At 72.3% G+C, this 461,373-nt stretch carries 340 protein-coding genes and 3 pseudogenes (2 of these 343 only partly in view); 185 read left to right on the top strand and 158 right to left on the bottom strand.

Annotated elements, in window-relative coordinates; genetic code table 11:
• On the top strand, window positions 1-272 hold the end of the coding sequence (locus AC0HI0_RS17365; protein ID WP_480933413.1) for a serine hydrolase domain-containing protein. It extends 1,039 nt beyond the left edge of the window; the window shows 272 of its 1,311 coding nt (coding positions 1,040-1,311); its start codon lies off the left edge, out of view; the stop codon is at window positions 270-272.
• Here AC0HI0_RS17365 and AC0HI0_RS17360 read toward each other — a convergent pair.
• On the bottom strand, window positions 262-1,191 hold the full coding sequence (locus AC0HI0_RS17360) for a sporulation-delaying protein SdpB family protein (RefSeq protein ID WP_480933412.1): 930 nt from the start codon (window positions 1,189-1,191) through the stop codon (window positions 262-264). The two genes, AC0HI0_RS17365 and AC0HI0_RS17360, sit on opposite strands and share 11 nt — an antisense overlap.
• The gene (locus AC0HI0_RS17355) at window positions 1,176-1,664 is read right to left on the bottom strand and encodes a hypothetical protein (protein WP_480933411.1); all 489 of its coding nucleotides are present in this window, start codon (window positions 1,662-1,664) and stop codon (window positions 1,176-1,178) included. Before AC0HI0_RS17355 ends, AC0HI0_RS17360 begins: the two co-directional genes overlap by 16 nt.
• Window positions 1,665-2,050: 386 nt before the next feature.
• Here AC0HI0_RS17355 and AC0HI0_RS17350 point away from each other — a divergent pair, with 386 nt between their 5' ends.
• On the top strand, window positions 2,051-5,149 hold the full coding sequence (locus tag AC0HI0_RS17350) for an AfsR/SARP family transcriptional regulator (protein ID WP_480933410.1): 3,099 nt from the start codon (window positions 2,051-2,053) through the stop codon (window positions 5,147-5,149).
• Window positions 5,150-6,142: 993 nt separating this feature from the next.
• Complete coding sequence (locus AC0HI0_RS17345; protein ID WP_480933409.1) at window positions 6,143-6,706, top strand: hypothetical protein; 564 nt, start codon at window positions 6,143-6,145, stop codon at window positions 6,704-6,706.
• Window positions 6,707-6,780: 74 nt separating this feature from the next.
• On the opposite strand, the gene AC0HI0_RS17340 is transcribed toward AC0HI0_RS17345, so the two are convergent.
• Window positions 6,781-7,911, bottom strand: coding sequence for an oxygenase MpaB family protein (locus tag AC0HI0_RS17340; RefSeq protein WP_480933408.1), 1,131 nt, complete (start codon window positions 7,909-7,911; stop codon window positions 6,781-6,783).
• Window positions 7,912-8,304: 393 nt separating this feature from the next.
• Window positions 8,305-8,724 carry a VOC family protein gene (locus AC0HI0_RS17335; RefSeq protein ID WP_480933407.1) on the bottom strand — a complete coding sequence of 140 codons (420 nt, stop codon included), beginning with the start codon at window positions 8,722-8,724 and terminating at the stop codon, window positions 8,305-8,307.
• Between the two features lie 314 nt (window positions 8,725-9,038).
• Here AC0HI0_RS17335 and AC0HI0_RS17330 point away from each other — a divergent pair, with 314 nt between their 5' ends.
• The 9 genes from AC0HI0_RS17330 to AC0HI0_RS17290 all read left to right on the top strand — a co-directional run bounded on the left by AC0HI0_RS17330 (window position 9,039) and on the right by AC0HI0_RS17290 (window position 18,314).
• On the top strand, window positions 9,039-9,704 hold the full coding sequence (locus AC0HI0_RS17330; RefSeq protein ID WP_480933406.1) for a hypothetical protein: 666 nt from the start codon (window positions 9,039-9,041) through the stop codon (window positions 9,702-9,704).
• 300 nt (window positions 9,705-10,004) lie between these two features.
• Window positions 10,005-10,844 (top strand): aspartate dehydrogenase domain-containing protein, encoded by an 840-nt coding sequence (locus AC0HI0_RS17325; protein WP_480933405.1) that lies wholly within the window; start codon window positions 10,005-10,007, stop codon window positions 10,842-10,844.
• Between the two features lie 44 nt (window positions 10,845-10,888).
• On the top strand, window positions 10,889-12,451 hold the full coding sequence (locus AC0HI0_RS17320) for an aldehyde dehydrogenase (RefSeq protein WP_480933404.1): 1,563 nt from the start codon (window positions 10,889-10,891) through the stop codon (window positions 12,449-12,451).
• A 21-nt stretch (window positions 12,452-12,472) separates the two neighbouring features.
• Complete coding sequence (locus AC0HI0_RS17315; protein ID WP_480933403.1) at window positions 12,473-12,997, top strand: cupin domain-containing protein; 525 nt, start codon at window positions 12,473-12,475, stop codon at window positions 12,995-12,997.
• 213 nt (window positions 12,998-13,210) lie between these two features.
• Window positions 13,211-14,209 carry a VOC family protein gene (locus AC0HI0_RS17310; protein ID WP_480933402.1) on the top strand — a complete coding sequence of 333 codons (999 nt, stop codon included), beginning with the start codon at window positions 13,211-13,213 and terminating at the stop codon, window positions 14,207-14,209.
• Between the two features lies 1 nt (window position 14,210).
• Window positions 14,211-15,047, top strand: a complete 837-nt coding sequence (locus AC0HI0_RS17305; RefSeq protein WP_480933401.1) for an alpha/beta fold hydrolase — start codon at window positions 14,211-14,213, stop codon at window positions 15,045-15,047.
• Window positions 15,048-15,128: 81 nt separating this feature from the next.
• Window positions 15,129-15,911 (top strand): SDR family oxidoreductase, encoded by a 783-nt coding sequence (locus AC0HI0_RS17300; protein ID WP_480933400.1) that lies wholly within the window; start codon window positions 15,129-15,131, stop codon window positions 15,909-15,911.
• A gap of 75 nt (window positions 15,912-15,986) precedes the next feature.
• Window positions 15,987-17,648 carry a thiamine pyrophosphate-binding protein gene (locus AC0HI0_RS17295; protein ID WP_480934316.1) on the top strand — a complete coding sequence of 554 codons (1,662 nt, stop codon included), beginning with the start codon at window positions 15,987-15,989 and terminating at the stop codon, window positions 17,646-17,648.
• A gap of 114 nt (window positions 17,649-17,762) precedes the next feature.
• Entirely contained in the window at window positions 17,763-18,314 is a 552-nt protein-coding gene (locus tag AC0HI0_RS17290) for a MarR family winged helix-turn-helix transcriptional regulator (protein WP_480933399.1), read from the top strand.
• Window positions 18,315-18,539: 225 nt separating this feature from the next.
• On the opposite strand, the gene AC0HI0_RS17285 is transcribed toward AC0HI0_RS17290, so the two are convergent.
• Entirely contained in the window at window positions 18,540-18,914 is a 375-nt protein-coding gene (locus tag AC0HI0_RS17285) for a hypothetical protein (protein WP_480933398.1), read from the bottom strand.
• 227 nt (window positions 18,915-19,141) lie between these two features.
• Between AC0HI0_RS17285 and AC0HI0_RS17280 the strand changes: the two genes are divergently transcribed.
• The 5 genes from AC0HI0_RS17280 (at window position 19,142) to AC0HI0_RS17260 (ending at window position 25,717) form a co-directional block, all read left to right on the top strand.
• Window positions 19,142-20,422 carry a M24 family metallopeptidase gene (locus tag AC0HI0_RS17280; RefSeq protein WP_480933397.1) on the top strand — a complete coding sequence of 427 codons (1,281 nt, stop codon included), beginning with the start codon at window positions 19,142-19,144 and terminating at the stop codon, window positions 20,420-20,422.
• A 110-nt stretch (window positions 20,423-20,532) separates the two neighbouring features.
• Complete coding sequence (locus AC0HI0_RS17275; RefSeq protein WP_480933396.1) at window positions 20,533-21,576, top strand: ABC transporter substrate-binding protein; 1,044 nt, start codon at window positions 20,533-20,535, stop codon at window positions 21,574-21,576.
• Window positions 21,573-23,345, top strand: coding sequence for an ABC transporter permease (locus tag AC0HI0_RS17270; protein ID WP_480933395.1), 1,773 nt, complete (start codon window positions 21,573-21,575; stop codon window positions 23,343-23,345). Before AC0HI0_RS17275 ends, AC0HI0_RS17270 begins: the two co-directional genes overlap by 4 nt.
• A gap of 8 nt (window positions 23,346-23,353) precedes the next feature.
• Window positions 23,354-24,514 (top strand): ABC transporter ATP-binding protein, encoded by a 1,161-nt coding sequence (locus tag AC0HI0_RS17265; protein WP_480933394.1) that lies wholly within the window; start codon window positions 23,354-23,356, stop codon window positions 24,512-24,514.
• Between the two features lie 66 nt (window positions 24,515-24,580).
• Window positions 24,581-25,717, top strand: coding sequence for an FAD-dependent monooxygenase (locus AC0HI0_RS17260; RefSeq protein ID WP_480933393.1), 1,137 nt, complete (start codon window positions 24,581-24,583; stop codon window positions 25,715-25,717).
• 318 nt (window positions 25,718-26,035) lie between these two features.
• On the opposite strand, the gene AC0HI0_RS17255 is transcribed toward AC0HI0_RS17260, so the two are convergent.
• The gene (locus tag AC0HI0_RS17255; RefSeq protein WP_480933392.1) at window positions 26,036-27,673 is read right to left on the bottom strand and encodes a hypothetical protein; all 1,638 of its coding nucleotides are present in this window, start codon (window positions 27,671-27,673) and stop codon (window positions 26,036-26,038) included.
• Between the two features lie 343 nt (window positions 27,674-28,016).
• Between AC0HI0_RS17255 and AC0HI0_RS17250 the strand changes: the two genes are divergently transcribed.
• Window positions 28,017-28,682 (top strand): LmbU family transcriptional regulator, encoded by a 666-nt coding sequence (locus AC0HI0_RS17250; protein ID WP_480933391.1) that lies wholly within the window; start codon window positions 28,017-28,019, stop codon window positions 28,680-28,682.
• 166 nt (window positions 28,683-28,848) lie between these two features.
• Here the strand turns inward: AC0HI0_RS17250 and AC0HI0_RS17245 are convergent, their stop codons facing one another.
• Window positions 28,849-30,096, bottom strand: coding sequence for an MFS transporter (locus tag AC0HI0_RS17245; RefSeq protein ID WP_480933390.1), 1,248 nt, complete (start codon window positions 30,094-30,096; stop codon window positions 28,849-28,851).
• A complete protein-coding gene (locus tag AC0HI0_RS17240; RefSeq protein ID WP_480933389.1) occupies window positions 30,093-31,412 on the bottom strand; it encodes an ATP-binding protein in 1,320 nt (439 codons plus the stop codon). Before AC0HI0_RS17240 ends, AC0HI0_RS17245 begins: the two co-directional genes overlap by 4 nt.
• Window positions 31,413-31,473: 61 nt before the next feature.
• Here AC0HI0_RS17240 and AC0HI0_RS17235 point away from each other — a divergent pair, with 61 nt between their 5' ends.
• Complete coding sequence (locus AC0HI0_RS17235; RefSeq protein ID WP_480933388.1) at window positions 31,474-32,415, top strand: hypothetical protein; 942 nt, start codon at window positions 31,474-31,476, stop codon at window positions 32,413-32,415.
• A 23-nt stretch (window positions 32,416-32,438) separates the two neighbouring features.
• Window positions 32,439-33,269 (top strand): phytanoyl-CoA dioxygenase family protein, encoded by an 831-nt coding sequence (locus tag AC0HI0_RS17230; RefSeq protein WP_480933387.1) that lies wholly within the window; start codon window positions 32,439-32,441, stop codon window positions 33,267-33,269.
• An 80-nt stretch (window positions 33,270-33,349) separates the two neighbouring features.
• Here the strand turns inward: AC0HI0_RS17230 and AC0HI0_RS17225 are convergent, their stop codons facing one another.
• From AC0HI0_RS17225 to AC0HI0_RS17215, 3 genes are all read right to left on the bottom strand, one after another.
• Entirely contained in the window at window positions 33,350-34,006 is a 657-nt protein-coding gene (locus AC0HI0_RS17225) for a TfuA-like protein (RefSeq protein ID WP_480934315.1), read from the bottom strand.
• Between the two features lie 24 nt (window positions 34,007-34,030).
• Window positions 34,031-35,296, bottom strand: a complete 1,266-nt coding sequence (locus tag AC0HI0_RS17220) for a YcaO-like family protein (protein WP_480933386.1) — start codon at window positions 35,294-35,296, stop codon at window positions 34,031-34,033.
• 182 nt (window positions 35,297-35,478) lie between these two features.
• Complete coding sequence (locus AC0HI0_RS17215) at window positions 35,479-35,622, bottom strand: hypothetical protein (RefSeq protein ID WP_480933385.1); 144 nt, start codon at window positions 35,620-35,622, stop codon at window positions 35,479-35,481.
• A gap of 416 nt (window positions 35,623-36,038) precedes the next feature.
• Here AC0HI0_RS17215 and AC0HI0_RS17210 point away from each other — a divergent pair, with 416 nt between their 5' ends.
• The 7 genes from AC0HI0_RS17210 to AC0HI0_RS17180 all read left to right on the top strand — a co-directional run bounded on the left by AC0HI0_RS17210 (window position 36,039) and on the right by AC0HI0_RS17180 (window position 43,849).
• On the top strand, window positions 36,039-37,466 hold the full coding sequence (locus tag AC0HI0_RS17210; protein WP_480933384.1) for an aldehyde dehydrogenase family protein: 1,428 nt from the start codon (window positions 36,039-36,041) through the stop codon (window positions 37,464-37,466).
• 51 nt (window positions 37,467-37,517) lie between these two features.
• On the top strand, window positions 37,518-38,171 hold the full coding sequence (locus AC0HI0_RS17205) for an RraA family protein (RefSeq protein ID WP_480933383.1): 654 nt from the start codon (window positions 37,518-37,520) through the stop codon (window positions 38,169-38,171).
• On the top strand, window positions 38,168-38,980 hold the full coding sequence (locus AC0HI0_RS17200) for an SDR family NAD(P)-dependent oxidoreductase (protein ID WP_480933382.1): 813 nt from the start codon (window positions 38,168-38,170) through the stop codon (window positions 38,978-38,980). Before AC0HI0_RS17205 ends, AC0HI0_RS17200 begins: the two co-directional genes overlap by 4 nt.
• Window positions 38,977-39,960: an aldo/keto reductase gene (locus AC0HI0_RS17195; RefSeq protein ID WP_480933381.1), complete on the top strand. Its 984-nt coding sequence runs from the start codon at window positions 38,977-38,979 to the stop codon at window positions 39,958-39,960. Before AC0HI0_RS17200 ends, AC0HI0_RS17195 begins: the two co-directional genes overlap by 4 nt.
• Entirely contained in the window at window positions 39,957-41,090 is a 1,134-nt protein-coding gene (locus AC0HI0_RS17190; protein ID WP_480933380.1) for a Gfo/Idh/MocA family protein, read from the top strand. The genes AC0HI0_RS17195 and AC0HI0_RS17190 overlap by 4 nt, the downstream gene beginning before the upstream one ends.
• Window positions 41,091-41,124: 34 nt before the next feature.
• Window positions 41,125-42,429: a DUF4147 domain-containing protein gene (locus tag AC0HI0_RS17185; protein WP_480933379.1), complete on the top strand. Its 1,305-nt coding sequence runs from the start codon at window positions 41,125-41,127 to the stop codon at window positions 42,427-42,429.
• 100 nt (window positions 42,430-42,529) lie between these two features.
• Complete coding sequence (locus tag AC0HI0_RS17180; protein ID WP_480934314.1) at window positions 42,530-43,849, top strand: citrate synthase; 1,320 nt, start codon at window positions 42,530-42,532, stop codon at window positions 43,847-43,849.
• Window positions 43,850-43,906: 57 nt separating this feature from the next.
• Here AC0HI0_RS17180 and AC0HI0_RS17175 read toward each other — a convergent pair whose 3' ends face one another.
• The 5 genes from AC0HI0_RS17175 to AC0HI0_RS17155 all read right to left on the bottom strand — a co-directional run bounded on the left by AC0HI0_RS17175 (window position 43,907) and on the right by AC0HI0_RS17155 (window position 48,074).
• Complete coding sequence (locus AC0HI0_RS17175; protein WP_480933378.1) at window positions 43,907-45,136, bottom strand: asparagine synthase-related protein; 1,230 nt, start codon at window positions 45,134-45,136, stop codon at window positions 43,907-43,909.
• A 322-nt stretch (window positions 45,137-45,458) separates the two neighbouring features.
• Complete coding sequence (locus AC0HI0_RS17170; RefSeq protein ID WP_480934313.1) at window positions 45,459-46,454, bottom strand: GNAT family N-acetyltransferase; 996 nt, start codon at window positions 46,452-46,454, stop codon at window positions 45,459-45,461.
• Window positions 46,343-47,254, bottom strand: coding sequence for a hypothetical protein (locus AC0HI0_RS17165; protein WP_480933377.1), 912 nt, complete (start codon window positions 47,252-47,254; stop codon window positions 46,343-46,345). The genes AC0HI0_RS17170 and AC0HI0_RS17165 overlap by 112 nt, the downstream gene beginning before the upstream one ends.
• Window positions 47,255-47,334: 80 nt before the next feature.
• Window positions 47,335-47,922 carry a hypothetical protein gene (locus AC0HI0_RS17160; RefSeq protein ID WP_480933376.1) on the bottom strand — a complete coding sequence of 196 codons (588 nt, stop codon included), beginning with the start codon at window positions 47,920-47,922 and terminating at the stop codon, window positions 47,335-47,337.
• On the bottom strand, window positions 47,919-48,074 hold the full coding sequence (locus AC0HI0_RS17155) for a hypothetical protein (protein WP_480933375.1): 156 nt from the start codon (window positions 48,072-48,074) through the stop codon (window positions 47,919-47,921). Before AC0HI0_RS17155 ends, AC0HI0_RS17160 begins: the two co-directional genes overlap by 4 nt.
• A gap of 212 nt (window positions 48,075-48,286) precedes the next feature.
• On the opposite strand from AC0HI0_RS17155, the gene AC0HI0_RS17150 reads away from it, so the two are divergent.
• Entirely contained in the window at window positions 48,287-51,343 is a 3,057-nt protein-coding gene (locus AC0HI0_RS17150; RefSeq protein ID WP_480933374.1) for an AfsR/SARP family transcriptional regulator, read from the top strand.
• Window positions 51,344-51,485: 142 nt separating this feature from the next.
• On the opposite strand, the gene AC0HI0_RS17145 is transcribed toward AC0HI0_RS17150, so the two are convergent.
• Complete coding sequence (locus tag AC0HI0_RS17145; RefSeq protein ID WP_480933373.1) at window positions 51,486-52,052, bottom strand: TetR/AcrR family transcriptional regulator; 567 nt, start codon at window positions 52,050-52,052, stop codon at window positions 51,486-51,488.
• 103 nt (window positions 52,053-52,155) lie between these two features.
• Here AC0HI0_RS17145 and AC0HI0_RS17140 point away from each other — a divergent pair, with 103 nt between their 5' ends.
• Complete coding sequence (locus AC0HI0_RS17140; RefSeq protein ID WP_480933372.1) at window positions 52,156-53,106, top strand: NmrA/HSCARG family protein; 951 nt, start codon at window positions 52,156-52,158, stop codon at window positions 53,104-53,106.
• Window positions 53,107-53,342: 236 nt separating this feature from the next.
• Here the strand turns inward: AC0HI0_RS17140 and AC0HI0_RS17135 are convergent, their stop codons facing one another.
• Window positions 53,343-53,960: a LysE family translocator gene (locus tag AC0HI0_RS17135; RefSeq protein ID WP_480933371.1), complete on the bottom strand. Its 618-nt coding sequence runs from the start codon at window positions 53,958-53,960 to the stop codon at window positions 53,343-53,345.
• A gap of 431 nt (window positions 53,961-54,391) precedes the next feature.
• Between AC0HI0_RS17135 and AC0HI0_RS17130 the strand changes: the two genes are divergently transcribed.
• Together AC0HI0_RS17130 and AC0HI0_RS17125 are read left to right on the top strand one after the other, a co-directional pair.
• Complete coding sequence (locus AC0HI0_RS17130) at window positions 54,392-55,465, top strand: pyridoxal phosphate-dependent aminotransferase (RefSeq protein ID WP_480933370.1); 1,074 nt, start codon at window positions 54,392-54,394, stop codon at window positions 55,463-55,465.
• Window positions 55,462-56,481 (top strand): class I SAM-dependent methyltransferase, encoded by a 1,020-nt coding sequence (locus tag AC0HI0_RS17125; RefSeq protein ID WP_480933369.1) that lies wholly within the window; start codon window positions 55,462-55,464, stop codon window positions 56,479-56,481. The genes AC0HI0_RS17130 and AC0HI0_RS17125 overlap by 4 nt, the downstream gene beginning before the upstream one ends.
• Before the next feature lie 19 nt (window positions 56,482-56,500).
• Here the strand turns inward: AC0HI0_RS17125 and AC0HI0_RS17120 are convergent, their stop codons facing one another.
• The 3 genes from AC0HI0_RS17120 to AC0HI0_RS17110 are packed head-to-tail and all read right to left on the bottom strand — an operon-like array spanning window position 56,501 to window position 57,639.
• On the bottom strand, window positions 56,501-56,857 hold the full coding sequence (locus tag AC0HI0_RS17120) for a tautomerase family protein (RefSeq protein WP_480933368.1): 357 nt from the start codon (window positions 56,855-56,857) through the stop codon (window positions 56,501-56,503).
• A 3-nt stretch (window positions 56,858-56,860) separates the two neighbouring features.
• A complete protein-coding gene (locus tag AC0HI0_RS17115; RefSeq protein WP_480933367.1) occupies window positions 56,861-57,394 on the bottom strand; it encodes a class I SAM-dependent methyltransferase in 534 nt (177 codons plus the stop codon).
• Window positions 57,370-57,639 carry a hypothetical protein gene (locus AC0HI0_RS17110; RefSeq protein WP_480933366.1) on the bottom strand — a complete coding sequence of 90 codons (270 nt, stop codon included), beginning with the start codon at window positions 57,637-57,639 and terminating at the stop codon, window positions 57,370-57,372. Before AC0HI0_RS17110 ends, AC0HI0_RS17115 begins: the two co-directional genes overlap by 25 nt.
• A 629-nt stretch (window positions 57,640-58,268) precedes the next feature.
• On the opposite strand from AC0HI0_RS17110, the gene AC0HI0_RS17105 reads away from it, so the two are divergent.
• Entirely contained in the window at window positions 58,269-58,805 is a 537-nt protein-coding gene (locus AC0HI0_RS17105) for an RICIN domain-containing protein (RefSeq protein WP_480933365.1), read from the top strand.
• Window positions 58,806-59,064: 259 nt separating this feature from the next.
• Window positions 59,065-59,412, top strand: a complete 348-nt coding sequence (locus AC0HI0_RS17100; protein ID WP_480933364.1) for a hypothetical protein — start codon at window positions 59,065-59,067, stop codon at window positions 59,410-59,412.
• A gap of 175 nt (window positions 59,413-59,587) precedes the next feature.
• Here the strand turns inward: AC0HI0_RS17100 and AC0HI0_RS17095 are convergent, their stop codons facing one another.
• Window positions 59,588-60,847 (bottom strand): hypothetical protein, encoded by a 1,260-nt coding sequence (locus tag AC0HI0_RS17095; RefSeq protein WP_480933363.1) that lies wholly within the window; start codon window positions 60,845-60,847, stop codon window positions 59,588-59,590.
• A 480-nt stretch (window positions 60,848-61,327) separates the two neighbouring features.
• Between AC0HI0_RS17095 and AC0HI0_RS17090 the strand changes: the two genes are divergently transcribed.
• From AC0HI0_RS17090 to AC0HI0_RS17070, 5 genes are all read left to right on the top strand, one after another.
• Window positions 61,328-61,906, top strand: a complete 579-nt coding sequence (locus tag AC0HI0_RS17090) for a VOC family protein (RefSeq protein ID WP_480933362.1) — start codon at window positions 61,328-61,330, stop codon at window positions 61,904-61,906.
• 304 nt (window positions 61,907-62,210) lie between these two features.
• Entirely contained in the window at window positions 62,211-62,717 is a 507-nt protein-coding gene (locus AC0HI0_RS17085; protein WP_480933361.1) for a hypothetical protein, read from the top strand.
• Between the two features lie 237 nt (window positions 62,718-62,954).
• Window positions 62,955-64,499 (top strand): PKD domain-containing protein, encoded by a 1,545-nt coding sequence (locus AC0HI0_RS17080; protein WP_480933360.1) that lies wholly within the window; start codon window positions 62,955-62,957, stop codon window positions 64,497-64,499.
• A 12-nt stretch (window positions 64,500-64,511) separates the two neighbouring features.
• Window positions 64,512-65,957, top strand: coding sequence for a PKD domain-containing protein (locus tag AC0HI0_RS17075; RefSeq protein ID WP_480933359.1), 1,446 nt, complete (start codon window positions 64,512-64,514; stop codon window positions 65,955-65,957).
• A 392-nt stretch (window positions 65,958-66,349) separates the two neighbouring features.
• Window positions 66,350-67,228, top strand: coding sequence for an ATP-grasp domain-containing protein (locus AC0HI0_RS17070; protein WP_480933358.1), 879 nt, complete (start codon window positions 66,350-66,352; stop codon window positions 67,226-67,228).
• A gap of 93 nt (window positions 67,229-67,321) precedes the next feature.
• Here AC0HI0_RS17070 and AC0HI0_RS17065 read toward each other — a convergent pair whose 3' ends face one another.
• Complete coding sequence (locus AC0HI0_RS17065; protein WP_480933357.1) at window positions 67,322-67,891, bottom strand: hypothetical protein; 570 nt, start codon at window positions 67,889-67,891, stop codon at window positions 67,322-67,324.
• Window positions 67,888-68,544 carry an 8-oxoguanine DNA glycosylase OGG fold protein gene (locus AC0HI0_RS17060; RefSeq protein ID WP_480933356.1) on the bottom strand — a complete coding sequence of 219 codons (657 nt, stop codon included), beginning with the start codon at window positions 68,542-68,544 and terminating at the stop codon, window positions 67,888-67,890. Before AC0HI0_RS17060 ends, AC0HI0_RS17065 begins: the two co-directional genes overlap by 4 nt.
• A gap of 220 nt (window positions 68,545-68,764) precedes the next feature.
• Between AC0HI0_RS17060 and AC0HI0_RS17055 the strand changes: the two genes are divergently transcribed.
• Entirely contained in the window at window positions 68,765-69,466 is a 702-nt protein-coding gene (locus AC0HI0_RS17055; RefSeq protein ID WP_480933355.1) for a hypothetical protein, read from the top strand.
• A gap of 246 nt (window positions 69,467-69,712) precedes the next feature.
• On the opposite strand, the gene AC0HI0_RS17050 is transcribed toward AC0HI0_RS17055, so the two are convergent.
• Window positions 69,713-70,261, bottom strand: a complete 549-nt coding sequence (locus tag AC0HI0_RS17050) for an RICIN domain-containing protein (protein ID WP_480933354.1) — start codon at window positions 70,259-70,261, stop codon at window positions 69,713-69,715.
• 545 nt (window positions 70,262-70,806) lie between these two features.
• Here AC0HI0_RS17050 and AC0HI0_RS17045 point away from each other — a divergent pair.
• A complete protein-coding gene (locus tag AC0HI0_RS17045) occupies window positions 70,807-71,913 on the top strand; it encodes a HesA/MoeB/ThiF family protein (RefSeq protein ID WP_480933353.1) in 1,107 nt (368 codons plus the stop codon).
• Here the strand turns inward: AC0HI0_RS17045 and AC0HI0_RS17040 are convergent.
• The 8 genes from AC0HI0_RS17040 to AC0HI0_RS17005 form a co-directional block, all read right to left on the bottom strand.
• Window positions 71,856-74,057 carry an ATP-binding protein gene (locus AC0HI0_RS17040; protein WP_480933352.1) on the bottom strand — a complete coding sequence of 734 codons (2,202 nt, stop codon included), beginning with the start codon at window positions 74,055-74,057 and terminating at the stop codon, window positions 71,856-71,858. The two genes, AC0HI0_RS17045 and AC0HI0_RS17040, sit on opposite strands and share 58 nt — an antisense overlap.
• Before the next feature lie 320 nt (window positions 74,058-74,377).
• Window positions 74,378-75,868, bottom strand: coding sequence for a TRAFAC clade GTPase domain-containing protein (locus AC0HI0_RS17035; protein WP_480933351.1), 1,491 nt, complete (start codon window positions 75,866-75,868; stop codon window positions 74,378-74,380).
• Complete coding sequence (locus AC0HI0_RS17030; protein ID WP_480933350.1) at window positions 75,865-76,875, bottom strand: hypothetical protein; 1,011 nt, start codon at window positions 76,873-76,875, stop codon at window positions 75,865-75,867. The genes AC0HI0_RS17035 and AC0HI0_RS17030 overlap by 4 nt, the downstream gene beginning before the upstream one ends.
• Before the next feature lie 17 nt (window positions 76,876-76,892).
• The gene (locus tag AC0HI0_RS17025) at window positions 76,893-79,439 is read right to left on the bottom strand and encodes a hypothetical protein (protein WP_480933349.1); all 2,547 of its coding nucleotides are present in this window, start codon (window positions 79,437-79,439) and stop codon (window positions 76,893-76,895) included.
• Between the two features lies 1 nt (window position 79,440).
• Entirely contained in the window at window positions 79,441-80,967 is a 1,527-nt protein-coding gene (locus AC0HI0_RS17020) for an Hsp70 family protein (protein ID WP_480933348.1), read from the bottom strand.
• On the bottom strand, window positions 80,951-82,768 hold the full coding sequence (locus AC0HI0_RS17015) for an SPFH domain-containing protein (RefSeq protein ID WP_480933347.1): 1,818 nt from the start codon (window positions 82,766-82,768) through the stop codon (window positions 80,951-80,953). The genes AC0HI0_RS17020 and AC0HI0_RS17015 overlap by 17 nt, the downstream gene beginning before the upstream one ends.
• Window positions 82,761-84,395 carry a protein kinase domain-containing protein gene (locus tag AC0HI0_RS17010; RefSeq protein WP_480933346.1) on the bottom strand — a complete coding sequence of 545 codons (1,635 nt, stop codon included), beginning with the start codon at window positions 84,393-84,395 and terminating at the stop codon, window positions 82,761-82,763. Before AC0HI0_RS17010 ends, AC0HI0_RS17015 begins: the two co-directional genes overlap by 8 nt.
• 478 nt (window positions 84,396-84,873) lie before the next feature.
• Complete coding sequence (locus AC0HI0_RS17005) at window positions 84,874-88,386, bottom strand: AfsR/SARP family transcriptional regulator (RefSeq protein ID WP_480933345.1); 3,513 nt, start codon at window positions 88,384-88,386, stop codon at window positions 84,874-84,876.
• A gap of 467 nt (window positions 88,387-88,853) precedes the next feature.
• Between AC0HI0_RS17005 and AC0HI0_RS17000 the strand changes: the two genes are divergently transcribed.
• The 3 genes from AC0HI0_RS17000 to AC0HI0_RS16990 are packed head-to-tail and all read left to right on the top strand — an operon-like array spanning window position 88,854 to window position 91,809.
• Entirely contained in the window at window positions 88,854-90,407 is a 1,554-nt protein-coding gene (locus AC0HI0_RS17000) for a PP2C family protein-serine/threonine phosphatase (protein ID WP_480933344.1), read from the top strand.
• Entirely contained in the window at window positions 90,404-91,453 is a 1,050-nt protein-coding gene (locus AC0HI0_RS16995; RefSeq protein ID WP_480933343.1) for a cobalamin B12-binding domain-containing protein, read from the top strand. Before AC0HI0_RS17000 ends, AC0HI0_RS16995 begins: the two co-directional genes overlap by 4 nt.
• Complete coding sequence (locus tag AC0HI0_RS16990; RefSeq protein WP_480933342.1) at window positions 91,450-91,809, top strand: STAS domain-containing protein; 360 nt, start codon at window positions 91,450-91,452, stop codon at window positions 91,807-91,809. Before AC0HI0_RS16995 ends, AC0HI0_RS16990 begins: the two co-directional genes overlap by 4 nt.
• Before the next feature lie 78 nt (window positions 91,810-91,887).
• On the opposite strand, the gene AC0HI0_RS16985 is transcribed toward AC0HI0_RS16990, so the two are convergent.
• A complete protein-coding gene (locus AC0HI0_RS16985) occupies window positions 91,888-92,760 on the bottom strand; it encodes a LysR family transcriptional regulator (RefSeq protein ID WP_480933341.1) in 873 nt (290 codons plus the stop codon).
• A gap of 105 nt (window positions 92,761-92,865) precedes the next feature.
• Here AC0HI0_RS16985 and AC0HI0_RS16980 point away from each other — a divergent pair, with 105 nt between their 5' ends.
• Window positions 92,866-93,591: an SDR family NAD(P)-dependent oxidoreductase gene (locus AC0HI0_RS16980; RefSeq protein WP_480933340.1), complete on the top strand. Its 726-nt coding sequence runs from the start codon at window positions 92,866-92,868 to the stop codon at window positions 93,589-93,591.
• A gap of 523 nt (window positions 93,592-94,114) precedes the next feature.
• On the opposite strand, the gene AC0HI0_RS16975 is transcribed toward AC0HI0_RS16980, so the two are convergent.
• Window positions 94,115-94,837, bottom strand: coding sequence for an amidase family protein (locus AC0HI0_RS16975; protein WP_480933339.1), 723 nt, complete (start codon window positions 94,835-94,837; stop codon window positions 94,115-94,117).
• Window positions 94,838-95,402: 565 nt separating this feature from the next.
• Between AC0HI0_RS16975 and AC0HI0_RS16970 the strand changes: the two genes are divergently transcribed.
• Complete coding sequence (locus tag AC0HI0_RS16970) at window positions 95,403-95,918, top strand: hypothetical protein (protein ID WP_480933338.1); 516 nt, start codon at window positions 95,403-95,405, stop codon at window positions 95,916-95,918.
• Between the two features lie 143 nt (window positions 95,919-96,061).
• Window positions 96,062-98,845, top strand: coding sequence for an IPT/TIG domain-containing protein (locus AC0HI0_RS16965; protein ID WP_480933337.1), 2,784 nt, complete (start codon window positions 96,062-96,064; stop codon window positions 98,843-98,845).
• Between the two features lie 279 nt (window positions 98,846-99,124).
• Here the strand turns inward: AC0HI0_RS16965 and AC0HI0_RS16960 are convergent, their stop codons facing one another.
• On the bottom strand, window positions 99,125-99,772 hold the full coding sequence (locus AC0HI0_RS16960; protein ID WP_480933336.1) for a transcriptional regulator: 648 nt from the start codon (window positions 99,770-99,772) through the stop codon (window positions 99,125-99,127).
• Complete coding sequence (locus AC0HI0_RS16955) at window positions 99,769-100,164, bottom strand: DNA-binding protein (protein ID WP_480933335.1); 396 nt, start codon at window positions 100,162-100,164, stop codon at window positions 99,769-99,771. Before AC0HI0_RS16955 ends, AC0HI0_RS16960 begins: the two co-directional genes overlap by 4 nt.
• 164 nt (window positions 100,165-100,328) lie before the next feature.
• Here AC0HI0_RS16955 and AC0HI0_RS16950 point away from each other — a divergent pair, with 164 nt between their 5' ends.
• A complete protein-coding gene (locus AC0HI0_RS16950) occupies window positions 100,329-101,384 on the top strand; it encodes a PEP/pyruvate-binding domain-containing protein (RefSeq protein ID WP_480933334.1) in 1,056 nt (351 codons plus the stop codon).
• Between the two features lie 61 nt (window positions 101,385-101,445).
• Window positions 101,446-102,048, top strand: a complete 603-nt coding sequence (locus tag AC0HI0_RS16945; RefSeq protein WP_480933333.1) for a histidine phosphatase family protein — start codon at window positions 101,446-101,448, stop codon at window positions 102,046-102,048.
• A 112-nt stretch (window positions 102,049-102,160) separates the two neighbouring features.
• On the opposite strand, the gene arsM is transcribed toward AC0HI0_RS16945, so the two are convergent.
• Window positions 102,161-102,976, bottom strand: coding sequence for an arsenite methyltransferase (gene arsM, locus AC0HI0_RS16940; protein ID WP_480933332.1), 816 nt, complete (start codon window positions 102,974-102,976; stop codon window positions 102,161-102,163).
• Window positions 102,977-103,058: 82 nt separating this feature from the next.
• Here arsM and AC0HI0_RS16935 point away from each other — a divergent pair, with 82 nt between their 5' ends.
• The 3 genes from AC0HI0_RS16935 to AC0HI0_RS16925 all read left to right on the top strand — a co-directional run bounded on the left by AC0HI0_RS16935 (window position 103,059) and on the right by AC0HI0_RS16925 (window position 105,022).
• Window positions 103,059-103,427 carry an ArsR/SmtB family transcription factor gene (locus AC0HI0_RS16935; RefSeq protein WP_480933331.1) on the top strand — a complete coding sequence of 123 codons (369 nt, stop codon included), beginning with the start codon at window positions 103,059-103,061 and terminating at the stop codon, window positions 103,425-103,427.
• A 62-nt stretch (window positions 103,428-103,489) separates the two neighbouring features.
• A complete protein-coding gene (arsB, locus tag AC0HI0_RS16930; RefSeq protein ID WP_480934312.1) occupies window positions 103,490-104,518 on the top strand; it encodes an ACR3 family arsenite efflux transporter in 1,029 nt (342 codons plus the stop codon).
• A gap of 90 nt (window positions 104,519-104,608) precedes the next feature.
• Entirely contained in the window at window positions 104,609-105,022 is a 414-nt protein-coding gene (locus AC0HI0_RS16925) for an arsenate reductase ArsC (protein WP_480934311.1), read from the top strand.
• Between the two features lie 61 nt (window positions 105,023-105,083).
• Here AC0HI0_RS16925 and AC0HI0_RS16920 read toward each other — a convergent pair whose 3' ends face one another.
• A complete protein-coding gene (locus tag AC0HI0_RS16920; RefSeq protein ID WP_480933330.1) occupies window positions 105,084-106,400 on the bottom strand; it encodes a GAF domain-containing protein in 1,317 nt (438 codons plus the stop codon).
• 195 nt (window positions 106,401-106,595) lie between these two features.
• Between AC0HI0_RS16920 and AC0HI0_RS16915 the strand changes: the two genes are divergently transcribed.
• On the top strand, window positions 106,596-107,066 hold the full coding sequence (locus tag AC0HI0_RS16915; RefSeq protein ID WP_480933329.1) for a DUF6292 family protein: 471 nt from the start codon (window positions 106,596-106,598) through the stop codon (window positions 107,064-107,066).
• 406 nt (window positions 107,067-107,472) lie between these two features.
• Here the strand turns inward: AC0HI0_RS16915 and AC0HI0_RS16910 are convergent, their stop codons facing one another.
• Window positions 107,473-107,691: a hypothetical protein gene (locus AC0HI0_RS16910; protein WP_480933328.1), complete on the bottom strand. Its 219-nt coding sequence runs from the start codon at window positions 107,689-107,691 to the stop codon at window positions 107,473-107,475.
• Between the two features lie 397 nt (window positions 107,692-108,088).
• Between AC0HI0_RS16910 and AC0HI0_RS16905 the strand changes: the two genes are divergently transcribed.
• A complete protein-coding gene (locus tag AC0HI0_RS16905; protein WP_480933327.1) occupies window positions 108,089-110,314 on the top strand; it encodes a catalase in 2,226 nt (741 codons plus the stop codon).
• Between the two features lie 9 nt (window positions 110,315-110,323).
• Here the strand turns inward: AC0HI0_RS16905 and AC0HI0_RS16900 are convergent, their stop codons facing one another.
• Complete coding sequence (locus AC0HI0_RS16900) at window positions 110,324-111,397, bottom strand: fatty acid desaturase family protein (RefSeq protein WP_480933326.1); 1,074 nt, start codon at window positions 111,395-111,397, stop codon at window positions 110,324-110,326.
• 503 nt (window positions 111,398-111,900) lie between these two features.
• Between AC0HI0_RS16900 and AC0HI0_RS16895 the strand changes: the two genes are divergently transcribed.
• The 8 genes from AC0HI0_RS16895 (at window position 111,901) to AC0HI0_RS16860 (ending at window position 119,900) form a co-directional block, all read left to right on the top strand.
• On the top strand, window positions 111,901-112,902 hold the full coding sequence (locus AC0HI0_RS16895; protein ID WP_480933325.1) for an iron-containing redox enzyme family protein: 1,002 nt from the start codon (window positions 111,901-111,903) through the stop codon (window positions 112,900-112,902).
• A complete protein-coding gene (locus AC0HI0_RS16890; RefSeq protein WP_480933324.1) occupies window positions 112,899-113,111 on the top strand; it encodes a CDGSH iron-sulfur domain-containing protein in 213 nt (70 codons plus the stop codon). Before AC0HI0_RS16895 ends, AC0HI0_RS16890 begins: the two co-directional genes overlap by 4 nt.
• 306 nt (window positions 113,112-113,417) lie before the next feature.
• The gene (locus AC0HI0_RS16885; protein ID WP_480933323.1) at window positions 113,418-113,552 is read left to right on the top strand and encodes a hypothetical protein; all 135 of its coding nucleotides are present in this window, start codon (window positions 113,418-113,420) and stop codon (window positions 113,550-113,552) included.
• A gap of 307 nt (window positions 113,553-113,859) precedes the next feature.
• Complete coding sequence (locus tag AC0HI0_RS16880) at window positions 113,860-113,991, top strand: hypothetical protein (RefSeq protein WP_480933322.1); 132 nt, start codon at window positions 113,860-113,862, stop codon at window positions 113,989-113,991.
• 95 nt (window positions 113,992-114,086) lie between these two features.
• Window positions 114,087-114,839 carry a hypothetical protein gene (locus AC0HI0_RS16875; protein ID WP_480933321.1) on the top strand — a complete coding sequence of 251 codons (753 nt, stop codon included), beginning with the start codon at window positions 114,087-114,089 and terminating at the stop codon, window positions 114,837-114,839.
• A complete protein-coding gene (locus AC0HI0_RS16870) occupies window positions 114,836-117,022 on the top strand; it encodes a cysteine peptidase family C39 domain-containing protein (RefSeq protein WP_480933320.1) in 2,187 nt (728 codons plus the stop codon). The genes AC0HI0_RS16875 and AC0HI0_RS16870 overlap by 4 nt, the downstream gene beginning before the upstream one ends.
• Window positions 117,019-117,861, top strand: coding sequence for a hypothetical protein (locus tag AC0HI0_RS16865; RefSeq protein WP_480933319.1), 843 nt, complete (start codon window positions 117,019-117,021; stop codon window positions 117,859-117,861). Before AC0HI0_RS16870 ends, AC0HI0_RS16865 begins: the two co-directional genes overlap by 4 nt.
• A complete protein-coding gene (locus AC0HI0_RS16860; protein ID WP_480933318.1) occupies window positions 117,858-119,900 on the top strand; it encodes an ATP-binding cassette domain-containing protein in 2,043 nt (680 codons plus the stop codon). The genes AC0HI0_RS16865 and AC0HI0_RS16860 overlap by 4 nt, the downstream gene beginning before the upstream one ends.
• Before the next feature lie 92 nt (window positions 119,901-119,992).
• Here the strand turns inward: AC0HI0_RS16860 and AC0HI0_RS16855 are convergent, their stop codons facing one another.
• Complete coding sequence (locus tag AC0HI0_RS16855) at window positions 119,993-121,432, bottom strand: FAD-dependent monooxygenase (protein ID WP_480933317.1); 1,440 nt, start codon at window positions 121,430-121,432, stop codon at window positions 119,993-119,995.
• 114 nt (window positions 121,433-121,546) lie between these two features.
• Here AC0HI0_RS16855 and AC0HI0_RS16850 point away from each other — a divergent pair, with 114 nt between their 5' ends.
• A complete protein-coding gene (locus AC0HI0_RS16850; protein ID WP_480933316.1) occupies window positions 121,547-122,512 on the top strand; it encodes an Lrp/AsnC family transcriptional regulator in 966 nt (321 codons plus the stop codon).
• Between the two features lie 31 nt (window positions 122,513-122,543).
• Here the strand turns inward: AC0HI0_RS16850 and AC0HI0_RS16845 are convergent, their stop codons facing one another.
• Window positions 122,544-123,407 carry a phosphotransferase family protein gene (locus AC0HI0_RS16845; RefSeq protein WP_480933315.1) on the bottom strand — a complete coding sequence of 288 codons (864 nt, stop codon included), beginning with the start codon at window positions 123,405-123,407 and terminating at the stop codon, window positions 122,544-122,546.
• Between the two features lie 239 nt (window positions 123,408-123,646).
• On the opposite strand from AC0HI0_RS16845, the gene AC0HI0_RS16840 reads away from it, so the two are divergent.
• Entirely contained in the window at window positions 123,647-123,937 is a 291-nt protein-coding gene (locus AC0HI0_RS16840) for a DUF4342 domain-containing protein (protein WP_480933314.1), read from the top strand.
• Between the two features lie 264 nt (window positions 123,938-124,201).
• On the opposite strand, the gene AC0HI0_RS16835 is transcribed toward AC0HI0_RS16840, so the two are convergent.
• Both AC0HI0_RS16835 and AC0HI0_RS16830 read right to left on the bottom strand, forming a co-directional pair.
• Complete coding sequence (locus AC0HI0_RS16835) at window positions 124,202-124,411, bottom strand: hypothetical protein (protein WP_480933313.1); 210 nt, start codon at window positions 124,409-124,411, stop codon at window positions 124,202-124,204.
• Window positions 124,412-124,504: 93 nt separating this feature from the next.
• Window positions 124,505-125,119 (bottom strand): TetR/AcrR family transcriptional regulator, encoded by a 615-nt coding sequence (locus AC0HI0_RS16830; RefSeq protein WP_480933312.1) that lies wholly within the window; start codon window positions 125,117-125,119, stop codon window positions 124,505-124,507.
• A gap of 110 nt (window positions 125,120-125,229) precedes the next feature.
• Here AC0HI0_RS16830 and AC0HI0_RS16825 point away from each other — a divergent pair, with 110 nt between their 5' ends.
• Entirely contained in the window at window positions 125,230-125,910 is a 681-nt protein-coding gene (locus AC0HI0_RS16825; protein ID WP_480933311.1) for a nitroreductase, read from the top strand.
• Window positions 125,911-126,592: 682 nt separating this feature from the next.
• Here the strand turns inward: AC0HI0_RS16825 and cas3 are convergent.
• From cas3 to AC0HI0_RS16810, 3 genes are all read right to left on the bottom strand, one after another.
• The gene (cas3, locus tag AC0HI0_RS16820) at window positions 126,593-131,746 is read right to left on the bottom strand and encodes a CRISPR-associated helicase Cas3' (protein ID WP_480933310.1); all 5,154 of its coding nucleotides are present in this window, start codon (window positions 131,744-131,746) and stop codon (window positions 126,593-126,595) included.
• 65 nt (window positions 131,747-131,811) lie between these two features.
• Window positions 131,812-132,765 carry an ATP-grasp ribosomal peptide maturase gene (gene tgmB, locus AC0HI0_RS16815; protein WP_480933309.1) on the bottom strand — a complete coding sequence of 318 codons (954 nt, stop codon included), beginning with the start codon at window positions 132,763-132,765 and terminating at the stop codon, window positions 131,812-131,814.
• Window positions 132,766-133,741: 976 nt separating this feature from the next.
• A complete protein-coding gene (locus tag AC0HI0_RS16810; protein WP_480934310.1) occupies window positions 133,742-135,532 on the bottom strand; it encodes a CATRA conflict system CASPASE/TPR repeat-associated protein in 1,791 nt (596 codons plus the stop codon).
• Between the two features lie 46 nt (window positions 135,533-135,578).
• Between AC0HI0_RS16810 and AC0HI0_RS16805 the strand changes: the two genes are divergently transcribed.
• Window positions 135,579-136,016 (top strand): CATRA system-associated protein, encoded by a 438-nt coding sequence (locus tag AC0HI0_RS16805; RefSeq protein WP_480933308.1) that lies wholly within the window; start codon window positions 135,579-135,581, stop codon window positions 136,014-136,016.
• An 8-nt stretch (window positions 136,017-136,024) separates the two neighbouring features.
• Here AC0HI0_RS16805 and AC0HI0_RS16800 read toward each other — a convergent pair whose 3' ends face one another.
• The 3 genes from AC0HI0_RS16800 to AC0HI0_RS16790 all read right to left on the bottom strand — a co-directional run bounded on the left by AC0HI0_RS16800 (window position 136,025) and on the right by AC0HI0_RS16790 (window position 141,146).
• Window positions 136,025-137,401 (bottom strand): macro domain-containing protein, encoded by a 1,377-nt coding sequence (locus AC0HI0_RS16800; protein WP_480933307.1) that lies wholly within the window; start codon window positions 137,399-137,401, stop codon window positions 136,025-136,027.
• Between the two features lie 107 nt (window positions 137,402-137,508).
• Complete coding sequence (locus tag AC0HI0_RS16795) at window positions 137,509-140,421, bottom strand: CHAT domain-containing protein (RefSeq protein ID WP_480933306.1); 2,913 nt, start codon at window positions 140,419-140,421, stop codon at window positions 137,509-137,511.
• Window positions 140,418-141,146 carry an NUDIX hydrolase gene (locus AC0HI0_RS16790; RefSeq protein ID WP_480933305.1) on the bottom strand — a complete coding sequence of 243 codons (729 nt, stop codon included), beginning with the start codon at window positions 141,144-141,146 and terminating at the stop codon, window positions 140,418-140,420. The genes AC0HI0_RS16795 and AC0HI0_RS16790 overlap by 4 nt, the downstream gene beginning before the upstream one ends.
• A 90-nt stretch (window positions 141,147-141,236) precedes the next feature.
• On the opposite strand from AC0HI0_RS16790, the gene AC0HI0_RS16785 reads away from it, so the two are divergent.
• Together AC0HI0_RS16785 and AC0HI0_RS16780 are read left to right on the top strand one after the other, a co-directional pair.
• Window positions 141,237-142,277 carry a 5'-methylthioadenosine/S-adenosylhomocysteine nucleosidase family protein gene (locus AC0HI0_RS16785; RefSeq protein ID WP_480933304.1) on the top strand — a complete coding sequence of 347 codons (1,041 nt, stop codon included), beginning with the start codon at window positions 141,237-141,239 and terminating at the stop codon, window positions 142,275-142,277.
• Window positions 142,274-144,406, top strand: coding sequence for a hypothetical protein (locus AC0HI0_RS16780; protein WP_480933303.1), 2,133 nt, complete (start codon window positions 142,274-142,276; stop codon window positions 144,404-144,406). Before AC0HI0_RS16785 ends, AC0HI0_RS16780 begins: the two co-directional genes overlap by 4 nt.
• A 210-nt stretch (window positions 144,407-144,616) precedes the next feature.
• Here the strand turns inward: AC0HI0_RS16780 and AC0HI0_RS16775 are convergent, their stop codons facing one another.
• A complete protein-coding gene (locus AC0HI0_RS16775; protein WP_480933302.1) occupies window positions 144,617-145,576 on the bottom strand; it encodes a helix-turn-helix domain-containing protein in 960 nt (319 codons plus the stop codon).
• Between the two features lie 103 nt (window positions 145,577-145,679).
• Between AC0HI0_RS16775 and AC0HI0_RS16770 the strand changes: the two genes are divergently transcribed.
• The 5 genes from AC0HI0_RS16770 (at window position 145,680) to AC0HI0_RS16750 (ending at window position 151,831) form a co-directional block, all read left to right on the top strand.
• Window positions 145,680-148,418, top strand: a complete 2,739-nt coding sequence (locus AC0HI0_RS16770; RefSeq protein WP_480933301.1) for a helix-turn-helix transcriptional regulator — start codon at window positions 145,680-145,682, stop codon at window positions 148,416-148,418.
• Window positions 148,419-148,514: 96 nt separating this feature from the next.
• Entirely contained in the window at window positions 148,515-149,342 is an 828-nt protein-coding gene (locus AC0HI0_RS16765; protein ID WP_480933300.1) for an alpha/beta fold hydrolase, read from the top strand.
• Window positions 149,342-150,139, top strand: a complete 798-nt coding sequence (locus AC0HI0_RS16760) for an alpha/beta hydrolase (protein ID WP_480933299.1) — start codon at window positions 149,342-149,344, stop codon at window positions 150,137-150,139. Before AC0HI0_RS16765 ends, AC0HI0_RS16760 begins: the two co-directional genes overlap by 1 nt.
• On the top strand, window positions 150,136-150,912 hold the full coding sequence (locus AC0HI0_RS16755; RefSeq protein WP_480933298.1) for an MBL fold metallo-hydrolase: 777 nt from the start codon (window positions 150,136-150,138) through the stop codon (window positions 150,910-150,912). Before AC0HI0_RS16760 ends, AC0HI0_RS16755 begins: the two co-directional genes overlap by 4 nt.
• Window positions 150,913-151,174: 262 nt before the next feature.
• Window positions 151,175-151,831, top strand: a complete 657-nt coding sequence (locus tag AC0HI0_RS16750; protein WP_480933297.1) for a hypothetical protein — start codon at window positions 151,175-151,177, stop codon at window positions 151,829-151,831.
• Window positions 151,832-151,858: 27 nt separating this feature from the next.
• Here the strand turns inward: AC0HI0_RS16750 and AC0HI0_RS16745 are convergent, their stop codons facing one another.
• From AC0HI0_RS16745 to AC0HI0_RS16720, 6 genes are all read right to left on the bottom strand, one after another.
• Window positions 151,859-153,769, bottom strand: coding sequence for an NACHT domain-containing protein (locus tag AC0HI0_RS16745; RefSeq protein ID WP_480933296.1), 1,911 nt, complete (start codon window positions 153,767-153,769; stop codon window positions 151,859-151,861).
• A gap of 237 nt (window positions 153,770-154,006) precedes the next feature.
• The gene (locus tag AC0HI0_RS16740) at window positions 154,007-154,387 is read right to left on the bottom strand and encodes a hypothetical protein (protein WP_480933295.1); all 381 of its coding nucleotides are present in this window, start codon (window positions 154,385-154,387) and stop codon (window positions 154,007-154,009) included.
• A gap of 125 nt (window positions 154,388-154,512) precedes the next feature.
• Window positions 154,513-154,746, bottom strand: a complete 234-nt coding sequence (locus AC0HI0_RS16735) for a hypothetical protein (RefSeq protein ID WP_480933294.1) — start codon at window positions 154,744-154,746, stop codon at window positions 154,513-154,515.
• Between the two features lie 11 nt (window positions 154,747-154,757).
• Window positions 154,758-155,090 (bottom strand): AAA family ATPase, encoded by a 333-nt coding sequence (locus AC0HI0_RS16730; protein WP_480933293.1) that lies wholly within the window; start codon window positions 155,088-155,090, stop codon window positions 154,758-154,760.
• An 85-nt stretch (window positions 155,091-155,175) separates the two neighbouring features.
• Complete coding sequence (locus tag AC0HI0_RS16725; protein WP_480933292.1) at window positions 155,176-157,473, bottom strand: molybdopterin-dependent oxidoreductase; 2,298 nt, start codon at window positions 157,471-157,473, stop codon at window positions 155,176-155,178.
• Window positions 157,474-157,602: 129 nt separating this feature from the next.
• A complete protein-coding gene (locus AC0HI0_RS16720; protein WP_480933291.1) occupies window positions 157,603-158,154 on the bottom strand; it encodes an EF-hand domain-containing protein in 552 nt (183 codons plus the stop codon).
• Window positions 158,155-158,896: 742 nt separating this feature from the next.
• Here AC0HI0_RS16720 and AC0HI0_RS16715 point away from each other — a divergent pair.
• Window positions 158,897-159,019, top strand: coding sequence for a hypothetical protein (locus tag AC0HI0_RS16715; RefSeq protein ID WP_480933290.1), 123 nt, complete (start codon window positions 158,897-158,899; stop codon window positions 159,017-159,019).
• 298 nt (window positions 159,020-159,317) lie between these two features.
• A complete protein-coding gene (locus AC0HI0_RS16710) occupies window positions 159,318-159,626 on the top strand; it encodes a hypothetical protein (protein WP_480933289.1) in 309 nt (102 codons plus the stop codon).
• 399 nt (window positions 159,627-160,025) lie between these two features.
• Here the strand turns inward: AC0HI0_RS16710 and AC0HI0_RS16705 are convergent, their stop codons facing one another.
• A complete protein-coding gene (locus AC0HI0_RS16705; RefSeq protein ID WP_480933288.1) occupies window positions 160,026-160,592 on the bottom strand; it encodes a hypothetical protein in 567 nt (188 codons plus the stop codon).
• A 429-nt stretch (window positions 160,593-161,021) separates the two neighbouring features.
• Between AC0HI0_RS16705 and AC0HI0_RS16700 the strand changes: the two genes are divergently transcribed.
• Window positions 161,022-162,053: a hypothetical protein gene (locus tag AC0HI0_RS16700; protein ID WP_480933287.1), complete on the top strand. Its 1,032-nt coding sequence runs from the start codon at window positions 161,022-161,024 to the stop codon at window positions 162,051-162,053.
• Between the two features lie 117 nt (window positions 162,054-162,170).
• On the opposite strand, the gene AC0HI0_RS16695 is transcribed toward AC0HI0_RS16700, so the two are convergent.
• Window positions 162,171-162,398, bottom strand: coding sequence for a DUF2891 family protein (locus AC0HI0_RS16695; protein WP_480933286.1), 228 nt, complete (start codon window positions 162,396-162,398; stop codon window positions 162,171-162,173).
• Between the two features lie 11 nt (window positions 162,399-162,409).
• The gene (locus AC0HI0_RS16690; RefSeq protein WP_480933285.1) at window positions 162,410-162,634 is read right to left on the bottom strand and encodes a DUF2891 family protein; all 225 of its coding nucleotides are present in this window, start codon (window positions 162,632-162,634) and stop codon (window positions 162,410-162,412) included.
• Window positions 162,635-162,809: 175 nt separating this feature from the next.
• On the opposite strand from AC0HI0_RS16690, the gene AC0HI0_RS16685 reads away from it, so the two are divergent.
• Genes AC0HI0_RS16685 through AC0HI0_RS16675 form a run of 3 tightly spaced genes read left to right on the top strand, consistent with a single transcriptional unit; the run spans window position 162,810 to window position 164,388 of the window.
• On the top strand, window positions 162,810-163,274 hold the full coding sequence (locus tag AC0HI0_RS16685) for a DUF6301 family protein (RefSeq protein ID WP_480933284.1): 465 nt from the start codon (window positions 162,810-162,812) through the stop codon (window positions 163,272-163,274).
• A gap of 2 nt (window positions 163,275-163,276) precedes the next feature.
• Window positions 163,277-163,756 carry a TY-Chap domain-containing protein gene (locus tag AC0HI0_RS16680; protein WP_480933283.1) on the top strand — a complete coding sequence of 160 codons (480 nt, stop codon included), beginning with the start codon at window positions 163,277-163,279 and terminating at the stop codon, window positions 163,754-163,756.
• Window positions 163,757-163,806: 50 nt separating this feature from the next.
• Window positions 163,807-164,388, top strand: coding sequence for a dihydrofolate reductase family protein (locus AC0HI0_RS16675; protein ID WP_480933282.1), 582 nt, complete (start codon window positions 163,807-163,809; stop codon window positions 164,386-164,388).
• A 132-nt stretch (window positions 164,389-164,520) separates the two neighbouring features.
• Here the strand turns inward: AC0HI0_RS16675 and AC0HI0_RS16670 are convergent, their stop codons facing one another.
• On the bottom strand, window positions 164,521-167,799 hold the full coding sequence (locus tag AC0HI0_RS16670; protein WP_480933281.1) for a DUF4082 domain-containing protein: 3,279 nt from the start codon (window positions 167,797-167,799) through the stop codon (window positions 164,521-164,523).
• Window positions 167,800-168,664: 865 nt separating this feature from the next.
• Here AC0HI0_RS16670 and AC0HI0_RS16665 point away from each other — a divergent pair.
• On the top strand, window positions 168,665-170,896 hold the full coding sequence (locus tag AC0HI0_RS16665; RefSeq protein WP_480933280.1) for an NACHT domain-containing protein: 2,232 nt from the start codon (window positions 168,665-168,667) through the stop codon (window positions 170,894-170,896).
• A gap of 612 nt (window positions 170,897-171,508) precedes the next feature.
• Here the strand turns inward: AC0HI0_RS16665 and AC0HI0_RS16660 are convergent.
• Window positions 171,509-172,207, bottom strand: a complete 699-nt coding sequence (locus AC0HI0_RS16660; RefSeq protein ID WP_480933279.1) for an NUDIX hydrolase — start codon at window positions 172,205-172,207, stop codon at window positions 171,509-171,511.
• Window positions 172,208-172,385: 178 nt separating this feature from the next.
• Here AC0HI0_RS16660 and AC0HI0_RS16655 point away from each other — a divergent pair, with 178 nt between their 5' ends.
• The 8 genes from AC0HI0_RS16655 to AC0HI0_RS16620 all read left to right on the top strand — a co-directional run bounded on the left by AC0HI0_RS16655 (window position 172,386) and on the right by AC0HI0_RS16620 (window position 182,250).
• Window positions 172,386-174,386 (top strand): Hsp70 family protein, encoded by a 2,001-nt coding sequence (locus AC0HI0_RS16655; protein WP_480933278.1) that lies wholly within the window; start codon window positions 172,386-172,388, stop codon window positions 174,384-174,386.
• Window positions 174,383-175,672, top strand: coding sequence for a GTPase (locus AC0HI0_RS16650; protein WP_480933277.1), 1,290 nt, complete (start codon window positions 174,383-174,385; stop codon window positions 175,670-175,672). The genes AC0HI0_RS16655 and AC0HI0_RS16650 overlap by 4 nt, the downstream gene beginning before the upstream one ends.
• Entirely contained in the window at window positions 175,672-176,151 is a 480-nt protein-coding gene (gene grpE / locus AC0HI0_RS16645; protein WP_480933276.1) for a nucleotide exchange factor GrpE, read from the top strand. Before AC0HI0_RS16650 ends, grpE begins: the two co-directional genes overlap by 1 nt.
• A 1-nt stretch (window position 176,152) precedes the next feature.
• Window positions 176,153-178,078: a dynamin family protein gene (locus tag AC0HI0_RS16640; protein ID WP_480933275.1), complete on the top strand. Its 1,926-nt coding sequence runs from the start codon at window positions 176,153-176,155 to the stop codon at window positions 178,076-178,078.
• Between the two features lie 53 nt (window positions 178,079-178,131).
• Window positions 178,132-178,641, top strand: a complete 510-nt coding sequence (locus AC0HI0_RS16635; protein ID WP_480933274.1) for a hypothetical protein — start codon at window positions 178,132-178,134, stop codon at window positions 178,639-178,641.
• Window positions 178,641-179,726: a 5'-methylthioadenosine/S-adenosylhomocysteine nucleosidase family protein gene (locus tag AC0HI0_RS16630; protein ID WP_480933273.1), complete on the top strand. Its 1,086-nt coding sequence runs from the start codon at window positions 178,641-178,643 to the stop codon at window positions 179,724-179,726. Before AC0HI0_RS16635 ends, AC0HI0_RS16630 begins: the two co-directional genes overlap by 1 nt.
• 712 nt (window positions 179,727-180,438) lie before the next feature.
• The gene (locus tag AC0HI0_RS16625) at window positions 180,439-180,588 is read left to right on the top strand and encodes a hypothetical protein (RefSeq protein WP_480933272.1); all 150 of its coding nucleotides are present in this window, start codon (window positions 180,439-180,441) and stop codon (window positions 180,586-180,588) included.
• Window positions 180,589-181,152: 564 nt separating this feature from the next.
• A complete protein-coding gene (locus tag AC0HI0_RS16620) occupies window positions 181,153-182,250 on the top strand; it encodes a sacsin N-terminal ATP-binding-like domain-containing protein (protein ID WP_480933271.1) in 1,098 nt (365 codons plus the stop codon).
• Window positions 182,251-182,581: 331 nt separating this feature from the next.
• Here AC0HI0_RS16620 and AC0HI0_RS16615 read toward each other — a convergent pair whose 3' ends face one another.
• Window positions 182,582-183,208, bottom strand: coding sequence for a hypothetical protein (locus AC0HI0_RS16615; protein ID WP_480933270.1), 627 nt, complete (start codon window positions 183,206-183,208; stop codon window positions 182,582-182,584).
• A gap of 12 nt (window positions 183,209-183,220) precedes the next feature.
• Complete coding sequence (locus tag AC0HI0_RS16610; protein ID WP_480933269.1) at window positions 183,221-184,978, bottom strand: tryptophan halogenase family protein; 1,758 nt, start codon at window positions 184,976-184,978, stop codon at window positions 183,221-183,223.
• Window positions 184,979-185,537: 559 nt separating this feature from the next.
• Between AC0HI0_RS16610 and AC0HI0_RS16605 the strand changes: the two genes are divergently transcribed.
• A complete protein-coding gene (locus tag AC0HI0_RS16605; protein ID WP_480933268.1) occupies window positions 185,538-186,068 on the top strand; it encodes an RICIN domain-containing protein in 531 nt (176 codons plus the stop codon).
• A 501-nt stretch (window positions 186,069-186,569) separates the two neighbouring features.
• Here AC0HI0_RS16605 and AC0HI0_RS16600 read toward each other — a convergent pair.
• A complete protein-coding gene (locus AC0HI0_RS16600) occupies window positions 186,570-187,079 on the bottom strand; it encodes a hypothetical protein (RefSeq protein ID WP_480933267.1) in 510 nt (169 codons plus the stop codon).
• 67 nt (window positions 187,080-187,146) lie between these two features.
• Between AC0HI0_RS16600 and AC0HI0_RS16595 the strand changes: the two genes are divergently transcribed.
• Window positions 187,147-187,581, top strand: a complete 435-nt coding sequence (locus AC0HI0_RS16595) for a MarR family transcriptional regulator (protein ID WP_480933266.1) — start codon at window positions 187,147-187,149, stop codon at window positions 187,579-187,581.
• A 37-nt stretch (window positions 187,582-187,618) separates the two neighbouring features.
• Here AC0HI0_RS16595 and AC0HI0_RS16590 read toward each other — a convergent pair whose 3' ends face one another.
• Complete coding sequence (locus tag AC0HI0_RS16590; RefSeq protein WP_480933265.1) at window positions 187,619-188,401, bottom strand: MBL fold metallo-hydrolase; 783 nt, start codon at window positions 188,399-188,401, stop codon at window positions 187,619-187,621.
• 92 nt (window positions 188,402-188,493) lie between these two features.
• On the opposite strand from AC0HI0_RS16590, the gene AC0HI0_RS16585 reads away from it, so the two are divergent.
• The gene (locus AC0HI0_RS16585) at window positions 188,494-189,096 is read left to right on the top strand and encodes a TetR/AcrR family transcriptional regulator (RefSeq protein WP_480933264.1); all 603 of its coding nucleotides are present in this window, start codon (window positions 188,494-188,496) and stop codon (window positions 189,094-189,096) included.
• 42 nt (window positions 189,097-189,138) lie between these two features.
• On the opposite strand, the gene AC0HI0_RS16580 is transcribed toward AC0HI0_RS16585, so the two are convergent.
• The 4 genes from AC0HI0_RS16580 to AC0HI0_RS16565 form a co-directional block, all read right to left on the bottom strand.
• Window positions 189,139-189,342, bottom strand: coding sequence for an MbtH family protein (locus AC0HI0_RS16580; RefSeq protein WP_480933263.1), 204 nt, complete (start codon window positions 189,340-189,342; stop codon window positions 189,139-189,141).
• Window positions 189,339-192,437 carry an amino acid adenylation domain-containing protein gene (locus tag AC0HI0_RS16575; RefSeq protein ID WP_480933262.1) on the bottom strand — a complete coding sequence of 1,033 codons (3,099 nt, stop codon included), beginning with the start codon at window positions 192,435-192,437 and terminating at the stop codon, window positions 189,339-189,341. The genes AC0HI0_RS16580 and AC0HI0_RS16575 overlap by 4 nt, the downstream gene beginning before the upstream one ends.
• Entirely contained in the window at window positions 192,434-196,480 is a 4,047-nt protein-coding gene (locus AC0HI0_RS16570; RefSeq protein ID WP_480933261.1) for a beta-ketoacyl synthase N-terminal-like domain-containing protein, read from the bottom strand. Before AC0HI0_RS16570 ends, AC0HI0_RS16575 begins: the two co-directional genes overlap by 4 nt.
• A gap of 225 nt (window positions 196,481-196,705) precedes the next feature.
• Window positions 196,706-199,777: an amino acid adenylation domain-containing protein gene (locus AC0HI0_RS16565; RefSeq protein ID WP_480933260.1), complete on the bottom strand. Its 3,072-nt coding sequence runs from the start codon at window positions 199,775-199,777 to the stop codon at window positions 196,706-196,708.
• A 263-nt stretch (window positions 199,778-200,040) separates the two neighbouring features.
• On the opposite strand from AC0HI0_RS16565, the gene AC0HI0_RS16560 reads away from it, so the two are divergent.
• The gene (locus AC0HI0_RS16560) at window positions 200,041-200,745 is read left to right on the top strand and encodes a hypothetical protein (RefSeq protein WP_480933259.1); all 705 of its coding nucleotides are present in this window, start codon (window positions 200,041-200,043) and stop codon (window positions 200,743-200,745) included.
• 150 nt (window positions 200,746-200,895) lie between these two features.
• Here the strand turns inward: AC0HI0_RS16560 and AC0HI0_RS16555 are convergent, their stop codons facing one another.
• Window positions 200,896-201,231, bottom strand: a complete 336-nt coding sequence (locus AC0HI0_RS16555; RefSeq protein ID WP_480933258.1) for a hypothetical protein — start codon at window positions 201,229-201,231, stop codon at window positions 200,896-200,898.
• Window positions 201,232-201,646: 415 nt separating this feature from the next.
• On the opposite strand from AC0HI0_RS16555, the gene AC0HI0_RS16550 reads away from it, so the two are divergent.
• On the top strand, window positions 201,647-203,218 hold the full coding sequence (locus tag AC0HI0_RS16550; RefSeq protein ID WP_480933257.1) for a S8 family peptidase: 1,572 nt from the start codon (window positions 201,647-201,649) through the stop codon (window positions 203,216-203,218).
• A complete protein-coding gene (locus AC0HI0_RS16545; protein ID WP_480933256.1) occupies window positions 203,215-205,029 on the top strand; it encodes a trypsin-like serine protease in 1,815 nt (604 codons plus the stop codon). The genes AC0HI0_RS16550 and AC0HI0_RS16545 overlap by 4 nt, the downstream gene beginning before the upstream one ends.
• A gap of 70 nt (window positions 205,030-205,099) precedes the next feature.
• Here AC0HI0_RS16545 and AC0HI0_RS16540 read toward each other — a convergent pair whose 3' ends face one another.
• Window positions 205,100-207,982 (bottom strand): ATP-binding protein, encoded by a 2,883-nt coding sequence (locus tag AC0HI0_RS16540; protein WP_480933255.1) that lies wholly within the window; start codon window positions 207,980-207,982, stop codon window positions 205,100-205,102.
• Window positions 207,983-208,169: 187 nt separating this feature from the next.
• Here AC0HI0_RS16540 and AC0HI0_RS16535 point away from each other — a divergent pair, with 187 nt between their 5' ends.
• The 12 genes from AC0HI0_RS16535 (at window position 208,170) to AC0HI0_RS16480 (ending at window position 221,135) form a co-directional block, all read left to right on the top strand.
• On the top strand, window positions 208,170-209,738 hold the full coding sequence (locus AC0HI0_RS16535) for a S8 family peptidase (RefSeq protein ID WP_480934309.1): 1,569 nt from the start codon (window positions 208,170-208,172) through the stop codon (window positions 209,736-209,738).
• 704 nt (window positions 209,739-210,442) lie between these two features.
• Window positions 210,443-211,714, top strand: a complete 1,272-nt coding sequence (locus tag AC0HI0_RS16530; protein WP_480933254.1) for a DegT/DnrJ/EryC1/StrS family aminotransferase — start codon at window positions 210,443-210,445, stop codon at window positions 211,712-211,714.
• A 59-nt stretch (window positions 211,715-211,773) separates the two neighbouring features.
• The gene (locus AC0HI0_RS16525) at window positions 211,774-212,616 is read left to right on the top strand and encodes a DNA-methyltransferase (protein WP_480933253.1); all 843 of its coding nucleotides are present in this window, start codon (window positions 211,774-211,776) and stop codon (window positions 212,614-212,616) included.
• On the top strand, window positions 212,613-213,809 hold the full coding sequence (locus AC0HI0_RS16520) for a 2-deoxy-scyllo-inosose synthase (RefSeq protein ID WP_480933252.1): 1,197 nt from the start codon (window positions 212,613-212,615) through the stop codon (window positions 213,807-213,809). The genes AC0HI0_RS16525 and AC0HI0_RS16520 overlap by 4 nt, the downstream gene beginning before the upstream one ends.
• Window positions 213,806-214,810, top strand: a complete 1,005-nt coding sequence (locus AC0HI0_RS16515; protein WP_480933251.1) for a GHMP family kinase ATP-binding protein — start codon at window positions 213,806-213,808, stop codon at window positions 214,808-214,810. Before AC0HI0_RS16520 ends, AC0HI0_RS16515 begins: the two co-directional genes overlap by 4 nt.
• The gene (locus AC0HI0_RS16510) at window positions 214,807-215,637 is read left to right on the top strand and encodes a glycosyltransferase family 2 protein (RefSeq protein ID WP_480933250.1); all 831 of its coding nucleotides are present in this window, start codon (window positions 214,807-214,809) and stop codon (window positions 215,635-215,637) included. The genes AC0HI0_RS16515 and AC0HI0_RS16510 overlap by 4 nt, the downstream gene beginning before the upstream one ends.
• Window positions 215,627-216,568, top strand: coding sequence for a radical SAM protein (locus AC0HI0_RS16505; protein ID WP_480933249.1), 942 nt, complete (start codon window positions 215,627-215,629; stop codon window positions 216,566-216,568). The genes AC0HI0_RS16510 and AC0HI0_RS16505 overlap by 11 nt, the downstream gene beginning before the upstream one ends.
• Window positions 216,569-217,492, top strand: a complete 924-nt coding sequence (locus AC0HI0_RS16500) for an NAD-dependent epimerase/dehydratase family protein (protein ID WP_480933248.1) — start codon at window positions 216,569-216,571, stop codon at window positions 217,490-217,492. It abuts the gene before it with no gap.
• On the top strand, window positions 217,489-218,634 hold the full coding sequence (locus tag AC0HI0_RS16495; RefSeq protein WP_480933247.1) for a DegT/DnrJ/EryC1/StrS family aminotransferase: 1,146 nt from the start codon (window positions 217,489-217,491) through the stop codon (window positions 218,632-218,634). The genes AC0HI0_RS16500 and AC0HI0_RS16495 overlap by 4 nt, the downstream gene beginning before the upstream one ends.
• Window positions 218,631-219,470, top strand: a complete 840-nt coding sequence (locus AC0HI0_RS16490; protein WP_480933246.1) for a phytanoyl-CoA dioxygenase family protein — start codon at window positions 218,631-218,633, stop codon at window positions 219,468-219,470. Before AC0HI0_RS16495 ends, AC0HI0_RS16490 begins: the two co-directional genes overlap by 4 nt.
• 30 nt (window positions 219,471-219,500) lie before the next feature.
• Window positions 219,501-220,097, top strand: coding sequence for an SIS domain-containing protein (locus AC0HI0_RS16485; RefSeq protein ID WP_480933245.1), 597 nt, complete (start codon window positions 219,501-219,503; stop codon window positions 220,095-220,097).
• A gap of 21 nt (window positions 220,098-220,118) precedes the next feature.
• Window positions 220,119-221,135 carry a zinc-dependent alcohol dehydrogenase gene (locus tag AC0HI0_RS16480; protein WP_480933244.1) on the top strand — a complete coding sequence of 339 codons (1,017 nt, stop codon included), beginning with the start codon at window positions 220,119-220,121 and terminating at the stop codon, window positions 221,133-221,135.
• Window positions 221,136-221,188: 53 nt separating this feature from the next.
• Here the strand turns inward: AC0HI0_RS16480 and AC0HI0_RS16475 are convergent, their stop codons facing one another.
• Window positions 221,189-222,319: a glycosyltransferase family 4 protein gene (locus tag AC0HI0_RS16475; protein ID WP_480933243.1), complete on the bottom strand. Its 1,131-nt coding sequence runs from the start codon at window positions 222,317-222,319 to the stop codon at window positions 221,189-221,191.
• A gap of 254 nt (window positions 222,320-222,573) precedes the next feature.
• On the opposite strand from AC0HI0_RS16475, the gene AC0HI0_RS16470 reads away from it, so the two are divergent.
• Window positions 222,574-223,122: a D-glycero-alpha-D-manno-heptose-1,7-bisphosphate 7-phosphatase gene (locus tag AC0HI0_RS16470; RefSeq protein ID WP_480933242.1), complete on the top strand. Its 549-nt coding sequence runs from the start codon at window positions 222,574-222,576 to the stop codon at window positions 223,120-223,122.
• A complete protein-coding gene (galE, locus tag AC0HI0_RS16465; protein ID WP_480933241.1) occupies window positions 223,107-224,069 on the top strand; it encodes a UDP-glucose 4-epimerase GalE in 963 nt (320 codons plus the stop codon). The genes AC0HI0_RS16470 and galE overlap by 16 nt, the downstream gene beginning before the upstream one ends.
• Before the next feature lie 16 nt (window positions 224,070-224,085).
• Here galE and AC0HI0_RS16460 read toward each other — a convergent pair whose 3' ends face one another.
• Entirely contained in the window at window positions 224,086-225,054 is a 969-nt protein-coding gene (locus AC0HI0_RS16460) for a phosphotransferase family protein (protein WP_480933240.1), read from the bottom strand.
• 139 nt (window positions 225,055-225,193) lie between these two features.
• Between AC0HI0_RS16460 and AC0HI0_RS16455 the strand changes: the two genes are divergently transcribed.
• From AC0HI0_RS16455 to AC0HI0_RS16445, 3 genes are all read left to right on the top strand, one after another.
• Window positions 225,194-226,969, top strand: a complete 1,776-nt coding sequence (locus AC0HI0_RS16455; RefSeq protein ID WP_480933239.1) for an ABC transporter ATP-binding protein — start codon at window positions 225,194-225,196, stop codon at window positions 226,967-226,969.
• A complete protein-coding gene (locus AC0HI0_RS16450) occupies window positions 226,966-228,780 on the top strand; it encodes an ABC transporter ATP-binding protein (RefSeq protein ID WP_480933238.1) in 1,815 nt (604 codons plus the stop codon). The genes AC0HI0_RS16455 and AC0HI0_RS16450 overlap by 4 nt, the downstream gene beginning before the upstream one ends.
• 184 nt (window positions 228,781-228,964) lie before the next feature.
• A complete protein-coding gene (locus AC0HI0_RS16445) occupies window positions 228,965-229,648 on the top strand; it encodes a type 1 glutamine amidotransferase domain-containing protein (RefSeq protein WP_480933237.1) in 684 nt (227 codons plus the stop codon).
• 532 nt (window positions 229,649-230,180) lie between these two features.
• Here the strand turns inward: AC0HI0_RS16445 and AC0HI0_RS16440 are convergent.
• The 4 genes from AC0HI0_RS16440 to AC0HI0_RS16425 all read right to left on the bottom strand — a co-directional run bounded on the left by AC0HI0_RS16440 (window position 230,181) and on the right by AC0HI0_RS16425 (window position 235,216).
• Window positions 230,181-230,684, bottom strand: coding sequence for an RICIN domain-containing protein (locus AC0HI0_RS16440; RefSeq protein WP_480933236.1), 504 nt, complete (start codon window positions 230,682-230,684; stop codon window positions 230,181-230,183).
• Between the two features lie 157 nt (window positions 230,685-230,841).
• Window positions 230,842-233,574 (bottom strand): AfsR/SARP family transcriptional regulator, encoded by a 2,733-nt coding sequence (locus AC0HI0_RS16435; RefSeq protein WP_480933235.1) that lies wholly within the window; start codon window positions 233,572-233,574, stop codon window positions 230,842-230,844.
• A gap of 178 nt (window positions 233,575-233,752) precedes the next feature.
• On the bottom strand, window positions 233,753-233,884 hold the full coding sequence (locus AC0HI0_RS16430) for a hypothetical protein (protein WP_480933234.1): 132 nt from the start codon (window positions 233,882-233,884) through the stop codon (window positions 233,753-233,755).
• A 408-nt stretch (window positions 233,885-234,292) separates the two neighbouring features.
• Entirely contained in the window at window positions 234,293-235,216 is a 924-nt protein-coding gene (locus AC0HI0_RS16425; RefSeq protein WP_480933233.1) for a hypothetical protein, read from the bottom strand.
• On the opposite strand from AC0HI0_RS16425, the gene AC0HI0_RS16420 reads away from it, so the two are divergent.
• Window positions 235,127-238,561 carry a hypothetical protein gene (locus tag AC0HI0_RS16420; protein ID WP_480933232.1) on the top strand — a complete coding sequence of 1,145 codons (3,435 nt, stop codon included), beginning with the start codon at window positions 235,127-235,129 and terminating at the stop codon, window positions 238,559-238,561. The two genes, AC0HI0_RS16425 and AC0HI0_RS16420, sit on opposite strands and share 90 nt — an antisense overlap.
• 883 nt (window positions 238,562-239,444) lie before the next feature.
• On the opposite strand, the gene AC0HI0_RS16415 is transcribed toward AC0HI0_RS16420, so the two are convergent.
• The gene (locus tag AC0HI0_RS16415) at window positions 239,445-239,816 is read right to left on the bottom strand and encodes a hypothetical protein (RefSeq protein WP_480933231.1); all 372 of its coding nucleotides are present in this window, start codon (window positions 239,814-239,816) and stop codon (window positions 239,445-239,447) included.
• Between the two features lie 151 nt (window positions 239,817-239,967).
• Window positions 239,968-240,153, bottom strand: a complete 186-nt coding sequence (locus tag AC0HI0_RS16410) for a hypothetical protein (RefSeq protein ID WP_480933230.1) — start codon at window positions 240,151-240,153, stop codon at window positions 239,968-239,970.
• Window positions 240,154-240,909: 756 nt separating this feature from the next.
• Between AC0HI0_RS16410 and AC0HI0_RS16405 the strand changes: the two genes are divergently transcribed.
• The gene (locus tag AC0HI0_RS16405; protein WP_480933229.1) at window positions 240,910-241,452 is read left to right on the top strand and encodes a GNAT family N-acetyltransferase; all 543 of its coding nucleotides are present in this window, start codon (window positions 240,910-240,912) and stop codon (window positions 241,450-241,452) included.
• Between the two features lie 63 nt (window positions 241,453-241,515).
• Here AC0HI0_RS16405 and AC0HI0_RS16400 read toward each other — a convergent pair whose 3' ends face one another.
• Window positions 241,516-242,181, bottom strand: a complete 666-nt coding sequence (locus AC0HI0_RS16400; RefSeq protein ID WP_480933228.1) for a TetR/AcrR family transcriptional regulator — start codon at window positions 242,179-242,181, stop codon at window positions 241,516-241,518.
• Between the two features lie 96 nt (window positions 242,182-242,277).
• Here AC0HI0_RS16400 and AC0HI0_RS16395 point away from each other — a divergent pair, with 96 nt between their 5' ends.
• A complete protein-coding gene (locus AC0HI0_RS16395) occupies window positions 242,278-243,003 on the top strand; it encodes a DUF4386 domain-containing protein (protein WP_480933227.1) in 726 nt (241 codons plus the stop codon).
• Window positions 243,004-243,165: 162 nt separating this feature from the next.
• Here AC0HI0_RS16395 and AC0HI0_RS16390 read toward each other — a convergent pair whose 3' ends face one another.
• Entirely contained in the window at window positions 243,166-243,381 is a 216-nt protein-coding gene (locus tag AC0HI0_RS16390; RefSeq protein WP_480933226.1) for a hypothetical protein, read from the bottom strand.
• Window positions 243,382-243,842: 461 nt separating this feature from the next.
• Here AC0HI0_RS16390 and AC0HI0_RS16385 point away from each other — a divergent pair, with 461 nt between their 5' ends.
• Window positions 243,843-244,211 carry a carbohydrate-binding protein gene (locus tag AC0HI0_RS16385; RefSeq protein WP_480933225.1) on the top strand — a complete coding sequence of 123 codons (369 nt, stop codon included), beginning with the start codon at window positions 243,843-243,845 and terminating at the stop codon, window positions 244,209-244,211.
• 30 nt (window positions 244,212-244,241) lie between these two features.
• Here the strand turns inward: AC0HI0_RS16385 and AC0HI0_RS16380 are convergent, their stop codons facing one another.
• Genes AC0HI0_RS16380 through AC0HI0_RS16360 form a run of 5 tightly spaced genes read right to left on the bottom strand, consistent with a single transcriptional unit; the run spans window position 244,242 to window position 249,959 of the window.
• On the bottom strand, window positions 244,242-246,632 hold the full coding sequence (locus AC0HI0_RS16380) for a non-ribosomal peptide synthetase (RefSeq protein ID WP_480933224.1): 2,391 nt from the start codon (window positions 246,630-246,632) through the stop codon (window positions 244,242-244,244).
• The gene (locus tag AC0HI0_RS16375) at window positions 246,629-247,453 is read right to left on the bottom strand and encodes an SDR family oxidoreductase (RefSeq protein ID WP_480933223.1); all 825 of its coding nucleotides are present in this window, start codon (window positions 247,451-247,453) and stop codon (window positions 246,629-246,631) included. Before AC0HI0_RS16375 ends, AC0HI0_RS16380 begins: the two co-directional genes overlap by 4 nt.
• Window positions 247,454-247,478: 25 nt before the next feature.
• On the bottom strand, window positions 247,479-248,174 hold the full coding sequence (locus AC0HI0_RS16370; protein ID WP_480933222.1) for a thioesterase II family protein: 696 nt from the start codon (window positions 248,172-248,174) through the stop codon (window positions 247,479-247,481).
• Between the two features lie 22 nt (window positions 248,175-248,196).
• Window positions 248,197-248,997: an ABC transporter permease gene (locus AC0HI0_RS16365; protein ID WP_480933221.1), complete on the bottom strand. Its 801-nt coding sequence runs from the start codon at window positions 248,995-248,997 to the stop codon at window positions 248,197-248,199.
• Window positions 248,994-249,959: an ABC transporter ATP-binding protein gene (locus tag AC0HI0_RS16360; RefSeq protein ID WP_480933220.1), complete on the bottom strand. Its 966-nt coding sequence runs from the start codon at window positions 249,957-249,959 to the stop codon at window positions 248,994-248,996. Before AC0HI0_RS16360 ends, AC0HI0_RS16365 begins: the two co-directional genes overlap by 4 nt.
• Window positions 249,960-250,259: 300 nt before the next feature.
• Between AC0HI0_RS16360 and AC0HI0_RS16355 the strand changes: the two genes are divergently transcribed.
• Genes AC0HI0_RS16355 through AC0HI0_RS16310 form a run of 10 tightly spaced genes read left to right on the top strand, consistent with a single transcriptional unit; the run spans window position 250,260 to window position 281,946 of the window.
• Window positions 250,260-251,984, top strand: a complete 1,725-nt coding sequence (locus AC0HI0_RS16355) for a fatty acyl-AMP ligase (RefSeq protein ID WP_480933219.1) — start codon at window positions 250,260-250,262, stop codon at window positions 251,982-251,984.
• On the top strand, window positions 251,981-253,600 hold the full coding sequence (locus AC0HI0_RS16350; RefSeq protein ID WP_480933218.1) for an acyl-CoA dehydrogenase family protein: 1,620 nt from the start codon (window positions 251,981-251,983) through the stop codon (window positions 253,598-253,600). Before AC0HI0_RS16355 ends, AC0HI0_RS16350 begins: the two co-directional genes overlap by 4 nt.
• Entirely contained in the window at window positions 253,597-255,204 is a 1,608-nt protein-coding gene (locus tag AC0HI0_RS16345; RefSeq protein WP_480933217.1) for an acyl-CoA dehydrogenase family protein, read from the top strand. Before AC0HI0_RS16350 ends, AC0HI0_RS16345 begins: the two co-directional genes overlap by 4 nt.
• Window positions 255,205-255,228: 24 nt before the next feature.
• Window positions 255,229-255,489, top strand: a complete 261-nt coding sequence (locus tag AC0HI0_RS16340) for an acyl carrier protein (protein WP_480933216.1) — start codon at window positions 255,229-255,231, stop codon at window positions 255,487-255,489.
• A complete protein-coding gene (locus AC0HI0_RS16335) occupies window positions 255,486-277,043 on the top strand; it encodes a non-ribosomal peptide synthetase (protein ID WP_480933215.1) in 21,558 nt (7,185 codons plus the stop codon). Before AC0HI0_RS16340 ends, AC0HI0_RS16335 begins: the two co-directional genes overlap by 4 nt.
• Window positions 277,040-277,249, top strand: a complete 210-nt coding sequence (locus AC0HI0_RS16330) for an MbtH family protein (protein ID WP_480933214.1) — start codon at window positions 277,040-277,042, stop codon at window positions 277,247-277,249. Before AC0HI0_RS16335 ends, AC0HI0_RS16330 begins: the two co-directional genes overlap by 4 nt.
• Window positions 277,246-278,193: a TauD/TfdA family dioxygenase gene (locus AC0HI0_RS16325; protein ID WP_480933213.1), complete on the top strand. Its 948-nt coding sequence runs from the start codon at window positions 277,246-277,248 to the stop codon at window positions 278,191-278,193. Before AC0HI0_RS16330 ends, AC0HI0_RS16325 begins: the two co-directional genes overlap by 4 nt.
• The gene (locus AC0HI0_RS16320; RefSeq protein WP_480933212.1) at window positions 278,190-279,392 is read left to right on the top strand and encodes a cytochrome P450; all 1,203 of its coding nucleotides are present in this window, start codon (window positions 278,190-278,192) and stop codon (window positions 279,390-279,392) included. Before AC0HI0_RS16325 ends, AC0HI0_RS16320 begins: the two co-directional genes overlap by 4 nt.
• Window positions 279,389-280,636 carry a diaminobutyrate--2-oxoglutarate transaminase gene (locus AC0HI0_RS16315; protein ID WP_480933211.1) on the top strand — a complete coding sequence of 416 codons (1,248 nt, stop codon included), beginning with the start codon at window positions 279,389-279,391 and terminating at the stop codon, window positions 280,634-280,636. The genes AC0HI0_RS16320 and AC0HI0_RS16315 overlap by 4 nt, the downstream gene beginning before the upstream one ends.
• Before the next feature lie 32 nt (window positions 280,637-280,668).
• Window positions 280,669-281,946 carry a SidA/IucD/PvdA family monooxygenase gene (locus AC0HI0_RS16310; protein ID WP_480933210.1) on the top strand — a complete coding sequence of 426 codons (1,278 nt, stop codon included), beginning with the start codon at window positions 280,669-280,671 and terminating at the stop codon, window positions 281,944-281,946.
• An 18-nt stretch (window positions 281,947-281,964) separates the two neighbouring features.
• Here AC0HI0_RS16310 and AC0HI0_RS16305 read toward each other — a convergent pair whose 3' ends face one another.
• The 7 genes from AC0HI0_RS16305 to AC0HI0_RS16275 all read right to left on the bottom strand — a co-directional run bounded on the left by AC0HI0_RS16305 (window position 281,965) and on the right by AC0HI0_RS16275 (window position 286,548).
• Window positions 281,965-282,435, bottom strand: coding sequence for a hypothetical protein (locus tag AC0HI0_RS16305; RefSeq protein ID WP_480933209.1), 471 nt, complete (start codon window positions 282,433-282,435; stop codon window positions 281,965-281,967).
• A 197-nt stretch (window positions 282,436-282,632) separates the two neighbouring features.
• Window positions 282,633-282,998, bottom strand: a complete 366-nt coding sequence (locus AC0HI0_RS16300; RefSeq protein ID WP_480933208.1) for a hypothetical protein — start codon at window positions 282,996-282,998, stop codon at window positions 282,633-282,635.
• Entirely contained in the window at window positions 282,995-283,948 is a 954-nt protein-coding gene (locus AC0HI0_RS16295; protein WP_480933207.1) for a metallophosphoesterase family protein, read from the bottom strand. Before AC0HI0_RS16295 ends, AC0HI0_RS16300 begins: the two co-directional genes overlap by 4 nt.
• Window positions 283,945-284,331 carry a plastocyanin/azurin family copper-binding protein gene (locus AC0HI0_RS16290; RefSeq protein WP_480933206.1) on the bottom strand — a complete coding sequence of 129 codons (387 nt, stop codon included), beginning with the start codon at window positions 284,329-284,331 and terminating at the stop codon, window positions 283,945-283,947. The genes AC0HI0_RS16295 and AC0HI0_RS16290 overlap by 4 nt, the downstream gene beginning before the upstream one ends.
• A gap of 39 nt (window positions 284,332-284,370) precedes the next feature.
• Window positions 284,371-285,051, bottom strand: a complete 681-nt coding sequence (locus tag AC0HI0_RS16285; RefSeq protein ID WP_480933205.1) for a Rieske (2Fe-2S) protein — start codon at window positions 285,049-285,051, stop codon at window positions 284,371-284,373.
• Window positions 285,048-285,572 carry an RNA polymerase sigma factor gene (locus AC0HI0_RS16280; protein ID WP_480933204.1) on the bottom strand — a complete coding sequence of 175 codons (525 nt, stop codon included), beginning with the start codon at window positions 285,570-285,572 and terminating at the stop codon, window positions 285,048-285,050. Before AC0HI0_RS16280 ends, AC0HI0_RS16285 begins: the two co-directional genes overlap by 4 nt.
• 154 nt (window positions 285,573-285,726) lie before the next feature.
• On the bottom strand, window positions 285,727-286,548 hold the full coding sequence (locus AC0HI0_RS16275) for an alpha/beta fold hydrolase (protein WP_480933203.1): 822 nt from the start codon (window positions 286,546-286,548) through the stop codon (window positions 285,727-285,729).
• 522 nt (window positions 286,549-287,070) lie between these two features.
• On the opposite strand from AC0HI0_RS16275, the gene AC0HI0_RS16270 reads away from it, so the two are divergent.
• Complete coding sequence (locus AC0HI0_RS16270) at window positions 287,071-287,262, top strand: hypothetical protein (protein WP_480933202.1); 192 nt, start codon at window positions 287,071-287,073, stop codon at window positions 287,260-287,262.
• A gap of 415 nt (window positions 287,263-287,677) precedes the next feature.
• On the opposite strand, the gene AC0HI0_RS16265 is transcribed toward AC0HI0_RS16270, so the two are convergent.
• Window positions 287,678-289,186 (bottom strand): hypothetical protein, encoded by a 1,509-nt coding sequence (locus AC0HI0_RS16265; protein WP_480933201.1) that lies wholly within the window; start codon window positions 289,184-289,186, stop codon window positions 287,678-287,680.
• Window positions 289,187-289,433: 247 nt separating this feature from the next.
• Here AC0HI0_RS16265 and AC0HI0_RS16260 point away from each other — a divergent pair, with 247 nt between their 5' ends.
• Window positions 289,434-289,751: a hypothetical protein gene (locus tag AC0HI0_RS16260; protein ID WP_480933200.1), complete on the top strand. Its 318-nt coding sequence runs from the start codon at window positions 289,434-289,436 to the stop codon at window positions 289,749-289,751.
• A 78-nt stretch (window positions 289,752-289,829) separates the two neighbouring features.
• Here AC0HI0_RS16260 and AC0HI0_RS16255 read toward each other — a convergent pair whose 3' ends face one another.
• Window positions 289,830-291,200, bottom strand: coding sequence for a hypothetical protein (locus AC0HI0_RS16255; protein WP_480933199.1), 1,371 nt, complete (start codon window positions 291,198-291,200; stop codon window positions 289,830-289,832).
• Window positions 291,201-291,447: 247 nt separating this feature from the next.
• On the opposite strand from AC0HI0_RS16255, the gene AC0HI0_RS16250 reads away from it, so the two are divergent.
• Window positions 291,448-293,424: a sensor histidine kinase gene (locus AC0HI0_RS16250; protein WP_480933198.1), complete on the top strand. Its 1,977-nt coding sequence runs from the start codon at window positions 291,448-291,450 to the stop codon at window positions 293,422-293,424.
• A complete protein-coding gene (locus AC0HI0_RS16245) occupies window positions 293,412-294,065 on the top strand; it encodes a response regulator transcription factor (RefSeq protein ID WP_480933197.1) in 654 nt (217 codons plus the stop codon). The genes AC0HI0_RS16250 and AC0HI0_RS16245 overlap by 13 nt, the downstream gene beginning before the upstream one ends.
• A gap of 475 nt (window positions 294,066-294,540) precedes the next feature.
• Here the strand turns inward: AC0HI0_RS16245 and AC0HI0_RS16240 are convergent, their stop codons facing one another.
• The 3 genes from AC0HI0_RS16240 to AC0HI0_RS16230 form a co-directional block, all read right to left on the bottom strand.
• A complete protein-coding gene (locus tag AC0HI0_RS16240; RefSeq protein ID WP_480933196.1) occupies window positions 294,541-295,548 on the bottom strand; it encodes a carbohydrate-binding protein in 1,008 nt (335 codons plus the stop codon).
• A 98-nt stretch (window positions 295,549-295,646) separates the two neighbouring features.
• Entirely contained in the window at window positions 295,647-296,609 is a 963-nt protein-coding gene (locus AC0HI0_RS16235; RefSeq protein WP_480933195.1) for an AraC-like ligand-binding domain-containing protein, read from the bottom strand.
• A 212-nt stretch (window positions 296,610-296,821) separates the two neighbouring features.
• Window positions 296,822-298,012: a hypothetical protein gene (locus AC0HI0_RS16230; RefSeq protein WP_480933194.1), complete on the bottom strand. Its 1,191-nt coding sequence runs from the start codon at window positions 298,010-298,012 to the stop codon at window positions 296,822-296,824.
• A gap of 208 nt (window positions 298,013-298,220) precedes the next feature.
• Here AC0HI0_RS16230 and AC0HI0_RS16225 point away from each other — a divergent pair, with 208 nt between their 5' ends.
• On the top strand, window positions 298,221-300,803 hold the full coding sequence (locus AC0HI0_RS16225; protein WP_480933193.1) for a tetratricopeptide repeat protein: 2,583 nt from the start codon (window positions 298,221-298,223) through the stop codon (window positions 300,801-300,803).
• A 68-nt stretch (window positions 300,804-300,871) separates the two neighbouring features.
• Here AC0HI0_RS16225 and AC0HI0_RS16220 read toward each other — a convergent pair whose 3' ends face one another.
• On the bottom strand, window positions 300,872-301,279 hold the full coding sequence (locus AC0HI0_RS16220) for a hypothetical protein (RefSeq protein WP_480933192.1): 408 nt from the start codon (window positions 301,277-301,279) through the stop codon (window positions 300,872-300,874).
• 288 nt (window positions 301,280-301,567) lie between these two features.
• On the opposite strand from AC0HI0_RS16220, the gene AC0HI0_RS16215 reads away from it, so the two are divergent.
• Window positions 301,568-304,906, top strand: a complete 3,339-nt coding sequence (locus AC0HI0_RS16215; protein WP_480933191.1) for a toll/interleukin-1 receptor domain-containing protein — start codon at window positions 301,568-301,570, stop codon at window positions 304,904-304,906.
• On the opposite strand, the gene AC0HI0_RS16210 is transcribed toward AC0HI0_RS16215, so the two are convergent.
• The 3 genes from AC0HI0_RS16210 to AC0HI0_RS16200 all read right to left on the bottom strand — a co-directional run bounded on the left by AC0HI0_RS16210 (window position 304,907) and on the right by AC0HI0_RS16200 (window position 308,931).
• Window positions 304,907-305,590: a hypothetical protein gene (locus AC0HI0_RS16210; protein ID WP_480933190.1), complete on the bottom strand. Its 684-nt coding sequence runs from the start codon at window positions 305,588-305,590 to the stop codon at window positions 304,907-304,909.
• A 143-nt stretch (window positions 305,591-305,733) separates the two neighbouring features.
• Window positions 305,734-307,629, bottom strand: a complete 1,896-nt coding sequence (locus tag AC0HI0_RS16205; RefSeq protein ID WP_480933189.1) for a hypothetical protein — start codon at window positions 307,627-307,629, stop codon at window positions 305,734-305,736.
• Between the two features lie 123 nt (window positions 307,630-307,752).
• The gene (locus tag AC0HI0_RS16200; RefSeq protein ID WP_480933188.1) at window positions 307,753-308,931 is read right to left on the bottom strand and encodes an RNA polymerase sigma factor; all 1,179 of its coding nucleotides are present in this window, start codon (window positions 308,929-308,931) and stop codon (window positions 307,753-307,755) included.
• 460 nt (window positions 308,932-309,391) lie between these two features.
• Between AC0HI0_RS16200 and AC0HI0_RS16195 the strand changes: the two genes are divergently transcribed.
• From AC0HI0_RS16195 to AC0HI0_RS16180, 4 genes are all read left to right on the top strand, one after another.
• Entirely contained in the window at window positions 309,392-310,303 is a 912-nt protein-coding gene (locus AC0HI0_RS16195) for a hypothetical protein (RefSeq protein ID WP_480933187.1), read from the top strand.
• A gap of 85 nt (window positions 310,304-310,388) precedes the next feature.
• The gene (locus AC0HI0_RS16190; protein ID WP_480933186.1) at window positions 310,389-311,333 is read left to right on the top strand and encodes a hypothetical protein; all 945 of its coding nucleotides are present in this window, start codon (window positions 310,389-310,391) and stop codon (window positions 311,331-311,333) included.
• Window positions 311,264-312,226, top strand: coding sequence for a helicase-associated domain-containing protein (locus tag AC0HI0_RS16185; RefSeq protein ID WP_480933185.1), 963 nt, complete (start codon window positions 311,264-311,266; stop codon window positions 312,224-312,226). The genes AC0HI0_RS16190 and AC0HI0_RS16185 overlap by 70 nt, the downstream gene beginning before the upstream one ends.
• 467 nt (window positions 312,227-312,693) lie before the next feature.
• Window positions 312,694-313,176, top strand: a complete 483-nt coding sequence (locus AC0HI0_RS16180; protein ID WP_480933184.1) for a hypothetical protein — start codon at window positions 312,694-312,696, stop codon at window positions 313,174-313,176.
• A 138-nt stretch (window positions 313,177-313,314) separates the two neighbouring features.
• Here the strand turns inward: AC0HI0_RS16180 and AC0HI0_RS16175 are convergent, their stop codons facing one another.
• Both AC0HI0_RS16175 and AC0HI0_RS16170 read right to left on the bottom strand, forming a co-directional pair.
• Entirely contained in the window at window positions 313,315-314,043 is a 729-nt protein-coding gene (locus AC0HI0_RS16175; protein ID WP_480933183.1) for a class I SAM-dependent methyltransferase, read from the bottom strand.
• Between the two features lie 56 nt (window positions 314,044-314,099).
• Window positions 314,100-315,149, bottom strand: a complete 1,050-nt coding sequence (locus tag AC0HI0_RS16170) for a glycosyltransferase family protein (protein ID WP_480933182.1) — start codon at window positions 315,147-315,149, stop codon at window positions 314,100-314,102.
• Between the two features lie 312 nt (window positions 315,150-315,461).
• Here AC0HI0_RS16170 and AC0HI0_RS16165 point away from each other — a divergent pair, with 312 nt between their 5' ends.
• On the top strand, window positions 315,462-315,893 hold the full coding sequence (locus tag AC0HI0_RS16165) for a PPOX class F420-dependent oxidoreductase (protein WP_480933181.1): 432 nt from the start codon (window positions 315,462-315,464) through the stop codon (window positions 315,891-315,893).
• Window positions 315,894-316,046: 153 nt separating this feature from the next.
• Here AC0HI0_RS16165 and AC0HI0_RS16160 read toward each other — a convergent pair whose 3' ends face one another.
• Window positions 316,047-317,597 (bottom strand): aspartate aminotransferase family protein, encoded by a 1,551-nt coding sequence (locus AC0HI0_RS16160; protein ID WP_480933180.1) that lies wholly within the window; start codon window positions 317,595-317,597, stop codon window positions 316,047-316,049.
• Between the two features lie 364 nt (window positions 317,598-317,961).
• Between AC0HI0_RS16160 and AC0HI0_RS16155 the strand changes: the two genes are divergently transcribed.
• The 3 genes and pseudogenes from AC0HI0_RS16155 (at window position 317,962) to AC0HI0_RS16145 (ending at window position 338,283) form a co-directional block, all read left to right on the top strand.
• Window positions 317,962-331,203 (top strand): SDR family NAD(P)-dependent oxidoreductase, encoded by a 13,242-nt coding sequence (locus AC0HI0_RS16155; protein ID WP_480933179.1) that lies wholly within the window; start codon window positions 317,962-317,964, stop codon window positions 331,201-331,203.
• Window positions 331,204-331,233: 30 nt separating this feature from the next.
• Window positions 331,234-337,650, top strand: a pseudogene (locus tag AC0HI0_RS16150) (thioester reductase domain-containing protein); the annotation flags it as partial.
• 198 nt (window positions 337,651-337,848) lie between these two features.
• Window positions 337,849-338,283, top strand: a complete 435-nt coding sequence (locus AC0HI0_RS16145) for a YybH family protein (protein WP_480933178.1) — start codon at window positions 337,849-337,851, stop codon at window positions 338,281-338,283.
• On the opposite strand, the gene AC0HI0_RS16140 is transcribed toward AC0HI0_RS16145, so the two are convergent.
• Window positions 338,223-339,326 carry a GlxA family transcriptional regulator gene (locus AC0HI0_RS16140; RefSeq protein WP_480933177.1) on the bottom strand — a complete coding sequence of 368 codons (1,104 nt, stop codon included), beginning with the start codon at window positions 339,324-339,326 and terminating at the stop codon, window positions 338,223-338,225. The genes AC0HI0_RS16145 and AC0HI0_RS16140 overlap by 61 nt on opposite strands.
• A 143-nt stretch (window positions 339,327-339,469) precedes the next feature.
• Here AC0HI0_RS16140 and AC0HI0_RS16135 point away from each other — a divergent pair, with 143 nt between their 5' ends.
• The 4 genes from AC0HI0_RS16135 (at window position 339,470) to AC0HI0_RS16120 (ending at window position 345,959) form a co-directional block, all read left to right on the top strand.
• Complete coding sequence (locus AC0HI0_RS16135) at window positions 339,470-340,366, top strand: NAD(P)-dependent oxidoreductase (RefSeq protein WP_480933176.1); 897 nt, start codon at window positions 339,470-339,472, stop codon at window positions 340,364-340,366.
• 569 nt (window positions 340,367-340,935) lie between these two features.
• The gene (locus AC0HI0_RS16130) at window positions 340,936-342,462 is read left to right on the top strand and encodes a flavin monoamine oxidase family protein (protein WP_480933175.1); all 1,527 of its coding nucleotides are present in this window, start codon (window positions 340,936-340,938) and stop codon (window positions 342,460-342,462) included.
• 606 nt (window positions 342,463-343,068) lie between these two features.
• Entirely contained in the window at window positions 343,069-344,595 is a 1,527-nt protein-coding gene (locus AC0HI0_RS16125) for a flavin monoamine oxidase family protein (RefSeq protein WP_480933174.1), read from the top strand.
• A gap of 176 nt (window positions 344,596-344,771) precedes the next feature.
• Window positions 344,772-345,959 (top strand): cytochrome P450, encoded by a 1,188-nt coding sequence (locus AC0HI0_RS16120; protein ID WP_480933173.1) that lies wholly within the window; start codon window positions 344,772-344,774, stop codon window positions 345,957-345,959.
• On the opposite strand, the gene AC0HI0_RS16115 is transcribed toward AC0HI0_RS16120, so the two are convergent.
• The 7 genes from AC0HI0_RS16115 to AC0HI0_RS16085 all read right to left on the bottom strand — a co-directional run bounded on the left by AC0HI0_RS16115 (window position 345,919) and on the right by AC0HI0_RS16085 (window position 356,844).
• A complete protein-coding gene (locus tag AC0HI0_RS16115; protein WP_480933172.1) occupies window positions 345,919-348,282 on the bottom strand; it encodes an ATP-binding protein in 2,364 nt (787 codons plus the stop codon). The two genes, AC0HI0_RS16120 and AC0HI0_RS16115, sit on opposite strands and share 41 nt — an antisense overlap.
• A 929-nt stretch (window positions 348,283-349,211) precedes the next feature.
• Window positions 349,212-349,721, bottom strand: a complete 510-nt coding sequence (locus AC0HI0_RS16110) for a hypothetical protein (protein ID WP_480933171.1) — start codon at window positions 349,719-349,721, stop codon at window positions 349,212-349,214.
• A gap of 379 nt (window positions 349,722-350,100) precedes the next feature.
• Complete coding sequence (locus AC0HI0_RS16105) at window positions 350,101-353,274, bottom strand: helix-turn-helix transcriptional regulator (RefSeq protein WP_480933170.1); 3,174 nt, start codon at window positions 353,272-353,274, stop codon at window positions 350,101-350,103.
• A 380-nt stretch (window positions 353,275-353,654) separates the two neighbouring features.
• Complete coding sequence (locus AC0HI0_RS16100; protein WP_480933169.1) at window positions 353,655-354,185, bottom strand: hypothetical protein; 531 nt, start codon at window positions 354,183-354,185, stop codon at window positions 353,655-353,657.
• Complete coding sequence (locus tag AC0HI0_RS16095) at window positions 354,182-355,786, bottom strand: CATRA conflict system CASPASE/TPR repeat-associated protein (protein WP_480933168.1); 1,605 nt, start codon at window positions 355,784-355,786, stop codon at window positions 354,182-354,184. Before AC0HI0_RS16095 ends, AC0HI0_RS16100 begins: the two co-directional genes overlap by 4 nt.
• A complete protein-coding gene (locus tag AC0HI0_RS16090; protein WP_480933167.1) occupies window positions 355,767-356,087 on the bottom strand; it encodes a CATRA system-associated protein in 321 nt (106 codons plus the stop codon). The genes AC0HI0_RS16095 and AC0HI0_RS16090 overlap by 20 nt, the downstream gene beginning before the upstream one ends.
• A 46-nt stretch (window positions 356,088-356,133) precedes the next feature.
• A complete protein-coding gene (locus tag AC0HI0_RS16085) occupies window positions 356,134-356,844 on the bottom strand; it encodes a DUF5710 domain-containing protein (RefSeq protein WP_480933166.1) in 711 nt (236 codons plus the stop codon).
• Window positions 356,845-357,041: 197 nt separating this feature from the next.
• Here AC0HI0_RS16085 and AC0HI0_RS16080 point away from each other — a divergent pair, with 197 nt between their 5' ends.
• A complete protein-coding gene (locus tag AC0HI0_RS16080) occupies window positions 357,042-358,868 on the top strand; it encodes a WD40 repeat domain-containing protein (RefSeq protein WP_480933165.1) in 1,827 nt (608 codons plus the stop codon).
• A gap of 10 nt (window positions 358,869-358,878) precedes the next feature.
• Complete coding sequence (locus AC0HI0_RS16075) at window positions 358,879-362,223, top strand: CHAT domain-containing protein (RefSeq protein WP_480933164.1); 3,345 nt, start codon at window positions 358,879-358,881, stop codon at window positions 362,221-362,223.
• A gap of 95 nt (window positions 362,224-362,318) precedes the next feature.
• Here the strand turns inward: AC0HI0_RS16075 and AC0HI0_RS16070 are convergent, their stop codons facing one another.
• The 10 genes from AC0HI0_RS16070 to AC0HI0_RS16025 all read right to left on the bottom strand — a co-directional run bounded on the left by AC0HI0_RS16070 (window position 362,319) and on the right by AC0HI0_RS16025 (window position 376,006).
• On the bottom strand, window positions 362,319-363,392 hold the full coding sequence (locus AC0HI0_RS16070) for a serine hydrolase domain-containing protein (RefSeq protein WP_480933163.1): 1,074 nt from the start codon (window positions 363,390-363,392) through the stop codon (window positions 362,319-362,321).
• Between the two features lie 102 nt (window positions 363,393-363,494).
• Window positions 363,495-364,169 carry an alpha/beta hydrolase gene (locus AC0HI0_RS16065; protein WP_480933162.1) on the bottom strand — a complete coding sequence of 225 codons (675 nt, stop codon included), beginning with the start codon at window positions 364,167-364,169 and terminating at the stop codon, window positions 363,495-363,497.
• A 136-nt stretch (window positions 364,170-364,305) separates the two neighbouring features.
• Window positions 364,306-364,896 (bottom strand): hypothetical protein, encoded by a 591-nt coding sequence (locus AC0HI0_RS16060; RefSeq protein ID WP_480933161.1) that lies wholly within the window; start codon window positions 364,894-364,896, stop codon window positions 364,306-364,308.
• Complete coding sequence (locus AC0HI0_RS16055; protein WP_480933160.1) at window positions 364,896-365,384, bottom strand: hypothetical protein; 489 nt, start codon at window positions 365,382-365,384, stop codon at window positions 364,896-364,898. Before AC0HI0_RS16055 ends, AC0HI0_RS16060 begins: the two co-directional genes overlap by 1 nt.
• A complete protein-coding gene (locus tag AC0HI0_RS16050; RefSeq protein WP_480933159.1) occupies window positions 365,381-366,538 on the bottom strand; it encodes a hypothetical protein in 1,158 nt (385 codons plus the stop codon). The genes AC0HI0_RS16055 and AC0HI0_RS16050 overlap by 4 nt, the downstream gene beginning before the upstream one ends.
• Complete coding sequence (locus tag AC0HI0_RS16045) at window positions 366,538-368,463, bottom strand: hypothetical protein (RefSeq protein WP_480933158.1); 1,926 nt, start codon at window positions 368,461-368,463, stop codon at window positions 366,538-366,540. Before AC0HI0_RS16045 ends, AC0HI0_RS16050 begins: the two co-directional genes overlap by 1 nt.
• On the bottom strand, window positions 368,460-370,199 hold the full coding sequence (locus AC0HI0_RS16040; RefSeq protein ID WP_480933157.1) for a hypothetical protein: 1,740 nt from the start codon (window positions 370,197-370,199) through the stop codon (window positions 368,460-368,462). Before AC0HI0_RS16040 ends, AC0HI0_RS16045 begins: the two co-directional genes overlap by 4 nt.
• 14 nt (window positions 370,200-370,213) lie before the next feature.
• A complete protein-coding gene (locus tag AC0HI0_RS16035; protein WP_480933156.1) occupies window positions 370,214-370,501 on the bottom strand; it encodes a hypothetical protein in 288 nt (95 codons plus the stop codon).
• Window positions 370,502-370,505: 4 nt separating this feature from the next.
• Window positions 370,506-372,599, bottom strand: coding sequence for a serine/threonine-protein kinase (locus tag AC0HI0_RS16030; RefSeq protein ID WP_480933155.1), 2,094 nt, complete (start codon window positions 372,597-372,599; stop codon window positions 370,506-370,508).
• The gene (locus AC0HI0_RS16025; RefSeq protein ID WP_480933154.1) at window positions 372,596-376,006 is read right to left on the bottom strand and encodes a penicillin-binding transpeptidase domain-containing protein; all 3,411 of its coding nucleotides are present in this window, start codon (window positions 376,004-376,006) and stop codon (window positions 372,596-372,598) included. Before AC0HI0_RS16025 ends, AC0HI0_RS16030 begins: the two co-directional genes overlap by 4 nt.
• Window positions 376,007-376,541: 535 nt before the next feature.
• Here AC0HI0_RS16025 and AC0HI0_RS16020 point away from each other — a divergent pair.
• The 3 genes from AC0HI0_RS16020 to AC0HI0_RS16010 are packed head-to-tail and all read left to right on the top strand — an operon-like array spanning window position 376,542 to window position 379,074.
• Window positions 376,542-377,663: a cytochrome P450 gene (locus AC0HI0_RS16020; protein WP_480933153.1), complete on the top strand. Its 1,122-nt coding sequence runs from the start codon at window positions 376,542-376,544 to the stop codon at window positions 377,661-377,663.
• Between the two features lie 2 nt (window positions 377,664-377,665).
• The gene (locus AC0HI0_RS16015; protein WP_480933152.1) at window positions 377,666-377,755 is read left to right on the top strand and encodes a hyalucidin A family RiPP precursor; all 90 of its coding nucleotides are present in this window, start codon (window positions 377,666-377,668) and stop codon (window positions 377,753-377,755) included.
• A 53-nt stretch (window positions 377,756-377,808) separates the two neighbouring features.
• Complete coding sequence (locus tag AC0HI0_RS16010; RefSeq protein ID WP_480933151.1) at window positions 377,809-379,074, top strand: cytochrome P450; 1,266 nt, start codon at window positions 377,809-377,811, stop codon at window positions 379,072-379,074.
• Between the two features lie 44 nt (window positions 379,075-379,118).
• Here the strand turns inward: AC0HI0_RS16010 and AC0HI0_RS16005 are convergent, their stop codons facing one another.
• Together AC0HI0_RS16005 and AC0HI0_RS16000 are read right to left on the bottom strand one after the other, a co-directional pair.
• The gene (locus tag AC0HI0_RS16005; protein WP_480933150.1) at window positions 379,119-379,628 is read right to left on the bottom strand and encodes a hypothetical protein; all 510 of its coding nucleotides are present in this window, start codon (window positions 379,626-379,628) and stop codon (window positions 379,119-379,121) included.
• A 123-nt stretch (window positions 379,629-379,751) separates the two neighbouring features.
• Window positions 379,752-379,925: a CsbD family protein gene (locus AC0HI0_RS16000; protein ID WP_480933149.1), complete on the bottom strand. Its 174-nt coding sequence runs from the start codon at window positions 379,923-379,925 to the stop codon at window positions 379,752-379,754.
• 231 nt (window positions 379,926-380,156) lie between these two features.
• Here AC0HI0_RS16000 and AC0HI0_RS15995 point away from each other — a divergent pair, with 231 nt between their 5' ends.
• Window positions 380,157-380,957, top strand: a complete 801-nt coding sequence (locus tag AC0HI0_RS15995; RefSeq protein ID WP_480933148.1) for a putative Ig domain-containing protein — start codon at window positions 380,157-380,159, stop codon at window positions 380,955-380,957.
• 242 nt (window positions 380,958-381,199) lie between these two features.
• Window positions 381,200-381,439 (top strand): annotated as a pseudogene (locus AC0HI0_RS15990) (transposase); the annotation flags it as partial.
• 20 nt (window positions 381,440-381,459) lie between these two features.
• On the opposite strand, the gene AC0HI0_RS15985 reads toward AC0HI0_RS15990, so the two are convergent.
• Window positions 381,460-384,252 (bottom strand): AfsR/SARP family transcriptional regulator, encoded by a 2,793-nt coding sequence (locus tag AC0HI0_RS15985; RefSeq protein WP_480933147.1) that lies wholly within the window; start codon window positions 384,250-384,252, stop codon window positions 381,460-381,462.
• Window positions 384,253-384,495: 243 nt separating this feature from the next.
• On the opposite strand from AC0HI0_RS15985, the gene AC0HI0_RS15980 reads away from it, so the two are divergent.
• Window positions 384,496-384,885 (top strand): SH3 domain-containing protein, encoded by a 390-nt coding sequence (locus tag AC0HI0_RS15980; RefSeq protein WP_480933146.1) that lies wholly within the window; start codon window positions 384,496-384,498, stop codon window positions 384,883-384,885.
• A gap of 104 nt (window positions 384,886-384,989) precedes the next feature.
• Here the strand turns inward: AC0HI0_RS15980 and AC0HI0_RS15975 are convergent, their stop codons facing one another.
• Window positions 384,990-385,586, bottom strand: a complete 597-nt coding sequence (locus tag AC0HI0_RS15975; protein WP_480933145.1) for a TetR/AcrR family transcriptional regulator — start codon at window positions 385,584-385,586, stop codon at window positions 384,990-384,992.
• Window positions 385,587-385,648: 62 nt separating this feature from the next.
• Here AC0HI0_RS15975 and AC0HI0_RS15970 point away from each other — a divergent pair, with 62 nt between their 5' ends.
• From AC0HI0_RS15970 to AC0HI0_RS15930, 9 genes are all read left to right on the top strand, one after another.
• Complete coding sequence (locus AC0HI0_RS15970; RefSeq protein WP_480933144.1) at window positions 385,649-386,611, top strand: DMT family transporter; 963 nt, start codon at window positions 385,649-385,651, stop codon at window positions 386,609-386,611.
• Between the two features lie 35 nt (window positions 386,612-386,646).
• Entirely contained in the window at window positions 386,647-387,489 is an 843-nt protein-coding gene (locus tag AC0HI0_RS15965; RefSeq protein WP_480933143.1) for an oxygen-binding di-iron domain-containing protein, read from the top strand.
• Window positions 387,486-388,175, top strand: coding sequence for a DsbA family oxidoreductase (locus tag AC0HI0_RS15960; RefSeq protein ID WP_480933142.1), 690 nt, complete (start codon window positions 387,486-387,488; stop codon window positions 388,173-388,175). The genes AC0HI0_RS15965 and AC0HI0_RS15960 overlap by 4 nt, the downstream gene beginning before the upstream one ends.
• Before the next feature lie 375 nt (window positions 388,176-388,550).
• Complete coding sequence (locus AC0HI0_RS15955) at window positions 388,551-389,747, top strand: aminotransferase class I/II-fold pyridoxal phosphate-dependent enzyme (RefSeq protein ID WP_480933141.1); 1,197 nt, start codon at window positions 388,551-388,553, stop codon at window positions 389,745-389,747.
• Window positions 389,737-390,222: a DUF6190 family protein gene (locus AC0HI0_RS15950; protein ID WP_480933140.1), complete on the top strand. Its 486-nt coding sequence runs from the start codon at window positions 389,737-389,739 to the stop codon at window positions 390,220-390,222. The genes AC0HI0_RS15955 and AC0HI0_RS15950 overlap by 11 nt, the downstream gene beginning before the upstream one ends.
• Complete coding sequence (locus AC0HI0_RS15945; RefSeq protein ID WP_480933139.1) at window positions 390,219-391,019, top strand: dihydrodipicolinate synthase family protein; 801 nt, start codon at window positions 390,219-390,221, stop codon at window positions 391,017-391,019. The genes AC0HI0_RS15950 and AC0HI0_RS15945 overlap by 4 nt, the downstream gene beginning before the upstream one ends.
• Window positions 391,016-391,831, top strand: a complete 816-nt coding sequence (locus AC0HI0_RS15940) for an iron-containing redox enzyme family protein (protein WP_480933138.1) — start codon at window positions 391,016-391,018, stop codon at window positions 391,829-391,831. The genes AC0HI0_RS15945 and AC0HI0_RS15940 overlap by 4 nt, the downstream gene beginning before the upstream one ends.
• Window positions 391,828-392,181: a Rieske (2Fe-2S) protein gene (locus AC0HI0_RS15935; RefSeq protein WP_480933137.1), complete on the top strand. Its 354-nt coding sequence runs from the start codon at window positions 391,828-391,830 to the stop codon at window positions 392,179-392,181. The genes AC0HI0_RS15940 and AC0HI0_RS15935 overlap by 4 nt, the downstream gene beginning before the upstream one ends.
• 377 nt (window positions 392,182-392,558) lie before the next feature.
• Entirely contained in the window at window positions 392,559-394,268 is a 1,710-nt protein-coding gene (locus tag AC0HI0_RS15930) for an HAL/PAL/TAL family ammonia-lyase (protein ID WP_480933136.1), read from the top strand.
• A gap of 2 nt (window positions 394,269-394,270) precedes the next feature.
• Here AC0HI0_RS15930 and AC0HI0_RS15925 read toward each other — a convergent pair whose 3' ends face one another.
• The 3 genes from AC0HI0_RS15925 to AC0HI0_RS15915 form a co-directional block, all read right to left on the bottom strand.
• The gene (locus tag AC0HI0_RS15925; RefSeq protein ID WP_480933135.1) at window positions 394,271-395,425 is read right to left on the bottom strand and encodes a nucleotidyl cyclase domain-containing protein; all 1,155 of its coding nucleotides are present in this window, start codon (window positions 395,423-395,425) and stop codon (window positions 394,271-394,273) included.
• A gap of 572 nt (window positions 395,426-395,997) precedes the next feature.
• Window positions 395,998-396,603, bottom strand: coding sequence for a CHAP domain-containing protein (locus AC0HI0_RS15920; protein WP_480933134.1), 606 nt, complete (start codon window positions 396,601-396,603; stop codon window positions 395,998-396,000).
• Between the two features lie 104 nt (window positions 396,604-396,707).
• Window positions 396,708-399,719, bottom strand: a complete 3,012-nt coding sequence (locus AC0HI0_RS15915) for an AfsR/SARP family transcriptional regulator (protein ID WP_480933133.1) — start codon at window positions 399,717-399,719, stop codon at window positions 396,708-396,710.
• A 199-nt stretch (window positions 399,720-399,918) separates the two neighbouring features.
• On the opposite strand from AC0HI0_RS15915, the gene AC0HI0_RS15910 reads away from it, so the two are divergent.
• The 4 genes and pseudogenes from AC0HI0_RS15910 to AC0HI0_RS15895 form a co-directional block, all read left to right on the top strand.
• Window positions 399,919-401,841 (top strand): phospholipase A2, encoded by a 1,923-nt coding sequence (locus tag AC0HI0_RS15910; RefSeq protein ID WP_480933132.1) that lies wholly within the window; start codon window positions 399,919-399,921, stop codon window positions 401,839-401,841.
• Window positions 401,842-401,909: 68 nt separating this feature from the next.
• Window positions 401,910-402,056, top strand: a complete 147-nt coding sequence (locus tag AC0HI0_RS15905; RefSeq protein WP_480933131.1) for a hypothetical protein — start codon at window positions 401,910-401,912, stop codon at window positions 402,054-402,056.
• Window positions 402,050-403,198 carry an MFS transporter gene (locus AC0HI0_RS15900; protein WP_480933130.1) on the top strand — a complete coding sequence of 383 codons (1,149 nt, stop codon included), beginning with the start codon at window positions 402,050-402,052 and terminating at the stop codon, window positions 403,196-403,198. The genes AC0HI0_RS15905 and AC0HI0_RS15900 overlap by 7 nt, the downstream gene beginning before the upstream one ends.
• Window positions 403,199-403,510: 312 nt before the next feature.
• Window positions 403,511-403,663: pseudogene (locus AC0HI0_RS15895) on the top strand (IS982 family transposase); the annotation flags it as partial.
• A gap of 29 nt (window positions 403,664-403,692) precedes the next feature.
• Here the strand turns inward: AC0HI0_RS15895 and AC0HI0_RS15890 are convergent.
• The 4 genes from AC0HI0_RS15890 to AC0HI0_RS15875 are packed head-to-tail and all read right to left on the bottom strand — an operon-like array spanning window position 403,693 to window position 408,013.
• Window positions 403,693-404,418, bottom strand: a complete 726-nt coding sequence (locus tag AC0HI0_RS15890) for a gamma-glutamyl-gamma-aminobutyrate hydrolase family protein (RefSeq protein WP_480933129.1) — start codon at window positions 404,416-404,418, stop codon at window positions 403,693-403,695.
• Window positions 404,415-405,752 (bottom strand): O-acetylhomoserine aminocarboxypropyltransferase/cysteine synthase family protein, encoded by a 1,338-nt coding sequence (locus AC0HI0_RS15885; RefSeq protein WP_480933128.1) that lies wholly within the window; start codon window positions 405,750-405,752, stop codon window positions 404,415-404,417. Before AC0HI0_RS15885 ends, AC0HI0_RS15890 begins: the two co-directional genes overlap by 4 nt.
• The gene (locus AC0HI0_RS15880) at window positions 405,739-406,809 is read right to left on the bottom strand and encodes a fatty acid desaturase (RefSeq protein WP_480933127.1); all 1,071 of its coding nucleotides are present in this window, start codon (window positions 406,807-406,809) and stop codon (window positions 405,739-405,741) included. Before AC0HI0_RS15880 ends, AC0HI0_RS15885 begins: the two co-directional genes overlap by 14 nt.
• Before the next feature lie 43 nt (window positions 406,810-406,852).
• Window positions 406,853-408,013: a type III PLP-dependent enzyme gene (locus tag AC0HI0_RS15875; RefSeq protein ID WP_480933126.1), complete on the bottom strand. Its 1,161-nt coding sequence runs from the start codon at window positions 408,011-408,013 to the stop codon at window positions 406,853-406,855.
• A gap of 728 nt (window positions 408,014-408,741) precedes the next feature.
• On the opposite strand from AC0HI0_RS15875, the gene AC0HI0_RS15870 reads away from it, so the two are divergent.
• A complete protein-coding gene (locus AC0HI0_RS15870; RefSeq protein ID WP_480933125.1) occupies window positions 408,742-409,332 on the top strand; it encodes an RICIN domain-containing protein in 591 nt (196 codons plus the stop codon).
• Window positions 409,333-409,465: 133 nt separating this feature from the next.
• On the opposite strand, the gene AC0HI0_RS15865 is transcribed toward AC0HI0_RS15870, so the two are convergent.
• A complete protein-coding gene (locus AC0HI0_RS15865) occupies window positions 409,466-409,948 on the bottom strand; it encodes a hypothetical protein (RefSeq protein ID WP_480933124.1) in 483 nt (160 codons plus the stop codon).
• A gap of 389 nt (window positions 409,949-410,337) precedes the next feature.
• Here AC0HI0_RS15865 and AC0HI0_RS15860 point away from each other — a divergent pair, with 389 nt between their 5' ends.
• On the top strand, window positions 410,338-411,597 hold the full coding sequence (locus AC0HI0_RS15860; RefSeq protein ID WP_480933123.1) for a hypothetical protein: 1,260 nt from the start codon (window positions 410,338-410,340) through the stop codon (window positions 411,595-411,597).
• Window positions 411,598-411,688: 91 nt separating this feature from the next.
• Here the strand turns inward: AC0HI0_RS15860 and AC0HI0_RS15855 are convergent, their stop codons facing one another.
• A complete protein-coding gene (locus AC0HI0_RS15855; RefSeq protein WP_480933122.1) occupies window positions 411,689-413,137 on the bottom strand; it encodes a pyridoxal phosphate-dependent aminotransferase in 1,449 nt (482 codons plus the stop codon).
• A 242-nt stretch (window positions 413,138-413,379) separates the two neighbouring features.
• On the opposite strand from AC0HI0_RS15855, the gene AC0HI0_RS15850 reads away from it, so the two are divergent.
• The 3 genes from AC0HI0_RS15850 to AC0HI0_RS15840 all read left to right on the top strand — a co-directional run bounded on the left by AC0HI0_RS15850 (window position 413,380) and on the right by AC0HI0_RS15840 (window position 417,467).
• Window positions 413,380-415,680, top strand: coding sequence for an excinuclease ABC subunit UvrA (locus AC0HI0_RS15850; RefSeq protein ID WP_480933121.1), 2,301 nt, complete (start codon window positions 413,380-413,382; stop codon window positions 415,678-415,680).
• 54 nt (window positions 415,681-415,734) lie between these two features.
• Entirely contained in the window at window positions 415,735-416,391 is a 657-nt protein-coding gene (locus AC0HI0_RS15845; protein ID WP_480933120.1) for a hypothetical protein, read from the top strand.
• Between the two features lie 239 nt (window positions 416,392-416,630).
• Window positions 416,631-417,467, top strand: a complete 837-nt coding sequence (locus AC0HI0_RS15840) for an ArsR/SmtB family transcription factor (RefSeq protein WP_480933119.1) — start codon at window positions 416,631-416,633, stop codon at window positions 417,465-417,467.
• 170 nt (window positions 417,468-417,637) lie between these two features.
• Here AC0HI0_RS15840 and AC0HI0_RS15835 read toward each other — a convergent pair whose 3' ends face one another.
• A complete protein-coding gene (locus AC0HI0_RS15835; protein ID WP_480933118.1) occupies window positions 417,638-418,126 on the bottom strand; it encodes an SRPBCC family protein in 489 nt (162 codons plus the stop codon).
• 203 nt (window positions 418,127-418,329) lie between these two features.
• Between AC0HI0_RS15835 and AC0HI0_RS15830 the strand changes: the two genes are divergently transcribed.
• Entirely contained in the window at window positions 418,330-418,833 is a 504-nt protein-coding gene (locus tag AC0HI0_RS15830) for a pyridoxamine 5'-phosphate oxidase family protein (RefSeq protein WP_480933117.1), read from the top strand.
• Between the two features lie 58 nt (window positions 418,834-418,891).
• On the opposite strand, the gene AC0HI0_RS15825 is transcribed toward AC0HI0_RS15830, so the two are convergent.
• The 11 genes from AC0HI0_RS15825 to AC0HI0_RS15775 all read right to left on the bottom strand — a co-directional run bounded on the left by AC0HI0_RS15825 (window position 418,892) and on the right by AC0HI0_RS15775 (window position 431,693).
• Window positions 418,892-419,434: an EF-hand domain-containing protein gene (locus tag AC0HI0_RS15825; protein ID WP_480933116.1), complete on the bottom strand. Its 543-nt coding sequence runs from the start codon at window positions 419,432-419,434 to the stop codon at window positions 418,892-418,894.
• Complete coding sequence (locus AC0HI0_RS15820; RefSeq protein WP_480933115.1) at window positions 419,431-421,059, bottom strand: MFS transporter; 1,629 nt, start codon at window positions 421,057-421,059, stop codon at window positions 419,431-419,433. The genes AC0HI0_RS15825 and AC0HI0_RS15820 overlap by 4 nt, the downstream gene beginning before the upstream one ends.
• 147 nt (window positions 421,060-421,206) lie before the next feature.
• Complete coding sequence (locus AC0HI0_RS15815; RefSeq protein WP_480933114.1) at window positions 421,207-422,037, bottom strand: SAM-dependent methyltransferase; 831 nt, start codon at window positions 422,035-422,037, stop codon at window positions 421,207-421,209.
• Between the two features lie 80 nt (window positions 422,038-422,117).
• On the bottom strand, window positions 422,118-423,224 hold the full coding sequence (locus AC0HI0_RS15810; protein WP_480933113.1) for a nucleotide disphospho-sugar-binding domain-containing protein: 1,107 nt from the start codon (window positions 423,222-423,224) through the stop codon (window positions 422,118-422,120).
• A gap of 83 nt (window positions 423,225-423,307) precedes the next feature.
• Complete coding sequence (locus AC0HI0_RS15805; protein ID WP_480933112.1) at window positions 423,308-424,411, bottom strand: DegT/DnrJ/EryC1/StrS family aminotransferase; 1,104 nt, start codon at window positions 424,409-424,411, stop codon at window positions 423,308-423,310.
• Window positions 424,408-425,832, bottom strand: coding sequence for an NDP-hexose 2,3-dehydratase family protein (locus tag AC0HI0_RS15800; protein ID WP_480933111.1), 1,425 nt, complete (start codon window positions 425,830-425,832; stop codon window positions 424,408-424,410). Before AC0HI0_RS15800 ends, AC0HI0_RS15805 begins: the two co-directional genes overlap by 4 nt.
• Before the next feature lie 19 nt (window positions 425,833-425,851).
• Window positions 425,852-426,715, bottom strand: coding sequence for an NAD-dependent epimerase/dehydratase family protein (locus tag AC0HI0_RS15795; RefSeq protein ID WP_480933110.1), 864 nt, complete (start codon window positions 426,713-426,715; stop codon window positions 425,852-425,854).
• A gap of 16 nt (window positions 426,716-426,731) precedes the next feature.
• Entirely contained in the window at window positions 426,732-427,442 is a 711-nt protein-coding gene (locus AC0HI0_RS15790; protein ID WP_480933109.1) for a class I SAM-dependent methyltransferase, read from the bottom strand.
• A gap of 3 nt (window positions 427,443-427,445) precedes the next feature.
• Window positions 427,446-428,663, bottom strand: a complete 1,218-nt coding sequence (locus tag AC0HI0_RS15785) for a methyltransferase domain-containing protein (protein ID WP_480933108.1) — start codon at window positions 428,661-428,663, stop codon at window positions 427,446-427,448.
• 157 nt (window positions 428,664-428,820) lie between these two features.
• On the bottom strand, window positions 428,821-430,206 hold the full coding sequence (locus tag AC0HI0_RS15780; RefSeq protein ID WP_480933107.1) for a metallopeptidase TldD-related protein: 1,386 nt from the start codon (window positions 430,204-430,206) through the stop codon (window positions 428,821-428,823).
• Complete coding sequence (locus tag AC0HI0_RS15775; protein WP_480933106.1) at window positions 430,203-431,693, bottom strand: TldD/PmbA family protein; 1,491 nt, start codon at window positions 431,691-431,693, stop codon at window positions 430,203-430,205. Before AC0HI0_RS15775 ends, AC0HI0_RS15780 begins: the two co-directional genes overlap by 4 nt.
• Window positions 431,694-432,379: 686 nt before the next feature.
• Between AC0HI0_RS15775 and add the strand changes: the two genes are divergently transcribed.
• The 7 genes from add to AC0HI0_RS15740 all read left to right on the top strand — a co-directional run bounded on the left by add (window position 432,380) and on the right by AC0HI0_RS15740 (window position 444,012).
• Window positions 432,380-433,435 (top strand): adenosine deaminase, encoded by a 1,056-nt coding sequence (gene add / locus AC0HI0_RS15770; RefSeq protein ID WP_480933105.1) that lies wholly within the window; start codon window positions 432,380-432,382, stop codon window positions 433,433-433,435.
• A 443-nt stretch (window positions 433,436-433,878) separates the two neighbouring features.
• A complete protein-coding gene (locus AC0HI0_RS15765; protein ID WP_480933104.1) occupies window positions 433,879-434,799 on the top strand; it encodes a DUF1702 family protein in 921 nt (306 codons plus the stop codon).
• 24 nt (window positions 434,800-434,823) lie between these two features.
• Window positions 434,824-436,728 carry a CRTAC1 family protein gene (locus tag AC0HI0_RS15760; RefSeq protein ID WP_480933103.1) on the top strand — a complete coding sequence of 635 codons (1,905 nt, stop codon included), beginning with the start codon at window positions 434,824-434,826 and terminating at the stop codon, window positions 436,726-436,728.
• On the top strand, window positions 436,725-437,723 hold the full coding sequence (locus AC0HI0_RS15755) for an enediyne biosynthesis protein UnbU (protein WP_480933102.1): 999 nt from the start codon (window positions 436,725-436,727) through the stop codon (window positions 437,721-437,723). The genes AC0HI0_RS15760 and AC0HI0_RS15755 overlap by 4 nt, the downstream gene beginning before the upstream one ends.
• Window positions 437,720-443,260: an SDR family NAD(P)-dependent oxidoreductase gene (locus AC0HI0_RS15750; protein WP_480933101.1), complete on the top strand. Its 5,541-nt coding sequence runs from the start codon at window positions 437,720-437,722 to the stop codon at window positions 443,258-443,260. Before AC0HI0_RS15755 ends, AC0HI0_RS15750 begins: the two co-directional genes overlap by 4 nt.
• Window position 443,261: 1 nt before the next feature.
• Window positions 443,262-443,687 (top strand): acyl-CoA thioesterase, encoded by a 426-nt coding sequence (locus AC0HI0_RS15745; protein ID WP_480933100.1) that lies wholly within the window; start codon window positions 443,262-443,264, stop codon window positions 443,685-443,687.
• Window positions 443,688-443,715: 28 nt separating this feature from the next.
• Window positions 443,716-444,012: a winged helix-turn-helix transcriptional regulator gene (locus tag AC0HI0_RS15740; RefSeq protein WP_480933099.1), complete on the top strand. Its 297-nt coding sequence runs from the start codon at window positions 443,716-443,718 to the stop codon at window positions 444,010-444,012.
• Window positions 444,013-444,016: 4 nt separating this feature from the next.
• On the opposite strand, the gene AC0HI0_RS15735 is transcribed toward AC0HI0_RS15740, so the two are convergent.
• From AC0HI0_RS15735 to AC0HI0_RS15715, 5 genes are read right to left on the bottom strand one after another with little or no spacing between them, the layout of a single operon-like run.
• The gene (locus AC0HI0_RS15735) at window positions 444,017-444,676 is read right to left on the bottom strand and encodes an NHL repeat-containing protein (RefSeq protein WP_480933098.1); all 660 of its coding nucleotides are present in this window, start codon (window positions 444,674-444,676) and stop codon (window positions 444,017-444,019) included.
• On the bottom strand, window positions 444,673-446,385 hold the full coding sequence (locus AC0HI0_RS15730) for an ABC transporter substrate-binding protein (protein WP_480933097.1): 1,713 nt from the start codon (window positions 446,383-446,385) through the stop codon (window positions 444,673-444,675). The genes AC0HI0_RS15735 and AC0HI0_RS15730 overlap by 4 nt, the downstream gene beginning before the upstream one ends.
• Before the next feature lie 29 nt (window positions 446,386-446,414).
• Window positions 446,415-447,692, bottom strand: a complete 1,278-nt coding sequence (locus AC0HI0_RS15725) for an aminotransferase class V-fold PLP-dependent enzyme (RefSeq protein ID WP_480933096.1) — start codon at window positions 447,690-447,692, stop codon at window positions 446,415-446,417.
• A gap of 50 nt (window positions 447,693-447,742) precedes the next feature.
• Window positions 447,743-448,465, bottom strand: a complete 723-nt coding sequence (locus AC0HI0_RS15720) for a DUF899 family protein (RefSeq protein WP_480933095.1) — start codon at window positions 448,463-448,465, stop codon at window positions 447,743-447,745.
• Window positions 448,462-449,808, bottom strand: coding sequence for a DUF885 domain-containing protein (locus AC0HI0_RS15715; protein ID WP_480933094.1), 1,347 nt, complete (start codon window positions 449,806-449,808; stop codon window positions 448,462-448,464). Before AC0HI0_RS15715 ends, AC0HI0_RS15720 begins: the two co-directional genes overlap by 4 nt.
• Before the next feature lie 321 nt (window positions 449,809-450,129).
• Here AC0HI0_RS15715 and AC0HI0_RS15710 point away from each other — a divergent pair, with 321 nt between their 5' ends.
• The 5 genes from AC0HI0_RS15710 (at window position 450,130) to AC0HI0_RS15690 (ending at window position 455,466) form a co-directional block, all read left to right on the top strand.
• On the top strand, window positions 450,130-451,275 hold the full coding sequence (locus AC0HI0_RS15710) for a trans-sulfuration enzyme family protein (protein ID WP_480933093.1): 1,146 nt from the start codon (window positions 450,130-450,132) through the stop codon (window positions 451,273-451,275).
• A complete protein-coding gene (locus AC0HI0_RS15705) occupies window positions 451,257-452,180 on the top strand; it encodes a homocysteine S-methyltransferase family protein (protein WP_480933092.1) in 924 nt (307 codons plus the stop codon). Before AC0HI0_RS15710 ends, AC0HI0_RS15705 begins: the two co-directional genes overlap by 19 nt.
• Before the next feature lie 41 nt (window positions 452,181-452,221).
• Entirely contained in the window at window positions 452,222-453,994 is a 1,773-nt protein-coding gene (locus AC0HI0_RS15700) for an ABC transporter substrate-binding protein (RefSeq protein ID WP_480933091.1), read from the top strand.
• A 257-nt stretch (window positions 453,995-454,251) separates the two neighbouring features.
• Window positions 454,252-454,785: an EF-hand domain-containing protein gene (locus AC0HI0_RS15695; RefSeq protein ID WP_480933090.1), complete on the top strand. Its 534-nt coding sequence runs from the start codon at window positions 454,252-454,254 to the stop codon at window positions 454,783-454,785.
• Between the two features lie 168 nt (window positions 454,786-454,953).
• Window positions 454,954-455,466, top strand: coding sequence for an SRPBCC family protein (locus tag AC0HI0_RS15690; RefSeq protein WP_480934308.1), 513 nt, complete (start codon window positions 454,954-454,956; stop codon window positions 455,464-455,466).
• Window positions 455,467-455,478: 12 nt separating this feature from the next.
• Here AC0HI0_RS15690 and AC0HI0_RS15685 read toward each other — a convergent pair whose 3' ends face one another.
• Window positions 455,479-456,453 (bottom strand): NAD(P)/FAD-dependent oxidoreductase, encoded by a 975-nt coding sequence (locus AC0HI0_RS15685; protein WP_480933089.1) that lies wholly within the window; start codon window positions 456,451-456,453, stop codon window positions 455,479-455,481.
• A gap of 269 nt (window positions 456,454-456,722) precedes the next feature.
• Here AC0HI0_RS15685 and AC0HI0_RS15680 point away from each other — a divergent pair, with 269 nt between their 5' ends.
• Entirely contained in the window at window positions 456,723-457,211 is a 489-nt protein-coding gene (locus AC0HI0_RS15680; RefSeq protein ID WP_480933088.1) for an SRPBCC domain-containing protein, read from the top strand.
• Window positions 457,212-457,546: 335 nt separating this feature from the next.
• Here the strand turns inward: AC0HI0_RS15680 and AC0HI0_RS15675 are convergent, their stop codons facing one another.
• The gene (locus tag AC0HI0_RS15675) at window positions 457,547-458,089 is read right to left on the bottom strand and encodes an EF-hand domain-containing protein (protein ID WP_480933087.1); all 543 of its coding nucleotides are present in this window, start codon (window positions 458,087-458,089) and stop codon (window positions 457,547-457,549) included.
• A 185-nt stretch (window positions 458,090-458,274) separates the two neighbouring features.
• Here AC0HI0_RS15675 and AC0HI0_RS15670 point away from each other — a divergent pair, with 185 nt between their 5' ends.
• Entirely contained in the window at window positions 458,275-459,618 is a 1,344-nt protein-coding gene (locus AC0HI0_RS15670; RefSeq protein ID WP_480933086.1) for a cytochrome P450, read from the top strand.
• Window positions 459,619-459,664: 46 nt separating this feature from the next.
• On the top strand, window positions 459,665-460,504 hold the full coding sequence (locus AC0HI0_RS15665; RefSeq protein WP_480933085.1) for an SAM-dependent methyltransferase: 840 nt from the start codon (window positions 459,665-459,667) through the stop codon (window positions 460,502-460,504).
• Here the strand turns inward: AC0HI0_RS15665 and AC0HI0_RS15660 are convergent.
• A complete protein-coding gene (locus AC0HI0_RS15660; RefSeq protein WP_480933084.1) occupies window positions 460,465-460,623 on the bottom strand; it encodes a hypothetical protein in 159 nt (52 codons plus the stop codon). The genes AC0HI0_RS15665 and AC0HI0_RS15660 overlap by 40 nt on opposite strands.
• Window positions 460,624-460,726: 103 nt before the next feature.
• Between AC0HI0_RS15660 and AC0HI0_RS15655 the strand changes: the two genes are divergently transcribed.
• A protein-coding gene (locus AC0HI0_RS15655) for an ATP-dependent Clp protease ATP-binding subunit (RefSeq protein ID WP_480933083.1) crosses the window boundary here: on the top strand, window positions 460,727-461,373 show its beginning. The gene runs 1,837 nt beyond the window's last position; 647 of the gene's 2,484 nt are visible here — the first part of the coding sequence; it begins with the start codon at window positions 460,727-460,729; its stop codon lies off the right edge, out of view.

Below are 461,373 nucleotides of genomic sequence, written 5' to 3'. Positions count from 1 at the left end.
GGGCTGTCGGAACGTACCGGTCCTCCGCCGGCGAATGGGTGGTGCACGTGGACGCCGACGGCCGCACGTGGGTCCGTGTGTCGTCGACGGACGAGGACGAGGCCGACGAGGAGTTCGAGTTGGTCGCGCTGAACGAGGACACGCTGATCACCCGGCTGCCGCAGGAGGGCAGGCACGTGGTGTACGGCCTCGGCGACCCTGATGCGGCAGGCCGTGCGCAGTTCCTGCGGTTGGTCGGGCGGGCGGTCGTCCGCGATCTCGTCAGCGGGTAGTCGTCGGCCCGACCCGACTGTCGGCGGCGACCGGGTCGACGTCGTCGTCGGGCGGGTTCAGCACGACCGTGCCGCAGATCAGCAGCCCGATCATGGCCATCCCGAAGACCGGCAGGTTCATCAGCAGCGCTATGCCCAGGTGGAGGCCGCCACCGAGCACCAGGACGACCCTGCGGAGTCGCGCTCCCGCGAGGATCGCGACCGCGAGGACCGCCTGCACCCCGATCACGGACCAGGTGGCCGCGGCCGCCGCCGGGAACGAACTCAGCGCCGGCTTGAGCAACGCCAGCACCGGGGCGGGAAATCCGTAGTCGGGGTCGTGCACCACGACGTACATGGCGCTGCCTTGTCGCCACAGCGGGTCGTTGAGCTTCGTGACGACCGCAGTGGTGTAGATGACGAAGATCTGCGCCTTCAACACGATCAGGCCCGCGAACGCGCTGCCGCGCCACTGCGGCGCGAGCGGGGCTGTCGGCGGTGGCCACTGCCAGCGCCTGTCGTCACCCAGGCAGATCGGGATGAGCAGCATGGCCGCGATCTGCGAGATCCGGTCGCCGCCGTCGGTGATGGATGCGCTCACGTTCAGGCTGAACGCGATGTACCAGTGCGGCACGCAGGTCCACCGCGGGCGGTAGCCGGAGACGACGACCACCAGGACGGCGATCGAGAGGATCCGGCTGAGCAGCAGACCGGTGTCGGTCGGTCCCATCAGGCACCACAACGACATCGCGCGCACGCCCGCGCAGCGCGGTGCCTCGGCGGTGGCCGAGAACAGCGTGGAATCCGGGTTGGCGAGCAGGGCGGCCAGCGGCACGGCGGCGATCAGCGTGCGGCCGAGCGCCAGCGACCGCGCACGCGGTTCCGCCTGCTCGACAACGTGCCGCAGCCAACGCACGTGACCCGCTAACGCCCCGCGCACTCCACCTCCGTGAACGCGACCTGAGCCACCCGGCTCGGGCGGTCCGGCAGCCGGCCGGGGTCGGGCGCCACCGCGATCTCGACGGCTATCGCGGTGGGCCCGCACACGGCCGGCCGGCGCGCCGGATTCCGCACCCGGTAGGACAAACCCCGGTCCAGCTCGTTCACGCACGCGGTCAGCAGCTCCTGCGAACACGTCTGCCAGTAGCGGTCGGGCACGAGCCGGGCGAGCGGTTTGGCCTCGGTCTGCCGCACGTCGTCGATCCGGTTCAACCCCCACAGCCGTTCGGCCCTGCTGTGCCGTTCGTCGCTGGGAGCCAGATCCGCCGCGGCGGGCTCGATCCGGTACGCGGTGGGTGTGGGCCGGTGGAAACCGGTGAAGAACCACCAGTTCTGCGGCCACAGCACCTGATATCCGGCCAACCGGCCACTCACCCCGCCCAGGTCGAGCTGCGCCACCACGGAGATGGTCAAGCTGGCCAACAGCAAGGTTCCGGTCAGGATGGCGCTGCGCACCGCCCGAGCCGCGTCCGAGGCCTCACCGTGAGGCCCTCGGGGCATCAGTGCGCTTTCATGCTGTCGTCGAAGACGGTGTGCACCACTGCGTTGACCGACGGCTCGGCCACCGGCTCCACTGCGAACATCGCGGTGCCCACCAGCAGTGCCAGTGCCACCAGTGCCAAAGTCAACCCGGCTAAGAACGAACGCCCCATCAGTTCCCCCTGGATTCGCGCGCTCCGCGCCCCCACGCGCGCAGCGGAGAGTGTATCCGATGCTACCATCCGTAGACCAACGAACTACCGCTCCGGTCCCGGCCGTGGGTGAGACCGGACCCGGCGGGTGGGGAGCCTGGGAGGGACATGGCGGCGGAGTTTCGGGTTCTGGGTCCGCTTGAGGTGTACGTCTCGGGCGAACGCATCCGGATTGGGGGATCGCGCCAACAGAAGCTCCTCGCCCTGCTCCTGCTCAAGCCCGGCCGGGTGGTGCCGGTGGACCGGCTGGTCGACGAGCTGTGGAGCGAGCCGCCGACGTCGGTGCAGCAGCAGGTGCACAACGCGGTCGGTGCCGTTCGCCGTTCGCTCGGCGGCAAGGACGGGGGTGTCCGGCTGGTCCGGACCGAGCTGGGCTACCGGCTCGACGTACCGGACGACGCCGTGGACACCCACCAGTTCGTCACCGCGATGCGCGAAGCGAAGCGGGCCGAGCAGTCGGGCCAACTGGCGAAAGCCGTGGAGCTGCTGCAATCCGCGCTCGCCGTGTGGCGTGGTGACGCCTTCGCCGGCCTCGGCGGGAGCGCGATCGAGAGCGCGGCGGCGAACCTGAACGAACAGCGGCTGCTCTGCCTGGAGGAACTGTTCGCCCTGCGCCTGCGGGCGGGGGAATCCGCCTCCCTGGTCGGGGAACTCACGCAGTTGGTCGCCGAGCACCCGATACGGGAGTCGTTGCGCGGCAGTCTGATGCTCACGCTGCACCGCAGCGGGCGGCAGCCGGACGCGCTGGCCGTCTACGACGAGGGCAAGCGGCTGCTCGCCGACGAGCTGGGCCTCGACCCGGGCCGGCGGTTGCGCGAGATCCACGCGGCGATCCTGAGCCGCACCGCCGACTCCGCCACGCCGCCCGCCGACGAACTGGAGGAGGCCGCCGCGCGGCAGCGTCCGACCAGGTCCTACCTGCCGCACGACACCACGAACTTCTCCGGGCGGGCCGCCGAACTCGTAGAGCTGGTCGAGGGGACCAAGAACGCGCTGCCGACCGCGCTGGTGATCTCCGCCATCGACGGCATGGGCGGGGTGGGCAAGACGACCTTGGCGGTCCACCTCGCCCACCGGGTCGCGGGCGAGTACCCCGACGGGCAGTACTTCATCGACCTGCGCGGGTTCAGCCCGGGGATGGACCCGGTCACGCCCGAGCAGGCACTCGACGCGTTGCTGCTCGACAGCGGGGTGTCGCCCGAACTCGTGCCGGGGGACCTGGACCGGCGCAGTGCGCTGTGGCGTTCGCGCATGGCCGGGCAGCGCGCGCTGCTCGTGCTCGACAACGCCGTCGATGCCGGTCAGGTGGAACCCCTGTTACCCGGCACCGCGGGCGTGCTGGTGGTGGTCACCAGCCGCCGCAAGCTCAGCGCGCTGGACGGCGCGATACCGCTCTCGTTGGACGTGATGACCACGGAAGACGGGGTTTCCCTGTTCACCACCGTGGCGGGCGTGCACCGCACCGAAGACGAGCCGGACGCCGTCGAAGCGGTGGTCGAGCTGTGCGGGCGATTGCCACTGGCGATCAGGATCGCCGCCGCGCGGCTGCGGGACAGGTCGAGCTGGACGGTCGCGGACCTGGTGAACCGGTTGAGGACGCAGAAGCAGCGTTCGCAGTTCCTGCAGGCGGGCGGCCAGAGCGTGATGGCGGTGCTGAGGGTGTCGTACCGCTACCTGACGCCATCGCAACAGCGCCTCTTCCGGCTGCTGAGCCTGCATCCGGGCGCGGACTTCGACGCGTACGCGGCCGCCGCGCTCGGTGGGATCGACGTCGAGGAGGCGGTGGTCGCGCTGGAGTCGTTGTTCGACGACAACCTGTTGAAGCAGAACGTCGCCGGGCGCTACCACCTGCACGACCTCATCGGTGACTGCGCGGGCCAGTTGCTCACGGAAGTCGCTGCGGAGCAGGAAGAACACGCCGCCGTGGACCGGCTGCTCGACTACCACCTCCACTTGGCGCACACGTGGTGCGGACGTCTGGATCCCGGCATCTTCCGCCACGCACCCCAGGTGGACCACGTACCGGGAGAGATCCGCGAGGTCGGTTCCTACGAAGAGGCCGTTGACGCGCTGAGCGCCGAGTTCACCAACCTCGCCGCGGCTGCGCTGTTCGCCATGCAACGCGGCCGGTATCGGCAAGCATGGCAGTTGGTGTGCACGCTGCACCCGTACCTGAAGCTGCGCAACTTCGGTGGAAAGGCCTACGAGCTTTACAAAGGCGCGGCCGAAGCCGCGCGTGCGGCGGGCGACGAGTTCGGTGAGTCGATCTCCCTCCAGGGACTTGCGGCCGCCTGCAAGGAGCAGCGGACCGTCACCGAGGCGATCGGGCACCTGGACCGCGCGCTCGAACTGATCAGACGAGTGGGCGACACCGATCGGGAAGCGCACCAGACCGTCGACCTCGGTAACCTGATGTTCCGGACGGACCGCCTGCCGCACGCGCGTGACCTGTACCTGGAGGCGGACCGGCTGCTCATCGGGTCCTCGGAAACCCGCCTGCGTTCCGCGGTCGTGAACAACCTCGGGGTGCTCTGCCGGGACCTCGGCGACGTCGACCTGGCGCTCGACCACCTCCGCCGGGCACTCGCGATGCCGGGGCACTCGTTGCGCGACAGGCTGATCACCGAAGGCGTCCTGGGCACCGTGCTGCACCTGCGCGGCGATCACGACGTGGCTCTGTGCACGTTCAAGCAGGTGCTGGCCGAGGCCACCGCGGACCGGTTCGCGTTCAGCGAGGCGATGGCGTTGCAGGGCATGTCCTCCGTGTACCGGCAGTCGGGCGACCTCACGGCCTCTGTGGAGCACGGCCGGCGCGCGTTGAGGATCGCGCGGGAGTACGGCTTCCGCGAGGTCGAGTTCGAAGCCCTCAGCTGCCTCGGCGAGGCGTTCTTCCTCTTGACCGACTTCGACCGGGCCCAGCGGGTGTTCGCGGAGGTGGGCCAGATGGCCGAGCGCTATCAGTCGATCCGGTACCGGGCCCGTGCGCTGGAAGGGGCGGCCCACCTGTTGCTCGCGCGCGACGACGTCGAGGGTGCCCGGCGGTGCTGGGAGCGCGCTGTCGAGACCTACCCGGCCGGACTGGCCGACATCGGCTACGCCCGCACCCACCTCGCCTCGCTGGGCGACGAGCGCACGACGTGCTTCCGCTGCGAGACCGCCTCGACCCCGTCCGCCGGGAAACCACTGGTCGTCCGGGCGCTCTGCTAGGCACCGGGTTGCCTCGTCGCGGTGTTCGCAAGCCCGTCGGTACCGGGTGGCGGTGAGGGCTGCCGCAGAGGCGAATCGGCTGCGCGGAACGGCCGATCGCGCCCGGGGCGGTAGCGCGCCGGTACCGGGCGGGTAGAGCCCGCCGGCAGTGTTGCCTCATCCACGAACTCCAGGGGGAAGTCGACCGTGATCACGCGGGTTCGTCATCAGCGCCGAGCCGCTCGGCTGGAGTACCGCAGCACGTTGGACGGCTCGATCTTCGGGCGGGCGAAGACCCTGACTGCTCCGGCCGGGCTCGCCCTTCCCGGGGTGCTGTCCGTTGCGGGCTCGGGGTGGACCGGGCACGGGCCGGCGCGGGGGCCTTGCCGTGGGCGACCACGACGGTCGACACCTCGATCGCGGTCACCGGGCGTTCGGACTTCGAACGGCGGTACCGGAAGGTCGGTTCGGGCCCGGGGCGGGTACGGGTGCGGTCGGCCGCCTTCAGGCCGCCTGTCGGCCTGGATCGCTCGTCCCGGCGTCCTGAGGTGCGTCCGCGCTCAACACGTCTTGTCGGCGGACGTGACGGCGTCGTCCGGGGGCGCTGGGCCAGGTGATGCCGCCGGGGGTGCGGCTTCCGGGAGGGCACGGGGGGTGCTCGGCGGTCGGGGTGTCGCCGGTGTGATCGAGCCGGCGCGCTCCGCGTGGAGCGGTTCGCCAGGAAGCACGGCGGTGTCGTCGGGCAGCGAATCGCGGTGGGGCGGGGCCAAGGGGGCGGGTTTCCGGTTGGGGGCATCGGAGCCTGGCCCCGCCACCTCGCCGGGAGAGGTGGGGGAGTGCCTGAGGCGCGTCCTGGCTGCGGCGATGCTGTCGCGAACGTAAGCGGTATCGCCGGTACTGGCGGCGTGTCAACAGTCGTGGTGGGCGGTAGGCGGGGAGGCGTGTGGGCGGACGGTCGAGGCCGGATCCCGCCGACCGTACGGTGGATTGCCCACCCGGTTCCGAACTGGTGACATGGTGATCGTGAGGTGGTTGCGCTACCGCAGGCTCGACGTCCTCCAGTTCGGGCTCGCGGTCTGGCTGTTCACCGATCTGAGCAACCCGGTCCCGCTACCGGCGATGGCCGTCGTCCTGGCGTTGGGCACGATCCTGACCGGGCATCGGCGCAGTCGTGGAGAAGGTTTCTGGTACCTGGTGCCGCGCCTCGCCCTGCTGATCGCGGTCGGGAGCCCGGCCCTGGACAGGATCGGGCTGCTGCCCCGATGGTCGGTCGAGGTGCTGCCCTACGTCGGTGTGCTGATGTTCTCCGCGATGATCCTGGTGTGGACGGGACCGCGTGCCCTGGCGCGGCGAAGGGCGTTCCTGGCGCTGCGCGGGATCCCGGTCCTGGGGCAGGTGGTGGACACCTGGGAGGGCGAGTACGGATGGGTCCAGCTGACGGTCCGCGTACCGATGCCCGACGGCACGCACGTCGACGCGGAGGGCGTCGACTTCGACGGCCCCCCGCCCGCGCTGCGCTCCGACATCGCGGTGCGCTACAACCCCGACGATCCGACCGAAGTCGCCGTGGACGGCTGATGCGGTTCCCCGGGTTCGGCGTCCGACGCCGGGGCACGGCTCCTCCCCGATCAGGGCACTCTCGCTCGGCGCTGTCAGGTGGTGGGCGCCAGACCGGTGGGGACCTGCCACTCGTAGCGGCGTCCCTTGTTCGTCAGTTTCAGGCCCTGCCGGAACACCGCGAGCCCCAGCTCGTTGGACAGCCGCGCCAAGGGCGGCACCGTGTCGCCGGTCTTTCCGTACACGCCGCTGAGCGGTGACTGGGAGGCGAGCGCGAAGCCGGTCAGCGGATTCGCCTTCGGCACCCGGAGGACGTCCGCGGCCTGGTCGCCGGCCAGGTGGCGGATCAGGGTCGGGCCGACGCCGGCCAGATCCGAACCGGGCAGCGTCTCGCGGACGAAGTCCAGCAGGGACTTGGTCAGCGAGACCCCGGAGTCGGACGTCCGTTGCTGCCGCGCCAGGATCGCGTCGACCAGCCGGGAACCGTCGTCGAACCCGGAGGGGTTGACCCGGTCGTCCACGCCGAGGATGTGGCCGATCACCCGCCAGATGTGGAAGTAGGCGTCCCGGTCCGCACGGGGCAGGTCGACGCCGAGCTTCTTGAGCCCGCGCACGATCACCACCGAGAAGCTCATCAGCGTGCCGGCCAGGTCCTCCTGGTTGACGGGCACGCCCCACGCGGCGGTGTCCCACTCCCCGCCGCGGCCCAGGTGGTAGCGCATCGTGGCGTGCAGCAGGCGGATCTTCTGGGCCGACCGCAACCCGTTGCCGGTCGGCCCGAGACCTCCGGTGTCCAGCACGTCGAGGATGAACTGGCTGGTCTCCATCAGCCTGCGGTAGACGCCGGAGGTCAACCGTTGCGACCGGCCCAGCACCTCGGCGCCGTTGCCGCAGCTGTAGCACAGCGGCAGGGACGCGCACAGCAGCGTGGTGGTGAGGTGCGCCTGGTACCGGCCGAGCAGCCCGTGCCCGCGTTCGATCAGCGCCGGCTCCGCCCATTCGGGCAGCACGGCGGTGCGCCGGAAGTAGTCGGTCAGCAACGGCGGCAGGTCGGCGGGCGCGGTGTCCCGGTTCCGCTCGAAACCCAGCAGCGCCTGCCGGACCTGCTGCTCCTGCCCCAGTTCGTACGTTTCGGCGATGGCCGGGTCGGCCACCGGATCGCCGATCCCGCGCATCTCGTCCAACAGTCCGTCGGTCCACCGACCAGTGTCGACCGTCTGGGTCATGGCGACCTTCTCCGTTCGGAAAGGAACCGTTCGGCCTGTCTCCCGGGTCGCCCCGGTTCCACGAAGGACGGCGACCCGGCAGGACACCAGCGTCCCGCCCGGGTGCGGCACGGCGACGTGGATTCACCGCACTGTCGTGCGGCACCACCCGAAACGGGCACCCGGTCGCCCACAGCGAACGCCGCGCAGGGTGAGGTCCGGCACGACGGTGTCCGCCGGTAAGCAGGTTGTGCCGGAGCCGACGGCGGCCAACTCGTCCGCCAGTTCCGTCAACCACTCCGGAGGGAAGTGGTCCAGCAGTTCCAGCAGCACCGCCTCGCGAGACCGAATCGTCCACTTCGGACTCCTCGTCGACGATCTTCCCCGGGTGGCGGGACGGGGCCCTCGACCAAATCAGATCGAGAACACGCCCGGGGCGAGGCTGCGGGCCAGGCAGAACTCGTTGCCCTCCGGGTCGGCCAGCACGACCCACGAGCGGCCCGCGCCCTGCCCCACGTCGGTCTTGGTCGCTCCCAGTCCGACCAGGCGCTCCAGTTCGGTGTCCTGGTCGGTGTCGATGGGGGTGATCTCGAAGTGCAGCCGGTTCTTGCCCGCCTTCTCCGCCGGCACGCGCACGAACGTCAGGCTGGGCACGGTCGGCCGGTCGCGCAGTTCGGCGAGGCGCTCCTCGTCGGCCTGCTCCGGGTCGGGGCCGATCTCCACCACGTTCCCGCGCTCGGCGTACACGACGTACCCGAGTACGCCGCACCAGAACTCGGCGAGCGGCCTCGGTTCGCGGGCGTCGACGGTGATCCACTCCAAACGACTGGTCATACGGGTCCTTCCGGTGATCACGAGTCCGTGCGGCGGGCGCACGGCTTTCCACTGCCGGCACAGCATTCCACTGCCCGCGCCGCACGTCGCCACGGTTTCGCGGCACGTCGTTCGGCCTGCGGGCGTGCAGGTGGTGCCGGCGACCGATCCGACCACGGGCGGGTTGGTACGGCCGAATGGTCAGGATGCGCACCGTCGGGGAATCATCTGCGAATGCGAGCTCCTGGTGAACCCCGGCAGGGATGTCGGGCGATGGCGGGCCGATCACGACGCGACGCGCGGGCCGGGGCGTGGCCCGCGGTCGAGGTGAATCCGTGACGAAACCTGGCGCGGTGACGGGAGGGCGTGTCACGTCGGATTGGGCCACGGCTTTCCCGGGGTTCGACCGCTGGCGCTCCCTGCGGCTCCTCCGTCGGATCGGGCCGGTGGTTCAGGGGATTTGCCTCGACCGGACCAGGTCGGGCGAGGAGTACTACCCCACGGCGCACGTGCACGCGCTCACCAGGGAGTTCCCCGTGGTCTCGCTCACGCTCGGGCAACGGCTGCTGAGCGTTTCCGGGCAACCGGAGAGCATTCCGTTCACGCGCCACGCGAGCGAATTCCCGGCGGCCGCAGCCAGGCTGGGCGTGCAGAGCGGGTTGTCGCTCGATGCGGCTCCGACGCTGGACGAAATCGTCGGAGAATATCACTCGGTCGCTGTTCGTCGGCAGGAGAAAGGGCTTCCTCCCGCTGTTCCGGAGGTGGAGGACGGCATCCTCGTCCCGGCGGCCGTCGGCAGGGCGGACCTGGTGGCCGACGGGCTGCGCTTGGCGGCCGATCTCGCCGGTTCCTGGGACAAGCACAGGCTTCCCCTCGACTGGCCCGGAACAGCGCGATGGCTTGATGGCCTGACCGCCAAGGCGGGGCACGCCGCAGCGTTGTCGGCGCTGGTCGAAAACCAGATCGCCCGGCACGGACTCGCGAAGATCCGGGTGGGGTAGCCGCAGGAGTCCGCTCGAACGGCGGGCGTTCCGCGCTTCGTGAACCGGTGGTGGACCACCTCGCTGCGCACGCCGCCGAGGTCGCGGCACTGGTCGTCGCGTGGACGGGAGCGGCTGTCTCGCCGGCGGGACGGCCTCGACCACCGGCCGTTGACAGTGGGCGGGACCTGTCGCAGACTAAAGCTTAGCGCTCAGATTCTGATACTGGAGGGATTGGATGAAGCCTCGTGAGGTGCTCGCGGCGGTGCCCGCAACCGTCCTCCCGGCTCTCGCCGCCTGCGGCTCCGGTGGGCTGGGGCGATGACGGGTCGCGGAGGTGCGAACACCGCGCCGCCGGCCGGCCGCGCCGGGACGGGCGGGCTGCGCGTGGCGCTGCTGGGCTACGGGGCGATCGGCAAGGTCGTGGCCCGGGAGCTGGTGGCCGGGGCGGTCGAGGGCGCGGCGCTCGTCGCGCTGGTGAACCGGTCACGGGTGGAGGAGCCGCCCGTGCGGCAGGGCTCTCTCGCGGAGGCGATCGAGATCTGCGACGTCGTGGTGGAGTGCGCCGGCGCGGCGGCGGTGCGCGATGCCGCCGGACCGGTCCTCGCCGCCGGCCGCGACCTGATCGTCACCTCGACCGGCGCGCTGCTGGACCCGGTTCTGCGAGAACGGCTGGACCTGCTGGGCCCCGGCCGGTTGCGGTGCACGCCCGGTGCCATCGGCGGCCTGGACCTGCTGGCGGCCGTGTCGTCCGAGGGGTTCGACGAGGTCCTGCTGACCACGACCAAGCGGCCGGAGGCCCTGGTGCAGTCCTGGATGGACGACGCCGACCGCGCCCGGCTGGAGTCGGCCACCACCGGGATACCGGTCTTCCGGGGCACTTCCGCCGAGGCCGCACGGCTTTTCCCGCAGGTGCTCAACGTCGCCGGCGCGCTCGCCCTCGCCGTGGGCGACCCGGACGGGGTCGTGGTGGAGCTGCGGGCGGATCCGGGCGCGACGTTGACGACCCACCGCATCGAAGCGCGCGGACGGCACGGGCGCTACCTGTTCCAGGTGGAGAACCGGCCCAGCGCCGACAACCCGCGCACCAGCGCGATCGTGCCCTACGCGCTGCTGCGGATGCTGCGCGCCATGACCGCCAACCCGCCGCTGATCGCCTGAACAGCGCCCCTGCCAGGTCGCCCGCACCGGATCGAAGGAGAGACATGACCACCCACCAGCCCCAGGTGCTCCCGCGTACCGTCGCGACCGCCGGCGACGGAGCGGCCCGCTGGGAGCTGCCGGGGCTCCTGGTCGACGAGATCTTCGTGGCGGGCCGCTGGGAACGCGGTGCCGGCGACCTGATCGAGTCGGTCGATCCGGCCACCGGCTCGGTGTTCGCCACGCTGCACGGTGCCACGGCCGACGACGTCGACCGGGCGGTCGAGGCCGGGCACGCGGCCGTGCGGGAGACCGGCTGGGCGGACCTGCTGCCCCACCTGCGGGCCCGCGTCCTGTACCGGATCGGGGACGCGCTCGAACAGCACGCCGACCTGGTCTCCGCGCTCCAGACCCTCGACACCGGCAAGACCCGGGCCGAGACCCGGGCCCTGTGCCTGAGCGCGGCCGGCACGTTCCGCTACACCGCGGCCTGCCTGGAGACGCTGACCGGCGACATCACCCCGTCCCGGGGCGCCTACCTCACCTTCGCCACCTGGGAGCCGATCGGGGTGGTCGGGGCGATCACCCCCTGGAACTCGCCGATCGCGAGCGACGCGCAGAAGATCGCGCCGGCGCTCGCCGCCGGCAACGCCGTCGTCGCCAAGCCGCCGGTGTGGGCGCCCTGGGTCACCCTGCTGCTGGCCAGGATCGCCCAGGAGGCCGGGTTGCCGGACGGGCTGCTGTCCGTCCTCCCGGGTCCCGGGCGCACGGTGGGGGAGCGTCTCGTCGCCCACCCCGGCATCGGGAAGGTGACCTTCACCGGAGGCACGACGACCGGCCGGCACCTGGGGGAGGTCGCCGCCCGGAAGATCATGCCGGTCACCCTCGAACTCGGCGGCAAGTCGCCGACGATCGTGTTCCCGGACGCCGACCTGGACCAGGCGGTCGCGGGCGTGCTGTTCGGCATCTTCTCCTCGACCGGGCAGAGCTGCATCGCGGGCTCGCGGATCTTCGTCCACCGCGACGTGCACGACCAGCTGGTCGAACGGCTCGTCACGGCCACCGAGCGGCTCACCGTCGGTCCGGGCGACGACCCGCGCACCCAGGTCGCGCCGATGATCAACCACGCGCACCGCGACTCGGTGGCGGCGATGGTCGACGAGGCGGTGGCGGCGGGGGCGCGGGTGCTCTGCGGTGGACGCGTCCCCGACGACGAGGCGCGGCGCGCCGGTGCCTACTACCTGCCGACCATCCTCACCGACGTCCGCAACGACGACCCGATCTGCCAGGAGGAGATCTTCGGGCCGGTCGCCGTGCTGCTCCCGTTCGACGACGAAGACGACCTGATCGCACAGGCCAACGCCACCGCGTACGGACTGGCCTGCGGGATCTGGACCCAGGACTACCGCCGGGCCTGGCGGGTGGCGCGCGCCGTGCGGGCCGGAACGGTGTGGGTCAACACCTACAAGCAGTTCAGCATCTCCACCCCGTTCGCCGGCGTGAAGGCGAGCGGGATCGGCGTGGAGAAGGGCCGCGCCGGAATCCGCTCCTACATGCACCAGAAGAGCATCTACCTGGACGTGACCGGCCGGCCGCTGCCGTGGGCCGGCCTCGACGAGATCCACTGAGCGACAGGAAAGGGAAACGACATGACCGAGCAGAACACCACCACGCGGGCGAGCGACCTGGAGGCGCTCATCGACTCCTGCATCGCCACCGGCTCCAGCCGGTACGAGGACTGGGACACCCTGGGCTTCCAGGCGGCCAAGGGCGGCGACCGGTTCAAGCGGGCGCAGATCCGCTACATCGGCTCCGGTGCCACCGGTGACCACTCGTCCGACGGCCGCACGCTGGCCGCCGAGCACTTCACCTTCTCCAACATGCGGTTGCCCGTGGGCGCGGTCGGCCCGGAACACACCCATCACGACGTCGAAGAGGTCTTCTACGTCCTGGAGGGCACCCTTGAGGTGGCGGTGCACGACGTCGAGGACGGCACCAAGAAGGCCACCCGCACGCTGGGGTACCGCGACCTGATCCGCGTGCCGGCGGGGGTCCCCCGGTCGCTGACGAACGTCGGCGACACCGACGCGCTGTTCTGCGTGGTCATCGGAGCGCCCAAGCCGCAGCTGCCCACCTACCCGCCGTCGTCGGAGATGCACGGGGTCACCCGCTGAGCGGAACTCGCGGCGCGAGGGCCACCGACCGCGGGTCGGCCACCGGGAGGAACCTCGCGGGCGGGGCCGCACGGGTCCCCGCCCGCGACCACCCGTCCGGCCCGGACCCGCGGCACGACCCCGCACAGTGGACGGTGGCACGCTGGGGCGTCGTGCTCCGCCCACCCGTGAGCGGCTCCTCGACTTCGACCGACCTCTGAGCAGGGAGGAACCATGCACTACGCCGACAACCCCGTCGTCCGACTCCGCGGTCTGCGCTCGGTGGCCCTGGGCGTGCCCGATCCGGTCGTCTCCAAGGACTTCTACGCCGAGGTGTGGGGCCTGGACCTCACCGACGACGACCACGACCGGTTCTGGCTGCGCGGCACGGGCGAGGAGCACCACATCCTCCAACTGCGACAGTCCGAACAGAACTCGCTGGGCGGGATCACCTTCGCGGTCGCCACGCCCCGGGAGATCGACGACGCCGCCCGCGCGCTGGAGCGCCTGGGCGTCCCGCTGCTGCGGGAGCCCGCGCACACCGACGGTCCCGAGGGCGGCTACAGCCTGGCGCTGGTCGACCCGGAGGGCCGGGTCGTCGAACTCGCCGCCGACCGGTACGCCGTGGTGCGCCGGGACGAGCACGGCCGTCCCGCCCTGCCGCGCAAGCTCGCCCACGTCGTGCTCAACACCGTCGACATCGACCTGGCCGCCGACTTCTACACGCAGGTCCTCGGCATGCGGATCTCGGACTGGTCGGAGCACCAGATGGCGTTCCTGCGGTGCAACCGGGAGCACCACGTGATCGCCTTCAACCAGGCGCCGTGGACGTCGGTCAACCACGTCGCCTACGAGATGTCCTCGATCGACCACTTCATGCGCGGGATCGGCAACCTGAAGGTGCACGGCATCGAGCCGAAGTGGGGCCCGGGCCGGCACGGCCCGGGGGACAACACGTTCTCCTACTACACCGACCCCGCCCAGCTGGTCTGCGAGTACACCTCCGACGTCGTCCAGGTCGACGAGGACGCCTGGCTGTGCCGGATCTGGAAGCGGACGCCGGAGCTGTCGGACCAGTGGCGCACCGCCGGAGCGCCGACGACGACGGTCCGGTCGGCGATGGCGGGCGTGCCGGACCCCGGCGCCCGGGCCCGGGTGACCGCCCCGGACGGCTACTTCCTCGGCGTGCAGGCGGCGGGCGACGTGCCGCCGGGGCTCGGGGTGGAAGCCTGACATGGCCCGGACCGAACCGGTCGCGCCCGAACGGATCAGGGTCCGCGCGGACACCCCGGGAGAAATCCGCCTCACCGCTGTGGGCGACGGGCCGCCGGTCCTGTTGCTGCACGGCATCGGCGGCAACGCCCGCTCCTGCGCGGCGCTCGCCGCCGTGCTCGCCGCGCACGGCCTGCGCGCCCTCGCCTGGGACGCCCCCGGCTACGGCGGGTCGGCGGACCCGCCCGGCCCGGTGGACCACCCGGCCCTGGTCGTGCGGGTGCTCGACGAGCTGGGCCTGGACCGGGTCGACCTCTTCGGCACCTCGTGGGGCGGCGTGATCGGCACCGTGGTCGCGGCCCGGTGGCCCGACCGGGTGCGCGGTCTCGTGCTCGCCGACTCCAGCCGGGGCTCGGCGACCACCGCGGAGCGGGCGGCGGCGATGCGTTCGCGGCCGCGGGAGTTCGCCGCGCAGGGTGCGGAGCGGTTCGCCGCCGCCCGGGCCGGAAAGCTGGTCGCGCCCGGCTGCGACCCGGCGGTCCGGGAGGCGGTGCGCGCGGAGATGGCCAGGGTCCGCCTTCCCGGCTACCGCGCGGCGGCGGAGTTCATGGCGGCCACCGATACCGACGCGTTGCTGCCGGGGCTCACCGTTCCCACCCTGGTGCTGGTCGGCGAGCACGACCAGGTCACCGGTGTGCCGGAGGCCCGCCTGCTCGCCGAGCGCATCCCGGGGGCCCGGTTCGTGCTGATCCCCGGTGCGGGCCACGCCGCGCTCACCGAACGACCGGTCGAGGTCGCCGCCGCCGTCCTCGACTTCCGGGCGGACCGCCCGGTGCGGGACCCGAGGGGGCGGGGATGAACCGGCTCACCGACGCCACCACCGGGCGAGTCCCGGCGGTCGGTGGTGGGCTCGTGGTTTCGCGATGACGAGGAGGATGCCGTGGACCTGCAACTGAGCGGACGTGCCGTGATCGTGACGGGCGCCAGTTCGGGCGTCGGCCTCGCCACCACGCGCCTGCTCGCCGCCGAGGGGGCGGACGTCGTGGCCTGTGCCCGGGACCGGGACCGGCTGGAGGAGGCGACCGCCGGACTGGCCGGCCCCGGCCGCGTCCACCCGGTGGCCTGCGACGTGACCGACCGCCGCGCGGTCGAGGCGATGGTCGCCGAGGGCGTCGCCGCGGTCGGTCGCCTGGACGGCGTGGTCGCCAACGCCGGCCGCTCGCTCATGGCCCCGATCACCGACACCACCGACGAGCAGATCCGCGAGGAGCTGGAACTCAAGGTGTTCGGCACCTGGAACACCGTCCGCGCGGCCCGCGAGCACCTGGCGAACTCCGACGCGGCGTCGGTCGTGGTCGTCAACGCGATCCTCGCCCGTCAGCCCGAACCCCGGCTGGCGATCACCTCGGCCGCCCGCGCGGCGTTGCTGAACCTCACCCACACGCTCTCCCAGGAACTCGGACCCGAGGGGATCCGGGTGAACTCGGTCGCCCTCGGGTTGATCGACACCGGCCAGTGGCGGCGGCGTCACCAGGCGGCGGGCACCGGGCAGGGCTACGACGAGTGGAGTGCCGGGATCGCGGCCGACCGGGGCATCGCCCTGGGCCGGTTCGGCCGCGCCGAGGAGGTCGCGTTCCCGATCGTCACCCTGCTCTCGCCCCGGTCGGGCTACTGCACCGGTGCGGTCGTCGACGTCGGCGGCGGCGTCGCCCGATACGTCTGAACGGCCGGATCGTCGGCGGCCGGCCGGTGAACCGGCACCTCGACCACCCCCCACCGCGCGAAAGAAGGTAGAGCCATCAGCGCCACCACACCCCGTGAACCGACCGGCGGCGACGTGCTGGTCGGTGTGCTGAAGCGGCACGGCGTCGACACCGCGTTCGGCGTGCTCAGCGTGCACAACCTGCCGCTGGTCGAGGCCGTCGCGCGCGACCTGCGCTTCGTGGAGATGCGGCACGAGGCGGCTGCGGTGAACGCCGCCGACGGCTACGCCCGCGCCACCGGCGGCATCGGCGTCGCCATCACCAGCACCGGTACCGGGGCGGGCAACGCCGCGGGCTCGATGATCGAGGCGCTCACCGCCTCCAGCCGGGTCCTGCACCTGACCGGGCAGGTCGACTCCGAGTACCTCGCCGCTCCCCGGGGCGTGATCCACGAGTTCCCCGGGCAGCGCAAGATGCTGGAGGCGATCTCGGCGTTCGCCGCGACGGTGAACGCCGCCGACGAGGCCGAGGCTGTGCTGGAGGACGCCCTCGCGGTGGTGCGGGGCAACCCCGGCGGCCCGGCCAGCGTGGAATGGCCCTCGGACCTGCAGTACCTCGCCCGGCCCGACCGGCAGCGCCCGGCCGCGCCGGTCGTCCGGCCACTGCCGCACCCCGACGGCGGGACCCTCGACGCCGCCGCCGCGCTGCTCGCCGGGGCGAAGCGGCCGGTGTTCTGGATCGGCGGGGGCGCGGCCGGCGCGGGCGGGGAACTCGCCCGCCTCGCGCACCGGCTGGGCGCGGCCGTGCTGACCAGCAACTCCGGGCGGGCCGTCATCCCCGAGGACGACCCGCTGGTGATCGGGAACTTCGCCGGCGTGCCGGAGGTCGCACCGCTGCTCGCCGACGCCGATCTCCTGTTCGGCGTCGGCACGCACTTCCGGTCGAACGAGACCAGGTCCTACCGGTTGGCGCTGCCCGAGCCGCACGTGCAACTCGACCTCGACCCGGCCGCGGTCGGGAGGGTCTACCCGGCCGACGTCGGCCTGGTCGGCGACGCCGCCCCGGTCCTGCGCGACCTGCTGGCACGGCTGCCGGCCGGCTCGCCGGACGCGGACTGGACCGCCCGCGTCACGGCGGTGCGCGAGCGGGTCCGGGCCGACCTGTTCGCCGCCATCGGCGGCTACGCCGAGATCTGCCGGGGCCTGCGCGCCGTCCTGCCCCGCCGGGCGGTGGTGGCGCGGGACGTGACGATCCCGTCGAGCCAGTGGGGCAACCGGCTGCTGGAGTTCTACGAGCGCGGTTCGAACATCTTCCCGCTCGGCGGCGGCATCGGGCAGGGGCTGGCGATGGGCATCGGCGCGGCGGTGGGCCGGCCCGACACCCCCACGGTCGTGCTCGCCGGCGACGGCGGGCTGTCGGTGCACCTGGGAGAGTTGGCGTCCCTGGCCGGAGTCGGGGCCTGGTGCGTGGTCCTGGTCTTCAACGACGGCGGGTACGGCGTGCTGCGCAACATGCAGCGGGCCAACGGTTTCGACGTCACCGCCGTCGACCTGCACACACCGGACTTCCGCCTGCTGGCGGGCGCGATGGGCATGCCCTACCGGCTGATCCGGCGGGTGGACGGGTTCGAGGCGGCGCTGCGCGAGGCGGTGGCCGTGCGCCGACCCGTGCTGATCGAGGTCGACGTGACGGCGATCGAGCCGCAGCCGCGCACCTTCACCCCGCCCGTCCACGTTCCGACGCGCGACGGGGCTTGACCGTGCGCCTCGGCCGGGGGTGGACCGCACCGAACCAGGAGACTTGCCACTCAGAAGCTTTGCGCGAATACTTCTTCTGCTGGGATGTCCGCCCGTCGAACCCGAAGGATCTGAATGACTTCCACCTCCATCTCGACGCCACGGGACGGTGTCGACGACATCATCGGCCAGTGGGCGGAGGTCCGTCCCGACTTGGACGTCTCCGCGATGGAGGTCTTCGGCCGACTGCACCGCAGCTTCTTGCACTACCGCGCCGCGATCAACTCGTGGTTCACCGATCTCGGCACCAACGAGCCGGGCTTCGACGTGCTGGCCGCCCTGCGCCGCAGCGGGCCGGCCCACCGGCTCAGCGCCGGTGAACTCGCCCGGCGGACGCTGGTGACCACCGGGGGGCTGACCCTGCGGGTCAGGCGGCTGGAGGAGGAAGGCTACGTCCGTCGCGAGCGCGACGCCGACGACAACCGGATGGTCTACGTGGAGCTGACCCCGGCCGGCCTGGCGCTGGTCGACCGCGCCGCCGACGTCCACTTCCGCAACCTCAGCCAGATGCTCGACGGGCTGGCCCCGGACGAACGCGAGACCCTCGCTCGGCTGCTGGGCAGGCTGCACGTCTCGCAACAGGCGGTGGAGACCTCGCCGCACGGCGAGGACGGCGCGGAGTCCTGAGGCGGGGAAGGCCGGGGAAGGCGCTGCCGCGCCATTCCGGTCGTCGGCGTGAACCCGTCTGGCGACCCCGGCCGAGGGCTCGCCCCGCGCGCGGAACGGCGACGCCCGGCGAGTGCGCAACAGGGTCACGAATTGTTCGCGCTCTGACGCCGTAAGGCCGGAAATCTTCCGGTGTCGAGGCCGATGTGCTTCTTGTGCACCTCCTGGATCTTCTTCAGGTCGACATCACGCTGTGAGCTTGTCGATCCGAAACGTCACCTGCCCGAACTCGGTGCCGATCGACGCGGTTTCGAGAGCGCGTCGATCGGCAACAATGATGCTGTTCCGGGCACGCTGGTTTCGCACGGCGCTGCGTTCGACCTGATGCAGTCGGGCGAGCACGCAGAAGACGCGCCGATGTTCGCAGCGTCCACGTCCGGCCACTATCTGTTCCCGGGCCGTCACCCGGCCGACCTCGCCCGGCGTCGCCGTGGCCCCCGAGGTCGAGCCGTTCATTGCCCTGCCGGTCCACCGCGATGACGGTCCCGGCTCATCGCGGGCCGCCGCGCCGGGCACCTCGCCCACCCCTCTGAGGTGCCGAAACGTGGCGTGGCCGGCCATCGGCCCAGAATGCTTCAGCTACAAGATTCTTAGCCCTAACCCTTGCAGGGCCAAGGTGTCTCTGGTTAGAGTTCGCCGGAGTAAGTGGGATCACAGAGCCGAGTTGCGGATGGCCTCCAGCCATTCTTCGCAACCTGTCGCCCCGGACGACCTCGCTGTTCGAAACCGAACAGCCACCTGACGCCATCAGCGCGTACGCCCGGTCACCGGGCGTGAAGGGAGAAATCTTGCACAGCACAGCCGGCACGGACGTGCCCCAGCCCTCGCGGGTATCACCGGTCGCCGAACAGGAAAGCGAGCGGGACTACCGCCGGCGGCGGGCCGACGAGTTCATGGATGCGCACGGATTGGACGGGTTGCTCGTCTTCGGCGCGGACCGCAGCGACCGCTACGACGCGGGCCAGTACCTGTTCCGCGACCGGCGCTACCAGCATTTCGTAATCCCCCGACAGGGTGATCCGGCGATGGTCGCCTTCGCCGCCCAGGTGGCCGCTCAGCACCAGCTGACCCGCGAGCGCAACCAGGAGACCTGGATCGACGACATCCGGGTCGGGTCGGGGCCGCAGCTGCTGCCCGAGATCGCCCGGGAGAAGAACCTGGGGCGCGGGAAGCTCGGCGTCATCGGCGCCGGTTGGGGCTCGCCCTTCTACCCCGGCGGCTGGGTGTCGAAGCCGGTGTGGGACGCGGTCAGCGCGGCCCTGCCCGACGCCACGCTGGTCGACGTCACCCGTGACTACGGCCTGGTCATGGCGCAGAAGAGCGCCGAAGACCTGGAGCACATCGCCACCGCCGCAGCCGCCGGCGAGGCGGCCATCGAGGCGATGATGGCGCTCGCCCGGCCCGGCGTCAGCGAGATCGAGCTGTACGCCGAAGGCGTCTCGACCATGCTCCGCAAGGGCATGCGGGTGACCTGGATGCTCTTCCAGACGGGCTTCGACAACTACGCGTGGGGCGAACCCACCTGGCTGACGCGACCCGAGACCGCCCGGACCCTGGGCGAGGCGGACATGGTGTGGGCGGAGATCTTCCCCAACTACGCCGAGCTGAACACCCACGTCAACATGAGCTTCACGCTCGGCGAGGTGCCCGCCGAGACCTTGCGCTGCGCGGAAGTCGCCCGCGCCGCCTACGAGGCCGGCGTGCGGGCGGTTCGTCCGGGCGCGGCCTTCGCCGAGGTCTGCGCCGCCATGGAGGCACCGGTCCGGGAGGCCGGCATGTGGCACCTGACGCCGCAGTTCGCCTCGCTCAACCCCCTGCTGTCCGGCGGCGGGTCCGGGTTGGGGATCCGTGACCACGTCGAGGACTTCGCCGAGTCCTTCCCCCACGCCGACGGCCACGGCGACGCGCTGCTGGACTTCGAGATCAAGCCGGGGATGACGTTCTCCCTCCAGCCCGACGCCAGGGTGGGCCGCCGCGGTGCCGTCGTCGGCGGGGTGGTCGCCGCCACCGACTCCGGTTGCCGCGAGTTCAACGAGCTGTCCACCCGGCTGAACCGGGTCGAGTTGTAGCAGGCGGAGTTCGTCCCCCCGTTCGCCCCCCACCATTCGAGGTTCACACCAGGGAGACCGGCATGACTGTCGGAAACAGACCATTCAGTCGTCGTACCGTGCTGCAGGGCATGGCAGCGCTCGGCGCCGGCAGTCTGCTGCCCGCCTGCTCCAGCGGGCCCGGCGGCGAGTCGGCGGGCGGTCACAGCCTGCCGGACTCGGTCCGCGCGCTCGCCGAGCGGGCGAGCGCGGAAGGGCGGGTCCGGCTGTTCGTCAGCACGGACGCGCGGACCCCCGCCGACGCCGGTCGCCTCGCCCGCGCGCTGCGCGAGGACACCGGCGCCAAGCTGGAGATCTCGTTCGTCAGCGGCGAACCGGATCCGGTGTACGTCAACAAGATCGTCCAGGAAGCGCGGTCTCAGGTCCCGCCCTCCATCGACGTGATCGCGACGACCCCGATGCCGGTCAAGCAGCTCAACGCGGAGGGCCTCGCGCTGAGCGTCGACTGGGGCAAGCTGGACGGGATCGAGGCCAAGGACGTCTGGGCGGACTACAACGCCTTGTACGTCGCCGAGGTCGCCCGCGCGGTCACCTACAACACGTCGTCGGTCGGCGACCGGTCCAAGGCTCCGCGGTCGATGGAGGACCTGCTCGACGACCGGTGGCGCGGCAAGCTCGTCACCGCGCCCCTCCCGGACGTGTTCAGCCCGCTCGCGGCGGGCATGGGCGCGGACGAGGCGGTCGCGTACGTCCGCCGCCTGCTGGAGCCCGGCCGGGTGTCGCTGGCCGCGGCACCGGCCGCCATCCGCACCCAGGTGGCCAGCGGGGAGTTCCCGATCGGCTTCGGCATCCGGATCGGCCAGTCCCAGCGCACCTCCGGCGCGCCGGTCGCGTACGCACCGGTGAAGATCCCCGTGGTTCCGCGAGGTGCCGTGGTCATCAAGGGGGCCGCGAACCCGGCAGCCGCGCAACTGCTGATCTACTGGATGAACGCCACCGAGCGGGGCCGCACCCTGGCGTACGAGATCCTCGACTGGTCCCGCTACACCACACCGGGCACCGACCTGCACCAGCTCGCCGAACTGGCCGGTGGCGTCATGACCGCGGACCTCGCCTGGTGGATGAACGAGTCCGACGCCGTCAACCAGCAGATCGCGCAGGTCCTGAGGCGATGAGCACCGGTACCGTCCCGACGGACGCGGGCTCCGCACCGCCGACCCCGCCCGAGCCCGCCGGTCCCCGGCGGGCCCGAGCGGGCGGCCGGGGCCGTGACGTCCCGCTGATCGTGGTGGGTCTGCTGGTCGGGCTCCTCTGCGTCGTGCTGGTCGTGCCGCTCGCCGGGTTGTCGTGGGCGGCCTTCGGCCCCGCGGGCGGTTTCGGCGGCGACCGGTCGCTCGACAACTTCCGCACCGTCCTGTCCTCCGGCGGACTGGGCGAGATCCTGGTCCGGACCGTGGTCCTCGGCGTCGGCAGCGTGGCCGTCATGCTCGTCATCGCGGTGCCGCTCGCCTGGCTCTACTCCCGGACCGACGTACGGGGCAAGTCGATCATCCTCTTCCTGGCCGCGGCGAAGATGGCGATCCCCGGGTTCCTGGTGGCGCTCGGCTACATCTTCATGCTCAACCCCAACAACGGGATCATCAACACCTGGTGGCGGGACACGTTCGGCGTCGGCGAGCTGACCAACGTCTACAGCCTGACCTGGATCATCCTGCTCCAGGGCCTCGACTTCGCCGGCCCGGCGTTCTTCATGCTCGTCCCCACGTTCCGGGTCGTCGACTTCACCATCGAGGAAGCCGCGGCGGTGCACGGGGTGCCCCGGTGGCGCGCGGCCGTGCGGCTGCTGCTCCCGATCACCGGGCCCGCGGTCGCCGGTGTCGCGGTGTTCTTCTTCGTCGTCGCGGTCGAGATCTTCGACTACGCCGGGATGCTCGGCCTCCCGGCCGGGATCACGGTGCTGTCGACGCTCATCTACCAGTACTCCCAGGGGACGACCGGCGTGCCCGAGTACGGCAACGCGGCGGCCATCGGCGTCGGCATGGCGGTGGCGATCGGTCTCATCATGATCGGCTACCACCGGGCGACCCGGCGCGCCGGGAGCATGGCGACCGTCACCGGGAAACGAGCCGCACGGGAACCCATCCGGCTCACCCGCGCGGCCCGGAGGCTCGCGTACGCGTTCATCGGCCTGTACGCGCTGGTGGGCGTGGCCCTGCCGGTGTTGATGTTGGTGTGGGCCTCGCTCGTGCCATACCTCCAGCCCCCGTCCTCCGAGGCGCTCGCGCAGCTGTCCTTCGCGGCCTACGCCGATGCCGCCTACGACCTGGCCGAAGTGCTGCCCCCGACGGCGCTGCTGGTGGCCGTCGTCCCCACGGTGGCCGTGGGGCTGGCCACCTGCGCCGCGTGGCTCGTCGTCCGCACCAGGTTGCGCGGCCGGCGGTGGCTCGACGCGCTGATCATGGTGAGCCTGGCGGTGCCGTCGATCGTGCTCGCCGTGTCGTTCCTCTACCTCGGGTTGGCCACCTACCGGTGGTTGCCGCTGTACGGCTCGGCCGCGTTCATCGCCATCGCGGTGGCGTCCCGCCTCGTGGCGACGGCCTACCGCACCGTCCACGGCACCATGCTCCAGGTCCACAGCGAGCTGGAGGAGGCGGCGTGGGTGTCGGGGGTGCGGCGCGGCCGGGCCTTCGTGTCGGTGGTCTTCCCCGTCATCCGGGGCAGCCTGATCTTCGCCTGGTTCTGGATCGCGCTGCTCACGGTTCGCGAGCTGACCATCACGGTGATCCTGTCCAGGGGCGGGACGGGCGTGATGTCCACCCGCATCTTCGGTTACAGCTCCTCGGGCGAGACCTCCCTGTCCGCCGCCCTCGGGGTGGTGCAGCTGGGGTTGATCGCGATCCTCCTGGTCGCCTTCGTCCGCGTCGCCCGCCGCCAGTCCTTCTAGGAGAACGAATGATGATCGAACTGGACGCGGTCTCCAAGTCCTTCGCGCAGGGCCGTGGCCGCGTGACGGCCCTGCGGGACATCTCCCTGTCGGTGCGGCCGGGCGAGTTCTTCGTGCTCCTCGGCGCGTCGGGCTGCGGCAAGACGACGACGTTGCGCATCGTGGCGGGGCTGGAGCGGCCGGACGGCGGCACGGTGCGCATCGACGGTTCCCCCGTCTTCGGCCGGTCCCCGGACGTCTGGGTCGGCCCGGAGGAGCGACCGCAGGCGATGGTGTTCCAGTCCTACGCGCTGTGGCCGCACATGACCATCCGGCAGAACATCGCCTTCCCGCTGCGCCGGGGTGTCCGTCGCCTGCCCAAGGCGGAGGTCGCCGCCCAGGTCGAGGACGTGTTGAGGCTGTTCCGCCTGGAGGAGCAGGCCGACCGCAAGGTCACGCAGCTCTCCGGCGGCCAGCAGCAGCGGGTGGCGCTGGCTCGGGCGCTGGCCCTGAGGCCGAAGATCCTGCTGCTCGACGAACCCCTGTCCAACCTGGACGCCGGCCTGCGGATGGACCTGCGGGTGGAGCTGAAGGAACTGTCGCGCCGAACGGGCATCACCTGCCTGCTGGTCACCCACGACCAGGAGGAGGCGATGATGCTCGCCGATCGCGTCGCCGTCATGAGCGGCGGCCGGGTCCTCCAGGAGGGTTCGCCCGCCGAGCTGTACAACCGGCCGGAGTCGGAGTTCATCGCCACGTTCCTCGACCGGATGAACCTCGTCCGGTCGGCGCGGGTGGTCGCGAGCGACTCGGACGGGGTGGAGGTGACGGTCGGCGGCCAAGTGCTCCGCCTGGCGACCGGGGACCACGCGGTGGCGACGGAGCTGACGCTGGGCGTCCGGCCGGATGCGATCATGCTGCAACCCGCCGACGCGACCGCCCCTCTTCGCGGCGCGAACGTCCTGACCGGCGTGGTCCTCGACACCCACTACCTGGGCGGGCACTTCCTGTACCAGGTGGAGACGGGCGTCGGGCGGCTCACCGTGCGCTCCCGGCTCGACCCCGCCGCACTCGGTGCCGGCCGCGAGGTGCGCCTGCGACTGCCGGAGGAGAGCGTGGTCGCCCTGGTGCCGTCCCCGGAGCAGATCCCGGCCACGCCGGTGCGAAGCGGTGTCGCGCAAGCACCTTGACGGCACCGGCCCGGTGCGGCGAGCCGGCCGACAGACCAACGGACGCAGGAGCAGAAGGAACACGACATGGACTCGCAGGTCATCGGAATCGTCGGAGCCGGCATCGGGGGACTCTCCGCGGCCATCGCGCTGCGCAAGCTCGGCCGCGAAGTGGTGGTCTTCGAGCAGGCGCCCAAGTTCGCCCGCGTGGGCGCGGACATCAACCTCACCCCCAACGCCGTCCGGGCGCTGGACGGCCTGGGCCTGCGGGAGGCGCTGCGCGAGACCGCCGCGCGGCCCACGCACCGGATCAGCCGGACCTGGGGCACGGGGGAGGAGACGTCCCGGCTGGAGATGGCCGACACCGCCGAAAGGCAGTACGGCTCGCCGCAGCTGACCATGCACCGGGCGGACCTGCTCCAGGCGCTGGAGGACGCCCTGCCGGGCGAGGTCGTCCACCTCGGCACGCCGGTCTCCGGGGTGCGCGACGACGGGGACCGCACCGTCGTCGAGTTCACCGGCGGGCGCTCGGCCACCGTCGACGTCCTGATCGGCGCGGACGGGATCCACTCCGTCGTCCGGCAGGCGATGTTCGGTGCCCTGCAACCGGAGTTCACCGGAGTGGTGGCCTACCGCGCGGTCGTCCCGGCCGAGCGCGTCGACGTGCCGAACAAGGGTGCCTTCACCAAGTGGTGGGGCCCGGACCCGGCGACGCAGATCGTCACCTTCCCGCTGAACCGGGGCAAGGACATCTTCGTCTTCGCCACCCGGCCCCAGGAGACGTGGCGGGAGGAGTCCTGGACCGCCCCGGGCGACGTCGTGGAGCTGCGTGCGGCGTACCGCGACTTCCACCCGGAGGCGCGAGCCCTGCTCGACGCGTGCGACGAGGTGCTGAAGTCGGCGCTCTACGTCCGGGACCCGTTGAGAAGGTGGTCGGTGAACACCCGGACCCTGCTCGGCGACGCCTGTCACCCGATGATGCCGTTCATGGCCCAAGGTGCCGGCATGGCGATCGAGGACGCCGTGGTGCTCGCCCGTGCACTGGCATCGCGCGAACCGGAGGAGGCGGAGGAGGCGCTGGCGATCTACGAGGCCGCGCGCCTGCCTCGGACTGCCCGCGTGCAGGTCGGCTCCCGCAGCAACGAGTGGCTCAAGAGTTCCGGCACCGGTGACTGGGTCTACTCCTACGACGCCTGGTCGGTCCCCCTGGACGTTGTCGCGTAACCGATCCTGTGGGGTCGGCGGGTCAGGTGCTCCGGTCGGCCGGCGGGGTGGGCCGGCCGGTGCCCGGTACGGGGCGGGCATCCGTCGCCGCTCGCGAACGAACCACCGCGCTCCGCGCCTCGGCCGCCTCGGCCGCCTCGGGAATCCGATACCGCGTCAGGTCGTGACGGTCGGCAGGTCGGGGCGGCCGGTGGCGTATCGGGTCGGCACCTGGTGTTCGCGAGGGGCGGCGGACAGGCGATAGGTGGTTGGCGTAGTCCTGGTGCCGGCAACCCGGTGCTGCCCCGACCTCGCGGCCCCGGGCCGCCACGCACCACGTCAGCAGCCCGGCACACCACCGCAGTTGTTCGGTTCGTTCCGGTCGAAGTACACGTTGGAGAGGCCGACCACCGACGCGCTCGACTCGACCTCGATGCCGCCGCCCATGCCCCGCTGCCCTGCGCCGCCGTCGGGCGTGTCGGGTGCGGGCGACCGGCCGCCCGGACCGCCGGCCCCGGTGGCGTTGTGCAGGAAGCTGTCGTTGAGCAGGCTCGCGGGGTTCGCCCGCGCGACGAAGAGGCCGCCGCCGTGACCGCCTCGCCCGCCGAACCCACCGAGGCCCTGGCCGGCCCCCGGCACGCCGTCGGCCCCGTCGCCGCCCCGGCCGCCGACGCCGGTCAGGTTGCCGTCGTACCGGCTGCTGATCGAGTCGAACGCCTTGAACAGGCCCTTCACCAGGACGACCCCGCCGCCGTCGCCGCCCTTCCCGCCGTCCGCGCCGTTGCCCGCCCTGCCCGTGGGCGATCCGCCGTCGCCGCCCCGTGCGCCGTCCCCGCCGTTGCCGGTCCGGTTGCCCGTCGTGGTCAGGTCGAGCACGTCGACGGAGCGCTGACCGGGCGTGCCGGGCCGGATCGCCACCGCGCCACCCGATCCGCCGTCGCCGCCCTTCGGCGCGTACTTGCCGTGCCGACCGCCGCCGGTGCCGCCCTTGCCCCCGTTGCCACTGCTGCCGCCGTCGCCGCCCCGACCCGCCGGGCCGCCGTCGCCGGTGACGTTCCCGGACGCCTGGCTGCCGTGGATCCGCACCTCGCTGTCGTTGACGTCGACCGCCCCGCCCGCCCCGCCGTTGCCGCCCGCGCCGAGGTCACCGCCGGCACCGCCCGGCCCGTTCGCGTTGTCGCCACCGCGACCACCCGCGCCACCCGGCCCACCGGCACCGGTCCGGTTGTTGTCGACGGAGGAGAGCAGCAGCTCGAACACCCCGGCGAAGTTCGCGATCGCGCCGCCACCGCCGCCCCAGCCGCCTTCACCGCCGGGCGCGCCCACCCGCGCGTCCGCCTCGACGGCGTCGTCCGTGCCGCGGTGCCCGTCGCCACCCCACCCGCCACGCCCGGTCACGTTGTCCTTCAACACCGATTTCGAGACTTGCAGCAGCGTGCCCGCGCTGAAGATCGCGCCGCCGAACCCGCCCTTGCCGCCGACGCCGTCCTGCGCGCCGGTCGCGCCGTCCCCGGTGCGGTTCCCGGCCAACGTGCTCCGACCGACCCGCAGCTCTCCGTCGTTGAGGATCGCGCCGCCGTCACCGCCGGACCTCCCCGGCGCGTCGCCGTCGCGCGTGTGCCCACCACTGATCGTGAGCCCTTCGAGCCCCAACCGCGCGCCCGCCGCCACCTGGAAGAACCGGAAGCGCGGCGCGGCCGGGTGGCGGGTGATCGTCGTCTCCGCGCCGACCAGCTCGACCTTCCCGGTCACGACCGGGAACCCGTTGTCCCCGATCGCCCCGTCGACCCGGTAGACGCACCTGCTCGCCAGCGACAACCGGACCTCGCCGGCGGCGGCGTTGGCGTTCCCGATCGCCTTGATCAGACTCGGCGTGTCACACGGGACGTGCACGTCCGGCACGGCCGCCGCCGACGGCACGACGGCCACGCCGATGGCCAACGTGAGCACCCCGACCAGGGAAACCTGCCGACGCATCAACACCCCTCTCGTCGGTCGTCGTCCCCAGTCTCGACCGGCCGATGATCCACCACGACCGCGAAACGGTCGAAACCTGTTGCGCCTCAACAGAAATTCGATTCCACCTGGAACCTGCGACCAGCCGGGCCCGAGAAGACGCCTCGCCACACCGGCGAGGACGACCGCGCACCCGGTGCGGTCGAACCGCTTCGTGCCGCGCCGGGAAGGTCGACGGTCCGGCGTGGTGCCGCGTTCGAATGTCTGTGCGAGTAGTGCACCGATCTTCTGCGGGTAGGGCCATGTGGATGAATGTCTCCTGCCGACCTCACACCAGGCCGGTGACGACGTTCAAGGGGGTGCGATGGACGCGGGGACGCAGGCTCGTGATCTGACCAGGACGCCGCAGCATCGGCGGAACGTCCGGCCACCCGGTGCGCGAGCCGGCACCGGGCAGGGGATCACGACGACGGCGGTGGGGCTGGAGTTCCCGGCCCAGGTCTCGTTCGAGGCGTGGCAGGTGGTGGGGCAGCGGATCACGCGCGTGGTCAGCGCGTCCGCGTGGCACCTGGGCGACTGGCTGGTCTACGGGCGGACGCGGTACGCGGACCGGTACCAGCGGGCGATCGAGGCCGTCGACCTCGACTACCAGACGCTGCGCAACTACGCGTGGGTGGCGCGGGCGTTCGAGCAGTCGCGCCGGCGGGTCCGGCTGAGCTTCCACCACCACCTGGAGGTGGCGTCCCTGCCGCCCGAGGAGCAGGACCGCTGGCTCGACCTCGCCGAGCACTCCGGGTGGTCGCGCAACCGGTTGCGCATGAGCCTGCGGGAGAGCCGCACGCCCTCTTCCCGGCCCTCCGACTCGCACCTGCTGCGGATGAGCGTGCCGCAGCAGGCCATCGAGCGGTGGAAAGAGGCGGCGGGCGGGGCGGAGGTCGACTTCGAGGCGTGGGTGATCCGCGCGCTGGACGCCGCGGCCGGGCTCACCCCGAGCCGCGACAGCGCCGAGACCGACTCGGCGGGGAACTGACCGCAGCGGCAGCGGGGACCGGTCGTCCACGACCGTCTTGCCGGCGAGACGCGAGGCCCGTGCGCACCGCTCACCGTCTCGCCGGCAAGACCACCGCACCCGCGCGGATCTCGGTGCGCATCCCGGACGCGCACGACCGGCCCGCTGCCGTCGGTGGCGGGCCGCGTCACCGGCCAGGGCCGGGCGGGTCCTCCGGGAGGTCTGCCAGGCGGTGCAGTCCCCGCAGCGGCCCCAGCAGCCAGCCGACCGCGGCCACCCCACCCACCGCCGAGACCCAGAGGGTGGCCCGGAGCCCGATCAGCTCGCCCAGCGCACCGCCTGCCGCGGCACCGATCGGCAGCACACCCCAGGTGACGAAGCGGATCGATGCGTTCACCCGGCCCATCAGCCGGTCTTCGAGCACCTGCTGCCGGATGCTGATCTGCCCGACGTTGTACACCTGACCGCCGTACCCGCACCCCAGCGCGCCCAAGGCCGGCAGCAAGAGGCCCGCGCCCGGTCCGGCGAGCGCGACGAGCGCCATCATCGGCTGGCAGACGAGGAGCACCACCCACATCGCGCGCAGCTCCCCGAACGTCCGGAACCACCACGTCGCGGTGAGCGACCCGACCACGCCGCCGATGCCGAACAGGGAGATCAGCCCGCCCGCCCACAGCGGCGTCAGCCCCAACTCGCGCGCCAGGAACAACGCCAGCACCGTCATCGCCACGTTGCGGAAGAACGTGAACGTGGCGCTGCACGCCAACGTCGGGCGCAGCAGGCGGTCGGTGAAGACGTACCGGACGCCCTCCCGGATCTCCGCACCCAACCGCGACGACCTGCCGGCGGCGGGGTGGGCCTCTTCGGTGCGGATCAGCGAAAGCACCCCGGACGAGCCGAAGAAGGCGATCACGCCGGCGAGGATCGCGTTCATGCTCCCGATCAGTTGTGCGAGCGCGCCGCTCACCGCGTGCCCCGACGAGTTCGCCAGGGCCTGCACGGAGTAGATCTTCGCGTTGTACCGGACCAGGTTCTGCCTGCCGACCAGGCTCGGGAGGTAGGCGGGGGCCGCGACGTCGTAGACGACGGTCAGCACGCCGACGGCGGTCGTGGCCACCAGCAGCAGGGTGAAGTCCAGCCAACCGAGGGTGGACGCGACCAGGAGGCCGAGCAGGAGCGCGGCGCGCACCAGCCCGGCGGTCTGCATGAGCCCGCGTCGGCGCGTCCGGTCCACCAAAGCGCCGATGGGCAGGCCCAGCACGAGGAAGGCCAGCGTGCCGGCCGCGTTCAACATCCCCATCTGCCAGGACGTGCTGTCCAGCACGAAGACCGCGATCAGCGGGATCGTGCCCAGTTGCAGCGCGGATCCTGTCTTGTCCAGCGCGTTCCCGGTCCACAGCAGGCGGAAGTCGCGGTCGGACGGGGTCGTGGTCATGCCAGTCGGTCCTCTCCAGCCGGGCCGCGTGCGGCGCGGCTCGTGCTCCGATCCGGGGTCAGGTGGTCCACGCTTCCGTATGGCACCAGCCGATACGGTTCGCGGGCCAGTCGGACGGCGGCGCGCAGGACGGCCGGGACGGCGAACCGGGCGTCGTCGAGCAGCGCCGTGGAGGCGATGTCCAGGACCGGCCGCCGCCGGTAGCTCTCGTAGTACGAACGCAGGTAGGCCGACACGCGGGGAACGGGGTTGTCCGGCCGGTGGTCCGTCCGCCTGAGCGCGCCGAGGAACTTGGCGAAGGCGATGAGGTCCTCGGGCAGCGACAGGCCGACCATCCCGGCGGGCACCGTCGGCGCGGTGGTCGGCGCGGCGGCGGGCGCGGTGGTGCCGTCGAAGCAGGCGAGGAACACCTCGCCGAAGTCGACGCCCGCCCGCGCGCAGATCCGGGTGAGGATGCGGGCGTTCTGCCCGAGGCGCGGGTTCACCTCGATGAGGACGTCCTCCCCGGTCCTCGCGGACGACTTCATCTGGACCCCCACAGGTCCGCGCAGCCCGACCGAGCGGAGGAACGACAGCAACCGGTCCGAGCCGGGTGGCGGCTCGGTGGTGACCACGCAGCAGGAGTGCGAGGGTCCCGCGTACCGCAGCTTCCGCAGCCAGATCTGCCGCAGAACCCGCCCGTCGCGGTCGAGGAACGCGGTCAGCGACGGTTCCGAGCCGCCGGGAACGTACTCGTGCAGCGCGACATCGGTGCCCTGCGCCCGGATCTCCGCCACCGCGGCGTCGAGTCCGTCCGGGTCGTCGGCCAGCCGGACACCCAGCGCACCCGAGGAGAACTCGCCCTTCACCACCACCGGGTAGCCGAACGGGTTGACCTCGGCCGCGCGGCGGTCGAGCCCGGCCGGCAGCCGCACGAACGAGGGCACCGGCACCCGGTGCGCGCGTGCCATCCCCAACACCCCGGTCTTGCTCGACACCCCGCGCACGGCCTCGAAATCGGAGCAGCACAGCTCGACCCCGCACTCCGCGAACCGCGCCCGGAAGGGCGACAGCGCCAGCATCTCCCGTTCCTTGACGGGGACCACGTGGCTGATCCCGCGTCGTCGGGCCAGGCCCAGCACCGAGTCGGCGTACCGCTCGGCGTGCCGTGAGGACACGACCGGTTCGCAGAAGTCGACGTGCCTGGAACGCCGCACGGGCCGCGGGTCGCCGGGTTCCACCGCCACACCCACCACCTCGGCGTGCCGCCGCAGGGCCCTGACCACGACGTAAGCCCCGATGTTGGCTCCGAGCACGAGTACCCGACGTTGACTCACGTGATCACTCCTTGTTGGTCACCGGGTCGGCCGAGAATGGCTGCCGGGTTAATTTGGAGGTATGCGCAGACCGTTGGTGCTCACTGATGAGGAAATCGCCCGCGTGCCCATGGCCTCGATCGTGGAAGCCACCCGGGAGGTATTGCTCGCACACGGGCGCGGCGAATTGACCGCGCCGGCGCGGATCAGCGCGGAATTGGCTCGCGGTGCCCTGGTCCTGACCGCCGGGCAACTCGACGGGAAATGGTTCGGTTACCGCGGCTACGAAACGTCGACCGACGCCGACCAGGTCGTCGTCGTGCACGACGACCGGGGTTCGGTCATCGGGATCACCGTCGGCGTCGAGACCGGGGTCCGCCGCACGGGGGCGATCGGCGCCATCGCCGCCGACCTGCTCGCGCCGCCCGGGTCGCCGGTCGTCGCCCTCATCGGCTCCGGTCCGCAGGCGTGGGCGCAGATCTCCGCGTTGAGCACGCTGCGGTCGATCTCCGAGGTGCGCGTGAGCAGCCCGAACCCGCTGCACCGGGAAGCGCTGGCCGAGCGGGTCCGCCGGGAACTCGGTCTCGTCGCCACCGCGCTCCCGGACAACCGGTCGGCCGCGACGGGGGCGGACATCGCCGTCCTGGCGACCGACAGCCGCGTCCCGGTGGTCGAACCGGAGTGGCTGGCGGCCTGTTCGCACATTACGACACTGGGTCCGAAAACAACAGCGGGAAGTGAACTGCCGATTGAGGTGCTCGACCGCGCTTCGACGGTCGTGTGCGATTCGCTCACCCAGTTGAAAGCCTACGAACCCCCGCACATCGGTGCATTGCTCCCGGTGCTGGAACTCGGTACCGTGCTGGCCGGAGCGGCTGTTCCGCGCGCCGCCCCCGGACCGTCGGTGTTCCTCTCGACCGGTCTGTCCGGGACCGAGGTGGCCATTGCCGCGCAATTGTTGACGCTGCTCTCCGGTGCTGATCCGCGATCGGTCGGACACGCGGGGTCGCCGGGGTGGAGCTGATCCACGAGAATCGGGGTTCCGGTATGGCTCTTGACACGAACGTCGAACAATTCCACCGGGACGGCTACACCGTCGTACCCGGGGTCCTCGACGCCGAGGAGGTCGCCACCCTGCGCGCGGTGTGCGGCGAGCTGCTCACGGCGGAGGGCAAGGAGGAGATGCTCCCGCAGGTGTTCCTGGAGACGCCTCGACTGGCCGCTCTGCCGTTCCGCGACGAGGTCGCCGCCGCGCTCAGGGCGCTGCTCGGCGAAGGCTGTCGCGTCTACCCCAACCTCACGGTGCGCAAGGACCTCTACACGGGTTGGCACCTCGACGGGGCGTTCATCGGCGCGGGCAAGGAGTACGTCTGGGCCGACGGGTTCGCGCACGTGCAGGGGGCGGTCTACCTCCAGGCGAACGAGGAGGAGACCGGTGGGGGCCTGGACGTCGTGCCGGGGTCGCACCGGTCCGCGCTGGACGGTTACGGGCGCGTCGACGTCTCGGTCCCGTCGGTGATCGAGAAGGTGTTCGCGCGCCACCGGCCGCACCGGATCAGGAGCGCGCCCGGCGACCTGGTGCTCTGGGACGCCCGCCTGCTGCACGCGAGCACCGTGCCGGCCAGGTCGGGCTCCGAGACGGGGCAGGAGGCCGTGCCGACCAAGTTCGGCGTCTTCTTCAGCGCCGGGCGCGACGACCCCTACGAGATCAACCGCTACCTGTCGTACCTGGTGTCCAGGCGCGTCCGGCGCAGCGGTGGCGGCGTGGTGCTCGAACCGCGCCACGCCGCCGTGCTCGACGTCCGCTTCCCGGACTCCTACCCGGCCTGGCTTCGGGAGAGGATGGCGGGGGTCGGCGTCGGGGCCGCCACCTTCTGACGGCGAAACCCCCACCTCCGGTCCCGGTCCTGTCCGTTGTGGACGGAGCGGGTCGAGGTGGGGGTTCGGCGGGCGTCGCCTCAGTCCGCGGCGGCGTACCGGGGGAACCGGGCGGCGATGGCGGCCAGCAACTCCTCCGCGTCCTCGCGCTTGGCGTCCGGCGCGTCCTCGGCGAAGAACCGGCGCAGCCGGCCGCACACCTCGGCGTCGAACTCCCGCACCAGCAGGCTCAGCACGTTCGACACCGTCCGGTCCGGGAAGTACAGCTTCTTCGCGATGTGCAGGAAACGGCCCGCGACAGGTTCCCCGATCACCCCCGTGCGCACGGCGGCCGCTATGGCGAAACGCAGGTTCACCATCGGTTCCGACAGCGGTCGATGATTCGTCGGGTCGTAGACGATGGCCACTTCGTCATCCGCGTCCAGCCGGCCCGAGTGGTATTCCTCGAAGACCCGGCCGATGCCGATCATGCCGTACCGGGCGCATTCCGCGGCGCGCAGCGCGCCCATGCTGGACGACCCGAGCACGGTGACGCCGCGGTCGATGGCCCGCAGCACCTCTTTGGGCGATATCGACAGGCTCTGCAAGAAAGCGCCGTCGATGATGCCTATCACCTCGGGCGGGTCGGGTGCGTCGAGCACCGCGTCCAGGTCGCCCCGGCGGATCGGCGGGTGGAACCGGGCGGCCAGCCGGGCGGGGCCGGCGCCGACAGGCAGGCTGGGCCCCACGAAAACCACAGCGGACAAGATCCACGCCTCCTTTCACCGGGCCGGAGCGGACAGCGACCCGGTCCGCTCCAGGTAGGATTCCAACGCGCGGTTCCAGGCGGCCGAGGCGCGCGGGCCGAGTTTGGACCGGTCCGATCCCCACGACTCCAGTCCGGGCACGAGAACGCGTGCGGCGGACACCGGCAGGTCTGCGGGGGAGATGTCCACCGCGATCACCCGGGACATCCCGCCGGATTTCACGCGGTCCACCAGGAAACGGATGTCGTCGGCGATGTCGTCGGCCGGCCGGGAATCCAGGTCGGCCAACGCGACCGTCTTCCCGGAGCGCCACGGCCAGGAATCCGGGTCGACCGTGGACACCCGCCGCCCGAACAGCCGGTGGTCCGGCACGTCGGCGTCCGCCTGGTCGAAGTCCTCGCGCATGGCCTGGATGTCGACCGCGCGGCTCTGCGCGCATTCGGTGATGGCCCGGATCAGCGCGACCTCGGCATCCGGACCGGTGCCCATCCCGGCGTGCACCTTCGAGATGCCCGGATCGCCGTCCTCGCGCGATGCCGCGAGGATCGTGGGCACGCCGAGGTCGGACGCGATCGAGCGCAGCCGCAGCTCGATCCCGGCAGCCTGGAACAGCGCGACCATGCGGCGTGCGTCGGGCGGGAGCGACCCGGGGTCGATCTCGGGGTGCATGTCCTGCAGGAACGCGACCCGGTCGGCGGGTTGGGCGGGGCAGGAGATGCCGTTGAGCAGCACGTACGGCAGGCGGCTGGCCTGGAGTTCGGCCAGCGTCAGGGCATCGCGCTCGACGAGTTCGGCCAGGGCGTGGCAGACGGCTTCCTCGACGTTGTTCCCGGACGCGAGGCCGTTCGCGGTGACCAGGCGGTAGCAGCGCGGCACCCCCGGTTCACGGCCGAACGACACCGCGCTGTGCGGGACCAGGACCACCTCGTCGGCGACGAGGTCGTGGCCCTCCACCCACTGGACCGCGACGTCGTCCCGGTACCCGGGCTCCAGTTCGAGGGCCAGGTCGGCCGGTCGCAGCACGGCGGTCCGCCCGCGGCTCAGGTTCGCGTACGAATCGGTGACCGCCACCGGCAGCGGCAGCCTGCCGATGTGGCGCTCGAACGCCTCCATCACCGCCGAGGTCTTGGAGTCGATCGCGGTCGGGCCTTTTCCGCTGTACACCGAGATGGAGTTCTCGGCACGCGGCACGATGGCGTTGTAGACCGGTATGCCGATGCGGTCCAGGCCGGTGATGTCCGCTACCCGAGTGATACCGACGCGCTCGAAGTACGGCCGCACGCGCTCGAACGTCGCAGCGGCCGGGTATTCCCGATGAGTGCCGTGTCCATTCACCTTGGGCACTCGATCCCGAAGTCTCACACTGGCCACCTCCGGCCGGAACTGGGTCGGACTGATGTGCCGCCGGGTGCCGTCGCGAACGACGGCACCCGACGTGAACCGATTACCGCCGACGGCGGGTCTTACCAGCCGACGATCCCGTCGTTCTGCTCCGGGTTGGCACCGAACGCGATGAACATCTCACCGCTGCCCAGGCCGACCTCGACCTCCAGCAGTTCGCCGAGCCGAGCGGCGGTCAGGTCCTGGATGTCCTCGAAACCGGTCATTTTTCCTCCATGGTCGTCCATCGGATATGCGCTCGATCGAGCGGCAGCGACCCAGCGGGGTGGGAGAGGAATTGCCGAAGAGAGCCGGAAAGCCGGAACACGTGCCGGGCTTTCCGATTGGACCCATTGTCCCGTGGGTCGCCTTCATCGTGGCACGGCCGCTTCCGGAGCGTCAAGCGCGAAGTGGCGGGCGATCTCGTGCGACGAAACCTTGCCGGTTTCGGCGACGAACGGTAATGGCCGCTCCGGTCGGACGGGAGGTTGCCGAAATCGCGTGGGTCCGAGACGATCGGATAAGCGCGTGGCCCGGTGGTCCGCGTATTCGCATCTCCCGATGCCCGGGGCGCACCGTAGTGCACAACGCGGCCCCACGCACGTCGTGCGGAAGCTTTCCCAGAGACAGAGGCGGTGGCCTGGTGCGGTACTTGGCGAACCTGATCGGTGGGCGGCGGTTGACCGGCACCCCCGGCGAGACCGTTGTCGACGCCCCCGACGGCGCTCCTCTCTACGTGCTCCCGCAACCGGAGGCGGCGGTGGTCGACGCGGCGGTGGAGGTCGCCGCCGCCGGGTTGCGCCACTGGCGGCGGGTCGAGGTCCGGCGACGCGTGGCGCTGCTGGACGAGGCGGCCCGGCTGCTGGTGGCGCGCGCCGGGCAGCTCGCCCCGATGATCACCTTGGAGACCGGCAAACCGTTGCGGGAGGCCGAGCGCGAGGTTCGAGCGGCGGCGCGCGTGCTGTCCACGTTCGCCGTGGAGGTCGCCGGCGTCCCGTCCCGGGTCGTGGCGGACCACTCGGCCGGGGTGTGGGGGTTCGAGGTCGCCGAGCCTCTCGGCGTCGCGGCCCTCGTCACGCCGTGGAACCTCCCCCTGCAACTGGCCGCGCTCAAGGTCGGGGCCGCCCTCGCCGCCGGGTGCTCGTTCGTGCTCAAGCCGTCCCCGCTGGCCGCGGCCGCCGGGCAGGCGCTGGTGGAGGTGCTGTGGGAGGCCGGGATGCCGCCGGAGGTCGGCTCGGTGCTGCACGGCGGCGCGGAGACGGCCCGGCAGCTCGCCGCGCACCCCGGGGTGTCGGTGGTGTCGTTCACCGGCAGCACCGAAGCCGGCCGCGACCTGATGGAGGCCGCCGCGCGGGGACCGACGCGGTGCGTCCTGGAACTGGGCGGCAAGAGCGCCAACATCGTGCTCGACGACGCCGACTGCGACCGGGCGGTGGCCGGCCTGGTGGCGGGGTTCGTGCGCAACCAGGGTGCGGTCTGCACCTCGGGTAGCCGGATCCTGGTGCAGCAGAAGGTCTACGAGCAGGTCGTGGAGAAGGTGGCGGCCGCTGTGGAACGCCTGGTGGTGGGCGACCCGTTCACCGACGTCGACCTGGGCGCGATCCGCTCCCGGCAGCACCACGACACGTTGCTGGAGGAGCTGCGCGCCGCCGGTGCGGACGGTGCCGTGCTCTGCGCGGGCGGCGAGGAGGTCGCCGTGCCCACCCGGTCCGGCGCGTTCCTGCGGCCCGCACTGGTCACCGACGTGAGCCGGCACAGCGCCATGTGGCGCAGGGAGCTGTTCGGGCCGATCGCCGTGGTGATGCCGTTCGCGGACGACGAGGAAGCGGCGCAGTTGGCGAACGACTCCGAGTACGGCTTGGCCGCCGGTCTGTGGTCGAACAACGTCGAGCGCCTGGAGCGGCTGTGGAGCGCGCTGGACGTCGGCACCGTGTACGTCAACTCGTACCACCGCATCGACAGCATCCCGTTGGCGGCGGGCGGGCGCGGCGGATCCGGCTTCGGCAGCGAGGGCGGCGCGAACGGGATCAGGGAGTTCATGTCGATCAAGAGCGTGCACTTCGCACGGTGAGCCTACCGAGGGGGATTCGACAACGTGGAACCGTATGCGTCCGGTGGTCTCGTGGTCACCGCTATCGACCGGCCCGACCCGGAAGTCGTCGCGGAGTTCGAGGACTTCTACACCGGCATCGTCCTGGACGCGCTGGGCAAGCACGGCGCGATGCACGTGGACATCGGGCCGCTCTCGCCCGGCATGAGGTTCTGCGGCCCGGCGGTCACCGCGCTCGGGCCGGACCTCACCGTCCGTCGCGTGGCCATCGACCTGGCCCGGCCCGGGGACGTGCTCGTGGTCGCCGCGGGCGGGGTGCGCGACTACGCGTGCTTCGGCGACGGCACGGCCCGGCGGATGACGACCAAACCGCTGGCGGGCGCGGTCATCGACGGGTGCACCCGGGACGCGGCGGGCATCCGGGCGCTCGGGTTCCCGACCTTCTGCCGGGGCGTCACGGCGCGCAACTACCACTACCCGGCCGGGGGCGACCACGGCGCGGTCAACGTGCCGGTCGTCTGCGGTGGGGTCCTCGTGACGCCCGGCGACCTGCTGATCGGCGACGACGACGGCGTCGTGGTCGTGCCGCGGGCGCGTGTCGCGCAAGTGCGGGACGCCGTGGCGGCCAAGCTGGCCGCCGAGCGGGCCGAGCGCGGCTCGTGGACCTCCTACCCGCCGTTCGACCTGGCGGGGGAGCTGGAACGACGCGGGTACCGGTTCGCATGAGCACCACCCGGTACCCGGACCTGGACGGCAAGGTGGCGCTGGTGACCGGTGCCGCCGGCGGCGGTTGCGGCACCGGCGTCGCGCTGGAGCTGGCCGCGCGGGGCGCGACCGTCGTGGTGAACGGCCTGCCGCGGCACCGCGCGGCCCTGGCCCGGCTCGTCGGGCGCGCCGACCGCCTGCAGGCGGCGGAAGCCGACGTCTCCGACGAGTCCGCAGTGGACCGACTGGTGCGCGACGTCGTGGACCGCCACGGCAGCCTGGACATCGTCGTGCACAACGCGGCGGCGTCGTTGCCCCGCACGCCCGTCGCCGACCTCGCCACCGCCGCGTGGCGCGCCGACCTGGGGGTCGTCCTCGACGCGGCGTTCTTCCTCAGCCGGGCGGCCTCGCCGCACCTGCGCCACGCGGGCTGGGGACGGCTGGTCTTCATCTCGTCGAGCAGCGCGTTCCGCGGGGCCAGGGGCCGCAGCGCCGCCTACAGCGCCGCGAAGGCCGGCCTGCACGGGCTGGTGGCGCACCTGGCGCTCGAACTCGGGCCGCACGGTGTCACCGCGAACGCGGTGGCGCCGAGCCAGGTCGACACCGACCGGGTCCGCCGGGGCGGGCGGCGGGACGAGGACTCGCTGCGGCGCTACGCCGCGACGGTCCCGGCGGGCCGGGCCGGCTCGCCGTCCGACGTGGCCGCGCTGGTCGCGTTCCTGGCGTCACCGGCCAGCGGCTACCTCACCGGCCAGGTCCTGCGGTTGGACGGCGGTTCGTCGCTGGCCGCACCCGACACCGAACCCCTTCCACGGGAGGACGCACGATGAACGACCACGCGGCGCACCGCCGCAGGTTCGGCAGGGTCGAGCGCCCCGTCGGCGCGCTCGGACTCGGCACCTACCACCTGACCTCCGACCGACGTGTCCCGCACCAGGAGGCCGTCGACGTGGTCCGGCACGCGGTGCGGTCCGGTGTCACCACCATCGACACCGCGCCCATGTACGGACTCGGCGAGGCCGAGCAGATCGTCGGTGAGGCGCTGGCCGGCGTCGACCACGACGGACTGGTCCTGATCGACAAGGTCGGCCGGTTCGAGAAGAGCATCGTGGCGCGGTTCGGCGAGGACGCCTACCGGGACCGCGCGGCGATCCGGGCGCAGTTCGAGCACTCGCTGCGGCTGCTCGGGATCAGCCGGCTGCCCCTGCTGCTGATCCACGAGACCGACTGGTCGGAGTGGTGGGACGACATCGACGCACCCAGCGGTCCGGTGATCGACGTGGTGGCGGAGCTGAAGGAGGAGGGGCTGGTCGAGTCGATCGGGCTGTCCGTGCGCAAACCGGGCGTCGCCGCCGGGCTCTGCCGGTCCGGCCTGTTCGACGCGATGCTCTACGTCCACTACTACAACGTGGTCTGGCAGGAGGCGGCGGACGAGGTGCTGCCGGCCGCGACGCAACACGACATGGGCGTCGCCATCGGCGCGCCCTACCGCCAGGGCTTGCTGACCTCGCTGGACCCGGAGCTGCCCGACCGCCTGCGGGCGCAACGGCGCGACTCGGTGCCGCCGGGCGTCGTGGAGCGCATCGCCCGCGCGCAGCGCATCGCTCGGGAGGCGGGGATGTCCATGCCGGAGATGGGACTGCGCTGGCTGCTCGGCGACGACCGGGTCCACACGGTCGTGGTCGGCCCCAGGTCGGTTCCCGAACTCGCGGAGAACCTGGAGTGGGCCGAGCGCGGTCCGCTGGAGGAGTCCCTGCGCGCGCAACTCGCCGAGCTGCGGGACATCGAGCACGGGAGGTGGCCGCGGTGACCGCGAAGCGCAGGCGGGTGGCGGTGATCGGCCGCACCGGCGCCGGTGGCTACGGTCACCAGCTCGACCTCGCCTTCACCGCCGACCCGCGAGCCGAGGTGGTGGCGGTGGCGGACCCCGACGACGACGGCCGGCGAGCGTGCCAGGAGCGGACCGGGGCGCCGCGCGGCTACGCGGACCACCACGAGATGCTGGCGCTCGAACGACCCGACGTCGTGGTGGTCGCGCCCCGGCACGCCGACTGCCACGAGGAGATGGTGCTCGCCGCGATCGCCGCCGGCGCGCACGTGTACTGCGAGAAACCGATCGCGCGGACCCTGGCCGAGGCGGACCGGATGGTCGCCGCGGCCCGTGACGCCGGGGTCCTGCTCGGCACCGCGCTGCCGGCGGCGCACGAACCCCGATTCCGCCTCGTCCTGCGGATGCTGGAGCAGGGTGCGATAGGCGAGTTGCAGCACCTGCGCGCGCTGTGCAAGTGGGACCACCGGGGCGGGGGACAGGACTTCCTCATCCTCGGCGTGCACTTCGCCGATCTGATGCGCCGCTTGGCGTCCGATCCGCTGTCGTGCTTCGCACGCGTGACCGAAGGGGGCCGGGGTGTCACCGCCGCCGACGCCCGCCCCGGCGAGGAGGGCGGCGGCCTGGTCGCCGGCGACCGGATCTGGGCGGCGTACTCCTTCCCCGGAGGGCTCGTCGGCACGATCGAGTCCTGGCGGTGCCACGTGGAGGAGCGCGACCGCCAGCCGTACCGGCTCGAACTGCACGGCAGCAAGGGAATCCTGGTGTTGCGGGCGCCTTACGCCGACCACTCGGTGTGGCTCTGCGAGGACCCCGCCTTCCTCCCCGGCCGCTCGCAGTGGCAGCGGGTCGGGACCGAGCCCGTCGCGTCCTACGGCGACTACCACCGGTTCGCGGCGGCGGACTTCCTCGACGCCGTCGAGGAGGGGCGCGAGCCGTTGTGCTCCGGGGCGGACGGGACGGCGGCGCTGGAGATGATCCACGCCGCCTACGCGTCGCAGCTCGCGGGACAGGCCGTGCCGCTCCCACTGCGCCGGCGCGACCACCCGCTCGCGGTGCGGGCCGACTCCGGTCCGGCGGATCTGTCCGTTGTGGACACCCAGCCCAGGTGACGGTCGAGTGCGGACTTCCGTGCGAGGGGGACGAGTGCGGACAACGGAGCAGGGGCACGTGGTGCGCGACCACGCCGAGGACATCGCGGTGGCGTGCCTCCCGGCGGTGCGGGCCGACGCCCTCGTCACGTCGGCGCTGACGGGCCCGGCAGGCGCGCCGATCCGCGCCGCCGAGGCGGTGCACGTGGTGGCGGTGGGCAAGGCGGCCGGGGAGATGGCGCGGTCGGTGCGCGACTTCGCGGGCCGGCGGTTCGCCGGCGGGGTCGTCGTGTCGGCCCGGAGCGGGTCGGAGGTGCCCGGCTGCCGAAACCTGGTCGGCGACCACCCGGTGCCGGGGCCGGCGAGCCTCGCCGCCGGTCGAGCGGTGCGGGAGTACCTGGTGGGGCGCGACCTCGGCGCACGTGAGCGGGTTGTCTTCGCGGTGTCCGGCGGTGCCTCGGCGCTGGTCGCGGCTCCTGCGGCACCGGTGTCCCCGGCGGACCTGGCGGACCTGCACGAGCGGCTCGTGCTCTCCGGGCTGGACGTCACCCGGGTCAACCAGGTGCGGGCGGCGGCATCGAGCCTGCACGGCGGTGCGGTCCTCTCCCTGCTCGGTGACGCGCGGTGGACCGGGCTGATCCTGTGCGACAACGTCCAGGTCGGTGCCGCCGCCGTCGGCTCCGGCCTGACCCGGCCCGACTTCTTCGACGCGGCGCAGGCGTCGGCGACCTTGGCCGAGGCCGGCCTGCCCGCGGAGTTGGAGGGCAGGGTGCGGGCGGCGATCCGGTCGCGGCGACGCCCGAGCCGGCCGGATGCCCGGTCCGCCAACGTCGTGGTCGGCGGACCGGAGACCGCGCTGGAAGCGTGCGTGGCGCGAGCGGTGGAAGCCGGGTACGAGTGCGTGTCCCTCGGTTCGCGGGTGCAGGGCACCGCCGCCGGGTTCGCGCAACGGCTGGGCGGGCTCCTGAGGGACCACCGCCGCCGGAGGCCGGGTGTCCCGCTGTGCGTGGTCGGCACCGGCGAGGTGACCGTGCGCGTGCGGGGAGGCGGCCGGGGAGGCCGGTGCCAGGAACTGGCCTTCGCGATGTCCGAGCAGTTGCGCGGGTTGGCCCCGTCCGGTTTCGTCGCGCTGGCCACCGACGGGCAGGACTACCTGCCCGGGACGATGGGTGCCTGGGTCACCGACGAGACCCACCGGGACCTGCGCGACCTCGGCTACCGGTGGGCGGACGTGCTGGCCGAGAACGACACGCACCGGCCGCTGTCCGACCTGGGCCAGTGCATCCCGGCCGTGCCGACCGGCTCGAACGTGTGCGACGTCTACGTCGCTTGTCTCGATGTACCCATTCGGGCGTCATGAGCATCACTGCGTTTCCCGCCGAAGTGGGTACCGGTGGTGTCGCCGGCGCGGGAGAATGCCTTTGTTCAACCTGGAATTCGCACGCGACGCGGCGGTGTCTATCAGGAGTGAGGCAACAGTGACGAACGACTGGGTGCTCGACCACGGGGACGGGAAGCTGCCCCTGGCATCGCGAGGGGCAACAGCCGGCCCATCCGGGATCGGACTCACGAAACTGTTGCAGGAAACAGGTTCGGTCGCCTTCGACCCCGGCTTCCGCAATACGGCGTCCTGCGCTTCCGGCATCACCTACATCGACGGTGACGCCGGTGTCCTGCGCTACCGGGGTTACCCGATCGAGCAGTTGGCGGAAACCGCTTCCTTCTTGGAGGTGTCCTACCTGCTCATCTACGGCGAACTGCCGACCGGGGCCGAGCTGGCGGGCTTCGCGGAGCGGGTGCGCGTGCACACGATGCTGCACGAGGACATGCGGCGGTTCTTCGCGGGCTTCCCCCGGGACGCGCACCCGATGGCCGTGCTGTCGGCCGGGGTGAGCGCGCTGTCCACGTTCTACCAGGACAGCCTCGACCCGTTCGACCCGGAGCACGTCGAGATGTCGACCATCCGGCTGATGGCCAAGGTGCCGACCATCGCCTCCTACGCGTTCAAGACGTCGATCGGCCAGCCGCTGCTCTACCCGGACAACGCGCTGGAGTACGTGCCCAACTTCCTGCGCATGACGTTCGGGGTGCCCGCCACGCCGTTCGAGGCGGACCCGATCGCGGCGCGAGTGCTGGAAATGCTGTTCGTGCTGCACGCCGATCACGAGCAGAACTGCTCCACCTCCACGGTGCGACTGGTGGGATCGAGCAACGCGAACCTGTTCGCCTCCGTTTCGGCGGGCATCAACGCGCTGTTCGGCCCGCTGCACGGCGGGGCCAATCAGGCGGTGCTGGAGATGCTCCAGGCGATCGAGGACGGCGGGGGCGATGTCGAGGCATTCGTGAAGAGGGTGAAGAAAAAGGAGAACGGTGTCCGCTTGATGGGTTTCGGCCACCCGGTCTACCGGAACTACGACCCACGGGCGGCGATCATCAAGAAAGCGGCCGGCGAAGTGCTGGATCGCCTGAGCAAGCCCGATCCGCTGTTGGACATCGCGATGCGCCTGGAGGAGATCGCGCTCACCGACGACTACTTCGTCCAGCGCAGGCTGTACCCCAACGTCGATTTCTACACGGGCATCATCTACAAGGCGATGGGCTTCCCCACCAAGATGTTCACGGTGTTGTTCGCCCTCGGCCGCCTGCCGGGGTGGATCGCCCAGTGGCGGGAGATGCTCACCGACCCGGACACCCGGATCGGCCGTCCCCGGCAGCTCTACTCCGGTCCGGCCGAGCGGACCTACACCCCCGTCGGGGAACGCCGGACCGTACCCGCCTGAGCCGTCCGGGTTCCCCGGCCGCCCGCCCCGGCGGCCCGGGGAACCCGGGGCGGACGCTCAGCCCGTCCTCGCCCGACCGTGCGCCCACGCCGCCTGGAGCAGGAGCGCGCTCCCCTCGTGGGGGTGCGGGCGCCGCCATTCCCGGACGAGCTGCTCCGGGTCCACGAGCGCCTCGTCCACCCCGCTCCCGTCCCACTCGTCGACGAACGCGAGCGACTGGTCCGACCAGCACAGGCGTGCGAACGTCGCGGCTTTCGTCGTCCTCGCCAGCAGCCGCTCGGGCAGCAGGTCGGTGAACAGCGCGCGCATGATCGCCTGCCGGTCCCCGTAGCCGGTGCTGCCGCCGTGCCTCGCCAGCGAGTGCAGGAAGGCCGGGTCCATGAACGGGTGGTACAGGCGGGCCCCCGCCGACACGGCTTCCAGCGACCACCGGAACATGGCCACGTAACGGCGCTTGGCCCACCAGCGCACCCACTGGTCCCAGGCGAGCGGCGCGCGGACCGAGTCCGCCGCTTGGAGCCTGATGAAGTACTCGCGCGCGTCGGGGCGCAACCACGGCACCGCCCACACGGTCGGGGTGGCGGTCCCGAGAAGTCGCGGGGCCGACTTGTCGGTGATCGTCCGCAGCGACGCCCGGACGAGTTCGCGCTCCCGCCGGGCGCGGGGTGTCGCCGACCGGATCAGGTGCGGCAGGTCTTCCCGCGTGGGACGCCTCCGGCGCGCGACGATGTCGCCGATCCGCACCGAGGGCCACCGGCCGAACAGCCCGTCGGCGTCGAACCCCGTGATCACCGATCCGCCTCGCGCCTCCTCGAAGAGGCGGGAGAAGATCAGGACGTTGGGCGGCCACAGCAGACCGTGCCGGTCGATGATCCCCTGGGCCCGTGGACCGATCAGGTCGAATTCACCGTCGCTGCGCCAGAGGTCGACCTTCACCCAGTCCTGGACGCCGACCGCGCGGACGACCAGTTCCTGCCACTCGGTCTCGTCGGAGGTGGGCACGTCCCGGAAGCGCAGCGTCAGTGCGATGGGCGGTGGTGAACCCGACCGCTTCGCCACCGCCGTCGCGAGCGCGAGGAGGGCGGACGAGTCCCTGCCCCCGGTGAAACCGACGTAGCACGGCGGGTTGCGCACGGCCTGTTCCACCACGAGTTCGAGCGCGCGGCGCGGTCTGTGCGCGAGGTCGCCGGGGTCGGGTTCGGGGAGCCGCTTGTGGTACTCGCCGACGGACTTGCCGGTGGCGATCTCCAGCCAGGTCGGTTGCAGAGGGTGCGAAGGAGCGGTCACGGTGCCTTCCATGCGTCGGTCTGCGGGCCGTCGTCCAACGTAATGCCACCCGGTACCCGGCGACTACCGAAGCGCTACTCGCCGGGGGAGCGGGCGTGCGCTACCAGGGACGTTGTCCGCCGTGGTCCGCCGATCGGGTGGTATGACGACCGCGATCGCCCCGCGCGCCGCGGTGCACCCCGGCCCGTGGTCCCGCAGTTCGACGTTCTTGTCCGGAGTCCGGCCGCGTGGTCGCGCACCCGCCCTCCGGTCCATTGTGGAGGGAGGACGTCCGGCGCGTCGTGGATCGCCGAGCGCGCTTCGTCGGCCCCGGTGCGTCTTGTCAGGGCAGTCGGTCGGTGTCGCGGTTCATGGTGAGCAGGGTTCGGTCCGTGGTGAAGCCGAGGGCGTGGTTCACCCGGATCATGTGCGTGTTCTCCAGGCCCGTGGTGGTCTGGAACCGCTCGACCTCGGGGTGGTCGGCCACGACCCACCGCGCCATCGCCGATTTGACCGCCACGCCGAGCCCGTGCCCCCGGTGCGCGGCGAGCACGGCGGTGTCGCCCTGGTACCCCCAGTTCCGGCGGTGCGGCGGGACCATCATCTCGGTGACGGCCACCACCTCGCCGGTACCCTCGTGGACCGCGACCACGACGCGGTGCCGGATCCCCTGCGAACGCAGCTCGTCCTCGTGCCGCCGCACCTTGGCCACCGTCCACGTCGGGCTGCGGAACCCGCTGTCCTCCAGCGGAGCGTCGTGGATGGCCTCCCGTGCGGCCGAGTAGGAGTCGACCAGGTGCTCCGGTGCGGCGTCCTCCCACCGCTCCACGCGGTAGCCGCTCGGCGGGTCGACCTCCCACCGCGCGCGGTCCGCCTGCGCGGTCGACAGCGTCTGGACGACGATCGAGCGGACCGTCCGGAACCCCAGCGCGGTCGCCCACGGCTCCGCGGGGCTGCCGGGCTCCACCTTCGCGATCTCGATCAGCCGACGCCCCCGTGCCCGGCACAGGGCCGCGATCGTGGAGAGCAGGGCCGTGCCGACGCCGCAGCGGCGGTGTGCCGGATCCACCTGCACGTCGACCACCGCGAGCGCCGCGTTCTCCTCGTCGGTCGGGAAGTGCGCCTTCGCCACCCCCACCACCCGGTCCTGGTCCCGGGCGAGCCAGTGGACGGCCGGGCCGAGGCCGGGGAAGGGGGTGTCGAGGCGGCCGATGACGTTGTCGTAGGTCAACCGGGGTTCGTCGGGCCGGTCGAAGACCTGGCAGTCCGCGACGACCCGGTAGTACGAACGGAGATCCGCCGGTCCCGCGCTCCCCGGCTCGAACCGCTCGACGACCACACCGCCCACCCGGACCTCCCACCCTCGCTGCGGCGCACGACTCCCGACGAGGCGCCGACGACCAGGACACCGATCATGATCATGCCGAAGTCGGGCAGGCCCAGCAACGCCGCTATCGACAGGTGCAGCGCCGTGCCCGCCACCAATCCTGCCCGCCGCAGCCGGGGACCGCCCAGCAGTGCGCCGACCAGTGACACCTGGAGGGCCATGACCCCCCACGTGAGCAGCGCCACCGGCCAGAACGACGCCGCGAACCAGGTGATGAGGTCGCGCAACACCCGGGGGAACCCGAAGTAGGGGTCCGCCATGATCACCCACATCGCGCTGCCCTGTCGCCACAACGGATCAGTGAGCTTGGTCAGGACGGCAGACAGGTAGATCGTGGCGAGCTGGACCCGCAGCGCCCAGTGGGCCGCGAACGAAGCGCCCTGCCACCACGGCGACTGCGGTGCCGTGACGGGACTCCACTGCCACGTCCGGGTGTCGCCGAGGCACAACGGGACGAACAGCATCGCCGCGACCATCGCGACGCGATCGCCGCCGTTGCTCAACGACATGCCCGTGGTCAGGCTGAAGGACACGTACCAGTGCGGGATGCACGTCCAGCGCGGGCGGAAGCCGGACAGCACCGCGACCAGCGTCGCCACCGCCACGCCGGTGGCGAGCCCACCGCCGGCGACGCACCAGAGCCCGGCACCGCGGACGCCGTCGCACCGCACTCCGTCCGGTACCGCGTCCCGGACGACGAACAGCGTGGCGTCCTGGTTCGCCAGCAGCAGACCCGCCTGGGCGGCCGCCACCAGCGTGCGTCCGATCGAGAGCGACCACCCCCTTGGCTCACACCGCGAAACGGCCTGGGACAACCACCGCTGAGCCCGGTTCACCGGGCGCACCGCACGTCGACCACCGCGAGCCGCACGACCTGTCGCGGCGTTTCCGGGAGTTCCCACCGCGCCGGTGCGGACGCCCGTTCCGCGGCGATGACGAGGCGGCCGGCCAGGTCGACCTGGCAGGGCAGGTCGTCGATGACGAGCGCGCGTGCGAGATCGGTCGTGCCCGCGCAATCGCCCCGTGGCGGGCACGGTTGCCAGTGGCGGTCCGGAATCCGCGTCGCGATCCGCCGGACAGTGCTCAACCGGGCGTCCCGCAGGCGGTCGAGCCCGAGCAGCGACGCGCCTTCGTCCCGCCGGTGGACCGGGAGGAGGCTCCGGTCGTCGCCTACCCGGTAGGCGACGAACTGCTCCTCGTCCAAACGCGTGAAGAAGTTCCACCGCTGGGGCCAGAGCACGAGGTAGGCGCCGGCCCTGCTCGCCACCGAGGTGGCGAGCAGGGCCGGGGCGTGGTGGACGACGTGCGTGACGCCGAAGCTGGTTGCCAGCACCAGCGCCATGACGACGAAGCCGCGAAGGCGGGCGGCCTCCGCCGTCGACGGCCCGCCCCGAGGTGACGTGGGTCGGACCTCGGTCACCAGTCGTGGTTGGAGGCGTTGGGTACCTCGGTGATCGTGGTCGTGGGAGTGGTCGAACCACTGCCCGGAGCCCCTCCGGCCAGGCCTCCGGCGACGATCAGGCCCGTCACGACAAACGCGGACACGACGAGACCAATGGTCAGTTCTCGCATGACTTTCCCCCATGTGCGACTACTCCGGTTGAGGTCCGCACCCCCCGATGCGGGCCGCCGTCGAAGGTAACCGTGGCCGCTACTCGGTCGCTACCAGGCGACTACTCGTGGTAAACCGGTGAGCGGATCCGATCACGTGCGTGATGTTCGGCGTGGTCGGCCGTCACCGGGTTCCGATCGACATCACGTTCGTACGTAAGGTGGTCTGGTAGGTGATCGTCCACATCCTGGGCCCTCTGGAGGTGCGCGCCGACGGTGAGGCGTTGAGGATCTCCGGTGTCCGGCAACGCAAACTGCTGGCCCTGCTCCTGCTCGGCGCGAACCGGTCGGTGGCGGTGTCCCAGCTGGAGCGCGAGCTGTGGGAGGAATCGCCCCGCACCGCCAGGCAGCAGATCCACAACGCGATCGGCAGCTTGCGCACGACGCTCTCGGCGGTGCGGGAGGACGTGAGGATCGTTCGGGTCGAGACCGGGTACCGCCTCGATCTCGGCGAGGGAGCCCTGGACCTGCACCACTTCCGGGAGGGCGTGCGGCGCGCCGAAAACCTCCGGACCGCCGGCCGCACCGCCGACGCGGTGCGGGTGCTCGACACGGCGCTGGCGCTCTGGCGCGGGACGGCGCTGGAGGGGCTGACCGGGCCGGTCATCGAGGCGGCCGCGGCCGGTCTGGAGGAGCAGCGGGCGGCCGCGCTGGAGACGTCCACGTCCTGGCGGCTCGACGTGGGGGACACCGCCGCGGTCATCGGCGACCTGCGCCGCATGGTCGCCGACCACCCGCTCCGGGAAACCTCGCGGGAACTGCTCATGCGGGCGCTGGAGATGAGCGGTCGCCAAGCCGAGGCGCTCGCGGTGTTCGACGAAGGCAGGCGGGTGCTCGCCGAGGAACTCGGCTCGGACCCGGGCCCACGCCTGCGCGGCCGGCACGAGGCGATCCTCCGCGGCGGAGACAGCGCTCCGGTGACCGCCTCCCCCGAGGAGACCCCGGCACCGCACGCGTTCCTCCCGCGCGACATCCCGGACTTCTCCGGCCGGGCGAAGGAACTGGCGCAGTTGGCCGGCGGGCCCGACGGCACCATGCCCGAGGCCCTGGTGATCTCCGCCATCAACGGCATGGGCGGGGTCGGCAAGACGACCCTCGCGGTGCACCTCGGGCACCAGCTCGCGAGGAACTACCCGGACGGCCAGTACTTCGTGGACCTGCACGGGTTCAGCCCCGGTCTGCCCCCGCTCCAGCCGGAGCAGGCGCTGGACGCGTTGCTCCGCGACAGCGGCGTGCCCTTGGAGTTGCTGCCCGCCGACCTTCGCGGGCGCAGCGCGCTGTGGCGTTCGCGCCTGGCCGGAAAGCGGGTCCTGCTGATCCTGGACAACGCCGTCGACGCCACGCACGTGCGCCCGCTCCTGCCGGGCACGTCGGACGCGCTCGTCGTGGTGACCAGCCGCCGCAAGCTGAGCGCGCTGGAAGGTGCCCGGAGCCTCTCGTTGGACGTGCTGTCGCTCGACGAAGGCAGGACGATGTTCACCCAGGTCGTCGGTGATTCGCGCACTCGCGGCGCCGAGGAGGAGGTGGCCGAGGCCGTCGAGCTGTGCGGACGGCTCCCCCTCGCGATCCGTATCGCGGCGGCGCGGCTGCGGGACCGGGCGAGCTGGACGGTCGCCGACCTGGTTGGCCGCCTGCGCGACCAGAACCAGCGCCGCCAGTTCCTCCAGACCGGCGACCGCAGCGTGATGGCGGTCCTGCGCGTCTCGTACCGCTACCTTCCGCCCGAGCGGCAACGCCTGTTCCGACTGCTCAGCCTGATCCCCGGCGGCGACTTCGAGGCGCACGTCGCCGCCGCGCTGGTCGGCGGCTCGGTGGACCAGGTCGAGGGGGACCTGGACGAGCTGTTCGACGACAACCTGCTCAAGCAGGACAAAGCCGGCCGGTACTACTTCCACGACCTGGTCCGCGACTGCGCGGCGCAGATCGCGTCGGAGGTCGACGACGGCGAGGAGCTGACCCAGGCCCGGCACCGCCTGTTCGACTACTACCTGTGCGCCGTGCGGGAGTGGTCCGCCGGAATGGAGAACCGGATCTTCCGCGGCGACCTCCGGACGAAGTGGACGCCGCAGGAGATCAGACCGGTGCGGAGCACGGTGGAGGCCGTGGACGTGCTCGACGCCGAGTACCACAACCTCCTCGCGGTCGCCGCGTACGCCGCCGACCACGGCTGGCACGATCACGCGTGGCAGTTCCCGTGCGTGCTCCAGCCGCTGCTCAAGCTGCGCAACTACGGGGCCGGGGCGTACACGCTGTTCGAGAAGGGCGTCCGCGCGGCGCGGGTGACCGGCGACCTCTCGGGGGAGTCGGCGTGCCTGCAAGGTCTCGCGGCGGTGTGCCGGGAACACCGGACGGTGGCCGAGGCCTCGACGTACCTCGTGGAGGCGCTGGCCCTCAGCCGGCGGCTCGGGGATCAGGCGGGCCAAGCGGCGCAGCTGGTGGACCTCGGCAGGCTCCACCTGGCCGAGGACCGCCTGGACGAGGCGCGCGAGACCTTCCTCGCGGCCGAGGAGCTGACCGGCAAGGACACCGGCGCGGTGCTCGCCGCGGCCATCTCGAACAACCTGGGCGTCATCAACCGCGACCTGGGGCGCTACGACGAGGCGCTCGACTACCTCCAGAAGTCGTTGGCGATCACGGCGCGCGGCGGCTTCCCCCACGCGGCCCCGCTGACGACGTGGAGCGTCGGTCTGGTGCTGCACTGGCGCGGGGACCACGAGGCGGCGATGGCGGTGTTCCAGAGGATCCGGGAGATGAGCACCGCCGAGAACTTCCTGCACGGCGAAGCCATCGGCCTGCTGGGGCTGAGCGCCGTGCGGAGGACGCTGGGCGACCTGGACGAGTCCCTCGACCTCGGCCGCCGGTCGCTGACGCTGGCGCGGCAGCTGGGGCTGCCGAAGCTGGAGTGCGAGGTGCTCAACGCCGTCGGCGAGTCGGCTCTCGCGGCCGGTGACCTGGAGCACGCGCACAAGGTGTTCGACCTGGCGGAGGAGCGTTCCCGGGCGAATTCCCTGAGCCGTCAGGAGGCGCGCAGCCTGGAAGGGCTGGCGCACGTCGCCTTGGCGAACGGCAAGTCGGCCGAGGCGGAGGCGTACTGGTTGCGGGCGGAGGCGCTCTACCCGCCGATGATCGTCGACGTCCAGTACATCCACCGCCACCTCGCCGCCCTCGGGAACAAGGTCGCGACCAGTTGCTTCCGCTGCGTGTCCGCCGAGGTCGTCCACCCGACGTGACGGAAGAGGGCGTTCAGGGCCTCGGACGACCTCGTCGCCCCGGCGCGACAAGCGCGAGCCGAAGGTGTCGAAGCGGCCCGCGCGGCTGCGACGCCGCCGGGGCCCGGTGGTGGCCCGAGTCGCGGGCGGCAGTCGGCCTCGGTCAGGTCTGCGGGCTCAGTCCTGCCACGGCCAATCGGAAAAGGCGGTTCGCACGGGCGGCGGGGCCGGGGTGGTGTTCGGTGGCCAGGACGATGCCGACCGCCAGCGTGATCAGGTCGTTGACGGTGACGTCCGGTGCCACCGCGCCGTCCTGTGCGGCGCGGCGCAGCAGCGGGTCCGCCGCCTCCTCCAGCTTCGCCGAGCAGCTGTTCTCGTGGACGGGGTCGGGTTCGGCACCGTCGTAGGCCAGTGCCGCCGCCAGTCCCCGGGCGGAGACGCAGTACGCCACGACGTCGCTCAACCACGCCAGCAGCGCTTCCCGGCTGTCGTGCTCGTCGGCCAGCTCGTGGGCGCGGACGCACAGGGCCTCGATCCGTTCCCGGGAGACCGCCTCCAGCAGCGCGCGACGGGTGGGGAAGTGCCGGCGCACGGTCGCCGAGCCGACTCCGGCGGTGCGGGCGATCTGTTCCAGGGAGGCGTCGGCACCACGCGCGGCGACTTCCGCCTCGGCCACGGCGAGGATGCGGGCGTGGTTGCGCCGGGCGTCGGCGCGCCGGCTGTCCGGCATGGCGTCATCTCCGAGCTTGCCAAGTGGCGGGGGCCGCCATATCGTAGCGGACTGAAAACGGCGGGCCCCGCCGTTTAAGTGTCGAGTGGTTCGGAGAGACGCCATGTCCGCAGCACCCGCAGGTTCCGGAGAGTCCCCTGGGGTCGCGCCCGTCCTGGTCACCGGAGTCACCGGACGGCAGGGCGGTGCCACGGCCCGCGCCCTGCTCGCCGCGGGGGTTCCCGTCCGCGCCCTGGTGCGTGACCCGGCCACCGACCGGGCCAGGGCCGTCGAGGCGCTCGGCGTCGAGCTGGTCACCGGAGACCTCCACGACCGCGAGTCGCTGGTCCGGGCCGCCGAGGGTGCCCGCGCCGTCTTCTCCGTGCAGATGCCCGCCGCGACGGCGACGGGCTTCGACTTCGCCGGGGAGGTGACCCAGGGCGTCAACCTCGTCGAGGCCGCGAAGTCCGCCGGAGTGCCGCAGTTCGTGCACACCTCCGTCAGCGGCGCGGGGCAGCACACCTCGGCTCCCGGCTGGGCCGAAGGGCGCTGGACCTCGATGGAACCCACCCTCGGTGCCAAGGCCGCGATCCAGGACCGGGTCCGCTCCGCCGGCTTCCCCCACTGGACGCTGGTCAAGCCGGCCTTCTTCATGGAGAACTTCCTCCCGTCGATGGGATTCCTGTTCCCGCGCGGCATCGACGGCGGCCTGGTGAGCGTCCTGCACCCGGACACCCGGCTGTCCCTCATCGCGGTGGAGGACATCGGCCGAGCCGCGGCGGCGGCCATCACCGCACCGGAGAACTTCGACGGGGTCGAGCTGGAGCTGGCGGGCGACCACCTCTCGATGACCGAGATCGCCGAAGTCCTCTCCCGCACCCTGGGCACGCGGCTGTCCGCGCCGGACATGACCGAGCGGGAAGCCCTCGCCGCCGGGATGCCGCCGATGGGCGCTTCGCACGAATGGCTCAACGTGGCCGGCCAACCGGCCCGTCCGCACCACGCCGAGGATCTCGGCATCCCGCTCACCCGCTTCGACACCTGGGCGCGGGAGCACCTGAATCCCGACGCCTGACACAGGGGCCACGCCAGGGGGCGCATGGACGCGCGATGAACAGTCGACACCGCGCTCCTCCGCCTGGCCGGCAGCCTGGGAACCGTTCTGCCGCAACGCAAACAGGTCGCCTTCTCGCCGGGTCCCGGTCCCGATGCCCGGCATCGGGACCAGGGCCTCTGGCCGCCTGCGCCGACACCCCCGGTCGCCCGCAGCCCCGTCCGACCCGGACGCGACCAGGGCGGCACGCCCTCCGCTCAGGCTCCCCGGCCGTTGAGCGCGACGCCCACCCCGACCCCGATCATGGTGAGCCCGCCGGCCCTGGCCACCGCCTGGATCCTCTTGGGCGACTTGGCGAACCACGTGCGGACACCGCCCGCCGCGAGGCCCCACGCGATGCCCGCCAGGAACGTGATGACCGAGAAGATGGTGCCCAGCACCAGCATCTGCGTCGGCACGCCACCGCGCGGCAGGTCGACGAACTGGGGGATCACCGCCGTCAGGAACAACACCGTCTTCGGGTTCGCGACACCGACCAGGAACCCGTCCAGCACCGCCCGGCGGGTGCCCCGGACCCCGGTCGCCCGGTCGTGCCCGATGTCGGAGGTCCGCCGCACCAGCGCCTTCACCCCGAGGTACACCAGGTAGGCCACGCCCGCGAACTTCACGACCGTGTAGACCAGGACCGACTGCTCCAGGACCGTGCCGAGACCGACCGCCACCCCGACCGCCAGGACGAGCGTGCCCGCCTGGTCGCCGACGGCGGTGGCCAGCGCGACCCGCCGGCCGTGCGCGAGCGCGCGGCCCACCAGGAACAGCACGCTGGGGCCCGGGACGACGGCGATGAGCGCCGACGTGAGAACGAAGGCGATCAACTGCGAAAATGACACCACAGGCCGATACTACTTCGGCCGGCACCTCTCCACCACCCGGAACAGTCGGTCGCCGAACTTTCCGAAAACGAGCCGCGGGCACCGCCAATTACCGCTTCGGTCGCCCCGTCACACATATAGGCTATTGATGGACCACGGGGCCGCTGGTTGACTTGGCAGCGCATTCGGGAGAGCCTGGCGAACAACGCCCTCCGCCGGTCGACCAGCACCACCGCCAGCCTCTTGACCAGGCAGAATCGCCCTCACGAGGCCATTCACACAACCCCGGCGTGACGCCCGGGAGCCTCCTTCCAGCCAATTTCCAGCCGAGCGGAAAAACCTGCCGCACCGGCACGCCCGCACGAGTGTCGCGGCCGGTCGGACCGGCTGCGGACCACGGAAATTCCTTCCGCCATCCAGTCCGGGGGACAGTTTTGCGCACCCACTCCACAACACGCACCGAGCACGCCGGTCGTTTACACCTCAACGAGAATCCGCTGGGCGCCAGCCCGGACGCCGTCGCGGCGGCGGAAGCCGAATTGCGCAACATCAACCGGTACCCGGATCCCGCGCACACCGACCTCGTCGGGGCCATCGCGCGGCACCACCAGGTCGGCGAGGACCGGGTGGCGGTGGGCAACGGGACCGACGAGATCATCCTGATGCTCGCGCTGGCCCGCCGCGCCGACCCGCGACCGGCGGCCGTCACCGGCCTGACCTTCCGCAGCTACCCGAAGAGCCTGCGCGCCGTCGGCGTGCCCTACCTCGAACTCCCACCGCGCGGCTACCACGTCGACACCGACCTGCTGGTCGACGGGATCGCGCGCGGGCTGGGGCTCGTGTTCGTCTGCAACCCGCACAACCCCACCGGGTCCGTCCTGTCCGCGCGCGAGGTGCAGGCCCTGTGCGCGGCGGCCCGACGCCACGACGCGGTCGTCGTGTTCGACGAGGCGTACGCGGAGTACGTCCCGGAGGAGGAGTTCGCGTCGGCGATGCGGCACGCCGCCACCGGGCGCGCCGTGTGCGTGATGCGGACGTTCTCCAAGGCGTACGGACTGGGCGCGCTGCGGGTCGGCTACCTGGTCGGAGACCCGGACGTGGTCGCCCGCGTCGACGCCTTGCAGGACGCTTTCCCCTTCCACGTCAACAGGTTCGCCCAGGCGGCGGCCGTGGGCGCGTTGGCGGACCGGGAGTTCCTCGACATCACCCGCCGCCGCAACCAGGCCGCGAGAGCGCTGTTGTGCCACGGCCTGGACGACCTCGACGTCGAGTACGTCCCGTCGAGGACCAACTTCGTGCTGGTGCGGCTGCCCGGTATCGCCTCGCGGGTCGCCGAGGCGCTGCGGCGGTCGACCGGAACGCTCGTGCGCGACACCGCCGACATGGGACTGGCCGACCACCTGCGGGTCTCGGTCGGCACACCCGAGCAGATGTCCGCTTTCCTGCACGACCTCGGCCGAGTACTCGACCGATCCCAAGACCACCAGGCAGGAGCCGGACGACCGTGAGCACCCAGGACACCACTTCGCACGCGGACACCCTCACCGAAACCAGGCCGCTGACCGCGCGGGAGGCGTTCAACGGCACCGTCGCCTCGTCCGCCATCGCCGCGGCCTTCGAACTCGGTCTGCTGCAAGAACTTGCCGGCTCGACCGCCGTCGAACCCGAGGCGTTCGCCGCAGCGCGGGGGCTGCTCGTGCAGCCGGTGCGGGCCATCGCCTCGGTCCTCGCCCACCTCGGCGTGGTGGCCCGGCGCGACGACCACCTGACCCGTGGGCCGGCCTTCGACGACGTGTGGCGCAACAAGGGCTATTTCCTGTGGTTGATCGGCGGTTACGGCCGGATGCTGGCCGACGCCGCCGGGCTGTCCCGGGCCGAACCCGAGGTGCCCGCCGGCAGCCTGCGCGACGGTGCCGCGATCGCCCGCGCGGGCCGCGACTACGGCACCCGGTTCGTCGACCCCGGGTTCGAGGCGGTGCTGGCCGGGCGCGCGTTCGGCGACGTCGCCGACCTCGGCTGCGGCAGCGCCGACCGGCTGATCAAGCTGGCCGCGACCCGGCCGGGCGGGCGGTTCCTGGGAGTGGAGCTGAACCCGGACGCGGTGCGGGTCGCCCGGACGGCGGTCGCCGAGGCGGGGGTCGCGGACCGGGTGGAGATCGTGGCGGGCGACATCGCCGACCTGGACCCCGGCCGGTTCCCCGGCTACGACCTGGTGTTCTCGTTCTTCCTCGGCCACGACCTGTGGCCGGCGCAGTCCTGCGTGCGGGCGCTGGACGGGATCCGGCGGGCATTCCCGGACGCGAGCACGTTCCTGCTCGGCGACACCTACCGCTCGGAGCGCCTCACCGTGCCGGACACGCCGATCTTCACCCTCGGCTTCGAGTACACGCACGCGTTGATGGGCCAGCACATCCCGTCGGTGGCGGAGTGGCGCGCGGTGATCGACCGGACCGCGTGGCGGCTGACCGGCATCCACCCGCTGGAAATCGCCCACAGCGCGATCTTCGAACTCTCCGCCCGCTGACCGTCGCGGGGGAGCGGGGTCAGGCCGGGCCGCCCCCGACACCGCCGTCGTGGCGGGGCGTCTCGTGCATCATGATCTCCAGGTCGGCGGGCGGGATGCCGCACGCGGCGGGGAGACGTTCGTACAGCAGCCGGAGGAATTCCCGGCGGCGTGCGACCGGCCGGCCCTCGAAGGCCATCAGCTCGATGTAGGTGAACCGCTCGCTGTAGGAGTCGGAATAGCGGAAGTCCGCGTCGGCCAGTCCGATGAACCGGACGAAAACCTGGTCCGGCGCGATTTCCCAGGCGGTCACCAGGCATTCCACCAGGCGTTCGTGGAGCACGTCCCGGACGGCACCCAGGTGCTTTTCCCGGCCGTAGACGGCGATGTGCGGCACGGCTCAGCCCGTGAACGCGAGCGTGGCCACCAGGAGCGGCGGGTCCTGCTCGTCCACGTCCACCAGTTCCCACCCGGTGCCGTGCACCAGCTCCGCCAGCTCCTCGGCCGAGCACATCAGGTACCGCATGTAGTCGCCCACCACGTCCCGGTGCCGCACCCGTTGCCGCAGCAGCCCCGGCAGCTCACCGCGCTCCCGGTTGCGCTCCTGGTAGGCCAGGTGCAGCGGGTCGTCGGTGTGGTGCGGGTCGGTGCCCTGCGCCACGATCCGCGCGCCCGGCCGGGCCAGCGCGGCCAGCTCGGCCAGGAACCCGGGCGCGTGGTCGCGCGGCCCGAGCAACCCGAGGTTGTTGCCGAACAGCACCAACGTGTCGTACCGCTCGCCGGATCCGGCGTACCGCGTGGTGGTGGCCTGGACCTGCGTCCGGACGCCCAGCTCGCGGGCCACCTCGACCGCGCCGGGGGAGGGGTCCAGCGCGGTCACGTCCACGCCCCGCTCTTGGAGCGCCAGGGTCACCCGGCCCGCGCCGGCACCCACGTCCAGGACCGGCCCTCCATCCGTTCCAACGCCTTCTGCTCGCACGGCCACCACTTGTCCGGTCCGGCCAGGTACCACGCCGCCGGCCCGCCGCGGACGAACCCGTCGTCCCGCTCGACGATCTCCAGCACCGGTATCGGCGACCGCGCGCCGATCGACGGCACCGGCGCGATGCCCCGGTGCTCGGCGAGCGCGGCGCGCAGCACCTCGCCGAACGCGTCGCCGGTCCGCGGGCTGGCGGTCATTCCCGGATCCTCCTGGCGGGTTTTTAGGCGGTGCGTGCGGAAGTCTCCCGGAATGCGTTTCCGGGGGCCGACCGCACTCCACCTTGCAGGTGCCCGGCAAGGCGGAGCACCGCCATCCGAGTGAGACCGGAAATCACCGCGCCGACTCCTCGGAATCCGAGCGGTGGACCGCCGGTCTGGAATCCGCGGACGTTTCTCCCAATCGCACCAGCGGGCTCGCGTACGACGGGACCAGCACGCCGCACGCCGGCCGGCGCAGCCCGTTCCGGCCCGACCGGGTGGCCGAGTCCGACCGGGCCGGTGAACAGCCGGTCCGGCCCGCGGTCCGCAAGCGCTTCGCGGACAGGAGAAGGCGGACGCGACGCGCCGGTCCGGCGTTCGACCCTTTCGCCGTGTCGGGTGCGCTGCCCCGCAGCGGTATTCGCCATTGGGTGGAAAGTCGACGCATGCTCTCGTCTGCGTATTCCTGAGTACAGCTCACCTGCGTCCGGCGGGCATCCGGGTGGCGACAGTAATCCGTTTGGCGCATGTACAAATGCTCCATTGAGCCTAGAGTCCTCTTTGGATCCGGTGGCGCGGACAGCCGCCGGAATTGTCCAGACGGACATTCGTCGAAGAGGAGAATCGGAATGATCCCATCACGACGGGCAATGTTGGCGTGCGCTGCGGTCGCGGTCGGAACCGTGATGGCCGCCGGCGCCCCGGCGCAGGCGGGCGGCGCGGAGATCGGGGAGGCGACGGTGCGACTGGCCGCCCACGCCGACCTGGTCGCCGACGTCACGCAGTCCTCGCAGGCCGACGGGGCACCCGTGGTCCTGTGGCAGTGGACCGGCAACAAGAACCAGCGGTGGACGATGCAGTCGTCCCTTGACGGGTACTACAGGTTCAGATCCGTCAACAGCGGAAAGTGCCTGAACGTCAAGGGCCCCAGTACCGCCAACGACGCGCCGGTCGTCCAGGCGACCTGCGGCACCGCGCCCAACGAGCTGTGGAAGTTGACCCGCAAGGCCATCGGCTACCAGTTCGTCAACAAGAACAGCGGCAAGTGCCTCAACGTCCAGTACGGCGCCGGGCTGGGCAACGCGCTCGTCCAGTACACCTGCTCGCCCGACGGCGCGGAGAACGACGTCTGGCTGGCCGTCTGGGAGGAGCCGCCCACGAGCTGAGGTCCGGCCGCACCCGCGACCCCCGCACTTGTCGCACGGGGCAGCGGACTCGGGTTCCTCCCGGTGGCACCTGCCCGGGAGGAACCCCGCCGGGTGCTCGGAAGTCGGACTCGTCAAATGCCTTCGATGTATTCGGGTGTCCATTCCGACGAGACACATCACCTGCGCGTGGGAACTTGGGGGTTTCCACGCGCGACCGGCCGCGCCCGGTGTGATGGTGGGCCGGCTTGAAGGTGTCCGATGAGAGAGGGATTCCAAGGTGAACAAGCTGTCCCGCGTTGTGCTTCCCGCCGTCGTCGCGGTCGCGGCGGTGGTGATCGGTTCCGTTCCGGCGGTGGCCGTCGCGCCCGCACCGTTCTTGCGGCTGTACGCCGAGCGCAACCAGCAGGGTTTCTACCAGCAGGTCAACGCCCAGCCGGGGTGTGTGACCCTCGACCAGCCCACTCCGACGTTGTCGGCGGCGAACCTGACCCGGCGGTACGACGCCCACCTGTTCACCGACCCCGAGTGCGAGGACAGCCCGGTCGCCTCGATCCGCTCGGAGAGCGGTACCGAGTTGCGCAGGCAGCAGTGGGTGGCCTCGGTCTACTTCGAGCAGATCGGCTGACCCACCTCGGCTGGCGTCCGGGCCGCCCCGAGAGGACGGTCCGGACCGGCCGGCGGTGTGCGCAGCTACTGCGCCAGGGGGATTCGTCGCGTATGCGGGCTGATCGAGTGCCCATTCCGAGCGCGGCCTCCGGTGCAGCGGGACGCCGCAAGCGGTGTCGGATCGGGGTGCGGGTTCAGTGGAACTCAAGGCCCCGGTAGCCCTGTCCTCCTGGGCAGAATTGGCCTGCGCCCTCTTGTCCTTTCCGGATCTTGTGCCGTTTCGGGCCGTCGTTGTCGTACTCGACCTTCTGCCGGCATGCCGGACAGGTCTCCTTGGCGGGTGAGGCTCCCCGGCGCTTGGTGGTCGACGTCGCGGTTCGGCGAGGCTTGCTGATCGTCGGCGTGGGGTGCGTCGGACGGTCCTTGACGGTGTGCGTGATCGTCGTGCCGTTCGGGGTCGTGGTGGTTGTCGTGGTCACGGTGATCCCGTTGCGCCGCTTGGTCACCTCCTTGGTCACCGTCTTTCCGGTCTGGTCCGTGGTCGTGGCTCGCCCGGTGCGCGTGGTCGTGGTGGTGGTTGCGGGGGCTACGTGCGTGCCGGGACGTGCCGCCGGAGTCGCGGGGGCGACAGGCCGTGGGCCGGGTCCGGTCGGGGCGGGTCCGATGGTTGCGGGACGTGGGTGGTCCGAGGGGGCGGTTGGTCGGACGTCGACCGGTGCGGGGGATCCGAGGAGGTGGGGTGCAGGGCCGATGGCAGCAGGTATGGGGGCTGACTTCGCGGCCGCCTGCCTGCTGTCGGTGATCCTCCGCCGCAGACCGTCCAGTGCTCGTCGCCAGTTGCCTCGGACTTCGTCCACCCAGCGCTGGACGGCGGGCCCGGTCGCGTACGAGGTCGCGATGTCACCGTGGATCGGGGTGTCGACGATGTACTTGTGGACCTCGGTCCACTCCTCCAGCAGCCCGTTGTCCTCGGCGTGCTGTTTGAGATCGGCGAGCACGGCGATCTTGTCGTTGCGGGAGTGCCACAGGGCGGACGAGTGGGCGGCCAACGAGCCTTTGGCTTGGTAGTGGGCGGTCCACGTCACCAGGACCTCGCCGTGCAGGTGGTTCTCCAGCCAACTCTGACAGGCCGTGCACGGGGCGAGTTCGGTGTAGACGGAGAGAATGCGTTTGCGGCTTGTGTCGTCGGGTGCCGTGAGAACCGGTGGCCCGACACCGCCGATGGTGAGCCCGTATCCGGCGGCGTTCGCCGCGCTGACGGCGATCCGCTCGGCGTGCCCGGCCGCTCCGGGTACGCCGAATTCACTCCAACTGGTGAACTGCCTGGTGGTGGTGACGGAGTTGCCATCGGCGACGTAGACGACTGCGAAGTTCGCCGTGGAACGCTGCATGCGGCTGCGCGCCTGGGCTGCGATGGGGTCGCTTTGGACCGTCCCACCGCGGTAGCGCTGCACAGCTGCGGTCACCGCGCGGTTGCCTGCCGCACGTTGGAGGGCGAGCAACGCCGGACGTCGCACACGTGGCGTCGCACCGACTGAAGCCGGACGTACCGGCACTGCGAGGCGCTGCGGGTCTGCACGCATGTTTGCAGCGTGACTCGGTCGACACTGGACGCAACCGCCGGGACGGGTGGACAGCGGGGAAGCGGTGTCTGCCCCTGTCGACACCCGAGTGTGCGTCGCGGAGGCGACACGCCCGTACGGGCGGCACGTCGCCGGCCGCTGGATTGTCCATTGTGGATCACAAGTCTGTCCTGGGTGGACCTGTCGATCTGATCCTGTGGGACGTTCCGGGAGGCTACTATTATTCTTACTATTATTTCAGTGAGAATTAAATGATCTCCTGCGCCCCGGTTCGGGTCGATCCGTCACGGTGTGTTCGCACGAGCAAATAGCTCGGTGTCGTTTCGACAGGTCCGGGCGTAGCTTCGGGCGGTGGCGAACGAACTGACCATTCCGCTCCTGCCCTGTCCTTCCATCGACGAGATCGCGTCGTTCTACGAGATGCTCGGCTTCGAGATCACCTACCGGCAGACGCGGCCGAACCCGCACATCGCGGTGCGGCGGGAAGACCTCAACCTGCACTTCTTCGGGATGGACGACTACGACCCGGCGCAGTCGTACAGCACGTGCCTGGTCATCGTGGCGGACCCCGGCGAGCTGTTCGAGGCCTTCGCGGCGGGGATGCGGGCGGTGCACGGAAAACTGCTCTTCTCCGGCATCCCTCGCATGACCCGGCCACGGCTGCGCAACGACCGGTACACCGGGTTCACCGTCGTCGATCCGGGAGGCAACTGGATCCGGATCAACAAGGCCACCAAGGAACCCGACGCGCAGACCAAGCTCGCCAAAGCCATGGAGAACGCCGCGAGGCAGGCGGATGCGCACGGCGACGAGCGCCAGGGGCTGAAGATCCTGGAAGGCGCGTTGAAGCGGGCGACCGGTGACGAACCGGAGTTGCCGGCGGTGCGGGAGTACCGCGACGAACTCGTCGAACGGATCAAGGGTCTCTGATCGTCCGACACCGACCCCCGACTGCAATCGGTAGGCAACCTGGGCCGGTAGCAGTGCCGTGCGGGTCGGCGCGACAGCCCGGAAGCCGTTGCCTCCCCTGGAGTTGACGGCTTCCGGCGGTCGCCCGGCAGGGGAACGCGATCCTGTCCATGATCACGAGCTGGGGGGACGCGCCGGGCGCTACCCCGCCGCAGCGACAGCATGCCGAACAGGCACGCTGGCGACGTTCGGCGGATTCGAATTTGCCCGCACGTCGGACACAATGTTGGGACGAGGGGGTGGGGTGGTCATGGAGCGCGGTGATATGACGGGGCCTCCGGCCAGCCGGCAGGGCGTCTTCCAGAGGGTGGTGGAGCGCGCGCTGCGCGGAATCACCCGGGGGTGGATCGCGGCGACCCTGATCTGCCTGCTGGTGTTCGGGACCTTGGCCTTGGTCTTCGCCGTGCGCGCGTGGCAGTGGGGTACGGGCAGCGTGCAGGTCCAGGCCACGATCGTTGCGCGCGAGCACGTGTGGGCCATGACGGACCGGGTGCTCCTGAGCTACCGCGGCCCGGACGGCGGCAGTCTGCCCGCGTGGGTCGAGATCGACACCGACGACGACAAGCGGCCCGGCGACACCATGGAGATCCACTACCTCCGCGACGACCCACGCGAGGTGTCCGAGCACAGCTTCGTCGGGTGGGCGTTGCTCGCGGTTCTGAGCCTGTACGCGAGCGCAACGCCAATCTGGTTGAACATCGGCGACAAGGGCTTGGTGTGGGGAGTTCGGCTGCCGCCCTCGGTGCCCAGCCCAGGCCACGACCACCTCTGACCGCCGCCGGCCGGCTCGGAGAGCAGAGGCTCGCCTGCTATCGCCTGGTAACGCGCGGACGTGCGTCGGGGCAGCGGAACGGGATGTCCCGGGCGGCGCGACAGTCGTCAACAGGGTGGTGGATGGGCCGTTGGGCGAGCCGACATGGTGAGCAGCTCACGCCCAACGGCGGTGGGCTGAACGGCGCAATTCGCGTCGAGGGGTGCAACACATCCTGGCCTCGAACGGATTCAGAAAGTGGACGCCTCCACGGAGGTGTGGGGGCGCTGGGGACCTAGGGGGAGCTTTCGCATGCCTCTGTTGAGATCGTTCGCGGTCGTCGTGGCCGTGTTGTTGGGGACGCTGGTGCCGGGCGTGGCACACGCGGCACCGCCGGACAACGATGACATCGACACATCGACGCCGATCACGGCACTGCCGTTCACCGCGCAGGTGGACAGGACCGAGGCCACGAGAGCGCTCGACGACCCGACCAACTGCGTGGGGTGGCCCGCGGAAGGATCCGTTTGGTTCCACCACACCGCTGCCGAGAACGGGATCGTCCGCATCTCCACTGACGGCAGCGACCGCGACGTGAAGCTGTCGGTGCTCGTCGGCAGTCGCGGTGATCTGAGGTCTCTCGGGTGCAGCAACCCCGGAGGCCCGCTGACGCTGCGGGTGACCGCCGGCCAGAAGTACTACTTCATGGCCGCCGACGGGTACGGCGGTCGCGGAGCGCGGTTGAACTTGAGCGTGCAGCGGATGGCACCGGTGGCCAACGACAACTTCGCCGACGCGCAGAGGGTGACGTCGTTGCCGTTCAGCGCTCCACAGCCCGATTTCACGCTGGCCGGCGCCGAACCGGATGAGCCCTGGGCGACGAAGTGCGCCGGTGTTCGAGAAGGCGCGCCTACCGTCTGGTTCAGTTACACGCCGACTCGTACGGAGTCCGTCCTCGCCCGCGTGAGGGCGGACAGCATCGGCCCCGTCCTGTCCGTCTACGAAGGCTCGTCCCTGCCGGAGCTGCGGTCGCTCGGGTGCACGGAGGGCCACTACTGGAACGGCAAGGCGTTCCGGTTGGTGGCGGGCACGACCTACCACTTGCAGTTGCAGTACAGCTTCTACACCTCCACCGATGCCTCCTTGGTGCTGGAGGAGGCACCACCGCTGACGACGACGGTCCGTCCCACCGCGTCCGGTGACTGGTCGACCTTCGAGGACATCGACTTCAGGCTGTACCACAACAATGACTTCGACCAGCCGGTCACGGCGGAGTGGGACTTCGGCGACGGCACGAGCGTGCCGCCGAGCACCGAGAAGCAGGCGGTTCACCGCTACGCCAAGGACGGCAACTACACCGTGACGGTCCGCTCGACCTCCCAGGACGGTCGTGTCGCCACCGCCACGACCTCCGTCGTGGTGCGGACGCACGACGTCGGAATCGCCAGGTTCTCCACGCCGTCCTCGGCGCGGGCGGGGCAGCAGAAGCAGATATCCGTACAGGTGTCGAACACCCGCTACCTGGAGAAGGACGTCACGGTCGTGCTCTACAGGTACAACGCTTGGGGTTGGCAGGAGGTCGGCCTGCTGAAGCTGGACGTGCCGGCGCACCCGACGCGCAAGGTCACCTTCCCTTTCGCCTACACGTTCACACCTGAGGACGCAGCCAGGGGCAAGGCGACTTTCCGCGCCGTCGTCTCATTGCCTTACCCGGCGCGGGACGCGCTGCCGCTGGACAACGAGGTGATCTCCACCGCCACGACCGTCCACCCGGCGGCCACCGCCACCGCTCTCGGGAACTGACCAGGGGGAACCATGTTCAGACGCGCAAGCTTGACGGCCATCGCGTTGGCCGTGGTCGTGGCGCTGGCACCCGCCGCCCACGCGTCACCGGCCGGCGACGACTTCGACTCCGCCGCCGAGATCACCTCGCTGCCGTTCACCACGACGATCGACACCAACGGATCCGGCAAAGCCGCCGACGACCCGAACCCCTGCTACTTCTGGGGTGAGGGTTCCTCGTGGCAGAAGTACACCGCGCAGCGCGACGGACTGTTGCGGGTGACGGCACGCACCGGCAAGTGGGGCACCCTGCTGGCCGTCTACACAGGACAGCGCGGCGCGCTCGCCCTGGAACCGAGTGCCTGCATCCAGAACGGGAACTACACGGTGCACGCCAAGGCGGGCACCACGTACTACTTCATGCTGGTCGAGTACGACGCGAGCGCCGGCGGCCCGGTTTCGTTCGCACTGAGCGAGACCACCCCGGAGCCCAACGACAACCGGGCAACGGCCACGGTGACGAACGTGCCCGGCGACCACCAGGCCGATCTCACCCGAGCCACGGCCGAGCAGGGCGAAGTACCGCCGAGCTGCGCTCCTGAAGCAACCCGGTCGGTCTGGTACCGCTACACGCCCACGCGTGCCAAGTTCGTCCAGGTCGGCTCGGAGCAGACGATCAGCGTCCACCGGGCCGACGATCTGTCCGAAATAGACTGCTCGGCCCGGTATTCGAGCGCGGTGTTCCACGCGGCCGCGAACGAGAGCTACTTGATCAGGATGGCCGCCTCCCCGCAGGCGACCAGTGGGTTCCAGGTCAGCCTGCGGACCGCCCCTGACATCCTTCCGAACACGAGCACGTGGCCGGAGGTCCCGAACGTGCTCCGCGACACGACCCTGGGCGCGTCGTCGGGCGATCCGATCAACCAGCCCGTCGCCCACGGCACCATCGACCTCGGTGACGGCACGGTCATCCCGGTGACCGACCGGCAAGTGACGCACCGGTTCACCAAGGACGGCGACTACCGCGTCACGACCACGGTCACGACCCCCGACGGCCGCACCGGCACAGGCGTGCGGACGTTGAAGGTCCGGACGCACGACGTGTCGGTGACCGGGCTGGCGGTGCCGCAGTCGGCACGGGCCGGCCAGACCAAGTCCGTCAAGGCTTTCGTGGCCAACACCCGCAGTGAGGACGACGTCACCGTCATCTTCTACCGCGTCGGCGCGAACGGGGAGGGCGAGAAGGAGATCGGCCGTCTCACGCAACGTGTGCCGGCCACGCCGACCGGCATCACCGAGTTCCCGTTCGCCTACACCTATCGGCCGGAGGACGCGGCGTCCGGCCAGGTGACGTTCCGAGTCCGCGCCGAGGTGTCCGGCTACAGCTGGCAGGGCGACGACAATGGCGCGGACAACGAGGCTCGCGCCACCACGGCCTCCGTCAGGCCCGGGGCGAACGCGGGGGCTCGGATCGAGTAGTCGAACCGGTCGCTTCACCCGGCCGATGAGAGTCCGCTGAAGCACCTGGCGGCGGGCCGGGCAGGGGCTCACGGCACAGCCCTGGAACGCTGTTCAGAAGCGATCATGCGGTAGCGCAACGACCCTGTTCCGGCCAAGATCGTTCCTTCTCGTGGAACGCCGTCTCCTGGAACAGGGTCGTTGCGCTCCAGCCCACGACCGGCCTCGATCGTGACGAGGCGCGCGGGGCGTCGGCGAGCCATGCCCCGTGGCGCGAGATGGAAGCCGCTCTGCGAACCCGGAACAACACAGGCCAAGGTAGGTGTGTGCAGATCGCACTCCGGTGGGGCCGGCATCCACAGAGCGTTCTACTGCCGGTGTCACACAGGCTTCCGTTGGCACATGATGTATCCATGTCCATCTACGGTGCCGGTGGGTGTGCGGTCGTCGTCTACGACCACAGTTCCTGGTCCGGCTACCTGATCGAGCGACTGCTGCCGGAGGCGACCCGCCTGGTGGCGCGGCATGGCGACACGGCGGCGGACGTGCTGGACGCTGTTCCGCCGGGCATCTCGGTTTTCGTCTTCCACGTCGACCTGACTTGGGCGGCTGGACTACCGGAGGAGCGCGGCGAACTCACCGCCGGTCTGCGAGCCCGCGACCTCACCGTGCTCAACCACGATGTCATCGACATTTCCAAACGATGGGTGCAGGCGTCCTGCGCCCGGATCGGCCTGCCGGTCACGGTGACCCGCCGGCACGGCGGTCCGGACGACCTGGTGATCGTCAAGACGAACCGGAACCACGGTGGTGTGCCGGACCTGTTGGCGCGGCGTCGGGAGCAAGGCGAGCGCATCGGGCCGGGCGACGGTGCGTCCAAGGCTGCCGACTACGTTGTGCTCCGGCGTCGGGAAGTCGGCGACGAGGTCTGGACGGACCCGGAACTGATCGTTGAAAACTACGTGTCGAACACCGCCGGCCAGAGGTTCCGGGCGATCCTGCTCGCCGGATCCGTGGTGTTCTTCGCGCACCAAGACCATCGCAAGGTGGCCAGAATCCCGCCGGACGGTTCGCTCGTGATGGCACCCGGCTCGGTGCCGCAATCGGTTCGGACCACGGTGGGGAGGTTCGCCGAGCACTGCCGGATCGACTACGGCGCTGTCGATCTCGTCGTCGACGACGCCGGTCTGGCCTATGTCGTCGACTACAACTCGACACCGTTCTGGGGACGGGGCGACGTCGCCCCACTCCGTCGACTTCTGGCTGATCCGACCGGGCGGTCGTCCGTGTGATGGTCGGAGTCGGTCCGCAGGCGTGGGGAGAACACGGGCGGGCCGATTCTGGTCGACCGTTCCGCGTGCGGTCGCTGTCTTCGCGACAAAGGGTTACCCGGGGATGACGAGACCGGCTCGGTCGTCGTCGGTCCAGTGGGGTGAGCGGCCGATTTCCGCGCAGTACTCGATCCAGGTCTTGCGCCGTCGATCCAGCGGCGTGGCCTTGGCCGCCCAGTAGGTGACCTGGCCGTTGTAGTGCCAGGCACCTGTCGCGGGTCCGTACTGGCTGACGAGGCTGCCCATGCGTTCCAGTCGGCCGAGGGCGACCCCGAAGCGCACGCTGGAGGCGGTGTAGGCGTGGGAACCCAACATGTAGTGTCCCCGCTCGGCCACGTGCGCGGCGAACAAGTCGGGGAAGAGCGTGCGCAGGCGGTGCTCGACGATGCCGTATTCGAGGAAGGGGTCGTCGGGATCGACGCAGCGGGCGAGCGGTTCGAGGAGGTCGTCGGTCACGCCTTCGCTCACTTGCCCCGGGGGTTGGACCTGATGGCTCGTGGTGAACCACTCGTGGTCGTCGTGTGCTTGCCGGTTCGTGCAGAGGTACTGCAGCAGGCCGTCGGGCAGCCTGAGGGGCGGCCGCACGTCGTCGGCGCTGAAGCACTTCGGACAGGTGATGATCACAGTCGGTCCTCCGGAACGCCGTCGAAGAGAGTGCGCTCGATCTCGTCGCGTGCGCAGTGGTGCTCCCGGGCCCACCGGGCCAGCACGTCGCAGTAGCGCTGGTAGGTGTGGGCCGGCCAGGAGCCGGCGGGATCCAGCGAGGTCCAGCCGCAGTGGTCGCGCAGTGCGGTTGCCACGACCCGGTCGAGGATGAGGCACGGGTGCTTCGGGTCGCCTCCTCCGGCGAAGTAGAGGAACTTCGTGAGGAACGACGGGCCCAGCGCCCGGATCGCGCTGCGGTTGCCGGGCCAGAGCACCGCGTACGCGCCGGCGGCATCGTGCCGCGACTTGCCCGCGGCCTCGATCAGGAGTTCCTCGGCGCGTGGGACGTCGGCGGCGATGCTGTCCAACCTGCGTGCGTTCTGCCGCAGGTGCCTGCCCGAACCCCAGGCCAGGGCGTGCCACAGCAACGTGAACACATCGTCGGCCCGTGCCCACACGTCGGCGCGGGTGAGCGCCGGCCCGACCGGTGGTGTGCCGGGCAGCCCACGTGCGCCGATCGCTCTGCGCCACCACTGCTCCCGGATCTTGATCTCGTGGTCGTCGACGCTTTCCCGGCGAGGGCGGTAGGGCACCGCCCAGAGTGGCAACACCACTGTCGTCAGGTCGGTCATCGGCATACCGCCTGCATCGCTGTCGGCTGCCTCCCGTTACCGGTGGACCGCTGCTCTGGCTGTTTTCGAGGCTTGCTCAAGTGGTCGCGCAGCCGGTGTTCCCTGCCAAGTGGGCATGTCGAAATCTGAGTCCGTCTGCAATGGGGCGAGGATCCGGAGGACCCGGGAGTGGCACCTGTACCCGCTGTCAAAGCGTCGGTAGCCGCAGTACTGTGGATGCATGGCCTTCGATGAACCGGACGAGATGGTCTGGGAGAAAATGTGGGTGGGGCGTCCAGGCGGAACGCATCTCTCGCAATCACGAACTTCCGGTGGGTTCAGCCCCCTTGTGCGCGGCGATGGTACAAATATTCTGGAAACGCATGCCACGCTGCTCCCTGACGGTGAAGAAGACGGGCAAGATTTGTTGGGAAAGGCGCTCTTGGTGGCAGTGGGAATTGCCGTGGGCGTAGTTGGGGCCATTGCTGTCGTGAAGGCTGCGCCGCGCATCAAGAGTCGGCTGAAAGGCTTCAATTTCAAGTGGGGCGACAGCGCCGAAAAGAGTACGACTGGCAGTCGGGTCGATGTGGTGCTCAACGGGGACGAAACGAGCATGAGCAGTGAGGAGGCGCGGGGGCGTCTTCTTGCGCTTCTGGCCGCTGCGGCGTTCGTCGCCGATCAGGTGAGAGTGCTGGGAAATGCTCGTATCGAGGACGACGGTGCTTCCCCGGAGTTGGAGGGAGCAATGGGGAATCTCGCGCTTCCGCAGATCATGGACAGCATCGATCGGATGATCGAGGCGAACGCTTCTTTGCTTGACGAAGAGGTGTCGGTTGAGCTGATGAAGATCTTCGGGAGTGGTGGGATCGTTGCTGAACAGCATGTGTCGCTTCGAAACGAAAAGATCAAAGATGTGTTGGGTCTGACCGGTGGCGAGGCGTAGTCGCAGTGGGGGAGCAAGCGCGACCACGCGCGCCTGAGCCCGCCACGACCGCAGGCGGCACTGTCCCGTGATACCTGACAACGTGGTCCCCACGGCCAAGCGTGCCCGCGCCGACAACCGCCCGCCCCCGTCGAACTGGCAGCGGGAGCGGAAACCCGCACAGCCTCACCAAGTCGGCACTCCGACCGGCTGTCTGCAACGCCGAAGAAGGAAGGCGACTGTCGGTCGGGAGAGCGCTGTGGCCGGTCAGGTCCAGCGCTGGCTGGGGTAGTCGAGCCACTCCCACTGGCCGACCTCGGCCCCGTTCGTGGTGGCCCAGTTCCGCACCTCCAGCACCTTGCCGCTGGTGGCGTTGACGAAGCGGACCGAATCGTTCGCGGCCTGGTATCCGGTCCAGCGCTGGCTGGTGCCGTGGTTGCAGGTCCATTGCACGACAGGCGCGCCGTTGTAGGTGGCGCCGCCCGCGGCTTCGAGGCACTTGTCGCTGTTGCCGTTGCGCAGGGACACGGTGCCGTCGAGGTGCCAGTCCAGGAACCACGCCTGGTTGGTCCCCTGGAGGCACTCCCACTGCTGTGCGGGTGCGCCGTCGTTGGTCGCCCACCCGCCGATCTCCAGGCATTTCCCGCTGTACGCGTTGCGGATGGTGTACGCCACGGGCTCGGCAGCGCGGGCAGCCGCGAGCGAACGGAGCTGCGGAGCCCGATCCGCCGCTGCCGAAGCGATGACCGGCGCGACGGCCATCTGGACGACCAAGGCCGACGCGGCTGCGAGCAGGACCGCTGTTCTGCGTCTCATGCGGGATTCTCCTTCTACTCGGGGGACGACCGCGCCATTGTCGGGTCCCCGACTGGAGGGCCGCTGAATTCCCGCCGACACCGGATAAAGTGCATGCACGCCGCCATAGTTCGGCCACGCGATTGGTAGGGCGGGGTGCGTGATCCGGCGCACGACCGACTCCGCGGCGCGGCGGAACGCCCGGTCGCCGGGCGGACCGCAGACAGGGGTCGGGGATACGAGACCACCCGTTCGGATCAGTCGTTGTCCCGGTCTTGTCCCGTCGGTTGTCCCCGGTTCTGTTCCCGGGTGCGCCGCATCCTCTTCTCGGCCGGCTTCCCGCCGGCCGTCACAGGAGAGGAGGGCCGGGGATGAGCCCGTCTCGATTCCACGTCCCGGTGCCGGACGAGTCGCAGCCGCAGCGTCCGTGCTTGCCCTTCCCCCTTGACCGGCAGGGAGGGGGGTGAATACATGATCATCACTTTCATCGCGGTCACGGTGGATCGGATCCCGTGTGACCCGAAGACGACGAATGAGGCATGACCTGATGTGACAGGAGAAGTGTGATGCACCGCCCACGTATCAAGTACGAGCACCTGCCCGTCCGCCACGGCGAAGACCTGGTGCAGATCGGCGGTTCCCTGCCGGGAGTCGCCGCGACGATCCCGGACCCGGACGGCACGGTGTGGACGCTGCTCACCCTTCTCGACGGGACGCGCGTGCTGGACCAGGTGGTCGCCGACCTGGTCCACCTCCACCCCGACGTACCGCCCCGCACGGTCTACGACGCGGTCGACACGCTGGCCGCCGCCGGCTACCTGGAGGACGCCGACGAACCGCTGCCGGAGGCGCTCTCCGAGGCCCAGCGGGAGCGGTTCGCGCGAAGCCGGGGGTTGTGGCGGTGGATGGACACCGCTCCGCGCACCACCGGGTGGCACGCGCAGTTGGCGCTGCGGCAGGCGCGGGTCACGGTCGTCGGTGTCGGCGGGGTCGGCAGCACCGCGGCCCTCGCGCTCGCCCAGTCCGGGGTGGGGTGGTTGCACCTGGTCGAACCGGACCTGGTGGAGCTGTCCAACCTCAACCGGCAGGTCCTGTACACCGAGAACGACCTCGGCCGCGCCAAGGTCGACGTCGCGGTCGAAGTGCTGCGCCGGCACAACGGCGAGGTCGAGGTCACCGGCGAGCGGACCTCCGTCGACGGAGTGGGGACGTTGCGACGGTTGGCCACGGGGTGCGACGTGCTGCTGATGGCCGCCGACACGCCTCACGAGATCCGTTCGTGGACCAACCGGGCGTGCCTGGACACCGGCACCGCCTGGGTCCACGGCGGCTATCACGGGCCCAGGGCGGGGGTGGGGTTGTTCGTGCCCGGCAGCGGACCCTGCTACGACTGCGCACGCACCGCCGCCGCACGCGAACAGCTCGCGGCACCGCCGTCGACCCCGTGGCCGGACACGAGCGGGACAACCGGGACGCACGCGGTGAACGCCGTGTCGGCGGGGATCTCGGGACACCTGGCCGGCCACGCCGTGATGAGCCTGATCACCGGGATTCCCCGGCTGCGGACGAACCGCCAGTTCGGGTACAACCTCATCACGTTGCAGCACAGCACGTTCTACGAATCGCCGGTACCGGAGCCGGACTGCCCCGCCTGCGGGCGGCCCGACGCCTGACCGGACCCGTCGGCGCGTGCCGGTGCCAGCTCGTCGGCACGCCGCCGGACCAGGTCGGCGCGCGGGTCGTCCAGACCCGCCAGGATCACGGCGGCCTGCCGCAGGTTGTGCGCAGCCCGGTCGTCCCGGCCGGTGGCGGACAGCGAGACGGCCATCGCTTCCAGCGCCGTGGCCAGGTGCGGTTCCGTGCCGCTGTGCCGCGCGTAGACGTCGACAACCTTCTCCCACAACCCGATCGCGGTGTCGTGCTCACCCAGTCCCTGCCGCGCGAGCGCCACGTCGTCCTCGGCGTAGGCGGTGATCAACGGATTCCCGGTGCGGCTGCGCAATTCCCACGCCCGTTGCGCGTAGTCCAGCGCCTCTTCGAAACGCCCCCGCACCACGTTCACCAGGCACAGGTTTCCCAACGCGATGGCCTCGGCCCCGGAGTCGCCCTCCTGCCTCGTCGCCTGCCACATCGCCAAGTAGAGTTCCGCAGCCTCGTCGTGACGTCCCTGTGCCTCGCGCAGGCTCGCCAACCCGGCCAACGCCCGCCGGTGCAGGACGCGATCGCCGGACCGGGCCGCCGCCCGCACCACGTTCTGGAAGTCGGCTTCCGCCGCCGCTTGATCGCCCGAACTCCGGTGACTGTGCCCACGCAGAACCCGCAGGAACGCTTCAGCCGCGCCGTCCTCCGACACCCGGGCGGCCTCGATCCCGCGTGATTTCGCCTCCAGTTCCTCCCGCCACCACGCCCGAGGTCCCAACCCCAGGTGACGTGACGCCAACGCCAATGCGATCACCACCGCGTGCATGCCGTGATCCACGGCCATGCGTTGTGCGGCCGACAACACCACGCGCTCCGACCGCAACCACTGCAACGCCTCCGCCCGGTCGCGCACCGGTGACTGCACGACGGGAAGATCCACCACCAGCCGGGCCGACACCGGGTACACGAGACGATCTGCCCGGTCCGCCACTGCGGCATACCACCCCAGCAAACGCGTCACCGCCTCCTCCCGCGCCTTGCGCGTCTCGTCCAAACCCGCGCGATGGGCGGCGTAGTCGTGCAACAGATCGTGCATCCGGTACCGATGACGGGCCACCTGCTCGACCAGGTGCTGTTCCGCCAACTCGTCCAGGACCCGAGTCGCGGAACGAAGATCCAGCGCGGCCAAGGCGGCGACGGCGTGCGTCCCGAACTCCGGCACGGGGTGCAACCCCGCCAGCCGGAACACCCGCGCGTGCACCGGGTCGAGCAGGGCGTAGGACCACTCGAACACCGACCGCACCCCACCCAACCCCCGCCACGACCGGTCCGCTCCGGCCAGGCCGCGCTGCTCCTCCCGGATCTCCTCCACCACGTCGGCCACCGACAGGAACGGGCGGGACGCCAGGCGCGTGGCCGCGACCCGCACCGCCAACGGCAATCGCGCGCACACGCCGACCAGTTCGCCCACCGCGTCGGGCTCTGCGGCGGCCCGCTCGCCGCCCACGATCCGCTCCACCAGGCGCACGGCGTCCACGGCGTCGAACACGTCCACCGCGACCCGCCGCACCGCCTCCAGCACCACCAGCTCCGACAGCGCGCCCCGACTGGTCACCAACGCCAGCGACCCCGCCGCGCCGGGCAACAGCGGACGCACCTGCTCGGCGGTCCCGGCGTTGTCCAGCACCACCAACACCTGCCGGACCGTCACCAGTGACCGGAACAACGCGCCCTGCGCCTCCACGCCTTCGGGAACCCGTCGCTCCGCGATACCCAGCGCGGTCAGGAAGTCCGTCAGCACGACCTGCGGGGGCAACGGGGCGCTCGGGCCGTAGCCGCGCAGGTTCACGAACAACGTGCCGCCCGGGAAACGGTCTTGGACGCGGTGCGCCCACCACACCGCCAACGTCGACTTCCCCGCCCCGGCCGAACCGTTCAACGCCACCACCGCCGCCCCGGCGCCGGCGTTGCGCTCCGATTCGGCCAGCAGGGCGTCGAGAGCGGCGACGTGGGCACCACGCCCGCAGAAATCGGGAACGGCGGCCGGTAGTTGTCGTGGCACCACCACGGCCGCTTCCGGGATCGGCGGCAGCACCACCTGATCGATTCGGCCCGCCTGCACCAACGCGCCGTGGACCGTGCCGTCCATGTCGTTGCTGACGCCGCCATCGGCCATAGGTTCCTAGTCTGGCCGCAATACCCGACAGGAAGGGCACTCTGGCCGATACGTCACTCCCCTGGGTTCCGTTTCTCCGCTCGAATGGTGGACGGCCCCGCCGGTGAGTGACGGCATCGCCCGGGGACTTCGACGCCGGCGAAAAGTATTCGTCACATGATCAGCGGCGGCGCGGTTCGTTTGACAGAGCCGGTTTCCGGGCTCCGCGCCTCGTCGTCAGAAGAAAGCGGTGACGGCGAGGGCCATCAGGCCGACCGCGGTGAGGGCCGACAGGAGCAGCAGGACGCGGGCCACCGCGCGGCCGCGGTCGGTCGAGGAGGTCATGGGGTCGTTCCGGTCAGCAGCCAGTGGATCGGGGCGGCCGGGTCGTCGTGGAGGGTGGCGGAGGAGGTGAGGTAGGTGACCACGAAGTAGCGGACGTAAGGGAAGTGGTGTTCCGCGGAGTGCACGATGTCGGCGTGGCCGTGGGCGATGAGCCACGCGCGGACCGCGGCGGGGCGGTCTGGTGGGCAGGCGGCGTAGGGATGGGCGGGGCCGGGGAGGGTGTCGCCCTTGGTGACGACGACGGCGATGCGGCGCGGCGTTGCGGTGTCGTGCTCGGCGAGGGTCTCGGTGAGCAGGTCGAGGACGGTCTTGGGGTCGGTGCAGGACGTGCGTGAAGCGCCGAGGACGTCGGGGTCGGCGCGGGAGCGGACGGCGGGAAGGGCGAGCGGGTCGACCACGAGGACCACGCCGTCGCTCAGGGCGAGGAAGACCGAGTCGGCGATGCGCTCGGCGTCCTGCACGATCTCCCCTGCCGCGTCGTACAGGTGCAGGAGCCGGTTGCGCACGTGCAGGGTGTGCGAGACCGGTTGGCTCACCGGCGTGCGCGGCGGGAACAGGCCGTCGGCCAGGAGGGCGCCGGTTTCGGCCAGCCTGCTGTCGGTGAACGGGTCCGCCGGGACGGCGTCGTGGTCGGACCTCATGCGGGCGACCGCAGTGTGCAGGAATACCGACTTGCCGGCTCCGGTGCCGCCGACCACGGGGACGTGACGCGTGGGCATCGTCAGGGTGGGGGAGGGGAGGGCAGCGCCGCAGCCGCCGCACTGCGGGGAGAGACCGCGTTTGCCGGTGAGCAGCAGCGTGGGCAGACGCCGGCCGCAGCGGCAGGTTCGGACGAACACGCCCTGCGCGCCCGGAACGAGCGCGTGGTGCTCGCGACCGCAGGGGCAGACGAACACCGGGCGGGCGAGTCGGGTGTGGCAGTGGGCGCACTCCGTCGTGATCCGCCTCAGCGCCAGGGAAAGCCTTTCGAACAGCCACAACGTGCCGGCCAGGAGCCGGAAACCCGTTGCTGCAACGGTGAGCAGCACCAGTTGCACCACCCAGGTGGTCGCCAGCAGGACGAGCACGAGCGTGTAGCCGATGGCGAACCCGGCGCGCGCGCTGAACGAGAGGAAGGGCACCGCGGGCGAGCGGGTGACGAGCTGGGACTCCCGGATCGGGCGCACCCGGCGCAGTCCGTCGGCTGCGAAGCTCTCGTCGACCTGGGCCAACCCGCGTTGGTGCAACGCCACGAAACAGGCCACGCCGAGACGCCGGTGGTCGCGCAGGGCCGGGCCGGACAGGTAACGCCGGTCGGCGGGATCGGGCGAGGAGTCCAGCGCCAGGTGCCGGGTGTCCGCCCGGGAGGCGAGGCAGTCGAGCGCTTCCCGGATGACGGCGACCAACGCCGACGTCAGGCTCAGCGCGAGCGCGGCGGCGATGACCGGCCCGGCGATCACGAGCCCGAACACGGCCGACAGCAGGTAGCGGAGGAGTTGGCCGATCACGTGGTCGTCCTCGCCACGCCCGCGAAGGTCGGTATCGCGCCGAACCCGGCGAGCAGCCACAGCAGCGGATCCTCCACCCGGTAGGCCACCGGTTCCCGCCTGCCGTCCGCGCGGTCGCCGAGTGCGGTCGCGGCGAAGTAGCGGTGGCGCCGGAAGGCGGTGTGGACCCCTCGGATGAGGTCCATCCTGTTCCAGTGGCCGAGCCAGGCGATGGTCTCGTGGTGGACGTCCACGCCGTCGGACACCGCGTAGCCGGCCGTCCGGGGCACGGGTCGCAGCAGCGGCGAACCGGGGTCGACCATGTCCCACACGGTGTCCAGCTTCGTCAGCACGACGGCCAGGGGAAGGCCGATCCGGTTGTGGGGGCGCAGACCGCGCGCGGCGCGCACGGCTTCGGCGAGCCGGGTGATCCCCGCGTCGTCGGGCACTGCGCCGGGTTCGACGGCCAGGACGAGGCCGTCGGCGTGCTCCAGGTTCGCCGCGGTTTCGTCGGCGCTGTCGTGGAACGCGATCACCACGGGCCGTGCCCGCGGCCGGACGCGCAGGCTGACCAGCAGCGGCTCGGGCCCCGGGTCGCGGTGCAGGACGGTTTCGGCGACCAGCACGCGGTCCCGCTCGTGCCGGAGCCTGCTCCTTTCGCCGAGCACGTCCAGGGACATGCCGGGGAAGCGGTCGTCCAGGTGCCCTTTCGCGATCCGCCGGACGACCGACGCCACCCAGGTGCTCTTGCCGGACCCGGCCGTCCCGACCACGGCGACCACCCTGGGGCGGCCCTCGACGTACTCGCGCGGCACGGCCTGCCCACACGCCGGGCAGACCCGGCGGGCCTTCGGAGCACGCCCGTGCGGGCACTGGCCCCGGCGCGCGGCGGAGACCGGGAAGTCGGTCGCGGCCTCGCCGCAACGTGAAGCGCACTGCCGCAGATACGCCTGCCCCGGCGTCCGGGTCCGGCAGTAGGGGCAGGCCGGGGCACGCCTGCCCGGGACGCTCCAGGTCGGCAGCGGCACGGCGGTCTCCTCTCGGGTCAGGGCACGACCAGGAGGTGCGGGGCGGGGTGGGCCAGCGCGACGGTCTCGTCCAGGGAGAACGCGCGGAGGAACACCGGCCGCCGCAGGTGGTGCGGCACGCGGAGGCGGACCGGCTCGGGCGGGCCGGGGGCGGGCAGCCGCAGGACCTCCAGGCCGTCCTCGGGGGCCAGCGGACGCGACCAGGACTTGGCGACGACCGCGATGTCGGGGGCGGGCTCCGGGCCGTGCACGGCCACCAGCAGCTCGCCCCGCCGCCACCAGGCCGCGCGCCGAACGTCGTAGCGCACCTCGCGCAGCCGGGTCGAGCACACCGTGACCATCGGCCCGAACCGGCCGGAGTCCACCACCGACACCCCGAACCAGTGCTCGCCGGGCAGGGTCGCGGTGATCCGCGCGCCCCGGCCCGCGTACGCGGACCTGCTGATCTCGACCGCGGTGGCCTGCGGGTCCTGCGGCCCGGTGGGCGGCCCGTCCAGCCGCCAGACCACCCGCACGTCGTTGGCCCACATCGGCCACTGCCACGACAGCACCACCTGCGGGCCGAACCGCCTGGCGTGCAGGCCGACGACCGGTTCCAGCGGCGGTGCCACCCGCGCCGCCGGGCCGATGGCGGCGAGCGGGCCGGACACCGTGACCGGCACGAGCACCCGCTGCCCGGCCAGGTCCGCCAGCGGGACCGATGCCCGGCCGGTGTCGCCGACCGCGACCACCCGGCCCGCGACCACCGCGTCGGCGGCACGGAGCACCTGGGGCGCGGGCGCGACCCCGTCGTGCGGGACGCGGACCACCAGCGGAGTGCCGCTCTGCCTGCTCCAGGTCAGCTCCACGGTGTCGCCCGAGAGCACCGCCCGCAGGTCGTCGACCTGGCGCGGGTTTCCCGGGCACTCGCCGCAGACCACCAAGCCCGCGCTGTCCTCGGGCTTCCCGGCCCGGCCGGGGTAGCGGGCGCGCACGAGGTAGCGGTACTGCACACCGGGCACCACGGCGGTGTCGTCGAACCCGGTCCCGTCGGGCGTGGCGACCTTCGCGATCTCGCCCGAAGGCGCGATCCTGGTCACCGACGCCCCGACCGCTCCGGGAGGCAGCCGCCAGCGGCCGTGCACCGCCAACACCGTCGACTCGGCCGTCAGGTCCAGCACCTCGGGCGCCGGCACGACCTCGCCGGTGTGCGCCCGCCCGCCGGGGACGCCGTTGCGCAGGGTCTGCACCGCGTACGACGTCGGCACGCCGGAGGGCGGCACGTCCGACAGCGTCAGGGCGTCGGTGTCGTGGGCGATCACCGTCGCGCCCCGGCTCACCCGGTAGGTCAGGCGGCCCGCGGTCGACGTCGTCTCCGACCACGTGATGACGACGGCGTCGTGGTGCGCCCGCGCGGAGACCTCGGCGGGCGCGACGGCCGGGCAGCGGCGCAGGCCCTCCTTGACCGCCGGGTCCGTCAGCTCGCGATCCGCTGCCAGGTAGCGGGCAGCCGCCTCCTCCGGCGCGGTGCCCTCCAACTCGCGGGCGGCCGCGAGATCGGCGGCCACCCGGTCCACGGTCGCGGCCAACTCGTCCCGGACGCGCTCCCAGTCCCCGGTCAGCGGTCTGCTCGACAGCACCACGAGCGCGGCTCGCAGCCTGCCGTCGGCGATGGCCTGCCGGTAGTCGGACTCCCAATCGGACCGGTGGACGCGGCGGCACCAGAGGGCGTAGGCGAGCGTGTCGGGGTCGCGCGGGAGGCCGCTCGCGACGCACCGCTGCGGGTCGGCCGCCGCGAGGAAACCGACCTCCTGGTAGCCCAGCAGCACGGCCACCGACAGCTCGGTGAGGAACTCGTGGCGCAGCAGCGGGCTCAGCCCGTCGGGCTCGTCCAGCGCCTGTTCGACGATCTTGAGCACGGTCAGCTCGGCCTCGACAGCGGCTCCTCGCCGGGTCCGCAGATGCGCGCGCCTGTGCCGGAGCGCGTCCGCGCGGACCTCCGGGCCGCCGTTCAACGCGCCGGTCAGGTACTCCCAGAGGCTGGGGACCCCGAGGTCGGCCAGCGCGGCGGCGATCCGGCGCGACCGGGGCGTGTCCGGCGTGATGCCCAGGCTCGCGGGCTCGCGCTCGACGGCGTGGTGCTGTTCGAGCGCGGCCAAGACGTCCGGACGGCTCCAGCGGCCCGCCGACTGCCGGACGAGGGCGGCGACGGCGGTGGGCGGCATCCCCGGCGCGGACCGCAGGAACTGGTCGACCACCTTGGCCAGGGCCGTGCGTTCCGCCGCCACGGCGGTCCGGTGCACCGAGCGCCCGCCGGGATCGCCCAGCACCCGCACGGCGGTCGGGTGCCCGCGCCGCAGCCGGTCCACGGCCTGGGTGTGCTCGCGCAGTTCGGGAACGCCCCACAGCGCCGGGACGGCGGTCAGCGCCGAGTCGATCTCGTCGGCGGTGCAGTCGGCGGGCAGGCGGTACACCCGGAACAGGTTCCGGTGGGGCGACCACCCCGTCTCGACCGGCGTGACGACGTCGTCGAGGTAGGCGCGGACGTCGGCGGCGCGGAGGCCGGGAAGGTCCGTCTCGGCCATGTCACCGCCGCAGGCCGGGCAGCGGCGCGACGACGTCGGTGTCGCGGCCGCGGACCTGGGTCTCGATCCCGAGCCGCGCGCCGTTGGCCGCGCGGGCGTCGATCCGCAGCACCCCGTCGGCACCGAGGGAGAAGTCCAGTTCGACCGGGTCGCCGCGCCGGCCGTCCTGCGGAAGCCCTTCCATGGTGCGCTCGTCGAGCCGGACGTGGTCGGCCTCGTCGTCGGAGAGGACGTCCGTCATGGACTCGTACACGGCGACCCGCATCGCGGTCTGCCCGTCGCGCACGGTGCACAACGTGTGCCGCCCGCTGGTGGGCAGCGGCGTGTTCGGGGTGATGATCCAGTGCACCGCGCTGCCGAGGGAGGGGCGGGCGGCGTCGCGCACGATCAGCACGCCGTAGCCCTTGGACGCCACGTCCACCACCCTGCGGGACTCGCCCGCGGCGACCTGGGCGGCACCCTTGGCCACCACCAGTTCCGCGTCGGCCGCGAGCCGTGGCGCGGGCAGGTGCGGGAACGTCTCGTCGAGCCTCCTGGCCACGGCGGGCGTCCGCGACATCCCGCCGACCAGCAGGACGTCGTCGATCCTCGACACTCCGGCGGCGCGGGCCTGCTCGATCAGGTCGCCGGTGAAGTCCAGGGTGCGGTCGAGCAGGTCGGAGGTGGCGGTTTCGTAGTCGCTGCGGGAGATGACCATGCGGTGCACGCGGCCCTGCGCGGTCCGCACGGTCAGCATCTGCTCGGTGGCGGTCGACAGCGCCACCTTCACCGCCTGGGCCTGCCCGAGCAGACCCGCCATCAGGCGCGGAGACGTCCGGGGGTCCTCCTCGTCGGGGAACTCGCCCAGCTGGTCGAGGACGAGGTCCACGAGCACCCTGTCCCAGTCCGCGCCGCCGAGCCGGGCGTCCCCGCCGGTCGCCACCACCCGGACCTCGTCGGGGAACATGAGCACGACGGTGACGTCGAAGGTGCCGCCGCCGAGGTCGTAGACGAGGACCGCCCGCCCGGCCGGGGTGCCGCGCAGGCCGCTGGCCAGCGCCGCCGCCGTCGGTTCGTTGACCAGGTCGAGCACCTCCAGCCCCGCGATGCGGCCCGCCTCGCGGGTGCGCGCCCGCTCCGCCGTCCCGAAGTAGGCGGGGACCGTGACGACGGCGCTGGCCAGCGGACCGGCGGCGGGCACCGCGGCACCGAGCGCCTCCAGCGCGTCCTCGACGGCCTGCCGCAGGATGAGGGCCGAGATCTGCTCGGGCCGCAGGTGCCCGCCGGGGACCGCGACGGTGTAGTCGCCGCCGATCTCGCGCTTGATCTCGGTGATCACCCGCCCCGGCTCGTGCGCGCGCTGGTCGAGCGCGAGGTCGCCCACCACCGCCGTGCCGTCCGCACCGAGGTACACCGCCGACGGGGTGGTCGCGCCGCCCTCCCGGTTGGCCAGCACCCTGGCCTGCCCGCTGCCGTCGACCACGCAGACGCACGTGGCGGTCGTGCCGAGGTCGATTCCCAGCCGGGGGCGGTCAGCGCTGGTCGTCATGCTCTCGCTCCTCCCGGTCGTAGGCCTCGGTGAGCTGGGCCGGCTGCGGCTGCACGTCCGCGGTGTCCAGCACCCACAGGGGAACCTGCCCCTCGCGCTGGGCGACGCCGCGCACCCGTCTGGGGAGGTCGAGCACCCCGGGGTCGCCCGACGCGACGAAGACCTGGGGAACCTGGCGGCTCGCGTCGATCCTGGCCATCCGCTCCGCGGCGACCTGGTCGCGGCCCAGGATGCGGACGTCCTCTTCCAGCTCGGCCGACCGCTTCAGCTTCTCCTGCTTGATGCTCTCCCGCTTCAGGTCCGTCTCCACCGCCGCGTTGGTCAACTGCTGGCTGAGCTGCCTGCTCTGCTGCCGCAGCTTCGCGATGTGCCGGAACTCCTCGTTCATCTCGTCGGACCGGAACTTGATCGCGCCGATGGTGGTCAGCCGGGGCGAGACGTTCTGCTCCCGCAGCGCTTGTTCGACCAGGGTCTTCAGCTCGGCGCGGACCTGGTTCTGGTCGCTGATGAACTCCTCGACGAGGTGGCTGTTGGACACCTCGTTGAAGTAGCCCTTGACGACCACCCCGAGCAGGCGGGTGACCAGCCGCTGCACCGCGGCCGACTTGCGCACGCCCGCGGTGCCGTGCTCCTCGTCGTCCTCGCCGAACCGCTTCACCAGGTGCGGCGCGGTCTCCGGCGGGATGACGAAGGTCTGGGTCAGCTCGACCGAGACGTGGAACCCGTCCAGGGTCACCTCGATCAAGTCCAGTTCGGAGTCGTAGCGGTCGGCGCTGACGTCCTTGCGGCCCCAGGAGAGGATCAGCTCCCGTGACGGAATCCGCACCACGCGGGCGAAGAACGGGTTGATCGCGTAGGTGGAGCCGCCCGGGAGCACCTCGGCCTGCGGACCGAACTGCCCGCCGTTGGCCAGGAAGATCCACGGGAACTGGAAGCTCTCGTGGCCCTCGATCCTCGGCGCGGGCTCGTCGGCGTCGACCGGGTGCAGCCCTTCGGTGACGATGACGACCCCGGTCTCCTCGCTCTCCACCGACACCAGCCGCAGGTCCTCCGGATCCAGGTAGTGGTGGGACAGCGGGACCGTCTCCAGGTCAATCTGGTTCTGGGTGAGGACGTTGAACATGTCGGTGTTGATGGCGTAGTAGCCCCCGCCGGGCAGCAGCGCCTGCTGCGGGCCCTGCTGCCCGCCGTCTTCGAGGAACTTCACCCCGTTCTGGAAGTAGTCGCAGTCGACGTGCCGGGCGAGGGTGTGGCCGTACGGCATGATCTCGCCCACCTTGGCCACCACCACGCCGATGGTCCGCAGCGGGACGTAGGTGCGTTTGACTATCCGCACCTCGAAGACGGTGGGGTGGATGGCGTACTGGCCGCCGCTGTTGAGGATCTCGATCTGCGGGCCCTGCTGCCCGCCCTCGTCGAGGAACGTCGCGAAGTCCTGGAAGTGGTCGCACGGGACGTGCCGGGCGATGGGCTGCCCGTGCTCCAGCGAGCCGCCCATCTTGGCGTGCACGATCCCGATCGAGTCCACCGGGATGCTGATCATGTCCTGGACGTCCCACCGGTAGAGCCGGCGCGGGCGGAAGTAGATGCGACCGCCGATCAGCAGCTCGCTCTGCCGGTTCACCGCCTGGGCGAGCGAATCGGCTAGCCGGAACGAGCTGTACTTGCGGGTCACCACGGCGAACCGGCCCAGCGGAACGTTCACGAGCGACTGCTTGACCTGCTGCACGACCAGCACGAGGAAACCCAGCCCGGCCAGGATCAAGAGCCCCGGCAGCACGTACCCGGTGATGTCATCCATCGTGCCGCTCCTCGCTGATCCGGTCGTGCACCGCGGTGACCGTCATGCTCCAGTTGTCGTACCAGCCGTAGGACCGCTCGGGCGGGCGCAGCGTCGGGAAGAACCCCGGGACGTCCACGCGGTCGGACACCCACGTCTCGTAGTCGTCGGAGATGGAGCCCTGACCACTCCACCCGAAGGCGCGGGCCAGGGTGAACATCCTGTTGCGCGAGCTGTCGGGCACCAGCGCCCGCTGGGCGCGGAAACCGTGCCTGCCACCGGTTTCCTCGTGCCACACCCGGGCGAACTCGTGCAGGAACGCCGTGCCGACGTGGCTGACGTGGGACCGGGTCATCCACCCCTCGTCCGACCGCCCGGCCGCCGCCAGCAGCATCTCGGTGGTCAGCCGGTCGGCCGTGACGAGATCGCCCGCCCGCAACGCGGTGCGCACCGCCGCGACGAGCGCGGCCGTGCGGTCCACCGGGCTCGTGGCGTCGTGCGTGCGCGGCTCTGTGCGCACCAGGGCGCGCAGTTGCGCGAGGTGGGCGGGACCGGGCAGTGCGTTGGCGCGCGCGTCGAGGAAGGCGTCCGGCTGCCGCGGACCGGCGACGACGATCCGCCGGACGGGGATGTTGAGCCACTCCGCGGCCAGTCGCATGTCGACCACCTCCGGCGGGGGCCGGTCGGTGACCAGGACCAGCAGCACGCCCGCGCCGTTGAGGGTGTCCGGAACGGTGGAGATCCGCACGGCGAAGCCGTTCTCCGCCAACAGTTTCCGCAGCCGGCCCGAGTAACCGCCGTGGGACGCGCCGCAGACCACCACCGACGCGGCCACCGATTCCAGCTCGGCGGCCACCTCGTCGGCGTCCGGCCGGTCCCGGTCCCGCTTCGACAGCGCCAGCCCCACCATCTCGCGCACCTCGCCCGGCACCGCGCGCAGGTCGGGATCCGCGCCCAGGATGGCCGGGATCACCTCGCCCGCCGCGCCGTCGCCGAACGGCCCTCGCCCGGTCGCGGCGTAGAAGACCACGCAACCCCAGGCGAAGACGTCGGACTTCACCGACGCGACGCCGCCTCCCCTGACCAGTTCCGGGGCCTGGTAGGGCAGGGTTCCCATCACCTTGCCGGTGCTCGTCAGGCGACCGATGTCGGCCACGGTGGTCGCGATGCCGAAATCGATCAGCACGGCGCGGGCCGCGCCGACCATCACGTTGGAGGGCTTGAGATCGCGGTGCACCAGCCCTTCCCGGTGGATGTCGCGCAGCGCCCGCGCGGTGTCGCGGGCGAGCGAGACCACGCGTTCGGCGGGCAGGCCCCTCCCGGGCACCGCCAGCCGGTCGAGCGGCTGCCCCCGGACCACCTCCGTGGCCACGTAGAGCGGGTCGCCCACCACCTGCGAGTCGACCACCGCGGCGGTGTACTCCGAGCGCACCGCCCGCGCCGCCGCGATCTCCTGGGTGAACCGCTTGCGGTACACGGGATCCGCCGCGTGCGACGAGTGGATGACCTTCACGGCCACCTGTTCCCCGGACGACTCCGCCAGGTATACCGTCCCCATCCCGCCTGATCCCAGTCTGCCCAGAACCCGGTAAGGCCCCAAACGCCTTGGATCACCGGGCCTCAGCCCCCCGACCTCTCCAATGACCATCCGTCACCTTTCCGGCACACGAACGCCCCCGACCCCTGCCACGCACCGGCCCACTCGCCCGCCGTGCGTCGCAAATGCGATTCTAGCCCGGCCGACAACAGCGCCGCGTGGATATCACGCTTTTGCCCTAGGCAATCGGCTCGTTGTGTTCCCCCGGCGAGGAACGCTCGCGAGTGCCCGTCCGGTAGGGGCTCTGACCTGGAATTATTGCCCTTGCCGTAAATCTGCGGAGTTAACGCCCGCAATGGGGCGATCTTGGCGAGGATGTTCAAGATCGGACTCCGACTGGCGCACTGTGCGGCACTCGGAACCGGTTGGCCCGGCACCCGGTCCGCGCCCCCTACAACCACTGCCCGAATTCGGAATTGCCCACCCGGGGACGCCCTGTTCGTGCCCGAACCGATATCCCACGCAGGATTTTCCTGCGGTACCGCGCTCAATGGCGGCCCCGCCACCGCCGTCCTCAAGAGGACTTCCCTCACGGCCACCAGCGCCGCGCGTCGGCGATCGCCGACGCGAGGCCGTCGGGAAACCCGGGCCCGGCGAGTTCGGCCAACCTCGGGGCCGCCTTGTCCAACAGCGCAAGACACGTCGTCCGACTGACCGACCGCATCGTGCGGCGAAGCAGCACGACCAGATCCGGGCCTTGCAGGACCGCTGCGGCGCGGGTCACCACCGCGACCAGCAACCCCCGGTCGCGGCTCGGTGCCGCGGCCGCGGCCCGTGCGAGCAGGGCGGCGGAGCCGAGGACGGGCACCAGGCCGGTGAGCGCCCGCGTCCGGGCCTCCTCGGGAAGGAGTTCGGCGGCGGAAAGCGCCACCTCCACCTCGGCGGCGGTCAGACCCGGCGCGGCAGAAGCCAGCGCGCGCGCCCTGCGGAACGGGTCGTCGATCGCCAGGATCTCGGTGAGCGTGCGGTCGGGGGGCGGGGGAGGGCTGTGTCCCACGGCGGTGGTGCGCTCGTAGGGCAGCGCGTACCCGGCCAGCACCCCGGCACGGGTCCGGCGACCGGCCGCCGCGGAGGCGTCGTCGTCGGGGGCGGGGGAGGTGGCGATGGTGCGGGCGGCGGTCAGCGCGGCGGCGAGCACCGGCGGCCGTTCGCCGACGGGCAGCCGGGCCGCGACCGCCGTCAGCAGGACGGCCCGCGCGTCGAGGTCGGAGATCCGGGCCGCGCCGGCGAGCACCTCGGCCAGTTCGTCGTCGGAACAGGTCGGGACGAGGGCGACGAGTTCGTCGACCCGCGCGGGTTCGCCGCCGTCCGCCGTGGCGCGCCTCAGCAGAGCACCGACGTGCGGCCGGGGCACCTCGCGCGGCGGGGTGGTCCGGCCTGCGGCGGACACCGCGTCATCGACGAGATCACCGGGCAGTTCCGGCAGGATGCGCCGGACGGCCTCCGCGCGGTCGTGCTCACCGGCGACGGAGGTCGCCGAGTCCAGCGCGTCCTGGAGCAGCCTCCGCCTGGCCTGCCCGTCCAGGCGTCGCGCGATCGCCGCCTGCGCGGCGGCACGCCACCCGCCGTGCCGCACCCGGGAGGCGATCGACACCGCGTCGGCCACGTCCGTCAGGTGCGGCGCGATCCGGGTTAGCACGTCGCCGGTGATGTGGGTGACGGGATCACGGGCAGCGGCCAGCGCCCACGCGACCGCCGACGGGCGGAGGCCGTCCGGCAGGAGCGGCACCAGTGCGGCGAGCAGCAGCGCCCTGGCCGGCGGCGCGTGCAGCCTGCGGGCGTGCGCGACCGCCCGGGCCGGCGTCCACATCCCGGCCCGCACCAGGGCGACCACCAGGTCGGCCGGGATGTTCGCGGTGAGGCTGGTGATCGAGGAGACCGCGAGTGCGCACCGCACCTCGCCCACCAGCGTCGGCACGGACCGGCCCGCCGCCAGCGCCTCGTCGGTGCCACGTGCGAGGTGCGCCCGCAGGGCGGCGATGTCGGCGAGGTAGTCGTCGACGGCGTCGACGTGCTCGTGGGCGGCGAACCACAGGTTGCCGGTCCGGTCCTCCGCGGTGAGCAGCCGGCGGAGTTCCTCGACCCGCCCGGCGTCGAGCAGGTGCCCCGCCAGGTGCCGCACCGGGTATCCCGACCCCGCCGTCAGCAGGTCGTGGTCGGCGGCCAGTCGCGGCAACCCGGCGTCGAGCCCGCCGAACCTGCCGAGGTGGTGGTCCACGATCCGGTGCCGTGCGGTCGCCGCCGCCGCACCGAGGGTCTCGCTCCACTGCCAGTCCTCCTCGGACCCGAGGTCGTCCAGCGGGCGGCCGTTCAGGAACTCCCGCAGGCTGGTGTGGTGGACGGCGAACCTGCGGGCCGTCGACCCCGAGCGCTCCACGGCGAGGAACGGCCGAAGGGTGCTGTGGCACCAGCGGCGGACCGCGTTCTCGTCGGCGTCGGCCGCCAGCGCGAGGTCGGCGGCGTCGAGCGGCTCCTCGATCACGGCGACCGCGCCCAAGAGCCGCAGCAGCCCGGCGTCCCAGGCCGGGCTCCGGCTCCAGCGGTCCACGGTGTCGGTGTAGTAGCGGGACAGGCCCGACGGCAGGGTCGCCAGGTCCCGCACGTCGCGAATCCCGTTCCGCAGTTCCTCGACGGCGTAGCGCAGGTACACCCAGACGCCCTGGCACCGGTTCGACAGCGCGGCGACGACCCCGTCGTCGGTCAGCTCCGGCGGCAGCACCGCGCGCAGGTGCGCCTCGACGTCCAGGCGGTTGCGCGGATCGTCGGCCGCCAGCCGCACTACGGCCGAGTTGCCGCCTGCGCGCGGCGGCGGGTGGCCGGTCCGGTAGGTGCCCACCACGAACACCCCGTCCGGCAGCACGAACGGCAGTCCCCACGGCTGCCCGTCGATCTCGGCCTCGTCCGCCCCGTCGACGACCAACACCAACGGGCCGCCCGCCGCCCGCGCCCGTTCGGCCGCCGCGCGAAGCACCACGTCGAACCCCTCCGGGGTGAACGCCCACTCCGGCACCATCGCGCCCGGCGCGATGTCCGCCAGGGTCCACCGCCGCACCAACTGGCCGACCAGGTTCTGCAACCCGACCCGCACCGTCGCGCCCCGGCTCACCCCGGCGAAGTGCCCCACCCACCCCCGCTCCCGCACCAGGAACGCCGCCAACGCCGTCTTCCCCACCCCGGCGTCCCCCGCGACCCAGACGTAGCCGCCGGGCATCCCGGCCAGCCGCTCGTCGATCTCCGCGAGCACCCACGCCCGCCCGGTGAACCCCTCGCTCAACACCCGGTCCGTCACCTGCCGGTGCTCCCGGACGGCGTTCTCCACCGACACCGCAGCGGGGCCCGCCGGCACGGGGGTGGGCGTCTGGCCCGGAAACGCGACCACGGCCTGGCGGCCGGGCGGGGAGGACTGGCGGGCGCGGGCAAGCGTGCCCGCAGAGGGTTCGGCGCCGTAGACCTGGCGCATCAGGGTGGTGAGGCGGTCGGTCCAGGCGGGGACGGCGATGTGGCGGCCGAGCGCGGACAGGGCGCGGACGCCGAGGAGCAGGAACTCGTCGGTCGGGTGGTGCTCGACCAGGACGTGCAACTCCTCCAGCACCCGGTCGGCGTGGCCGTTGTCCAGCAAGGCTTGCAGGTGGTGCTCTTTGAGCGCCCGGTGCCGGGTGGCCATGTCCTCGCGGCGGCGGTCGGCCCAGTCGCCGCCGAGGCCGGCCAGCGGGGTACCCCGCCACAGCGCGAACGCCTCCTCGAACCGGTCCGGGTCGCGGGTCTGCCGGGCCGCCTCGGCCAACGCCAGGAACCGGTGGTAGTCCACCAGCATCGGGTCGATGGCGAGCACGTAGAACCCGGGACGTGACCTGCCGTCCAGCCAGGCGCCGTCGCCGCCCGCGTGGGTCAGGGCAACGCGTATGTGCTTGGCGTAGGCGCGGATGGTGGACGCGGGTTGCTTGGCCTGCCTGCGTTCCGGGTTGTCGGGCGACCACAGGCAGTCGATCAGGCTGCCGACGCTCACCGGTTTGCCCGGGGACAGGGCCAACACGGCCAGCATGCACTCCTGCGTCCGTGTTTTCAGCCTGTGTTCGCCCTGGTCACCGCGAATCCCGACACCGTCCAACAGCCGGATCTCCACCCGCGCCCTCCCCGAAGGCTCGACCTGTCCGGAGTGTGACAGGCGGTCGGCCCGGGGAATCCGTAGCAAAGCGGGCTTGCACCCGTTGGACGCGAGTCGAGGGGCGAACCTCCCCGTCACCCCGGCCGACGATCTCGCCGATGCCGGTCCGGGACGGTGCCTGACCTGCCCTGACAACGTTGTCTCCGGGTCCGGCGGGGGTGCGGAGATCGACCGCGAGTGCGGTGTCCACGACCAGGCACTACCATTGTTGTCGTCACACAACCAAAGTTTTGTGAGGTGGAGGGCCCCGACACGGGCGTCCGTGCATTTTGGTGGAGACCGATCACGCAGTCCGGCAGGACGTCCCGGCGGACATGGGTTGGCACGGTGCCCCCTATCCCGGGGTGGTCGTTTCCGGCGACACGGTGAGCGCGGTCAACACCGCGGCCAGACGGTTGCTCCCGGGAGTCCTCCCCGGTACGTCGCTGCGCGAGGGGTCCGCCTGGCTGGCGGACGCGCACGACGGGCTCACCGTCGGGGATCGCGGACCGGCGACCGGCACGATCGGGCAGCGCAGCTTCGAGGCGCACCCGGCCGTCCACGCCGACGGCTCGGTGACCTGGTGGCTGGTCGACCACACCGACGTCGACCTGGCGCGGGAGCAGCTGCGCGTCGAACGCGAGCGCACCGCCCTGCTGAGCAAGGTCTCCTCCGCCCTGCTGACCTCGCTCAACCCGGACCGGTGCCGGCAGCTCACCGCGCAACTGGCCGCCGACCACCTCGCCGACGCCGCCCTGGTCATCGCGCCCGGCAGCGGCCGGGAGTTCCCGGTGACCCGGTGCACCCGGGGCGGGACCCCGGTGCACGACCGGCTCGCGATCGACCCCGACGAGGTGGCGGGCCTGGCCGAGGCGTTGCAGGGCTTCCCGCCGGTGCCGTCGCGGTGGATCGATCCCGGGTCCGCGCCCGACTGGCTGGTCACCGAGGAGTTCGGCGAGATCGGGTCGATCGTGGTGACCCCGCTGCCCGGCCACGGCGTGCCCGCCGGCGCGCTGGTGCTGCTGCGCCGCAGCCGGCACCAGGCCTACACCGAGGACGAAGAGGTGTTCGCCCGGCTGTTCGCCGCGCGCGCCGGCTCCGCGATGTCCGCCGCCCGGCTGTTCGCCGCGCAGGCGTCGATCACCGACATCCTGACGCGCGACCTGCTGCCGCCCGTGCTGCGCCAGGTCGACGGCGTCGAGTTCGCGGGCCGCTACCGCGCCGCGTCGGACACCGAGCGGGTCGGCGGCGACTTCTACGACGTCCACCCGGTGGGCGTCGAGGCCGACGACCTGCTGGCGGTGCTCGGCGACGTGTGCGGCAAGGGGTTGGAAGCGGCGGTGATGACGGGCAAGGTGCGCGGCGTCGTGCAGGCGCTGCTGCCCATGTCCGACGACCACTCCCGGGTGTTGTCGCTGCTCAACGACGCGCTGCTGAGCAGGCACTCCACCCGCTTCGTCACCCTCGTGCTGGCGTCGGTGGCCCGCTCCGCCGCCGGGGTGCGCCTGCGGCTGACCTCCGGCGGGCACCTGCCGCCGCTGGTCGTGCGGGCCAACGGCGTGGTGGAGGAGGTGCCCACGTCGGGCACGCTGATCGGGGTGCTGCCCGACATCTCGTCGACCACCGCCGAGGTCGTGCTCGCGCCCGGCGAGACCTGCCTGCTCTACACCGACGGCATCACCGAGGCCGTGGGCGGACCGCTGGGCGGTGAGATGTTCGGCGAGGAGCGGCTGCGCACCGTGCTGGCCTCGTGCGCGGGGATGCCCGCCGAGGCCGTCGCCGAGCACGTGCACATGGTCGCCGCCGAGTGGCTCGGGGACGGCGGCCACGACGACATCGCGCTGCTCGCGATCACCGCCCCGCGCGGACGGCACCTGACCGCCGTCGGGGGGCACGGCCGGGGGCGGTACACCACGTGACGGCTACCAGGGACCTGGCCCGGGAGGCCGGCGACGCGCTCTGGGACGCCGTCGTCAGGGGCGACGACCACGCCGCCGGGCACGTCGTGCGCAGCGCCTTGGACGACGGGCTGGACCCGGAGTCGGTGCTGCTCGACGTGATCGGCGGCGTGCAGCGCAAGGTCGGCGCGGAGTGGGCGGCCGACCGGCTCACCGTCGCCCAGGAGCACGCCGCCACGGCGATCAACGAACGGGTCATCGCGCAGCTGAGCGCGGCGGTCCGGTACCCCCGGCCGCACCGGGCGCGGATCGCGGTGGCCTGCGTGGACGGCGAGTGGCACGCGCTGCCCGCCCGGCTGCTGGCGGAAGTGCTGGCGCTGCGCGGTTTCCGCGTCGACTACCTCGGGGCGCAGATCCCCACCCCGCACCTGATCACCCACCTGCACACCACCGGTCCCGAGGCGGTGGCGCTGTCCGGCTCGCTCGCGCCGAGGCTGCCCACCGCGCACGCGACCATCACCGCCTGCCAGGCCGCCGGGACGCCGGTGCTGGTCGGCGGCAGCGCGTTCGGCCGCGACGGCCGCTACGCCCGCCTGCTGGGCGCGGACCTCTGGGCGCCCGACGCCCGAACGGCGGCGGACCTGCTGGCCGGGGGAACGCCGATCCGCAGGCGGGACGCCCACCAGCCGATCGACGACCTGCCCCACCTGGCCGACCAGGAGTACACCCTGGTCACGCGCTCCGCGACCCGGTTGGTGCGGTCCGTGCACGCGGGCCTGGACGGGGCGGATCCCGGGTCCGGCCACACCCCCGAGGACTTGGCGCACGTCGTCGACTACCTGGGCACCGCGCTCTACACCGACGACCCCTCGCTGCTGACGGGCTACCTGACGTGGACCGCCGACATCCTGGCCGTGCGCGGCGCGCCCACCGGTTTCCTCGGACCGGCGCTCGACCTGCTGGCCACCGAACTGCGCGACTTCCCGCGCGCCACCCGCCTGCTCCGCGAAGCCCGAACCGCGATCGCCCGAACAACTCCCGAGACCGAGCCAGGACCCGCCGCATGACCACAGCGAAGAACCTGACCTGCACCCTCGTCTCCGCCGACACCGACCGCGCGGACGTGGACGTGTCCGGAGACCTCGTCTACGACTCGGGCGCGGAACTCCTGGACGTGGTGGGGCAGGTGCTCACCTCGCACCACCCGGCGGTGATCGCGGTGGACTGCTCGAACCTGACCTACTGCGACTCGCACGGCCTGTCGCTGCTCCTGGCCACCCGCCGCGCCGCGACGGCCGCCGGCGCGACCCTCCGCCTGGACAACCGTCCCGCCTTCCTCGACCGCCTGCTCCAGCGCACCAACACCTACCACCACCTCACCGCCGCCACCACGTCCGGCCGGGAACAACAGCCCAGGTCCTGACCCCTGACGACCTGCGGCCGACCCCACCCGCGACCCGTCACACCGCGATCCCGGCCTGCGCGACCTCGCTGACCGCCCCTAAGCGGCCGGGTTCCCGGAGGAGACCGTCGGCTGGAGGTGTGTCGCCGTGCGGACGAGGCCGGCGACGCCCTGTGATCTGCTGTGCGGCGGCCAGGCGATGACGGTCGTGACGGCCGGCGCGTCCGGCACCGGCACGATGGCGTGATCGTCGCGCAACCGGGCTCGGAGCGACTCGGGCATGACCGCGCAGGCCCGCCCGAGCATGATCAGCTGGGTCAACTGGGTGTGGTCGCGGACCTGCGGGCCGGGGCCGTCCGGATAGCTCCCGTCCGGTCGGGGCCAGCGCGGCAGGGGCAGGTCGGTCAGGGCGGCGACCTCCGCCATCGACACGTGGGACCGGTCGGCGAAGGGGTGCCCCGCGGGCAGGACCACGACCTGCTGTTCGGTGTGCAGGTCTTCGGTGTCGAATCCGGCCACCGTGTCGTAGGGCCGTTGGAGCAGGGCGACGTCGGCACGTCCGTTGCGCAGCAGGCGTTCCGACTCGCCGGGCCCGCACAGCACCACCTCGACGGCGACAGCGCCGGGCGCGGCGGCGTAGGCGTCCAGCAGCTTCGACAGCAGCTCGCTCGACGCCCCGGCTTTGGTGGCCAGCACGACACCGGGCCGGTCGGCGGCGGCGCGGCGGGTGCGGTGCTCGGCGGCTTCGACCGCTTCGAGGGCGAGCCGGGCCTCCCGCAGGAGCACCGACCCGGCCTCGGTCAACGTGATCGCGCGCGCGGCGCGGTGCAGCAGCACGACCCCGAGCCGCCGTTCCAGCTGCTGGATCGCCCGCGAGAGCGGTGGTTGCGCCATCGCGAGCCGTTGCGCCGCCCGCCCGAAGTGCAACTCCTCGGCGACGGCGACGAAGTACCGCAACTCCCGCGTCTCCACCACGTCATGGTAGCCGGCGCCTACCACGACCAATACCCGTGCGGTATCGCCGCCCACCCGATCGGTCTTGGACGTGCCACCCGGGTCGGCAACATGATCGACGGCATGAGTGGACGGACGATCGCGCTGGTGACCGGTGCGAACAAAGGAATCGGATACGAGATCGCGGCGGGCCTGGGTGCGCTCGGCTGGCGGATCGGGGTGGGCGCGAGGGATCGCCGACGACGCGACACCGCAGTGGCGGAGTTGCGCGCGGCCGGGACCGACGCGTTCGGCGTGCCGCTCGACGTGGACGACGACGCCGGCGTCGCGGCTGCGGCGGAGCTGATCGCCGACCACGCCGGAGGGCTCGACGTCCTGGTCAACAATGCCGCGATCACCGGCGATCTGCCGCAGACGTCCACCACGGTCGACCCCGCGACGGTGCGGGCTGTCGTGGAGACCAACGTGATCGGCGTCATCCGGGTCACCAACGCGATGCTGCCCATGCTGCGCCGCTCGGCGTCACCGCGAATCGTCAACATGTCCAGCAGCGTGGGCTCGCTCGCCGTGCAGACCACGCCCGGCGTCGACCTGGGCCCGGTTCCCACCGCGTACGCGGCGTCGAAGACCTTCCTCAACGCCATCACCGTCCAGTACGTCAAGGAATTGGGCGACACCAACATCCTGGTCAACTCCGGCTGCCCCGGTTTCACCGCCACCGACCTCAACGGCTTCCGGGGCGTCCGCACCCCACAACAGGGTGCGGCGATCGCGATCCGCCTCGCGACCCTGCCCGACGACGGACCGACCGGTGGTTTCTTCGACGACGCCGGAGTCGTGCCGTGGTGACGGGCACCCCGGTACCTCCGACGCCGTCGAGCCGCTCGACGTCCGTGTCCGCCGCCGAGGCCGAATGTGCCCGTGTGGCGGGGGTTTTGCGTCGGGTCGGCGGGTAGTCGGCAGGTAGCGGGGGCTTTGCGGGCGTGGGTGGCCTGCTCGTAGGCGTAGGCGTAGCCGAGGAGGTGGGCGTCGGTGAAGCGGGTGCCGATGAAGGACAGGCCCAGGGGCAGGCCGTTGCGGGTGTGCCCGGCCGGGACGGTGATGTGGGGGTAGCCGCCGGCGGAGGTGTTGCGGGTCGAGGTGGCGAAGGGGATCGCGCCGGGGCCTGGTGTTCGAGGGTGGGGGTGGGCGCGGTAGGTGGGGGCGGTGATGTCGCCGTCGGTCCGGTCGGCGAGTTCGAACAGGTCCCGGCCGGACTTGGCCGGTTCGACGTCGGCGTGCTGCTCGCCGTAGTCGATCAGGCCGGTCAGGTCCTGGGGGTGGGTGCCGGGGGTGGCGGCGAGGTAGGCGTTGAGGTCGTGCTTGAACTCGGTCAGGGCCGCCGGCAGCAGGTGGTTCGCGGCCATGTCGTCGGTGCTCGGGACGTCGGCACCTTCCACCACGGTGGCACCGAGGTCGCGGAGCTGGGCCACGGCGGCGTCGAAGACCCGGTCGATGTCGGGGTCCGGGCCGGTGTGCCCTTGCACCAGACGCCGATTCGCTTGCCGCGCAACGTATCGCGGGTGAGCACGCCGCGCGGGTCGGCGGGCAGCGCGCCGGCGGCGGGGGAGGTGTCGGGGTCGGCGGCGTGCATCGCCCAGAGCGTGAGCGCGGCGTCGGTGACGTTGCGGGCGATGTGCCCGGGGGTGTCGTGGCGCGAGGTGATGGGTACGACGCCGCTGCGGCTCACCACGCCCAGCGAGGGGCGGATGCCCACGGTGGAGTTGGCGGCGGCCGGGCACAGCATCGAGCCGTCGGTGTCGGTGTCGGTGGTCACCACGGCCAGGCTCGCGGCGGCTGCGGCGGCCGAGCCGCTGGACGAGCCGCACGGGCTGCGGTCGAGCACGTTGGGGTTGCGGGTCTGGCCGCCGGTCGCGCTCCAGCCCGCGAGGGCGTCGGAGCCCCGGAAGTTCGACCAGATCGACAGGTTCGCCTTGCCCAGCACCACCGCGCCGGCCTCCCGCAGGCGTGACACGAGGAACGCGTCCCGCGCGGGTTTCGACCCGGCGAGCGCGGTGGAGCCCGCCGTGGTCGGCTGCCGGTCGTTCGGGTTCACGGTCTCGATGCGCCGCAGGAAACCCCGTCCATCCCGTTCCGCAGGTCGACCAGGCAGAGCGCCGCGACGCCCACCACCACAGCGGATACCGACTTCCTCGCCGTCGACCGCACCCGAACCCCTCCACTTCCCGGACCCGCGGTCCCCGTCCACGACGGCGCATCACACAGGTTCCTTCGTCTACAAGGGAATCTAGGATCGGTCCACCGCCACGGCGATCCGGTTGACGCCCGGTCCCCGGCAGCGCCGGCACCACCCCGACCCGGGGTGCACGGGCATCCGCGCGCCGGTGTGGTCGAGTAAGCAGTTCCCGTCCGCTGGGGATCGCGCGAATTCGCGCGACCGGCGCGGGTGTCCACCGCAGTTTGCGGGTTGATCGCGGGCCGGCCCTGGCCAGGTGAATTGGTTCGCCGGCGGATGGCTGGCCGCGGAATCGAAGCTGGTCCTCGTGCCTACTCTGAGTTGTTCCACGTGCGGTGCCGAAGACCTGGATGGCGGGTTTCCGGGTGGGTCTTTCGTGATAGGAATCTACCGTCACCTCCCATCGTGATCGAAGGAGCGTGTGATGCGAAGATTCGTTGTCCTTGCGGTGGTTTCGTCCGTGGTGGCGGGGTTTTTCGCGGCACCTGCCGCTGCCGCCGACCCGGGCGGTGTGATTTGCACCGGCACGCAAACCGTCACCTATTCGCCCGGGATCGTTCTCCAGCCGTCGGTTCAGACCATCCACTTCTCGCACGTCCTCGCCCCCTGCGCGTCCACCGCCGTACCGGGGTTGACCGCAGGGCTCAGCGCGGGGACGGCCACCAGGTCCGCGTCGTGCCTCGACCTGGTCGAGTCCGACAGCGCTGTGCTCACGTTCCAGTGGAACACCGGTGAGAGCAGCGTTTTCACCTACAACCGGACGGTCACCACGGTCGGCGGCTCGACGGTGGTCACCCTCACCGGCTCCGTCACCTCCGGGTTGTTCGCGGGTGCCACGGCGGTGATGGTCGTGACCGGGCCCGCCGTCAACCTGCTCGACTGCCTGCAGGCACCCGGATTGACCAGCCGGCCGGGCGTGATCACCCTCGCCATCACCTGACGCACGGCCGTCCCGCTTCTCCCGAAATCGCGCGGGATCCGGTAGTCCGTCGGAACCGGGGCCGTCATGATGACGGCGTCTCACCTTTTCCGGGTCACTCGTCCGCAGGCGGGATTGTGCCCGCACATTGCGGTTTCACTCGCGTGTTCGAATTTCGCGGTTGTGTCCATGCATCCTGTCGTGCCGCGCAGGGGTCGGGGCAGGCGTGGACTTTCCCAGAGGAAGGCCGTATGAACACAACACTTTTACCGGTGCCGCGCGGACAAAGCGGAAGACTTCGCGGTACCGCCCTGGCGGTGGGTGCCTCGCTGGTGGCGGCAGGTCTGCTCGCCGCGAGCGCCCAGCAGGCCAACGCAGCGGTCGAACGGCATCCGTTCGTCTACGTCGCCAACAGCGGCTCGAACACGCTGACCGCCTACGACGCGGCCACGTCCGCAGTGGTCGGGACGATCGTCGTCGGCGCGACTCCGCTGGAGGTCGCGGCGACCCCGGACGGCGATTTCCTCTACGTCACCAGGAACGGCGGCGGGGTCGCGGTGGTCGACACGGCCGCGGCGAGCGTCGTGACCACCATCCCGGTCGGGGCCAGTCCCCTCGGTATCGCGATCGCACCGGACGGGTCCCGCGCCGTGGTCGCCAACACCGGCTCCAACACGGTGTCGGTGATCGACACCGCCACCAACGCGGTGACCGCGACCGTCGGGGTCGGCTCCATCCCGGTCACCGTCGCGATCACGCCCGACAGCGCCAAGGCCTACGTGGCCAACCTGGGTGCGGGCACCGTCTCCGTGGTCGACCTCGCGACGGCGACGGTCACCGCCACCTCCACCGTCGGCGGGCCTTCCGACCAGATCACCGGAATTGCCATCGCCCCGAACGGCACCACCGCCTACGTCGCCCGCTACGGCTCCGCGTCCGTCGCCGTGATCGACACCGCGACCAACACGCTGACCACGACCGTCGCCGTCGGGGCGATCCCGTCGGGCGTGGTCGTCAGCCCCGACAGCAGCCGCGCCTACGTCGCGAACATCGGCCCGGACACGGTGTCGGTGGTCGACACGGCCACCAACACCGTCGCCGCCACCATCGCCGTGGGCAGCAACGTGAGCCGGGTGGCCGTCACCGCCGACGGCGGGACCCTATACGCGGCCAACAACGGCGCGGCGTCGGTGTCCCGGATCGACACGGCCACCAACACCGTCACCGCCACCTTCGGCGTCGGCTCCGGGCCCTTCGGCCTGACCACCGCGAACGTGGTCCAGCCCAGGGTCACCGCGCTCAGCCCGGCCACCGGCCCGCCCTCGGGCGGCACGGCCGTCACGATCACCGGCACCAGCCTGGCCCACGCGACCTCGGTGAAGTTCGGCACGACGAACGCCGTGTTCACGGTGGTCGACGACACCACGATCACCGCGACCGCCCCCGCGCACGCGACCGGCGCGGTCGACGTCGTCGTCACCGCCCCGACCGGCACGAGCACGACCTCGGCCGCCGACCGGTTCACCTACCTCGACCCCGCGCCGGTGATCACCGGCGTCACCCCGGCGGCCGGCCCCTCGACCGGCGGCACCCTCGTCACGATCACCGGCACCAACTTCACCGGCACCACGGCGGTGGCCTTCGGTGCCACCCCGGCCGCCTCGTTCACCGTCGTCGACGACTCGACGGTCACCGCGACCGCGCCCGCCGGCACGCCGGGCGCGGTCGACCTCACCGTCACCACCGCAGGCGGCACCAGCTCCGTCACCACCGCCGACCGCTACACCTACGTCGCCGCGCCGGTCGTCACCGCCGTGGCCCCGTCCGGCGGCCCGACCGCGGGCGGCACCGCCGTCACCATCACCGGAACCGGGTTCACCGCCGCCACGGCGGTGCGATTCGGCACAACCGCCGCGACGTCGTACACCGTCGTCGGTCCGACCTCGATCACCGCGGTCGCCCCGGCCCACGCCGTCGGGCCCGTCGACGTCACCGTGACCACGGTCGGCGGCACCAGCGCGACATCGACCGCCGACCGGTACACCTACGCCGACGCGGACGTGTCGGTCACAGTGGCGGACTCCGCCGACCCGGTCGCCCTGGGCGCGGCCCCCTACACCTACACCGTCACCGCGGCCAACGCCGGGCCCAGCGCCGCCACCGGCGTCACGGTGTCCACCACCCTCGGCGGCACCGCCGCGACGCTCGACTCCGCCTCGGCGTCGCAGGGTTCCTGCACCGTCAGCGGCCTCACCGCGACCTGCGCCCTCGGGACCGTGGCCGCCTCCGGCTCGGCGAGCGCCACCATCACCGTCACCCCGTCGACGACCGGCACCGTCACCGCGACCGCGACCGCGTCGGCCACCGAGCCGGACCCCGTGTCCGGCAACAACACCGACGCCGAGTCCACCACGGTGAACAACGCCCTCGGCTGCACCGTCGTCGGCACCCCCGGCAACGACACCCTCAACGGCACCAACGGTTCCGACGTGATCTGCGGCCTCGGCGGCAACGACACCATCAACGGCGGCAACGGCAACGACACCATCTACGGCGGTGCCGGCGACGACACGATCGACGGGGGCAACGGCGACGACACGGTGTACGCCGGTGCCGGGAACGACTCCATCGGCGGCGGCAACGGCGCGGACTACCTCTACGGCGAGGCCGGTGACGACACCAACTACGGCGAAACCCTGCTCGGTTCGCTGCTGTTCCTGTTCGACAACGGCAACGACCACATCTACGGCGGGCCGGGCAACGACGACCTCGACGGACAGAACGGCAACGACGTCCTGGTCGACCACGACGGCACCGACACGATGAGCGGCTCGCTCGGCAACGACAGCATCGACGTCCAGGACGGCATCGGCGGAGACACCGCCAACGGCGGCCTCGGCACCGACACCTGCACCGTCGACAGCACGGACACCACCACCGGCTGCTGACCCGGTCCACACGGCGGTGCGCGGACGACCTGTCCGCGCACCGCCGCACAGTCTCTGCGGGCACGTCCGGATGCGGCTCACTCGTGCCGAGGTTCGGTTGCCGGAGCGGCATGGCCGACGAGCGGGCTTCGGCGGGAACCACCGTCCTGAGCAGAGCGAACGGTCCGATGGCGGCGTCGAGGGGAGTCGGGGAGAGCGGTGGAGGCGCAGCGGTCCGGCGTTGGTGAAGCCGCTGACCGTGGGCGAAGGCCGTGGGTGCGGTGGTTCGCCCAGAGATCGTTACGGCGCAGCGGTGTTCTCGGTGCCCCGGTCGATGCCGAGGGTGGCGATGAGGTCTTCGTGGAGTTGGAACCACACGCGGTGGCAGGAGTCGATGTTCGTCTTGTCGATCCAGTCGTGGTGTCCGTCCTGTGCCCGTCGCAGGGCTGTCGCGAAACGGGTGTCGTAGCCGGCGAACCTGGCCAACACCCCTGCGAGACGGGCGACGAGTGCGGGCAGAGCGTTGTCGAGTGCGGTGAGTTCGGTCAGGACGCGCCCGTCCCAGGCGGTGTCGACGTGGTCGTTGGACGCGAACCTGTCCTGGCCGGTTGGTCTGATCTGCCAGTCGGTGACCGCGCGGAGCAGTCGGGCGTTGAGCGGGAGGAAGTCGCGGTAGACGGCCGCGATCCGGTTCTCCGGGTCGGCACCGTCGCGTTCGACCGCGAGCCGGCGCTCGTTCTCGATCTTGCCGGAATCGGTGAGCGACCAGCCGCCGAGGTCGGCGAACTCGACGTGCTGCACCCAATTCCGGCGTTCCGCCTCGCGCAGCACGCGCAGGGCCTCGTCCGGGCCGGTCCGGGCGCGTTCGGCGACCTCGGCGGTGTTCGCGAAGCCGAGGAGTCGGACCGCGTGCAGGATGAGCAGCTCCGAGGCTGACCGGTGGGTCACGACCGCTTGTCCTGCCGCGCGCTCAGGCGGTTGACGTACTGCTGGCACGCCTGGGGGGAGTGGAAGCCCATGGCCTCCGCGATCTGCGTCCACGTCAGACCCTCGCCCCGGGCCGTGAAGATCAGCCCGATCTCGACTCCCTCGACCTCCGCCCGTGCCGCCGGGAGCAGCGTCAGCGCGCTCAGGAGGTCGTCGCGGGTGAGTTCCGCCGACCGCCAGAGCGCGTACTGCGTGAGGTCGACCGCTGTCGGTGGCACGGGAGCAGGTCGCCACGGACGCGGCTCCAACCGGCCGGCCCCCAGCTCCACGAGTCGGTCCTGCGCCTCGCGCTCACGTTGGCCCTGCGCCTGATCGGCGCTCGGGGCCCGGTCGAAGTCGTGCTTGCGCTCCATACCGCCCACCCTGCTACCTTCAACACAATGTTGTCAACGTTTTGTTGATGGGCGGCGTGGTGCTGACAAGACTCTCCGACGCGAATCCGTCGAGCTGCGGAGGCAAGGCGGCAACGCTCGGGGCGCTTCTTCGCGATGGCCTGCCGGTGCCTGACGGTGTCGTCGTGACCTCAGACGGCGAACAGCACACCGACTCCGGGCAAGCGCTCCGCACGGCGGTGGCCCGTGAACTCGAACGGCTGGGCGACCCCGTGGTGGCGGTGCGCTCGTCGGCCGCGAACGAGGACACGGCACAGGCTTCCGCTGCGGGCCAGTACGAGAGCGTCATCGGCGTTCGGGGAGCCGACGACGTGTGCGAGGCCATAGCGGTGTGCCGGGCGTCCGCCCGCGCGGCACGAGTGGCCGACTACTGGAACCGGACCGGCGGCAGCACTCGACGCTCCACTCCCGACATGGCGGTGCTCGTGCAGCGCGTGATCGAGGCCGAGGTGTCGGGCGTCATGTTCACCCCCCAGCAGCCGGGAGGTCCGACCCGCATCGAGGCGTCCTGGGGTCTGGGCATCGCCGTCGTGAGCGGAACCGTCACTCCCGACGCCTACGAGGTCGCACCGGACGGCTCCATCGGGTGCACGATCGGCGGGAAGGCGATCCGCGTCGACCTGGACCACGAGCGTCGCGGTGTCGTCACGAGCGTCGTCGCGGAAGCAGCGCGAACCGCGCGGACCCTGGACGACGACACGGCAACCACCCTCGCGAGGCTGGGAAGCCGGATCGCCGCCACGCTCGACGGCCCGCAGGACATCGAATGGGCGGTCGCGGCCGGCGAGTGGTGGATCCTGCAATCCCGCCCCATCACGGCCTCGCTCCCGGCGATCCCCGTTCCCGACGCGGTCGCGCCGTCCCGGGCGTTGAAAGGGATCCCCGGTTCCCACGGGAACGTGACCGCGACGGCGCGCATCGTGCGCGGCCCGTCGGACTTCCGGACCGTCCGCCGTGGCGAGGTCGTGATCTGCCGGTACACCGACCCGTCCTGGACGCCGCTGTTCACCATCGCCTCCGGTGTCGTCACCGAGACGGGCGGAGCCCTCTCCCATGCCGCGATCGTCGCCCGGGAGTACGGGATCCCCGCCGTGCTCGGTGTCGCGGACGCCGCGACCTCCATCCGGAACGGCGACCGGATCACCCTCGACGGAACAGCCGGGACCGTCACCGTCCTCTGAACCCGACCGAACGACCACTCCGAGGAAGGAGATCGGGAGACACGCGCCTCCCGACCCGCACATGGCGACGAGATACCTCTACATCTCCCGGCACGGCGACGCCGACGCCTTCGGCAACCTCACCGACACCGGCCGCGAGCAGGCCAGGCTGCTGGGCAAGCGTTTGGCGCACCTGCCCATCACCGCCGTCTGGCACTCACCACTCCCACGGGCCGCAGACAGCGCGCAACAGCTCAACATCCTCCTCAGCGGGAACGCGCCCGTGGCCGAGGCTCCGGAACTCATCGACCACGTGCCCTACGTGCCGTCCCAGGGGGAGACCCCGCAACCGTGGATACCGTTCTTCGACGGCTACGACACCGCCGAAGCCGCCGCCGGGAACGAGGTCGCCCAAGCGCTCACCGCGAGGTTCGCCGTCGCGCCCGAAGGCGACACAGACGTGCACGAGGTGCTCATCACCCACGCGTACCCCATCGCCTGGCTCGTGCGCGACGCCCTCGGCGCTCCGCCCGTGCGCTGGCTCAGCCTCAACAGCGCCAACACCGCGCTCACCGTCATCGAGTACCGGCCCGGAATCCCGCCCGCCGTCACCATGTTCAACGACATGAGCCACCTCCGCGCCGACCTCCGCTGGACGGGCTTCCCCGAGACCGTGCGCCCCTGATCGAGTACGGGTGCGGAGTCCGACCACCGCACAAGGCGGTGACGCACGATCCGTGCCACCTCCGGGCGATCGCCCCGCACCGCGAGCGGGACGCCCGCCCCGGGCCGCTTGGTCAGCAGGTGGCGCAGCATCCGCCGGTGGTCGGGGCCGCGCTCGACGCCTGGTCCGCGACCTCGACGGGCGTGGTGGCGCGGATGATCGCGGAGTGCATGTCCTCGGCGACCTGGTGGGTGGGGGTGATCTCGATGTCGGTGAAGCCGGCGGCGGCCAGGTGGTCGCGGTATTCGGCGAACGAGAGGGCTCCGGCGATGCAGCCGACGTAGCTGCCGCGTTCGGCGCGCTGGTCGGCGGTGAGGTGGTCGGCGGCGACGACGTCGGAGATGCCGATGCGGCCGCCGGGGACCAGGACGCGGGCCATCTCGGCGAACACGGCGGGCTTGTCGACCGAGAGGTTGACCACGCAGTTGGAGATCACCACGTCGATCGTGTCGGCGGGCAGCGGGATGGCCTCGATCGTGCCTTTGAGGAATTCGACGTTGGTGGCACCGGCCTTGCGGGTGTTGGCCAGGGCGAGGGCGAGCATCTCCTCGGTCATGTCCACCCCGTACGCCTTGCCGGTGGGCCCGACGCGGCGGGCGGAGAGCAGCACGTCGATCCCGCCGCCGGAGCCGAGGTCCAGGACCCGCTCGCCCTCGCGCAGGTCGGCGACGGCGGTGGGGTTGCCGCAGCCCAGGGACGCGGCGACCGCGTCGGCGGGCAGGGCGTCGCGGTCGGCCCCGCTGTAGAGGCCGGACCCGAAGTTGGCGTCCACCTCGACCGGGGACGGCCCGCAGCAGCCGGATGTCGTGCCGCCGGTGGTGACGGCGACGGCCGTGGCGGCGTAGCGCTGCCGGACGGTCTCGCGCAGGTCGGTCGCCTGGTCGCCCATGGGATGGCCCTTCTCGTGCCTCTGATTCGACGTTTGTCTATCCAAGCTTGCGCACTGCATCGAAGCTTGTCAATATAGAAGCATGTCGAAACAAGAGCCGGTCACGCCGCCCGCCCGGTCCGACGGGTGCTGTCCGGGGCTGCTGACCGCGCCGTTGGGGGCGGAGCAGGCGGCGGAGCTGGCACCGGTGTTCAAGGCGTTGGGCGACCCGGTGCGGCTGCGGCTGCTGTCGATGATCGCCTCCCGCGCGGGCGGCGAGGTGTGCGTGTGCGAGCTGACCCCGGCGTTCGAGCTGTCCCAGCCGACCATCTCGCACCACCTGAAGCTGTTGCGCCAGGCCGGTTTGATCGACTGCGAGCGGCGCGGCACGTGGGTCTACTACTGGCTGCTGCCCGAGGTCACCGACCGGCTCGCCGCGCTGCTCACCCGCCCCGCCGGGGTGGCGCGGTGACCGCGTCACCCACGACCACCGCCGACGACGGCCCGGCGTCGACCGGTCCGGTGGCGGCCCGGATGTCGGTGCTGGACCGGTGGCTGCCGGTGTGGATCGGCGCCGCGATGGTGGTCGGCCTGCTCGTGGGCCGGTGGGCACCGGGCGTGGGCGGGGTGTTGAACGCGGTCGAGGTGGACGGGATCTCGTTGCCGATCGCGCTCGGGTTGTTGGTGATGATGTACCCGGTGCTGGCCAAGGTCCGCTACGACCGGCTGGGCACCGTCACCGGCGACCGCCGGCTGCTGTGGTCCTCCCTGGCGTTGAACTGGGTGGTGGGTCCGGCGCTGATGTTCGCGTTGGCGTGGCTGCTGCTGCCGGACCTGCCCGAGTACCGCACCGGCCTGATCATCGTCGGTCTGGCGCGCTGCATCGCGATGGTGGTCATCTGGAACGACCTGGCGTGCGGCGACCGGGAGGCCGCCGCCGTGCTGGTCGCGCTGAACTCCGTGTTCCAGGTCGTCGCCTTCGGGCTGCTCGGCTGGTTCTACCTGTCCGTGCTGCCCGCCTGGCTCGGCCTGCCGACCGCCGACCTGGCGGTGTCGGGGTGGCAGATCGCGCGGAGCGTGCTGATCTTCCTCGGCGTGCCGCTGGTGGCGGGCTACCTGACGCGCCGCCTGGGCGAGCGCTCGAAGGGCCGTGAGTGGTACGAGACCCGGTTCCTGCCCAAGGTCGGGCCGGTCGCGTTGTACGGCTTGCTGTTCACCATCGTGGTGCTGTTCGCCCTGCAAGGCGACCAGATCACCTCCCGCCCGCTCGACGTCGCCCGGATCGCGTTGCCGCTGCTGCTGTACTTCGCGTTGATGTGGGCCGGTTCCCACGCCCTGGGCCGGGCGATCGGCCTGGGCTACGAACGCACCACCACGCTGGCGTTCACCGCCGCGGGCAACAACTTCGAACTGGCCATCGCGGTCGCCATCGCGACCTTCGGCGCGAGCAGCGGCCAGGCGCTGGCCGGGGTGGTCGGCCCGCTGATCGAGGTGCCCGTGCTGGTGGGCCTGGTCTACGTCTCCTTGGCGCTGCGCCGCCGTTTCAGATCGTCGTCACGCTGACCCGAACCCCCGTGTGAAGGCCCCGCCATGCCCGCCGCCCCCCACGTCGCCGAACCGCCCGACCGCGAAGCCACCAACCAGGGAGCCCCCGTGTCCGACCTGCCCGAGGTGCTGTTCGTCTGCGTCCACAACGCCGGCCGCTCCCAGATGGCCGCAGCCTTCCTGCACCACCACGCCGGAGGCCGGGTCGTGGTCCGCTCCGCCGGGTCCGCGCCCGCCGACACGATCAACCCCGCCGTGGTCGAAGCCATGGCCGAACTCGGGCTCGACCTGTCGCGGGAGTTCCCCAAACCGCTCACGACCGAAGCCGTCCGTGCCGCCGACGTCGTCATCACCATGGGCTGCGGGGACACCTGCCCCGTCTTCCCCGGCAAGCGCTACCTCGATTGGCGACTCGACGACCCCGCCGGACAGGGCGTCGACGCCGTGCGCCCGATTCGCGACGAGATCGACCGCCGGGTCCGCGCCCTGCTCGCCGAACTGCTCGACGCTCCAACCCGTTGAGCCTTGGTGCGACGACGCTGCGGCGAACAGGTCGGGCAGGCTGCCTGCCAGAGGCGGCAGTTCATCCGGTGTGCGATGTCCGGGGCGTCGTGCTCGGGCGGGGGCGGCGGTCTACGAAGGCGGCGAGGCCGCCCATCTCCTCGCTGGCGATGAACGCCGAACGCACGCTGAGCAGGGCCTCCTCGGCGTGGTCGTGGCACCCCCAGGCCGAATCGCCCCAGGCGTCGGCGACCTTGAGGTCCGCCGCCGCGGTGCACCCCTCGAAACCGCCGAGTTGGCAGTGATCGGGGTGCGGTGCGGCGGCCTGAGCGGCGGTGGCGGCGCGCATCCGGTCGAACAGCTCCGCTGCGGCCTCGGCTCGTTGCTCGGCCTCGGCCCGCAGTTTCTGCTCCGCGCGCACCGCCTCCGCCAACTCGGCGCGGGCGGCTTCGGCGCGGGCTTCGGCGTCACGGCGCGCCTGTTCGCCGTGGTGGCGTTCGATGGCCAGGGCGGCGGTGCCGGCGAAGACGCGCGCCAGGGCGAGGTCGGAGCCCTGCGGAACCTGCGGTACCCGGTGGTACATGGCGAAGGTGCCCAGCAGGGTGCCGTCGCGGGCGAGGATCGGCGTCGACCAGCAGGCGGCCAGGCCCGCGCGGTCGGCGAGGTCCCGGAAGTCGTCCCAGAACGGGTCGGTGGCGATGTCGGTGACGACGACCGGTTCCCGCCGGTGCGCGGCGGTCCCGCAGGACCCGACGCCCTCGCCGGTCGCGATCCCGTCGATGGCCTCGTTGTAGAAGTCGGGCAGGCCGGGTGCGGCACCGTGGCGCAGGTGCAGGCCGTCCGGGTCGGCGAGCAGCACCGAGACGAGCACCTCCTGCGGGGCGAGGTTCTCGATGCAGCGGGCCATCCCGTCGAGGACGTCGCCCAGCGGAGCCTGCCGCGCGATCTGCTCCAGCAGTGCCCGGTGCTCGGCCAGCAGCCGCTGGGTGTGCTTGACCTGGGTGGTCTCCACCCCGATCACCTGGATCCCGACGAGCCCGCCCCCGGCGTCGTGGCGCGGCTCGCAGGTGAAGTCGAAGAACGCCTCCCGCGCCGGCGGCCCGGCATCGAGCACGACCCGCACGTCGCGGCCGGTGTGGGCCTCGCCGGTGCGCGACACCTGGTCGAGCAGGGCGATGAAGCCCTGACCGGCCAGTTCGGGCATCACCTCCGCCAGCGGGACGCCGACGCCCGCCCGGCCCCCGCCGACCGCGGCGAAGAACGTCGGGTTCGCCGTCTCCACCACGTGGTCCGGCCCCGCCAGCGAGGCGAACAGGGCAGCGGACTGCCCGAACAGGTCCCGCAGGTCCTCCTCGGCCGCCGGCTGTGCGGTGCGGGGCCGACCTGATGCCGCCTTCATGGTGCCGTCCATTCCTCGCTTGTGGAGGTCACCGTAATGCCGAGGACGCGATCGCGTGCACGGCGGCCCTGCCGAGCGGCACCCGACGAGGAACCGGACCGGCCGTGAACGAGCCCGTTTGGACAACCCGTCCAGCGGGTACGTGGTCAGGGCGTCAAACAGTCGGCGCATCGGTCTCCGGGACGGAAGCGGGCGATGCGCGTGGAGTGGGACTTCGACGATTTCCTGATGCGGGCGTTGCAGAGCTACGTCCGCGTGGTCGCCGTGGAGCTGGGGCTCTCCGGTGAGAGTTCCTACGTTCAGCCGGAGTGGCCGAGGAGCGCTTACCTGGCGTTGGACGGCAGGCTCCCCGGCTACCAGGATCGTGACGTGGCGCTCGTCTGGGACGAGCTGACCGGGTGGTCTGTGGCGGTGGAGACGCACAGCGGTGAGGAGCTGGCGATCCAGGCGCACTTCGGCGCGCACAACGTGCCCGAGCCCTCGGAGATCGCCCGGTGGGTGCGCCAGGTGTTCGACGGCCATCACACGACCGGGATGCAGGCCCCGCCGGATGGACGGATCCAGGAGGATCTGACCGCCCGTCTGGCACCTTATGTCGCCCGTGCGCTGGGGGCGAAGCCGTGGACCGACGTCCGGCTGCCCGATGTCGTGGAGAACCCCGCTTGATCCGCTCTGCCGCCGCCCTGGTCGAGGGCCGGAGGGTCGTGACGCGCGGTGCGGATCGGACTGCGCAGTACGCCATTCCGATCCGCACCGCGCTACCAGGCCGGAGCGCACGCGCTGGTTGTTCAACGCACCGCGTCGAACCTGGCCGGGCCACCCTCTCGGGCGACCCTGCCGTGCTCTGCGCAGATACCGGCAGACCGGTACTACCCCGATGCGTCGCCTCTCACACAGCGATCCACTCCGCCGTTCGGGTGTTGTCACACGCGGATCCGGCTGGAGTGACCGTCCAGGATTGTCGACGGCGTGTCGGGTCGAACGCGGGGAGCACCTCGGGCGCACCGGATGTGTCCGACGCTCCGGTTCGGGCACCCGGAGGGCTCGTCCCGGGCCGGCCGCCTCGATACCGTCAGCGGACCCGGCGTGGCTGAGCCTCGATGATGGTCGCGGTGTCCACTACCGACATCGAGTGGCCGGGTCGCGAGACCGGCACCCAGGCACGTGCCGTGTCCGGGTCGACCACGTGGTCGCCCACGACGAGGCCCTGCACGAAGACAGCGGTGTCGAACGAGTCGGGGTTGAGGTAGGTGACGAGCGTGCCGGGAGCAGGGCAGGAGGGACCTGTCATCGCGAACTCCTGGAGACGGCCCGCTTGTGCGGGCACCGCCTGTGCCACGCCGGAAGCGCGTCGCCGAACGTTTCGGCGTATGGGCTCGGATACCTCGTAGGGAACCGCCGAAACAGTTCCGACCTGCCCCGACCGGCCACCACCCGTTCGGTGACGATCGCACCGGAGTCGGCCTGTCCCACGCCGCTTGCGTCACGCGGGCTTGGCTTCGGTTCGGTGTGCACGGTGCACGGGTCACCGAAGCCGACAGCGGTGGCGCGGCCGGCAGCACGGCGTAACTCTCCGTGCTCTCGTTGTAGCCGATCGGATTCGGGGATCCGGTGTAGACCGCACGCTCTCGGGTAGCCGCCGGACGAAGAGAAGTTCGCTGGTGTCCGAGAACTCGGCGGAGGTTGTCGTGAGCGCGTCGAAGAAATCGGGGAAGAAGGCGGCGGAGACGGCCGGGCGGGCGATTCCGGGAGCCCCCGCGAGCGAGCCGCCCTCGCTCGTCCCGCCGACGGAGCCGCGCGAGCCGTTGCCGCCCAAGTCCGATCAGGACGCACCGGACACGGTCTCGCCGACCGGCGCACCGACCGATGCCCCGAAGGCAGCGAACAGTCGGCAAGGCGCGTTCCTGACCACGGCGCAGGGCGTGCGCTTGCATGACACCGACCACTCGCTCAAGGCAGGGGAGCGCGGTCCGACGTTGTTGCAGGACCACCACCTGCGCGAGAAGATCATGCACTTCGACCACGAACGCATCCCGGAGCGGGTGGTGCACGCCCGGGGCGCCGGCGCTCACGGTGTGTTCGTCGGCTACGGAACCGCCGAAGGCATCTGCAAAGCCGGGTTCCTGAAAGAAGACGTGGCGACGCCGGTGTTCGTCCGGTTCTCCACCGTCGTGGGGTCGCGCGGTTCGGCCGACACCGTGCGCGACACTCGTGGGTTCGCCACGAAGTTCTACACCCAGGAGGGCACGTTCGACCTGGTGGGCAACAACATCCCGGTGTTCTTCATCCAGGACGGCATCAAGTTCCCCGACGTCGTCCACGCGGTGAAGCCGCACCCGGACCGGGAGATCCCGCAGGCGCAGAGCGCGCACGACACGTTCTGGGACTTCGTCTCCCAGCACACCGAGGCCACCCACCACGTGCTGTGGCACGTCTCCGATCGCGGCGTGCCGCGCTCGTACCGGACCATGGAGGGCTTCGGCGTCCACACCTTCCGGCTGGTGAACGAGGCCGAGGAGACGGTGCTGGTGAAGTTCCACTGGAAGCCGAAGCTCGGCGTGCACTCCCTGCTGTGGGAGGAGGCGCAGCTCCTCGGCGGCGTGGACCCGGACTTCCACCGGCGCGACCTGTACGACGCGATCGAGTCCGGGGCCTTCCCGCAGTGGGAGTTGGGCGTCCAGGTCTTCCCGGACACGCCCGAACAGACCTTCGACGGCATCGACCTGTTGGACTCGACCAAGCTGGTGCCCGAGGAACTCGCGCCCGTGCAGCCGATCGGGACCCTCACGCTCGACCGCAACCCGACCAACTTCTTCGCCGAGTCCGAACAGGTCGCCTTCCACACCGGCCACCTGGTCCCGGGCATCGACGTGACCGACGACCCGCTGCTGCACGCGCGGCTGTTCTCCTACCTCGACACGCAGTTGACCCGCCTGGGCGGGCCGAACTTCAGCCAGATCCCGATCAACCGCCCGCACGCCCCGGTCAACGACATGCTGCGCGACGGGTTCCACCAGCAGGCCGTGCACGGAGGTGTCGCGCCCTACAAGCCGAACACGCTCGACGGCGGCTGCCCGTTCCACGCCGGCACCGCCGACAAGGCGTTCGTCGAGGTGCCGCAACGGGTCGCCGAGGCCACGAAGGTCCGGCGGGCGGCGGCGTCGTTCGACGACCACTTCACCCAGCCCCGGTTGTTCTTCCACAGCCTCGACCCGGTCGAGCAGGAGCACGTGATCCGCGCGCTCACCTTCGAGCTGGGCAAGTGCTACGAACAGGCGATCAAGGAACGCGAACTGCTGGTGCTGGCCAAAGTGGACGAACGGTTGTCCGCAGCGGTCGCGGCCGGGCTCGGCCTGCCCGCGCCGGAGGCGCACGAGCTGCCCGAGGTCGTACCGAGCCCGGCGCTGTCCCAGCTGGGGCAGGAGTGGCCGGTCGACGGCCGGACCGTCGGAATCGTCGTGGACGCCGACGACCCGGACAGCTTCGACGGCGTGCGCGTCGCCCGTGAAGCGCTCTTCGCCGCCGGTGTCGTGCCGCTGGTCGTCTCGGCCAGGGGCGGCGACCTCGGTGACGGGCTCGTCGCCCAGCGGACCTTCCTCACTGCCCGTTCCGTCGAGTTCGACGCCCTCCTGCTGGCCGCCACACCCCCGCCCGCGCCCGACGCGCCGCCCGCGCGTGACGAGGGGGCGGGCAACGGATCCCCGATCGACCCGCGTGTCGACCTCCTCGTCGACGAGACCTACCGCCACGCCAAGGCGATCGGCGCGTGGGGCAGCGCGGCCGTCGGCACCGGATCGGGTGTGATCACCGACGACAGCCCGACCGAGGTGGTCGAGCAGGTGTTGGCCTTGATGCGCCGACACCGCGTCTGGGACCGCCTCACACCTGCCGACGACCCGCCACGGCAGGGCTGAGACCGGTGGTCAACTCCGGGAGGTTGCCGCTTTCACCGCACCGTCACGCAAGGGGGCACGCAAGGGCGCGCCCGCGTCGTGCAGGTGGCGCAGGACCTGGGCGTAGGACGAGCGCAGGCCGGCCTTGCTGTAGGGGATGCCGTGGCGGGCGCAGAAATCCTCGACGATGGGCTGCGCGCGGCGGAGGTTCGGGCGGGGCATGTGGGGGAACAGGTGGTGTTCCACCTGGTGGTTCAGTCCGCCGAGCAGGGCGTCGACCCAGCGTCCGCCGGTGACGTTGCGCGAGGTGAGGACCTGCTTGCGCAGGTGGTCCAGCCGTTGCCCCTTGGCGATGATGGGCATTCCCTTGTGGTTGGGCGCGAAGGAGCAGCCGAGGTAGACGCCCATCAGCCCCTGGTGCACCGCCATGAACACGATCGCCTGCCACGGCGACAGCACGAGGAACAACGCCGTCAGGTACCCGGCGGCCGGCAGCACCTGCAACGCGGCTTCCCGCCAGGGGCGCTGGAGTTCCCGGTCGCGCAGGGCCTGGAGTCCGGAGATCCGCAGCACGACCGCTTCGGCCAGCAGGAGCGGGAAGAAGAGGAACGCCTGGTACTTCGTGATCCACCGGTACAGGCCGTGCTTGGCGTCGGCCTGGGCGCGGCTGAAGGCGATGGCGTGGATCTCGATGTCCGGGTCGTGGTCCTCGTGGTTGGGGTTGGCGTGGTGGCGGTTGTGCTTGGCGAACCACCACTGGTAGCTGATCCCGGTGAGGCTGCCGTGCAGGTGCCCGACGAGGTCGTTGTGGCGGTGGGAGCGGAAGATCTGCCGGTGCCCGGCGTCGTGGCCGATGAACGCGAACTGGGTGGACACGAAGGCGAAGAACACCGCGAGCAGCACCTGCCACCACGAGTCTCCCAGCAGCGCGAACACCAGTCCGCCCGCAGCGAGCAGCAGGACGTTGAGGCTCATCCGCAGCGCGTAGTAGCCACGTCGCTTGTCCAGCAGGCCGGCGTCCCTGACTTCCCGGGTCAGGCGGGCGAAATCGCTGCCTGGTCGGGTCTCGGGAGGTTGCGTCGGGGAGGCGGTTGACGGCGTCATGTGCGTGTGCCTTCTGTGAGCGGATATTCGTCCATTGTGGACATTGCGGCGAGTTCTCGAACGGTCGGAATCGCACCCTGACGACGAACGCTGTCAGGACACGCGATGAGGCTTCGCTTCAGGACTGACAACCGGGACTGCCCCGTTCATCGAACCCCTTGACGTGCCTGGCGTGCACACAGGCCGCCAGGGGCCGGGGCGGCACTTTCGCGAAAGTTCGGCGCACTGGACATGCGCCATCGCGGTCGCTCCTCCAACCATCGCACCGGCCACTGTCCACCGCAACCGGAGCAGCGACAGCTCCCCGACGCACTTCCTCCGGGCATCGGCCGGACAGGAGGGAGGAGCGTACGCCGCTTCAACGCGTGAAGTGGACGTGTTGCCTGGTCACCGCCCCTGTTCCAGCAGCTCCCACTGTGAGATGGATTGCCGGACGCGGACGCTTCGGATGCGCCAAACGGGGGTATTTCCTGATCCCGAGCCCCGTCCCCCAGGAGCGCCTCATGCGACTGCCCCAGCCCCGTGGACCGCTGAGTTCGGCGGTGGTCGAGGCGCTGCGCGGGCCGCGCCGCCATGTCGCGCCGTGGCCCGACCACGTGCAGACCGCCGACGTCGTCCACGACGAAGATCTCCAACTGGCCCTCTGGACCTGCTACGAGCTGCACTACCGGGGTTTCGCCGACGTCGACGACTCGTGGGAGTGGTCGCCGGAACTGATCGCGTTCCGCAGCGGACTGGAGGACCGGTTCCTCGACGGGCTGCGCGCGCTCGCACCGACGACCGCGGTCGAGCCCGAGGCGGTGCCGGACGCGCTGGCCGACCTCGTCGCCGCCGACGACGGGCCGTCCCTGGCCGGCTACCTGCAACGCGAAGCCACCCAGGAGGAGTTCCGCGAGTTCGTGGCACTGCGCTCGGTCTACCACCTCAAGGAGGCCGACCCCCACTCCTGGGCCATTCCCCGCCTCGAAGGCCGCGCCAAGGCCGCCCTGGTGGAGATCCAGGCCGATGAGTACGGCGGCGGACTCGTAGAGCGGATGCACTCCGAACTCTTCCACGACGTCATGCGCTTCCTCGATCTCGACGACACCTACGGCCACTACGTCGACCGCGCGCCGGCGGTGACCCTCGCCGTCACCAACACCATCTCCCTGTTCGGCCTGCACCGGGACCTCACCGGCGCACTGGTCGGGCACCTCGCCGCGTTCGAGATGACCTCGTCGCTGCCCAACCGCCGTTACGGCAACGGGTTGCGACGCCTCGGCGGCGACACCCGGGCCACCCGGTTCTACGACGAACACGTGGAGGCCGACGCCGTCCACGAACAGATCGCCGCGCACGACCTGTGCGGCACCTACGCGAAGACCCACCCCGACGCGGCGGACGACGTGCTCTTCGGCGCTGCGGCCTGCCTGGCCGTGGAAGCGGAGTTCGGCCGGGCCCTCCTGGACCGGTGGTCACGTGGACTGTCCGCATTGCACACCAAGGTCTTGGAGCACACGGAATGAGCGAACGCGCCACCATCACCTCCTACGAGAACGGCCCGCTGCTCGTGCGCGGCGATTTCGAACTGCGCACCCACGACGGCGAACTCATCAGCCCCGGACGCGGCACCGTCGCTCTGTGCCGGTGCGGCAAGTCCGCGCTCAAACCCTTCTGCGACGGCACCCACAAGGCCGCCGGCTTCCACGCCCCCGGCGGCGACCGCGAGCGGTGACCTGGAGCGGTCCCGTGGACGTGCGCACCCATGGAGCAGGGGGCCGTGGTCGCCGCCGGAAAGAGTAGTCGGGTGCGCCGTTTCCAGTATTCCGGGCGAAATGGCTACCAGGGTCGGGTCGTCCGGGACCGGCAGAAGGAATAATTGCTCGGTACTGCCGGAATTCCTGCTTCCTTTTCTGTGTGGTGGGGTGGTCGGCGGGTCAATTAGATTCTGGTCGTAGCCGAAAGGCGGCACCGCGAGGATGTCGCACTCCGGATTTGCCACGAGCTTCGACCGAAGCTCGTCCGACCGAGGGGAAGAACAATGGCGAACAACCAGATCGACCTGACCTCCGACGACGTCGAGATCGCCGCCATCGAGATCGACGACGCCGACCTGGACACCGTCGCGGGCGGCTCCGGCGAGTACGGCAACGGTCGTCGTCTGCCCGTGATGTAGGCGGTCGACCCCCGGGACGGACGGGCGCGCCGGGGACCTGGCCCCGGTTCGCCCGCCCGCACCTGTCGAACATCTTCTTTTAATCTCCTGTTCCGCGCCTCGATACGCATTCTTCGGAAAGTCGGGCTCCATTCATCGGGACCGGCAGAAAAAGTGGAAGTTCCGTTTTGCCGGTGCTTCTGCATGGTCGACCGGTCGACCCGGCCCATACGTTTCTCCCGTGGCCGAAAGGCGACACCGCGAGGACGACGACCTCCGGATCCGCAATGGGCTTCGACCGAAGCACGTCTGACCGAGGAGAAGAACAATGGCGAACACCCAGATCGACCTGACTTCCGACGACGTCGAGATCGCCGCCATCGAGATCGACGACGCCGACCTGGACACCGTTGCGGGCGGTATCGAGATGGGCGCCGGTCGCCGCATCCCCCGCGCGTAGGCAGACCGCAGGTCGGGCGCGTCGGGATCTTCTCCCGGCGCGCCCGTACGCGTTCTCGCACCGGGTCCGCGTCCCGGTCGACCGAGGAGGAATCGGTGAGGTTCCGGAAACGCGCGCTCGAATCGCTGGAGTCGCCCGAGCAGTTGGACGAGGTCGCGCACCTCGCCCCGGTGCCGGCCTGGCTGACCGCGCTCGCCCTGACCGCGGTGGTGGTCGCCGCGGGTGCCTGGTCGGTCTTCGGCACGGTGCCCAAGACCGTCTCCGCGCCCGGTGTGCTCACCCGCGCCGCCGGTGTGTCCACAGTGGACGCTACGCGCGCGGGCCTGGTGACCGCCGTCCTGGCTCGTTCCGGCGAACGGCTGGAGCAGGGCCAGGCGCTCTACGAGCTGACCGACGCCGACGGCGGCACGCTCACCGTCGGCTCGCCCTGGACCGCGTACGTGGTCGGCACGCTCGTCTCGCCCGGCCAGTGGGTGGCGACCGGGACCGGTGTCGCGAACCTCGAACGGCTCGACACGCCCGACGACCGGGTGCACGCCGTCGTCTACGTCGCCGCTGCGGCGGCACGGTCGGTGCGCGCCGGGATGCCGGTCGACCTGACCGGCGCGCCCGGCTCCGCCACCGGTGTGGTGCGCGAGGTCGGCGCGTTCCCGGAGACCGCCGATTCGCTGCGCGCCTTCCTCGGCCGGACCCGCGACGTCACGCCCTTCCTCGCCGCCGGCCCGGTCGTGGCGGTCACCGTCGACCCGACCGGTGACCTCGCCCGGGACCGGTGGGACTCGCAGGTCGTCGTCACGGCCCGCATCACGCTCGCCGACGAACACCCGGTCGACTGGCTGCTCTCGTGACCGCCGTCGCCGAGCGGACCGCGCGCCCCGCCCGCCGCCGGGTCCGCACGCCCACGCTCATCCAGATGGAGGCGACCGAGTGCGGCGCGGCGTCGTTGGGCATCGTGCTGTCCCACTACGGCAGGCACGTCCCGCTGGAGGAGCTGCGCCGGGACTGCGGGGTCGGCCGGGACGGCTCCACCGCGTCCGGTGTGGTGAAGGCCGCCCGGCGGCACGGGCTGACCGCCAAGGGCAAGCAGTGCGGGATCGCCGGCCTCGGCGGACTGCGGCTGCCCGCCGTCCTCTACTGGCGGTTCGAGCACTTCCTGGTGCTGGAGGGGATGGACCGCCGCCGGGTCCGGTTGAACGACCCGGCGCTGGGGCCCCGGGCCGTCCGGTGGGACGAGTTCGAGCGCTCGTTCACCGGTATCGCGATCGACCTGGGGCCCGGGCCCGCGTTCCGGCGCGAGGGTCGCCGGTTCGGTCTGCTCGCGGCGGTGGCCCGGCGGTGGCGCGGCCTCGGCTCGGTGGTTCCGCTGACCGTGCTGCTCGGGCTGCTCGTGGCGGTGGTGGGGATCGCGCTCCCGGTGCTGTCGCGGGTGTTCGTGGACCGGGTGCTGCTCGGCGGCGACACCGGCGTGGCGGCCGGACTGGTGTCGGCGCTGGCGATCGCGACGGTGATCACGTTCGTCGCGGCGCTCGTGCAGCGGCTCCTGCTGGTCCGGGCGGAGACCGCCGTCGCGCTCGGCGGGGCCGCCCGGTTCTTCCGGCACGTGCTGCGCCTGCCGCAGGCGTTCTTCGACCAGCGGTCGGCCGCCGACCTCGCGCACCGGGTCGAGACCAACGACGCGGTGGCGGAGGTGTTCACCAGGCGGCTCGCCGCGACCGCCGTCGACCTCGCGCTGGTGCTGGCCTACGGCGTCCTGCTCTGCTGGTACGACTTGGTGCTCGGGCTGTGCGCCACGGCGTGCTCCGGGCTCAACGTCGTGGTGCTGCGGTGGTTGTCGGGGATGCGCACGGCCGCCGTCGCCGGGGTCCAGGCGGAGCGGAGCCGCTGGTACGCCACCGTCGTCTCGACCATCGCGATGATCGAGACGACGAAGGCGAACGGGCAGGAGGATCTGGCCTTCCGGCAGTTCGCCGCCCGCCAGGCCGCGGTGAGCGGGGGCCGGCAGCGGGCCGGGGTCCCGGCCGCCGTGCTCGGCGTGGTCCCGACGCTGGTGATGGCGGTGACCACCGCCGTGCTGCTGGCCGTCGGCAGCGGGCTGGTCGTGGCGGGCACCCTGACCGTGGGCCTGCTCGTCGCGGTGCAGAGCCTGGTCACGGCGATGAACCGGCCGATCGACGACCTGGGCGAGGTCGGCGCCCGCGTGGCGGAGGTCGGCGTCGACGTCCGGCGGCTGCTCGACGTCGAGCACTACCCGGTTTCCCCGCCCCCGCCGGACCCCGTCACGGACGTGCCGATGGAGGGCCGGGTGGCGGTCGAGTCGGTCACCTTCGGCTACAACCTCTCGGCCGCGCCGCTGCTGGCCGACTTCTCCCTGGAACTGCCGCCCGGTGCCCGGGTCGCGCTCGTCGGCGGTTCCGGCAGCGGGAAGTCGACGGTGGGCAGGCTGGTCGCCGGGCTCCACCGGCCGTGGCGCGGGCGCGTCACGATCGACGGGTACGACCTCGCCGACCTGGACCCGGACCTGCGGGCGGCGACCACGGCGGTGGTCGACCCGGACGGGGCGCTGTTCCAGGGCACGGTGCGCGACAACGTGACCTTGTGGGACCCCACCATCGGCGACGACGACGTCCTCGCCGCGCTGGCCGACGCGCAGGTCCTGCACGAGGTGACCCGCCGGCCCGGCGGCCTGGACGCCCCGGTGCGCCAGGGCGGCCGGAACTTCTCCGGCGGGCAGCGGCAACGCCTGGTCATCGCCCGCGCCCTGGCCCGCCGGCCCCGGCTGCTGGTGCTCGACGAGGCGACCAGCGCCCTGGACACCGCGACCGAGCAGCTCATCGACGCCGACATCCGGCGACGCGGAGCGACCTGCCTGATCATCGCCCACCGGCTGGCCACCGTCCGCGACTGCGACCTGATCGTCGTGCTGGCGCACGGCCGGGAGGTCGAACGCGGCACGCACGACGAGCTGCTCGCCCGCGACGGCGCCTACGCCGACCTCGTCCGGCACCACGAGAACCCGGAGGTGACGCCGTGAACGACACCCCGGCGTGCTGGGACCTGCTCACCGCCTCGGCGTCGGCGGCGTCCGCGCGACCGCGCCGACTCGACGGCCGGCGGCTCGCCCACCTGGTCGAGGGCGGCCCGGTCGACGTCTTCGCGGTGTGGGAGCTGCCCGCCGGCGGGCAGTCCCGCCGGCGGTTCGTGGCGCGGTGCCCGGAGTTCAGCGCCCTGCCGCCGACGGTGGCCGGCGGCCGGCACCTCCAGGCGGTACCGCTGCCCGGCAGCCGGCTGCGGGAACTCGACGACCCGGCGTTCCCGGGGTGGGCCGCCGCGCTCGGCCCGGCGCTGGACCGGGCCCTGCAGGCGATGTCCGACCGGACCCGACCGGCGCACCCGCCGCGCGACAGCGAGCCGCTGCGGCCGGGCCCGCTCGCCGCCGGCCGGTCCGCGCTGTGCGCCCGACACCCGCTCTGGGTGCGGTCCGGCGGCTGGTTCCGGGTCAACGGCGGCGACGTCGTCACCGCCGGGCGGGACGCCGTCCTGCTCGCGGTGGGGGACTGGATCCACGCCGAGGACGACTGCGCCGTCGACCTCCGCGGCACGGCGGACGTTCTGCGCTCCGGCGGGCTCACCGACGTCGTCGGCGGCCACCTGACCCGCCTGGCCCGGACCGCCGTGGACGAGGCGCGGGCCGACGACGAACGCCTCCTCGCCGCGCTCGCCGAACGCCGGCGCGCCCACCGGTCCGCGCTCGCCACGACGGCCCACCGCGCCCTGGGCGAACTGGGCCTGGGCACCCGCACCGGCCCGGTGGACCGGACCGGCGACGAGCCCCGCGACGTGCTGCGCGCGGTGACCGGGTGGCGGCGGTGAGCACGTCGGCGGACCCGTGGGCGGCCCTGCGGGCGCACGCGCGGCAGTCCGGGATCCGCCTGCGCCGGACCCGGCTGGACCGGGGCTGGTGGCGGCGCGACGTCGGACCGCTGATCGGCCGGCGCACCGAGGGGACGGGCGACCCCGTCGCGGTGCCGCTGGAGTTCGCGCGCGGCCGCTACCACGTGGTCGACCCCCTGACCCGGGCGCGCACACCGGTGGACGCGGCCGGCGCGACCGCGTTCACCGACAGCGCCGCCGTACCGCACCTGCCGCTGCCCGCGCGGACCCGCCTGCGGGACCTGCTGCGCCGGGGGTTCACCGGCAACGGCCGCGACCTGCGCGGGATGCTGGTGGCCGGTGCGCTCGTCGCGGTCCTCCACCTGGCGACCCCGCTGATCATCGGCCAGGTCCTCGGCGGGCTCGTCCGGGGCGACCTGCGCGGCATGGCCTGGGACGTCGTCCTCTACCTGGCGACCGCGCTCGCGGCGGCGCTGCTGGAGGTCGTGCTGAACCTGCGGGCGCTGCGGTTCGAGGACCGGTTCGAGGCGAACCTCCACCTGGCGCTGTGGGACCGGCTGCTCCGGCTGCCCACCGGGTTCTTCCGGGGGACGACCAGCGGTGCGCTGGCGAACCGGGTCCTCGGCGTCGCCCACGCGCGGCAGGCCCTGGACGGGGTGCCCGCCAGGGCGCTGCTCGCGTTGTGCACCGCCTGCGCCGGGGTCGGGCTGCTGCTGGTCGTGGAGTCCGGGCTCACCCTGGTCGGGCTCGGGCTGGTCGCCGGCACGGCGCTGGCGAGCGCCGCGCTCGGCGCGGCGGTCGTGCGGCGGCAGCGGGCCGCGCTGCCCGCCGAGCACCGCGCCGCCTCGGTCACCGACGAGGTGCTGGCCGGCGTCACGACGATCAAGACCGCCGCCGCCGAACCCCGCGCGTTCAGCCGGTGGGCGGAGGCCGCGGTGGCGGCGCGGGCCGGCGTGCAGGGCGTGCGGCGGGTCCAGGCGGGGTTGGCGGCGCTGGTCACGGCGTTGCCGATCAGCGCGCAGCTGGTGCTGCTGGCGGTGCTGTCGGGTCCGCTGAGCGGGCAGGTGCCGGCCGACCGGTTCTTCACCGCCAACGCGGGGCTCGCGCTGCTGGTGCAGGCGGCGATCACGCTGTGCGCGGCCGGGGTCGACGTCGCCGCCGCGCTGCCCCGCCTCGAAGAGGTGTCCGACGTGCTCGCCGCGTCGCCGGAGAGCGAGCCGGGGGCGCGGCAGGTGGAACTCGCCGGCGAGGTCGAGGTCCGCGACGTGACGTTCCGCTACCCGGGCTCGGACGCGCCCGTGCTCGACGACGTCTCCCTCCACGTCCGACCCGGCGAGTTCGTCGCCCTCGTCGGTCCGAGCGGGTCGGGCAAGTCGACCCTGCTGCGGCTGCTGCTGGGGTTCGAACGTCCCGGCACGGGGGCGGTGCGCTACGACGGGCAGGACTTGGCGGGGCTGGACGTGGGGGCGGTGCGCCGCCAGTGCGGTGTCGTCCTCCAGGACGGGCGGCTGTTCGGCGGCACGCTGCGCGAGAACATCTGCGGTGCCGACCCGTTGCCGGTCGAGGCGGTGTGGGAGGCGGTCCGGCTGGCGGGGTTGGAGGAGGACGTCCGCCGGCTGCCGATGGGCCTGCACACCGTGGTGCCGTTCGGGGGCGGCACGTTGTCGGTCGGGCAGCGCCAACGCGTGCTGATCGCCCGCGCGCTCGCGACGAAGCCCAGGGTGCTGTTCTTCGACGAGGCCACCAGCGCGCTGGACAACCGGACCCAGGAGATCGTGACCGCCGGCACCCGCCGGTCGGCCGCCACCCGCGTGGTCGTCGCGCACCGGCTGTCGACCGTGCGGGACGCGGACCGGATCTTCGTCCTGGACCGGGGCCGGGTCGTGCAGGCCGGCACGTTCGCCGAGTTGTTCGCCGACACCGGCGGCCTGTTCCACCGGCTGGCGGCGCGGCAGGTGGTGGACACGCCGTCCGTGCACCCGGTCGGGTCGGAGCGCCCCGCGTCGCAGGTCGGTTGACGCCGGCACCGGATAGTCCAAAAAGGACATTCCATGCGTTTCCGTTGCGCCGTAAAGGTCACCGCGTGCAGCGGGAACGAAAGCGCTGTTGGTCAGCGCGGTTCGCCGAACCAGTGTCCGAGTGCCGGTCGAAGGCCGCCCGGGTCGCCTGCCCAGCACACGTAGCCGTCCGGCCGGACGAGCATCGGCTCGGCGACGGCGGCCCGACCCGCGCGGTCCACCCGGTCCCGCCACGGGGCGGCGACTTCGGCGAACCTGTCGGCCGGGTCGATCAGCACGCCGTGCCCGTGCCGCAGAAGCTCGTGCGACCGGACGGGGCCGAGGTCCAGATCCGGTGCGGGAAGGCCGACGAGCGGGTGTTCCCCGGCGCCCGGCATCCGGTAGCGGATGCCCATCCCGGACAGCATGTCGTCAAGGTGGTACTGCACGTCCCGCAGTTGCGTCAGGGCGGTGAACACTTCCCTGGCGGCGGTCAGGTCCGGGTCGCAGGTGCCTTCCTGGTCCATCAGCAGGCTCTGCGCCTGGACGTTGCGCAGGACGGCGGCGGCGACCGGGTGGCGTTCGGCGTGGTAGGTGTCGAGCAGGTGCGCGGAGGCTGTGCCGTGCACCGCGGCACCGAGTTTCCACCCGAGGTTGAGTGCGTCCTGTATGCCCGTGTTCATGCCCTGTGCGCCGATCGGGAGGTGGACGTGGGCGGCATCGCCCGCCAGGAACACCCGCCCGTGCCGGTACTGCGCCGCCTGCCGGGCCGCGTTGGTGATGCGGCGGGCGTAGCGCAGTTCGAGCAGCTCCACCCGGGAGCCGAAGACGGCTCGCAGCCCCTCGGCGATCTCGTCCTCGGTGACCGGGACCTCCCTGGGCAGCGACCGGCCCGGTCCGCCCAGCGAGAGCCGGCGCAACGGCCTGCCCTGGGCGTCGGCGCCGAGCGGGAACACCGACGCCCAGTGCCCGTCGCTGCTCCGGTTGTGCGGTGTCGGCTGGTCGTCGCCGCCCAACCGCACGTCGGCGGCGATGACGGTCCTCGTGCCCGGCCTGCCGGGGAACTCCGCCCCGAGCAGCGACCGGACCGTGCTGTGGCCGCCGTCGGCCGCGACCAGGTAGCGGGAGCGGATGACAACGCCACTCGCGAAGGTCGCGGTGACCCCGTCCGCGTCCTGGTCGATGCCGGTCAACTCGTGGTCGCGCCGCACGTGGATGCCTTGTGCGGCAAGGTGTTGCTCCAGAAAGCCCTCGATCACCACCTGCGGGATGGACCGCCACTGAAGCCGGTGCCTGCCTGTGGTGAGCGGGAGCGCGATACCGGCGAAGTGGGCCGTTCCGATCTGGTGATTTCCGGTGGCCAGCAACGGTTCCAGCAGCCCGCGCTGGTCGAATGCCTCCTGCGTGCGGGACTGCACGCCGCCCGCCTTCGACAACGTGCTGCGCTGCGACAGCTTGTCGACCAGCACGGCGCGGACTCCCGCAACCCGCAGCTCGTTGGCCAGCATCAAGCCGGTCGGGCCGGCCCCGACGACGAGCACTTCGGTGTCCATGGCTCCCCCTTGGTCGTGGCGATCGGGACGAGAGCAACGCTCGGCCGTCCGACGCGGTCACGCCAGAAACCGGCTTGATTGCGCAGGTATCCGACGCTCGCTACCTTCGGATCGGTGGAATCCGACTACGACGAGCTGGATCGTCGGCTCGTGCACGCCCTGCAGATCAACGGCCGGGCCCCGTTCAGCACGATCGGCGCGGTCCTCGGCGTGTCGGATCGCACCATCGCCCGCCGGTACGCCCGGTTGCGGTCGGCCGGGGTGGTGCGAGTGCTCGGCGGGGTCGACCCGACCGCGCTGGGCGCGGTGCTGTGGTTCCTGCGGGTGCGCTGCGCGCCGGCCGCGTCGGTCCCGGTCGCGCAGGCGTTGGCCCGGCGACCCGACACGTCCTGGGTGAGCATCACCTCCGGCGGCACGGAGATCACCTGCACGGTCCGCACCGAGAGCGCCGCCGACAGCGAGACGTTGCTGCTGGCCAAGCTCCCGCGCACCCCACGGGTGGAGGGGGTGACCGCGCACTCCGTGCTGCACGTGTTCTACGGCGGCTCGGACAGCCTGGTCGCCAAGCTCGGTTCGCTGGACGAGGAGGCGATCGAGCGGCTGCGCCCGCTCCCGGTGCCGCACCGCCCCGGGCCGGTGCGGCTCGATGAGGGGGACCGCAGGCTCCTCGCCGCGCTCGCCGCCGATGGCCGGGCCGAGTTCGAGCAGTTGGCCGCGGTGACCGGCTGGTCGCCGACGACGGTCCGGCGCAGGATGACCGAGCTGCGTGAACGCGGGGTGCTGTACCTGGACATCGACGTCGACGAACGCCTGTTCGGTGCCGGTCCTCGAACCCTGCTCTGGCTCTCGGTCGTCCCCACGCACCTGGAGGAGGCCGGCGCGGCGCTGGCCGGACACCCGGAGATCGCGTTCGCCGCCGCCACGACCGGGCCGACGAACCTGTACGCGAGCGTTGTGTGCGCGGACCAACGGGAGCTGTACCGGTACCTGACCGGCCGGGTGGCCATGCTGCCCGCCATCACACACGTGGAGACCGCGCCGGTGATCAAGACCGTCAAGCAGGCCGTGAACCAGACGTAGCGACCAAACCGCCTACGCGCGCAGTACGCCGCTAGCCGGCATCGGTGACGAGAGCACCGAGTGCGGGCCACGGTGGACCCTTGCGGAGCAGGGACAGGATGTTCCGGCCGTGCCGGTGCCCGTCCGGGAAGTCGTCGCGGACGTCCCAACGCCAGGCGGCGACCAGCGCGAGCACGAGCCGTCGGCATTCCGCGAGCAGGATCTGATCGACACCCGGATAACGTGCGCCGACCGCCTCCGGCGCGTGGGCCACGTCGAACTCGACGGGGCCGCGGCAGCACGTCTCGAAGTCGATGAACAGCAGGCCCTCGCGGGTGCTGAGGAGGTTGCCGGGATGCGGTTCGCCGTGCAGCAACTGCTCGGCGGCACTGCGCCCGCGGATCCGTTCACGAGCGCTGTGCAGCGTGCCGAGGAGGAGATCCCGGTCGGTCTCGGTGAGCGCGGGGGATGCATCCCGGTGCGCGACCAGCCGTTCGGCCTCCGCGACTCGGTCCAGGAAGTGCGGGGTTGCGATGTCGACGCTTCGCATCCCGGCGTGCAGGCGCTGGAGCGCGTCCGCGTAGGCGCCTGGGAAATCCAGGTCAGCAGGTACGGTGTCGTAGTAGGTCCACAGGGTCACGGCGAAGCCGTCGCGTTCGTAGACCCGTGGCTTGACCCGGGATTCCAGCGCTGCGACAGGGCTCGCGATCGCGGCGAGTCGACCGGCGACCTCGACTTCGAGCGCGGCCACCTCGTGTCCCACCACTGCGACGCGGGCGAAAACGTTGCACGGCAACAGGTGCAGGGCCAGCATGTTCGAATCGTTGATCACGACCGCGTCGTCGACCCGCAGGTGCAGCTCTCCGGCCAGTGCCGTCACTGCTGCCATCGCACGCGAAACGATCTGCGCCTCCACGCCGTGGATCTTCGCACGTGCGCGCGTCATCGACAGAAGCGGACGTTGTGCGGCCGGCCTGCACAACGGATTCCGCCGCGCGGCCGTCGAACGTGGTGAGCCATGTCCAGGGGCCAGTAGTGGTGAGCGGCGCCCTGAGGGGCGAATCAGGTAGGGGATCGGGGGGATCCCTGATGGCGGGATGTCCGACCACGGGCATGCTGGAGGCGTCAAGGGACATCCGCAGTTCGAGGAGAATCATGAGCGAATTCAAGCCCGAGTCCCCCCGTCCCGCCGTGGACGCCGTGGTCGACGCCGTTCGCGGCTTGGTCAACGAGGGCATCAACCGTCGTGTGGTGGTGCGTGACAGCAAGAACGACGTGGTGCTGGAGGTGCCGGTGGCTCTCGGGGTGGTCGCGGTGCTGGCCGCTCCGGTGGTCACCACGATCGGTGCTGGTGTCGCGCTGGTCGGCAAGTGCGGGATCAAGGTCGAGAACCGCCGCCGGCCCGGCAGCCAGCCCGCGACCACGGTCGATGCCGAACAGGGGTAGTCGGCAGGGCGTGCCGTTCGACGACCTGCCGGTCGAGCCGCGATCGCGGGCGCTTCGCGGCGCGTGCCCGGTGTGGCTCCGGCGGAATTCCTGAGCACGGCGATTCTCTTGGGGGACGAAGACCACCGCACTGCGGCCACCTGCCCGCAGTGCTGAGAGAACCACGGCCACCGAGTATCCGGGGCTGCACATCCGGGGCTGTGCCGGATCGGTGCGGACAGCGCAACGCTGCGCGTCAGGATTCCACGGTCGACGGGCGTGAGGTCAGAGCAGGTGGAAGGTCCGGTAGCGGACGTCGGTGCACCGGGCAGCGCCGCTTTCGTGGTCGCTCACGATGTGGCGCGTGTCCCGGTGCTGTCCGCGCGGACGCAAGTACGTGTCGAACGCCTGGTGTGCACCGGCTGACTCCTCGGGCAGTTGCCCTGCTCGGTTGTCGAAGGTGCCACCAGGTTCGACGAGGTTGAAGGCGGTCACCTTCCTGGTGGCGATGTCGAGCGCGGCGAACAGAATCGGGGCGCTGCGCCGGACATCGTGTGATGTCGGGCCGTGGCGTAAGGAACGCCGCCCTCAAGCGGGCTTTCTGCGGCGGGTGGCGGGTCGGGCGGTCGCGGCGTCGAGCAGTGCCTCTGCGGCTGTCCGGGCGTGGCGGCCGCGCTCGGGGTCGTTGAACACCATCGCCCTGCTGGCCGCTCCGTCGGCGAGGATGGCCAGTTGCTCGCCGAGGACATCGGGATCGGCCGCGCCGAGTTCGCGCGCCAGGTCGATGACGCGCTGGGTGAAAAGCAGCTTCTGCTCGCGCGTGTAGGCGTGCACGGGGCTGTCCGGGTCCGGGAACTCGGCGGCGGCGTCGACGAACGGGCAGCCTCGGACGGGCCCGTCGCCGGCGTCCGGCACGCTGAACAGCTCCAGGAGCCGTTGCCTGGCGGAGAGGTCCGGTCGGTCCAGCGCGTGGCCGATCGTGCGGCCGGTCTCGGCGAGGTGGGCCAGGTAGGCCACCACCAGCTCGTCTTTGGCGGGGAAGTGCCGGTAGAGGGTGCGCTTGGAGACCGGTGCCGTGGACGCCACCTGCTCCATGCCCGTGGTGGCGATCCCCTGCGTCTCGAACAGCGCCGCAGCCGCTGCCAGGATGCGTTCCCGGCCTCCGCGCCCGCGACGACGGGCGGTGTCCGGCTGCTCGACCATGCCGTGAAGTGTACGTCACCGTTTACCTGAGCCCGACCGCCCGCTACAGTTCCCACCAGGTAAACGGGACCGTTTACCTTCGGGGTGCGACGCCACGCGGACGTGAGGCCATGATCACCGACCACCTGCCCGAATACGCCGAACACCTGATTCGCGGACGACGCGCCACCCGCGCGTTCCGCCCCGACACCGTGCCCGAGGACACCCTGCGGGCCGTCTTCTCGCTGGCCGGGGCGGCTCCGTCCAACTCCAACACCCAGCCCTGGCACGTCGAGGTCGTCAGCGGCGAGGCCCGCCACCGCCTCGGCGAGGCGCTGGTAGCCGCACACGCGCGCAACGACCTCTCTCTGGACTTCCCCTACAGCGAAGACCTCTACCAGGGCACTTACGGGCAACGACGCCGGCACGCGGGCGAGCGGTTGTACGCGGCTGCGGGAATCGGTCGCGACGACGGCGCGGCACGCGAGGCGTACAACGCCCGGAGCCTGCGCTTCTACGGCGCTTCGCACGTCGCACTGCTGTTCACCGCGCCTAACGCGGAGGTGCGCATGGCAGCCGACGTGGGCATCTACGCGCAGACGCTGATGTTGGCGATGACGGCATACGGCATCGCCAGCTGCCCACAGGGACTGCTGAGCTTCTACGCCGACACCATCCGCGCCGAACTGGGCATCCAGAACCGGAAGATCCTGCTCGGCGTGTCCTTCGGCTACGCCGACGACTCCTCGCCGGCCAACAACGTCACCGTGCCCCGCGCCGAACTCGGCGAGACCACACGATTCCACTCCTGAAGGACGCCGCCGCGCTCAACTGCACGTGGCCGCAGGTCGACGGAGGCGAGGGCATGTCGGTCGACGCTCCGGAGTGGGCACTTCGGGGAGCTTGGGCGGGATCTGACGGCGTGGCGACGTGTGAGGAGCTCCCAGGGTCGGCGCAGCACCGTTTCGGGCAGTGCCAGTGGCGGAAACGGTCAAGCGCGTCCGCCGCGAGTCGTTGTGGCAGGACCGCGGGGAGCGACCTCAACGTTTCGCTGGCTTGATCGGGACTTTCCTGGCAGCCATACGGCGCGGCGCAACCCCGAGCGGGATGGCCTGCACCTCCGTGATCCAGGCGGGCAAACGCCTCATGCGCGTCAACGTCGGTGAGGTCGGGGGAGTGGCCACGCTGGAACGCCGTGAACTTCGCAGGACCGGCTCGGCCGTCGTCCTGGCCCGCGATCGCCAGGAACACCTCGGGTCATTGCGCCGACGATCTCCGGTGCGGCGGGCGACCTCTCGACCTGCCCGGTGAAGAGGGCATCCCACGTCCCGGCGTCCACGACGCCGCTGTCGCGCAGCCCTTCCTGCTGCTGGAAAGCGATGGCCGCTCCCGTGCGGTCGGGCCGAGTCCGCCGTCGCCGTCCAGGTCGGTGCCGAACACGATGTTGGGCCGTGCCCGCACGTCCCGCCTAGAACGAGTTGAACGCGCCGATGCTCACCGGTTCGCTTGAATCAGTCCTTCCCGCAGGCTGTAGTACAACTGGAAGTCGGCTCGGCCGTGTCGGATGTCGGCGCTCCGGTTCTCGTCGAGTATCAGGACCAAGCGGTCCGACAGCGCGGGAGACGCGTTGAACGCGGCGACGCTGTCGGCCTTCAGGGCAGCGATCACGTCGAGGACGACGTCGGGGTGGCTCAGCGTCGCCGGCAGCCGCAGCGTGCACTCTGCGATCATCCGATCCTGCGCGTGTTCGTCGAGTTGATCCGCGGTGAGCGGCTGGTCGCCACAGTGTTCGATCCAGTTCGGCGTCGACAAGCCACCCAGGGCATTCCGCTGAAGAACCAGCACCTCCAGCGGTTCTGCACCGTCCCCGGCATGTAGCGCATCAGGCATGATGTCCTGGGCGTCACCCTCTTGGAGACGTATCCAGTCGACGAGTGACCGCCCGCTCGGCCCGACTGGGTCGAGTAGCGAAGCCTGGGCCGCCTGCACCCGCTGTTCGGCTTGCCAGGCGGCCTTGGCAGCGGCCTCCTCCATCGCTTCCTGCCATGACGACGGTCCTACCGGGCGGGCACCGTAGGCGTGCTGCACCAAGGGCGCGATGTCCGACGGCAACGCCACGTCCTGCCGATCCGACACCAATGCCGCTGAACGCAGCAGCAAGTGCTCGTCGTAGACGTGACGCGAACTGCTGATGGCCCGAACCGGCTCCGAGCCCCAGTCCTCGACCCCGACCACAGCACACCGGGCCTGTGCCACCGAGGCAGGCCTGACCCGCTCATGCCGGTGCACGTTCCCCAACCTCTGCAACAGCGGGTACACCGGTGCCAGGTCGGTCACCACGAGATCGAAGTCGAGGGCTACGGACTGCTCCACCACTTGCGATGCCACGACGATGTGCAAGCCGGGGCGCTCGCCTTCCCTGCCGAAGCGCCGCTCCAGACTCCAATCGATCCGCCGCCGATCGCACGCTATGAACCGCGAGTGGCTGATCGTGACGTTCTCTATTCCGAACTCGCCGCTCAACCGCGCTGCGGTGTCCTGCACACGCGCGACGGTATTGCGGATCACGACTGCACAGCCGCCCTCCAGCAGGCGTTCCCGCAAGTAGGCGGTCAGAGTCTCCAGATCGTCGGGCAACCGGTCCAGTGCCACGGTCGTCCCTTGCGACGCCATCGGCAGCACTCGCTGAACACCACCCGATGCGACGATCACCGGATATCCCAGGTCGCGCCGCACGGCGACCGGTCGCCCCTCGTAGGCAGTCAGCAGCTCGGCACGCCGTTCAGCGGTCAGCGTCGTCGCCAGCAGTACCACCGGCACCCTGTAAGCGCCCAACCAGTGCAGCACCCGCCGCAGATACTGCGTCATGAATTCGTCGTAGGCGTGCGCATCGTCGATCACGACGACCTTGCCCGCCAGTCCCAGGTGTCGCAGCATCAAGTGCTTGCTCTTCAGTCCGGCGAACAGCACCTGGTCGATCGTGCCGACCACGAACGCGGCCAGCAGCCCCTTCCTGGGGCCGCTGAGCCACTGACGCTCTACCTCCGACACCTCGTCGTCGAACGACACCGCCTCGTGGACCAGTGTCACCCGGGTCGATCCGGAACGTCCTGGCAGCACGTCGACCCAGCGCCGTACCTGTTCGAACATCGCATCGCTCACCGCCTGGGTCGGCAACGCGACAAACACGCCGTCGGCTCCTGACCTCGCCGCCAACTCCTCGGCCGCCATCAACGCCGCGTTGACCTTGCCCGATCCCATCGGCGCCTCGACGATCATCAGCCCCGGTCGTGCCAGCGCCGAGGCCACCTCCACCGCCGCGACCTGAACCTCACGCGCCTCGGATCCTCCGATGAACCGCTCCCGCGACGCGGCGTCCACATCCGGCCCCATCGAACGGGCCTGCCACCGACGCGGCAGACCGAGGTTCGTCCAGCCCGACTCCACCCGTGGCACCAGGTCGAACTCGACGGGGTCCTCGACGCCGTCCAACAACGGGAACAGCCCGGCGTCCGAGGTGATCCAGTCCGCCAGGACGACGATCGACGTCAACAGCACCAGAACAGGCCTGCTCAACCGCAAGTCCCGGTACTGGTCCAGGTCGATCCCCGCCGAGGCCCGGTCGAGGAAGAACTGCCGAGCCTGTGACCACACCCCACGTCCAGCCAGGTCCGGATGGCCCTCGGCTTCCCGCAGCTGCGACCTCTCCGGTGGAGTTCCGTGGTGGCTGCCCACGACACTGGCCAGTTGCTCGGCGACGAGCTCGTACTCAGGACCCCATCGGTCCAGCAGGTAGTCGCGGACCGCCAGATGCCCGACCAGCGCGTGGTTCACCTGCCTCCGCCGAGGGTGGGCCAACAGTTCCGCAGAGGCGACCAACCCGGCCTCACGTACCTGATCTGCCGGTATCCGTGCCTGAACGGCGAATGCCGGACTGGCCTTGCCCACGTCGTGCACCCGCGCCAGCCAACTCGCCAACACCGGCACACCCGCGACCCCGTCGGGCAACTCCTCTGCGATCCGGGCCACGACCTGGGTGGACAACCACTCGTTGACCAGCCGGACGGCGACCGCTCCGGCATCGTCCAAGTGCTGTTGCAACGGCAGCCAGCGCGTGACACGACCGTGCACGGATGAGACCTTCGCCCACACCACACGCCAATCCCTCTCCGGTGGGCGCGCGGCCAAGCGACAGGAGTTCGTGTCGTCCTCCTCTCGCAGCGGTGTTCCACCGACGGAGCGAAGATTGGCTTGTGTGGCCGAAGTGAGGGGGTGGTCCTTTCCCATCGTGCGCAGGCGGATGCCCAGCAGCTCCTTCAGCTCGGACTCGGCGGTCGCGGTGTGCCCGCGCGCAGCGAGGGTCAGTGCCAGGTACTCGCGGGTGATGAGCGTGGCGTGGTGCTGCTCACCGAGGACCCGGGTCTTCTCCCGCAGCACGTGCTCGAACTCGCTCTGGGCGGTCTGTAGCCTTGCCTGCTCGAAATGCAGCTTGGCCAGGCGGTGGCGGGTGGCGAGGGTGTGCAGGTGGGTTGGCCCCAGCACGCGCCTCTGCTTCTCCAGGACGGCATCGTAGAGGGCTTCCAACCCGTCCAGTTTGCCCTGGTCGTGACGCAACATGACCAGGTGGCTGTAGGCGACGACGGTCTTGGGGTGGTCTTCGCCCAGTGCGATGCGTTCGGCGCGGAGCAGCCGGTCGTACTCGGCTTCCGCAGCGGGCAGGTCACCTCGGACGTGCAGCAAGGACGCCAGTTCGCTGCGCGAGTCCAGCGTGTTGAGGTGGTGCTCGCCCAGCAGTTCCTCCCGTGCCGCCAGCACCGCGCGGAACTCCGCTTCCGCCTCGGCCACGCGGCTCTGCAGGTGCAGCAGGTGGGCCAGGCGGTTGCGGGTGTCCAGGGTCTGGCGATGGTCGCGCCCCAACGTCCGGACCTGTTCGGTCAACACGGCGCGGAACTCCACTTCGGCTTCCGAGAGGCGGTCCCGCGCGCGCAGCGCCACGGCCAGTCTGCTGCGGGTGTCGAGGGTGTCGGGATGTGCCGATCCCAAAGTTCTGGCCTGGGTGGCTAGCACTGTGTGGAACTCGGCCTCGGCCGCGTCGAACTTGCCCTGGGTGGTGAGGACCGACGCCAGGTCGAGACGGGTTCTGAGGGTGTCGGGGTCGTCCTCGCCGAGCAGTTCGTGCTGCGGTGTCAAGGCAGTGCCCAGCTGCTGCTCGGCCTGCTCGTACAGCCCGCACTGGTACAGGAAACGCCCGCTTCGGTGCACGGCGGCGGCGGCGGTCCGCACCAAGCCGATGTGCTGTGCGGCCCCGAGCCACGCCTCCGGCCACAGGTGCAGGGGACTGGCGCAGTGCGGCACCAGGGCTTGCCAGCGCGGCCACGTCGTGGAGTCCTCGTGCTCCAGGTCGCGGGTGGCCGAATCCACCAGTGCCGCGGAGAGCGCGACGTAGCGGACCGGGTCGTCTTTGACGTCGTGGTGGTGACGGTTGCTCTCGCGCACCACCGGGTGCAGCACCAGTTCCGGCTGATGCGGATGTCCCGGTCGGTCGGACGTGGTGGTGTGCTCGGTCAAACCGAGCTCCGCCAAGCCGTCGAGCAGTGCGAGGAGCTTTTCCGGCGTGATTCCGGTGAACAGCGGCGAGCCAGCCATGATGCGGGCGTTGAGCAGTTCATACGGAATGGGGTCGTTCGCGAAGCACGAAAGCAACCGGAGAAGCGCACGCGCTTGTGCCTGTCCGCCCCTGCGGAGCACGTCCAGTGACAGTTCCCAGGTTTCGGTAATCAATTCACGGGGCTCTCTGCGTTTACGATGGTGTGGTGACGTGGCTTCGATCGTTGTCATGAAGCGCTCGTCGAGGGCGGTCAGGTAGTCGGTGAAGGTGTGCATCGCGGGAAGCCCGGGCAAGGCGGGCGCGGTGGCCATGATCGCCGAGTGCAGACCGGCCAATCGGAGCGCGAGGGGCAGGCCGCCCAAGCGTGCTGCCACGACACGAGCCGCGTCGAAGTGCCCGTCGTCCCGACCGGTGAGGTCGAGCAGGATGCGGGCACCGTCGTCGGGGTTCAGGGCGGGCACGTGCAGCAGGAGGGCCCGCGGTCCCCATGAGTTCCGCCCTCCATCACGACTGGTGACCAGGACCGAGCCGTGGCACCCCTCGGTGCTGCGCAGCCAACTCGGTCCCAGGGGACGGGTGGCACGCGGCGCGATGACCAGTTCGGGATCGTCGGCGTTGTCGATGACCAGCAACCACGGGTGCGGGAAGGCCGCCAGGCTGTTCCACAACAGGTCCGGCGCCGACCTCTGCCCCGTCTGCGCCGCCTGGATCCGGTCTGGTGGTACACCGATTCGGAAACAGACTTCCCTCATACCGGCGATCACGGAGTGCTCGTCGTGAGCGGACACCCACCAGACGGTGGTACCTCGTGCGTGCTGCGCGTGCGCGAAGTGCAGCGCCAGTGTCGTCTTGCCGTAGCCACCGGCACCGTGCAGCACGACGAACCGACCAGCCTCGTCCGCGACTCGGTCGGTCAGTTCGACCAACAGGTCGGCTCGTCCCCGGACCTCGTGGTCGACCCGGTCCCACGGTGGCTCCACCGACACCAGTCGGGGGCGCTCGGGCCGTGGGGCAGGTCCGGACTGGTGGATCGTCACCACGTCACGTCCTGCCTGGACGACCCCTCCGGGACCCGTGGCGAGGGCCGACTGCGAGTGGTCCCCGTTCACGACGTGCCGGCCAGGAGCCCGGCGACGGCGGCGCTGATGGGCAGGCCGACGGCATCCTCCAGCCAGCCGAACTGGCCCGCTGGGTTGGCCTCCAGGAAGTGCCAGCGCCCGTCGGAAGTGACGACGAAGTCGAACGCGGCGAAGCTGAGGCCGAACGCCTCCAGGAACCTCCGAACCGACGTCGCGACCGCCTCCGGTGGATCGACCTCGGTGTAGGAAAGCGCTCCGTAGTCACTGCGCCAGTCGATGCGGGCGGCAGCGTTGTGCGCATGGATGGCGACAGCGAACAGCGCGGATCCGACAGCGGTGACACGCACTTCGTACGACTTGTCCAACCACTCTTGGAACAGGTGGGCGGTGATCCTGACCCCGTCCAGGTCGACCAGGTCGGACGCCTCCAGCAAGCGCGTGTAGGCGATCCGGGACACGGAGCCGTCGTCGATCCGGTTGGCGCCGAGCACCTTGCTCACCATGCGCGGGACGTCGTCGGTGAAGCGCCGAACGGCCTCGGGGGCATTCGTCACCACCGTCGGGGGGACAGCGAAACCACACTGCGCCGCGACAACCAGCTGCCAGGGCTTGTACCCCGCGTCCGCCTGCTTGGCGGGGTGGTTGCACCAGAGCACCGGCAAGGAAGCCAACACGCCACCCAGACCCAACCGCGCCTCAAGCCGCACGTGGCGGAGTTCGGCTGGTGGCAACCCGGCTTCGAATGTGAAGCTGGTGGGCCCGCGGAAGAGAACCGACCGGATGTCCTCAAGGCGGACAACGCGGTGCGGCGTGCTCAACGAACCACGCCAACGGGAACCGTCCAGCACAGCATCGAGCACCAGACCTGTGGGGAACCAGCCGACATCGCACCGGAACACCGGCGTCGAGCGCTTGTCGAGTTCACGCACGATGCGGTTGGTCGTCGGATCGGCATCGCCGCTGATGATCAAGACTGTCACGGTGGATCGTCGTCGGGCTGGTGGAAGTCCATCTCCTCGTCCCCGGTCATCGGGTCCGTTCCGCCGCTTGAGGTCCCGGCCAGAACCGTGTCCTGACCTGTGCCTTCGAACACCGCTACCTGGAGTTCGTGCGAGTACCGGAACGCCCTCTGATCCGAGATCGCGGCGTCGCGAAGGAAGCGCAGACCGAAAGACTTGAACGGGGCACCGTCGCCGGGTGGGTACCGAGGCTGGTTCGCGGCTCGTCTCGTGGGAAACCGGTCGTCCACCGACGCCAGACCACTGTCGATTCGTGACGCTTCGCCTTGTTGAGATCTCACCGCGTCGCCCCCGACGAGTCGACTGTTCCGGTCTGCCAGTAAAGCAGGGCGTGACGGCTCCGACCAACCCCGATCAGCCCAACGGGTGCCGTCGTATTGGGCGGCGGTACCGGCAGTCTGACCAGCCACGCACTCCTTAGGGCGAACCTTCCGTACTTTTGCGGGTCTATAGACTGGGGAACAGGTGTACTCCATTCACAGTTGTTATTCGAGTGTCACCGGCTTGTGGATGTCAAACCCGACATGCAGCCTGGCCCGCGCATGGACCGATGCCGGGTTGTCTCGTTGGCCAGGCCGTCGAGGATCGGTCGACGGTGTGTCGAGGCAGTCCGGCTCCACGATCGCCCGTCCGACCACCCACGTGCGCTTCACGCCAGTGTTGACTGCTGGAGATCGATTGCCGACCGGACGACCGTCGCCGACCGCTGGGGCTTCGCCCAGTCGCCAACACGTGCCAAGTTCGCTTGTGCCGAAGCGAAGATCCTGGTGGGCAAGGATATCGCGCTGATCTTCGAGGAGAACTCGACCTGCACGCGGTGTGGTTTCGAGGCCGTTCCGCGTTGGTGTGCCAGGCGGCTGCCCAGCCGAGCATCCCCGGGTTTCCGTTCTCGTGGCGGGCGAGCAGGAGGCCTTCCACGCTGACCGGTTCCAGCGCGTCATCGGCCACCGGCACGCGTCACACGTCGGCTGTGGCCGCCTCGGGCGTTCAAGGGCGGGCACGTTCGGAGCAGGGCTCGCGTGTACGCCGCAGCGACCAGCGCCGCGTAGTTGCGCCACGTCCGCTCCGTGCGCCGGTCCCCATAGTCGCTGATCCCCCGGATCACCAGCCAGTCCAAGCCGTTGGAGAACCCTGCCTTGCCCACCCCCGTGGCCTCCATCTCCAACGCGATCACGTCGTGCGCGGCCGCGATGGCGTCCCGCGCGGCGATGCTGCGCAGCGACCGGTCACCACTGCCGACCTTCCCGTGGTGGACCTTCGGCCACCCCAGGCGGTGGCCGCTGAGCAGCGGGTCGGGGTGGCTGTGGACGTCGTCCGCTTCATCGGTCGCGTAGACCACGTCGAGGCAGCCGTCCGGGCGGGCGAAATCGGGCAACCGGGCGATCCCCTGCTCTATCCACCACTCCCACGGGCGTTGCCCGGCCAACTCGTCCGCCTGCATCATCTTGGCGTAGCGCACCAGCAACGACGACGGCACGGGGTGCGCTTGGCGCAGTACCCGGCCCTCCGGAGTGTTGGTGACATGGTCGTAGTCCACCACGCCCCACGCACCGACCACGATGTCGCCCAGCCGCACATGGCGAACCGGCTCCCGCGGCGCGGGCACCCCGGCCGCGATACCTGTCATGAGCACGCAACTCACCGACGGAAAGCTGCGCGCCAGGTTCGCGCACGCATCGGCGGCGGCATTGTTGCCGGTATCCCCGAGCAGCACCAAGGCCACCCGGTGCGGATGAGCGGGGTCGAGGCTGGGCGCGTTCCCGACGTAGTAGGTCGTCCGGTCGCCGCCCTCCACGTGCGGCGCGGGATCGTCGAGCAGCGCCCGCATCGCCGCGAATTCCTCGGGGAGCGCGGTGATGATCCCGAAAGCGGGGGCCTCAACCGCCCGGTCGGGTACTCGGTCCCGGGCCTCTCGGGCGAGCTCGGCCACGCGCCGTGCTCCTTCCTCGGCGACCTCCAGGTAGTGGACGTCGTCGTCGATCCGCTTGAGGAACCACCCCGTGAGCGCGCGGTCCGCCGCGAACGCCCCCGTCGCGCGGCCGAGCCAGCGGACAGCGTCGGCCTCGCCGTTCTCCACGTTGCGGCGCAGGAACTTCAGGTTGCGGACGCGGTCGACCACCTCGGTTCGCAGCCTGAGGAGCACGGCCCACGCATCGGGCACGTTGTCTGCTACCGCAGTCCCCGCGTCGTAGAGTTCCCGGCACAGCACGTCCACGCCCCGCCACCCCGTGTGGACGTGGAGTTGGTCGCGCACCTTTGCGGTGTGGAGCAGATAACGAGCCAGACGCGGCAATTCCGGTTCCGCCTGCGCCCACGTCCAGTCGCCGAGCAGCCCCTCACCGCCCGGACGGGCGAGGACGACGAGCCGTCGGACGCCGCGCCGGTGGCTGACCAGTTCACCGACATCCAGTTCGCCGTCCAACACCTCCCACGCCTTGACCTGCGCGTCCGGCGTGCCCTCCCGCAGGGTGCCGACGTATAGGCGGGCCGTGCCCAGGAAAGCGTCCTCGTCCTCCGCGAGGAGGCGGTCCACCAGAGCATCGTGCTCCGGCCACGAGCCACCGGGGGCGGCCACCAGGACCGACACGTTCACCATCTCGTCGACCCGCCGCCAGAACGCCTGGCAGCGGCCCTTCGGGTCCTGGAGCGCGAGCGTCCCCGTTCCGATCGGCTCCGTCAGCTGTAGCAACGCCACACACCTGTCCCACACTCGGCGCACACGATCCACCACCCGTTCGGAGTCCCGGCCACCCACATGGGCGAAGGCGTGCAGGATGACCTCTTGGTCGTCGATCACGATGGCGTCCACCTCCCATCACCCGCACGAGCACGCAGGACCGACCGTTATCGTCGCCGCACACGGACAAACCCGCACACCGGATCGGAGGCAGATGGGCTCTCAACTGCGTACGGACGTCCGCGACGTCCTCAAAGGCACGCTCGAATGGCGGTTCCGCGCCCCTTCGAGGTGGGATGCCGTCCACCAGGCGTTCGCCGCGCTCTCCACGGCGTGGGAGTCCGGAGACCCCGCGGCCATCGAGCGCGCGTGCGACGCGCTGGAGGCCTTGAGCCCCGATCGCGAGGTGCGCCGTGCGGGCGTGCCACGCGACGACAACGACACGGTCGCCGAGCCGATCGACATCGACCAGCGCGACTTGGTGGTGGTGCTGATCGAGCAGGTCGAGCAGGCGGACGGTCCAGGCCCGCGGTGACGCACCGATCAGCCGCAACTCTTACTCCCCAAGGGGATCCACAGCCAGGCCGACCCGTTGAACTCCTTCAAACTGATGTCCACCTGGGTGAACGCCGAGGGCGGCGGCGCTCCGTACCCCAGGCGCAGGACGTGGGAGTACAGGTAGTCGGACAGGAGGACCACCAGATCCGCATCGGGCTCGCCGACGACCGCCGCGCGGAGCGGGCCGGCGTCGGTCATGCGTGCGAGGTCGACGGCGAGCGGTCCCGAGTACCCGGTCGCGGCCGGCCCTACCAGGCCGGCGGTGATCGCCATGCGCAGGCGCACCCGGTCGTCCTGGGCCAGGTTGTCCTCCCGGAGCCGTTGCTCGACGGCGGCGACGAGCGAGACCAGGGCGCGGCTGAGGTCGACGTCGTGGGGCAAGTAGACGAAAGCGCCGTCGCCCAGCCACTCGTGCTCAGCGCGATCGAGATCGACGTCGGCTTCGGCGAAAGCGTCGCGCAGCAGGCGCACCAGCCGCCGCTGCACCTCGTCCCGTGCGGGTGCGGTGCGCCGCCCGTAGCCGACCACGTCCACGGACACCCCGACCTTCAAGACCTTCGGCATCCATTGTGAGGGCTGTGAGCCCGTGTCCGCAGCCGGGACGACGGCCACGGCTCTGTCGTGCAACTGCCGCAGCCCCAACCTGGTGAACGCGGCCCGGCACGCGGCCAGGTCGGTGTCGGTGTACGCCAGTAGGAAGACCGTCGTGACCGAGGTTTCGGCCGCCGTCAGGTAGTCGAGGGCGGCACTGGCCAGCGCGAGCGCCGTCGGTCCCGGGTCGCCACCGCCCTGCCCGGTGCCCAGCAGCGGGAACAGTACCGAGTTCACCGGTGCGGGTCCGGCGATCCGGTCGATCTCGGCGAGCGCGCCCGACACGCACCGGCCGACCTCCCTCACCTGCCGGTAGCCCGCGCCGGGTTCGCCCTGTACGGCCGCCGTGTGGGCGACGTACCGCACGCCGAAGCGGACCAGGTCACCCGCGCCGGTGACCACTGTCGTGCCGGCAGGTACCGGGCGGTGCGTCCCGACCTTGTGGTCCAGTTCGGTTGCGATCGTGTCCTGGACGACCCGTCCGGTGGCGTCGCGTCGCGCCCCTTCGTATCGGATGATCGACGACACCGAGTACTCGTCGATGCGGGCCATCCTCATCGCGGTGTTCTCGGAGTTGACCCATACCTCCGCGCAGCGCACGTTGCGCAGGTCTCCGGTGACGATGCCCAGCAGTGGGCCGCCCGCCGGCAGTTGGTACAGGTAGGCCCGCGTCGACCCGAGGGCCTTCGGCGGTCGTGTCCGCGCCCCGATGCGCAGGGACGCCCAGCCTGCGGCGGAGATCACCACCAGGGACGCGAACGCTGTAGCCACAAGGGAAACAGTCACGGCGGTCGCTCCGATCACGTGGTGCGGGAAGCCGCGTTCGCAGTGTTCGTACTTACCGACCGGTACGGGAACGAGTCAAGCCGAAGGGACGCTCAAGCTCCCGTGTGGAAATGGGATGCCCACAACATCGGCCTGTCCGGGTACTTCGCGCGGAGGAGCAGCACCGCGTCGTGCACTGCGCGAGCGGTCGCCGAGGGGCCTTCGTCGCGGATGCGTTCGTACACGGCTCTGACGAAACGCAACGCGACGTAGTCCCCAACCTGCCAGAGGGTGGCGATCACGTGCCGGTATCCGGAGAGCCGGAACGCGGACGCCAAGTGGATGGCCTCCTCGGTCAGCGCGATGCCTCCGCGCCCGGTGGCGCACGCCGACAGGAAGGCGATTTCTGCGCGGGACAGGTCCAGCTCACCGATGTCCCGCACGGTCAGCGGTGCCGTCAGGTTGTCGTGCAGCAGCAGCGAGCCGGCCGTCGGCATCCGCACGTCCTGCACCGCGTGGCACGCGAAATGCACGCACTCGTAGCGGGGCAGGGCGTCGAGCACGGCGTCGCGGGTCGCGTGCTCGTCGCTCAGCACGTCGGCCCCGGCCCGGTCTGTTAGGTGTTCCGCCTCCAGCACTGCCGCCGTGAGCCGCACTTCGTCCGGGACATCCGGCACGGCCACGACCAGGAGGCGGGTGTTCCCCGGCACTGCCGCCGGTCGGTTGCGCGCGAGAGCCAGGCTCCGCAGGGTGGGCGTGTAAGAGGAGATCACGTGGTCCATTACCGTCTGCGGTGCGGCACCGTTCGTCTCCTGGTGTCGACCCGCCGCGTGAAGAGGCAGGAAGACCAACGGGCCGGTCGGCGACCACCACAGCCGTGCTCCCCCGGTTGACCCCAAACGCTCCAACACGGGTTCTGCGACTACGTCCCACAACCACGCCAACGTGTCCGCCATGTCCTGTGGGGTCGAACCCTCCTCGCGTTCGGTCGCCGACGTGAACCGGTGGTAGTGCTCGCGAAGATCGGCCAGGCCCGCGTGCGGCAACTCCACGACCTCCAGACCGGCCGAGGTCACCAACAATGCGTCCGTGCGCCACGAAGCGACGTTGACGACGACGATCGGCCCGCCGTCCGCGAGGGCGATGAGGTCGTCGTGGGGCATCGTCGCGAACAGCCCTTCGAATCCCGGAAGTCGCCGCGCCTCCTCGACCAACGCCTCCCACTGGCCGGCGGCGGCGTGGATCTCGTCCCGCTCGGCGGCGGTGGGTTCCGTCCCGGCGTGCGACGCCGGGCTCAACCGGGTGCGACAGGCGTCCATCCGCGCGGCGAGTTCCGGGTGCAGGGCACGCAACTCCGCGAGGTCGTCGCGGTTCTCCAGGATCTGTGAGTTGAGGATCTCCCGCCCTTGCTCCAGCACTGCCAACGCGCCTGGCTCGTCGCCCGCTTCGAGCGCGTACGCGCAAGCCTCGCGCGCCAGACCCCCGAACCGCGCGAGCAGGCGCTCCTGGTCGAAGCGGAACAGCCGCCGGGAGGCCAGCCTGGGTAGGAGTGACACGGCGTGGGCCGACAGCCGTGCGCTGCGCTCCCACTGTTTCATCCCGGACGCCACCAGCGCGGCTTTCGCCGCCGCGTCGATCTGCCGGTCGGGTGCGTCGGGCCTGTATGCCGCAGATTCCATGCAGTCCAGCGCCTCGGCGGCGAGCGCGTGGTCCGCGGGGTCGAGCAGGGCGAGTTGGTGCGTCACCGTTCCGCGTGCCCGGAGTGCCGCTGCGTGGCCGCTGTGGTGGGCGGGCATCCGGTCGAGTACCTCGCGAGTGGCCCGGTCCGCCACCACCAGCAGGTCGGCGTCACGGCTCTCGTCGTAGCAGTGCAAGAGCGCACCCACATGGTTCAGCCGGTGAACGAGGTAGTCCGGACTCGTCGTGGGCGTTTCCGCCACGGCTTCGCGTAGGAGGGCCTCCGCCTCCCGCATCCGCGCGATGTCCCTGTCCTTCGGGAAGTACGTCCTCAGCACTGCCGCCAACGCTGCCAGCACCTGTCCGTGGACGTAGTGCCCGGCCGGCACCACGTCGCGGGCCTCACGCGCGAGTCCGACCGCATGGTCGAGGTCCGCACGCGTGCCCGTGACCCGGTACGACAACGCGAGCGCCGAGGCGAGCCCGCACAACCTCCTGGCCCGGTCCGGTCCGCGGTGCGGCGTTGCCCGCACCGCAGACTCGTACGCGCGAAGTGCGTCGGCAAGTGCCGTGCTGTCGTTGGTGTGGTCGAACCTCCGCACCAGGTGGAGCGCGACGTTCTCGCAGGCGGACGCCTTCCTCTCACCGTCTTCCAGGTCCTCGTGCAACTCCAGGACCCGGCGGGCGGCGGCGAGGCCGTCACGGCTGAACCGGTCGTTCCCGGTCATCTCGTTCGCCACCATCGCCGCTGCGGCGAAGTTCCCCAACGCCGCGATGGACTCGACGGGGTCGGCTTCGAGGTCCTCGTGCGCACGATGCAGGAGGTCGAGGGCCGTCAGCAGGTCGCCTGGCACCCCGGAGTGGAGGTGCCTGTGGTACAAGAGGGTCCCCAGTTCTTTCCTGATCCGTCCGAGGCTCGTGGCGTCGCCCTCCGCAATGAGGTCCAGGCAGGTCCGGAGGTCGGTGATGGCGCCTTCGAGCGCCTCGACGTTCGTCGATCGCGCCTCGAACATGTGACGCAGCACCGTGGCACGGGCCACTAGGGTGTGGTGGGTGGCCGGTCCGTTGACCGTCAGGACGGCCGCGTTGGCCAGGGCCAGGGCCTCGTCCAGCCTCTCCTGCGCCACAATTCCCATGTCGAGTTGAGGGATGCTCACCAGAGCGGTCGCCAGCTCGGCGAGCACGATCGGCTTCGTGGGATGCCCGTCCGGGGTCAAGGCGAGCTGGAGACGCACGGCTCGTGAGTACGGTCCGAAGGTCTCTTCGGTGGGTGCCCGCCGGTGTCGGGCCTCCCAGAGCCGCGCCGAGTTGAACGCCGCGTGCAGCGCGGCGACGGGATCGGTGTTCAAGCGGTCACCCCTTCGGTGTCGAGAGACCTCCTGGAACGCAGCAAAGCCGGGTGCAGCAGCGAAGCGGGGCCCCTGCGGTAGAGCAGCGCGGGCCGCCCGCCGTTGCGGGCCGTCTGCTCCTCGGTGCGCACCAGGAATCCTTCTGCCCCGGTCACCTTGCGGTGGAAGTTGCGGGATTCGAGTTCCTCGCCCCACACGATCTCGTAGACGCGACGCAGCTCGGTGACGGTGAACTCGGGCGGGCAGAACGCGGTGGCGAGCGTCGTGTACTCCAGCTTCGACCGGGCGCGCTCCACGGCGTCGGTGATGATCCGGGCGTGGTCGAACGCGAGTCGGCCTGCCAACGCGGTCTCCACCGGCACCCAGCGGGCGGTGTCCGCGTCGCCGCCCGCGACGGGTACCGGCAGGTTCGGCACCAAGGCGAGGTAACACACGGTGATCACACGCCGCCGCGGATCGCGGTCGGGGGTGCCGTAGGTGCGCAACTGTTCAAGGTGTAGCTTGCCCGCGTCCAGTCCGGTCTCCTCGGCGAGTTCCCGCACAGCCGCGTGCTCGATGTCCTCCGCGGCGGACTCCAGGAAGCCACCCGGCAGCGCCAGCGCTCCCCAGTACGGCTCTATACCCCGCTCCACCAGCAGGATCTGCAACTGGTCCGCGCGCACCGTCAGCACCGCAAGATCGACGGCCACCGCAACATCCGGGATCTGCCACTCCGACTCCGTCATCCGACCAGGTTAAGCCTGTATCCGTCATATTGACGTAAACTCGTCCGGTCCACTACGGTCCGGGACGGTATCCGGACGACGGAGCGACACATGATCGTGATGCTCACCGCGCTCGAAGTGGAGTACCGGGCAGTTCGCGCGCACCTCTCGCACATCGAGTCCCACCCGCACGAGGCCGGCACCCGGTTCGAAGTCGGCACCATCGGCGGTCACGAGACCGCCATCGCCCTCACCGGCGTGGGCAACGCCGTTGCCGCCACCCTGACCGAACGCGCCATCGGTACCTTCACCCCGGACGTGGTGCTGTTCGTCGGCGTCGCCGGCGGGCTGCGGAGCTGGCTCGAACTCGGTGAGGTCGTGGTCGCCAGCCGCGTCTACGGCTACCACGGGGGCCGCCAGTCGGCGACGGGCTTCGACGCCCATCCGCGTGCCTGGGAAACTCCGTACCACGTCGAGCAGTTGGCCCGCTCGATCGCCCGGGCCGAGGACTGGTGCCCCAACCCGCCGAGAGTCCACTTCGAGCCGGTCGCGGCCGGTGAAGTGGTGCTCAACTCGAGCGAGTCACCGCTCGCCAAGCAGATCAACCACCACTACAACGACGCCGTCGCGATCGAGATGGAGAGCGCCGGCGTCGCCAATGCCGCACACCTGAACATGGCCACCCCGGCGATGACCGTGCGCGGCATCAGCGACCACGTGGACGACAAGGACGCCACCGACGCGCAGGGCTGGCAGTCCGTTGCTGCCGCCAACGCCGCCGCGTTCGCCGCCGCGCTCGTCGCCGCTCTCCCACAATCCCGCCGCAGCAAGGGAAAGGCCGGCCCAGTGGGCGAACCTGCCAACAACTTCCACAACTACGGCAACGTCGGTACGCAGATCGGGACCAACAGCGGATTCGTGCACTCGGCCCGGGACCCATTGCCACGCGAACGGATCGAGGCGCTCACCGCCGCCGTCGTGCACGCGCACAACACCGGTCAGGTCGACTCCGAGCTGTTCAACGTCGCCATGGTCACGCTCGACGGCATCCGCAACGCCCGTCACCCGGACGACCTGGACCGGCTGCGGGCACTGCTCGGCAACGTGCCCGCCCTGCGCTTGGCACTCGGCAGTCTGGCGGGCGACCAATGACTACCGCCAACCACACCAGCTTCCACAACCGGGGCAACGTCCAGACGCAGGTCGGCGTCAACAGCGGCGTCATCCACCAGTCGATCTACAACAACAACCCAGGCGTACCACCCGGGGTGAAGTTCGAGAACGCGCTGACCTACTTGCGCGGCGGCCAGCCGCGCGTCGCCGAGCAGCTGCTCGAACAGGTGCGGCAGGCGGGGCCAGTGAACACCAGATTCCACTACTATTTCGTGCTCACCATCCTGAGCGACCGGACGCTGAACGAACTGCCGCCCATCGAGTTCAAGAAGATCGTCTCCGCGCTGAGGGACGCACGCGCCCTACCCGGAGTCGTTGACGAGTACAGCCGGGCGCTGCGGGTGATGGAACACCTGATCTCCTACGTCGAGCGGCAGGACCGGGCGGCCGGGCCGAGCAAGGTCGAGCTGTCCGACGTCGCCACGGCGTTCCAAGCGCTGCCCGACACCCGACAGCAGGAGATGGCCCGGCACCTGGACATGATCCTCGACGGCGCGGTCCAGGACGCGCTCGACGCGGCCATCGCCTCGCTCGCGGAACATCACCGCATGGACGAGCGGCGCGAACACCGCGTGTGGCTCTACTTCCAGCCGGAACCCGCGCCGCCGTTGCCCGCCGTACTGGCCAAGACGCCACCGGATTACCGCGCCTGGGCCATGGCCGTGCTCGGTGGCATCGTCGCGTTATGGGGCTTTGGCCTCCTCTTCGACGTCCTCACCGACGCCGGCCCGGCTGCGGCGTGGTTCGTCCCGCTGGCGATGCTCGGCGGTGTGTTCCTGTTCGCCTGGTTCCGCGTCCAGGCCAAGGTGGTCGACGGCAGGCGCGTCGAGCGGGAGACGTGGTTCCAGGGCTGGAACGCGGGTCCGCCGCGCGAAGTGCCCGATTGGAAGGTGCAGGAGATCGCCGCGCGCGTGTACGCCGCGTTCGACGCCCTGCGTCCGCCGACACACGTGGTCCGCCACCACGTCAACCCGGTCTACTACGAGCCGCAGAAGGACTGGGACGTCGACACCGCCGGGATCAGGGTGTCGCTGATCGACTGGTTCGTCCGGCTCTACGGTGCCACGACGACCGAGCCGTCCGGACTCACGTGGTTGATCCAGTGGCACACCAACCGGATCAAGGCGCAGTGGCAGGCGGGCGCGCTGCTCCGCTTCCGCACGGAACTCAAGACCAAGTGGTACGCCAAGGTGTTGCCGCCGGTCGGCCTCGTGCTCGCGGCGATGTTCGGCTTGCGACTGGTCCTCCTGCAACCGGGTGCGGGTGTGCTGTTCGCGATCGGACTCGGCGTCTGCGCCTTCGGTGCGGCCGACGTGCTCGCGGAGTTCCGGCTGCGCGCGGCCCTCCAAGCCGAGTACGACCAGCAGATCCGCGAGGAGGAGCACGCATACCACGACTGGCTCCGCGTGTTGGCCGACCGGCCGTCCGATGACGAGATCGCGTACTGGCTGCGGTTTGACGTGCTGCACCTCAAATGCCGCGCGATGCGCCGGACCCAGCTGTCCAGCAAGGACATCATCTGCCACGTCGAACTCACCGAGGGCGCGCCGGGGGCGCTGCGCGCACGGGATCGGATGGCGCCCGTCCGGTACTCGGAGTACTGGGTGAAGGTCTTCCTCCTGACCGATGGCGGCGTGCATCAGACCGAGTACCAACTGGACTTCTTCACCGGCAACGTGCACGACCCGCACGACATGTCGTTCCGCTACGACGCGCTGGCCTACGCCAAGCTGGACGAGGTTGGCGTGCAGTTCGCCGGCAAGCGCCGGCACATCGTGCGGGTGGTCGACGACGTTCGGGCCGGTGACCAGTTCACCTTCCGGCAGGCGATGGAGCTGTCGCTGGTCAACGGCAGCTTCATCCACGTGCTGGTGGACGACTTCCGCGGCATGACCGACGAGAGCGAGGACGAGGCCAGGCTCCGGGAGATCGCCCAGGATGCCTCCGGTGTGCAGACCGCACTGCACATTCTGCAGGCCGTGGCCCGCGAAGGTCGCGAGTGGATCGCCCGGCAACGGGACCGCCGCAGGCGCAAGTGGGAGGACTTCGCCGATCAGCAGAAGGTGCAGGAGTTGCGAAGCGGTTGGCAGCGGCGGGAGATCACGTGACGGGACCGCGCCCGCCTGGATCGTGGCGGGCGCGGACCAAGCGGCGTTGACGCGCGGGGTCCTCTGCTGGGAGGTTTCGGGTGGATGCAGCCTTCAGCTGAGAGTCGACCCGGTTGAGGTGCGTCCTCTTCGATGTCAGGCTTCCCACAGGCGCAAGCCGAGCGCTGGTCCGGATCGCTCCACAGGGCTGATCGACACTCCTGCGGCTCGTTACTCGTCGCCGCCGGAGATGCGTCGCCAGTCGCGCGGTGTCAGGCCGAACCGGGCACGGAACCGGCGGGCGAAGTGGGTCGGGTCGTGGAATCCCCAGCGGCGGGCGGTCATCGCGATCGTCCGGTGTCGGCCGGTCGGTTGGGCGAGTTCGTCGCGGGCGCCGTCGAGGCGTTCGTCGATGATCCACTGCTCCAGGCTGAACCCGGCCTGCGCGCAGAGCTTGTACAGGTAGCGCACCGAGATGTGGTGCTCGGCGGCGATCGTGGCGGGGCGCAGGTCGGGGTCGGTCAGCCGGGCGCGCACGTGGGCGCGGATCCGGGTGAGCAGCGTCTCGGCGAGGGCGGCGCGGCTGTGCCGGTCGGCTCGGCCGGCGGAGATCAGCAGTGCGCGGGCCAGTTCGACGTTCGCCGCGCTGAGGGCCGCCGCGCCGGGGTCGGTGCCGATCCGGTCGGCGTCGGCCGCCAGGTGGGCGACGTGGTCGGTGACCACCCGGTAGAGCGGGCTGCTCCGCACGTTGGCCACGGCGTGGCGGATGACGTCGACGGGGAGCCCGAGCCGGTCGATCGGGATCTGCACGCAGCCGGCACCGCCGACGCCCGACCACGAGAAGTCGTAGGGCGCGGACAGGTCCACGACCATCAGTTCGCCGGGCGCGACGACCTGCTGTCGGTCGAACTGCTCGTGGCGTCCGGGAGCGAGCCGCTGCACCGAGAGGGCGACGACCGGCATCGTGTCCTGCCTGGCCTGCTTCCCGGTGCGCAGCAGGCGGAGACCGGTGGCGTGGGCCGTGAAGATGTTGCTGCTGCCCAGGTCCCAGAAGCCCAGCCGGACGTGCACGTCCCGGTCGGGGTCCTCGTGGATGACGTGGCAGGGCGCGGAGGCGTGCGCCATCGCCGTGTGCACCGCTTCGAACCGGTCCCGGGTCGGCAGGTCCGCAGTGTCGAGGATGTAGGTCATCGCCTCCGCCTTCGCGCACGCTTCCGACCAGTGTGCACAGTGGGCCGCGCGCAGTGCACGCACAGCCTCGTCCCATGATCTACTCCGTCCCTACCGTTCTCGCGTGGTAACGGTGCTCAAGGGCCGGAACGGCGAGCGTTCGGCACTCGACGAGGTGGTCGGGGCGTTACCCGCCGGCCTCAGCGGCGTGCTGGTGCTGCGCGGCGATGCGGGGATCGGCAAGACCGCCCTGCTCGACTACGTGGCGGGTGCGGCCGGGCTCGCGCGGGTGGTCCGGGTGTCCGGGGTCGAGTCCGAGGCCGGGTTCCCGTTCGCGGGTCTGCACCGGCTGCTGGTCCCGCTGTCCGGTGCGGTGGGGGACCTGCCGCCGGACCGGCGCGGCGCGCTGCGGGTGGCGCTCGGGCTGGACGACGGGCCGCCTCCCGACCGGTTCCTGGTCGGGTTGGCGGCGCTGACGCTGCTGGCGAAGGTCGCCGAGGGCGGGCCGGTGCTGTGCTGCGTGGACGACGCCCAGTGGCTGGACGAGGAGTCGTTGGGGGTGCTGGCCTTCGTCGGACGCCGCCTGCACGCGGAGGGCGTGGGCCTGGTGTTCGCGGCGCGGGGCGTCGTGGACGGGCTCGCCGGGCTGCCCGTCGTGGAGGTGGCGGGCCTGCCCGAGGCCGACGGGGTGGAGCTGCTCCGGTCGGTGGTGACCGGACCGCTGGACGGCGTGGTGGCGGCGCGGATCGTGGCGGCGGCGGCGGGCAACCCGCTCGCGCTGACCGACCTGGGGCGTGAGCTGTCCGCGGACCAGCTCGGCGGCGGGACGTCGCTGCCGGACCCGCTGCCCGTCGGCAGCCGGTTGGAGGAGCACTACCGGCGACGGGTCGCCGGGCTGCCCGGACCGACCAGGGTCTGGCTGCTGCTCGCGGCGGCCGAGCCCGGCGGGGACCTCGCCTACATCGCCGCGGCGGCCACCGGGCTGGGCGTGGACCACGGCGCGAGCGAGCCCGCCGAGGCGGTCCGGCTGCTGTCGGTCGGGACCACCGTCCGGTTCCGCCACCCGCTGGTGCGGTCGGCGGTGTACGGCGGGGCGACCGGTGTGCGGCGGCGGCAGGTGCACGCCGCGCTGGCGGCCGTGACCGACCGCCCGCAGGACGCGGACCGGCGCGCGTGGCACCTGGCCGCCGCGTGCGTCGGCACCGACGACGAGGTGGCCGCCGAGCTGCTGCGCTCGGCGGACCGGGCCGGTGCGCGCGGCGGCTACGCGGCCCGCGTCCGGTTCCTGACCAGGGCGGCCGAGCTGGCTGGCGCGGGGCGGGCGGACCTGCTGCTGGCGGCGGCCGAGGCCGCGGTGACCGCCGGCGCGCCGTTGCAGGCCATGACGTTGCTGGACGGCGTGGCCACCGATCCGGCCGACGACGTCGTGCGGGGCCGGGCGTTGCTGGTGCGGGCGAGCGCGCTGGTGATGCTGGGCGGCGAAGGCGCCTTCGCGCTGGGGGCGACGCTGTGCCTGCGGGCCGCGCTCGCGTTCGACGAGCGGGCGCCGGAGCTGGCCCGAGAGGCGATGCTGGAGACGATCGAGCACACCATCCGCGCCGAGCACCTGCTGCGCGACACCACACCCGCCGAGATCGCCAAGGTCGCCGGGGGTGTCCTGGCGCGCACCGGTACCTCGACCGTCGCCGACTCGCTGGTGCGCGCGTTCGCCGTGCTGGTGGACGAGGGCCACGAACGCGCCGTGCCCCGCATCCGGCAGGCGGTCGAGCAGCTCGTGGACCCGGAGACCCCCGAGGACCAGGTGCTGCGCCGGTACCTGACCGGGGCGTCGCTGTGCCTGCTGCTGTGGGACGCGGACCTGCACCGGGCGGTGGTCCGCCGGGCGGCCGACATCGCCCGCCGGACCGGTGCCCTGCGCCAGCTGGACATCGCCCTGTACTGCGCGGCCATGGTCGAGACCCACCTGGGCGAGCTGGGCGCCGCCGCCGACCTGCTGGTCCAGTGCCACGAGGTCCGGCGCGCCATCGGCGGCACCGACGAGCTGTGGGCGATCTACCGGCACCCCGAGCTGCTGGGCTGGCGCGCCCAGGACGAGGGCCTGCCCGACGTGCTCCACGGGGCGCTGGCGGCCGGCACCTGGCTGGGCTCGGGTTCGGTGGAGTCCATCTCCCGGGCCGGCCTGATGTTCCTGGCGCTGGGGCGCGGCGACTACGCGGGCGCGCGGGCGATCGCCCACCGGATGATCGGGACGGACCCGACCGGGCTGCACTCGCGGGTGCTGCCCGACCTGGTGGAGGCCGCGGTGCGCAGCGGTGACCGGGTCCTCGCCGCGTCCGCGCTGAACACGCTGACCGGCCGGGCGACCGCCGCCGGCACGCCGTGGGCCAGAGGGGTGCTCGCCCGCGCCCAGGCGCTGCTCGCGCCGGTCGGCAGTGCCGAACCGCTCTACCTGCGCGCGATCGAGCTGCTGTCGGCGACCCCGGCCCGTGCCGACCTCGCCCGCGCCCACCTGCTGTACGGGGAGTGGCTGCGTCGGTGCAAACGCCGCCGTGACGCCCGTGAGCACCTGCGCACGGCGTCGGAGCTGTTCGACCGGATAGGTGCCGCGGGGTTCGCCGCGCGGGCCGCCCAGGAGCTGGCCGCGACCGGGGAGACCGCGCGCCGCCGGTCCGCCGGCACGCCGAACGGCCTGACCCCGCAGGAACTCGCGATCGCCACCCTCGCCGCCGGAGGTGCCACGAACACCGAGATCGCCGACCGGCTGTTCATCAGCGCGAGCACCGTCGACTACCACCTGCGGAAGGTCTTCCGGAAGCTCGACGTGACCTCGCGGCGGCGGCTCGCCCAGGCGTTGGGCGACTGAGCGATCCTCATGACTACGCGCTTCGCGGGGTTCGAACGACCACGCCCGCCGAACACGATGGACAAGTCCTGCCGGACAGCCGAGAGGAGCGTTCCCATGCCGCACGTGACGGCCGCCGATGGTGCCCGGATCTTCTACAAGGACTGGGGCGAGGGCCGGCCGGTGGTGCTCAGCCACGGGTGGCCGCTGAACTCCGACAGCTGGGAGGCCCAGCAGCTGTTCCTGGCGGGCAACGGCTTCCGGGCGATCGCCCACGACCGTCGCGGCCACGGCCGGTCCACCCAGACCTGGGCCGGCAACGACATGGACACCTACGCCGACGACCTCGCCACCCTGGTCGACACCCTCGACCTGCACGACGTGACGCTGGTCGGGTTCTCCACCGGCGGGGGAGAGGTGGCCCGCTACGTCGGCCGGCACGGCACCGCCCGGGTCGCGCAGGTGGTGCTGGTGTCCGCCGTGCCGCCGTTCATGCTGCTCACCGAGGACAACCCGGGCGGCGTGCCGGTCGACGTGTTCGACGGCATCCGCGCCGGCTCGCTCGCCGACCGCTCCCAGCTCTACCGGGACCTGGCCGACGGCCCGTTCTTCGGCGACAACCGGCCCGGCGCGGACGTGTCGCAGGGGGTGCGCGACGCGTTCTGGAGGCAGGGCCTGGAAGCCGGGCACCGCAACGCCTACGAGTCCATCGCCGCCTTCTCCGCCACGGACTTCCGCGCGGACCTCGACGCCTTCGACGTGCCGACCTTGGTGATCCACGGCGACGACGACCAGGTCGTGCCGTTCCACGTCGGCGGCGAAGCCTCCGCCGCCCGGATCGGGGACGCCACGCTCACCGTCTACCCCGGGGCGCCGCACGGCATCACCGACACCCACAAGCAGCAGCTCGGCGAAGACCTGCTCACCTTCCTCAGGAGCCTGTGATGACCGCGCCCGACACCATCGTCCTGATCCACGGCTTCTGGGTGACCCCGCGCAGCTGGGAGCACTGGATCACGCACTACGAGAAGAAGGGGTACAAGGTCCTCGCCCCCGCCTACCCCGGGCTGGAGGTCGAGGTCGAGGCCCTGAACGCCGACCCGACGCCCATCGCGGACCTGACCGTCCCGAGGATCATCGAGCACCTGTCGTCGGTGATCGGCGGACTCGACTCGCCGCCGATCCTCATCGGGCACTCGGCCGGCGGCGCGTTCACGCAGCTGCTGCTGGACCGAGGGCTGGGCGCGGTCGGCGTCGCGCTGAACTCGGCGCCGACCGAGGGTGTGCGCGTGGTGCCGCTGTCGCAGCTGAAGTCGACGTTCCCGGTGTTCAAGAACCCGGCCAACCGGCACCGGGCGGTGCCGATCTCCTTCGAGCAGTGGAACTACGCGTTCACCAACACGTTCACCGAGGAGGAGTCCCGCGCGCTCTACGAGCGCTACGCGATCCCGGTCAACGGTGGCATCGTGTGGGGTGGCGTGCTGGCCAACTTCCAGCCGGGCCACCAGGACGTCTGGGTCGACTACTACAACGACGGCCGCGCCCCGCTGCTGTTCGTCTCCGGCGGCGAGGACCACATCATGCCGCCCGCCGTGCAGCAGTCCAACGCCAAGCACTACAAGTCGGACACCGTCACCGAGATCGAGGAGTACCCCGGCTACGCGCACCTGCTGCCGGCCCAGCGGGGCTGGGAGGAGATCGCGGACCACGTGCTCGACTGGGCCCTGCGGCACGCCCGGTGACCGAGGTCCGGATCACCCACGTCGGCGGTCCGACCACGTTGATCGAGTTCGGCGGGTGGCGGCTGCTCACCGATCCGACCTTCGACCCGCCGGGCCGCCGGTACCGGTTCGGCTGGGGCACGTCCTCCCGCAAGCTGACCGGCCCGGCGATCCCGGCCGGCGGACTCGGCGCGGTCGACGCCGTCCTGCTCACCCACGACCACCACGGCGACAACCTCGACGACGCCGGCCGTGCCCTCCTGGCCGAGGCGGAGACCGTGGTGACCACCGTGTCCGGCGCGCGCCGCCTCGGACGCGGTGCCCGTGGGGTGCGCGCCTGGGACACCGTCAGGTTGACCCGACCCGGCCGGCCCGACATCGAGGTCACCGCGACGCCCTGCCGGCACGGGCCGCCGTTCAGCGTGCCGATCGTCGGCGACGTGGTGGGCTTCGCGCTGCGCTGGGAGGGGCAGCGGCACGGCGCGTTCTGGTGCACCGGCGACACCGTGCCGTTCCGGGGAGTCCGGGAGGTCGCCGACCGCTTCCGCGTCGGTACCGCCCTGCTGCACCTCGGCGGGGTCCGGTTCCCGATCACCGGCCCGATCCGCTACTCGATGACCGCGCGCCAGGCGGTCCGGCTGTGCGAGGCGTTCGCCCCGCACACCGCGATCCCGGTGCACTACGAGGGCTGGCAGCACTTCCGGGAACCGCGCGCCGCCATCGAACGGGCGTTCGCCGGTCGGCCGGAACTGCGTTGGGCACCGCTCGGCGAACCCCTGCCCGTCACTGTCTGATCCTGCGGCGCGGAACACTCCTGGCCGCCGTCGTCGTCGGGGCCACCGACGCGGCGGCGGCCGGGGCCGACGATCCCGCCGCCACCGGGCGGCCTCAAGGTCGAGGCCCTCGTCCGCGTCGCCGCGTTCGCCCCCGACCAGGATCACCCCGGTCGGCACGGGATCTCCGAGCGATATCGAATTCGTCGCGGTGTGGAATTCTGCCGGTTTGGCGGGGAAGTGCCCACGTAGGGTGCTCGCCAGACGGGCGATGAGGGGGATCGTGAGAGCTGTCGTAGTGGTGCTTGCCCTACTCGTGTTGTCGGCGTGCACCGGGGTGTCCGGCAGGCCGGTCGCGTCCACGGTCGATCCGGCCGCCGTAGCGGCGAAGCTGGTGTTGGGCGACGAGGTCACCGGACTCAGGGGGCTGGCCAGGGACGGCTCGCCGGTGGTGGGGGTGAAGAAACTGGTGGAGTGCCTGGATCTCCCGTCGGACCGCCAGGCGGTCGCCGGGATCACCGCGAGGTGGACCTGGTCCCACCGCGGCCAGCGGGCCACGATCACCCAGTACGCGGCGGTCTACCAAGGTGTCACGGGCCGGGAGGCAGTGGGGCAGGCGCGTGCCGTGTCCGGGTGTCACCGGGGTTACGACGACTACTGGGTGGCACCGGGTCCGGTGGGGGAGCACTACTTCCGCAGCGACAACCTGGGGTCGACCAAGCCGTTCGTGGACGACCGCTTCGCGTACTACGTGACCAACGTGGTGTCGACGGAGTCCCAGTTCAACAACGCCGACCGGCACACCGTCCACACCGCGATCCTGGCAAAGCAGGACAAGGTCGTCCGGCTCGCGATCGACATCACCGGTCCGGTGGAAGACCTGGACACGCTGGACTCCCGCACCTTCGCCCAAGCCCTCACCGACAAACTCGTCGCCTGAACTTGTTCGGCGAGGGCCGGGCGCGGGCTAGCGCCTGCCGGACGGAGCCGTCGCCGTCGCCTTCACCGGGCGTTCCGACCAGAGTTGAAGCTCGCGGTGCCGGAACTGGTAGGCGTTGCCTGCCACGCGCAACAGGCCCGCATCGCAGGCCCAGTCGAGGAATTGGCCGAAGCGCAGCGGGGTGCCGAACCGCGCCCGACCGATCGCCACCGCCAGCGCGTACCTGATCCACACCTGCCAGAGCATCGCCACGATGGCCGTGGACAGCACGGCTCCGTCCACGAGCGACGTCACGCGGTCGGGGCCGCCGTGGATCACGAACCCGTACAGGACGGCGTTCAGCGCTGCGGGCGGGACGCAGCTGCGCAGGTCGTTGCGGATCACGTCACGGGGGCTCGGCACGTCCCCGTACCCCCACGACGACCCGACCAGGATCCCCGCGGGAATGGTGAACGCGAACCAGCCCACCACCATGGGCAACTCGCCCTCGCCGGTGATGAGGTAGGCGGCCGTCGTGAGGACGGGCAGGGGCGAGAGGAGGAGCGTGAACCTGAGCACCCTGCGCCGCTGCCGCGGGCGCTGCTGGTACCCCAGCAGGAAGGTCCGGGGCGGCACCGCCTCTTCCCGCAGGTTCCGCACCGCCGACAGCAGGCAGAACAACGCCAACGGTCCGTAGAGGCCCAGCAGGCCGCCCGGGGCACGGCCGGGCGGGTCGGCGAGGGCCGTCGACACGGCGGAGCCGGCGGCGACCGCCGTGAGCGCCGCGTGGGCGTGCCGGACCCGACCCGAACCCACCGCCGACCACCACTCGTGGAGGAACAGGTCGACACCCGACCGCCCGTCACGGCCCTGCCGCGCGAGGTGCCCGGCGATCAACCGGAGCGTTCCCGAGACCTGGTCGATCGGGTACCGGCCGGCGCCGCGCAGGCGGGTGGCGGCCGGCACGAACCTGTCCAGCAACACCTCGGTGACCCGGTGCGGCGGCCTGGTCAGCTCGTGCGGGTCGAGTCCGTCCCGGAACGCGGTCACGGCCAGCGTCAGCCGCCACGGCGTCGGCAGCGCGGCGCTCAACGCGGCCATGCGCACCGGGTCGTCGAGCACGCCGACCCAGGCCGCCTCCTCGTCCACGTCGCGCAACTGCGCCCGGAGGTAGGACGAGACCTGCGCCGTGGACAGCGGCTGGATCTCGACCGCGACCGCGTCCAGCAGGGTCTTGGCCAGTCTGGCGTGCGGCTCGTACCGGCACGTCACCAGCAGCGGCGCGCGGCCGGTGCCGGCGAAGTAGTCGTTGAACCGCCGCACGGCCACAGCCGCGCGGACCGGCTCGTCGTCGTCCATCTCGTCGAGGCCGTCGAGCACCGGGAGCACCCGCCGCCTCCGCACCAGGTCGGCGGCGACGGCCGGCCGCAGTCGGAAGCGCTCGACGAGCTGCCGGGCCAGCCACTCGTCGAGCGGCACCCCCGGGTCGTACCCGGCGAGGCCGAACCGGATCGGCACGGGACCGTCGGTCCGTTCCGCCAGCAGCGCGACCAGCAGGTGCAGCGCCAGCACGGTCTTGCCCGCCCCCGGCTCGCCGACCACGACGAGCCGCCCGGCGGGCAGCGCGCGGTAGTAGTCGAGCACCGTGTCCAGCGAGCCCGCCCCGCCACCACCCCGGTACCGGACGAGGTCGCGCTCGAACGTGACGTCGATCCGCACGGTGTCCGGCTGGTCGGTGCCCAGCAGCCGGGCGAGCTGGGCGCGCTCCAGGTCGAGCACCCGGGCAGCCAGCGAGTCCTCCACCGGTGTCTCGTCCGAGCGCAGCGCCAACACCAGCACCACGCCCACCGCGCCGAGGACGCAGGCGACGATGTTCGCCCAGCCCACCACGCGGTTGAACGTCGTGTCGTCGGAGGCGAACACCGCCCGCACCGCCAACCCGACCGACAGGACGAGCAAGCCGGTGGCGACCAGCCACCAACCGAGAGGACCGCGCGGTAAGTGCAAGTTCCTCGCCCCTGTGCCTCAGCCTTGGCGGTGCGCAGCGCCGACCACGTCGAAGGTAGCCGACCCGATGTCACCCGCCCGCACGGTCGGCTCGAATCCGCCGGCCCGCCCCGGCCCGCCGAACCGATCGGCCGCACCGCTCGGCGCGACCGGGCTGCGGCCCCGCCGCGACCCGGGCATCCGTCATCCTCAGCCCGAGCTCGCCAGGGCTCGGGCGGCTCGCGCTGCTGCGGTCAGGGTGCTGCCCAGACCGTCAACCCAGCCGCGAGGTCCGGGGCACCACAGCGTGTCCTCGTAGCCGCCCGCGACGACCCGGGAGCCGTGGCCGGAGCAGTGCTCGCCGGTGCGCAGGTTGAGGTTGACCAGCTCTTGGGCTTCGACGGCCGCATCGGTGAGGGTCGTCCCGTGCCCGCTGATGAAGCCCATCCACCCGGAGCAGTAGAGGGTCGCCTCGTAGCCGCCGGGGATCTCGCGGCTTCCGCTCGCCGAGCAGTCGGACGCGAGGTTCGGTGCCGCCGGCGACACCACGGCGGCGGCGAGCGCGGCCGCCGTCACAAGGTTAAGGAGCATCGGTTCCCCGAATCATGTCGTCCGCCCGTACGCGGTCGAACATGCCGGCTCCTCCTCGACGGCCACAAGGTCTGTCTGTGTGGTGCGGCCGATCCCGAATCCCTCGGGCCCGATCGGCGCGTCGGTCACGAGAGTGCCCCGAAGACCTCGCCGGACAGCACGAGCCGCTCCAGTTCCCGCGCGGCCTCGGGCACCGCCAGGTCCGTGTTGTCGATCACGGGAACCCCGCGATCACGCCAGCCCAGCATCCGGTCGTGGATGACCCCGAGCGTCTGGTCCGAGAGCCGGCGGGTCCCGCTGCGGGCGGGGTTGCGCTCGACCAGCGCTGCCAAGCTCGGCAGGAAGACGGCGAAACCCACCCGCCGATCGCTCAGCTCGGCCCGCCACCGCTCCAGACCCACCTCGGGCCAGTCGGGGAAGACCGCGTCGTCGACGAAGCACAGGTACCCGTCCGCCGTGTACAGCCGAGCGAGGTTCGCGCAACCCGCGCGGGCGAGTTCGTACTGACGCCCGGCAAGCTCCGTCCAACCGTCCTCCGGTTGGCGTACCGGCACTTCACCAGGTCTCGCACGTCGTCCAGCGAGACGTGGACCGCAGGTCTGCCGATGGTCCTCGCCAAGTGGTCGACGATCGTCGTCTTGCCCGCCCCGGCAGGGCCGCTCACCAGGATCACCGGCGCCGGCTCGACGCTCTCGGATGTCATCCGTCCAGTCCTCTTCACGTCGGACCCGCTGAACACCGCAGGCGATCATGGTGCCAGGAGGGGGTTCTCCGGTCCGGAGGTCGGCTCAGGGTTCGAGTCGTGGTGGCGTGAAGGCGAGCAGGTCGGGCAGGGGTTCGTCGTAGCGTTCGACCTCGACCAGGGTGGTGTGGGCGCTGGGGCCTTGGGACAGTCGTGAGCAGGGCCGGTCGGCGGTGAGGACGTTCGGGTTGCCGTGGCGGTCCAGCGTCCCGTTCAGGCCCGGCTGCACCGGGTCCCACCACGCCCCGGTGGACAGTTGCACGACGCCCGGCATGACGTCGTCGGACAGGATCGCGCCGGCCAGGCAGCTGCCCCGGTCGTTGTGGACGCGGACGATCGTGCCGTTCTCGATGCCGCGCGGCGCGGCGTCCGACGGGTTGATCGTCAGGGGTTCGCGACCGTGGATCTTCGAGTCGAGGCTGTGGCCGCCGTTGTCGTACTGGCTGTGCAGGCGCGAGGCGGGCTGGTTCGAGATCAGGTGCAGCGGGAACCGCTCGGACAGGTCGCCGCCGAGCCACTCCGCGGGTTCGAACCAGGTCGGGTGTCCGGCGCAGTCGTCGTAGCCGAACGAGTCGATCTCCTCGGAGAAGATCTCGATCCGACCCGACGGCGTCGACAAGGGGAAGCGTTCCGGATCCGCCCGAAGGGCCTCGAAACCGCCGGGGAACGGTCCGGTCGCGGCGGGCAGCTCGGCGGTGGAGGTCCGCCAGAAGTCGTCGAAGCCCGGCAGGGCGGCCTCGTCGCCGAGCTTGGCCCTGGTCTGTTCGTAGAGGTGCCGGACCCACTCGGTCTCCGAGCGCGACTCCGTGAACTCCTGCTCGTAACCGAGGCGTGAGGCCAGGTCGGCGAAGATCCGGTGGTCGGTGCGGGACTCGCCCGCCGGCTCGCGGACCTTCGGCATCGCGACGATGTGGGGGTCGGAGAACCCGGCGGCGAAGTCGTCGCGTTCCAGGCCGGTGGCGACGGGCAGGACGATGTCGGCGAACTTGGCCGTCGTGTTCCACCAGGCTTCGTGGACCACCACCGTGTCGGGGCACTGCCAGGCGCGGCTCAACCGGTGCAGGTCCTGGTGGTGGTGGAACGGATTCCCGCCGCACCAGTAGATCAGGCGAAGTTCGGGCAACGTGAGGCGGCTGCCGTCGTAGTCGATGGTCCGGCCCGGGTGCAGCAGGGTGTCGGCGATCCTGGCGACGGGGATGAAGTCCGCAACGGGGTTGGGGACGGCGGGGATCGTCGCGACGAAGGGCCGGTCCCTGGCGACGCCCGTCGCGTCCATCGTCGCGTAGCCCGCGCCCCAGCCGCAGCCGGGCCGGCCCATCGAGCCCGCCATGGCCGCCAGCACGACGGACATCCAGATCGGTTGTTCGCCGTGGTCGGCTCGCTGCACCGCGTAGTTGACCATGATGAGGGAACGCCGGCTGGTGAGGCGGCGGGCGAGATCGGTGATCGTGTCCCGACCGATGCCGGTGATCTTCTCCGCCCAGGCGGCGTCCTTCGGGATGCCGTCGTGCCGGCCGACCAGGTAGGAGGCGAAGCGGTCGAACCCGGTGCAGCACCGGTGGAGGAAGTCCTCGTCGTGCCAGTCGTTGACCAGCATCGTGTGCGCGATGCCGAGCATCGCGGCGGTGTCGGTGTTGGGGACGACGGGCAGCCACTCGGCGTCGAGGAAGTCGGCGGTGTCGCTGCGGATGGGGCTGACGTTCACGAACCGCACCCCGGCTTCGCGGCACCGGCGTTGCAGGTCCCGCGTCTGGTGCCTGGCCAGGCCGCCGGGGTTGATCTGGCTGTTCTTCAGGGCCAGCCCCCCGAACGCGACCACGAGTTCGCAGTGCTCGGCTATCTCGTCCCACATCGGCATCCGGGACTGGTAGCTCCACGGGTGGCCGCCGATCACGTGGGGGAGGACGACCTCCAGCGCCGCGGAGCTGTAGGTGTTGCGCGCGTCGGTGTATCCGCCGCCCAGCGCGAGGAACCGGTGCAGTTGCCCCTGCGCGTGGTGGAACCTGCCCGCACTCGCCCAGCCGTAGGACCCGCCGAACACCGCGCTGTCTCCGTGCTGTGCGCGGACACGACGGAGTTCATCGCTCACCAACGTGATCGCGTGGTCCCAGCTCACCTCCACGAAGGTGTCCGCGCCCCGGGACGTGCCGCCGGCGCGGGGCTCGCCGTTCAGCCAGCCTCTGCGCACCGCCGGGCGCAACACGCGCGCGCCGTCTTCGGCGGCGACCACCATCCCGGGACCGATCGGCGACGGTGCGGGGTCGTCGTGCCTCGGCTCGATGCGCACCAACCGACCGGAATCGACCACGGCGACAAAGCTGCCCCAGTGCGTTGCGACCGACATGCGTCGTTCCATCGTTGCCTCATCTCCGCCTCTGACGGGTTTGCTGATCCTGGACAACGGTTGTCCGCGCTGTGCCGGGGCTGCTGTGCCGCACAGAGTGGGAGGCCCGCGGTGACGGGCCAGGGGCGGTCAGCCGGCGAGCCTGCCGAACAGGTGCGTGGCGGGGGCGTCCGGGTCGTCGCCGTAGAAGAACTCGGCCACGGCCCGGTGGAACTCGGCGCGATCCAGCCCACCCGAGTCGTCCAGGTCCAACGCCTCGAAGACCGCGGCGCAGTCGTCGGGGGACACGTTGCCCGCGAAGCCGAAGATCTGCTGGAACTCGGCCTGGTCGACCCTGTCGTCCCCGTCGAGGTCCACCAGGTCGAAGTAGCAATCGGCCACCGGCCCGACCTGCTGCGGGTACAGGGAGGGGTCGGCCAACGCCCGCCGGAACCCCTCGGTCATCTCCCGCAGGTCGACCTTCCCGTCGCCGTCCAGGTCCATCGGCGCGATCACGCCGGTCCAGAACGCGTCCAGCCCGTCGGTCAGCCGGCGGGCGGTCTCGGACTCCGGCCCGGCACCACGGGCCGCGATGTAGCGCTCGCCCATCAACCGGACGTCCTGACGGGTGATCACCCCGTCGCCGTCGACGTCCGCGCCCCTGAACCACTGACGGTACTTGAGATCCCGAACTCCAGTCACGATCACGCAATGTAGTCGGTTCGTCACGTGGTAGTCCAGCAACGGTTCGTTCGGCGAACTCGCGGCGCACACCGACCACTACCGCCACGTCACCAGGACGACCTGCGACGCCCGTGACACAGTACTATCCACAAAGGACATTCGAGGTGTTGACGGGGGCGAGACGTCTGGCCGTCCGCCGGCCCGACTACTTCCTCGTCGTCCTCGACGGCGGGGTCCCGACGTGCGTGGCGGCATTGGACGTCCAGGTGACGAGCGGTCGGAGCGGGCAGGGGACCGCGACCGGGGCGTTGGCCGCACTTCGGGGTTCGGTGCGCCGGCGGGGAGTGGACCGGCTCGTCGTTCCGGTCCGGCCGACCTCGAAGGACCAGTACCCGTCGGTGGCGATGAGAGACTTCCTCGCTTGGCGGCGTGACGACGGCTTGCCGAGCGACCCGTGGTTGCGGACCCGCGAACGTCTCGGTGGCCGGGTGGTCAAGGTGGCACCGTTTTCCACGACCGTCGTCGGCTTTCGGGAAAGAACCGCGTCACGCCCGGTGATCACGACCGTGTCGGCCCACGATGTGGATGTCGCGGTGCCGAGTCGCCGATGCCCTGTTGTAGGTGTCGGGTGTGCTGCAGCGGGGTATGACAAGCGTGATCGTGCCTGCCTGGCACGGTGTCGTGCCGGGGTGCCGGTGCGCCAACTCCTTCGGACACAACGGGAGCGGTCATGCCCTGGGTCAGTCGTCATCGTCGTCGGGTGCCGCACAGTTGGTTCCGCACCACCAGCGTGCAGGCTCACCACCGGCGGTCGCCCGCCACCATCCCGACACTGATCGCCGTGGTGCTGGCCGTGGTCCTGTTGCTCGTGCTGATCTTCTGATCGTTCCCCCGTGTCGACGCACGAGAAGTTTCCGAACGACTACCAGCGGTGTCCGAGTTCCGGGTCCGTTCACCCGGACGCGGGGAAGTCGGCGATCCAGGTTTGGCAGCGTCGAATTCGGGCCGTGCCGAGCGGGCACGCGGCTCCGGACGTGGCGGACGACGTCGGACCTGCCGGTCGTGTTCGACGCGGGGTGATCCCCGTACGTGGGTCGCGGAGTACCGGATAGTGATCGGTCCTGCTCCTAGCGTCGAAGGCAGGCGTCGACCGGACGCCACGACACTGTGAGGAGTTCGGCATGTCGATCATCCGACGGGCTTTGCTGATCGTTCCGGCGTCCCTGGCCGCCTTCGCCTTGTCCGGGACGGCCGCGCAGGCCGATCCCGGCGACGTCGTCTTCGGTGAGGGCAACTCGGTCTCGAACAGCACGACGAACAACAACCTCGTGTGGATCGACGACTCGTTCAACAACGTCTCCACAGTGGACGTCGACCTGGACGTGACCGGCCCGGCTTGGAGCGACTGGCACCACGGCGACTGGCACCACGGCAACCACCACGACGGCAACCACCACGACAACGTGACCGGCCTGGGCGACGGCCACTGACCTGACCGCCCAAGCGGCCACGACGGGGGCGGGCTCTCCGGGCGGGAGCCCGCCCCCGTCGCCTTTCAATCCGACAGCACGCCACCGGTCAGGACGCAGCGGGGGCACTTCTGCCGCCGTGACCCCACCAGTGACGTCGGGGTGCCGTCGGAGTTCGTACGTGCAGCCGGTCCCGGTGAATTCGGCCACCGATTTCACGGCTTACCCGGTGCCCATTACAACCGTGTAGCGAAAAGACGAGGTCGGCATGAGCGGCGGCGAGTACGGGGGCTGCGGAACAAGTGGCGCGTAAGTCACCGGCGAGTCTTCGTCATTTCACCCCGGCTGATCTCGTGAATTGCGGAATCGCGCCCCGGTACGGCCGGCGATCTGCTGCCGCTGCGCCTTCCCGAAGCCGGGTCAGCACTTTTTGAGCACGCACGGGCCGAGAAGCTCGCGGAGCTGGCCGGAACTCAGGCTGCCCTCCTGCTCGGAGTAGGTGGCCGCGCCGTCGTCACGGATGAAGCCCTGGCACGGGTCGTTCGTCTCCTTCATCACGTTCCCGACGAAGCCGTCGCCCTCGACCCGGTACTCGCCGAGCTTCTTGCCCGACCGCGCTTCGAACAACACGACGGTGTGGATGCCCCGAAACAGGCCGATGGTGCGCACGACCGGGCCGGCCGGGTTGCCCTGCTCGGTGTAGTTGCAGCGCTTGTACAGCCCACTGCGGCCGACCCGGGTCACGCAGGCGACCACCTGCACCTTCGCCGGGTCTCTCGGGCTCCAGATCAGCAGCTCGGGGTCGTCGGACGGCATCGACATCCCCTCGTTCACGATCTCGACGGGGTGCGCCTCCGGCCCCTCGTAGGCAGCGGCCTCGGGAAAGCCTCTCGGGGACTCGCACATCTCGCCGTAGTCGGCCAGCTCGAACGGCCCTGGCTTGAAAATCAGGTATCCGACACCTGCCACGGCCACCACGGCCACCACGATCGCTGCCACCAGTCCACGGCGCACGGCGTCCCCTCACTCAGGCGTTGTGGAAGTCGACGTTTCGACCGGCGACGCTAGCGCATCCGTCGTCGCCGGGTGTCCGGATCACCGGGAATGACCTCGGCGGCGAACCGGAAGTTTCCGCTCCCGCGGCAATATTCTTCGCCGCTGATCCCGGCCGATCGCGGCGGTGCGACCTGCGCGGGTGCGAACACCCGGACCGTCCACAGTGGACTATCGGGTTCCGGGCCTGGGGTGCGCCGGTCTCGAAAGGCGAACGGCGGTTGACATCGTCGTGGCCGGCGCGAAGGTGGTGGCGTGCTCGACGTTCGGTCCGGGCACTCGTCGACAGCCGGTCTCGGCGGGCATCGGGACTTCATCCGTCGTTGCCCTCCGATCGCCGAGGCACGGCGGAAAGGGCCCAGTATGCGCATCCACGCGGCCGTCGTGGGCACGTTGGTGGCGGCGACGGTCATCGGCACCGCGCCCCCGGCCGGTGCCGTCCCGGGAATCACGGTTCTTGCGGAGTTACCCGGTGCCCGCAACACCGTTGCATCGGCAATCAGCGACACCGGCTTCGTCGTGGGGCGGTCGTTCGACGGGACCACCACCCCCGTCCGCTGGGGCAGGAACGGCGTGATCAGCGCCCTTGACGTCCCGCGCGGCGCCACCAACAGCCGTGCGAACGGCGTCAACGACCGCGGCGAGGTCGCGGGCTCCCTGGGCTGGGTGGACGGGACGCCCGGCCAAGCGGTGCGCTGGGACCGCGACGGCCGGTACACCGAGCTGGACCCCTTGCCCGGCGACACCGGCGGCGTGGCGTACGGGATCGACAACGACGGCACCGCCGCCGGTTTGTCGTACCGGGAGAACGGGTTCACTCACGCCGTCCGCTGGGACCCCGATGGCACGGTCACCGAACTCCCCGACGCCCCCGGTGCCGATGGCAGGGACTACGGGGCCAAGGCGATCAACCATCGCGGCGTGGTCGCCGGGACGTCCGGCCGGCTTCCCTACCCCGACCTCGAAACCCGGGCCGTGCGGTGGGCCCCCGATGGCACGATGGTCGTCCTGGGACACGGCAGCTTCAGCCTGGAAGTGTCGGGGATCAACGACGACGGCGTGGTCGTCGGCATCTCCGAACTCAATGACGCGGTTCGGTGGGCCGCCGACGGCACGTACACCGTGCTGCAGGCCCTGCCCGACGGCAAGCAGAACGAAGCGCACGGGATCAACAACAAGGGCACGATCGTCGGCACGTCCGGTAGCAGCTTCGGCACGCCCGTCTGGTGGGACCAGGCCGGAAACGTGCACAGGCTGGCAGTCCTGCCGGGGAACGCCACCGGAGTCGCCAACGGGATCAACAACCGGGGTGCCATCGTGGGATACCAGTCCACCCTGTCCGGGACGCACGCCGTGCTCTGGACCGACCCGACCCGGCCACGAGCCGCAGCCTGACAGGCCAAGCGGTCGAGCCGGCCAGATCGGGGTTCGTGCGGTTCGAACACCAGTCGGCACCGGTTTGTCGTCGGTGCGACGACGTCCAGCCTGTCGCCCCGGCAGATGCGCGTGTTCTCAACTGGGCAGGAGGAGTGCGTAGTAGGCCAGGCAGTGTTCGACGGCGTACGGGCCGCCGGTGACCTGTGGCAGCGAGGCGTGGGCGTGGGCCTCCGCGGTACCCGGCATGGCGGGGATCCGGTCGTCGCCGGCGGAGAGGGCCTGCGCGAGCCGGTGCCAACACCAGGCGCGATGGAGGTTGAGCCCGTGCAGGTGGGCGATCAACCCGTCGGACGTGTCGGTCACGGTCGCCGTTGTCAGCGAGGTAGCCTGCGAACGGCCAATCGAGGTAGCGCCTGGGCGGTCAGGTGCTCGTCAGGCGTGTGGCGGATCTCCGAGGCCGGTACGAGAGCGCTGTGGTGGCGCAGCAGGCGCACCAGCACCCAGAACATCTCCACGCACGAATGCCAGTCGACACTGCCGTAGAAGCACGGATGCGGCTGTCGCGGGAGGGGATGGGCCTTGCCGTTCCATCCGCTCATCGGCACGCTCCCCGCATATTTCGCGCTCGGACATCCCAGACCAATGAGCTTGCCCTTCCCGTGGACGTGGTGGGGGACTGCCCCCGAACTCCGTCATTCGGCATTGCGGTCACCGCCGAGGCTCCCCTCAGCCTGAAGTGCGCACGCGTTAAAATCGGCCATGCAGTGGAAGGCGATGGCACCGGTCGAAGTGTGGGAGATAGTCGACTTCTGGGCCGGCCTGCCGTGGCCGGTCACGCGCGCCGAAGCCCACCTCTTGGCGATCGACCGCTTCGGCTGGGAGGTCGAGGTCGAGGACGGTCGGGAGTACCTGGTGAACTCGGTCTCCGGCCTCACCCCGCCGGACGTCTCGACGGTGGGCGCCGATTCCCTGATGTCGGTGAAGTTCTGGATCGCGGACATGATCAGGGAGGAATCGGCGGAGTCGCGGGCACTGCTCGGCGACCTCTTCACGCTGACGGTGCGCGAAGGGGTGTCCAGGCAAGGCCGCCCGTCCCTGAAGCGGGCCCGGTCGCGGACTGACGCGACCTGGAACCTGCCCGGGAGTTCCCAGGTCACCGTCACCCTGGCGGCGAAGTCGACGGTGGTCTCCTTCCGCACCCCGCGACAGGTCGAGGCCGATCTGGAGGAGGACTGCTGACGATGTCCGAGTGGGCGGAGTTCGGCCGGGGCCTCACCGAGGCGTTGCGGGACGTGGCCGACCGGGTGTTCCTGATCGTCTTCCTGCCGGGGGACCGGAAGCGGTACGTGCAGTTCGCCGGCGGTGAGCACGAGCTGGAGGCCCAGGCGGCGGGGCCCGAGGTCGTTCCTTGGGCGGAGTTCGGCGGTGTGGCCGAGGCGGGGTGGGTGGCACCGTCCGGCTTCGACCCACCGAACTGGACCTTCACGTTGCCGCTGCCAGCGTTGACGGCGGAGTACGCCGCTCTGGCGGAGCGCTGCGTGGTGGCGTTGCGGGACGCCTACCGGGTTTCGGACCCGGGAAGCCTGGTCTACCGGGCTTGGCGCGAGGGGGAGTGGCCGCCGGCGAACGAGTCGTGGTCGGACGAGCGGATCGCGAAGCGCGACCAGGGCGAGGACCCGTTGGAGATGCCCTGGCTGAAGATCCCCCCAGTTCACGGGTGAGCACGCGCACGACACGCTAATTTGGGGTACCCAAAGCAAAGGAGCGTCCCGTGGGCAAAGTGGTCATGTACAGCTCGGTGTCGGTGGACGGCTTCGTCGCGGACGAGAACGACCAGCCCGGACCGCTGTTCGACTGGCTGTCCGGCGGTGACGTCCCGTTGGACGGGAGCGGGCAGCTGAAGGTGTCGCAGACGTCCTTCGACTACACCCGGCCGTACTGGGACCAGATCGGGGTGACGATCGTCGGCCGCCACGTCTTCGACCTGACGGACGGCTGGGACGGGAAGCCTCCCGGCGGGGTCGAGCACGTGGTCGTCGTGACGCATCGGCCGGAGCCCGAGGGCTGGGACCACGAGGCACCGTTTCACTTCGTCGACGGCGTCGAGGCGGCCGTGGCCAAGGCGCAGGAGTTGGCGGGTGACCGCGTTGTGGAGGTCGCCGCCGGCGACGTCGGTGGCCAGGTGCTCGCCGCGGGCCTGGTCGACGAGGTGCGCATGGACGTCGTGCCCGTGGTGTTCGGGTCCGGCAAGCGCTACTTCGGGTCGGTCCAAGCGCAGCACCTGTTGGAGGACCCCGACGCGGTGATTCAGGGCAACCGGGTGCTTCACCTGCGCTATCGGGTGCGCCGTTGACGGTCTGAACGCCATGGGCAAAGCCAAAAAACCGGCCCATGGGGAGTTCACGCCTGCGATACCCGCGTGACCGATGTGCCGCCGTTGCGGGGAGGGGTGGCGCGGCGACCAGAACCACGCCACCCACCCGTACTACGAGGTCGTGAAGATCACGTCGACGAACATGTTGTCGCCCGTGGGATCACCCGGGAAGTCCGGATAGCCCAGGATTCGGCCCCACATGCCGTTGCCGACGGAACCAGGACCACCCGGCGCGGTCAGCTGGGGTGTCACCGTGCCCCCGTAACGGAAGTACTGCGGGATCTGGGAGTAGCGGCCCTCCGGCATGTCGTACCAGGCGATGTAGGTCGTACCGGCGGTGACCGGCACCGGGTTGGCGAACCGCGCCGTCTGCCAGCCCTCCGCCGTCTCGTTGGCGAAGCCGGCGGAAGCGAGCTGGATGTTCCTCGACAGCGACAGGTACGCGCCGTGCGGACCGCGGTTGGCCCGCGACCGGTAGTACTTGATGCCCGTGATGAAGCCGTCGACGCTCGGGATCACCCGCACACCGATGCCCACGCCGCCGTAGTAGCCGGTCTCCAGCACTGTCGGCACCGCCGCCTCGCTGTACAGCGAACACGGACACGGCGGGTTGGCCGTGGTGTAGGACCACGTGGTGGCATCGGTCTGCTTGTTCTCGTAGATGTCCGCTCCGCGCACGGTCACGGTGAACTTCGTGCTCCGGACCAGCGGTGCGATCGGTTTCCAGACCAGCGTGGTGTTGTTGTCGGCGAGGGTGAGGTTGCCCCGCATGACCATGTCACGGGCGTCCTTCACCTCGACCGACGAGTTGGTGGTGCTCACCTGCTCGTTGAAGCTGATCGACACCGAGCCGTCCAGCGCGATGTCCGTGCTGTCGTTGGTCGGCGTGTGTCCGATGTGGACCGGAGGCGTGACGTCCTCGTGCAGCGTGAAGTCGACGTCGATCCAGTAGTGGTTGCCCTCGATGGACTTGCTGGGGTAGCCGCCGCCGGGCGTGAACACCCCGGCCGCGCCGCCGCCGGTCGTGGACAGCGGCGGCGAGTTCGCACCGGGCCACCGTCGCTCGAAGTACTGGTGGTCCACCGAGTAGTGCCCGTTCGGCGCGGTGTAGGAGGCCGTGTACATCGTGTTGCTCGCGATGGACACCGGCTCGGCGAACGTCAGCGTCTGCCAACCGGTTTCGGTCTCGTTGGTGAACGTGCCGGACGCGATCCGCTGGCCCGCGCTGTTCCACAGCGAACCGGTGTGCGTGCCGGTGTTGCCGGGGCCCTTGTAGAACCGCACACCCCTGATCAAGCCGCCGCGCGTGGTGGTGAACCGCAGGCCCAGTTCGTACGCGCCGCTGTCGTTCGCGGCCGGGATGGTCGGCACGGTCGCGGCGCTGAACAGCGAGCACGGGCACGACACCGTGGCCTGGGTGGTGAAGTTCCAGGCGGCGACGGGAACCAGGCTGTTGCCGTTGACGTCGGCGGCCTGCACCTGGACCCCGTACACGTTGCCGGGCTGGAGCCTGGCGTCCGGCGTCCACGTCGCGGTCTTCTGGTCCGCCGAAAGGGTCGCGGTGCCCGTCAGGCCACCCCAGCCCGCGTCGGCCACCGTGACGACCAGCGAATCCGGGTCGATGGCCTCGCTGAACCCCAGGGTCAACGACCCGTCCAGCGCCACGTTCGTCGCGCCCGGGGCGGGAGTGCGGGTGTCGAGCGTCGGCTTGGTGGTGTCGCCGTTGAGGCCGTTGCGGTACACCACGTCGACCCAGTAGTTCGACGAGAGGTAGCCGGTGGTCGGGAACCCGCCGCCGTAGCGGAACAGGCCGTTGGGTTTGGTCGGGGTGTCGACGAGCCCGGTGATCGGGCCGTAGGTCGTCGCCTGGCTCTGGAAGTGCTTCTGGTTGACCGCGTAACGGCCGTTGGGCGCCAGGTAGGTCACCACGTAGTCGGTCCCGGCCAGGACGGTCACCGGCTCGGCGAACGTCAGCGTCTGCCAACCGGTCTCGGTCTCGTCGGTGAACGTGCCGGTGGCCAGCAGCAGGCCCGTGGTGGTCCAGAACGAACCGGTGTGCGTGCCGGTGTTGCCGGGCCCCTTGTAGAACCGGACGCCGAGCACCTCGCCCTTGCCGCCGAACCGGACCCGGTTGCCGAGTTCGACCTCGCGGGTGTCGTCGGAGGCGGGCACGGCGGGCGTCGCGAAGTCGTCCCACAGCGTGCAGGGGCACGCCGCCGGGCGCGGCGACCCGGTGCGGAACTGCCAGGTGTGCGTGCCGGTCTGGTTGCCCGCCGCGTCGCGCACCCGCACCGACGCGGTGAACGCGGTGCCGCCCGCGAGCGGCGAGGTCGGCGTGAAGTCGGCGGTCTTGCCGTTGCCGGACAACGTGATCCGACCGGCGACCGGGCCGGACGGACCGGTCAGCGTGAACTCGGTGGTCGCCGCGACGACCGGCTCGTCGTAGGCGGCGGAGATCGGGCCGTTGAGCGCGACGCTGCCGGCACCGGTCGACGGCGTGGTGCGGACCAGATCGGGTGCCCTGGTGTCGGCACCGGGCTCGGGAGCCCACACGACGTCGACCCAGTAGTTCGCGGCGGTGGAGGCGGTGATCGGGAAGCCCCCGCCGGACCGGTACACGCCGTTGACGCCGTCGACCCCGGTTTGCAGGCCGGTCAACGGTTCCAGGTAGCGCGACGACTGGGCGAAGTAACCCTGGTCGACCGAGAAGTGGCCGGTGGGCGAGAGGTAGGAGACGACGTAGGTGGTGTTGCCGTTGACCGCGACGGGTGCCGGGAAGACCAGCGTCTGCCAGCCGCTCGCGGTCTCGCCGCGGAACGTGCCTGTCGCCAGCAGGACACCGGCGCTCGACCACAGCGAGCCGGTGTGCGTGCCGGAGTTGTCGGGGCCCTTGTAGAACCGGACACCGCGCACGTAGCCGTTGGTCGTCGAGCGCCACTTCAGGCCGAGTTCGACGGCGTTCGTGTCGGCGGCGTCGGCCGTCCCGGGCACGTCGGCGTCCGTCCACACGCCACACGGGCAGACCCGGGGCGCGATGTTCGTCTCGGCGGACGCCTGGCCGACTGCGGCCTGCGCGGCGTCGAGCGCGCGGACGCGCAGCTGCGCGGTGCCCGAGGAAGTCGGGGTGAAGGTGTGGCTCCACGCCGTTTGCCCGGCCTGCCAACCGGCCGGCTTCCAGGTGACGCCGCCGTCGGTCGACACGTCGACCGACGCGACCGGGCTTTCGTCGGTGACGGTGCCGGAGAACGTGTAGGGCGCGCCGACCACCGCCGTCGTCGGGAGGTCGGTGAAAGCGGTCGGCGTAGCCGCGAACGCGACCGGCGTCGGCCCGGAGACCGGCGTGACGACCAGCGCGGCGGCGAGCAGGAACGCTGCCAGGAGTCGGATCACCGCCGTACCGGATCTGTGCCGTGCCGCATCGGATGGGAACATTGAAGTACCGCCTCTCCCCACAGGGCCTCTGATGACCCCGGTCCATGCCGGGGATCGGCCCGCACGATCACGCCGTTACCGGCTTCGGCCATCCCAGGGTGTCCGCAAGAACCCTTGCGGCGCAGTACATTCACCTGTGCGCTGAGTCCAGTGCCGCCACCGGGCGCAGCGCCGGCTGGGCCCGGTGCCGACCAGCCGAGGTCAGCTCCCTCTTGCGGGCGAAAGAGCCGGGAGCGGAAATGCGGCGACCCGAGGGTGATGTCCAGGGTGGAGGGATACCTCTGAACGGCCCAGCTTGAGTCTGGCCGGTTCGGCCCGGTCGTGCGTCGTTCGCCCCGGATTTCCCTGCGGCGTGCGGGTTCTGCTTGCTTGTGCTGGTGACGGTGCGGACGTCGAGCCGTGGCCCGGCCGGACCGGTGGCTGAGACAGGTCGAACGTGACCGACCGCTCCAGGAGCACCGGCTGCTGAACATGAGCCGATTGATGCCAGTTGGCGCGAAGGCGGCGAGGAGTTGGTGGTCGAGCCCTCCGCGCACGTCGTGGCAGCGCCGTCGGAACACTTCCAGCACGTGCGAACGCAGTTGGCCACGACCCCGGCCCGCCGTCGGTCGGCGGACAGCACGTCGACCCCACCACGAGAGTGAGTTGGCCTCGCACAAGTCGAGAACAGCCGGTCTGGGGGATGTGAAGGACCCCGGGTGGCAAGCTCGCTATCGTCCGATCACAGGCGGAGCCAAGTGCGCGCGATCTGACGGAGGCGGCTGTGGGGCGGAGGCCCGGTTGGTGGCACGCGCGCGTCATCGCCGTGGTCGCGATCGGTTCTGTGACCACCCTCGTGCTGCTCCCCATCGCGATCAACGTCGGCACCGGCGGGACCGCGCCCGGCTTCCTGGGGGACTTCCGGGAATGGTTGTGGCCTGCGGTAGCGGCGCTCACCGCGCTCACGGTGGTCCTGGGAGCGTGGGAACGGCTGCGTGAGCGCGGCGAGCCGCGATTACCCGGCAAGTGGAATCACCCGGCGAACCGCGCGGCCGCTCTCAACCGGGTCGGGGCGTGGACGGAGCGCCGTCGGGTCAACTCGTTGGTCGTCCGCGTCCAGGTCGAGTTGGCCCTGTCCGTGGAGCCGGACATGATCGTCAGGCCGCTGGACTGGGTCGACGACATCGACGAACCCGGCGTCGACAGCTACGGCAGCGGGCAAGTGGCGGCGTTGTTCGAGGACAAGCGCCACGAACTGCTGATCCTCGGCGCACCCGGTGCCGGCAAGAGCACCCTGCTCCTCGACCTGTGCCTGGCACTGCTCACCAGCGCGCGTGAGGATCCGGACAAGCCCGTGCCGGTGCTGGTCGACCTCGCCTCGTGGTCCGTTTCGGGGCTCAGCCGCCGCCGCGCGGAGGACCGCGAGCCGGTGAAGTTCAGGGAGTGGGTCGTCCACCAGATCGTCAAGCGGTACGGCATCCCGGCGGGCAACGTCTGGGCGTGGCTGAAGAACCAGCGGATCGCGCTCCTGCTCGACGGACTCGACGAGGTCTTGGCGGAGCACCGCAGCCGGTGCGTGGAGGAGATCAACGCACTGCGTGCGGAGTTCGGGGTCCAGATCGCCGTGTGCTGCCGGATTCGGGACTACGACCGGCTGAGGAGCAAGCTGGAACTCTACTCGGCGATCCGCATCGAGCCCCTGGACCGCCCACGGCTGGTCGACTACTTCGATTCGGTCAGACCCGCCCTCGACGGCGTGGAGGCCGCCCTCGACCACAACAGAGCACTTTGGGACCTCGTCCGCACCCCGTTGATGCTCAACATCATGGCGCTCACCTACAGCCGAACCCGCTCGACCGGTGTTCCCGCAGCTCAGGAACACCGACGTCTGTTCGACGACTACGTCGTGGAGATGTTGGTGCGGCGGCGGACACCCGATGCGCCGTTCACCGACCAGCAGGTGATTCGCGCGTTGAAGTTCCTCGCCCGACTCGCCACGGAGACGTGGAGCGACGTGGCGACCCGAAGTCGCCTCGGGCACCGGCTGGGGTGGTTGGCCTTCGTCCGAACGGACACGATCGTCGAAAGCTACACCCGGGTCGTGCCGACTCTGCTGATCGGGATGGGCGCGGCCGGTGCCGCTGTGGTCGGCCTCCGCTATGGCGTGTGGCCCGCGGTGGCGGCCGTCGGCTGCCTGGCGGTGCTGCTGTGGATGTCCGACCCGTCGGTCTGGTCCGACCTGCCAGTCGGCCCACGCCCGGCGTTCGGATGGCGAGACCTCGTGGTCGGTGCCGGCGCGGGCTTGGTGGTCGGCGCTCCGGCCTGGATCGCGGCCGGCTGGTTCGAGAACCTGTCGTCGACTCTGCCGCCCGGCCTGGCCTACGCGCTGGTCTTGATCGTCGTCATGGTGTTCGCTGGATTCTACGGGCTGGCGTTCGGCGCGGCTGTGGGCAACCTGGTGTCCGCGCTGACGTTGTGGGTGGTTCTGGTCGCCCTACCGGCAGTGGCGATGATACGGACCGGTCCGTCGTCGGAACTCTTCGGCGGAATGGCGACCGGACTGGTTCTCGGCGTGGCGTTCGTCGCTGTGGGCGTCGCCTGCGGGTCGTCGTGGCCGACGATCGAGTACCTGCACGACATTCCCGCGGGTACGTGGTGGGGCGCCCGGATGGTCGCGGTCACGTTGCTGGGCGGAGGCATCGGCCTGGCACTCGCGTGGATCAGCGGTGCCCAGGTCGACGGACCTCCGGTGCTGGGACCGATCACGGGCCTGCTCATCGGCATGGCCCCGGCCCCGGCGCTCGCCTCGAACACCCCGCCGTTCGACGCCATGGCCGATGGCCTGGCGGAGGCCTTCGCCAGACCGCTGGCCGCCGTCGAACTGCCCTGGCGTCGAACTGCCCTGCTCAGGTTCGCCGCCGAACGGATCCTCCTGGTCCAGGACGGCCGTCAGTACAGATTCGTGCACGGCCTGATCCGCGATCACCTGGCCGAGTGTGATCCGGTCGAACTGAGCCGTCGTGTCGACCAACGTCTAGCCCGGTCCCGCGAGGACCACCCAGTCGTCGAGGAGTGATCAGCCAGCACTGATTCGCTGGTCGCGGCCGATCTCGGGCTGTCATCATCAGCCCAGGGTCGCCACGAGCCTCCGGCGCGGAGCCGGTCCAGCTTGTCGTCGATCGTGTTGGGTAGGGCGTGGCGTTGACGAGGTGCACGCCCGATGGTGGTTGCCGACCATCGCCGCCGTCTGGGTGGTTCCGCCGGTATCCGCTCACCACGCGACCAGCGTGCGGATGCTGGATCGTGGCAGGCCCTGTGATCGTGGATCGGCCGCCAGGCGGATTCTCGCGTTGACCCGAGCCATGTAGTCGGAAGCGAGCAGGCGGGCTCGTGGTGTGATCCTGGTCCGGGGCGCGGGCTGCTCGGTGGAGACGTGCGCACCCGAGCTCGAACGTGACGTCGGCGTGGACCTGAAAGCACGGGACGGCGCGGAGGACAAGCAGCGATGTCCGGGCCGTGCTGACCATCGAAGCCGGGCCGGCTTTCGTCAACGCTGTTCCTCGACAGACGTCTCGCTCGTCCCCGGTCGATCGACGTGCGTCGTCCACGTTCGTGGTCGACGCACTGGCCCCCTCCGCCGAGGCCCTCGTCCGTGACCGGTCGGGCGAGGGCCTCGTTTGGCGTCCGTTCAGTGCGGCCGGAGGATCGGGGGGCTGAGTTCGGTCACCCGGCCCGCTCGGTAGAGCGCGGCGGGACGGCCGGACGTCGAGGCGCGCTTGTGGTCGGTGGAGACCAGGAAGCCCGGCACCTCCCGCACTTTGCGGTGAAAGTTCGGCGCATCGAGGACTACACCCCAGACGGCTTCGTAGACCTCCCGAAGGTCTCCGATGGTGAACTCGGGTTCGCAGAAGCTGGTGGCGATCGTCGTGTGCTGGAGCTTCATCCTGGCCTGTTCGACGGCGTCGCAAAGGATCTCGTTGTGGTCGAAGGCGAGTGAGTCCCGATCCGCGAGCAGCTCCCCGACCGGCCGCCACCGCGCGTCGCGCGCGTCGGACCCGGCGTCCGGGACGGGCAGGTCGGGAGCGATCGCCAGGTATGAGCAGGTGATCACGCGACGGTCACGCGGATCGCGGTCGGGATCGGAGTACACCCGGACCTGTTCCAGGTGGAGTCCGTCGAGGCCGGTTTCCTCTTGAAGTTCTCGTGCCGCCGCCTCGTCCAGCCGTTCGCGTCCACGCATGAAACCACCGGGCAGGGCGAGTCGGCCCTCGAACGGGCTCGTGCCGCGCTCGACGATGAGCACGTTCAAGGCGCGTTCGCGGATCGTGAGGATCACCAGGTCGACGGTGACGTGGACGAGCGGTCGTTCGCGCTGGGTACGGGACACCCTTGCAGCGTACCTAATTGTCGACTTGACAGTAACCTGGTCGCTGATAAAGTCAGATCGACAATAAGTCTTCCTGGCTGCAGGTTGAAACGTCCGGCGAAGTCCTGGCGATCACTGGATGGCACTGGCCGGCTCGCCGCCCCGCAGGCGGGCGGGAGCCTGCCCGGAGGGAGTTTTCATGATCGTTTCGATCGACATCGGGGCCTCGCTGACCAAGGCCGCGGTCTGGGACGGGAGCGTCGCCGAGGTCACGCCCCTGGCCGTCCGGAGCAAAGATCAGTGGTCTTCTTCCCTTGCCCTGCAACGTGATGGATCTCTGGTCACCGGCCAGGTCGCGTGGCTCGCCCGCAACAGCGCGCGGGATGCTCCGCGCTACTTCGCGGGACTCAAGCAGTTGATCAACCTCGCCACCGAAGTCGAGCCCGTGCACCGCGAGATCCGATTTCCCATTGGTGACACGCGTCCGGTCACCCGGGGCGTGCTCACCGCTGTCGATCACGTGCTGACCGCAGTGCGCACAGAGCACGGCGAGCCCGAGCACGTCGTGCTCACCCACCCGGTGATGTGGGGAGACTTGGAGAAGGTGGTTCTCACCGAGGCTGCGGCGGCGCTCGGTGTGCGCTCGGTCGGGTTGATGAGCGAGGCGGAGGCGGCCGGCAGGCACGCGGCCGCCCAGGTGGGGCCGGGTGGGACCATCGCGGTGTTCGACCTGGGTGCCTCCACCTTCGACTTCGCGGTGCTGCGCACAGACGTGGACGGTGCGCCGGAAGTGCTGGCGACCGCAGGCAGGCTGTGCGGCGGCGACGACTTCACCGCGCGACTCTTACGGCTGGTGCGGCGACAGGCCGGCCCGGAGGCGCTGGCCGAACTGGAATCCAACCTCGCCGTCCGTGCCGAGAAGGTCTCGGACGTGGCCAACGGTGCGAAGATCAAACTGTCCACTGAGGACTCGACGACCTTCACGCTGGGCGACTACAACGTCGAACTGCACCTGGAGGACTTCGAGGAGGCGATCGATCCGCTGGTCGGATCCTGCCTCGCCGTCGCCGCCGACGTGGTGAAGTCGCTCGGCGCTGTCGGCGTCGACCGCGTCGTGTTGACCGGTGGTGCCGCGAGGGTCCCGCAGTTCCTCAGGCGAGTCGAGAGCCTGGCGCGAGAAGACTGGGATGCCGAGTTCACCGACCTGTCCGAGCAGTCGGTGAGCAGTGCGGCGGCGCTCGGTGCACCGCGCCGGCCATTACCCTGGCCCCAGGAGACCCCGCGGGCACGTCGCCCGTTCACGAGGACTTCGCGGGCCGTTGTGCTCTCGCGCCCGGACGGCATCGCGGTCGGGGCACCAGGTGGCGTCGTGGCGCTGTCGGCGACGTCGATGCTGGAACGACACCGCCCCGACGGTGCCGTGACGACCGGAGTCGTGGGCGGCCCGCAGACACCGGTCACCCGGATCGCCGCAGACCCGGCCACCAGGCGGATCCTGATGGCGAGCCCGTCACCCGCGTTCACGCTGTCCGAGTTCGGTCTCGGCGGCGACATCCGTCCAGGGGTGGTGTTCGGCAGGCTTGGCGCCTCACCCGCTCGGCCGGACAGCGAAGTCACGGCCCTCACGTGTCGTGGTTCGGTGATCGCCTGGGCACAGGCCGGGGAGCGCGGTGGCGTTCTGATCGACACCCGTGACTGGGAATGGCATTCCCTGCCCCTCCGCGAACCGGTGCGGGAGTTGTTCTTCACCGACGAGCCGCTGCTGCTGGCACGCACGGACAAGGCGCTGGTCGCGTTTGAATCACCGACGCTCCGTGAACGCGCGTCCATACCGTTGCGAGGCGAGGCGCATCTCGCTGTCGAGCCAGTGCACGGACTGGTCTGCGTCGCCGACGACGGGGTGGCCACGACCTACGCGATGAGTTCCGCAGGCTTCTCACTTCTCTGGAAACGACAGCTCCCGTCGGTGGGAGCGGTCGTCTACCCGCACGGCTCGAAGAAGCCGGTGCTGATTGCTTGCGACGTGGCCGCCGGGGCGTATCGCGCCTTCGACGAGCTGTCCGGTGAACAAATCGCCTTGTGCGACAACGGTGCGGCCGCGTCGCCCGACACGCTGTTCCCGAGCCCGGACCCCGGCGTCGTCTACGCCCGACGTGGCCGGGTGCTGGACCGTCTCCACCTCGCCGAGGTGGATTCATGACGACTGTGCCCGATTTGATCGCACACGAGTGCGAACTGCTGCTGGCCCAGGGCCGATTCGCGGGGACTTCGTTGCTGCCCGATGTGGTCGCGCAGTGCCGTCAGCCACTGAGGGTGTTGCTCGTGGGCGACGTCTCGACCGGGAAGTCGACGCTGCTCAATGCGCTCGTCGGGCGGGCCCTCGCGGACACCGCGTACCAGGAGAAGACCAGTGGTGTCACCTGGTTCCACGGGTCGGGCCTGGTGGGTGCGGAGTTGGCGGACCCGGCGCACAGTTCGGTGGCGGTCGACTTCCCGCTCGCCGACCGGATCGTGCTCGGCGACACCCCCGGCCTCAACAGCAGCTCGGAGAACCCGGACAAGACGAAGGAGCTGCTGGGAGGTGCTGAACTGGCCGGTGCGGCGGCGGCGTACCTCGTGCTGGTCGACGGCGAGTCCAGCGCGGGGTGGGCCGAGATGGTCTCCGACCTCGGGGTGATGTCCTCGGGACCACTCGACCTCGTCGGCAACATCGTCCTGGTCACCACGAAGATCGACAAGATCGCGGACGTCCCGGCGTTCGAACGGCGGTCGAGAGGCCAAGCGCCGACCACGTTGCGCTATGTAGGTGTCAACCAGTTGATGGCGGCCTCGGTGCGCACCGGCAAGGTCGATGACCGCGTCGCATCGGCGTTCCTGCGGCTACGCGGCCGCCCGGACCTGCTCGCTGCTGCGGGGCTGGACTGGCGCCGTATCGGAGAGGCACTGCCGGATGAGGACGTCGCGGTGCTGGAATCCGTTGTGGGAGTGCCGAGGTCACTGCCGGGGCTGCTCGCCGAATCAGCGGGACTGACCACGACCGCCGAGGTGGCCGCGTTGTTCGAGCGGGCATCCCGCATCGGGGAACTGGAAGCTGTGCTGGCGGATCTGGCGGAGGACGCCGAACTGTTCACCTCTGTCGCCGTACTGCACAGGTTGAGCAGAGCACCAGACCGCGGTCTGGTGGCGGCGCTGCGGCCGGCGTTGACGGAGATCACCGGCTCGCCGGAGTTCGCGGTCCTGCACCGCCGTGCGGCCGCGCGCCTGGTTCGCCACACCGACGTCGGTGAGCAGTTCAACGACTCGCAGCGCGTCGACATCACCCTGCTGGCGCGCACGGGAACGTGCCGGGAGCCGGAGAGCCTGCGCCTGCGGTGTGAGGCGGTTCGGGTCGACCCCACAACCGACTCGCGCACCCGCCAGGTGGCTGTGCTGCTCCTCCAACTGCTGCACCAGATGCGCTTCGTCCCACTGGAAAGGGGTGTGTGATGCGACAACTGCTCGTCGATCTGCGCGTGGTGAGCAGCCGTGTGCTGATGAAGCTGGCCACCGCGCTCGATCCGGCACCGCGTGACGTACCCGTGGACCCCGGGCCACCGACCGCCGAGGCGACCCCCGCGCCGGAACCCGAGCCTCCCGTCGACACCGGACGGGAGGAGGCACCCACTCCCGCCGACGGTGTCTCCGCGACCAAGGCGGTGCTCGCCGTCGCCGACCTCGTCACCAACCCCGAGTTGGCGAGGCGGCTGTTCGAAGCGGCCTGCCGAATTCCCGGTGTGGTACCGATCCGGCCGGCTCCCGGCGACGTCTACGACCCGCTTGAGCACGAGTTGGCGGAGGTGAGGCCGACGACGGCCGCACCTGAGGTCGACCACGTCGCCGAGTTGCTCACCCCTGGATTCCGCAGCGACGGCGTAGGACTGATCCGTCCTGCGCGAGTCGCCGTCCACGACCTCATGGAGGCATGAGATGAACGACGAGTTCGCCGACAGGATCGACCGTGCCGCCGCCGAAATCCTGACACTGGCGGAGAAACGACAGGTCAGTGCGTCAAGTCAGGCACCGCTCGCAGCGCTGGCCGACCGGTGGCGCGACCCGGTCGCCAAGGTCGCCGTCGTGGGTGAGATCTCGGTCGGCAAATCGACCTTGATCAACGCGCTGGTGGGAGAATCGATACTGCCGACCGGAGAGGAACCGCTGTCGTCCGTGCCGGTCGTGCTGAGCCACGGCCTCAGCACCGTTGCCACCGTGCACCTCTTATACGGCGGAGAGTTTCACTTTCACCAACTCGTCGGTGCCGAAGACATCTCCGTCCACCTCACCACGCGCGGCGAGCACGTGCTGCGCGAGAAGTACGGCCGTGACGCCAGGGTGCTCGGTGCCGAGGCGTCGACGCAGTCCGAGCTGCTCGCGAGCGGGTTGCAGCTGATCGACACCCCTGGAGTCGGTGGACTCGACCCGGCGCACCGCAGGCGCACCATCGCCACGCTGGAGGACGTGGACGCGGTGCTGTTCGCCATCAAACCCGATCGCCCGATCAACAAGAACGAACTCGCGTTCCTCGCCGAGTCGGCCGACCGAGTCCGGACGTACGTGATCGTGCAGACCCGCCGCGACGAGACCACCCGCGCGGACGAGCACCTGGAAGAGGAGTTGGCTCGCCTTGCCGACCCCCTCACCTGGTTCACCGTCGTGGGTGCCGAGCGAGCGGCCGAACTCGCCGCGCGGTTCACCGACGTAATCGGTGTGTCGGTTGCCGCGAAGCTCGCGCTGGACGCCGGGTGCTCGACGGAGGCACTGGACCTGACTGGGATCTCCGAGCTCCGCAAGCGCCTCACGGAGGAAGTTGTCGACCGGGTGGCCGAGATCCATCGCGGCGACATGGTGCGACTGACCAGGACCGTCGTGGCCGCCAGCAGGTCCAGGCTGGAGGACCTGCTGGACCTGCTGGAGGCCGGGGACCTGGATGACGGACCGATCCGCGCACGGGAGGAGCGCATTCTGTGGTGGGTCAAGCGTGACGGCGACAACTGGCGGGAGAACCTGCGCACCGCGACGGTGAACGCGCAGCAGGCGATCACCGAACTCGCGAACGACCGGATCCGACTGCTGCGCAGGGACTACCGCGACCGGTTCGCCACGATGAGGACCAAGGCGATCAAGCCCGCGGTCGACGTCCTGGTCGCTGAGCCGGAGAGCCTGCTGATGACCATGCGGACAAAGTCGAGGGCACGTCTGGTGCGCGCCACGGTGGGGTTGACCGAGGGCAAGAAGGACGACCCGATCGCGCGCGGTGTCGACCAGTGGCTGACCGCGGCCGAGATGCAGAGCAGGCTTCCCGACCTGTCGGGCGCGTACCTCGCACCGCACGCACGAATCCAGGTCGAGGACCTCAAGCCGGCCGCGTCCCTCGGCGCGATGGCGGTGTACCGCGAACAGGTTCGGCCCGGCGGTCCCAAGGACCGGGTCGACAGCACCCACAAGGGGGTCGGCTCCGCGCTCGCCGTCGCCGGCGCCGCTTTGATGAGCCCGCCGGTGCTGATCACGCTGGGGCTCGCGGCCGGCCTGTTCAGCGCGATCGGGGCTTGGCGCCGGAGGCGGATCGACACCATCGCTGCTGCGAAGCAGGCGTACGAGGCGGTGGAGGAGGCGATTCGGGAGCAGGCCCTGCCCCACGCGATGAAACAGGCCGAGGTCGACCGCGACGCGATCATCGCGGGCGTGCAGTTGCTCACCCAGCAGGAACAGGCGCTGATCGCCCGCGACCGGGAAGACCTGGACGACGTGGCGAACCTGCCCCCGGAGGAGCGGGCGGACCGCAAGAAGGGCGTCGAGCACGATCTGAAGTGGGCCGCGCACATCGACGCCGAACTCGACGACATCGAGAAGGGGTGAGGGCGATGGCCGGTTCCGCGTCCACCGTGGACGACTCGGTCCGCGAGGTGCTGATGTCCGAGTACGAGATGCTCAAGGCCGAGCAGAAGGCGCGGATCGTGCTGCGCGACCGGTTGATGTACGCCACCTTCGCAGCTCTGACCGCGATCGGGGTGACGAGTCTCGGCGCAACGCAGGCGGCGCTTCTCCTCCTCCTGCCACCGGTGTGCGTCGTGCTCGGGTGGACCTATCTCGTCAACGACGAACTCGTATCCGCGATCGGGACCTACTTGCGTGACGAACTCGGGCCTGCGCTCGCCCTTACGGTCGGCGGGGTGGCGGTGCTCCGCTGGGAGACCGAACACCGCAGGGGTGCCGGTCGTCTGCTGCGCAAGTCGTTGCAGCTCGGGGTCGATCTGCTGATGTTCGTGGTGCCCGTTCTGGTGGCGATCGGCTGCTACTGGCTCACCGGACCCTTGACGCCGATCCTGGCCGTGGCGTCGGTGGTGGAACTCGGCACGGCGATTGTGCTCGGCGTGCGCATCGTCGGCTCCGCCTCTCTGTCCGACGGGAGGAAGAACTGATGGAGCAGCACGACCTGGGACTGATCGTGCCGCTGGAGGAGGAGTTCGAGTACGTGCTCCCCGAGCTGGAGCGGACCGGCGAGAAGAGGATCGAGGGCACCCTCTACCACCGGTTCCGGTTCGGCGATTCGGGCGTCACCGGCGTGCTGTCGGTGATCTATGAAATGGGGCAGTCGAACGCGACACTGGCTACGCACGAGTTGTTGGACAACTTCGACGTACCCATGGTCGCGGTGGTCGGCACTGCGGCGGCGTTGAGTGACGACGTGGCGCTGGGTGACGTAGTACTCGCACAAGAGATCCAGAACTACCTCCACGCGGGTAAGGTCGTGGACGCCTCGGCCACCGACGACGGGTGGCAGCTCAGGATGGCCGGCACCAGCTGGAAGCCGTCGTATCCACTCATCAGCTTCCTGCACGACTACAAGCACAGCACCGCCGGCCGGGAGCGGGTCCGAGAGTGGGCTGCCGACAGCCTCGCCGAGTGCCGGATCGCCGGGGGTGCTCGTCCGGTGCGCCCGCCGCGCTACCACGTCGCTCCTGTTGCGACCAGCGACCTGGTCGTCGCCTCTGCGGCGTTCCGCGATGAGCTGCTCGGGCACAACCGCAAGCTGGCGGCATTGGAGACGGAGGCGGGCGGCGCGGCGCTGTCAGGCTATCGTCGGACGAACGCCGTCGACGTGCTGGTGGCTCGCGGTGTTTCCGACCGTGCGGGGGCGGACAAATCGGCCACCGATGGTGTCGTGGACCAGGACGGCGAACCGAACGCCTGGCGGGCTTACGCCGTGCGCAACGCGGTGAACCTGGTGAAGGTACTGTGCGGCGCGCCGGATTTCCCCCGGCGTCGCGCACCCCGCGTGGCTCCACCGAAGACGAACTGGCACACGGTGGGGTTGACCGCCGCGCTTGTGACGCCGCCGGCGATGACAGTGGGTCTCGGCTTTGGCGAATCTGACAGTGCCGAGATGGTCAACGGTGGCCTGGACGGGCCTTCACCAGACGGCCAGGGGCCTGAGGGGGAGTTGGATGCGTCGGAGGTCGAATCCGTCGATCAGGAGGATGAGTTCGAGGTCGACTTCTCGTGACCGGCAGAGGTGATTCCGTTTTGAGGAGGTCTTGGCCGATGGTTTGTAGGTTCGTCTGCGGTCGCTGATCCCGGTGCGCGCTAGGCGCTACCGCCATCCGACGAAGGAGTGCCGGCGATCAGGCGGCGTTGGCGGGCATCCTGTGCGTGGTGCGTACCGGGATCGGGCGGAACCGGCCGCCCATCGCATTGTTCGGTGTCCAGGGCGCGACGTTGGTTGCGGGTTGGAGGACCGCAGGGGCCGACCGACGTGTCGGTCGACGGAGGGTTCAGCGATGTGTCGAATGCGGATCGTCCCCATTGTGGCTACCGCCGTGTAGCGGCATCGGGATTGGGGGATGTCGATGCTCCGGGATGTGATGGTGCGCATCGGTTGGGCACGGCGTGGTCGGGTCGAGTTGGACCGACGGCCTCCGCATTGGAGCGACCTTCCCGGCCGTACTCGCCGGCGGGACCGGCGTCGGCCCGCCTGGACGGCACGATGGTCGCCTGAAGTCGGTCGCCTCGAAGGGCTTCCGGTCGCCGCGGCGCGTCACCGGCGCGCGTTGTGCCAAGAGCGCGCCGGTGACGGCCGTTCAGAGTTGGCGGCGGCCCCGGCCTCGGAGCCGGGCGCGGAGCGCGGCGTACCGGGCCCCGGTGCCCAGGTGTCGCTCTCGGCGGGCTCGCACGCGGCCCTGTCGGGCGGCGTGCCGTCCGCGCCCGGACGAGGGGCCGTGGGGCTGTTCGTCGCCCTCGAACATCCGTCGCCGATCGCGTTCGGGCAGGGGGACGTGGATGCGTTCGCGGACGGGTGCCCTTGGTGTGTGGATGGCGGGCAGGTCGAGGTTGTCGACCACCCAGAGTGCCTGGTGGTTGTTGCCTGAGCCCGCACGTTCGGTGGGCAGGATGGTATGGCGGAGGGCGCTCATGGTTTCGGTGGTCTCCGGTGTTCATGCAGGAGGCGTGGTGGGGTGCATCGCCTCGGACCCAGTGGGTGTGCGGCGGCCCGCACCGGTTACGCGGTGCGGGCTTCGGGCGGCACGGCGGAGGGCGGCGGGGAGTTGCTCGAACCCGCCGTCTGCCTCTCCGGACGTCACTGGTCACTGCTGCATGTCGGCCATGATGTTCACCCTGCCGACCACCGGTCAACGCATTTTCGGGACGCTCCCCGCTCGACTCGGGTCGGGCGCAGCGGGTCTCCGTCGACGGGGTGAAGATCCGTTCCGGCACCATCTGCGATCGATGATCGACACGACGACGGGCCGCACGAGTAGGGAGCCGATCAACATGGCCGCAGGTGGACCTTCAGTCGTGGCCACCGTGCAGGGCGTTGATTCGCCGCGCCAACGTCGGGCTGTGGACGCTCCTGTGCGAGCGCGCCGTGAATTTCGGTGTGGTCACGCCTCGCGGGTCGGTGTCGGAAGAGCATGAGCCTTGGGGGCAAAACGGTGAACATCGAGCGGGTGTGGCGGCCGGACACCGACTTGAAGCACGAGATCGAAGTTCTTTTCGAGAGAGCCGTCGGGTCGTACCGCGCAAATCCCCAGCTCATCTCCGAGCACGCGAACCACGAGGAATCGTTCCGGGTCGGCTGGTACGCGAACCGGACCCTGCTCGAACTAGTGCAGAACGCCGCCGACGCGATGGCGGGCGGCCAGGATACCTCGGGACGGGTCGAGATTGTTCTCGATCCCGCATGCGAGGTCCTGTACGGCGCCAACTCCGGGCGGTCGTTCTCCAAGAGCGGCCCCACCGCGATCTCCCACGCGCACCTGAGCGGCAAGCGCGGCGACGAGATCGGGCGCTTCGGCCTCGGGTTCAAGTCCGTCCTCGCGGTCTCCGACGCGCCCCAGGTCTTCAGCCGTTCGCTGTCGTTCGAGTTCACACTCGTCGGCCGCCAGGGCCGCGATCCCCGGGATCGCGTCCACCGCCAAGCGGTACCCCGCCCTGCGCATCGCCACCGCGATCAGCGGCACGCTGTGCCCCAGTCGGATTGGGACCTGCGCTCGGTGGAAGTGGCGCGCGCGTCCGGGTGGGTTGTAGTGACTGGACCGTGCCGTGCAACATCTGCCCTACTTGCGGTTCCGGTTCGGCGGGTCAGGAGGGGCGAAACCGAGTTCCTCGTCAAGCCGGGTCGGCCAGTCTTTGTTCGCCAGCTCCGCTGTCACGAGCACGTCGCGCCAGTCGATGGTGGCCTCGGCGAGGAAGTGTCGAAATCGTGCGAAGTTCCCTCCGGCGAGCAGGACGACGGCGGCGTGCACGCGTTCGAGGGCTTCGGCGTTCAGGTGCGGGAGATCGGCCTCCGCGAGCAGTCGGATGATCTCCGTGGCAGAGCCGGGTTCAGGGAAGTCGCGGCGTATCCGCCGATGCAGCCGGGGTTCCTTCGTGGTCACCGGTCGATCGTGGCACGAGTCCGCCCGGCGTCGCACCGCATACCGTCGTTGTGGGAGTGGGGCTCGCCGTGCGGGCGCGGCACCGTCGACGCGGAGAGCCGGTGGGAGCACCGAGTCGCGACTTCGCGGTTGACGGGAAGGACATCCGGTTGAGCAGGGTGAGTGCAAGCCGGTGTCGGCCGTGTGACCGAAGTCGGCTGCACATCGAACGGATCGAGGTCAGGTGGGACGCGACGGAGTGCAGCCGGACTGTGGCCGTCGGGGCACGAGGCCAAGGCGTGATGTCCATCCCCGAGGTAGGCCGGTAACTCCGACAACGCGGACCCGCCGCCGAACACGTCGTCGTCGGAGGAGAACACCGACAGAATCAGTTCCGCCGACTCGGCTTTGGCGGCACGATCCGAAGCTGTGGTGGCGGAGGGTGTGCGCGGGTGGTGGGGTGGTCGTGTTTTGGTCGGAGGCTGACGATCTTGCGATACGGCCGTCACCACGGAGTGCCGCCGAGGCTCGCAGGACCGCTGTCGACCACGATCAGCTTCTGGAGAGGCCAGCCGCTAGCGTGGGAATCGAGGTCGGCGCTCAGCCACGACTCGCCCGGCCGCGCCCGATGGAACCTGAACGTCCCGTTGGTGGTGTTCGTGCCGATGATGCAACGCACTGCCACCGGCTCGTCCAGCTCGTTCACCAGTCGGACCAGTTCCAACGCGAAGCCGAGTCCGTGCCGGAGCATCAACGCCTGGTCTTCCTCGGAGATCACCGGCTGTCCATCCGCCGTCGATCCGACTTCGACCGGCACCGCGTCGTCGAGGTGGAAGCTGCTGACGAAGCACTCCCAGCCGGTCAGGTCGGCGAACCTGCCCGGGGGCTCGTCGGCCCAGCCGGAGTATCCCGCGAACAGCAGGACTTCGCCGCGACGGACGACGCCGTCGCGGAGAAGCTCGCGCAGCATGGGCGCGAGTTCGGCCGGTGGGCAGGCACCGGTTCCGAGCGCGTCGGCCGCGACGTCGCTCATGCGCACTGTCAACACGGACGAGAGCGTCTCACGTGCGAGCAAACCATTATCCGCCTGCACCTGCCGGCCGTCGGCGGCCGTGAAAGTCAGGTGGTGCACACGTTGTTCGGGCTACGCGATGCCGAGTTGGAGCGCGCCGGCGGGGCCGGCCCAGCTGTCGGGGTCGTGGAGCAGTTGCCGGTTGAGTTCGGGTGTCGTGTCGAACGCCTCCAGGGCGGTCCGGGTCGGCATTGCCTGCTTCGCCAACGAGTCGGCGGCGCGCTTGCGGGCTTGCCACCGCTCGATCGGCTCGCCGAGTTCCAGCAGCCTGGTCGGCACTCGCTGGCCCAGCAGGAGCAGGTCGATGGCGGCGAGGCCGTGCGCGGCCGGTGCGAATCGGTCGGCCATGGCCTTGACGAGGTGGTTGCGGCGGTAGAGCGGGGCACCGCCCGCGTAGACGTCCAGCACGGGCTGGACTCCGGAGACGTCGGTGGTCTCGTTGCACGCTTGCCAGAACGGCGTGGCCAGGCGGTTGTTGTAGCGGTACTGGACGGCTAGCAGCCAGCGGAAATCGTCCCAGTTCCGCCCCAGTTCGGCGTTGCACAGCTCCCGTGGTTGGGGATCGGCCCACGACGACGGCAGGGCGGACGTCAGGGTCGTCACCTCGATGACGATCGCCAGCAAACCCGTGGACTGCAAGGGCTCTACGAACCCGTAGGAGTTGCCGACGGCCACAACGTTGCCACGCCAGCACTTCTCGTAACGTCCGGTGCGGAAGCGCACCAGTTTCGGTTCGGTCGCCTCCGGGTGGCGGGTCTGGAACTCGTGGACCGCTTCGTCGTCGGAGATGAACCGCGACGAGTAGACGTAGCCGCGGTGGTCGTCTTCGCGGGTCGGGATTCGCCAGCACCAGCCCGCGTTCATGGTCGTCGACTGGGTGTAGGGGACGATCTCGCCGTGGTGCGGCGTGTTGCCGGTGACAGCCGAGTCGGTGAACAGGCTGCTGTCGAAGCTCGTGAACGGGGTCTTGAGCGCCTGGCCGAGCAGCCGGGAGCGGAATCCGGTGCAGTCGACGTAGAGGTCGAACGAGAGCGCGCGGCCGTCCGTGGTGACGACGTGGTCCACCCACTCCTCGCCGCCGAGCACCACGTCCGCCAGAGTCGCCTCGACGTGGTGGATTCCGCGCCGCTTGGCCACCTTGTGGAGGTAGGCGACGAGTCTGCCGTTGTCGAGGTGGTAGGCGAAGGGCATGTACTTCATCAGCGACAGCGGGCCGTTCCCGGTCTCGTACACCGGGACCCGGTCGGCCGTCATCATCGCCGAACCCAGCGACACGTCGTTGGGGGAGCCGTCACCCTCGCGGATCGAGCCGACCAGGCCGACGGAATCGGTGGTCCAGTCGAACGGGCCCATGAACGGCTCGGCGGCCGGGCCCCAGTCGAACTTGATGCCGAGCTTCCAGGTGGGCTTGACCTCCTGGTAGAACTCCGCCGGGTCGATCCCGAGGTAGTGGTGCAGGAAGACGGTGAGGTGGGGAGTCGTCGCCTCGCCCACTCCGATGATCGGGATCGACGTGGACTCCAGCAACGTGACGTCCAGCCACGGCCGCTTCTGCTTCAGCGCCAACGCGGCCAGCAGCCCGGCCGTGCCGCCGCCGATGATCCCGACCTTGCGGATGCCCTGCGGGTCGCCGTCCCGCGCGGGGTGCATGTCGCCGCCCACGGGGGACGGCGAGCCCAGCAGGACCGCCGGATCGGTGCCCGCGCCGCCCTGGCCGGACAGCCAATCGCGGACGCCTGACGCCTGATCCTCGGGAAGCAGCCGAACCAACCGGTCGAGCACGTTCTGGTCGTCCGATCCCGGTTCGTGTCCCGTAGACGCGCGGTCCATCCAGGTCTCCTGTCCGTCCGGCGATCAGGCATCCCGAAGATAGCGACAACAAGGCCGATCGGAGGCTCCCGGTACCCGAACGGACACCGTCAGCCACCCGTTGGGCCGAGTGCGACTGTCGGCAGCCTCGCCGTGGTCAAGCCGTTGCAGGTGCGGCCGGCCGAGGCGCGCCGTCGACCGGGTCCGGCAGCCGGAACCCGATCGACGGTCGCGCGTGCCGTGCCGGTTCTCCGGGTCGGGCTGCCCGAAGCCGAGCTGTGATTTCAAGAATTCTGCAAAGAACTTGCCCGAGCGGTCCGGTGCACTGGCCGACGCATCACGAATTCCCGGGCAGGGCCGGGAAAGCGGTGGCGGAGCACCCGTGGACCGAACGGTACCCCGCCTCGCGCGGATGCCTCCGGAGAGCCGCCGGTGTCGGTTTCGACCGCGATCGCGGCGCACCGGTCGGGCGGGCCTCCGGTCCGCGTCACGGTGACGGCGCGGACCGGCTCCGCTCGCTCTCCGGAGGTGTCCGGCGATCTCGATTCTGCGACGAGTGGAACAACGACAGGAGCAGACAATGGGACGACTGGGCCGAATTCTGGCGGCAGTGGGCGTGGCGGCCCTGGCCGCCGGCACGTTCCTCCTCCCCACCGCGGCCTCGGGGCGGACAGGTGCGGAACCCGTGGCCGCCGCAGCGCCCGCGCCGGCGTTGAACCTGCCGACGATGTTGAACATCAGGTCCAACTACAACAACCGGTGCCTCGAAGTCCGGGACGGCAATCCCGGGAACGGGGCGTTGGTCAACATCTGGGACTGCTCCGGGTGGCCGTCCGAGCTGTTCGACATGTCCAACGGCCAGATCGTCAACGCCATCAACGGAAAGTGCCTCGACGTCGTGGCGTCGAACGGCGAGAACGGGGCGGCGGTGAACATGTTCGACTGCCACCGCGAGTGGACCGCCCAGCAGTGGTGGTGGGACGGCTCGCAGATCCGCACCCGGTTGACCGGTCGGTGCCTGGAGATCTCCGGGGCCAACTGGTGGGTCGGCGCGTCCGTCCAACTGTGGGACTGCAACGGCGGCGCGCACCAGCAGTGGCGGCGCGGGTGAGCGACAGGTGATCCGCTGAACGAGCGATGGGCGGCCTCGGCGCGAACGGCAGGAACCCGGGGCCGCCCTGGCGATCACGGATGGTCTCTCGCGTGCCCTTGGGCTGAGCCGGTGCCGGTTTGGTGTCGACGGCACCGCTCGGGCGAGGAAAGGCATGTCCCGTCGGATGACGGCGGGAGGTGTCGTCCGGCGGGTCGTGACGTGCGTCCGAAGCGGGATCCGCGTCGGCAGCGCCCAGGCGTGGAGGCTGCACTTCACCGTCCACCGGCAGACCGACGGCTTCACCTATGTCTACGACGACGGCGGCGGCTACCTGCGAACCGAACTCCTCCTCATCCGGCGGTACGACACCGAAACCGAACCGGTCTACTTCTTCTGCCTCGCCGGTGGTGGCGGGGGAGTCGGGCCACTGGCCGGTTCCGGAGGCGCGGCAGCGCCCGCGACCTGCGCCGCGCACTCCGGCCGCACCGTCTTCGGGCTGTTCCGGGCACGGCTGCGCCTCTACGTCGTGACGAGCTGGTTCTGGGCCGTCCACGAGGTTTGGCGGACCAGACCGACCCACCACACCAGCGTCAACGCGATGATCGTCGGGTTCTTCACGAACAGCAGCACCGCCAGGTAACCCTGCCGGGCCTCCGCCGGCAGCAGCCCGCCGACGACGGTCTCCGCCACCACGTCGAACACCAGGAACGCGATGCTCAGCAGCGCGCCCTGCCACACCAGGCTCCGCCAGTGCGCCGTCGCGAACGCCGTGAAACGTTCCCACGTCGCCTTCCCGCCGCGCAGCGCGAGCCACCCGACGGCCAGCACGAGGAAGACCCGCACCGCCATGACGGCGATCTCCGACGCCGCCGCCCACCCGCCGGGGATGCCCCAATTCACCGCGACCAGCCGCTGCACGGACGGCACCAGCGACAACCCCGCGATCAACGGCAGGTGCCGCAGGTAGAACCGCCACGTCCAGCGCGGCACCTCCAGCGTCAGCTTCAGCTCCGCGCCCCAGATCCCCACTGCTGCCCCCCTGGTCGATCCTTTTAGTTCAGTGTACTAAAATATCAGGCGAGGTAAAGTGCTTGCCATGAGCGACCTCGGACGTGAGCTGAGCACCGCCGTGGTGGCGTTCCACGAAGCGGTGGGTGCGCACCTCGGCGTCACCGCCGTCGACCAGCGCGCGCTCGCCCTCATCGGCCGCCACGGGCCGATGACGGCGGGCGACCTCGCCAAGCGGATCAACCTCACGCCGGGCGCGGTGACGGGCGTCGTGGACCGCCTGGAACGGGCCGGCCTGGCCCGCCGCGACCCCGACCCGGACGACCGCCGGCGCGTCCTGGTCACGGCGGTGGGTGGCGCGCTCGGAGGTGCCTTCGCGGGCCTCGACGCGGCGATGGGCGAGGTGACCGCCCGTTACAGCCCCGAACAGCAGCTGCTCATCGCCGACTGGGCGACCCGGACGGCGGAGGTGCTCCGCGAGCAGACCCGGAAGCTGACCGGGAGTCGTTCGTCCGGAGGGTAGAGCGCTGCCAACGTCCTGTCGTCGGCCTGGCGGTGCGTCAGGCCGCCAGGTCGAGCCATTGGCCGACGGGCAGCACGCGCGCACGCCGTCCGGCGTGCACCCGGAACTCGCCCTCCGGGTCGGTGACCTCGACGTAGCCCGCGATCTTGTCCGGCTGTTCCGCCTCGTAGTGCATCGGCACGGCGTACCGGGCGTCGAGGATCTCCGCCGCCGCAGCGGCCTGTTCGGGGTCCATCGCGGCGGGCAGCGGGCTCGGCGGCTGGAGGTGCGGCGCGTCGACCACCGGGCCGTTGGCGGGCAGGAACACCGCGTCGAACGGGCTGAACCGGCGTGCGACGAGCCACCAGTAGCCGTGGAACATGGTGTCGCCGCCGTGGAACACCCGGTGCCCGTCGGCCTGCACGACCCAGTTCAACTGGGGGTCGCCCAGCCCGTCGACGGCGGGAACCGCGGTCACCCGGAACGGCCCGATCTCACGGGTGGACCAGGCGTCCACGACCTCGGCGGCCAGCCGGTGCCGGGTCAGCTCGCGCTCGGCCGGCAGGGTCGTCACGTTGTCCACGTCGTCGCCGTGGCCGGGTGCCGGTCGCAGGACCGGCGCTCCCGTGGGCAGCACGTCCGCGAGCGCGGTCGCGTCGGTGTGGTCCCGGTGCAGGTGGGTGACCAGGGCGGCGGTGACGGGCCCGCTCGGCACCGCCAGGCCCTCGCCCGGTTTCCAGCCCGTGAACAGCGGTGACAGGTCCTGCACGTAGTCGATCACCAGGTGCTCGCCGGCCGCTTCCAGCTCCAGTCCGGCCCAGCCCAGTCGTCGTGCCCGCATCCCGTGCTCCTCGGTCTCGGTGACGGCACCGGAATTTAGCGTACGTGCGTTCGCCAAATCAATAGCGAACGCACGTACGCTATCCTTGGGGCATGTCACCGCGACGCTCCGCCGCCGAGGCGCTGGCCACCAGGGGGCGGATCCTCGGCCGTGCCGCCGAGATCGCCTCCGAGGAGGGGCTGGACGGCATCACCATCGGTCGGCTCGCCGAGGAGCTGGAGATGAGCAAGTCCGGCGTGCACAAGCACTTCGGCACCAAGGAGACGCTCCAGATCTCCACCCTCGACAAGGCGTTCGTGGACTTCTGGCACCGGGTGGTCGAGCCCGCCCTGGCGGAGCCTGCCGGCCTGCGACGGCTGCGCGCGGTGTGCGCCAACTCCGTGGACTACCTGGAAACGCCGCTGCTGCCCGGCGGCTGCCTGATGACCGCTGCGCTCACCGAGTACGACGGGCGTCCCGGACCGGTCCGCGACGCGGTCGCGGAGGTGTGGTCGCGCTGGCGGGACCAGCTGCGCGCGGACCTGGCCGCCGCCGTGGACACCGGTGAGCTGCCCGGCGGGTTCGACGTCGACCAGGCCCTGTTCGAGATCATCGCCGCCGGTCTGGCGTTGAACGCCGCCATGCAGCTCCAGCACGACCGGGCGGCCGCGGGCCGGGCCCGCCGGGCGATCGAGCGGGCCTTGGCCCAGTCCTGACCGCCGCGGCGCGACAAGATCGGCCGGACCAGTCGGGCGGGTTCACGGTTCGGGGCGGAAGCTCGCGGGACGCAGGTCGGTCCAGTTCGTCCGCACGTGGTCGAGGCACTCGTCCCGGGAACGGCACTCCACGACGACGCGCCAACCGTTCGGCACGTCGACGGCGGACGGCCACAGCGAGTACTGGTCCTCGTCGTTGACGAGCACGTGGAACGTGCCCTCGGGATCGTCGAAGGGATTGGTCATGACCGGTCCTGTCGGGAGATCGTGCCGATCTCGTCGTCGGGACGGCGCACGGCGTCGGACAGGAACGCGCGCAGCCGGTCCAGGATGCGGCTCGCGGTGCTCGCGTCGAAGATCTCCTCGCTGTATTCGAGCACGCACCCGAGTGCGGCGCGATCTCCGTGCGTGACGGTGAATTCGAACTTCAGGTCGAACATCGTGGCCCCGGCGCTCCCGACGCGGACGTCCGCCCGCGCCCCGTCGAACCCGACGCTCGACCACTCGGCGTCCCGCAGGGCCGCCGCGACCTGGAACAGCGGGTGGCGGCCGTACCGGCGTGGCGGGTTGACCGCCTCGACCACCCTGCTGAACAGGACGTCCTGGTGGTCCAAGGCGTCCAGCACGGTGGCGCGCGTGCGCCGGACGAGTTCGCGGAACGTCGGCTTCCCCGAGGAGTCGACGCGCAGCACGAGCGTGTTGGCGAAGAACCCGACCAGGTCGGCCCAGGCCGCGTCGGGGCGGTGGGCGGTGACCGTGCCGATGGGGATGTCGGTTTCGCCGCACAGGTCCGTGAGGACGGCGGCGAGTCCCGCTTGCAGGATCGCGAACAGCCCGCTGTTCTCCTGGTGCCCCAACTCGGTCACGGCCCGGTGGACCGCCGGCGGCCAGGTCGTGGAGACCACGCCGCTGCGGTACGAGGGCCGTGCCGGTCGGGGCCGGTCGACCGGGAGGGGCAGCTCGGCCGGCAGCCCGTCGAGGGAACGTCGCCAGAAGTCGAGTTGGTCCGCGAACGTGCCGTCCGGATCCGCCATCGCAGCCTGCTCCCAGCGGGCGAAGTCGTTGAACCGCCACCGCGTGGGCCGCAGCCCTGCGGTTCCCGTGCGGCGGGCTTGGTAGGCGACGGCCAGATCGTCGAACAGCGGGACGATCGAGGTGCCGTCGCACGCGATGTGGTGGATCAGCAACAGCAGCACGCTCCGCCGGCCGTCCACGTCGAAGAGGGTGGCGCGCAGGGGTGGTTCGCCGGCGAGGTCGAATCCCGTCCGCACGGCCCGTCCGATGTTGTCCTCGACGGCATCGGCCGCCACCGCGCGGGTCTGGAAGGGGACTTCCGGTGCACGGACGACAAGGCGGAACGTGCCTTCGGAGTCCATCGGGTAGACGGTGCGCAGGGGCTCGTGCCGCTGCACGACGTCGACCAGGGCCGCCTGTAGCGCCTCGGGGTCCAGCCTGTGCGGGACGTCGAGGACGAACGGCACGGTGTAGAGGTTGTCACCCGAGCTGAAACGGCTGTACAGCAGCATTCCGTGCTGTCCGACCGTCAGCACGGGCTCGGCGTGCGGATCGGGCGGCAGGGGTCGCGTCGCGCGGGCCGGGTCCGGCGCGGCCTCCACCAGGGCGTGCAGACCGCCCAGCGTGCCGGCCTCCAGGATCGCCCGCACGGAAAGGCTCACGTCGTGGCGCTGCCGCAGCCGGTGCACCACCATCATGGCCCGGATGGAGTCGCCGCCCGCTTCGAAGAAGGAGTCGTTCATCCCCGCGTTGGTCCGACCGAGGACTTCTTCCCAGATCGCGGTGATCTCCCGCCCCGCCTCGGTGGGGGGAATGGCTTCCGGCACCGCGGTTTCCCCGTCGAGGTCACGGCTTTCCAGGGCGGCGCGGTCGATCTTGCCGTTCGGGTTGAGCGGAAGCGCGTCGACTTCGACGATCTGGCTGGGGAGCATGTAGTCGGGCAGCGTGTCCGCCAACCGGGCGCGCACCGCGGCACGGTCGATGTGGTCGCCGGTCGGCCGGGCGAAGGCGACCAGTTGTTCGGTGCCGACCGGGTTGGTGCGGACGACGGTGGCCACTTGCGCGATGTCCGCGCACCCCGTCAGCGCCGTGTCGATCTCGCCGAGTTCGATCCGGAAGCCGCGCAGCTTGACCATGCCGTCGACTCGGCCGAGGAACTCCAACCCGGCGGGCCCTCGGCGGACGAGGTCTCCCGTGCGGTACATGCGGGTGCCGGGCGGGCCTGAGGGGTCTGCGACGAACCGCTCCGCGGTCGCTGCGGCATTGCCCAGGTAGCCCCGGGACAGGCCGGCCCCGGAGAGGTAGAGTTCGCCGGTTTCGCCTTCCGGTGTGGGGGAGAGCTTGCCGTCCAGCACCAGCGCGCCCATCTCGGGCATCGCCTCGCCGATGGGGACCCGGTCGGGCACGGGTTCGTCGGTCGGTATCGGGTGGAACGTGGCGAACGTGGTGGTCTCGGTCGGGCCGTAGACGTTGACCAGCCTCAGGTTCGGGCAGTGCTCGACCACCCGCCGCACGGCCGGGGCCGAGGCGGCTTCGCCACCGAACCACACCTCCTGCGCGCCGGCCAGGCAGTCCGGCCGGATCTCCGCGAAGGCGGCGAAGAGGGCGGCGGTGAGGAACACGTCGGTCACCCCGTGCCCGGTGATCGCACGCTCGAACGCCGCCGGGTCCATGCCGTAGAACGGTTGGTCGGGGACGACGATCTCCCAGCCGTTGAGCAACGGGACCCACAGCTCGTAGGTCGAGGCGTCGAAGGCGTGGGGCGAGTGCAGCAGGACCCGGCGTCGCCCTCGGGTTCGCCACGCGCGGCTGCGCGCGAACTCCTTGACAGCACGGTGTGTGGCGCCCACGGCCTTCGGCGTGCCGGTCGATCCGGACGTGTGGATGACGTAGGCGAGCGACTCGACGGACGGCTCCGGCGACGCGGTCCGCGAGCCCACCTCCTCCGCCCTGTCGTCGACCAGCACCACTGCGATGCCCGATTCCTGCGCCTGCGCGAGGTTGGCGCGGTCGGTCAGCATCACCAGCGCGTCGAGCGCGCTCAACATGGCCGCCGTGCGCGCGGGAGGGTCGCTCGCCCGGACCGGCACGTAGTAACCGCCGGCCTTCACGACCGCGAGCACGGCGACGACGTAGTCGACCGAGGTCTCCACCAGCAGGGCCACCGCCGTCTCCGGCCCCACGCCCTTGGCGCGAAGCGTCCGTGCGAGCGCGTCGGACTCCTGGTCGAGTCGGGCGTAGGTGAGGCTGCGGTCATGGCTGCGCACCGCGATGTTCTCGGCGACGGATTGCGCCCTGAACTCCTCCACCAGCGTCGATTCCGTCATGACCCGGCCCTCCCGTGCGGTCCGTCGTCCTGGGGAACGCCGCCCCCGTCGGCGACACCTCCGACGCGGGAGACGAGTTCCGCCGTCTGTTCGACGGTCAGTCCTTCGACCAGCAACCCCGACGGCGTCCGCACGACGACTTCCGGCGTGGCCACGCCGGAAGGAACGGGCGACTGCCCGGCGTGGTCCAGGGCCTTGTCGATCACTTCGGCGACGGCCCGGACGTGCGGCGGCTCTACGACCGTCAGGTGGTTGCCGGGCATCGTGTGCGCGGTGAACCCACCGTGGCACAGTCCTTCCCAGTAGTCCTCCGGGGGCGGGCCGTCGTGGTCCTGGTCGAGAGCCCGCAAGTACAGCAGGGCGGACGGCACGCGCACCGGCCGGTGTCGGCGGATCGCCTCGACCGTCGCCACCATGACCTCGCGGCCGCGCGGTTCGTGCTCCAGCACGTCGCGCATCGCGTGCCAGGCGCGCGGCGCGGTCTCGCGGAACCTGTCGAGGGAGGCGAAGACGTCGTCGGGGTCGGCGAGGTCCTGGCGCTGCTCCGGGGACGGGCTGTCGATCATGATCACCAGCGGGACCTGGTGGCCCGCCTGGGCGAGCTGACCCGCCATCTCGTGGGCGACGAGGCCACCGGCCGAGTGACCGCCGAGCACGTACGGGCCGGTCGGCCGGTCGGCGAGGAGTTCGGCCACGTTGCGTGCCGCGATGTCGGGGATCGTGTTCAGGACGGGTTCCCCTGGTTCGAGCCCGCACGCGCGGAAGCCGTACACGCTCCGGTCCCGGGCGAGGTGCCCGACCAGTTCCCGGTAGGAGTAGGCGGTGCCGCCCAGTGGCTGGACCAGGTACAGCGGTGCCCGGGTGGAGTTGTTGGCGCGCAACGTGATCAGCAGTGGGTCCGCCTCCCCGGCGGGCTTCACCGCGGCAGCCAGGGCCCGGAAGGTCGAGTTCTCCAGCAGGGCGTGCACGGGCATCCGCGTGCCGGTCCGCTCCTGGATCTTGCGGCTGAAGGAGACGGCCAGGTGCGAGTCGCCGCCTGATCGGAAGAAGTCGTCCTCCGGCGCGACCGCGTCCACCCCGAGCAGCTCGCACCACAGGTCCTCCAGCACCTGGGCGGTCCCGTCCCCGTTACCGGTCGTCGTGACCGGCACGGCGTTGTTCCGACGTGGTTCCCGGGGCGTCCGGGTGAACGAGGAGGTCGGCAGCGGAACCCTCTGGCGCGCGTCGCGGTGGACGGCGTTCCAGTCGATTTCCACGCCGTGGCACCACAAGCGGGCCAGCAGGCGGGCCATCAGGTGGGCCTCCGGAGCGTCCGGCAGCAACGTGGTGGCCACCAGCCGTTCGCCGCCGCAGTCGGGGTGCAGCAGCGCCGCCCGGGTGAGCGTCTGCCCCGGACCGACCTGGACCAGCGCGATCGCGGGGTCGTCCAGCAGGGTGGTCAGGCTGTCGGCCAGGCGGACCGTGTTGCGCAGGTGCTTGGCCCAGTAGCCGGCGTCCGGGGCCCGGGTCGGGTCCATCCACGCGCCGGTCATCCCGGACACCAAAGGGATCGCGGGTTTGCGCTGCGCCAGTTTCGCGCCGTGCTCCTCGAACTCGCCGAGTACCGGCGTCAGGGCCTTGGAGTGCGCTCCGGAGGCGAAGGCCAGCCGACTCACGCGAACGCCGTCGCGGTCCAGGTCGCGCTCCAACCGGTCGATGTCCTCCGCCGGCCCGGAGACCACGCAGTTCTTGGCGCTGTTGACGCACGCCAGGGAGAGCTGTTCGCCCAGCAGGGGGTTGACCTCGTCCTCGCCGAGCCCGATCACGAGCGAGGCCGCCGGCGGCAGGTCGTCGAACAGCCGCCCGCGCAGCACGACGAGGTCGACCAGGTCGGGTAGCGTCAGCACGCCCGCGACGTGAGCGGCGACGCACTCGCCGAGGCTGTGCCCGAGCAGCATCGACGGGACCACGCCCCAGGAACGCAGCAGGGCCACCAGCGCGACCTCGGTGACGACGATGCCGGCCAGGTTCAGCGAGGGGCGCGACAAGCCCTGGCCCTCGGGCACGTCGGCGGCTTCGGCCGTGAAGATCAGCGAACGCAAGTCGCTGTCCAGGGCCGCGTCGAACAGGTTCACGCACTCGTCGAAAGCGCTGCGGTACGCCGGTTCGGCGTCGTACAGCTCGTGCCCCATGCCGTGGTGTTGTGATCCGCCGCCGGGGAAGAGGAACGCGACCTTCGGTTCACCGGCCAGCCCGGTGAACACGTCCTCGCTTTCCTTCGCGGTCAACAGTTCGACCGCAGCCCGTGGCGTCTCGCAGACCACGGCCTTCCGGTGGGCGAACGCGTCCCGGCCCAGCTGGAGCGTGTAGGCCACGTCGGACAGGGAGACCTGGTCGGCCACGTTCCACAGGTGCTCGGAATGACGTGCGCAGTCACGATCCAACGCCGAGGGCTCGCGGTTGGAGAGCGGGAGGACCTGCGGGCGCGACACCGGCTCGGGAAGGAAGCGCGGACGTGGCGCTTCCTCGACCACGACGTGCGCGTTCGTCCCGCCTATGCCGAACGCGCTGACGCCCGCCCGGCGCACCGCGCCCTCCGGCGGCGTCCAGTCGATCGTGGCCGCGTTGACGTGGAACGGCGACTGGTCGAGCTTGAGGTCCGGTTGGGGCCGGGTGAAGTGCAGGACCCCGGGAATCCGCTTGTGCCGCATGGCCAGGACGGTGGAGATCAACCCGACGACACCGGACGCCACGTCCATGTGCCCCAGGTTGCCCTTGACCGAGCCGAGCGCGCACTCGTTCGCACGGGGCGCGGCCGAGTCGTCGAAGACCCGGGCAAGCGCACGCACCTCCATGGCATCGCCCAACGGGGTCGCCGTTCCGTGCGCCTGGACGTAGTCGATCTCGCCGGGGCTGACGCCCGCGGCCTCATGGGCTGCGGTGAGGACGTCGATCTGCCCTTCGACGCTCGGCGAGGTGAACCCGGGCTTGCGGTCGCCGTCGTTGTTCACGGCCGAACCTCGGATCACCGCGTGCACGGTGTCGCCGTCGGCCACCGCGTCCTCAAGGCGCTTGAGCACCACGACCCCGGCACCACCGGCGGGCACGGTGCCACGACTGTCCACATCGAACGGTCGGCAATGACCGTCCGGGGACAGGATGCCGCCCTCTTCGTAGACGTAGGAGGTCGTGCCGGGCGGCAGCAGGCTGACTCCGCCGGCCACGGCGAGCGAGCACTCGTCGGTCAGCAGGCTCCGGCACGCCATGTGCACCGCTACCAACGACGTGGAACACGCTGTGCTGACGGTCAACGCCGGTCCGCGCAGGCCGAGCTTGTACGCGGTGTGCGCGCTGAGAAGCTGCATGGGGTTGGAGAACTCCGCGCGGTGCTTGGCCACGTCATCGTCGTCCGCGGTGTGGAAGACGTCCAGCCAGCGGTAGGCGACGCTGGCCCCGCCGAACACGCCGACCCGTCCCTCCAGGGAGGTCGGGGCATATCCGGCGTGTTCGAGTGCCTCCCAGACCGTTTCGAGGAAGAACCCCTGCTGCGGATCGAGTTCGCGCGCGAAGGCGGGAGGGTAGCCGAAGAGGGCCGCGTCGAACTCGTCCTCCGACTGCGGCCGACCGAGGACGCCCACCTCCCGTGCCCCGCCGTGTTCGCGTTCGTCCGCCGACGGGTCGCGCGTCAGCCCTTCCTGGCACCCGTCGAGCAGTTCCCACAGCTCATCGATGTCCGCCGCGCCGGGAAAGCGCCCGGCCATGCCGACGATGGCGATCGTGGTCGCGCCGGTGGGGATCGGGTCGGCGGGGATCGGGCCGTCGTCCTCGCCGCTCGGCGACGCCTGGGGCTCCTGCGCCCCGATGTGCTCGGCGAGCTGCCGGATGGTGGGGTGCTCGAACAGCGCGGCGATGTCGAGTTCGACGCCGTGCCGGTCGGTCAGCAGCTTGTGGACCTTGATCGCGAGCAGCGACGTCCCGCCGGCGTCGAAGAAGGGCACGTCGACGCCGACCGAGGAAACGCCCAGGACCTCGCACCACAGCGACCGCACGTCATCGACGGACACACGCCCGCGGCTGTCTACAATGGATTCTTCACGGTCCGGCTCGGGCTGTCGCGACGGCGACTCCTGCGTCGGGCCTCTGTCGTCCCTGTTCCTGCTCACCGGCTTGCCCTTCCTGACTGGGGTCGATCATGTGGATGGATGCTCGGACGGCCTCCGCCGCACCGGTGCCCGGAGAGGTGCCCAGCCTCGAACCGACCGCTCTCGGCGGGACGTCGGGCCACGGGCTCAGACGATGTACCCGCAGCGCTCCAGGTAGTCCAGGTAGCGGTCGACCAGGTCCGCGTCGACCGGCGGGCACTGCGGACCACCGTCGGCGATCGCGGTTGCGAAGTTGTGCCTGCCATGCGGCGGCACCTGCCCGGCGAGGTGCTCGCTTCCCGAGGTCAAGGTGGGCAGGAACGGCGTCAGCGGGAACTCCGGGTCTTCGGAGGACTCGCGGACGCACTCCTGAACCCACTCCTGGTAGGGGAGTTCGGCGATCGACCGGCCACGGGCGCGCATCCGGTCGATGAGCAGGTACGAGTCGGCGGGTTCGCCGTTGGTCACGTGGTACACCCGACCGTCGGGTTCCTGGTGGCGGATCAGGTGGACCAGCGCGTCGGCGACGAAGTCGACCGGGACGAGGTTCAGCGGGAACCGCGCGTCCGGCGCCACGCCCGTTTCCGCCACGGTCTTCAGCAGCGCGGTCATCTGGGTCCCGGTGTTCCAGAGCCCGGAGTCGGTGGTGCCGCTGATCTCGTACGGCCGGTGGATGCTGCCCGGCAGGCCCCGCTGGAAAGCCCGGCTCAGCAGGGTTTCCGCCACCCACTTGGTCTGCGGGTAGCCCATCGTGATGTTGTCCGGTTCCTGCAACGGGTCGTCCTCGGCGACGACACCACCTCGGCCGGCCCCGGACAAGGTGCTGATGCTGGACACGAAGTGCACCGCCTTGCGGCTGTGGGTCGTGGCCAGGCGGAGGATGGTGTGCATGCTGTCGACGTTGGCGGCCCGCAAAGCGGCGTAGGGGTAGACGAAGTTGACGTGCGCCCCGTTGTGCACGACCAGCTGCACCGTCCGGCACAGTGCGTCGAAGTCCTGCTCCGGCAACCCGAAATCGGCCTGGGACAGGTCGCCGGCGTGGGCGACCACGCGGGAACCCGGGTGGTCGGCGGACAGGCCGTAGCGGCGGAGGCTCGACGACAGGCGGGCTTGCGCCGCGGCCCGGTGCTCCGCGCGGACGAGGCAGTGGATCGTGGCATTCGTGTGCCGCAGCAAGCGGTCGAGCAGGAACGGGCCGAGGAATCCCGTGGGGCCGGTGAGCAGCACGTGCCGGGGGTCGAGGAGGTCTCCCGCCAGAGGACGCCCGAAGTCGAGCAGGTCGTCCAACCGCGTCTCGGCCCACAGGTCGAGCCGGGTGGTCTCCCGGTGCTCGTCGGGGGCGTCGGTGTTGACCTGGTCGACGGCCTGCGCGAACTCCCGCACCGTGGGGGTTTCGAGCATCGCGTTGATCAGCTCGGGGGCTTTCTCGACCGGGAGGTCCAGCCCGTCCTGCACGGAGGCCACCGCGCGCACCAGCTGGATCGACTGTCCACCCCGGACGAAGAAGCTGTCGTCCGGCCCCAGCGGCGGCACCGACAGCAGGTCCCCCCACACCTCGGCCACGGCCCGCTCGGTCGTGGTTTCCAGTTCGGTCCCGGCATCGGACGACGGCGTCGCCGGGCTCTCGACCCGGAGCCGGGACCGGTCCGGCTTGCCGTTGCGGTTGAGCGGCAGCTCGTCCAGCACGCACAGGTCGGCGGGCACCATGAACCTCGGCAGCCGGTCGCGAACGTAGTCGCCCACCCGCTCGGCGAACCGCTCGCGCTCCCCGCCCCCGGACTCGCGCGGGGCGGACCCGGTGACCGGCACGACCCACGCGGCCAGCCGGTCGTGCCCGGACGGCGAGGGCCGGACGTCGGCGACGGCCGCGCGGACCTCGGGGTGGGTCGACAGGACGGCCTCGACCTCGCCCAGCTCGACCCGGTAGCCGTTGAGCTTCACCTGGCGGTCGACGCGACCGAGGAACTCGACCGAGCCGTCCGCCAGCCACCGGACCTTGTCGCCGGTGCGGAACAGCCGCACGTCGGAGGTCGCCAAGTCGGGGAACGGGTTCGGGACGAACCGCTCGTCGGTCCGGTCCGGGTCACCGTGGTAGCCCACGGCCAGGCCGTCGCCGCCCGACCACAGCTCACCGGCCTCGCCCACGTCGGCCAGTTCGCCGTCCGGCCGGACGACGTAGTTGGTGGTGTTCGGGGCCGGCCGGCCGATCGGCACGGTGGTGCCCGGCTCCACGTCCTCGACCACGTGCCAGGTGCAGATGATCCCGGTCTCGGTCGGACCGCACATGTTGACCAGGTGCCGCGGCCTCCCCTTCGCCAGCACGGACCTGGCCACCGCCGGGTTCATCACGTCGGCGCAGGAGACCAGGTAGCGCAGCCGGGCGAACATGTCCGGCCGGTAGGAGCCGACCTCGTTGAACACCCCGGCGCTGAGCATCAGGACGGTGGCCCGCTCGGCTTCGATCCGCTCGGCGAGCAGGTTGGGCGACAGCGCGGTGTGCGGGTCGAGCAGCACCAGGCGCGCGCCGTTGAGCAGCGCGCCGAAGATCTCCATGCAGGACAGGTCGAACGCCAGGCCGGCGGCGGCCAACCAGGTGTCCTCGGGCCCGACGACGAGCCCGTCCCAGCCGACCACCACTCTCGCGGGGGCGCGGTGCGGCACGCTGACCGCCTTGGGCTTCCCCGTGGTGCCCGAGGTGAACATGATGTACGCGGGATCGCGGCCTTCGCGCTCGGTGACCTCCGGCGGCGACTCCTGTTCGTCGGACGGCTCCACGTGCCAGGAGACCCGGTCGCGCTCCAGCGACTCCGGCAGCACGTCGTCCAGGCCGTCCACGATCACCCCGACCCCGGTCTGATCGCACATCCCCGACAGGCGTGCCCGCGGGTGGGCGGGGTCGAGCGGCACGTACACCCCGCCCGCCTTGAGCACGCCGAGGATCGCGGTGACGGCCTCGATCGAGACCCGCGCGGCGACCCCGACGCGGTCACCGGCGGCCACGCCCGCCCGGTGCAGCCGGTGGGCGACCGCGTTGGCCCGCCGATCCAGTTCCCGGTAGGACAGCGTGACGTCCCCCCTGCTGACGGCGGGCGATTCCGGGCCGCGGCCGACCTGCTTTTCGAAGATTCTGTGCAACGCCGAGTGCCGGGGGTAGGAAGTCGCCGTCTCGTTCCACTTGGAGACGGCATTCCGGTGGTCCAGGTTGCGCTCGCCGGCCATGGTCACGTGCTCCTTCCGCCTGGTGTTGCCCGGAACGGTAGGGCGTCGGCTTTCGGTGGTCCATCCGGCTTCCACGTCACGGAAGTTCGGCTTGACCAGCGCATTTGCCCGGACATACTGGGCGAGACGAACACCGTCGGCACCGGGCGCAGTCGAGTTCGACGCGAATCTTCCGGCCCTTCCGGTGATCATTCGGGAAACGGTGATCGCGGCCCTCGCGGTGCGCGTCGGCCGGTGTCGTCCCACCACAGAGGAGAATACTGATGACCGTTTCGGACGTGCGCGAACAGGCGAGCCGGCAGAGCCCGGACAAGTTCTCCGTGCAGCAGGTCGCCGACGAGATCGTCGCCTCCATGAAATACATCTCCGAGGACAACCCGTTCGTCAAGAGGACGCAGCAGGGGAAGCTGACCGACGACAACATCCGCAGGTTGCTGGAGATCGAGGACAACGCGTTGGTCTACCTGGCGGGACCGATCACGGTCGGCGCCGCCAGGTTCGCCTCCAGCCACGTGACCGCCGACTACATCATGGAAATGATCCCGATGTTCCGCGACGACCAGCGGCTGGCCCACGCCGCCGCCGTGGCCTACGGCACCGGGCTGGAGGAGTTCCCCGGGCAGCTCGTAGACCCGGTCACCTTGGGCTACGTCGGGTTCATCACGTGGCTGTTCGAGAGCTGCGACCCGGCCGCCATCGGACTCCTGCTCTACCTCGACACCTCGCTGTGGCACCGGTTCTGCGTGCTGATGACGCCCGCTCTGAAGGAGCAGGCCGGGGTGCGGCAGGAACTGCTGGACTTCATCTCCAAGTACGAGAAGCGTCCCGACAAGGCTTTGGACGGGGCGATCAGGATGACCGAGGAGGCCCTCGCCAAGGGCTCGGACCTGGAGCAGGCCATCGTGACCGCCAAGTTGGCGGGCCACTTCATCGCCGGCATCTGGGACGTGGCAGCCGAAGACCGGTGATCACCGGGCAGCGGGCTTCGGCGTGCGGCGGTCGGGGCCGTGCGCCGAAGCCCGCTCGCGCGTGAATGGCGTGCGTGGTCAGCTGGAGGGAGCCGACGAGTTCGTCGACGTGCTACCGGAGGAGGTACTGGCGGCGGCGCTCGTCGCGATTCACCCACCGGCAGGTGGGGGAGTGCCGACCTCGAACTCCGCGCACCACAGCGCGAGGATGTCGTACTCGGGATCGGTCACCCGGTACCGAACGCCTTCCCAGCCGTCGGCCGTCATGTCCACGACCTGGAGACCGAGCGGGAAGTTGTCCCACTGCTGCCGCAACTCCAGCCCGGTGACACCGAGGAACCTGAGCTGGAGCCGTGTCGGGTCGCCCGCCGACACCGCCTCGACCACCAGGTCCACCCGGTTCTCCGCGCGCTCCAGCACCACCCGGGCCATCGACCAGGCGGCACGGCTCAGGTACCCGGTGTAGACGTCGACCTGCGAACTCATCCTGGATACTCCCACCGGCGAGTGCCGACCGATCTGCCGGATTTTCCCGGGACCGTACACGAGCACGCGGTGGTGGGTGTCGGGAACATCCCCTCTGCCGGCGCATTTCCGGCACGCGGGTTCCCGGGGTGGGTCGGTTCGGTCCCTTGAACGCCTTGTCCCCCAGGCAGGATGCCGCCATCGCCGCGCACGCCTGCCGGTGCGGGGCCCGGGACCGGCCCGACACCGGGCCTGCCCTCCGCGCCCGGACTCGATACCGCGTGGGGATTTAATGGGTATCGCCACTTAATTGCGCGCGCATTCCCCTCCGCGTGGGTGCTCGGGGAGGGTGATCGGCGCCGGCCGCTCCTTCTCCTCCCTGCCTCGCGGCCGGCAGTCCCCGGTGCTGCCGTGGGCGCGAACAAGGAGAGATTTCATGGGTTACAGGTATTCGAGGCGTGCGCTGGCGGTGGTGGCCGCCGCGGCGGGCACCGCGCTCGTCGCCGCGGTGGCACCCGCCGCAGCGGCACCCGCCGAGGGCACGATTCGCAGCGCGGGGGCTCAGGGTTCGGTGGCGGGCAGCTACATCGTGGTGCTCAAGGACTCCGGCGCGGGGGCGTCGTCGGTGGACGCGGTCTCCACCGATCTCGCGGGCCGCTACGGCGGGACCCGCAAGCTCACCTACACCGCCACGATCCGCGGTTTCTCCGTCGCCATGTCGGAGGACCGCGCCCGGCGGCTGGCGGCGGACCCGGCCGTCGCCTACGTCGAGCAGGACGGCACCGCGCGCGCCGTCGGCGAGCAGGCCAACCCCACCTGGGGACTGGACCGCATCGACCAGCGCTCCCTGCCGGTGGACAACAAGTACGCCTACCCCAACGACGGTGACGGCGCGACGGTCTACGTCGTCGACACCGGTGTCTACCGCCCGCACCCGGACTTCGGCGGCCGGGTCACCTCCGGACGCGACTTCATCGACAACGACAACGACGCCTCCGACTGCCACGGGCACGGCACGCACGTCGCCGGCACGGTCGGCAGCGCCACCTACGGGGTGGCCAAGAAGGCCAAGATCGTCGCCGTGCGGGTGCTCGACTGCCAGAGCAGCGGCCAGTGGTCCCAGATCATCGGCGGTTTCGACTGGGTCGCGGCCAACGCGGGCGCCAACTCGGTGATGACCGCGAGCCTGGGCGGCAGCAGCAACTCGTCGGTGGACGACGCGGTGGCCAAGGTCGTGGCCAAGGGCATCACCGCGACCATCGCCGCCGGCAACAACAACGGCGACGCCTGCCAGACCAGCCCCGCCCGCACGCCCAGCGCGATCACCGTCGGCGCGGTCGACAACGCCGACAAGCGGTCGCTGTGGACCAACGGCCAGGGCTCGAACTACGGCAGCTGCGTCGACCTGTTCGCCCCCGGCACCAACATCACCTCGACGTTGCAGAACGGCGGGTCCGGGCAGATGTCGGGCACCTCGATGGCCACCCCGCACGTCGCGGGCGCGGCGGCGCTGTACCTGACGGCCAAGCCCGGCAGCACGCCCTCGCAGGTCACCCAGGCCCTGCTGGCGGCGTCCACACCGGACAAGGTCGCCGACCCCAAGGGCTCGCCCAACAAGCTGCTCTACGTCAAGGAGTTCGGCGGCGGCCCGAACCCGGGCACCTGCGCGCCGCAGACCGGTTCCGGCGCGGTGGCGATCCCGGACGCCGGTTCGGCCGACTCGCCGGTGACCATGGCGAACTGCACCGGCAACGCGTCGGCGTCGACCTCGGTGAAGGTCGACATCGACCACACGTTCACCGCCGACCTCGCCGTCGACCTGGTCGGCCCGTCGGGCGCGGTGCTGAGCCTGCGCAAGGCCGGCGGACTCGGTGACGCGAACGGCATCCACACCACCTACACGGTGAACGCCTCGGGCGAGGCGAAGAACGGCACGTGGAAGCTGCGCGTCACGGACGTCTACCGCTACGACACCGGCTCCATCACCTCCTGGACGCTGACCCCGTGACCACCGTGGAGAGGTCGACCATGTTCAACCGCAAGCGTTCCACGCGGATCGCGGCGGCGCTGGCGGGCGTCGCGGTGAGCGCGCTGGCCGTCGTCGCCGTCGCGGCCCCGGCCCCGGCACCGGTCCGGACCGCCGCGACCTTCGAGGGCGACACCCCGTCGCCGCCGCCCGGTGACGCCTCGGCGTTCATCTACAAAGGACAGGACGCCACCCTGTCCGAGTACCCGCCGGTGATCGCCGCGCTGCGCCAGGGCGGCACCCGCCCCAAGGGCCAGTCGTGCACCGGGTCGGTGGTGGGCAAGCGGTCCATCGTCATCGCGGCGCACTGCGCGGGCTTGGAGGGCACCAAGACCTTCAACTACGGGCTCGACGACCTCAACGTCGGCACCGGCACGACGTTGACGGTCAAGTCCTACGACCTGCACCCGCGCTACGTCAACTTCGACCAGGGCTACGACGTCGCGGTGGTCACGACCAACGAGGACATCCCGCTCCCGCCGGACAAGTGGGCCAAGTTCGCGACCTCGGCGGACGCGGGCATCTGGAAGGTCGGCGACCAGGGGCTGAGCCTGGGCTACGGCAAGAAGACCCACGACGACAACCCGGCGGACGTCTCGCTGGACAAGCAGAGCTTCCCGATCGTCGACGGCGCGAGCGCCTGCCAGGGCGTCGGTGCGGGCTTCAAGGCCGCGACCATGATCTGCGCGGGCTACTCCGACGGCCGCACCACGATCCTGCCCGGCGACAGCGGTGGCCCGCTGGTGGTCAACGGCAAGCTCGTCGGCCTCGCGTCCTGGAGCCGCTCCGACTTCAAGTGGTACGGCATCTGGAGCAGGCTCGACAACGAGATGGGTGACTGGGTCAAGGAGAAGGTCGGCGCGACCCAGCCCGCCGAGTTCGGCATCGCGGTCGACCCGACGTCGGTGCGGGTGGCGGCCGGGTCGAGCACCTCGGTCGGCGTCACCACCACCGCCGGCGCGACGCCGGAGGACGTCACGCTGTCCGCGTCGGGCCAGCCCTCCGGTGTGGAGGCGGTGTTCCAGCCCGCGTCGATCAGGACCGGTGAGGCCGCGAAGCTCTCGTTCACCGCGGCGGCGGGCACGCCCGACGGCCGCTACCCGGTGACCGTCACGGGCAAGACCGCGTCGGCGACCAAGCAGGCGACGGTCACCCTGGTCGTGGGCGAGGGCGGTCCCGGCAACGAGTTCGGGCTCGGCGTGAGCCCGGCCGCGCTCAAGATCGATCCCGGCAAGTCGGCGTCCACCAACGTCACCAGCGAGGTCGTCGGGGGCACCCCGCCCGAGATCACCCTGTCGGCGAGCGGTCTGCCGCAGGGCGCCGAGGCGGTGTTCCAGCCGACGACGATCACCGCCGGCGGCACCGGCAAGCTCACGATCACCACCTCGGCGGGCACGCCCAAGGGGGAGTACCGGGTCACGGTGACCGGCACGTCGGGCCCGGTCGGCAAGCAGACCACGCTGACCGTGACCATCGGCGACGGCGGGCAGCAGCCCGGCGGGCTGACCGTGTCGCTCTCGCCCGCCTCGGGCTCGCTCCGACCGGGCGGCTCGCTGTTCCCGACGATCCGGGTCGCCGGGGCGAGCGGGTCGGTGTCGCTGTCCACCGAGGGCGTCCCGTCCGGGGTCACCGCGCAGCTGCTGCCCGCGACGATCAGCGGCGGCCAGTCCTCGATGCTGTTCCTGACCGCGTCGTTCGCGGCGACGCCGGGCACCTACAAGATCAAGGTCACGGCCACCGGCGGCGGCAAGTCGGGTTCGGCCGACTTCACGCTCACCGTGGCCACGCGCTAGCGGGTCGCGACCGGACCGGGTGGGGCACGCAGGGCCCCCACCCGGTCCACCCGCGTGTCCACAGTGGACTTCAGTCGGCGGTTCCGGTCGATTCGGCGACGAACGCCGCGCGCGAGCGCAAGCCCAGCTTGCGCATCGCCTTGGCCACGTGGTGCTCCACCGTGCGCGGCGAGAGGTACAGCTGCTCGGCGATCTGCCGGTTGGTCCGCCCCGCCGCCACGAGTTCGACCACCTCGCGCTCCCGGGGGGACAGGTCGTCGCCGTAGCTCTTGCGGCCGCGCGGGGTCCCGCGCCGGAACCGGCGGGCCAGCCGCCCGCACCGCGCCGCGTCGCGCTCGGCCCCCAGCCGGGCGAACGCGCTGCGGGCCAGGTCGAGCTGGACGGTCGCGGTGCCGGTGTCGTCCAGCTCCAGCGCGGCGCGTGCCGCCGCTTCGCGCGCGGACGCGCCGGCGTGCGGGTGGGGGAGGGCGTCGTAGCGCTCGGCCGCGCGGACGAGGCGCACCAGCGCGGCGTGGTGGTCACCGCAGGCGGCGGCCAGCACCGCGTGGCACATCTCGGCACCGGCGGCCGCGAGCGGCGCGTCCCGGCCCGCGATCCCCTCCTCGTACTCGGCCACCAACCGCCGTGCGTGCTCCTCGCGGCCCGCGCGGACGAAGGCCCGGGTGGCCTGGGGAGCGAGGTCGGACGCCCACACCCACACGCCCTTGCGCCGCGTCTGGGCCAGCGCGCGCTCCGCGCCCACGGCAGCGGCGGCGACATCGCCCCTGGCCAGGGAGATCGCGACCCGGCACGCGGCGACCGAGGCGGACACCGGCGCGTTCTCCGGGGCGGCGGCCAAGGCGTCGTCGAGGTGCCGCTCGGCCAGGTCCCGGTCGTCGCGGGCCATCGCCAGCCAGGCCAGCGCGATCCACGCGTCGCACGCCAGGAACGGCATGTCGCCCGCCTGCTCGATCAGCAGTGCGGCGGCCGCGGGCAGCGCCTCCCAGCGGCCGGTGGCGGCGTCCAGGCGCAGCCCGGTCCCGGTGCTGAGCATGGACAGGAACGGCACGTCGGCGTCGGCCAGCACCGCGCCGCCGGTGCGCAGGTACTCGCGCGCGATGCCGTAGTGCCCTGTCCAGGCCGCCGCGTCGGCGAGGTTGTTGTACGCCCGGCTCAGCTGACGCCGGACCCGGGCCGAGCGCCCGGGTTCGGGCAGGGCCGCGACCGCCGCCCACAGCGCCGGGTCGCCCACCTGCGCGAGCGTGGTCACCTGGTTGGCCCGCACCGACGCGACCAGCTCCGGGTCGTCCACGCCCTCGACCGTGCGCACCGCCTCGGCCAGCCAGCGCAGGTGGAACCCGACCGGGCGGGTGCCGAAGCTGGGCAGCGTCAGCACCGCCATGCCGCGCAGCGCGAGCGCGGGCCGGTCGCGCAGGTCGACGATGGCCGTCTCGATCTCGTTCTGGCCCAGTTCGATCCGGCCGGCCTGGTTGATCAGCAACCGGCCCAGGTTGAGCCGCACCTCCGCGCGCGCCGACCGGCCCAGCGCCTCGTCGCGCAGCACCGACCACAGCCGCTCGACCGTGCTGGTGTGCGCGATCCCGTTGAGCGCCACCCGGCTCAGCCGCACCGCGAGGGTGTTGCGGGCACGGGCGGGCAGCGCGTCGTCGACGAGCGCGTCCTCCAGCAGTTGCAGCGCGAGCGCCGTGTCGCCGACCTCGGTGGCGTGGTCGACGGCGGCCAGGGTCTTGCGGGCCCAGTTGGCCAGGTCGCCCGCGCGCCGGTGGTGGTGGGCCAGCCGCACGACCGGCGGGTCGGGCGTGGCACCGAGCAGTTCGGCCGCGCGCGCGTGCAGCCTGCGCCGCTGGGGACCGGGGATCGAGACGTAGACGGCCTGCCGGGCCAGCGGGTGGCGCAGGGCGTACCGGGGTGTGCCCGTTCCGCTCGTCTCGTGCAGCACGGCGGCGGCGAGCGCCCGGATCAGCGCGTTGCCGACCCGGCGCGCGGGCAGGCCGGTGACGGCCGCGAGGTCCTGTTCGGTGGCCGGCAGGTCCAGCACGGCGGCGGCGTGCACGACCGCGCCGACCGTCGGCCCGAGCCGGGCGAGCCGGTCGGACATGGTGTCGCGCAGCAGGACCGGGATGTCCACCAGGTCGAGCACCCGTGGCCGCAGCGGGTCGCCCGCGTCGCGGACCTCGCGCAGGACCTCCTCGATCACGAACGGAATCCCGGCGGTGCGGTGGTGCAGTTCGAGCGCGAAGTCCTCCGGCACGCCCGTCGTGCCGAGCAGGTCGGCGGCGAGCTTGCCGACGGGGCCCGGACCCAGCGGACGCAGGCGCAGCAACGAGTTGCGGCCGTCGGCGAGCAGCCGGTAACCCGAGCCGGGCAACAGCATCGCCCCGCCGACCCGGTGCTCCTCACGGCGGTAGCTCAGCACCGCCGACAGCTGCGCGGTCGGCTGCCCGGCCAGGAACCTCAGCAGGTCGTGGGTGCCCTCGTCCGCCCAGTGCAGGTCTTCCACCACCAGGACAACGGGCCCCAGGGCGGCGAGGAACTCGCGCACGGCGCGGAAGACCCGGTACCGCTCGACCGCCGCGTCGCCGCGCTCGGGCTCCGGCGGCAGCATCGCGGCCAGTTCCGGCAGCAGCGGGCGCAGCGCGCCCATGACCGAGGGCAGCGGACCGGTGAACCGGTCCAGCCGGGACCCGTTCTCGCGCAGGATGTCCACCACCGGCCCGTACGGCAGCGGGGTCCGCAACGGTTGGCACGCGCCGTACAGCACCGTGCGGTCGGCGACGTGCGGCAGCCGCAGCAGTTCCCGGATCAACCGGGTCTTGCCCACCCCGGCCTCGCCCTCCAGCAGCACCACGGCGGGCGGACGGGCCACCGTGCCCGCCAGCTCGGCGAGTTCGGTGGCGCGACCGACGAAGATCGACGTCGGCCTGCGCACCGGGGGGAGGTCTGGTTGCGCCACGACCGCACGTTACCCGCGCGCACGGCGGGCTGAGAAGATCTGTTCCGCGCATCATTCCGGAATTTTGAATGGGTATCCCTACAAATATGGCGCGGGATTCTCCAACCCGGCCGGCTGTCGCATGGTGGGTCTCCGAGCGGAGCTTTCCCTGCCTTCTCGCCCGCTCATACGAGGGAGTTCAGGAATGATGAGTCGGAGAACAGGTCTCGCCGCGTTCGCGGTGGGTGTCGCGTGCGCCGGTCTGGCGGCCGTGGGCGCGGTCGTGCCCGCAGCGGCGGCACCCGCGCTCGGCACCGTCGTGCAGGCCAAGGAGCACTACAAGGGCCAGTACATCGTGGTGCTCAAGGACTCGGGCGCCAGTGCCGCGGCGGTCGAGTCGGTGTCCGGGTCGCTGGTGGCGACCTACGGCGGCACGATCGCCTCGACCTACAAGGTCACCACTCGCGGCTACTCGGTGCACGGCATGACCGAGGAGCAGGCCCGCAGGCTCGCCGCCGATCCGGCCGTGCGCACGGTCTACCAGGACGGGAAGATGCGCGGCGCGGACGTGCAGGCCAACCCGACCTGGGGCCTGGACCGCGTCGACCAGCGCGACACGGCGGTGGACCGCAAGTACGAGTACAACGCCACCGGCGAGGGCGTCACCGTGTACAGCGTGGACAGCGGTGTCCGCATCTCGCACCAGGACTTCGAGGGCCGGGCCCGTCACGGCTACGACTTCCTCGACAAGGACAACGACGCCTCCGACTGCAACGGCCACGGCACGCACACCTCCGGCACGGCGGTCGGCAAGACCTACGGCGTGGCCAAGAAGGCGAAGCTCGTCGCGCTGCGCGTGCTGGGCTGCGACAACAACGGCCCGGACTCGCTGCTCAGCGACGCCGTCGAGTGGATCACCGCCAACGGCGTCAAGCCCGCCGTGGTCAACATCAGCATCGGCCAGTTCGAGACCGGCATCGGCGACGAGCAGATCCGGGCGTCGATCCGGGCGGGTTTCGTCTACGCCGTGGCGGCGGGCAACAACAACGGCGCGAGCGCGTGCGACTACAGCCCGGCGCGGGTGCCCGAGGCGATCACCGTCGCCTCGATCGACCAGGGCGACCGCCGGTCGAGCTTCTCCAACGTCGGCACCTGCGTGGACATCTACGCCCCCGGCGGGAACATCACGTCGCTGTCGCACAGCAGCGACAACGGCACCGCCGGCAACTCCGGCACCTCGATGGCCACGCCGCACGTGACCGGCGCCGCCGCCCTGTACCTGCAAGGCCACCCGACCGCGTCGCCCGCCGAGGTGGCCAAGGCGCTCACCGACCTCGCCACCCCCGGCAAGGTCGGCGACCCGGGCACCGGGTCGCCGAACAAGTTGCTCTACACCAAGGAGATCACCGCCGGCGGCCCCGGTCCGGGCTGCGCCCGGCAGACCAACGGCACCGACGTCGCCGTGCCCGACGCCGGCGCGGCGGTCACCAGCCCGATCACCGTCTCCGGCTGCGACGGCGCGGCCTCCGCGACGGCGTCGGTCGAGGTCGCGATCGCCCACACCTATCGCGGCGACCTCGCCGTCGACCTGGTCGCCCCGGACGGCAGCACCTACGTCCTCAAGGCGTCGTCGGCGGGTGACGCGGCCGACGACGTGCGGGCCACTTACACCGTGAACCTGTCATCGGAGGCGAAGAACGGGACCTGGAAACTCAGCGTCCGCGACGTCTACCGCTTCGACACCGGCACCGTCGACAGCTGGTCCATCACCGTCTGACCGCATTCCCGGACCCGCCCGCACCTGTTCCCGGTGCGGGCGGGTCCGTGTTTTCGGCGGTCCGGCGCGTCGGATCGGGTCGTCGTTCGACGGGTTGCGCGATCCGGGCCCGGTGGGGCCGCCATTCGCCGGCGCGTATCGACTGGAAGAACACCGTCCGCCGCCGCGCAGTGGCGCGGTGCGGCCTTGACGAGGTGGTCGCGGCCGGTGCGGCAATTCCCCCCGACGTTTCCCGGAGCGGTGGCCGGGAATTCAGCGGACGGCGTCCACATCGATTCGGAAACCGGCCGCGAACAAAGCGGACAAAATAGCCCGGAGCGCCGCCGAGTGCGTAGCCGCTTGTCGGAGATGTCGGGTTTCTCAAGCCAAGCGACCCGGAATCTCCGGCGGAACGGCTTCGACGGCCATTCGAGTGTGGTGGTTTGACATAGGGGCCGGGATGGCCTATGAGAGTGTCTCAAGACGGCCGTACTTTGACGCACCGTCGTCTCCTTGACACCGACAGTGACCCATCCTACGATCGGGATGGTTGTTGCAAGTGAGTGGCAACAAAGTCCGTCGGTTCTCCGAACTGCGGATCGGGAGTTCGACCTCCGCATTTGTCCACGTGCCCGCAGCGCATTTCCGATGCGAACCTGGTGGTCGGCCCTGCTGTTCCTTTCCGTTGTTCGTCAAAACCTGCTCCAAACAGGTCGGAGGCGTTCATGACGCAGGTCGGCGACGTTCGTGGCAGCAAACGCGCAGTGCGCTCGGCGCCGGGCGGGTGGCCGCCCTGGCCGCAGCACTCCGCCCGCACCGAGGAGTTCCTCCTGGCCGCGCTGAGGTCGGGCCGGTGGGCGGTCAGCGGTGCCTTCACCGGCGACGAGTCGTGGGAGCGCAGGTTCGCCGAGGAGTTCGCCCGGTTCATCGGCACCGGCTACGCCGTGCCCACCTGCAACGGGTCCGCCGCGCTGACGATCGCGCTGGAAGCGCTCGGGGTCGGCGCGGGCGACGAGGTGATCGTGCCGGGGCTGACCTGGGTGGCCTGCGCGTCGGCGGTGCTCCGGGTCGGCGCGGTGCCGGTCCTGGCCGACATCGACCCCGACACGCTGTGCCTCGCGGTGCCCGCGGTAGAAGCCGCGATCACCGGGCGGACCCGCGCGATCATGGCCGTGCACCTGCACGGGTCCGCCGTCGACCTGGACGCGCTGCTGCCCCTGGCCGCCCGGCACGACATCCCGGTGCTGGAGGACTGCTCCCACGTGCACGGTGCGCGGTGGCGCGGGCGGCGGCTCGGGTCGTTCGGCGCGGTCGGCGCGTTCAGCCTGCAACAGACCAAGTTGCTCACCTCGGGGGAGGGCGGTGTCGCCGTCACCTCCGACGAGGAACTGGCCGGCCGCCTGTTCCGCAAGCGCGTGGACGGCCGCCGGCGGCGGACGGGCACGCCGGTGGGCGAGTTGGAGTTGGAGGAACTGCCCGGCGTGCAGGGCTACAACTACTGCATGGGCGAGTTCGCCGCCGCCGTCGCGGTGGACGGCCTGGACCTGCTCGACGGGCAGAACGCCGTGCGCCGGGAGGCGACGCGGGAGTTGGAGCGCCTGCTGGCCGGCGTCGACGGGGTGCGGCCCGTCGTCCGCCCGGACGCCCTCACCGAGGACGCCGCCTACCAGTACTGCCTGCGCCTGGACCCGGCCGTGTTCGGCGCGAACGCCAAGCACCGGGTCGCCGCACGCCTGGCGCGCGAGCTGGACGTGGCCGTCGAGCCGATCGACGACTCGCTCGACCGCAACGTGCTCTACCAGCCGCTGACCTCCGGGTGGGCCCGCGCGGAGCGGCGCCCGGCGCTCGACCCGACCCGCTTCGACCTGCCGGTCGCGCGGACGGCCGCGGCCGACGCCGTCGTGCTGCCGCACCGCGTGTTCCTCGCGGGACCGGCCCGGATGGCGTCCGTGATCGACGCGCTGGTGCGCGCCCGTGACGACCGCGCCGGGGACTGAGCCGCCGTACCCGCGTGCCGCCGCACCCCGATCCGCAGTCAAGAGGAAAGGCCGCATCGGTGACCATCGACGACACCCAGACCCTCATCACCGCCGCCCGGACCGACCTGGGCCGACTGACCCGCGGTGACGCCACCGAGTTCCTGCGCGGGCTGCCGGCAGGCAGCGTCGACCTCGTCATCACCTCGCCCTGGTTCACCGGGCCCTACACCTTCGACGCCGCCGAACCCGCGTCCGGCCGCTTCGGCGACTGGATCACCGGCTACGCCCGCGAGTTCGAGCGGGTGCTCGCGCCCGGCGGCAGCGTCGTGCTCGAACTGGGCGCCACCTGGGCGACCGACCGCCCGGTGCGCACCGTCCAGCACTACGCGGCGATCGCCCGGCTGCTCCAGGAGGAGAACTGGTTCCTGTTGCAGGAGTTCTACTGGTACAACCCGGACCTGCTCACGCCCCGCCCCGACCTGGTGGAGCACGGCCACACCCGGCTGCACGACTGCGTCAGCACGTGGTTCTGGCTCGCCCGCACTCCCGAGGTGCCGGTGGACACCCGGCGGGTGACCGCTTTCCAGAACGCGCTGACCCACCCGTTCGGCAACTTCCTGGCACCCGGCGAGCACCCGCTCGACCTGGACTACCTGGAAGGGCGCACGGGCGACCGGGTCGAGCACTGCGCGACCACGGCCGCGCAACCCGACGCCGACCGCTACCCGGTGTCCCTGCCGCTGTACTTCATCACCCTGCTCACCGGACCCGACGGCACGGTCGTGGACCCGTTCGCGGGCATCGGTTCCACCGCGATCGCCGCCGAGGTGACCGGCCGGACGTGGCGCTGCAACGACTTCTCGCCCAGCGCGGTCGAGGTCGCCGCGCGCCGCATCAAGGCGCTGGAGGCGAACCGATGACCGTCTCCGAGCCCGCCACCGGGACCGCGCCGTCCCCGGAGCGCGAGTTCCTGCTGATGGACAAGAAGGTCCGCGCCCTGGTCGGGCGGGGGCTGTTCGACGACGCGCCGGACCTGCTCGCCCACCTCGACGCCGACCGGTACGTGGTGGTGACCGACGACAACGTGCGCGGTGTCGCCGCCGCCCGGCTCGCGGCGCGGTTGGAGACCGCCGCGCCGACGCTGCTGCTGTCCCAGCCGCCGGGGGAGGAGCACAAGACGTTGCAGACGCTGTCCCGGCACATCGGGGACGCGCTGGACTTCGGCATCACCCGGCGCTCGGTCGTGGTCGCGGCGGGCGGCGGCGTGCCCGGCAACACCGCGGGGCTGCTGGCGGGCCTGCTGTTCCGGGGCGTGCGCCTCGCGCACTTCCCGACCAGCACGATCGCCGCGTGCGACTCGGTGCTCTCGGCCAAGCAGGCGGTCAACACGCGGCACGCGAAGAACACCGTGGGGCTCTACCACAGCCCGGAGATCATCGTCGTGGACCTGGACGTGGTCGCCGCCGGTCCCCGCCGCGACCAGCGCTCCGGTGTCTGCGAGACGATCAAGAACGCGCTCGCGCTGGCCCCCGCCCAGATCCCCGAGCTGCGCGGCCTGCTGCGCCCGGCGGCCGACTACAGCCGTGACGACCTGGCGCGGGTGTTCGAGCTGAGCATCGAGGTCAAGGGCGCGCTGCTGGAGGACGACCCGTACGAGAAGCACGCGGGCGTGCTGCTGGAGTACGGCCACACCGTCGGGCACGCCCTGGAACTGGCCGCTGCGGGCAGGCCCCGGTCCGACGGTCCGCTGCGGCACGGCGAGGCGATCGCCCTCGGCATGCTCGCCGCGGCGCGGATCGCCGTGCGCACCGGGTTGGCCGACGGGTCGATCGTCGACCCGCACGAAGAACTCGTCGCCACCGCGGGCGTCTGCCGCTGCCTGGTCCGTGAGCTGGAGGTCGACGCCGTGATGCACCACGTCGAGTTCGACAACAAGCGCGGCTACCACCGCCACGACCGGTCGGAGGTGCCGATGGTGCTGCTGGCGGGCCTGGGCGTGCCGGCGGGCGCGGCGACCCGCTACCTCACGCCCGTGCCCAAAGCCGTGGTGCGCGAGGAGGTGGCGGGCCTGCTGGAGGGCGGCAGGCACTGCGGCGGCGGGTGCGGAGCATGAGCGGCACCGCCAAGTTCGCGCTCGCCCGCGCCCCGCTGCGGGTCTCGCTCGGCGGCGGCGGCACCGACCTGCCCAGCTACGCCACGCGCCGGGGCGGCATGGTGGTCGGCGTCGCGATCGACCGGTACGTCGGCGTGGCGGTCTACCCCCGGGAGTTCACCGGCGCGGTCCGCACGGCGTTCGAGGGGCGCGTGCGCCAAGGCGACCCGGTCGACCACCCCGACCCGCTGGCGCGGGCCTGCCTGCGCCGGTTCGGCCCGGAGGGCAACCTCCAGGTCGCGTCCTTCGGCGACGCGCCCAGCGGCAGCGGGCTGGGCGGGTCCGGCGCGTTCACCGTCGCGTTCGCCCACGCCGCGTCCGCCGGTGTGGGACTGTCCACTCGGGACATGGCCGAGACCGCGGCCGACATCGAGATCCGGGACCTGCGCCGCCCGGTCGGCAAGCAGGACCACTACCTCGCCGCGTTCGGCGGGTTGCGGGTGCTGCACTTCCCGCCCGAGGGCGAGGTCCGGGTGGAGGCCCCGGCGGTCGCACCGGAGACGGCGGCGGAGCTGCAATCGCGGCTGCTGCTGTTCCACAGCGGCATCAGCCGGGACGCCGCCGAGGTGCTGGCCGAGCAGAACGACCGGACCCTGCACGGCGACCGCGAGGTCGTCTCGGGGCTCGACCGGATCCGGGACATCGCCGACGAGATGACCGGGGCGCTGACGAGCGGGGAGGTGGACGCCGTGGGGCCGCTCATCGACGAGCACTGGAAGATCAAGTCGCGCTTCAGCAGCCGGATCTGCCCGCCGCGCGTGGCCGCGCTCTACGACCTGGCGATGCGCAGCGGGGCGACCGGCGGCAAGCTGCTCGGGTCCGGCGGCGGCGGCTTCCTGCTGGTGTTCTGCCGCGCGGACGGCCGTGAGCGGGTGCGCCGCGCGCTGACCGCCGAAGGGTGTCGGGAGCTGCCGTTCGGGTTCGACCACGAAGGCAGCCGCGTGTCCTGGTTGCCGGTGTGAGCCCCGTGGACGGCGTGGCCGTCACCGTCGTGACGATCACGCGCGGGCGTCCGCACTTGTTGTTGCGGGCGGCCGAATCGGTACTCGCCCAGGACATCGCGGAGCGCTACGAGCACCTGGTCGTCGTGGACGACTGCCCGGACACGCACGCGTTCATCCGGGCGCAGCCCGTGCTCCCGCCGAACCTGCGCTGGATGACCGTGTCCCGGCAACCGGGCGAGGTGTCGGGACCCGGCCGGTCCTCGCGGCTGCGCAACCTCGCCGTGCGGATCAGCCAAGCCGACTGGATCGCCTTCCTGGACGACGACAACGAGTGGACCCCCGACCACCTGTCCACGCTGCTGGACTGCGTGCGGCGGACCGGGAGCCGGGTCGCGCACTCGTGGCTGCGGATGCTCAACCCCGACGGTTCGGACTTCCTGGACCCGCGCGACCCCTGGGAGTCCGAGGCCGAGGCGGCGCGCGCCCAGTACGACCGGATGGCGGCGCTGGGCGTGGTCACGCCGGGGTCCAGCATCCGGCGCGACCGCCTCGACCCGGCCGGCCACCCCGACGGCGTGGTCTCGATCGACACCAGTGAATTCCTGTTCGCCCGCGCCCTGCTGGCGGAGACGCCGTTCAGCGACCGGTTCAGCGAGCAGGACGCGGCCGCCCGGATCGGCGAGGACGACAAGCTGGCCGCCGCGCTGCGCGCCAAGGGAGAACCCGTTGCCTGCACCGGGAGAGCCACCCTCCGCTACTACCTGGGCGGGTACTCGAACCGGTTCGACCAGCCGTTCGACGAGACCTTCTCGTGGAGCGGCGGAGGAGGAACCCATGCCGTATGACGTGGTCGACGGCCGGCTGCTGACCCCCGAGGGGCTGGAGCTGAACGTGGCCTACCACTGCAACCTGGGCTGCGCCTCGTGCAGCCACCTGTCGCCGGTGTTCCGCCGGTCGCTGGCCGACGTGCGGCAGGTGACCGAGGACCTGGCGAGGCTGGCCCGGTCGTTCCGGGCGAGCTTCGTGAAGGTCCTCGGCGGCGAACCGCTGCTGCACCCGGAGCTGCCGGCGATCCTGCGGGCCGTGCGCGACTCGGGCATCGCGCCGCGCACGGTGGTGTGCACCAACGGTCTGCTGCTGCCCAGGATGGGCGACGAGTTCTGGGCCGAGGTCGACGAGGTCGAGGTCTCGGTCTACCCGAACCAGGAGCTGCCGCCGGACAAGATGGCCGCGGTGCGGGAGCGGGCCGAGCGCAACGGCACCCGGCTGTCGCTGTCGTACTACTCGCACTTCCGGTACTCCTACTCCGAGGACGGCAGCCGCGACGACGACCTGGTCCGCGACATCTACCGGACGTGCCAGATCGCGCACGTGTGGCGCTGCCACACCCTCTACGAGGGCCACTTCTTCAAGTGCCCGCAGTCGATCTTCCTGCCGCGCGTGATCGGCTCGCCCGAGGACCCGTGGGCCGACGGGCTCAAGCTCGACGACGAGCCGGACCTGGTGGACCGGCTGGCCGCCTACCTGGAGAGCACCGAACCGCTGCTGGCCTGCCGAAACTGCCTGGGCAGCGCCGGGTTGCGGATGCCGCACCGGCAGCGCACCCGTCGCGACTTCCGCGACCTCCAGCGCCGGCCCACCGAAGACCTGGTCGACCAGGGCTTCCTGCGCCTGCTGCACGCCGAGCCCGACGCCGACGACGGCTGCGCGGTCGGCGACCGCAACCGGTGGACCGACCTGGTCGCCGCGACGGCCGCACCTCGGGAGGGGGCCTGAATGCGCGTCCTGGTCACCGGCGGCTCGGGTTTCATCGGCAGCCACGTCGCGCGGCGCTTCCGCGAGTCCGGCCACCACGTGCTGGTCGTGGACACCAAGTGGACGCCCGAGGACCCCGAACCGGGCGTCGCGCTCGACCTGGTCGACCGCGACCGCGTGCGGGAGGTCTTCGACGACTGGCGGCCCGACCACGTCGCCCACCTGGCGGGCGTGGCCGACGCCAGGGTCGCGCTCGCCCAACCGACCTTGGCCATGCACACCAACGTGGTCGGCACCTCGATCGTGCTGGAGGCCGCCGCCGACTTCGGCGCGTCGCGGGTCGTGCTCGCCGGCAGTTGCTGGGTGTACAACGCGATGCGCGAGGAGGCGATCGACGAGGACGAGCCCTTCCTCCCGACCGGCGCGGGCCACTTCTACACCACCAGCATGATCACCAAGGAGTTGCTGGCGCGCGATTTCGCCCAGTTGCGCGGACTGTCGTCCACCGTGCTGCGGTACAGCCCGATCTACGGCCCCGGCATGTGGCCGGGGCTGGTGGTCTCGGCGTTCCTGCGGGCCGCGCGCGCCGGCGGACCGCTGACCGTCTACGGCGACGGCACCGAGCGCCGGGCGTTCCTGCACGTGCACGACCTGGCCGACGCGTTCGTGCGGGCGGCCCAGCCGGTCGCCGCCGACCAGGTCTACAACCTGGAGGGCGGCGAGATCGTGACGACGGGCGAGCTGGCCCGCCGGGTGTCGGACCTGTTCGGCGGCATCCCGATCACCTACCGCGAGGAACCGACCCGGGCCGGTGAACTCCGCTACGCGCAACGGTTCGTGTCCACCGCCAAGGCGCGCCGCGAGCTGGGCTGGGTCCCCCGGATCTCGCTGGACGAGGGGCTGCGCCGGGAGATCGCGGCACTGGAGGAGGCGGTGGGCCGATGAGCATCGGACCGGTGGCGGTCGATTTCACCGAGGACGACATCGCGGCCGTGCTGGGCTCCATCGGCGATTCGTTGCGGACCGGGCAGCTCGCCCAGGGTCGCGTGGTGGCCGCGTTCGAGGAGGAGTTCGCCCGGTTCACCGGCAGCCGGCACGCGGTCGCGGTCTCCACCGGCACGGCCGCGCTGGTGTGCGGGGTGCGGGCGCTGTCCGGCGAGACCACCGGCGAAGTCCTGGTGCCCGCCAACACCTTCTACGCCACCGCCGTCGCGCCGATCCTGGCGGGCCTGCGGACCAGGCTGGTGGACGTCGACGCGGACACGCTCGCGCCCTCGGTGGACACGTTGAGCCGCGCGGCCACCCCGGACACCGTGGGCGTCCTGCTGGTGCACATGGGCGGGATCATCAGCCCGGCGACACCCGACATCGCGGAGTGGTGCGCGCGGCGGGGGCTGTGGCTGTTCGAGGACTGCGCGCACGCGCACGGCAGCAGGGTCGACGGTCGGCACGCCGGCACCTGGGGTCGCGCGGGGGCCTTCTCCTTCTTCGCCACCAAGGTGCTCACCTCGGCCGAGGGCGGGGCGGTGATCACCGACGACGACGACCTGGCCCGCGACCTGCGGGTGTACCGCAACCTGGGCAAGCCCTCGATGTGGCGCAGCTACCACACGTTGTTGGGCGACAACGCCCGGCTCAGCGAGCTGCACGCCGCCGTCGGCCGGGCGCACCTGGCGCGCGCCGAGTCCTTTGTGGACAAGCGGGGTGTGCTCGCCCACCGCTACACCGAGGCGTTGGACGGCCTGCCGCACGTGCGCCCGTTGCTGCCGACGCACGAGCGGGCGAGCTGGTACAAGTACGTGCTCCTGCTGGACGAGGAAGTCGACCGGGAACGCCTGCGCACGGCGATGCAGGAGCAGGACGTCCGACTCGGCGGCGAGATCTACGAGCTGCCCCTGCACCTCCAGCCGGTGTTCGCGGGCCGGGTGCCGCCCGGGGAGTTCCCGGTCGCCGAACAGGTCTGCGCACGGCACGTGTGCCTGCCGCTGCACACCCGAATGTCCGTCGAGGACGTCGACCGCGTCGTGGACGTCCTCAAACGCGCCCTGGACACCGCGACCACGTCGACCGGGAAGGTGACGCCATGACCGCGCAACCGCACACCACCTCGACGCACGCCCAGACGCACGCCCAGACGCATGCCCAGACGCACGCGCTGTCACCGGAACAGCTCTACCTGTTCGACACCACGGGTCTGCTCGTCGTGCGCGGCGCGTTCGACCCGGAGGAGGTGGCCGCGTACCGCGCCGAACTCGACCGGCTGACGCCGCGCCGCTCGGAGTTCGCCAACACCGAGCGCTTCGACGACATCCGCGGCGACAGCGAGCTGTTCGCCGCCCTCGCGCTGGACGACCGGCTCGTCGGGCCGGTCCGCGACGTGGTCAACCAGCCGTTGCGGCTGCTGGAGGGCTACGCGCTGCGGCGGGGTCAGGACAGCGTCCTGTACCTGCACGGCGGCAACTCCGAGCTGCTGGACCTGGAACGCGGACCGGTCGGGCGGGACCTGTCGATCACCCACACCTACCACGACGGCAAGCTGTTCGTCCCCTACGTCAAGACGCTGATCTACCTCAGCGACATCACCGGACCCGACGACGGCGCGTTCTGCTACATCCAGGGCTCGCACAAGGCGAACTTCCCGCTGCTGCGGCCGAGGGCCGAACGGGGCGAGCGCACGTCGCTGATCGACTCGGGGTTCCCCACCCTGACCGACGTGCACGTCGCGGCCGGCGACCTGCTGCTGCTCAACGAAGCACTGATGCACGGCACCCGGCGCAAGCGCACTCCCGGCGCGCGCACCCTGCTCGCGTACGGCTACGGGCCCACCTACCTCGCCGACTGGCGCGAACTCGACGGGGAGACCGGAGACCTGCGCGGTCAGGGCTACGTGGACCACGACGTCGAAGAGGACTTCGTGGGCTGACCGCGGTCCTCTCACACAGGAGCGACGAACATGGAACAGACCCGGACCGATCCTTCCGCCCTGCGGGGCTTCAGCTGGGCGGACTACGTGACCAGCGCGTCGCCGCTGCTGGAGTCGATGGCCGCCGCCGTGCACGGGCTCGTGCTGGAACTGCACCGCGTGCGCCGCCTGGGGTGCGCGGTGTTCCTGGCCGGGAACGGGGGCAGCGCCTCGGCCGCCTCCCACCTGGCCCAGGACCTGCTCAAGGGCACCACCGCGCCCGACAACCCCCCGCTGCGCGCGATCGCGCTCACCGACAACGTCTCGATGCTGACCGCGTACGCCAACGACGAAGGATACGACCGGGTGTTCGTGGAACCGCTGCGCAAGCTGGCCCGACCCGGGGACCGGCTGCTGGTGATCAGCTGTTCCGGCACCAGCCCGAACGTGGTCGCCGCGGCGAACCACGCCCGGCAGGCGGGCCTGCGCGTGATCGCGGTGACCGCCGCCGACGGCGGCGCGCTGCGGGCGCTGGCCGACGTCGAGGTCAACGCCCCGACCAAGGACGTCGGGCTCGCCGAGGCGTTGCACAGCGTCGTCTTCCACTACGTCACGCAGGCGTTGCGCGACCTGCCCGACCCGAGCTGACAGCGACGAGAGGGGATTGCCATGCGAGCAGCCGTCCTGAGCGGTCCGGGCCGGATCGCGGTGCACGACGTGCCCGAACCGGAGGTGCCCGAGGACTGGGCGCTGGTCCGGGTCGCCTACAACTCGATCTGCGGCAGTGACGTGTCGCTGTTCCACAACGCCTGGCACGGCACCGCGTTCCCGGCCGTGCCCGGCCACGAGTGGAGCGGGCACGTGGTCTCCGCCCGGGGCGGCGCGCTGGCCGAGGGGCAGCCGGTGGTGGGCAACCTCGCGTTGCCGTGCGGCCGGTGCCCGTGGTGCCGGGCCGCGCAGGGCGTGATGTGCCCGGACCTGCGCGAGTTCGGGTTCACCGACCCCGGCGCGTGCGCCGACTACATCGCCGTGCCGGTCGCGAACCTGCACCCGCTGCCCGAGCACGTCGACCTGCTCGCCGCCACCCAGGTCGAGCCGCTGGCGGTCGCGCTGCACGCGTTGGCGCGGGTCGACCTCAAGCCGGGCGAGACGGTCGCCGTGCTCGGGTGCGGCGGCATCGGCCTCACGCTGCTCCAGGCCGCGTCGGCGGGCGGCGGGCGGGTCGTGCTCGCCGTGGACCCGGTCGCCGAGCGGGCGGCCACGGCCCGGGACCTCGGGGCGCGCGAGGCGCTGTCGGACCCGGACGCGGTGGCCGGGTGGATCGAGCGGGCCGGTCCGGCGGGGCTGCCGGACGTGGTGCTGGAGGCCTCCGGCGAGCCGGAGGCGGTGCGCGCCGCCCTCGACCTGGTCCGGCCCGGCGGCCGGGTCGGGCTGGTCGGCTACCGGATGGACAAGGCGCTCACCGCGCCGTCGGCGCTGTGGCCGCTCAAGCTGCTCAGCGTCATCGGGGTGATGGGCCCGGGGCCGCACTTCGAGCACGCGGTGAGGCTGGTCGCGGACGGCGCCCTGCGCACCGAGCGCGTGGTGACCGACGTGTTCGACCTGTCCGACGCGGACAAGGCGTTCGGGGTCGCGACCGCCCCCGGCCCCGGCGTGATCCGGGTCGCCGTGCGGGCCGCCGGGTGATCTCCGAGGTCGACCGAGGTGCGGCCGGGCCGGTGCCCGGCCGCACCGGCACGTCACGGCACCAGCGAGCCCAGCCGGCGCACCAGCCGTTCGATCGGGTCCGGTGGGATCTCCCGGCGCACCGCCGCGGTGGCCAGCGCGCCCATCTCCGGCCACCGCCCACGCGCCTGCCACGCGCGTTCCATCGCCTCGTCCAGGCACACCGGGACCGGCGCGGCGGCGACGAAACCCGTCTCGCCGTCGGTGACCAGCTCGGCGTTGCCCGCCACGTCGCTGACGATCACCGGCCGGCCGCACAGCATGGCCTCGATGATGACCGTGGGCAGCCCTTCGGCCCGCGAGCACAGCACCAGGGCGTGGTGGGTGCGCCAGATCTCCTCGATGTCCTCGACGTAGCCGGCGAAGTGGACGTTGTCCAGGCCCAGGTCGGCGGCCAGCGCCCGCAGCAGCCGTTCGTGCTGGCCCGCGCCGAACAGCGACACCGACACCGGCCGCTCCCGCCACTTGGGCTGGGCCAGCACGTCGAACAGCACGTCCTGGCCCTTCCCGACGACGTCGAGCCGCGCCGGGCAGGCCAGGCGCACCGGCTCCGCGTCGGCGGGCCACGGCGGGGCGGCGTCGTAGGGCACCTTGAAGTGGCAGCGCACCACCTCGGCGTTGGCGATCCGGCCGCCGACCTGCCGTTCGGTCAGCTCCAGGTTGCGCCGGGAGACGAACATCGACGAGCGCGCGCCCGCGTAGCCCTTCGCGAGCCGGTCGGCCACGTCGTCGGAGCACCACTCGAAGTCGGCCGCGGAGTTCGAGTAGGCCACGTAGGCGATCCCGCGCGCGGCGCACTCCTCCATCCACCCCAGGCCCTCGTAGTTGTCGCCCTGCGAGACGAGCACCAGGTCCGGGCGCACCTGCTCCAGCGTGCTCAGCCGCCGTTCCGACCACGGCAGCTCCCACGGGTCGCGCAGGTCGAACGGCTCGGCGTCCCAGCGGCGGTGCACGACGCACCCGGCGGCCTCGACCTCGGCGAGCTGCGGCGGCGTGGGCCGCCACCCCTTCACGCTGACGTGGACCTCCGCGCCCTCGCGCCGCCAGTGGGCGGCGGCGAGCGCCCAGTTCGTCTCGCTCGGCCCCCAGGGCGCGGACTCGTTGGCCGAGACGATGAGGATCCTCGGCCGGTCGGCGGAACTCATTCCAACCTCGCTTTCGAGTGCTTTCGACGGACCGCGCACCGGGAGGTGGCCCCCACGGCGGGTCCGGAGAATTCCGCAATGGCGGAAACTGTCCCGGGGGCGCTCGCCCCCAGGCCGATGCTAACAGGTCGGCAAGTATCGCAAAAGCGCTCCCGTCGCCCGATCGGCCGCTTACCGCAGGGGTGTCGGATCGCTAGCTTTGAGATCGTTCCGGGAGTTGCCAACCCAATTGGCCCCGGCCTTCGGGGGTCGGCATGAATGGCTATTCGGCGGTCTTCGTCGACCGCGACGGGACCGTCAACAAGAAGCCTCCTACCGGCACGTACATCGCCGACCCGGCTCAGCTGGAACTGATACCCGAGGCGGTGGGCGGGGTGCGCAGGCTGAATCAGGCGGGTATTCCGGTGGTCGTCGTGACAAATCAGCGGGGCATCGCCCGCGGGTTGCTGAAAACAGCCGACCTGCACGCGGTGCACCGCCGGCTGGAAAACCTCCTCGGCGCGCACGGCGCACATCTGGACGCCATCTACTGGTGTGCGCACGAAATCGGCCGGTGCGCTTGCCGGAAGCCGCAGCCCGGAATGCTCCGGCAGGCCGCGCGGGACTACCCGGCGATCCGGCTGGAGACCGCGGTGATGGTCGGCGACGTGGAGACCGACGTGCTCGCCGGCCGTGCGGCGGGCACGCGGACGGTGCGGCTCGGGCCACCCGGCACGCCGAGCGTGGCCGACGTCGTGTCGGCGGACCTGGGCGAAGCCGTCGACTGGATCTTGGAGAGGGGACGTCCGTGCGCATCCTGGTGACCGGTGGGGCCGGCTACATCGGCAGCGTCGTCACGAACCGGCTGGTCGAGGACGGGCACGCGGTGGTGGTCGTCGACGACCTGTCCAGCGGCCACGCCGACGCGGTGCCCGAGGGCGCCCGCTTCGTGCGCGGCACCATGGCCGCCGCCGCCGACCTGCTGCACCACGACGGGCCGTTCGACGGCGTGGTGCACCTCGCCGCCCGGTCGCTGATCGACGACTCGGTGCGCGACCCGGCGCGCTACTGGCGGGGCAACACCGCGGAGAGCCTGCTGCTGCTCGACGCGGTCGTCGCGGCGGGCGTGCCGAAGATCGTGGTCTCCTCGACCGCCGCGGTCTACGGCCAGCCGGAGACGATCCCCATCGCCGAGGACGCCCCGACCGTGCCGACCAACCCCTACGGCGCGTCCAAGCTCGCCGTCGACCAGGCGCTGTCCGCCTACGCCCCGGCCTACCGGCTCGCCGCGGTGAGCCTGCGGTACTTCAACGCCGCCGGCGCGGTCGGCCGGTACGGCGAGCGGCACCACCCCGAGTCGCACATCCTGCCCATCGCGCTGGAGGCGGCGCTCGGCGTGCGGCCGTCGTTCACCGTCTACGGCAAGGACTACCCGACACCGGACGGGACGTGCGTGCGGGACTACGTCCACGTCGCCGACATCGCCGACGCGCACGTCGCGGCGCTGGCCGGGGCACAGCCCGGCCGGCACCGCGTCTACAACCTGGGCAACGGCGTGGGCTTCAGCGTGCTGGAGGTGCTGGACGCGGTGGCGTCGGTGGTCGGCGCGCCGGTGCCCGCCGTGTTCGCCGACCGCCGACCGGGCGACCCGGCCGTGCTGGTCGCGGCGTGCGGCCTGATCGGCGCGGAGCTGGGCTGGCGGCCGACCCGGCCGTCGCTGACCGCGATGATCGGCGACGCCCACCGGTTCCGCGCCGCGCGGGACCGGTGAGGGTCGCGTGCGTCGGCTACGGCAGGCCCCAGAGCAGCTCGGCCAGCTCGTCCGGGTCGGTGATCCCCTTGAGGTCCAGCGGGGTCTCCTCCAGCACCTCGAAGTCGTGCAGGAAGGTGTAGGCCAGCATGTCGCGGGTGAAACCGGGCTCCCGCCGCACCTCCATCCCGTCCAGCGCCGCCGCGAGCAGTTCGCGGTCCGCCCGGAAGGCGTTGAGGTGCAGCTGGACCAGCCCGTAGCGCAGGTCGCCCGCGTAGACGTCGGTGAAGTCGATCAGGCCGGTGACCTCGGGCCGCTCGGTGTCGACGAAGATGTTCGTGCCGTGCAGGTCGCCGTGCACGAACTCGGTCGGCGTGCCGTCGACCAGCCGCTCCGGCTCCGGCAGCAGCGCCTCCACGCGGTCGAGCAGCTCCGGCGAGAGGTAGCCCCACTCCCGGTGGTCGGCGACGGTCTCCGCCCGACGGGTGCGCAGCAGGTCCAGGAAGTTCGAGCGATCGGGCGAGAGGTTCACCCGACCGGTGAGCGGAACCGCGGCCAGCGCGCGCACCGCGACCCCGATCCGCCGGGCCAGGTCCAGTTGCGACTCCCGGACGAGACCCGCGTCGACCGAGGCCCGCCAGGTGCGGCCGGTGGCGGCGTGCAGCACCAGGAACGGCCACGGCCAGTCCGGGTCACCCGGTCGGAGTTCACCCGAACCCGCGATGCCGGGCACGGGGAGGCCCTGCCCGGCCAGCACCTGGTACGCGTCGTGCTCCGCCGCGTGGCTGTCCGGGCCGCTCCAGTGCCGTCCGTAGAGCTTGACCACGTAACCGTTGTCGCCCACCACCACCGGGTAGGTGCTCTCTCCGGGGATGCGCAACACTTTCGGTTGGGGCAGGCCCGCGAGGTCGAGGGCGTGCCGGCCCCACGGCTCCCACAACGCGGGGTCGTTGCGGTGGGCGGCGTAGGAGTCTTCGGAGTTGATGACGTCCAGATTCGGTAGCACGACGCCAAACTAGCCGGGTCGATCACCGCCGCGCAGCGGCCCGACCGGCCGCGGCGGACTACTCCGCCCGATCGGAGCAGACTTCGCCGTGACGCGCGGCGGAGACCTTCGCCGTGCGTCCACAAAGGAGGACATCGACATGCCCGACGCCCCGGACGGCGGTGCACCGCGACGGATGTCGTCCGTGCGGGCGCTGGCCCGGCTCGGCCCCTACCTGCGCCCGGTGCGGCTGCCCATGCTGGGCGCGCTCGCCGCCACCGCGTGCGCGATGCTGTGCGGGCTCGCGATCCCGTTGGTGATCCGGCAGATCGTCGACGGACCATTGTCCACTTCGGACGTACCGGCGGCGTTGCGGCTGGTCGTGGTGGTGGCCGTGCTGGGCGTGCTGGAGGCGCTGCTGTTCCACGCGCGCCGCCGGCTCGTCGCGCGGCCGACCGTCGAGGTGGAGGCGGCGATGCGGGCCGACCTGTTCGGCCACCTGCAACGCCTGCCGCTGGCCTTCCACGCCGGGCGCAGGTCCGGCCAGCTGCTGTCCCGGGCCGTCGGCGACCTGGTCGTGGTGCGCAAGTACCTGGCGTTCGCGGCGGTCTTCCTGGTGGTCAACTGCGTCACGCTGGCGGTCGGCCTGGCCGTGCTCTGGTACCTCGACCCGCTGCTGGCCGTGGTCACCGGGGCGTGCGCGGTGCCGATCGTGCTGCTGGCCTTCCTGTACGAGATGCGCTACAAGCTCGTGGCCCGCGCCGTGCTCGACCAGACCGGCGACCTGGCCGCCACCGCCGAGGAGAGCATCCTCGGGCTGCCGATGCTCAAGGGCCTGGGGCGCACCGGCGCGCGGCGCGAGCAGTTCCTGCGGCAGGCCCGCGCGCTGCGGCGCACCCGGCTGCGCGCCATCGGCCTGAACGGCAAGCTGGCGGCCGTCCTGCTGATGCTGCCCGAGATCGGCATCGCCGGGCTCGTCACGGTCGGCGTGCTCGGCATCGTCGACGGCGACCTCACCGTCGGCACCCTGGTGTCCGCGATCGTCGTCGCCGGCTACCTGCGCTGGCCGGTCGAGTGCATCGGGTGGGCCCTGGCCGAGACCAGCACCACCGGGGCCGCCTGCGACCGGTACTGGGAGCTGCGCGACGCGGCCGTCACGGTCGCCGACCCGCCGCACCCCGTCGCGCTGCCCCGGCCCGTGCGCGGCGAACTGCGCTTCGACGACGTCCGGTTCACGCCCCTGGGCAGCACCGAACCGGTGCTGCGCGGCGTCGACCTGACGGTGCGGCCGGGTGAGTTCGTGGTGCTCACCGGGGCGACGGGGTCCGGCAAGTCGGTGCTGGCCGCGCTCGTGCCCCGGCTCGCCGACGTCACCGGCGGCCGGGTCGCGCTCGACGGCGTCGACGTCCGGGACCTGCGGCTGACCGACCTGCGGGGTGTGGTCGCCACCGTCTTCGACGACCCGCTGCTGTCGTCGGGATCGGTGCGCGACAACCTCGTGCTGGGCGCGCCCGGCACTCCCGACGCCGAGCTGTGGCGGGTGCTGGGCGTGGCCGGCGCGCAGGAGTTCGTGCGCGCGCTGCCCGGCGGGCTCGACGCGCCGCTGGGCGAGCAGGGCCTGACCCTGTCCGGCGGGCAGCGCCAGCGCATCGCGCTGGCGCGGGCGCTGCTGGCGCGGCCGGCCGTGCTGGTGATGGACGACCCGCTGTCCGCGCTCGACGTCCACACCGAGAACGCCGTGGAGAACGCGCTGCGCGAAGAACTGCGCGGCGTGACCACGTTCGTCGTCGCCCACCGCCCCAACACCGCCCGGATGGCCGACCGGGTCGTGCTGCTCACGCACGGCCGCGTCGCGGCGGTCGGCACGCACCAGGAGCTGCTGGCCACCAACGCCCAGTACCGCACGCTGTCCACGCCCGGGAAGGTGAACTCGTGACCGCGCCGACCACCGTCGGCGATCCCGCCGACCTCGACCCCGCCACCCGCAAGGAGTTGCGCTCCGGTTCCGCCGCGCTGGTCCGCGAACTCGCCCGGCCCCGGCTGGGCGCGGTCGCGGGCGTGTTCGCCATCCTGGTGCTGGAGAACGTCCTGGCCCTCGCCGGGCCGCTGCTGGTGGGCCTGGCCATCGACCGGGGCATCGGCGAGGCGACCGGGGGCGCGCCGGCGCTGCTCGTCTGGTGCACGGCGGGCTACCTGCTCTGCGCGGTCGCCGCCTCGGGGGTCCGCTACTGGTTCTTCACCGTGGCCGGGCGGCTGGGCCAGGGACTGCTGGTCGACCTGCGGCGGCGGATCTTCGACCACGTCCTGGGCCTGTCGGTCGGCTTCCACGACACCTACCCCTCCGGCACGGTGATCTCCCGGCTGACCGCCGACGTGGACGCCGTGGACGACCTCGTGGAGTCCAGCCTGGACGGCCTGCTGACCACGCTGCTGTCCACGGTCGGCATCACCGCCGTGCTGCTGTGGCTGGACCCGGCCATGGGCCTGGTCGTGCCGCTGAGCTTCGTGCCGCTGGTGCTGCTCACCCGGTGGTACCGCAAGCGCTCCGCACCCTCCTACCGGGGCACCCGCGCCTCGATCGCCAGGATCACCGCGCACATCGTGGACACGATGAACGCGCTGCCGGTGGTGCAGGCGTTCCGCGCGCACGACCGCAACAACGACGCGATGGCACGGCTCAACGACGACTACCGCCGCACCAACACCGAAACACTCGACATCGTCGCCTTCTACACCGCCGGGGTCCGGCTCTTCGGCAACCTGACGCTGGCGGCGGTCCTCGCGATCGGCGTGCTGCGGGTCGCGGACGGCAGCCTGGAACTGGGCGTGCTGACCGCGTTCCTGCTGTACCTGCGCAAGCTGCACGACCCGTTGGACGAGTTGGCCACGTTCACCAACACCTACTCGTCGGCCGCGGCCGCGATGGAGAAGATCGCCGGCCTGCTGCGGCACCAGCCCACCGTCGCCGAACCCGACCACCCCGCCCGCCCGGCGGACCGCCGGGCCGCGGAGGGCCGCGTGGTCTTCGACGCCGTGTCGTTCCGCTACGGCCCCGATGCGCCGTTCGTGCTCTCCCGCGTGAACCTGGAGTTCGTACCGGGCCGGACGGTGGCGCTGGTCGGCGCGACCGGCGCGGGCAAGACGACGGTGGCCAAGCTGATCGCCCGCTTCCACGACCCGACCGGCGGCGCGGTGTCGCTCGACGGCATCGACCTGCGCGACCTCGCCGAGGCGGACCTCCGCGCGCGGGTCGTGCTGGTGACCCAGGAGAACCACCTGTTCTCCGGGACGATCGCGGAGAACATCGGGCTGGGCGTGACCGACCCGGCGGCGATCCGGCGCGCCGCGCGGGCGGTGGGGCTGCACGAGTACATCGCGGCCCTGCCGCAGGGCTACGAGACCGAGGTCGGCCGGCACGGCGCCCGGCTGTCCGCCGGCCGCCGCCAGCTGATCGGCTTCGCCCGCGTGTTCCTGGCGGACCCGGCCGTCCTGGTGCTCGACGAGGCGACGTCGAGGCTGGACCGGTCGAGCGAGCAGAAGGTCCAGCACGCCCTGGCCACCGTGCTCGGCGGCCGGACCACCCTGGTCATCGCCCACCGCCTGTCCACGGTCCTGATGGCGGACCGCGTGCTCGTGCTCGACGCGGGCCGCGTGGTCGAGGACGGCCCGCCCGGGGCGCTGATCGCGGAGGGGGGCAGGTTCTCCTCGCTGCACGAGAACTGGCGGGCGTCCACGTCGGCGGGGTGATCGACGTCCGGGCCGACGTCACCCGCCCGAACGGGGCTCGCCCGCCCGCCGTGGACCCATCGGGTGCCCGGGTCGCGCCTCGGGTCGCCCACGACGGCGGGCGGCCCGAGAATGCCAGGACGGGTCGGAACCGGCCCGGCTCGTGAAGGCGGTCGGACACACGTCACACCGGGAAGGGCACGGCATGGCCAAGCGCATCCTGAACGTCGTCACCAACGTCGGGCACTACGACGACCCGTCCCACCTCACCGGCCTGTGGCTGTCCGAACTCACCCACGCGTTCCACGTCTTCGAGGAGCGCGGTTTCGAACAGACGATCGTCAGCCCGAAGGGCGGCCCGTCACCCCTCGAACCCCGGTCGTTGAAGTTCCCGAACTACGACAAGTCCGCCAAGGCGTGGCGCGCCGATCCGGCACGTACGGCACTGCTGGAGAACACGGCCGCTCCCGACGAGGTCGACGCGGCCGACTACGACGCGATCTACTTCACCGGCGGCCACGCGGTGATGTACGACTTCCCCGGCAGCGAGGGGCTCCAGCGGATCACCCGCGAGATCTTCGAACGCGGCGGCATCGTCTCCTCCGTGTGCCACGGCTACTGCGGTCTGCTCGACACCAGGCTGTCCGACGGCTCCCACCTCGTCGCGGGACGCAGGCTCACCGGCTTCGCCTGGCGGGAGGAAGTGCTCGCGAAGGTGGACGAACTCGTGCCCTACAACGCCGAGGAGGAGATGAAGAAGCGCGGCGCGCTCTACGAGAAGGCGAAGCTGCCGTTCGTGTCGTACGCGGTGGTCGACGGCAACCTGGTCACCGGCCAGAACCCGGCGTCCGCGAAGGCGACGGCGAAGAAGGTCGCCGACCTCCTCTGACGATCCGGCACCCGTCTGGTCGATCTCCACCCGTTCGGTCGTCGGCGCGGGGCGGTGGCCGCGTGGGCCGCTGCCCCGCGCCGACGGGTGGTGTGGGTGCGCAGTGTCGTGGGGTGTCGGCTCCAGCCGAGTTGGATGGCACCTCGGGAGGTGGAGACGTATCCGTCGAGCCGGATCTGGTAGGTGACGCCCGCGGTGACGGTCAGGTTGATGACCGATTGCAGGCCGCAGTCGGAGTCGTCGTTGGTGGCGATCTGGGTGAGGGCGGCCAGTGAGGACCCGGTGAAGGCGGCGACGGTGGTGTCGTAGTCCGACCCGGCGGTGGAGACGCGGGCGGGGCCGGTCTCGGGTGCGGTCCAGCTGTGCCAGAGCGAGGCGTCTGCGGAGGCGTTGTACGGGGCGGGTTCGCCGGTGGCGGAATCTTCCTTCGCGGTGGGTCGGGTCGAAGGCCGAAACCGGGTCGACCACGCACATCCGCACGTGGTCGACCCGCTCGGCCTGTCAGTCGGGGTGGTCGTGGTCCGGGAAGGCTCTAGATCGCGATCACCGGCCAGATCTGGTGCAAGCCCGCGTGTTCGAACCACGTGAGGACCGGCTTGCCGAGATCGCCGCTCGCCTCCTGGACTTCCAGCCACCAACCGGTGCGGCGGTTCTGGAACTTGTAGCCCAGCCAGCCCCGGTCCACCTGGGCCCACTGCTGGTAGGTCTCCGCGATGTCGCAGGTGTAGGTGCGGACCACCTCGCCGAGGTTGCCGCCTTGGAGGCAAAGGCCGCTGTGCTCGACCACCAGCCTGACGTAGCCGTTGCCCAGCCCGTGGATGCGCCACACCTGGTGCGGGCCACGGTGGCAATCCCACTGGAGCCCGATCGCCCCATGGGTGCCCCCGTTGTCGATCTCAAGGCACTTGTTGGTGAGCCGGTTCACGATGGAGACCTTCGGCGGGTACAGCGAGGCTTGGGCCACAGCGGGCATCAAGCCGGACAGCAGCAGGAATGCGATCAACACCGCCTGGGTACGGCGGGCGAATCCGGCCATCGGGGAAACCACCTTTCACACGCGGACACGGCGGCGGTTCTTCGGCCGCAGGGAGCGGCCGGACCAGTGCACCCCAGGGCCCCGGCAAGAAGTTTGCAGAGTTCTGGAAACCGCGGACGTGCTCGTGCCGGGACCGTGCCGACCCGGCCGGGCCCTGCTACCGGCGGAGCCGACTACCGGCCGGCTCCAGCTTCCCGCGCACGTCGGCCGCGCCGGGGTGCCGGAGCTGCTCCAGGATGGCCAGGGACTCGTGCCAGCACTCCGACGCCGCCGCCACGTCGTGCGTCGCGTGGAGGGTGTCGCCCAGGTGGTCCAGCGTGACGGCCTGGTCGTACCGGCGGCCCAGTTCGCGGTAGCACTCCAGCGCGGACCGGTACGCCGCGATCCCCGCGTGGTGGTGGTGGAGGTGGTGGCGGGCGTAGCCGATGCTGTGCCACGTCGCGGCCTGGCCGTAGCGGTTGCCCAGCTCGCGGTGCAGGCGAAGCGCTTCGTCGCAGTGCACCAGGGCTTCCTCGGGCTCGCCGAGTTCGACCAGGGACCAGCCGACGTCGTTGAGAGCGCCCGCCTCACCGGCCCGGTGGCGCGCCGACCTGTAGAGCGCGAGCGCGTGCAGCGCGTGCTCCAAGGCCTTGCGGGGACGCGCACTGCGGTGGTACATCCAGTCGATCTCCAGGTGCGTCCTGGCCTGCCGGACGAGATCGCCGTCAGTGCGGTGCAGTACCAACGCCCGGTGGAAGTTGCGTTCGGCGTCGCTGTAGTCGCTCTGCCAGGCTTGGGCCAGCGCCAGGCCGCGGTGTGCCAGCGCCTGGCCGGTGGTGTGCCCCAGGGCATTGGCCGAGGCGAGGGCGATTTCGCCGAGATCCACGAGGTCGGCCCACCGCCCGCTCGATTGCAGGAACGTCTGGATGCACCAGAACAGTTGCCACGCGTGCGCGAAGTGCCCGCTGTTCGCGGCCAGTGCGATCGCGCCCCGCAACGCGGCGTGCTCGTTCACCATCCACTCGCGCGCCTGGGCGGCGTCGGTGACCAGGGCCGGGGCCACGGGTAGTTCCAACGGGTCGCGATGCGGGTCCAGCAGCCGATCGGCCGCGTACGCGGTCCTGAGGTGGTGGTCGAGCACGCGGCGCACCGCGCGATCGCGCTCCGGGCCGTGATCTTCGGCCAACGCCCGTGAGTAGACGCGGAGCAGGTCGTGGAACCGGAACCGGCCCGGCGTGTGCTCGGCGAGCAAGTGGGCGTCGGTGAGTTCGCCGAGGATCAGGTAGGCCGCCGCCGCCGGCACTTCCGCCAGCTCCGCGGCCACCGCCGGCGGCACGTCCGGTCCGGGGTGGACGCCGAGCAGGCGGAACATGCGGGCGGCGGGCTCGGACAACTGGCGGTACGACCAGCCGAAGACGTCGCGCACGTCGAGCGAGTCCAGCAGCGACCGCTGGTCGCGCAGTTCGGAGGCGAGGACGCCGAGCGGGAACGTCGGGCGCAGTTGTGCGCGTGCCGCCAGCACCGACGCGGCCAGCGGCAGCCGGGCGGTGTGCCGGACGAGGTCGGACAACGCGTCCGGCTCGGCGTCGACCCGGTCGCGCCCGAGCCTGCGGGTCAGCAGCCGGGCCGTCTCCCCGTCGCTGAGCACCTCCAGGTTCACCGGGACGGCGCCCTCGTAGGCGATCAGGTCGACCAGCAGGTTCCGGCTGGTGACCAGCGCCAGGCAGCCGCGTCCGCTCGGCAGCAGCGGCCGCACCTGGTCGCTGTCACGCGCGTTGTCCAGCACCATCACCACCGCGCGCTCGGCGAGCAGGCTGCGCAGCAGTGCCGCCCGGCCCTCGGCCGTCGACGGGATCCGCGCCGGTGGCGTGTCGAACGCGTCGAGCAGGAAGCGGGTGGCCTCGCCGACGCTCATCGGGTCGTTCGTGTCGTCGAACCCGCGCAGGTCAAGGTAGAGCTGACCGTCCGGGAACCGGTCGGCGACGGAGCGCGCCCAGTGCACGGCCAAGGTCGTCTTGCCGACGCCGGCCATGCCACCGACCGCGGCGATGACCACGCCGGTCTTGTCTTCGAGCAGTGCGTCGAGCAGGCCCAGCGCATCGGCCCGACCGACGAAGTGAGGAGTGCTCGGGGGAAGGTGCCTCGGCACCACCGCGTCGCCGGGGGAACGGTGTTTCTCCACAACGGTTTCCGGTTCGTGCGCGCCGATCGTGCCTTTCAGCGCGGGATCGCGGCGCAGCAGCCGTTGGTGCAGCTCTTGGAGTTCCGCACCCGGCTCGTCTCCCATTTCTTCGAGCAGGCGGGCGTACACCTCGCGGTAGCAGGCCAGCGCTTCCGCCTGCCTGCCGGCTCGGTGCAGCGCGAGCATCCGAAGCCCGACCAGTTCTTCGTCCAGCGGGCTCACGACCAGCAGCTCATCGAGTTCGGCGAGCACGTCGCGGTCCCCGGCGTCCATGCGCGCGGTGAGCAGCCGGCGTCGGGCGTCGGTCCGCCGTCCCTCCACCGCGTCGCGCATGTGCGCGGCCCAGTCGCCACGTACCCCCGACAACGGCACACCACGCCACAGTTCGAGCGCTTCCCGCACCGAGCCTTCCACCAGGTGGCGGTGGAACCGGTGCAGGTCGACCGCGTCGGGGTCGACGGCGAGCAGGTAGCCGCCCGAGCGGTGGGCGATGGTCGCGGAGTCGCCGGTGAGCACCCGGCGCAGCCGGCTCACGTAGGTCTGCACCATGCCGCGGGCGTTCGGCGGCGGATCGTGGTTCCACACCCGGTCGATGATCGTCTCCACCGGCACGACGCGGTTGGCCTCGAACGCGAGCACCGCCAGCACGCAGCACTGCTTCGGCGACCCGGCGGAGACCGGGCGACCTGCCGGCACCACCTCGACCGGGCCGAGCAACCGGATCTCCACACGCCAACAGTGGCCTGTCGTGAAGATCATTTCAAGCGTCCGTACAGGCTTGTGCCGGCTGCCGGCGGGCCCGCGGTGCAATGGTGTCGGCGGCCCGTTCGCGCGGCCGGCGGACGTGCGGGAGCGGCGTTGCCGGGGCTGATCGCAGCAGCCCCGGCAACGCGTGGTGCCCCCGTGCCTAGCCGGCCATGACGCAACTGACCGTCGGGCACGGCAACGCGGTCGCCGTCGCGGGGATCCCGCAAGTGGACAGGACCGCCATCACGAGGCCGACGAGCAGCGCGCTCGGCGTGAACTTGTTGATGCGCATGGATGCTCACCCTTTTCCGTTGTCGCGGCGCGGATCGCCGCGGACAGCGGACGAGTGGCGGGAACCGCCGGGACCTCCCCGGAACGAACCGGGAAAGAAGTGTGGCGAAGGACATGAGCCGAAAGCGGGGAGGTTTTCGGGTCCGCGCCCACTGAGCTTCTCCGGTCCGCAGCAGCCGCCGGCGGCGTTCGGGGGCGACGCCGGAAAAGATCTTGGTCGGAACCGGGGAGGTTTCGGCGACGCGTCCCACTCATCCCCGACACGGTCCCGACGACCCCACGGAGGAGTAGTGGACGACCACCGGTTCCCGGTAGCGGTTGCAGGCCAGGGGGGAGACCTGGCACTGATGGAGCGGGTTCCCGCCGGCGGCCGGGGTTCGCCCGGCGCACCTCGCGGCAAGTCCTCGGGTCAGGCGTGCCAGGGTGGCCGACGGCTCGGCCCGGCCGCCGCGCACAGCGCCTCTGGGCCGATCGTCGCCCACTCACCGCGCAAGTGCGGACAGCCGACTCGGGAGTGGTTGTTCGCTGTACCTGCACGGCCCGCGAGCCGTGCGCGCAAGCAGCAGAGGGGGGTGCGGTGATGATCCCGTACGAGGAGTCCGAGCTGGTCGAACAGCTGCGCGGGCGCGACCAGTCCGCGCAGCTCGCCCTGTACGACAGGTGCACGGACCGCCTGAAGCCGTACTTCCTCGCGAAGTTGCGCGACCCCGGCGAAGCCGACGCCTACGTCAACGAGGTCTTCGTCCGCGCCATGGAAGGTCTGTCGGACGGCAACACCGAGGTCGCCTCGCTCAACGGCTGGTTGCGCGGCATCGCCGCGAACCTGCTCAAACAGCACTACGAGGAACTCAGACGGACGCGGACCAACCACACCGGCGACGAGCCGCCCGCCGAGATCGCCACCCCGGAGGAGGAACCGGACTGGGAACTCGACGGCGGCGACGACCTTCCGAGCACCCCGACCGACTTGGAATTCCTGCTCGGCAAACGGGAGTTGTGGGCGACCATGCGGGCCGCCGTCGACTGCATCGGCCAAGGGCTGCGCCGCGTGTTCACCGCGCACATGCAGTTGAGCGTGCGCGAGAAGCGCAAGATCACCGCCGCCGAGCTGGCCGCCGAACTCGACATGACACCGGCCCGGGTCGACCGCCAGTTGAACCGGGCGCGCGGCGAAGTCCTCAAGGCGATCCCCGCGCTCGTGGTCGCGCGGACCGGCGCGGCCCGCTGCGGCGACCTCGCGGCGATGCTGGAGGACCTGCTCACCGCCGACCAGTTGGTGGCCGGGCGCGCACTCGTGCTCAACCCCAAGCAGGTCGGCAAAGTCCTGGGGCACACGACGGGCTGCGACGCGTGCGGCGAACGTGCCCACGACGCCCGCGTCCTCGCGCGCTGGGCGCTGCCCCCGGCGTTGATCACGCCGGAGGAAGACGACCGGCGGCGCACCGTGATCGGGTGGCTCGGTCAAGCACGCGACGGGCGCACGTTGGTGCAGTCGTCCACCTCCGCCCTGTCGTCGACGGCGCTGGCGGCCCGACCCGTGATCGCCGCGGCCGGGCAACCGACCCGGCAGCCCGGCCGCCTGAGCGCCTTGCTGGGATCGTGGACGAGCCGCCATGAAGGGCTGCGCCACGTGACCACGTTCGTGACGCAGAACCCTGCCGTCCTCCGCGTCGCCGTGGGTGCGGTGGTGTCGGTCGCCGTGGGCCTGTTGGCCGTCTCCTCCCAGTCCGGCACGACAGCCGAGGCGGTGGACGAACCGGTCGTCCAGACCTCGACCACGTCGCCCGGGGCCGGTGCCACGACCGCGTTCGCGCCTTCGACGACCCCGGCGCAACCACCCGGACCCGTCGACAGCCCGGTCACGGCCCCGAACCCGACCGCGCCCGCCGCGACGTCCATTCCTCCGGTCGTGCACCCGACCACGAAGTCGCCGGTCACCTCGCCGCAGGCGTCCCCCTCCGCCACCGCGCGGCCCACGACGGCGACCACCGCGCCGTCGACTACGACGACCACGCCGGCGGGCGGATTCGTGACCGTCGCCTTCGACGTGTCCGACACGTCCTACCCGTACTTCTTCATCGCCGGCTTCGCCGACCAACTGGACCGGGACCGCGTCCACCAGGTCGACCTCGCCCGTGGTGGCCACAAGTTGCGCACCTCGTCCGGCCAGGAGGTCGAATTCTCGCTCGACTCCGCCGGGAACGTCTCGTACGACTCCCGGTACGACCGCGTCCTCAAGGGGAAGGGCACGAGAAAGCTGTCATTGCAGGGTCTTCCGGTCACCGTGGACGCTTCCGACACCGACTACCCGACCATGGGCGTGGCCGGTATCCGCGGCGGCGTGCCGAAGAAGCATCAGTGGAAGTTGGTGCCGGGTGCCTACAAGGTATCGGCGAGCAGCGGCGCGATGCAGCCGTTCAAGGTCGACGACGATGGTCACGTCACCTACGGCGGAGGGCTTGATCGTGCGTTCGGAGGACGTGGCACCGATCGACTCCAGGTTCGCGGCCTCCCCGTCACGGTCGACGCGTCGGGTGCCGACTACCCCACGACAGGAATTTCGGGCGTGGCTTCGGTCACGGCGAAGTCGTACACCGCAAAGCTGATGCCAGGTGCGCACGCGGTGCTCTCGGGCGTGGTGAGGCAGTTCTTCACGGTCGGCCTGACCGGCGCCGTCGATTATGACGCCAAGTACCGGAGGGTTTTGGGCGGTAGTGGTTCCGGCACGTTGACCCTGCACGGGTTGCCGGTGACGTTCGATCTCCGCGATACGTCCTACACCATGTTCAACCTCCACTACGTCGAGAGTGGCAACCAGACGACGGCGCCTCGGACGTGGCGTCTGATGCCGGGGGAGCACGTTGTCGCGCCGACGACGAAGGTGTTGGTGAATTTCCAGGTCGGTCTGGACGGGGTGGTGGGGGATGTCGGCATTCCCGGCCCGTTTGCGGTGGTGCGTGGCGGGAACGTCCTGGAGTTCCACGGTCGGGATGTGGTGATCGACTTCTCCGGGACCTCCTACCCCGACTACACCCTCTTGTGGCTGGGTAGGGCGGACAAGCAGAAGGTGAAGACGTGGAGGCTGATCCCCGGCCTGCACGAGATGGCCATGAACTCGTCGGTGACGGTGCAGTTCACCGTCGGCCCGGCGGGGACTGTTGATTATGATGCCACGTATCAGAAGGTGCTGGGTGGGCGTGGCTCCGACACGTTGACGCTGCTCGGGGCACCGGTGACGATCGATCTCCGGGATACTTCGTACGTCGCCGTCAACTTGTTGCACGTCGAGAGCAACAACAAGACGACGGCGCCTCGGACGTGGCGTCTGATGCCGGGAGAGCACACGATCACCATGACGTCCAAGGTGTCCGTGCGTTTCCGGGTCGGTCCTGACGGGGTGGTGGGGGACGTCGGTGTTCCTGGTCCGCTTGTGGTGGTGCGCGGTGGGAATGTGCTGGAGTTCCATGGTCGGGAGGTGGTGGTCGACGTGACCGGGACGTCCTACTCCGACTACAACTTCTTGTGGCTTGGCATGGCGGGCAAGGACAAGGTGAAGACCTGGAAGCTCCTTCCCGGCCTGCACGAGCTGAGCATGACGCCTTCGGCGGCACTGCAATTCACGGTCGGCGAAGCCGGCACTGTCGACTACGACGTCAAGTACGGGAAGGTCTTGAGTGGTAGCGGTTCCGCCACGTTGACGTTGCGTGGGTTGCCGGTGACGGTCGATCTCCGCGATACGTCCTACACCTTGCTCAATCTTCTGCATGTCGAGAGCAACAACAAGACGACGGAGCCTCGGACGTGGCGTTTGATGCCGGGGGAGTACACGATCACCATGACGTCCGAGGTGTCGGTGCGTTTCCGGGTCGGACTCGACGGGGTGGTCGGGGACGTGAGTCTGCCCGGTCCGCTTGCCGTCGTGCGTGGCGGGAATGTGCTGGAGTTCCATGGTCGGGATGTGGTGGTCGACGTGACCGGGGCGTCGTACCCCGACTACGGTCTGTTCTGGGTCGGCCAGGCGGGTCAGCAGAAGGTGAAGACGTGGAGGTTGCTTCCCGGGCTGCACGAACTGGCCATGACCTCGTCGGTGAAGGTCCCGTTCAGCGTCGGCCTGGACGGCACGCCGACCCCTGATCCGAAGTACGCGGCCTACCTCACCGGCCACGGCAACACCCTGACCGTGCGCGGCAAGGGGGTGACCATCGACGCGACCGACGTGTCCTACCCGACCTACTCGTTGGGCTACGTGGGCACGGTCCCCCGCACGACGGTGAAGACCTGGTACCTCCTGCCCGGCGCGCATTCGATCGGCGGAGCCACGGCAACCGGCGTGGCCTTCACGCTCAACGTCGACGGCTCGCTCACCTATCCCGACGCCGTCCGGCACATCGTTGAGAAACGTGACGCCACGACGCTCGTCGTCCACGGCGTGCGCATCGGCTTCGACGCCACGGCGACGTCGTTCGCGACCTTCGGGGTGCACGGCGTCAAGCCGACGATGAGCGCCCGGGAACCGCAACACTTCCTGCTCCTCCCGGGCGATCACCTGGTGACCACTCCGACCGGAAAATTCCACCGGTTCACCGTGACCCCGGAGGGCAAGGTCGCGTTCGCCCCCGAGCTGGACCCGGTGTTCGACGGCCGGGGTACCGGAACCCTGGTCCTTCGCCGGAACTGACCGGACCTCCCGGCCACAGTGCGGTGCCCCGACCACCGACTGCGGCCGGGCTCGGCAAGTGCACGTCGAGCCGCGTCCCGGCGAGGGGTGCGGGCGTGGCCCGGCCCGGCAGGCAGTCCCTCGCCCGAACCGGCGATCGCCCCACCACTGACGATCGTCTTGCTGCGGGGATGGTCGCCCGCCGTGATCACCCGACCCGCGAGGGCGGCTGCGGAAAGCTGTCCTCGGTGCCGCCGAGGATCGCCGGGAGCCAGTCGGCCCGCCAAGCGCCGAGCGCGCCGTTGTCGTGGGTGCCGTTGAACTCGACGAGGTTGGTGCGGGTGAGCGCGGCCTTCCGATCGGGACGACGAGACCGCCACGCCCGCGAACCGGTTGGCCCAGCGGCTGTTCATGTCCTCGACCATCGCGGTGACCGAGTTCCGCAACGCCCGCCGTCCCAGCGCGGGTCGTAGTACTGCCGCTGGTTCTCGACCACTTGCGTCGGCGTGCCCGCCGGCCCGGGAGTCCAGGTGGGAATGGACATTTCCGCCTCGATCCCCGCAGTGCTGCCTGCGTCCGTCCCACCTCGATGGATGCGGGCCGACCCGGCACGCCGTCATCACCACGAACACCGCGCGTCGGGGAGCTTCGCACGGCCCTGTTCCGGTCCGGCTCGTTCATCTCCGTGCTGCGGTGAATCACGGCATTCTCCGCGCGGAAGCGGCCACATCACCCCGGAAGGCGGCTGAGCCGTGCCGAGGCGGAGTGCGGAGGAATACGCGTCGAACGCCGTCCGAGCGAGATCGCCGAACGCCTGGACGATGGTGTGCTCGCGGCGCGCCGCTGTGCACCGCGAGCACACCATCGTCGGGTCGGATTCCGTATCGCCCGACGACTCGTTCGTCTAGCGGCTGACCAGCAGGGTGTAGCCGGCGATGCCGAGCTGACACAGGTAGGACGACCAGGCACCGTTGGTCTTGCCGTTGTTGCCGACGGTATTGCAGTTGGTCAACGTGGAGGTCCACACCGGCACGTCGGTCAACGAGGTGATGGTCGGGTCGACCAGGGTGCTGTAACCCCCCACGCCGCTCTTGCACTCGTAGCTGACGAACACGCCGTTGGCGACGCCGGTGGTGCCGATCTGCGTGCAGACCGCATTGGTGGAGGTGATCAGGTGGACCCTGTTCGGCTCGGCCTGGGCCGGGCCCGCGCCCAAGGTCAGGGCCGCGGCACCGACAGTCGCGATGGTGGCGACAGCGCGCGAGAGGTTCGACATTTCCGGTCTCCTTGGTGTTGGAGGTCTTCCTCGGCCCGGTGTCGTGACGTGGCACCTTGACGGATGTGGTCGGCACGGGGCCGGGCGGTGGTGCTTGAGCCGGCGGCGGAAGGACGATCAGGCAGCCTCTGACCTGGTGCCAGGGCGTTGCCTAGCGGCTCACCAGCAAGGTGTAGCCGACGATGCCGATCTGGCACCGGTACGACGACCAGACGCCGTTGTTCTTGCCGTTGGTGCCGACTGCTTCGCACGTCGATTGCGTCGAGGTGAAGACGGGCACGTCGGTGATCGAAGCCGTGCTCGGTTCGACCAGGAGGGCTGTAGCCGGCAACGCCACTCCTGCACTCGTACCGGGAGAACACGTCGTTGGCGACACCGCCGTCACCGATCTGCTGGCAGATGGCCAGAGTGCTGGTGTACAGGTAGACCAGGCTCGGGGTGGCCTGGGCCGGGGCTGTGCCGATGGTGAGGGCCACGGCACCGGCGGCCGCAGTGGTGGCGAGAGCGCGCGAGAAATTCGGCAAAGTCATTCCCTTCAAATGTCGGACTTGCCGCCGACCGGCACCGCGACTCGGGTACGTGAATCCGTTCCGCGCGTTCTCGGAGGCAAGGCGGAGGTCACACCGCTGCTGCGGAGGTGGCGAGGACGTGCGGGGGAGTCGTCATGCGGGATCTCCTCGGGGTGCCCGTTTTGGCTGGTCCGATGCGGGCGGCACCATCGGGTCCGACGCTAACAGTCGATTACCGAGGTATCGTCGGAACTTTATTTCGTCCGTGAAGGAATACCTTCGGAATCGACTGTCGGTGTCGCTGAACGCGCAGGCAGCGTCTCTTCGGGTGTTGACGTGTGATGTGCGTCTCGCAGTCGGTTAACAGTTTAGCGGCGTGGTGGCGGAGTACTGCTTGGAAAGCATTCGCAGTACCGGTTGCGCTTTCCGTTGTGCCGGCCGTGCTGCGCCGAACGGTCCCGTCGTGACTCCGGCACGGCGGGGCGGGTGGCCGTGGCGATCGTGGGGGCGTGCCCGGCGTGACCCTGCTGTGCGGCCGCATCCGGCAATCGACTGGCGGGAGCCGTTCGGGGCATCATCGACCCATGGCCATCCTTTCCCGCCCCGAGCCCCTGTTCGGCGAGGCCCTCATCCGGCCTGCCCGACCGGGCGAGGAGGACGTCGTGCTCGACCTCCTGTCCGACGCCGCGGCCTGGCTTCGCGGTCGCGGCATCGAACAGTGGCCGCCACGCTTCCCGGCCGGTGCCGTCCAGGCGCAGATCGCCGTGGGCGAAGTGCTTTTGGTCGAACAGGTCCGACATCCCGTCGCCACGCTCGTCGTCACCGAAGACGAGGCCGGACTCTGGGGTTCGGACACAGCACCGGCCTACTACATCTCCAGGTTCGCGGTCGCACGTCGCGCGAGCGGGGCCGCGCTCGGTTACCGGCTCATCGACTGGGTTGCCGGCAAAGCTGCCGAACACGACCGGCAGTACGTGCGCCTGGCCACGGCCGGCAACCCGGCACTGCGCCGGTACTACGAGAAGGCGGGATTCGAGCACGTCGGCGATTCGTCACACACACGTTGGCCGATGAGCCTCTTCGAGCGGAAAGTCAGCAGCACGCAACAACCCCGGCAGGACGGATGAGCCGGATCTCGCCGCTGCGGACCACGCGGACGGGCCTACCGCCGGCACCGGGGCGTCGCGGGCTCAGTGCGCGGCGTCGAGGCGGGCCAGGCCGTCGATGACGAAGGTCAGGCCCACCTCGAACTCGTCACCGAAGTCGTAACCGGGGCGCAGCACGTGCTGCGCGGTGAACTCGGCGAGGTGTGGGTAGTCCTCGGTCGGGAAGTGGGCCAGGAAGGCGTCGGCCGTGGCCGCGACGGTCTCGGCGTCGAACGGGAGGCTCGACTCCTGCAGGGCGAAGCCCTGGATGTAGCTGTCCAACGCCGCGAACGCGTGGGCGACCATCGGGAGTGAGAAGCCCGCGTGGCGCAGCGTGCCGATCACGGCGTCGTGGTGGCGCAGCGTCGCCGGGCCCGGGGTCAGGCGGGACTGCATCAGGACGACGGCCCACGGGTGGCGGACCAGGGTGTGCCTGGCCGAGGCCGCCCACCGGCGGATCTCGGCCTGCCAGTCGTCGCCGGGGGCGGGGACGTCGATCTGCCCCGCGACGAGGTCGGAGATCGCGTCGAGGATCTCCTCCTTGCCCGCCACGTAGTGGTAGATCGACATCGGTTTGACCTGGAGCCGCTCGGCCAGCGCGCGGATCGTCAGCGCGGCGATGCCCGCCTCGTCGGCCAGGTCCACCGCGGCCCGCAGGACCCGCTCCCGACTCAGCTGCGGACGTGCGGAGTCGGGTCCGCGGCCTGGCATCGACATCTCCTCCGTGGTTGACGGACGCCTCCGGGACAACCTACCGTACTAAGTATGTCGTACTTAGTACGAACGTTGCCGCGAGGAGGGGTCGCCGTGGGGCTGTCGACTGGTGCCGTGGTGGGCGGCGCGGAGGGGCCGGTCCGGTTGGCGCGGGTGGCGGGGGTGCTCTACCTGTTCGTGGCGGTGTTCAGCGTGTTCGCCCTGTACGTGCGGTCATCCGTCGTGGTCGCCGGCGACGCCGCCGCCACGGCCGCCGCCGTTGTCGCGAACTCGACCCTGTTCCGGTTCGGGCTGCTGGCCGACCTGGTGCACCTCGCGTCCTTCATGCTGCTGGCGCTGGCGCTGTCCCGGCTGCTGGGGCACGTGGGGCGGCAGACCGCGTCGGCCATGGTCACCCTGGTCGCCGTCGCGGTCGGCGTCATGAGCGTCAACCTGGTCAACCACGTCGGCGCGCTGCTCGTCGCCAGGGACGCGGCGCAACCCGTCGGCCTGGTGCCGCTGTTCCTCGACCTCCACGCGGCCGGGTTCCAGATCGCGCAGGTGTTCTTCGGGCTGTGGCTGTTCCCGCTCGGTGTGCTCGTCCGGCGGTCCGGGCTGTTCCCCCGACCGTTGAGCGTGCTGCTGATCGCCGGTTGCTTCGGCTACCTCGTCCAGGCCGCCGCGCTCGCCCTGTCGGACGACGGGCTCGGACCGGTGCTCACGCCGATCGCCTTGGCGGCACCGACGCTCGCCGAGGTGTGGATGGTCGGCTACCTGCTCGTGAAAGGTGTTCGGACGGTCGCGCCTCGGTCGGGGCCGGAGGTCGCGGTGCCGGTCTGACCGCAGGGGAGCGGTGGCGGTGATCGCTCGGGCAAATCTGTCCACAGTGGCCTGATCATCGGCCTGTTGGGGCTTTGGCGTTCTGGTGGGCTGAAGAAATGCTTGCTGTGTAGGGATTTTGGGTGCGGGGCCGGTACCGGCCCCGCACCTTTTCGCGTGGTCCTACCAGCAGCGGGTGAAGCGCGCGCCCCGGAAGGAGCCGTAGTAGGTGCCGCCGGCGTTGCCGAAGTAGACGGCGATGCTGGTGCCCTCGACCATGTGGCTGAACGAGAACACCTCGCCGTCGCAGGCGGCGCTCGCCGTCGAGGCCGTGCCGAGCATGAGGCCGGTGGAGAGCACCGCGGCGAGAAGGCCGGAGACGATCTTGGTCTTGGACAAGGCTTTTCCCCTTTTCCTTTGTGGCACAAGGACACCGTGAGCGTAGTCAGGCGCGGCACCGTCTACAATGCCGCGCGATCAGGATTCCCTATCGAGTGGATTCCCTTGTGGCACTGCGCGAAACGCCGCCGGGATCGCCGTTCCGGATGCTTCTTCCGGCCCCATACCGAAGACTCCGGACGGGCGGTACGACCTCAATGGACTGTCGTGCCGGAACTTCGTCGGGGTGGCGGCCTTGGTGCGCGCTCGAAACCGGTTCTGTTTGGTGGCAGATACTTTGGGGGCACGGGAGTTCCGGAACTTCGGCGGGGTGGGCGCGGTGTCGTTCCTCCGACAGTGACTCGACGCGTCCGGCGGTTCTCGGTGGCGTCACCGGGAGCCGCCGGACCACGGGCCGGTCGGGTGACGTGTTTCCTCCAATGGTCTAGACCCATTGACGTGGGTTGTCCGGGTCCGCGAACGTGGGCGAGGTCGATCGCAAGCCCTTGCGCGAGGAGGAACTCACGGTGAAGGTCCAGCATCGAGCGGCGCGAGTCATGGCCGTGTTGGCGGTGGCGGGCGGGGCGACCCTCGTCTGGGGTTACGGCTCCGGCGTCGAGCCCGCGTCCGCCGCCACGTCGCTCCAGCGCCTCGTGCCGGCCCCGGCGGCCGAGGCGTTGAACCCCACCACCACGACGACGGTCACGGTCACGCCGTGGGCCGCCGGGACCACGTACACCGCAGGGCAGATCGTGGGCTACGGCGGGCGGCTCTACCGGTGCATCCAGTCGCACACCGCGATCGCCGGGTGGGAGCCGCCGAACGTGGTGGGCCTCTGGGCTCCGGCCTGACCGACGTCGTGCAAGGGGGGCGGTTCCTGTTCAGGTCGCCGCTTCGGGCAACGTCGTCAGCAGCCGACGGATGGTGAGGTGGCGGTAGATGTCGCGCAGCGGGATCTTGGGCAGGCCGGAGGCCTTCATCGCGGCCCCGATCCGCACGGCGAACAGCGAGTTGCCCCCCAGCTCGAAGAAGTTGTCGTCCAACCCCACGTCGGTGCCCAGCACCGCGCTCCAGATCGACGTCAGCTTCCCGGCCAGGTCGTCGCCGTGCGGGTCGGACCGCGGGGCCGGCGGGGCTGACGGGGCGGGCAGGCGCGACGCGTCCAGCTTTCCGTTCGGGGTCAACGGGAGTTCCGGCACGGCGGTGACGGTCGCGGGCACCATGTGTTCGGGCAGCAGGGACCGCGCCCGTCGTCGCACCGCCGCCGCGTCGCCGGAGCCCAGGACGACGTACGCGTCCAAGCGGGCGGTCGCCGGGTCGTCCGGATCTTCCTGGAGCAGCACCACGGCGGCGGCGCGCACCGCGGGGTCCTCCACCAGGACGGCCTGGATCTCGTCCGGTTCGATCCGGAAACCCCGCAGCTTCACCTGGTTGTCGAGCCGGCCGAGGTGCTCCAGTTCGCCATTGGGCAGCAGCCTGCCCCGGTCGCCGCTGCGGTAGACGACGCCGGAGCCGGTGCGCTGGAACCGTTCGGCGGTGAGGTCCGCCCGGTTGAGGTAGCCGTCCGCGACGCCGACGCCGCCCACCACGATCTCGCCCGGCACCCCCGGCGGGACCGGTTCGCCCGCGGTGTCGACCACGTGGATCTCCCACCCCGGCAGGGGACGGCCCACCGAACGGGTACCCGCGAGGGCGTGCGCCCTGGTGACGGTGAGCGCGGTGACGTGGACGGTGGTCTCGGTGATGCCGAACATGTTGACCGTGCGGCACTTCGGGTGGCGGTCCAGCCACGGCAGCAGCAGCCGGGCGTCCAGCCGTTCGCCGCCGAACACGACCAGCCGGGCGGTCACGTCGGTGTGGTCGACGTCGAGGAGCTGGGTGAACGCCGAAGGGGTCTGGCTGAGGACCGTGACCCCTTGGGACACCAGGAGATCGCGGAACCGCTCGGGGTCGCGCGACACCTCGTGCGGCACGACGGCGAGGCGTCCGCCGGTCAGCAGGCAGACCCAGATCTCCCACACCGAGAAGTCGAACGCGCCCGAGTGGAACCACGTCCACACGTCGTCGGGGCCGAGTCCGTACTCGTCCCGGGTCGCGTCGACCAGGGCGATCACGTTGCGGTGCGGGACGACGACGCCTTTCGGGCGACCGGTCGAGCCGGAGGTGTAGATGACGTAGGCGGGGTCGGCGGGGGAGGCGGGAGGCCACGGTCGGGCGTCCTCGGTGGGCGCGGTGTCCTCGGTGGGCGCGGTGTCGTCGGTCGTCACGAGTACCCGCACGGCGGCGTCCTCCGCCGTATAGGTGAGCCGTTCGGCGGGGTACGCCGGGTCGAGCGGGACGTATGCCGCGCCTGCCTTGAGCACGCCCAGCGCGGTCACCACGAACTCCGCCGTGCGGGGCAGGCAGACCCCCACGCGGTCCCCGCCGGTCACGCCGCGAGCCCGCAGTCCGCGCGCGACCTCGTCGGACCGCTGGTCGAGTTCCCGGTAGGTCAGGGACCGGCGCCGGTCGGTCAGCGCCACCGCGTCGGGCCGGGCCCGCGCGACGCGGTCGAACGCGCCGGGGATCGTGTCCGGCGTGGTGGTCGACGCCGGGCCACGGCCGAGGGCCCGCACGCGGGCGCGTTCCTCGGTGTCGAGCAGCACGACCTCCGCCGCGTTCCCGGCCGTCTGCCGCCGTACGTGGTCGAGGTGTCGGAGGAACTGGGCGGCGATCTCGTCCGACACGTGCGAGCGGGCGTGGTCGCAGCGCAGCCACCGCCCGTGGGCGTCCTCGAACACCGAGATCGTCAGCGGGAAAACCGGTGCCAGACAAGGAGTGTAGGCACCTGCGATGGGACTGCCGGTGAACAGGAGGCCCACTGCGCCGCCGGGCGTGTCGGGGGAGTAGTGGCGCAGGGTGGTGGCCAACGCGGCGGACCAGGTGGCGTGGTCGCCGAGGTCGGCCAGCGGCAGCGCGTGCGTGCCGGTGCCGGAGCCGCCGCCGAGCCCCCAGTCCACTGTGGACCATGTAGGTTCCGGAAAAGTTTCCACGGCGGGAAGTTCGTCGACCCGGAAGTCCCGGCGGGCCACCACGACCAGTTCGGAGCGGTCGGCGTGGCGCAGCAGCACGCGGCGGACGTCGGTGGTCGGCCGGGCGAGTTCGGTGGCCCGCCGGCGGGCCGCGATCGGGTGGTCGGCGGGGGCGGGCACGTCCACCACCCAGCAGCCGTCGACCGGTCCCGGGTCGGTGATCAGCAGCGCGTGGCAGGCCGCGGGCGTCGGGTGGCTCATCGGGCGCTGAACCCGCCGTCGACGGTCAGCACCGACCCGGTCACCTGGCGGGACTCGTCGGCCGCGAGGTACACCACGGCCATCGCCACGTCGGACGGCTCGACCAGCGCGTTCATCGGCTGCGCGGCGGTGAACGCGTCCTCGTGCTCCTCCACCGGCACCTCCAGCGACCGGGCGATCTCGGCGAGCATCCGCCCCTCCGCCTGCCGGTCGTCGCGCACCGACCCCGGGCACACCGCGTTGACCCGCACCTTCATCGGCGCGAAGTCCAGCGCGGCGGCCTTGGTGAGGCCGACCAGCCCGTGCTTGGCCGCGACGTAGCCGGCGAACCGCCGGTAGCCGACCAGGCCGGCGGTGGACGCGATGTTCACGATGCTGCCCGACCGCCGTGCGCACATCGCCGCGCCGACCTCGCGGATCACCCGGAACGCGCCGGACAGGTCGACGTCGAGCATCAGCGCCCACTCGTCCTCTTCGATCTCGTGCACCGGTTTGCCGGACGGCGCGGCGATGCCCGCGTTGTTGACCGCCACGTCGACCCGCCCGAAGCGGTCGTGCGCCGAGGCCACGGCCGCGCGCAGGGACGGGGTGTCACGCACGTCCGCGACCACCGTCAGCACCGCCGCGCCGGCCGCCCGGCACAGCTCGGCGGTGTGGTCGAGCTGGCCGGGGGTGCCCAGCGGGTAGCCGACGCCGGGGAGGTCGGCGCAGACGTCGAGCAGCACGAGGTCCGCGCCCTGCTCGGCGCACGCCACCGCGCTCACCCGGCCCAGCCCCCGCGCCGCGCCGGTCACCAGCACCACCTTGTCGCTCAGGCGCACGGCAGTCTCCTCACCGGCAGTGTCCTCACAGGACGGTCGACGCGATCAGCCGCACGAGTGCGGGACCGGTCGACGTCAGGTACATGTGCCCGCCGGGGAACTCCGCCAGCTCGAATCCCGCGCCCGCGACGGCGGACCACCCCGACGCGTCCGCCACCGAGACCAGGTCGTCCTCCTCGCCGCGCAGCGCGGTGATCGGCACCGGCAGCGGCCGGTCGGTGCCCGGCGCGTAGTCCTCGTGCATCCGCACGTCGGCGCGCAGCGCGGGCAGCGCCATCTCCCGCATCTCCGGGTCCCGCAACGCCTCGTGCCGGTAGCCCGCGAACTCCGCGACGCGGACCAGGAACTCGTCGTCGGACAGCCCGGTGGCCCGCTGCTCGCGCCCGCGCCCCGGTTCCGGTGACCCGCTCGCGAACAGCCCGACGACCTCGACACCGGGGGCCGCGACCAGCCGGTGCGCCAGTTCGTAGGCCAGCACCGCGCCGAGGCTGTGCCCGAACAGCGCCACCCGGGCACCCGGCGGCAGCGAGTCCAGCAGCTCGTCGGCCAGCGCGCGCACCGCCGTGGGCACGTCCTGGAACGGCTCCTCGTCGATCAGCTCCTCGCGGCCGGGCAGCTGGAGCGGTCGCACGTCCAGCGCGCCGCGTGCGGCACCGGCCCACGGCCGGAAGAACGACGCGCCCGCGCCGGCGAACGGCAGGCACACCAACGTCACGTCCATCCCTGCTCCTGTCCCGTGCGGATCATCGGCTCGTCCGCACGCGGTAGCGCCACGTCGACAAGGTGGTGAACACCAGCAGCAGCACGGCGGCGCACAGCACGGCGTGCGTCACCGGGTGCTCGGCCGGCCAGCCCCGCTGCGGCGGGAACCCCGGCGGCGCGGCGTTGCCGAACAGCGCGCGCAGCGCGTTGGCCAGGGCGGTGACCGGGTTCCACTCGGCCACCGCCGCCAGCGGGCCGGGCAGCGTCGGGGTGGCCACGAACCCGGAGGACACGAACGTCACCGGGAACAGCCACAGCAGGCCGAGGCTGCCGGCCACCTGGACGTTCGGCGTGATCAGCGCGACGAACACGCCGATCCACGACACGGTGAACGCGTACAGCAGCACCAGCAGGTACCCGGCGAGCACCGGCAGGAACCCGGTGTGCGGCCGCCAGCCGAGCACCAGCCCGCACGCCGTGGTGACCGTGACGCTGGCCAGGCACGTGGTCAGGTCGGAGGTGGTCCGGGCCAGCAGCAGCGAGATCCGGGCGATCGGCAGCGCGCGGAACCGGTCCACGACGCCTTCGTGCAGGTCGCGGGCCAGCCCGATGGTGGTGAACGACGCGGTGAACACGACGGCCTGGGTGAGCAGGCCCGCCACCAGGTACTCGCGGTAGGCCGCGCCGCCGAGGCTGCCGCCGAACACGAAGCCGATCAGCCCGGCGAACAGCACCGGTTCCAGCAGGCTGGACGCGAGCGCGGTCGGCGTGCGCCGCAGGTGCAGCAGGTTGCGCCAGGTCAGGTCGGCGGCCTGGCGACCGACCCGCAGCAGCGCGGTCACCCGGCCCTCCGGCGCTTCCCGGCGGTCAGCCCCAGGAACACGTCGTCCAGGGTGGCCCGGCGCAGCCCGATCTCCAGCACCTCGACGCCCTCGGCGGTCAGCCCGGCCAGCACCCGGCCGATCGCGGCCTGCCCGTCGGTCACCGCCACCTCGACCCGGCGCGCCCGCCGGTCCACCTCGGGCGGCGAGCCCGACGCCCGGCCGGCGACCCGCGCGGCGGGCCCGAGCTGGTGGTCCTCGGCCACGCACAGCACCACCCGGCTGACCCCGGCGGCGGACTTCAGCTCGTCGGCGGTACCGGCCGCGACGACCCGGCCGCCGTCGAGCACGGTGATCCGGTCGGCCAGCCGGTCGGCCTCGTCGAGGTACTGGGTCGTCAGCAGCACGGTGGTGCCCCGCGCGGTCAGGTCGGCGACCGCGTCCCACGTGTCGAGACGGCTCTCCGGGTCGAGCCCGGTGGTCGGCTCGTCCAGCACCACCAGCCGGGGTCCGCCGACCAGCGCCGCGGCGAGGTCGAGCCGGCGGCGCATCCCGCCGGAGTAGCCGCCGGCCGGTCGGCGGGCCGCGTCGGTGAGCCGGAACCGGTCCAGCAGGTCGTCGGCCGCGGTGCGCGCGGCCTGCCCGCGCGCGCCGCGCAGCCGGGCGACCAGCAGCAGGTTCTCCCGGCCGGTGAGCATCCCGTCGACCATCGAGTTCTGCCCGGTGAGCCCGATTGCCGCACGTACTTCGTCCGGTTCGCCGAGGACATTCCACCCGGCCACCCGGACGTACCCGGAATCCGGTCGGAGCAGCGTGGCCAGAATCCGCACCAAGGTGGTCTTCCCTGCTCCGTTCGGACCGAGCAGGGCGCCCACTTCGCCCGTTTCGAGCCGCAGGTCTACTCCGTTCAGAGCTGCCACTCCGGTGAACGACTTGTGCAATTCGCGGACCACCACCATCGACTCCGCGTCCCGCTGTGCCACCCCTGCCTCCGTCGTCCACCGAGTCTTCCGCGCCGTTAACGCGAAATTTGCAGCGTCGCCCCTTTTGCTCCGGGGCTATTTCGTGGTAGCGCTCTCTCTGGTGCTGACGTGGGGCAATGTAGCAGGGTGCCGAAGTGGCGACGATCCGTCCCGAATGGCCGGTCGAGTCCACATCTGTGCTCGTAGCGCCGTTGTCGGTGGCTCTCTCCGGGCACTTCGACGGGGAATATGTGATCTGCGCCACATCGTTGTGCGGGCTTTGCGGAGGTACCGTCACGTCCCGGTGGAAGGGGGTCGACCGTGGGCTCGAATGTGCCACTCAATGCATTGTCGAGACTTTTCCTAGATCGCCTCGACAGGCACCCGGACGACTCGGCAGTGACCTTCGTGACCGATTTGTCGAACTCGCCCGAACTGTTTTCGGAGTCCTACTCCGAACTCGATCTGCGGGTCCGCCGCACGGCTGCCTGGCTGACCGCGCGCCTCGCTCCGGGTGATCGCGCGCTGCTCCTGTCGGCCACCGCGCCGGAGTTCGCCGCGGCGTTCCTGGGCTGCCTGCGCGCGGGCGTCGTGGCGGTGCCCGCGCCCCCGCCCGGACGGTTCGCGCACGAGCGGCGCAGGCTCGCCGGCATCGCCCGCGACGCCGGGGTCCGGGCACTGCTGGCCGACACCGCCACCGAGCCCTCGGTCCGGACGTGGGCCGCGCAGGAGGGCGTGCGGGCGCCGCTGCACGCCACCGACGCGGACGACGGCGACCCCGGCCCGGTGCACCCCGTCGACCTCGACGTGCCGGCGCTGCTGCAGTACACCTCGGGCTCGACCGGCGCGCCGAAGGGTGTCGTGGTCGGCCAGGGCAACCTGCTGTCCAACGTGGACTCGATCGTCGCGGCGCACGGCGTCGGCGCGGGCGACCGGTTCGGCGGGTGGATCCCGCTGCACCACGACATGGGCCTGATCGGGCTGCTGCTGCCGGGCGTGCTGCGCGGCGGCGGGTACGTGCAGCTCGCCCCGGTCGCGTTCCTGCGCCGGCCGCACCTGTGGCTGCGGCTGCTCGACCGGCTGGACGTGCGGGCGACCGCGTCCCCGGACTTCGGCTTCGACCTGTGCTGCCGCCGGGTCACCGACGAGCAGCTCGCCGACCTGGACCTCTCCCGCGTGGTCGGGGTCGTCAACGGCTCCGAACCCGTCCGCGCGGGCACGGTCGAACGGTTCTGCGCGCGGTTCGCCCGCGCCGGCTTCCGCCCCGAGGCGATGGTGCCCTCCTACGGCCTCGCCGAGGCGACGCTCCTGGTCACCTGCACGCCCGACCGGGTCCCGGTGCCGGTCCCGGTCGACGCCACCGCGCTGGAGCGCGACGTGCTGCGCCGCGCCGAACCCGGCGCGCCCGCCCGGGAACTGGTCGGCTGCGGCGCGGTCCGCACGGGCGAGCTGCTGGTGGTGGACCCCGCCTCGGGCGCGGACCTGGGCCCCGGCCGGATCGGCGAGATCTGGCTGCGGGGACCGGGTGTCGCGGCCAGCTACTGGGGCGACGAGGCCGCCACCGCCGCCGCGTTCGGGGCGCGCACCGCCGACGGGCGCGGGCCGTTCCTGCGCACCGGCGACCTGGGCGGCCTGCTCGACGGCGACCTGTTCGTCACCGGGCGGCGCAAGGAGGTCATCGTGCTGCACGGGCGCACGCTGCACCCGCAGGACGTGGAGGACGAACTCCGCGCCGCCCACCCGGAGCTGGCCGGCCTGCACGGCGCGGTCTTCACCGCGGGCCACGACGAGGACGAGACCGTCGTGGTGGTGCACGAGATGCACGGGCACCGCGACCCGGACCTGGTCCGGGCGGTCGCGGCCGGGGTGAAGCGGACGGTGTCCCGCGAGTTCGGCGTGGCCGTCGGCGCGGTCGCGCTGGTCCGGCCGGGCGCGGTGCGCCGCACCACCAGCGGCAAGGTCGAACGGGTCGCGACCCGCGCGCAGTACCTGGCCGACGCCCTGGACCGACGCCCGCCCGACGCGGACCGGCCGGTGGTCGCGTGACCACGCTCGCCGACCTGGAACGGGCGCTCGACGAGCACCCCGGCGCGTGGTCGCCCGCCGTGCTCGCGGCGGCCGACGACCGCGAGGAGTTCCCGGCCGCCGCCGTGGACGTGCTCGACCGGGTCGGGCTCGCCGCGCACTACGTCCTCGGGCCCGACACCGACTTCCCGCACGCGGTCCGGTTGCTGCGCGCGGTCGCCCGGCGCGACCTCACGGTGGCGATCGCGCACGGCAAGACGTTCCTGGGCTCGACCCCGGTGTGGGTCGGGGGCACGCCGGCGCAGGTCGCGGAGCTGGCCGAGCGGGTGCGGTCGGGCGCGACGGTGTGCCTGGCGCTGACCGAGGCGGACCACGGCGCGGACCTGCTCGCCGGCGAGGTCGCCGCCACCCCGGTGGGGCCGGGGTGGCGGGTCGACGGCGCGAAGTGGCCGATCAACAACGGCAGCCGGGCGGACCTGGCGTGCGTGCTGGCCCGCACCGACCCGGCCGGCGGGGGGCGCGGGTTCGGCCTGTTCCTGGTGGACCGCCGGCGGTCGGCGGACGCCTGGCGGTGCCTGCCCAAGGCCCGCACGCACGGCATCCGGGGCGCGGACATCAGCGGGTTCGCGTTGCACGCCGCCCCGGTGCCCGGGTCCGGACTGGTCGGCGGGCCCGGCGACGGCCTGCCGATCGTGCTGAAGGCGTTGCAGATCACCAGGATCGCGTGCACCTCGCTGTCGCTGGGCGCGGCCGACCACGCGCTGCGCCTGGCCCGCGACTTCGTGGCCGGGCGGCGGGTGCAGGGCCGCCCGCTCGCCGACCTGCCGCACGCCCGCCGCGCGCTGGGCCGCGCGGCCACCCTGGTGCTGGCGGCCGAGGCGGTCGCGGTGCACGCCGCCCGCTCGGTGCACGCCCTGCCCGGTGAACTCGGCGTGGTCTCCGCGATCGCGAAGGCGTTCGTGCCCACGGCGGTCCAGGAGGCGTTGGGGCTGCTCGCGGAACTGCTGGGGGCCCGGGGTTTCCTGGTCGAACCGGACGGGTTCGCGAAGGTCGAGCGCGACCACCGGGTGGTCGGGATCTTCGACGGCAGCACGGTGGTCAACCGGACGCTGCTGCTCAACCAGCTGCCCAGGCTGGGCCGCGCGCTCGACCGGCGGCGGACCGACGCGGCCGGGCTGCGCGCCGCCCAGGCCGGGCCCCTGCCCGCGTTCGACCGCGACCGGCTCGCGCTGGTCTCGGCCACCGGGTGCAGCCTGGTGCAGGCCCTGCCGGAGACCGTCGAGCGGGTGCGCGCCCACCCGCTCGCACCGCCCGGCCTGATCTCGCTGACCGGGCCGCTCCTGGCGGCCGTGGACGGGGTCCGCGCGCAGGCCCTCGACTTCGTCCCGGTCGCGGGTGGCCTGCCCGCGTCGGCCTACCCGCTGGCCGAGCGCTACGAAGCGCTGTACGCGGCGGCGGCGTGCCTTTCCCTGTGGCTTGAGGGTGTCGACCGCGCCGATAGTCCACTGTGGACGGAAGCGCGGTGGGTGCGGGCGTGCCTGGCGCACCTGCTGGAACGGCCCGACGACGACTTGGCCGACGCCGTGGCCCGTGCGTTACCCGGGCACGGCGGCCCGCTGCTGGACGTGGCGCGATGACCGCGCCCGCCCGCGCCGACGCGCTGGAACGCCTGCTCGGCCCGCCGGCCGAGGTGGCGGAGGAAGTCCTGGCCGCCGACGAGAGCGCCCGGCCGTGGGCGGCCGGAGAGGCGGCGCTGACCGGCTACGGGCTCAACGCGGAGTTCGTGCCCGTCGCGCACGGCGGCCGGCTCGACCGGTTCGACCACCTCGTGGAGGTCCTGCGCTCGGTGTACCGCCGCGATCCCGCGCTGGGACTGGGCTACGGCGTCGGCTCGTTCATCGCGGCGGCCACCGTCTGGGCGGCGGGGGAGGACGGGCACGCCGAGCACGCCGCCGGGGTGCTGTTGCCCGGCGGGCGGATCGCGGCGGCGTTCCACGAGACCGCGCACGGCAACGACCTGGCGAATGCCGGGTTCGCGGCCACGCCGGCCGCCGGCGGGCTGCGGCTGACCGGCCGCAAGGAGGTCGTGGCCAACCTCGGCCGGGCGCGTGCCCTGGTGCTGTTCGCGCGCACCGACCCGCGACCCGGCCCCCGGTCCCACTCGCTGTTGCTGCTCGACCGGGCGAGCCTGCCCGGCGCGGTGGACCTGCCGCGCGCCGCCACCGCCGGGATGCGCGGCGTGCTGCTCGGCGGCCTGGAGGCCACCGACCTGCCGGTGCCCGCGACGGCCGTGCTCGGGCGGACCGGCACCGGCCTGGAGATCGCGCTGAAAGCCTTCCAGGTCACCAGGACCGCGTTGCCCGCCATGGCCACCGGGGTGCTCGACACCGCCCTGCGCGTCACGCTCGACCACCTGTCCGCCCGCCGGCTGTACGGCGGGGTCGCGCTGGACCTGCCGCACGTCCGGTCCGTGCTCGCCGGGGTGTTCGCCGACCTGCTGCGCGCGGAGGTGCTCGCCGCGGTCGGGTTGCGCGCCCTGCACCTCGCGCCCGAGGCCGCGAGCCTGTACTCGGCGGCGGTCAAGATCGCCGTGCCGCGCCTGCTGCTCGACGCGGCGGACCGGCTCGCCGACCTGCTCGGCGCGCACTTCTACCTGCGCGGCGGACCGCGCGCGTTGTTCGGCAAGCTGCTGCGCGACCTGGCCCCGGTCGGGTTCGGCCACGTCGCGCGGGCCGCCTGCCAGTCCACGCTGCTGCCGCAGTTGCCGCGACTGGCCGCCCGGGGCTGGACGAGCAGGCCCGCGCCGGTGCCCGACGGCTTGTTCGACCTGCGCGCGGGCCTGCCGCCGGCCGCGTTCGACGGGTTCGCCCTGCACGCGAGCGGACGCGACCCGTGGACCACCGCGACCGACGACGCCGACCGCGCCGAACTGGCCGACCTCGCCGCCGCCTGCGCGCCGCTGCCGCCCGCCGCGCTGGGCGTGGACGCGCCGCCCGCGCACTACGACCTGACCACCCGGTACGTCCGGCTGCTCGCCCGCACCGCGTGGCGGCGGGTGCACGCCACCGAACCGGACGGCTTCCTCGCCGACCCGGTGTGGCCGCGCGCCGCCCTGCACCGCGCCGACCACCCCCGCGCGCCGCTGCCCGAACCGGTGGCCGACGCGCTGCTCGCCGAACTGCTCGACCGCCACCGCACCGGCCGGTCCTTCGGACTGACCGCCCGCACGCTCGCCGTCTGACCCCGCACCCGGAGGAGAAGCCCGATGGCCGACGACCCACGAGACGTCCGCGCGTGGTTGGTCGAGCGCGTGGCGACCTACCTCCAGCGCGCGCCCGAGGACGTCGACCCGGGGGTGGAACTCACCGAGTACGGGCTGGACTCGCTGACCGCGCTCGCCCTGTCCGCCGACCTGGAGGACCGCTACGACCTGGTGCTGGACCCGGCGCTGGCGTGGGACCACCCGACGATCGACGCCCTGGCCGCCGCGCTGGTCGAGCTGATCGGGAAGCGGGCCGCGTCGTGACCGCGCTCCCGCTGACCGCCGCGCAGCACGACGTCCTGGTCGCCGAGCGGCTCGCGCCCGGCGGCGCCCTGTTCACCTGCGGCGTCTACTTCGACGTGCCCGACGAGGTCGACGCCGCCCTGCTGGCGGCGGCCGTGCGCCGCGCGGTGGCCGACACCGAGGCGCTGCGGGTGCGGTTCACCCTCGACCCGCCGACCCAGACCGTGACCGACCTCGCCGGGGACCTGGAGGTCGTGGAGGTCGCGGACGAGACCGCCGCGCGGGCGTTCGTCGACGCCGACCAGGCGGCGCCGCTCGCGGTCACCGACGAGCGGCTGTTCCGGCACGTGCTGCTGCGGCTGGGCCCGCGCCGGCACTGGCTGTACTTCCGCTACCACCACGTGCTGCTCGACGCGTACGCGCTGTCGTTGTACGGCAAGAGGATCTGGCAGGTCTACACCGCGCTGCAGGCCGGTGAACAGCCCCCGCCGGCCGGGTTCGGCGCGCTGGCCGACGTGCTCGCCGAGGAGGCCGGCTACACCGCGTCGCCGCGCTTCGAACGGGACCGCGCGCACTGGGCGGCGGCGCTGGCCGACCCGCCGGAACCCGCCGACCTCGGGACCGGCGCGACCGGTCCGGCGCGCAGCCTGCCCGGCGCGACCGCGCTGGTGCCCGACGCGCCGCACACCGGGCGCTGGTCCGTGCCGGTGATCGCGGCGATGGCCGCGCACACCCACCGCGCCACCGGGGCGACCGACGTCGTGGTCCGGCTGTTCATGGCCGCCCGGCTCGGCCCGCACGCCCTGCGCACGCCGTCCATGCAGGTCAACGACGTGCCGCTGCGGCTGCGCGTACGCCCGTCCGACACCTTCGCGCAGCTGTGCGCGCAGGTCGCCGAGCGGCTGCCGGACGTGACCCGGCACCAGCGGTTCCCGGTCGGCCGGGCGCACCGGGACGTGTCCGGCCCGGCGGTCAACGTGCTGCCCTTCGCCGTCGACCGGGTGCGGGCGGGCCGGGTCGACGCGCAGGTGCGGCACCTGGCGTCCGGGCCGGTGCGCGACCTGGTGCTGGACGCGAGCCCGGCCGACGGCCTGCGGCTGACGTTCAACGGGCACCCCGGCCGGTTCACGCCGGAGAGCCTGGCCGGCCACCGCGACCGGTACGTGCGGCTGCTCGCCGCCGCGACCCGGGAGCCGGACCGCCCGATCGGCGGCCTGGACCCGTCCACCGACGCCGAGCGCAGGTGGCACGCCGGCACGCCCCCGCCGGACGCCCGCCCGGTCCTGGCGGCGGTGCGGGCGCAGGACCCGGCCGCCGAGGCGGTGGTGTTCGCGGGCGCGCGGATCACCTACGGGGAGCTGGCATCCCGGTCGGACCGGGTCGCCCGGGGGCTGCGCCTGGCCGGGGTCGGCGTCGGATCCCGGGTCGCCGTGGCGCTGCCGCGCTCGGTGGAACTGGTGGTGGCGCTGCTCGGCGTGCTCAAGGCCGGCGCGGCCTACCTGCCGGTGGAGCCCGACCTGCCCGCGCACCGGGTCGACCGGCTCACGGCGGGCGCGGCGTTCACGATCACCACCGCCACCGGCGAGTTCCCCGACGAGGACGCCACGCCGTTCGACGCCGGGGTGCTCGGTGCCGACGCCGCCTACGTCCTGCACACCTCGGGCTCGACCGGCACGCCCAAGGGCGTCGTGATCACGCACGACGGCCTGGCCAACCGGCTGGCCGGGATGCGCGAGCGGCACGGGACCACCGCCGCCGACCGCGTGCTGCACAAGACCCCCATCGGGTTCGACGTCTCGGTGTGGGAGCTGCTGCTGCCCCTGACCTGCGGCGCGACCCTGGTCGTGGCCGAACCGGGCGCGCACCGCGACCCGGCCGCGCTGACCGCCCTGCTCGCCGCCGAGCGGGTCACCGTCGCGCACTTCGTGCCGTCGCTGCTCGCCGTGTTCCTGGCCGACGGCGCGTTCCCGGACTCGCTGCGGCTGCTGGTGTCCAGCGGCGAAGCCCTGCCGCCGGAGCTGGTCCGCCGCTGCCGCGCGGCGACCTCGGCGCGCCTGTTCAACTACTACGGGCCCACCGAGGCGTCGATCGACGCGACGGCGTGGGAGTGCGACGACTCCGGCGCGGTGCCGATCGGCACGCCCGTCGCGGGTGCGGCGGCCTACGTGCTGGACGCCGCGCTCGCCCCCGCACCGGCCGGCGCGGTCGGCGAGCTGTACCTGGCGGGCGTGCAGCTGGCCCGGGGCTACCTCGACCTGCCCACCGGCACCGCCGAGCGGTTCGTGGCCGACCCGCACGGCCCGGCGGGCTCCCGGATGTACCGGACCGGCGACCTGGCCCGGCGGCGCGCCGACGGCGTGCTGGAGTACGCGGGCCGGGCCGACGACCAGGTCAAGGTCAACGGCCAGCGGGTCGAGCCCGGCGAGGTGCAGGCGGTGCTGGCCGGGCTGCCCGGCGTCGACCGCGCGGTCGTGGTCGCCCGGCGCACCGCCACCGGCGGCACCCACCTCGTCGGCTACCTGACCGGCGCGCCGCGGGCCGAGCCGAGGGCGTGGCTGGCCGCCCGGCTGCCCGCGTTCCTGGTGCCCGCCGCCGTGCTCACCGTGCCCGAGATCCCGTTGACGCCCAACGGGAAGCTGGACCGGCGCGCGTTGCCCGCGCCGGACGCCCCCACCGGGCGAGACCCGCGCACCGGCACCGAGCGCGTGCTGCGCGACCTGCTCGCCGACCTGCTCGACCGGCCGGACCTGGGCGTCGAGGACGACCTGTTCGCGGCGGGCGCGGACAGCATCCACGCCATCCGCCTGGTCGGCCGCGCCCGCGCGGCGGGACTGCTGCTCGCCGCCCGCGACGTGCTCGACCACCCCACCGTCGCCGCGCTCGCCGAGGTGGCGGGCCGCGCGGTGGTCGAGGTGGACGACCCGGTCGGCGAGGTGCCGGCCACGCCGATGGCGAGGTGGCTGGCCGGGCTCGGCGGCCCGACCGACGGGTTCGCCCAGTCCGTGCTGCTGGTCGCCGAACCCGGGCTGGACCTCGCCCGGCTGACGGCCGCCTGGCAGGCGGTGCTGGACCGGCACGACGCGCTGCGGCTGCGCGGCTCGACCGTGCGCCCGGTGGGCGCGGTGTCGGCGGCGGACTGGGTGGTCCGAGGCGTCGACGTCGCCGCCGAGCGGGAGGCCGCCCGGAGCGCGCTGGCACCCCGCGACGGGGTCGTCGGCCGGGTCGTGTGGTTCGACCGGGGCGCGGAACCGGGCCGGTTGCTGCTGGTGCTGCACCACCTCGTGGTCGACGGCGTGTCCTGGCGGGTGCTGCTGCCCGACCTGGCCGAAGCGCTCGCCGCGCTCGGCGAGGGCCGGCCCGCGCGGCTCTCGCCCGCCGGCGCGTCGTGGCGGCGCTGGGCTGCCGCACTGCCCGCCGAGGAACCGGGCGAACCGGTCGCGAGTCCGGAGTGGACGATCGGCGACCGGCCGCCGGACCCGGCCGTCGACGTGCGCGGCACCGCCCGGACGATCACCGTCACGCTGTCCGCCGACCTCACCGACACCCTGGTCACCGCGCTGCCCGCAGCGGTGCGGGGCACCGCCGAGGACGTGCTGCTCGCCGCGCTGGTCCGCGCGGTCGGCGAACCGCTGGCCGTCGACGTCGAGCGGCACGGCCGCGACCAGGTGCCCGGTCTGGACGTGAGCACGACGGTCGGCTGGTTCACCCGGATCGTGCCGGTCCGCCTCGACCTCGCCGAGCAGCAGCTCAAGCGCACCAAGGAGGACCTGCGCCGGCCCGCGCGCCCGACCGCGCCGCCGATCGGCTTCACCTACCTGGGCCGGATCGACCCGCCCGGCTGGGCGTTCGCCGACGAACCCGGCGTCGAGCCGGTCGCGCTGCTCGCCGACGACGCGCTGCCGTTCGCGCACCGGCTGGAGATCGACGCGCACGTCCGGGACGGCGCGCTGACCGCCGCGTGGACGTTCCCCGGCACCCTGCTCGACGACGCCCCGGTGCGCGCGCTGGCCGACCGCTGGGTGGCCGCGCTGCACGACCTCGCCGGGCGGACGGCCGGCGGGCTGACCCCCTCGGACGTGCCGCTGGTCGAGATCGGCCAGGACGAACTCGACCGGTTCCCCGGCGCGGTCGACGTGCTGCCGCTGGCCCCGCTCCAGGAAGGGCTGCTGTTCCTGGCCCTGTACGAGGAGGAGGACCCGTACGTCGGCCAGCTCGTCCTGCGCGTCGAAGGCGGGGTCGACGTGGACCGACTGCGCGCCGCCGCGACCGCGTTGCTGCGCCGGCACCCCAACCTGCGCGCCGGCTTCCGCAGCCGCTCGCACGGCGCGCCCGTGCAGGTCGTGCCCGCCGCCACCGGGGCGGTGGTCGCCGTGCGGGACGCCGGGGAGGACCTGGCGCGGTTCCTGGCCGCCGACCGGGCGCGCGGGTTCAGCGTGGTGCGCCCGCCGCTGCTGCGGTTCACCGTGCTCGGCGACCGGCTGGTGGTCACCCACCACCACCTCCTGCTCGACGGCTGGTCGCTGCCGCTGCTGGTGCACGAGCTGTTCGCGCTGCACGACGGCGTCGACCTGCCGCCCGCGCCCCGCTACCGCGACTACCTCGCCTGGTCGGCCCGGCAGGACCGGGCGCGGTCGGTCGCCCGTTGGCGGGCCGAACTCGACGGCCTGACCGGGCCGACGCTGCTCGCGCCCGCCGCCGGCGGACCGGGCCACGCCGTGCACGAGGTGGCCGTGCCCGAGGACGTCACGGCCGCGATCACCGCCCTCGCGCGCTCGCGCGGCACCACCCTCAACACCGTCGTGCAGGCGTTGTGGGCGTTGGTGCTCAGCGGCGCGACCGGACGCGACGACGTGGTGTTCGGCGCGACGGTGTCCGGCCGGCCCGCCGAGCTGCCCGGCGTGGAGTCCATGATCGGCCTGTTCATCAACACGCTGCCGGTGCGCGCCCGGCTGGACCCGGCGCGGTCGTTCGCCGACCTGCTGCACGACCTGCGCCGGCGGCAGGCCGACCTGGCCGACCACCACCAGGTCGGGCTGGCCGACCTGACCCGGGGCGGCGACCTGTTCGACACCGTGCTGGCGTTCGAGAACTACCCCGCGCCACCGGCCGGCCGCCGGATCCGGGCCGACCTGGTCGAGCGGTCGCACTACCCGCTGACCCTCTCGGTGTTCCCGGAACCGGCGCTGCGGCTGCGGTTCGCGCACCTCACCGGCCGCATCGACGGCCCGACCGCCGCCGCGCTCGCGGACCGGCTGGTCGCGCTGGCCACCCGGGTCGCGCACGACTTCGACGTGCCGCTGGGCGCGCTGGTCACGCCGGGGGACCGGGCGCTCACCACGACCCCCGCCGCCGTCGAGCCCCTGCCCGCGCCCGCCGGCACCCCGCAGGAACAACGCCTGCGCGACCTGGCCGCCGAGGTGCTCGGCGTGCCCGACCTGGCCGCCGACGACGGGTTCTTCGCCCACGGCGGCACGTCGATCCTGATGATCCGGCTGGCCCACCGGGTGCGCGACGAGTTCGGCCTGCGGCTGACGCTGCGCGACGTGTTCGCCGCGCCCACCGCCGCCGGGCTCGCCGCCCGGCTCGCCGCGTCCGCCCCCGACGTGGCCGGGGTGGTCGCCGCGCCGCGCCCGGACCGGGTGCCGCTGTCGTTCACCCAGGAACGGATGTGGTTCCTCCAGCGCCTCCAGGGCGGTTCCGGCACCTACAACATCCCGCTGGCGATCCGGCTGGCCGGCCCCGTCGACGCCGGGGCGCTGGCCGCCGCGCTCGCCGACGTCGTGGACCGGCACGAGCCGCTGCGCACCGTGTACCCGGAGGACGCGGACGGGCCGCACCAGGTCGTGCTGCCGCCCGGCGGCGGACCGGCGCTGGAGGTCCTCGACGGCCCCGACCCCGACCTGACCGGGCCCGCCGCGCGGCCGTTCGACCTGACCGCCGACCTGCCGGTGCGCGCCACCCTGTTCCGCACCGGGCCCGAGACGGCCGTGCTGCTGCTCGTGGTGCACCACATCGCCACCGACGGCTCGTCCATGCGCCCGCTGGCCGACGACCTCACCGCCGCCTACACCGCGCGGCTGGCCGGCCGCCCGCCGCGCTACCCGCCGCTGGACGTGCAGTACGCGGACTTCGCGCTGTGGCAGCGCGGCACGCTCGCCGCCGAGCTGGACCGCCAGGTCGAGCACTGGCGGGAACGGCTCGCCGGGCTGCCGCAGGAGGTCACGTTCCCGACCGACCGGCCACGCCCGGCGGTCGCCACGCACGCGGGCGCGCACGTGCCGTTCGAGGTGCCGCCCGAGCTGTACGCGGCGGTGCTCGACCTCGCCGGGCGCACCGGCAGCACCCCGTTCATGGTGCTCCAGGCGGCTGTGGCGCTGCTGCTGACCAAGCTGGGCGCGGGCGAGGACGTGCCGATCGGCGGCGCGGTCGCCAACCGCGCCGACTCGGTGCTGGACCGGGTCGTCGGCGTGTTCATCAACACCGTCGTCTACCGCTTCGACACCTCCGGGGACCCGGCGTTCACCGAGCTGCTCGACCGGGTCCGGGACACCGGGCTGTCCGCCTACGCCGCCCAGGACGTGCCCTTCGAGCGGCTGGTGGAGCAGCTCAAGCCCGAGCGGTCCCGGTCCCGGCACGTGTTCTTCCAGGTCATGGTGGCGTTGCTGGACTTCTCCGACGCCGACCTGGAACTGCCCGGCGCGCACGCGGACGTCGACCCGGTCACCACGGCCACCTCGAAGTTCGACGTGCACTTCGACTGCGTGGTCGACGGCGACCGGCTGCGCTGCCGGCTGGAGTACGCCACCGACCTGTACGACCGGAGCACCGCCGAGTCGTTCGCCGAGCGGTTCCTGCGGGTGCTGGCCGCCGTCACCGCCGACCCCGGCCGCCGGGTGTCCGAAGTGGACGTGCTGTCGGCGCGGGAGCGCCGCCAGGTGCTGCACGCGTGGAACGACACCGCCGCGAGCTGGGACGAACCGTCGATCGTGGAGCTGCTGGAGGCGCAGGACCCGGCCGGCGTCGCGGTGGTCTTCGAGGACGAGCGGGTCACCTACGGCGAGTTCAACGGCCGGGTCAACCGGCTGGCGCGGGCGCTGCGCCGGCGCGGGATCGGGCCCGAGTCGCGGATCGCGGTCATGCTGCCGTACTCGGTGGACCTGGTCGTCGCGCTGTGGGCGGTGATCAAGGCCGGCGCGTCCTACGTCCCGGTCGACACCGGCTACCCGCCGGACCGGATCGCCTACCTGCTGGCCGACTCCGGCGCGGCGCTGCTGATGGCGCGGGTCGACGTCGAGGGGTTCGAGCGGATCCCGGTCGACGCGCCCGACGAGTCGTCGGCGAACCTCGGCGTCCTCGCGCACGGCGACAACGGCTCGTACATCATCTACACCTCCGGCTCCACCGGCCGTCCCAAGGGGACGGTCAACACCTACGCGGCGATGGCCAACCGGTTCAACTGGATGCAGCGGGACTACCCGCTCGGCCCGGCCGACCGGGTGCTCCAGGCGACCCCCACCGGGTTCGACGTCTCGGTGTGGGAGGTGTTCTGGACGCTGTCGCGCGGCGCGGCGCTGGTCGTGCCGAAGCCCGGCGGGCACCGCGACCCGGTCTACCTGTCGCGGCTGATGCACCGCGAGTCGGTCACCGTCGCGCACCTCGGCGCGACCCGGCTGGCCGCGTTCCTCGCCGAAGCCCCATTGCCCGCGTCCGTGCGGTACGTCGAGTCCGGCGACGAGGTGATGCCCGCCGAGCTGATCCGCCGGTTCCACCGCGAGTCCACCGCCGTGTTGACCAACGCCTACGGGCCGACCGAGGCCGCGATCGACGTCACCCGCTGGACCACGCCCGCCGAACCCGGCGTGGTGCTGATCGGCGGCCCGGTCGCGAACACCCGCGCGTACGTGCTGGACGCCCGGCTCGCGCCGGTGCCGCCCGGCGTCCGGGGCGAGCTGTACCTGGGCGGCGTGCAGCTGGCCCGGGGCTACCTCGACCGGCCCGCGCTGACCGCGCAGCGGTTCGTCGCCGACCCGTTCGGCGCGCCCGGCGAGCGGCTCTACCGCACCGGGGACCTGGTGCGCTGGACCACCGGCGGCGAACTGGAGTACTTCGGCCGCGCCGACGACCAGGTCAAGCTGCGCGGCCAGCGGATCGAACTGGGCGAGATCGAGTCCGTGATGGCCGGGCACCCCGGCGTGGCGCGCGCCGCCGCCGCGGTGCACGACCAGCGGCTGGTCGGCTACGTGGTGCTCGCCGCGCCGGTCGACCACGCCGAGCTGCGCGACCGGCTCGCCGCCACGCTGCCCGCGCACATGGTGCCGCCGCTGGTGCTGGAGCTGCCCGCGTTCCCGCAGACCCCCAGCGGCAAGCTGGACCGCGCCGCGCTGCCCGCGCCGGACTTCGCGCCGCTGACCGGGCGCGCGCCCGCCGGTCCCCGCGAAGAACTCCTGTGCGCGCTGTTCGCCGAGGTGACCGGTGTGCCCGGGGTGTTCGCCGACGACGACTTCTTCGCGCTGGGCGGCCACTCGCTGTCGGTCGCGCGGCTGGCCAACCGGATCCGCGCCACGTTCGGCGTCGAGGTCGAACTCGCCACCCTGTTCGACCACTCGACCCCCGCCGCGATCGCCGAACGCCTCGACGGCGCGGCGGCCCGGCGGCCCGCCGTGACCCCGAGGCCGGCCGGTGACCGGGTGCCGCTCTCGCACGCCCAGGAGCGGCTGTGGTTCCTGCACCGGCTGGAGGGGCCGTCGGCGACCTACAACCTGCCGATCGCGCTGCGGCTGTCCGGCGAGCTGGACGTGGCGGCGCTGGCCGCCGCGCTGGACGACGTCGGCGCGCGGCACGAGGCGCTGCGCACGGTCGTCACCGAGGACGGGCACGGGCCGTGCCAGGTCCTGCTGCCCGCCATCCCGCCGCTGACCACCGTGCGCGCCGACGGCCTGGACGCGGCCGGCGTCGACGCGGCGCTGGCCGAGGTCGTCGGCACCCCGTTCGACCTGTCCGCCGAGGCGCCGATCCGGGCCACCCTGTTCGACCTCGGCGGCGGCGAGCACGTGCTGCTGATCGTGCTGCACCACATCGCCGGCGACGCGGCCTCGATGTTCCCGCTGGCCGACGACTTCACCACCGCCTACGCGGCCCGCGCGGGCGGCGGGCGCCCGCCGTGGGCGGCGCTGGAGGTCCAGTACGCCGACTACGCGGTGTGGCAGCGCGACGCGGCGGCCGGGCGGCTGGCGGACGGGCTGGCGCACTGGACCTCCGTGCTGGCCGGGATGCCCGAGCAGCACGGGCTGCCGACCGACCGGCCGCGCCCCGCCGTCTCGTCCTACCGGGGCGCGACGGTGGAGTTCGCGGTGCCCGCCGAGGTCCACCGGGGGCTGGTCGACCTCGCCCGCACCCACCACGTCACCTTGTTCATGGTCGTGCACGCCGCCCTCGCCGCGCTGCTGCACCGCTCGGGCGCGGGCGACGACGTGGTGATCGGCTCGCCGGTCGCCAACCGGCCGGACGAGGCGCTGGCCCGGCTCGTCGGGTTCTTCGTCAACAGCCTGGTGCTGCGGGTCGACCTGTCCGGCGACCCGAGCTTCGCCGAGCTGCTGGGCCGCGTGCGCGCGGTGGACCTGGCCGCGTACGCGCACCAGGACGTGCCGTTCGAGCGCGTGGTGGAGGCGGTGAACCCGGCCCGCTCGACCAGCCGGCACCCGCTGTTCCAGGTCCAGCTCAACTGGGCCGACGCCGACCAGCAGGAGATCTACGAGCTGGCCGTGGACCTGCCCGGGGTGACCGGCCGGGTGGTGCCGCTGACCTCCGCCACCGCCAAGTTCGACCTGGCGTTCTTCCTCACCGAGCAGCGCGCGGGCGGGCTGTCCGGGCTGCTGGAGTTCGCGACCGACCTGTTCGACCCGGCCACCGCGCGGCGGCTCGTCGCGCGCTTGGTGGACGTGCTGGCGTCGGTGGCGGCCGAGCCGCAGCGGCGGGTCGGCGACCTGGACGTGGTCGGCGACGCCGAGCGGGCGCTCGTGGCGCGCTGGAACGACACCGCGCACGAGCTGCCCCCGGGCACGCTCACCGACCTGGTCGAGGCGCGGGTGGCGCTGCACCCGGACGCACCGGCCGTGGTGTTCGGCGCGACCACGCTGTCCTACCGGGACCTGGACGCGCGCGCCACCGCGCTGGCCCGGCGGCTGGCCGAGCTGGGCGCGGGCCCGGAGCGGTTCGTGGCCGTGCTGCTGCCCACCTCCGAACTGGTCCCGGTGGCGTTGCTGGCCGTGCTCAAGTCCGGCGCGGCCTACCTGCCGCTGGACCTCGGCCACCCGGCGCGGCGGCTGGCGTTCATGCTCGACGACATCGCGCCGGTCGCGGTGATCACCACCCCGGAGTTCGCCGACCGCGCGGGCGCGATCCCCGTGGTGTCGCCGCTGGACAGCGGCACCGGCGAGGTCGGGCGGGCGCGGCCGGGCAACGCCGCGTTCGTGATCTTCACCTCCGGCTCGACCGGCCGGCCCAAGGCCGTCGTGGTCGAGCACCGCTCCCTGGTCGCCTACCTGGCCTGGGCCGCGCACGAGTACGACGGCCTGCGCGGGCGGGCGCTGGTGCACTCGCCGGTCGCGTTCGACCTGACCGCCACCGGGCTGTGGGGCCCGCTGATCTCCGGCGGCTCGGTGGAACTGGTCGGCTGGGGCGCGGCCGGTCCGCAGGGCTCGGTCGGGCGGCCCGACTTCGTCAAGGCCACCCCCAGCCACCTGCCGCTGCTGGGCGAGGTGCCCGACGAGTTCTCGCCCCGCCACCAGCTCGTGCTCGGCGGCGAGTCGCTGCCCTCCGACACGCTCGCCGTGTGGCGGGCCGCGCACCCCGGCGCGACCGTCCTCAACGAGTACGGGCCCACCGAGACCACGGTGGGCTGCACGGTGTTCCGGGTCGCGCCCGGCGACACCGTGCCGCCCGGTGTCGTCACCATCGGCACGCCCGCGTGGAACACCGCCGCCCGCGTCCTGGACGACCGGCTGCGCCCCGCCCCGATCGGCGTGGTCGGCGAGCTGTACATCGCGGGCGAGCTGGTCACCCGCGGCTACCACGGCCGGCCGGGGCTGACCTCGGGCCGGTTCGTCGCCGACCCGGAGGGCCCGGCGGGCAGCCGGATGTACCGGACCGGCGACCTGGCCCGGTGGACGCCCGCCGGCCTGCTGGAGTTCGCCGGCCGGGTGGACGACCAGGCCAAGATCCGCGGGTTCCGGATCGAACCCGGCGAGGTCGAGGCCGTGCTCACCGCCGTGCCGGGGATCGCGCACGCGGCCGTCGTGGTGCGCGAGGACCGGCCGGGCGACAAGCGCCTGGTCGCCTACGTCGTGCCCGAGGCGGAGGTGGACGTCGAGACCCTGCGGACGGCCGCCGCGCGGGCGCTGCCGGACTACTCGGTGCCCTCCGCGTTCGTGGTGCTCGACTCGTTGCCGCGCACCGTCAACGGCAAGCTCGACCGGCGCGCCCTGCCCGCGCCGGACGTGACCGGTCCGGGCCGCGCGCCCGCGCCGGGCCTGGAAACCCGGGTGGCCGAGGTGTTCGCCGACGTCCTGGGCGTGCCCGAGGTCGGCGCGGAGCAGGACTTCTTCCGGTCCGGCGGGCACTCGCTGCTGGCCGTCCGGCTGGTCAACCGGGTGCGCGAGGTGTTCGACGCCGAACTGTCCGTCCGGGACGTGTTCGAGCACCCGACCGTGGTCGGCGTCGCCGGGCTGCTCGCCGACACCGCGCCCGCCCGGCCGCCGCTGGCCGCCCGGCCCCGGCCGGCGCGCGTCCCGCTCTCGGCCGCGCAGCAGCGGATGTGGTTCCTGGACCGGCTGGACGGGCCGTCCGCGAGCTACACCATCCCGGTCGCGCTGCACCTGGCCGGCGAACTCGACGTGGCCGCGCTGCGGGCGGCGTTCGGCGATGTCGTGGCACGGCACGAAGTTCTGCGCACGGTGATCGCCGCCGACGCGGACGGGCCGCACCAGGTGCTGCTGGCCGGCGAGCCCCCGTTCACCGTCGAGGAGCACTCGGCCGCCGCCCTGGACCGCGCGGCGGACCGGGTGTTCGACATCGGCGCGGAGCACCCGGTGCACGCGACGCTGTTGCGGGCCGGCGACCGCGAGCACGTGCTCGTGCTGGTGGTGCACCACATCGCGGGCGACGGGACGTCCCTGCGCGTGCTGGCGGCGGACCTCGCCGCCGCGTACGCCGCCCGCCTGGCCGGGCACGCCCCGGACCGGCCGCCGCTGCCCGTCCAGTACGCGGACTTCGCGCTGTGGCAACGGGAACTGCCCGACGACGACATCCCGTTCTGGACCGCCGCGCTCGCCGGCGCACCCGAGCGGACCACCCTGCCCGCCGACCGGCCGAGCCCCGCGACGCCGTCGCACCGGGGCGCGACCCACCGGTTCACGGTGCCCGCCGGGCTGCGCGCGGCCGTGGCGGAGCTGGGCCGGGAGCGGGGCGCCAGCGAGTTCATGGTGCTGCACGCCGCCCTGGCGGCGCTGCTGAGCCGCTCCGGCGCGGGGACCGACGTGGTGATCGGCACGCCCGTGGAAGGACGCCCGGACCGCGCGGCCGAAGACCTCGTCGGCCTGTTCGCCACCACGCTCGCGCTGCGCGCCGACCTGTCCGGCGACCCGACGTTCGCCGAACTGCTGGCCCGCGTGCGCGCCGCCGACCTGGCCGCCTACGCGCACGCCGGCACACCGTTCGAACAGCTCGTGGAGGTGCTCAACCCGACCCGCTCCCGGGCGTGGCACCCGGTGTTCCAGGTGATGCTCGCGGTCAACCCGCCCAGCGCCGCGCCCTCGCTGCCGGGCCTGGCCGTGTCGCTGGTGGACCTGCCCGCGCACCGGGCGAAGTTCGACCTCTCGCTGCTGCTGGAGGAGACCGCGACCGGCTGGACCGGGGTCGTGGAGTACGCCACCGACCTGTTCGACCCCGGCACCGTCGAGGCGCTGGCCGGGCGGTTCGCGCGGCTGCTCGCGGACGCCGTCGCCGACCCGTCCCGACCGGTGCGCGACCTGGCGCCGCCCACCCCCGCCGAACTCGCCGTGACGGCGGCCCGCAACGCCACGGCCCGCGACCGGTCCGACGCGCTCGTCGTCGACCTGGTCGAAGCGCAGGTCGACCGTACGCCGGACGCGGTCGCCGTGCTCTCCGCCGGCACCTCGCTGCGCTACGCCGAACTCGACCGGCGGGCCAACCGGCTCGCCCACCACCTCGCCGGGCACGGCGTCGGGCCGGGTGACGTGGTCGCCGTCGTGCTGCCGCTCTCGGCGGACCTGGTGGTGGCGCTGCTCGGCGTGCTCAAGTCCGGCGCGGCCTACCTGCCGATCGACCACGCCGACCCGCCCGCGCGGGTGGCGTCGCTCGCGGCCGGCGCGCGGCTGGTGCTCACCGAGGTCCCCGCCCTGGCCGGCCAACCCGACCACCGGCCTGGGATCGCGGTGCACCCGCGCTCGGCCGCGTACGTGATCTCCACGTCCGGCTCGACCGGCCGGCCCAAGGGCGTGGTGGTCGAGCACGTGGCGCTGGCCGGCTACCTGCGCACGGCGGCGCAGCTGTACCCGGCGGCCTCCGGTGAGGCCCTGGTGCACACCTCGCCCGCCTTCGACATGCCGGTGACCGTGCTGTTCACCCCGCTGACCACCGGCGGGCGGGTGCGGTTGGGCGCCCTGGCCGGCGCGCCGGACCTGCTCAAGGTCACGCCCAGCCACCTGCCCCTGCTCGACGGGGTGTCCGCGCGGACCCTGGTCGTCGGCGGCGAGGCGCTCGACGGCGCGGCGTTGGCCCGGTGGCGGGCGCGCCACCCGGACGCGCTGGTGGTCAACGAGTACGGGCCCACCGAGGCCACCGTGGGCTGCGTCGCGCACGTCGTGCCGCCCGACGCCTCGGGTCCCGTGCCGATCGGCCGGCCGCTGCCCGACGCGCGCGCGTACGTCCTGGACGAGCGGCTGCGGCCGGTGCCCGACGGCGTCTGGGGCGAGCTGTACCTGGCCGGTCCCGGCCTGGCGCGCGGGTACGCCGGACTGCCCGGCGCGACCGCCGAGCGGTTCGTGGCCGACCCGCACGGCGGGCCGGGGGAGCGGATGTACCGGGTCGGCGACCGCGCCCGGTGGACCTCCGCCGGCGTGCTGGAGTTCGGCGGCCGGGTGGACGAGCAGGTCAAGGTGCGCGGGTACCGGGTCGAGCCGGGCGAGGTCGAGGCCGCGCTGACCGCCCTGGCGGGCGTGCGGCGGGCCGCGGTCGTCGTCCGGGAGCAGGCGCTGGTCGCCTACGTGGTGGCCGACGGCGTGCTGCCCGACGTCCGGGCGGCGCTGGCCGCCGTGCTGCCCGCCCACCTGGTGCCCTCGGCGGTCGTCGAGCTGGACGCGATCCCGTTGACCCGCAACGGCAAACTCGACCGCGCCGCGCTGCCCGCGCCCACCGCGCCCGCCGGCCGCGCCCCGCGCGACCAGGTCGAGGAGCTGCTGTGCGGGCTGTTCGCCGACGTGCTGGGCGTGCCCGGGGTCGGCCCCGACGACGACTTCTTCGCGCTGGGCGGGCACTCCCTGCTGGCCACCGCGCTGGTCAACCGGATCCGCGCGGCCACCGGCGCGGACGTGGACCTGCGCCGGGTGTTCGACACCCCGACCGCCGCCGGGCTCGCCGCCTCGGTGACCGGCGGCCGGCGCGCCGAGCCGTTCCGCGCGCTGCCCCGACCCGAGCGGCTGCCGCTGTCGTTCGCCCAGGAACGCCTGTGGTTCCTGCACCAGTTGGACGGCCCGTCGGCCACCTACAACGTGCCGGTCGCGCTGCGGCTGACCGGTGCCGTGGACGTCGCGGCGCTGACCTCGGCGATCGCCGACGTGGTCGGCCGGCACGAAACCCTGCGCACCACCTACCGGGACGGTCACCAGGTCGTGCACGCCGCCGGCCCGCCGGCCGAGGTCGTGGACGACTCGGACTCGGCGGTCGCCGACGTGGTCGGGCACCGGTTCGACCTGGCCGCCGAACCGCCGTTCCGCGCCCGCCTGGTGCGCCGCGCCGACGATCTGCTGCTCGTCCTGGTGCTGCACCACATCGCGGGCGACGCGGTGTCCATGACGACCCTGGCCCGCGACCTGTCCACCGCCTACACCGCGCGCCGCGCGGGCCTGGCACCCGACCTCCCGCCGCCCGCCGTCCAGTACGCCGACCTCACGCTGTGGCAGCGGCACGTGCTCGGCTCGGACCGCGACCCCGGCAGCGCGCTCTCCCGCCAACTGGCGCACTGGGTGGACCTGCTGGCCGACGCGCCCGCCGAGCTGGCGCTGCCCACCGACCGGCCGCGCCCCGCCGTCGCCTCGCACCGGGGCGACGTGGTCGCGTTCGCCGTGCCGGGCGCGGCGCGGCTGACCGCCCTGGCCCGCGCGCACGGGGCCACCCTGTTCATGGTGCTGCACGCCGCGTTCGCGGCCCTGCTCGGCAAGCACGGCGCGGGCACCGACATCGTGCTGGGCGCGCCGGTCGCCGGCCGCACCGACGAGGCCACCCGCGACGTGGTCGGCCTGTTCGTGAACACGCTGGTGCTGCGGGTGGACCTGTCCGGCGACCCGACCTTCGCCGAACTGCTGGCCCGCGTCCGCGCGGTCGACCTGGACGCCTACGCCCACCAGGACGTGCCCTACGAACGCCTGGTGGAGGAGCTGAACCCGGAGCGCTCCACGGCGCGGCAGCCGATCGTGCAGGCGACCGTCGGCCTGGACAACACCGGCGGGCCCACGGCGCTCGACCTGCCCGGCGTGACCGCGACACCGCACCCCCTGGCCTCGCCGTCGGCGAAGTTCGACCTCTCGCTCACGTTCGTCCAGGCCCCGGACGACGCGGTGGCGGCCACGCTGGAGTTCGCCGCGGACCTGTTCGACCGCGCCACGGTCGAAGCCCTCGCGGCCCGCCTGGTCCGCCTGCTGTCCGCCGTGCGGGCCGCGCCGGACACCCCGCTGAGCCGGCTCGACGTGCTCTCCGCCGACGAGCGCCGCCGCGTGCTGCACGACTGGCAGGGCGACACCCGCGACCCGGCGGGGCACACCGTCACCGGCCTGTTCGCCGACCGGGTCGCCGCCGACCCGGACGCGATCGCGGTGGTCGCCGGCGGGCACGCCCTCACCTACGCCGACCTCGACGCCGCCTCCGGCCGGCTGGCCGCGCGGCTGCGCGCCCTGGGCGTGCGGCCCGAGTCCGCCGTGGCGCTGCGGGTGGCCCGGTCGGCGGACCTGGTCGTGGCCACCCTCGCGGTCCTGCGCGCGGGCGGCGCGTACGTGCCGCTGGACACCCGGCACCCCGACGCCCTGCTGGAGCGCATCCTCGCCGACACGGCGGCGGTCGCCGTGGTGACCGACGACGGCGTCGACCACGGCCTGCCCGCCATCCACCTCGGCCGGACCCCACCCGCGCCGACGCCCGACCCGGCGGGCCCCGACGCGCCCGCCCACCCCGACCAGCTCGCGTACGTCATGTACACCTCGGGCTCGACCGGCACGCCCAAGGGCGTCGCGGTGACGCACCGGGACGTCGTGGCGCTGGCCACCGACCCGACCTGGCGGGGCGGGGCCCACGAACGGGTCCTGCTGCGGTCCCCGCACGCGTTCGACGCCTCGACCTACGAGCTGTGGACGCCGCTGCTGTCCGGCGGCCGGGTCGTCGTCGCGCCGCCCGGCGAACCGGACCCGGCCGCGCTGCGCCGCCTCCTGGTGGACGAGAAGGTCACCGCCGCGTTCCTCACCGCCGCGCTGTTCACCGTGCTGGCCGAGGAGGACCCGGCGGTGCTGGCCGGGCTGCGCGAGGTGTGGACCGGCGGCGAGGCCGCCTCGCCCGACGCGGTCCGCCGGGCGCTCGCCGCCGGCGTGGCCCCGGTGAACGGGTACGGGCCGACCGAGACCACCACGTTCGCCACCGCCCACCGGGTCACCGGGGTGCCCGGCGGCACCGTCCCGATCGGCCGCCCGCTCGCCGGGCGGCGCGCCTACGTGCTCGACGCCCGGCTGAACCCGGTGCCGCCGGGCGTGACCGGCGAGCTGTACCTGGCGGGCGCGGGCGTGGCGCGCGGGTACCTCGGGCTGCCCGGCGCGACCGCCGAGCGGTTCGTGGCCGACCCGTTCGGCCCGCCCGGCGCGCGCGCCTACCGGACCGGCGACCTCGTCCGGCACGACGCCGAGGGGCTGCTGGAGTTCGTCGGGCGGGCCGACGCCCAGGTCAAGGTCCGCGGGTTCCGGATCGAGCCGGGCGAGGTCGAGGCGGCGCTGACCGCCGACCCGGACGTCCGCCAGGCCGTCGTGGCGGTGCGCGAGGACGCCGGCGGCGAGCGGGTGCTGCTCGCCTACGCGGTGCCCCGCCCCGGCCGCCGGCCGGACCGCGACCGGCTGCGCGCGGTGCTGGAGAGCACCCTGCCGCACTACGCCGTGCCGTCCGCGATCATCGTCCTGGACGCGCTGCCGACCACCCCCAACGGCAAGCTCGACCACCGCGCGCTGCCCGCGCCGGTCCCGGACGCCGGACGCGGCCGAGGCCCCCGGTCGCCGCGCGAGGAGGTGCTCGCCCGGCTGTTCGTGGAGGTGCTGGGCGTGCCGGCGGTGTCCGTGGACGACGACTTCTTCGCCCTGGGCGGCCATTCGCTGCGGGTCACCCGGCTGGTCAGCCGGGCCCGCGCGGTGCTCGGCGTCGAACTGCCCGCCCGCGACGTGTTCGAGGCGCGCACCGTCGCCGGCCTGGCCGCCCGGCTGGACCGGCTCGACGCGGCCCGCCCGGGGGTGGTCGCGCTGCCGCCGGCCGACCGGGTGCCGCTGTCGTCCGCCCAGCGCAGGCTGTGGTTCCTGCACCGCTTCGAGGGCCCGTCACCCACCTACACCATCCCGCTGGCGCTGCGGCTGCACGGCGTGCTCGACACCGACGCGCTGGTGTCGGCGGTCGCCGACGTGGTGCGCCGGCACGACGTCCTGCGCACCGTGTTCGCCGAGGACGACGCCGGGCCGCACCAGGTCGTCCGGCCCGGCGCGGACGGCGTCGCCGAGGTGCTCGACGTGCGGCCCGACGAGGTGGCCGACCGGGTCGCGGCCGAGGTCGCCCGCCCGTTCGACCTGGCCGGCGAGGTCCCGGTGCGGGTCCGGGTGCTGCGCGCCGGACCCCGGGAGAGCGTGCTGCTGGTGCTGCTGCACCACATCGCCGGCGACGCCGAGTCGATGCGGGTGCTCGCCGCCGACCTCGCCGCCGCCTACCGCGCCCGGCTGTTCGGCGAGCGCCCGCAGTGGGCGGACCTGCCCGTCCGCTACGCCGACTACGCCCGGTGGCAGCAGGAGGTGCTGGGCGCGGCCGACGACCCGACGAGCTTCGGCGGCCGGCAGGCGGCGCACTGGCGCGACGTGCTGGCCGGGCTGCCCCAGGAGTTGGCGCTGCCGGTCGACCGGCCCCGGCCCGCGACCGCGACGAGCGCGGGCGCGGCCGTGCCGCTGGAGTTCGACGCGGCGGCGCACCGCGCGCTGGCGGCGGTCGCCGAACAGCACGCGGCGACGGTGTTCATGGTGCTGCAAGCCGGCATCGCGGCCCTGCTGACCGCGCTGGGCGCGGGCACCGACATCCCGGTCGGCACACCGGTCGCGGGCCGGGTGGACGACGCGCTGGACGGCGTCGTCGGCCTGTTCCTCAACACGCTGGTGCTGCGCACCGACACCTCGGGCGACCCCGCGTTCGCCGACCTGCTCGGCCGGGTCCGGGCCACCGCGCTGGACGCCTACGCGCACCAGGAGCTGCCGTTCGAGTGGCTGGTCGAGGCGGCCGGCCCGGACCGCGCGCCCGGCCGGCACCCGCTGTTCCAGGTGGCGCTGTCGTTCCGCAACAACGCCGAGGCGGTGTTCGCGCTGCCCGGCCTGACCGCGACGCCGGTCGCCGCCGACCTGCCCGCCGCCAAGTTCGACCTGTCGTTCAGCCTCACCGAGCGGTTCGACGCGCAGGGCCTGCCCGCCGGCGTCGACGGCGAGGTGCAGTACGCCACCGCGCTGTTCGACCGGGACACCGCCGCCGGGATCGCGGCCCGGCTGCGCCGGCTGCTCGACCAGGCCACCGCCGACCCGACCACCCCGATCGGCGCGCTGGACGTGCTGCTGCCCGGCGAGACCGGCGCGGTCGCCGGACCCGCCGCCGACCCCCGGCCGGGCACGCTGGTCGAGGAGTTCGAACGCGCGGTGGCCGCGCACCCGGACGCGGTCGCCGTGCTCGACGGCACCACCGCGATCACCTACCGCGAGTTCGACCGCCGCGCCAACCGGCTGGCGCACCTGCTGATCGGCCGGGGGATCGGACCCGAGTCGGTGGTGGCGCTCGTCCTGCCCCGCTCGGCCGAACTGCTGGTGGCCGCGCACGCGGTGGTCAAGGCCGGTGGCGCGTACGTCTCGCCGGACCTCGACGACCCGAGGCTGCCCGCCCTGGTCGCCCACGCGCGGCTGGTGGTGACCGACCGCCCGCACCTGGTGCCGGGCCGGCCCGTGCTGGACCCGGCCGACGCCGCCGGACAACCCGACACCGCGCCCACCGACGCCGACCGCACCGCGCCGCTGCGCCCCGGGCACCCGGCGTGCGTGGTGTTCACCTCCGGCTCGACCGGCACCCCCAAGGGCGTGGTCGTCCAGCACGACTCGGTGGTCAACCACCTGCGCTGGCTCCAGCGCACCTACCGGCTGACCCCGGACGACCGGGTGCTGCACAAGACCCCGGTCGGGTTCACCGTGGCCGTGTGGGAGTTCTTCTGGCCGCTGCAGACCGGCGCGACCACCGTCGTCGTGGAGCCGGGCGGCCACCGCGACGCCGAGCACCTGGCCGCGCTGGTCGCCCGCCACCGGATCACCGCCGCGCACTTCGTGCCGTCGATGCTGGCCGTGCTGCTCGCCACCGCCGACCCGGCCGACCTGGCGACGCTGCGGCACGTGTTCGTCGGCGGCGAAGCCCTCACCCGCGACCTGCACGACCGGTTCACCGCCACGTTCGGCTTCCCCGCCCGCTACAAGTACGGCTCCACCGAACTGACCTGCGACGCGACCGCGTGGCAACCCGACGACGACGAGCACCCGCTGGTCCCGCTGGGCGGGCCCGTCGACGGCGCCCACGCCTACGTGCTCGACGCCCGCCTGCGCCCGGTGCCGCCCGGCGTCGTCGGCGAGCTGTACGTGGCGGGCACGCCGGTCGCCCGGGGCTACGCGGGCGACCCGGGCCTGACCGCGCGCCGGTTCGTCGCCGACCCGGCGCGCCCCGGCGGGCGGATGTACCGGACCGGCGACCTGGCCCGGCTGGACCGCCACGGCGTCCTGCACTTCGCCGGGCGCGCCGACCAGCAGGTCAAGGTGCGCGGTGTCCGGGTCGAGCCGGGCGAGGTGCAGGCCGCGCTCGCCGCGCAGCCCGGCGTGCGCGACGCGGTCGTGGTGCTGCGGGACGACGCGCTCGTCGGCTACGTCACCGGCGAGGTCGACCCCCGCGCCGCCCGCGCCGGGGTCGCCGCCCACCTGCCCGGACACCTCGTGCCGTCGGCGGTCGTGGTGCTGCCCGCGTTCCCCACGACCACCACCGGCAAGCTGGACCGGGCCGCGCTGCCCGCGCCGCCGCCGCACGCCCCGACCGGCCGGGCGCCCGCCACCGCCGACGAACGCGCGCTGTGCCGGCTGTTCGCCGAGGTGCTGGGCGTGCCCGAGGTCGGCGTGGACGACGACTTCTTCGCGCTGGGCGGCCACTCCCTGCTCGCCACCAGGCTGGTCGGCCGGGTCCGCGCCGAACTCGGCTGGGCGCCGACCGTCCGCGCGCTGTTCGACACGCCCACCGTCGCGGGCCTGGCCGAGCGCCGCACCGCCGGCGACCCGGCGGCACCGCTGCTGCCGCTGCGCACCGGCCCCGGCGTCCCGGTGTTCTGCCTGCCCCCGCTGGGCGGGCTGAGCTGGGCCTACGCCGGGCTGAGCCGGCACCTGGACCCGCGCTGGCCGGTCTACGGGGTGCAGGCCCCGGGCCTGGACGGGCGCACCCCGCGCCCGGCCGACCTCGGCGCGCTCGCCGCCCACTACCTCGACCTGGTCCGCGAGGTCCGGCCGAGCGGCCCCTACCGGCTCGTCGGCTGGTCGTTCGGCGGCCTCGTGGCGCACGAACTGGCCGTGCGGCTCCAGGAAGCCGGGCACGAGGTCGCCCTGCTCGCGCTGCTCGACACCTACCCGCGCGACCCCGGCACCCCGGACCGCCCGGAAGCCGAACTGCTCGCCGGGGTCGCGCCGCCGGCCGAACTCGCGGGCCTCGACCACGACCGGCTCGTCGCCGCCCGGGACGTGTTCGTCGGCAACAGCGCGCTCGCCGCCGGGCACGTGCCCCGGACGTTCACCGGCGACCTGGTGTTCTGCCGGGCGACCCGGCTCGACCCGGGCGAGTCGCCGCGCGACCCGCTGCTGTGGCGACCCCACGTCACCGGCCGGATCGACGTGCACCCGGTGGCCGCCACCCACAACGGCATGCTCGCCGACCGGCCCGCCGCCGTCATCGGCCGGCTGCTGACCGGCCGGCTGCACCGTCAGGAGAGGACAACGCCGTGACCAACCCCTTCGACGACCCCGACGGCGTCTACCTGGTACTGGTCAACGCGGAGGACCAGCGGTCGCTGTGGCCCGCGTTCGCCGCCGTGCCCGCCGGGTGGACCACCGAGTTCGGCCCGGCCGGCCGCGCCGACTGCCTCGCGCACGTCGAACGCGAGTGGACCGACCTGCGCCCGGCGAGCCTGATCGAGGCGATGGGTCGATGAGCACCACCACGCTCGCCACCGCCGACGTGGTGGCGTTCGGCCTGCTCGCGCGCTCCCTGGTGGACAGCGCGACCACGAGCGTGGACGACCCCGGGTGGATCGCCGCCGCGCGCGCCGGCTGGGAGGACGCGCCGGTCCCGCTGCGCCGGCTGGTCCGCGAGTTCCGCCGGGACTCCGGGCCGGACGGCCGGCTGCTGGTCGGCGGGCTCCCGCTGGGGGACGTGCCGGACACCCCGAGCGCGGCGGGCTCCGCGCAGCGCACCCCCTCGCTGCCGGCCGCGCTGCTGCTGCTCGTCGCGCACGGCCTGGGCGACCCGGGCTCGTTCGCCGCCGAGAAGACCGGCGCGCTGGTGCACGACGTGGTGCCGGTGCCCGGCCAGGAGACCGTGCAGGGCAACACCGGCTCGGTCGAACTGACCTTCCACACCGAGAACGCGTTCCACCCGCACCGCCCGGACTTCGTGCTGCTGCTGTGCCTGCGCCAGGACCACGACGCGGTCGCCGAACTGCGCACCTGCTGCGCGCGGCGGGTGCTGCCGGACCTGACCGCCGACGCGCGCGCGGCGTTGGCCCGCCCCGAGTTCACCACCCTCGCGCCGCCCTCGTTCGGCGGCTCCGGCCGCCACCGCGACCACGCCGTGCTCACCGGCGACCCGGCCGACCCGGACCTGTGCTTCGACGAGGTCGCCACCAGCGCGGCCACCGACGCGGGCCGGGCCGCGCTGGCCGAACTCGCGGCGGCCGTCGCCCGGCGGCACGACCGGACCCGGCTGCGGCCCGGCGACCTCGCCGTCGTGGACAACCGGGTGACCCTGCACGGCCGGTCGGAGTTCACCCCGCGCTACGACGGCCGGGACCGCTGGCTGCAACGCGTGTTCGCGTTCGCCGATTTGCGCCGCTCCCGCGACCACCGGCCGGCCGACGCAAGCGTGCTGGCCCGATGACCCCGGCGGTCGCGGGCCTCGACCTGGCCGACCCGGTGCTGCACGCCGAGCACGACCTGTCGCAGGTGTGGCGGGAACTGCGCGCCACCGCACCCGTGTGGTGGCACCGGCCGATCGCCGACCGGCCCGGGTTCTGGGTCGTGAGCCGCCACGCCGAGGCGACCGAGGTCTACCTCGACCCGAACCGGTTCTCCTCCGCCCGGGGCAACGTGCTGGCCTCGCTGCTGACGGGCGGCGACTCCGCGAGCGGCGTGATGGCCGCGGTCACCGACGGCCGCCGGCACCGCGACCTGCGCCGGGTGCTGATGGAGGCGTTCGCGCCCCGGCGGCTGGCCGGCGCGGTCGAGCGGGTCGCCGAGCACGCCCGCGCACTCGTCGCGGCGGCCGTCGAGCGGGGTGCGTGCGATTTCGCCGAGGACGTCGCCGCGCCGCTGCCCCTGGCGGTGATCTGCGACCTGCTCGGCGTGCCCGTCGCCGACCGGCCGCACCTGCTGGCGCTGACCGGGGTCGCGCTGGGCTCCGACACCGCCGAGCAGTCGCCCGTCGACGTGTGGGAAGCCCGCAACGACATCCTGGGCTACTTCGAGAAGCTGGCCGCCGAGCGGCGCGCCCGACCCGGGTCCGACGCGGTGAGCGTGCTCGTCGCGGGCACCGTCGACGGCGTGCCGCTGACCACCGACGAGGTCGTGGCCAACTGCTACAGCCTCATCCTGGGCGGCGACGAGACCGCGCGGCTGGCGATGACCGGCGCGGTGCGGGCCTTCCTGGACCACCCCGGCCAGTGGCGGGCGCTGCGCGACGGCACGGCGGACGTGGCCACCGCCGTGGACGAGGTGCTGCGCTGGACCACCCCGGCCATCCACTTCGGACGGACCGCCGCGGTCGACACCGCGCTGGCCGGCACGCCCGTCGCGGCCGGCGACATCGTCACGGTGTGGAACTCCTCGGCCAACCGCGACGAGGCGGTGTTCGCCGCACCCGACACGTTCGACCTCGCCCGCACCCCGAACCGGCACCTGTCGCTGGGGCACGGCCCGCACTACTGCCTCGGCGCGCACCTGGGCCGGGTCGAGATCGCCGCGCTGCTCACCGCCCTGCGCGAGCACGTGCGCGCGCTCGAACCGGCCGGCGCGCCGGCCCCGGTCTACTCCACCATGCTCAGCGGCCTGCGGAGCCTGCCCGTGCGGTTGCTCCCGTGACGCCCGGACCGGCGGGCAGCGCGGTGGACCTCGACGTGTTCGACCGGTACGAGTCGAACGTCCGCAGCTACTGCCGCGCCTTCCCGGCGGTGTTCGCCCGCGCCGCCGGACACCACCTGTGGGACGTCGACGGGCGGCGTTACGTCGACCTGCTGTGCGGCGCGGGCGCGCTGAACTACGGCCACAACCCGCCGGAGATGGTGCGGCGGGTGGTCGACTACCTCACCTCGGGCGGCCCGGTGCAGTCGCTGGACCTGCACACCACCGCCAAAGCGGAGTTCCTGCGCCGGTTCGCCGACACCGTGCTCGTGCCGCGCGGCATGGCCGACCACGTGGTGCAGTTCCCCGGCCCGGCGGGCACGCTCGCCGTCGAAGCCGCCCTGAAGCCGGCCCGCAAGGCGACCGGGCGCACCGGTGTGATCGCGTTCCGGGGCGGGTTCCACGGCGCGTCGCTGGGCGCGCTGGCCGCCACCAGCTCGCCGCTGCTGCGCGGCGCGGCGGGCGTGCCGCTGCGGGACGTGACGATCCTGCCCCACGACGACGTCCCGGCGCTCCAGGACGCGCCACCGCCGGCCGCCGTGCTGCTGGAGACCGTGCAGGGCGAGGGCGGGCTCACCGTCGCGAGCGGGCCGTGGCTGACCGCCGTGCGGGCGTACGCGGACGCGGTGGGCGCGCTCGTCGTCGCCGACGAGATCCAGGCCGGGTGCGGGCGCACCGGCACGTTCTTCGGCTTCGACCCGGCACCCGACCTGCGGCCGGACCTGGTGTGCCTGTCGAAGTCGTTGAGCGGCATGGGCCTGCCGGTGGCCGCCCTGCTGATCCGGCGCGAGCACGACCGGTGGGCGCCCGGCGAGCACAACGGGACCTTCCGGGGCAACAACCTGGCCTTCGTCGCGGGCACGGCCGCGCTGGACCTGTGGGACGACCCGGCGTTCGTCGCGCACGCCGCCCGGCTCGCCGACGAGATCCCCGCGCTGCTGCGCCGGATCGTGGCCGGTCTGCCGGCGGGCGTCGCCGAGGTCGCGGGTCGCGGGGCCTTCAGCGGCCTCCGGTTCGCCGACCCGGACCTGGCCGAACGGGTCCGCGCGGCGCTGTTCCGCGCCGGGGTCGTGGCCGAGACCGCGGGCGCCGGCCGGGTGCTGAAACTCCTGCCCCCGCTGACGATGCCGCTCGCCGACTGGTCCGAGGTCGGCGACCTGGTCGGCGAGGTCGTGCTGGACACCGTCGCGCCCGCGTCGGTCTGATCCCGTTGTCCCCCTTCGACTGGAGGCCCGCAGTGCGCACCGGAGAACTGTTCGACGTGGTCGGCATCGGCTTCGGTCCCGGCGGGATCGCGCTCGCCGCCGCCCTGCACGAGGAGGCACCGGACCTGCGGTGCGTGTTCCTGGAAAGCCGCTCGGAAGCCGCGTGGCAGCCCGGCATGTTGTTGCGCGGCGCGGACACCCAGCACCACCCCAGCCGCGACCTGGCCACCCTGCGCGACCCGCGCAGCCGCTTCACGTTCCTCAACTACCTGCACGAGACCGACCGGCTGCTGGCGTTCCTCAACGTGCCCACGCACTTCCCCCTGCGCCGCGACTACGCCCGCTACGTGCGGTGGGTGGCCGACCAGCTGGCCGATTCGGTCCGGTACGACAGCCGGGTCGTACGCGTGGCGATCGCCGACGGGCACTACGTCGTGGAGACCGCGCAGGGCGGCCGTTTCCACGCCCGCGCGCTCGTCGTCGGCACCGGGCGCTCGCCCTACGTGCCGGCGCCCTTCGCCGAGCAGTTGGGGGACCGGGTGTTCCACAGCAGCGAGTACCTGTGGCGGCTGGAGAAACTGCGCCGCCACCACGACGGCCCGCTGCGCGCGGTGGTGCTCGGTGCCAGCCAGAGCGCGGCGGAGGTGTCACTGGACCTGCACGACGCGGGCGACTGCGTGCACATCGTCACGCGGGGCTTCGGCTTCCGGCTCAAGGACACCAGCCCGTTCTCCGAAGAGGCGTACTTCCCGGAGCACACCGACTACTACTACGCGGCGTCGCGGGAGAACAAAGCCCTGCTGGACAACCAACTCCGGTCCAGCAACTACTCGTCGGTCGACCAGGACGTGCTGGAAAGCCTGTACGTGCGGCGCTACGAGGACGGCATCGACGGCGACCCCCGCCTGGTCCTGCACCGCAACAGCGAGGTCCGGGACATCGAAGCGGGCGACGCGGTGCGCCTGGCGCTGCGCGAGTCGACCACCGGCGAGCACACCGAACTGACCTGCGACCTGGTGGTCCTCGCGACCGGCTACCGCGACCTGGGCCCGCGGGAGAACCAGGAAGCCCACCCCCCGGTGCTCTCCGACGTCGTCGAGCACCTGGCCGTCGACGACCGGGGCGTGCTCAGCGTCGACCGCGACTACTTCGTGCCGCCGAGAACCCCGGACGTCCCCCCGCTGTTCCTCAACGGCCTGTGCGAGACCACCCACGGCCTCGGCGACGCCGGCTCGTTCAGCCTGCTCTCCCTGCGCGCCCGCACCCTGCTCACCGCCATCCGCACCCACCTGCCCGACCAGGCCGGGTGACGCCCGCCCGGCGCTGTCTCAGCGGCTGCCCGCGACGGCGGTCCAGAGCTGGTCGCGGCTGCCGTCGCACGGGGCGAGTTCGACGCGGGCCAAGGCCCGGGTCGCGGTCAGGCACGTGTTGGCGTGGCCGACGTTCTCCAGGACGAACGCGCCTTTCGGCCGGGTGCGCTTCGCCCAGGTCTGGGTCCGGGTGCCGATGCAGCGCAGCGTCCGGACGTCCTGCGGCTCGTAGCCCGTCAGGCAGTCGACGGCCGGCTTGACGGGCACCGTGACGTACGGGTCGGGGCTCGTGGGGAAGATCCGCCACCGCTGGCCGATTTCGCCGTTCTCCGGGCGCAGCGTCACCAGGCCGCCGTCGCCCGCGCTGAGCACCAGGGCGGGCTTGCCCACGCTGCCGATCCGGACGTAGTCGTACGGGTCGTCGTCCGCCGCGTGCGCGGCCGGGGTGAGCAGGAGCAGGGCGGCCAAGCAGAGCAGGAGTCGGCGCATGAAGCCATTGACCCACGTCGGGCAGCCACGGACGGGTGTCCTTGCTGCGCTCAGCGGTGAAAACGTGGTCACGCGCGGTCAGCGGATGCCGCCGGTCCCCGGCTTGGCCGGAGGCCCGCCCCGCCATGGGAGACGGGGGCGGGGCGGGCGCCCGCGAGTGGCCAGGAGGCGACCACGCGGGCCCGGCGCGCCGCCGATCAGCGTCGCGCGAGCATCGGGACGGCCAGCAGCACCAGGACGGCGACTTCGGCGAGCACGCTGATCAACGCCTGCGGCGCGGGCTGGAAGCCGCGTTCGACGAACCCGCCGATCCCGGTGCTGCGCGACAGCGAGAACCCGATGATCGAGCAGACCGCCAACGCCGCCGCGCCGAGCCGGGGCACCGGGCTGTCGGTGACGGGCAGCAGCAGCGCGACCGCGAACGCCCCGGCGGCCTGGAGCAGGAACGCCGGTCCGACGAGCGGGATGGCGCGGTAGCCGTGGACGTAGAGTTCGGCGTGCACCCAGCCACTCGTGGCCAGCGCGGCCGCCGCCGGCAGCCGCCACCACAGCGTGCGCGTCATGCCAGCCTCACGTCCTTCACCGCGAGCCCCGGCTCGCCCGGCCGGTAGGCGACCTCGCGGATGCCCAGCGCCTCGCCCAGCTTTCCGGCCGGCAGCACCAGGGGAGCGGGCGCGGGTTGCGTGCCGGGCGCGGGCAGCGGGTACGCCGTGGTGGTGGCGCTGTGGAAGGTCACGTTGCCCTCGGTCTTGGTGAACAGCTGGTGGACGTGCCCGTTGAGGCAGGTCACCGACGAGAACCGGCGCAGCAGGGCCAGCGCCTGGGTGGCGTCGTCGGTGCCCCAGCCCCACTGCGGGTACATCGCGAACAGCGGGATGTGGCTGAACACCACGATCGGGGTGTCCGAGGCCAGCCCCGCCACGTCCTTGCGGACGAACTCCAGCTGGTCGGTCCCGAGGTGGCCGAGCTTCTCCAGGTTCAAGGTGTTCACCAAGGACAGGAAGTGCACGCCCTTGAGGTCGAAGCTGTACCAGCCGTCGCCCGCGGTGCCCCGGCCGAAGGTGGCGCGGTAGTTGCGGCCCGCGTCGTCGATCGAGTCGTGCTCGCCGGGCACGGTCAGCACCTGGCCGGTGCGCAGCCCGCTCATCATCTGCTTGACCTGGTCGAACTGCGCGGGGGTGGACAGGTGCGTCAGGTCGCCGGTGTGCATCACGAAGTCGGGCCGCGCCGGCAGCGCGTTGACCTGGTCGAGGGCGTGCTGGAAGGAGTCCTCCACGGCGGTGTTCGCCGGGCCTCGGAAGCCCAGGTGGCTGTCGCTGACCTGGACGAACCTCAGCGCGTGGGGATCGGCGTCGGCGGTGACGTCGCCCGGTCCGGCGACGTGGCTGACGACCTCGCCGCCGACCACCGTCAGCACGACGGCCGCGCCGAACCACGCGGTGTGGCGCAGCAGTTGCCGCCGGGTCATGCCCTCGGGACCGGTGCTCTCCTCGGTCGTGCCCGGGCCGGTCACGGCGTCACCGCCACGACGCCGGTCATGAACGGGTGGATGGTGCACAGGTACTCGAAGCGGCCGGCGGTGTCGAACGTGAACTGGAAGCGGTCGCCCTTGTCGAGCACCGGTGAGCGCAGCGGCCCGGAGCCGCCCGTGCTGGTCACGGTGTGCGGGTCCTGGTCGGTGTTCTCCCACGTGACCGTCGTGCCCACCTTGACGTCGACCTCCGCCGGGGCGAACGCGAAGTCCTTTATGGACACCGCGTCGGCGGCGACCGGCGGGGCCGCCGCGGAAGTGCCCGAGCGTTCCGGTGCGGACGGCATCCCCGCGTGCGGGTCGGCGGGCGACGCGCACGCGGCGAGGCAGCACACCGCCGCTGTGCCGACCAGTAACCGTTGCACCCCAATGGGTTTCTTCATACCCATAGGTACGCGGTGGGGTTACGTGGACCTCGGCGGCACGAAGACCTCCACGGCACCACCGGATTCGCGGACGAGCACCTCGGGCAGGGCGGGCGGCGCGGCGGGCAGCTCGTGGGACACGACCGCGCCGTCCACGGCGAAGCAGGTGAGGTGGCACGGGCAGTTCAGCCGGCGGGCCGGCGCGTCCAGGGCCAGCCGGCAGCCCAGGTGGGTGCACGTCCCCGACACCGCCGCCACCCGGCCCCCGTCACGCCGCACGAACCCCGCCACCGCGCCCACGTCGAACGGTCGCACCGCGCCGTCGGGCAGCTCCTCGGCGGCGGCCACGGCGTGCCACTCGCCTTCGTCCGGGACGAGGGTTCGCGGGCCGTCGGTGCCGGGCGCGGCGGCGGACCCGGTGAGGACGTGGTCCACGGCCGCGCCGCCCGCAGCCGCCGCCGCGGCCGCCGCGGCGATCCCGATGAACCGCCGCCGCCCGCCGCCGGGTTCGGCCGACTCGACGCCGTCGAGTTCGCGGGCCAGCCGCTCGCGCAGCCCGACCACGAACTCCTCGCCCGGAGCCCCGTCACCGGCACGCGCGGCGCGCAGCAGGATCGCGGTCCGCAACTCGGCCTCGTCGTCCTCGGCCGCCGCGAACGGGCGGGGACGGCGTCCGGCCAGCAGGTCCTCCACGAACCGCCGCGCTGCACGGCTGCTCACATCCCCATCCTCTCCGCCACGGTCGCCGCCTCGCGCAGCGCCCGGTGCTGCAACACCTTCGCGTTGCCCGCGGTGATGCCCAACTCCGCCGCCGCCTCCTTGATCGAACACGCCCGCAGGAACCGCAGTTGCAGGATGCGCCGGTACCGCTCGGGCAACGCGGCGAGGATCTGCTCGATCTGCTCGATCCGCTCGAACGCGCGCAAATCGTCCCCACCGCGCTCGACGGACGGCAGCTCCCGCTCGTCGTCCAGCGTCGTGACCTGCCGCCCCAGCGTCCGCCGCCAGTGCCCGGCCAACACCGTGCGCACGGTGGCCAGCAGGTACGCCCGCACCTCGCCGACGCTCGCCGTGACCCGCAACGGCCGCAACGCGGTCAGGAACACCTCCGTGGTCAGGTCCTCGGCGTCCGCCCGGTTCCCCACCTTGGCGAACACCAACCGGTACACGCGTTCCACGTTGTCCCGGTAGATCGCCTCCCAGTCGGAGTAGGCGTCGCCGTCCACGGCGCGCAACGGCACCGGCGCGTCACCCGCCTCCCGCTCGTGCTCCCGCGACCTACGCCGCGCAGGTAATCGCTGTCCCACCCTGCACCGTCCGGCCTCCCCACGTCACCGACACCAGACAAGTACGCGCCCGGGTTACGCGGTGCCCGCGGCCGGAGTCGCAGCGATCTCACCCACCGGTCCGGTCGGTGATGAACCGGGTCAGCACGGCGGCGAACTCCTCGGGCGCTTCTTCGTGCGGCGCGTGGCCGACGCCCGGCAACACCTGCACCTCCCCTCGCCACAACGTCGGCATGGCGACCTTGCGCAGGTAGTCCAGGCTGACGAGCTGCTCGCCCTCGCCGTGCAGCACCGCCAGCGGCCGGGACAGCTCGGCGACGATCCTCTCCTCGTCGGTGAACCGGCCCGCGCCGATGCCGGCCAGCAGCCCGGCGCGGGCGGCACCGTCGGTGGCCAGGATGTCGGCGACGAACCCGGCCGTCGGGAACGTCGAGCCCGGCGCGAGGAAACTCGCGGCGTAGGACCGGGCGGCCTCGGCGTCCACCTCGGCGGTGAAGCCGACGTTGAGCGCCGGGCTCGGGAGGAACGCCTCCCCGAACCGCTGCGCCGTCGCGACCGGCGGCGTCCCGAAGATCACCAGCCCGGCGGCGTCGGCCAGCCGGGCCGCCGCCTCCAGCACGATGTGCCCGCCCAGGCTCCACCCGACGACGACGGCCCCTTCGGCGCCGGTCGCGGCCACGAACTCGACGAGGACGTCGGCGTAGCCGGGCAGGGAGTAGCCGTCGGCGTCCACGGCGGGCGCGGAACGGCCGTGCCCCGGCAGATCCAGGGCCAGGCAACGGAACCGCTCGCCGAAGGGGCCGTCCATCAACGCACGCCAGGTACGGGCGGAGGACGAGTTGCCGTGCACCAGCACCACCGGCTGCCCGGTGCCGGCCGACTCGCCGTACGCCACTTCCCGCCCGGCCACCACGACACGTCTTTCGTCCATCGAACGGATCCTCTCCTCCGGCGGCACTTCCCGGTAGCGTCCCACGCCACGAAACCGGACGCGGGACCCGGCCACCATCCGCTCATCAGCGTAAGTCGTTTCGCGACAAGGACTTGGCTTGTGGTTCAAGCGGTTCGGCCGTTGGCGGGTACCCCGGTTGATCATGGGTGCAGCCCCAGGGTGATGATCCTCTTGCGACAGATGGATCTTCGACCAAGGGCCGCGTGATCGGTGTGCGCGACCTCTCACCCGAGCGGGAGTGGGGGCGGTTGTCCCGGTTGCGGACCGCGCCGGCGGAGCTGCCCTCGCCCCGTGCGGCGATCGGCCGCCTGGTGCCGGCGGTGGACGTCTCGCCGTGGCTGCGGCCGACGGCAACACCTGCCCGGACCGGGCGTTCTGCCACACCTGCGGACGTGGGAAGGACGAGCACCGGGGTGCGGATCCCGGGAAGGATGCGCTCCGATCGGGTGCTGCGCCGCCCGACCCCGCCACGAGGGGGCACTGCCGATCATCGAAGGCACCGTGATCCGGCTGACCGTCGAGCACCCGCCCTCCGGCGGGGTGAACAAGCCGGTCCGGCTGTGGTGCTCGCACGTCGACACCACCCCGGCCGAAGTCGACCGCGGCCGGCAGCCGTTCCAGCGCAGGTTCGATGTCGAGCGCCCGTTTCGCCTGCTCAAGCAGACGCTCGGGTGGACCAGGCCCCGGCTGTGACGACCCGGGTCCGCCGACCGGTGGACCCGGCCCGTCCCGGCCGCCCACGCCCGACTCCGCCTGGCCCGGCCGCCGGCCGCCGACCTGCGCCACCCCTGGGAACGCCCCGCCGAACCCGCCCGGCCCACCCCGGTCCGCCTCCGACGCGGGTTCCGCAACATCCACCCGACCACCGCCCGCCCGGCAGCGCTGCCCAAACCCGCCCGACCGGGACCAGGACACCCTCCCGGATCGAACAACCGTGCGGCGGCACAACGATTCGACGTCGGACGCATCCCGGCCACAGACGAGGCTCACAGCCGACCGGCACACCACCAGAGGGGAACCACACCGCGCCGAACCGCTCAAATCACAAGCTTGGCCGGTGCCGAATGGACGCCGTCGCCGGTACCGCGGCCTGGAGTCCGGACGCTGGTCAGTCCGCGCGCAGCAGCCCGGCCACCGCCTCGATGCGCCGCCGCCCTCGCGGGTTCCGGTACCAGGCCATGACCACCGGGTGGCGTTCCACGTTGTAGGTCTCACGCCAGGAGTGCACGGCCACGTCGTCGTCCAGGAACCAGCGGTTCCACGGAGACGAGGCCACCGGGACCTCCGCGACCACGCCGACGAACCGGTCGACCTCGATCTCCAGCCCCCAGCCGGGACCTCGGCCGGCCACCGGCACCGCTTCCCGCCACGACCCGTCCCGGTGGATCTCCTGCCCCAGCGCGGCCGACTCGATCAACCCGACCGCCGAGTCCGCGATCCACGCCTCCGGGTGCACGACGTCGAGCCCGATGCGCCCGGTCGACCACCCCAGCGTCAGCTCCCACCCCTCCACGTCGCCGACCCTGGCCACCCAGTCTCCCGACTCGACCTGTTCCCAGCCGGATTCGGCCGACGAGGTGAACCGGTACCGGCCGCTGGTGACAGGTCTCTCGGTGGGGATGTCGAGCCCGCCGAAGCGGGCGAAGAACCGCAGCAGCCGGGCCGCGCCGCCGTCCGGACCCGGCACCGGTCGACCGTCGAGGTCGGTGCAGACGTACCGGTCGGGGTCGTGCGCGGTCGGCGACGACCGGGGCTGCGACGCCAGGAACCGCCGCGCCCGCGCGCTCGGCTCGGCGGGATCGTCGCCGATCGAGCCGGTGTCCGGGCCGGCACCTCCCCGTCCGGAGTGGACAGGACGAGCTTCCGGCACCTGAGCGGCTGACCGGGCCGCCGGGGTCGTCCGCAGGTGGGACGGCAGGTGCAGCCACGCGGTGGATTCGGCGTCCCACCCGGTGAGGATCGCGGTGCCGTGCGGTGTTCCGACCGGGACGTGGTGCGCCGTGAGGAGGCCGGGCACGGTCAGGTGCACGGCGTCGAGGTCTTCGGCGGCGCGGGTCCAGCACACCTGCGCGCGCCCGTCCGACGTGCGCGGGTAGCGGGTAACCAGCCGCCCGTAGTCGGCGGGCGAGTCGATGGTGAACAGCCGGACGTCCGCCGGGTCGAACGTGACGGTGGACAGCGGTCGGTCCGGGCCGGACTCCGCCAGTTCGCCCCACTGCCACATGCTGGTGCCGTCGGGGAGGGTGGACGAGGTCCACAACGCCCCGACCGGTTTGTCGGGGCCTGCGGGCCCGTCGGCGACCTGGACCGCGCGCGGTGTCGCGTCCGTCGCGTACCGGACCTGGGGCGACCGCAGCGAGGTGTCCCCGAGAGATCCGGTCGACAGGCGTCGCAGGACGGCGGCGGCGACGTGGTCGAGTTCCGGCGCGGGCCGTGCGGTGAAGTCGCGGCCGGAGTGCTGGAGGGACGCCGCGAACGCGATGTGCCGGTAGAGGTCGGCGTCGGTCAGGTCGGCGAGTCGGGCATCGAGGTCGGAATCGCCGAGGAAATCGCGCAGGAGCAGGCACAGTTCGATGAGGACGGGGCTCCTGGGCCGGTCGACGGGGTGATCGGCCATGAGTGGACCTCGTCTTCGTGCGGGGCGGCCGGCCTGCTGGACTGTAGCGCCGCACCGGCCCGCCGGCAGTCGACCTCGATCTCCGGGGTCTTGTGGGTGCGTTCGTACCGGACGTCCTATCCCATTCTGGGTGAGAGGTGTCGCCGATGCCCGCCAGGAGGACGGCGGGTGTCGGTCGTTCGACCGGCAGTGCGCGCGGGCCCCGGCGGCTACCTTGCGGCCGACTCACAACACTCGGAGGAGCACCATGACGACCACCCGGCGCGTTCTCACCGGTCTGGCCACCGCAGGGCTGCTGATCCCGGTCCTCTGCGCGGGTTCCGCCACGGCCGCGACCAAGGGCAAGATCTACATCTCCAACAACTGCGGCAAGGCGGTCTCCACCACGATCCACCGCACCGACGGGTCGATGATCGCGGGCACCTCGGCCGCCCCGGCGGGCTCGTACTTCGCCTACCCGGTCGACCCGGGCAGCTACCAGGTCCGCGTGCCCGCCGGCAACCGGAACGTGCGGATCCAGGACCTCAGCCCCAAGGCCCACTCGGTCATCGTCAAGGCCTGCTGACACCGGGACCGCGGGTCTGCCCGGTCGGCGGTGCGGGGCGGCGGCCGTGTGGGCTGCCGCCCCGCGTCGCGGGTGGTGTCAGTTCCAGCTGAGCTGGGTGGTGCCTCGGGAGGTGGAGGAGTACCCGTCGATCCAGATCTGGTAGGTGACCCCGGCGGTGACGTTGAGGTTGACGACCGATTGCAGGCCGCAGTTGGAGTCGTCGTTGGTGACCACGGTGTTCAGCCCGGTGATGCTCGACCCGGTGGCGATGGTGAGCACGGTGTCGTAGGTGGAGCCGCAGGTGCGGAACTGGAAGGTGCCCGAATTGGCCGGGGTCCAGCGGTACCAGATGCTGCTGTCGGGCGCGGACCCGAGGTAGGGCTCGCCCGGCTCGCCCAGGGCCCTGGTGTTGGACGAGGTCACCGCGCCGGAGGTGCCGGCGATGGTCTGGGCCGTGGCGAACAGGTCGTTGGCCGGGGGGTTGACGGCGTAGGCGAGCACCAGCGAGCCCCGCTGTCCGGCGTAGCCGCCGGCCTGGATGCGGTAGACGACGCCGGCGGTCACCGGGAAGGTGATCTGGGACTGGAGTGAGCCGTTGGTGTCGTCGTTGGCCGCGATCTGGGTGAGGGCCGCCAGCGCGGAACCGGTGAAGGCGGCCAGCGTGGTGTCGATGGCCGACCCGGCGGTGGAGACGCGGGCGGTGCCGGTCTCGGGCGCGGTCCACGAGTGCCAGATGGAGGCGTCGGCGGCGGCGTGGATCGGGGCCGGCTCCCCGGCTTCGCCGGTGGCGGCCGTGGTGTCGGTGTAGACCTGCCCGACCGTGCCGGTGAGCACCTTCGGGGCGGTGAAGTCGTCGCCGGCGGGCCGGTTGACGCCGTAGCTGAGCCGGAACGCGCCGGTGGCGGAGGCGTGGCCGTCGACCCGGATGCGGTAGGGGGTTCCGGCCGTGACGGTGAGTTCGACCTCGGACTGGAGGGTGCCGTTGGCGTCGTCGTTGTGCGCCACGGAGGTCAGGCCGGTCGCGGAGTAGCCGGTGTAGACGTCGAGTTCCGAGTCGAAGCCGTGCTGGTTGACCGTGATCTGGGCGTTGCCGGAGGCGGAGGGCGTCCACTTGTACCAGACGGAGACTTCGCCGGCGGCGGGTTCTCCGGGTTCGGCGGTGGCCTCCTGGTTGGTTCCGGCGAGGGACCCGGAGTTGCCGACCAGTGCGGTGGCCCAGTCGAAGTCGTCGTTGGCCGGTCGCGAGGCGATCCGGGGGTCGGACCCGCCGGGGGTGGGGTCGTGCCGGGTGGTGTGGGTCTTCTTGTCGGCGAGCGTCAGCGGTTTGGGGGCCGGCGCGACGTCCTGGGCCTTGATGCCGAAGGTCGGCGCGGCGACGGGGGGATCGGCCGGCTTCTTCGGGTCGGCCGACGCGACCGGCCCGGCCACGGTGGTGATCGAGAGCGCGGCCACGGCCGCGACGGCCATGATCCCCGCTCTCCGTCTTCCTGTTCTCCCACTGTTCCCTTGTTGGTTCATCAAGGCGTTTCCTCTCTTCATCTGCGGTAGGCGGACCGGATGCCCGGCACGGCCCCCGTCGCGTGATCGGAGATCCCCGCTCCGACCGGCTCCCAGTCTCGGGTCGGCGGCCGGGCGGCGGATCCGAGCCGGCACGGGTGCGCTTCTCCGTACTGGTACGGAGAAGCGCACGCCTCCGGCCCCCTACGGTGGTCGGGTGCACCGGCCTCGCCGCCCCGCTCCGGTCGTGGCCGCCGTGGTCGCGGCGATGGTCGTCGGCGGGGCCGTGGTGGCCATGGCCTCCGGCGATCTCGGCGCCGCCGCGCACTTCGCCGCCATCGCCCTGCCGGCGCTCACGTCAGCGGGGTTGGGCGTGCTGATCGCCAACCGACGGGCGGGAAACCCGGTCGGCGTGCTGCTCGTGCTGGTCGGGATGGCCGCGGTCTGGGAGGGCTTCGGCGAGTTGTACGCCGTGGTCGTCCGGAGCGGCCCGGGGCTGCTGCCGGTCTCGGACCTGTCGCTCGCCTTGGTGGCCGCCGACTGGATGTTCCTCTACGTGCCGCCCGCGTTGCTCATGTTGTGCTTCCCGGACGGGACGTTGCCGGGCCGGCGTTGGCGGTGGGTGGTGGCCGGGCTGCTGGTGGTCGCCCCCTTGTACACCGCAGCCGAGTCATTCGACCCCGGCCCGTTCCGCGACGTCGCGCACGCGCCGGCTGGACCGGGCGAACCCGTCCGCACGATCATCGTGGTCCTGGACAACGGGCTTCCGTTCGTGTTCCTGGGCCTGCTCGTCCTGTCCGCCACCGCCATGGTCGTCCGCTACCGCCGCAGCACCGAGCACGTCCGCCGCGCGCAGCTGAAGTGGTTCGCGCTCGGCGCGCTCTCCCTGCCGGTGACCTTGTTGCTGTGCTGGGCCGGCTACCTGCTGTTCGGCAACCCCGACCTGGTCCAGTTCGGACTGATCGCGATGTACGTGGCCATCCCGACCGCCACGGCGATCGCGGTGCTGCGCCACGACCTCTACGACGTCGACAAGGCCCTCAGCGCCACGGTGACCTACGGTCTGGTCACCGCCGTGCTGCTCGGCCTCTACACCGGCGTGTCGTTCGTCGTCGGCCTGCGCACGGGCGGGACGTCGCCGGTCGGCGCGGCCACGGCCACCGCCGTGTGCGCGGCGGTGCTCGCGCCGTTGCGCCGAGGGCTGCAACGCCACGTGGACCGGTGGCTCTACCCCGCCCGCAGCGCGGCCCTCGCCGCGATCGACGACCTGCACCGGCGGACCCACGCCGGGACCGCGCTTCCCGAGCAGTTGGAGGCGGTCCTGCGCACCGCGTTGCACGACCCGGATCTCCGCGTGGTGTACCGGCTGCCGGGCCAGGACGGCCTCTTCGACGTGGCCGGTCGCCACGCGGACCCGGCGGACGGCCACTTCGCGCCGGTCCGACTGGGCGGGCAGGACATCGGCGGGCTGATCGGCGGTGCCACCGGCACCCGGGACCTGCTGACCGAGGTGGCGACCGCCGGTGCCCTGCTGGTGGAGGTCGTGCGGCTGCGCAGCGAGGTCAACCGCGCGTTGCGGGAGGTCCGGTCGAGCCAGAGCCGACTGCTGCACGCGGGCTACCAGGAGCGGCGTCGCCTCGAACGCGATCTCCACGACGGCGCACAACAGCGGCTGGTGTCGCTCGGCATGGCGTTGCGGCTGGCCCAGCGCCACCTCGACGACGGGACCGTCGACGTCGACGGGCTGCTCGACCAGTCGGTCGCCGAGCTGGGCACCGCCGTCGCGGAGCTGCGCCGGATCGCCAACGGCCTGCGGCCCTCCAGCCTGGACGACGGGCTCGGGCACGCGTTGAGCACGCTCGCCGCCGGGCTGCCGATCCCGGTCACGCTGCGGGTGTGCGCCGACGACCTGCCCGACGACGTGGCGACCACCGCCTACTACGTCGCCGGCGAAGCGATGACCAACGCGGTCAAGCACGCCCGCGCGACCACCGTCGCGCTGGGCGTGGAAGTCGCGGGCGGGCAGGTGACGGTCCGCGTCAGCGACGACGGCATCGGCGGCGCGCGGCCCCGTCCCGGCGCGGGCCTGGCCGGCCTGACCGACCGGGTCCGCGCCGCCGGTGGTGTGCTGAGCCTGTCCAGCCCACGGGGTGGCGGCACGGTGGTCGAGGCGGTGCTGCCGTGCGCGTGGTGATCGGCGAGGACTCGACGCTGTTCCGGGAGGGGCTCGCCCGGCTGCTGGCCGACGCCGGGCACGAGGTCGTGGCCAAGGCCATCGACGCGCCGGCGCTCGTGGCCGCCGTCGACGCCACCGGACCGGACCTGGTGATCGCCGACATCCGGATGCCGCCCGACCTGACCGACGACGGCGCGCGCGCCGCGCGGCAGGTCCGGCGGGCCCACCCGGGGCTGGGCATCGTCCTGCTCTCCCAGCACGTCGAGACCCGGCACTCCCTCGAACTGGTGTCCTCCGGGGGATTCGGGTACCTGCTCAAGGACCGGGTGTTCGACGTCGAGGACTTCCTCGAAGCGCTGCGCCGGGTCGCGGCCGGCGGATCGGCGCTGGACCCGGAGATCGTGTCCCGGCTGCTGGGCGCGCGCCGCCGCGACGACCCGCTGTCCAGGCTCACCGCCCGGGAGCACGAGGTGCTCGCGCTGATGGCGGAAGGGCGGACCAACGTCGGCCTCGCCCGCCGGCTGCGGCTCGCCGAGCGCACCGTGGAGACCCACGTCGGGTCGATCCTGGCCAAGCTCGGCCTGGCCGACTCAGACGAGGACCACCGCCGGGTGCTCGCCGTCCTGCTCTACCTCGACCGGCTCCCGGACCGCTCCTGACCGCGTTCGGCGACCACTGCCCAGGGGTGTTCCCGGCCCCGATGCCGGGCGGGGAGGTCGGGACGCCGGTGGGAGGGTGGGCGTCGGGTATCCCCTTCGACCTCGGCTGTGACGGGACGGGATCTGCGCCGCTGCCTGGTGGCCGGTCGTCGGGCCGGTCGAGTGTTGCGGTGCCGGGCGGGTGGGCGACCCGGTGCCCGGCGGCGCGGGCGACCGTGACCGGCAGCGCTGCCCGTCCACCATGCCGACCGTTCGTCCCGGGTGGTCGACGGTCGGGCGTCGAGCGCCGGCACCCACGTGACGACCAGACCCCGCCCACCGACGGCCGTGTCCCTGCCGGCGGACCCTCGATGCCACCGGACCCGACGACCACACCTCCACGATCAGGAAACACGAAAGAGGTAACGAGGGCACCGCCCGGCCGACCAACCATCCACAGTGGACGGATGATCGACCGGGCGGTGCTCGCGACCGGTCAGGCCACGACCTTCCAGTGGCTGTTGGCCACGGGCAGGGTGATCGTCAGGTTGTCGCAGCCGAAGTCGCTGCTCGACACGCTGGACGGTGGCGTCACCGAGGAGTTCGCGGTGGTCAGGTTGCTCCACGTGCCGCCGACCCTGATCTGGATCTGGGTGGCCTCGAACCGCGCCCCGGTCACCTCGGTGCAGTAGTAGCCCTGGCCGGTGGCGGAGTTGTACTGGGTGTAGACCTCGAACATGTCCCACCCGCCGTGGGTCTGGCTGAGCTTGGCCGGGTCGGCGCTGGTGTGCAGCGCGTCCCACGTGCCGGTGGAGTAGTTGTACAGGTAGGCGGTCCACGAGTTGGTCACCGCGTTGGTCTGCACGTCCTTCACCGTGTAGACGCGCTTCCCGAGGATCGTCGTGGTGTAGGTGCTGACGAACGTGGCGTCCACCCACGAGATGGTGGCGAAGGCGGGCGTCGCGGCGCACCAGTCCCACGCTCCGACGCCGTTGCCGCCGGCGAAGTAGATCGTCGTCACCTCGATGCAGGTCTTGCCGCTCGGGTCGAGCGTCGGGGCGTAGACGACGTCGGGGTTGCTCGCCGAGAGGTGCACGTTCGGGTTGATGTAGTGGGTGGCCTGCGCGCCTTCGGAGGCGACGTTCGGGAACGCGCCCCAGTCGGCGTGCAGCGTGCCCGCCCACGGGGTGACGCTCGCGGTGCGCACCGGCGCGTCGGCGCGGCCGGTGTGGCGGGCCTCGCCCAGTGCGCGGAACCGGTCGTTCACCAGCGGTCCCGTCGCCGCTCTGGCGGCCTCGCCGCGCAGGGCGGGCACGAGCTTCCCGCTGGCCGGTGCCGTCGGCGAGGGCGTGACGCCCTCCGCCGGGGCTTTGTCCACTGTGGACGCGTACCCGGCCGGCGCGGCGGCCACCGACAACGCGACGACGGCCAGCAGCGCGACACCGGCGCGCCGCAGGGAACGGCGAGACCCGCCCGCTGACGGGCGTGACGACAGCAATTTCATCGTTGTCCTCCCCAGAACCGTGTGATCCGACTTCCAGGTTGCACGGTGAATCCGTCGCGGCGTTGCCCGAACGCGCACGGCGCTTGCCCATTCGCGCATCAGCGGGCCTGTTGCCGGCGGTACTCGCCCGGGGTCACGCCGTAGGTCGCGCGGAACAGCCGGGTGAAGTGCGCCGGGCTCGGGAAGCCCCACCGGGCGGCGACGCGGTGCGCGGGCAGGGCGTCCAGGCGCGGGTCGGCCAGGTCGCGGCGGCAGCGTTCGAGCCGGCGGTGCCGGATCCACGTCGCCGGGCCGGTGTTCTCCACGCCGAACAGCTGCTGCAACCGGCGCGTCGAGATGTGCAGCGCCGCCGCCACCGTCGCGGGGGTCAGCGCCGGGTCGGCGAGGTGGCGGTCCACGTGGTCCTCGGCGGCCAGCCGCAGCGCCCGCAGCCTGCACTCCGGGGTGAGCCTGTCCTGCGCCGCCAGCGGCTCGGCGAGCACGGCCGCGAGCAGGTCGACGGTGACCGAGGCCAGCACCGGCACGTCGGCCGGGGTGAACTCGTGCGCGCGCTGCATGGTGTCGCGCAGCCAGCGGGCGAGCGACGCGCCCAGCCCCCGCCGCGCGCTGAACGTGACGGCGGTCAGCCTGCTGACCGCGTTCGGCGACAACGGGAGCCGCGCCCGGGGCACCTGGACGAGCAGGGACGGGGCGGCGGGCGAGCACAGGCGCTGGGCCGACATCGGGCGGGAGGTGTCGTACAGCGTGAACTCCTCGACGCCCAGGTGCGCCCGCCGGTCCGCCTGCCACACCACCGCTTCGCCCCCGAGGACGAGGTTGAGCTGGTACGCCTCGGGGTCGGAACGGCGGATCAGCCGAGGCGGCCTCCGGACGTGCACGGTCGGGTAGGCCAGCGCGGAGATCACCACGTCCCCCAGCGTCAGGGTGCGCATCGAGGCGCGGAAATCGGTCGCTTCGGCACTCCGCACCAGCGTCGGCGTCAGCGACCGCGCGCCGGACTCGACCCAGCTGTCGAACCTGTCGGACGCGGGCAGACCTTCGGTGCTGAACTCGGTCAACACGGCAACTCCCCCAAATCGAATCGCCCCCAACATGATGAGTATCACCAGAAGGGGCGGGGAAGTTGATGCGCGTGTGCGGTACCGCAGCGTTGTCGGCGGCCGATCAGCGGGCGCGGAATCGACAAACGGGGCGAACAGGACGAGATGTCCGACCGCGTCCCCCAATACTTCCGAGAACACGTCGTTTTCCCGGCGTCCACAGGACTTCCGGGTCAGATCGCCTCGACCTGCACGAAGAACTTGCGGTTGTCGGTCTGGAGCAGCGGGTCGGCTTTCAGCTGCCCGACCACGAAACCCACGGCCTGCTCGTAGTTCGTGATCTGCGCCATGGCCCTGAGGTGTGCCGGGTCGAGCGACTGGCCCCGTGCTGCGGTCAGGAATGCTTCTTCGCCCGTCTTGCCCTGGCGGTGCGAGGCGAACCAGGCGTCGACGCCGAGGGTCGCCTGGCTCGCGTGCAGCACGCGGACGTCCAGGGCGAGATCGGTGTTGAGGACTTCGCCGCGCTCCCAGTCGGCCGGGTCCAGCCCGCGGCCGGTCGCGTTCGCGGGAAACGCGCTCGATGTTCTGATGTTGCGCCAGTTCTGCTTGAAGATGCCCCAGTTGGCACCGTCGAACTGCTTGCCGTCGCCGCGCGGGTAGAACCGGTCGTCGGTGCCGAGGGTCTCGGTTTCGACCATGGCGACGGCGAGGTCCAGGAGGTTGCCGCCCGCGCTGAGCAACAACCGCTTGCGCGCTCCGAGGCCGGGGAACAGCGCCGGGGTGGTCGACGCCCCGTCGCCCCGGTCGTGGGTCACGGTGCCCCGGTAGTCGGTCAGGTCGGCGGGGGTGATCACGGCGCGCTGGTTGCGGATCGGGGTCGGGCTGAACGCGGCGGTGGGCGCGTGGGCCCGGATGTCGATGGCGGGCAACGGGAATCCCTGCGCGGTCATCCTGGCCACGAGCGCCGCCCGCACCGACTCGGCGCGCGCGCACGCCAGCCGCCAGTTGCGGTCCGCCGGTCCGGTGGTGCTGCTGAAGCCGTCCACGAGCAGCGCATCACCGACACCGCCGCGTTTCGTGGTCCGGATCCTGTTCCAGAGCGCGACGAACCCGGTGATCACCTTGGCGACCTCGCTGTCGATGGCGGCACCGCCCGCGTTGAAGACGACGGCGGGCGAGGTCTCCGGCGGCAGGGTGGTGGACACCGGGCAGCGCAGGTCGCGCGGGGGCGGCGAGGTCGTCGTGGGCAGGGCGTTGGCCGGGTCCCGCTGCACCGTGCGGGTGACCGCGGCGTTGCCCGCGAGCCGTTGCAGCGAACGGATCGCGGTCGGCGAGAAGTCGCCCGCACGTGGGTGGTGCGGGCGCGCATCTCGTTGTGGGGTGGGAGTTTGTCGAGATGCCTTCTCCACGAAGCCGTGCGCCATGCGGCCATTGTGCGCGGCGGTGGTCACGCGCGAGAGTGTCGTGCGTTTGTCTCTGTGTGCAGCGGCGTCCGCCCGTTTGGGCAAAAGAACTACGCCGTTCGGGCGGTGTGCGCCTACATGTGGGTGACACGGGTCGAAACGGCCTAACGGTGTGCTGGACTTCGCGATGGTCCGGGTGAGGCGGGGACTTCGAACCGGGGAGCCGGCGATGACGGGCCAGGTCAACGAGTTCAGCGGGTCGGCGGTGAACGTCGTGCAGGCGGGGCACATCGACGCGGTGCACCTGCACGAAGCCGCGCGCCCGCCGGTGTTCCTGGCGCCCACCCGCTCGTCCGTGCTCCTGGTCGGGCGCGACGGCCTGCGTGATCGTCTCCACGAGCTGGCACCGGGCGGATCGGTGGCGTTGTGGGGCATGCCGGGCGCGGGCAAGACCGCGTTGGCGCTGAGCCTCGCCTACGACGAGACGGTGCGGGAGCGGTTCCCGGACGGCGTGCTGTGGGCGGGTCTCGGCGCGCGGGCCGAGGTGCAGCGGCAGTTGTCGGTGTGGGGTGCCGCGGTGGGCCTGCGGCTGGAGGACGTGCGCGAACCGGGAGTGCGCGGCTGGGTGGAGGCGCTGCACCCGGTGATCGCCGCGGGCCGCTACCTGCTGGTGATCGACGACGCCTGGGACGCCGACCACGCCCTGGCGTTCCAGCTCGGCGGGCCGGCGTGCGCGCACGTGCTCACGACCCGGCTGCCCGGGGTGGCGGCGGAGTTCGGTGACGTCGTGGTCAAGGTCGGCGAGCTGTCGGTGCGCGACGGCGTGGCCCTGCTGTCCGCGCTGGCACCCCGGGCCGTGGCCGGTGATCCGGCGGCCACCGCCCGGATGGTGGGCCTGGTCGGCGGTCTGCCGCTGGCGCTCACGCTGATCGGCCACCGGCTGCGCCTGGACGCGGTGGAGGGCGATTTCCGGGTCGTGGAGGCGCTGGACCGGCTGCGCGCGGCGGGGGCGCGGCTGGCGTTGACCAGGCGTGAGGCCCCGGCGGCGGCGCACCCGAGCCTGCCCGCCGGGGTGCCGGTCTCGTTGCAGGCCACTCTGGACGTCGGCTACGGGAGGCTGTCCGGCGCGGCCAGGCAGGCGCTGCGCGACCTCGCGGCGTTCCCCGCCAAACCCGAGAGCTTCACGGTATCCCGCGCGTGGTCGGTGGTGCCGGACCGGGAGGCGGTGGCCGAGGTCGTGCGCGCGGGCCTGGTCGAGTCGTTGCCGGACAACAGGTACTCGATGCACCAGGTCGTGCACGACTACGCCGGAGGCGAGGGGGGCTCAGGTGCCGCTGAACGACGTCTGGCCACGGTCTTGTTCGCACAGGAGGGCGTCATGACACCGGAGGAAGTGGATCGGGAGTTCGGGACGGTCCTGCACGCACTCGAACACGCCCACCGGCACGGTATGCACGAGACCCTGCTGGCGGGCGTCGACGAGGTGTACGGGCACCTCGCGCTGCGGGGCCTGTACTCCGTGGCGGAAAAGCACCTGCGGCACGCGCTGTCGGCGGCCCGGACGATCAACGACACCGCGTCCGAGGCGCGCACCCTCGTCCGGCTGGGCAGCGCCGTGATGGAGCAGGGCGAACTGCGCGAAGGCGGGCGCTACCTCGTGGACGGCCTGCGCCTGGCCCAGCAGGCGGACCTGACCGGCGAGATCGTGGAACTGATGGTGCGGCTCGGCTGGAGCGCGGGCATGCGCGGCAACCTCGAACACGCCCGGCGGCACTTCGCCGACGCCCTGGTCGGCGCGTCCGGCGAGGAGGCCATCGCGCCGTTGCAGGGACTCGGCTGGGTCGCCGGGTTGCAGGGCCGGCACGCGGATTCGCACAGCCACCTCCAGCGGGCGCTGGAACTGGCGCGGCAGGGCGAGGACGGCGCCCGGCTCGCCGACGTGCTCCAGGTCGCGGGTTGGATGAGCGTGCAGGCGGGCGAGTACCCCACCGCGCGGGGGCACTTCGAGGAGTGCCTCGCCATCGCGCGCGAGGTGCACCAGGGCAGCGCGGAGGTGGACGCGCTGCACGGGCTGGGCTGGCTCGCGTTCCAAAGTGGACACTACCCGCGCGCCCGACAGCTGCTCGTGGAGGCGCTGGAGCGCGCGGACCAGCTCGGCTACCACGAGCGGATGCCGATCGTGCTCAACCTCGGCCGGGTCGCCGCCCGCACCGCCCTGCCCGACTACGCCCGCGCGCGCCTGGTCGAGGCGTGGGAGCTGGCCAAGGAGCAGGACCGGCCGGAGAAGCTCTGCGACGTGCTGCGCGAACTCGGCAGGCTGGAACTGGCCGGAGGCGACTCGGGCGCGGCGGAGCCGCTGCTGCGGGAGAGCCTGGCCATCGCCGAACGGATCATGGTCCGCACGTGCCTGGTGGATTCGCTGGAGGCGTTGGCCGAGTTCGACCTCGCGGCCGGCCGGATCGCGGCGGCACGGGAGGGCTTGGAACGCGCGTCCCGGCTCGCCCGGACCGAACCCGCGTTGCTGGCGCGGTTGCGGCTGCGGCTCGCCGAGGCCGAGGAGGCGGAGCACGGGGCGGTGGCCGCGCGAGACCTGTACCTCGCGGCGTTCAGCGGCGCGGACCGCACCGGTCAGGACGAGGTCGCCGCTCTGGCCGCGTTCGGGCTGGCGCGCGCCGGCGCAGCGGGTGGCGATCGAGCCGAGGCCGTACGGCTCGCGGACGACTGCGCCGCACGGTTCGACCGGATCGGCTCACCGCGGGCGGCGGAGGTCCGGCGGTGGAGGGACACCGAACTTGCCCCGGACGTCCAATAACCGAGATCCTCGGCCCTTTTGCGGCAATGCCCGCTGTCCGCAGAATGACCGTCACTCCCGCGCCGGCCCTAATTCGTCGGGATCAGCTGTTTTCGGGCACGCTGAACTGGCGCGCCTATCGCCTTTTTCTGGGCATCACCGGCCGGCGGCCCATTCGCTTTCGGCCCCCACCGGCTCTGGTTCCCCTCCGCCGGCAACGGCGTCCACGCGTCACCGGGCGGCAACCAGCTCGCCGTCGGCCTGCGCAGGCCCGGTTCGCGTTTTCGCGACAGCGCCATCCACGCGGTGCCGGCCCTCGGCTGGTCCGCTTCGGGTCGACGGCGAGGTCGTCTCGGGATCTCCGGCAGCGCCATCCACCCGGCGGCCCCGCCCGCGACCAGCGTGTGCAGGACGGTCATGACGATCTGGAACGCCGTCGGCTCGCCGTCGAACCCGGCCGCGATCTGCGACGCCCCGGCGACCGCGAACAGCGCCACGACGGTGGCGGGACGCGGACGGCGGAAGCTCACGCGACCATTGTGCCGAGCGGGGCGACCGAAGGGCCAGCCGCACCCCGGGCAATCACCCGACCGCCCCACCGCGCGGGTCCCCGGTGTTCCAGACCTCGACGCGGCCCCGGGTTCGGGCGGCGTTGCGCCGACCGGTCGACCTCCGATCGTCCGACGTCGACAGGCCCGTGGGGCGTAACGGTCCTGCGGCGGCCGACGACCACAGGGTGGCCGGCTTTCCACGCTGCTCGGATCGGGTCGCATTGGAGTGGGCTCATGACTGGTCTACCCGGTGGCAGGCGCTACCGCGCGTTCCTGTCGTACTCCCGCAAGGACGAGGAGTGGGTGCGGTCCCTGCACCGCAGGCTGGAGCGTTTCCACGTGCCGAGGGCGTTGCGCCGCAACGGGGTGACGCGGTTGCGGCCGATCTTCCGGGACAAGGACGAGTTGGCGGGTTCGCCGGACCTGCGTCGCACCTTGTACGACAGCGTGGACAACTCGGAATTCCTCCTGCTGGTCACCTCGCCCGCCGCGGTCCGGTCGGAGTGGGTGGACGAGGAGGTGGCGCGGTTCGTGGGGGAGCAGGGCCTCGATCGCGTCCTGGTGGTCGCGGTCGGCGAACCGGACTGGGAGGTGGACTTCCCCCCGGCGCTGACCCCGCCGGGCGGACGACGGCACGACTTCGGGTGGCTCGACGGCCGGGGGACCCGCCGACCGGACCGGCGGATGGTGGTCAGGACGGCGGCGGGCCTGCTCGGGGTCGGCTTCGACCACCTGTGGCAACGGGTGCGGCGGCGCCGCCGCACCATGACGGCGGTCGTGTCCGCGGCGACCGTCCTGCTCGCCGGCGTGGCGAGCACGGTGGTCCTCACCCTCCAGCACCAGGTCGACACCTCCGAGGCCGCCGCGCGGTCGAACCGGCTCAGCACGATCGCCGACCGGCTGCGCGGGGGCGACCCGTCCCTGGCGGCCCAGTTCGACGTGGCCGCGCGGCGGGCGGACCCGACGTCGGAGTTGGCCTACACCAACCTGCTCAACGACGGGAACACGCCGCTCAACGTGGTCGTGACGGCGTCCTCGACGGCGGCCGACCGCAACGACGGAGCCCTGGCGCTGAGCCCGGATGGCCGACTGCTGGCCAGGACCGGGCTCCGGCAGGACCAGGTCGGCCTGTGGGATCTCTCCGCGCCGGGCGAACCGCTGCGGTTCGGGGCCGCGAAGGCGAGCGGCGGGACGGCCGCACCGGTCTCGTTCGCGCCGGACGGCCGGACGTTGGCCGTCGGCGGCGCGGCCGGGGTGGACCTGTGGGACGTGGCCACCGCCGCGCGGCCCGTGGCGTCGGCGTCCGTTCCCGGCGGCCCGGTCACGGCGCTGTCCTTCGACCCGCCCGGCCACCGGCTCGCGACCGGCGGCCTCGACGGCACGTTCTCCGTCTGGTCGCTGGACGAGCCCGCCGCCCCGGTGCGGATCGGCACGAGCCCGCCGGTGCCCGGCCCGGTGGTGTCGCTGGTCTTCGGCGTCGACGGCCACACGCTCAGCGTCGGGCGCGGCAGCGGCGCGGTCGACATCTGGGACCTGACCGGCCCGGTCGCCGCGCTGAAGGCCACCCCGGTTCCCGGTGCGAGCGGCACGACCGGCAACGTCCTGGCGTTGCGCCCGGACGGCTCCGCGGTCTCCGTCACGGACACCAGGGGCAACAACGCCTTCTGGCGGCTCGACGACGTGTTCAAGCCCGGCTACCCCGCACCCGTGCCCAACACCGCGCTGTCCGGATCGGTCGCCGCGACCGCGTTCGGCCCGGACGGCAACCTGCTGGCGGCCGGCAACCGGGACGGAACCGTGACGTTGTGGAACACCCGGTCCGGCGCGCGGCCGACCTCGCTGACGCCGCCGCTGAGCCTTGCCAGGCAAGGGGAAGCGGCCGGGGTCACCGGCCTGACGGTCGGCCCGGACGGGCGTGGCGTCGCCGTGCTGGACAGCGTCGGCACGCTGGTGGTGTGGCGGCTGCCCGCCCGGTACCGGGTCCAACCCGACGTCGAGTCCAGCGAGATCGACGACATCGTGGTCACCAGCGACGGCCGCAACGTCGCGGCCACCCGGACCCGGTCGACCACCGCGAACATCTGGAGCCTGTCCGGCCCGCTCGACCCGGTGCGGTTCGCCCTACCCTCCACGGAAACCGAGGGCATCCTCGGGCTGGCGCTGAGTTCCTCGGGCGGGCTCGCCGCCGTCACCGGCGCGGGCGTCGGCGTCTGGTCGACCGCCGACCCCCGCCGTCCGACGGCCCTCGGGCCGCCGGCCGCGATCCCCGGTGGGTCGGACGGCCGGCCGACGTCCCCGGCCTACAGCCCGGACGGCCGCACCTTGGCCGTGACGAGCGCGGGATCGACGGCGTTGTGGGACTTGACCGACCCCGCCCGACCCGCGCCCCGGGCGACGCCGATCCCCGGCGGACGCGCCGTGTTCAGCCCGGACAGCCGACTGCTCGCGACGACCGGCGAGGAAACGGGGATCTGGGACGTGTCCACACCGGACACTCCGGCGCGCCTCGCCACCATCCCCGTCGACGCGATCGACCTCCCTGTGTTCGACCGCGACGCCGGTGTCCTCCTGGTCCCCGTGGGCAAACCGGAGCCCGGAGTGGAGATCTGGCGCGTGACGGATCCGTCCCACCCCTCGCGCCTGGGCAAGGCCGCCGTCGAGGGCACGGACTCGACCCTGCCCGGCTTGCCGACCGGGCTCAGCCCGGACGGGCGCACCCTCGCCGTCGGCACGTCGGACGGCGCGGTCCAACTGTGGGACGTGGGCGACCCGACCGACCCGAGGCGGATGGGACGCCCGTTGTCGAGCAACGTCAACAAGGTCGACCAGTTCATCACCACCCGGCAGTACGTCAGCGGGATCGTCGGCGTGGTGTTCAGCGCCGACGGCCACACCCTCGCGGCGGTCAACCGGGACGGCACCATCCGCATGTGGTACCTGGACGACGAGCAGGTCATCGGTGACCTCTGCGCGGCCACCGGCAACACCCTCACCGCGCACCAGTGGCAGCAGCACGCCCCCGACATCCCCTACGCGGCCCCGTGTCCCGGTGCCCCGCCCGCGCAGCCGGCCAGTGCCGCGCCCGCCGGGACACCGGCTCCCACGACCACGCCGTCCGGGACCCCGGCCGACCGACCGGCCTCGGGCGACGGCCCCTGCCAATCCGGCAACCTCGACTTCGGCTACGGCACCGCGCCCACCGAGGACACCGTCCGGCTGGTCGTCACCAACAAGTCCGGTCCGACCTGCACCCTCGACAACCTGCCCGACGTCGGCGTGACGGGCACGCCGGACGCCGAGCACGAAGCCCAGTACCGGCTGCGCCAGGTCGTGGCCCCACCCGGGCCACCGCTCCCGCTCGCCGCAGGGCAGCAGGCACACGTCGACGTCATGTTCACCGGACCGGCCTCGAACACCGGGGTCGACCCATGGGTTCCCCGGACCATCACGCTCACCCTGCCCTACGGTGCCGGGACCCTCAGCCTGCCGTGGACCTCGCGGAAGCCGCTGGAGCCGTTCGTGGGGTCGTCCCACCCGCCGACCTTCTCCCGGACCTTCGTGGCCGGCCCTTGATCACCGTGCGGCCACGCGCCACGTCCGCACGACGGCCTTGGCGCGGTTGACCTCCGGCACCCGGGCCGTCGACTCCGCGTGCAGCGAGTCGCGGAGGATCAGCAGGTCGCCGTCGCTCCACCACTCGGTGTGGAAACCGCTTTCCCGTTCCAGCCTGCGCAGCGACGGGTGACGGCGGCGCAGCTCCGCCACGTGGTCGGCTGCGCTCTCCGGGTGCTCGGTGGACAGCGGTTCCCGGCGGACGGCGTGGTCCAGCAGCGCGTCGCACTCCAGGAAGTGGTCGAGGGACGGGAACGCCGGCAGGTCCACGTCGAACAGCCCGAACAGCAGCGTGCCGTCCGGGAGCAGGGTGCCGCTGGACACCCCGTCCGGGCGCTCGTCCGTGACCGCGTACCAAAACTCCACGCGGTCGGTGCCCGTGTCGGTTTCGAGCACCGGCCCGAACACGATCTTCCCGCGCAACGGGCTGGCGTAGCTCAGCCCCGAATACCGTTGCTGCACCGAACGCAGCGCGCGCAGCGCGTGTTCGTCGCTGTCACCGAACGCGGCGCGCATCTCGGCCCGGCACCGGTCGTCGTCCGGCCCGGTGTCCACCGCCACCCGCCCGGCGCAGCGGGCCAGGAACGCCTGGGCGCGAGCGCTCAACGGTGCCGGCGAGTCCAGAACGTGAGCTACCGCGTCCATCGATCGCCGCCCTCCTCCGCCGACCTCGGTGGCCGGTCGGTCCACAGCAGGGCGTCCGCCTCACCGCACATCCCGCCATCCTCCCAGGCGGGGCGCCATCCGGGCGGTGGTCGGCGCGGTTCGCGTCGTGTGCGCCGCCGATCTCACTCCTCAGGTGTCCAGGAGCACAGGTGTTCCTGGATCGCGGCGTGCCGGAACTGGTACAGCACGCCCGCCTGTCGCAGCACCTTCCGCGCCACCGCCTTCTTGAGGGTGGGCAGCGGCGCGGTGGACCGGCGGAAGCCCGGCAGGTCGGGTCGGGCGAACGGGAGCAGCGCGCCCGGCCCCAGGCCGCCGACGCAGCCGATCGCGAACCCGATCCCGGCACCCCACAGCGCGCAGCCGCCGGCCAGGTCGGCCGACGTGCCCAGCAGCCCGAACGCCACGCCGCCCAGGATCGTGCCGCCGATCGCCGTGGTGGCGGTGCGGCGCCGGTCGGCGCGGCAGGCGTCCACCGGGTTCAGCGTCGACGAGTGGGCCAGCGGCGACGTCGCCGACCTGAGCAGCCCGCCCGGCGCGCCCCGGTACAAACCGGACCCGAGCAGCCCCAGGACGGCGATGGTCGCGCCGCTCGCCGCCCCGAGGCGGACGCCGAAGCCGAAGCTCAGCAGGAATCCGCCGGCGGCACCCGCGATCAGGCTGCCCACGAGCATCTGCCGGAACGCCCGCGCGGACGGGCGGGGCAGCACGAGCCTCGCCGGTGGCCGGCCGGCGGCGCGCTTGACCTGCCAGTCCGCGTAGAGCGCGGTGAGCCCGACGGGCCACAGGTGGATGGACCAGGGCGCGGGCACGTCGGCCAGGGGCGCGCCCACGGCCATCATCAGCCCGACGGCGGCGGTGATCGCGAAGGCGCACCGGACGCGGAGCGCGTCGAGCGGAATCCAGGTCGGGATGCGCCACCAGGTGAGGTCGTGGCTCGCGTTCATGCTCCGCGCGATCCACGCCGCGAAAGCGCGCTCGCGGGCGTTGCGGCGTTCCTGGCGCTTGCGGCGCAGACGTCCGGGTCGGCCATCGGTGGAGTACGCGCGGTCGAGGAACAGGCCCGCCAGCAGGGAGACGACGCGGCTCTGCGTCCCGGCGGCGGTGAGTTCGGCCAGGCCCACGCGATCGGTCCCGGTGCCGCCGAAGGCGTCGCGCGCCAAGCCGATGGTCAAGGGCGTGGTGAGCGTCTTGGCGAGCACGCCGTGCGGGTCGGCCCGGACGTGCTCGGCCAGGTCCCGCAGCCTCGGCGAGGTGGTGCCGCCGTCGCGGACCAGGAAGTCGGCGGCCGCGCGCACGTCCACCGGGTGCAGGCGGATCAGCTCGGCGTTCGCGAACCGCTCGGCGTCGCGCGGCGCGCGTTTGCGGGGCCGGGTGGTGACCACGACCCGGAGGGTGCGGCCGAGCTTGGTGATCTGCTCGACCGCGTGGCCACGCCGACCCTCGGGCATCTCGTCGAGCCCGTCGAGGAACAGCGCCACCCGCCTGCGGTGCACCAGTCGCCCGCCGGGCGCGGAGATCCGGTGCCACCGGGGTCGCAGCATCGCGCCGACGACGCGCGCGGCGTAGTCGGCGAGGGTTTCCTTCACCGGGTCCCAGTCGCCGAGCGTGAGCCACACCGGCACCGGGAGGGGATCGCCGCGCTCGTCCAGCGACCGCTTGCGGCGGCGGCGCAACGCCTCGCGCAGCAGGAGGTGCATGACCGACGACTTGCCGATGCCGGGTGCGCCCATCACGACCGCGACACCTGCCGCGGCGCGGTCGTACACCTCGTCGTACAGGCGGGTGACGACGTCGGCGGACAGCAATTGCGGCGCCTGTTGCCCCCAGGCGATCCTGACGGGTGCGTCGGGGGAGAGGTCCCAGGTGGACTCGGCCTCGTACCAGAGGGCCTCGGTGGCGGCCGCCACGGCGGCGACCTCCGGATCGGGGTCGGCAGGTCCGCCGAGGTTGACGTCCCGACCGGCCTGGATGACGGTCGAACCGCCCTCGGCCGCGCCCCACTGGTGGATTCCGGTCACCGGGAGACACTAGAGAGACCAACCGGGCGTGCACCCGCACTAATGCGGATGCGGCCGGATGCGTTGCCGCTTCGGACCGGCGGCTTGGTGAGGAGCGCGATCGGGATCGTGCTCCTCACGTCGTCAAGTCGAGTCCCGGCCCGAGCCGGTGGTGGGGCGCGGTGGTTCCTCCTGGGGCCCGATGTGGTGGCGCAGGCGGACGGCGAGTGCGTGGAGCATCCGGTGGACGGCGTGGGGTACGGCGGTCAGCGAATCGGACGTGGCGGTGAGGTTGATCGTGATGTGCCGGTGGTCGGCGACCGGGACGGGCAGGGCCGCGCAGCACATGCCGTGCTGGTCGGGGAAGTAGTGCTCCCAGCGGTTCACCGCGACCGGCGCGCCGAGGAACCGGGCGAGACCGACCGCCGTCGCGCCGGCGTGCTCCAGGTCCCAGCACGCGCCGTCGACGAACCCGAGCCGGTCGGCGGCGGCCATCGCGTCGCGGTGCCCGCCCCGGTGCAGCACGGTGTAGCGGGAGTCGAGCACGACGGCGAGCAGGTCGTTGCGCGCGGCCAAGTCGACCAGTTCGGCGAGGACAGGGGATCCGGTGGGCATCGGGGAACTCCGTCGGCGGTGTGCCAGCTCGTCGCGGTCGAGCACCTCCACCTGCGTGCCGCGGTCGGGGGTCAGGCCGGTGTGCCGCAGCAGCGTCCACGCGTCGCCGATGACCCGACGCGGACTCGCCACGCGGTTTCCGCCCCGGTTGAACTCCTCGTGCAGGCGTTGCCCAGCCCGCATCCACCGCCGGTGCTCGTGCCCTTCACCGGCGAGGAACGGCGCCAGGTCGCGGCGGGCGTGTCGGCGCTGACTCCGGACGGTCGCGGGGCGGAGGCCCAGTTCAGCGGCGACCTCGGCGGCGTCGTGCTGTCGCCACAACCCGGCCAGGACCTGCCGCTGCCGGTCGGATGGGATCGTCAGGCACTGGAGCACGGCCTCCAGTTCACGTCCGTGGTCGAAGGCGTCGGTGACGGATCGGGGCTGCTGGGACCACCGCGTGGTCAGGGTCCACCGTCTCTCGCGGGTGCGGCGGGTGTGCTGCCTGCGGGCGACCTTGGCCAGTTCGTTGGAGACGGCGGTACGCAGATAGGCATCCTCGCACGTCACCGAGGCCCAGAGGGGTCGCGACCGCCAGACGGACATGGCAACCGCTCCTGCGGCGTCCTCGGCGTCCGCGCGGTCGGCACCGGCCTTCAGCCCGATCGCGAGCATTTTCGGGTACCACCGCGTGAAGAACTCCGCGTACGCGGTCTCGTCGTCGCTCACCGGAGCCCACCGGCCTCGGGCGGGCCGACCTGCCGAAGAATGATCGTGAGCATTCCTCTTCCTCTCTTCGCAACGCCGGCACCCCGGCGTTCGACGGCATCATCGTCATGGAAGAGTCGAACCGCTCCATCGGCGTGCAAGTCCCACCACAAGGACCAACCACACGCGTCGCCACCGGGCGGTCTCGGTGCATCCGTTCGGGGGTGTCGACCACAAGACTCCGGCTCCGGACCTTCCGGCCGGCCAGGTGGTCCGCGCGGCGGTGAAGTCCAATCAGGACGGTGCCGCTCGCGCTGTCGACGCTACCCGACGTCTGTCGCGTGCCTGCCGTTCGCCGCGAGTCGAGCCGACGGTGAATGTCGCTGCGCCGACAACAAGAACGGACCTCGGAAGAATCCACTGTGGACCTTTGGGGCTGCCACCCGCCGGCGCGCCATGACGCTGAACGGATCGCAAGTGGTTGAACCAGCCGGCGGGGGCCGGCCAGTCCAAGGCGCACCGCGCCGACGCGGTCCGCTGGGACGGACCCTCGAACCCCGTCTACGTCGGCAACAACGCCGCGCTCGGCAGCAACGGGCGCGGCGACGTGCTGACCCTCTCGGTCTTCAAGTCCGCCGGCGCGCTGATCTACGGGCTCGGTGCCTGGGAGAACGGCAAGCAGGTCGATCGGACCCCGCAGAGTTCGACGGTCCCCACCTCGGCCCGCGACATCAACGATTCCGGGGTCGTCCCGGTGGGGTACTCGCACCGCGACGGCCCCGGCGACGGCAACACCCGCGCCGCCGCGTGGCGCAACGGCAAGCTCGCGGACCTGCCGCTGCCCAAGGCTTCCCGGGTGGACCACCGGGTGGTCAACAGCAAGGGCACGACAGCGGGTTCGCTCACTCCCCGGGACGGCACCGCCGCCTCGGTCGCCGGTACGCGGTCGCCGGCGCAGCAGAACACGACCCGTGCGGTGATCTGGACCGGCAACGGCGTGACCACGCTGCCCGGTGATCGCGCGGGTGTCGCGGACAACGCCCGCGCGATCAACGCCCGCGCGATCAACGAACGCGGTGACGTCGTCGGCTGGCGGGTTGTCGACGGAGTGCGCGAAGCCGCGCTCTGGCGTGACGGGCAGCTGGTGGACCTCGGCACCACCGGGGCGAGCGAGGCGGTGGCGGTGAACGACCGGGGCGACGTCGCCGGATGGCAGGAGACGAGCACCGGCATCCACCCGTTCCACTGGCACGTGGGCACCCTCATCGACCTGCGCACGCCGACGAACCTCCGGTCGAAGGCGGTGGACCTGAACAACTCCGGTGTGGTCATCGCCCACTCCGGGGACTTCGAGGAGTGCTCGCGTTCGTACCGCTGGACTGTGCGCTACTGACGGGTTCGCCGCACTTCCCGACCGACCTCCGCGACGGCGACCAGCCGCTTTCCGGACCGCTGCGGCCCTGGGCAGAATTCCCGGCATGGACAACGGTTCGTTCGCCGCGTACCTCGACCGGATGGACGGGGTGGAACGCGCGGAGATGCTGCGGATCCGGCCGGAGGCGTGGGCGGCACCGGTTCCGGACACGCCCGAGGCGCTTGCGGAGCGGTTGAGCGACTGCGGGTCCTTGGCCGCGGTGCGCCTGGTGAGCCGGGACGCGGTGGCGGCGGGACAGGCGGCGGCCAGGTTGGGGGCCGGAGCCACCGTCGACGCCGTTGCGGAGGAGGCCGAGGGCGACCGGGACGCGGTCCGCGCGGCGTTGAGCGAGCTGCGGCGGGTCGGGGTGGCGTGGCCGTCCGGAGATGCCGTGCGCCTCGTGCCGCCGGTCCTGGAGCGGTGGAAGCAGGCCCAAGGCCGGGCGAAGGTGACCGGGCGGCCCGAGGTCGAGCCCGGCCGGCGTGCTTCGGACGGTGATCTGCGGTCGTCGGTGCAGCACCTGCTGCGGTCGGCCTACGCGCTGCTGGACACGAGCGGTCCGATCGTCGGGCTGCGCAAGGGCGGGGTGGGGCCGAAGGAGCGGACGCGGCTCGGCGCGGAGTTCGGGCTGGGCGACGACTACCTGTTGCTGCTGCTGGACCTGCTGTTCGAGGCCGGGTTGTTGACGCAGATCGGGTCGGCCTTCGAGGTGACCGCGCGGACGAGCGGTGGCGGGAGGCGACACCTGCCCGGCAGTGGGCGGAGTTGGCGTGGGCCTGGTTCTCGCTGCGCCACGCCCCGACCGCGCGGCGGGACGCGGCGGTGTCGAAGGTCGAGTCGACGCGCGCTCGGGCGGCCCGGTGGGCGGTGTTGCGGGCCGCACGGGACGGGTTGTCCGTCAAGGGGGTCGTGGCCGCCGCTTACTGGTTCTGCCCTGATGTGCACCAGCACGTCGGCGAGGTCGTGGCCGAGGCGCGGATGTTGGGGGTGGTGTCGGGGGACGCGCTGAGCGTGTGCGGGAAGGTGTTGTTGTCCGCCGGGAAGGTCGACGCGCTGGAAGCCTCGGTGTCCGACGTGGTGGTGCCGATGCAGTGCGAGGTCGAGGTGCTCGACGACCTGAAGGTGGTGGTGTTCGGGCAGTTGACGGTCGAGGCCGCGAAGTTGTTGAAGGCCACGGCGGAGAGCGCGGTGGAGGACGGGGCGCGCGTGTGGCAGTTCACCCCGGCCAGTGTCCGGGCGGCCTTCGCCCGGGGTTGGACCGGCGAATCCCTGCTGGCGGCGCTGGAGGAGCTGACGCGGCACAGCGTGCCGTGGGCGCTGCGGGCGTTGTTGGGGGAGCGCGGGCGGGGACAGGTGCGGGTGCGGGAGGTGGGCTGCTGCGTGGTGGCCGAGCCGGAGGTCATCGCGGAAGTGCTGCGGTTACCCGGGTTCGTCGAGCTGGCACCGACCGTGGCGGGCAGTGCGACGGCACCGGCGGAGGTGGTCGCGCAACTGCACGAAGAGGGGTTCGCGGTGGTCGAGGACCCGTCGTCGGGAAGTGTCGTGGTCCGGCGGCGGAAGGCGCGCGTGGCCGCGCCGGCGGACGAGGTCGAGCAGGCCGCCGCGTACCTCCCGGACCCGGACGCGGAGGAGCCGCCCACGACGCAGATCGTGCGGTCGCGCAACCGGGAGTTGTCGACCACGGCGGTGGAGTTGTTGGCGGCGGCCATCGACCAGGGGGCGGACGTGCTGATCGACTACGTGGACGGCAAGGGCCAGTCCTCGCAGCGCGCCATCACCCCGACCGGGTGGGATGGGCCGTTCCTGTTGGCGTGGTGCCACCTGCGCGAGGCCGATCGTCAGTTCAGGGTGGAGCGGATCAAGTCGGTGTCACCGGCGCGACCGGCGGCGGGTTCCGGCTGACCGGGGAGGTGTCGTTGCGGCGGCCTCGACCGGTCGCCTCGACGGTGGCCGAAACCGTGAAGCGCGGACGGAGCAGCCGGCCGCCGAGCGGCCGAAGGCGTTCGTGAGCCGATCGGGGTTACCCCGGAAATCGTGCTCCGGCGGACGAGTGAAATCACCGGGACCCCGCTTCCCGTGGTGCGTCGAGCCGGCACGATCGGGTGCGCGCCGACGTAGGGCGCGGATCAGGTCGAAGACGCGTTGCGACGAACGCGGTTCCCGGTTCGGGTGGGATCCCGGACGGCGTCGTGACCATTTCCCATTCGGGCCTGGTTCCACCGTGGGGACATCGTGGTCCCGTTCGTGCAGGCGATCTGTCGAGGCTCTGTCCACTCCTGGCCGTCCATGACCGGCCGGCACTCGATCGAAAGGGTACGTCCGTGCGCAAACCAGGTATTGCGGCAATCGTTCTTTCTCTGGTGGGGAGCGTGGCGCTCACCGGCATCTCGACCGTGCAGGCGGCTGCGGAAGGCGTGTCCGCAGCGGGCCGAACCACCCTCAGCACCTGGTGGCAGGGCGACAGACAGGACAACTACGCGTCCGGCACCGTGTCCGGCGACAACAGCGCGGTGGCGGCCGGTTACCGCCGGGTCCGCTCCGAGGCCCTGGTCGAGAGCAGCCAGATCCCCGGGACGAAACCGTTGTGGCTGTACTGGAGCGCCGGCCGGGGCGACAACTTCACCACCGCGACCACGGCCGGCCAGAACGACGCGATCGCCGCCGGCTACCAGTTCATCCAGACCGAGGGGTACGTGTACTCGACGCCGGTACCCGGCACGGTTCCGCTGTACACGTACTGGCACGGCGGCCGAGGCGACAACTTCAGCGCCGCGAGCGCGGACGGCATCGCGTCCGCCGACAGCGCCGGCTACGCCCGCATCCGCATCGAGGGTTACGTGTTCCTGGCCTGACGACTGCGGATCCGTTGACCTGGTGTCGGTTCCCTGTCCTCCTCCTGCCGCGCTCGTCCCGCCGATGCCGTCACCGGGCAGGTTCATTGCTCCACATCGGACACATAGCGGCCGACGGGGCGGCGCGGTGGAGAGCGGTCACAGGTCCGACACCCGCCACACGCCGATCGACTTGTCGGGAAAGCGGAATTCGACCTCTTCGCCGTCCTGCTCGACCACGTACACCTCCGAGCACCGCTCGTTGACCAGGCGCACGGGCTCGGGCAGCTCGAAGGGTGCCGCCGTCAGGTTGAGCGGACGCCAGGCGCCCGTCTGGATGTCGGCGCTGCGGCCCCGGTCGGTGAAGGTGGTCGCGGCGAGGTACCGGGCACCGCTGCGCTTGACGTTCGCCAGCGCGCGGTGGACGTCGGCGTCGGCCAGGTGCACCAGGCAGTCCCGGGTGAAGACCAGGTCGACCCGGGGGAGCGGGTCCCGGGCCAGGTCGAGGACCGCGAACTCGCGGCCGGGCCGGGTGAACGCCTCCCGGTTGCGCTCGACCACCTCCGGCACGATGTCCGCGCCGAGGTAGGACTCGACCGGCAGGTCCACAGTGGACATCCAGAAGAAGTCGCCGCACGGCACGTCGAGGAAGGTCCGGACGCCGAGGTCGGCCACGAGCCCGGGCAGCTCGGCGCGCAGCGCGGACGTCTGGACCAGGTCGGAGCCCCACCCGGACCGGGACGTGGTCACGCCGAACCCGTCCTGCTCGCCGAACGTCCAGGCGGAGGTCTGGTACATCTCGGCGAAGACCTCCCGCAACGGCCGCCCCGCGGCCTTCCCCGCGGTGTCGTAGACCTGCCTGTTCGCGATCCTGCGTGGGGAAGGCATGTGCGGCACAGGTTCCCGTCGTGAGGTGGTCGGGCCGGATGGCGGAGGTCGTGCGGTCAGGCGCGGTCCGGAGGGGCGGCGGCTTGCATGGCCGCCGCGTACGGGGCCATCAGGCGCATGATCTCGGCGTCCCACGCGTGCGGGTGGACGGCCCGGGTGGCGACGGCGGGTTCCGCGCGCACCGCGTCCACTGCGGCGAGCAGCGCGTCCGTGGTCGCCTCGGCGTTGTACCGGGAGACCAGCCACTGGCGGCCTTCGGTGCGCAGCCGCTGCTGCTCGGCCTCGGGCAGCCGCACGAGGTCCAGTGCGCGGTCGGCCAGCTCGACCGTGCGCGGGCTGGGCACCTGCCACGCGGACGGGGCCTCGAACAGCTCGTCGCCGCCGCCGAGGCCGTAGCCGGTGACCAGGCAGCCGGCGGCCAACGCCTCGGCGATGGGCATCCCGAAGCCCTCGCCCTCCGGCGCGCCGAGCGCGATGAACACCGACGTGTCGGCCAGCACCCGGGCGACCTCTTCGTGGCTGAGGCCGTGGATGTCCCGCAGTTCCACGCCCGCGCTGCGCGGGTCGTTGCGCAGGATCTGCCGCAGCAGCGCGCTTTCCGCCGGTCGCTTGCGCGACATCCACGCGATGCTGGGCGTCTTCGCCTCCGGGTGGAACAGCCGCGCGTCGACGGGGTTGGGGACCAGGCGCGGCGGCGGCAGGTGCGGGACGGCGCGGGAGAGCACGTCGACGCCGTCGTGCGACACGGTCCACAGCGCGTGCGGCGCGCTCCAGCCGGGATAGGTGTCGACGTCGGGGCAGGGCAGGAAGGTCAGGAAGTGCCCCTGCACGAAGACCACCTTGCGCCCGCCCGGCGCCGGGTCGCGGTCCGGCAGCACCGCGACCTCGGGGATCACCAGCACGTCCTCCGCCGTCAGGTCGATCTCGGCGCCGGACAGCGTGGGCACGTCGTCCTCGAACCAGGAGTAGCGGAAGCCGGGTGTGGGCGACCAGCGGTACGCCTCCACCCCGGCCGCGACGAGCAGCGAGACGTGCTGCGTCAGCAGTCTGATCCCTCCCAGTGGGAATTGCAGCTCGAATCCCGCGTAGACCACCCTGCCCGCCACATTCCACCCCGCATCGCACACCGCGAACCCCGGCGAACCGGGCCTCCGTCATGGTCCCACCCGACCTCGCCCCGCCCAACCTCCGCAAGGGGCAAGATCGTGCGCGGTCCGACCATACCGGCCCGCCGGACCGCGGTCGGTGTCCCCTCTGTCCATAGTGGAGCGTGGTGTGCGCGCCGGCCGTCACGGCGCGGACGAGGCCGGAGCACCGCACTGTTGCGGGGGAAGCGGCGATGCTGCGGCGATGTGACCAAGAGAAGATGAAGACCGTGCCGAGACCGCCTCACATATGCGACCCGCCATAATCCCCACATGACTGGTTCCTCCTTCGACCCGCACGACCTGCTCGCGGAAAGCCGCCTCGGTGTTCTCGCGACGATCAAGCGGAACGGCCTGCCGCAGCTGTCCCACGTGACGCCCGCCTACGACCGGAACGCCGGTGAGATCCTCGTGGTGACGAACGAGGGGACCGCCAAGATCCTGAACCTGCGCCGGGATCCGCGCGCCGCGCTGGAGGTCGTCAGCGCCGACGGCTGGTCGTGGGCCACCGCCGAGGGCAGCGTCACCCTGGCCGGTCCGGCGACCGACCCGAACGGGCCCGAGGTCGAGGCCATGGTCCACTACTACCGCACCGCCGCGGGCGAGCACCCGGACTGGGACGAGTACCGGGAGGTCATGGTCTCCGACCGCCGCATCCTGATCACGATCAAGGTCGACCACGTCTACGGCGACAAGGTCAACTGATCCGCCTCTTCGCACCCCGGACGGCGAGGTGCCGTGTTCATCACCGATGAACACGGCCCTTTGTGGTTCTGCCCCAAGTCGCGTGGACGCGGGATGAGCGTGGGCACGGCTTGACCTCCGGCGGCCCGGTGGCGGCCCGCCGGAGATCACGGGTCAGCCGAGCAGGGTCTTGCCGTCCTCGGCCCGGATCAGGGCCGCCAGCGCGCGCAGGCCCGCCTCCGCGCGGGCGATCTCCTCGTCGGTGATGTGCACCGAGGGCTCGAAGCGCAGGGTGCTGGTGGCACTGGCCGTGGGGAACACCCGCAGGTTGTGCTCGCGCAGGAGGTACCCGGAGAACATGTAGCCGATCAGGCCGCTGCGGGCCTGCTCGGCGAGGATGTCGGAGTCCGAGCCGGACAGGTCGTGGAACTCCAGACCCGTCATCAACCCCTTGCCGCGCACCTCCTTGACGACGTCGCCGAAGTCGGCGCGCAGCCCGCGCAGCATGGTGAGCAGCTTGTCGCCCTTCCGGGCCGCCAGCCGGTACGCCGCGCCGCCGTCCGCCTCCAGCAGCTCCACGGTGCGCAGGGCGACCAGCGTGGAGAAGCTGTCCTTGGCGTACGTCGAGGTGTGCACCAGCTCGAAGTCGCTGCGGTAGAGCGACGACCGGATCATCGTCACCGCCGCCTTGGCGACACCGCCGCCCAGGCTCTTGGCCAGGGTGATGTAGTCGCCGCGCAGCCCCAGGTGGGACGCGGCGAAGAACGCGCCGGAGCGGCCCATGCCGCTCTGCACCTCGTCCACGATGACCGGGATGCCGGCGGCGTCCAGCAGCCCGCGCACACGGGCGACGGCGTCGGTGTCCAAAACGTGGATGCCCGCTTCACCCTGGATGGGCTCCAGGATGAACGCGCTGATCACGGGCAGCGGACGCGTGACGACCCGGATGACGTCGCCGTCGACGGCGAGGTCGAGCAGGGTCCGGCTCTCGGCGGCGATCACGGCGGAGACCGCGTCCGGCTCGTCCAGCGGCACGAACCGGCACTGCGCGGCCATGGCGGTGAACGGCGTGCGGTAGCTGTGGTTGTGGGTGAGCTGGATGCTGCCCGCGAGCTTGCCGTGGAACGAGCCGATGGGAGCCAGGTAGACCGGCGGCGTGGCGGCGCGCTCGGCGTTGGCCGCGCGCAGGGCGGCGACCACCTCGTCGAGGTCCGACCCCGTCAACGGGGACGCGTCCACGGTCGCGCCGGCGACCCTGGCCGCGAGGGCGTCCTCGATGTTCGCCTCGACCTCGGCCAGCGCCTCCCCGATCTTGAGCACGCGGTCCATCTCGGCGTGCTTGATGGCGACCTCGTTGGCCTCGGCCCCGCTGTTGGCGAAGATCACCGAGTAGTTCTCGGCGGTGTCGAACTCGCGGTGCGCGATGGTGTTCAGCGTCCACGCGAGGTCGTTCGCGTAAGGGTGCCGGGAAAACTGCGCGTGGATCGGGCTGCCGCTGTCCAGCAGCGCTTTCGCGTACTCGACGATCTCCGGGTTGTTGTGCCCCAGAATGGTCGACCCGTAGCCGCCGACGAGGTCCAGCACCTCGACCTCGGCACCATCGGCGTCGCGGTAGTAGAGGGAATCCTTCTTCGACCTGGTGTATTCGACACCGAGTCCCAGCGAGGCCAGCCACGCGAACATGTACGGCTCGGCCAACTCGGGCTTGTCGACCACTGGGTTCATCTTCGTCCCCTATCCACGTGAGGTTACCGGGGCGACCGTACCAACGTCCGGGCAATCGCCATCTCCCCGTGGTCTACCTCCGGTAATGGCTCGCAGGCCGAGGGATGGGGGCGGTTTTCGGCGGTAATTCGCCGGGTGTCCGGCGGGATCTCACCGGAAAAACCGGGTAATCCATCGGTCAATACCGGTCATTACCGGTCCAAGACTGCCCGTTGATCGCCGGCCGTGGTTTCGCACCTAATGTCGACGGGGTTCCCCTCCAGGGCAAGAGCCCGATTTCCGGTAAGCGAAGGGCACGGTTTCCATGCCGAGTGGACAGCATCTCCGCGACACCCAGGAAGAAAACGCGACCGCGGTCATCGGGATGTCCTGCCTGCTCCCCGGGGCAGGTGACGTCGCCGCGTTCTGGGACCTGTTGAGGTCCGGCCGCGACGCGCTGACCGACATGCCCGCGCACCGCTGGGAACCGATCTCCGCCGACGCCGGCGCCCCGGTGCGCAGAGGCGGCTTCCTGGACTCCGTGGCCGATTTCGACGCCGCCTTCTTCGGCGTCTCGCCGCGCGAGGCTCGGGTGATGGACCCGCAGCAGCGCCTGGTGCTGGAGCTGGCCTGGTCGGCGCTGGAGGACGCCGGGATCGTCGCCGCCGACCTGGAGGGCAGTTCGACCTCGGTCTACGTCGGCACCGGGCGCGAGGACTACGCCGCCCTGGTCTACCGGCAAGGCGCGTCCGCGATCACCCAGCACACCAACGCGGGCGTGCACCGCGGCGTGATCGCCAACCGCGTCTCCTACGCCCTGGGCCTGCGCGGCGCGAGCCTGACCGTCGACACCAGCCAGTCGTCGTCGCTGGTGGCGGTGCACCTGGCCTGCGAGTCCCTGCACTCGGGGGACTCCACGCTCGCCCTGGCCGCCGGCGTGAACCTCAACATCCTGGCCGAGACCGTGCTCGGCGCGGAGCGGTTCGGCGGCCTGTCGCCGGACGGCCGCTGCCACACCTTCGACGCCAAGGCCAACGGCTACGCGCGCGGCGAAGGCGCTGCCGTGGTCGTGCTCAAGCCGCTGCGCGCGGCCCTCGCCGACGGCGACCGGGTGTACGGCGTGCTGCTGGGCAGCGCGGTGAACAACGACGGCGCGACCTCGGGGCTGACGGTGCCGAGCGCGCTCGCGCAGGAGCAGGTGGTGCGGGCGGCGCACCGCAGGGCGGGCGTGTCACCCGACGACGTGCAGTACGTCGAGCTGCACGGGACCGGGACGCCGGTGGGCGACCCGGTCGAGGCCGCCGCGCTGGGTGCCTCGATCGGCGCGCTCAAGCGGTCCGGCGACCCGCTGGTCGTCGGCTCGGTGAAGACCAACGTCGGGCACCTGGAGGCCGCTGCGGGCATCACCGGCCTGGTGAAGACCGTGCTGGCGATCAGCAACCGGGAGCTGCCCGCGAGCCTCAACTTCGAGACGCCGAACCCGGCCATCCCGTTCGACCGGCTCAACCTCTCCGTGGTCACCGGCCACTCGCCCTGGCCGCACCCGGACCGCAGGCTCGTCGCGGGGGTCAGCTCCTTCGGCATGGGCGGCACCAACTGCCACGTCGTCGTCGCGGAGGCACCGACCGCCGACCTCGCCGACCACGCCGGGCCCCGCGTCGCGACGCCGCTGCCGGTGGTCGTCTCCGGCCGGACCCCGCAGGCGCTGCGCGCGCAGGCCGAGCGGTTGCGGGTCGCGGTCGAGGCGGGCGCCGCCGACGTCGCGTCGGTCGGGTGGTCCGCCCTGACCACGCGCACCCGGTTCGCCCACCGCGCCGCCGTCGTCGCCGCCGACCGCGCCGAGCTGGTCGCCGGTCTGGGCGCGCTGGCGGCCGACGCCCCCGCACCCGGGCTCCTCACGGGCGTCGCGTCGAAGGGCGCGATCGCGGCCGTGTTCACCGGCCAGGGTGCCCAGCGGGTCGGCATGGGCATGGAGCTGCACGCCGGGTTCCCGGTCTACGCGCGGTCTTTCGACGAGGTCGTGGCGCTCATCGACCCCCACCTGGACCGCCCGCTGCGCGAGGTGATCGAGAGCGGCGAAGACCTGGACCGGACCGGTTACACCCAGCCCGCGCTGTTCGCCGTCGAGGTGGCGCTGTTCCGGCTGTTCGAGTCGTGGAACCTGCGACCGGACTTCGTGCTGGGCCACTCCGTCGGCGAGGTCGCCGCCGCCCACGTCGCGGGCGTGCTGTCGACGGCCGACGCCGCCACCCTCGTCACCGCGCGCGGACGCCTGATGCAGGCGCTGCCCGACGGCGGCGCGATGGTGGCCGTCGGGGCGACGGAGCAGCAGGTCGCCGAACACCTCTCCGACGCGGTGGCGATCGCCGCCGTCAACGGTCCGGAGGCGGTCGTGATCTCCGGTGACGAGGACGCCGTGCTCGACGCCGCCGCGCGGCTGCGGCAGGCCGGGCACAAGACCAAGCGACTCGCGGTGAGCCACGCCTTCCACTCCCGCCGCATGGACGCGATGCTCGACGCCTTCCACGAGGTCGTGTCCGGCCTGGAGTTCCACCCGCCGCGGATCCCGCTCGTGTCCACGGTGACCGGGCAGGTCGCCCCCGCCGGACTGCTGGTTTCCCCTCGCTACTGGGTGGAGCAGGTCCGCGCGACCGTCCGCTTCGCCGACGCCGCGCGCGCCCTGGAAGCGGCCGGGGTGCGCACGGTCGTCGAGTTCGGTCCGGACGGCGTGTGCTCGGCCCTGGTCGCCGACAGCGTCGTCGACCGGTCGGCGGTGCGGGCCGAACCGGTGCTGCGCAAGGACAAACCGGCGGACCGCACGGTGATGGCGGCCGTCGCCCGGCTGGTCGTGTCCGGGGCCGAGTTGGCGTGGGACCAGGTGTTCGCGGGCACCGGGGCACGCCGGGTCGACCTGCCCACCTACGCCTTCCAGCGCGAGCACCACTGGGTCACCGACGGCCCGGCCGAGAGCCCGACCGCCGCCGCGCCGCGCGTCGGCCGCGAGCCCGCCCCGCGCCCGGTCGTCGGCCCGGCCGCCCGCGTCGCCGACCTGGTGACCGCGCACGTCGCCGCCGTCCTGGGCCTGGCCCCCGGCCAGGCGGTCGAGGTCGACCTGCCGTTCCGCGACCTGGGTTTCAGCTCGCTGATGACGGTGGAACTCGGCGACGGCCTGGCCGAGGCGACCGGGCTGAGCCTGCCGTCGAGCACCCTGTTCGACCACCCCACGCCCGCCGCGCTGGCCGCGCACCTCGAAGCCCGGCTGGGCGGCGGGGACGTCGAGGTGGGCGAACTCGCCGCCGCCGGGTCGGACGCCGAGCCGATCGCGATCGTCGGGATGGCGTGCCGCTACCCCGGCGGGGTCGCCTCGCCCGAGGACCTGTGGCGGCTGGTGGTCGGCAACGGCGACGCCATCTCCGGGTTCCCCACCGACCGGGGCTGGGCCGAGGACCTGGTGGACCCCGATCCCGGCGCGGCCGGCCGGAGTTCGGTGGGCGAGGGCGGGTTCCTGCACGACGCGGGCCGCTTCGACGCCGGGTTCTTCGGCATCTCGCCGCGTGAGGCGCAGGCGATGGACCCCCAGCAACGGCTGCTGCTGGAGACCTCGTGGGAGGCGCTGGAGCGGGCCGGGCTGCTCCCTCGCGACCTGCGCGGCTCCCGCACCGGGGTCTTCATCGGCGCGACGACGTTCGACTACGGCCCCCGGATGCACGACGCGCCGGCGAACGTGGAGGGGCACCTGCTGACCGGCGGCACGGCCAGCGTCATGTCCGGCCGCATCGCCTACCAGCTGGGCCTGCTCGGCCCCGCCGTCACGGTCGACACCGCGTGCTCGTCGTCGTTGGTGGCGCTGCACCTGGCCGTCCAGTCGCTGCGCCGGGGCGAGACGTCGCTGGCGATCGCGGGCGGTGTGGCGGTGATGTCGACGCCGGGCATGTTCCTGGAGTTCTCCCGGCAGCAGGGATTGGCGCCCGACGGCCGCTGCAAGTCGTTCGCCGCCGCCGCCGACGGCACCGCGTGGGGCGAGGGCGTGGGCGTGCTCGTGGTCGAGCGGCTGTCCGACGCCCGCCGCAACGGGCACGCGGTGCTCGCCGTGGTGCGCGGCTCGGCGGTCAACTCCGACGGCGCGTCCAACGGCCTGACCGCACCGAGCGGTCTGGCGCAGCGGCGGGTGATCCGCGACGCCCTCGCCGACGCCCGGCTGACCGGCGCGGACGTCGACGTGGTCGAGGCGCACGGCACCGGCACCGGCCTGGGCGACCCGATCGAGGCGGCGGCGCTGCTGGCCACCTACGGCGTCGACCGGGGCGGGCGGGAGCCGGTGCTGCTCGGCTCGCTCAAGTCCAACATCGGCCACGCCCAGGCGGCGGCCGGGGTCGGCGGCCTGATCAAGCTGGTGCAGGCGATGCGCCACGGCGTCGTCCCGGCCACCCTGCACGTCGACGCGCCGACCCCGCACGTGGACTGGTCGTCGGGCGCGGTCTCGCTGGTCACCGCGAACCGCGCCTGGCCGGAGACCGGGCAGCCGCGCCGCGCGGCGGTCTCGTCGTTCGGGATCAGCGGCACCAACGCGCACGCCGTCATCGAGGTGGAGCCGGTCGCCGACCGGCCGGGCGGCGGTGACGCGTCGAGGGCGCCCTGGGTGCTGTCCGCGCCGAGCGGCGAGGGCCTGCGCGCCCAGGCCGCGCGGCTGCGCGAGTTCGTGCTCGACCGGCCGGACGCGCACCCGGCCGACATCGGCCTCGCGCTGGCGACCACCCGCACCCCGTTCGCCCACCGCGCGGTCGTGCTCGGCCCGACCGCGCACGACCGGCTCGACGGGCTGGCCGCGCTCGCGGCCGGCGACGCCTCGCCCACCGTGGTGCGCGGCACGGCGTCGACCGGCAAGACCCTGCTGATGTTCACCGGCCAGGGCGCCCAGCGGGTCGGCATGGGCCGCGAACTCCGCGCCGCGTTCCCGGTGTTCGCCGAGGCGTTCGACGAGATCGCCGCGCACCTCGACCCGCACCTGGACCGCCCGCTGCGCGAGGTGGTCGACAGCGGCGAAGACCTGGACCGGACCGGTTGCACCCAGCCCGCGCTGTTCGCCGTCGAGGTGGCGCTGTACCGGCTGGCCGCGCACCACGGCGTGCGGCCGGACCTGGTGACCGGGCACTCGATCGGCGAGCTGGCCGCCGCGCACGTGGCCGGGGTGCTCTCCGCCGAGGACGCCGCGACGCTGGTCGCCGCGCGGGGCAGGCTGATGCAGTCCGCCCGGTCGGACGGCGCGATGGTCGCGATCGAGGCCGACCCGGACGCGGTCGCCGCCTCGATCGCCGAGCACGCCGGGCTGGTCGACATCGCCGCGGTGAACGGCCCGAGGGCGGTGGTGATCGCCGGTGACGCGGAGGTCGTGCACCGCGTCGGCGGGCAGTGGAAGGACGACGGTCACCGGGTGCGCGCGCTGCGCGTCAGCCACGCGTTCCACTCGCCGCACATGGACGGCGTCCTCGACGAGTTCCGCGCGGTCGCCGAGGGCCTGACGTTCCACCCGCCCGTCATCCCGGTCGTCTCCACCGTCACCGGCGCGGTCGTGGCACCGGAACTGATCACGACCGCCGACTACTGGGTCGACCAGATCCGCTCGGCGGTGCGGTTCCACGACGCCGTGCTGACCGCGACCGGCCTGGGCGCGACGGTGCTCGTCGAGATCGGCCCGGACGCGGTGCTCACCGCGCCGGCCCGGGAGACCGTCGAAGCGGCCGGCGTCACCGCGACCGCCGTGCCGCTGGCCCGCGCGGACCGGCCGGAGGTCGACACCTTCGTCGCGGGCCTGGCGGCCGTGCACGCGGCCGGCCCCGAGGTCGACCTCGCCCCGTTCTTCCCGGACGCCGTGCCCGCCGACCTGCCGACCTACGCGTTCCGCCGCGAGCACTTCTGGCTGACCGCGACCGCGCGCACCGACGCGCGCGGTCTGGGCCTCGACCCGGCCGGGCACCCGCTGCTCGGCGGCGTGGTCGACGTGGCGGACGACGGGAGCGCGGTGCTGACCGGCGTGCTGTCGACCAGGACGCACCCGTGGCTGGCCGACCACGCCATCGAGGGCGTCACGCTCCTGCCCGCGACCGCGTTCCTGGAGCTGGCGTTCGCCGCCTGCGCGCACACGGGCGCCGAGCGGGTCGCGGAGCTGACGCTGGAGGCCCCGCTGCCGCTGCCCGAGGGCGAGCAGGTGCGGGTGCAGGTCAGGGTCTCCGCGCCGGACGACACCGGCGCGCGCCGGTTCACCGTCCACTCGCGACCGACCGGCGACGACCCGACCGCCTGGACCGAGCACACCTCGGGCCTGCTGGGACCCGCCCGGGAACGCCCCGCCGCGACCGGGGCGGCCTGGCCGCCGGCGGGCGCGGTCGCCGAGCCGGTCGACGACGCCTACCCGGCGCTGGCCGCGCTCGGCTACGGCTACGGCCCGGTGTTCCGGGGGCTGCGCTCGGTGTGGCGGGCGGGATCGGACGTCCTGGCCGAGATCGCGCTGCCGGACGCCGACCACGACGACCGGTTCGGACTGCACCCCGCGCTGTTCGACGCGGCGCTGCACCCGCTGCTGCCCGGCGCGGCGGGCGACCGCGACGAGATCCGGCTGCCGTTCGCCTGGGAGGGCGTCACCCTGCACGCCGGCGGGGCCACCGCCGCGCGGGTCCGGGTGTCGCCGGCCGGCCCCGACGCCGTCGCGCTGGAGCTGACCGACACCACCGGCGCGCCGGTGGTCACCGTCGAATCCCTGACCCTGCGCGGGGTCTCCCGCGCGGTGATCGGCAAGGCGGGCAGGGGCACCTCGCTGTTCGGGGTGACCTGGTCGGCGATCGCGACGCCCGACACCGCCGCGCTCACCCGGGCCGACCTGGCGGCCACGTCGACCGGCACCGGACGCGCCGACGTCGTCGTCGCCGCGCTGTCCGGCGGCGGCGACTCCCCGGCCGCCGCGCACGCGGCCACCGCACGGGCCCTGGAGCTGGTGCGGGAGTGGCTCGCCGACGAGCGGTTCGCCGACGCCACGCTGGCGCTGGTGACCAGCGGCGCGGTCGCCGCCCGGCCCGGCGACCGGGTCGACGACCTGGCGCACGCGCCGGTGTGGGGCCTGGTCCGCTCGGCGCAGGCCGAGCACCCCGGCCGCCTGGTGCTGGTCGACACCGACGGCTCGGACGACGCCCTCGTGCTCGCGGCGGCGGCGAGCGGGGAACCGCAGGTCGCCATCCGCTCGGGCCGGCTGCACGCCGCCCGGCTGTCCAAGGTCGCGCCCGACCGGGCCGGCCGGGCGCTCGACCGCGACGGCACCGTCGTGATCACCGGCGGCACCGGCGGGCTGGGCGCCCTGGTGGCCCGGCACCTGGTCGCCGAGCACGGCGTGCGGCACCTGCTGCTGGTCAGCCGGCGCGGCGAGGACAGCCCCGGCTGCGCCGCGCTGGTCGAGGACCTGACGGCGTCGGGCGCGCAGGTCCGGGTCGCCGCCGCCGACGTCGCCGACCAGGACGCGCTCGCCGCCGCCCTGGCGCTGGTGCCGGCCGAGCACCCGCTCACCGCCGCCGTGCACACCGCCGGCGTCCTGGACGACGCCACGATCACCGCGCTGACCGCCGAGCAGCTCACGACCGTGCTGCGGCCCAAGGTCGACGGCGCGTGGAACCTGCACGCGCTGACCGCCGACGACGACCTGGCCGCGTTCGTCCTGTTCTCCTCGGTCTCCGGGATCGTGGGCACGGCGGGGCAGGCCAACTACGCCGCCGCGAACACCTACCTCGACGCGCTGGCGGCCCGCCGGGCCGCCGACGGGTCGGCCGCGACCTCGGCGGCCTGGGGCCTGTGGGGCGCGGACGCGGAGGGCATGGGCGCGGCCCTGTCCGAGGCGGACGTGCAGCGCTGGTCCCGCGCCGGCGTGGTCCCGCTGACCCCGGCGCGCGGCCTGGCGATGTTCGACGAGGTGCTCGGCTCGGCCGACCCGCTGGTCGTGCCCGCCGCGCTGGACCTGGCAGCCGGCGGCGAGCGGCCGAAGCTGTGGCACGGCCTGGTCCGGCCCGCGCGGGCGGACCGCCGGGCCACCCCGGACGGCTGGGCCGCGCGGATCGCCGCGCTGCCCGAGGCCGAGCGGGAACCCGCCGTGCTGGACCTGGTGCGGAGCACGGCGGCGCTGGCGCTGGGCCACACCGCGGGCTCGGCCGTCGAGCCGACCCGGGCGTTCAAGGACCAGGGCTTCGACTCCCTGACCTCGGTCGAGCTGCGCAACGAACTCGGTGCCGCGACGGGGGTGCGACTGCCGTCCACCGTCGTGTTCGACCACCCGAGCCCGCTGGCGCTGGCCCGGTACCTGCTGGGCCGGCTGGGCGGTGCCGACGCGGCCCGCGCCGCGGTCCGGGTCACCGTCGCCGACGACGACCCGATCGCGATCATCGGCATGGCCTGCCACTACCCGGGCGGGGTCCGCTCGCCCGCCGACCTGTGGCGGCTGGTCGCCGAGGGGACCGACGCCATCAGCGGGTTCCCGACCAACCGGGGCTGGGACCTCGACGGGCTCTACGACCCCGACCCGGAGGCGATCGGCACCTCCTACCTCAGGGAAGGCGGGTTCCTGCACGACGCCGACCTGTTCGACCGGGACTTCTTCGGCATCTCCCCGCGCGAGGCCACCGCGACCGACCCGCAGCAGCGGTTGCTGCTGGAGACGGCGTGGAACGCCTTCGAGAGCGCCGCGATCGACCCGGCGACCCTGCGCGGCAGCAACACCGGCGTGTTCGTCGGCGCGATGTACGACGACTACGCCGCGCACCTGTCGTCCGTGCCGCCCGAGTTCGAGGGATTCCTGTTGGTGGGCAACACCTCCAGCGTGATCTCCGGTCGCCTGGCCTACACCTACGGGCTGGAAGGCCCGGCGGTCACCGTCGACACCGCGTGCTCGTCCTCGCTGGTGGCCCTGCACCTGGCCGGGCAGGCGCTGCGGTCGGGCGAGTCCGACCTGGTGCTGGCGGGCGGGGTCACGGTGATGGCCGGGCCCGGCTCGTTCGTCGAGTTCAGCAGGCAGCGCGGGCTGTCGCCCTCCGGCCGCTGCAAGTCGTTCTCCGCCGACGCCGACGGCACGGTGTGGAGCGAGGGCGTCGGCCTGGTCCTGCTGGAACGGCTGTCCGACGCCCGGCGCAACGGCCACCGGGTGCTCGCGGTGCTGCGCGGGTCCGCGATCAACCAGGACGGGGCGTCCAACGGGCTCACCGCGCCCAACGGGCCGTCGCAGGAGCGCGTGATCCGGCAGGCGCTGGCGAACGCGGGCCTGGACCCGGCCGACGTCGACGTCGTGGAGGCGCACGGCACCGGCACCCCGCTGGGCGACCCGATCGAGGCGCAGGCGCTGCTGGCCACCTACGGGACCGCGCACGACGCGGACCGGCCGCTGTGGCTGGGCTCGCTCAAGTCCAACATCGGCCACTCCCAGGCGGCGGCCGGGGTCGGCGGCGTGATCAAGATGGTCGAGGCGATGCGGCACGGGACCCTGCCGCGCACGCTGCACGCCGGGACGCCGTCCCCGCACGTGGACTGGTCGTCAGGCGCGCTCGCGCTGCTGACCGAGCAGCGGGAGTGGGCGTCGGGGAGCGGGCCGCGCCGGGCGGCGGTGTCGTCGTTCGGCATCAGCGGCACGAACGCGCACGTGATCATCGAGCAGGTGGCCCCGGTCCACACCGCCGCCCCGGACCCGGTCGCCGAGGTCCGGCCGCCGGTGCTGCCGTGGCTGCTGTCCGGCAACTCGGTCGCGGGCCTGCGCGCCCACGCGGCCCGGATCGGCGAGCTGCTCGCCGAGGGCGACGTCGACCGGCTCGACGTCGCCCTGTCCCTGGCCACCACGCGGTCCGCCCTCGCGCACCGCGGCGTGGTCGTGGCCGCCGACCGCGAGGAGCTGCTGCACGGCCTGTCCGAGCTGGCCGCCGACGGCCCCGAAGCGGTGCGCGGTACCCGCGCCGAGGGCCTGACCGCGTTCATGTTCACCGGCGGCGGCGCGCAGCGCGTGGGCATGGCCGCGCAGCTCTGCGAGGCGTTCCCGGTGTTCCGGGACACCTTCCACGAGGTGGCCGACGAGCTGGACAAGGGCCTGCCCCGGCCGTTGCGGGAGGTCGTCGAGACCGGTGACGAGCTGGACCAGATCGACTACACGCTGGCCGCGCTGTTCGCCGTGGGCGTCGCGCTGTTCCGCCAGCTCGCGGCGTGGGGCGTGCACCCGGACTTCCTGATCGGCCACTCCACCGGCGAGCTGATCGCCGCGCACGTCGCCGGGGTGCTGTCGCTGCCGGACGCGGCCACGCTGGTCACCGCGCGCGGCCGGCTCATGCGCGGGCTGCCCGAGGGCGGCGCGATGATCGCGATCCAGGCCACGGAGCAGGAGGTCGCCGAGACGCTGCCGGAGTCCGGCCGGGCGGTCATCGGCACCATCAACAGCCCGCAGTCGGTGGTCGTCTCCGGCGACACCGACGCCGCGGAGGCCGTCGCCGCGATCTGGAAGGCGCGCGGGCGCAACACCAAGCGGCTGGCCATCAGCCGCGCCTCGCACTCGCCGAGGATGGAGCCGATGCTGGCGGAGTTCCGGGCGGTCGCCGAAGGGCTGACCTTCCACCGCCCGACCATCCGGATCGTGTCGACGGTGACCGGCGAGGTCGAGTCCGGCGACCGGTGGGCCACCGCCGACTACTGGGTGGACCACGTCCGCCTGCCCGTGCGGTTCGTCGACGGCGTGCGCAGGCTGGAGGCCGAAGGCGTCGGCACGCTGATGGAGCTGGGCCCGGACGGCGTGCTCTCCGCGATGGCCGCGGCCTGCGTGGAGCGCGCGGTGCCGATCCCGGCGATGCGCAACGGCCACGACGAGCCGAGGACCCTGGTCGGGGCGCTGGGCCTGCTGCACACCAGGGGCGTGCGGGTGGACTGGGCGGCGTTCTTCGCCGGCACCGGGGCGAAGGTCGTCGACCTGCCCACGTACCCGTTCCAGCGCGAGCGCTACTGGCTGGAGTCCGCGGGCGCACCGGCGGCGTTCGGCCCCCGGCCGGGCGACCACCCGCTGCTGGGTGCGGCCGTCCGGTTGGCCGAGACGGACGAGGTGCTGTTCACCGGCGAGGTCTCGCTGGGGACGCACCCGTGGCTGGCCGGGCACACGGTGTCCGACACCGCGGTGCTGCCCGCGTCGGCGCTGGTGGAGGCGGCCGCGCGGGCCGGGCGCGAGGTCGGCTGCCCGGTGGTGGCCGAACTGGCGGTGTCGGCCGAGCCGGCCGTGCCGGAGTCCGGCGCCGTGTCCGTGCAGGCCCGCGTCGGCGAGGCGGACGAGGACGGCGCGCGTGCGGTGTCCGTGCACGCCGAGGTCGCCGACGACGAGTGGGTCAAGGTGGCCGGCGGTGTGCTGACCGCCGAGCCGGCGGCGGTGGGCCCGGCGCGGCGCGCCGACGCCGATGCGGTCGAGGTGCGGCTCGCCGAGGAGCACACCCGCGGCGCGGGCGGGTTCGGGCTGCACCCGACCCTGCTGCACGAGGTTCTGGCGCTCGCGGGCGTCACCCGGGGCCACCTCGCTTCGGCGTGGCGCGGGTTCCGGCTGCACGCCACCGGAGCCGCGGCGGTGCGGGCGGTGGTCACACCGACCGGGGAGAACGGCGCGTCGGTGCTGCTGACCGACGCCGACGGCGGCCTGGTCGCCACCGTGGACTCGGTCACCTGGCGCGACCGGACGCCCGCCGACGTGGTCGGCGGTCCCGGCCCGATCCGCTCGCTGCACCGCCTGGAGTGGGTCCCGCTGCCGCTGACCCCCGGCCCGCCCGGGGGCACCTGGGCCGCTGTCGGCGGCTCTCGGACCGACCTGCCGGTGTTCGACGACATCGCCGCCTTCGCCGAATCCGGCGTGCCCGCCGACGTGCTGCTGCTGCACGTCGAAGCCGAACCGGGCGACGACCTCGCGGCGCGGACCCACGCGGTCACGTCGGACGTGCTGGCGTCGCTGCGCGCGTGGACGGCCGACCGGCGGCCGACCGAGACCCGGCTGGTGGTGCTCACCCGGGACGCCGTCGTCGCCGCCGGATCCGACCTCTGCGACCCGGCCACCGCCGCGCTGTGGGGCCTGGTCCGCTCGGCGCAGCTGGAGAACCCGGGCCGGATCGTCCTGGTGGACAGCGACACCGGGACCGCCGACCCGGCGCTGCTGGCGGCGCTCCTCGACACCGACGAACCCGCCGTCGCCGTGCGCGGCGGCGCGGTCCTCGCGCCCCGCCTCGGCCGGGTCGGCGGTGCCCCGGCCGACGGCGGCTGGCCCACCTCGGGCACGGTCCTGATCACCGGCGGTACCGGCGCGCTGGGCTCGGAGGTCGCCCGCCACCTCGTGGTCGAGCACGGCGTGCGCCGCCTGCTGCTGGTCAGTCGGTCCGGTGTGGACGCTGCGGGCGCCGAGCAGCTGCGGCGGGCGTTGGCCGGGCACGGCGCGTCCGCGCAGATCGTCGCGTGCGACGTCGCCGACCGCGACGCGCTCGCCGAGGTGCTGGCCGCCATCCCGGCCGAGCACCCGCTGACCGCCGTGGTGCACGCGGCCGGGGTGCTCGACGGCGGCCCGGTGTCCGCGCTGGAGCCCGCCCGGCTGGAGCGCGTGCTCCGGTCCAAAGTGGATGGAGCCTGGCACCTGCACGAGCTGACCCGGAACACGCCGCTGTCCGCGTTCGTCCTGTTCTCCGCGCTCCCCGGCGTGCTCGGCGGTCCGGGGCAGGGCAACTACGCGGCGGCCAACGCGTTCCTGGACGGCCTGGCCCGCCACCGCGCGGCCGACGGCCTGCGGGCGACCGCGCTGGGCTGGGGCCTGTGGCAGGTCGACGGCGGCATCAGCGCCGGGGTGACCGAGGCCGACCTCAACCGCCTGCGCCGCGACGGGTTCGCCCCGGTCGGGGTGGCGCACGGGCTGGCCGTGCTCGACGCCGCGCTGGGTCTGCCCGACGCCGCGCTGACCGCGACCCCGCTCGACCTGGACGCCCTGCGCTCCGGCGGCGACGTGGCCCCGTTGCTGCGCGGCCTGGTCCCGCCCGCCGCGCGGGCCGCGCGGGCGGGGGAGGGCGACGGGGCGCCGCTGGCCGAGCGGCTGGCCGGCCTGGCCGCCGAGCAGCACGGGGCGACCGTCCTGCGGGTGGTCGCCGGCCAGGTGGCGGTGGTGCTGGGCCTGCGCGACGCGGAGGCCGTCGACCCCGACCGGCCCTTCCAGGAACTGGGCTTCGACTCGCTGACCGCGGTCGAGCTGCGCAACCGGCTCGGCGCGGCGGTGGGCGCGCGGCTGCCCGCCACGATCGTGTTCGACCACCCGACGCCCAGCGCGCTCACGGCGTTCGTGCTCGACCTGATCGCCCCCGACGGCACCGCGGCGGCGCTCACCTCACCGACCCTCGCCGAGCTGGACAAGCTGGAGGAAGTGCTGTCCGCCGTCGGCGAGGACGACGAGCACCGGGACTCGATCACCGTGCGCCTCCAGACGATCCTCTCCCGCTGGATGGAGGCGTGGCACGGCCCCGGGGTCCCCGCCACCGCGCAGGACGCGGACATCGAGGACGCGTCCACCGCGGAGCTGCTGGCGTTCATCGACGACCAACTCGGCCGAGCCGACAGCTGACACGTCCTGACGAGAGGCTGGGAGAAGACCATGGCGGATGAGAAGAAGCTCGCCGAGTACCTCAAGTGGGTCACGGCGGACCTGCACAAGGCGCGACAGCGCATCACCGAGCTGGAGTCCGGGCGGCAGGAGCCGGTGGCCGTCGTGGGCATGGCCTGCCGCTACCCCGGCGGGGTCGCCTCGGCCGACGACCTGTGGCAGCTCGTGCTCGACGGCCAGGACGCGATCTCGGAGTTCCCGACCGACCGGGGCTGGGACCTGGACCGGCTGTTCGACGAGGACCCGGAGACGCCCGGCACGACCTACACCCGCTCGGGCGGGTTCCTCGACGGGGCCACCGAGTTCGACGCGGAGTTCTTCGGGATCTCGCCGCGCGAGGCGGTGTCGATGGACCCCCAGCAGCGGGTGGTGCTGGAAACCGCGTGGGAGACCTTCGAGGCGGCCGGCATCGACCCGACCGGGCTCAAGGGCGCCGAGGTCGGCGTGTTCGTCGGCGCGGGCGAGCAGAGCTACCTGGGCCTGCGCGGACCGGCCGAGCTGGAGGGCTACCTGCTCACCGGCAAGCTCACCAGTGTGGTGTCCGGCCGCGTGGCGTACTCGTTCGGGTTCGAGGGGCCGGCGGTCACCGTCGACACCGCGTGCTCGTCGTCGCTGGTCGCGCTGCACATCGCCGCGCAGTCCGTGCGCTCGGGCGAGTCGACCCTGGCGCTGGCGGGCGGCGTGACGATCAACGCCACCCCCGGCGGGTTCGTGGACTTCTCCCGCCAGCGCGGCCTCGCCGCCGACGGCCGGTGCAAGTCCTTCGCCGCGGCGGCCGACGGCACCATCTGGTCCGAGGGCGTCGGCCTGGTCCTGCTGGAACGGCTGTCCGACGCCCGGCGCAACGGCCACCGGGTGCTCGCGGTGCTGCGCGGCTCGGCGGTCAACCAGGACGGGGCGTCCAACGGGCTCGCCGCGCCCAACGGCCCGTCCCAGGAGCGGGTCATCCGCCGGGCGCTGGCCGAGGCGCGGCTGAGCGCGGCCGACGTCGACGCGGTGGAGGCGCACGGCACCGGGACCAGGCTGGGCGACCCGATCGAGGCGCAGGCGCTGCTGGCCACCTATGGCGCCGCGCACGACGCGGACCGGCCGCTGTGGCTGGGCTCGCTCAAGTCCAACATCGGCCACGCGGTGGCGGCGTCCGGCATCGGCGGCGTCATCAAGGTGGTGCAGGCGATCCGGCACGGGGTGCTGCCCCGGACGCTGCACGTCGACCGGCCCACCCCGCTGGTCGACTGGGAGGGCGGCGGCATCGAGCTGCTCACCGAGCAGCGGCCGTGGCCGGAGACGGGCCGGCCGCGCCGCGCGGGCGTGTCGTCCTTCGGCGTCAGCGGCACCAACGCGCACGTGATCCTGGAGCAGGTGCCCGACGCCGTCGTGGAGGAGGGGCCGGAGACGCCGCTGCCGGTGGTGCCGTGGCCGCTGTCGGCGAAGACCCCGCGCGCGACCAGGGCTCAGGCGCAGCGGCTGCTGTCGTTCGTCGAGCGGAACCCGGACCTGTCGGCCGAGCGGATCGCGCGGTCGCTGGCCACCACCCGCGCCGCGCTGGACCACCGCGCGGTCGTGGTGGGCGTCGACCGCGAGGGCCTGCTCACCGGGCTGCGCGCGCTGGCCAGGGACGAGGAGGCGGTCCCGGTCCTGGCCGCCGGCCGGGGCGGGCTCGGGCTGCTGTTCACCGGCCAGGGCTCCCAGCGCGTCGGCATGGGCCTGGAGCTGCGCTCGGCGTTCCCGGCGTTCGCCGAGGCGTTCGACGAGGTGTGCGCGGCCGTGGACCCGCACCTGGACCGCCCGCTGCGGCAGGTGATCGCCGACGGCGACCGGCTCGGCGAGACCGGCTACGCCCAACCGGCGCTGTTCGCCTTCGAGGTGGCGACCGCGCGGCTGGTGCTGTCGTGGGGGCTGCGGCCGGACGTGCTGGTCGGCCACTCCATCGGCGAACTGGCCGCCGCGCACCTGGCCGGCGTGCTGTCGCTGCCCGACGCCGCCGCCGTGGTCGCCGCGCGGGGCCGGCTGATGCAGCGGCTGCCCGCCGGCGGGGTGATGGTCGCGCTGCGGGTCACCCCGGCCGAGGTCGAGCCGCTGCTGGCGGGCTACGAGAGCCGCGTCGGCATCGCCGCGGTCAACGGGCCGTCGGCCGTGGTGGTCTCCGGCGACGAGGACGTGGTCACCGGGATCGCCGCCACCGTGGCGTCCTGGGGCCGCTCGACCAAGCGGCTCGCGGTCAGCCACGCCTTCCACTCGCCGCTGATGGAGCCGATGCTCGCCGAGTTCGGCGAGGTCGTGCGCGCGGCCGGCTTCGCCGCGCCGACCATCCCGATCATCTCCACGGTCACCGGCGAGGTCGCCGACCCGGAGGCGCTGCGCTCGCCCGACTACTGGATCGACCAGGTGCGCAGGCCGGTCCGCTTCCTCGACGCCGTGCGCCGCCTCGCCGACCACGGCGTCACCGCGACGCTGGAGGTCGGCCCGGGAGCCGCGCTGACCGCGCTGGTGGGCGAAGCCCTCGACGGCGGGGCCCGGGTCACGGCGGTCGCCGGCACCCGGACCGGCAGCTACGAGCCGCTGGAACTGCTCGACGGGGTGAGCCGGCTGTGGGCGGCCGGGGTCGCGGTCGACTGGGCCGCCTACCTGGCCCCGTCCGGCGCGGTGGCGGGCCCGCTGCCCGGCTACGCCTTCCAGCGTCGGCGCTACTGGCTGGAACCCGCCGCGCTGCGCGGCGACGAGCCGACCGGGCCGGGGTCGCACCACCCGCTGCTGGAGGCCCCGGTCGAGGTCGCCGGGCGGGACGAGGTGCTGCTGTCCGGCGCGCTGTCGACGTCCGTCGCGCCGTGGCTGGGCGAGCACCGCCTGTTCGGCGGCCAGGTCGTGCCGTCCTCGGTGCTGCTGGAGATGGCGGTGCGGGCCGGGGACGAGGTCGGCTGCCCGCAGGTGGACGAGCTGGTGGTGCGCGAGCAGGTGGTGCTGCCCGAACGGGCCAGGCTGCGCGTGCAGCTCACCGTGGACGCGCCGGACGGCGAGGGCCGGCGGCGGATCGGCGTGCACACCGGCGCGGACGAGGACCGCCCGGTGTGGACGCTCGCCGCGACCGGCGTGCTCAGCCCCCGGTGGAGCGCACCGCGAGACCTGGGCGAGTGGCCGCCGGCCGGTGCCGAGCCGCTGGACGTCGACCTGCTGCTCCAGCACCGGGCCGACGCCGGGTTCGACCTCGGCCCGACCTTCGCCGGCCTGGTGGCCGCGTGGCGGCGCGACGGGGAGCTGTTCGCGGAGGTGCGGCTGCCCGCCGGCGGCAAGGCGGACGGGTTCAGCGTGCACCCCGCGCTGCTCGACGCCGCGCTGCACCCCTCGGCGCTGCTCACCGGGCAGCCCGGCGTCGTGGACGAGTGGCGCGGCGTGACCGTGCACGCGGTCGGCGCGACCGCCGCCAGGGTGCGGCTCACCCCGGGCGAGGACGGCGCGGTGTCGGTGCTGCTGGCCGACGCGTCGGGCGCGCCGCTGGCCCGCGCGGCGGGCGTGGTCACCCGACGCGCGAGCAAGGACGAGGTCGGCACCGCACTGGCCCGTCCGGGCGACGCGCTGTTCCGGGTGGCGTGGACCCCGGTCATCCCGGCGGCGCTGCCCGGCCCGGACGGACTGGCCGTGCTGGAGACCGCCGGCGGCAGCCTGCCGTGGCCGCTGCGGTTCGCCGGGATCGACGAGGCGCTGTCCGCCGCCGGGACGTTCACCGGCCTGGTCGCGCCGGTGCTGTCGGCCGCGCGGGACGGCGCGCCGGGCACGGTCGCCGACCGGGCGCAGGCCGCCGTCGTGCGGGCGCTGGACCTGGTGCGCGCCTGGAACGACGACGAGCGCTCTCCGGACGTCCCGCTGGTCGTGCTGACCCGGCGCGCGATCGACGCCGACGACACGCCGGTCGACCTGGCCTCGGCCGGGGTCTGGGGCCTGCTGCGCTCGGCCCAGTCGGAGATGCCCGGCCGGTTCCGGCTGATCGACATCGACGACGACCCGGCGTCGCTGTCGGTGCTGCCCGCCGCGATCGCCACCGGCGAGGCGCAACTGGCCGTGCGCGCGGGCTCGGTCGCCGTGCCGAGGCTGGCCCGGCTCGCACCGGGGCGCGCGGCGCCGCCGTGGCGACCGGGCGGCACGGTCCTGATCACCGGCGGCACCGGCGCGCTGGGCGCGTTGTTCGCCCGCCACCTCGTCCGCGCGCACGGCGTCACCGACCTGCTGCTGATCAGCCGCAGCGGCCCGGCCGCGCCGGGCGCGGGCGAGCTGGCCGACGAGCTGGCCGCCCTCGGCGCGCGGGTGACGATCACCGCGTGCGACGCCGCCGACCGGGACTCGCTAGCCGCCGTGCTGGCGTCCGTGCCCGCCGCGCACCCGCTCACCGGGGTCGTGCACACGGCCGGCGTCCTGGACGACGGCATGATCGACTCTCTGGACGCCGACCACGTCGCCAGGGTGTTGCGGCCCAAGGTGCACGCCGCGTGGAACCTGCACGAGCTGACCGAGGGCGCGGACCTGTCGGCGTTCGTGCTGTTCTCCTCGGTCGCCGGCGTCATCGGCGGCTCGGGCCAGGGCGCCTACGCCGCGGCGAACACCTTCCTCGACACGCTGGCCGCGCACCGGGCGGGCGCCGGGCTGGTGGCCACCTCGCTGGTGTGGGGCCTGTGGGCGCACGCCGGCGGCATGGGCGGCAACCTCGGCGACGCCGACCTCAAGCGCATCGCCCGCACCGGGCTGCTGCCGATCACCCCGGACGACGGCCTCGGCCTGTTCGACGCCGCACTGCGGTCCGGCCGGCCCGCGCCCGTGGTGACGCCGCTGGACCTGCGCGCCCTGGCCGCCCGCCCCGCCGCGGTGCCGCTGCTGTTCACCGCCCTGGCCAGGATCACGTCCCGACGGGCCACGCGGGGCGCGGGCGAACCCGAGCCGCTGCACCGGCGGCTGGCCGGGCAGCCCGAGCAGCGGCAGCGGGAGATCGTGGACGAGCTGGTCCGGGCCGAGGTCGCGGCCGTGCTGGGCCACGCCGACGCCTCCGCGATCGGCGCGCACCGGCCGTTCGCCGATCTCGGCTTCGACTCGCTCAGCTCGGTGGAACTGCGCAACCGCCTGGCCGCGCACACCGGCACCCGGCTGCCCGCCTCGCTGGTGTTCGAGCACCCGACGCCCGCCGCGCTCACCGAGTTCCTCCGCACCACCGTGCGCGCGGCGGCCACCGGTGACGACGAGGCCGTCGCCGGCGTGGACTTCGTGAGCGAGGTGGCGCTGGACGACGACGTGGTCGCCGCCGACACCGTGGTCACCGTCGCCACCGATCCCCGCGAGGTCCTGCTGACCGGCGCCACCGGGTTCCTCGGGGCGTTCCTGCTGCGCGACCTCCTGCGCCGCACCGACGCCGTCGTGCACTGCCTGGTGCGCGGCGCGGACCAGGCCGACGCGGAGCGCAGGCTGGGGGAGAACCTGGAGTGGTACGAGGTGGCCGATCGGATCGACCCCGCCCGGGTCGTCGTCCACGTCGGCGACCTCACCGCCCACCGCCTCGGTCTGGGCGAGGAGCTGTTCGACGACCTCGCCCGCCGCGTCGACGCCGTCTTCCACGCCGGGGCGACGGTGAGCTGGGTGCGCCCGTACACCGACCTGAAGGCGTCCAACGTGAACGGCACCGTCGAGGTGCTGCGGCTGGCCGCGCGCCACCGCACGGTCCCGGTGCACTACGTGTCGACCACCGGCGTGTTCGCCGCGTCGGAGGACGACGAGCCGGTGGGCGTCACCGCCCCCACAGGTCCGGCGCACTTGCTGCGCAACGGTTATCTCCAGAGCAAGTGGGTGGCCGAGGGCGTGCTCGGGATCGCCCGCAGCCGCGGCGTCCCGGTGTCGGTCTACCGGGTCGACGTGGTGTGCGGCGACCGCGACAGCGGCGCGTGCCAGACCAAGGACTTCGTCTGGCTCAGCCTCAAGGGCCTGCTCCAGGCGGGCGCGGTCCCGGACCGGCTGACCGGGCGGGTGCACCTGGTCCCGGTGGACTACGTCAGCGCGGCCATCACCGCGCTGGCCGGCCGCGAGTCCTCGGCGAACGGCACCTTCCACCTGTTCAACGAGCAGTCCCAGTCGTTCGGCGACCTCGTGGAGCACCTGCGGGCGTTCGGGTACGAACTGCCCGAGACCGGTTGGGACGCCTGGCGCGCGACCGTCGCCGCCGACCGGGACAACGCGGTCACGCCGCTGTTCGACTCGTTCGAGGAACTCAACTCCGAGGGCGCGGTGCCGACCTACCCGCCGATGGATGTCTCGGACTCGGAGAAGGCGTTGGCGGGCACCGGGATCGAGTGCCCGCCCATCGACCGGGCGCTGTTCGGCAGGTACGCGGACTTCTTCGTCCGCAAGGGTTACTTCCCCGCGCCGGGGAGGTGACCGCCCGGCCGGACGACCGCCGGCCGGGGATCTCCACGTGGTGTCAACCGGGTAATCGCCGCCGCCGCGCGCGGCGCGCGGCGGCGGTTACCTGACTGCGGCCGACCGGTGTCCGACCGCCGGTAGCGTTCGACTCGGCGTTGCCCGACATCGCGCCGAGGACAATCCGACCCGACGAAGAACGGGAGTGGGCTCACCATGGCCTCCAAGAAACACGACCTGGCCAATGACATCGACACGCACCAGGAAATGTTCAACGTGGCGTTCAACGCGGGCGATGTCGACGCCGTCAACGCCTTGTACGTCGACGACGCCGTGGGGATGTGGGAGCCCGGGAAGCCGGTCCAGGGCCAGGCGCGCCGGGACTACGTCGAGAACTTCATCAAGACCCGCAACGCGACCGTCGAGGCGACCGTGCTCCAGCAGCTGGTCAACGGCGACAGCGCCATGGTGGTGGTGGAGTGGGAGATGGACACCACCCGGGACGGCAAGCCGGAGAAGCTCAGCGGCCTGGCGGTCGACGTGCTCCAGCGCGGCGAGGACGGCGGCTGGCGCTACGTGATCGACAACGCCTACGCGGGCAACGGTCCTTGGCCGGCCGAGAGTTCTTTCCCGGTGCCCCCGAAGCCCTGACGGGAAGCGGGCGCCGACCACCGCGCGAGCGGATCGGCGCCCCGCTCGGCGGCCCTGCGGGCGCGGGCGCCGGCACCCAGCGAGTGCCGGTAGTCGGTGGGCGTGACGCCGACGTGCGCGGTGAAGTGCCTGCGCAGGTTGGTCGCGGTGCCCAGGCCGCTGGCCTCGCTGACCCGCTCGATCGGCAGGTCGGTGGTCTCCAGCAGGCTCTGGGCGCGGGACAGGCGCTGGTTGAGCAGCCACTTGAGCGGGGTGAGCCCGGTGGTGGCCTGGAACTTGCGGAAGAACGTGCGGGCGCTCATGCCCGCGCGCCTGGCCATCAGGTCCACCGACAGCGGCTGGTCGAGGTTGCCCGCGGCCCAGTCCATCGCCATCGCCAGGGTGTCGTCGTCGCCCTCGGGCACGGACAGGTCCACGAACTGCGCCTGCCCACCGGGGCGGTGGCCCGCCACGACCATCCGGCGGGCCAGCTGGCCCGCCACGTACGCGCCCAGGTCGCGGCTCACCAGGTGCAGGCACAGGTCCAGCCCCGCGGTCATGCCCGCACTGGTGAGGACGTCGCCGTCGTCTACGTAGAGCACGGCGTCCTCCACCTCGACCTTCGGGTGGCGCCTGGCCAGCTCGGCGGTGTGCATCCAGTGCGAGGTGGCCCGGCGGCCGTCGAGCAGGCCCGCTTCCGCCAGGGCGAAAGCCCCGCTGCACAACGACACCATGCGCGCGCCGGCCGCGGCCGCCTCGCGCAGCGCCGCCACGAAGTCCGCCGGCAGCGGGCCTCGGCCCTGGAGCACGTCGTCCGGGACCGACGGCACGATCACGGTGTCGGCGACGACCAGGTCGTCGAGCCCGTACTCGGTGCGCACCGAGAAACCGCGCCCCGACGGCTCGTTCTCCACCGCCGTGCACAGTTTCACGTCGTACCAGGGATCGGCCAGGTCGGGTTGCGGATCACCGAAGACCGCGTTCGCGATGGCGGTCTCGTATACCTCGCACACCTGCATGTCGGTGCCGTTGATCACGGCGATCGCGACTACACCCGGACCCATGATCGCGAGTGTACGGCAGGAATCGTTCGAAGAAGGTCAGATCCGCTGCTGGTCCAGCCTCCCGGGCCGGTGAAATCGTGATGCACACACGACAACCACGCCGCGTCACCGGAACCGACGCGGACCGAACAGGAGTGAATGTGATGTCCAATCCCAATGCCGCCCAGGCGCCGGTCACTGTCATCGGTCTGGGCCTGATGGGTCAGGCATTGGCCGCCGCGTTCCTCGGGAACGGGCACCCGACCACCGTGTGGAACCGCTCGGCCGCCAAGGCCGACGAGCTGGTGGCCGCCGGCGCGGTCCTGGCCGCCTCGGTCGAGGACGCCGTCGAGGCGAGCCCGCTGGTCGTCATCTGCGTCTCGGACTACGACGCGGTGCACGAACTGCTCGACCCGGTGGTGGGTTCGCTGGCGGGCCGCACGCTGGTCAACATGACCAGCGCCAGCTCGTCGCAGGCCCGAGGCGCGTCGAAGTGGGCGGTGGAGCACAACGTCGGCGCGTACGTCGACAGCGCGATCATGGCCATCCCGCCGGGGATCGCCACCGACGAGGCCATCCTGCTGTACTCCGGGCCGAGGGCGGCCTTCGAGCAGCACGAGGAGACCCTCAAGGCGCTGGCCCCCGTGGGGACCAAGTACCTGGGTGAGGACCACGGTCTCGCGGCGCTCCACGACGTCTCGCTGCTCACCATGATGTGGGGCGTCGAGAACAGCTTCCTGCACGGTGTCGCGCTGCTGGGCACGGCGGGTGTGAAGGCCACCGAGTACCTGCCGCTGGCCAAGGCGCTCGCCGAGATGACGCTGGGCTTCATCGACGCCTACGCCGTGCAGATCGACTCGGGCGACTGGCCCGCCGAGGACTCCACCATCGACACGCACGTCGACGCGATGGACCACCTGCTCGACGAGAGCCGGGAACTCGGCGTCAACACCGAGTGGCCCGCGCTCATCACGGCGTTGGGCAAGCGCGCGATCGCCGAGGGCCACGGGCCCGCCAGCTACGCCGCGATGGTCGAGGTGTTCCGCAAGCCTTCCGCCTGAGCCTTCCCCTGCGGCGCGCACGGCACCCTGCGCGCCGCGGGGCGAGGCTCGCGCCAGCGGTCGACCCCGTACCCGCCTCCGAAAGGCGGAAAACGGGTCGACCGCTATTCGGCGTTGCTCGTGAATTGATTTCCCGAACGTGCTCCGAACATCGCCCGTGAATGGGCCGCAGCGGTTCATCCCGCGCTGTCGATCGGCGTGCACGAAGCGTGAACGGGTGATATAACGGTTCGATCACGGCCGATCAGGGCGTGCCGCCGAATGCGCTCCGTGCGCTAGCCTGGCCGCAGTCACTCGAATGCACGACGACTTCACGGGGTTGCCACCCCTGGTAGTCGCCCAAGGTGACGAAGCTGCCAATGGGCGCTCGGGGGACAACCATGCGCCCATGACGAACAAATGTCGGCACGCACAAAGCCCGACGACCAACCGGGGACAAGGCCGCATCACGCGGCGTGTCCGATCGATTACGTCCAACTATCGCACGTGTGGCAGCGCTGCGTCCATAGTCCGGCGACCGATCATCGGCTATTTCCGTTACCAGTTCTCAGGGAAGGAAACCAGGGGCAATGACCCATGAGATGGAATCCGGTCGGCCCGAGGGCGGGGGCCTGCCGAGGCGCAGCCTGCTCAAGGCCGGCCTCGCGGGTGGTCTCGCGATCACCGGGGCGGCGGTGGCGTCCTCGGCGACGACCGCCGTCGCCGACGAGGCCCGGGGCGGCCCGCGCCCGCAGCAGCACTTCGACGTCATCGTCGTGGGCGCCGGGATGGCCGGCGTCACGGCCACGCGTGAGTTGCGGGCCAAGGGCAAGCGCGTCCTGCTGCTGGAGGCGCGCAACCGGGTGGGCGGTCGGACGTGGACCGACACCTGGCAGGGTCACATGATCGAGCGCGGTGGCACGTGGGTCGACCGATTACAGCCCCACGTGTGGCGGGAGTTGAACCGCTACCAGTTGCCGATCATGGCCGACGCCGGGGTGACCAGGGCGTTCATGCCCACGATCTCCGGGTTCGGCGAGTACGACCCGGCCGTGGCCTACGTCCGGCAGAAGGAGCTGTTCACCAGGTTCTTCGAGGACTCGACCCGGATCTTCCCGGAGCCGTTCAAGCCGTTGCGGCGTCCCGACCTGGTCGCCCGGTACGACGGCTTCTCGTTGCGCGACCGGCTCGACCAGATGGCCCTGTCGCCGGCCGACGAGATCCTGCTGACCAGTTGGACCTCGTTGTACGGCGGGACCAGCAGGCGCGGCGCGCTGACGCTCATCCAGCAGTGGTGGGCGTTGTCCGGTGGCACGTTCGAGGGCTTCCACGGCGTCAACACCTACCGCCCGGCGCTGGGCACGGTGTCGTTGTTGAACGCGATGCTCGCCGAGGCCAAGCCGGTCCTCAAGCTCAACTCGCCGGTCAAGGCGATCACGCAGACCCCCGGCGAGGTCAAGGTCACCACGCAGGCGGGCGAGGTCTACACCGCGCCGGAGGTGATCGTGGCCGTGCCGGTGAACGTCTGGCGCACGATCTCGTTCAGCCCGGCGCTGCCCTCCGCCCACCGCGAGGCGACCACGGCCGGGGTCGGTGTGCCGCACGAGAAAAAGCTGTGGATCGACCTGTCCAACCCGACGGACAAGTTCGTCGCCGAGGCGCCCGAGGGCCTGGGCTACCCGCTCTGCTACATGGGCCGGTTCAACGACGGCCAGCCGGTGGTCGCCTTCAGCGTCGACCCCGAGTTCGACGTCACCGACCGCAACGCGGTGGAGCGGGCCGTGCGCAGGGTGATCCCGAGCGCCGAGATGCGCGACTACGTCGCGACCAACTGGCACGTGGACCCGTTCTCCCTCGGTGCCGGCGCGTACCGCCAGCCGCTCCAGCTCATCAGGCTGCACGCGAGGCTCCAGCAGCCGCACGGCCGGGTCAAGTTCGCGGGCGCCGACATCGCCAACGGCTGGAACGGCTACATCGACGGCGCGATCGAGGACGGTCTGCGGGTCGCGGGTTCGCCGACGCTGTCGGGCCCGGCGGCCGCGGCGGCCAGTGCCGAGGAACGGATCTTCGTGCCGAAGGTGAACCGCGAGCTGTACCGGGGACTCGGCATGCGGTGACCACTCGCGGGCCGGGAACTCCGCTCTCCGGACGGTCTCGGCACGGTCTACGCGAGGTCTGCGGGGAATGGCGGTGGCCGGAATTCCGGTCACCGCTGTCCGCGTTTCCCCCACGCCCCGGGCACCGCCCGTCCCGGCGGTTCGCCCGGCTCCGCCAATCACTTCCCGGACTGGCCGCCGTAATGCGCCGGTGGTCTCCCGGCGTTCCCCGTCAATCGACTGCCCGAATCTTTCATCGGAAGTCCGAAGCGGTATTCGGGGCAGGTAACTTTTAGGTCACGGCCAAGTTCCGCCGGTCGTCGCCCGCGCCCCGTCCGCTACTGTGGGCCGCAATCACCCGAATGCGGTTCGGCATCATCCGGACCACCCCGTCACAGGTCGCCGAGGGTCATTGAACCCGTCAACGGTGGACGCGCCCGCACCGCGTGCGCACATCCCGGCTCAGCCCCGGCGCACCACTCGACAAATCAACGAGTCGTGGTCGCGGCACCGCTGTGTCCGATCAATCGCGTGCCGAACCGTCGCTCGCGCGGCGTCGCGTCCGCGGTTCGGCGGCGGACAATCCGCGGTTTCCGCGACGAGTCCTCCGGAAGGAAACGAGGGTCAGTGACCGACAACGTGGAATCCACACCAACCGAGCACCGGGGTCCGTCGCGGCGCAGCCTGCTCAAGGCCGGTGTCGCGGGTGGTCTCGCGATCACCGGGGCGGCGGTGGCGGGCTCGGCGACGACCGCCGTCGCCGTCGCCGAGCAGGCCCAGGACCCCGGCCGGCGGAAGTTCGACGTCATCGTCGTGGGCGCCGGGGTCGCCGGCGTCACCGCGACGCGTGAGTTGCGCGCCAAGGGAAAGCGCGTCCTGCTGCTGGAGGCGCGCAACCGGGTGGGCGGCCGTACCTGGACCGACACCTGGCGGGGCCACCTGATCGAGCGCGGTGGCACGTGGGTCGACCGATTACAGCCCCACGTGTGGCGGGAGTTGAACCGCTACGAGTTGCCGATCATGGCCGACGCCGGCGTCACCAGGGCGCTGATGCCCACCCTCACCGGCTTCGAGGAACTCGACCCGGCCGTGGCCTACGTCCGGCAGAAGGCGTTGTTCACCAGGTTCTTCGAAGGCTCGACCCGGATCTTCCCGGAACCCTTCAAACCGTTGCGCCGCCCCGACCTGGTCGCCCGGTACGACGGCTTCTCGCTGCGGGACCGGCTCGACCAGATGGCCTTGCCGCTGGAGGACGAGATCCTGCTGACCAGCTGGACCTCGTTGTACGGCGGGACGAGCAAGCGCGGCGCGCTGACCCACATCCAGCAGTGGTGGGCGTTGTCGGGCGGCACGTTCGAGGCGTTCCACGGCGTCAACACCTACCGCCCCGCACTGGGCACGGTGTCGTTGGTGAACGCGATGCTCGCCGACGCCAAGCCGGTCCTCAAGCTCAACTCGCCGGTGAAGTCGGTGACCCAGAACGCCCGCCAGGTGACCGTGACGACGCGCTCGGGCGAGTCGTTCACCGCGCCCGAGGTGATCATGGCCGTGCCGGTGAACGTCTGGCGCACGATCTCGTTCAGCCCGGCGCTGCCCTCCGCCCACCGCGAGGCGACGACGGCCGGAATGGGCGTGACGCAGGAGAAGAAGCTGTGGATCGACCTGTCCAGCCCCACGGACCGGTTCGTGGCCGAGGCGCCCGAGGGCCGGGGGTACCCGTTCTGCTACATCGGCCGGTTCAACGACGACCAGCCGGTGGTCGCCTTCAGCGTCGACACCACCTTCGACGAAACCGACGGTGACGCGGTGGAGCGGGCCGTGCGGACCGTGCTCCCGACCGCCAAGATGCGCGACTACACCGCGACCAGCTTCTACAAGGACCCGTACGCCCTGGGCACCGGCGGGTACCGGCAGCCGTACCAGCTCATCAAGCTGCACGCGAAGCTCCAGCAGCCGCACGGGCGGATCAAGTTCGCCGGCAGCGACATCGCCAACGGGTGGAACGGCTACATCGACGGCGCGATCGAGGACGGTCTGCGGGTCGCCGGCTCGCCGACGCTGTCCGGTCCGGAAGCCGCGGCGGCCAGCGCCGAGGAACGGATCTTCGTGCCGAAGGTGAACCGCGAGTCGTATCGCGGACTCGGCATGCGGTGACCACTCGCGGGCCGGGAACTCCGCTCTCCGGACGGTCTCGGCACGGTCTACGCGAGATCTGCGCGGAATAGCGGTGGCCGGAATTCCGGTCACCGCTGTCCGTGTTTCTCCCGGGGCATTGTCGCAATCGAAAATTGTCCGCACGACCACCCCGGGCCGCAGCTAGGCTTTTGGGCATGAGCGCGCCCATCGGCACCACCATGGAACCAGTCGAGTCGCTGTTCTCGTGGTTCCGCGAAATGCTTGACACACGGCCGGTCGGTCACGGCGGCGACCACGGGGTGGAGGTATTCGGATATGCGGACATCGCCCGGATCCTCGCCGACACCAAGACGTTCTCCTCGGAGACGGCGAGGAAGTTCAACGAGCCGCACTTCGAACTCGACCGCTTCGACGAGGGCAACCTGGTCACCACGGACCCGCCCCGGCACCGCAAGCTGCGCACGGTCATCAGCCAGGTGTTCACCCCGCGCGCGGTCGCGAACCTGTCCGAGCGCATCGAGCTGATCACCGCCACCCTGCTGGACCAGGTCGCCGACCAGGACTCCTTCGACCTGGTCGAGGCGCTCGCCTTCCCGCTGCCGATCACCGTGATCGCCGACGTGCTCGGCCTGCCCATCGAGGACGAGCCGATGTTCCGGGGGTGGGGCGACGCGATCGGCGCGCTCGACGCCGCCACCGTGCCCCCGGACCTGCTGGAGACCGAGGTGGGGCCGGCGCTGCACGAGATGGGCGAGTACTTCCTGCGGCACGTGCGCGACCGCAGGCAGCACCCGCGCGACGACGTGATGAGCAGGCTGGCCAACGCCACCATCGACGGCGAGCCGCTCACCGACGGCGAGATGATCGGCGTCACCGGGCTGGTCATGTTCGCCGGGCACGCCACCACGATGTCGCTGATCTGCACCGCGGTCATCCTCCTGGACCAGCACCCGCAGGCGCTGGCCGAGATCCGCGCGAACCGCGACCTGGTGCCCAACGCGCTGGAGGAGGCGCTGCGGATGTACCCGCCGTTCCCGCGCCTGGTGCGGGTCACCACCACCGACACCGAGATCGGCGGGCACCCGGTCGCCGCGAACCAGCTCGTGACGCCGTGGATCGGCGCGGCCAACCGCGATGGCAGCAAGTTCCCCGACCCGGACCGCTTCGACATCCACCGCAACACCGGCGGGCACCTGGTGTTCGGCCAGGGCATCCACTTCTGCCTCGGCGCGCCGCTGGCGCGGCTGGAGGGCCGGATCGCGCTGAACGTGCTGCTCGACCGCTACTCGAAGATCGGCGTCGACCCCTCGGGCGGCGTGGAGTGGGAGAACCCCCACCAGATCATCTGCCCGCGCCGCCTGCCGGTGCGGGTATCTCGGTGATCTCGCAGTACACCAGCCGGGCGGCGGTGGCCTGATCGGAGGCGCCGCCGCCCGCGTGCCGCTGCCCGCGCAGCAACGACGAACCGGACGCCAGCACCTGCCGCACCCGCCTGCGCCGCGCGTCCGAGTCGTCGCCCAGGTCGGCGAGCAGGCTCCCGGCCGGCCCCCTGGCCGCCCGGTCGACCCCCCGGTCCCGGCCGCCGCGCAGGAACTCCAGCAGCCGGTCGATCGCGGTGTCGGAGATGGCCTCCAGGTTCATCGTCAGCGCGTGCCGCAGCCGTGAACCCCACATCGGGCGGCGGGTGACCAGGTCCGGCCGCGCGGTGACCACCACCAGCACCGGCAGGCCGGCCAACGACCTCGGCAGGTCCTCGACGAAGTCGACCAGCCGGTCGTCCGCCACGTGCAGGTCCTCCACGACCACGACGACCGGACCGCTCAGCGCGATCTGGCCCAGCAGGTGCCGCCACGCGCGCAGCACCTCGGCGGCCGGCACCTCCGGGCGCTCCCGCTCCGGGTCGCCCAGGCCGGCCAGGCAGACCAGCAGCCGGTGCCGCTCGTCCTCGGACTGCACGAGCCGCTCCACCGCGTCGACGAGTTCGGCCCGCACCGCCTCGGCGGGGCCGTCCGGGTCGACGCCGCAGTAGGAGCACAGCAGGTCGTTGAGCACCTCGGTGAGCGTGTCCTCCACGAACAGCCGCGCACGGCCGACCAGGACCCGCACCGGTTCGGCGGCCGCGGCCACCCGGCGCTCGAACTCCAGCACGAACCGGGTCTTGCCGATACCGGGGTCGCCGAGCACGGTCACCAGGTGGGCCGCGCGCAGGTGCCTGGTGCGGTGCAGGAGGCCGCGCAGCACCTCCAGGTCGTGCTCGCGGTCGACCACCGGCAGGTCCTGGAGCGCCAGGTACTCCTGCCGGAGCCCGCCGACCTGCCAGCTGAAGGTGGATTCGACCCGGAAGTAGGTGATGGCGGGCTCGGTGGCGCGCCTGGTGTTCTCGCACACCCGGATCTCGCCGACGGGGGTCTGCGAGAGCAGCCCGTGGCACTCGTCGAGCAGGACGCCGCTCACCGACGGCGCGCTGTCGTTGTCGGCGTGGTAGCGCACCAGGACCTCGCCGGTGGCGACCGCGACGCGCACGGCGATGGGGGGCTCGTCGCAGGCGGAGTCGGGCAAGCCGAGGACGTCGCGGATGGTCAACGCGGCGAGGACGGCGCGTTCGGCGTCGTCGGCGGCGGAGTCGGGCACGCCGAACAGCGCCAGCCAGATCGACCCGATGGAGGCCGCGACGGTGCCGCCGAACGACTCGACCTGGTCGCGGATCTCGGACGCGGCGTTCTCCAGCGCCGTGTTGCCCATGCCCTGGCAGCGCACGATGAGCGCGCTGACGTTGCGGCGCTCGGCCACCATGCTGCACAGCGCGTGCACGGGCGGCGGCGGCACGATCCCGGTGTCCTCGGGCACGTCCGGCTCCGGCTCGACCGGAGGTCTGGGCGTCGGCGGTGCCGGGCGGACGGGGGCGGGCCGGGGCTGCTCGTCGGCCTGGTCGTGGGGGAGACCGGACATCCGCAGCTCGATCTGCTGCTGCATCCCGACCGGGATCAGCCCCGGGTCGTGGGTGAGGATCGCCTGTTGCAGCGAGCGCAGCGCCGGACTCGGTTCCAGGCCGACCTTCTCGACCAGGGTGGTGCGCACGGTGTAGTAGGCGTTGAGCGCGTCGGTCTGCCTGCCGCTGCGGTACAGCGCCAGCATCAGCTGCCCGCACAGGCGCTCGCGCAACGGCTCGGTGGCGACCGTGCGCTGGAGTTCGGCCAGGACCTGCTGGTGGTGCCCCCGGCACAGCTCGACCTCGAAGTAGTCTTCGAGGGCGTCCAGCCTGGCGTTCTGCACGGGGGTCAGCTCGGGCCAGTGGATGCCGGACTCGACCAGGTCGGCCAGCGCGGGCCCGCGCCAGAGTTCCAGCGCCTGCCGGAGCAGCCGGGACGCCGCGACCAGGTCGCCCTCGGCGAACCGGGCGCGGCCCGCCTCGACCTTGTGGTGGAAGTCCTGCACGTCGGTCTGCCCGGGTTCGACGCGCAGCATGTAACCGGGCGGCTGGCTGAGCAGCACGGCCGAACCGCTGCCGTTGGCCGACAGCGCCCTGCGCAGCCGCCAGACCGAGTTCTGCACGATCTTCCGGGCCGACAGCGGCACCTTGTCCTTGGGCCACAGCGAGTCCACCATGTGGCTGCTCGCCACGACGCGGTTGCGGTTGAGCAGCAGGAGCCCGAGCGCGGCCCGCTGCCGGGTGCCGCCGAGATCGACCAACTCGTCGTCCTGCACGACCTCTAAAGGGCCGAGTATCTTGAAGTAGGTCACGACTGGTCTACGCCGTCCGAACGTTCGGCACCGTGCTCGCGCGGATGTCTAACTCGGGTGGAATAGCAGATTTGCCTCGCACATTTCCCCCTAATGGCGAATACAACCCCAGATGGACCCCAGTTCTCGCCAGGTTCGCAGCCCATGGCGAAAGAGGCAATCGGGCAAGTGGCGTAAGTGCCGTTGCCCTGCCGCGTGTCTTGTGCTCGCTTTCGGCGTATCGCCGGGTGGGGAGATCACCCGGGGACGCGCACCACCGACTGTTCCGTTAGTCACCACCGGTCCGACACCACCGAACGGGCGATGGGTGACGCCGCGTCGTGCTTGTCGAGATGTCGTCCGCGCCGGGCGGGCGGTGCGGTGGTGGGGTGTTCGGAAATCGCACCGAATGAGCTTCGGTGAAGAAGAGAAGGCCCGGCCCGGTGGCGATCCGACACCGGGCCGTCTCGCAACCGCGGCGAGCATCGGGGTGGTCACCGGACGTGACAACCCGCCACTGTGGACGGTGGTGGGCACCGAACCGGTCCGGCAGCGGCGGGGATTCCTGCTCTGGTCCGCCCTGCCGGGCCCCGGTGGTCGTCGTGATACCCGTCGGGCAGACCTGGGGCGTGTTCAGCCGGGTCACGTTGGGGTTCTGGGGCGTGCTGGTCCCTGATGAGCGCCGGACTCGTGGCCGCGCTCGCCGTGCGCGCGGACGTGGCGCAACAACGACAACCACATGACCAACGCGGCACCCTTCGATCCCTTGCCCTGCCAACGCTTCCCGCTTGCGTGAACGAGGCTTTCGGCGGGTACGGGGACTGTTCGCGCTGCTCCCCGCGCGCCTGCACCATGTCGCCCTGACGAAGTCGGCAACCCGGTAGCAGGCGCGCGGGGAGCAGCGGCCGATACAACTACCCGCTGTAGACGATGAACTTCACCGTCGCGTTGTTGCCGCTGCCGCCGGTGTACGCGCAGGCGACAGTGGGGGGCGCGTCGCAGGAGTAGCTGTTGGAGCCCCAGTACGGGTTGTTCCAGCGCACCACCACGGTGCCGACGCGGGGGATGGCGTACCCGGCTTCGCCCTCGGTGCCGGTCATGAAGCCGTCCGATTCGCTCTGCCAGAAGCCGTTCTCACCGTTCCCGATGCCGCCCGGGGGCGTGTGCGTCCAGACGCCGTGGCTGAGCGAACTCCAGTCCTCCCAGAGCGGGCCGCCGGTCCTGTTCTGCAGGTACACCACGGTGCTGCGGGCGGCGGCCGGTCGTACGGCGGCCGGGTCGGTCGACGGTGCGCCTTGAGCGGCGTGCGCCGCGGGGACCAGGGCGACGGTGCCGGCCAGTGCCAGCGCGGCACCCAACAGGCACTTGGCCACAGCGCGGGGTGCGTTCGAGCCGGAGGGTCGAAGGGAGCGCTTCGTGTTCATCGGAACTGCCACCTCTCGTCGAAGTTGCCGCCTTCCGGCGGCGAATGGGAATGACGGCCGGGATCGAGCAGTGCTCGCGGCTCACCGGGCCACGGCCGACACGGCTGAGGCCGGTGCCGTCCTCGTGTGCGGCCGTGGTCCGGGTCGTGGTCGTGGACGTGGTGACCGCTGAGCGGGCGTCGGGCCGGCGGCGGTCGGGGGCCGGCGAGCCCGGGGGAGCGCCGGAGGGCGAGCGGGAGCATCGGTGGGACCTTCCGATTCCGCCCGGTGAGTGGTGGTTTCACGCGGTACCGGGCACGACTCACTGTGCCGGGCAGGCGGAATCACGGGCATCGTGGAAAACCACGACCTGTCCCCGGGGCGGTGTCCCGGTCGGCGGTCACGCCGGGTCGGGCTCGCTCAACCGTGCCGTCAACTGCGTGCGGCGGGTGACGCCGAGTTTGCGGTAGGCGTTGGTGAGGTGGGTCTCCACCGTGCGTCGGGACAGGTGGAGTTCGGCGCAGATCTGCGCGTTCGTCCGGCCTTGCGTGGCGAGGTGGACGATCCGCTGCTCCGACGGGCTCAGCGGGGTGCCGCCGGCGGCGGCCCGGCGCGTCGCCGCCGTGGCGTTCGCGGACAAGGCGTCCCGGGTCGCGTCGACCAGGCGGGCCCGCCCGGTGGACGACCGGTCCGCCAGCCGGAGTGCCAGCGAGTGCGCCTCCAGCAGGTCGGCGCGGCCGTTGCGGCCGTTGCGGGCCAGAATCCGGGCCCGGCCCAGGTCCATCAGCGACTCGATCAACTCCACGGGCGCGGGTGCCGTCCGCAGCAGGGCCACCGACTCGGTCAGCGATTCCCGAGCCTGCTTGCTGCCGACGGTGGCGGCGTGGGCCCGCAGCGCGCGACCGATGGCGCGCGGGGTGCCCCACGTGCGGGCGTGCGCCAACTCCTCCTCCGCGAGTTCCCGGCCTTCCACCGGTCGGCCGAGCCCGGCCAGGGCCAACGCCGCGCCGGAGCGCCACGGCGTGGCCGCCGGGCTGACGAAGTCCCGCTTGGTCTGGCCGGCCCCGCACGCCAGGAAGGCGTCGAGCGCCGCCTGGTGATCGCCCCCGTGCGCGTGCAAGACCCCTTGCGCGTAGCGGATTTCGTTCCACTCCCACGAGCTGTTCGCGGCCTCGCCCCCGCTGCGCGCCAACAGCCGCCACGCGATGTCCGGCTCGCCGAGTTCGTACCGGGCGAGGGCGACCATGGCCGTGAGGTGGGGCAGGCGGATGCCCTGTTCGGTGCAGGCGTCCAGCAGCGGGGTGTTCTCCGCCAGGACGCGGCCGAACTCACCGGCCCACAGGGCGGCCTCGGCCCGGACGCTGGTCAGGCACTGGTGACCGGCGTCGGTCGGGTCCGGCAGCGCGGGCGGCGCGGGGAGGCACGCGTCGGCGATGCCTCGGGCGTCGTCGAGCCGGTCGGCCCACTGCAACAGGGTGGCCGCGCTGCCGAGCCAGCTCGTCCGGATTCTCGGGTCGACCGGCTCCGGCGCGGCGAGCCTCGGCAGCACCAGGTCGAGCGCCCCGGCGGCCGAGAGCCGCCCCGCCCCGGCGTCGTACTCGGCGACCAGGGCGCGCATGAGCGGCTCGACCGCTGCGGGAGCGGACCCCGTCAGCTCCCGCAGCCGTGCCACGGAGTCGCGCCACGCGACGGCGTCGTGGGAGGCGATGAGGGCCGCGACGGCGTGCAGCGCCTCGGCGCACCCGGCGTCGTCCGCCGTCCGGCTCTCCTGGTGCAGGACACGCATCGCCGTCTCCGTCCGCCCCTGTGCGACGAGGGCCGCGCCGAGGGCGGGCACGACGGCGGCGCGGTCACCGGGGTCGGCGTGCAGTTCCAGCGCGGCGCGCAGGTGGCGGACGCCGGCTTCGGCGTTGTGCGGCAGTTCCAGCGCGCCCAGGCGGACGGTGAGGTCGGCGCGGCGTCCGGGACCGAGGGGGCCGTTGAGCGCGTGGCGGAGGAACGGGATGGCCTCGGCCGTGCGGCCTTCGCGGAGCGCTTCCTCGGCGGCGTCCTCCAGGCAGTGGGTCATCCACTGCTCTCCGGGAGGGTCGAGGTGCAGGAGGTGGGCGGCGACGGTCGCGGCGGGTGCTCCGCGCCCGTTGAGCGTGCGCGCGAAGCGGCTGCGCAGGCGTGCCAGCTCGACGGGGTCGGCGGCGGCGAGGACGGTCTCGCGGGCGGGCTGCGCGGACAGGACGCGGGCGAGGTGGTCGGCGCCCGGCGGCGGGACCCGGAACTCCGGGCACACGGTGGCCACTTCGCGCAACAGGGCCGGGCCGCGGTGCGGGGAGTGCTGCGCGGTAACGGCGAGCGCGAGGCACAGGCCGCGCACGACCGGGTCGGCGCGGGACTGGATCCACCCGGCGATCGTCGCGCGGAAGCGGCTCGGGTCCGACGGGTCGGCGGCGTCGGCGAGCAGCGCGTGGACGAGGGCCGGGTTGCCGTCGGCCCCGGCCAGGGGCGCGTGGGGGCCGGCGAGCCGGTCGACGGCGGCCGGGCTGAGCGGGCGCAGCCGCAGCGCGGTCCCGGTGGCCTCGGGTAGCGGGCCGACAGCGCTCCCGGCACCGGCGGTGAGCACGACGAGGACCGGCAAGTCCGCCAGCCGGCGCGCCAGGTAGCAGATCCAGCGCCGGGACGGTTCGTCGGCCTCGTGCAGGTCGTCGACGGCGATCAACTGCGGCCGGTGGCGGGCGTCGCGCGCGAGTTCGCCGAGGAGGTGGTGGAACGTCCGCTGTTCGGCGGCGGGCGACTCGCAGGTGAACGGGATCTCCTCCCGAGCCGCCGGGAAGAGTTGCCGCACCAGGGCGAACGGAAAGCCGGCCTCCTCGCGCGCACCGCCGGCCCGCCGCACGGCCATCGCGCCGCGTGCCGATTCCTCGCGGACCACCTCGTCCAGCAACGCGGTGCGTCCCAGGCCCGGCAGCGCGCTGAACAGCACCCACCGGCCCCGCCCGGCCCGTGCGGAGGCTCCCGCGTCCGCCGTGGCGGCGTGCACCTCGTCCCGCTCGACCAGCGCGCCGCCCGTGAACCCGCTCCCGCGTGCGGTGGTGGTGGGCGGGTGCCCGCCGGCCCGTTCGTCGGCCGTCCGGTGTTCCGGAGTGCGCCCGGCCGGCGCACCGGCAGCCGGCACCCGGTGCGCGGACCGCGACCGGCGGACGAGTGCTTCCACCCGGGCGGACAGCGGCGCGCCGACGAGGAAGTCCGGTGTGGTCCCGGCGGCGACGTCGACGCCGGGTAATCGGGCCGGGTGTCTCCGTTCGGCCGCCGCTCCCGGTACCGGGAGGTGGTGGAGCCGATGAACCACTTGGAGCAGTCGGCAACCGACGAGCTGACGCGCCACGGCGCAGCCGGTGATCGACTCGTCGTCGGCCGAGCAGCACGCGAATTGCCCGGCCTCCGTGCTGCCCCCGGCACCGGGCGGCCGGAGAACGAGTGATCCGCCGCCCGCCCGGACCCGTTCGGCCAACCAGACGATCCGGTGGGGCCGGGGGTCCCCGCCGATCCTGCGGCACCACAGCGCGATCCGGCCGGCGCTCATCGGCTCCTCCTCGTCGCCCACCGTCGGCGGGGTCGGGCGACGTTGCCCGGACCGGATGACGTGTCCGTCGTTGCGCCACGACCGACCCGCGGGTCCGCCGGGCGTGGGGATCTTCCACTCCAGGTATCCCGTGTTTCGGGCCCGGTGGCAAGGAAGGCCACGCGACGTGGCATAGGTCGGCCGGAATCCGGCCGGACCGACGGGACAGGACGACGGCACCGGGGTCCACGATCCGCGCGACCGTGACCGCCCGGTGGCGTCCACTATGGACACAATGACGCGGGCAATCGGCACGACCGCAACGGGAAAGGGCGCGATCACCGGGGCGAAACTCCTTTCGCCCCAGCGCATCCGGCCGCCTTGGAAGAGGATCCGCCGGCTCAGCGGATGGTCAGCCGGCCGCTCCGCACCATCTCCCCGACGTATCGGGGCCAGTCGTTCGACAGCTGCCGTTCCAGGGCCTTGCGAACGGCTTCCCGCTCCTCGCCGGTGAGCCGCTCACGCCTCCCGTCGGCGTGGTGGACGACGTGCACCTTCGCGGTGTCGACCAGGTGGGCGTACGCGCGCCGGCTGACGGTCATGAACAGGCCGAGGATCGGTGCCTCCACCACGTCCTGGAGCGCGGACTCCCAGTCGACCCCGAGCGTCGCCCACGTGTGCCCTTTGGTGTCGAGCCACCGCGTGACGTCGGAGAACCACACGGCGCGCTGGTCCGGGTGCTCTTTGGCGTACACCTCGGCGAACCCGGCGAGGTCGTCGACGTCCTTGGTGACCCGTCGGCCCGACAACGTGCCGGGGGCGAACGCGAACGCGGCCTCCGCCATGGTCGCCTTGGCAGCCGAATCCGGCCACGGCAGGCCGAACACGAGCCAGAACGAGGGGTGGGTGAGTCGTTTCTTGAGGTCCTTCATGGTGCCTTTCCCCGGTCGGTCGAGGTCCACAGCCACGCCTCGGCGTGGAAGCTCTTGACGGTGACGTCGACCCGGTCGAACTCCTCGGCCGCGACCCCCGGGACGCCCTCGCCGACGACGTAGCCGTGCAGGCGGTCGGACACCAGCGCGACGAGGTCGGCCCGCGGGTGGTCGACCACGGCCGCCCGCAGCGGCGCGCTGTCCAGCAGTCGGCCCATCACCGAGGCGATCCGCCCGCTGAAGCCGAGGGCGGCGAGCCCCACCGGGCCGACGTCGAGCGCCATCCGGACGCGCAGCCGGTCGCGGTAGGTGTCGTTGTCGAGCCGCAGCCTGGTGGTCGTGTCCCGCAGCAGGCCGGGCACCGCGTGCTGTACGTCGACGTGGGGCGGCAGGAACACCACCAGCCCGTCCCCGGTGCCCTGGTGGTCGCAGTCGGCGAGCGTCAGGCCGAGGGCACCCAGGACCGCGTTCACCAGGTCGGCTACCCGTTGCTGCAGGCGGTCCATCTCGGGCGTGCTGCGGGCGCTGTACTGGACGACGTCGAGCATGAAGCCCAGCCGGATGGCGTTGGGCTCCGGCCGTGCCGCGGCGGCGACCCGCGCGGGCGGCGCGGAGAGTTGCCGCACGTCACGGGCGAGCACGCGGCTGCGGTCCAGCCGCGTGCCCTCCTGGCTCAGCTGGGCCAGGAACCAGTCGGCCAGGCCGACGTCGGCGGGCAGCGGTTCGCCTTGCAGGGCGGTCAGGTTGGCGCGGCTGACCGCCACCGACGCGCGCATCCGCTCGACCCGGTCGGCGGCGACGACGAGCCCGGCCTCGTCGCTGTGGAGGTCGCCGGCCGCCCCGGTGCGCGGGTGCGCGGACAGCAGTTCGCCCACGTGCTCGTCTACCTGGTTGCGCAGCTGCGTCAACCAGTTCTCGTCGTCCCGCCACACCCGGACGTGGTGCCGCAGCTTCGCCGCCTGGAGGAGGTAGCGGCCCAGCGGCGGCATCGCCACGTCACCCCGGCTCCACGTCCAGGCGCTCAACTCGGCGTCCTGGTCGGCCGGGGCGCTCACCACCAGGCGGCGGACCGGCGTGACGTCGCGCGGCGGTTCCCACAGCACGAGGTCGCCCCGCCGGTGCTCGCGGCTCCAGTCGACGCTCCCGCGCAGACCTCTCGGCAGCGCGTCGCGCGCGATCGGCCCGGCGGCCTGGTGGATCGACGCGACGCCCAGCAGGCCGCCGGTGTCCGAGCCCGCGATCTCGTCCCACCAGCGGTCGAACTCGATCCACCCGGGCGGCACCCCGGACGCCAGGCCCTGCGCGTCGGGCGCGGCGAAGAGCACGGACAGGGCCAGCACGTCGTGCACCCGTCGCATGACCAACTGGATGTCGACGGCCGCGTTCTGCGCGGCGCAGAGCCCTTCCGGCCCGCCGACGACCACCACGTCGGGCGGTGCCGGCGGCAGGTCGGTGCCCGGGACCGGGGACGTGGTGCCGAGCAGGTCCCCGGCCCGCCGCCAGAGGTCCAGGAGCCCGGCCCGGCCCCGTTCGGCGTGTTCGCCGCGCAACGGCGCGAAGGCGTGGACGACGAGTTCCTGGTCAGTCCTCGGCGCGGACATCGCCCTCCTCGCCGCGACGGGCGCTCCCGCGCAGGCTGTCCACGGTCTCGTTGACCAGTTCGTCGACGCCGGGCGGCGGCGGCACGACCGGCTCGGTGCCGAGGCGCGTGGCGCGGACGGGCGAGAGCAGTTGCAGGGCGGCGGTCGCCCTCGCCAGCGCCGACCCGTCGCCGGCGCGCGCGGCGGCGGCGATGCGTTCGAGACGGTCGTGGACCAGGGGCCACCGGCGTTCGGGCAGCCTCCACTCCCGGACGTCGCCGAGGGTGAGCACCGTGTCGTCCACCGATTCGCCGGTCAGCACTGGTCCTCCTCGGGGGAACGGGCGGCGCGACCCGCCGGGTCGTCGGTCATCGTGGTCGTCCGCCCAGGGGAGGCTGCCACTCGCTGAGGTCGAATTCCCACGACTTGCCGTTCAACGGCCCGTGGAGCCGCCCGTCGAAGAACGACGCGAGCGGGTCGTAGTGCAGCACCGCGCCGGCCCACGTGTTGTCCGGGACGAGGAAATCGCGGATCGCCGACCAGCCCACCGCGCCGCGCGCGATCGTCACCAGCTCGTCGCGTGCGATCGCCTCGCGCAGTTCGCGGTAGTAGATGTGGAAGTTGCCGAGCAGCGCGTCGCAGTGGAAGCAGCCGTTGGCGAGGTAGGAGCGCTTCTCCGTGTGGCTGTAGCGCGACTTCACCACGCCGGTGGACGTGGCGGCGCGCACGTCGTCGGTGAGCAGCCCCAGCGTGTGGCGCAGGACGTCCTCGTCGCGGCACACCAGCATGTTGTCGACGTCCTTGGACTTCACCGGCAGGAACCCGACGACGGAGGTCGTCGGCCGGTGGCACTTCCAGCACCCGGCGGTGAGCCCCAGCAGGCTCACCGACACGGCGGCGGTGCCGGGGGAGCGGCGCGGTGCGACGGCGGGCAGCCACGCCGCCACCGCGTCGCGGGACACCTCGTCCAGGTCGACCCACCAGCGCCTGCGCCCGGCGTCCCACTTCGCGCCCAGCGCCTTGGCCCGATCCTTCTCCGGGAACGGCACGTCGAGATAAGTGCGGACGTCCTCTGTCACCTTTCGATCCCTATCACAATCGCCGACGTCGCACCTAATCGGCATTTCCGCAGGACTGCGGAAAGGTTGCGGATTCCCGAAGTGCGCGGTCGGCGATCCCGGCGCGCCGGTCGAATGCCGATCCATTCTGGGCGCGTGCCCGATCGGCTTGGCGAATTCGCGCGGCGTCGCCGGTGAGCCCGCCGCGCGGAATTTCGGTGACCCCCGGACCGGGGCGCGCACCGGTGGCGCAGTGGGTCGGCCGAAGTCGACGCCCGCTGCACGACCCGGTCCACGTGCAGTTCGGCACCCTGGCCGACGGCCGGTGGTACCTGTGGCACTCGGGCTTCGGGGCCCGTGCCTTCCCGGACAAGAACGCCGCGTGGACCGCGTTCCGCGACGTGGCCGAAGACCACCCCGACACCACCTGGGAGCAGACCGGGGTCGATGACGGGCCGTTCCGGACAATGTGCCGTGAGGACGGCTCACGAATTCTCTTCTCGACCTACCGGGGCGGCCTCCAGGGAAGCTGGGGCGAGCACGCGACGAGCCGGTGGGACCGGTATCTCGCGGCAATCGCGCGGGGCACCCGGAAGCGCGGTACGCAAGCGCATCCACTGCTGGGCGGGTCCATCGAGGTCATCACCTACGACGACCCGGTCGACGGCTCGCCGCGCCACGCCGTCTGGGAGGCGGTGGACGAGGGGGCGAACTGGGAGGTCGTCGACCACCCGGACTACGCGGCGGCCGAAGCGCACTACCTCGACCTCGTCCACGAACACCTCGACGACGAACTGCCCTACCTCTCCAGCGACGTCGAGACCGTCAAGGTCGGCCGGAGTTCGACGGCACCGCCCGGCATGACGGTCCTGGGCGACGGCACGCTCGTCCACGACGACGATCTCGCCCAGCACAAGCAGGACTACGGCCTGCCGCCCCGCGTGCGGTGGCCCGCGACGACCGAGCCGAGGGTGCCCGAGGGGCCGGTGTCCGGGATGACCGCCGCGCCGCGGCACTGGCCGCCCGCGCGGGTCCTGGTCGAGGACGTCACACCGCCCTGGGCCGACGTCGTCGGCGACCGGGGCGTGAACGCCGTGGCGCTGGCCGTCCTGCCGGATGGCCGCGAACTGCTCGTGACCGCCCACGACGACGTGGCCCGCGTGTGGAGCGCCCGCGACGGCCGCGTGGTCCGCACGATCGTCGGGCACGACGAGCGGGTGCTGTCGGTCGCCCTCGACGTCCTCGCCAACGGCCACGTCGTGCTGGCGACCGGAGGGCAGGACGGCGTCGCCCGGCTCTGGTCTGCCCGCGAGGGCGACCCGCTCGAAGAACTCGATTGCGACGCGACGGTGAACGCGTTGGCGTGGCTGTTCCCGGTGGGCGCGCCGCCGCTCGTCGTGACCGGGGCCGAGGACGCGACGGCGGGCGTCTGGAACGCCCAGAGCGGGCGGCGGTTGGCGGTGCTGAGGGTCGGCGAACCCGGCGTCAACCCGGTGTGGTCCGTCGCCGCCGCCGTGCTGCCGGACGGGCGCGTCTGCGTGGCCGTGTGCAGCGAGGGCGTGGACGCGACCGCGATCGACGTGTGGCTGCTGGCGTTCGACCCCGCGACGCGCCGCTGGGAGAGCGAAGGCGAGGTGCTGGAGTTCGCCCTCCCGCACGACCCGGCCGTCGTCGTGCGGGCCGGTGTCGCGATCGCCGTCCTGGTGGACCGCTCCGTCCGGCTCGCCGTCGTGGCGGGGCCAGTCGTGCAGGTGTGGGACGTCCGCACGGGGGAGGTCGTCGGGTCCGCGCAGGCCCCCGCCGGGGCGACCGGAGCCGTCGCCCTGGCCGTGCTGCCGGACCTGCGGGTCGTGGTCGCGGCGTCCGGCAGCGCGGAAACCCTGTTGTGGGACGCCGAATCCGGCCACGTGCTCGCGCGCCTGCCGACGCCGGGGCGGGACGGGACCGTGGCGCTCGCGCCCCGGCCGGAAGGGGATCTGCTGGTCGCCCTGGGCGGCCGTGACGCGGACCTGCCGCGCGTGGTGCGCGTGGACGTGCGGTGGTGAGGGGAGTGCGGTGGAGGAGTTGACGCGGGCGCTGGTCGACCTGGTGGCGCGGTTCCGGGCCACCCGCGACGAGTGCCCGCTGTTCGCCGCCGGCGCGGACGCCGCTGCGGCGGAGCTGTGGGAGCTGGTGGAACAGGTCGACCTCGGCACGGCGTCGAGCACCATGGCGGCCCGGGTGACGCGGGCCCGCGCGGCGCTGGGCGCGTTCCACCACGTCCGCCACGGGCACGCCCCGACCGCGCTGCGCCCCACCGAGTTGGCCAAGGCGGTCCTGTGCCTGGAGCCGGTCGCCGACGACGCGCTCCTGGTACCGCCCGACCTGCGCCCCGTCGTCGGCCGGTTCACCGACCCCCGCGCCCAGGCCGAACTCGGCACCGCCCTGCTGGCCGCCACGCCGACCGACGACGGCCCGGCACTGCTGGACGCGGCCATCGCGCTGCTGGAGAGCGCCCGGCACGTCGTCGACGCCGGCGGGGCCGCCGCCCTCGGGCGCGCGTACCGGCTGCGCCACGAACGCGGCCACGACCCGGACGACCTCGATGCCGCGATCATCACCGGGGAGTCCGCGGTGGACGCCGTCGGCAACGGCGGCCCGCACGCCGTGCGCGCGTGGACGGAACTCGCCACGTCCTACTGGTCCGGCTACCTGCTCTACGGCGACCTCGAAGCGCTGCACCTCGCCGTCCAGCTGTTCGAGCGCGCCCTCGAACACGCGCCGCCCGACGCCGACAGCCTGCTGATCCTCTCCTCGGCCTACCGGCGACACCACGACCACACGGGCGACCCCCGCCACCTCGACCGCGCCGTCGAGCTGGGCGAGCGGGCGCTGCGCGACCCGGACGACACGGCCGCGCCGACCGCGCTCGCCGCCGCCCTGCTCCGCCGGCACGACCGGACCGGGTCGGACGACGACCTGCGCCGCGCCACCGGACTGGGCGAGCGGCTGATCGCGCGCTCCACGCCGGAGCACCCCGACCACGGCACCCACGTGGCGTGCGCGTCCGCCATCCTCCTGCGCCGCTACGCCCGCACCGGCGACGTCACCCACCTCCACCAGGCCGTGGAACTGGACGAACGCGCCCTGCGGGCACTGCCCGACGAGGACCGGGAACGCCGTGAGGTCACCGCCGCGCTGACCGAGGCGCTGCACCGGCGGCACTCGGCCACCGGCTCCGAGTCCGACCTGGCGCGCGCCGTCACGATCGCCGGCTGGGCCGTCGCGGCCACCCCCGAAGGGCACCCGGACCGGGGGCAGCGGGTGATGGCGCTCGCGGCCGCGCTGCTCACCCGGTACGCGTTCCGGGGCGTCGTCACGGACCTGACCCGGGCCATCGCCCTGGGCACGGACGTCGTGGCGGACACCGACCCGTGCCCCGCCGGGTGGCTGTCCCTGCTCGGCCACGCCCACGAACGCCACCACCTGCTCACCGCCGACCCGGCCGACCTGGACCGCGCCGTCGACCTCGGTGAACGGGCGGTGTCTGCGACCGCGGACGACGACGTCGCCCTCGCCGCGCGGTGGGCCAGGCTCGCCGCCGCCCACTGGGCGCGGCACCGCGCGCACGGCGACGTCGCCGACCTGGACCGGGCCGTGGACCTGCTGGCGGCGGCCCTCGCCCGCAGCCCCGGCGAACACCCGGACGTGCCGCTGTGGCAGGCGGAGTCGGCCGTCGCGCACCTCGACCGGTACCACCTCTCGGGTGCCGCCGCCGACGTGGAGACCGCTGTGGACCTGGGCGAGCGCGCCCTCGCGAACAGCCCGGCCGACGCCCCCGGCAGGCTGCGGATCGTGGCCGACCTCTGCGCCGCCCACACCGAGCGCGTGCTGCTCGGGCGCGGCGAGGTGGACGTGCCGCGCCTGGTGGCGGAGGTGGTCGACGCACCGGGCGCGTCGCCGCTCGACCGCGTCGCCGCCCACCACTCGGCCGGCGTCCTGGCCCGGACCACCGGGCACGCCCACCTGGCCGTCGAACTGCTCGACGCGGCCGTCGCGCTGCTGTCCTCCGTCGCGCCCCGCGAGGCCGGCTGGGCCGATCAGCAGCACCGCATCGGCACGCGCGGCGGTCTCGTCGGCGACGCCGTGGCCGCGCACTGCGCCATCGACGACCCCGTGGGGGCGTTCCAGGCCGCCGAACTCGGCCGCGGCGTGCTCCTGGCCGGCCAGGCGAGCACCCGCGTCGACCTGACCGCGCTGCGCGAGCACGCCCCGCACCTCGCCGACCGCTTCCACTGGGTGTGCGAACGGCTCAACACGCCGGGCTTCCCGACCGACGAGCGCAAGCGCTGGTGGGCGCAGTACGACGCGTTGATCGGCGACATCCACGAGGTACCGGGGCTGGCGGACTTCGGCGTGCCGATCAGGCCGGACGACCTGCGGCGCGTCCCGGCCGGTGGAACGGCGGTCCTGGTCAACACCAGCCGGCACCGCTGCGACGCGGTGCTGCTGCGCTCCGACGCCGACCCGGTCGTCATCGCCCTGCCGGACCTGCGGCAGGAAGAGGCGGAACGGCGCGTCGCGGAGATGTTCGCCGGCGTGGAGGACTACGAGCCGGACACGGACGACGTGGTGCGCGACATCCTGAGCTGGCTCTGGGACAGCGTCGTGAAACCGGTGGTCGATGCCTTGCGCGCGAGCGAACCCCACCGCGTGTGGTGGCTGCCGACCGGCGTCCTCGGCCTCCTGCCCTTGCACGCGGCCGGACCGGCGGACGGCGAAGGTGCCCTCGACCTGCTGGTGTCGTCCTACACGACATCGCTGCGCGCGCTCCGCACCCCCACCGGAACCGTGCTGGCCGAGCAGGACCGGCTCGTGGTCTCCGTGCCGGAGAAGGAGGACATGCCCCCGCTGCCCGCCGCCAGGCGCGAAGCGGACTCCCTGAAGGGCCGTCACCTCACCGGACCCACCGCGACCGCCGCCGAAGTCCTGGCGGCCCTGCCGCACGCCACCTCCGCCCACTTCGCCTGCCACGCCGTGGTGGACCTGGTGACCCAGGCCGACAGCGGCCTGGTGCTGCACGACCGGACCCTGCGCCTGCCCGAGATCGGCGCGCTGCGCCTGCACGACGCGGAACTGGCCTACCTGTCGGCCTGCTCGACGGGCAACCACGGCACGCGCTACGCCGACGAGGTCCTCCACGTGGGCGCGGCGTTCCAACTTGCCGGCTTCCGGCACGTGATCGCCACCCTGTGGCCGCTCAACGACAGCGTCGGCGGCCTCGCGGCCCGCAGCTTCCACCGTGCCCTGGCCACCGCCGACGACGCGGCGACCGTCCTGCGGGACGTGGCCCTCGAACTCCGCGACACCTTCCCGGACAACCCGACCCAGTGGGCCCCGCTGATCCACAGTGGTCCGTGAACCCGATCAGCGGGTCGAACGGACAACTCTCGGGACCGTCTTCTTTGCCGCGCACCGGCTACGGCGACATGGCGGTGCGACTTCGACACATACCGTCATTTCCTGATCGTGGTCATCATGGTCCTGCCCAACTCGGTGACGTCGGGTGCTGAACGGTTGCCGAGCAGGACGACGACCGCCTGGTCGGCCGAGGAAACGCCGAAGTAGAAGGGGAATCCCGGAATCGAGCCGGTTTGCCAGATGGTCGTGAACACGCTCTCGCCTTTGGTACGGAAGCCGTAACCCTGCCCGGTGCCGGCGGCATCGGTGGCCACCTTCGTGATGTTCTCCTTCCCCAACAGGTCGAAGCCCGTGACATCCGCGACGTCCGTGTCGCCGGAGATCAGGAAACCGCCCCACCGCACCAGATCCGGCCCGGTGGACAGGAGCGCGCGGTCGGCGTGGCGGGCCGGGGGCGCGGCGGTGTCCCCGGTCGTCGGGCCGACCGCGCGCAGGGCCGGGTCGACGGCGTCCGGGTCGGCGGTGGTGGCGGTCATGCCCAACGGGTCGAACAGGACGCGCTTGACGTGTTGTCCGTACCGCTCACCGGTGACGTGCTCGATCACCGCGCCCAGGACCACATCACCGGAGTTGCCCAAGAACCACGACGACCCCGGCTCGCGCACGAGCGGGAGGCTTTGCAAGTGGCGCACCATGTCGAGCTGGGACGGTCCGACGGCCGACAGCACCGCCGGGTCCTCGGTGGCGTGGTCCGGGATCCCGGAGGTGTGCAGGAGCAGTTGCTCCACGGTGATCGCCTGCCACCCGGGCACGCACTCCGGCAGGTGTGCGCACACCGGGTCGTTCAACCCGAGCTTTCCCTTGCGCACCAACAGGAGCACGGCGACGGCGGTGAACATCCCGGTCGCCTCGCCGATCGGGAACCGGGTGTCCGAGGTGTTGGGCCGCTTCACGACGGGGTCGGCCTCGCCGTACGCCTCGGAGAGGTGCTTCTCGTTGTGCCAGCGGATCTCCACGACCCCGCTGAACCCCTCCCGCTTCAACCGCTGGTGGAACTCGTTGAACCGCTCCGGCATCTGCCTCTCCCCGAGGGTCAGGTCGTCCGCCTCGGGCGTGGCACAACCCGCGAGCAGGGACACCGCCAGGAACAGCAGGAAAAGACGTCGCATGAGGACCAGTGTGACGAACGACCGGCACGTCCTCCCCAGTGCCCCGCGATCGCTCTCCCGAGCCCGACCACCCGAGGCCGGCAGGCGCACCTCGGTCCAGGCTCAGCCTCCGGCACCCGTTCGGACGCGCTGGATCAGGTCGGCCACGGCCGCCGGGCGGCTCAGGTAGGGCGAGTGGCTGGTGTCCCACGTCTCCGTGCGGGCGCAGCGCCCGGCGAAGAGGTCCGGAAGCGGAGTCGCGATGGTCCGGTCCCGCTGCCCGCGCAGGTAGGTCGAAGGGGTGTCCCGCCAACTCACCCGAGTCGGCGTGGCACCGAAGATCGACGGTGGTTCCGGCCGCAGCAACTCCACCGCGCGCGTGGCCGCCGGTTCGTCGACGTCGCCGTAGAACTTCACTCGGGCATCGTCCGGGTCCACGCGCAGCCGCCCGTCCGCGTCCGGCAGCACGAGCAACCCCTCACCAGACTCGCCAGGGGCGTCCGCGAGCAGCTTGGCGGGGGATTCCTCGACGTCGAGGATCCAGCTGTTGAGGAAGATCAGCGCCGAAGCACCACGCACCGTCCCGGCGGTGACGCCTCCGAACGAATGCCCCACGACCACCGGCGGCTCCGACGAGCCCGACACGACGGCCTCGACCTTCGCGGTGCTCTCGGCGAGCGACAGTCCGTAGAGGTCGGGCACCTCCACGGCCAGACCCCGGGCCCGCAGCAGATCGGCGAGTTCGGCGTAATGGGCGGGTTGGTGCCAGGCTCCGTGAAGGATGATCACGTCAGTCACTTACGCACGCTACAACCCATCATGTACCCGATGCCACGAACCGTGATGGCCGGCTCACGTCCAGCCCGCACACTATCGATCGGCCGACGCGGGACACACCGGCAGCACCTACGTCCTGGCCTCGGGCACGTGGGGGCTACCGCTCCTGGCCGCTTCGGAGCAGGACTGCCTGGGTGACCGAATCCGGCGGTGGCCAGAACAACCGCTCCTCTTCGCCGTACTCGGCCACCTGCGCGGTGATGTCGTGCAACGCCGACGGGTCGAGGACGGCCACGTCGGCGCAGAACTTCGCCACCGACTTCCCGCCGACCAGTCGCGGTGCCATGAGGCGGCGCACCTGTCGATCGCGGCACCGGACGGCGTCGGCGGGGGAGGCGTGGTGGCGCAGTTCCCGTTGCCAGCCGGTGCCGAGCAGCAGGGGCGCGCTGTTCCCGCCGCCGGCGGCGAGCCCCGATCTCGACCGGTGCGGTACGTGCCAGGCGACGACGATCCGGGCGCGGACGCGGTCGCGCAGCGAGGCCACCACCGAGAGCACGTGGTGGGCCGCGTCCGGCAGGGAGTCCGCCGGCATCAGCAGGGCCGCGCACGCCGACGGGTAGGCCGCCAGCTCCAGCGCCGACACCGAGACCGCCGACAACCCCTCGCGCTCCAACGATCCGCACACCGCTGCGGCCCGTCCGGCGCCCGAACCGTCCACCACCGCGACGTCCGGTGGGTGTCGCGGCATCACCGGCCGCCGTTGAGCAGGAAGAGTTCGACCTTCGCGTCGCCCGGCGCACCCTCGGAACCGAGGTAGGCCCGCATGTCGGTCATGGTCCGCAGCTGTGGCAGGTCGGCGGGCACCACCAAGTCCTTCAACTGCTGGGACACCAGGGTCCCCCGCGTCGGCACGGACGGGTCGCGGGACACGCCGAACACGAGGATCAGCCCGACCCTGGCGCCCGGACCGACCTTCTCGTCGAGCCGCCGCCGGAACTCCTCGACCACTCCGCCGCCCGAGGCGTCGACCGCCATGGTGAACGACTCCGTGGTCAGCGAGAGCCCTTCCGGCGCGACGGCGGTCGGCTCCGGGCTCGGCGGCGGAGCCGTCGAGGTGACGCGGGCGGTGGTCGGCTGTTCCGCGCCCATCACGACGATGACCAGCAGCAGCGCCAGTTCGGCGAACAGCCATCCGGCCACCCCCAGCGCGCTCACCGGTTGCCGGCGGGCCCTCATGGCGCCTGGTCGGGGTGTTCGTCGGGGTGCCGCAGCCCGTCGGCCACCATCACGAGCCAGTTCACCTCGCGGATGGTCTCGCGCAGCTTGCCGGCGGTCTCCTGCAACGTGGTCGCGGTGGACTGGAACCTGTCGGCCGCCCCGGCGACCGAATCGGCCGCGGCGGAGAAGGGCTTCTGCGCCTCCTCCAGCAGTTCCCGGTGCGCGGTGTTGCGCGCGGCCAGCTCGTACGCCTGCGACGCGTGCGAGGACGCCTGCCGCACCGCGTCTTCCGAACGGGCGGACGCTTCGCGCGCCAGCCCGGCGGCTGCGCCGACGTCGGCGATCACGTTCTCCAGCGGTGCCACCGCGGTGACGACCCGGCTCGCCTGTTCGCCGAACCGGTGCTGTGCGGCGGTGAAGCCGTCGACCTGGCGGGTGAGTTCGGGCAGCGAGTCCGCCAGGTCCCGGGCCACCGCGCCGAGCCGGTCGACCACCGCCGAGGCGTCGGCGAGCCTGCCGGACGCGTCGCCCAGCCGCTGCGCGGCGTCGGCCAGGGTCGCGGCCGCCTGCCGGGTCTGCTCCTCCGGGGTGCCGCCGGCGATCCGCGCCCGCAGGACCGCCACGTGCGGCAGCAGGTCGACCTCCAACTGGTGCGCGATGCGGTCGATCTCGTCGGCGCGGTGCTGCGCGGCCGAGGCCCGGCGGTGGTTGAGCATGATCCACAGCACCGTGCCGACGATCGACAACGACAGCGCGACCGGTCCGAAGTACCACGGCTGGGCCAGCCAGTCGGCGAAGAACGACGGGCGCGAGCCGGTGTCGGCCGAGGTGTCGGACAGGGTGTAGCGCAGCTCCGCAGCGCCCAGCGCGGACCAGGTGAGCACGACCGGCAGCAACACCAGGACGTTGTTCGCGGGCGTCGGAGGGTGCTCGCAGATCGCGCGCAGGTAGCCCGGTTCGCGCAGACGCCACAGGTCGGCGTCGCGGTCGGCGGCGGCCGGGTTCAGCTCGATCCGCAGCGCCTGCTGCCCCGCGACCGCCAGCACGCCGTCGAGCTGCGCGAGGTGCGGGGGCCGGTTCGCCGCGGAGACCCCGGCGACCTCGTCGAGCTTGGCCATGGCGGCCCGACCCAGTGCGGCCACCTGCCCGGCCGCCGACGGCGAGTCGGCCATCACGTCCCCAACCGGCCGAGAACGGAACTGACCAGCAGGTAGAGCACCACGACCGCGAAGATCGCCACCAGCGTCGTCGCGGCCCACGGGGGCACCGACAGCTCCGCGTCATCGGCGAAGGGCTCGTGCTCGGCGGGCGCGGTGTGCTGTGCCGGCGGTCGTGCCTCGGCGATCGGGGTCCACACCTCTTGCGGCGGTACCGGATCGGGTTCTCGGTGGCGTTGTCGGGGCTGCAACTCGGCGGCGGCGTCCAGCAGCACGCCGCTGACGATGTCGTCCTGGTCCGTCTCGCCCCAGTACCGCAGCACCGGCGAGAGGAACGCGGTGGGCAGCGGTCCCGCGGCCAGCCGGCGCAGGTGGTGGTAGCCGACAGGCAGGACGGTGGCCTTGACCCGCTGCGACCTGGCCGTGGACAGCAGTGCGCCGAGCCAGTCCGCAGCCGGTTCGGCACGGGGGTCGGTGCGGTCGAGCGCGGTCTCCAGGACCCGGCGCACGTCGTCGTCCTGACTCGGCACCGCCATCAGCGCGAGGGCGTGCGCCGGGGTGACCACGGGCAGGTGGGCGAGCACCGACCGGATGGCCTCGACCGGGTCCGGTGCGCACCGCAGGAACTCCCGGTGGACCTCGGAGATCCGCCCGGTCTGCGCCAACGCCGCCACGATCGCGTTGGTGGGCACCGGGAAGACACCGGTCGAAGGGTCGTCGGGCGAGATCCCCAGTCGGGCCAACCAGTCCTGGTGCCGGTGTACCAGCTCCGCCGAGCCGAGCGGCTTGCCGGGGGCGACCAGCTCGTCGCGGACGAACCGCAGCAGGTCCTCCCGCACCGGGTACCGCGCGCGGACCAGCTCGCCGAGCCGGGTGTGCCACCCGGCGGGCGCGGGCGCGGGTGGGAACCTGGCCGGGTTGCGCCCCTCCCCGGCGGCCGACCACGCCTCCCACAACCCGGCGGACAGCGCCTGCTCCAACCACGACGGCAGCGGCCGGAGCAGTTCGTCGATCACGGCGTCGGGGTGCGCGGTGGCCCACTCGCGCACCAGTCCGGGGTTGGTGCCGTCGCGCAACCGCCGGTCGTGCGCCCGGACCAGTCCGCCGACGTCCGCCGCGGTGATCGCCAACTCGTCCCGGACGACCACGTCGAGCAACGCCCGCAGCGACGGCAGCGCGCGGTGCTCCGGCGTGCGCCGGCCTGCCGCGGCCAGGTGCGCGAGCCACCTGATCGCTTCGTCCGCACGGGGTGGCAGGTCGTGCGGCGGCTCGTCGGAGGTGCCCTCCAGCCAGCGCACGACCCGGCGCGCGTTGGGGGTGTCCGCCAGCTCGGCGGGCCACCGCCCGGTGACGCTGGGCCGGGGGTCGAGGACGGGGGTGATCAGCGGGAAGGTCAGCCAGACGTGGTCACCGACCACGGCGGCGGGCAGCACCGCGACCAGGCCGCCGATCACCGCCGCGACCTCGGCCGGGTCGCCGTCGACCACGACCCGGTGGCGGCGCTCGACCAGCGCGGTGAGCGGGCCCACGAACCGCTCGGCGGCCACCGGGGGCAGCACGCCGCCGTGCGGGCGGTGGCCGATCCGGCCGTCCGCCCCGACCAGCGCCGCGCCGGCCGTCCAGACCTCGGCCGGGTCGGCGGTGCCGGGGACGAACAGGAACTGGCAACCGCCCGCCCGCCCGAACGCGCCGCCCCGGCCCTGCACGGTGAAGCACCAGTGCGGGCCGTGCTGCTCGACGTCGACGTGCTGCAACCCCCACACCGGGAACCGGTCGTTGTCGCGCGCGTCCTCCGGCGGCTGGTGCACCAGGTCGTCCTGGAGCCCGCGCGCGGCCTTCACGAAGGCGGGGTCCGGCGGCGCGCCCCGCAACGGGTCGGCGTACTGCACGAAACCGCCACCCGACTGGCCACCCCACTCGACGACGACGTGTTCGGTCACGGCCGCATCCTCCGCAGCAGGCAGAGCAGCAGCTGGGTCAGCGCCGCTGAGGTCTCGTCGACGTCGGGGAAGACCGCGTCGGTGTCCCGGGGCTCGATCAGCTCGCTGGTCCGGGAGACCCGGACGGGCGCGTGCTCCAGCGGGGAGCACAGGAAGAACCGCACGTCGCGCCACCGCTGGCCGAGCATCGCCCCGACGCGCTTCTCGAACCCGAGCGCGTACGCGATGCCGCACCCCAGCGCGGACATCACCAGGTCGCGGGTGCGCAGCACCGCCGACTGCCCCGGGGTGAGCGCGCCCGCGATGTGCGCGTCCAGCGAGGGCAGCACGATCCGGCCCGCGGGCAGCACCGACGAGTGCTCGCCCGCCGCGACCTCGATCACCGCGCCGCCGCCCACGTGCACGAGGTTCCACCACGCCGCGTACTCGGAGTGGTGGTCCACGATCGCGGTGGCGAACTGGCGCGCGGTCGCCTCGAACAACTTCGGCTCGTGGCGGGTGCGCGCGATGGGGGCGAGGACCGAGTGCAGCGCTGCGGCCTCGACCAGCCCGTGGTTCGGGCCGTCGACCTTGATCGCGACCTCCGCGAGGTAGCGGGCGGTGCCCTCCACGACCGACCCGGGCGCGCCGAGTTCGTCCAGCCGCCGTCCCCGACCCAGCGCCAGGTGGACCAGGTCCATCTTGGTGATGCACACCAGCATGTGCTGGCCCGAACCGACGTTGGCCGCCAGCGGGCTCGACTCCTGCGCGAGCGTCCGCGCGACCCGGCGCTGCACCGCGCTGCGGTGCTTCAGCACGCCTTGGAGGTCGCTGTTGACCCGGTCGTCGGGGCGGATGCTGGCCGCGATGGTGTCCTCGGCGGCCTCGGCGGGGATGAACGCGGTGAACGCCTTCGCGATCGCCGGGTCGATCACCCAGGTGAGCGTGCCGTAGTTGCGCAGCAGCCGCTGCTGGTGGTCGTCCTCCAGCGCCGAGTTGTGGAACTGCTCGCCGGCCAGGTCGGCGATCGCGGCGAGCACCCGCCGGCCGCTGATCTCGTACCGGCACAGGATCGGCTGGCGGATCCGCCGGCCCCACGACAGCCGGTCCAGGTGCCCCTCGCCGCCCAGCTTCTCCTGGAGCTCCAGCACCGCCGGCACGACCTCGGGCGAGACGTTGGCGCTGAGGAAGTGGAACGGCACCGTCGTGCTCAGCACAGTCGGGTCGAGTGGCAACCCCCGCTCCTCGGTGTTGCGGTAGTTCTGGAGCAGCACCTGCAGCGGGGTGTCCTCCAGCCAGTCCGCGGTGTGGTTGTTCACCTGCACCGGGCGGTCGGGCCGGGTCATGTGCGGCAGGCCGCTCGCCGACAGCTGCTGGTGCAGGGTCCGCAGGATCAGGTAGCTCTTGCCCGCCGCGACACCGCCGATCGTGGCGGAGGCGTCGAAGTCGTCGACCTTCCACTCCGTGCCGACGCTCTCGCCGGTCGTCCTGATGTGGTCGAGGAACACGTGGCCGTCCCCGCACATCCGGTACACCCAGCCGGGACGCGACCGGTGGTACCCCTTGGACTGGGCGTCCACGACGTTGTCGAACGAACTCAGCCGCCACTGCATCGCGCCGCGCTCGTTGCCGCACACCTCCAGCAGCAGGCTGGGCCGCCGCCAGCTGCCGTCCTGCGCGCGCGTCGGGGGGACGCCGAGGTCGTCGTCGCACGCCGGACAGCGCGTGAGTTGGTTGAGGTTGAGGGACCAGGTCATCTGCACGTTTCCATTCAGCGCAGGGCCAGCAGGACGAAGAACAGGACCATCAGGGCCGCGGTGACCGGCAGCAGCACGCGCCCGGCGAACGCCCTGCCGTGCCGGGTGCCGACCGCGGCGGCCTGCTCCAGGTAGGCGTGCACGCACGGCTCGGCCTCCCGGCGGGCCAGCGTGGCCGTCGGCTCCTCCCACAGCACCCAGTCGCCGATCACGTGCCGGACGGACTCGTCGAACTCCGGCGGCGGGCACACCCGTTCCACCTCGCCCCGCAACGCGCCGGGCCGGATCTCGCGGTACCGCACGACTTCACCTCCACAGCAGCAGGCTGGACAACAGGACCACCGGGATCGCCATCGGCAGCAGCCCGAACAGGGCGACCTCGCGCCAGTACGCCTGCCTGGCCACGGTCAACCGGTGCCGTTGGACGGCCTGGGCGACCGCGGCGACCCGCCACTTGTGCCCGATGGGCCCGGCACGCACTTCGGCGCGGATCTCCTCCACGTGCCGGGCGTGCGCGCCGACCGGTCGCGGCGGCAGGTGCGTCCCCACTCCGGGGGCTCGCGCGGTGGGCGCGGGCGCGATGAGCGCTTGGAGCCGGTCTATCCAGCCGGTCGCGCTCCAGTCGTCGCCGCCCAGCGCGTTCGGCCGGAACGGGGCCGCCAGCTCGGCCGCGAACGGGCGCCAGTGCTCCGGCCAGTAGCTCGCCAGGGCGCCGGCGACCAGGTCCGGCGAATCGACCGTGCGCCGGCCGTCCTCGTCCTGGGTCAGCATCGGGGTGACCCGGTCCTCGCCCGCGATCGCGGTGAGCGCCACCAGGGCGAACCCGAACCGGTCGTGCTCGCGCAGGTCGATCTCCGGCCCCTCGCGCCCGGGCGCGCGCAGCCGGTGCCGCTGGCCGAGCACCTCCGGCGAGGCGTAAGCGGCGCTGAACCGCAGCTCGGGGAGCTGTGCGGTGGCGCGGGCGACCGAGTCGCCGTCGATCAGCACGTAGCCGCCCCTGTTGTCGGCGGTGAGGTAGCGGCAGACGTTGGCCGGCTTGATGTCGCAGTGGGCGATGTCGCGGTCGTGGCAGGCGTCCACGCCCAGCGCCAGGGTGCGCAGTTCGGGGAGCTGCTCCACGCCGGGCGCGGAGCTGCGCAGGTCCGAGCCCGGCCAGCCGACCGGGGCCAGCAGCGGCGACACCACCAGCACGAAGCACGCCGGCTGCGGCTGGTCGGCCACGCCGAACCACGCCGAGAGCCGGTTCTCCGGGTCGGACACCACGTCCCGCTCGGGGATCAGCAGATCGGTCGGCTGCTGCGGACCGGTCGAGCCGCTGCGCCCGGACAGCACGTGCACCGGCGTGACCACCCACGGAGGTGCTTGCGCGGTGCCGCCGACCGAGGCGTTGACCTGCTCGATGAGCACGGCCTGCGTGCGCAGGTACCGCCGCAGCTGGGCGGCGTGCTGCGGGGTCGCGCAGCGGTACAGCTTGACGTGCCAGCGGTTGTCCGGCCGGTCCCGGTCGGACGCCTCGGAGTACAGCACGTGGGTGACCAGGTGCCGCATCGGCCGCTCCGGGCTGCTCGACGGCACCGGGAACAGCCGTTCCTCCGGCTTGGCCGCCGTGCGCGGCGGCTCGACCAGCAGGACCCGGCCCGACTCGTGCAGGGCGGGGTGCGGCGCGCCGTCCAAGTGGTCGGGCGCACCCGGCGCGCTCGGCCCGCCCATCAGCCAGTCCTGCAACTCGAAGTCGAGCACGCAGCCCAGGCCGGTGGTGACGTCGGTGTAGGTGATCCGACCCCGGCGGCCCACCAGGTGCCCGGCCTGCCCGACGAGCAGCAGGTGGTCGTCGACCGCCACGGCGATGTTCGGGCCGTCCTGGAACCGGCGCAGTTCGAGCCCGCCGTTGTGGTACCGGAAGTCGAGCAGCCGACCCGACGGCACGGCCAGCAGCGACCGGGGCAGCACCACGCCCGGCCCGTAGTCGTCCCTGGTGTGCGGGCGGCCGAACGGCAGCCAGGTCGGGCTCGCCGGGAGCACGAACTCGAACCGCAGCGCGCCCCAGCTCAGCACCAGCAGTTCGGACTGGTCGTCGTCGAACTCCGGCGGCGGTTCGACGTGCTCCTCGCGGCTGGTCACCACCGGCTCGCACCGCACCTCGTGGCCGCGGGGCACGTCCGCGTCGACGGTGAAGGTGACCCTGGTGCGGATGTCCCGGTGGTTGGCCCGCACGTCCTCCAACGACTCGCGGATCCTGGCCCGCACCGGCTCGGACAGCGAGCGCGAGGTCACCACCTTGACCTTGACCAGGAGCAGCCCGCCGCGCGGCGGGGTGTGGCGCACCAGGAAGTGGTGGAACCGCGTGGTGGCTTCGATCCGCACCGCCTCCTCGAAGCGGGGATCGGGTTTCGCGGTCATCCGCGCACCTCCGTGATCTTGTCGATCGCCTGCTGCGCCAACCAGCGGACCCGGCGCGCGCCGGCCGACTCGTCGTGCGTCTCGACCGCGACCGCGAACGAGACCGGCCCCCGCGCGGTCTGGAATGCGCCCACCAGCCAGGCGATCTGCCGGACGAACTGCTGGGCGGGCACCGCTTCGCCGTCCTCGACCAGCGCGTGCGTGCCGGTCTTGACCCAGAGGACGCGGCTGTCGGCCGCGGCGAGGCCGGTGGCGGTCCCGCCCGTGGTGGTTGCCGAGAGCGCCGATTGCAGCTGGCCGGCCTGCTCCGGGGTGAGCACCGGGCGGCTCTCGCCGGTGATGGTCCGCCGGGCCCCGCCGTTCGCGTCGGTCACGGCGGCCACCAGCGACGGCTGGACCGCGGTGCCGCCGTTGGCGACCGCGGCCAGCACGACCGCCATCTGCAACGGCGTGCCCTCCACCTCGCCGCCGCCGAGCACCGCGTTGCCGATGTCGGTCGCCGCGAGTCCCTGCGGCACCACGGAGTCGACGCCCGCCGTCACCCCCGCCAGCCACGCGGTCCCGGGCTGCGGCCGCGCGGGGGAGAACCCGAGCGCGCGGGCGGTCTCCTCGATCACCGGCCACTTGAGGTCGCTCGCCAACTGCACGAACGCGGTGTTGCACGAGACGGCGAGCGCCTGCCGCAGCGTGATCTTGGCCGCGCCCGTCGTGCCGGGGCAGTAGCCCGGCTCGTAGTTGTCGATCAGGTTGCCGCCGAGCGAGACGACCGGCGGCGAGGGGATCAGGTCGTCCGCCGTCCGGCCCGGTCCGCGCAGGTAGGCCGCCGCGATGACGACCTTGAACGTCGAGCCGAGGCCGTACCGCTTGCCCAGCGCGCGGTTGACCGTCGGGCCGGGTGCCGTCGCGCCGTCGACCCCGGTGACGTACCGGCGCAGGTCCGCCTCGGACCGCGCCGGCGGTTCGGCGCGCAGACCCCAGCGGACGCAGTCCGACCGCTCCTCGGGCGTCGGGGCGTCGGTGTCGCACTTGCGGCTCTCGTCGGGCGTCCCGTCCGGGCGGCGGTGGTAGTAGTCCTTGTGCGCCTTGATGAAGTCCCGCGTCTGCTGGGTGTCCTCGATCTCGGACTCCGGGCGCGCGGTCTCCGTCGGGGCGCTGGCCGAGGCGAGCACGTGCCCGCTCCGCGCGTCGAGCACGACCAGACCACCGGCGAGCGGTCCGGCCCCGTTCGCGTCCGACCGCAATGCCGTCGCCGCGGCGGACTGGATGGCGGGATCCACCGTCAGCTCGACCGAGCCGGGCGCGCGGCCGGCGGCGTCGGCCGGCCCCAGCCGGTCGGCGAGCGACGTCCCGGAACCGCTGGACAGCACGCCGTTCAACGCGCTGCCGTCGACGATCCCGGCGAGGTCGTCCAGCGCGATGGTGGGCTGTCCGACGGGCTCCCAGCTCGGGGTGATGCCGGTGCGCACGTACTGGGCCTGGCCCCCGACGACGAGCCGCACCGTCGTGCGGCCGTGCGCGATCCGGTCCGTGGAGCACTGCGCGGCGTCCACCAGGGGCGACGTCGTGGCGCAGAACGGCCGGTTCTCGGCCAGCCCGGTGTAGGGCCAGACCGTCACGCCCCAGGTGAGCATCACGCAGGTCAGGAAGGCCAGCAGTGGGACACCCGAGCGGACCCCCGGGAACGGGGCCCGGTGCTCGGGCACGGGGGTCGGTCCAGGGGCCGCCCGGTAGTGCAGCGCGACCGCGGTGATCACGCCGAACCCCAGCGCCACCGTGGACTGCGCGCCGTAGGACAGGAACGGCGCGGTGATGCCGGAGTGCGGCACCGCGTTGACCGTGGCGGCCAGCACGAACAGGAACTGCGCCAGCAGCATTCCCGCGAACCCGCCGATGAACAGCCGTTCCGACGAGGCCGTCCTGCCCGTCGTGCGGCACAGCCGGACCAGGGCGGCGGCCAGCAGTGCCGACAGCGCGCTGAGCAGCAGCACGGTGATGCCGCCGAGCTTGCTCCAGATCACCGCGAGCACCAGGTCCGAGCTGCCCGCGGGCAGCCGGCCCGAGGTCGTGTCGGAGAGCCCGCGCCCCCACAGGCCGCCGTCGGCGATGGTGGCCAGCGACTGGGCGATCTGCGAGTGGGTGCCGGCGAACTCGCCGCCCAGCGACTCCTGGCAGGCCGCCGTGCCGTCCGGGACGGCGGGCAGGGGCGTCCGGTCGGGCGGGTCCAGGCACGCCTGCGCCCAGTTGTAGATCCACGGGTTCTGCTGCGTGTCCCACCGCGCGGTGATGTAGGAGGTGGACACCATCACCAGCAGGCCCAGACCGCCCAGCACCAGCAGCGGCACGATCATCGGCCGGGTGAAGGTCACCGTGGTCCGCAGGACGGCGGCCGACCGCGCCACGCCCCGGCGTCGGCTCACGTCGAGCGATTGCGACACCTCGGCGCGCACCACGAGCCACACCATCGTCACAGTCCCGGCGAACACCGGGATCAGCGGCCCGATGTCGTGCTTGAGCGCGGACGCGAAGCCCACCACGCCGAACAGCGCGAACGGGTACAGCAGGTGCCGGCGGACGGTGACCGCGTGCCGGAAGTCACCGCGTGCGTCGCGCAACCGGGGCCGTCGGATCCGGAACCCGTAGGCGTGGTCGGCGAGCATCATCGCGAGCACGGCGAGGTAGGCGATCTTCCCGTACTCGGGCGTGGCGAACCCGGCGAAGGTGAGCTGGTTGCCGCCCAGCAGCGGTGCCGCGAACAGCGCGAACACCACGACGAGCGCACCGATGTGCCACCTGGCGTGCTTCGGCCGGACGAACGACACCCGCCCGCGTCCGCCCCGGGCGAGCAGGGCGAGCACCGCCACGAGGACGGCGGCGGGCAGGATCGCCTTGGTCAGCGCGTTTCCGAGCGCCTCCCCGCCTACCGCGTCGCGAAACGCGACCGAAGGGATGGGCACGACTTCGAGGCGGACCGTGAGCAGCAGTCCGAACAGGACGAGAACGCCGGTCAGCAGCAGCACCGCCAGCGCGGGCCCGGACACGACCTCGTCCTGCCACCGCGCGTGCGCCGCCCGCAACAGGTGCAGACCGAGACCCACCGCGACCAGCACCAGGGCCAGCACGAGCAGCATCCACACGGTGGCCCCGGACCCGAGCCAGAACCCCAGCCACACCAGCAGGAACGGCCACCACAGACTCGGTTCGCCACCACGCACCAGCGCCGCCGGCAAGGGTCGGTGGCCCCGGGGCAGCGGCGCGCCGTGGGCGCCGACCGCAGCGGCGGGCCGACCGATCAGGAACCGGAGCGCGTTGCCGGCCGCGAGCACCAGACCGAGCAGGACGAACGAGCGACTCAGGCCGTCCAGCCCGACCAGGAAAATCGACAAGTACGCGGAGAGACCGTCACCCATCGTCGCCGCAGCCTCCGTTTCCGGGCAAAACTCGATGAGACCTCACGCGGGCGGAATTGGGTGCCGCGTCGAGCGGTGGGCCGTGTGTCGGCGAACCACTTCGCAGATCGGAATTGCGCCGATCGGCGTTACCGATCTTGGCCCAATTTCCACACCGGCCCTGAGCTGCGGTTACTCAACCCCCACGGTTCACTCGTTCGGAGTAGTAACGTTGTCCCGTCGAGGGGTCGGAATAGCGGGCCACGAAAATTGCGGTGTCTGCGGAAAATGTGACGGGCGCTCGCTGTCGGCGCTCGCCGGATAGCGGACTGCGACGCGGAAACCCGGACCCGAAAAATGTGGATCCGATCCGTCACGCTCGGTCGTCGTCGGCCGGGGGAGCGGGGAACGGGCGGCACGAGCGCGATCCGTCGTCGGAGTACCGGGTGCACGGCAGATCCCAGAAGCGGCCCGGCCATTCGGTGGCTTGCCCGGACGGCACGGGCGGGGCGAAGCTGCTGTGGTCCGTGGAATACCGGCCGGACGGGGCGAGAACGTGGACGAACTGGAGACGCTCGACGATCTTCGGGCCCGTCACGGGCCGATCTTCCGACGCGGGCCGGGTGTGCTCTACGTCGGCGAGCCGGCCGAGGCGAAAGCCGTGCTGGCCAACACCGGGTCGCGTTACCGGGAGCACTCGGACTTCTTCCTTACCGGCAAAGGGCTTCTCGGCCCGCGTTCGACGCAGCAGGAGATCGGCCGGGTGGCGCGGACCCTCCTGCGCGATCACTGGACCGCCCGGCGGGACGGGGTGGCGGCGATCGCCGAGCGGGAGATCGGACCGGTCAGCCGATGGCCGGACGCCGGGAACCTGTTGCTGTACAAGTATTTCCGCGACGTTCTGGTATCGGAAGGCGTGCTGCGCGGGCTGGTCGACCAGGTGGTCCGGCACGCGGTCCTGGCGGGTGCGCGAGACCGGCGGTCGGTGTTGTCGCGGGCGGTGCTGCGGGGCAGGGTCCGCCGGGCGCTGGTCGCCGAGTTGTCCCGGCGGCGCGGTCGGGACGTGCGGGCACCGGTCGACCTGCTGGACGTGCTCGCCGCCGCCGCGCCGGAGGGCTCCTCGCGCACGGTGCTGGTGCAGCTGGCGGAGGTGTTCCTGTCCTTCCTGTTCGCGGTCACGGGTTCCACCGGGTTCCTGCTGGGCTGGTCGGTGTACCTGCGGGCCACCGAGCCCGGAGCGGGCGGCGACCTGGCCGGCGTGGTGCGGGAGGCGTTGCGGCTCTGGCCGGTGGCCTGGAACTTCGGCCGCACGCCCGCCGAACCCCACCGGGTGGCCGGAACCGAGGTCACGCCGTCCGACGAGGTGGTCGTGTGCAGCTACCTGCTGCACCGGGACAGCCGCTTCTGGCCCGACCCCGAGGAGTTCCGCCCGGAGCGGTGGTCGGCGGGTATGCCGCCGGGCGGCGCGGAGGCGTTCATCCCGTTCGGCTGGGGCGCGCACACCTGCGTGGCCGCGGGCTTCGCCGTGCAGGTGGTCGAGGACGTCCTGCGGGTGCTGCCGCCGGTGCGGCGGTGGCGGATCGAGGTCCACCGGCACCGACCGCACGTCGCAGCCGCGCTCGCCCCACCGGATTTCACCCTTCGTACGAACGGAAGCCGCACGGGCTCAGGGAGGTGAACATGGCCAGGATCATCCACGCCGCGCTGGTGGCGCTCAACATTCGCAAGAGTGATTCCCAGTACCGCTGGTACGTCTACCACCACATCTGATCGGTGCGGGTGGGGAGCGTGGCCCCACGCTCCCCACCTCTTCGGGGAGGCACATGATGATCGGTCGCGACGACCCGGACCTGCTGGCGAACCTGCGCGCCCCCAACGCCGAGCACGACGGGGTGTTCTGGCACGGCGACCGGCGGCTGATGGTGTTCGACGCGGACGCGGCGAGCCGGGCCAACGCCGAGAACTTCGCCGATCTGACGCTGCCCGACCGGTTCGTCGACCGGATCCGCGGCCGCCGCAGTCCGGCTGTGTCGTGGCGGCGGGTGCGTTCCCTGTGGCTGTCCCAGATGCGGGTGCTCGGCGGGCAGGACCGGGTGCGCGCGCTGGCCGACCGCATGGCCGCGATCCTGGACGAACGCCGCGACCAGCACGTGGATCTCGTGTGGCTGTCGCACGAGGTGATGTTCCGCGCGTTGGTTCCGGTGGTGCTCGACGGATTGTCCACTTCGGACCAGTCGTGGCTCAGTCGCGACGCGATCGCGAAGCTGACCCGACTGGACGCGGGCCCCGGTGGTCAGACCCGCCGGCAGCAGTGGCAGGCCGTCCTCGCCCAGCTGCACACCGGTCGGGTCGTGCGCAAGGAGATGCGCCGCCGGGCGCGCGGCGGGCGGGCGCGCGTCGACCTCACGCAGCCCATCGTGGACGAACTGCTGCCCTCGCTCGGCCCGGACCGGGCGTTGGAGGCGGTGACGACGGTCCTGACCGCGATCGCCGGGCCACCGGGCGCTGCTGCCAGCTGCCTGATGTACGAACTGGCGACACGCCCGGAGTGGGCGGCCACCCTGACCGAGGAGTTCGCGGCCGGTTCCGTCGACCAGCTGTACCGGACCGGCACCCGGTCCGCGCCGATCGCGCACCAGTTCGTGAAGGAAGTCCTGCGGATGTGGTCGGCACCGCTGCTGATGACCCGCAGCGCCCGGGTTCCCCTGACGGTCCGCGACAACCGGCTCGCCGTGGGGCAGCACTACCTGGTGAGCCCGTTCCTGGTCAACCACGACGAACGGCACTGGGCCGACCCGGACACGTTCGACCCGCACCGGTGGTCGGCGGGAGCGGCCCACCGCCCGCCCGGCGGTCACTACTACGTGCCGTTCGGGTGGGCGCCCACCGCGTGCATCGGTGCCGGGCTGGGGAGTGTTCAGCTGGTGCTGCTGGCACATCTGCTGTGCACCCGGTTCCGGTTGGAGTTGCGAGCGCCCGGTGCCGCGAGGGTTTCCCTGGGGGCCGTGCCGCGACCGCTGGACTTCGACGGGTGGGTTCGCCCGCGTGAACCCACCACCGGTCGGCACCAAATGTCCACTGAGGACTGAGGAGTCGGAGGTCGGTCGATCGGCCGTGCCGCGCCGCCCGAACTTCAGGAGGCCGCGTCGACGGGGATCTCCTCCCCGCACTCGGGGCACTGCAAGTTCGCCAGGACCTCGGCGAGCAGGGTAGCACCCCGCAGGGCGGCGAGCGCGGACAGCGTCCAGCGCAGGTCGTCGCCGGAGGTGACCGCCACGGTCTCGGTGGCGAGTCGCAGCGCCCGGTCCACGGCCGCGGTGTGGGCGTCGCGCAGTTCGGCGGGGCAGGACTCCGGACCGGAGTGGGTGACGATCAGCCCGAGCACGGCGACGCGTCCGGCCCGGCGGTGCGCGGGCACGGCGGCGGCGTGGTCCACCAGGTACGGCGTCGCCGCGTAGGCGGCGGGCCACGTGGTGTCCTCCGAGCACAGGTAGGGCCAGAACCCGCCGTACCGGGCTTCGTCACCGGGGTCGGCGAGCAGGGCGCGCAGTTCGGTGGGGACGTCGACCTCCCCGTCGAGACCTCCCCGGTGCGACAGGGTCTTCCAGTCGGGGTGGTCCAGCGGCAGTCGACCGTCGTTCATGGGCGCGGATGTTACCGGGGTGGGCGGAATGGGATTCCCGGTAGTCGCGGGTTTGCCCGGCGGAAGAGGCCCACGTCCCTTTGCGGGACGTGGGCCTCGACACTTGTCGACCGGAGCCGCGGATCAGTCCTTGAAGATGTCCTTCACCTTCTCGGCTGCTTGCTTGAGGTCGCCCTTGGCCTCGTCCGCCTTGCCTTCGGCCTGGAGTTCGTGGTCATTCGTGGCGTTGCCCACGCCCTGCTTGACCTTGCCCTTCAGCTCGTCGGCCTTCGCATCGAGTTTGTCGTCGGCGCCCATTCCGGTCCTCTCTGCCACCAAATTCGTGGTGCGGTCCGTTCGACCGTCACGTGTCCCATGGGTGCCCGGTCGGCGCGCCTTCAAACCAGTCGCTTCCGGTGGGGCCGAGAACCGGTGGTTTCGACCTGTCTGCCCGAATATCACTCCAACGGGTGAATGGCCGGGCTAACGACGGCCGTGATCGACGCGACCCACCAGTACCACCCCGCCGTGCCTCCCGAGGAGGTAGCGATGCCGATCCCGCAGGTAGCCCTGCCCGACCGCGTGCCCGACGACGTCCGGAAGCAGGAGGAGACCGAGCTGGTCGCCGCGATCCGGGCGCTCAACGCCGCTTTGCGCGGTGCCGCAGCGAACATCTCGTTCTGGGACGCGCCGGCGGCCAAGAGCCGCACGTGGGGGCTGGTGGTGCTCGCTGCGGCGATCACACTGGGCACCCTCGCCACGATCTACGCGATCGCCACCGCCGCCGAACCGGCGAAGGTGATCGCCGCCGCCGGTGTCACGGTGGCCGCGCTGGCGGTCGCGGGCCTGGTGAACCCGTTGCAGACGATCGAACGCGACATCGTCTTCCGCCGCTGGTCGGACATGATCACGCTGACCTTCCTGATCCAGGCGTCGGACACCGACCTCGCACCCGGCCGGATGTCCGCACCCGCGAACGCGGCGAACGCCCGGTTCGTCGACCTCGCCGCCGCCTACGCGGGCCTGGCGGGCAAGACGTTGGAGGCGCTGCGGGCACCCGCCCCCGCCCCGGCCGCCGACACCGCGCCCGCGCTGACCGTGGAGAAGCCCGCCGACCAGATCTCCAAGCCCACCACCACGATCCAGCCGGTCAAGGTCGCCGCGAAAGGCCCCGGCACGCTGCACTTCACCGTGATCGGCCTGCCGGACGGGCTCGTGTACGACGCGGCGTCGGGAGAGATCACGGGCACGACGGGCGCAGCCGCCGCCGCGAAGATGGTGACCGTGGTGGTCACCAACGGCACGGACCACGCCGCGACGACCGGGTTCACGTGGGAGGTCAAGGCGTGAGGACGGTCCGAGCTTATAGTCCACAGTGGACTTGAAGCGGGCTGGGCGATGTCCTGTATGCCGCTGATCAGGTCGTCTGAAATTTGTGTGCGGTGGTTGGTCGTGGTGAGTCGACGGATCGGGCGTGGGCGGCGATCGAGCCGTTGCCGCCGCCGGTGTCGGGTGGTGGTCGTCAAGGACGACTCCGTCGGTGACGTCGAGTGGGTGGTCGGCGTGGACTCCGGCGTCGTGCGGGCCCGTCGGCCCTCGGCCGGTCCTGCGGCGGGCTGAGCACCAGGATCCACCTCGCGGTAGACGGACGTGGTCTGCCGATGCGTGTGCTGCTCACCGCCGGCCAGGCCGGCGACAACCCGCAACACAACGTGGTCGAACGCTGTTTCGACCGGCTCAAGCAGTTCCGGGGCCTGGCCACCAGATACGCGAAGCGAGCTGCCTACTACCAGGCCGAACTCACCATCGCCGCCATCATCTTGTGGCTCTGATGACCCTTACAGGACAGGCCTTAGTCGAGTGCGGGGGTGCTGGGGGAGTCGAGGCGTTGTCGCACCTGTTCGGCGTTCTCGTGTCGTTGCTGCATCTGGTAGTGCTCCAGCGCTTCCCGCCAGACGGTGTGGGCGAGGTCGTGGCGGCCGAGCGCGGAGTAGGCGTCGCCGAGTCGGGTGAGGGTGTTGGCGGCGGAGTTGGTGACGTTGTTGTCCCGCCAGAGGGCGAGGGCCTGCTGGTAGTACCGGGCGGCGCTGTGGTGGTGACCGGTGTGGTGGGCGGTGTAGCCGAGGGTGTCCAGCGTTTCCGCTTCGCCGATCGGCTCGGGGTGGCGGGAGAACACGGCGAGCGCGGCCTGGCAGTGCTCGCGGGCACGCTGGTGGTCGCCGAGTCGGGCGGCGTGCAGCGCCACGGCGTTGAGCGCGTCGGCCTCCCACGTCGGGTGGTCCAGGTCGCGGTAGAGGTGCAGTGCCCGGGTGGCGTGCCGCAGGGCTCGCCGGTGGTCGGCCCGGTGTCCGCACGCCTGGGCGAGTTGGAGGTGGGTGTGGGCCTGGTTGGTGTGGTCGTGGTGGTGTTCGGCCAGGACGAGGGATTTGCGCAGGTGTTCGACCGCTTCGTCGTGCTGCCCCGACTCGGCGCGGGTGCAGCCCAGGATCCGGTGGGCGATCATCCTGGCGGCGGGGTCGAGGTGCTCGGCCGCGGCGAGTCCGAGCGCCCAGACGTCGAGTTGGTCGCGCAGCAGTCCGCGCCGCAACTGGAAGGTGTTCAAGACCCAGGCGAAATCCCACACGGCCTGGTGGCGGGACTGGGTGGCGGCGGTGTGCTGGGCGGCGCGCAGGCAGGGGTGCTCCGCGTCGAACCAGCTCAGGGCCGCGACGGCGTCGGGCAGCGGGTGGGGGCGGCAGCCGGCGGCGGGGGGAGCGAGTCGGATCGGCACGCGGTACGGGTCCAGCAGCCGGTCGGCGGTGTGGGCGGTGTGCAGGTAGAAGTCCACCACCCGGCGGAGGGCGCAAGCCCCCTCGCCCTCCGGCAGCAGGTCCTCGGCGGTGCCGGCGGCGTAGGCGCGGACCAGGTCGTGCATCCGGTGCCTGCCCCGGGCGTCCGAGGCGGTCAACGACGCCCGGTCCAGTCCCCGCAGCACCGTCGTGGTCCGGTCCGGGGGCAGTCCGGTGAGCGCGGCGGCGGCCGGCAGGCCGATGTCGGGGCCGGGCGCCAGGCCCACCAGGGCGAACGCGGCGGCCTGGTCCGGAGTGAGGGCGTGGCACGACCAGGACAGGACGGTGGGCAGGCTGGCGGCGGGTTCGTCGTCGTCCAACGCGTCCAGGCCCAGGTCGCGCAGCTCGGCGGCGAGCGCGGCCAACCGCAGTCCGGGGCGGGTGTGGGCGCGCCCGGCCACGATGCCCAGCGCCAGCGGGAATCCGGCGCACAGGTCGATCAGCTCCGCCACCGCCGCGGGCTCGGCCGCGACCCGGGCGGCGCCGAGGCGATCGGTCAGCAGGGCACGGGATTCGGGCACCGACAGCACGTCCAGCGACAGGTGCCGGCAGGCGTGTCCCGCGATCAGGCCCGGGAGGCTGCTGCGGCTGGTCACCACCACCGCGCACGAGCCGCCGCCGGGCAGCAGGGGGGTGATCTGGGCGGTGTCCGAGGCGTTGTCCAGGATCAGCAGCATCCGCCGGTCCGCGACCAGGCTGCGGAACAGGGCGGTTCGGGAGTGGGGTTCGACCGGCACGCGGTCGGGTCGCACGCCCAGCGCCTCAAGGAACCCGCGCAGCGCCCCCGTCGGCGTCATCGGCTCGCCCTCGGGGCCGAAGCCGCGCAGGTCGACGAACAGCTGCCCGTCGGGGAACCGCTCGGCGTGCCGGTGGGCCCAGTGCAGCGCGAGCCACGTCTTGCCGATGCCGCCCGCGCCCGCGACGACCGACACGAGGGTGCCCGCCGTGCCCGGTTCCGGGGCGGCGTCCAAGCGGTCCAGCTCACCTCGTCGGCCGACGAACGTCGCGGGGGCCGCCGGCAGTTGGCGGGGGACCACGGTCGGCGTGCCGACCTCCGGTGCCGCTGCGGGGGTCGCGTCGAGCGCGGGGTCCGCCACCAGCACCCGGCGGTGCAGGGTCTGGAGAGCGGCACCGGGTTCGGTGCCCAGCTCCTCGACCAGCCGTGCGCGGACCCGCCGGTAGTGCTCCAGGGCGTCGGTGGTGCGCCCGGCGCGGTGCAGGGCCAGCAGGTACTGGCCCGCCACCCGCTCGTCCGCCGGGAACCGCGCCACCCGGGCCGACAGCTCGGCCACCAGTTCCACGCCTTCGCCCGCGCCGAGCCGGGCGTCGGCGAGGTCGTGCTCGGCGGCCAGCCGCTCCTGGCCCAACCGGTCGCGCTCGTCCTGCGCCCACTCGCCGTCCACACCGGTCAGCGCGTCTCCGCGCCACAGCGCCAGCGCCTCGGTCAACCACCCGACGGCCGCCGTGCCGCCGTTGCGGGCACGGGCGCACAACCCCCGGAAGCGGTGCAGGTCGACCACCGGACCGTTCGGGTCGGCCATCAGCGCGTACCCGCCCGAACGGCGCACGATCGCCACGCCGTCCACAGGGGCCAGTGCCCGCCGCAGCCGGGAGACGTAGCCGTGCAACGTGGCCCGCGACCGGCACGCCGGGTCCGCCCCCCACACCCGCCCGACCACCCGGTCCACCGGCACCACCCGGCCCGCGTCCACGGCCAGCGCCGCCAACACGCACCGCTGCCGGGGATGGCCAAGGTCCACCGCCCGCCCGTCCAGCTCCACCCCCACCTCCCCCAGCAGGCGCACCACCACCGCCACGACCCCACCCCCTCGACGCGAACCCTCCCGCGACAGGCATAGCGCCCTGACCAGGGACCTGCAGAACTCCTGCCAGCGATTCACACGATCGGTCCGCGACAGTCCAACCATCCGGATACGTCAGCCAGGCAGGACGAGGACCACGACGGAAGTCCCAGCGTGTCGCGACCGCAGTCACGCTGCCGCCCGTGTGCCGGCGCACGGGCGGCAGCGCAAACCACCATCTGACAAAAGGTGACGACGATGAACAAGACACTGTCCGTGATCACCCTGGCGGCCGCCCTGTTCGGCGGTGCGACGACGCTCGGCGGCGTCGCCACCGCCGAGCCCGGTCCCGCAGGCGGCCTCCAGCCCTCCGCCGACCGGACCACCATCGCGGCGGCGCGCTGCGCCGGCTACGGCTGGGTCATCTCCAACGTCAACGGCCTGCGCGTGCGAGCCGCTCGCGACACCAACTCCAGGATCGTCGCCACGGTCAACCGCGGCACCCGACTATCCTGCTTCCCGGTCGAGACCGGCGGGCGGTACACCGCCTGCGGCGCGAGCAACGCCAACGGCTGGATCCCGGTCGACCTGGACAGCAACGCCACCCGCGACGGCTACGTGGCCAGCGCCTGCGTCCGGGACGAGTGACGACCTCCGCGCGAAGAGCGGAACTCCCGGCGTGGACCGCGCTTCGGCCGTCCACGCCGGGAGTTCCGCCGTCGTCGTGCCCGACACCGCGCGCGTCAGCCGGTTCAGGAGTCCTGCGGACCGCAGCAGCGCGCGCTCAGCCAGACGAGGCTCTCGGTGATCTCCGCCGGGGTGAGGCCGCGAACCTTGCGCTGGTACTCGTACAACTCGGGTGCCAGCGGTGCCATGAGCGCGTCGACCGCCGCCTTGGGCGCGGCCGGGCCGAGCAGCACCTCCACGTGCCGCCGCCAGAAGGCGTACACACCGGTCCGGAACCGCGCGGGTCCGGTCTCCGCGCCCAGCACCAGGTGCAGGTGCCGCTCCAGCAGGTCGACCATCGCGGCGTAGAACGCGGCCAGCCGGTCGCGCGGTGCCGCGCCGGGACCCAGCGGTGGCTCGCCGCGCAGGATCCGGCCCTGGATCTCGGCTTCGTGCGTGTCGAGCAGGGCCTGGGCGATCGCGATCGTGTCCGGGTAGCGCCGGTACAGGGTGGCGCGCCCGACGCCGGCCGCGCGGGCGACGTCGTCCATCGTGACCCCGGTCGTGCCGCCCGCCTCCGCGAAGACCCGTTCGGCCGCGGCCAGCACCTTCGCGCGGTTGCGCGCGGCGTCGGCCCGCTCCCGGGGGTGGCCGGCTCCGCCGAACAAGACCTCCGTCGACATGCGCACATCCTACGGCCGGAGATAAGTGGACACCGTGTCCACTTCATCGCTACCATGCCGGCATGTACCTCGCCCTCCTGGCATCGGCGCTGTTGGTCGGCACCCTCCTCGCGGTGCAGGCATCGGTGAACCTCCAGCTCAACCGTGCCGTGGGCACCCCCTACGGCGCGTCGACCCTCCAGCTCTCGGTCGCCGCGGTGCTGCTGCTCGTGGTGGCGGCGCTGACCGGCGGCCTCGGCGCGCTGGGCGGTGTGGCCGACGCGACCTGGTGGCACCTGCTGGGCGGCCTGGCCAGCCCCCTCTACATCACCAGCGGCATCCTGCTGATCCCCCGGCTGGGCGCGCTGACCACGGTCGGCCTGTGGGTGACCGGCCAGATGCTGGCCTCCCTCCTGCTCGACCTGGGCGGCCTGATCGGGGTCCGGCAGGTGCCGCTCAACCTGCTGATCGTGGTCGGCGTGGCCGCCGTCGTCGTCGGCATCTCCGTGGTGGTGCGCGGGCAGAACCAGGCGGTCAAGGCCGGACCCGGCACCGCGACGCCGGAGGACACCCGCCCGGCCCTGGCCACCCAGTCGGGCTGGATCGTGCTCGGCGTCGTCGCGGGCGGCGTCCTGCCGGTGCAGGGCGCGATCAACGCCAAGCTCCGGGCCGACCTCGGCGCGCCGTTCGCGGTGGCGTCGGTGAGCTTCATCGTCGCCGTGGCCTCCATCGCGATCGTGCTCGCCGTCCTCGTCTCGACCGGCCGGACGCCCAGGCCGAAGCTCGACGGGCTCAAGGCCATGCCGTGGTGGGGCTGGCTCGGCGGGGCCTGCGCCGCCGCCTACGTGACGGTCACCTTCCTGCTCATCCCCGAGATCGGCGCGGCGACCACGGTGGCGTTCACCGTCACCGGTCAGCAGTTCGCCTCGGCGGTGGTCGACCAGTACGGGCTGTTCCGCCTGCCGCGCCGGCGGCTGACCCCCGCGCGGCTGGCCGGCGTCGCCCTGCTCGTCGCCGGCTCCGTGCTGGTCCAGCTCGCCAAGTAGCCCCGGCCCTCCGCTCCCACCGGAAGTGAGACGCAGTGCTGACGCCCTACTCCGCCGCGCCCGACGTGTTCGTGCTGCCTTCCCGACTGCCCATCGCCGGCGCGGGCGTGCTGCCCGTGCACGCCTACCTCGTCCGGGCGCGCGAACCCGTCCTGATCGACGCCGGCCTGCCGATCGACGCGGGCCGGTTCGACCAGGAGCTGTGGAACCTCGTCGACCCCCGGGACCTCCGGTGGATCGTGGTCACCCACGACGACCGCGACCACGTCGGCAGCCTGCGCGAGATCCTGGCGGCGGCCCCCAACGCGACGCTGGTGACCAACCAGCTCTCGGTGGACCGCCTCGCCGAGTACTGGAACGTGCCCCGGCACCGGGTCCGGGCGGTCAACCCGGGCCGCTCGCTGGACCTGGGCGACCGGCGGATCACCGTGCTGCGCCCGCCCGCGTACGACGCGCCGTCGACGATCGCGGTGTACGACGAGAAGCTGGAGATCCTGTTCAGCGCCGACAGCTTCGGCTCGGTGCTGCCGGAGTTCGCCGCGCACGCCCAGGACGTCGCGGAGAACGACTACTACGACGGCCTGGCCCTGTTCACCCGCGCCAACGCGCCGTGGACCTCGTTGGTGGACCAGGAGAAGTTCGACAGGGTGCTCGACCTGATCCGCGCGATCGGCCCGAAGACCGTGCTCAGCGCGCACGGGCCGATCGCCGCCGGTCGCACGGACGCCCTGCTCGACGCCATGCGCAAGATCCCCTCGATGACACCGTGGCTGCCGCCGGAGGACGTCGAGGTCGAGGCCGTGCTGGAGCGGCACGAGGCGGAGATCGCCGCGGTCGCCGCCGGCCGGGAGACCGAACTCACCGAAGGAACGCTGTGACCGCACAGGATCTGACGCCCCCGCCCGGTGTCGTCGTCGTCTTCTCCGACATCTGGTGCTCGTTCGCCAACGTCACGGTGCACCGGCTGCACAAGGCGCGCCGCGAACTCGGCCTGGACGGCCGGGTCTCGTTCGACCACCGCGCGTTCCCGTTGGAACTGCTGAACAAGGCGCCCAGCCCGCGCACCGGCACCGACAGCGAGGTCGGCCGGATCGCGAGCCTCGAACCGGACGCCGGGTGGCAGCTGTGGCAGGACAAGGACTGGCTCTACCCGTCCAGCACGCTGCTCGCGCTGGAAGCCGTGCAGGCCGCCAAGGAGCAGGGGTTCGCCGCGTCCGAGCAGCTCGACCTGGCGCTGCGCAAGGCTTTCTGGGCGCAGTCCCGGTGCATCGCCAACTACCACGTGATCCTCGACGTCGCGGCGGGCACGGGCGCGGTCGACGTGGCCGCGCTCGCGGCGGCGCTGGACGACGGCCGGGCCCGCCGCGCGCTGGCCGAGCAGGCCGCGATCTCCGCCACCGAGACCGTCGACTGCAGCCCGCACCTGTTCCTCCCGGACGGTTCCGACCACGCCAACCCGGGCATCGGCGTGGGCTGGCACGGCGCTTACGGCACCGGCTGGCCGGTGGTCGACCGGGACGAACCCGAAGTCGTGTCCGAACTCGTGAAACGCTCGGCGGCATAACCCGGCACGAGGTCCGCGACCTCGTGCCGACCGCGGTTCCCGCGAAACAATCCCGGCCCCCCAGGTCGGGATTTCGCATGTCCGCACCCATAGGGAAAAGCGATGCGCTGAATAGAATAGCGCGCGGCCCCGGCCGGGGCCCGGAGCAGGGGTTTTTCGTCAAGAAACGGATCGTTAGCCGACCGTTATGAAATCTGTGCGGTTAAGGTGGCTACCGTGGCTATTGCCGCCGAGGCGAAAGGTTCGGACGTCGAACACCGGGCGACGGCGTACCTGAACAATCGTCGGTCGAATTGATTCCGGTAAGCACGCGTTCGACCGGCACACGTCGAATCCCGGTGCCTGCCCCGTCGAAAACAAACCCGGGAGTACCCCTTGACGAGCACCAGTGCGGACACCACCACGGCCAGGCCGGACATCAGCGACTTCGTCGACCTCACCCAGCACGAGATCGAGGCCCTGAAGACCCGGTTCAACCTCGCGGACGCGCACACCCACCAGCGGCAGTCCACCAGCCAGGAGAAGATCGTCGGCAGCCTGCCCGAGCTGTGGTACGAGGCCGAGCAGGGCCTGCAGTCCCACTACGAGCAGCGGTTCATCGAAGCCTTCTTCCGGCTGCACCGCCAGCCCGGCGCCGCGGCGCTGGGCAAGACCATGATCTCCTACGCGGCGAGCATCTCGACCATGGTCGCCGCGATGTTCCTCAAGAACCGCTCGATCTCGGTCACGCTGGTCGAGCCGTGCTTCGACAACCTCGTGGACCTGCTCAAGAACATGCAGGTCGACGTGCGCCCGATCGACGAGTCGAACCTGCACGAAGTTTCGGACATCTACGACAACCTGGTCCGCAACGTGCGGACCGACGCGCTGTTCCTGGTCGATCCCAACAATCCCACCGGGTTCAGCCTGCTCAAAGACGGCCGCAGCGGCTTCGCGGAAGTCGTGCGCTACTGCGTCGACCACGACAAAGTGCTGCTGATCGACCAGTGCTTCGCCGCGTTCGCCCTCGCGGACCGGCGAATCGGGCGATTCGACATCTACGAGTTACTCGAAAGCTCCGGCGTGACCTACCTGGCGATCGAGGACACCGGCAAGACCTGGCCGGTCCAGGACGCCAAGTGCGCGATGATCACGCCGAGCGACGACATCCGCGAGGAGGTCTACAACCTCCACACGAGCGTGCTGCTCAACGTCTCGCCGTTCGTGCTCAACTTCCTGGCCGGCTACGTCGAGGACTCGGTCGAGGACGGCTTCGCCTCGGTGCGCAACGTCATCACCGAGAACCGGCGGCTGGCCAAGGTCGTGCTCGACGGCGACGTGCTGGAGTACATCGAGCCGGTGGTGAACGTCAGCGTGGCGTGGTTCCGCGTCAAGCCGGCGAACCTGACCGCGACCGGCTTGCAGCGCAAGCTGCTGGAGAACGACGTCTACGTGCTGCCCGGCACCTACTTCTTCTGGAACGAGCCGGTCAAGGGCGAGCGCTACGTGCGCCTGGCGCTGGCCCGCGACCCCGAGATGTTCGCCGACGCCATGACCGCCATGCGTGAGGTGCTGACCCGCAATGAGTGGTGAAGCGATCATCGACGCCGCGCTGTTCATGGCGATGAACAGCGCGGACGAGTCGACGCGGCGGCGGGGCAAGGCGTTCTTCGTCCGCCACCTGGAGACCGGGGCCGTGATGCCGCTGGAGCAGGTCGGCGCGTGCGACGACCTGGTGTGGGGCTACAGCCGCGCCGAGCAGGACGCCTACTACCCGTTCATGGACGTCCTGCACACCGAGATGCGGATCGACCGGATCGGCTACACCGACGACGACCTCCGGCGCGGCCTGGACGTCGCGGGTTCCGCCGGCCTCTCGCCGCGCCACCGCCTGACCGTGGCGTTCGCGCTCAACCGCGCCGGCACCCTGTTCACGGTCGACCCCGAGCTGACCGCCCGGACCGACCTGCCGCTGGGTGAGCTGCCCGACGTCGAGTCGGCGTTCCCGCAGGAGCTGGAAGACCTCTACGAGCGGTCGCTGGCGCTGCGCGTGCGAGGTGCGGCATGAGCCTGCGCGGCACGATCGTCCCCCTCGTCACACCGCTGGACGCGCACGGCGAGGTGTCGGCGTCCGACATCGACCGGCTGATCGGCTCGCTGGCCGACCGGGTCGACGGGCTGATGCCCGCCCTGAGCACCGGCGAGGGCTGGAAGCTGTCGGAACGGCAGTGGGTGGACGTGGTGTCGTCCACCCGCACGCACTCCCGCGGGCTGCCGGTGCTGTCGGGCATCCAGCTCCCCACCACGGCCGAGGTCGTGGCGCGGGCCAAGGTGGCGGTGGACCTCGGGGTCGACGCGATCGTCGTCACCACCCCGTACGGGCAGGACGTGACCCAGGACGAGATCTTCGGGCACTTCCGGACCATCCGCGAGGCGGTCGGCGTCCGGATCTTCCTCTACAACGAGGAGGCCGTGTCCGGCAACCGGATCGAGCTGGACACCCTGCTGCGGATCTGCCGGCTGCCGGGCGTCGTCGGCATCAAGGAGTCCAGCGGTTCGGCGGAGTTCACCACCGCCGTGGCCGGCGCGGGCACCGGCGTCCCGGTGTTCGAGGGCTGGGAGAACCTGCTGGTCCGGGTGACCGGCATCGCCGGGTTCATCGGCCCGCTGCTGAACCTGGAACCGGGGCTGTGCAACGAGATGCTCGCCGATCCCCGGCCGGAGCTGCAGGACCGGATCAACGACGCCTGCCGGGCGTACGGGCTGTTCGACGAGCAGTGGTACCGGCCGTTGAAGGAGGAGCTGGTCCGCCGGGGCGTCATCACGACGGCCGGGGTCCTGCCCGAGCGGGCGGTGGCGTCATGAGCGTGGCGCGCAGGCTCTACCAGCTCAACCGCTCGGTGCCCACGGCGGCCGAGTACGCCGAGATGCGCCGGCTGGAACGGGAGTCCTTCCAGCGGCGCGCCGACGAACGGGAGGCGGCGGCACCCGACTTCGCCTCGCGGGCGGAGCTGGTGAAGGCGCTCGGGGAGCGGCTGGCGGCCGAAGAGGGCAATCCGAGCCCGGGTGACCTGTTCATCGCCGAGGAGGCGAACCTGGCGCAGTTCAAGGAGATCGTCTCCCAGTTCGCGGTGGACGGGCTCATCGAGTCGCAGTCGTTGCTGGCGATCATCCCCAGGCTGCCGTCGCGGTCGCGGATGGCGGTGTTCCGGATCCTGATCGACGAGTTCGGCTGCGGCAACGACGACCAGGAGCACGCCGGTCTGTACCGGAAGCTGTTGGAGGAGCTGGAGCTGCCCACCGACCTGGCCCACCACGTCGACCGGGCGGCGGACGAGCTGCTCGGGTTCGTCAACCTGTTCTACTGGCTGGCGGCCCGCGCACCGCAACCGGACTACTTCCTCGGGGCCTACGCCTACTTCGAGTCGAGCGTGCTGTACGCGTTCCGCAGCTTCGGCGCGGCCGGCAAGCGGCTCGGGCTGGTGCAGGACCGGTACTACACCGAACACCTCTACATCGACGCCTTCCACAGCAAGCAGATGCAGACCGCCATCCGGGAGCTGGACCAGGAGCGCGGTGTCGACCTGCGGAAGGTGTGGGCCGGGGTCGAGCTGACCAGCGCGGTGGTCGGCGAGGCGGTCGACGCCGCCGTCGCGCGGGCGAAGGAGGTCGCGTGAGCACCGACGCCGAGCCGGTCGCGGCGGCACCCGGCGCGGTCGCGGCGGTGGCCGCGGTGCCCTCCGTGCGACCGCTGCCCGCCCGGAGTCCCGGCGTGTCCGTGCGCCAGCTCAACGCCGACCTGCTGCTGGTCGAGGTGCGGGAACACCGGTTCCTCACCCAGGCCGAGTGCCCGCACCGCAAGGGCAGGCTGCTGTTCGGCTACGTCAACGACCGCAAGCTCCGCATCACCTGTCCGCTGCACCACTCCACGTTCGACCTGCCCACCGGGGACCAGGTGTCCGGACCGTCCTGCGGCTCGCTCAAGGTGACGCCGCTGACCGGCGAAGGGCCGTATCCCCTGACGTGACAACCCGACCCCGTGGGTCGCCGGCGTCGGGAGGGGTACTCCGCACCTCTCCCGACGCCGGCGCGGGACCGCGGTGACGGCGGGTGGTGCGGTGGTCACGGCCACCGCACCACCCGCCCTCCGACCGCGCTCCTCGACGAGGTGACGATCGGCCGTGCCGGTGACGGTCCGTCCCTTGTGGAGCGTCACGTCGGGTCGCCGGCTCACCCGATGGCTCGGTTCGGGCGCGCCGGACGCCCGTCGGCACGTGCGGCGGTGCGAGGATGACCTGGCGGTCGTCCGGACGGCGGCCCGAGACCGGCGGCGCGCGTCGCCGTCCCCTGTGGACAGTCGACTTCCGGCCGCGGGTTGTGCCGCGGCACGAGGCAGGAGAACGAATGACGTTCCCGTGGCGGCTCCTGGTCGTGGGCGTGCTCGGTGCGGCGACGCTGTCGAGCGCCACCGCCGCGCCCGGCGCGATCGCGGACCGGCAGTCGGTCCGGTTGGAGCACCGGACCGCCGTGCTGGAGCTGGACGGCGAATCGCTGGGCTGGGACCGGTTGGTGGAGGTGCTGGAAGCCGACGACGTCCAGGTGCGGCTGGGGCAGCGGTCCCGGCAGGAGCTGGTCCGCGCCCGGCAGGGCGCCGAGGCCGCGTTGGCTGCCGGGCAACGGGTGTACGGGTGGAACCAGGCGCTGGGCCCGTTGAAGGGCGACCCGCTGCCCCCCGAGGACCGGTTGGAGTTCCAGCGGCGCGTGCTGCGCTCGCACGCCGCCGGCGTCGGCCCGGCCCTGTCCGACCGGGTCGCCCGGCTGGCGCTGGTGCTGCGGGCCAACACCATGGCGCGCGGCAGGATGGGCGTGCGGCCGGAGTTCGTCGACCGCATCCTGGACCTGGTCAACGCCGGGATCACGCCCCGGATGCCGGAGATCGGCTCGCTGGGCACCGGTGACCTCCAGCCGATGGCGGCGGCGGGCCTGGTGCTCACCGGTGAACCGGCGCCCGCCCGCTTCCAGGGCCGGGAGGGCTCCGCGCCCGAACTGCTCGCCCAGGCCGGGCTGCCACCGGCGTTCCAGCTCGAACAGGGCGAGGCGCTGCCGCTGATCAGCGGCAGCAGCGTGCTGACCGCGCGGTACGTCGACGCCGTGGTGCGGGCCGAGCACCTCGCCGACGTCCACGACGCGGCGTTCGCGTTGTTCCTGGAGGCCACCCGCGCCGAACAGGGTGCCTTCGACCCCCGAACCCACGACGAGCGCCGCATCCCCGCCGAGGTCGAGGCGGCGCGGGTGACCAGGTTGTTGATCTGCGGCACCGGGTGGATGACCGACGAGGGGCGCAAGGCGAGCGGCGAGCCCGACCCGCGCATCCAGGACGCGGTCTCGGTGCGCGCCGCCCCGCACATCATGGGCGCGCTGCGCCAACGGCTGGCCGACGCGCACGGCCACATCGAGCGCGAGGCGAACGCGTCGACGTCCAACCCGTTGCTGTTCGAGAAGGACGGCCGCTACGAGTTCGTCATGGGCGGCAACTGGGACGCCGCGCTGCTCGGCCACGAGATCGACTCGCTCAACGCCCAGACCGCCGATCTGGGCGTGCTGTCCCAGGAGCTGTCCGCGCGGCTGCTCGCCGACAAGTGGAGCTACGGCCTGCCGCCCAACCTCGCGGGCGGCAAGCCCGGCCTGAACTCGGGCCTGATCCAGGCGCAGACCGTGGCGGTGGCGCTGGTGCCGGAGATGCAGCGGCTGGCCACTCCCGCCGGCACGCTGTCCCGCCCGGCGAAGTTCGGCCAGGAGGACCACAACACGATGGCGATGGCCTCGGTGCGCGCCCTGCACGACAACCTCGACCGCCTGGAAACGGTGCTGGCCGTGCACGTCATGATGGCCGCGCAGGGCATCGACCTGATCAAGGACAAGATGGCCGCGTTCCCGTTGGGCGCGGGCACGAAGCGGCTGCACGACGCGGTACGCCGGCACGTCGACCCGGTGGTCGACGACCGCTACCTGACGCCCGACGTGGAGAAGGCGACCGCGCTGGTGCGCAGCGGGGAACTGAGCCGCGAGGTGCGGGCCGCGCTGGTGCCGGAGCAGAACAAGTGCGCCGCGTGACCCTAGCGGGCACGTCTGTCGGTGTGTTGGCGCGGCAGGGCGGCGGCGATCGCGGCCGGCAGTTCACGCGGCGAGTGCAGCAGTTCGGGGTGTGAGTCGAGGACGTGGCACTCGTCGTCGGTGGGTGCCCAGGCGGTGACCTGCGGGCCGATCTTGATCAGGATGAAGTGGCGGGTGTAGACGACCACGTCCTCATGGCCCCGGCAGGCGTCGAGCAGGCGCGCGATGGCGTGGGCGGTCCGCTCCTCGCCTGTCGGGTCCGGCGGGTGGACGTCGATGGTGATGTCGCGCCCCTGCACGACGGTCTCGACGGCGTCCGACCTCAACTCGTTGGCCACGGCGGCGGTGACGGCCTCGGCCAGGCCCTTCGTGGCGTCCGGGTCGTTCTGCCGGGCGAACAGCTGCTGGAACCACGACCCGCGTCGGGGCTCCCGCGCGGCCGTGATCGCGTCGCCTCGGGTTTCCAGCAGTTCGACCAGCGCGTCGCGGACGGCCGTGCCGTCGTCGCCGGAGGTGTAGACCATCACCTGGTAGATGCCGGCGGACCGGTCCGTGTCCTCGACTTGGCGGACGAGCGAATCGGGCAGGGCGATCCACGCGGAGTCGTAGGTGTCCTTCACCATGACGTCGACCTGTCGGAACGCGGCGGGGTCCAGCGTCCTGGAGTGCGGGACGACGTCGTCGAACAGTTGCCGGGACACGATCGTCGCGACCGGGTCCGGCGAGTCGTGCAGGGCTTGGCGAAGAGGGGCGGAGTCGAGCAGCCGGAACGCGACGGTGACCGCGTTGGACGTGGCACCGCGCCCGTCGAAGGCGACTTCGCCGGAGTGCAGGGCCAGCCGCAGCCGCACCCGCGCGCCGCCCTCGCGCGTGGTGTTGTACCGGCGCAGTGCCCCCGCCAGCGCCGCCGGCAGCACCTCCACCAGCGACGCCTTCGGAATCTCCGGCGGGACCAGCACGAACACGCCGTCCCCGTGGTCCTCGTGGTAGGAGGAATCCCACGACACCCCGGCCTCGGCCATCGCCTCGGCCAACGCCTGGTACATGCCGGCGCGGATGGCGACCTGATCGGGGACTGTCCGGGTGGGGGAGCCGAATCCCTCGATGTCGACCACGACCATCGTCCGGTGCAGCGCCCGCCGACCCGGGTCCGCCATGCCAACCTCCGACAAGCCGCGCGGTGCGTCGATGAACCGCAGTTCTACCGCGCTGCGGACGGTCCGGACCCGCAGTCCGCGGAACAGTCGCCCGTTCAGCCTGCGGGCGCGGACCGGGCGGCGGTACTTCTCGTGGTCGTGGTCGTGGCCGTGGTGGGCGTGGAGCCGGCGAGGTCGACCACGTGGCCTGCCGGTCGTGCCTCGGATCGGCTGGACGGCGTCGACACGTCGCACCCGACGCGCCGGACAACGCGGTGGGCAGCCGGTTCCAGCCGACCCCGGTACGCACCACGTACAGGATGCCGCTCCGACGCCGCCCGGTCGTCGGCACGCCGGCGTCCCGGGTGGCGGAAACGCCTCGGGCGCACCGGGATCAACGGCCCGATCCGTGCCCACGGCTCGTCGGTCGGGACCAACTCGCGCGCAGGACGATCGGGGAACACTATGCAGCAGTGGCAGAGCCGACACGCCAACTCAATGTGAACTTGGCCGGCGGTCGCGGCGTGCGCGACGGGCGCGCCGAATCGGCGTCACGACCGTGGCCGTGACGCCGATTCACCGGATCGCCGGGATCAGGAGACCGGGGACGCGTACCCCGAGACGGTGCCGTCCGGGGTGAACGTGCGGTCGTCGACGTATTTGGAGCCCGTGCCGCTGTTGCCTGAGATCACCGTGATCTTGCCGGAGCCGGTGTTCACCTTCGTCACGATGCCCACGTGGCCGGCCCAGGTGCCGCCGCTGTTCAGGTTGTACACCACGGCGTCACCCACCTTGACGCCCTTGATGCTCGACCCGGAGTTCCAGGTCTTGTTGGTCTTGCCGTACTTGTAGAGGCTCGCCGCCGCCGGCGTGACGCCGGAGGTCTTGGCACCGGCCTGCTTCCACACGTACTTCAGGAAGTCCGCGCACCACGCCTCGGCCCGCCACCCCTTCTTGCAGCCCGCCGTCGAACCGGACCCGACCTGGCCGCTGTAGAAGTTGCAGTTCTTCGCGCCTTCCTCGTGGTTGCGGTCCTTGTTCTTCAGCTCGCGCTCCGCGATGGAGGCGATCTTGGCGCCCAGCGACGCCTGCGCCTGGACGCCGTCGGCGGCCTGGCCCTGCGCGGTGGCGACCGAAGTGCCCGTGGTGAGGGCGAACAGCGCCGCGACGAGCGTGAGCGCCTTGGTGATCCGTGACATCACTGCCGCATCCCCCTTGTGTTGCGTGGCCGTCCGTCGGCCGACGCCACCAATGCTCGGGGGCCCGCCGTGGACGTCCATTGGGCGATCCTGGAATCCGCCGATCACGTGCGGATCCGGGCCGCCCGGTCGGTGTCGCCGATGCGCAGGTACACCTCGCGCGCCTCGGCGAACGCACGCCGCGCGGCGACCGGGTCGACCTGCTCGTAGGCGCGGCCCAGCGATTCCAGGGCGGCGGCCTGGTAGGAGTGCCAGCCCCTGGTGCGCCACAGCGCGACGGACTCCTCCAGGTGGACCACCGCGTCGTGCGGCCGGTCCTCCGCCAGCGCCAGGAGTCCCAGCAGTTCCAACCCCTCCGCCGTGTGGTGGGTCATCCGGTGGCGGCGGCTCAGCGACAGCGAGCGCTCCGCGTCGGCGCGCGCCCGTTCGAGGTCGGCGCGCAGGTGCAGGCGCGCGGATGCGAGCAGCGTCAACACCTCGGTGTAGGAGTCGCGGTAGGCGCGGGCGATGGCCAGCGACTGGTCCAGCATGTGCCTGCTGACCTCGAACTCCCCGGCTTCCCGGTACCCGATGCCCGCGAACTGGAGCGCGGTGGCCTCCCAGCGCGGGTTCCCCAGCTCGCGCGCGTGGACCAGCGCCCGTTCGGCGTGCTGGACGGCGACGGCGACTTGGCGGTTGTCGAAGTGCGCTACGGCCAGGGCGAGTTCGGCGCGCGCCGACCCGCCGACGTGGTTCGCGCGCTCGGCCAGGGCCAGCGCGGCTTCGGCCGTGGCGACGGCCTCGGCGTGCCTGCCCGCCGCGGTCTCCGACCACGAGTGCATCACCGCGACGTCCGAGGCTCCCGCGTCGTGGCCGAGTTCGACGAACAGGTCCCACAGCGCGAGCGCCTCCACGCGCATCCGGTCCATCGCCTCGCCCGGCCCGTTCGCGATCCAGGTGGTCACGTCGAGCAGCCCGCGCCGCATCACCGCCTCGCCGAGCCGGTTGCCGTGCTCGACGCACACGTCGAGCACCTCACGGTTGAGCGCGAGCCAGTCCGAGTACATGCCGCGCAGGTCGAAGTACTTCTCCAGGCACCCGGCGAGGTCGAACGCGAGGTCGGTCAGCCCCGCGCGGCACGCCTGGCGCACGGCGGCGGTCAACGCCGGCCGCTCCGCGTCGAACCAGGTGTCCGACCACTCCGGCGACAGGTCGGGCACCAGGTCGTCGACCGGCGGGCGGTGCGCGCCGCCGCTGATCCGGGCGTAGCAGGGGCCGGGCACGAACCCGGTCAGCCGCTCGGCCAGCGCCAGCCAGCCGCCGAGCGCCCGCTCGACGGCGCGGTCGCGGTCGGCGGGGGCCTCCTCGGCTTCCGCGCGCTCGGCCGCGAACAGCCGGATGAGGTCGTGGCAGCGGTACCGGTACTGGCCCACCGGGTCGACCTCGGACACGGTCAGCAGGTGGGCGTCGACCAGTTCCTCGGCGTGCCCGACCGCCTCGTCCAGCGGGAGTTCGAGCAGCACGGCCACCACCCACGGCGGGAAGTCCGGCACCGCGACCAGCCCGAGCAGGCGCAGCAGCCGCCGGGCGGGCCCGGCCAGCCCGGCGTAGCTCATCGCGAACGACGCGCGCACCTCCAGGTCGCCGACCGCGAGCCGGTCGAGCCGGCGGCGCTCGTCGCTGAGCTGCCCCACCAGGTGGTCCAGCCGCCACGTGCGCCGCGCGGCCAGCCGCGCCCCGGCGATCCGCACCGCCAGCGGCAACCCGCCGCACAGCACCACGATCCGCTCGGCGGCGGCCGGCTCGGCCGCGACGCGCTGCGCGCCGACGAGCTTGGCCAGCAGCGCCACGCCCTCGTCGGTGGTGAACACGTCCAGCTCCACCCACTCGACGCCTTCCGCGCCGGTCGGCTTGGCACGGCTGGTGACCAGCACCGCGCACCCGCCCGAGCCCGGCAGCAGCGGGTAGACCTGACCGGCCGTCGTGGCGTTGTCCAGCACGATCAGCACCGTCCGGCCGCGCAGCAGGGTGCGGAAGACGTCGCCGCGCTCGGCGTGGTCGGCGGGGATGGCGCGGTCCGGGACACCGAGCACCCGCAGCAGCCGGGCCAGCACGTCACCGGGCGCGGCGTGGCCGAGGTCCACCCAGAGCTGCCCGTCCGGGAAGCGGTCGGCGACCCGGTGCGCGACGTGCCGGGCGAGCGAACTCTTGCCGATCCCGCCCATGCCCAGGACCGCGACCACCCGCCCGCCGGTGATCAACCGCTCGACCAGCGCCGCGGACTGCCCGGCCCGGTCGGTGAAGTCGTGCACGTCCGGCGGCAGGGTCGCCGGAGCGGACCACGTGATGGTCTCGGCGGGCTCCTCGCCGGCCGCGCCGGCCTCGACCCGCAGCAGTTCCGGGTCGGCGGCCAGCACCCGCCGGCGCAGCTCGACCAGCGCGGCCCCGGGATCGACGCCCAACTCCTCGACCAGCGACCGCCGGGTGCGGTCGAGGCAGGCGAGCGCGTCGGCGGTGCGGCCGAGCCGGTGCAGGGCGAGCGCCACCTGGCCCGCGACCCGTTCGTCCAACGGGTCCTCGGCCGAACGGGCCGACGCGACGGCGAGCGCGTCGGCGTCCCGCCCGCATCGCAGCAGCAGGTCGCACAGACCGAGCTGGGCGGCGGCGTGCTCACGCTGCAGGGTGGCGCGCTGGGCGGCGAACCACGCGCTCTCCGCCCCGCTGAACGGTTCGCCGCGCCACAGGCCCAACGCCTGCGCCAGCACGTCCGCCGCGTCACCGGGGTGTCCGGTCGCCTTGGCCTGGGCGACCAGACGGCGGAACCGGTGCACGTCCACGACATCGGGGTCGACCCGGGCGACGTAACCGCCCGGGTGCCGCTCGACGATCACGTGGTCCGAGTGCGGCGCGAGCGCGCGGCGCAGCCGCGAAAGGTAGCTGTGCAACGTGTTCTGCGCCCCGCGCGGCGGATCCTCGCCCCAGAGCCGGTCCAGGATCCGGGTCAGGGGCACCACGCGGTCCGCGTCCACGAGCAGCGCCGCGAGCACGTACCGCTGCTTCTGGTGCCCCAGATCCACCGCGTTCGGGCCGAGCCACGCCTCGATCTGCCCCAGCAGGCTGAACCTGATCGCCCCCACCGAACCTCCTCGCGGCCGCCAGGCTACTCAGCCGCCGGCCCCGCCGCACGGCTTTCCACGTCCGCCGGCCCGCCGGCCGATCCCGGCGTCCAAGGATTCCTCAAGTCCTGCCCACAAGCCGTCGACCACGCTGGCCCGGAACTGTCCTGACACCACTCGCGGGGGGAATGCGATGCGAACCGGAACGAGACTCCTGGCGGTGCCCCTGGTCGTCCTGGCGCTGGCAGGCGGGACGATCCAGGCGGGTGCCGTCCCGCACACCCGTCCGGCCCAGGCGGTCGACGTGGACCTGCCGCCGGTCGCCGACACCGACGTGGACTCCGTGTTCGACGGCAACAACGCCTCCGGCGGGTACCTGAAGGCCGGGACCGAGGCGGACGGCGAGAAGTCCAGGGCCTACCTGCGGTTCGACACCAGGGGGCTGCGCGCGCCGGTCAAGGCCGTGCTGACGCTGACCAACGTCGACGCGCCCGGCTGCGGGCCGGCGGTCGGCGCGGGCATCCAGGTGCGGCCGGTCACCGACTTCTGGGACCCGGCGACGCAGACGTGGACGCCGCAGCCGTCCAACAGCGCCACCGACGCGGTGCTCAGCACCGAGGGCTCGCAGCACGGCTCGTGCGGCAGCGGGCGGATGAGCTGGGACGTCACCGCCATCGTCGCCGCGTGGGCCGCCGGGACCGCCAAGAACCACGGCCTGGTCCTGCTCGCCCCGGCCGAGAGCGCGACGCGCAACTACCGCGTGTTCACCTCCACCGAGAACGGGGAGGGCCTGGGCGACCCGCCCACCTTGCGGGTGACCACCGAGACCCCGTTCACGCCCGGCGAGGGCGACGACCCGGCCGAGCCGGGGCCCGCGCCGGCCGACCAGTGGCCGGGCCGGGTCGAGCCGGACACCGGCGTGTGGCTGACCGGCGGCACCGACGTGTTCGAGCCGGGGCTGGTCACCACCCGCAGCCACAGCGCGGGACAGCGCGTCGACGTCACCAACCCCAACGAACGGGTGCTCGGCCCGAACTGGCGGCTGGAACCGCTCGGCGGCGTGCTCGGCGACCGGCTGAAGGACTTCAGCGCCAACGGCTACCTCCAGATCAACCGCACCAGCGGCAGTTCCTCCGACCGCTACCTCGCCGACCCGGCCAGGCCGGGCACGTTCACCGCGTCGGACGGCGGCACCGTGGTCCGCGACGCCGACGGCACGTTCACCGAGAAAGCCGCCGATGCGGCGGCAAGCTCCCGCACCTGGCGCAAAGTCGGCGCGGACCACCTGATCACGGCGACCACCCACCCCGAGGCGGGCACGACCACGGTCGGCTACGACGCCCAGGGCCGGGTCGCCCGGCTCACCTCCCCTGCGGGGGACACCGCGACCTTCTGGTACGCGACGGCGACCACCGCCACCGGCAGCGCGCTGGGCGACGTCGCCGGGCAGCTCAAGGACGTGGAGTACGACGCCGCCGGCGACCCGCCCCCGGCCGTCGTCGTGGCGTACTCCTACGACAGCGGCAAGAGGCTGCGCCGGGTGGACGACCTGCGCCGGCTCGACGGCGAACCCGTGGCCACGAGCACCTACACCTACGACGCGACCGGCAACATCACCCGGCTGGACACCCCGCCGGACGGGCTGTGGAACCTGACCTACAGCGCCGCGGGCAAGCTGAAGACGGCCACCAAGCCCCCGACCGCCGCCCTCCAGCCGCACTGCAAGTACGCCTCGCAGTACCTGTGGGGGCGCGACGGGTGCTGGGCGGGTCCCGTGCCGATGTCCTACGGGGGCCGGAAAATCCAGCCCAGTTGGCGGCGCACGCCCGGCAACAAGGCCGTCGTGGGCGTGACCGACGACCACTGCACCGCGCCCGCCCTGCAGAAGCCCGGCGGGTTCGACTTCCGGGTCGCCTGCGACATGCACGACTACGGCTACGGGATCACCTACCTCAAGACCAGGCAGTGGGACAAGTCGAAGAAGGGCGCGGTGGACGCGGTCTTCTTCACCACCCTGCGCGACTACACGTGCAACGCCTACTCGACGTCCAGGCGCACGCTGTGCCGGAACCTGGCGAGCAGCTACTACGACTTCGTCAGCGCGTTCGGTGGCCTGAGCATGAAGTACGCCAAGGACTACTGAGGACGCCGGAGTGATCTTGCGTCCGAATGAGGGTGCCTGGCACCCGCCGAGCCAGTAGGTTCGAAACGGTGACCGGCCACGCCGTGAACGTGTTCCTCCCGCAACCCTCCGACGCGGACCCGATCCGCTGCGACGCCGACGTGGTGCCGGGTGCGGCCTCGCCGCAGCGTGACGTCCACCCGCACCTGGTCGCGCCGCGGAGCGGTCCGTGCTGAGCAGGCGCTGGGAACCCGTCGCCGCCATCTGCACCGTCGCCGTCGTCGGCCTGGTCACCGGCCTGACCGTCCCGCTGGTCTCGTTGCGGCTGAGCGCGGCCGGCGGGTCGGCGGCATTGATCGGCACGGCCGCGGTGCTGCCCGCCGTGGGGATCCTCGTCGCGGCGGTCTCCCTGGGGCCGCTGACGCGGCGGTGGCGGGTCAAACCGCTGCTGGTCGTCGGGATCGTCGGATCGGCGGTGAGCACCGGGCTGCTCGCGCCGACCGACAGCGTCCCGGCGTGGCTGGTGCTCCGATTCCTCGCGGGCGGGTTCGCCGGGTTGCTGCTGGTGCTGGGGGAGACCTGGATCAACGCGATCACGGCGGAGGCCACTCGCGGGCGCTGGATCGCTTTGTACACCTCGGTTTTCACGCTGTGCCAGGTGGCCGGGCCGGGGTTGATCGCCCTGTTCGGCTCGGCCGCGCAGTGGTCGCTGCTGATCGCCGTGCTGGCCCACGTGCCGGGCGTCCTCCTGCTGGCCGCCGGCTCCTGCGAGGTCGACGCGTTCCGCGCGGGCAACCCGAGCCGGATCGTGGTGTTCGCGCGGTCGGCACCGACGATCGCGTTGGCGGTGCTGATGTTCTCGTTCTTCGACAGCGCGGTGCTGGCCCTGTTGCCGTTGTACGGCATGTCCTACGGCCACCCGGAGGCGATCGCGGTGCTCATGGTGGGCGCGGTGTTCACCGGCGACGCCCTGCTCCAGGTGCCGCTGGGGTGGTGGTCGGACCGCGTCGACCGCCGACTGCTCCACCTGGGGTGCGGGGTGGTGGTGTTGCTGGCGGCGCTGGGCATGCCGCTGCTGCTGGCCGTGCCCGCCGCGATGTGGCCGGCCCTGGTGGTGCTGGGCGGCGCGGCGGGCGGCGTGTACACGTTCGGGCTGGTGCGCATCGGCCGGGACTTCGCCGAAGGCGACCTGATCGACGCGAACGCGGGTGCCACGGTGCTGTGGGCGTTGGGCAGCCTGGTCGGCCCGGCGGTCGGCAGCACCGCGTTGAACCTGCTGCCGCCGGACGGCCTGATGCTCGTACTGGCGGTCGTCGCCGCGCTGTTCCTCGTGGTCGCCGCCGTCGACCTCCGGGTGCGGGAGCCGCTTTCCCCGTAGTCGCACCAGTTCGGCCTCGGTGTGTCCCTCGCAGCGAGCCTGTCGTAGTGCGTCGCGACCCGGATCTCTCAGGATCGTATGCAGATGATGGACGCGTGATCGCCGACAAGGCCCACTGCCCCGACGGCCGGGCTGCGACGAGTGGCTGTGCGGGGCCGTCGGCCTGGTCGGGGCGGTGGTCGGGTTTCCGGCGGCCGGTGCCGCGTTGTGGTCCGGCGACGTGGGTGGCCGATTCCGTACCGGTGGAACGCGGCCGGTCCCGGGAGGGCCTCGCGTCGCTCGGGCCCGGCATCCCGCACGCCGACCAGGCCACGGCCCGGCGCACGACTGTTCGGACAATCGCGCCGGACTGTCGGCCACGTCGACCGGACCTTCAAGGCACAACCCGACCTCGAACGACACGGCGGACGCACACCCGCCGGGGCCGCCGTCCGGGTCCTGCGACGCATCCTGGCCCTGACCGCCTACGACCACCAACCCTTGGAATCGATCATCTACACGGCGACGCGTTGCGCCGCGCGCGCCGCAACGGCGGCGGCGAACCCCGTGAACAGCGCCACCGACACGGCATCGGTTTCCGCGTACCACTCGGGGTGCCACTGCACGGCGAGGCAGAACGACGGGCCGACGGTCGAGACCGCCTCCACCACGCCGTCGGGCGCGACCGCCTCCACCCGGAGGCCGGGGGAGAGCCGGTCGATCGCCTGGTGGTGCAAGGAGTTCACCTCCACGCTCGGCGCGCCGAGCAGCCCGCGCAGCACACCGCCGGCGGTCAGCCGCACCGGGTGCGCGGGAAGGTACTGCTCGTCCCTGGACAGCGTGAGATCCTCCGCGTGCCCCGGGACGTCGCGCAAGCTGCCGCCGAGCGCGACGTTCAACTCCTGCAAACCCCGGCAGACCCCGAGCACCGGCACGCCTGCCCGCAGCGCGGCGGGGATGACCTCCAGCGCCAACTCGTCGCGGTGGCGGTCCGCCTGGCCCAGGGCCGGCCCGCCGCCGTACCACTGGGGCAGCACGTTGCTCTGGTGGCCGCCGAACACCACGCCGTCGAACCGGTCCACCACGTGCGCCAGGTCCGGGGCCGGCCCGCCGACCACCACGACCGCGCAGCCCGACACCCGCTCCAACGCCCGGACGTACACCTCGCGCACCGCCACGTGCGGCACGCCCTCCACCTGCTCGGACGCCGCCGCGAGGGCGACCAGCGGCCGGCCGGTCACCCGGCCACCGCCAGCGCGCCCGCGAGGTCGTCGATGATGTCGTCGAGGTGTTCCAGGCCGATGGACAGCCGGATGGAGCCGGGCGAGACACCGGCGGCGACCTGGTCGTCCGGGGGCAGTTGCGCGTGCGTGGTGGACGCCGGGTGGGTGGCCATCGAACGCACGTCGCCGATGTTGGTCACGTGCGAGATCATCCGCAGCGCCTCGATGAAGCGCGTACCGGCGGTCAGCCCGCCCGCCAGCTCGAACTGCACCAGCGGACCGCCGTTGCCGCCGGTGTAGCGCCGCAACCGGGCCACCTCCTCGGCGTCGCCGAAGGCGGGGTGGCGGACCGACACCACCGACGGCTGGTCGACCAGGTACCGCGCGACCGCTTCGGCGTTCTCGCCGTGCGCCCGCATCCTCAGCGGCAGCGTCTCGATGCCCTGGATGAGCAGGAACGCGTTGAACGGGCTCAGGCACGGCCCGAGGTCCCGCAGCAGCGTCTCGCGGGCCTTGAGCAGGAACGGGCTGCGCCCGAGCGAACTGCCCAGGCCGCCGCCCGTCTCGGTCCACACCACGTTGCCGTGCGCGGGGTCCGGCGTGGTGAGCAGCGGGTGCCGCTCGGCGTGCCGCGCCCAGTCGAACCGGTTGGAGTCCACGATCAGGCCGCCCAGCGCGCTGCCGTGGCCGCCGATGTACTTGGTCGCCGAGTAGACCAGGATGTGCGCGCCGAGGTCCAGCGGCCGGCACACCAGCGGGAGCATGGTGTTGTCCAGCACCAGCGGCAGCCCGACCTCCTCGGCGATCGCGGCGACCTCCTCGACCGGGAACAGCCGCAGCTTGGGGTTGGGCAGGGTCTCGCCGAAGTAGCACCGGGTCCGCGCGTCGGTGGCGTCGGCGAAGTTGCCGGGCTTGTCCGGGCTCACGAACCGGGTCTCGATGCCGAACCGGGCGAAGGTGTTGGCCAGCAGGTTCCACGTGCCGCCGTACAGCTCGTTGGAGCTGACCAGGTTGTCGCCCGCCTGGCACATGTTGAGCAGCGCCAGGGTGATCGCCGCTTGGCCGGAGGAGACGGCCAACGCCGCCGGGGCCTCGTCCACGGCGGCCATCCTGGCCTCCAGCACGTCGCACGTGGGGTTGTTCAACCGGGTGTAGGCGTGGCCGTCCACGCGCAGGTCGAAGATGTCCGCGGCCGTGCCCACGTCGGGCAGCTCGTACGCCGCGGTCTGGAAGATGGGTGTCACCACCGGGTCGGTCAGGCCCATCCGCAGCCCCGCGCCCCCGTGCATGACGCCCGATTCGACCCGCCGGTAGACCTTGTCGGTCGGTCCCGGGCGCTCAGGCAGCGACATGCGGCTGCTCCGGCTTGTACGTCATCGACTCCACGATGGCGCTGATCGCGCTCTGCTGCCCCTCGGGCCCCTTCGTGAACAGGCCGCCGAGCTGCCGGTCCACCGCCGCGTAGGCCGGGTCGGCCAGCCGCACCTGCCGCGCCTGACCGAGGCGCCAGAACGGCGTGCGCGGGTCGAGGTGGTGTTCGAGGTGGTAGTTGTCGTTGTGGATGCCGGTGAGGAACTTCTCCCACGTGCGGCTCTTGCGGTTGCGGGTCATGTAGAGGTCCACGTTGGAGTCCCTCACCAGCGGCGTGTGCTCGGACAGCTCGATGTACCAGCCCAGGATCTGGAAGCTGGTCAGGTAGGGGACCACCCAGAACAACAGCAGTTCGAGCGTCCAGCCCTGCGCCGCGCACACCGACACGACGGTCGTCCAGAACACCCAGAAGCCGATTCGGTCGAGCACCTGCTTGCGCTTGACGATCGGGTTCTGCGGTGCGTCGGCCGCCCGCAGGCGGCCCTGCTTGAGCAGCCGGTACCGGTTACGCACCAGGTACTTCAGGTACGCCCACGTCTGCGTGCCGAACAACGGCATGATGACCGTGCGGAGCACGTACGCGCGCGGCGAGGACATCTCGTAGGCCCGCTGCTCGATGAAGAACTTCAGGTCCGGGTCGCCCTCGGGGTTGCCCAGCTTGGGGTGGTGCGTGAAGACGTGCGAAATCTTGTACGCGTAGTGCTGCTGGAAGATCGGGTACGCGGTGAGCACCGTGCCGACGAACATCTGCACCTTGCGGTTCGACGCGCCGATGCCGTGCGCGCAGTCGTGCAGGATGGTCGACAGCCCGCGCTGGCGCGCGCCGATCACGAGCACCGCCAACGGGTAGAACCAGTAGGAGACGCCCAGGCACAACCAGGCGCACAGGGCCATCCAGACGACGTCCTCCAGCCACGCCAGCGCGGCGTGCCAGTTGTCGCTGCGGTTGATTTCCTTGATGCCGCGCTCGACCTCCTCCGGGAAGCGGTGCATCCGGTAGCGCTTCCCGTCGAACGCCCAGGTGTACTCGTCGGACATCAGCAGCTCCTTCCGAACGGAGTTTCGTCGTGGCGCCACGGGCTCAGCCGGCCGCTGCGCCGAAGCAGTGGGTGGGCAGCGGCGGGAAGCCGTTGAACCCGACGGACGCGTACGGCGTCGTGTAGGCACCGGTCGCGAGGATGTCGACGTGGTCGCCCGGCCGCAGGTCGACCGGCAGCGACACCGGGGTGCGCTCGTAGAGGACGTCGGTGCTGTCGCACGTCGGCCCCGCGAGCACCACCGGGGCCTCTTCGCCGGTGAACCGGCCGTCTGCGCGGACCGCCACCACGGGGAACGCGATGGCCTCGTCGTCGGTCTCGATCAGGCCGTTGTACCGGCCCACGTCGAGGTAGACCCAGCGCAGGCCGTTCTCCCGCTCGGTGACCAGCACGACCTCGGACCGGATCATCCCGGCGTCACCGGGCAGGTACCGACCCGGTTCGACGATCAGCGCGGGCCGGGTCGGGAAGGACTCCGCGACGGCCCGGTCGATCGCCGCGAAGTAGCTTCCCAGCGCGGGCACGGTCGCCTCGTAGCGGACCGGCAGCCCGCCGCCGAGGTTGAGCAGGTCGAGTTCGATCCCGTCGGTGGCCAGCTTGGTCGCGACGCGTGCGGCGGTGGCGATTCCCGTCGCCCAGCTGTCCGGTTCGCGCTGCTGCGACCCGACGTGGAACGTGGTGCCGCGCGGCTTGAGCCCGAGCGACACCGCGGTGCGCAGCATCTCGACCGCGTCCTCCTCGGTGCAGCCGAACTTCCGGCTGATCGGCCACTGCGCGCCGGTCGTCCGGACGATGAAGCGGCAGCACACCTCCGCGCCGGGCGCGGCCCGCGCGACCTTCTCCAACTCCGCCGCGGAGTCGATCGAGTAGAGGCGGACGCCGCGCTCGTGCGCGTAGCGGATCGCCGATTCCTTCTTCACCGTGTTGCCGAACGAGATCGACGCCGGGTCTGCGCCGGCGGCCAGGCAGGCGTCGACCTCGCCGACGCTGGCCACGTCGAAGCCGCACCCGAGTGCGACCAGGTGCCGCAACAGTTCCGGCTCGGCGTTCGCCTTCACCGCGTAGTAGACGGCGGCGTCGGGCAGACCGGCCCGCAGTTCGCGGTAGCGGGCGGTGACGAGGTCCAGGTCGAGGAGCAGGCACGGGGTCTCCGGCCCGGTGGCCTCGAAGAATTGGCGATGCGCCGCGTAGAATGCGTGGTCCACCGGTCGATCGTCATTCAATGGGGAAGCCTTCCACTCCAGGAAAACCGCGCGCGTGCCCGGTTCCGGCCGCTCGGTAGCGAACGTGCGGTCAGCACTGCCGCCATCATGTCGACGCCCCGGTCGCGGTGTCAACGAATGCCCCCGGCCGACCCGGTCATTTCACCCGGCCTGGAATTCGGCGCGGCCGAAGGCGCTCGCCCGATTGATAAGCGCGGTGGTGCGGCCCGACCTATTTCGGCGACCTTTCGGTCCCATCGGCTGCTGCGAACGGACAGTGCGCCCGCCGCTCTCCGCCGCGCGGTGCCGCCACCTGCCCGAGGGCTGTTCCTGCGCGCGCCTCGCCACGTCCGGGGAGCGGCCGTGCGCGGGCGCGGAATCGGCCCTCTCCGAGACGCGGCCGGGTGCGAGCGGCCGGACGCGAATGCCGTATCCCGATCCGCTTCCGCGGAAATCCGCAAAACGGGATCGAGGTGACATATCGGTTGTCCCGGCGTGCGCGCCGACCGGCGGACCTGCGGGTTTGTCGGATCTTGACAAGCGCCCGGATTCTCCACGATTCTGATTAAGCTCGCCGACGGAGGGAATGCGAACGGTACTCGCAGCCGTCGGGGGCAATGTGTCGCGCAGTGCCCGACCGGACGGTGTGGCCGGCGCGAAGTTTTTCAACGGACATTCATGGGAAGGTGCCTGCCCTTTTCTGGGAAGTGGCACGCGGCGAAGGAGTTCGAATGCTCATCGCAACCCGACGTAGACGTGGTCTCGTCACCCGTCTTGGCGCGACGCTGACCGTCGCACTGGCTCTCACCACGGTCTTGACCGGCGCTCCGGCGTACGCCGCCGCAACCGCGCACGGACCGGACACCTCGGGCGGGGTCTCGATCACCGGCTCGATCGCCAACGGAACCTACCGGTGGGCCAACGCCGGCAGCGGGCTGTGCCTGGCCTACGCGCCGAGGCAGAAGGGCGCGGCGTACCAGCAGAACTGCGCCACGGACGTCACCGCTCCCTTCTACGCGGCCAACGTCGGCGGGAACGACTACCAGCTCGTCAACGAGTACAACGGCCAGTGCCTGTCCATCTGGGGCGGGTCGTCCGACGACGGGGCCGCGGCTTTCGTCTACAACTGCGGCGGCACGTCCGACCAGGTCTTCACCCTGATACCGGCGACCCTGCCGATCTTCTCGGGTGCCTACCAGCTCAGGAACGTGCACAGCGGCCGGTGCGTGGCCGTCGGCGGGGGCAAGACGAACCCCGGTGCCTGGGTCATCCAGTGGGGCTGCGCCGAGAACGGCGCGTACATGTGGCGCCCGTACAACTAGGCCGGGCCCGGTAGTCCGCCGACCCCGGGACTCGTGACCCGGGGCCGGGGGCGGGGAAGGACGAGGACGCCGCTTCCCGGGACGGTGGCGGCGTTCTCGTCGTCGCGGCCGGTCGGCGGGTGCTTCGGCTCGCTCAGTCCAGGATCAGGTACACCCTGCGGGCGGCGTCGATCAGGATCGGGATCTCCACGCCGGTCCGGTACCGGGGGTGGTGGCTGTACAAGGTCACCTCGAACGCGGGCACGCCGGGAGCGCCGATCGACAGGACCGCCTTGGTGATCTCCTGCTCCCCGTCGTCGTGCGGGCCCGCCTCGACCACCCGGGCGACGCCCGGGTGACCGGCGGCGGTCAGCCGCGACACCCGTCGGGCGGTCCGGGCGGTGGCGATCACCACCCCCACCCCGGCCACTCCCAGGAAGGCCATCAACCCGAAGACCAGGACGTACATCCACCACGACAGCGGCGGGTCCTCGTCGACCGCCATCTTGGCGACGGCCGTGGCCGACGCCGCCATCCCCACGCCGATCACGTACATGGTGAACCGGCCACCGGCCTTCTCCGGCTGCACCAGCCGGTACTCCCCGCCGTCGTCCGGCAGTCGATCGTCACGCCCCATCCCCGCAGGCTAGCGGTACACCGCCTGTCGGCGGACGCCGTGAGGTGTCTCCCGGAACCCGGGCACGCCGCCGCGCCCGACCACGTCGACCACCCGCGCGTCAGACGCGGTGATCGCATCGCCTGCCAGGCCGGGAAGAGCGCTCTGTCCACAGTGGACTCCGACCTCGGGTCCGCACTTCTCGTCACGTGCGACCTCCTCGCCGATCACACCGGGTAATAGGCGTGGTATCGCGTGCTAGCCTCGCAAGAGTCGATCATCCCGTGTGAGCCCGCAGGAAGGGTCCGATGAGCACGCCGTCGCCACTCGCCACCGGATACGCACACCAGGACTGGTCCGAGCGGCTTGCCGGGTTGTCTGCGGCACAGCTGGCGGCACACGCGTCCCGTGTGCGCGTCGGCGCGGAGCAACTGGGCATCTGGCGCAACGGCGGGCACATCCCGCTTCAACCGTTCGCCGTGGAATCCGCCGCGCTGACAGGACTGCACGACATCGGCAGCCGGTTGCAGGACCTGCTCGTCTCGCACGCCCTGGCCGCCTGCGACGGCGACCTGGCGCGGTTGTGCGACATCGCCGGGTTGCCGGCCGACGAGCGCTGGTTCCTCCCGGCCGCGGTGGCCGACGTGCGCGCGCTCGGCTGTCGACGCGCGGACGTGCTGGTCGAGCGGGGAAGCCCGCGCTTCCTCGAACTCAACTTCGGGACCTGCCTCAACGGCGCGAGCGCCACTCCCGTGCTGTCCGATGCGCTGCTGCGCACCGATGTCGGGCGGGAGATGCGGGAGCGGCACGACCTGAGCGCCCCGTCGTTGTTCGCCGCGCGGCTGGCGTGGGTCCGCGCGCACGCGTCGGAGAGCAGGCCGCTGGCGCTGCTGGGCCTGGCCAGTACCGGTGACGAAGGATCGTTGCGGGCCTTCCACGAAGAGGCGGACTACTTCGCGTCCCAAGGCGTGCCGTGTGATTTCGTGCCGGTCGAGGAGGCGGCCGTGGCCGACTCGGCGCTGGTGTGGGGCGGCAAGCGGTACGGCGCGGCGATCCGCTACTACATGGCGACGCCCAGATCGCTCGCCGAGCACGGCGATCTCTTCCGGGCGCTGGAGCGGGCCGGCGAGACCGTGCTGTTCGGCTCCTACGTGTCACAACTGTTCACCAGCAAGGCATTGTTGGCCGATCTCCGGTGCGATCCCGCGTTGACGGCCGCGCAGCGGGACCTCGTCGAACACGTTCCGTGGCTGGCGCGGTTGCGCCCCGGGCTCGTGGCGCGGGGCGACGAGGTCGTGGACCCGGTGGAGTGGGCGGTCGGGCAGCAGGACCACGCGGTCGTCAAGCCCGCGAACCTCTACGGCTCCCAGGGCGTCGTGTTCGGACCGTCCCGCACTGCGGGGGAGTGGCGCGGGGTGGTCGAACGCGCCGTCACCGAAGGCGGGTACGTCGTCCAGGAACTCGTGGTGCCCGACCTCTGGACCGCGCACTACTGGAAGATCGACACCGAGGAGTCGACGTCGGTGTCGGCACCCGTCCTGCTCGGTCCCTACGTCGTGGACGGCCGCAGCGGCGGGTGTTTCGCCCAACAGCCGCTCACCGGCGAGTCGACGGACCTGGTGACGCCGAGCCGGGGATTGTCCTTCGGCACGGTCGTTTCCGCGGGCTGAGCCGGAGGTCACGACCGCCGAGCCCCGGTCGTGCCGTCCGGCGGCGCTGCCCACTCCTTTGTGGACGGTCCGCCGGACGGCCGCGACCCGGTCAGGAGTCGAGCTTCCTCAGCGCGAGGCAGAGCCGTTCCACGGCGGGCCGGAGAGCGTCGAGGCGCTCGGCGGTGAAGCACAGGCGGTAGAAGCCCTGGGGCTGCATCTGGTACATGGTGGCCCCGGTGAGCAGTTTGACCTTCGCCTCCTTGAGGATGTAGGTCGCCAGGCGCTGTTCCGCGTCGTCGGGGTCGTCGCCGAACAGGACCGTTTCCGGGCCTTCGGCCGGCGGGGCGCCGAGCAGGAACTCGCGCAGGTCGAGCCAGAAGAACTGGGTGCTGTTCGTGCCCTGCGGCCGGAAGTACTTGATGCCGTACCTGTCCAGCGTCGCGCTGACGGCGTCGAAGGACTCCTGGAGGCGGCTGGAGTACTCGGCCATGAGTTCGCTCCACGCCTGGGGATCCAGGGCGGTCACGGGGTCGAGGTAGAACTGCTTGAGCGAGTCGAACTGGCTGAACCACGACAGCGGGCGTCGGCGTTCCCACGGGTCCGAGGTGTCCTCGGTCATGGCGCGCTGCACGGCGTCCGACTGGGAGACGATGAAACCGGAGCGGAACCCGGAGAGGCCGAAGTCCTTGGCGAAGCCCCACACGACGTGGACGCGGTCCACGGCCTGGTGCTGCTCCGCCAGTTCCAGCGCGCTGACGAACGGGTCGGTCGTGTGGGCCAACTGGGAGTGGCGGTAGATCTCGTCGGAGATGATGTGCATCTGCGGCGACTTGGCCAACGCCCAGTCGTAGATCGCGTTCAGCAGATCCCGGGGATAGTTGACGCCCAGGGGGTTGTGGGGATTGGTGAGCACGAGCAGCCTCGGCGGCTGCGCACAGGCCGCGTACGCGCCCTCCAGGTCGTCCACGGTCAGTTCGAAGGTGTCCTGCCGGGACGCGTTGCCCTCCTTGTAGGTGCGCACCGGCACGCACTTGAGGCCGGGGACCTCCTCGAACGACCAGTTGAAGCCCTGCCAGTACGGCGCCGGGATGAGCACGTTGCTGCCGCGCGGCACGGGACCGGTGTCACCGCGCGGCACCGGCACCGCGCCGTCGACCGTGGGGTTCTGCAGGGCCAGCGCGATGATCTCCAACGCGGACGACACCCCGGCCGTGGCGTAGACGGTCTTCGGATCGACGTGCCGCACGCCGAACGAGTGCTGGAAGTGCCCGGCCATGGCGGTGATGATCTGCCCGGTGGCCTGGGGCGAGACGTACCGGGTCGACTTCTCCGGCAGGGGGTGCGGGAGCTTCTGGAAGATCCGTTCGGTCAACAGCGGGTAGAGCAGGGCGTTCTCCGCGATCGACAGGTCGGTGATCTCCTCGGACCGGCCGCTGCGCCGGAGCAGGTCGCGGTAGGCGAGCCCGCGCTGCTCCTCGTCCGGGATGCGCGCGAGCCGGCGCAGGTCGTCCCGGTCGGGCTCGGTCTCCGGCGAGGTCGGGTCGAGTTGGCGCGTCATGGTGGTCCTCCCGTGGTGGTGCGTCCGGGTCGAAGCCAAGTCGCGGGTCGCGGACCTCGGCAACCCGGTTCACCCCTCGGAGGAGGATGTCCGCCGCCCAGGTGAAAGCAGTGTGGCAGAACGGAGGCGGAATCACCCGTTGTGCCGGACGTTCATCGCCCAAAGCCATTCCGCACGGCGTGCGGGCCGTACTCGTTGTTCGCGCGTGGCGGCCATTCCGCTGCTCCCGGTAGCGTTCGGACATGGCCTCAGTCGATCCCGCCGGCAGCGCACCGATCGTCGTCACCGGAGCCCGCACGAACAATCTCCGCGACGTCTCCCTGAAAGTGCCCAAGCACCTGCTGACCGTCTTCACCGGGGTGTCCGGTTCCGGGAAGTCGTCGCTCGTGCTCGACACCATCGCCGCGGAGTCGCAGAGGCTCGTCAACGACTCCTATTCGACGTTCATCCGGGCCCGGCTGCCGCAGATGCCCGCGCCCGACGTGCAGGCGATGGACGGCCTGACCTTCACCGTCCTCATCGACCAGCGCCGGTTCACCGGCAACTCGCGCTCCACCGTCGCCACCGCCACCGATCTCGCGCCGCTCCTGCGGCTGGTGTTCTCCCGCATCGGCGAGCCGTCGGCGGGCTATTCCCCCGCCTACTCGTTCAACGACCCCTCCGGGATGTGCCCGACCTGCGAGGGGCTCGGCACCGTCTTCGACATCGACGTCGACGAACTCATCGACCCGGAGAAGAACATCGACGAGGGACCGGTGCGCTTCAGCATCTTCCGGCCGGGCGTGTACCGGTGGAAGCGCTTCGCCTACTCCGGCCTGTTCGACCGGTCGAAACCGCTGAAGGACTACACGCCCGAGGAGATGGACCTCTTCCTCCACGCCGACCGGCTCAAGCTGGAGAACCCCGACCCGAGGTTCCCGAAGACCGCCCGCTTCGACGGGGTGATCACCAGGATGCGCGACGTCTACTTCAAGCAGGGGCGCGCCAAGATGTCCGCCACCGTCCGCGCCGAACTCGAACAGGTGGTCACCACGCACCGGTGCCCCGACTGCCGGGGTTCGCGCCTGAACGCGGCGGCGCGGGCCAGCCTCGTCGACGGGCGGTCGATCGTCGACTGGACGCGGATGCCCGTCTCGGACCTGCGCGGCATGCTCGAAGAATTCGCCGACCCGCGCGTGGCCCCGGCCCTGGACGGCGTCCGGCACGTCCTGGACGCCCTGCTCTCGGTCGGCCTCGGGTACCTCACCCTCGACCGCGAATCCTCGACGCTGTCGGGCGGCGAGGCGCAGCGGGTGAAGATCGTGCGGCACCTCGGCAGCGCCCTCACCGACGTCACCTACGTCTTCGACGAGCCGAGCACCGGGCTCCACCCCGCCGACATCCAGCGCCTGGTGGCGCTGCTCAAGCGGCTGCGCGACCGCGGCAACACGATCCTGGTCGTGGAGCACCACCCGCAGGTGATCGCCGTCGCCGACCACGTGGTCGACCTCGGCCCCGGCGCGGGCGCGGACGGCGGCCGGATCGAGTTCGAGGGCACACCGCACGGCCTGCGCGACAGCGGGACGATCACCGGTCGGCTGCTCGCCGAGCCCCTCCACGTCCGGCCGGCGCCCCGGCCGGCGCGCGGCACCGTGCGGGTGGCCGATGCCCGTTCGCACAACCTGACCGGATTCGACGTGGACGTGCCGCTCGGCGTGCTCACCGCGGTGACCGGGGTCGCCGGTTCCGGGAAGAGTTCGTTCGCGACGATCGAGCTGCCGCGACAGCACCCCGGGTTCACGGTCGTCGGCCAGGAGCCGTTGCGCGGCGGGGTCCGGTCGATGTCGTTGACCGTGCTGGGCGTCGCCGAGGCCGTCCGCGGCGCGTTCGGCGCGGCCTCGGGGCTCGACCCGTCGTGGTTCAGCTTCAACGGTCGCGGCGCGTGCCCGACCTGCAAGGGCAAAGGGCACATCACCACCGAGCTGGCGTTCCTGGACGACGTCTCGACGCCATGCGACGAATGCGGTGGGCTGCGCTTCAACGACACCGCCCTGTCCGTGCGGCTGGACGGCATGTCCATCGCGGACGTGCTCGCCGCAGTCCCCGCCGAGATCGCGGCGCTGTTCGCCGACGACGCGGCGATCGCGAACGCGATGTCGTGGGTGCGGCGCACGGGACTCGGCTACATGGCGGTGGGCCGCTCGCTCGACACCCTCTCCGGCGGCGAGAAGCAGCGACTGCTGCTGGCCCGCCACCTCAGCGACCCGCAGCGCGACCGGGCCGACCGGATCGTGCTGGACGAGCCGACCACGGGCCTGCATCCCGACGACGTCGACACCATCAACACCCTCTTCGACGACCTCGTGGACCAGGGCGCGACCTTCGTCGTGGTGGAGCACAACATGCGCGTGGTCGCCCGCGCCGACCACGTCATCGACATCGGGCCCGGCGCGGGGTCCGAGGGCGGCCGGCTCGTCTTCGAGGGCACACCCGCAGACCTCGCCGCACGTCAGGACTCGCTCACCGGCTCGGCACTCGCGGCGGCGACGCGCGCGGCACACTGAGCCGTGGGGGCGAAGGCCGGACGGTGTCGTGCCGGCCGTGGAGAGGACGAGGTCGTGACGAAGTCGAAGCGGACAAAGGCGAAACGCCCGAAGGCGGAGCAGCCGCTCGGGACGGCTCGGCGTGAGAGCTTCGCGAACGCGCTGGGCCGACCGGTCGACAGCGACGAGGTCCGGACGGTGATCGACGCGTTGGGCGGCATCCACGAGGTCCGCCCGCTGCCGAGTTCGGTCGCGCGCTACGACCCCGGCACCGCACGGGCCGTGGCGTGGGACTTCCCGGCCGCGCCTCCCGCGAACCGCTGGACCGCCACGCACATCGGCGTTCAGGACGGCACGGTGGTGTGGATCACCCTGTCGTCGTTGCTCGTGGAGGGGGCGACCGGCGACCGGGCGGTCTTCCTCCGGCTTCAGGACGACGACGAGGAGATCCACCGACCCCGGGGCTCCGACTGGAACTGGGCACCCGCGATCGTCCGGCGCGGCGAGGCGCACCTGCTCGACCTCGACGTCGGGCAGGGCCACTGGGACGGCAACTACAAGTTCCCGTTGACCTCGCGCCAGGCGGAACGCCTCCAGGCGGATCCCCTCCTGTACCGCGAGGTGTGGGACGGACTCGTGCGCGTCTGCCAGTCCCGGCGCTTCTTCGACGACCCGACGACGTTGCCGGGCGATGCGCGGGCGGTCATCGACGCGCGCTGCGGACGCGACTGACCCGGCTGCTCGAACGTCCGGACGTGGGTGGTCTGCTTTCGCGGAAAGCCTTGGGGCGTCAGCGAAGCCGGTCTTCAGTCCGGTCAGGACCCGGGCACCACCGGGCGCAGCCGTGGCCGCGGGCGCGGATCTCGTGCTGTTCGCACACCTGTACGGGCGGTGCGGACGGATTGACATGCGATGATCCGCCTACCTACTATTCATGCAGCCAAGAGACTGCATGTCCCGGGTGGTGTGCGATGGACGAGGTGTTCAAGGCCCTGGCGGACGTCAGCCGCCGCCGGATGCTCGACAGTCTGAACACCCGCAACGGCCAGAGCCTGCGCGAGCTGTGCGCGGGGCTGGACATGGCCCGGCAGTCGGTGAGCAAGCACCTGTCCGTCCTGGAGGCGGCGAACCTGGTGACGACGATGTGGCGTGGCCGGGAGAAGCTGCACTTCCTCAACGCGGCACCGATCAACGCCATCGCGGACCGCTGGATCGGGCAGTACGCGCGGGAACGGGTGCGCACCCTCGATGACCTCAAGCGAACACTGGAATCGGAGCACGTGCCCATGGGCAACCCCGAGTTCGTCTACACGACCTACATCAACACCACGCCGGAACGCCTCTGGCAGGCCCTGACCGACCCGGCGTTCACCCGCCGCTACTGGTCGGGGGTGGCGTTGGAGTCCGACTGGCAGGTCGGGTCGCCCGTGCGGTGGCAGGACGCGCCGACGGAGGAGGCGAAGGACCTGGAGCAGGTGGTGCTGGAGGCCGAGCCGTACACGCGGCTGTCCTACAGCTGGCACCTGTTCCAGCCGGAGCACGCCGAGCACTTCGGGTGGAGCGAGGAGAAGTTCGCCGAGCTGCGCACGGAACGCCGTTCGAAGGTGACCTTCGAGATCGAACCCGCCCCCGGTGACGCGGCGGTGAAAGCGGTGCGCCTCACCGTCACCCACGACGACTTCGACCCGGGCAGCGTGATGTACGAAGCCATCAGCGGCCGGCTCCCCGGCAGCGGCGGCTGGCCCGAACTGATCTCCAATATCAAGACCATGCTGGAAACCGGCGACCCCCTGCCGGCCGCCTGGTAGCCGCCTCCCGGCCCGCACCGCTCCGACCTCCGCCGGGGCGCTGCGGGTTCGGCCGGGAAGGCCCGGGTCCGGGTGTGCGGTCCACTGCTGTGCCGTGGCACAGCAGTGGACCCGGTGCCGTGGCACCAGCGCCGTGGACTCCGCGCGGTGCCGGTCGGGCGCGGTGCCGGTCAGGCGGGGTGGCCGTCCGGGAAGCGGTCGGCGGTGAGGTTCAGCTGGATCCCGTGCTCCAGCCACGCCTTCAGGCCCGCCAGCGCCTGCGTGAACCCGCCCATCGAGCCCACCACCCAGCCGACCACCTCGTCGCCGGTGTCCCCGCTGTAGCCGGTCTCCTTCACGTTCAGGAACGTCGTCCCGTCGCCCCGGTCGTCGAACGTCCACTCCAGCTTCGTCGTGGCGGGCTCGTCGCCCCATTCGAGGACCAGCCTGCGGTCCTGGTCGTACTCGTGCACCACCACCGGCGACGACATGTCGTACATCTCCCACGTCCAGGTGACCTTCGCGCCCGGTGCCAGCGGGCCGGTGCTGTCGGTGAACCAGAACTTCGTGGTCACCTCGGGGTTGACGATGGCGTCGAACACCTCGCCGGCGGGTTTGCGGATGAGCATGCCCGCTTCCATTTCCGGAATCTCTTCGAGGTGCAGGACCTTGGTGGACATGGGAAATCCTTTCACGATTTGGTTGATTATTCTATTTGGAAATGCTAGCACGGGCGAAACTGGTCGGCACCCGGAGAGCGGTTGTTTTCCATACTCTTTCAGGGGATTCTCGGGGTGCTGGAGGTTCGTCCACGCTGCGCCGTTGTGGTGAATGCTTTAGTAAAGCATAGCGATTGTCGATCGGGGCTCGTTACGATCCCCGAATGACCTCCACCTTGTTCAGCGTCGAGACCCCGTTCGCCGAACTCCGCGCCGACTTCGCCCGGCTGACCTCCGCCATCGGCTGGTGCACCGTCGCCACGGTGGACGCCCAGGGCCGTCCCCGCACCCGCGTCCTGCGGGTCACCTGGGAGACCGACGGCGACCGGCCCGTCGGCTGGGTCAGCACCCGCCGCTCGCCCACCAAGACCGCGCACCTCGCCCGCAACCCCTACGTCTCCTGCGGCTACTGGACGAACGAGCACGACGCGGTCTTCGCCGACTGCCGCGCGACCTGGGTGGAGGACGGCCCGGACAAGCGGCACGTGTGGGACGTGGTCTCCGCCGAGGCGCGACGCCAGGGCTTCGACCCCCACGCGCTGTGGGCACTGGGCGCGGACGACCCGAAGTTCGAGGTGCTGCGCCTGGACCCGTGGCGCGTCCAGGTCACCCTCCAGGACCTCGCGCACGGCCAGACCATCGGCTCGTCGCGCGTCTGGCACGGCTAGCGCCCGGCGTCCACAGTGGACCGATCGCGCGGTCCGGGCGTCCCGGCCGCGCGGACCCTCAGAGGTCACCGGCGATGGTGTTGGCCGGCTCGGCGGGGGAGTCGCTGAGGTAGAACACCCGTGCGGCCGCGATGTACTCGTCGGTGGTGACGTAGCCGTCCTGGTCGGTGTCGAGCACGGCGAACGCCTTGGCGGTCTCCTCCTCGGTCATGCCGCCGCGGATCTGGGCGGCCATCATCTCCGCATGGGTGATCCGGCCGTCGCCGTCCTTGTCGGCGGCGGTGAACACCGCGATGCTGAACGGGATCGCGGACCGCTCCACGAACTCGGCGAAACCCGGGTCGTGGCCCCACTTCACCCAGTCCTCGACGGTGACCCGCTTGACGCCCTCGTCGTCGACCGTGCCGGGCATCTCCCGGAACAGCTGGTGGGCGTGGAAGTGGATCCGCCGCCAGTGCTCCGACCGGGGTGCCAGGTCGTAGGTCTCGCACCAGCCCTGCGCCAGTGCGGTGACGTCGAGTTCGTCGATGACGCCGTCGCGGTCGACGTCGATCGAGTAGTACGCCTTCTCCAGCTTGGCCCGTCGCAGCTCCTCGGTCATCTGGCCGCCTCCTCCGCGCTGCTGCTCGGTTCGCTCTGCCCGCTCGCGGTGTCCTCGGCGGTGTCGTCCTCGGCGTCGGCCGCGTCCGGGTCGGTCGGCCGGATCAGCCAGATCAGCGGCAGGAACACCAGCACCACGACCAGCGAGCCGATCAGGACGGTGTGCAGGCCGCCGGTGTAGGTCTCGTGGGCGATCCGGGCGAGTTCGGGCGCGAGCCCCTGCGGCGGCGCGCCCTGCGCCACGGCGGTCGCCGAGTCCTTCGCGCCGGCCACGACCTCGGCGGGCGCGCCCGCGTCGGACAGCCTGCGCGGCCAGTCGCTCTGCACCACCAGGGTCAGCGCGGTGCCCAGCGACGCCACGCCGAGCGCCGGCCCGAGGCTGTCCATCGTCTCGCCGACGCCGGACGCGACACCGGCCAGGCTCTTGGGCGCGCTGCTCACCACGGCCTCGGTGCCGACCGGGACGACCAGGCTCATCGCCATGCCGAGCGTGACCAGGAACGGCCACACCGCGCCGTAGCCGTCGGTCACCTCCACCTGCGCCAGTCCGAACAGGCTGATCACGCACATCAGCAGGCCGAGACCGAGCGGCAGGCGCGGTCCGAACTTCTGGTTCAGCACCCCGCTCAGCGGCGCGACGACGATGCCGGCGGCCGGGATGGGCAGCAGTTTCAGGCCGGTCTCCAGTGGACTCGCGCCCTGGACGTTCTGGAGGAAAAGCGAGAGGTAGAACCAGACCGAGAACATCAGCCCGGAGCCGACCAGCAGGATCAGGTTGCCGGCCACGAACGTCCGCGACCGGAAGAGCTTCGGCGGCAGCAGCGGTTCCGGCGCGGACCGCTCGCGCAGCACCAGCGCGGTGATGAACACCGCCGCGACCACGAAGCAGACGATCGGCAGGACGCCGCCCCACCCGTCGGTCGACACCTGGTTGATGCCCAGCACCAACGCCGCCAGCGCCACCGACAGCAGACCGATGCCGGGCAGGTCCAGGCCGCGCTTCGCGCCTGCGGGCGGTACCGCGCGGATGAGCGTGACGGCCGCCAGCAACGTGATCGCGCCCGCGAAGACGTTGATGTAGAACGCCCAGCGCCAGCCCGCGTACTGCACGATCAGGCCGCCGAAGAACGGACCGCCCGCCGAGGACAGCGCGAACGCGCCGATGAACACGCCGACCGCGACCTTGAGCTTGTCCGGCGGGAACGTCAGCCGCAGGATGGCCAGCGCGGACGGCATCAGCATCGCGCCGCTCGCGCCCTGGAGCACGCGCCACGCGATCAACGACGCGATGTCGCCGGACAGGCCGACCAGCACCGAGGTGATCATGAACCCGACGATCCCGGTGATGAACACCTTGCGGTGCCCGATCCGGTCGCCCACCTTGCCCGCCGCGACCAGCAGCGCGGCGTAGGCGAGCATGTAGCCGGTGGTGACCCACTGGAGTTCGGCCAGGTCGGTGTCGAGTTCGCCGCTGATCGTCGGGTTGGCGACGGTCACCACCATCGCGTCCACGCCGAGCATCATGGCGGCCAGCGCCATCGCGATCAGGCTGAGCCACAGCCTGGGCGGAACGGGTGCGCCCTCGGCGGGCCGAACCTGGTCGGGATCGGTCGTCTGCTCTGCCATCGCTGGTTCCTCACGGGCTCGTGGCGAGTGGGAGCGGGAGCGGGAGGGGCAGCGCGAGCGGGCACGTGCTGCCCCGTACGGAGATGAGGTGCGGTCGAGCCCGACAAACGATAGGCACCCTTCCGGCTGCATGTCAATCGCGCGGGATCACCCGGAAGAGGGGCGGTGGCCGGTGACGACCAGGTATCCGATCTTGTCCCGGTAGATCGGCAGCAGCCTGCCCATGGCCTCCCGCTGCCGGTCCACCGCCTCCTCGCCGAGCACCTCCACCAGGTGCGGCCGGAGGCGTTCCAGGCGTCGGAAGTACTCGGGGTAGGAGCGCCGGACGTGCGCGCCGCAGGACAGCACGTCGTCGATCTCCAAGCCGCTCCCGCGCACCACGTCGAGCACCGTTTCGGCTGGTCGCGGGCGTTCCATGCCGCCCTGCCTGCCGATCTCCAGCTCGTCTTCGGTCAGCGGGGCCTCCTCGGTGAACTCGGTCAGCACCACCCGTCCGCCGGGCCGCGCCACGCGCACCATCTCGCGGATCCACGGGCCGCTGTCCTCGGTGTGCTGCAACGACTGGAACGCCAGCACCGCGTCGAACGAGCCGTCCGGGTAGGGCAGCGCGGCGGCGTCGCCGAACTCGATCCGCACCTGCGACTTGAGCCCGGCGGCTTTCACCCGTCTGGTGCCCTCCGCCACCTGCCACCGGCTGTTGGTGAGACCGGTGATCTCGACGTCCCAGCGCTGGCCGATCCGGATGGCGGGCACCGCCGCGCCGCAGCCGACGTCGAGCAGCCGCTGCCCGTGGCGCAGGCCCAGCCGCTCGGCCACCACGTCGGTGGTCCGGTTGATGGCCTCCAGGAACGGCGTCGGGTCGTCCTCGTCCAGCCAGTACCCGACGTGGATGTTGCCGCCGAGCACCTCGATCAGCTCGGCCATCCGATCGTAGACCTCGCCTATCTCCTCGACCCGTGACGCGTCCCTCGCGGACATCGGCCGCCCTTCCGTCGTCGCGACGATCGCTACAAAGTCTTGTAGTTCCGGGACGGTCGCGATAGGTCCACCCGAATGACTCAGCCCAATCGGGCGACGACCTCGGCGGGGGAGGGCATGGCGGTCAGCTCCGCCCGCAGGTCGCGGGCGACCCCGCGCAGCCCGGTGTCGTGGAGCAGGTCCCGCACCGCCGCGCCGGCCAAGTCCTCTTCGGACCACAGCACGTGCGCCGCGCCCCGGCCCAGCATCAGCTTCGCGTTCACCACCTCGTCCGGCGCGCTCGGCAGCACCAGTTGCGGCACGCCGTACGCGCAGCAGGTCAGCAGCGTTCCGTCGCCGCCGTGGTGGATCGCCGCAGAGCACGTGCGCAGCAGGGCGTTGAGCGGCACCCACCCGGTGAGCCGCACGTTCCCGGGCAGGTCGACGGGCGCGTCGACGGGGGCGTTGCCCAGGGTCAGCACGTATTCCACGTCCGGGGTGCCGGCGGCGACCCGCGCCATCCGCCCGAGGAACGCGCGCGTCCCGTACGTCGAGCCGCACGTGACGGCCACCCGCGCCCCGGCGGGCGGGCTCAGCAGCCAGTCCGGCAGGACTCCGGAGCCGTTGTAGGGCACGTACCGCATCAGCAGGTCCGGCGCGACGCCCTCGGCCAGGCTGGGTGGCGCGACGTCGATCGTGCGGACCCGGCGGGGCGCGTCCAGCCCGTGCCGGCGCAACGACACGGCACCGGGCATCGCGCGCACCAGGTCGGCGTCGTAGCGCGAGATCGTCACCGCGTGCGCGACGGCCGGGACGTCCAGCGCGGCGGCCACCACCGCGCCGACCGCGAAGATCGGGTCGTAGACCACCAGGTCGGGCCGGATCCGCCGGGCCACTTCGAGGTGCGCGTCCACCAGCGGGTCCCAGGCGGCGACGATCTCCGGCTTGCGGGCGTTCATCGCGGCGACCGGGTCGCCCTCCAGCGGGGCGAACAGGTGCGGCACCGTCTCGGCGAACCCGGCCAGCAGCTCCGCGGTGCCGCGGCCCGGCAGCGCGTCCAGCACCGGCAGGCCGGCCCGGCCGACGGCCAGCCCGTCGCCGCCGGTCGCGAACACCGGGTCGTGGCCCGCCAGGCGGAACGCCCAGGCGAGCGGCACGAGCGGGAAGGCGTGCCCGACGGCGGGTGCGGGCAGGAAGATCACGCGCATGGGGCCACCCCAGTCCGGATCCGTGGTGTCGCGGCCAACTCCGGTGACGCGGGAACGGTGTGGACGAATGTAGTGATCCGCCGTCACGCGGGCAATCGCCGCAGCGCCCGCACCACCCGGTCCTGAACGCTTTCCGGCAACGACGGGTACATCGGCAGCGAGAACACCTCGTCGGCGAGGCGCTCGGTGACCGGCAGCGCACCCCGCCGGTAACCCAGGTGGGCGAACCCGGACATCGTGTGCACGGGCCACGGGTAGCTGACGGTGAGGTCGATGTCCTGCGCCCGCAGGCGTTCCAGGACTTCGTCGCGGCGCGGGTGCCGCACCACGTAGAGGTAGTACGCGTGTTCGTTGCCCGGGTTGACACTCGGCAGCACGAGACCGGTGTCCCGCAACGCTTCGTCGTAGCGCCGGGCGATCCGCCGGCGGGCCTCCAGGTAGCCGTCGAGCCGACGCAGCCGGCGTCGCAGGATCTCGGCCTGCACCTCGTCCAACCGGCTGTTGTGGCCCGGCGTGTCCACCACGTAGTAGCGGTCCGCCATGCCGTAGTAGCGCAGCCGGCGCAACGCCGCGTCCACCGCGTCGTCGTCGGTGACGACCGCCCCGCCGTCGCCGTACGCGCCGAGCACCTTGGTGGGGTAGAAGGAGAACGCGGCGGCGGAGCCCATCGCCCCGGCCCGCCGGCCGTGGTGGCGCGCGCCGTGTGCCTGGGCGCAGTCCTCCAGGACCGGCACACCGTGCCTGCGCGCGATCTCGGTCAGCGGTGCCATGTCCACGCACTGCCCGAACAGGTGAACCGGCAGCAGGCACCGGGTCCGCTCGGTGATCGCGTCCTCGACCTGCGTCACGTCCATCAGGTGGTCGTCGGCGCGAACGTCCACGAACACCGGCCGCGCCCCCACCTGGTCGATCGCCACCACGGTCGGCGCGGCCGTGTTGGACACCGTGACGACCTCGTCGCCCCGGCCGACGCCGAGCGCCCGCAACGCGAGCACCAGTGCGTTCGTGCCGTTGTCGACCCCCGCGCAGTGCCGGACGCCCAGGTAGGCGGCGTACTCGGCCTCGAACCCGCGCACGCTGTCGCCGAGGATCAGCCGGCCGGAGCGGAAGACGGTGTCCACGGCGTCGAGCAGGTCGTCGCGTTCGGTCTCGTACTCGTCGAGGTAGGCCCAGACCCGGGTGGTCATCGGGCGGCCCCGAACCGGCTGTGCAGGCAGGCCAGCAGACTGCGGGCCTGGACGTTGACGTAGTGGCTGTGCCGCACCAGGTTCGCGAGCTGGCGCAGCGCGACCCAGCGGTGGTCGGGGGACTCGGCGTCGGCCGGGTGGGTGTCGGTCTCCACGACGAGGTAGCGGTTGCGGGCGTGGTGGAACCGGCCGCCCTCCTCGGACAGCGTGGCCTGGTAGCGGATGCGCCCGGGGTCGGCGGCGAGCACTTCGTCCAGGAACGGCGGGCGGGCCCGCGCGGGCAGCGCCTCCAGCGAGGCCGGGGTGCACTGGACGGTCGGCGCGAGTTCGATGACGTCGACGAAACCCGGCTCCACCCGCGCGTGCGCGAGGACGTGCAGCACGCCGTGGATGCGTTGCGCCAGGAACGCCACCACGCCCTCGCCGTGCGGCCGGATCATCGGCTGCGACCACCGGGCGACCTCGCGCCGCCGCGCGTGCACGTCCACGCCGACCACGTCGAAGAACCGGCCGCTCTCGTGGCTGATCCGCTCGTCGGTGCGCCGCCAGCCGGGCAGCCCGTCCAGCGGAACCTGCCGGGTGTGCACCTCGTGCCGGGTGCGCGCGCCGGTGATCCACATCAGCAGGTCGTCGTCGGTGTGCCGGGCCCACTCGTCCTCGCCGCACGAGCGGATGAGCGCGGCGCGGAAGTCCGAGCCGGTCGCGCCGAGTTCGGCGGCCAGCCCGGGACCGGTGAACGGCAGGCAGGACAGCACCGTCCGGGTGTCCATGTTGACCAGGTCGTCGTGGGCCAGCAGGGCGTGCAGCTCGCCCAGGGTCAGCCAGCGGAAGTCCTCCGGCGGCTCGACCTCCTCGGTGGTCAGCACCACCATGTTCCGGTTGCGCTTGCGCAGGAACCACGCGCCCTGCTCGGACTGCCGCACGTCGGCGACCAGCCGGTCCGGCGGGGGATCGCGGAAGAAGTCCAGCAGCGGCACGGCCTTGCCGCCGTGCACGCGGGTGTAGTTGCTGCGGGTGGCCTGCACGGTGGGCGACAGTTGCAGCCCGTTGCGGTTGCCCGGCTCCGCCTTGGCCTGCACCAGGAACTTCAGCACCCCGTCGAACTCCTTGGCCAGCAGGCCCAGGACGCCGACCTCGGGCTGGTTGACGATGGGCTGGCTCCACTGCTCGACGGGCGCGCCGCGCACCAGCACGCGCAGGCCCTGCACGGTGAAGAACCGGCCGCTGCGGTGGCCCAGGTCGCCGGTCGGCGGGTCGCGCACCCAGCCGGGCAGGTCGGCCAGCGGCACCACGTCGGCGCGCAGCCGGGGGTCGAGCCCGGACAGCCAGCGCCGCGCGCCGGGCGCGTCCGGGCTGGTCAGCGCCGAGCCCGCGATCGCCAGCGCCCTGCCCCGGTGGTCCGGGGCGAACAAGGAGGTCATCTGCCCGCTCCCCAGTTTGCTAAGATTTTATATAGTAACCTGGAACGTCCTGGTGGACCACCCCCTGCCAGAAGTCGTGCACCGCGCCGGCGAGGTCCCGCCGCGCCCGCCACCCCAGCACCTCCCGCGCGGCGGCGGTGTCCGCCACGGTTCTGTCCACCGCGGACCGCCAGCCGCCGGCACCGCGCTCCACCACGGTCGCGGCGGTCCCGCTGATCTCGACCAGCCGCTCGACCAGGTCGCGGACCGGCACCGCGACACCCCGACCGACGTCGACGGCCCGCCCGGCCGCGTCCGCCACCGAGGCCGCCACGACCGCGTCCGCCACGTCCCGCACGTCGACGTAGTCGCGTCGGGCGGTGAGCGGGAAGACCCGGACGACCGGCGGGACCGCGCGCAGCGCCCGCGCCACCCGGCCCAGCAGGCTGGAGCCGGGCAGGCCGGGGCCGACCGCGTTGGCGATCCTCAGGACCACCGCGTCGAGGTCACCGGAGAGCACGGCGGCGGACCCGGCCGCCTTCGCCCGGCCGTAGTGCGTGGCGGGCGGGTCGCCGTGCTCCAGGACCGAGCCGAGGTGCACCAGCCGCACGGGTCTGCCGGCGAGCGCGGCCACGAGCCGTTCGGGCAGGTCGGTGCAGCGGACGGTGATCTCGGCGTCGGACAGGCCCCAGCTGCTGCCCGTGGAGTCCACCACGACGTCCGGGCGGTGGGCGTCGACCAGGGCGCGGAGACCGGCGTCGGACAGGGCGGTCAGGTCGCACGCGACGGCCGGGTGGGCGGTGCCCGTCGGGTTGCGGGCGACCACCGCGATCTCCGCGCCGCGCCGGGCGAAGGCCGTTGCCACGTGCCGGCCGACGAACCCCGTGCCGCCCAGCACGAGCACCCTGGACGCGGGCGCTCTAGGCACGGGCCACCCACAGGCCCCACGCGAACGGCGGCGCGTCGACCCGTTCCGCGACGCACCCGGCGGCCTCGAACGCCGACGCGAACTCGCCGGGCGTGAACAGGCTCAGCTCCGCGGTCTCCGTCGAGTGCCGCAGCCCGCTGTCCCGGTGCGCTTCGGCGTAGTGCACCACCACGCGGATCCGGGACGGCCCGAGGCGGGTCGAGTGCGACAGCCGCACCGTCGCGCCGTCCGGGCCGTCGACCACGTCCCGCGCGACGTACCCGTCGACGAACTCCTCCGGGGCGTACCAGGGTTCGACCACCAGCACCCCGGCCGGCCTCAGGTGCCCGACGAGCCGCCGCACGGTCGCGGCCAGCTCGGTCGGCTCCAGGTGCGCCACCGCGAACAGGCACGTGATCACGTCGAACCGGTCGGGCAGGTCGACGGCGCGCAGGTCGGCGAGGTGGGTGCGCAGTCCCGGCACCCGCGCCCGCGCCGCGGCGAGCATCTCCGGCGCGGCGTCGAGCCCGCTCACCTCGCGGAACCGCGCCCGGAGGAACTCCAGGTGCAGCCCCGTCCCGCACGCCACGTCCAGCAACGCCGCCCGCTCGGGCGCGCGGACCAGCGCCGCCACCGCCCGTGCCTGGGCGGCGTGGTCGCGGCCGCGCGTCAGCATCACCCGGTCGTAGACCTCGGCGTACCCGCCCCGGTAGACCGTCGTCATCGGTCAGACCACCCGCACTCGCGGGACGTAGTGGATCCACCGGCCGCCCGCGTCCCGGAACCCCTGCTCCTTGGCCATGATCTCCTCGGCGTGGTTCCACGCGAACAGCACCGCGTAGTCCGGGTAGGACGCCGCGAACCGCTCGACCGGGTGGACCGGGATGTGCTTGCCGGGCGTGAGCAGCCCTTGTTTCGCCGGCGTCGTGTCGCACACGTAGGACACCAACTCCGGCCCGATGTCGCAGAAGTTGGTCACCGTGGCGCTCTTCGCCGTCGCCCCGTACCCGACCACCTCGCGCCCCTCGGCCCGCAACCGGGTCAGCAACGCGACCAGGTCGTCCCGCACCCGCCGCACGTCCGCCGCGAACTCGGCCAGCCGCGCGGGATCGGCGACGCGGGCCGCGTCCTCCTCGGCCAGCAGCGCGGCGACGGAGGGCGTCGGGGTCCGGCGTCCGGCGCGGGCCAGCGTGCAGCGGACCTCGCCGCCGTGCACCGGCAGCCGCCGGACGTCCACCAGTTCCAGCCCGAACCGCCGGGCCAGACCGCCGACCGACCGCGCGGTGAAGTAGAAGAAGTGCTCGTCGTAGATCTGGTCGAACGCGGTCTTGGCCAGGATGTCGCCCAGGTAGGGGTCTTCGAAGACGAACACCCCGTCGTCGGCCAGCACGGCGTCCACCCCGCGCAGCACCGACTCCACGTACGGGATGTGGCACAAGGTGTTCGCCGCGTAGACCACGTCCGCCGGGCCGTCCGCCCGCCGCACCTCGGCCGCCGTGCGCTCCTCGAAGAACTCCGCCCGCACCCGCACGCCGGACGCCTCGGCGACCCGCGCCACCGCGCCCGACGGCTCGAAGCCCAGGTGCCGCACCCCCAGGTCCCGCAACGCGCGCAGCAGCACGCCGTCGTTGCAGCCCAGTTCCACCACGAACGGGTCCGCCCGGCCCGCGACCAGCTCGGCGGCGGTGCGCGAGAAGTGCTCGCGCATCACCTGCGAGCCGGACGACCGGTATGGGTAGTCGTAGTGGAACATCCGTTCCCGGGGCACCTCGGCGAGCAGTTGGACCATGGTGCAGGAGGTGCACCGGCCGACCACCAGGTCGTGCCGGAACTCCTCGTCGCAAGCCCCCGGCGAGCGGAACGAGTCGGCCAGCGGTTGGCGGCCCAGGTCCAGGAAGGGCGCGGTGGAGCCGCCGCAGGCCCGGCACGGTTCGGTCGTCGCCACCCGTCCGACGGTAGTGCCGCGCGGTCGTGCCGGACACCGCCGTCGCAGCGATCCTCCCACGGGGTCGCCGCCTCACCCGCCGGTGCAGATCGGTATAACTTAATGAAATGACCTGTGGTCGGAGGTGAGCCTCAGGGCGTCGGGCGCGCTTGAGCGCTCATCCCGGTGAGCCCGCCGCGAGCGCGGTGAAATCGGCCACCCGCAGCGTGGGCATCGCCGTGCGGGTGCGCTCGTCGTCCCACTCGCGGGGCAGGGTGACCTCGGTCCGCCCCACCTCGGTGACCCGCTCCAGCAGGTGCAGCGGGCTCTCGTTGAAGCGGAAGTCGTCGGTCGAGCCGACCACCTCGCCGTCGCGCACCACGTGTACGCCGTCCCTGGTCAGGCCGGTGAGCCGGAGCGTGCGGCCGTCGACCTCGCGCAGGTACCACAGCGAGGTCGGCAGCAGGCCGTGCCCGGTCGCGGCGACCATGTCCGCCGTCGACGCCCCACCCGGCGGCCCGTCGAGCACCAGGTTCCCGATGCGCGGCGTGACCCGCCCGCCCGTGCGCCGCGCCGACGCCCTGGTGTGCACCAGGGCGCTGAGGACGCCGTCGGCGATCCAGTCGGTGGGGCCGAGCGCGAGACCGTTGTCCGCCACGGAGGTGTCCGCGCCGGACGTGCGGGCGACCACGAACGGGTCGCACTCCAGGCCGGGCTCCCGGGGATCGCTGCGCAGCGTGAGTGGCAGCGCGGCGAGCCGCTCGCCCAGCCGGGTGCCGCCACCGGGTGCACCGAACGCGCCGCGCCCGGCGGCGGCGTCCTCGGCACCGGCGGACCAGTACAGGTGCCGCAGCAGGTCGGCGGTGCACGACGGCGGCAGCAGCACCTCGTGCCGGCCCGGCCGCAGCCGGATGCGCCTGCGCCCCCGGTCCAGCCCGCGCGCCAGGGAGTCGAGCAGCCCCGGCAGGTCGAGGTCGGCGAGGTCGGACACCTCGACCCCGGCCCACGCCGAGGCGGGCGCGACGGCGTCGCGGGCCGTCAGGTCGACCACGGCGGCCGGCTGCACGTGTCGCAGCCGCGCGCCCGCCGTCGTGCCCAGCAGCGTCGTGCGCACCTCGTGCTCGGCGTAGCCGTGCAGCACGCGGCCCCGCGCGGCGAACTCCCGCGCGGCCTCGGCGATCGCGGCGGCCGGCCCGCCGAGCACGGCCGGTGGCGCGGTGGCCGCCGGGGCGTCCCAGTCCGCCGCCGCCGGCAGGTCCGGTGGCGGCAACGGCTCGACCCCGCTCTCCGCCCCGGCCCGGCGCGCGGCCGACGACGCGGCGTCCACCAGGTCGCGCAGGGCGCGGGCGTCGAGGTCGCCGCTCGCGGCCACCACGGCGGCGGTGCGCCCGGGCGTGATCACGACGACGTGCACCCGCCGGTCGAGCACGTGGCCGGCCCTGGTCGCGGTCGGCCCCGCCCAGCGCAGGTGCGCGTGCGTCGTCTCGTCCACCACGACGGCCACCTGGTCGCCCGGCCGCCCGGCCGCCAGGACCCGGTCGGCCGCCTGGTGCGCGGGGATCACGCGCCCGCTCCGCCCACGTGGCGCACCGGCACCCGGCTGAACAGCGCCGACGGGCAGGCGTGGCTCGCGGCGGCTGCCTGCGCGGGCCGTCCCTTGCCGCAGAGGTCCGCGCCGAAGGCGGTCACCGTGGTCTCGTCGCCGAGCCCGGCGAGCGACGCCCAGAAGTCCGTGGTGGACGAGTGGTAGGCGACCCCGGACAGCGGTTCGGCGAGCCTGCCCGCGCGGATGCGCCGGCAGCGCTGGGCGGTGAACTGGAACGTGGACCGGGTCGAGTCGATCGACCAGCTCGCCGAACCCGCCAGGTGGATGCCGTCCTCGACCCGGCCGATCAGGTCCTCGGTGGAGCACGGCGCGGTCGACGGCGCCAGCGACACGTTCGGCATCCGCTGGAGCGGGACGTGCGAGGCCGACTCGGCGTAGGAGCAGCCGTTGGACCGCGCCGCGCCGATCGCGGCGGCCGTGCAGCGGTCCACCTGGAAGCCGGTCAGCACGCCGCGTTCGACCAGGGTCCACGACTGGGCGGCCACGCCCTCGTCGTCGTAGCCGGTGGTCGCCATGCCGTGCGGCGCGGTGCGGTCGGCGGTCACCGTCATCAGCTCCGAGCCGTAGCGCAGCGAGCCGAGCAGGTCCGGCGTGGCGAACGTGGTGCCCGCGTAGCTGATCTCGTGGCCGAGGGCGCGGTCCAGCTCGGTGGCGTGGCCGACCGACTCGTGCACGGTCAGCCACAGGTTGGAGGGCTCGATGACCAGGTCGTACGCGCCGGGGGCGACGGGTCGGGCGCGGAGCTTGGCGGCGAGCTGGTCGGGCATGGCCGCCACCTCGCCGGCCCAGTCCCAGCCCGAGCCGCCCAGGTACTCCCAGCCGCGCGCGGTCGGTGGGCCGCACGACCGCAGCGTCTCGACGTGCCCCGTGCGGGGGTGCGCGCCGGCGATCAGCACCTGCGGGTGCACGCGCACGCTTTGCTGGGTGGTCGTGGTGCCCGCGAGGTCGGCGTAGAACCGGTTCTCCCGGGTCGCGACGCACTTGGCGAGCACGGAGGACACCGGGGCGGCGGCGAGCAGGGCGGCGCTCCAGCCGGCGAGGAGGGCGGCGCGTTCCGGCTCGGGGACGTCGAACGGGTCGAGGTCGTGCGCCGACACCCACACCGCCTCGTGGTGCACGGGCTCGTCGGCGAACTCCACGCCGCCGGCCAGCGGCTCGCCGGCCAGCGCGACCTCCCGGGCGCGGTCGGCGGCGTCGGCGGCGGCCTCGGGCGTCAGCACGGAGGTGGCCGCGAAACCGTGGCCCCGCGCGGTGAACAGCCGCACGGACAGCGCGGTCTGCTCGGTGTCGGAGGACGCCGCCGTGCGTGCGTCGCGCAGCAGCAGGTGCCCGCGTCGGGTCCGCACGATCTGCACGGCGGCGTGCCGTGCGCCGAGCAGCCGCGCGCGGTCCAGGGCGGCGTCCGCCAGCCGACGCAGGGGCAGGGCGAGGAACGCCTGATCCACCGGCACCACTCCTCCCACGGCCGCACGCCGATACGACACTAGTAAAAACTAAAGTAACAGCATATCGGCCAGGTGATGGCGGGAACATCCGCCGAGGGTGGCTCACGTCCGCGGCTGCGGTGCGACGCCCCCGGGCGGTGCCACGGCGGCGCGGGGCGGCCGCGGGACTCGGGCGGGGCGGCCCGGCAGGACAGGTGTCGCCATCGCCGCCGACCGTCGCCACGCCCGTCGTGGTGCCGGGGTTCGTACGGCTGCGGCCGTTCGCCGCCGGCGCGATGCTCGGGATGTCCGGCGTCGTCCGGTCCGGCTCGGCCGGGGCCACTCGTCGGTGCGCCAACCGTGCGACCGCTGATCGCCTGGTCACGGCGTGGGCCGGGGTCGGCGCCGCCGCCGCGACGGGCTTGCCGCCGGGTGCGCGGCCCGACTCGCGGCGGTGGAGTGGCCGGGGCGGGGCCCGGGCGCCCCGGCCACGTCGCGGCCGAGGGGTGGTTCGCGCTTCGCGCGCCCGCCGGAGGTGGCCGCCGCGACGGCGCGGCAGCGGCCGGTCGACTCCGTGAACCCGGCCCCCCGGAGGCGTGGTGAGCTGCTGAGGCCCTTGTATGCCACGTGGATTAAGTGCTAAAAACGGTAGTGGTTGACGGGCCTCGATGGGTCAGAAGCCGATCGTCGTCGGAGGGGCAGGCGCCATGCGCACACGGCATCACCCCACCTGGACACCCGACGTGGAGCTGTTCGTCGCGGATCTGCCGAAGGCCGAGCTGCACGTCCACCTGGAGGGCGCGTTGCGCCCGACGACGCTGCTGGAGCTGTCCCGGCGCAACGGCAGCGGGTTCGCCGGCCTGGACGGGCGGTGGATCGCCGAACGCTTCCGGTTCCGCGACTTCCGGCACTTCGCGCAGCTCTACCGGTCCTGCACCGACGCCTTCCGCGAGCCCGGGGACTTCTCCCGGGCGGTGGCGGAGCTGGCCGACGACCTCGCGCCGCAGGGCGTCGTGCACGCCGAGGTCACCTGCTCCGCGATCACCCACCACCGCGACCGGGGGATGCCGTTCGACGAGGTGGTCGACGGGCTCTGGGACGGTGCCGGGCGCGCGTGGCGCGACCACGGCATCAGCGTGCGGTTCGTCCTGGACCACGTGCGCGACCTGTCCGAAGAGGACTGCCTGCTGACCGCCGAGTGGTGCGTGCGGGGCCGGGATCGCGGTGTGGTGGCGCTCGGGCTCGGTGGAGACGAGTCCGGCCGCAGCGCGTCGCTGTTCGGCCGGGCGGTGCGGTGGGCGCGTGACCGCGGCGTCGCGTTCGTCCCGCACGCCGGCGAGTCGGCGGGTGCCGACGCGGTGCGTGACGCGCTGCGGTTCGACCCGGTCCGGCTCGGGCACGGCGTGCGCGCCGCCGAGGACCCCGCCGTGGTCGCGGAACTGGTGGAGCGCGGCACCGTGCTGGAGATCTGCCCGACGAGCAACCTGCGCACCGGGGTGGTCGCCGACCTGGCCGACCACCCGGTGCGCCGCTTGCGGGCCGCGGGCGTGGCCGTGGTGCTGGGCTCCGACGACCCGGTGCTGTTCGGCTCGTCCACCCTCGGCGAGTACCGGGTGGCCCGCGCCGGGCTCGGCTTCGACGTCGCCGACCTCGTGGCGGCGGCCCGCACCTCGCTGGAGTCGAGCCTGCTCGACGTCCGCAGACGTGGCCGATTACTGGCCGCGCACGACGCGCACGTCGCACGGTGGGGGACTGCCGGGTGAGCGCCGGTCAGGTGCGCGGGCCCGGGGGCTGAGCACCCGCCGGTGGCCGCAGCGGTGCGGCCCCACACCGCATGCACAAGCGATTCCGCCGCACGGAATCAATAGATTTCCGGTACCGCGCGCGGGCCGGTCGCGCGACCTATCCGGCGAATGGTCCACGGATTGCCCGGGGGCTTATTACCTGCCGGGTGGACAAACCTTTGCCTACTTCAACTTATCCGCCGCTCACCTGCTGTCCGGCGACTCCGGACGATCTTCTACGGCAAACGTGTGAAGTTCCGGACTCAGGTTGAGGAGGCACGTCGATGCTGGTAGAAACGGTACGACGGCGTCGAGGCCGTGTTTGGCGCAAGACGCCCGCACGGTCCGCGTGAATCGTAGACCATTGCCAAATGGATGGGGCGGCAGTGCGCGAATACCACCGAAGCGGAACGCTTCGCAGCGTGCCCCGATTGCGTTCGCCGCTGCGTCTGCCGCTCTTTCTCGCGGATTTCGGCGCACGTGGTTTCCGGGTCGACCGACCGGCCGCCCGGAGCGTCCTGGAGGATCACGCCCGCAGTTTCCTGCGTGGTTTCAACCTCGCCTCCGCGAGGTGGGCGGCGCCGCACGACGAGCTGCACGGGCGGATCCCGGACGAGGAGCGCGGGTTCGCCTACGAGGGCGCGGCGATGTACGCGGGCATCCTCGACCTGATCACGGCGGGCCGGGCGCGGGCCGTGCGCCGGCTGCTGGCCGGCCCCGGGGACCGGTACGTGCACCTGATCCACGTCGGCGCGGGCTGGCTGTTCACCCCGGCGCGGATCGCGGCGGCGCCGCGCCTGCCCGACGACCCGCTGCTGCGCTGGCTGGCGCTGGACGGCTCCGGCTTCGGCGAGGTGTTCTTCGGTGGCCTGCGCGCGCTGCACCGGCGCGCCGCGAGCCGTCCCGGCCCGGAGTGGGAGGCGCGGCTCGCCGGCTGCGGGCGCGCCCTGTGGTTCGCCGAGTCCGCCGATCCGGACGGCATCGCGGGCGTGGTCGCCCGGGCCGCCGAGCCCGCGCGCCCGCACCTGTGGGCCGGTGTCGGCCTGGCCGCCACCTACGCGGGTGGCGTCGACGACGACGTGCTCGACCGCCTGGGGGCCGCCGCCGCGCCGCACCACGACCACTTCGGCCAGGGCGTCGTGTTCGGCGCCGCCGCCCGGCACCGGTCGGGCATCGTGCCCGCCCACACCGCGCGCGCCGCGACGCGGCTGCTCGGTGTCGCGGTCGACGACGCGGCCCGGTGGAGCGAGAGCACCGCGACCGACCTGCGCGCCTCGGCCGACGTCCGCTCGTACCTGCTGTGGAAGGAAAGGCTGCGCGGACTGGTCGCCGCACGCCGCTGACTCGACCGGGGGAGTGCGAAGCCCATGCGGATCAAAGCACGACAGTTGCTGGTCACCGCCGTGATCGTCGTCCTGTGCGCGGCAGCCAGCCTGATGGTGGTGCGGCCCGCGCTCGGCGGGGCCGAGGCGGGTGCGCTGGCCGCCCGCTACCGCTTCACCGCCGAGGTGGTGAACCAGGTGCCGCCGGGCGCCCGCACCGAACGCGCCGTCGCGCCCGGCCTGCGGGACATCCGGGGCTGGATCTCCTCCGTCGGCGCGGCGGCCGGCCTGTCCGACGTGCGCGGCACCGGGCGGCCCGGCGACCTCTGCCTGGTCGACCCGCGCGACGACTCCGTGACGCTGCGCCCGGCCCGACCGTCCGATAGCGACGGTTACCCGCCGGTGCGGCTGGTGCCCGCCGGCCTCGCCTACGACCGCACGATGGCGCCCATGGGGTGCGTGCCCGTCGACATCGACGCCGACGGCGACGTCGACCACGTAGTCCACTACTGGGGCCGCTCGCCGGTGGTCTTCCTCAACACGGCGGGCCCCGGCGTGCCCACCCCCGCCGGCTACCGGGCGGTCGAACTGGTCTCCCCGATGCAGGTCTGGAACTCCGAGACGCTCAACGTCGGCGACGTCGACGGTGACGGCAACCTCGACCTCCTGGTGGGCAACTACTTCCCCGACGGCGCCCGTGTGCTCGACCCGGACGCGGGCGACGAGACCCGCATGCAGATGCAGGACTCGATGGCGCTGGCCCGCAACGGCGGCACCAACCGGCTGCTGCTGACCAAACCCAGCGGACGCCCCGACGAACTGCCCGCCGTGACCGACGCCGGCACCGCGCTCACCCGCGACGCGGCCCTGTCCTGGACCCTGGCGACCGGCCTTCAGGACCTCACCGGCGACGGCCTGCCGGAGATCTACCAGGCCAACGACTTCGGCCCCGACCAGCTGATGCTCAACGAGTCCACGCCCGGCCACGTGAAGCTCACCGAGATCCGCGGCGAGCGCGACCTGACCACGCCGAAGTCGATGGTGCTGGGCAACGACTCCTTCAAGGGCATGGGCGTGACGTTCACCTACGACCGCGACGCGCCGCTGCCCACGATCGTGGTCAGCAACATCACCACGCCGTTCGCCCTGCACGAGAGCAACTTCGCGTTCGCCCCGGACGGGTCCCCGGCGGACCTGGCGGCGGGCCGCCTGCCGTTCCGGGACCGCGCCGAGGCCCTGGGCCTGTCCAGGTCCGGCTGGTGCTGGGACGTGCGCGCCGGCGACTTCGACAACGACGGCGTGGACGAGATCATGCAGGCCAACGGGTTCCTCAAGGGCGAGGTCGACCGGTGGCCGCTGTTGCAGGAACTGGCCATGGGCAACGACGAACTGCTGCACCACCCGGCGTTCTGGCCGCACTTCCGGCCGGGCGACGACCTGTCCGGCCACGAGCCCAACCGGTTCTACGCGCGCGGCCCGGACGGCCGCTACACCGACCTCGCCCGGGAGACCGGCGCGGTGGCCGCCGACGACAACACCCGGGCGCTCGCCTTCGGCGACGTGGACGGTGACGGCAGGCTCGACGTGGTCGTGGCCAACCAGTGGGAGAACTCGGTCCTGCTGCACAACACCGCCGCCGCCGGGCCCTCCGCCGCGCTGCGCCTGGTGCGCCCCGCCCCGGCGGGCCCCGGCGGCGCGGTGACCCCGGCGATCGGCGCGCAGGTGCGGCTGCACCACCCCGACCGGCCGCAGCGCGCCCAGCTCTACCCGGCCAACGGGCACACCGGCGTGTCGGCCCCCGAACTGCACTTCGCGCTGCCCGGCGGCGACCCGGTGCCCGCCACCGTGAACTGGCGCGACGCGTCCGGGCAGCACGAGGCGCGGGTCCAGGTGCGGCCCGGCCGCTCGACCATCCTGCTCGACACCGACGGAACGGCGGAAGTGCGATGACGACCACCCCGACGCGACCCGAACTCGACCGAGGCGCACCGGCGGTCGCGACGCGGGCGCCGGCCGGGGCGCCCGCCGCCCCCGCCGGCCTGAGCCCGGCCGAGCGCAGGGTCAAGGCGCTGATCCGCTTCGCCGCCTCCATCACCGTGTTCAACGTCCTCGGCCACACCGTGCTCGGCTTCGAGCAGGCGCCGATCACCCCGGTCGTCGCCGTGCTGGTCAGCTACGCCAGCGCCCTGCTGTTCGAGGCGCTGGACGCGTGGGCCACCGGACGGCGAGCCGCCTACCTGGGCGGGTTCCGCGCCGCCGCGGTGTTCCTGCTGCCGCCGCACATCACCGGCCTGGCCTGCGGGATGCTGCTGTGGGGCAACTCCTCGCTGTGGCCCTACGTGTTCGCCGTCGTGGTGGGCAACGGCAGCAAGTACCTGGTGCGCCTGCGCGTCGACGGCAAGCTGCGCCACGTCCTCAACCCGTCGAACACCGGCATCGCCGTGGTCCTGGTGCTGTTCCCGTGGGTGGGCATCGCGCCGCCCTACCACTTCACCAGCTTCACCACCGGCACCCTGGACTGGCTGATCCCCCTCGGCGTGCTGATGGCGGGCACGATGCTCAACGCCAAGCTCACCGGCAAGTCGCCGCTGATCCTCGCCTGGGTCGGCGCGTTCGTGCTCCAGGCCGTGCTGCGCTGGCTGCTGCTCGACCACGCGCTGCTCGGCGCGCTGGTCCCGATGACGGGCCTGGCGTTCATCCTGTTCACCAACTACATGATCACCGACCCGGGCAGCACGCCGTCCTCCCGGCGCGGCCAAGTGGTCTTCGGCGTGACCACGGCGGTCGTCTACGCGCTGCTCGTGGTGGACGAGATCTCGTTCGGCCTCTTCTTCGCCCTGGTGATCACCTGCCTGCTGCGGGCCGTGGTGCTCGTGATCGCGTCGCGGCGCAAGACCGCCGACGCGCCGGCCGCCGCCGATCCGGTGGCCCCGGTGGCGTCATGAGCCGCTCCGCCGGGGTGGCCGTGGTGGGCCTGGCGTGCCGCTACCCCGACGCCGACTCGCCCGCGCAGCTGTGGGAGACCGTCCTGGGCCGGCGGCGGGGCTTCCGCCGGCTGCCCGGCGGCCGGCTGTCCGAGGGCTACCTGGGCTCGGCCGACGACCTCGACCGCACCTACGTGACGCACGCGGGCCTGCTGCGCGACTGGCGGTTCGACCGGGAGCGGTTCGGCGTGCCGGGCCCGCTGCACCGCGCGGTGGACCAGGTCCACTGGCTCGCCCTGGAGACCGCCGCCGACGCCCTGGCCGACGCGGGGTTCCCGGACGGCCGGGGCCTGGACCGGGACCGGGTGGGCGTGCTGCTGGGCAACACGATGACCGGCGAGTTCTCCCGGGCCGCGCAGTTGCGCGGGCGGTGGCCGTTCATCCACCGCGCCGCCGCCGCCGCGCTCGCGGGCGCCGGGATCGACGACGAGCGGGCGGGGCAGGTCGTCGGCCTGCTGCGCGACCTGGTGCGCGACCCGTTCCCGGTGCCCAACGACGAGACGCTGGCGGGAGCGCTGTCCAACACCATCGCCGGCCGGGTGTGCAACCACTTCGACTTCCACGGCGCCGGCTTCACCGTGGACGGTGCCTGCGCGTCGAGCCTGATCTCGGTGATGACGGCCGGCCGCGCGCTGCTCGCAGGCGACCTCGACTTCGCGCTGGCGGGCGGCGTGGACCTCAGCCTCGACCCGTTCGAGCTGGTCGGCTTCGCCCGGACCGGCGCGCTGGCGGTGGACGAGATGCGGGTCTACGACGAGTCGCCCACCGGGTTCCTGCCCGGCGAGGGCTGCGGCGTGGTGGCCCTGATGCGCGCCGACGACGCCGAGCGCGCCGGGCTGCGCACCTACGCGGTGCTGGCCGGCTGGGGCACCTCGTCGGACGGCGCGGGAGGGCTGACCCGGCCCCGCTCGCACGGCCAGTCGCTGGCGATGGCGCGTGCCTACCGGATGGCGGGCGTCGCGCCGCACGCGGTCGAGCTGGTCGAGGGGCACGGCACCGGGACCAGGGTCGGCGACGAGGTCGAGCTGACCGCGCTGATCGGGGTGCGCGGCGACGGGTCGGCCCGTGCGGCGCTCGGCTCGGTCAAGGCCAACATCGGCCACACCAAGGCCGCGGCCGGGGCGGCCGGGCTGATCAAGGCCGCGCTCGCGGTGCACCACCGGGTGCTGCCGCCGACCACCGGCGTGGAGTCGCCGCACGAGCTGCTGCGCCGCCCGACGACCCCGCTGCGGCTGCTCGGCGAACCCGAGCCGTGGCTCACCGCCACACCGCTGGCCTCGGTGTCGGCCATGGGCTTCGGCGGCGTCAACGCCCACGTGGTGCTGCGCGGCCGGCCCGCCACGGCCGCCACCGGGTTGCCGCCCCGCGTCGTGGCGCTCGGCCGCCGCGCCCCGCGCCACGCGATCGTGCTGCTCGACGCCCCCGACCCGGCCGCGCTGGCGGAGCGGGTGGGCGTCCTCGCCGACCTCGCCCCCCGGCTCAGCACCGACGAGGTGCACGACCTGGCGGCCACCCTGCACGCCGGGCGGCACGGCCTCGGCGCGGTGCGCTGCGCGCTGGTCGCCGGCACGCCGGACCGCCTGCACCGCGCCGCCACCGCCGCGCGCGACCACCTGGCCGCGTGGAACGGCGCGTTCACGTTGGACGAGAAGGCGGGCGTCGTGCTCGCGTCGGGCGCGGCGGCCCGCGTCGGCGTGCTGCTGCCGGGCCAGGCGGCACCGGTCCGCGCCGACCTCGGCGCGTGGGCGGACGACCTCGACGTGCCCGCAGCGGGCGGGGTCCGGCTCGTGGACGGCGCGCGGGACACGGCGGTCGCCCAGCCCGCGATCGTGCGCCAGTCCCTCGCCGCCCTGGCGTGGCTCGACGCCTCCGGCTGCCGCCCGGTCGGCGCGGTCGGGCACAGCCTCGGCGAGATCGGCGCGCTGGCGTGGGCGGGCGCGCTGGACCCGGCGACCGCGCTGGACCTCGCGGTGGCCCGGGGCCGGGTGATGGCCCGCTACGGCCGGCCCGGGACCACCATGGCCGGTGTCGGTGCCGGACCCGACCGGGTCGCGGCCCTCGCGGACGGCCTGGACGTCCAGGTCGCCGGGTTCAACGGCCCGGAGCAGACCGCGGTGGCCGGGCGGGTGGACGACGTCGAACGGCTCGTGGCACGGGCGCGCGGGGAGGGGATCGCGGCCACCGCGCTGCGCGTCTCGCACGGGTTCCACAGCAACGCCATGGACGACGTGGTGGAGCCGCTGCGCGCGGAGCTGGCCGGGATCGCGTTCGCCCCGCCCGCCCGACCGGTGTTCTCCACCGTCACCGGCCGGGAGCTGGCCGCCACCGCCGACCTCGCCGGACTGCTCACCGACCAGGTGACCCGACCGGTGCGGTTCACCGAGGCCGTCCGCGCCCTCGCCGAGCGGTGCGACCTGCTCGTGGAGGCCGGTCCCGGCACCACGCTGACCGACCTGGCCCGGGTCGCCGTGCCCGGGGTGCCGGTGTTCTCCCTGGACAGCGGTGATTCCCGGCGCCACGCGCTGGCCACGGCCGCGCTCGCGGCGTGCGCCGCGGGCCACCTCGACGCGTGGTTCGCGGGCCGCCCGCACCGCCCGCTCGGCCTGGACGCGCCGGTCGAGCTGCTCGCCAACCCGTGCGAGACCGGCGTGCCCGGCGGGTGGCGGCCGGCCGTCGACGTCCCCGAGCAGCGCCCCCGGCCCGCCGAGGAGGACGTGCCGCAGCGGCGCGCGGCGGCGGACGCCGACCCGGTCGAGGTGGTGCGGGCGCACCTGAGCCGCGTGCTGGAGCTGCCCGCCGCGGGCATCCGGCCCGACAGCACCCTGCTCGGCGACCTGCACCTCAACTCCCTCCAGGTGGTCCAGGTGGTGGCCGCCATCGCCGCCGTGCTCGGCAGACGCCCGCCGGGGGTCGCGTCGTCGGTCGTGGACGCCACGGTCGCCGACGTCGCCGACCTCCTGGCCGCCCAGCCGCTCGCGGTCGAGGAGGCCGCCGGCGTGCTGCCCGCCGGCTTGGCGGGCTGGGTGCGCGCCTTCGAGCACCGCTGGACGCCGTTCGACCCGGTGGAGCCACCCGCGCCCCCGGGCGAGTGGGCGGTGGACGCGCCACCCGGCCACTGGCTGCACCGCGCGCCGCTGCCGGGTGCCGGCCTCGCGGTCTGGCTGGCCGACACCGGGCCCGGGGAGGTGGCCCGGGTGCTCGCCCTGGTCGCGCGGAACCGGCCTGAGCGCCTCGTGGTCGCCCACGCCGGCCACCCGGCCGCCGCCGCCACCGGCCGCAGCGCCGCCGTGGAGCTGCCCGGCTGCGCGGTCACCGTGGTCGAGGTCCACGACGAGCGCGTGGACCCGTGCCTGATCGCCGCCGAGGGGTACCGGGAGCTGCGGATCACCCCGGCGGGACGCGCCGAGCGGGTCGCCACCCACCTGCGGGTGCCGGGTCCGGCGGGCGAGCCGCCGCTCGGGCCCGGCGACGTCTGCCTGGTCACCGGCGGGGTGGCGGGCATCACCGCCGAGTGCGGCGCGGCCCTGGCCCGGCGCACCGGCTGCACGCTGGTCCTGGTCGGCCGCTCCGCCGTCGACGCGCCCGGCGTCCTCGACGCGCTCGGGGACGGCGTCGCCGCCCACTACGTGCGGGCCGACGTCACCGATCCCGCCGACGTGGCGCGCCTGGTGGCCGCCGCCGCCGCGCTCGGCCACGTGCGCGGCCTGCTGCACGGCGCGGGCGTCAACACCCCGCAGCGGATGGACGCGGTGAGCGCGGAGTCGTTGCGGCGGACGCTGGAGCCCAAGGTCACCGGGCTGCGCCTGCTGCTCGCCGCCGCGCCGACGCTGCGGCTGGTGGTCGGCTTCGGCTCGATCATCGGTCGGCGGGGGCTGCCCGGCCAGGCCGAGTACTGCGTGGCCAACGACTGGTTGCGCGCCGAGGTCGAACGCGCCTCGGCGGCGACCCCGGGGTGCCGCTTCCACCTGCTGGAGTGGTCGCTGTGGTCGGGGCTGGGCATGGGGGAGCGGATGGGCGTGGTCGACGCCCTCACCGCCACCGGCATCACCCCCGTCACCGCGGCGGACGGCCCGCCCGCGCTGCTGCGGGTGCTGGCCGACCCCGAAGCCCCGGTGACGCTCCTGCTCGCCGGCCGGTTCCCCGCCGGGCCGACGCTCGCGGTCGCCGGACCGGTGCCGGAACCGCTGCGGTTCACCGAGGACCTGCCGGTCCGGGTCGCCGGGGTGGAGGCCGTGGTCGAGGCGTCGCTGTCCCTCGGCGACGACCCGTACCTGGACGAGCACCGCGTGGAAGGCGTGCCCGTGCTGCCGGCCGTGATCGGCCTGGAGGCCATGGCGCAGGCCGTGGACGCGGTGTCCGGCGGCCCGCAGCGGTGGGAGTTCGCCGACGTCGACCTGCGCAGCCCGGTCACCGTGGAGGAACGCGGTTCGCGCGTCGTGCGGGTGCTCGCCCTGGCCTGCGGGCACCCGGACGACGGCGTGCGGGTCGCCCTGCGCGACGAGTCCGACGCCTTCGGGACCGACCGCTTCACCGCCGTGGTGCGCGGGGCGGCCCCCGCCCCCGCCCGACCGGGGTTCGCGGCGGCCGACGACCCGCCCCACCACGAACACGACGGGGTGCACCCCTTCTACGGGTCGCTGCTGTTCCACAGCGGGCGGTTCCGCCGCCTGCTGGACTACCAGCGGCTGTCCGCGTTCGAGGTCGTCGCGCGCGTCCGCGCCGAGCCGGAGAGCACCTGGTTCTCCGACTTCCACCGCCAGCGGCTGCTGCTCGGGGACCCCGGCGCCCACGACGCCGCCCTGCACGTGCTGCTGGCGTGCGTGCCGCACCGACGGGCGCTGCCGGTGGGCGCGGACCGGTTCACCGTGTGGCGCGCGCCGCGCGGTGTGCTGCGCGTGCACGCCGTGGAACGCTCGCACACCGCCGACGACTACGTGTTCGACGTGGACGTGGTGGACGCGGCGGGTGCGGCCGTGGCCCGCTGGGACGGTCTGCGGCTGCACGCCGTCGGCCCGGCGTCGTGGGAACGGCCGCTGCCGGTGTCGCTCGTCGGGCCGCTGCTCAGCCGGCGGATCGCCGAACTGGGCGTGGCCCGGCGGGTCGAGCTGGTCCTGGCGGGCGCGGACCGGACCGGACCGGACGGCTGGACCGCCGCCACCGGTCGCGGTCACGTGCTGCTCGCCCGCGCGGACCACCCGGTCGGCGTGGCCTGGGGCGCGGACGGGCCCGGCGCGGCGGCGCGGGCCGACGGCGAGACGGTCACCTGCGTCGAGGGCAAGCTGGACGAACCGGTCGAGGTGGTCGCCTGCCGGGTGGCCGCCGCGCGCGCCGCGCTGGCCGGGGTGCGGGTCGACCGGTCCGCGCCCCTGGAGGTGGACGAGGTCACCGACGACGGGCTCGTCGTGCTCTCCGCACCGGGAGCCGTCGCCGCGGTGGCCCGGCCCCGGGTCGACGGCCTCGGGTCGCCGGTGCTCGCCGTCGCGGTGGGAAGGAGCTGACGTGCGGGAATACATCTTCCGGCACCGGGTCATGTTCGACGAGACCAACCTCGTGGGCAACGTCTACTTCGCCCACTACCTGCACTGGCAGGGCCACTGCCGGGAGGCGTTCCTGGCCGACCACGCGCCCGGCGTGCTGCGCGAGGTCCGCGCGGGCGGCCTCGCGCTGGTCACCGTGTCCTGCTCGATGGAGTACTTCGCGGAGTCCTACGCGCTGGACGAGATCGAGATCGGCATGCGGTTGCGCGGCTCGCGCGGCAACCGGGTGGAGATGGACTACGAGTTCCGCCGCGACGGCCGGCTGGTGGCCCGGGGCCGGCAGGCCGTGTCCTGCCTGCGCCGCACCGAGGACGGGGTGCTGCCGGTCCGCGTCCCGGACGAGCTGTCCAGGGCGCTGGTCCCCTACGAGGCGGGGGCGATGACGTGACGCGCGGGGAGTCGAGGAGCTGATGCCCGTGCCGAGCGGAAACGACGACCGCCAGTTCTGCGCGCTGGCGGCCGGCCTGGACGTGGTGGGCGACCTGTGGAGCCTGCTCGTGGTCCGCGAGCTGCTGGTGGCCCCGGCGGACGAGGAGGAGCTGCTGGCGGGCATCCCCGGCATGGACCGCGAGCTGCTGGCCGACCGGCTGGACGCGCTGTGCGGCAGCGGTGTGGTGGAGCGGGGTCGCGACTACCGGCTGACCCCGCTCGGCCGCCGGCTGCACGAGCCGCTGGCCCTGCTGGCCCGGTGGGGCCGGAACAACCCGTCGTGACGGGTCAGCCCCACCGCTGCCCGTTGAGCAGGTCGTCCAGCCGGATCGCCTTGAGCCGGCGGGCGGCGAAGTCGCAGTACCAGATGCTGTAGCCGTCCCACGCCATCCCGGTCGGCTTGCCCTCGACCCGCGCGGTGCCGATGATCTGCCCGGCGGTGGTGTCCACCACGCGCACCAGGCCGGTCTCGAACTCCGCGTACACCACCATCCGGTTGACCGACGTCAGACCGGACGGCGACCCGACGACCGGGATCTCCCGCTGCACGGTCATCGTCTCGAAGTCGCGCAGCTGGAGCACCGCCGGCTCGCGCAGGCACATCCACACGCCCGCCGCGCCCGCCTCGACCCCGCACAGCCGCCCGCTGGGCGGGTCCACCGGCTTGGTGCCCACCACCTCGCCCGACACCGGGTCGACCAGCACGATCCGCTTGGGCCGGCCGCCGACCTGGCACAGCACGCCGTCGTGGTGGGTCAGGTCCGCGCGGACGCGCCCGCACTCCAGCTCCCGCAGCACCTCGCCGCGCCGGGGGTCGACGGCCCAGATCCGCCCGGCGTCCTGGTCGGAGTGCCACAGCACGCCGCCCGACCAGGTCAGGCCGCACAGGTAGGCGCCCGGCGAGGGCAGCGAGCGCACCACCGGGACGGTCGTGGGAGCGGTCGTCACGGCGCCTCCTCCAGCCACACGTTGGACAGGTCGAACCACCGGTCGATGGTGGGCATCGGGATCGCGTCGCGGATCCGCCTGCCGGTCAGGTGCGGGATGGTCGGCGCGTGCTCCAGGATCGGCACGATCGCCGCGTCCCGCATGACCCGCACGTCGATCTCGTGCCACATCCGGTAGGACCGCTCGTGGTCGGTGGTGGCGAGGGCCTCCTCGATCAGGTCGTCCACCGCCGGGTTGCTGTAGCAGCCGTAGTTGCTGGTGCCCCGCGTCCGGTTGGTCTGGAACATCGGCTGGAGGAACGAGCGCCCGTTGTCGCCGAACCAGTCGGGCGTCCACGAGGGCGCGCTCAGGTCCCAGCTGCCCGCCTCGGCGTGCGACGGGTCCTGGAGGTAGGCGTAGTAGTGGGCGTGCCCCAGCGGCAGCAGCTCGACGGTGACCCCGGCCCGTTCCAGGTCGCGGGCGAAGGACTTGGCCACGCCGGGGTTCGCGTCGACGTCGCGGTGCAGGAAGGTCAGCACCAGACCGTCGGGGTAGCCCGCCTCGGCCAGCAGCCGGCGGCACGCGTCCGGGTCGCCGCGGTCGCCGGGCGTCGGGTACAGGTCGAAGGGCACGTACCCGTCGTTGCCCGGCGGGATCGCCGACCGCGCTGGGCGCATCACCGTGCCCGCCGCGAGTTCGTCGTAGATGTCCAGGATCGCGATCTTGTCCAGGGCGTGCGCGAGCGCCCGCCGGACCTCCGGCCGCGCCAGCGCGCCGCCGTTGTTCGGGCTCACCGTGTTGAACACGACGTAGGGGTTCAGCGCGTAGCCGAGGTCGTTGCCCGGGTGGGTGGGGTTGGTCCCGTAGGGCTCGGTCACCGGCGAGGCCCAGGACAGGTCGGCCTCGTCGGAGACGATCCTGCGGCGGACCGCGGCCGGGTCCGCGTGCTCCATCGTGACCTCGACCGCGTCGACGTGCTGGTTGCGCACGGCGTCGCTCGACTTGGCCCAGACCGGGTTGCGCTCCATTCGCAGGAACTTGCCGTGGTCGTAGTCCACCAGCCGGTAGGGGCCGTTGGAGCGGACCTCGCGGCGGAAGTCGGGCCCGTCGGGCACCAGCCCGTCGTACTCGACCGGCGCCGCCGAGGCGAACGGCATCGCCAGGATGTTCAGGAAGTCGGAGGCGGGCCGGACCAGCTCGAACACCAGGGTCCGGTCGTCGAGCGCGCGGATGCCGTCGATCTCGTGCCCGTTCTGGAACGCCGCGAGTTCGGCCGGCGTCGCGTCGGCGTGCGGGACGGCGGCGGCGTACGCCGAGGCGAACTCGGCCATGCCGCGGATGGTGCTGGTGAAGTACCGGATCGCACCGGCGCCGCACACGGGGTTGCACATCCGCTTGAAGCCGCGGATGACGTCGTGGGCGGTGACCGGGCGCGGCGGGGCGGTGTCCCACAGCACGTCGGGGCGCAGCCGGATCGTGTAGGTCAGGTGGTTCACGGTCAACCCGGCGTTGTAGGTCGTCGGCACCTCGACCGCGAGGTCCGGCACCGGCGCGATCGCGCGCCAGTCCCGCAGGTCCGCGACCGCCGGGTAGGTGAACAGCTGCCGGGCGAACAGCCGGATGACCTGGTGGCCCAGGGCGTAGTAGGCCGACGCCGGGTCGACGTGGTCCATGCTGCCCGGCCCGTAGAGCCGAAGAGTGCCCCCGCGCCGCGGTTCGGTGCTGCTCATTCTGCTCGTGACCTCCAGGATCGGGTGGGTCAGGACAACTCGTCGGCCAGCTGGACCATGATCTTGAGCGCGCGGTCGATCTCGTCGTGGTGGTTGAACAGGTGGGTGCAGATCCGCGCCGCGTAGTGGATGTGCGGCGACCCGGGCACCTCGAACTCGACCCACCTGATCCAGATGCCGTGCACGCTCTCCAGGCGGTCGACGAACTCCATGATCTTGTTGATGTTCCAGGCGTCCTCGGGGGCGCGGAACGGCTTGAACGCCACGATCGGCGCGTGCAGGCCGGCGTCGGCCAGCGGGGAGTACAGCGCCCGCTCGCCGAAGTTCTCGACCACCCGCTGCTTGACGTACCAGCCCAGTTCCAGCACCCGCTGCTCGATGCGCCGGCGGCCGATCCGGTTCCAGATGTCGCACGCGTTGGCCAGGGCGGCGGCGCGGCCGATGTTCGCGCTGCCGGCGCTCTGCAGGTAGTCGCCGATGTTGGCGGTCTCGACGGAGGTCCGGGTGCGCTTGGGCATGTCGCCCACGAGCGGGTACCAGGTGGAGATCACCGGCCAGAAGGCGGGCAGCGGCAGCGGGTTGTGCTCGGGGAAGACCTTGTTGCGCGCGTAGAGCAGGCCGGTGCCGAGCGGGCCGCACTGGAACTTCGAGCCGGAGCCCGACATGAAGTCGACGCCGAGCGCGCGCAGGTCGGCGTCGACCATGCCCGGCAGCAGCGCGCCGTCGACCACGGTGACGATGCCGTGCCGCTGGGCGAGGTCGCACAGCGCCCGGACGGGCATCCGGGTGCCGGTGTAGAGGGTCGTCGCGGCGAACGCCATCACCGACGTGCGCGGCGTGATGGCGTCCTCGAACAGCGCCACGAGCTGCTCGGTGGTGACGTCCGGGCCGGAGGGCGGCGTGACGATGGTGATCCGCGCGCCGTGCCGGTTGTGCGCGAGGTTGAGGTTCGACAGCACGGAGAAGCACTCGTGCGAGGTGGTCAGCACCTCGTCGTCGGGCCCCAGGTCCAGGCCCGCGATGATGCGGGAGATCCCCTCCGTGGAGTTGTGGCAGATGACCATCTCGTCCTGGTCCACCCCGAAGTCCCGGGCGATCCGCGCGCGGTACTCCGGGTACAGGGTGGGCGGGTAGATGTTGGCCAGGCTGCCGGTCCACTCCCGGGTGACCCGCTCGTAGGTGTCGACGACCTCGTGCGGCGTCGCGCCGACCGTGCCGGTGTTCAGGTGCGTGGTCGCGGGGTCGAGGGGGAAGATCTCCCGGACCCGCTCCCAGGAGGCGGTGGCGAGGTCGGTGCTGGAAGCCACGGTCGGTCCCTCCGTGCGACGGCGTGGACGTCCACCAAGCTATATCAATTTCAATTGGACTGGGAAGGGGCCGTCCGGGTGCCGCGCTCGTCGAGCACGTAGTCGTTGTCCGCGTACCAGTCGCCCCGCCCCTGCGGAAGCAGGTCGAGCACGTTCCACACCGGACTGAGCAGGTCGATGCCGCGCTCGGAGCCGTCGAGGTGGTTGGCGGGCAACGAGTAGAAGTGGCGCACCGCGTCGCCGTCCTTGCGCAGCACGCTCACCATGGGGCGCTGCGCGCCGTCGGGGTGCTCGGCGTTCATGTCCGCGTTGAACGTCGTGCCGTGGCTCGACAGGATCCGCAGCCCGCCCCAGCCCCGCAGCGCCGCCCACGCGCGCAGCTTCTCCAACGGGGCCTTGGCGATCACCACGAAAGCCGTGCGCTGGGCCAGGTGCGCCGTGACGCCGCGCAGCCCGTCGACCCACAGCGAGCACATCGGACACGCCGCCTCGGCGTCCGGCGCGAACATCAGGTGGTAGGTGAACAGGGTGTCGTGCTCGCCGAACAGGTCCCGCAGCGGTGTGCGGACCGGGCCGCCCGGCCCGTCCTCGGCCAGTTCGTACTCGCCCAGCACGGGGCCGGGCGGCATCGCCCGGCGGGCGGCGGCGACCTCCTCCACCCGGTCCCGCAGCGCCCGCTCGGCCTTGGCCAGTCCGGTCCGCGCGGCGACGTACTCCGGGTCGGCGCCCTTCGGCCAGATCGGCGGGAAGTCGTGGTCTTCGTTCGCGCTCATGTCCTCGGCCCTCCTGCGGCGTCCCGAGTGGACGGTCTGATCGCATCGGCGGCACGGTCCTCGACCGGCCCGGCGGCGGCCAAAGGCTGCCACAGCGGCGTGGTGGGCACAACCGCCCGCACACCCCGACCGGGTGAACCGGTCGCGGCCCGCACCCGGAGGTCGTCGGGCAGGAAAGCGGTCCGCAGCAGCCGGTCGAACCGGTCGCCCGCGCTCTCGTCGTCGGTCCGGGCGGCCAGCCACGCCGCGACCAGCCGCCTGCCCTCGACGTAGCCGACGGTGTAGGCCCGCCAGAGCGGATCGGTCAGGAACTCGACCATGTGCCCGGCCCGCTGCTCGGGCACCAGCAGCCACCGGCCCAGGTGCGCGGCGGCCTCCTCGGCCGACGCGCCCCGGTCGTGCAGCATGATCGCGGCGTCCTGGCGCGCGCCCATCAGCTTCCACCAGGAGCGCATCACCGCCTCGACCCGTTCGCCCTGCACCCGCACCCCCTGCTCGGCCAGGACCGCCGACGTCCACGCGCCCCAGCCGTCGCCGAGGCAGGCGTCCAGCGCCACCTCGGCCATGCCCTCGGAGACCAGGCACCGGGGCGTGTTGACCAGCACCAGCGCGTGCTCGTCCGCGCCCCGGCCGGCGACCAGCCCGGCTTCCTTCAGGCAGTGCTCGGTGTGGTGGCCGGGGTAGGACTCGTGGGTGGCCAGCAGCGGCAGCGCGCCGAGGTTGCGGCCGGCCCGGGAGTCGAGCATGACCTCCGAGCGGTAGTCGCCCAGGTAGCGGTTGAAGGCGTGCCAGGGCTTTTCGTGCACGACCCGGTAGCGGACGTGCTCGCGCTCCGGCAGCCCGTGCCGGGCGCGGACCCGGGAGCGCAGCGCGTCGGAGACCGCCTGCACCGCGCGCTGGAGGTGCTCGGGACCGACGGTGTTGTCCTCGTGGAACCGCTCCAGCCGGTCGCGCAGGTCGCCGGTGCCGGGCAGCAGCGCGCGCAGCTCGTCGTGCGCCTCGGCGTAGTGGTCCTGGTCGCCCATCGCGACGTCGACCCGGAAGTAGGCCCGCACCTCGTCGTGGAACGACACCGGCTCGCCGGACATCCGCAGCGCGGCGCACCTCATGGCCACCAGGTGCGCGCGCAGGTAGCGCTTGCGCTCCGGGGCCAGGCCGCTGTCGGCGACGCGCGCGAGCAGCCCGGTCGCCTCCCGGGCGAGGTCCGCCGGCCGGGCGAGGGGTTCGCCCTCCACCTCGCGGCGCAGGGCCGGGTCGCCGAACCAGCAGTCGACCACGCCGTCGGCCAGCCTGCCCAGGCGCAGGCCGAACCGCAGGTAGGCGCGTACCTCCGGTTCGTCCATCAGACCTCCGGTTCGATATACGTTGCTAAATGTAATGCCCGGTGGGAGGCCGGGCAAGCGGTGCGGTCCGAGGTGTCGGGTCAGGGTGTGTCCGCTGAGGACGGTCCCGTTCACCCGTTTACCTGCTTTAAGAAGGAATAGCTACTGATACGGTCGGGGGAGCGGCGGAACGATCGTCGCCGGTCGAACCCGGTCCGGCCGCGAGCCCGGCGCACGCCCGGCGCACCCACACCCGATGGCGGGAGGTCCCGTGACAGCCACCGAGTCCGGCCCCGCCCGGCCCGAGGGCCGCCGCCGGGCGACGACCCGGTGAGCCGCCGGATGCGGTTCGACACGAAGCTGGTGCACGAGGGCCTGCGGACGCGGCTCGGCACCGGCGACGTGGTGCCGCCGATCCACGTCGCGGCCACCTACGACCGGTACGACCAGGACCCGGCGCGGTACTTCTACGGACGCGGCGAGAACCCGACGCGGGAAGACCTGGAGGCGTGCCTCGCGGCGTTGGAGGACGCGCGGGGAGCGGTGGCGTTCGCGTCCGGGCAGGCGGCCGCGGCGGCGGTGCTGTCGCTGGTGCCGCCCGGTGGCCGGGTGCTCGCCTCGGACGACGTATACGGGGGCACGCACGCGCTGTTCGACCTGTGCCGCGCGGCCGGGGTGGACGTCCGGCAGGTCGACCTGTCCGACGCCGGCGAGGCCGCCGCCGCCTTGTCCGACCACGTGGACCTGGTGTGGGTGGAGACCCCGACCAACCCGCTGATGAAGATCGCCGACATCGCCGCGATCGCCGAGGCCGCGCACCACCGGGGCGGCCTCCTGCTGGTGGACAACACGTTCGCGGGCCCGGCGCTCCAGCAACCGCTCGCCGCCGGCGCGGACCTCAGCCTGCACAGCACGACCAAGTTCATCTCGGGCCACTCCGACGTGCTGGGCGGCGCGGTGGTGGTGGACGACCCGGCGCTGCACGAGCGGCTGGTGCGGCACCGGACGGTGGTGGGCGGGGTGCCCGGCGCGCTCGACTGCTTCCTGGTGCGCCGGGGCGTGAAGACCCTGTCGCTGCGAATGGCGCGCCAGGTGGCGAACGCGCGGGCGGTGGTCGACGTGCTGGTCGGCTCGCCCGCCGTCGGCGCGGTGCACTACCCGGGCCTGCCCGACCACCCCCAGGCCGCCTTGGCGGCGCGGCAGATGTCGGCGCCCGGCTCGATCGTCAGCTTCGAGTACCTGGGCGACGTGGACCGCCTCATGCGCGGCACGGAGCTGTTCGCCGCCGCGGTGAGCCTGGGCGGCGTGCGGTCGTTCATCGAGTGCCCGGCGTCGATGAGCCACCGCCCGGTGCCCAGGCGGACCCGGCTGCGGACCGGGGTCGTGGACAACCTGGTGCGGCTGTCCCTCGGCATCGAGGACCCGGCCGACCTGGTGGAGGACCTGTCCGCCGCGATCGCGGCGGCCGCGTGCGCGGAGAGGAGCTGAGCGGGGTGGACGGGACGACGCTGCTCGACGGCGGCCTGGCGACGGAGGTCCAGCGGGGCGGGCTCCCCGTGCGACCGCCGTGGTGGACCACGAAGGCCCTGCTGACCGACGCGAACCGGAGGGTGCTCGGCGGGGTGCACGAGCGGTACCTGGCGGCGGGCGCGCGGGTGATCACCGCCGCCACGATGCGCTGCAACCTGCGGGCGTTGCGCGCCAACGGCTTGGACGCCGCGGGTCTGGGGTGGATGGTGCACGCCGCGGTCGGGGTCGCGCAGGCCGCGCGGCAGGCCGCCGAACGACCGGACGCCCTGGTGGCCGCGTCCGTCGCGCCGGTCGAGGACTGCTACCGGCCGGACCTGGTGCCCTCGGACGACGAACTGCGCGAGGAGCACCTCTGGCTGGCCACCGAGCTGGTGCGGGCCCGGGTGGACCTCCTGCTCGTCGAGACGATGAACACCGTGCGGGAGGCGCGCATCGCGCTGGGCGCGGCCCGCGCGGTCGGCGCCCGCGCGTGGGTCGCCTTCGTCTGCGGCGACGACGCGAAGCTGCTGTCGGGCGAGGACCTGGGCGAGGCGGCCCGGGTCGCCGAGGGCGAGGGCGCGGAAGCCGTGCTGGTCAACTGCACGTCGCCCGACCGCACCGAGCGCTGCCTGGAAGCGCTGCGCGCGAACTGCGCCGGGGTGATCGGCGCCTACCCGAACCTGGAGCAGCGCGACGGGGCCGGCCCGGCGGGGCACGACGACCGCACGCCGCCCACGGCCGTGGCACCGGACGAATTCGCCGCCCGACTGGGCCGCTGGCGGGTCGACTACGACGCGCGGGTGCTCGGCGGCTGCTGCGGCAGCACACCGGAGCACATCGCCGCGCTGGGCGCCGCGCTGGGCGCGGTACCCGTCACCGGGTGACGGGCTCCGCCGAACCACATCGACCGGGAGGAGTGGCGTCCGTGGTGCGACGGGAGACGCTCGACCTGCCCCACGACGTGGCCGGGCGCACGACGCCCCGGCGCGGGGGCACGCTGACCATGGTGGGGGCCGGGGACGTCGACCACCTCGACCCGGCGCTGGCCTACCACACGGTCACCAGGGGCATCCTGCGCGCGTTCACCCGGCAGCTCGTCGGGTACGTCGCGAGCCGGGACCGGGAGGAGGCGGGCAGGCTGGTCGCCGATCTCGCGGTCGAGGTGCCGACCGCCGCCAACGGCCGGGTGACCGGCGGCGGCACGGTGTACGCGTTCACGCTGCGCGAGGGCGTGCGGTGGGACGCCCCGGGCGGACCGCGCCCGATCACCGCGCACGACGTGGTGCGCGGGATCAAGAGGCTCGCGCACCCACTGGCCCCCAGCCCCGGCCTGGCCTACTACCTCAACGCCGTCCAGGGCCTGGCCGAGTTCCGCGACGCGCTGGCCGCCGCGCCGGGCACCGCCGAGGCCGTCGCGCAACGCCTGGAGCACACCCCGGTCGCCGGCGTCGTGGCGCTGGACGACACCGAGGTCCGCTTCACCACCCGGTACCCGATGTCCGACTTCCTCAACATGCTGGCGCTGCCGTTCGCGACGCCCGCGCCCGTGGAGTACCTGGAGTTCGTGCCGGGCAGTCCCGGGTTCGACCGGGCCGTCATCGCCAACGGCCCCTACCGGGTGGTCGAACGCGTGCCCGGCGTCCGGATCGAGCTGCGCCGCAACCCGGCGTGGGACCCGGCGACCGACGACCTGCGCGCCGCGCACGTCGACGCCGTCGTGGTCCGCGAGGGCCTCGACGAGCGGGCGGCGCACGACCTCGTGGCCGCCGGCGAGGCCGACATGCTGTGGGACGTCCAGCCGCTCACCGAGGAGCTGCCCGACCTGCTCGCGACCGACGACCCGAGGCTGGAGGTCTGCCCGGCGGGCCTGTTCAGCCCGTACCTGGTGATCAACTTCGCCAGTCCCGCCCAGGACGGCGCGACCGGCAAGCGGGAGGTCCGCACCGCCCTGCACTACGCGCTGGACAAGGCCGCGGTGTCGCGGGTGTGGGGCGGCCCCCGGCTCAACGACATCGCCGACCAGGTGCTGCCGCCGCTGTGCCTGGCGCACCGCGAGACCCGGCCGCACGGCACCGCCGGCGGCCGGGGCGACCCGGAGCGCGCCCGGGAGCTGCTGGCGCGGGCGGGCTACCCGGACGGGTTGGCGCTGCGGCTGGTCTTCCGCGACCGCGACATCCACCCGGCCACCGCCGAGGCGGTGCGCGACTCGCTGGCCAGGGCCGGCATCCGGGTGGAACTCGTCCCGGCGTCGATCAACCAGCTGTTCTCGGAGTTCTTCTCCTCGGCGGACTCCGCGCGGACCGGCGACTGGGAGCTGGCGCTCACCGGCTGGGAACCGGACTGGTACGGCAACAACGCGCGCACCTACCTGCAACCGCTGTTCGACAGCCGCGACGTGCCGGCCGACGGCGACTGGGGCTCGAACTTCGGCCGCTACCGCAGCGAGCGGGTCAACGAGCTGCTCACCGCGGCGCTGACCTCGGCCGACGAGGAGCGGGCCGGCGAGCTGTTCCGCGCGGTGGAGGCGGAGGTCCTGCGGGACGGCGCGATCGTCCCGGTGCTGTTCGCACACCAGTACTGGTTCCACTCGACGCGGGTCCGCAACTGGCTGCCCTACCCGGTGCTCAACGGTGACCTGACGAACCTGTGGCTGGCCGACGGGGACGCCGGCGGGGCCGGGTCGCCCGACCCCGGGTGACCCGGGGTCGACCGGTGTGCCGGACACCTCCGGCGGACCGGCCGCACCCGCATTCCGGCGGATCGCCGATCGCGTGACTCACGCCGGGCCGCAGTTCGCGGGGAGGGCACACGGAGAGGACGTCCACCAGGGCCGACACCTGCTCGATCGGGCTTTTTTCCTAACTGGTCAGGGCAATGACGGGTCGAGGGCGCACGGGTAAGCCATACCCAGGACCGCGCTCGCGGACCGGACGGCGAGACCACGAGGAGCCCGGGATGGCCACGGAACTTCAACGGCGCAAGTACGAACAGCACTTCGACCGGTACGACGCCGACGGGGACGGCGTGATCACGCAGTCGGACGTCGACCGGCTCGTCCAGGGGTGGTGCGTCGGTTTCGGCGTGACCCCCGGTTCCCGGCAGTGGCGCGAGGTCACCGACGCCGCCAACAGGTTGTGGCAGTCGCTCCTCGCCGGCGCGGACGGGGACGCCGACCGGGCGATCGGCAAGCAGGAGTGGGTGTCCAGGCACGAGGACGCCGACTTCGTGGCCGACGTGGCCATCCCGCTGGGCCAGGCGACCTTCGAACTCGGCGACGTCGACCACGACGGCCGGGTGGGGCTCAGCGAGTGGATGACCCTCCAGACCGTCGCCGGGGTCGGGCAGGTGGAGGCGCTGGAGTTGTTCCAGCGCCTCGACTCCGACGGCGACGGGTTCGTCACCGCGCAGGAGCACGCGGCGGCGTTGCGCGAGTTCTTCCACGGCACCGAAGCCGACAGCGCGGGCAACGTGCTGGCGGGCCGCGTCTGATCGCCCCGCCCGGTGCCGGGTACGACGTCCGGGCGAGGGGGTCGCACCCGGCACCGGGCTCTGGTCAGGCCCTCCTGGTGTCGATACATTGCTATAGGAACAGATAGTGAGTATCGACGATCCGGTGCCGCGCCCGAGCGGACCCCGGAGAATGGGAGCGTGACCGTCATGGGCGGCCCCGAGTTCGTCTACACGATCCGCATCGACGCCACACCGGCCGAGGTCTGGCGGGGGCTGACCGAACCGGAGCTGACCCGCCTCTACTGGTTCGGCATGGCCTTCGAATCCGACTGGCGGGTGGGCTCGGCGGTGCTGTGGCAGTACGCGCCCGGAGGGCCTGCCGAGGACGTCGGACAGGTGGTGCTGGAGTCCGCGCCCCACCGCAGGCTCGCCTACACCTGGCACCGCTTCCAGCGGTCGCACGCCGTCCTGTTCGGCTGGTCCGACGAGGAACTGGCCCTGCGCACCCGGGAACGGCCGTCCAAGGTGGCCTTCGACCTCGTGCCGCAGGACGACGAGCGGGCGGTCCTGCTCACCATCACCCACGACGACTTCGAGCCGGGCAGCCTGATGTACCAGGCCATCAGCGGGCAGCTGGAGGGCAGCGGGGGCTGGCGCGGCCTGATGGCCGGCATGAAGTCCCTGCTGGAGACCGGCCGGGTCGCGCCCGCCGCCCCCTGACCGGCCGCGTGGCTACCGCGCCGGCGCGGCGCCCGCCCGCCTGGCCTCGACGGCGCGGCGGGTGTCCTCGGCGAGCAGGTCGTCGATGATCGCCACGGCGGCCTGGGCGCCCGCCGCCGCCGCGCCCAGGATCAGCGCGGCCGGGTTGGTGACGTTGCCCGCGACCCACACGTTCGGCACCTCCGTGCGGCCGTCCGCGCCCGCGGCGATGTAGTCGCCGACGTCCCCGGGCCACGGGGTGGGCACCAATCCGAGGGTGCGCAGCACGTCCGCCCGCGCGGCGAACCGGGGGCCGGCCACCAGCGCCCGCACGGCGATGGTCTCCCCGGAGCGCAGCCGGACGCCGGTGAGCCGGTCGTCCACCACCTCCAGGCGCTCGACCTCGCCCGGCGTGATCTCCACCCCGCGCGCGGCCAGCTCCTCGGCCTCGGTCCCGGAGGGCTCGGGACCGGTGTGCAGCAGCAGGCGCAGGTCCGAGGTCCACTGGCTGAACAGCATCGCCTGGTGCACCGCGAAAGGACCGGTGGACAGCACCGCGATCCGCTGGTCGCGGACCTCCCAGCCGTGGCAGTACGGGCAGTGCAGCACGTCCCGGCCCCAGCGCTCGGCGAGACCCGGCAGCTCGGGCAGTTCGTCGTGCAGCCCGGTCGCGGCCAGCAGCCTGCGCCCGTGCACCGCGCGTCCGCCGTCGAGTTCGACCAGGACGCCGTCGTCGGTCGCCGAGGCCGATCGGGCCCGCGCGTCGACCAGCTCCACGCCGTACCCGCGCAGCTCCTCCCGGCCCGCCGCGACGAACTCCGCCGGCGACGCGCCGTCACGGGTGGGGAAGCCGTGCATGTGGGCGGCCGGCGCGTTGCGCGGCTGCCCGCTGTCCACCAGCAGGACCGAGTGCCGTGCGCGCGCGAGCATGAGCGCGCCGCCGAGCCCGGCGGCACCACCGCCGACGACCACGACGTCGTAGTCGGTCTTGCGTTCCTGAGCGGTCACCTGGACTCCCGATCGAATTCGTGAGCTGACACGCGGACCACCTCCGGCGGCGCGACCACTCCACGGGCACTTCGTCCCGGCTCCGCCGCCGACGGGAACCATATCTTATCGTAGTCAACCACTTCGCCGGCGCGAGCGCGGCGCGGTGAACTCGGGAAACGGCGCCGCACTTGCCCGATCGGGGTGAATCGGATCGTGGCGATGGTTCGCCGCTGTCCACCTGCGGTAGCCTCCAGGCGGATCGCGGACAACGCAGGAGGAGAAGCCCCGTGGGCAGTTCCCGTCTCGAAAATCCCCCGGTCGTGGCCACGGCGATGCTGATCCGCAAACCCGTCGCCGAGGTGTTCCGCGCATTCACCGACCCCGCCGTCACGACGAGGTTCTGGTTCACCGAGAGCACCGGGCCGGTGGCCGCCGGCGCGGAGCTGCGCTGGACGTGGGGGATGTACGGCGTCTCCGCGCAGGTCCGGGTGAAGGAGTTCGAGCAGGACCGCCGGTTCGTGGCCGAGTGGCGCAACGGGCCGCTGCCCACGACGTTCGAGCTGCGGTTCACGGCCAGGTCGGCGGGCACGACCCTGGTCGAGCTGGAGGAGACCGGGTTCGGCGGGGACGACGCCGACGAGGTCGTGGCCTGGGCGATCGGCTCGATGGGCGGGTTCACCGAGGCCATCGCCGCCGCCAAGGCGCTGCTGGAGCACGACGTCGTGCTGACCCTGGTCGCGGACCGGCACCCCGACGGCGTCCCGGGAGCGGAGTAGCGCAATTCCGCCGGGTCGCCTTTTCGGGTGCCGTGCGGCGGAAGCGCTGATCGGGCGACCAGGTCGCCCTCGGGTGGAATTCGGATGCGCGCTCCGCCGTCGGACGTGATTGCCGCCGTCGCCGTCGGACGTGATTGCCGCCGTCGGACGTGATTGCCGGAAATGCGCGGTCGGAATCCGGGTGCGGAAATCGGCGGCCGCGGTCGGGCCGCCGAAATCGGGTGTGGTGCTCCGGGTGACCGGGCGCGGACGCCCGGTCGCCTCTCACGTCGAACGGTTGACTTACTGGTAGCCCACCTGGTGCGGAGCCGGTGAGCGGGTGGGTGGTGCGGTGCTCACACGTCGCCCGCGAGGGAGTTGCCGGGCTCCTCGGGGTCGTCGCTGAGGTAGAAGGCCCTGGCCGCCACGACGTACTCCTCCGTCGTGACGTACCCGTCGTCGTCGGTGTCGAGCAGGTCGAACGTCCGGTGGGCCTCCTCCTCGGACATGCCGCCCCGCACCTGCGCGGCCATCATCTCCTCCTCGGTGAGGCGGCCGTCCTCGTCCTTGTCCGCCGCGGTGAACACCGCGATGCTGAACGGGATCGCGGACACCTCGACGAACTCGGCGAACCCGGGGGCGTCCGCCCAGGCCACCCAGTCTTCGAGGCTGACCTGATCGACCCCCTCGTCGTTCGGCTTGCTCGGCATCGCCCGGAACAGCCGGTGCGCGTGGCGGTGCACGTTGCGCCAGTGCTCCGAGTGCGGTGCCAGGTCGTAGGTCTCGCACCAGACCTGGGCCAGGGCGGTGATGTCCAGCTCGTCGATCACGCCGTCGTGGTCCGCGTCGAACGAACCGTGCACCCTCGCCAGTTTCCGCCGCCTCAGCTCGTCGACCATCGGACCGCCTCCCGAGTAGTTGTCCGAAGTGGACACGTGCGCCCTGCCCGGACGCGGGGGCGGGCAGCCAGTGCCCGATACTTACTTGAACAAGTTATAGCAGAATACCGGCACAGGCGATACTCTCCCGAGATTGGCCCCCGCCGGTGTGGCGGTGCGGCGCCGTCCTGTCCCGAGGGGGAACGATGACCAGCACCCTCCGGGTCGCCGGGACCGCACCCGGTGGCCTGCCGCTGCTCGGGCACGCCCTGCGGATGAAGCGGGACCCCGGCGACTTCTTCCTGTCGCTGCAGTCCGGCGAGCCGATCACCCTGATCCGGCTCGGCCGCACCCCCATGTACGTGGTCAACGACCACCGGCTGATGCGCGAGGTCATGCGCCGGCCCGAGGTGTTCGGCCGGGGTGGTCCGATCGCCGAGCGGTTCCGGCAGCTGTTCGGCAACGGCCTGGGCATCTCCGACGGGGAGTTCCACCGCAGGCAGCGCGCCCTCGTCCAGCCGGCCTTCCACCGCGACCGGATCGCCCACTACGCGTCGTCGGTGAGCGCGGGGGTGGCGGCGCGCACGCGGTCGTGGCACGACGGCCGGCAACTCGCCGTGGAGTGGGAGATGGACCAGCTCGCCCTGGCCAACATCACCGGGGTGATCTTCGCCGAGGGCGCCGCACTGGACCGGGCGCGCTTCACCGCGGCCACCGCGGTCGTCCTCGGCGGCCTGTTCCGGCGGGTGACCGACGCGACCGGACTGCTCACCGGGCTGCCGACGCCCGCGAACCGCCGGTACCGGCGGTCCGCCGCGTACCTGCGGCACGCCATCGCCGAGGTGGTCGCCGCCTACCGCGCCGGCGGCGTCGACCACGGTGACCTGTTGTCCACCCTGGTGCTCGCCCGCGACGAGCACGGCGAGCCCGCCATGAGCGACCGGCAGCTGCACGACGAGGTGATGACGTTCTTCATCGCCGGCAGCACGACCATCGGCAACACGCTCGCCTGGACGTTCCACGAACTCGCCATCCGGCCCGAGCTGGAACGGCGGCTGCACGAGGAGGTGGACGGGGTGCTCGCGGGCGCGCCCGCCGGGTACGCGGACCTGCCCCGGCTGCCCTACACCCGCCAGGTGCTCACCGAGACCCTGCGGTACCGGACCCAGGGCTACTTCCAGAGCCGGATGACCACGGCGGAGGTCGAACTCGGCGGCTACCGCATCCCGGCGGGCGCGCCGGTGCTCTACAGCTTCCACGCGCTCAACCACAACCCCGCCATCCACGCCGACCCCGGGCGGTACGACCCCGACCGCTGGTCGCCCGAGCGCTCCGACGCGGTGCCGCGCGGCGCGTTCACGCCGTTCGGCACGGGCGTGCACGGCTGCGTGGGGGAGCGGTTCTCGTGGGTCGAGATGATCCTCTGCCTGGCGACCGTCGCCGCGCGCTGGCGGCTGGTGCCCGTGCCCGGCAGCACGCCGCGGCCCAAGCCGGCGGTCACCATGCCGGTGGACTCGCTGCCGATGACCGCGCACCGCCGGGACGTCTGAGCCCTCGCCCGTCGACCGGTTTCCGCTACCGCACAGGAGGTTCCGCATGGTCGCCCCGTACACGCCGACCAAGGAAGAGGTCGTCGAGTTCTACCAGAACGCGATCCCGTTGATCACCCGCCTGGTCGGGGTCAACGTCCACCTGGGCTACTGGGACTCGCCGGAGGACCCGAGCAGCGTGCAAGAGGCCACCGACCGGCTGACCGACCTGATGGTCGAACGGCTGGGCGTGGGGCCGGGCAGTCGCGTCCTCGACCTGGGGTGCGGGCTCGGCATGCCTGCGGTCCGGCTCGTCCGGGCCACCGGCGCCACCGTGGTCGGGGTGGCGACCAGCCCGGCCCTGGTGGACGCGGCACGTCGCCGGGCGCACGACGAGGGCGTCGCCGACCTGGCGGCCTTCGAGGTGGCCGACGCGCTGGAGCTGCCGTTCCCGGACGACTCGTTCGACGCGGTGCTCGCCATCGAGTCGATCGTGCACATGCCCGACCTGCCCCGGGTGTTCGGGCAGCTGGGACGCGTGCTGCGGGCCGGCGGGCGCTTCGTGCTGACCGACTTCTTCGCGAAGCGGCCCCTGGCGGGCCGCCGGCTGGCGGCCGTGGAGGCGTACCGCAGGCTGGCCCTCAACAGCGAGCTGCTCCTGGTCGAGGACTACCCGCCGCTGCTGCGCACGGCCGGGTTCCACGTCACCGAGTACCTCGACATCACCCGTGCGACCGACCGCCACCACCGCGAGATGGTGCTCGCCGTGCAGCGGCAGCGCGCCGACCTGGAACCGATCTACGGGGCCGGGATGCTGGACGCGTTCGTCGCGGTGTTCGAGGAGTGCCTGGCGGTCGGGGAGCCCGGCTACCTGCTGCTGTCCGCCGAGCGGGTGGCCGGGGGCTGAGGGGGCTCCGGCTCCGGCCGGAGGTCCGCCGGGTCGGGTTCGCGCGCGATCGAGTGCACCGCCGACCCCACCGAGGCCAGGTGCGCGAGGTAGGACGCTTCGTCGTGGACCTGTGCCATCGGTGCCTCCAGGTGCGCCCGACTCGGGTCGAGACTCAACCCGTCACTGGGATAACTATACGATACAGTAGTAAACGGGGGTCTGTCTCTGGAGGGAGTGCGAATGTTCGAGAGGTTCACCGACCGCGCGAGGCGGGTGGTTGTCCTGGCCCAGGAAGAGGCCCGGATGCTCAACCACAACTACATCGGCACCGAACACATCCTCTTGGGGTTGATCCATGAGGGTGAGGGTGTCGCCGCGAAGGCGTTGGAGTCGTTGGGGATCGCGCTGGAGGGCGTCCGCCAGCAGGTCGAGGAGATCATCGGTCAGGGTCAGCAGGCCCCGTCGGGTCACATCCCCTTCACGCCGCGCGCCAAGAAGGTGCTTGAGCTGTCGTTGCGGGAGGCGCTTCAGCTCGGTCACAACTACATCGGCACGGAGCACATCCTGTTGGGCCTGATCCGTGAGGGCGAGGGTGTGGCGGCGCAGGTCCTGGTGAAGCTGGGCGCGGATCTGAACCGTGTCCGCCAGCAGGTGCTGCAGTTGTTGTCGGGGTATTCGACGAGCAAGGAGACGGCGGAGTCGGGTGGTCGTGGTGAGGGCACGCCGTCGTCGTCGTTGGTGTTGGATCAGTTCGGGCGCAATCTGACCGCGAGTGCGCGGGAGGGGAAGCTGGACCCGGTGATCGGGCGCACCAAGGAGATCGAGCGGGTGATGCAGGTGCTGTCGCGGCGCACCAAGAACAACCCGGTGTTGATCGGCGAGCCGGG

The organism is Saccharothrix sp. NBAS 001, from assembly GCF_056640475.1.
Note: the sequence above shows the minus strand (reverse complement) of the source record. Positions and strands in the feature narration are given on the sequence as shown.

What these genes read in the sequence shown, in the direction of transcription:
- AC0HI0_RS16255 (WP_480933199.1), bottom strand. Translation starts at nt 291,200, where the DNA reads ATGGCCGTCGCGGCCGTGGCCGCGCTCTCGATCACCACCGTGGCCGGG.
- AC0HI0_RS16765 (WP_480933300.1), top strand. Translation starts at nt 148,515, where the DNA reads ATGCCGCACGTGACGGCCGCCGATGGTGCCCGGATCTTCTACAAGGAC.
- AC0HI0_RS16685 (WP_480933284.1), top strand. Translation starts at nt 162,810, where the DNA reads ATGGCACCGGTCGAAGTGTGGGAGATAGTCGACTTCTGGGCCGGCCTG.
- AC0HI0_RS17105 (WP_480933365.1), top strand. Translation starts at nt 58,269, where the DNA reads ATGATCCCATCACGACGGGCAATGTTGGCGTGCGCTGCGGTCGCGGTC.
- AC0HI0_RS16230 (WP_480933194.1), bottom strand. Translation starts at nt 298,012, where the DNA reads ATGGCGCACGGCTTCGTGGAGAAGGCATCTCGACAAACTCCCACCCCA.
- AC0HI0_RS16120 (WP_480933173.1), top strand. Translation starts at nt 344,772, where the DNA reads ATGAGCGCGCCCATCGGCACCACCATGGAACCAGTCGAGTCGCTGTTC.
- AC0HI0_RS16455 (WP_480933239.1), top strand. Translation starts at nt 225,194, where the DNA reads ATGCCCGACGCCCCGGACGGCGGTGCACCGCGACGGATGTCGTCCGTG.
- AC0HI0_RS16275 (WP_480933203.1), bottom strand. Translation starts at nt 286,548, where the DNA reads ATGGACGAAAGACGTGTCGTGGTGGCCGGGCGGGAAGTGGCGTACGGC.
- AC0HI0_RS15830 (WP_480933117.1), top strand. Translation starts at nt 418,330, where the DNA reads ATGACCTCCACCTTGTTCAGCGTCGAGACCCCGTTCGCCGAACTCCGC.
- AC0HI0_RS16160 (WP_480933180.1), bottom strand. Translation starts at nt 317,597, where the DNA reads ATGAACCCAGTGGTCGACAAGCCCGAGTTGGCCGAGCCGTACATGTTC.
- AC0HI0_RS16165 (WP_480933181.1), top strand. Translation starts at nt 315,462, where the DNA reads ATGACTGGTTCCTCCTTCGACCCGCACGACCTGCTCGCGGAAAGCCGC.
- AC0HI0_RS15755 (WP_480933102.1), top strand. Translation starts at nt 436,725, where the DNA reads ATGACGACCACCCCGACGCGACCCGAACTCGACCGAGGCGCACCGGCG.
- AC0HI0_RS17320 (WP_480933404.1), top strand. Translation starts at nt 10,889, where the DNA reads ATGACCACCCACCAGCCCCAGGTGCTCCCGCGTACCGTCGCGACCGCC.
- AC0HI0_RS15790 (WP_480933109.1), bottom strand. Translation starts at nt 427,442, where the DNA reads ATGACGACGGTCTACCGGGGCGGGTACGCCGAGGTCTACGACCGGGTG.
- AC0HI0_RS17025 (WP_480933349.1), bottom strand. Translation starts at nt 79,439, where the DNA reads ATGGCCGAGACGGACCTTCCCGGCCTCCGCGCCGCCGACGTCCGCGCC.
- AC0HI0_RS16730 (WP_480933293.1), bottom strand. Translation starts at nt 155,090, where the DNA reads ATGACATCCGAGAGCGTCGAGCCGGCGCCGGTGATCCTGGTGAGCGGC.
- AC0HI0_RS15835 (WP_480933118.1), bottom strand. Translation starts at nt 418,126, where the DNA reads ATGTCCACCAAGGTCCTGCACCTCGAAGAGATTCCGGAAATGGAAGCG.
- AC0HI0_RS16610 (WP_480933269.1), bottom strand. Translation starts at nt 184,978, where the DNA reads ATGGACCGCGCGTCTACGGGACACGAACCGGGATCGGACGACCAGAAC.
- AC0HI0_RS16340 (WP_480933216.1), top strand. Translation starts at nt 255,229, where the DNA reads ATGGCCGACGACCCACGAGACGTCCGCGCGTGGTTGGTCGAGCGCGTG.
- AC0HI0_RS16370 (WP_480933222.1), bottom strand. Translation starts at nt 248,174, where the DNA reads ATGGACGTGACGTTGGTGTGCCTGCCGTTCGCCGGCGCGGGCGCGTCG.
- AC0HI0_RS16700 (WP_480933287.1), top strand. Translation starts at nt 161,022, where the DNA reads ATGCGCATCCACGCGGCCGTCGTGGGCACGTTGGTGGCGGCGACGGTC.
- AC0HI0_RS15920 (WP_480933134.1), bottom strand. Translation starts at nt 396,603, where the DNA reads ATGTCACGGATCACCAAGGCGCTCACGCTCGTCGCGGCGCTGTTCGCC.
- AC0HI0_RS15665 (WP_480933085.1), top strand. Translation starts at nt 459,665, where the DNA reads ATGGTCGCCCCGTACACGCCGACCAAGGAAGAGGTCGTCGAGTTCTAC.
- AC0HI0_RS16070 (WP_480933163.1), bottom strand. Translation starts at nt 363,392, where the DNA reads ATGCGACGTCTTTTCCTGCTGTTCCTGGCGGTGTCCCTGCTCGCGGGT.
- AC0HI0_RS17195 (WP_480933381.1), top strand. Translation starts at nt 38,977, where the DNA reads ATGAACGACCACGCGGCGCACCGCCGCAGGTTCGGCAGGGTCGAGCGC.
- AC0HI0_RS16900 (WP_480933326.1), bottom strand. Translation starts at nt 111,397, where the DNA reads ATGACGCCGTCAACCGCCTCCCCGACGCAACCTCCCGAGACCCGACCA.
- AC0HI0_RS17045 (WP_480933353.1), top strand. Translation starts at nt 70,807, where the DNA reads ATGCACCGCCCACGTATCAAGTACGAGCACCTGCCCGTCCGCCACGGC.
- AC0HI0_RS16485 (WP_480933245.1), top strand. Translation starts at nt 219,501, where the DNA reads ATGGAACAGACCCGGACCGATCCTTCCGCCCTGCGGGGCTTCAGCTGG.
- AC0HI0_RS15825 (WP_480933116.1), bottom strand. Translation starts at nt 419,434, where the DNA reads ATGACCGAGGAGCTGCGACGGGCCAAGCTGGAGAAGGCGTACTACTCG.
- AC0HI0_RS16515 (WP_480933251.1), top strand. Translation starts at nt 213,806, where the DNA reads ATGAGCGGCACCGCCAAGTTCGCGCTCGCCCGCGCCCCGCTGCGGGTC.
- AC0HI0_RS16575 (WP_480933262.1), bottom strand. Translation starts at nt 192,437, where the DNA reads ATGACGGAATCGACGCTGGTGGAGGAGTTCAGGGCGCAATCCGTCGCC.
- AC0HI0_RS15715 (WP_480933094.1), bottom strand. Translation starts at nt 449,808, where the DNA reads ATGGACGAACCGGAGGTACGCGCCTACCTGCGGTTCGGCCTGCGCCTG.
- AC0HI0_RS16585 (WP_480933264.1), top strand. Translation starts at nt 188,494, where the DNA reads ATGTCACCGCGACGCTCCGCCGCCGAGGCGCTGGCCACCAGGGGGCGG.
- AC0HI0_RS16470 (WP_480933242.1), top strand. Translation starts at nt 222,574, where the DNA reads ATGAATGGCTATTCGGCGGTCTTCGTCGACCGCGACGGGACCGTCAAC.
- AC0HI0_RS16490 (WP_480933246.1), top strand. Translation starts at nt 218,631, where the DNA reads ATGACCGCGCAACCGCACACCACCTCGACGCACGCCCAGACGCACGCC.
- AC0HI0_RS15720 (WP_480933095.1), bottom strand. Translation starts at nt 448,465, where the DNA reads ATGAGCGCGAACGAAGACCACGACTTCCCGCCGATCTGGCCGAAGGGC.
- AC0HI0_RS16400 (WP_480933228.1), bottom strand. Translation starts at nt 242,181, where the DNA reads ATGCCAGGCCGCGGACCCGACTCCGCACGTCCGCAGCTGAGTCGGGAG.
- AC0HI0_RS16405 (WP_480933229.1), top strand. Translation starts at nt 240,910, where the DNA reads ATGGCCATCCTTTCCCGCCCCGAGCCCCTGTTCGGCGAGGCCCTCATC.
- AC0HI0_RS15810 (WP_480933113.1), bottom strand. Translation starts at nt 423,224, where the DNA reads ATGCGCGTGATCTTCCTGCCCGCACCCGCCGTCGGGCACGCCTTCCCG.
- AC0HI0_RS17060 (WP_480933356.1), bottom strand. Translation starts at nt 68,544, where the DNA reads ATGACCGACCTGACGACAGTGGTGTTGCCACTCTGGGCGGTGCCCTAC.
- AC0HI0_RS16980 (WP_480933340.1), top strand. Translation starts at nt 92,866, where the DNA reads ATGAGTGGACGGACGATCGCGCTGGTGACCGGTGCGAACAAAGGAATC.
- AC0HI0_RS15930 (WP_480933136.1), top strand. Translation starts at nt 392,559, where the DNA reads ATGACGTTCCCGTGGCGGCTCCTGGTCGTGGGCGTGCTCGGTGCGGCG.
- AC0HI0_RS17140 (WP_480933372.1), top strand. Translation starts at nt 52,156, where the DNA reads ATGTCCGCAGCACCCGCAGGTTCCGGAGAGTCCCCTGGGGTCGCGCCC.
- AC0HI0_RS16010 (WP_480933151.1), top strand. Translation starts at nt 377,809, where the DNA reads ATGATGATCGGTCGCGACGACCCGGACCTGCTGGCGAACCTGCGCGCC.
- AC0HI0_RS16145 (WP_480933178.1), top strand. Translation starts at nt 337,849, where the DNA reads ATGGCCTCCAAGAAACACGACCTGGCCAATGACATCGACACGCACCAG.
- AC0HI0_RS16565 (WP_480933260.1), bottom strand. Translation starts at nt 199,777, where the DNA reads ATGGCCGGCGAGCGCAACCTGGACCACCGGAATGCCGTCTCCAAGTGG.
- AC0HI0_RS15970 (WP_480933144.1), top strand. Translation starts at nt 385,649, where the DNA reads ATGTACCTCGCCCTCCTGGCATCGGCGCTGTTGGTCGGCACCCTCCTC.
- AC0HI0_RS16500 (WP_480933248.1), top strand. Translation starts at nt 216,569, where the DNA reads ATGCGCGTCCTGGTCACCGGCGGCTCGGGTTTCATCGGCAGCCACGTC.
- AC0HI0_RS16560 (WP_480933259.1), top strand. Translation starts at nt 200,041, where the DNA reads ATGACCGTTTCGGACGTGCGCGAACAGGCGAGCCGGCAGAGCCCGGAC.
- AC0HI0_RS17315 (WP_480933403.1), top strand. Translation starts at nt 12,473, where the DNA reads ATGACCGAGCAGAACACCACCACGCGGGCGAGCGACCTGGAGGCGCTC.
- AC0HI0_RS15730 (WP_480933097.1), bottom strand. Translation starts at nt 446,385, where the DNA reads ATGAGCAGCACCGAACCGCGGCGCGGGGGCACTCTTCGGCTCTACGGG.
- AC0HI0_RS17015 (WP_480933347.1), bottom strand. Translation starts at nt 82,768, where the DNA reads ATGGATGACATCACCGGGTACGTGCTGCCGGGGCTCTTGATCCTGGCC.
- AC0HI0_RS17040 (WP_480933352.1), bottom strand. Translation starts at nt 74,057, where the DNA reads ATGGCCGATGGCGGCGTCAGCAACGACATGGACGGCACGGTCCACGGC.
- AC0HI0_RS15925 (WP_480933135.1), bottom strand. Translation starts at nt 395,425, where the DNA reads ATGGCGGACCCGGGTCGGCGGGCGCTGCACCGGACGATGGTCGTGGTC.
- AC0HI0_RS17075 (WP_480933359.1), top strand. Translation starts at nt 64,512, where the DNA reads ATGTTCAGACGCGCAAGCTTGACGGCCATCGCGTTGGCCGTGGTCGTG.
- AC0HI0_RS17260 (WP_480933393.1), top strand. Translation starts at nt 24,581, where the DNA reads ATGGACTCGCAGGTCATCGGAATCGTCGGAGCCGGCATCGGGGGACTC.
- AC0HI0_RS16550 (WP_480933257.1), top strand. Translation starts at nt 201,647, where the DNA reads ATGGGTTACAGGTATTCGAGGCGTGCGCTGGCGGTGGTGGCCGCCGCG.
- AC0HI0_RS15750 (WP_480933101.1), top strand. Translation starts at nt 437,720, where the DNA reads ATGAGCCGCTCCGCCGGGGTGGCCGTGGTGGGCCTGGCGTGCCGCTAC.
- AC0HI0_RS15870 (WP_480933125.1), top strand. Translation starts at nt 408,742, where the DNA reads ATGCTCATCGCAACCCGACGTAGACGTGGTCTCGTCACCCGTCTTGGC.
- AC0HI0_RS17110 (WP_480933366.1), bottom strand. Translation starts at nt 57,639, where the DNA reads ATGACCGCCAGCCCGCGGACCGGCGACGCGTTCGGCGAGGTGCTGCGC.
- AC0HI0_RS16780 (WP_480933303.1), top strand. Translation starts at nt 142,274, where the DNA reads ATGACTACCGCCAACCACACCAGCTTCCACAACCGGGGCAACGTCCAG.
- AC0HI0_RS15995 (WP_480933148.1), top strand. Translation starts at nt 380,157, where the DNA reads ATGCCGATCCCGCAGGTAGCCCTGCCCGACCGCGTGCCCGACGACGTC.
- AC0HI0_RS16595 (WP_480933266.1), top strand. Translation starts at nt 187,147, where the DNA reads ATGAGCGACCTCGGACGTGAGCTGAGCACCGCCGTGGTGGCGTTCCAC.
- AC0HI0_RS15675 (WP_480933087.1), bottom strand. Translation starts at nt 458,089, where the DNA reads ATGGTCGACGAGCTGAGGCGGCGGAAACTGGCGAGGGTGCACGGTTCG.
- arsM (WP_480933332.1), bottom strand. Translation starts at nt 102,976, where the DNA reads ATGGGCGACCAGGCGACCGACCTGCGCGAGACCGTCCGGCAGCGCTAC.
- AC0HI0_RS16970 (WP_480933338.1), top strand. Translation starts at nt 95,403, where the DNA reads ATGCGAAGATTCGTTGTCCTTGCGGTGGTTTCGTCCGTGGTGGCGGGG.
- AC0HI0_RS16475 (WP_480933243.1), bottom strand. Translation starts at nt 222,319, where the DNA reads ATGAGTTCCGCCGACCGGCCGAGGATCCTCATCGTCTCGGCCAACGAG.
- AC0HI0_RS16760 (WP_480933299.1), top strand. Translation starts at nt 149,342, where the DNA reads ATGACCGCGCCCGACACCATCGTCCTGATCCACGGCTTCTGGGTGACC.
- AC0HI0_RS17255 (WP_480933392.1), bottom strand. Translation starts at nt 27,673, where the DNA reads ATGCGTCGGCAGGTTTCCCTGGTCGGGGTGCTCACGTTGGCCATCGGC.
- AC0HI0_RS16935 (WP_480933331.1), top strand. Translation starts at nt 103,059, where the DNA reads ATGTCGAAACAAGAGCCGGTCACGCCGCCCGCCCGGTCCGACGGGTGC.
- AC0HI0_RS16830 (WP_480933312.1), bottom strand. Translation starts at nt 125,119, where the DNA reads ATGGTCGAGCAGCCGGACACCGCCCGTCGTCGCGGGCGCGGAGGCCGG.
- AC0HI0_RS17005 (WP_480933345.1), bottom strand. Translation starts at nt 88,386, where the DNA reads ATGCTGGCCGTGTTGGCCCTGTCCCCGGGCAAACCGGTGAGCGTCGGC.
- AC0HI0_RS16225 (WP_480933193.1), top strand. Translation starts at nt 298,221, where the DNA reads ATGACGGGCCAGGTCAACGAGTTCAGCGGGTCGGCGGTGAACGTCGTG.
- AC0HI0_RS16240 (WP_480933196.1), bottom strand. Translation starts at nt 295,548, where the DNA reads ATGAAATTGCTGTCGTCACGCCCGTCAGCGGGCGGGTCTCGCCGTTCC.
- AC0HI0_RS17305 (WP_480933401.1), top strand. Translation starts at nt 14,211, where the DNA reads ATGGCCCGGACCGAACCGGTCGCGCCCGAACGGATCAGGGTCCGCGCG.
- AC0HI0_RS16440 (WP_480933236.1), bottom strand. Translation starts at nt 230,684, where the DNA reads ATGGCCGGATTCGCCCGCCGTACCCAGGCGGTGTTGATCGCATTCCTG.
- AC0HI0_RS16535 (WP_480934309.1), top strand. Translation starts at nt 208,170, where the DNA reads ATGAGTCGGAGAACAGGTCTCGCCGCGTTCGCGGTGGGTGTCGCGTGC.
- grpE (WP_480933276.1), top strand. Translation starts at nt 175,672, where the DNA reads ATGCGACAACTGCTCGTCGATCTGCGCGTGGTGAGCAGCCGTGTGCTG.
- AC0HI0_RS16155 (WP_480933179.1), top strand. Translation starts at nt 317,962, where the DNA reads ATGTCCTGCCTGCTCCCCGGGGCAGGTGACGTCGCCGCGTTCTGGGAC.
- AC0HI0_RS17070 (WP_480933358.1), top strand. Translation starts at nt 66,350, where the DNA reads ATGTCCATCTACGGTGCCGGTGGGTGTGCGGTCGTCGTCTACGACCAC.
- AC0HI0_RS17050 (WP_480933354.1), bottom strand. Translation starts at nt 70,261, where the DNA reads ATGAGACGCAGAACAGCGGTCCTGCTCGCAGCCGCGTCGGCCTTGGTC.
- AC0HI0_RS17020 (WP_480933348.1), bottom strand. Translation starts at nt 80,967, where the DNA reads ATGACGACCAGCGCTGACCGCCCCCGGCTGGGAATCGACCTCGGCACG.
- AC0HI0_RS15855 (WP_480933122.1), bottom strand. Translation starts at nt 413,137, where the DNA reads ATGACGCGCCAACTCGACCCGACCTCGCCGGAGACCGAGCCCGACCGG.
- AC0HI0_RS17230 (WP_480933387.1), top strand. Translation starts at nt 32,439, where the DNA reads ATGGCTCTTGACACGAACGTCGAACAATTCCACCGGGACGGCTACACC.
- AC0HI0_RS16140 (WP_480933177.1), bottom strand. Translation starts at nt 339,326, where the DNA reads ATGGGTCCGGGTGTAGTCGCGATCGCCGTGATCAACGGCACCGACATG.
- AC0HI0_RS15980 (WP_480933146.1), top strand. Translation starts at nt 384,496, where the DNA reads ATGAACAAGACACTGTCCGTGATCACCCTGGCGGCCGCCCTGTTCGGC.
- AC0HI0_RS15815 (WP_480933114.1), bottom strand. Translation starts at nt 422,037, where the DNA reads ATGTCCGCGAGGGACGCGTCACGGGTCGAGGAGATAGGCGAGGTCTAC.
- AC0HI0_RS15950 (WP_480933140.1), top strand. Translation starts at nt 389,737, where the DNA reads ATGAGTGGTGAAGCGATCATCGACGCCGCGCTGTTCATGGCGATGAAC.
- AC0HI0_RS16945 (WP_480933333.1), top strand. Translation starts at nt 101,446, where the DNA reads ATGGCGACGAGATACCTCTACATCTCCCGGCACGGCGACGCCGACGCC.
- AC0HI0_RS16095 (WP_480933168.1), bottom strand. Translation starts at nt 355,786, where the DNA reads ATGTCCGCGCCGAGGACTGACCAGGAACTCGTCGTCCACGCCTTCGCG.
- AC0HI0_RS16680 (WP_480933283.1), top strand. Translation starts at nt 163,277, where the DNA reads ATGTCCGAGTGGGCGGAGTTCGGCCGGGGCCTCACCGAGGCGTTGCGG.
- AC0HI0_RS16580 (WP_480933263.1), bottom strand. Translation starts at nt 189,342, where the DNA reads ATGACCAATCCCTTCGACGATCCCGAGGGCACGTTCCACGTGCTCGTC.
- AC0HI0_RS17340 (WP_480933408.1), bottom strand. Translation starts at nt 7,911, where the DNA reads ATGACCCAGACGGTCGACACTGGTCGGTGGACCGACGGACTGTTGGAC.
- AC0HI0_RS16590 (WP_480933265.1), bottom strand. Translation starts at nt 188,401, where the DNA reads ATGCGGGCACGACGACTGGGCTGGGCCGGACTGGAGCTGGAAGCGGCC.
- AC0HI0_RS15690 (WP_480934308.1), top strand. Translation starts at nt 454,954, where the DNA reads ATGGGCGGCCCCGAGTTCGTCTACACGATCCGCATCGACGCCACACCG.
- AC0HI0_RS16430 (WP_480933234.1), bottom strand. Translation starts at nt 233,884, where the DNA reads ATGCGCATCAACAAGTTCACGCCGAGCGCGCTGCTCGTCGGCCTCGTG.
- add (WP_480933105.1), top strand. Translation starts at nt 432,380, where the DNA reads ATGCGCACACGGCATCACCCCACCTGGACACCCGACGTGGAGCTGTTC.
- AC0HI0_RS16380 (WP_480933224.1), bottom strand. Translation starts at nt 246,632, where the DNA reads ATGAGCCACCCGACGCCCGCGGCCTGCCACGCGCTGCTGATCACCGAC.
- AC0HI0_RS16050 (WP_480933159.1), bottom strand. Translation starts at nt 366,538, where the DNA reads ATGGCCGACTCGCCGTCGGCGGCCGGGCAGGTGGCCGCACTGGGTCGG.
- AC0HI0_RS17285 (WP_480933398.1), bottom strand. Translation starts at nt 18,914, where the DNA reads ATGGCCGGCCACGCCACGTTTCGGCACCTCAGAGGGGTGGGCGAGGTG.
- AC0HI0_RS17235 (WP_480933388.1), top strand. Translation starts at nt 31,474, where the DNA reads ATGCGCAGACCGTTGGTGCTCACTGATGAGGAAATCGCCCGCGTGCCC.
- AC0HI0_RS15820 (WP_480933115.1), bottom strand. Translation starts at nt 421,059, where the DNA reads ATGGCAGAGCAGACGACCGATCCCGACCAGGTTCGGCCCGCCGAGGGC.
- AC0HI0_RS16055 (WP_480933160.1), bottom strand. Translation starts at nt 365,384, where the DNA reads ATGAGGGCCCGCCGGCAACCGGTGAGCGCGCTGGGGGTGGCCGGATGG.
- AC0HI0_RS16805 (WP_480933308.1), top strand. Translation starts at nt 135,579, where the DNA reads ATGACCTCTTGGTCGTCGATCACGATGGCGTCCACCTCCCATCACCCG.
- AC0HI0_RS17010 (WP_480933346.1), bottom strand. Translation starts at nt 84,395, where the DNA reads ATGGTCATTGGAGAGGTCGGGGGGCTGAGGCCCGGTGATCCAAGGCGT.
- AC0HI0_RS16030 (WP_480933155.1), bottom strand. Translation starts at nt 372,599, where the DNA reads ATGACCGCGAAACCCGATCCCCGCTTCGAGGAGGCGGTGCGGATCGAA.
- AC0HI0_RS15710 (WP_480933093.1), top strand. Translation starts at nt 450,130, where the DNA reads ATGCGGTTCGACACGAAGCTGGTGCACGAGGGCCTGCGGACGCGGCTC.
- AC0HI0_RS17290 (WP_480933399.1), top strand. Translation starts at nt 17,763, where the DNA reads ATGACTTCCACCTCCATCTCGACGCCACGGGACGGTGTCGACGACATC.
- AC0HI0_RS16640 (WP_480933275.1), top strand. Translation starts at nt 176,153, where the DNA reads ATGAACGACGAGTTCGCCGACAGGATCGACCGTGCCGCCGCCGAAATC.
- AC0HI0_RS16605 (WP_480933268.1), top strand. Translation starts at nt 185,538, where the DNA reads ATGGGACGACTGGGCCGAATTCTGGCGGCAGTGGGCGTGGCGGCCCTG.
- AC0HI0_RS16000 (WP_480933149.1), bottom strand. Translation starts at nt 379,925, where the DNA reads ATGGGCGCCGACGACAAACTCGATGCGAAGGCCGACGAGCTGAAGGGC.
- AC0HI0_RS16710 (WP_480933289.1), top strand. Translation starts at nt 159,318, where the DNA reads ATGTCGATCATCCGACGGGCTTTGCTGATCGTTCCGGCGTCCCTGGCC.
- AC0HI0_RS15945 (WP_480933139.1), top strand. Translation starts at nt 390,219, where the DNA reads ATGAGCCTGCGCGGCACGATCGTCCCCCTCGTCACACCGCTGGACGCG.
- AC0HI0_RS17350 (WP_480933410.1), top strand. Translation starts at nt 2,051, where the DNA reads ATGGCGGCGGAGTTTCGGGTTCTGGGTCCGCTTGAGGTGTACGTCTCG.
- AC0HI0_RS17310 (WP_480933402.1), top strand. Translation starts at nt 13,211, where the DNA reads ATGCACTACGCCGACAACCCCGTCGTCCGACTCCGCGGTCTGCGCTCG.
- AC0HI0_RS17325 (WP_480933405.1), top strand. Translation starts at nt 10,005, where the DNA reads ATGACGGGTCGCGGAGGTGCGAACACCGCGCCGCCGGCCGGCCGCGCC.
- AC0HI0_RS15670 (WP_480933086.1), top strand. Translation starts at nt 458,275, where the DNA reads ATGACCAGCACCCTCCGGGTCGCCGGGACCGCACCCGGTGGCCTGCCG.
- AC0HI0_RS16445 (WP_480933237.1), top strand. Translation starts at nt 228,965, where the DNA reads ATGGCCAAGCGCATCCTGAACGTCGTCACCAACGTCGGGCACTACGAC.
- AC0HI0_RS16790 (WP_480933305.1), bottom strand. Translation starts at nt 141,146, where the DNA reads ATGACGGAGTCGGAGTGGCAGATCCCGGATGTTGCGGTGGCCGTCGAT.
- AC0HI0_RS17265 (WP_480933394.1), top strand. Translation starts at nt 23,354, where the DNA reads ATGATGATCGAACTGGACGCGGTCTCCAAGTCCTTCGCGCAGGGCCGT.
- AC0HI0_RS15760 (WP_480933103.1), top strand. Translation starts at nt 434,824, where the DNA reads ATGCGGATCAAAGCACGACAGTTGCTGGTCACCGCCGTGATCGTCGTC.
- AC0HI0_RS16825 (WP_480933311.1), top strand. Translation starts at nt 125,230, where the DNA reads ATGATCACCGACCACCTGCCCGAATACGCCGAACACCTGATTCGCGGA.
- AC0HI0_RS16495 (WP_480933247.1), top strand. Translation starts at nt 217,489, where the DNA reads ATGAGCATCGGACCGGTGGCGGTCGATTTCACCGAGGACGACATCGCG.
- AC0HI0_RS16555 (WP_480933258.1), bottom strand. Translation starts at nt 201,231, where the DNA reads ATGAGTTCGCAGGTCGACGTCTACACCGGGTACCTGAGCCGTGCCGCC.
- AC0HI0_RS17275 (WP_480933396.1), top strand. Translation starts at nt 20,533, where the DNA reads ATGGCAGCGCTCGGCGCCGGCAGTCTGCTGCCCGCCTGCTCCAGCGGG.
- AC0HI0_RS16920 (WP_480933330.1), bottom strand. Translation starts at nt 106,400, where the DNA reads ATGAAGGCGGCATCAGGTCGGCCCCGCACCGCACAGCCGGCGGCCGAG.
- AC0HI0_RS16260 (WP_480933200.1), top strand. Translation starts at nt 289,434, where the DNA reads ATGACGACCACCCGGCGCGTTCTCACCGGTCTGGCCACCGCAGGGCTG.
- AC0HI0_RS16300 (WP_480933208.1), bottom strand. Translation starts at nt 282,998, where the DNA reads ATGACGCGCACGCTGTGGTGGCGGCTGCCGGCGGCGGCCGCGCTGGCC.
- AC0HI0_RS16635 (WP_480933274.1), top strand. Translation starts at nt 178,132, where the DNA reads ATGTCCGAGTACGAGATGCTCAAGGCCGAGCAGAAGGCGCGGATCGTG.
- AC0HI0_RS16060 (WP_480933161.1), bottom strand. Translation starts at nt 364,896, where the DNA reads ATGCCGCGACACCCACCGGACGTCGCGGTGGTGGACGGTTCGGGCGCC.
- AC0HI0_RS15940 (WP_480933138.1), top strand. Translation starts at nt 391,016, where the DNA reads ATGAGCGTGGCGCGCAGGCTCTACCAGCTCAACCGCTCGGTGCCCACG.
- AC0HI0_RS16890 (WP_480933324.1), top strand. Translation starts at nt 112,899, where the DNA reads ATGAGCGAACGCGCCACCATCACCTCCTACGAGAACGGCCCGCTGCTC.
- AC0HI0_RS16655 (WP_480933278.1), top strand. Translation starts at nt 172,386, where the DNA reads ATGATCGTTTCGATCGACATCGGGGCCTCGCTGACCAAGGCCGCGGTC.
- AC0HI0_RS16015 (WP_480933152.1), top strand. Translation starts at nt 377,666, where the DNA reads ATGGCCAGGATCATCCACGCCGCGCTGGTGGCGCTCAACATTCGCAAG.
- AC0HI0_RS16530 (WP_480933254.1), top strand. Translation starts at nt 210,443, where the DNA reads ATGACGCAGGTCGGCGACGTTCGTGGCAGCAAACGCGCAGTGCGCTCG.
- AC0HI0_RS17250 (WP_480933391.1), top strand. Translation starts at nt 28,017, where the DNA reads ATGGACGCGGGGACGCAGGCTCGTGATCTGACCAGGACGCCGCAGCAT.
- AC0HI0_RS16130 (WP_480933175.1), top strand. Translation starts at nt 340,936, where the DNA reads ATGACCCATGAGATGGAATCCGGTCGGCCCGAGGGCGGGGGCCTGCCG.
- AC0HI0_RS16420 (WP_480933232.1), top strand. Translation starts at nt 235,127, where the DNA reads ATGCTGGAGGACCTGCTCACCGCCGACCAGTTGGTGGCCGGGCGCGCA.
- AC0HI0_RS16740 (WP_480933295.1), bottom strand. Translation starts at nt 154,387, where the DNA reads ATGCTCCTTAACCTTGTGACGGCGGCCGCGCTCGCCGCCGCCGTGGTG.
- AC0HI0_RS16630 (WP_480933273.1), top strand. Translation starts at nt 178,641, where the DNA reads ATGGAGCAGCACGACCTGGGACTGATCGTGCCGCTGGAGGAGGAGTTC.
- AC0HI0_RS16415 (WP_480933231.1), bottom strand. Translation starts at nt 239,816, where the DNA reads ATGTCGAACCTCTCGCGCGCTGTCGCCACCATCGCGACTGTCGGTGCC.
- AC0HI0_RS16855 (WP_480933317.1), bottom strand. Translation starts at nt 121,432, where the DNA reads ATGGACACCGAAGTGCTCGTCGTCGGGGCCGGCCCGACCGGCTTGATG.
- AC0HI0_RS16880 (WP_480933322.1), top strand. Translation starts at nt 113,860, where the DNA reads ATGGCGAACACCCAGATCGACCTGACTTCCGACGACGTCGAGATCGCC.
- AC0HI0_RS16785 (WP_480933304.1), top strand. Translation starts at nt 141,237, where the DNA reads ATGATCGTGATGCTCACCGCGCTCGAAGTGGAGTACCGGGCAGTTCGC.
- AC0HI0_RS16915 (WP_480933329.1), top strand. Translation starts at nt 106,596, where the DNA reads ATGCGCGTGGAGTGGGACTTCGACGATTTCCTGATGCGGGCGTTGCAG.
- AC0HI0_RS16175 (WP_480933183.1), bottom strand. Translation starts at nt 314,043, where the DNA reads ATGCCTTCCCCACGCAGGATCGCGAACAGGCAGGTCTACGACACCGCG.
- AC0HI0_RS16650 (WP_480933277.1), top strand. Translation starts at nt 174,383, where the DNA reads ATGACGACTGTGCCCGATTTGATCGCACACGAGTGCGAACTGCTGCTG.
- AC0HI0_RS16135 (WP_480933176.1), top strand. Translation starts at nt 339,470, where the DNA reads ATGTCCAATCCCAATGCCGCCCAGGCGCCGGTCACTGTCATCGGTCTG.
- AC0HI0_RS16215 (WP_480933191.1), top strand. Translation starts at nt 301,568, where the DNA reads ATGACTGGTCTACCCGGTGGCAGGCGCTACCGCGCGTTCCTGTCGTAC.
- AC0HI0_RS15840 (WP_480933119.1), top strand. Translation starts at nt 416,631, where the DNA reads ATGGACGAGGTGTTCAAGGCCCTGGCGGACGTCAGCCGCCGCCGGATG.
- arsB (WP_480934312.1), top strand. Translation starts at nt 103,490, where the DNA reads ATGTCGGTGCTGGACCGGTGGCTGCCGGTGTGGATCGGCGCCGCGATG.
- AC0HI0_RS16105 (WP_480933170.1), bottom strand. Translation starts at nt 353,274, where the DNA reads ATGAGCGCCGGCCGGATCGCGCTGTGGTGCCGCAGGATCGGCGGGGAC.
- AC0HI0_RS17215 (WP_480933385.1), bottom strand. Translation starts at nt 35,622, where the DNA reads ATGACCGGTTTCGAGGACATCCAGGACCTGACCGCCGCTCGGCTCGGC.
- AC0HI0_RS16895 (WP_480933325.1), top strand. Translation starts at nt 111,901, where the DNA reads ATGCGACTGCCCCAGCCCCGTGGACCGCTGAGTTCGGCGGTGGTCGAG.
- AC0HI0_RS15850 (WP_480933121.1), top strand. Translation starts at nt 413,380, where the DNA reads ATGGCCTCAGTCGATCCCGCCGGCAGCGCACCGATCGTCGTCACCGGA.
- AC0HI0_RS16110 (WP_480933171.1), bottom strand. Translation starts at nt 349,721, where the DNA reads ATGAACACGAAGCGCTCCCTTCGACCCTCCGGCTCGAACGCACCCCGC.
- AC0HI0_RS16210 (WP_480933190.1), bottom strand. Translation starts at nt 305,590, where the DNA reads ATGGACGCGGTAGCTCACGTTCTGGACTCGCCGGCACCGTTGAGCGCT.
- AC0HI0_RS16100 (WP_480933169.1), bottom strand. Translation starts at nt 354,185, where the DNA reads ATGAAGGACCTCAAGAAACGACTCACCCACCCCTCGTTCTGGCTCGTG.
- AC0HI0_RS15805 (WP_480933112.1), bottom strand. Translation starts at nt 424,411, where the DNA reads ATGACCACCCGGGTCTGGGCCTACCTCGACGAGTACGAGACCGAACGC.
- AC0HI0_RS16840 (WP_480933314.1), top strand. Translation starts at nt 123,647, where the DNA reads ATGAGCGAATTCAAGCCCGAGTCCCCCCGTCCCGCCGTGGACGCCGTG.
- AC0HI0_RS17270 (WP_480933395.1), top strand. Translation starts at nt 21,573, where the DNA reads ATGAGCACCGGTACCGTCCCGACGGACGCGGGCTCCGCACCGCCGACC.
- AC0HI0_RS16305 (WP_480933209.1), bottom strand. Translation starts at nt 282,435, where the DNA reads ATGCGCCGACTCCTGCTCTGCTTGGCCGCCCTGCTCCTGCTCACCCCG.
- AC0HI0_RS16690 (WP_480933285.1), bottom strand. Translation starts at nt 162,634, where the DNA reads ATGAGCGGATGGAACGGCAAGGCCCATCCCCTCCCGCGACAGCCGCAT.
- AC0HI0_RS15975 (WP_480933145.1), bottom strand. Translation starts at nt 385,586, where the DNA reads ATGTCGACGGAGGTCTTGTTCGGCGGAGCCGGCCACCCCCGGGAGCGG.
- AC0HI0_RS17085 (WP_480933361.1), top strand. Translation starts at nt 62,211, where the DNA reads ATGACGGGGCCTCCGGCCAGCCGGCAGGGCGTCTTCCAGAGGGTGGTG.
- AC0HI0_RS15660 (WP_480933084.1), bottom strand. Translation starts at nt 460,623, where the DNA reads ATGGCACAGGTCCACGACGAAGCGTCCTACCTCGCGCACCTGGCCTCG.
- AC0HI0_RS16775 (WP_480933302.1), bottom strand. Translation starts at nt 145,576, where the DNA reads ATGACCTACATCCTCGACACTGCGGACCTGCCGACCCGGGACCGGTTC.
- AC0HI0_RS15865 (WP_480933124.1), bottom strand. Translation starts at nt 409,948, where the DNA reads ATGGGGCGTGACGATCGACTGCCGGACGACGGCGGGGAGTACCGGCTG.
- AC0HI0_RS16990 (WP_480933342.1), top strand. Translation starts at nt 91,450, where the DNA reads ATGACCACAGCGAAGAACCTGACCTGCACCCTCGTCTCCGCCGACACC.
- AC0HI0_RS16885 (WP_480933323.1), top strand. Translation starts at nt 113,418, where the DNA reads ATGGCGAACAACCAGATCGACCTGACCTCCGACGACGTCGAGATCGCC.
- AC0HI0_RS17200 (WP_480933382.1), top strand. Translation starts at nt 38,168, where the DNA reads ATGAGCACCACCCGGTACCCGGACCTGGACGGCAAGGTGGCGCTGGTG.
- AC0HI0_RS17245 (WP_480933390.1), bottom strand. Translation starts at nt 30,096, where the DNA reads ATGACCACGACCCCGTCCGACCGCGACTTCCGCCTGCTGTGGACCGGG.
- AC0HI0_RS17335 (WP_480933407.1), bottom strand. Translation starts at nt 8,724, where the DNA reads ATGACCAGTCGTTTGGAGTGGATCACCGTCGACGCCCGCGAACCGAGG.
- AC0HI0_RS17345 (WP_480933409.1), top strand. Translation starts at nt 6,143, where the DNA reads ATGGTGATCGTGAGGTGGTTGCGCTACCGCAGGCTCGACGTCCTCCAG.
- AC0HI0_RS16190 (WP_480933186.1), top strand. Translation starts at nt 310,389, where the DNA reads ATGGACAACGGTTCGTTCGCCGCGTACCTCGACCGGATGGACGGGGTG.
- AC0HI0_RS16325 (WP_480933213.1), top strand. Translation starts at nt 277,246, where the DNA reads ATGAGCACCACCACGCTCGCCACCGCCGACGTGGTGGCGTTCGGCCTG.
- AC0HI0_RS17145 (WP_480933373.1), bottom strand. Translation starts at nt 52,052, where the DNA reads ATGCCGGACAGCCGGCGCGCCGACGCCCGGCGCAACCACGCCCGCATC.
- AC0HI0_RS16265 (WP_480933201.1), bottom strand. Translation starts at nt 289,186, where the DNA reads ATGGCCGATCACCCCGTCGACCGGCCCAGGAGCCCCGTCCTCATCGAA.
- AC0HI0_RS16725 (WP_480933292.1), bottom strand. Translation starts at nt 157,473, where the DNA reads ATGTCGGTCGCAACGCACTGGGGCAGCTTTGTCGCCGTGGTCGATTCC.
- AC0HI0_RS16910 (WP_480933328.1), bottom strand. Translation starts at nt 107,691, where the DNA reads ATGACAGGTCCCTCCTGCCCTGCTCCCGGCACGCTCGTCACCTACCTC.
- AC0HI0_RS16955 (WP_480933335.1), bottom strand. Translation starts at nt 100,164, where the DNA reads ATGGAGCGCAAGCACGACTTCGACCGGGCCCCGAGCGCCGATCAGGCG.
- AC0HI0_RS16320 (WP_480933212.1), top strand. Translation starts at nt 278,190, where the DNA reads ATGACCCCGGCGGTCGCGGGCCTCGACCTGGCCGACCCGGTGCTGCAC.
- AC0HI0_RS17055 (WP_480933355.1), top strand. Translation starts at nt 68,765, where the DNA reads ATGGCCTTCGATGAACCGGACGAGATGGTCTGGGAGAAAATGTGGGTG.
- AC0HI0_RS16040 (WP_480933157.1), bottom strand. Translation starts at nt 370,199, where the DNA reads ATGACCTGGTCCCTCAACCTCAACCAACTCACGCGCTGTCCGGCGTGC.
- AC0HI0_RS15885 (WP_480933128.1), bottom strand. Translation starts at nt 405,752, where the DNA reads ATGTCGCTGCCTGAGCGCCCGGGACCGACCGACAAGGTCTACCGGCGG.
- AC0HI0_RS15800 (WP_480933111.1), bottom strand. Translation starts at nt 425,832, where the DNA reads ATGACCTCCTTGTTCGCCCCGGACCACCGGGGCAGGGCGCTGGCGATC.
- AC0HI0_RS16005 (WP_480933150.1), bottom strand. Translation starts at nt 379,628, where the DNA reads ATGAACGACGGTCGACTGCCGCTGGACCACCCCGACTGGAAGACCCTG.
- AC0HI0_RS16505 (WP_480933249.1), top strand. Translation starts at nt 215,627, where the DNA reads ATGCCGTATGACGTGGTCGACGGCCGGCTGCTGACCCCCGAGGGGCTG.
- AC0HI0_RS17155 (WP_480933375.1), bottom strand. Translation starts at nt 48,074, where the DNA reads ATGCGAGAACTGACCATTGGTCTCGTCGTGTCCGCGTTTGTCGTGACG.
- AC0HI0_RS16345 (WP_480933217.1), top strand. Translation starts at nt 253,597, where the DNA reads ATGACCGCGCCCGCCCGCGCCGACGCGCTGGAACGCCTGCTCGGCCCG.
- AC0HI0_RS16025 (WP_480933154.1), bottom strand. Translation starts at nt 376,006, where the DNA reads ATGGGTGACGGTCTCTCCGCGTACTTGTCGATTTTCCTGGTCGGGCTG.
- AC0HI0_RS15695 (WP_480933090.1), top strand. Translation starts at nt 454,252, where the DNA reads ATGGCCACGGAACTTCAACGGCGCAAGTACGAACAGCACTTCGACCGG.
- AC0HI0_RS16480 (WP_480933244.1), top strand. Translation starts at nt 220,119, where the DNA reads ATGCGAGCAGCCGTCCTGAGCGGTCCGGGCCGGATCGCGGTGCACGAC.
- AC0HI0_RS15880 (WP_480933127.1), bottom strand. Translation starts at nt 406,809, where the DNA reads ATGTCCGACGAGTACACCTGGGCGTTCGACGGGAAGCGCTACCGGATG.
- AC0HI0_RS16520 (WP_480933252.1), top strand. Translation starts at nt 212,613, where the DNA reads ATGACCGTCTCCGAGCCCGCCACCGGGACCGCGCCGTCCCCGGAGCGC.